Below are 380,710 nucleotides of genomic sequence, written 5' to 3'. Positions count from 1 at the left end.
GACAGAGTCTGGGAGTCGTTTGCGAAATGGGCCGGCATTTTAACAGGCTCAGAGAATTGTGCTGCCCTGTCCGACTTGTGACGCACACAGGATTGTCATTTGCCGCTTCTGTCACTTTCACGCAGGATGTGGGGCCAATTGGGTCGCGCGTAGTATTTCGAACGGAAAAAACCCACCCAAGGCGCGTGTTTGAGAACCATTGGCATTGGTCATTGCCCATCGGCAGGTCATAATGCCTGGCGCCTACCACCTTGCAGAGTCTAGGGAGTCAGCTTGTCAACGCCTGTCGAACCCTTGCGTTTGCTGTTATTGGCCCAAGAGCCAGAGTGGTCAGCAAGATTGCGCGAGTGCCTGGTGCCCTTGGGGCCCTCGGTTGTGTTGATCAGCGCCCCGACCTGGGAGTCAGTCAGCAGCCTGTTCGAAGATAATCGCAACGCGGTGTTGCTGACCGTGGCGGCGTTGCAGCCGGCGCCGGGTCGTTGCAGCCTGCCGACCATCCTGTTGCTCGAGCACGAGCCAGCGGCTGCCCCCGACGGCGTCAGTGACTGGCTGGTGTTCGAGGTGCTCGACAGCGCGACCCTGCGGCGTTGCCTGCGCCACGTGCGTGAGCGCGGCGTGCTGGAAACCACTTTGCAGCGCCTCGCCGAACAGGACCCATTGACAGGCATCGCCAATCGCCAGGGGTTCCAGACCTTGCTGGCGGCGCGCCTGGCGGAAAACGACGGCCGTGGCCTGGCGCTCGGTCACCTGGACCTGGACAACTTTCGCCACGCCAACGACGCCCTTGGTCACCAGGCCGGTGATCGCTTGATCCTGCAAGTGGTGTCGCGGCTCAAGGGTTCGCTCGAGGCCGGCGATCAATTGGCGCGGCTGGGCAGTGATGAGTTCGCCTTGCTGATCGACACCCGCCGCGCACCGCAGCGGGCCGAGTGGATGGCCGAGCGTATTACCGAAGCCTTGGCCGAGCCCTATTGGGTGGACGGTGAAAGCCTGTTGATCGGTTGCAGCCTGGGTGTTGCCCATGCTCGCGCCCAGGCCGGCGCCGATCCGCTGATGTGGCACGCCCACATCGCCATGCAGCAGGCCAAGAGCACACAGGGCTGCACCTTTCATATCTTCAACGAGCGCATCAATCGCAATGCCCGCAGCCTCGCCGACCTGGAAAGCGAACTGCGCCGGGCACTGCGCCGCGACGAATTGGAACTGCATTACCAGCCACGGCTGAACCTCGATGGCGGCCACATCGTCGGTCTCGAGGCCTTGGTGCGCTGGCGTCACGGCGAACGCGGCTTGCTGCCACCGAGCGAGTTCGTGCCGCTGGCCGAACAGAGCGGCTTGATCGTGCCACTGGGCTACTGGGTGATTTCCCGGGCGCTGCGGGACATGCAGGCCCTGCGCGAGCGGGGGCTGGCGCCGTTGCACATGGCGGTCAACCTGTCGTTCCGGCAGTTCCAGGACAGCCAGTTGCTGCCGACATTGAGTCGGCTGATTGCCGAACGGGGTGTGGAGGCGCAATGGCTGGAGTTCGAACTCACCGAAACCGCCGTCATGCGCCGCAGCGAACTGGTCAAGCAGACCATGGACGCCCTGGGCCGTCTGGGGGTGCGCTTCTCCCTGGACGACTTCGGCACCGGATTCTCCTCGTTCGTGCACCTCAACAGCCTGCCGATCGCCTTGCTCAAGATCGACAAGAGCTTCGTCGGTGGGATGGAGCAGCGCGAAGAAAACCGCAAACTGGTACACGCCATGATCAACCTGGCCCACAACCTCAACCTGGAGGTGGTGGCCGAAGGTGTGGAAACCCAGGAGCAACTGGACCTGCTACGCGCGTTCGGTTGCGACCAGGTGCAGGGCTTCTTGATCAGCAAGCCGTTGCCGTTGCCGGAGTTGGTTGAGTACTTGACGTTCGAGGGTGATCAGAAGTCCGCACACGACGTCGTGCTCTGACACGAACCCTTGTGGGAGCGAGCTTGCTCGCGATAGCGGTGTATCAGTCAAAATCGATGTGACAGACCTATCGCCATCGCGAGCAAGCTCGCTCCCACAAAGGGATGGATTTCACTTGGCCTGAATGGCTTCGAAACCGGGTTGCCCAGGCTCGCTGCGAATCATCCGCTTCATCTTCCATTCAAACGCCGCTGTCAGGCTCACCGCTGCGCAGGCCAGCCCCAGGGCCAGGCCCCACCAGACACCGGTCGGTCCCCAGTTCAGGTGGAATGCCATCCACCATGCCGCCGGCGCGCCGATCAGCCAATAGCAGCCCAGCCCCACCAGAAAGGTGGTCTTGGCGTCCTTGAGCCCACGGATGCAGCCCATGGCGATGGTTTGCGTGCCGTCGAACAACTCGAACCACGCTGCCACCGCCAGCAGGCTCACCGCCAGCTTGATCACCTCGCCAAAGGCCGGGTCGTCGTGGTCCAGGAACAAGCCGATCAACTGATTCGGCAGCAACCAGAACACCATGGCGAACGCCAGCATCGCCGCCGCGCCGAAGCCTATCCCGACCCGACCGGCCAGGCGCGCCATCAGCAATTGCCCGGCGCCGTAATGCTGGCCGATGCGCATGGTGATGGCGTAGGACATCCCGGCCGGCACCATGAACGCCACCGAGACGATTTGCAGGGCGATCTGGTGGGCCGCCAACGGCGTGCTGCCCATGGTGCCCATGCACAGGGCGGCGAATGCGAACAACCCGACCTCCACCGCGTACGTGCCGCCAATGGGCAGGCCCAGGCGCCACAGTTCCTTGAGGTACTGGCGATTGGGCCGCGACAGGCCTTCGAGCAATGGATAGGCGCGGTAGGCCGGGTGCCGATGGATGTGCCAGGCCAGCGCCAGGGCCATGCAGTTGGCGACAATCGCCGTGACCAGGCCGATGCCCATCAAGCCGAGTTTCGGCAGGCCGAACATACCGGTGATGAGCGCGTAGTTGAGCAGGAAGTTGGCCACGGTGCCGCCGAGGCTGATCACCATGACCGGTGTGGCTCGGCCGATGGCGCTGGTGAAACCGCGCAGGGCCATGAAACTCAAGTAACCGGGCAGGGCGAACGGCAGCGCCAGCAGGAACTGTCCGGCGGACAGCACGTTGGTTTCGGTCTGGCCGAACATCAACAGCACGGGCTTGAGGTTCCACAGCAGCAACCCGGCCATCAGCGCCATCAACCAGGCCAGCCAAAGCCCGGCCTGGGTCAGTCGGGTGGCGCCTTCGACATCGCCTGCGCCCTGGCGGATCGCGACCAGGGTGCCCACCGCGGCGATCACGCCGATGCAGAAGATCGACACGAACGAATAGGTGGCCGCCCCCAGCCCACCGCCGGCCAGGGCTTCGGGGCTCAGGCGCGCCATCATCACGGTGTCGGTGAGCACCATCAGCATGTGCGCCAACTGCGAGGCAATCAACGGCCCCGCCAGCCGCAGGATGGCCCAGAGTTCGATACGCACCGGATGCCGCATGATCATCACGCTCCATGTTCAAACAAGGCAGTAAAGCAACGATTCTCGGCGCTCTCGGCGGATTGCACAAAGGGATAAAAAAGATCGCTGGCATGATTAAAACTCATGCTGAACGGGTTTCTGGTAGGGTTTGCAAACCACGTCATGGAGCTTTTGCGATGTCTCGTCGTCTTCCTCCTCTTTATGCGCTGCGGGCATTCGAAGCGGCGGCACGCTACAGCTCGTTCACCCGCGCCGCTGAAGAACTGTCGATCACCCAGAGCGCTGTCAGCCGGCACATTCGCACGCTGGAAGATCACTTTGCTTGTCGGCTGTTCCTGCGCAGCGGCCGTCACCTGCAATTGACCGAGGCGGCGCGGTTGCTGTTGCCGGGCGTGCGTGAAGGGTTCATGGCGCTGGAGCGGGCTTGCCATACCTTGCATGGCGAGGATGGCATCCTGCGCATGAAGGCGCCTTCCACGCTGACCATGCGCTGGTTGTTGGCGCGCTTGAGTCGCTTCCGGCATTTGCAGCCCGGCAACGAGGTGCAACTGACCAGTGCCTGGATGGACATCGACTCGGTGGACTTCAACGTCGAGCCCTTCGATTGCGCCGTATTGCTGGGCAACGGGCATTTTCCCGCCGACTGGGAGGCCAGCCTGTTGTTTCCCGAGGAATTGATCCCGGTGGGCGCGCCGAACCTGTTGAACGACCAGCCCTGGGATGTGGCGCGGCTGGCCAGTGCTGAGCTGCTGCATCCGACGCCGGACCGCCGGGACTGGCGCAACTGGCTGCAACGCATGGGGCTGTCCGACAAGGTCTCGCTCAAGGGGGGACAGGTGTTCGATACCCTGGAGCTGGGCATGATTGCGGCGGCGCGTGGCTATGGGGTTTCCATGGGCGACCTGCTGATGGTGGCCGAGGACGTTGCCCAAGGGCGCCTGAGCCTGCCATGGCCGACGGCTGTCGCCAGCGGTGAGCATTATTACCTGGTCTGGCCGAAAACCCGGCCGGGAGGTGAACGTTTGCGCCGCCTCAGCGACTTCCTCCAAGGCGAGGTCAAGGCCATGCAACTGCCCGATGTAGAGCGTCTGGGCTGAAACGATGCAGTTGGCGTGCTAGCCACTTGGGATTAATCCGTCCAAACCGCTCAAGTATTTGGCTTTGCCGCCGAATCCGTGAAGATGGAACCCTCGTTCAGAAAGGGCTTAATTACACCTAACCCGAATAAAATGCCGAGCGTGCAACGTGATCAGGATGATCCGGTCTCTCGGTCAGGAGCCGTCATGTCTCAACCCCGCGCCCGGATCGCCTCACAGCTAGGCCTTGCCCTCGCCGTGATACTGGCGGTCGTGATCTCCGGCAGTACCGTCTTCGCCTTGCGCTCGCTGGACACTGCCAACCTTGCCACCCGTGAAGAGCACTTGGCCAGCGAAGCGCGCCTCATGGCCGATCAGCTCAATACCTTCCACAGCACCCTGCGCGAGAGCACTCAGCGCTTGGCCGGTCTGTTCGAAAAGCGCTTTAGCGCGGGCCTGAACGTGCATCCCGACCAGCCGGTGACGGTGGCGGGCGTACAGACCCCGGGCTTGAGTCTGGGCAGCGAAGTGTTGAACAACAACTTCAAGGAAGTGGACGACTTCAAAGCGATGACCGCCGGGGTTGCCACGGTATTCGTGCGCAGCGGCGACGATTTCATCCGCGTCAGTACCTCGGTCAGTAAACAGGACGGTACGCGGGCCATCGGCACCGTGCTCGACCGCGCCGGGCCCGCCTACGGTCCGGTGATCAGCGGGCAGAGCTACATCGGTCGGGCCCTGCTTTTCGGGCGCTTCTACATGTCGCAATACACGCCGGTACGCGACAGCAGCGGCAAGATCATTGCTGTGTTGTACGTAGGCTTCGACTACACCGATGCGCAGAACGCGCAGTTCGAAAACCTCAAGCGCTTCCGCATCGGCCAGACCGGTTCCCTGGCGCTGCTGGATGAACAAAACAAATGGCTGGTGCCGCCAGCCGGTGTGCAGGCGCTGGACAACGCTACCGCAGCCATCACGGCTCTGATCAAAAAGCCGGGCAAGGGCGCGTTCTGGACCGATACCGCCGAAGATTTCTACAGCGTTGCCGTGCCGTTCGAGGACGGGCCGTGGGCAGTGGTGGCGAGCATGCCGAAAGCCGAGATCCGCGCCGTGACCTGGAGCGTCGGTACGCAACTGGCCATTGGCAGCCTGCTGGCGATGTTGTTGGCGGTCGGCTCGGCGATGTGGTTGCTGCGCAGCAAACTGGCGCCGCTTGGGGACCTGGTGCGCCAGGCCGAAGCGTTGGGTGCTGGCGACCTGAGCGTGCGCCTGAACGTGTCGAGCCATGATGAAATCGGTCAGCTGGCTCGTGCTTTCAACCAGATGAGCCAGGCCCTGTCGACCATGGTCGAGCACATCCGCAAGGCCTCCCAGGAGGTCAACAGCCGCGCCCAGGCCCTGTCCGGTTTGTCCAGCGGGGCGTACGAAGGCATGGAGCAGCAGTCCGGCGAAATCACCAGCATGGCCGGCGCGGTGGAAGAGTTCAGTGCGACCTCATTGAACATTGCCGACAACATGGGGAACACCGAGCGCCTGGCCCAGGAAAACGCCCAGCAAACCCGCATTGGCCGGACCTCGATGGATGAAGCGTCTTCGTCCCTGGAGCAAATTGCTGGCGCCCTGAACAGCACGGCTTCGGTCATCAATACCTTGGGCCAGCGTTCCCAGGAGATTGGCGGCATTGTGGGGGTCATCACCTCGATTGCCGAGCAGACCAACCTGCTGGCCTTGAACGCTGCCATCGAAGCCGCCCGCGCCGGCGAGCAGGGCCGTGGTTTCGCCGTGGTGGCCGATGAAGTCCGCAGCCTGGCGTCCCGCACCCGCCAGGCCACGGATGAAATCTCCAGCATGATCAACAGCATCCAGCAGGAAACCGGCAATGCCATCAGTACGATGGAGCAGGGTAACCTGCTGATGCAGGAAGGCCTGTCGCGCAACGCCAACGTGGCCTCGGCCCTGGCGCGCATCGACGAGCAGAGCCGCTCGGCTGGCCAGCAATTCGCGGCGATCACCACCGCCACCCAGGAACAAAGCAGTACCGCGACCCTGCTCAGCAGCAACCTGCAGAGCATCGCCATGGCCAACAGCGAACAGCGCCAGGTGGTCTCGAACCTGGCCCTCACCGCCAAGGAACTGGAAAAGCTGGCCCAGGACCTGCGCCAAGAGGTTGATCGGTTCCGCTGAAACGTACCGTCATGAGCAAGCTCACCCATACCCCTGTGGGAGCGAGCTTGCTCGCGATGACGGCCGCCCGGCCAACATCATCTCAATCTGACCCACAGCTATCGCGAGCAAGGGAATTGTAGTGAGCGCACTTCTGACGCTCGCCGGGAATTAGGGTGGGAGCGAGCTTGCTCGCGATAACGGCTGCCCGGCCAACGTCATCTCAATCTGACTCACCGCTATCGTGAGCAAGCTCGCTCCCACAAAAGCTACCACCCTGGTGTCGCTCCTTTTTTAGGACAATTGCTGTTTTTAAGCTTGCTGAAACGTTTCTTCAAGTCTATAAAAACCGCACAACTCCAAGAAAAGGCCATGACCATGACCCCGTTCAAATTCCTCGTGACCCTCGGCGCCCTGGGCGCTGCCTCCCATGCGATGGCCTGGGATTACGTCCTGCTCGACACAGACAAAGCCGCTCAACCCTGGCAAGTAACCAGCCAGCAGCTGGGCGTGAAAACCGACAAGCCGTTTTCCGTGACGATGCGCACCCTGCACGGCGGCCGGCAGGAAGGCGTCAGCATCGTCGACATCGACAACGGCACCCTCAAGCTTTCCGTGGTCCCGACCCGCGGCATGAACGTGCTGCAGGCTTCGGTCGGGAATGTGCGCATGGGGTGGGATTCGCCCGTCAAGGAAGTGGTCAATCCGGCGTTCATCGAACTCAACGGCCGAGGCGGGCTGGGCTGGCTCGAAGGTTTCAACGAGCTGGTCACCCGTTGCGGCTACGAGTGGGTCGGCCATCCCGGCATGGACAACGGTGAGCTGCTGACCCTGCATGGTCGCGCCGCTAATATTCCTGCCAACAAAGTCACGTTGCATATCGATGAAAAACCTCCCTACGCCATCACCCTGCGGGGTGAGTTGAAGGAGCAGGCGTTCAAGAAGGTCGACTTCTCGGTGCAGACCGAACTGGTCACCGAGCCCGGCAGCGTAACGTTCGCGCTCAGCGACACGCTGACCAACAACGGCGATTATCCGAAGGAATACCAAGCGCTCTACCACAGCAACTTCAGCACGCCGTTCCTGGAACAGGGCGCCCGTTTCGCGGCACCGGTCAAGCAGGTCTCGCCGTTCAACGACAAGGCCAAGGGCGATTTGGCCGATTGGCAAACCTACCGGGGCCCGACCAAGGATTACGACGAAACCGTCTATAACGTCGTGCCCTACGCCGACGCCAAGGGCGACACCCTCACCGTGCTGCACAACAAGGCTGGCAGCCTCGGGGTATCGGTAGGCTTCAACACCCGCACGCTGCCCGTGTTTTCCCTTTGGAAAAACACCGATACCCAGGGCCAGGGCTACGTGACCGGCCTGGAGCCGGGCACCAGTTTTTCCTATAACCGCCGGTATCAGCGTCCCCTGGGCCTGGTTCCCACGATCGGGCCGAAGGAGCACAAGCAATTCCAGATTCACTACAGCCTGTTGGCGGACAAGGGCGCTGTGGATAAGGCGCTCAAGCGCATCGATGCGATCCAGAACGGTCAAAAGACCGAGGTTCGGCAAACACCGTTGGTAGACCTGAGCAAACCATGAAGTGGTTCAAGCCGTAGCCGGCCGGTACTGCAACGCTTCGGCCAGGTGCTCGCGGCGAATGCACCCTGCTTGCTCCAGGTCCGCCAGCGTCCGGGCGACCTTGAGCAAGCGGTGGGCAGCGCGCAACGACAAGGTCAGCCGTTCGCAGGCGGTCTCCAGCCAGGTTTCGTCGGTTGTGGATAACTTGCAATGCTGGCGCAACCCCGGCAGGTCGAGGAAGGCGTTGGCGCAGCCTTGGCGGCCGTGCTGGCGTTCCCGGGCTTCGGCTACGCGTTCGGCAACCGTGGCCGTATCGTCCCCGGATTCGCGCTTGGGGTTCAACGCTGTGGCCTCCCGGGCGACGGTCAGGTGCAGGTCGATGCGGTCCAGCAGCGGGCCGGAGAGTTTGTTGCGATAGCGCTGTACCATGTCCGGGGTACAGGCGCAGCGGCCACTGGGTTCGCCAAGATATCCACAGGGGCAGGGATTCATCGCCGCCACCAACTGGAAACGCGCAGGAAAGCGCACTCGGTCCCGGGCGCGAGATACCACGATGTGCCCGGACTCCAGCGGTTCTCTCAAGACCTCCAGCACCTTGCGGTCGAATTCCGGTAGCTCATCCAGGAACAGCACGCCATGGTGGGCGAGGGTGATCTCCCCTGGCTGCGGTTTTGACCCGCCCCCTACCAGCGCCGGGCCGGAAGCCGAGTGGTGTGGCTGGCGAAACGGACGCTGCGGCCAATGGCTCAACGGCACGCAACTGGCCACCGACTGGATGGCCGCGACCTCCAGGGCTTCGCTTTCGGCCAGCGGCGGCAACAGCCCGGGCAAGCGGCTCGCCAGCAGGGTCTTGCCGGTGCCCGGTGGCCCGCTGAACAACAGGTTGTGAGCGCCCGCGGCAGCAATCAGCAAGGCCCGCTTGGCCCCGGCCTGGCCCTGTACCTCATTCAGGTCGGGGTAGGGCTTGCTGGCCGAGAGCAGGCCATTGGAAACGAACGGCTCGACCGGTGTGTGACCATTGAAGTGCGCCACCGCTTCGAGCAGATGATCCACGGCAATCACCTTCAGCCCCGAGGCCAGGCAGGCTTCCTCGGCATTGGCCCTTGGTACCACCAGCATGCGCCCGGCCTTGCGCGCCGCCAGCGCTGCGGGCAATACCCCACGTACTGGACGCACCGCGCCGGACAATGCCAGTTCACCGAGGCATTCCACGTCGTCCAGCGTCAGGGTCGGCACCTGCACGCTGGCCGACAGGATCCCCAGGGCGATGGCCAGGTCGAAGCGCCCGCCGTCCTTCGGCAGATCCGCCGGGGCCAGGTTCAGGGTGATGCGCCGCGCCGGGAAATTCAGCCCCGAGTTGATGATCGCGCTGCGCACCCGATCCTTGCTTTCCTTCACCGCCGCCTCCGGCAGGCCAACCATCGTCAGCGACGGCAAGCCATTGGCGAGGTGGACTTCAACGGTAACGGCAGGAGCCTCGACCCCCACTTGGGCGCGGCTGTGGACAATGGCGAGCGACATGAATCGTTCCTTGAGTGAATGGGGGTCGCGTCCTGCGACTTTTGAAGGGTAGTCGTGGGGATGAACTTGGGCGCAGCAATAGAGGGGAGAAAATTTGGCAGGATGTTTCGACAGCCAGTGACGGCCGAGGGGCGGCAAGGGCGATACGGTTCAGCGGCTGCCATCCTTCACCCGTCCAAGCGAAATGCCTGGGACCGGCCTAGACTTCGATTTGCCCAGTCGGCACTTGGCGGTATCAACGGCACAGGGAGGAAGTGGCCATGAACGATCTGCTGGCTCTGTTAACCGACAAGCGCTTCATGCCCCATGGGCACTGCTACATGTGGCGGCCAGATTTGCTGTGGACCAATGTCATCGCCGATGGTTTGATCACCCTGTCCTACGTCACCATTCCCTTCACGCTCCTGTACTTTATCCACAAACGCAAGGACGTGCCGTTCGACTGGATGCTGGCGGCCTTTGGCGTATTTATCCTGGCCTGCGGGACCAGCCACGTGATGGAAATCCTGACCATTTGGCAGCCTTATTACTGGTTGTCGGCGCTGGTCAAGGTGATCACCGCGATAGCTTCGGTGATTACCGCCATCCTGCTGGTCCGGCTGGTGCCGGCGGCTCTGAAGATCCCCAGCCCGCAACAATTGGCCAAGGTCAACGAAGAGTTGCGCGAGGCGCAGGCCGAACTGGTGACCACTGCGCGCCGGGCCGGCATGGCGGAGATCGCCACCAATGTGCTGCATAACGTGGGCAATGTGCTCAATAGCGTCAATGTCTCAGCCCAGGTTCTGTACGAGAAGGTGCACACCTCCAAGGGGCCCGGGGTGGCCAAGGTCGTCCAGTTGATGAAGGAGCATCCTGACGACCTCGGCGACTTCATCAGCAGCGATCCGAAAGGGCGCGCCCTACCGGACTATCTCGACAAGCTGGCCGACGCGCTGGCCGCCGAGCAGCAGGGCATGATCGCCGAGTTGGCGCAGTTGACCCGCCGAATCGACCACATCAAGGAAATCGTCGCCACCCAGCAATCCTATGCCGGCAATGCCAGCGTCCTGGAGCCGGGCTCGTTGCGGGAGTTGGTCGAGGATGTCGTGCGCATTTGCGATGTGTCCCTGGCCCGCCACCACATCACGCTGGTCAAGGAGTTCAGCGATATCCCGCAAATGCCACTGGACAAGCACCGCGTGCTGCAGATCCTGGTTAATCTGATCAACAACGCCAAGCAGGCGCTGGACGCGGGTGTGAACCGGCCGCCGCAGATCATCCTGCGTCTGGAGGTCGTTGACGAGGGGCGCGTGCGGGTCGAGGTCGAGGACAATGGCGAGGGGATAGCACAGGACAATCTTGCGCGGGTGTTCGAGCACGGCTTCACTACGCGTGTCGACGGTCACGGCTTTGGTCTGCACAGCGGCATTCTGGCGGCGCACGAAATGGGCGGCGAGCTGACGGCGCAGAGCGCGGGGCCGGGCAAGGGCGCGCTCTTTATCCTGGAGCTGCCGCTCGCGCTTGCTCAAGATGCATCGCAGTGGGCCGCGAGTGGTTAAGTCACCCGGTGGGTGGCTTATTCCTGTGCTGGAGCCAGTCGCGCTTCCAGCTCAGCGACCTTGGCCTCCAGGCTTTCCAGCCGCGCCCGGGTCCGGGCCAGCACAACCATCTGGCTGTCGAATTCTTCCCGGCTGACCAGGTCCAGTTTGCTGAAGCCGCTTTGCAGCAAGGCCTTGAACTGGCTTTCGATTTCACTCTTGGGCAGTGGCGTGTCACCACTCAAGAGGCGGGAGGCGTGGCCGCTCAGGGCGTCGAGGAGATCTTTGGGCGCAAGCATGGCAGGTGTCCTGAAAACAATGGCGGGCAGTGTATCACGCAGTGTCTATAGTCAATTCGCGAGCCAGGGATGCACGCTTTTCGCGCATTGGGTCGGGCGTTACTGCACTGTTGTTGTGCGTATCGTTGCGGTTGGTGTTGCGGTGCAGGTCGAGCAAGTGGCTAAAGGGTTGAAATCAGGGGGTTTGGGTGCAGATGGCAAGGTTTCTGCTTAGAGGCTGATGACCCATGCACTGATGCAGTCGCTGTGACGAATGCAGTGCAGCAGGCGGAACGGGGAGTTCCGCCAGGATCGGTTAACTGGCACTTGTCGGGCAACTTGGGCCGACGACGCGTTACAAAGCCAGGCACTGCGCTTAGACTTGAGTCGGGTTTGTTTTCCTGGGGCAAGTCCACCAATTCGGGAGAAAGTTTCATGAAGCTAGTCACTGCCATCATCAAGCCGTTCAAGTTGGACGACGTGCGCGAGTCGTTGTCCGAGATCGGCGTGCAGGGCATTACCGTCACTGAGGTCAAAGGCTTCGGTCGGCAGAAGGGTCACACCGAGCTGTATCGCGGCGCGGAATACGTGGTCGATTTCCTGCCCAAGGTGAAGATCGATGTCGCCATTGACGACAAGGATCTGGACCGGGTGATCGAGGCAATCACCAAGGCCGCCAACACCGGCAAGATCGGTGACGGGAAGATCTTTGTGGTCAATCTGGAACAGGCAATCCGCATCCGTACCGGCGAAACCGATACCGACGCTATCTAAGCCGCCCAACCCAACGCCCCAGGAGAAAACAATATGACTCTGCGTAAATTCGCAGGGCTAGGAGCCCTGTTGTCCTTCGCAATGCCTGGCCTGGCCATGGCAGAAGAAGCGGCAGCCCCCGTCCTGAACTCCGGCGACACCGCCTGGATGCTCACCGCCACGATTCTTGTACTGTTCATGACCATTCCCGGCCTGGCACTGTTCTACGGTGGTATGGTCCGGTCGAAAAACTTGCTTTCCGTGATGATGCAGTGCTTTGCCATTACCGGTCTGATCAGCGTGTTGTGGGTCATCTATGGCTACAGCATTGCGTTCGACACCACTGGCATGGAGCAAGGCGTCGTCAACTTCAACTCCTTCGTCGGTGGCCTGGGCAAGGCGTTCCTTGCGGGCGTCACGCCAGCCAGCCTGACCGGCCCGACGGCGCTGTTCCCTGAAGCGGTGTTCATCACCTTCCAGATGACGTTCGCCATCATTACCCCGGCCCTGATCGTCGGCGCATTTGCCGAGCGGATGAAGTTCTCGGCCATGCTGATCTTCATGGGCGTGTGGTTCACCCTGGTGTATGCACCGATTGCACACATGGTCTGGTCCGGCAACGGCGGCCTGATGTGGGACTGGGGCGTGCTGGACTTCGCTGGCGGCACCGTGGTGCACATCAACGCGGGTATCGCCGGCCTGGTGGCATGCCTGGTATTGGGCAAGCGCAAAGGCTTCCCGACCACGCCAATGGCGCCGCATAACCTGGGTTACACCCTGATGGGCGCGGCCATGCTGTGGGTCGGCTGGTTCGGCTTCAACGCCGGTTCCGCTGTCGCTGCCAACGGCACTGCCGGCATGGCGATGTTGGTGACCCAGATCGCGACCGCTGCGGCCGCGCTGGGCTGGATGTTTGCCGAGTGGATCACCCACGGCAAGCCAAGCGCGCTGGGCATTGCCTCGGGCGTGGTGGCCGGCCTGGTTGCAATCACCCCGGCTGCCGGCACCGTGGGCCCGATGGGCGCCCTGGTCATCGGCCTCGCGGCGGGCGTGGTGTGCTTCTTCTGCGCTACCAGCCTCAAGCGCAAGCTCGGTTATGACGATTCCCTGGACGCCTTCGGCGTGCACGGTATTGGCGGTATCCTCGGCGCGATCCTGACCGGTGTGTTCGCCGCACCGGCACTGGGTGGCTTCGGCACCGTGACCGACATCGGCGCGCAAGTGTGGATTCAATTCAAGGGCGTGGGTTTCACGGTGGTCTACACCGCGATCGTCACCTTCATCATCCTCAAGGTCCTGGACGCCGTCATGGGCCTGCGTGTTACCGAGGAAGAAGAAGCCGTGGGCCTGGACCTGGCCCAGCACAACGAACGTGGCTACAACCTGTAAGCACGCACGAAAAAAAATGCCCGGTTCGCCGGGCATTTTTTTGTCTGGAATTTGTCATTGCTCACAAGGTGCAGCGGTTTTTCCGACGCCATTTGTTGTGGATGCGACATGGGTTTTTATACCGCCAAAGGCTTACATCGAAGCAAGAATATTAGGGCCTTTGTTTTTTCCCAGAGCGCGCTAGAATGCGCGCCGAACGTGCGGAGATCTGTATGTGGCAACAGACGCTGATAACCCTGCGGGCAAGGCCCCGGGGCTTTCATCTGGTGACCGACGAGTTGCTTGCCGGCCTGCCTGAACTCAAGGCGTGTCGGGTCGGCCTGTTGCATCTGTGGCTGCAGCATACCTCGGCCTCGTTGACCATCAACGAGAACGCCGATCCGGCGGTACGTCGAGACTTCGAACGATTTTTCAATCGGCTGATCCCACAAGGAACCGCCGACTATGAGCACAACGACGAAGGCCTGGACGACCTCCCGGCGCACTTCAAGGCCAGTGTGCTCGGTTGCCAGCTCAGCCTGCCGGTGACGGCAGGACGGCTGGCATTGGGAACCTGGCAAGGTGTTTATCTGGGCGAGCACCGCGATCACGGCGGTGCTCGTAAAGTCCTCGCCACCTTGTACGGTGAAGGGGCATAACCGCTGGTTGCCGGCGGATGTTGAATTTTTTCTGGCAGCCTTCGAACAGATGGCGAAGCTGGGCTATAACTAATCTGCTTTTCGCAAGTCATGAGGTAGAACATGAGCGACGATGATCTGGAAAACGACGACCTCGAAGTAGGCGACGAAGACGAGGCCGAAGAAGGCCTTGAGGTGGCGGCTGAAGACGTTGCCGAAGACGATGGCGCCGATGTTCCGGCACCCACCGCCAAGGGCAAGGCCAAGGCTGCGGTATCGGTCGACGAGTTGCCGAGCGTAGAGGCCAAGAACAAGGAGCGTGATGCGCTCGCCAAGGCCATGGAGGAATTCCTGGCCAGGGGCGGCAAGGTGCAGGAAGTGGAGGCCAACGTGGTCGCGGATCCGCCCAAGAAGCCTGACAACAAGTACGGCAGCCGTCCTATCTGAGTACTTGCTTCTTGCTTGCTGAAAAAAGCCCGCCGTCGCTGCGGGCTTTTTCATGGGTGCGATTCCATCTCCAGGCCAGGCGCAGTCCCTGTGGGAGCGGGCTTGCTCGCGAAAGTGGTTTATCTGTCACATCAATGCTGGATGTGCCGCCGTCTTCGCGAACAAGCCCGCTCCCACAGGGTTTTGTGCCTGGCGCAGAGCCTCAGGGCACAGCAGAACCAGGGTGGGAGCGGCGGATGGCTCAGTGTTGGCTATGCCACGCCGCCAATAGTCCCGGCAGTTCGGTCAGGCTGCGAATCTCCGCATCTGGCGCATGCTCGGCATCCCAAGCCTTGCCGGCCGGGTTGAACCATACCGCGCGCAGGCCGGCCTGTTGGGCGCCGGCGATGTCGTCGCCGGGGTGGTCTCCGATGTGCACGGCGGTTTGTGCCGTGGCGCCGCCGCGTTGCAGGGCTTCGTGGAACAGCCGGGCATCAGGCTTGGCGATGCCGATGTCCTCGGCGCACAAGGCGAACTTGAAGTAGTCCGCCAGCCCCAGGCGTCGCACGTCGGCGTTGCCATTGGTGACCACACCGAGGGCGAAATGATTGGCCAGGATTTCCAGGGTGGGCTGCACCTCGGGGAAAATCTCCAACTGATGACGGGCGTGCAAGAACGTCTCGAAAGCCTGGTCTGCCAGCTCAGAGGCTTGCCACTGGTCGTAGCCGGCTTCCTGCAGGGCGCGAAACAGCACCCGTCGGCGCAGGGCACTGATGCGGTGCTTCAGCCCAGGCTCCTCGCGCAGCACTTGTTCGCGAATCGCAAAAAGATGCTCCACCGGCACGCCGCCCAGGTTCGACGCGTTGTCGGTCAGCCATTGGCGGAGTGTGGCTTCGGCGCTGGCGATAACCGGGGCGGTGTCCCACAGGGTGTCGTCCAGGTCGAAAGTGATGAGCTCGATGGTCATGATTCGTCGCCTTTGATGCGTTTGGCCCTGGGATGGGCACTGTCATAGACCGTCGCCAGGTGCTGGAAATCCAGGTGGGTGTAGATCTGGGTGGTCTTGATGTCCGAGTGTCCCAGCAGCTCTTGAACGGCGCGCAGGTCCTGGGAGGACTCCAGCAGGTGGCTGGCGAAGGAGTGCCTGAGCATGTGCGGGTGCAGGTTCTGCCCCAGCTCGCGTTCGCCGGCGGCCTTGACCCGCAACTGAATCGCTCGCGGGCCGAGGCGCCGCCCGCGTTGGCTGACGAACACCGCGTCGTCGGCGGGGTTGGCCAATGCACGCAGGGGCAGCCACAGTTCCAGGGCTTCCCGGGCCTTGCGGCCGATGGGCAACAAGCGGGTCTTGCTGCCCTTGCCGAGCACTTGGACCATGCCGTCGGCCAGGTCCAGTTGATCCAGGTTGAGCCCCGTCAGCTCTGAAAGCCGCAGGCCGGAAGAATAGAACAACTCGAGAATCGCCTGGTCGCGCCGGGCCAGGAAGTCATCCTCGACGGCACCTTCGAGCAATTGCAGGGCGCGGTCGGTGTCGAGGGTCTTTGGCAGCCGGCGTTCGCCCTTGGGCGGAGCCAGGCCGGTGGCCGGGTCGTGATCGCACAGGCCTTCGCGATTGAGGTAGTGATACAGGCCACGTACTGCCGACAACAGCCGAGCCAGGCTGCGGGAGGATTGCCCCTGTTGATGCAGGCGGGCGATCAGGCTGCGCAAGCGCTGGATATCCAGGGCCGACCAGCTGCCGATGCCCTGCTTCTGGCACCAACCCAGCACTTTATCAAGGTCGCGGCGATAGGCCGACAACGTGTGGGGCGACACCTGGCGCTCACTGCGCAGGTGTTCGCAGTAGGCGTCCAGTTGCCGTTCCATGATCAGCGTACCGAGCGCAGCGAACCGGCGACCCGTGGCAGTACCCGGGCGGTGACTTCGGCGATGTAGCTCAAAAACAGCGTACCCACCGAGCTCTTGTAGTGCTGCGGATCGCGACTGGCGATGGCCAGCACGCCGTGCACGCCCTGATGGGCAATGGCGACAACGGCGGTGGAGCCGATCTGCTTGCGTTGTTCTTCGCCGAACAGGAAGTCCAGCTCATGCTCGCGCAGGCTGCCGCTGACGCTTTTGTTTTCCGTGAGCAGGCCGCCGATGGCCGTTTGCGCTTCGGCGTGGGTCACCCAGCGACCCACCGGCATGGCGTTGTCGCCGAACAGGATCAGGCTGACGAAAGGCACCTGGAAATCCTGGCGCAGGCTGTCTTCGACGCTCATGACCAGGTCTTCGAGGGTGCTGGCGTCCATCAGGGCCAGGATCAGCCGGCGGGTCTTGTCGAAGAGCCGGTCGTTGTCCCGGGCCACGTCCATCAGGTGCGAAAGCCGATGGCGCATCTCGATGTTGCGCTCGCGCAGGATTTTCATCTGGTGCTCCACCAGCGACACGGTGTCGCCGCGCCGGTGGGGAATGCGCATCGTCGCAAGCAATTCTTCATGCTCGACGAAGAAGTCCGGATGAGCTTCCAGGTAGGCGGCCACGGCCGCGACTTCTGGAAGGCTGGGGGATTCGTCGGGCTGTGGGGCTGGAACCTGTGGCTGATCGGTCATGGGTTTGGCTCACTCAAAGACGAACTTGTCCTTCGTATACGCGCACTGCCGGACCGGTCATCATCACCGGTTGGCCAGGGCCCGCCCATTCGATGGACAGGCGCCCGCCGGGCAGGTCGATCAACAATGGCGAATCCATCCACCCCTGGCTGATCGCAGCGACGGCAGCGGCACAGGCGCCGGTACCGCAGGCCTGGGTTTCCCCGGCGCCGCGTTCCCAGACGCGCAATTGTGCGCGGTGGCGGTCGATGACTTGCAGGAAACCGACATTCACCCGCGCCGGAAAGCGTGGATGGTGTTCGATTTTCGGCCCCAGTTCATGCACCGGGGCACTGTTGATATCGGCCACTCGCAGCACGGCATGGGGATTGCCCATGGACACCGCCGCCAGTTCCACCGAGGCGCCGTCGACGTCCACCTGATAGCTCAGGGCCTGGCTCGGTGCCTGGAAGGGAATGTCGGCCGGTACCAGGCGCGGAGCGCCCATGTTGACGCCGATCTGGCCGTCGCTGCGCACATCCAGTTCGATGATGCCGCTCTTGGTCTCGACGCGGATCTGCCGTTTGGCCGTCAGGCGCTTGTCCAGCACGAAACGGGCGAAGCAGCGCGCACCGTTGCCGCATTGCTCCACTTCCGAGCCGTCGGCGTTGAAGATCCGATAGCGGAAATCCACGTCCGGGTTGTTGGGTGCCTCGACGATCAGCAACTGGTCGAAACCGATACCGGTGTGTCGGTCCCCCCATTGCTTGGCGTGTTTGGGCAGGATGTGCGCGTGCTGGCTGACCAGGTCGAGGACCATGAAGTCATTGCCCAGGCCGTGCATCTTGGTAAAACGCAGCAGCATGGTTTTACTCCGGCAGCAGGCTTTCGCCGGCAAACAACTCGGCTACCGTCTCGCGGCGACGCACTTCGAATGCCTGATCACCGTCCACCAGCACCTCGGCGCAGCGGCCGCGGGTGTTGTAGTTGGAACTCATGACAAACCCGTAGGCGCCAGCCGAATGCACGGCCAGCAGATCGCTTTCTTCCAGCGCCAGCTCCCGACCCTTGGCCAGGAAGTCGCCGGTTTCGCAGATCGGCCCGACGATGTCGTAGCTGCGGGCCGCGGTGTCGCGAGGGCGCACGGCGGTGACGTCCATCCAGGCCTGGTACAGCGCCGGGCGGATCAGGTCGTTCATCGCCGCGTCGACGATGGCGAAATCCTTGTGCTCGGTGTGCTTGAGGTACTCGACCTGGGTCAGCAGCACGCCGGCGTTGGCGACGATGTAGCGGCCCGGTTCGAACATCAGCGCCAGGTCACGCCCGTCGAGGCGCTCACGCACGGCCTTGATGTAGTCGGCCACCAGCGGCGGCTCTTCATCGCGATAGCGCACGCCGACACCGCCACCCAGGTCGATGTGGCGCAGGTAGATGCCGCAGTCGCCGAGGCGGTCGACCAGCGCCAGCAGGCGGTCGAGGGCATCGATGAACGGTTCGAGGGTGGTCAGTTGCGAGCCGATGTGGCAATCGACGCCCAGCACTTCCAGGTTCGGCAGTTGGGCAGCGCGCACGTACACGTCTTCGGCGTCGGCAATGGCGATGCCGAACTTGTTTTCCTTCAGACCGGTGGAAATGTACGGGTGGGTGCCGGCGTCGACGTCCGGGTTCACGCGCAGGGAAACCGGCGCGCGGACGCCCAGCTCGGCGGCGACGATTTGCAGGCGCTCCAGCTCGTCGGTGGACTCGATGTTGAAGCAGTGCACGCCAACTTCCAGGGCGCGGCGCATGTCTTCACGGGTCTTGCCGACGCCGGAGAACACGATCTTGTCGGCGCTGCCGCCAGCGGCCAGCACACGCTCGAGCTCGCCACCGGAGACGATGTCGAAACCGGCGCCCAGGCGCGCCAGGACATTGAGCACGCCCAGGTTGGAGTTGGCTTTTACAGCGAAACACACCAGGTGCGGCATGCCGTCGAGGGCATCGGCGAACGTCCGGTACTGGGCTTCGATGTGGGCACGGGAATAGACGTAGGTCGGCGTGCCGAAACGTTCGGCGATCGCGGACAGGGCAACCCCTTCCGCGAACAGCTCCCCGCCACGGTAGTTAAAAGCGTCCATGGCGTTCCCTTAGTAAGTGGTGTGGGTGTCGTGCGCGTGTGACTTGGATTGCGACGACTTGGCCTGTTCTTCAGGGGACTTGCTGTCATCAGGCAGGTACAGCGGACCTTTTTGACCACAGGCTGTCACGAGGCAGGCAACCGCGACGAGCGCAGCAAGGGAAGAGATCAGGCGCTTCATGGCGAAATCCTTGAAAATGCGTTAATTGCGCCGGAGTATACCGGCCACCCGTCAGCTTGCCTATGCAACGGGCCGCCCGTCCGGCGGCACTGTTGTCGTTGATCGGTATATCCTTTGCAATCGCCGGGCGGCGTCCGTATCTTGCGGCGCTTGAGCATGAGCAGACATTTTCGAGGTTGCCGCAATGAGTTTGACTGAAGCCCGTTTCCACGATCTGGTCGATGCGACCCAGCAAACGCTGGAGGATGTGTTCGATGACAGTGGCCTGGACATTGATCTGGAAATCTCCGCGGGTGTACTCACCGCCAAGTTCGAAAACGGCAGCCAATTGATCTTCAGTCGCCAGGAGCCGTTGCGGCAGTTGTGGCTGGCGGCGGTCTCCGGTGGCTTTCATTTCGACTACGACGAGGAAAGCGAGCGCTGGATGTGCGACAAGAGCGAAGAGCAACTGGGCGAGATGCTCGAGCGCATCGTGAAGCAGCAGGCGGGCGTGGAGCTCGATTTCGAAGGCCTGTGACGGCGTGAGCCAGACCGCACCGCCACGGCCCCCCAAGCCGCTCTACAGCAACGTCAGCCCCGCCGTGCCGTCGCCGTGCACCCGCGTGTGCAAGCTGGATGAGCAGAAGGTCTGCCTCGGCTGTTTCCGTCACGTGGAAGACATCCGTGAATGGCGCTCGGCTGATGACGAGCGTCGGCGGGTCATCTGTGGCGAGGCGGCTAAGCGCAAATCTCTGAGGTAATTTGTGGTGAGGGGATAAATCCTCTCGCCACAGTCATTCTGCCTCCCATGACGATGAGTAGACCCCGCCCGTCTTGTTTATTTATTGAGCTGTGGTAGTGTCCGGCTACGCCTCAATTCGCCGAGGCCCGTGAAAACCCCGCCTTTTTGTGGCGGGGTTTTGCTTTTTTTGTGCAGAAGAAAGGAGTCTGCCTGGATCATGACCGCACCTTCCATCACCCTTACCCGCCTGGACGTACAGCGTCTGGAACGCCTGATCGACAGTCTTGATGAAACGCTGCCAGGCGTGATTGCGTTGCAAACCGAACTGGATCGCGCCGAGAACGTGGTAGGCCACGAAGAAGTGCCTGCCGATGTCGTGACCATGAACTCGCGTGTGCACTGCCGCGAAGAAAGCAGCGGCAAGGACTATCACCTGACGTTGGTTTATCCACAGGACGCCAATGCCGACGAAGGCCGGATCTCGATCCTGGCACCGGTGGGCAGTGCCTTGCTGGGCCTGAAGGTCGGCCAGCACATCGACTGGCCGGCCCCGGGCGGCAAGACGTTGAAGCTGACCTTGCTGGACGTCGAATACCAGCCTGAAGCAGGCGGCGATTTCCACCTCTGAGTGCCTGGCCGCGTCAGACCAGGGCCAGTGCCTCGTTCAGGGCGCGTTCCAGGTCGGCCTTGTAGCGCAGGTACAAATTGCTTGAGCAGGCCCCGTCGCCCACCAGCCCCGAGAGGTCCAGGTCGGTGATGTAGCAGCGATAGCGCTGGGCTTCGCGGCGCTGTTCGACAATCTCCCTGGCGACCACGCGGAACAATTGGTCGCCATGTTCCAGTTCGGAAAACTCCTGCTGATCGCAGTACAGGGTGACGTGCACCTGCCCGTGCGCAGCTTTGCCGATGATCGCCTGCACGTCATAGAACGGCTTGTTGACCGGCGTCTGAGGGGCTTGTCGCGCTTCGATCCGCCGTGCCCGGCCACCTGAAGGCAACAACTGGTAGTACAGCGTTTCCAGGGTCAATGGCTGGGCGGCGTCCAGGGGTAGCAGGGCGTCGCGACGGTACAGCACCGATTGCAGGAAACGCTGCAGCGGCACCAGCAGGCTTTGTTCGTCGTGATACGGCAGGTGTTGTTGCCACAGCGCATTGAATTCATCGAGCACGTACAGATCGGCTTCGTCCTCGTTGGTGCGGTAGAACACCTGGATGCATTCGGGCTGGCCCATGGGCAGGATCAGCGCCAGGTCATGGTCTTCCAGAGCCATCGGGTCCAAGTGCAAGGGGCTGTAGGCCGTCAGTTCTTCGCCCAGGTAATCCATCAGCGCCGACAAGCTGCCCAGGGCCACGTGATTGACCTGGCCGGGCACCAGTTCCAGCACGTGATAATGCTGCTGGACCTGAAGCAGGTAGCGGTGGTTGAGCCTGCTCAACAGCAGGGTCTGCGCCGTTTCGATGACGTCTTCGACACGTCGGGCAATGAATTGGGCGCGGTTGTGGCAGAAGCAGCGTACCTGCAAGCGCGGTTGGCGCTGGGTGACGGGCAGGTCGTTGAGGTAGTCGCGCAGGCAATCGAGCAGGGCGTGTTCGCCGTCGAAACGGTTGACCAGTACCTCATTCCAACTGTTGAGCGTGACCTGGTCGAGGGTCAGCACCAGGTTCTCCCTGACCCCGGCATAGCTCAGGGAGTCGGTACGCTCGGTGGTCATCAGGATGTTCAAGTCGCGGTGGTGCTTGAGCGGGTCGACGCCGACGTTCACCAGGATCAGCACTTCGCTGGGCACGCTGGCACGCAGCAACTGCGATTCATCCACCGTGACCAGGGGCAGGGCGATGGACTGTTGCAGGCTGCCCAGCAGGTTGAAAAGTTCAAACTCGCTCAGGTCGCTGGTACCCGGGTGCAGCGCCAGGCGCGTGCTGCTGTCGATCACGCCGTTGCGGTGGCACCAGGTCAACAACTCCAGCAACTCGCGGCAGCGCTTGATCGGCGCGAAGTTCTCCCACTCCAGGGCGTTGAGGCTGCCGTTGTACAGGCCCCACTGGTTCTGCCCAGGTTCCCTCTTGTTGGGCGATTGGACCAAGGTCAGGGTGTCTTCGGCCAGGTCCGGGGCAATGCCGGGGTTGATGAATTCGACCTTGTCGGCCTTGCGTTCGAAAGCGGCGTACAACCGCCGGCCAAGCACGTTGAGATCGCGCTTGTTGATCAGGCTGACGGTTTTTTCGGTACGGGCGAACTGGGTCAGGAAGCGGTAGCTGTGGGTCAGTTCGTTGACCAGCGCGCGCCGCTCGTGGCTGACCTGACGGACTTTCCACTGGCTGCGGCTGTCCAGCAACGCCAGTTGACGCTGGTCCCAGCCCCATTCCCGGGACAGTCGTTCAAGCAGTACCCGTTGCCAGCCACTGCTGCGCGCCTGGCCGGTAAGTTTGCGATTGACCTTCAGGTACAGCGCGCGGCGGATCAACTCCAGGCGTTCGGGTTCGCCACGGGCATTGAGGTATTCCTCGATGCGACGGTAAACCAGCATGTACGGGTCCAGCTCTTCCAGGTCCAGGCGATTGGCGAACACGGCCTGTTTGAAGCGCAGGCTCAGGCAGCGCACGTTCGGGTGTTCGCTGGCATAGACCTCGGTCAGCAGCAGCTTGAGCACGGATTTGTAGGGGGATTCGATGCCCTTGAACAGTTGCCAGAGCCCGGCACCGACGAATTCGCCCGGCGGAATGTAGGCCAGGTGCCCCAAGTCCAGGGTTTCATCCGCGCGAATGAAACGCTTGGACATCAGCGTATGGGTGTACTGCTCGTAGTTCTCTTCTTCATAGACCGGCACCAGCCACCAGATCGGTGTGCGCCCGGCCAGCCAGATCGCGGTGCGGTAGAACTCATCCAGCAGCAGGTAATGCTGGGTGGTGCCGCAATCGTCGGAACTGAGCTGGTTGTCTCGTTCGCCCCGCACGAAACGCGCCGGGTCGATCAGGAAGAAGTGGGCTTCGGCGCCCTGGGTCGCGGCCCAGGTTTCCAGCAATTGGCATTTCTTGCGCAGCTCGGCCAGTTCGTCGTCGCTCAGGTCCGGCCCGTGGCACACCCACACGTCCATGTCGCTCTGGTCGGCCTGGGCCAGAGTGCCGAGACTGCCCATCAGGAACAGGCCTAGGATCGGTCGCGGCGGGTTGCTGCCGTGCCGGGGCTTGTAGGAAAACGAACGGGTCAGGCGCTGGGCTTCGACAAGGACATTGGCGTCAGGCTCGTAGTTCGACAGCCCGGCAGGGGTACTGCCGGAAACGTAGCCGGGCAGCAGCGGATGGTTGACGTGGAAGAACAGCGGCAGCAGCGTCAGCACGCCTTGCTGGCGGGGCGACAGGCCTTCCAGGGCGCGTTCCATCCGGACGTTGTTGAGCTTGAGAAAACGCGCGCGCAACTGGCTCAGGACCTTGCGGTCGATTCCCTCGTCCAGATCAGGGCGTATTTCATGGTTGCGGGTCATGTCGGCTCAAACCGGCTCGCGGCGTCGAACGTGGGAAATCAGGGGTGATGGCAGTTTAGCGTCCGGGCTCGGGAATTCTTAAGCCGAAAGTCGATTTGGATGTCAGATTTTTCACGCAAGGCGCCCGCGCCTGTGGAAATCCGGCAAAGCAGATTTCCGTGGGCGACAGGGGAGAATCAGGCGGCTTCTTGAACGCTGAGGATCGTCAGGACGGTTTGGACATTCTGCGCAGCGTCCCGACCCAGGCTGGTCAGGTAGCCACCGTCGGGTTGGGTGATCAGCTCTTTTTCATACAGGCGTTGGGCGGCGGCAATTGCCTTGGGGGCAGCGGTCTGATGAATTTTCAGGCCTTCCTGGGAACTGTCCAGGTTGAAGAGTGCAAGGATTTCCAGTTCGGCAACCAACTCAGGGGTAAGCGACATAAGGACTCCAGACTTTCTAGGAATTGGGTCGACAGCGTCACTAAGGTGAGCGCACTCGGTCGAGCTGTCCAGTGTCAGAGTAGTGGTTTTTTCGTTTTAGGGGACGGAGCACCGCTGTACTACCGGGCGGAGCCCCCTGTGGCGAGGGGATTTATCCCCGCTGGGTCGCGAAGCGGCCCCAAAAAACATGAGCGCGCCCGATTTCTAGGGTCTGCTTCGCAGCCCAGCGGGGATAAATCCCCTCGCCACAGGAGCAACTTTGCCTCACGGTTTATTTCTTTTCCGGCGGTAGCTCGGGAAGGGCCCGCAGCGCCGCTTCGTACCATTGGGTGTCGAACGGGCGATCCTCATCGAGCATGGCGTCGATCTCATAGGCCAGCACATGAGCCATGAGGTTGAGAATGTCTTCGCGCTCGTAGCCCACCAGGGTCAGCTTGTTGAGCGTGGCCTTGGCCGCTGGCGGATTTTCGCTTTCGATCTGGTTTTCAATGGCTTCGATCAGCGTCGATTCAACGAATTCTTCTTCGTCGTTGTCGATGTCGGTTGGCTCGCTCATGGCCGGCTCCTGTAAGAAAGGTCGCCAGTTTACCTGCATTCGGCGGCGTGATGGGCCTGGCGGGAAACGCCCCTGCGGTCTATAACCCAAGGCTGCCAACCCCACACGGCCTGGAGGCCTTGTAATGCTCAAGCTTTATGGTTTCTCTGTCAGCAATTATTACAACATGGTCAAGCTGGCACTGTTGGAGAAGGGCCTGCCCTTTGAAGAGGTCCGGTTCTTCGGCGCACAGACCCCGGAAGCTCTGGCCATCAGCCCTCGCGGCAAGGTGCCGGTGCTGAAGATCGAGCAGGGTTTTATCAACGAGACCAGTGTCATTCTCGAATACATCGAGCAAACCCAGCCGGGTAAGGCTCTGCTGCCGGCCGATCCGTTCGAGCGCGCCCAGGTGCTGGCCTTGTGCCGGGAAATCGAGCTGTACATCGAGCTGCCGGGACGGGCCTGCTACAGCGAGGCGTTTTTCGGTATGTCGGTGGCCGAGGCCATCAAGGAAAAGTCCAAGGCCGAATTGTTGTTGGGGGTCGCCTCGCTCGGCCGGCACGGCAAGTTCTCGCCCTACGTGGCGGGCGACAGCCTGAGCCTTGCCGACCTGTATTTCTACTACAGCCTTTCGCTGGCCTTGCAGGTGGGCAAGAAGGTCTTCGATATCGATTTGCTGGCGGAGCTGCCGGCGGCCAGGGCGCTGATGGAACGCTTGGAGCAGAACCCGAACGTGCGGCGGATCGCTGCGGACAAGGAGGCAGAGATGCCAGCGTTTTTGGCGATGATTGCTGCCAAGAAGTGAGTTTTTTGCTGTCCTGAGGATTGCTTTCGCGAGCAGGCTCGCTCCCACATTGGATCTCTATAGGTTCACAAGATTGTGTCCACTGAAGATCTATTGTGGGGGCGGGCTTGTTCGCGAAGCTTTTAGCGGCTGGCGAGCAACGCCTGGCCACGCACAACCGCCGCCTTGACCTGCGCCGGCGCGGTGCCGCCGATGTGGTTACGGGCATTGACCGAGCCTTCGAGGGTCAGCACGGCAAACACGTCCTGCTCGATCTGGTCGCTGAACTGGCGCAGTTCGTCCAGGCTCATTTCCGCCAGGTCCTTGCCGGTGTCCACGCCGTATTTCACGGCATGGCCGACAATCTCATGGCAATCGCGGAACGGCAGGCCACGGCGCACCAGGTAATCGGCCAGGTCGGTGGCGGTGGAGAAGCCGCGCAGGGCCGCTTCGCGCATCACCGCGTGCTTGGGCTTGATGGCCGGAATCATGTCGGCGAAGGCCCGCAGCGAGTCGCGCAAGGTATCGGCGGCGTCGAACAGCGGTTCCTTGTCTTCCTGGTTGTCCTTGTTGTAGGCCAGCGGCTGGCCTTTCATCAGGGTCAGCAGGCCCATCAGTGCACCGAACACCCGGCCACTCTTGCCGCGCACCAGTTCCGGCACGTCGGGGTTTTTCTTTTGCGGCATGATCGAGCTGCCGGTGCAGAAGCGGTCGGGCAAGTCGATGAATTGGAATTGCGCGCTGGTCCACAGCACCAACTCTTCGGAGAAGCGCGACAGGTGCATCATCGCGATGCTCGCGGCGGCGCAGAATTCGATGGCGAAATCGCGGTCCGAAACGTTATCCAGCGAATTGCCGCCCACGGCGTCGAAGCCCAGCAACTGCGCGGTGTATTCACGGTCGATCGGGTACGTGGTGCCGGCCAGCGCGGCGCTGCCCAGGGGCATGCGGTTGGTGCGCTTGCGGCAGTCCACCAGGCGCTCGTAGTCGCGGCTGAGCATTTCGAACCAGGCCAGCATGTGATGCCCAAACGTTACAGGTTGGGCGGTCTGCAGGTGCGTGAAGCCCGGCATGATGCTCTCGGCCTCGCGTTCGGCTTGTTCCAGCAGGCCTTTTTGCAGGCGAGTGATTTCGGCCAGGATCAGGTCGATTTCATCGCGCAGCCAGAGGCGGATGTCGGTGGCGACCTGGTCGTTGCGACTGCGGCCGGTGTGCAGCTTCTTGCCGGTCACGCCGATGCGGTCGGTCAGGCGTGCTTCGATGTTCATGTGCACGTCTTCGAGGTCGACGCGCCAGTCGAACTGGCCAGCCTCGATTTCAGTCTCGATGGTCTTCAGGCCGTCAATGATGCTGTCGCGCTCGGCATCGGTCAGCACGCCGACCTTGGCCAGCATGGTGGCGTGGGCGATCGAACCCATGATGTCGTGGCGATACAGGCGCTGGTCAAAATTGACGGAGGCGGTGAAGCGGGCGACGAAGGCGTCGACGGGTTCACTGAAGCGGCCGCCCCAGGACTGATTGGTCTTGTCAGTGCTCATGAATTCGCTCGTGATCGGCTGTGGAGAAAGTAGCGGTTAAAGGCTGCGGCGGATGATAGCAGGGTTGCCGGGACTGGCGCTGGCACTGGTCGGCAGGTTTTTTCAATCGAACCTGGGATCCAAGAGGGTTTTCGCACAACGATATTTTTCGATTGAGCAATATCGTCGTGGCAACCGTCTACAGTGGACGGTAGGACTTTTGCTTTTTCCATCCATGGCGCACCGGAAAAATAGAAGGGGGAGCTCATATTGGTCAGATCGACAGTTAACAATCCCTACGGCGACGCCGTGCGACAACGGGCCTCGGGCATCGATCGGCAAGCGCTGGTAAAGATAGGCAACCGCCTCGCGGCACTTTTTGGCCCTCGAACGAGTCTTAGCGTGGATCGCTGTGACGGATGTCACTTCCCCTGTCTACGCTATCCTTGTGCGAGACTCACGCAGGAATCCAGCGCAATATGAATGTCCTGATCGTTGATGACGAACCACTGGCCCGCGAGCGCCTGAGCCGAATGGTTGGCGAGCTCGAGGGTTACAGTGTCCTGGAGCCGAGCGCCACCAATGGCGACGAGGCATTGGCCCTTATCGACAGCCACAAGCCGGATATCGTGCTGCTCGACATTCGCATGCCGGGCCTGGACGGCCTGCAGGTGGCGGCGAAGTTGTGCGAACGAGAGTCGCCGCCCGCCGTGGTGTTCTGCACCACGCGCGACGACTTCCCACCCGAGGTGTTGCAGGCCGGTGCCGTGGGTTACCTGGTCAAGCCCGTGGCGTCCGAGGCGCTGCTCGAAGCCTTGCGCAAGGCCGAGCGGCCGAACCGCGTGCAACTGGCGGCGCTGACCCGTCCGGCCGCCGAAAGCGGCAGCGGCCCGCGCAGCCACATCAGTGCGCGCACCCGCAAAGGCATCGAGCTGATCCCCTTGAACCAGGTGGTCTACTTTATTGCCGACCATAAGTACGTGACCTTGCGTCACGAGAGTGGCGAGGTGTTGCTGGACGAACCCCTCAAGGCCCTCGAAGACGAGTTCGGCGAACGCTTCGTACGCATCCACCGCAACGCCCTCGTGGCCCGCGAGCGCATCGAGCGTTTGCAGCGCACCCCCCTTGGGCATTTCCAGCTGTTCCTCAAAGGTCTCAATGGCGACGCGCTGATCGTCAGCCGACGGCATGTGGCCGGCGTGCGCAAGATGATGCAGCAGCTTTAAGCCAGGCGTTCCACGCGTTCCACGCGTTTCAATTCCAGGATCTGGCGGCCAGGGAGGCCTTGGGGTCGTGATTCAAATCAAAGCGGTTTTGACTGAGCTGTTATTATCTGCCGTATCTTTTAAGTACGGATTGATCCATGTCCCCTCGCGAGATCCGCATCGCCACCCGTAAAAGTGCCTTGGCCCTCTGGCAGGCCGAATACGTCAAAGCCCGCCTGGAAGCGGCCCATCCCGGCCTGGCCGTGACCCTGGTGCCCATGGTCAGTCGCGGTGACAAGCTGCTGGACTCGCCGCTGTCGAAAATCGGCGGCAAGGGCCTGTTCGTAAAGGAGCTGGAAACCGCGCTGCTGGACAACGAAGCCGACATCGCCGTGCATTCGATGAAAGACGTGCCCATGGACTTCCCCGAAGGCCTGGGCCTGTTTTGTATCTGCGAACGGGAGGACCCGCGCGACGCGTTCGTCTCCAACACGTTTTCCAGTCTTGAGGCGTTGCCTGCCGGGAGTGTGGTCGGCACGTCCAGCCTGCGTCGCCAGGCGCAATTGCTGACGCGGCGTCCGGACCTGCAAATCCGTTTCCTGCGCGGCAATGTCAACACGCGCCTGGCCAAGCTCGATGCCGGTGAGTACGACGCCATCATCCTCGCCGCCGCCGGGTTGATCCGCCTGGGCTTCGAAGACCGCATCACCTCGGCCATCAGCGTCGACGACAGCCTGCCGGCCGGTGGGCAAGGGGCGGTGGGCATCGAGTGCCGCAGCGCCGACAGCGACATCCACGCCCTGCTGGCGCCGCTGCACCATGCCGACACCGCCACGCGGGTATTCGCCGAACGCGCGCTGAACAAACATCTCAATGGCGGTTGCCAGGTGCCGATCGCCTGTTACGCCGTGCTGGAAGGTGAACAGGTCTGGTTGCGCGGCCTGGTAGGGGATCCCAACGGTGGTCGGCTGCTCAGCGCCGAGGCCCGGGCTCCGCGCCACGATGCCGAAGCGCTGGGGGTGCGGGTGGCGGAAGACCTGTTGAGCCAGGGCGCCGCCGACATCCTCAAGGCGGTCTACGGCGAGGCCGGCCACGCGTGACGGGTTGGCGGCTGTTGCTCACCCGGCCTGCGGACGAGTCGTCGGCCCTGGCGGCTGTCCTGGCCGAAGCGGGGGTCCACAGCAGCAGCTTGCCGTTGCTGGAGATCGAACCGATCCCGCTGTCGGACTCCGGGCGGGCGACCTTCCAGGCGCTGGATCAATACAGTGCCGTGATCGTGGTCAGCAAACCTGCCGCACGCCTGTGCGTCGAGTTGCTGCGCCAACACTGGCCCCAGCCTCCAGACCAGCCCTGGTTCAGCGTGGGTGCGGCCACCGGACAGATCCTCGTCGATGCCGGCCTCACGGTGTTTTATCCCGATAACGGCGATGACAGCGAAGCCTTGCTGGAGCACCTGGTCTTGCGCCAGGCTATCTCGCGGCCCGACCCCAAGGTCTTGATCGTGCGGGGCGAAGGCGGACGTGGCTTGCTGGCGGAGCGTTTGCGCGAGCAAGGTGCTAGTGTCGACTACCTGGAGTTGTACCGACGCCACCTGCCCAGTTATGGCGAAGGGGCGTTGCCGGCGAAAGTCGAAGCGGAACGCTTGAACGCACTGGTGGTCAGCAGTGGGCAGGGCTTCGAGCATCTGCAGCGGCTGGCCGGCGATGCGTGGCCGGTCCTGGCGCGGTTACCGTTGTTTGTGCCAAGCCCAAGGGTTGCCGAAATGGCGCGTGCCGCCGGGGCCCGAACAGTTGTGGATTGCCGTGGCGCCAGCGCCGCGGCTTTGCTGGCGGCGTTACGGGAACACTCCGTGCCGTTTTCTAATGCAAAGGATGGATACGTGAGCGAAACAGCCTTGCCAAAAGAAGATCTAGACCAGCCAGCGATCGATGCGCCGGTTGAAACCCCGCCCCCGATGGCCCCGCGTCGCGGCAACGGGCTGGCCATTGTGGCCTTGCTGCTCGGTGCCGCCGGTGTGGCCGTGGGCGGTTGGAGCGTGTGGCAGGTGCGCCACCTGCAGACCAATAACCAGCAGCAATCCGTCCAGGTCCAGGCGCTGAACGACCAGGCCCAGACCCTCAAGCTCAACGAGCAACGCCTGAGTGAGCGCCTCGCGCAATTGCCCCCGGCCGAAGAGCTGGAGGAGCGGCGGCGCCTGGTGGCCCAGTTGCAAGGTGACCAGCAGCACCTGAACCAGCGCCTGGAGACCGTGCTCGGTGCCAGCCGCAAGGACTGGCGCCTGGCGGAGGCCGAGCACCTGTTGCGCCTGGCCAGCCTGCGTCTTTCCGCCCTGCAAGACATCAACAGTGCCCAGGCACTGGTCCAGGGCGCTGACGAGATCCTGCGCGAGCAGAACGACCCCGGTTCGTTCGCCGCTCGCGAGCAACTGGCCAAGACCCTTGCGGCGCTGCGCAGCACCGAACAACCGGATCGCACCGGGCTGTTCCTGCAACTGGGCGCCTTGCGTGACCAGGTGCTGCAACTGACCGAACTGGCACCTGAGTACAAGGACCGCGGAGAGTCGCTGCTGGGCCTGACCGCCGATGGCGATGGTGCCAGCCGGTGGGCACAGTGGTGGGACCAGATCTCGCGCTATATCCGCATCGACTTCAACGCAGACGAGAACGTCCGTCCGCTGCTGGCCGGGCAAAGTCTCGTGCAAGTGCGCCTGGCCTTGAGCCTGGCGCTGGAGCAGGCGCAATGGGCCGCCCTCAACGGTCAGGGGCCGGTATACACCCAGGCGCTGACCGAGTCGCGGGACGTGTTGAAGAACAACTTCAACCAGGACAATCCGCAAAGCCAAATCATGCTCGAGCGCGTGGGTGAGTTGTCCAAGCAACCGGTGACGGTGGTCACCCCGGACCTGACGGGCACACTGAGCAGCGTCCAGGCCTACCTTGAGCGCCGCAACCTCAACGCCCAGGAATCGGTCAAGCCGCTGCCCGCGCCAGGCGCGCAGGAGGCCACGCCATGAAGCGTCTCTACGTGATTCTGTTCGTGGTCATCGCCGCCGCCGGTTTGCTGGGCGTGGCGATTGCCGAGCATTCGGGTTACGTGCTGGTGGCGTACAAGAACTTCCGTTATGAAGCCGGCCTGTGGGTCACCCTGGCCTTGGTGGCGGTGCTCTGGCTGGTGTGGCGAGGCCTGCGGGCCCTGATCGGGTTGGTTACCACGTCCGGTGGCGTGGTCAACCCATGGTCGCGGCGCAACCGCAGTCGTCGGGTGCAAGTGGCGATTGAACACGGCCAGTTGGACCTGGCCGAAGGTCGCTGGGCCAGTGCCCAGCGACACCTGCACCGTGCCGCCGAAGCCGAGCGCCAGCCGTTGTTGTATTACCTGGGCGCCGCCCGTGCGGCCAACGAGCAGGGTCTTTACGATCAGAGCGACAGTTTGCTCGAGCGCGCCCTGGAGCGTCAGCCCCAGGCGGAACTGGCCATTGCCCTGGCGCACGCGCAATTGCAGACGGATCGAGGTGACACGGACGGCGCATTGAACACGTTGCAGGCCATGCATGAGCGTCATCCCCATAACGTCCAGGTCCTGCGCCAATTGCAACGACTGCATCAGCAGCGCGGCGACTGGTCGGCGGTGATCCGGCTGTTGCCGGAGTTGCGCAAGGATAAAGTCCTGCCGACGGCCGAGTTGGCTGAACTGGAGCGGCGTGCCTGGGGCGAGAACCTGTCCCTGGCGGCCCACCGTGAGGAGGACGGCAGCGTCGGTCTGCAGTCGCTCAACCGCGCCTGGCAACAGCTGACCTCCGCACAGCGCCAGGAGCCCGCGCTGGTGCTGGCCTATGCCGAGCAACTGCGTCAATTGGGCGCTCAGGTCGAGGCCGAAGAGGTGCTGCGCGGCGCGCTCAAGCGTCACTATGACAGCCATCTGGCGCGCCTGTACGGGTTGGTTCGCGGCCATGATCCGATCCGCCAGTTGCAAGCGGCCGAAGGCTGGCTCAAGGACCACCCGGCCGATCCGAGCCTGCTGCTGACCCTGGGGCGCCTATGCCTGCAGAACAGCTTGTGGGGCAAGGCGCGGGATTATCTGGAAAGCAGTTTGCGGGTCCAGCGCAACCCCGAAGCCTGCGCCGAACTGGCGCGCCTGCTGGCGCAACTGGGGGATGCCGAGCGCAGCAACCAGTTGTTCCAAGAGGGCTTGGGGTTGCTGGACGAGCGTCTGCTGGCCGCGCCGTTGCCGGCTCCGGCTCAGGTGTTGTCCACTTGAAATGAGTCCTTGTGGCGCTCCTGCATGGGTGGGAGCAAAGCTTGCTCGCGAAACAGGCGCCTCGGTTTCTGAAGGACCGCGTTGTCTTCATCGCGGGCAAGCCTTGCTCCCACTGGAGATACCTGTTTTTTTGGGGGCTTTGATCGTGCCATCAGTAAAGTCCTACAGCCCATCGCGCTGAATCCTCTTTGGCCTGTCGGGAATTCCCTACACCCCTGGTGAAGTGTCTGCGCGGGGCTGCCTTGAAAGGCCCGAGGGCTTTCCTCTACCGTAACTGCTTGTCTCTTCTGTTACGGAATCGCCATGTCTTTGGCCAGCTCACGCTTCTTGTTTTTCATGGCTTTCATCGCCGCCGCCCTGGCTCTGGGCATCAGCACCTATCTGGAGTATTCCGCTGGCCTGACGCCTTGCAGCCTGTGTGTCTTGCAGCGGTTATGCCTGATGTTGTTCCTGGCGAACAGCCTCGTGGCGTGCGTGCATGGTCCAGGCCAGAGAGGCAGCCTCTTCTATGGTGCGGCAGGGTTGGTTTGTGCAACGGTGGGGATGGTCCTGGCCTGGCGCCAGGTCTTGATGCAAAGCCATTCGTTCGAGCCGTTTCCTGATTGTATTGCCCAGCCAGAATTGATGGATTCGTGGTGGTGTGCGTTGCATCGCGTCCTTGATGGCGCCGTCGATTGCGCGAATATCACCTGGACGTTGTTCGACCTGAGTATCCCTGAGTGGAGCCTGTTGTTTTTTCTTGCGGTGTGCAGCGCCATGACCTATCTGCTGCTGCGCCTTGCCTGGACTGCTCTGGTGCAACCGCTCAGCGGCGAGACGTCGCAGTTGGTCCGGGCGCTGGATTAAACACTTGTATGAACTTTATCTCCTGCGTACCTTGAAGCCATTGTCGTGCGGGCATAATCTGGCCCGCACGTGTTATTGGAATTGTGCCGCTCGATCATGTTGTGTCTGGCTTGTCCCTGGTCAATCAGGCGTGCACAGGCTACGAGGGGCATGACTCACAAGGGAAGAAATCACCATGCTCGAAAGTTGTCAGAATGCTCAGGAACGCTGGGGTGGGGTGCATCTGCTGATCGATCGCTGGCTGCAGGAGCGTCACGAACTGGTTCGAGCCTACGACGCGCTCGGCGCCAAGCCTGAAGCGCTGAGCGAAAGCCGCAAACCCTTGCAGGAGTTCTGCGGTGTGCTGGTCGACTATGTGTCTGCCGGTCATTTCGAGATCTATGAACAACTGACGGGCGAGGCCAAGGCCTTCAACGACAAGCGTGGCCTTGAACTGGCCGAGACGATCTACCCGCGCATCGATGTCATCACCGAGAAGCTGCTGGCGTTCAACGACCTGTGCGATGAAGGCAAGTGCGTGGCGGAAAAATTCAAGGAGCTGGGTGGCTTGCTGCACGAGCGTTTCGAATTGGAGGACTGCCTGATCGAAGTGCTGCACAACGCTCACAAGGAAGAAGATATCGTCCAGGCGTGAGAATTCGCGGTCATGAAAAAACGGTGCGCATTGCGCACCGTTTTTTATTGGGCCAACGTCAGGTCGTCGCGCCCAGCAACTCGATCTCAAACACCAATGGCGTATACGGCGGGATCACATCCCCGGCCCCCTCCGCGCCATAGGCCAGGGACGAGGGAATCACCAATCGCCACTTCGCGCCGACCGGCATTTGCGGCAACGCACTGCGCCAACCGTCAATCACACTGTCGAGATTGAACCATTGCGCCTGGCGGTTTGAATCGAACACGGTGCCGTCCGGCAATCGACCGATGTACAGCACCTGGACCTTGCCGTGAGGGCCAGCCTTCGCACCGTGGCCTGGCTTGATTTCGGTCAGCAGGACGCCATCTGCGAGTTGCTGGACCCCAGGCCGGCTCTTTTCTTCGGTGAGAAATGCCTGCTCGTTTTTCAACGCAGCGTCGATCTGCGGCGTTGTCGATGGCGCGTTCAGTTGCGCCTGGTGCTCGGCCAGGATCTGTTCGATGCGTCCATCCTCGAGGGCCAGCGGCTTGCCCAGGTAAGCCTGTTGCAAACCTTCGACCAAGGCTTTGATCTGCAAGTCCGGTACGTCCTGGCGCAGGCGTTCGCCGAGGCTGGCGCCCAGGCTGTAAGCCAGATCGTGGGCATCGTTTGCGCTGTTTTTTTCAACGGCCTGGACCGTTGAGCAAACCATGCACAGGAATAAAAACAGGTGACGCGACATGTGTGCTCTCCGGCCTCGAATCGAGGAATTATGCCAGTGTCGATATCTGTAGAGGTGGATTGCCAAGGCACTGGCGCAGAAGATTTTTCGTCCCTTGCAACGCAACGTCTTGTGTACTGTCAACATGCCCTAGCGGCGGTTGAAGCAGAGGTCTAGTATGAGCCGCACTCACGTCAGTCAGGAGGTAAACCATGTCGGCCACCAAGAAGCCTGTAAACACTCCGTTGCACTTGCTCCAACAACTCTCGGGCAGCCTGCTCGAACATCTGGAAAATGCCTGCTCCCAAGCCCTGGCTGATGCTGAAAAACTGCTCGCCAAACTGGAAAAGCAACGCGGCAAAGCGCAGGAAAAACTGCACAAGTCGCGCACCAAATTGCAAGACGCAGCCACCGCTGGCAAGGCCAAGGCACAAGCCAAGGCTAAAGATGTCGTGAAAGAACTCGAAGACCTGCTCGATGCCTTGAAGGCTCGTCAGTCCGAAACCCGCACCTACATTCTGCAACTCAAGCGTGATGCCCAGGAAAGCCTGAAATTGGCCCAGGGTGTTGGCCGCGTGCAAGAAGCCGCAGGCAAGGCACTGACGCTTCGCGCTGCCAAGCCTGCCGTTGTATCGGCCAAGAAGCCGGCGGCTAAACCCGCCGCGACAAAAGCACCGGCCAAAGTTGCCGCCAAGCCTGCCGCGAAAGCACCGGCAAAAGCGGCCAGCAAACCGGCTGCCAAACCTGTTGCTGCCAGCGCTGCAAAACCTGCGGCAAAAAAACCGGTCGTCAAGGCCGCTGCCAAACCCGCCGCAAAAACGGCGGCCGCTAAACCTGTAGCTGCCAAGCCCGCTGTAAAAGCTGCTGCAAAACCAGCCGCCAAACCGGCCGCTAAAACTGCTGCCGCCAAACCAGCCGCGACGAAAACCGCTGCCGCCAAACCTGCTGCCAAGGCGGCGGTAAAAACCCCTGCCAAACCTGCTGCCGCCAAGCCAGCAGCGAAGCCTGCGGTAACCAAGACGGCTGCCGCCAAACCCGCTGCGAAAACGGCTGCCAAGCCAGTCGCTGCCAAGGCGCCCGCCAAAGTGGCGGCTAAACCTGCTGCCAAACCAGCCGTGGCGAAGCCTGCAGCCAAACCCGCTGCCGCGAAACCAACTGCTGCCAAGCCAGCCGCCAAGCCCGCAGCGAAACCGGCTGTGAAAAAGCCCGCCGCTGCAAAACCTGCGACTGCGCCAGCCGCCAAGCCAGCGACACCAGCTCCGACCACTGCACCGGCTCCAACCGCCAGCACTCCGGCCACGGCGACCAGCCCATCCGCCGCCGTTGCGCCGAGCACCAGCAGCACCCCAACCAGCGCTTCCTAAGTGCCGGACACCGCGACGCGCAGCTGATGCAGCGCGTCGCGGCTCGCTGGCCCGGCATTCGCCGCCAGCCCTTGCAGCCATTGCGCTGAATCGTTCTGTTGTGTCCCAGGCCAATCCTTGGCCAACGCTTGCAATCGCTCCAGCAATCGCCGTTCGGCCGCCAACTCCAGTTGCTTGACCTGCTCGCGCAGGCCATTGAGTGCCGTGTCCTGGAGGGCACTGGTTTTCCATTGGCTGCGAAGCGTGCGCAGTGGCCGCACCACCTCGGCATCCCACGGCTCGGCCAATAGTCGAAGCTGCCGCAGCCTGTGCTCATTGCAGGCCACGCCACGCTGCGCCAGCCACAGGCCACACAGCAACAGGCAGACGTTGGCGCCGGCGTCTTGCGACGCCAGGCAGGCAGGCTCTACGCCAGGCTTGGCATAGAGGTCGAGGGAAAAACTCCACAGGTCAGGGGACATCGTGCTACTCGCGCCAGTTGTGAGCGAAGCTGGTAGACTCCGCCGCCATTATGATCCGACTTCAGAACCTGACTTTACAGCGTGGCCCGCAACGTCTGCTAGAAGACGCCGAGCTGACCCTGCACGCCGGCCACAAAGCTGGCCTCATCGGTGCCAACGGCGCCGGCAAATCGAGCCTGTTCGCCTTGCTGCGGGGTGAGCTGCACCCGGACTCGGGCGATTGCCTGCTGCCGGCCGACTGGCGTATCGCCCACATGCGCCAGGAGGTCGACACCCTCGAGCGCCTGGCGGTGGACTACGTGCTCGATGGCGACCTGCGCCTGCGCCAGGTGCAACACGACCTGGCGGCGGCCGAAGCGGCCCACGACGGTGCCGCTCAGGCCCGCCTGCACGCGGAACTCGACAGTGCCGACGGCTACACCGCCGATGCCCGCGCGCGCAAATTGCTCGCCGGCCTGGGCTTTACCAATGAACAGATGGACCGCCAGGTCGGGGACTTCTCCGGCGGCTGGCGGATGCGCCTGAACCTGGCGCAGGCCCTGATGTGCCCGTCGGATCTGCTGTTGCTCGATGAACCGACCAACCACTTGGACCTCGACGCCATCATCTGGCTCGAAGACTGGCTCAAGAGTTACCCGGGCACGTTGCTGCTGATTTCCCACGACCGCGATTTCCTCGACGCGGTGGTGGATCACGTCGCCCATGTCGACCAGCGCAAGCTCACCTTGTACCGCGGTGGCTACAGCGCTTTCGAGCGCGCCCGTGCCGAACGCCTGGCCCAGCAACAGCAGGCCTACGAGAAACAACAGGCGCAGCGCGCGCACATGGAAAGCTACATTGCCCGCTTCAAGGCCCAGGCCACCAAGGCCCGCCAGGCCCAGAGCCGGATCAAGGCGCTGGAGCGGATGGAAGAGCTGTCGGCGGCCCATGTCGATTCGCCGTTCGACTTTGTCTTCCGCGAGTCGACCAAGATTTCCAGCCCGCTGATCGACCTGTCCGACGCGCGTCTGGGTTATGGCGACAAGACCGTGCTGGAGAAGGTCAAGCTGCAACTGACGCCGGGTGCGCGGATCGGTCTGCTGGGCCCCAACGGTGCCGGCAAGTCGACCCTGATCAAGAACCTTTCCGGCGAACTCGAGCCTCTGGCCGGGCGCCTGACCCGGGGCGAGAACACGGTGGTCGGTTACTTCGCCCAGCATCAGCTCGATTCCCTGGACTCCAAGGCCAGCCCGCTGTTGCACCTGCAACGCCTGGCACCGACCGAGCGCGAGCAGACCCTGCGCGATTTCCTCGGCGGTTTCGATTTCCGCGGGGCGCGCATCGACGAGCCGGTGTTGAATTTCTCCGGCGGCGAAAAGGCGCGCCTGGCGCTGGCGTTGATCGCCTGGGGCCGGCCGAACCTGTTGCTGCTCGACGAACCCACCAACCACCTGGACCTGGAGATGCGCCTGGCCCTGACCATGGCCTTGCAGGAATTCAGTGGTGCGGTGTTGGTGGTGTCCCACGATCGGCATCTGCTCAAGAGCACCACGGATAATTTCTTCCTGGTTGCCGACGGCAAGGTCGAGGAGTTCGACGGCGACCTGGAAGACTACGCCCGTTGGCTGGTGGAATACCGTCAGCGCAACGCGCCGGTCAGCAACACGCCGGTCAACCCGGACAAGACCGACAAGAAGGCCCAGCGCCAGGCCGCCGCCGCATTGCGCCAGCAACTGGCGCCCCACAAGCGTGAGGCCGACAAGCTCGAAGCCGAGCTGGGCAAGCTGCATGAAACGTTGCAGAAAATCGAAACCAGCCTGGGCGACAGTGGTCTTTACGAGGCGGCGCGCAAGGATGAGTTGCGTGACCTGCTGGCCGAACAGGCCAGGCTGAAGGTTCGGGAAGCGGAGCTCGAGGAGGCGTGGATGCAAGCGCTGGAGTTGCTGGAAAACCTGCAAGCGGAGCTGGAGGCTCTATCCTGATGGAAGCGTTGACATTGCCTGTCCCTGTCATGTGGATCGAGCCGATCTGGCTCGGTGTGCAAATCTTGCTCATCCTGGTGGCCGGTTATGTCTCGCAGCGTTTCGTCGCACGGGCGCTGACGGGCCTGGGCGAACGTTACCCGCTCCCATCCCAACTGGTGATTATCCTGCGGGGCGTGCTGCGCTGGCTGATCATGGGCACTGCGGTGCTGGTGGTGCTCGAACGCCTGGGCGTCTCGGCCACGGTGCTGTGGACTGCACTGTCGGGCTTCGTCGCGGTGGCAGCGGTGGCGTTCTTTGCCATCTGGAGCGTGCTGTCCAACCTGTTCTGTGCCGTTTTGATCTACACCGTCGGACCGTTTCGCCTGGGAGATGTGGTCGAACTCGTGGACACCACCGACAAGCCCGGCATCAAGGGGCGCGTGGTGGCGATCAATCTGCTGTACACCACGCTGATCGAACCCGAGGAGCTCGGCACCGGCAGTGCGATGGTGCAAGTGCCCAACAGCCTGTTCTTCCAGCGATCGGTGCGGCGCTGGCGTGGCAGCGAGGCATTTCCAGTGGGTGGTTTCGTCGAATAAGGGGCTGCTGCCCAGCCCCGTGGGAGCAAGCGCCCTCGCGACGGTATTCATACCGGCTTGAATCCTTGTGCAAAAAAACGTTGGTCAATGGGCTGGAGGCGCATTAGCTTAGTCGTTTTCGACGAATCCGAGCCGAGGTGTGCAATGGTGCTGGAAACATGGCTGGCGTTTTTAGCCGCCTGTTGGGTGATCAGTCTTTCCCCGGGTGCCGGTGCCATCGCATCGATGTCCAGTGGCTTGCGCTACGGCTTTTGGCGCGGTTACTGGAATGCCCTGGGCCTGCAACTGGGCCTGGCGTTGCAAATCGTGATTGTCGCCGCCGGTGTTGGCGCGATCCTCACCGCATCCGCCACCGCGTTCTACGCGATCAAATGGTTCGGCGTGGCCTATCTGGTTTATCTGGGTATCAAGCAGTGGCGGGCCATCCCTGGCGATATCAGTGATGAGACCGTCGTGCGGCCGATCGGCAACCCTTTGGCACTGGTGTTTCGCGGTTTTCTGGTCAACGTCAGCAACCCCAAGGCGCTGGTGTTCATGCTGGCGGTGCTGCCACAGTTCATCGATCCCCATGCACCGTTGCTCAAGCAGTACCTGATCCTGGGCGTGACCATGATCTGCGTCGACCTCATCGTCATGGCCGGGTACACCGGGCTGGCGTCCAAAGTCCTGCGCCTGTTGCGCACGCCAAAACAGCAACGGCGGATGAACCGCACGTTTGCTGGCCTGTTCATCGGGGCGGCGGGCTTGCTGGCGACGATTCGCAGAGCGGCGGTGTAGACAGGGTGTGTCAGGCAAATGCCAAACCTGTGGCGAGGGAATTTATCCCCGTTCGAGTGCGCAGCACTCGCAAAAATCTTGGGGCGGCTTTGCCGCCCAGCGGGGATAAATCCCCTCGCCACAGAAGTATCTAAGCATTTACCGAGCAGTGTGGCTCAGCGCAGGATCACCGGGGCGGTGTCCCGGGGCAGGTTGTTGCGCGGCACCGGTTCGCCAGGTTGCTGATAGCTCGGGCCGCCGAGTTGTTCGCTCAGTTGCCGCGCCACATCTTCACCCAGGGCCTTGGACACTTCACGCACCACCCGTGGACGGTTGAGGCTGATGCGTGCGTCCCGGTGGTTCAGCAACTTGGTGTCCTGGCCTTCGCCCATGGCCGTAAAGGCCGAGGTGATTTCGTAGGTCTTGGTGTTGATCAGGCTGAAGTCCGCCACCAGGGTCAATGCCAGCACGGCCGAGTAGCTGTCGGTATTGGCCAGTTCGTTGATATCGCGGGTGAAGTCGATGTCCGACACCGTGCCAAACAGCACATAGTCGGCGCCCTTGAAGTTCCCGGCCTTGATGCGCTTGATCACGTCATAGACGTCGCCGTTGGACGCCGCCGTGTGGGGCGTGCCCTGGGTCAGCTGGAACATCCCGCTGCGCAGGATCTCGCCCTTGATGTCGCCGGTGAACTTACGCAGTTCACCCTGCTCGATGTAGCTGCTGGTAGCTTCCATCTCGTCGTAGCTCGAGGAAGCGCTGGCGCTGTAAGGGTTCGCCTGGAAGTTGCTCTGTGCTGAAACGGTGTGGATGTATTCCTCCACCCGCTCCTGGTACGCAAGGTCTGTCACCGCGACTTTGGGGGCCGCCTGCGCGCTGAATGCGCAGGCCAGGGCCATGATGCCTATCCATGTGCGCATGGCTTAGCGCTCCGTGGTCTTGCGGATTTCTTTTTCGTCCATCCATTCGGCCAGACCGCTCTCGACGTCGATCAATTGCAGGCTGAACTTGTAGAAGACGTCCTTGTAGTCGCTGCTGCGCTTGACGATCGAGCTGATGGAGCCCTCGAGACGGTACTTGGCAGCGATCATGTTGCCGGTCTTGGCCACGGTGCTTTTCTTGTAAAGCCCACTTTGGTTCTGCAGTTTGAGCTGGTCGACCTGGCTGTCCATGGCGGTGTTGTCGCTGGCGAAACGGGCAGCCCCGGTCTTCATCAGCTGGGTCTTGATGCTGGTGGTGATTTCGCGGGTGTCGATGTATTCGCTGGTCTTGTTCTTCACGTCATAGACCTGGACCACCGGGCGACCCTGGAGGATGCCGGACTGGGCCAGGGAGCGGGTCATGGACTCGGCGATCATTTGCAGGTCGGTGGAGCCGAACTCGTTGGTCACGGTTTCCACGGCCTTGGTATCGCCGTAGCTGATGTTCTTGTTGCCCAGTACCGGCGAGTTGTTGGCACAGCCGCTGACCAGCAGGGCGGCGAGGGCGAGGGAGGAGATGCGTACGAACATGTGGGTGCTCTCAAATAACTGCATAAAGGTTTCTGTGGCGAGGGGATAAATCCCCTCGCCACAGATTCAGCATTGACTGGCTGATCGGTATCCACCTCAAGGGGTATTGATTTCCAAACGGAAATCCACCGCCTTGGGTGTCGGTGCGATGGCCGGCAGGAAGCTGGTCTGTTCGCCGTACAGCGTCAGGCTTTTCCAGGTTTCTTCCTCGGCGATCGGAAAGCCTTCCGGCCCCAGCCAGGCAAAGCGGTAATACATCGTCTTGTTGTTGTAGCTGGTGTTGCTCAACTGGACGTTGACGGTCATGTAGCCGTTTTCCCGGGCCACACGCATGGCGCCAACCACGATGTTCTTGGTCTTGCCCATCGCCACGACCTTGCTGGCGGCGGTGCCCGGCTCCGGTGGCGGCGGGGTGGCGCAACCGGCCAGCAAGGCCAGGGCGCCGACGGCGATCAGTTTTAAACGCATGTGAACAAGACTCCGTTCTTAAGGTTGCTTGAGGGCAATGGCGGTCGGGTTGGCGCTTGGCATCACCTGGGCCGCGAGGCCACCGGCGAACACTTGGTTACCCACCGCCCGCAGGCTGATGACCTGGTAGCGCTGGTCGACGGTGACCTTGACCACCGAGCCGCCCACCGCGCTTGGCAGGGTGACGTGGTGCTCGCCTTTCTTCAGGCGCAGGCGCACCACCTGGGTGTAGTCGGGCAGGGTGCGCCAGGTGCGGGTGTCGGCCCCTTCGAGTACCGCCGAGGTCAGGCCGACGGCCAGGCCGGCCAGGGGATTGGTTTCGTTGATCTGCTTTTGCGCCACGCCACGGGTGATGGCGCGCACGGTGGTGCGCAGGATAATGCCCGGCATGTCGTCGCGCAGGGCCCGGCGAGACATGGCGGTGGTGCTGTTGAGCTGCGTCAGGTCCAACTGACGACCGTCGACACCGATCTGGCCGAAGGTGGCCGTGGAGGTGTCGGGCTTGATCAGCGGGAACGACAACGGTGTGATGACCAGGTTGCCGCTGATCGGCAAGGGCAGGGGAATGCGGATCGAGTCCCGGGACGGTGCCAGGCCGCTCTGCACCACGATCAGGATGTCGCTGTCATCGCTCTTGGCGGCGGGCTTGTCGAGGTCTCGCAGGGCCTGTTCCAGCAACGGTGTGTTGGGGCGCAGTTCGGCGGCCTTGCGATAACCCGGTGCGGCCAAGTCCTTTTCGCCCAGGGCTTCATAGACGAAACCAGCCAGGTAATGGCTGAACGCGCTCTGGTAGCTGTTCTTGAGATTGACCACGTCCGGGGCGTCGAGGCTGGCCACCGGATAACCCTGGAGGTCCTTGTATTCGGTCTTGACCCCTTGTTTCTCGGCTTCTTCCTCGCGCTTGAGGTATTCCTTGTCCCGCAGGTCGGCAATCACCGCTTCGCGTTCGTGGGTCTTCTTGATCTGGGTCCGGGCGCCGTCGAAGTCATTTACCGCCAGCAGATTCAGGGCCATCTGCGTGGTCAGCATGACCTTTTCGTAATCGTAGCCTTCGTAGCGGCGCACTTTATCGTTGACCAGGAAGCTGCCGAACTGCGCCAGGTACTTGGCCGAGTCGAGTTTGACCGCATCTTCCCACTGGCCCACCTGCTGGTCGGCACTGTTCCAGGCTGTCTGGCTGCCGGACAAGTCGCCCTTGGCACGCAGCAGCTCACCTTTCTCGAAGTAGTACAGCAGGTCTTTTTCCTGGCTGGAGTTGTTCTTTTCCAGCAGGGTCAGCGCGCCGTCGACGTTGCCGGATGCCAGTTGCTGGTTGGTCTGGGCCAATTCGCTGTCGTAGTTGCGAAAGGCCGAGCAGCCGGACAACAAGGTGATCGCGCCGAGGGCGACCGAAAGAACGGCACGGGATGCCATGAACATTTTCTTCCCTGATAGCAGCCGGAGGTGTGCGGGTCGGGCTGGAGCGATCCCACGGACAGGCGCCTGGGCGCTGTCGGTTCCTCATAAAAAGAGGAGCTTTTATGCCGTTCAATAATAAGAAGGCGGCGGGATTATAAACATGGCGCTTGGCTATGTAATGGCTTTTCAATTCCGAAATGCTGTTTTTGTGACATCACCTCCAAAGCATGAAAATCCGATGAAAATCGGCTTCTTAAACACATCCGCCCTTGAGCCAAAGCCATTGGAAGTGAACAATGTGTTACTTCTTATTACCAACCGAGAGTCATTCATGACTGCGCCGTTCCGTTTCCTGGCCTGGCTTGTACTGCCATTGCTTGCGCTGTGCAGCACTTCGCTGCTGGCCGATACCCTCGAGAGTGCTCCCCAGGCGCTGCATTTGTTGGATTACATCGGGGCGGATTACCCGGCCACGGTCGAGGCGGGCAAGGTCATCGACGAGGCGGAATACCGCGAGCAGCTGGAATTCACCCAGGCACTGGAGGGGCTGATCGCCGGGTTGCCGGACAAGCCGGAAAAGACTGAACTGGTCCAAGGCATCGGCGCCTTGCGCGCGGCAATCACCCAGCGTCAGGACGGTGGCGATGTCGCCCGCCTGGCGCGGCAACTGGGGGCCAGGCTGGCGGTGGCCTATGAAGTCAGCCAGGCGCCGGTCATCACGCCCGACCCCGTCCGTGGCGCGCCGCTGTATGCGCAGAATTGCTCGGTGTGCCACGGTGCCAACGGTGCCGGCGATGGTCCTGCCGGTGTCGGCCTGGAGCCGCCGCCCGCCAACTTGCGTGACGCCCAGCGCCTGGATCGCCTGAGTCTCTATGCGATCTACAACACCCTCGGCATGGGCATCGAAGGCACCGACATGCCGGCCTTTGCCGATCAGCTCGACGACCGCCAACGCTGGGACCTGGCGACCTACATCGCCAGTTTCAGCGCCGACCCGGCCGCCGCCAACAGTGAACAGGTCTTCAACCTCGCAGACCTGGCGCGCCAGACCCCCGCCGAAGTTCTCGCTGCGCAAGGCCCCGCGGCGGCGGCGACTTTCCGTGCCCAGCGCGCGCAGCCGCCGCAGGTCCAACGTGGCCCGGCGCAGTTACTCGACTACACGGCCGCGACCCTGGATAAAAGCATCGCGGCGTATCGCGCCGGTGACCATGACCAGGCCTACGACCTGTCGGTAGCGGCTTACCTGGAAGGGTTCGAACTGGTGGAGAGCTCGCTGGACAACGTCGATGCCAACGTGCGCAAGGACACCGAAAAGGCCCTGATGGCCTACCGTCAGTCGTTGCAGGATGGGTTGCCGGTGGAGCAGGCCGAGCAGCGCCTGGACGCGGCCAAGGCCAAGTTGAAGGCATCTGCCGAGCTGCTGGGTAGCGATGGCTTGAGCTGGTCGCTGAGCTACATCTCCGGGTTGCTGATTCTGCTGCGTGAAGGGTTGGAAGCGATCCTGGTGCTGGCGGCGATCCTGGCGTTCCTGCGCAACACCGGCCAGCAGTCGGCGGTGCGCAGTGTCAACGTCGGTTGGGGCCTGGCATTGCTGGCCGGCCTGGCGACCTGGGGCCTGGCGGCGTATGTGATCGACGTCAGCGGTTCCCAGCGTGAACTGCTCGAAGGCGCGACAGCGCTGTTCGCCAGTGTGATGGTGCTGTGGCTGGGCGTCTGGATGCACGATCGGCGCCACGCGGCGGCCTGGCAGGATTACATCAAGAGCAGCCTGGTGGGCGGCGGTGGTCGTTTTGGTTTTGCGATCCTGGCGTTCTTCTCGGTCTATCGCGAACTGTTCGAAGTGATCCTGTTCTACGAAACCCTGTGGCTCCAGGCGGGCCCCGCCGGGCACAACGCGGTATTGGCTGGCGGCGCGACGGCGCTGGTATTGCTGGTGGGGCTGGCCTGGGTGATCCTGCGCGGCTCGGCGAAACTGCCGCTGGCGCTGTTCTTCAGCATCAACGCTGCGTTGCTGTGTGCACTGTCAGTGGTATTCGCCGGCCACGGCGTGAAGGCGTTGCAGGAAGCCGGGATCTTCGGCACCCGTCCGGTGGCGTTCTTCGACTTCGACTGGCTGGGCATTCATGCCGATGCCTATTCGCTGGCCGCTCAAGTGGTGGCGATCCTGGCGATCGTGGTGCTGTATGGGCGCAGTTGGGTGGCGGACAAGCGTCGGGTCCAGGTTTCCTGAAAAGCATTCGCTGCGCTCAAAGTCGCGGGCAAGCCTTGCTCCCACAGGTGATTGCTGGCTGTGGGGCAAGACTTGCCCGCGATGCTCTTGATTTGGAGGAAACAACACAATGCGCGTATGGATCGACGCCGATGCCTGTCCCAGGGCGGCGAAGGAATTGGTGGTCAAGTTCGCCCTGAAGCGTCGGTTCGAGGTGATACTGGTGGCCGGCCAGCCGCAGATCAAGCCGGCCCTGGCTTGTGTGAAGCTGATCGTGGTACCCAGTGGCCCTGATGCGGCGGACGATTACCTGGTGGAGCACGCCGAGCCGGGTGAACTGGTGATCTGCAGCGACGTGCCCCTGGCGGACCGGTTGGTGAAGAAGGGCGTCGCGGCCCTGGATCCACGAGGCAAGGCATTCGATGCACAGAACATGGGGGAGCGGCTGGCGGTGCGTAACCTGTTCACTGATTTGCGTGAACAGGGCCACGTGGGCGGCGGTCCGGCGGCGTACAGCGAGCGGGACAAGCAGGAGTTTGCCAATGCCCTGGATCGGATCCTGACGCGTCTGACCCGAGTTTCCTGAGCCTTGCCTCAGTCCCCTTGTGGGAGCGGGCTTGCTCGCGAAGGCGTCGGTTCAGTTGGCCCATCGAGTGGCTGACACACCGCTTTCGCGAGCAAGCCCGCTCCCACAGGAAGGAAGTCGGCGGGGTCAGGCGTCGTTCTCGTGCGTCAGCTCCAACACCCGGTCCACCAGCTTGTTGATGCCTGAAGCCGCTTCGCTGATGTTCTGCGCCAGCATGTAGGCCGGGGTGCTGACCAGTTTGCGCGCGCGGTCTTCGACGATGTCGGTGACCGCGCAGTCTTCATGAGTGCCGCCCATCTTGCTTACGGCCGCCGCCGTGTCCGGATCGTTGCCGATGGTGCACGTGACCCCCGGGCCATAGATTTTTGCCGCCAGGGCCGGGGAAATACAGATCAGCCCCACCGGTTTGCCCGCCTCGGCAAAGGCCTCGGTCAATGCCAGGACCTCCGGCTGAACGGTGCAACCGGCGCCTTCGACGGCAAAGTTGGAGAGGTTTTTCGCCGAGCCAAAACCACCGGGTACGATCAGGGCATCGAAATCCTCGACCCTGGCCTCACGCAAATCCTTCACGTTGCCCCGGGCGATCCGTGCCGACTCCACCAACACGTTGCGGCTCTCGGGCATTTCCTCGCCGGTCAGGTGATTGATCACATGCAACTGGGCAATGTCGGGGGCGAAGCACTGGACCTGCGCCCCGCGCTGATCGAGGCGCAGCAAGGTGATCACGCTTTCGTGGATCTCGGCGCCGTCATACACGCCACAGCCGGAAAGGATCACTGCAATTTTTTTGCTCATGGGCTTTTCTCCAGATTCATGGCGTTAAATGTCTACTAATTTGTCACTCGTTGCCATAGGGGGATCGGGCAGCTACACCTAATCTGCCGACTATCTCCTGCCTTGCATGCCCGGGTTGTGTCATGAACTTCATCCTGTATGCCGTGCCGTTCTTCTTCGTGCTGATCGCCGTCGAGTTGCTGGCCGATCGCTGGCGGGGCGTGAGCCACTATCGGGTGGCGGACGCGATCAACAGCTTGAGCACCGGTGTGCTGTCCACCACCACGGGCCTGTTGACCAAAGGCGTGGGGCTGGTGACCTACGCCTTTGCGCTCGAACACCTGGCTGTCATCGAACTGCCTGCCGACCGAGCCTGGACCTGGGTGTTTGCCTTCGTGCTCTACGACTTCTGTTACTACTGGCTGCACCGCATGGGCCATGAGCGCAACATTCTCTGGGCCGCCCATTCGGTGCACCACCAGAGCGAGGAGTACAACCTTTCCACCGCGTTGCGCCAGACCAGCACCGGGTTCCTGTTGAGCTGGGTCTTCTACATCCCGCTTGCCGTACTGGGCGTGCCACTGGTGGTCTTCGTCAGCGTCGCGGCGTTGAATCTGCTGTACCAGTTCTGGGTCCACACCCAGCACATTCCCAAGCTCGGCTGGCTGGAGTGGTGCTTCGTGACGCCGTCCAATCATCGTGCCCACCATGCACAGAACCCTCTCTACATGGATCGCAACTACGGCGGGGTGTTCATTATTTGGGACCGTCTGTTTGGCACCTTCCAAGAAGAAGACGATAACGAGCCGGTGATTTTTGGCGTGACCTCGCCGCTGGCGAGTTGGAATCCGTTGTGGGCCAACCTGCAGTTCTATGCACAGCTGTGGGCCGATGCGCGGCGGACCGAGCGCGGGTGGGACAAGTTGCGAATCTGGTTCATGCCCACCGGTTGGCGTCCGGCGGACGTCGCGGACCAATACCCGCTGAACAAGCCGGACCTGAGCCAGTTCCGCAAATTCGCCGTGCCGCTGGATCCGCGCCAGCAGTGGTACGTGGGGCTGCAGTTCTGTGTCTACATTGCCCTGGGCAGTTATCTGATGAACCTTGAAGGCAGCCTGCCGGTCACCGCCCTGGTGCTGGGTTGGGGCGCGGTGGCGTTCGGCCTGTTCGTGTTGGGCGTAGCCTTGGAGAATCGCCCATGGGCGCTGAAACTGGAGCTGTTGCGGCTGGCTTCGAATCTGCCGCTGGTGTGGATGGCGCCCTTGGCCGGGTTGTGGCCGGCCAGCTCCGTGGCCTGGGTCGGGTTGCTCAGCTACAGCTTGCTCAGTGGCATCGGACTGTATTGCTGCCGGACCCGGTTTACTCGGTTGGCGTCGTAGGTTCGCCTGGCCTGGCTTGCGCCAGGCGCTCGGCTTCGAGGACTTTCCTGGCCAGCCGCGCATTCTTGATGCGTCGGCGCAGCCACAGCACCAGGCCCAGCACCAGCAGCGCGCCGAGCACCCACAATTCGTATTTCTTGATGCTGCCCAGCATGCCTTCGAGCACCGCGCCGAAATGGTACGCGGCAGCGGCCAGGGCCGTAGCCCACACCGCCGCACCGATGCCGTTGAGCAACAGGTAGCGGCCTGGCGGGTAGCCTGACAGGCCGATTGCCACCGGCATCACCGTGCGCAGGCCGTAGACGAAGCGGAAGCTCAGGACCCAGATGTCCGGATGCCGGCGGATGTGTTCCAGCGCGCGGTCGCCCATCAACTGCCAGCGCGGTTTGCGCGCCAAGAGCTTGCGCCCGTGCTTGCGCCCCAGGAAATACCACAACTGGTCGCCCGCGTAGCTGCCGCAGAACGCCACGACCACCACCAGGTTGATGTCCATGTAACCACGGAACGCCAGGAAGCCTGCGAGCACGAGGATGGTTTCGCCTTCGAAGAACGTGCCGATAAACAGGGCCAAATAGCCGAAGTCGTGCAGAAATTGTTGGAGCATTGTCTGGGTGCTGGCGAAATGAACGCGCAGCCTAACCCTTCAGGCACATTCAGGAAAGTATCGAAATGTGTCTCGACGTGAACAATTCCTACAGAAGACAATGACTGCGACTACCGGTCGCGCCTTAGCACAAGTGTCACACGTTCGTCATAATGGCCGCTTATAACTGTCACGCTCGCCCGTCTGCGGGCTCAGGAGTCTGCCGTGAGCTTTACCCCTGCCAATCGTCTGTTCCCTGCTACCCGTCTGCGTCGCAACCGCCGTGATGAGTTCTCTCGTCGGCTGGTGCGTGAAAACGTGCTGACCACCGATGACCTGATCCTGCCGGTATTCGTGCTGGACGGTGAGAACCGTCGCGAAGCGGTGGCGTCGATGCCCGGGGTGGAGCGCCTGACCATCGACCTGCTGCTCGAAGAGGCCGCCCACTGGGTCGAGCTGGGCATCCCGGCGCTGGCGCTGTTCCCGGTCACGCCGCCGACACTCAAGTCCCTGGACGCCGCCGAAGCCTGGAACCCGCAGGGCATTGCCCAACGTGCGACTCGTGCCTTGCGTGCACGCTTCCCGGAGCTGGGGGTGATCACCGACGTGGCGCTGGACCCGTTCACCACCCACGGGCAGGACGGTATCCTCGATGAAGAAGGCTACGTGCAGAACGACATTACCGTCGATGCCCTGGTCAGGCAGGCCCTGTCCCACGCCGAGGCCGGTGCCCAGGTAGTGGCGCCGTCGGACATGATGGACGGGCGCATCCAGGCGATCCGCGAAGCCCTCGAGGTGGCCGGTCACGTCAACGTGCGGATCATGGCCTATTCGGCCAAGTACGCCAGCGCCTATTACGGCCCGTTCCGCGACGCGGTCGGCTCGGCCCTGAACCTGGGCAAGGCCAACAAGGCCTCCTATCAGATGGACCCGGCCAACAGTCAGGAAGCCTTGCACGAAGTGGCGGCGGACTTGTCAGAAGGGGCAGACATGGTCATGGTCAAGCCTGGCATGCCTTACCTCGACATTCTTTGCCGGGTCAAAGACGAATTCAAAGTGCCGACCTTTGTGTATCAGGTCAGCGGCGAGTACGCCATGCACATGGCCGCGATCCAGAACGGGTGGTTGGGTGAAGGGGTGATCCTGGAGTCCTTGACCGCTTTCAAACGCGCAGGCGCTGATGGCATCCTGACTTACTTTGCCGTACGCGCCGCCCAATTGTTACGAGAGCAGAAATAGCCTCCCAGGAACTTGCGATGAATACCGAAGGACTCTCCGAAATTGCCGTAAAAGACGCTCAACCCGTGGTCGAGCAAGTCGCCGAGACACCGCCGGAGCTGGAGCCCGCTCCCCCGGCTGTCGTCGAACCTGCCCCGGCACCGGCGATTGTCATTCCGAGCCTGGATGACAGCAGCCTCTACATCCATCGCGAGCTGTCGCAACTGCAGTTCAACATCCGCGTGCTGGAGCAGGCGCTGGACGAGTCCTATCCGCTGCTGGAACGGCTCAAGTTCCTGTTGATCTTTTCCAGCAACCTGGATGAGTTTTTCGAAATCCGCGTCGCGGGCCTGAAGAAGCAGATTACCTTCGCCCGTGAGCAGGCCGGCGCCGACGGCCTGCAACCGCACCAGGCCCTGGCCCGCATCAGCGAGCTGGTCCACGGCCATGTTGACCGCCAGTACGCGATCCTCAACGACATCCTGTTGCCGGAGCTGGAAAAGCACCATGTGCGCTTCATCCGTCGACGTAACTGGAACACCAAGATCAAGACGTGGGTGCGCCGCTATTTCCGCGACGAGATCGCGCCGATCATCACCCCGATCGGCCTCGATCCGACGCACCCGTTCCCGCTGCTGGTCAACAAGAGCCTGAACTTCATCGTGGAACTGGAGGGCATCGACGCCTTCGGTCGCGATTCCGGCCTGGCGATCATCCCGGCACCGCGCCTGTTGCCGCGCATCATCCGCGTGCCGGAAGACGTTGGTGGCCCTGGCGACAATTATGTGTTCCTGTCGTCGATGATCCACGCCCATGCCGACGACCTGTTCCAGGGCATGAAGGTCAAGGGTTGCTACCAGTTCCGCCTGACCCGTAACGCCGACCTCTCGGTGGACACCGAGGACGTCGAAGACCTGGCCCGCGCCTTGCGCGGGGAGTTGTTCTCCCGGCGCTATGGCGATGCGGTGCGCCTGGAGGTGGCCGACACCTGCCCGAAACACCTGTCCGATTACTTGCTAAAGCAGTTCAACCTGCACGAGACCGAGCTGTATCAGGTCAACGGCCCGGTCAACCTGACCCGGCTGTTCAGCATCACCGGCCTGGACAGCCACCCGGAACTGCAATACCTGCCGTTCACGCCGCAGATCCCGAAACTGCTGCAAAACAGCGAGAACATTTTCAGCGTGATCAGCAAGCAGGACATCCTGCTGTTGCACCCGTTCGAGTCGTTCACGCCGGTGGTCGACCTGCTGCGCCAGGCCGCCAAGGATCCCCACGTCCTGGCGGTGCGCCAGACCCTGTATCGCAGCGGCGCCAACTCGGAAATCGTCGACGCCCTGGTGGACGCGGCGCGAAACGGCAAGGAAGTCACTGCTGTGATCGAATTGCGCGCGCGCTTCGACGAAGAGTCCAACCTGCAACTGGCCAGCCGCCTGCAAGCGGCCGGTGCGGTGGTGATCTATGGCGTGGTCGGCTTCAAGACCCACGCCAAGATGATGCTCATCCTGCGCCGCGAGGCCGGTGAGATCGTGCGTTACGCCCACTTGGGCACCGGCAACTATCACGCTGCCAACGCCCGCCTGTACACCGACTACAGCCTGCTGACCTCCGACGATGCCTTGTGCGAAGACGTCGGCAAGCTGTTCAGCCAGTTGATCGGCATGGGCAAGACCCTGCGCATGAAGAAACTGCTGCACGCGCCGTTCACCCTGAAAAAGGGCATGCTCGACATGATCGCCCGGGAGACGCAGTTCGCCCTGGACGGCAAGCCGGCCCACATCATTGCCAAGTTCAACTCGCTGACCGATCCGAAGATCATCCGTGCGCTGTACAAGGCCAGCCAGTCGGGCGTGCGTATCGACCTGGTGGTGCGTGGCATGTGCTGCCTGCGGCCGGGCATCCCGGGGGTGTCCCATAACATCCATGTCCGCTCGATCATCGGGCGTTTCCTGGAGCATACGCGGGTGTTCTACTTCCTCAACGGCGGTGAGGAACAGATGTTCCTGTCCAGCGCCGACTGGATGGAGCGCAACCTCGACAAGCGGGTCGAGACCTGCTTCCCGGTGGAAGGCAAGAAGCTGATCCTGCGGGTCAAGAAGGAGTTGGAAAGCTACCTCACCGACAACACCCACAGCTGGAGCCTGCAGTCGGATGGTCGCTACATCCGCAACACGCCGACCGGCAACCAGAACCCGCGCAGCGCCCAGGCGACGTTGCTCGAGCGCTTGAGCAGCCCGGTGTTGACGGTTAGCTAGGGACGGTGGAAGGGGCGAGCTCAGCTTTCCGTGGCGAGGGCGCTTGTTTGTGGCGAGGGGATTTATCTGTGGCGACGGGGTTTATCTGTGGGGAGGGGATTTATCCCCGTTGGGCTGCGCAGCAGCCCTCAAGCCTGAGCCTGTGGTACGTCAGATCCACTGAGTTATTCGCACAGGGGGCTGCTGCGCAGCCCATCGGGGATAAATCCCCTCGCCACATTGAACCTTGGTGCTCAGTGGATGTTCAGCACGATCCCCACCCGAGTCAGCCACTCGGCTTCCTGGGCGAAGTCGGCTTGGGTCAGCTGGTTCTCTTCCAGCCATCCGTCGGGGAACATCACGTCCAGTTGATCGCCGTCGGCATGCAGGGCGACCTGGGGCATTTCCTGGGTGCCTCGGATGTGGTGGAACAGGATCGCAAAACGCAGCAGCACGCACAGGCGAATCAGCTTGGTGCCGTCATTGCCGAACTCGGCGAATTTATCCTTGGGAATATTGCGGCGGTGGCCGCGGACCAATAGCGCGAGCATCTGCTGGTCTTCCCGGGAGAAACCGGCCAGGTCCGAGTGCTCGATCAGGTAGGCACCGTGCTTGTGGTAGTGATAGTGGGCGATGTCCAGGCCCACTTCGTGGACCTTGGCGGCCCAACCCAGCAACTCGCGCCAGACCCCGTCGTTCAGGTCCCAGTCATCGGCGACCTGGTCGAAGGCGTGCAAGGCCTTGCGTTCGACCCGTACGGCCTGCTCCTGATCGACGTGATAGCGCTCCATGAGCGAGCCCAGGGTGCGCTCGCGCACGTCTTCGTGATGATGACGCCCCAGTAGGTCATACAGCACGCCTTCGCGCAGGGCGCCTTCACAGTGGTCCATGCGTTGCAGTTCGAGGGCGTCGAAAATCGCCTCGAGGATCGCCAGGCCTGCGGGGAAAATCGCCCGGCGATCGGGCTTGATGCCTTCGAAATCGATCTTGTCCGCTTCACCGAGCTTGAACACCCGGCGCTTGAGCCAGGCCAGGCCCTCGGCGTTGACTTCGCCAGTGCCGTGGCCGCCAGCCTTGAGCGCCAGGCCGATGGCGCGAATGGTCCCCGAGGAGCCGATGGCTTCGTCCCAGGTCAGGCGATGCAGGGCGTGTTCGATGCTCATGATTTCCAGACGCGCTGCCGTGTAGGCCTGGGCGTAGCGGGCCGGGGTGATCTTGCCGTCGCGGAAATAACGCTGGGTGTAGCTGACGCAGCCCATCTGCAGGCTTTCGCGCAGCAGCGGTTCGAAGCGCTGGCCGATGATGAATTCGGTACTGCCCCCGCCGATGTCCGCCACCAGGCGCTTGCCCGGGGTGTCGGCCAGGGTGTGGGAGACGCCAAGGTAGATCAGGCGGGCTTCTTCACGGCCGGAGATGACTTCCACCGGATGGCCGAGGATCTCTTCGGCGCGACGGATGAACTCGCCACGGTTGCGCGCTTCGCGCAGGGCGTTGGTGCCGACGATCCGTACCGCACCCAGGGGCATGCCGTTGATCAGTTGGGCAAACCGCTTGAGGCAATCGAGCCCGCGCTGGATGGATTCTTCGCTCAGCTTGCGCTCTTCGTCGATGCCGGCGGCCAGCTGGACCTTTTCGCCGAGCCGCTCAAGAATGCGGATTTCCCCGTTCTGGGCTTTGGCGACAACCATGTGGAAGCTGTTGGAGCCCAGGTCTATGGCAGCGATCAGGGACAGATTCTTGGCTTGGGATGGCGGCATGGTCAAAAAGTCTCGGTCGATAACCTTGCCATCCTGCCACGATCGACCGCTTACGCCAACGCGCCTGAACCAAACCCTTGAGCCAGAGCAGCTTGCAGGGTGTCCTTGTGGCGAGGGGATTTATCCCCGCTGGGCTGCGCAGCAGCCCTAAAGCTGTGAGCTCAATCATCCTGGCACGCCGAGTTGCCTGGTTTGGGGGCCGCTTCGCAGCCCAGCGGGGATAAATCCCCTCGCCACAGAGTGTTCCTTGGCTGAGAAAATCAGGCAGGCTCGACCATTCCGATGAAGTTCGCCAGCTCGGCCGTCTGCGGAGCGGCGAACAACACCTTGGGATCGCCCACCTCATGCACCTTGCCCTGGTGCATGAACACCAGTTTGTCGCCCACTTCCCGGGCGAAGCGCATTTCATGGGTGACCATGATCAGGGTCATGCCTTCCTGGGCCAGTTGCCGCACCACGCTGAGTACCTCGTTGACCAGTTCCGGGTCCAGGGCTGAGGTGATTTCGTCGCACAGCAGCACTTTCGGCGACATTGCCAGCGCGCGGGCAATCGCGACCCGTTGCTGCTGGCCGCCGGACAAGCGGTCGGGGAAGGCATCGAATTTCTCGCCGAGCCCGACCCGCTCCAGCATCTGTCGCGCCAGCTCGGTCGCCTTGGCCTTGGGCACCTTCTGGACAACTTGCGGCGCGAGCATGACGTTCTCGCCGACCGTCAGGTGCGGGAACAGGTTGAACTGCTGGAACACCATCCCGACTTTCTGCCGCAGGCTGCGCAGGTCGGCGCGGGCGGCATCGAGGTATTCGCCGTCGACTTCGATCACGCCGTCGTTGATCGATTCCAGGCCATTGAGGGTGCGCAGCAAGGTGGACTTGCCCGAGCCGCTGCGGCCGATGATCGCCACCACCTGGCCTTCCTCGACACTCAGGTCGATGCCTTTGAGCACGTGATGATCGCCGTAGTACTTATGCAGGGCGGTAATTCTAAGCAGAGGCATGCAGTCTCCTTTCCAGGTAGCGCGCACTGAGGGACAAGGGGTAGCAGAGCAGGAAGTAACCGAGGGCCACCAGGCCGTAGACCATGAACGGCTCGAACGTGGCGTTGGCGAGCATGCCGCCGGTCTTGGTCAGTTCGGTGAAGCCGATGATCGACGTCACGGCCGTGCCTTTGACCACCTGCACGGAAAAGCCCACGGTCGGCGCCACGGCGATGCGCAGCGCCTGGGGCAGGATCACATAGCGCAACTGCTCCAGCGGATTGAGGGCCAGGCTCGCCGAGGCTTCCCATTGGCCGTGGGAAATCGAGTCGACACAACCGCGCCAGATCTCCGCCAGGTAGGCGCTGGTAAACAGCGTCAAGGCGATCGCCGCCGCCATCCACGGTGAAATCTCCACCCCGGCCAGGGCCACGCCGAAGAACACCAGGAACAGCTGCATCAACAGCGGTGTGCCTTGGAACAGTTCGATGTAGGTGCGAGCGAGGTTGCGGGGCAGGGCGCTCTTGGAGATGCGCAGCACCATCACCAGCAAGCCGATCACACCGCCGCCGATAAACGCCACCAGCGACAGCGCCAGGGTCCATTGCAGGCCGGTGAGCAGGTTGCGCACCACGTCCCAGAAAGTGAAATCGCTCATTGGCCGCTCCCGGTGCTGCTCCTGTACAGGCAGCGGCGGCCCACCCAGTTGAGGAACTGGCGGATCAACAGTGCCATGCACAAGTAGATGAGCGTGGTCAGCGCGTAGGTTTCGAACGCGCGGAAGTTGCGGGACTGGATGAAGTTGGCGGCAAAGCTCAACTCTTCGGTGGCGATCTGCGAACAGACCGCCGAGCCGAGCATCACAATGATGATCTGGCTGCTCAACGCCGGCCAGACTTTGCCCAGTGCTGGTAGCAGCACCACATGGCGGAAGGCCTCGAAGCGGCTCATCGCCAGGGCCGCGGCGGCTTCCAGTTGCCCCCGCGGGATCGCCTGGATGCCGGCGCGGATGATCTCGGTGGAATAGGCGCCGAGGTTGATCACCATCGCCAGCACCGCGGCCTGCCATTCGGAAATCTGCAGGCCCAGGGACGGCAAGCCGAAGAAGATGAAGAACAACTGCACCAGGAACGGTGTGTTGCGGATCAGCTCCACGTATACGCCGAAGATCGCCGCGAACGGGCGGATGTTCCACGCCCGCACCACGGCCCCGACGATGCCCAGGCTGACCCCGAGCAACGTGCCGATGGCTGTCAGTTCCAGGGTGAACAGCGCACCGCGCAACAGCAGCTCGGTGTTTTGTAGCACCGGCAGAAAATCGAACTGATAAGCCATGCTCAGCCTCTCAAGCGACGGTCAGAGATCGGCCGGCAGCGGCTGCTTGAGCCAGGTCTGGGAGTTTTTCTCCAGGCTGCCATCGGTCTTGGCGGTGGCCAGGATCTGGTTGACCTTGTCCAGCAGCGCCGGCTCGTTCTTGTTCACGCCCACGTACACCGGCGAATCCTTGAGTTTGACTTTCAACGCCGGGACGCGCTTGGGATTGCGTTCGCTGATGGCGACCATCACCACGTTGCCGCTGGCGATCAGGTCCACCTGGCCGGCCAGGTAGGCGGCGATGGTCGAGTTGTTGTCTTCGAAGCGCTTGATGGTGGCGCCTTCGGGGGCGACCTTGGTCAGCTCGATGTCTTCGATGGCGCCACGGGTGACGCTGATGGTCTTGCCCTTGAGGTCGTCCAGGGTGTTGATGGCGGCATCAGGCGGGCCGAACACCGCCAGGTAGAACGGCGCATAGGCGCTGGAGAAGTCGATGACTTTTTCCCGCTCAGGGTTCTTGCCCAGGCTGGAAATCACCAGGTCGACCTTGCCGGTGGTCAGGAAGGGGATGCGGTTGGTGCTGTTGACCGGCGTCAGTTCAAGCTTGACCTTGAGCTGGTCGGCCAGCAGTTTCGCGGTGTCGATGTCCAGGCCGCGGGGTTTCATGTCCGGGCCCACCGAACCGAATGGCGGGAAGTCCTGGGGCACGGCAACCTTGAGGGTGCCTCGCTTGACCACGTCTTCCAGGCCATCGGCGTGGGCGGGTAGCTGACAGAGCATCAGGCTGGCAAACAGAGCTGTGAGCAGGGCGCTGCAACGCTGAATCATGGCGAATCTCCGCAATCGGTGATGTGATTTCTGCGTTTGGACAGAGCACAGGCCATGCCAAGGCGACTTTTCCGCAGCCCAAGCCGCGGTTTTGCTGGTGGAGAGCGGTCTTACTGGTCTGAACAGTCGTGGCATTTTTCGCACCGTTATCGGGCGTCGGTATTTGTCGCCGAACCCTGCTGGGGCACGACTTGCCGGGCGCGGCGAATAGCTTTACAACTAGCCGCTCACTGGCCCGGTTCGTCTTAAAAATCATGAATTCCATCGCTCGCGCCGTTCCTGAAGTGGCCCTGCAAGCCATCCGCAAACTGATCGTCGATGAAGGCTTCGGCCCGGGCGATGCGCTGCCGTCGCAACGGGACCTGGCGCTGCAATTGGGGGTGAGCCGGGCGTCGCTGCGCGAAGCGCTGTCATCCCTCAGTGCCCTGGGCATGATCAGCGTGCAGCCGGGCAAAGGGGTCTTCGTGCAGGCACCGGTAGAGGCTCCACGCAGCGAATCGGCGCCGGGCTGGCCGTTCGCGGCCCAGGCCTCGCCAGTGGATATCTTCCAGTTGCGCTACGCCCTGGAGGGTTTTGCGGCGGGGTTGGCGGCGGTGACGCTCAGCGCCGATGAGCTGGACATGCTGCAAGACAATGTCGAAGCCATGCGACGGGAATTGAAGATCGGGGATTTCGACGCCGCCGCGCGGCTGGACTTCGAATTCCATCGGCGAATCCTGTTGGCCAGCGGCAACCAGGCGATGCTGAGCATCCTTACCGCCAGTGCCGACATCTTCCTGGAAAGCCAGAAGCTACCGTTCATCCGGGCGGAGCGGGCGATGGAAACCTGGCAAGAGCATCGCAAGATCCTTCGCGCCCTGGCCCGTCGGGCTTCAGGCGCTGCGCAAAAAGCCATGCAGGAACATGTACGTAACGCTGCACTGCGTACCGGCATTTCCTTCGTCGCCCCCGCGGCTTCATGACGTCGGCCATACCCAAAGCCATCGACCGCCATAGCGAGACTCAATCAACTGCGGCTTCCTGAACCCGGGAAGGGCCGTTATGATGGGCCACGTTTTTTTGCTGACAACCCCGGAGATTTCCATGAGCAGCGATCTGATCAAACACGTTAGCGACGCTAGCTTCGAGGCTGACGTACTCAAGGCCGAAGGCGCGGTACTGGTCGACTATTGGGCTGAGTGGTGCGGTCCCTGCAAAATGATTGCCCCGGTCCTGGACGAGATTGCCGAGACCTACAAAGGCAAGCTGACCGTTGCCAAGCTGAACATCGACGAAAACCAGGAGACTCCGGCCAAGCACGGCGTGCGTGGTATCCCGACCCTGATGCTGTTCAAGAACGGCAACGTCGAAGCCACCAAAGTGGGTGCGCTGTCGAAGTCGCAACTGGCTGCTTTCCTCGACGCCAACATCTAAGCGCCGAATGCCACTGAAAAAGCCCCGCAAATCGCGGGGCTTTTTTCGTTGTTCGGGGCTAGACGCTTGCAAACCCAGGTGGTACATTCGGCCCCGCACTGGTTTCTCCAGTGCCCCCTGCAAGCCGTCGCCGACGCTCTCCTTTCGAATAAGTACGCGATCCTGTCGCCTTCTCTGCGGCGCGGCCTCATTAAGCCAAAAGCTTAATTTCCCCCCTCCATAAATGATTACGTCATTCCTATATGAATCTGACTGAACTCAAGCAAAAGCCGATTACCGAACTGCTCGAATTGGCCGAACAGATGGGCATAGAAAATATGGCCCGTTCGCGCAAGCAGGACGTGATTTTCTCCCTGCTCAAGAAGCACGCGAAAAGCGGCGAGGAAATCTCCGGTGATGGCGTGCTGGAGATTCTCCAGGACGGCTTCGGCTTCCTTCGCTCCGCAGACGCTTCCTATCTCGCCGGCCCAGACGATATCTACGTCTCGCCGAGCCAGATCCGTCGCTTCAACTTGCGCACCGGTGACACCATCGTTGGCAAGATCCGTCCTCCGAAGGAAGGCGAGCGTTATTTCGCCCTGCTCAAGGTCGACACGATCAACTTCGATCGCCCGGAAAACGCGAAAAACAAGATTCTCTTCGAGAACCTGACGCCGCTGTTCCCGACCGTGCGCATGAAGATGGAAGCCGGCAACGGTTCCACCGAAGACCTCACCGGTCGCGTCATCGACCTGTGCGCACCCATCGGCAAAGGCCAGCGCGGCCTGATCGTGGCGCCGCCGAAAGCGGGCAAGACGATCATGCTGCAGAACATCGCGGCCAATATCGCCCGTAACAACCCTGAAGTTCACCTGATCGTGCTGCTGATCGATGAGCGTCCGGAAGAAGTGACCGAGATGCAGCGCACCGTGCGCGGCGAAGTGGTCGCCTCGACGTTCGACGAGCCGCCAACCCGCCACGTGCAGGTTGCCGAAATGGTGATCGAGAAGGCCAAGCGCCTGGTCGAGCACAAGAAGGACGTGGTGATCCTGCTGGATTCCATCACCCGTCTGGCCCGTGCCTACAACACCGTGATCCCGAGCTCCGGCAAGGTACTGACCGGTGGTGTCGATGCCCACGCCCTGGAAAAACCGAAGCGTTTCTTCGGCGCAGCACGGAACATCGAGGAAGGCGGTTCGCTGACCATCATCGCCACCGCACTGGTTGAAACCGGTTCGAAGATGGACGAAGTGATCTACGAGGAATTCAAGGGCACCGGCAACATGGAGCTGCCTCTGGATCGCCGTATCGCCGAGAAGCGTGTGTTCCCGGCCATCAACATCAACCGCTCCGGCACGCGCCGCGAAGAGTTGCTGACCGCCGACGACGAATTGCAGCGCATGTGGATCCTGCGCAAGCTGCTGCATCCGATGGATGAAGTCGCCGCCATCGAGTTCCTGGTCGACAAGTTGAAAACGACCAAGACCAACGATGAGTTCTTCCTGTCGATGAAACGCAAGTAACACGAAGCAACGCTTCAAAAAAGAGCGCCCCTGACCGGGCGCTCTTTTTTTTGGCTGGATTTGTATCAAAGCAGACAACTTTCGAAGTCCAGCAGTGTCCTTGCTGTTGGCATTTGTATTTTTAAACGACAAGGAACGTTATGCACACATTTGGCAATCGCCGTGACATCGACGGGTTGAGGGCCCTGGCCGTTATTCCGGTGGTGCTGTTTCACTTCGGTTTCAGCACGTTCAGCGGTGGTTTTGTCGGAGTCGACGTCTTCTTTGTCATTTCCGGGTTCCTGATCACCAGCATCCTGTTCCGTGAGATGGGTGCGCAACGCTTCAGTTTCATCGATTTCTGGGCCCGACGTGCGCGACGCATCCTCCCGGCCTTGAGCCTGGTGCTGTTGGCCACGCTGGTCATGGGGTGGTGGCTGCTGACGGCCAAGGATTTTTCCGAGCTTGGCCGGACGGTTCGTTACCAATCGCTGTTCATTTCAAACATCTTGTTCATGCGTGAAGACGGCTACTTCGAGCCGGCGTCGGACCTGAAGCCGTTGCTTCATACCTGGTCGCTGGCGGTTGAGGAGCAGTACTACATTTTCTTTCCGTTGTTGATGGTGTTGTTGATGCGCCATGTTCGTCATTGGCGCTGGATGTTGTTTGCCATATTGCTGATTTCTTTCGGGCTGAACATCGCTTACATCGACCGCAAGCCTGACGTCGCTTTTTTCTCGCTGCCGACACGTGCCTGGGAGCTCTTGTGCGGCGCGATGCTCGCGGTATTGCCCGCGTCAAGACACGTCGTGAGGCCGTGGCTCTATCAACTGGCGGGCTTGGCCGGGTTGGCGGCGGTCCTCGTGGCGGTGTTCACCTTTGACAGGACCACGACGTTCCCGGGGTGGGCCGCTCTACTGCCTGTTCTCGGTGCCACCGCGTTGATCTGGTCCGGGGCACAGGGTTCGACCTGGGTGGCCCAACTGCTCGGTGCCAAGGTGCTCGTCTGGATTGGCTTGATTTCCTATTCCCTTTATCTGTGGCACTGGCCGATCTACGTCTATGCCAATGCTGTTTCCATCGACGGTATCGAGCATTTGGAGGCCGTGGGTTGGATATTGCTGGCGTTGAGTCTTGCCTGGCTGAGTTGGCGCTTCGTTGAGCTTCCGTTTCGTGAAAAGCGCTTGCTGCCCGGACGCAAACCGGTGCTGGTGGGAGGCTTGCTGGCCATGGTCGCCCTGGCGGTGACAGGTTCGGTGGTGCGTTCGGCGGATGGCTTTCCCCAGCGTCTCACTGGCAAGGCGTTGGAGTATGCGCAGGCGCGGGATTGGAAGGCCGGGCAGATGAAGTGCTTTCTGGTGAAGTCGGACAAGAATCTGGACAAGGCGTGCCTGGTTGGCGAGCACAAAGAGGTCCCGGCGACTCAACTGTTCTGGGGCGACAGCCATGCCGCGGCGTTGTTGCCGGCGATCCAAAGCAATGCCACGCGCGCTAGGCGCCCGGTATGGCTTTACAGCATGAGCGCTTGTCCGCCGCTCCTGAGCGACGACCTGCGCCAACGTTGCAAGGACTTCAATGAAAGAACCATGGAGCAGGTTCGCCGCCTGCAGATCAAGGATGTGGTGTTGGCCTCCAACTGGAGTCTTTACGTCTATGGTCGTGAGGACGGCGATAACAATTTACTGCTCGACCCCCGTGACAATACGGCCGAGGCCGAGTCGCGCATGGCTGCGGCGCTCAAGGCTCGGGTGGCGCTGTTGAGGGCGGCGGGTGTGCAAGTGTGGCTGTTCAAGGAGGTGCCGCTGCAGCGCAAGAACGCGATCGATCGATTGACGAGCCTGGCCCGGGTCGGACGTTCGACCGAAGGCCTGGGGCGTCCGCTGCAGGAACACTTGTCCCGCCAGCATTTTTTCAGCGCCTTGTTCGACTCGATGAGCGCCGCCGATCCAGGCGTACATGTCATCGATCCGACCCCGCTGATGTGTGCGGGCCAGATTTGCAGCATCGAAGTCAATGGTCACTCACAGTACAAGGACGAGGATCATCTCTCTGATCTCGGCAGTACCCGACTAAGTCCGCTGTTTGCCCCCGTACTCTTGGGTACAACCGACAATTGATCGTCGCCGCGCACGCACGGGCTGCTGTTTGGGCGCTGGAGCAGGTAGGATATACGCCTATTTTCGGGGTGGCATCTCAATGCAATTCAAGGATCTTCGGGATTTCGTGCAGCAACTTGAGCAGCGCGGTGAGTTGAAACGCATCCAGGTTCCTGTCTCTCCCGTGTTGGAGATGACGGAAGTCTGTGACCGCACGCTTCGCGCGAAAGGCCCGGCGCTGTTGTTCGAGAACCCGACGGGCTACGACATCCCGGTGCTGGGCAACCTGTTTGGCACGCCGGAGCGCGTGGCGTTGGGCATGGGCGCCGAAGCCGTCAGCGAACTGCGCGAGATCGGCAAGCTGCTGGCGTTCCTCAAGGAGCCCGAGCCGCCGAAAGGCCTGAAGGACGCTTGGTCCAAGCTGCCGATTTTCCGCAAGATCATTTCCATGGCGCCGAAAGTCGTCAAGGATGCGATCTGCCAGGAAGTGGTGATCGAGGGCGACGACGTCGACCTGGGCATGCTCCCGGTGCAGACCTGCTGGCCGGGCGACGTGGCGCCGCTGATCACCTGGGGCCTGACCGTCACCAAAGGTCCGAACAAGGACCGTCAGAACCTCGGCATCTACCGTCAGCAGGTGATTGGCCGCAACAAGGTCATCATGCGTTGGTTGAGCCACCGCGGTGGCGCGCTGGACTACCGTGAGTGGTGTGAAAAACACCCTGGCCAGCCATTCCCGGTGTCGGTGGCCCTGGGGGCGGACCCGGCCACCATCCTCGGCGCCGTCACGCCCGTGCCCGACAGCCTCTCCGAATACGCGTTCGCCGGCCTGTTGCGCGGCAACCGTACCGAACTGGTGAAATGCCGTGGTAACGACCTGCAAGTACCGGCCACCGCCGAAATCATCCTTGAAGGGGTGATCCATCCTGGTGAAATGGCCGATGAGGGGCCCTACGGCGACCACACCGGGTATTACAACGAAGTCGACAGCTTCCCAGTGTTCACCGTCGAGCGCATCACCCATCGGACCAAGCCGATTTACCACAGCACCTACACCGGCCGTCCGCCTGATGAGCCGGCCATTCTCGGCGTGGCGCTGAACGAAGTGTTCGTGCCGATCCTGCAGAAGCAGTTTCCGGAAATCACCGATTTCTATCTGCCGCCGGAAGGCTGTTCGTATCGGATGGCCGTGGTGACCATGAAGAAGTCGTATCCGGGACACGCCAAGCGGGTGATGCTCGGGGTCTGGTCGTTTTTGCGACAGTTCATGTACACCAAGTTCGTTATCGTCACCGACGACGATATCAACGCACGGGACTGGAACGACGTGATCTGGGCCATCACCACGCGCATGGACCCCAAGCGTGACACGGTGATGATCGAGAATACGCCGATCGACTACCTCGACTTTGCCTCGCCGGTGTCCGGCCTGGGGTCGAAGATGGGGCTCGATGCCACGCATAAATGGCCCGGTGAAACCACCCGTGAGTGGGGCCGGGTTATCGTCAAGGATGAAGCCGTTACCCAACGGATCGATGCCATCTGGAATCAGTTAGGAATAGATTGATGCGTGTAACCTTGCAGCCTTCCGGGGCGGTGCTGGAGATACGGCCCGCCGAGCGGATTCTCGATGGCGCGCGGCGCCTGGGCTATGAATGCCCGCAAAGCTGCCGCAACGGCAACTGCCACGTCTGTGGTGCGTTGTTGGTGGAAGGCCGCGTGCAACAGGCGGGCGAGGTGCGCGATCACGGTGAGATCTTCACGTGCATCGCCGAACCGCTGGAGGACTGCGTGGTGTTGTGGGATGGCGTGCTGTCGCCGGGTGAGCTACCGGTACGCAACCTGGCGTGCCAGGTGATCGAGTGCGCCGACGTGGGTGGCGATGTCTGGCGAGTGCGTCTGCGGGCCCCAGCGGGCAAGCCCCCGCGCTATCACGCCGGGCAGTACCTGATGATCCAGCGGGAAAATGGCGAGAAGTCGGCGTTCTCCCTGGCCTCGGCGCCGCATTGCGGGCGCGAGTTGCAGCTGCATGTGCTGGTGCGCGAAAGCAGTGCGCAGACGCTGCTGGAACAACTGCGACGCAACCCCAGCGTGCGCGTCGAAATGCCTTTTGGCGACACGCATCTGTCCGAGTTGCCGGACGGGCCGTTGGTGCTGATCGCCGCCGGGACCGGCATGGCGCAGATGCACAGCTTGATCGAGCATTGCCGTGCAGCGGGTTTCAAGCACCCGGTGCACCTGTATTGGGGCGTGCGGCGGCCAGAAGATTTCTATGAAATCGAGCATTGGGACGAATGGAAAAAACTGCCGAACCTGTACCTGCACAAAGTCGTCAGCGACTTGTGCGGTTGGGAAGGACGTTGCGGAATGCTCCATGAAGCCGTATGCGAGGACATCAGCGATCTTTCCGGCGTGCACGTCTACGCCAGCGGCTCGCCCGCAATGATCTATGCCACGCTCGATGCGTTGGTGGAAGCCGGGATGGACGCCCATCAAATGCGCGCCGATGTGTTTGCCTATGCGCCTCGGGCTTGAGTAGAGCTCATTTAGCCCAGGCTAAGGGGCTTTTGTGGCGAGGGGATTTATCCCGGTTGGGCTGCGAAGCGGCCCTCGAAATCAGAAATCAATTGATCTGACACACCGAGCGCTCGGATTCTTGGGCCGCTTCGCGCCCCAGCGGGGATAAATCCCCTCGCCACAAATGTATAGATCTGCACATATGCCTATTCGATATTTAGCTCATGAGCCAGATGCCGTTAAGGTATATGCCAGCGCCCCCAGCATTCATGGCATCCAATTTGCCTTGGTTCTGCCAAGCGTCAGTGTCATGACGGCGCACCATCCAGCTTCATGAATTGCGAGGAGCCCACCGCTACCGGCCATGACCGCTATCGAATCCGCCCTTACCTGTGCCTTGTACCCACCACGACTCGAGCTGGGCCCGCAGCTGACCCGTGAGCAATTGCTCGCCTCGATGCAATTGACCATGAGCCTCCACCAGGGTGGTCCGGTCTGGTTGTTCGCGTACGGTTCACTGATCTGGCGGCCAGAATGCACGGCGGTGGAGCGGGTGCGCGGCCGGGTCCATGGTTACCATCGCGGGTTGTACCTGTGGTCCCACGAACACCGCGGCACCCCGGAATTGCCAGGGCTGGTGTTCGGATTGGATCGCGGCGGTTCGTGCAGCGGCTTCGCCTACCGGTTGCCGGAGGAGCATCTCGAGGACTCGCTGTTTGCCCTGTGGCAGCGCGAGATGCCGGTCCCGTCCTACCGCCCGCACTGGCTCAGTTGCCGTCTCGAGGATGGCAGCCGGGTGCAAGCCTTGGGGTTTGTGCTGGAGCGCCACCTGCCCAGCTATGCCGGCAACTTGCCGGACCATGTGCTGAGCCAGGTGTTTGAGAGCGCCTGTGGGCGTTACGGCACCACCCGCGATTACGTCGAGCAGACCGTCCACGCCCTGCGCAGCCACGCCATGCCAGACCGGAATCTGGAGGCGCGGCTCAAGCGCTGCAGATCAGCGCTGGATCAGGCGACGGCTTCGCGGCTCTGACTGGCGATCTGCTTGTGCCACAGGGTGGGCGCGAGGAATGCCATCGCCAGCAGGCACGCACCAATCAACAGCACAAACCCACCATCCCAGCCAAAATGGTCCACGGTGTAGCCCATGGCGGCACTGGCCGCGACCGAGCCGCCCAGGTAACCAAACAGGCCGGTGAAGCCCGCGGCGGTACCGGCGGCTTTCTTCGGCGCCAGCTCCAGTGCCTGCAAACCGATCAGCATCACCGGGCCGTAGATCAGGAAGCCGATGGAAACCAGGGCGATCATGTCGACGGTCGGGTTGCCGGCCGGATTCAACCAGTACACCAGCGTTGCCACGGTCACCAGGGCCATGAACACCATGCCGGTCAGGCCACGGTTGCCGCGGAAGATCTTGTCCGACATCCAGCCGCACAGCAGCGTGCCGGGAATGCCCGCCCACTCGTAGAAGAAATAGGCCCAGGAACTCTTGTCCACCGTGAAGCCCTTGGCTTCCTTGAGGTAGGTCGGCGCCCAGTCCAGCACGCCGTAGCGCAACAGGTAGACGAAGACGTTGGCCATGGCGATGTACCAGAGCATTTTGTTGCGCAGCACGTACTTGACGAAGATTTCCTTGGCGCTGAATTCGTTCTCGTGGCTGGCGTCGTAGCCTTCCGGGTAGTCGTTCTTGTATTTCTCGATCGGCGGCAAGCCCACCGACTGCGGGGTGTCGCGCATGGTCGCGAAGGCAAACACCGCAACGACGAGCGCTACCGTAGCGGGCACATAGAATGCCGCGTGCCAATCATTGAACCAGGCCATCCCCAGCAGGAACAGCGGACCGATCAGGCCCCCGCCGACGTTGTGCGCCACGTTCCACACCGACACCACGCCGCCACGCTCCTTCTGTGACCACCAGTGCACCATGGTCCGTCCGCTTGGCGGCCAGCCCATGCCCTGGGCCCAGCCGTTAATGAACAGCAGGATGAACATGATGGTGACGCTGGACGTTGCCCAGGGCGCGAAACCGAACACGAACATCACCCCCGCCGAGACCAGCAAGCCGAAAGGCAGGAAGTAACGTGGGTTGGAGCGGTCGGACACCAGGCCCATCAGGAACTTCGACAGCCCATAGGCGATGGCGATGGCCGACATGGCCAGGCCCAGCTGACCACGGGTGTAACCCTCGTCGATCAGGTACGGCATGGCCAGGGAGAAGTTCTTGCGCAACAGGTAATAGCCGGCGTAGCCAATGAAGATCCCGGCGAAGATCTGCCAGCGCAGGCGTCGGTAGGTGCTGTCTATTTTTTCTTCAGGCAGGGACGCCTGATGGGCGGCAGGACGAAAGAAAGCAAACATTCAAGGGCTCCAGGTTCTTGTTATGACTGCGGATGCGAATGTTACAGTTTCGTTACCGAAAATAGCATTGGTTCTTATCGTTTAAACAGCGAAATTTTTCTGATCGAATGTTCTTAAACGAACATGTCGCTCAGATATTGGCGAAAGCTGTCGTAGGAAATGTCGTCAAAGGCTTTTTCATGCGGTGCATCGGTGGCTAAGGGGCAGGATAGTGGGAAAGGTCTTTCACCCAAATGGGAAGTCTCGCTATTCAGCCCCAGGGCCGCGGTCTCTACCCTCTATGTCTTTGCCAAGTCTGGCATTCAGGTGAGGGGTGAGGGCATGAGGTGGTGTGTCGTGATGCTGTTGTTGTGCTTGTCCGGTACGAGCGGGGCGACGGGTGTGTTGTTGGTGCCCGAGCACAATCCCAAGCCGGACTACCCGACGGCCCTGCACCGGAAGGGAGTCGTGGGTATGGTCCGGGTCGGCTTCACGGTGCATGCCGATGGTCGTGTCGATGAAGTCGCGATCCTGCACAGTGATCATCCGGATTTCGCCGAGGCCGCGCGGGAGGCCGTGAGGCAATGGCGCTTCAGGCCGTGGACGATGGACCACGAGCATCCGGCGCAGACGCACGTCGTAGCGCCCTTCGAGTTCCGCCTGGATGGCTTGCCGCTGGATGCCAATAAGCGGATCAAGACCTGGAAATGCTCGGTCATCAATTCGCATGCCAGGGGACAGCTGTGGGTAGAGGATTTGCTCCCGTTCCGTTACACCCGCAGTTACTTGTCCAATGAGTTTCTTGTGAAGCAGATGCCGGATGTGGAGCGTTTGGCCTTGATCGCCCGGTTCAACAGGCTCCTGCCTACGATCGTGCAGCGTTGCGGGAGCTTTCCTGCGGCACGGTATGTGCGGATGCTGCCGCAGGAGATTCGCGAGTTGCTTTAGCCGCCCAAGGGTGCGCCATCGCCGGTGGCGATGGCGCCTATTTGTTTATTCTGGCTTGAAGCCGGGTTTTCCGTTTTCTGCTCGCCAGATTTTAATTTCATTCAGAATTCCCTCCGGACTGTCTTCTCGGCCTTGTTTAGGGTAGAAAATAAGTGCGGATTTCTCTGGGTGCTCAGTAATCTTCTCAAAATGTTTTGCAAGTTTACTGGTGTATTCACCGAGCTCATCTCCAGTAAGCTCGTTATTTTCTTCGAAAAATTCCTTAAGGAAGGATAGAAACTCTGCTTCGGTATAGTCCTCGATTTTTCCTTTGAAGATCATGGCTTTGTTCCTTTTTTGTGAAGCTCAATGTGTTCTTTAGGTGTCATGATGCTTAGGTTGTCCAAGTCGTAAACTGCACCGCCCTTGGAAATCCATTGTATATGATGAATTTCAAACTTGTTCCTTTCACCTACGTGGTCGTCTGGAATTGTGAACGGGGCAGCGCCGTTACGCATCAGTTTCAGATTGGATCTACTGAACTGTGCTGATAATTTTTCATCATTGGCTACCCTCTTCCAAAATTTTTCTCGAAAGGCATCAAAGTCTCTGAAGTCCTGGCCCCGAAGTAGGTTTGCTATCTCGCGAGGAACGGGGGCTCCAACGCCGTGCTCGGTACTTCCTAGCCAGTTTTCCCCAACCTCCTGACCTGCTCCAGTCACCGTCCCCGGCTCATATCGCGGCCCGGTACGACTCGCCATAACATAGACTGGCTGGATTCCCGATTCCATTGGAAATACCAGCACATAATCGTCAATGTCTGCCTCGTCGCAAGCTGGATGCTCGTCTATTCTCCCCTCTATCTGGGTAATCCTAGCCCCTGGAAGGATCCTGATTTTCGGCTGCGTCACAGGTAACTCGGTCGATCCAAGAAGGATATCCCCTGGCGGGCTATTCGGTGTCCAAGTCAGCGTTCTTGGAAGAATTCCTTCGGTCGTGAAAGTATATAAGTTGGTGTCGGGATCGAGTGTTACGTATCTGATCCGGACCTCGTTGGGTAAATTTCCACCGGTCGGTGAAAGATAAAACTGGGTATGCTCCCCGCGAACCGAAGATACGACGCGAAACGGTAAATAATTAGTTTCATTATTTGGAGTTAATTTGAAGTCCTCGTCCAATTGGTACAGCGGAATGCTAATCACCACTGGATGACGCTGAAGTTCGCTATTGCCGACTGTCGGAGAATAAGACACCGCCAAGCCAAATACCGCCAATGGACCACCCGCCATGGTGCTACTCGCTTTCTTCAGTAGATCGATGGCGCCTTGCAACGAAACGGGCGAACCCTCATACCCAGCGATCAGGCCGTCGGGAGTCGTCATGAGTGGCCGCACTGAGGCCATCGCGCCGCTGGCAGTGGACAGTTGTATATTTTCGATGTGGTGTTTCAACCGAAAAGTTGCGTCGATATCGGCTTGTGCTTTACGCAGCAAGGCCTCTCGTTGACCACTCTTCGATGAACTGTAAAGGTCTCCCGCTGCATGCTCTGCTTTGGTTGCACCTTGATGCGCGAAAGACAGTTTCCGGTGTTTGTGCTGCATCCACGGCAATTTACGGTCGATGTCTTCGGGCTGGGTGTGGTTGAACTGATGGAGCAGTTCGTTAAATTGGTCTGCCAATGCCACCGCGGTGTTTTGTTTTCGTTCTTGTTCAGCTCGCGCTTCAGCTCTCTGTTGAGCTTGTACTTTTTGTTCTGCTCCAACACGTAGCTGTTCTTGTAAGCGTTCGGCTGCCAGAGCTCGGTCGATGAGTCCGGTAAAGGCATTGGCTGTTTTTGTTAAGTGTCGAATGGATTCTGAATGAAGAAGCGATACATGGTAGTCCTGCCATCGTTTTCCTAGGTTTGTTTTTGCCTGTAGCGCCACAAGATTGTTGAGGGCATCGAGTTCGGGTTTGCTCAATGGTGATTTGATGTTCGGATTGGCTTTCGCGTAAGCGGCGATAGCGGACCGTTCAGTCGTGATGATCTTGGTTGCGGTTGCCTTGTAGTTCCTAAGGGATTGAGAAGTGGCTAAACCGGTTGTTACGCCCAGTGCTGAAGATATTTTTTTTAGCAGAAAACTCGGGAGAAGCTGAAGATGGATATTTTTTTCCTGACTGATAACCCTGAATTTCTCATTCACAGCAGACGCTGAATTGTTTTGTCCGGCTTGAGTTTTGCTGGCAGCCTGCTCGACTTTTTTTGATGATTGTTCCAGTTGTCCGGCAAGAATGTCTTTTTGCAGTGATAGCCGTTTCAGCTCTAACGCTGATCGGTACGCATTATCGATCGCTGAGTAAGCGACGGCGATATTGGGTGGGGAGGTCTGAAGACTTTCCATTATTCTTTTGAAAGACAATTCTTTCATTAGGAAAAATGGGTTTTGACCATACAGCGAGTAGGCACTTTTGGTGCGTGCTTGATACTCGGATTCTTTGGATTGAATGACCTTTAGTGTTACTTCCTGCTCTATTTTCGCTTTTTCCAATGGCGAAAGTGGACGGGCGCCTATTGCTGATTTTTTTGTTTGCTCAAGTTCTTTTGTTGTGGTTTCGATGATTTTTATAAAGATGTTGCTGTACTCGGCATCGATGACTTCGCTATTTGCTGTACGCTCTCTCGTCATGTCATCCCATGCATATGGAATAGATGCGTTGTGTCTTTTTAAACTTCTAGTCACCCCTCTAGGAGACTCTTCGTGCAGACCCCTGTCCTTGGTGCCTCGCCACGTAAGTTTGGAAGCCGCTCACCCTTGATCGATAAAGGACCTATTTCGTATGAGCCGGGGCCCAACTGCTTGTGAGGTCCTAAATATGTATTCGCATCGCACATATGACTTATCCATGTCGGCTTATCCGTTACTGAATGGCTCCCCGCTACTGTGGGGGGCGTTGTGTGCGAAGAAGGTTTGCGTATTTTTTCGGCGAGAGTGCGGTATATATCTACCGCCTAATTGGTATTTATTGATGGTTGCTGAGAATTCCAGTGCAGGGTAATGAGAAAGAAAAAGCCAGAACCACCTCATCAGTGGTTCTGGCCTTTTTGTCCGCTTGGTTTCAACGCACCTGCACAACCACCTTCCCTACCGCCTTGCGCTGCCCCAGGTCATTGATCGCCTGCGCCGCATCGCTCAGCGGGTACACCTGCGACACCAGCGGCTTGAGCTTGCCCTCGGCGAACCAGCCGAACAGTTGCTGGAAGTTGGCGGCATTATCCTGGGGCTGGCGTTGGGCGAAGGAGCCCCAGAACACACCCACCACGGCAGCGCCCTTGAGCAGGGCGAGGTTCACCGGCAGTTCGGGGATGCGTCCGCTGGCAAAGCCCACCACCAGCAGCCGGCCGTTCCAGGCGATGGCGCGGATGGCCTGGTCGAACAGGTCGCCGCCCACCGGGTCGTAGATCACATCGGCGCCCTGGCCGTCGGTGAGGCGCTTGATTTCATCCTTGAGGCTGGTATCGCTGTAGTTGATCAGTTCATCGGCGCCGGCCGCCTTGGCCACGGCGAGTTTCTCCGCGCTGCTGGCAGCGGCGATGACCCGGGCACCCATGGCCTTGCCGATTTCCACGGCCGCCAGGCCAACGCCACCGGAGGCGCCGAGCACCAGCAGGGTCTCGCCGGGCTGCAGGTTGGCCCGTTGCTTGAGGGCGTGCATCGAGGTGCCATACGTCATGCTGAAGGCGGCGGCGGTGTCGAAGTCCATGGACGCGGGAATCGGTAACACGTTGTAGCCAGGGACCGCCACCTGTTCGGCAAAGCTGCCCCAGCCGGTCAGCGCCATCACTCGGTCGCCGACCTTCAAGTGGCTGACTTTCTCTCCCACTTCTCTGATGACGCCCGCCGCTTCACCGCCGGGGGAAAATGGGAATGGTGGCTTGAATTGGTATTTGCCCTCGATGATCAGCGTGTCAGGGAAATTCACCCCGGCGGCATGCACGTCCAGCAGCACTTCGTTCTTCTTGGCGACGGGGCTGGCGACGTCTTCCAGCACCAGCGATTCGGCGGGACCGAATTCTTTGCACAGCACGGCTTTCATCAGGGCTATTCCTTTGGGAGTGATGGCCGATAAGTGTAGGTGTGAGAGACAACGGGTCAACGAGCATGCCCCGCCCTGATAGCCGGCCATAAGCTTGTGCTTGAACGGCGGGTCGGTATGCTGGGCCGCAAACCGGATGAGGAATCAATTGTGAAAGCGTGGATCATGTTGATGCTGGCCCTGTCGCTGCCTGTGGCGACGATGGCCGAAGAGGCCAAGGAAGCGAAAGAGGGCGAGGCACCGAAAGTCAGTTACATCACCCTCAGCCCGCCATTCGTGGGCAACTATGGCTTGGACGGTACGGCGAAGCTGAAGGTCTACAAGGCCGATGTGGCCCTGCGCGTGACCGGTGACGCCGCCGCGGCGGCGGTCAAGGCCAACGAGCCGCTGATTCGCAACCAGTTGGTGGCGTTGTTCGCCCAGCAGACCACCGAGGCAATGAACAACCTCGAAGCCAAGGAGAAGCTGCGTCAGGAAGCGTTGAAGCAGACCCAGCAGGTGATGAACGACGAGACCGGCAAGCCGATGGTGGATGATCTGTTGTTCAACAACCTGATCATTCAATAAGTTCGGCGTTGTTGGGCGACCCTATCGCGAGCAAGCTCGCTCCCACAGGGATTTTGTGATCGACGCAAATCCCCTGTGGGAGCGAGCTTGCTCGCGATAGCGGCCTGTCGGACAGCGAATCGCTCAAGGTTTCAGCGCAACCACCGCCGCCCACTGCCCGGCCGTCACCGGCATCACCGAAAGCCGCGAGCCTTTCTGCACCAGCGGCATTTCCGCCAGGGCGGTCTGCTGCTTGAGGTAGTCGAGCTTCAGGACGTGGCGGAACGTTTCGACGTGGGCCACGTCGATCGCGCTCCACGGGTTTTTGTCCGGGCTGGCCTTGGGGTCGAAATAGGGGCTGTCCGGGTCCAGGGCCGTCGGGTCGGGGTAGGCCGCCTGGATGATTTTGCCGATCCCGGCGATGCCGGGCTCGGGGCAACTGGAGTGGTAGAAAAAGAACGTATCGCCCACCGCCATGGCCCGCAGGAAATTGCGCGCCTGGTAGTTGCGAACGCCGTCCCAGCGGGCTTGGCCGAGCTTTTCCAAGCCCTGGATGGACAATTCGTCGGGCTCGGATTTCATCAGCCAATGGGCCATGATTGCTACTCCTTGGCGGTATTGGAAAAATAGTTCAGTGATTTTATGACAAACCGACAGTCGGTTGACGCCAGAGTTTGCGTGTCGGGGCCGGTTGCCGCAAAATGCCGGCCTTCCAAGCTTGACGCTGCTGCACGGCCAATAAGAAAACCGCTGCTGTCATCGTGTGTGATATGCCTTGAGGGGGGCAATCGATGAAACGCAAACCGGATTTGTTGTGGATCTTGGTCATTCTGTTCGGTCTGGGTGTCGTGACCACGGGTTACGCCCAGAGCCTATGGGCCAACAAGACTGAGGCGCCGGTGGATATCACCCAACTCGCGCCATCGCTCAAACGCTGAATCTGTCCAGGCGCCGCTGACTAACGCGGCGCCCACTGCGCGATATACCACTGCCTGTCGCTGACCGTTCCTTGCAGCGGCACGTCCCAGCTTGCCTGCGCCAATCGTTCGACTTTCTGGCATTCGTGAGCCAGCCCCAATAACGTTGGCTTGCGCCACTGCTTGCGTCGCGCCAGGTACGCCAGGCTGCGGTCGTAAAAACCGCCGCCCATGCCCAGCCGACCCCCTGCATCGTCAAACCCCACCAGTGGCAACAACACCAGGTCCAACGTCCAGACCTTGCGTTGCCGGGCGATGTTCTTGCGTGGTTCGGGAATACGAAAGCGATTGGGCTGCATCTTTTCACCGGGGTGGATGCGCTGGAACACCATCTTGGTTTGCGGCCATGGGCTGAGTACCGGCAGGTAAGTGGCCTTGCCCCGGCGCTGGGCCGCGCGCAGCAGCAGGCGCGGGTCGATCTCGCCATCGTTGGGCAGGTACAGGGCGATGTGCTTGGCGCGGCGAAACAGCGGATGCTGGGCCAGTTGCTTGTACAGCCCGCGGGCGGCTTGCCGTTGCTGGGCGGGTGTCAGGGCGCGACGGGCCTGGCGCAGCAGGCGTCGAAGTTGCGGGCGGGGCAGCGGCGCGGGTTCGGTCATATCAGTGCTTCACGCAGTGGCGATGCCACAGCGTAACCGCAAAACAGGACGCTCAGAAATGCCCGCGCCAGAAACGACAATGCCAGTTCGTATGAACTGGCATTGTCTGGAGTCAGGCTCCCCGGATGAACCGCTGTCGGCTTAGCCCTTGAACCCGAAAGTTCAAGGTGGAAGTTGCAGGAGGCGTTAAGGCTTTCCGTCAAGCGGACATGCACACCGGCCCCAACGTGCAACCCCCGTGGTTGTGCGTATCGGCTCAGGGACATCACCAACTGGCAAGCACCCCAGGGAGTGAGGCGAGTATACCCCAGGCAGCCTCGCGAATCAGCCCTTGGCGACATCCGGATCGGTGGCGAGCACCAGATCCACCCGTTCGAGCAGGTCGCGCACCTGTTCACGGGTCGAGCCGCTGACCTGCATGTCCGGCGTATCCTGGCGATGCAACAGGTCGTGGGTGATGTTCAAGGCGGCCATTACGGCGATGCGGTCGGCGCCGATGACTTTGCCGCTGCTGCGGATCTCGCGCATCTTGCCGTCCAGGTAACGGGCGGCGCTCACCAGGTTGCTACGCTCTTCCTGGGGGCAGATGATTGAATATTCTTTGTCGAGGATCTGCACGGTAACGCTATTGCTTGAACTCATGAGTCTTGCTCCAGGGCCTTGAGGCGCGAAATCATCGATTCGACCTTACGCCGGGCGATTTCGTTTTTTTCAATGAGGTGAGCGCGTTCCTCGCGCCAGGTTTTTTCCTGAGCTAATAGGAGTCCGTTTTGGCTCTTAAGTTGCTCGACCCGGTCAATTAGCAGTTCGAGTCTGGCCATCAGCGCTTGCAGGTCGGTGTCTTCCATTGTGTCCACTGAAGAATGTGTCTGATGGAGGGATGTGGGTCGCACAGCCTCTGATAGTCTTGGCGAGTCTGTCGATGTAGGATACAAGGCCTCCATTCTAGACATAGCGCCGTCTGGCGCCTAGCTGCCCATGCCCATTCAGAATTCCCCGTATCAAGCATTCGCCACCCTGCTGAGCACCAGCGGTCATCCTGTCTCGCCTGCCGAATTGCATGGCCTGTTGCTCGGCCGCAGTTGCGCCGGCGCCGGTTTCGATGCCGACGGCTGGTTGGCCGACGCCACCGAGCTGCTGGAAGGCGAGCCGGCGGACAATGTCCGCAACGCGCTGATCGGCCTGCAGGAAATGGTCAAGGGCGAGTTGACCAGCGATGACATGACCGTCGTCCTGTTGCTGCCCACTGACGACGCCCCCTTGGCCGAACGCGCCGCGGCGCTGGGCCAGTGGTGCCAGGGCTTCCTCGCCGGCTTCGGCCTGACCCGCCGCGAATACGCGCTGAGTGAAGAGGCGAAGGAAGTGTTGCAGGACCTGGCCGCGATCTCCCAGGTCCAGGATGCCCTGGAAGAGTCTGAGGACGGCGAAAGCGACTACATGGAAGTGATGGAGTACCTGCGGGTCGCGCCATTGCTGCTGTTCACCGAGACCAAGAAAACCGATGCAGCGGCCCCCAAGCCATCCTTGCATTAATTTTTAGAGGGAACCCCGTCTGCCCATGATTCATATCCCGAAATCGGAATACAGCCGTCGCCGCAAGGCCCTGATGGCGCAGATGGAACCCAACAGCATCGCAATCCTGCCCGCCGCCGCCGTTGCGATCCGCAACCGCGACGTCGAGCATGTCTACCGCCAGGACAGCGACTTCCAGTACCTCAGCGGCTTTCCCGAGCCGCAAGCGGTGCTGGTGCTGATGCCCGGCCGCACCCATGGCGAATACATCCTCTTCTGTCGCGAGCGCAACGCCGAACGCGAGTTGTGGGACGGCCTGCGTGCCGGTCAGGAAGGGGCGATACGTGACTACGGCGCCGATGACGCATTTCCCATCACCGACATCGACGACATCCTGCCGGGCCTGATCGAAGGCCGCGACCGGGTGTATTCGGCCATGGGCAGCAACCCGGAATTCGACCGGCACCTGATGGAGTGGATCAACGTGATTCGCTCCAAGGCCCACCTCGGCGCCCAGCCGCCGAACGAATTCGTTGCCCTGGATCACTTGCTGCATGACATGCGCCTGTATAAATCGGCGGCGGAAGTGAAAGTGATGCGCGAAGCGGCGCGGATTTCCGCCCAGGCGCACATTCGGGCGATGCAGGCGGCGCGTCCGGGGCTGCACGAGTTCAGCCTGGAAGCCGAGCTGGACTATGAGTTCCGCAAGGGCGGGGCGAAGATGCCGGCCTACGGCTCGATCGTCGCGGCGGGGCGCAACAGTTGCATCCTGCACTATCAGCAGAACGACGCGCTGCTCAAGGATGGCGACCTGGTGTTGATCGACGCCGGTTGTGAGATCGACTGCTACGCCAGCGATATCACCCGTACCTGGCCGGTCAGTGGCAAGTTTTCGCCCGAGCAGAAGGCCATCTACGAAGTGGTGCTGGCCGCCCAGGAAGCCGCGTTTGCCCAGATCGCGCCAGAAAAACACTGGAACCAGGCCCACGAAGCGACGGTCCGGGTCATTACCGAAGGGTTGGTGCGCCTGGGGCTGCTGGAAGGTGAGGTAGACGCGTTGATCGCCAGCGAGGCCTACCGGGCGTTCTACATGCACCGCGCCGGCCATTGGCTGGGCATGGACGTGCACGATGTGGGCGAATACCGGGTCGGCGGCGAGTGGCGGGTCCTGGAAATCGGCATGACGCTGACGGTGGAACCGGGCATCTACATCAGCCCGAACAACCGCAGTGTCGCGAAAAAATGGCGCGGCATTGGCGTGCGCATCGAGGATGACGTGGTAGTGACCAAAACCGGTTGTGAAATCCTGAGCCGAGGCGTGCCGAAGACGGTCGCCGACATCGAGGCCCTGATGGCCGCTGCCCGGACGCAAGCGGCATGAGCCGGGTCAACCTGGCAATCGTCGGCGGCGGCTTGGTCGGCGCGAGCCTGGCGCTGGCCCTGCAGGCCGGTGCCAAGGCCCGGGGCTGGAAGATCCTGCTGATCGAGCCCTTCGCCCCCGGCGACGCCTGGCAGCCAAGCTACGATGCCCGGTCCTCGGCCTTGTCCTACGGCGCCCGGCAGATTTATCAACGCTTGGGGGTATGGCAGGAGGTTTCCCGCCGCGCCGAGCCGATCAAGCAGATCCATGTATCCGATCGCGGGCGCTTTTCCACGGCGCGGCTGTCGGCTATGGAAGAGGGCGTGCCAGCGCTGGGCTACGTGGTGGAAAACGCCTGGCTCGGCCAGTGCCTGTGGCAAGGCCTGGACCCGGAGGTGGTCAGTTGGCGCTGCCCGGCGCAGGTGACTCGCATGGAACCGTTGGTCGGCGGTTATCGCCTGACCCTCGACGACGAAACCACCCTGGAGTGCGACCTCGCCGTACTGGCCGATGGTGGCCGCTCCAGCCTGCGCGAGCAGTTGGGCGTCGGCGTGCGCAGCCGTCCCTATGACCAGAGCGCCTTGATCGCCAACATCACCCCCAGCGAAGCCCACAATGGCATGGCCTTCGAACGCTTCACCGATGACGGCCCGATGGCCTTATTGCCGCTGCCGGAGAATCGTTGCGCGTTGGTCTGGACCCGCCAGGGCATGGACGCACAACGGTTGGCGGCCCTTGACGAGCGCAGCTTTCTTGCCGAATTGCAGGGCGTGTTCGGTTATCGCCTGGGAACGCTGAAGCAGGTGGGGGTGCGGCACCTGTACCCGCTGGTATTGGTGGAGGCCGAAGAACAGGTCCGTCCGCACCTGGCGATCCTGGGCAATGCCGCCCATAGCCTGCACCCGATTGCGGGGCAGGGGTTCAACCTGTCCCTGCGCGATGCCCAGGCCTTGGCCAATGCCTTGCTCGAGAGTGACCGCGCACCGGGGGATTTTGCCGTGCTGCAGGCCTATCGCGAAAGCCAGCGCATGGACCAGGCCCTGACCGTGGGCTTCTCCGACCAGGTCACGCGGCTGTTTGGCAGCAGCCTGCCGCTGGTGTCCCTGGGTCGTAACCTCGGCTTGCTGGGTCTCGACCTGCTGCCGCCGGCCAAGCGCTGGTTCGCCCGCCAGGCCATGGGGCTGGGGACGCGTCCCGATGTTTGAGGCTGGCGTGGTCATTTCTTTTCATGGGCGGCTGATGTCGCCCGCAAAACAGGCTTAGAGCATGGAATTGCGTGCGGATCTGCTGATTGTCGGTGCCGGTATGGTCGGCAGCGCCCTGGCGCTGGCGTTGCAGGGCAGTGGTTTGCAAGTGCTGTTGCTCGACGGTAGCCCGATGAGTGTCAAACCCTTCGATCCCCAGGCTGCGTTCGAGCCCCGGGTGAGTGCCTTGTCGACGGCCAGCCAGCGCATCCTCGATCGCCTGGGCGTCTGGGAGGGCATCACTGCCCGGCGGGCCAGCCCCTACACCGACATGCACGTCTGGGACGGCAGCGGCACCGGGCAGATCCACTTTTCGGCCGCCAGCCTGCATGCCGAGACGCTTGGGCACATCGTTGAGAATCGCGTGGTGCAGGACGCCCTGCTGGATCGACTGCATGACTGCGACCTGGGCCTGCTGGCCAATGCCCGGCTGGAACAGATGCGTCGTTCCGGCGACGATTGGCTGCTGACCCTGGCCGATGGCCGCACCTTGCGCGCGCCGCTGGTCATTGCCGCCGACGGCGCGAATTCCGCTGTGCGCCGCCTGACCGGCGTGGCGACGCGTGAATGGGATTACCTGCACCACGCCATCGTCACCAGCGTGCGCAGCGCCCGGCCACATCGAATGACGGCCTGGCAGCGCTTCACCGACAACGGTCCGCTGGCGTTCCTGCCCCTCGAGCGTGACGGCCAGCACGACTGGTGTTCGATCGTCTGGTCCACCACCCCCGAAGAAGCGCAGCGCTTGATGGCGCTCGATGACGCGCAATTCTGCAGCGAACTGGAACGCGCCTTCGAAGGCCAGCTAGGCACGGTGCTGAGCGCCGACCCGCGCCTGTGCGTGCCGCTGCGCCAGCGGCATGCCAAGCGCTACGTGGCCGAAGGACTGGCGCTGATCGGCGATGCCGCCCATACCATTCACCCGTTGGCCGGGCAGGGGGTGAACCTGGGCTTTCTCGACGCCGCCGTGCTGGCCGAAGTGCTGTTGCAAGCGGCCGGACGTGGCGAGCGGTTGGCGGATGTGAAGGTGTTGAGCCGCTACGAGCGTCGACGCATGCCCCACAACCTGGCGCTGATGGCGGCGATGGAAGGGTTCGAGCGGTTGTTCCAGGCCGATCCACTGCCAGTGCGCTGGTTGCGTAATACCGGGCTGAAGCTGGTGGACCGCCTGCCCGAAGCCAAGGCGCTGTTCGTGCGCGAGGCATTGGGGCTCATTGGGGATTTGCCGGATCTGGCCAAGGCCTGAGAGGTGGGGTGGGGCTTATGGCCCTATCGCGAGCAAGCTCGCTCCCACAGGGTTATGTGAAAGCAGGTCAATGTGGGAGCTTGCTCGCGATAGGGCCGGGACAGTCACCTTGAGCACCCATCTGTGCAACATTTGGAAATGTGTCCGCCCATTGTTCGATTGTGATGCCAAATGTGAGTCCTTATCATTTGCGCTTCGTTCATAATCCAGAGACCGCTACCATGTTGGCATCCAAGCGCCTGCTGTCCGCCCTCGCCTTGACCCTGATCGGTACCACTGCCGCCCAGGCCGCCGATGAGGTGGTGGTCTACTCCTCGCGTATCGACGAACTGATCAAGCCGGTCTTCGATGCCTACACCAAGAAAACTGGCGTGTCGGTGAAGTTCATCACCGACAAGGAAGCGCCGCTGATGCAGCGGATCAAGGCCGAAGGCGAGAACGCCACCGCCGACCTGCTGCTCACCGTGGACGCCGGCAACCTCTGGCAAGCCGAGCAGATGGGTATTCTCCAGCCGTTCACCTCCCCCGTGATCGATGCCAACATCCCGTCTCAATACCGTGCTTCTTCCCACGCCTGGACCGGCTTGAGCCTGCGGGCGCGGACCATTGTCTACTCAACCGAACGGGTTAAACCCAGCGAATTGACCACCTATGAAGCGCTGGCTGGCAAAGAGTGGGAAGGTCGCCTGTGCCTGCGCACCTCGAAGAAGGTCTATAACCAGTCCCTGACGGCCACCTTGATCGAAACCCACGGTGCGGAAAAAACCGAGGAGATTCTCAAGGGCTGGGTCCGCAACCTGTCCACCGACGTGTTTTCCGACGACACCGCCTTGCTTGAAGCGATCAATGCTGGCCAGTGCGATGTCGGCATCGTCAACACCTACTACTTTGGCCGCCTGCACCAGCAGAAGCCGGACCTGAAGGTCAAGTTGTTCTGGCCGAACCAAGCCGACCGCGGCGTGCACATCAACCTCTCGGGCATTGGCCTGACCAAGCATGCACCGCACCCGGACGCCGCGAAGAAACTGGTGGAGTGGATGACCACGCCAGAAGCGCAAAATATATTCGCCGACGTGAACCAGGAATTCCCGGCCAACCCGAAGGTCGAGCCATCCAAGGAAGTGGCAGCCTGGGGCAAGTTCAAGGCCGACACCCTGCCGGTGGAAGTCGCGGGTAAACGCCAGGCCGAAGCCATTCGCCTGATGGATCGCGCTGGCTGGAATTAATCCAAGTCAGACTCCCTGTGGCGAGGGGATTTATCCCCGCTGGCTTGCGGAGCAAGCCCAATTACAGACGGTCAATCCGTCTGGCACGACGCGCTCTCTGATTGGAGGGTTGCTTCGCAACCCAGCGGGGATAAATTCCTCGCCACAGGTTTTCATGCGGCGGGTTATAAAATAGGTGCCCGCGCCAATGCGCGGGCATCATCATTCAAACGAGAGCACCCCTTGGCCCACCCCGCCCAACGCCGTTGGTACCCCCTGGTCTTTGCCATTTCCGCGCTGGTCCTGTTGCCCTTGAGCGTCTTGCTGTTGTCCTGGCAGAGCGTTGATCAGCAGATCTGGTCCCACTTGTGGGATACGCAAATGCCACGCTTGTTGGGCAACACCCTCACATTGATCCTTGGCGTGGGTGTCGGTGTGACGATACTGGGTGTCAGCCTCGCCTGGCTTACCAGTCTGTGTGAATTCCCGGGGCGCCGCTGGCTCGACTGGGCGCTGATGTTGCCGTTCGCGATTCCGGCCTATGTGCTGGCCTTTGTCTTCGTTGGCCTGCTGGACTTTGCAGGCCCCGTGCAAACGCTGTTGCGAGAGTGGTTCGGCAGCGGCCTGCGCCTGCCCCGGGTTCGTTCCACCGCTGGGGTGATCCTGGTGTTGGTGCTGGTTTTTTACCCTTACGTCTATCTGCTGGCGCGCAGTGCCTTCCTGGCCCAGGGCAAGGGCTTGATGGAAGCCGCCCGGGTGCTGGGTCAGTCGCCGTGGCAAGCGTTCTGGCGCGTGGCACTGCCGATGGCGCGGCCGGCCATCGGTGCGGGCGTGGCGCTGGCGCTGATGGAAACCCTGGCGGATTTCGGCGCGGTGTCGGTGTTCAACTTCGACACCTTCACCACCGCCATCTACAAGACCTGGTACGGCTTCTTCAGCCTCTCCAGCGCTGCCCAACTGGCCAGCCTGCTGTTGCTGGCGGTGATGCTGGTGCTTTATGGCGAACGCCGAGCCCGCGGTGCCCACCGAGCCGGTAACGAGCGGCCTAGGGTCAAGGCCTTGTACACGCTGCGGGGCTTCAAGGCCGTGGCGGCCAGCAGTTGGTGTTTCCTGGTGTTTGCCTGCGCGTTTGTCATCCCGCTGCTGCAATTGGTGGTGTGGTTCTGGCAACGCGGCCGTTTTGACCTGGATGAGCGTTATGCCGGGCTGATCGTCCACACCCTCTATCTGGGCGGCCTGGCCGCGCTGGTCACCGTTTGCGTGGCCTTGCTGCTGGCGTTCGCCCGGCGACTGGCGCCGACCCGTCCGATTCGTGCCGGCGTCGGCCTGGCTAACCTGGGCTATGCCTTGCCCGGGTCAGTGCTCGCGGTGTCGATCATGCTTGCATTCAGCTACTTGGACCGTGAGCTGGTCATCCCGCTGTCGAGCTGGCTCGGCGGGGCAGGCAAACCGTTGTTGCTGGGTAGCCTGTCGGCGTTGTTGCTGGCGTATCTGGTGCGCTTCCTGGCCGTGGCCTACGGTCCGTTGGAGAGCAGCCTGGCGCGGATTCGTCCGTCCTTGCCCGAAGCGGCACGCAGCCTTGGGGTCAGTGGGCCACGACTGTTTTTCAAAGTGTATCTGCCCTTGCTGTTGCCCGGCACTTTGAGCGCGGCGCTGCTGGTGTTCGTCGACGTGCTCAAGGAAATGCCCGCGACATTGTTGATGCGTCCGTTCGGCTGGGACACGCTGGCGGTGCGGATCTTCGAGATGACCAGTGAAGGGGAGTGGGCCCGGGCCGCGTTGCCGGCGCTGACGTTGGTGCTGGTGGGGTTATTACCGGTCATCGGATTGATACGACGTTCGGCCCATCGAAACAGCTAGGTGCCAGTCCTACTTCATGCGGCTACAATGCGCGGCATTCGGTGCGGTCCGTCTGTCGGACCGGGCAACTGAGAGCGTCAGAAAACTCCTTTTTTCAGGCGTTCGCGCTATGCAGTGTCCGCCCGCACCTTCGCCAAGCCCGGAAGGAGAAACCCATGGGACAGCGTACGCCTCTGTATGACCTTCATCTCGCCCTCGGCGCGAAGATGGTCGATTTTGGCGGTTGGGATATGCCTTTGCACTACGGTTCACAGGTCGAAGAGCACCATCAGGTGCGTCGCGACTGCGGTGTGTTCGATGTATCCCACATGACCGTGATCGATGTCGCCGGCCCCCAGGCCAAGGTCTGGCTGCAGCGCTTGCTGGCCAACGACGTCGACCGCTTGCAAGCCACAGGTAGTGCCTTGTACAGCACGATGCTCAACGAGTGCGGTGGCATCGTCGACGACATGATCATCTACCGTGTCGAGGACGGCTACCGGCTGGTCTTCAACGCCTCGACCCGCGACCAGGACATGGCCTGGATGCAGGCACAGCTCGGTGACTTCGACGTGCAACTGCATGAGCGCCCCGAACTGGCGATGCTGGCGATCCAAGGCCCCCACGCTCGGCAGAAGATTGCCGAGTTGGTGACGCAATCCCGTGGGCAAATCATCCAGCAACTCAAGCCTTTCGAAGGTCGCGCCGACGGTGATTGGTTCATCGCCCGGACCGGCTACACCGGCGAAGATGGCCTGGAAATTGTCCTGCCGGCTCACGAAGCGCCGAGTTTCTTCAATGACCTAGTGGGGGCCGGCATTTCTCCCATCGGCCTTGGTGCCCGCGATACCCTGCGTCTTGAGGCCGGCATGAACCTCTACGGCCAGGACATTCACCAGGACGTTTCACCGCTGGCCTCGAACATGGCCTGGAGTATCGCCTGGGAACCGGCGAGCCGTCAGTTCATCGGGCGCGATGCGCTGGAAGCCGAGCTTGCCAGCGGCGTGCAACACAAACTGGTCGGGTTGGTGCTGGAGGAACGGGGTGTTTTGCGCGCCCATCAGGTGGTTCGCATCGCCAATGTTGGCGAAGGGGAGATCACCAGTGGTAGTTTTTCTCCTACGCTTAGCAAGTCGATCGCCCTGGCACGTGTTCCGATGGCTACAGCTGACCGGGCCGAGGTGGAAATTCGTGGCAAGTGGTACCCGGTACGGGTGGTCAAACCGACCTTCGTCCGCCATGGCAAAACCCTGATCTAACCTTTTGCGGCGGGCCGCTGGCCGCTGACACTTTCTCTTGAGGACACAGAATATGAGTGATATCCCTGCCGAACTGCGTTTTGCCGAAAGCCATGAGTGGGCCCGCCTGGAAGCTGACGGTACCGTCACCGTAGGCATCAGTGACCATGCGCAGGAAGCCTTGGGCGATGTGGTCTTTGTCGAGCTGACTGAAGTCGGCAAGTCGTTTGCCGCAGGTGACCAGGCCGGTGTGGTTGAGTCGGTCAAGGCCGCTTCCGATATCTATGCCCCGATCGCAGGTGAAGTGATTGCAGTCAACGAAGAGTTGGACGGTTCGCCAGAGCTGTTGAATTCCGATCCCTACGGCGCCTGGATCTTCAAGCTCAAGCCAAGCGACAAGTCTGAACTGGACAAGTTGCTGGACGCGGCGGGTTACAAGGCTGCCATCGGCGAATAAGGATGACTGCACCTGTGGGAGCGAGCTTGCTCGCGATAGCGTTAGATCAGCAGCATTGATGTAGGCTGACACTCCGCTATCGCGAGCAAGCTCGCTCCCACAGGGGTGGGAATAGCCTTGGGATTTTCACCGGGCAAAAAAATGCCGCTCGATCGAGCGGCATTTTTTATTGGCCAGGCATCAGTCCTGGGCGACGGCGTTTTTCGCCAGGATCGCGTTGGCCAGTTCCATGTCGGTGGCTTGCAGGCCTGGATTGTCGGCACGGACTTTCTGCATCGCCGCTTCCAGGTAGGGGCCACGGATACCGCCGTCACTGGCGACGAAGCTGCCAGCGTCGTCCTGGGCGGCGACGATCAGCTTGTGATCCTTGAAGGTCAGGTAGGTCGAACCGGTGGTCGCACCGGACGAGATGACGTTACGCCAAAACGTGTCGGCCATTGCCGAGCCAACAGGAAGAGACAGCAAGGCTACGGTAGCGACAGCAAGTTTGAGACGCATGATAGGTGACTCCACTGGGTTAACTATTACGTTGGATTGCCTGCGTCCGGATTCAGTTCCATGACTTGTCAGTCAGCCCGCTCCACCTTCAGCACCGCCCCCTCCTGTGCCACCACCCTGACCCGCGTGCCAACGGACGACTCGGGTCCCTTGGCCAGCCAGACACTGTCGGCCACCTTGATCTTGCCGCGACCATCGACAATCGCTTCATGAACCGCAAAGACCTTGCCGATCAGCTCCTGCCCGCGCAGGTTCAGGTGCGGCTGATCGCTTTGGCGCACGGCACTGCGCTGGCGTCGCCACCAGTACAGGGCCGTGGCGATGGCGAACAGGCCGAACAACAGGAACTGCATCTCCCACGACATCTGCGGCAGGATGAACGTGAGCACACCGACCGCCGCGGCGGCCATGCCGATCCACAGCAAGTAGCCACCGGCGCCGAACACTTCAAGGATCAGCAGGATGACGCCCAGCGCCAGCCAGTCCCAGTACGACATGTGTTGCAGGAACTCCCACATACGCGCCTCAGGCTTTCTTGCTGTCGAAGGTGGCCTTGACGATCTCGCCGATGCCGCCGACCGCACCGATGACCTGGCTGGCCTCCAGCGGCATCAGGATCACCTTGCTGTTGTTGGCCGACGCCAGTTTGCCCAGCGCATCGATGTATTTCTGCGCGACGAAGTAGTTCACGGCCTGGACGTTACCGTCGGCAATGGCCTGGGACACCACCTGGGTGGCCAGCGCTTCGGCCTGCGCCTGGCGCTCGCGGGCCTCGGACTCCAGGAACGCGGCCTGGCGGCTGCCCTCTGCCTCGAGGATCTGCGCCTGTTTCTTGCCTTCGGCGGTGAGAATCGCCGATGCGCGCAGGCCCTCGGCTTCGAGGATCTGGGCTCGCTTGATGCGTTCGGCTTTCATTTGCCCCGACATGGCGGCCATCAGGTCGGCTGGCGGGCTGATGTCCTTGATCTCGATCCGGGTGATCTTGATGCCCCACGGCGCGGTGGCTTCATCGACGGTGCGCAGCAGTTTTTCGTTGATACCGTCGCGTTGGCTCAGCATCGCGTCCAGCTCCATGGAGCCCAGCACGGTGCGGATGTTGGTTTGCAGCAGGTTACGGATGGCGTGCTCGAGGTTGTTGACCTCGTAGGCCGCCTGGGCCGTATTGACCACCTGGAAGAAGCACACGGCGTCGATCTGTACCGTGGCGTTGTCGGCGGTAATGACTTCCTGGGGCGGGATGTCCAGTACGCTTTCCATGACATTGATCTTGCGCCCGATGCGATCCATCACCGGGATGATGATGTTCAGGCCGGGCTTGAGCGTATTGGTATAGCGGCCGAACCGCTCGACGGTCCATTGGTAGCCCTGAGGGACGACCTTGAAGCCCATGAAGAGGACGGCGACCACGAGGCCGATGAAAAGTAAAAGTACGCTACCGATCTGCATGACGGTTCCCTGTGCGAATTGAGATGGATCTGCGAGCCCTGAGTGTAGGGCACGCTGTCATTATCCTCACTCTGTGGGAGCAAAGCTTGCTCGCGATGCAGGCGCCTTGCTCCCACAGCCTCTCGCCACAACTACTTCTGCTCGCTCTGTGGCGTAACCCGCAGCACTTCCTCGACCGTGGTCAATCCCGCCGCCACCTTTTGCGCCCCTGACAGCCGCAGGCTGCGCATGCCTTCCTTGAAGGCCTGGCGGCGTACCGCCAGCAGGTCGGTGTCGGGGTGGATCAAGGCCTTGATGCTGTCGGTCAGTTGCATGATTTCGTAGACACCGGCGCGGCCGCGGTAACCGGTGTCGCGGCATTCCAGGCAACCGACGGCCTGTTGGGCATTGCTCGGCAACGGTGCCTGCCAGGGCCGGGTCAAGGTCTGCCAGTCGTCTTCGTCCAGGGTCAGCGGGGCCTTGCATTGCGGGCACAGGGTGCGCACCAGCCGCTGGGCCATGACGCCGAGCACGGTGGCCTTGATCAGGTAATGGGGCACGCCCAGCTCCAACAGGCGGCTGATGGCACTCGGCGCATCGTTGGTGTGCAGCGTCGACAGGACCAGGTGCCCGGTGAGCGCCGCCTGGATCGCCATTTCGGCGGTTTCCAGGTCACGGATCTCGCCGATCATGATGATGTCCGGGTCTTGCCGCATCAGCGCCCGTACCCCGGCGGCGAAGGTCAGGTCGATGTTGTGCTGGACCTGCATCTGGTTGAAGGACGCCTCGACCATCTCGATCGGGTCCTCGATGGTGCAGAGGTTCACTTCCGGTGTCGCCAGCTTCTTGAGAGTGGTGTAGAGGGTGGTGGTCTTGCCGGAACCGGTGGGCCCGGTCACCAGGATGATGCCGTTGGGCTGGCGGGTCATGTCCTGCCAGCGGCGCAGGTCGTCGGCGGAGAAACCGAGCTGGTCGAAATCCTTGAGCAGCACTTCCGGGTCGAAGATCCGCATGACCATTTTTTCGCCGAACGCCGTGGGCAAGGTCGACAGGCGCAATTCCACTTCGCCGCCGTCCGGGGTCTTGGTCTTGACCCGGCCGTCCTGGGGTTTGCGTTTTTCCGCGACGTTCATCCGCCCCAGGCTCTTGAGCCGGCTGACGATCGCCATCGTGACCTGCGGCGGGAACTGGTAGACGGTGTGCAGCACCCCGTCGATGCGAAACCGCACGGTGCCTTGCTCGCGGCGCGGCTCGATGTGGATATCGCTGGCCCGCTGCTGGAAGGCGTACTGGAACAGCCAGTCGACGATATTGACGATGTGGGCGTCGTTGGCGTCCGGTTCCTGGTCACTGGCCCCCAGGTTGAGCAGCTGTTCGAAATTGCTCAGGTTGCTCGGTTGCTGGTCCACCGTGGTGGCGCCGCTGACCGATTTGGCCAGGCGATAGAACTCCACGCTCAGGCGCTGGATGTCCACCGGGTTGGCGACCACCCGCTTGACCGGCAGCTTGAGCACGTGGGTCAGGTCGGCTTCCCAACTGCTGACGTAGGGTTGGGCGCTGGCAACGGTGACGGCGTCACGATCGACCGCCACGGCGAGGATCTTGTGGCGCTGGGCAAAGGCATAGGACATCAAGGGCGTCACGGCCGCTACGTTGATTTTCAGCGGGTCGATGCGCATGTAGGGTTGGCCGGCCTGCTGGGACAGCCACAGGGTCAGGTTCTCCAGGTCCAGGCGCTTGCCGGGGCGGCTGAGGTCGTCCAGGTGCTGGTTGGCGATGAACTCCAATGGATGCAACTGGCTATTGGCGTTGTGGCGTCGACGGGCGTTCAGCGCGGTTTCGGCCGAGTCCTGGCTGATGAAGCCCTGGGTGACCAATTGGCGCAGCAGATCATTGAGGTCCAGCCAGCGGTCCTGAGTGGCGTGTTTGGTGGACATGCGGGTTCCTATTGGACAATTGCAGCAAAGCCGCGATACAGACGCTTCGGCGTCTTCGCTCGGTCTGCAAAAGAATAGTCCCGAGCCCATGGACCGTTGGGCCACTACCCGACCAATGCGTTACCAATTCTTGCCCGTGGGGGCTCAACCGGCCCCCTGTACCGGCTCAACCCGCGCAATATCAGCGCCTTGCAGGTCCACCGAGCACATGCCGATCAGGTTACGTAGTTTTTCCGCGATGACTTGGGCACGGTGCCAGCTCACCCCGTCCATGACGATGTCCAGCGACAGCAGGTCGTCGAGGCGCTCGACGCGCAGGTGCCGTGGCGTCAGGCCCTGCAAGGCAAACAGGTTCAGCGCCCGGCACAGCAGGTCAGGCTCGGCCTCGGCCTGCATCTGGTAGTGCACCCGGCAATGGGCATTGGTCGCGTGCCAGACGTCGGCGCGTGTCGGGGCGATGGCTACGGCTTCGAGTGGGGGCATGTGCGCTCTCCTTGGGGGCGGAGAAATATTTACATGCGACGCGGGGTATTTCTTATCTAAGATGAGTGCTTTTGGCGATGTTGTGAATCATTTGATTCTTAAAGTCGATAATCTTGGGATTGTTTATGCAAAGCGAGCTGGATAATTACGACCGCCGGATACTGGCGCTCCTGCAAGAGGACGCCTCGCTGTCCAGCGCGCAGGTCGCCGAGCAGGTCGGCTTGTCTCAATCGCCGTGCTGGCGGCGGATCCAGCGGATGAAGGAGGAGGGCATCATCCGCGCCCAGGTGACCCTGCTGGACCGCAAGAAAATCGGCCTCAACACGCAGATCTTCGCCGAAGTGAAGCTCAACGCCCACGGCCGTTCGAACTTCACCGAGTTCACCGAGGCGATCCGCGGTTTTCCCGAAGTGCTGGAGTGCTATGTGCTGATGGGGGCGGTGGATTTTCTGCTGCGCATCGTCACGGCGGACATCGAGGCGTATGAGCGATTCTTTTTCGAAAAGCTGTCGATGGTGCCGGGGATCCAGGAGGTGAACTCGATCGTGGCGCTTTCTGAGATCAAGTCGACGACGAGTTTGCCGGTGGTGCGCTGAGCTCGTTTTTGCGGTGTTTGTGCTGGCCTCATCGCGAGCAAGCTCGCTCCCACAGTTGATCTTCAGTGGTCACAACATGTGTGTACAACACTGATCCAATGTGGGAGCGAGCCTGCTCGCGAAGGCGGTATTACAGACGCAGCAAAGTCTTCCAGGCCCGATTCTGGTACACCGCAATCGCCTGCTGCTTGCGCGCATCCAGGGTTTCGTCGGTAATCGGTTGGTTGGCCAGTTGCGCCAGTTTGTTCAGCTCGCCATAGAGGCGATCCATTTCCGGGATCTCCAGCACATGGCGGGCATGGTGCAGCCAGGCCTGGATGCGTTCGATGCGCGGCAGTTGCTCGGCGAGGTCTTCCGGTTGCTGCTGATAGCGTTGCAATTGCAGGGACGAGGATTCTTCGCCCAGCAGGCGCGGCAGCCAACTGCCCAGTTGCGCCGCACCCTGGCGATTGCCGCGGGTGTTGCGCTCGGCGGCCCATCTGCGGGCCAGCAGCCAGCGTGAAGTGTTGAGGGAAAACAGGCCCCAGCGTGGGTCTTGCAGTTCTTCGAGGAACTGTTCCGGCGCAGCCTTGCGCACGTCTTCGTCGTCCAGGCCGGCCTGGACCAGCGGGCGCCAGTCTTCCAGCAACGCGTCCAGGGCCAGGCGCAAGTCGTGGGTCGACTGGCGCGGCGCGGCCTGGCCAAGGCTGCTGAGCAGGGCGCGCAGTTCGGCGAGGCTTTCCACCCAATCCTGCAACAGGCGCCAGTGGCCGTTGAAGCGGTATTGCTCGGCCAGGCGCTGGCTACTGCCGAGCAAATGCCAGCTCAGCGCGGCAAAGGCGTCGTCCAGCGGTGTTTCGGCGCTCAGTTGCGGAGCCGGCAGGCTCAAGGCGTAGCTGCCGGCGTCATGGAGGCGATAGCCACGTTCGGCCTTGCTGATGTCGCAGGGCATCAAGGGCAGGGTCGCGGCCAGCTCGGCGGCCAGCTCCAGCAGCGCGGCGGGCTCGCCTTCGCGCAGCTCCAGCTCCAGTTCGCAGATTTCTTCCTTCTGTTTGCCCACGACGACGTGGCCCAGGTCCAGGGCAGCCTCGATGACCACCTTGCTTTTGCCACGGCCCCAGGCGATTTCGGCCCGTTCGCGGACGAAATCGGTGGTGAAGATGGCCTTGAGGGTTTTCTTGTCCAGTTCGGCCAAGGCCTCGGGCCAGCATTCGCCGTCGAGCTTCTTCAGGTCGAGCTTGGCCTTGGGCAGGTGCCAATCGTACTCGTTGCGCTCGGACAGACCAGCGACGCTCTGGCCGCGGGCCTTGAGGGTCTGGATCACCTCTTCGCCATCGCGGCGCAGGCGCAGGGCGACCTTGGCCCGGGCCAGATCACGCTCGGGCGTGTCGAAATACTGGTTCATCAATTCGTGGCGTTCCCAGCCACTCTTGTTGCGTTTTTTCAGCAGCGGATGCTCGCGCAAGGCCGCCAGGGTCTCGCGGCTGACGCGGAGTTTGATTTCAGTTTCTTTCTGCATGGCCGGAAAATCCAGGGATCGGGTGCGCAGCCGGGGGAAGGTGTGGCTGCCAAGGCCGTGCAGTGTACAGGACTCGCTCATCCTACGCGCCGCGACGGTTTATTCCTTGCGCCAGATGGTTCTATGATGGACGTCAATCTGCAAGCCCGGAGCCAGCGATGCCTTTGCCGTCCATGAAAGAACAATTCGCTGCCCTGATCGCCACGCCTTCGGTCAGCTGTACCCAGCCAGGGCTCGACCAGTCCAACAGGGCCGTGATCGAGCTGCTGGCAGGCTGGCTCACCGAGCTGGGGTTCTCCTGTGATATCCAGCCGGTCAGCCCTGGCAAATTCAACCTGCTGGCCAGTTTCGGCAGCGGTCCCGGCGGCCTGGTGTTGGCCGGCCACAGCGACACGGTGCCGTTCGACGGCGCGTTGTGGCAGACCGATCCGCTGAAGCTCACCGAGGTCGATGGCCGTTGGGTGGGCCTGGGCAGTTGTGACATGAAGGGTTTTTTCGCCCTGGCCATCGAAGCGGTCAAGCCCCTGCTGGACCAACCGTTCAAGCAACCGCTGCTGATCCTCGCCACCTGCGACGAAGAAAGCTCGATGTCCGGCGCCCGGGCCCTGGCCGATGCCGGCCGACCGCTGGGGCGCGCGGCGGTGATCGGCGAGCCGACCGGCCTGCGGCCGATTCGCCTGCACAAAGGCGTGATGATGGAGCGCATCGACATTCTGGGGCGCAGCGGTCATTCGTCCGATCCGCGCCTGGGCCACAGCGCGCTGGAAGCCATGCACGATGCCATGGGCGAACTGCGCGGGCTGCGCCTGCAATGGCAACGCGAGTTCCGTAACCCGCAATTCAGCGTGCCGCAACCGACCCTGAATTTCGGCTGCATCCACGGTGGCGACAACCCCAACCGCATCTGCGGCCAGTGCTCCATGGAATTCGACCTGCGCCCGTTGCCGGGCATGGACCCGCACATGCTGCGGGCGGCGATCCGGCAGAAGCTCGAGCCCATTGCCGAACGACACCAGGTCAAGATCGACTACGCGCCGCTGTTCCCCGAAGTGCCGCCGTTCGAGCAGGCCGAGGACGCCGAGTTGGTCCGCGTGGCCGAGCGACTGACCGGCCATCGTGCCGAAGCAGTGGCGTTTGGCACCGAAGCGCCTTATCTTCAGCGCCTTGGTTGCGAAACCCTGGTCCTGGGCCCTGGCGATATCGCCTGCGCCCACCAACCGGGCGAGTACCTTGAAATGTCACGTTTGCAACCTACCGTACAGTTGTTGCAACAATTGATCGGTCATTACTGCCTGACACCGGCCACGGCCGGTTAAATTGCGCCCTTGCGGGCCCGTATTCATCACATGAGGAGAGCGCGCGTGTCGCCAAGCCTGTTCCGACGATAACCACCAGCCCGTTGTGCGTTCTGTTTCGTCTTTTTTTGGCTGTTACTTATTACAGGTCCAGGTTCATGCCCGAATACGTCAATTGGCTTCGTCACGCTTCGCCCTACATCAACGCCCACCGCGATTGCACCTTCATCGTCATGCTGCCCGGCGACGGGGTGGAACATCCGAACTTCGGCAACATCGTCCATGACCTGGTGCTGCTGCACAGCCTCGGCGTGCGCCTGGTGCTGGTCCATGGTTCGCGCCCGCAGATCGAGACCCGCCTCGCTGCGCGGGGCCTGACGCCGCACTATCATCACGGCATGCGCATCACCGATGCGGCGACCCTGGAGTGCGTGATCGACGCCGTCGGGCAGTTGCGCATCGCCATCGAGGCGCGCCTGTCCATGGACATGGCCTCTTCGCCCATGCAGGGCTCGCGGTTGCGGGTCGCCAGCGGCAACCTGGTCACCGCTCGCCCGATCGGCGTGCTCGAAGGCGTGGACTATCACCACACCGGTGAAGTGCGCCGGGTCGATCGCAAGGGCATCAATCGCCTGCTGGACGAGCGCTCCATCGTGCTGTTGTCGCCGTTGGGCTATTCGCCCACCGGGGAGATCTTCAACCTGGCCTGTGAGGACGTCGCCACCCGGGCGGCCATCGACCTGGCAGCCGACAAGCTGCTGCTGTTCGGTGCCGAGCAAGGACTGATCGGCGAAGACGGACGACTGGTTCGGGAATTGCGCCCGCAACAGGTTCCGGGCCACATGCAACGCTTGGGCGGCGACTATCAGGCCGAACTGCTGGATGCGGCGGCCCAGGCCTGTCGTGGCGGCGTCGCGCGCAGCCATATCGTCAGCTATGCCGAGGACGGTGCGCTGCTGGCCGAACTGTTCACTCGCGATGGCAGCGGTACGCTGGTGGCCCAGGAGCAATTCGAGGTGGTGCGCGAAGCGGCCATCGAAGATGTCGGCGGCCTGCTGGACCTGATCAGCCCGCTGGAGGAACAGGGGATTCTGGTACGTCGCTCCCGCGAAGTGCTGGAGCGCGAGATCGAACAGTTCAGCGTGGTCGAGCGCGAAGGCATGATCATCGCCTGCGCGGCGCTGTACCAGATCGCCGATTCGGATGCCGGGGAACTGGCCTGCCTGGCGGTGAACCCGGAATATCGCCACGGTGGCCGGGGCGATGAGCTGCTGGAACGCATCGAAGCCCGAGCCCGTGCCCAGGGGCTCAAGACGCTGTTCGTGCTGACGACCCGGACTGCCCACTGGTTCCGCGAACGCGGTTTCGAGCCCAGCAGCGTCGACCGTCTACCGGCCGCGCGGGCGTCGCTCTACAACTATCAGCGTAATTCGAAAATCTTCGAAAAATCCTTGTAAGCGGCCATTGGAAAATTTGCGCTGTCGCGATCGTCTTGATTTCAGACAATGAGCGGCTAGTCTGGAACACGTCAAGATCGCGGCATGCGCGCGCTGTCTTGAACAGGAATCGAAGGCGCAGGAGGCGCGCAAACATATCTCGCCGCCAAAAATTCGCGGGGCTCGTAAATCCCCGACGAATCATCATTCAGTAATTCCCTGCGTCGCCGATAAGTCGAGTCACGGCCTGATGGTGCTGTGATGGCACTCATATGTCGAAACGAGCTGAAAACTGTTGAAACAATTCTTTTTGGAATTATAAAGAATCCATTATCCTGCGGGCCGGTGTAGAGGGGTTAGACCATAGTCGTAGTCATAAATGGTTACGGTTGACTTGTCGGTCACGGTCTGGCGCTAATCGCGCATCCGCGGAATCCGGGCGTTCGATCCGGAACCAAAGACACACAAGAATTAGAAAACGAGAGGAGCTAAGCATGAAGAAGTCCACCTTGGCCATTGCTGTGGCCGTTGGGGTTTTGGCGCAGCAGGCAGGCGCCGCCGGTTTTATCGAGGACAGCAAGGCATCTGTGAGTTCTCGTACGCTGTACTTCAATAACGATAACCGTGAAGGTGGTGCTGACCAGCGTGAAACGGCTACCGGCCTGAAGTTCGACTACAAGTCCGGCTTCACCCAAGGCGTCGTAGGTTTTGGTATCGATGCCCAGGCTCTGGTCGGCATCCATCTCGATGGCGGCAAGGGTCACCACCCGGATAACAACTCCTTTGTTCCAAGCGAGACCGACGGTTCAGCTGTGGACAACTGGAGTCGTCTGTCGGGCAACGTAAAGGCGCTTTTCTCGAAGACCGAGGCTCACGTAGGGGGGGCACTGTCGCCTAACCTGCCAATCCTGATTGCCAGTGATGGTCGCCTGCTGCCGCAAACCTTTGAAGGTGGCACCATCACCTCCAAGGAAATCGACGGCGTGACCTTCAATGCTGGTCAGTTGGAACACGCCGTTGGTCGCGCAGGAACTAACAGCACTGGCTTGTCAGTGAACGGCGCTACCGAGGAAAGCAACCAGTTCCGTTACGGCGGTGCTGATTGGAAAGTCACCAAAGACCTGACCCTGCAGTACTACTACGCCAACCTGCAGGATTTCTACAAACAGCACTTCCTGGGCGCAGTACACGTGTTCCCGATCAGCGAAGGCCAATCGTTCAAGACTGACCTGCGTTACTTCGACAGCAGCTCGGACGGCCGTAACGGCGATGCGGGCTATCGCTTCAACAACAACGGTGGTTATGCCAAGAACCCGGGCGAGGTCGATAACAAGACCTGGAGCGCCATGTTCACCTACACCCTGGGTGGCAGCGCGTTCCTGTTGGGTCACCAGCAAGTCGGTGATGACGGTGGCTTCGTCTACCTGAACCAGGGCAGCCTGCGCAGCGACGCCGGTGGTTTTGAAGGGGCTGGCGGTTCGAGCTTCTACCTGTTCACTGACAGCATGATCCATCAGTTCGTTCGTGCCGGTGAAAACACCACGTTCGGTCAATACTCCTACGACTTCACGGCCCTGGGTGCTCCAGGCCTGAAGGCTTCGATTGCCTACTTGCACGGTGATGACATCAAGTCGGCTACCGGCGGCAGCGACACTTCCGAGTGGGAACGTGACATGCGCCTGGACTACGTCGTCCAGCAAGGCCCTCTGAAAGGCTTCGGCACCACCCTGCGTCACGGTACCTACCGTGGCAGCAGCACCGGTATTGCCGATCAGGATCAAACCCGCCTGATCTTCAACTACACTTACAACTTCATGTAAGACGTAGCGAAGTAAAAAAGCCCCGCCCGGCAACACGCCGGGCGGGGCTTTTGCGTCTTTGGCTCAACGATCCGGATATCGCCTTATCCCTTGGACTCCATCGCGTCCTTACGCAGAATGAATGTGCTGAACGCCAGAAAATCACCCAGATGTCCGGTAATGATCGCGACCATGATCGGCAATTGCAGGGCCTGGTAGTCATGCACAGCGATGTTTCTGAAGCCCACCATGTTCTTCAGGTTTTTAACCAGGCCTTCCTCCACCCAGCCACCTTGAAAAAGCAACTCGAACACATCCCGGGCACTTTGCGGGACGCCCAGTCGCTCACGGCGAATCAATGCTGCCCCATGTCCAGCGCCGCCTCACAGGCGCGCTGAATGTTCAGAATGGCCGAATCCTGACGGGTGAAATCCGTGGCGAAGGTCGCGGGATCTTTCTCGTATTCCTCCCGCACCCTGGCGACGCAACGCTCGATACTCGCTGCCTTGTTGATCAGTACGTCATCGGCCATACACGCTGCCTTCTTCCTGAATATCCTTGAGCAACCCCGCCCGAGCCTCATCGAGAGCGGTTTTTTCGCTGAGAATAAAACATTCGAACAACCCCGCCTGTACGTCTTTGGCCCAGAGCCTCTGACCTCGGGTCACGATCTGGTATTGCATGACGGTTGTCGTCGTACGTAGATCGATCAGGTCCACCGGACTGCCCGCGATATCCGCCAAATCACCTGAAAGCTGCCATAACGACACAGGGTCGACTTCGCAGGCCAAAAGCACAGCCAAATCGACATCACTGTCAGGCCGGCGGTGCCCTGTGCATGGCTACCGAACAGATAAACCGCCAGCAGACCGGGAAGATGGTGTTGCAGATGAGTCAGCAAGGCTTGAGTGTTCATGCTGCCTATCCTAGCCGCTCGTCCTGAAATCGCGTCAATAATTTCCATCGTGTGGATACAAAACAAAAAAAGCCCCGCCCGGCAACACGCTGGGCGGGGCTTTTGCGTTTCGGGTCTGGCCCACCCCTGTAGCCTTCCCCGAACCTTCTCCTCTTTTCAGCAACTCGAGGCCTTCTCGAACCTCGCTGGCGATCTTGTGCCGGTATGCGGAATGACGCCAGTGAACAGTTTTTTATATTCACTAATGATCTAGATAGATGGATATCTATTCTTTTTAAAGTAATCGAAACCGGTGCAAAGTTTGGGCTCACAACAACCTCATGCAGGAGCCGCACCATGAGCCTCAGACTCGGCGACATCGCCCCCGACTTCGAACAGGATTCCAGCGCCGGCAAGATTCGCTTCCACGAATGGCTCGGCGACAGCTGGGGCGTGCTGTTTTCCCACCCGGCGGACTTCACGCCGGTGTGTACCACCGAGTTGGGCCTGACCGCCAAGCTCAAGGACGAATTCGCCCAACGCGGGGTCAAGGCCATTGCCCTCTCGGTCGATCCGGTGGATTCCCATCACAAGTGGATCGAGGACATCAACGAGACCCAGAACGCCGTGGTCAATTTTCCGATCCTGGCCGATGCCGACCGCAAGGTGTCCGACCTGTACGACCTGATCCACCCCAACGCCAGCGACACCTTGACCGTGCGCTCCCTGTTCGTGATCGACCCGAACAAGAAGATTCGCCTGACCATCACCTACCCGGCCAGCACTGGGCGCAATTTCAACGAGATCCTGCGGGTGATCGATTCCCTGCAGTTGACCGACAACTATAAAGTCGCCACCCCGGCCAACTGGCAGGACGGGGATGACGTGGTGATCGTGCCGTCGCTCAAGGATGAAGAGGAACTCAAGCAGCGCTTTCCCAAGGGCTACCGCGCCGTGAAGCCCTACCTGCGCCTCACCCCGCAGCCCAATCGCTGAGGCAAAACCTGAGCTGAACCTGTGGGAGCGAGCTTGCTCGCGATAGCGGTCTATCAGTCGACATCGCCGCTGGCAGATCCGACGCCATCGCGAGCAAGCTCGCTCCCACAGGAAGTTTCTGTGCACCGAGGGTTTTGGCCGTTTCGACGGCTTTTTTTATGTCTTGGATAAGACTATAGATATATCTCTATATGGAATAACTAAATGAATAAATATGATTTAAAGATATATGAGTCCCCTGTTATGGTTTGCCCCATGAAGCGAGATCGCCCGCCGCGAATCGCACGTGACAGTTAAGGAAGGGTAGGCATGTTGGTCGTCTCGCTCGGTGGCAGTCCCAGCCAGCGCTCCCGCTCCGGGGTGCTGCTGGAGCGCTCGCAACGCTGGTTGCAACAGCAGGGTGTGGAAGTGGTGAGCTATCAGGTGCGCGATTTCCCGGCCGAAGATCTGCTCCATGCCCGTTTCCACAGTCCGAAGGTGATCGACCTGCTCCAGCAGATCGAAAACGCTGATGGCTTGTTGATCGCCACGCCGGTGTACAAGGCATCTTTTTCCGGCGCGCTGAAGACCGTGCTGGACCTGCTACCTGAACGGGCCTTGGCCCACAAAGTGGTGTTGCCCATGGCAACCGGCGGCAGCATCGCCCATATGCTGGCGGTGGATTACGCCCTCAAGCCGGTGTTGTCGGCGCTCAAGGCCCAGGAGATGCTTCATGGGATCTTTGCCGAAGACAGCCAGATCGCGTATGGCGAAGGCAGCGCCCAAGCGACATTGGCACCGGCCCTGCAACAGCGCCTGGACGAGGCGCTGGAACAGTTTTTCAGCGCCATGGCTCGTCGGCCCAAGCCGCTGGACCCCCGTGTATTGAACGAACGTTTGCTGAGTGCTCGCTGGAGCATTTGAACCCCGAACAACCCTGATTCAACTCACCTTACTCCGCCGCCAACGGCCCAGCAGGTGCAGCCAAAACCCCACAGCAAAAAGGAGAGGTGCCATGCGCACTGTCATTTTGCGTCGCGGGCTGGTCGCTCTGTTTGCTGCGGCTGTGTCCTTCGGCGTCATCACCCAGGTTCAAGCCGAAACCTTGCGGATCGGTTATCAGAAATACGGCACTCTGGTGCTGCTCAAGGCCAAAGGTTCGTTGGAAAAACGCCTCGCCGCCCAAGGCGTGGACGTGCAATGGACCGAGTTCCCCGGTGGCCCGCAATTGCTTGAAGGCTTGAACGTCGGCTCCATCGACTTTGGCGTGACCGGTGAAACCCCGCCTGTGTTCGCCCAGGCCGCGGGTGCTGACCTGCTCTATGTCGCCTACGAGCCGCCGGCGCCCACCAGCGAAGCGATCCTCGTGCCCAAAGGCTCGTCCGTCCAGTCGGTGCAAGACCTCAAGGGCAAGAAAGTCGCGCTGAACAGAGGCTCCAACGTCCACTACCTGCTGGTGCGGGCGCTGGAAGATGCCGGCCTCAAGTATTCTGATATCCAGACCGTTTTCCTGCCGCCGGCTGACGCCCGCGCCGCGTTCGAGCGGGGCAGCGTGGACGCCTGGGTGATCTGGGACCCGTACCAGGCCGCCGCCGAGCAACAGCTGCAGGCACGCACCCTGCGTGACGGCAAAGGCATCGTTGATAACCACCAGTTCTACCTCGCCACCAAGCCCTATGCGCAAAAGAATCCCCAAGTCATTACCGCCCTGGTGGAAGAGGTTCGGGCAGTGGGGGAGTGGTCCAGGGCCAATCCTGAAGACGTGACCAAGCAGGTCTCGCCGCTGCTCGGCCTGCCGGCGGACATCACCCTGACGTCGGTGAAACGCCAAGGCTACGGGGCGCTGTTCCTCACGCCGCAGGTGGTGGCGGCGCAGCAGAAAATCGCCGACAGCTTCTACCAGCTCAAATTGATTCCCAAGCCCTTGAGCATCAAGGACGTGATCTGGACGCCGCCAGCGGCCGTTGCGAACGCGCAGTAATTCGATCCCTTAGGAGACCACTCCATGAGCCTCAATATTTTCTGGTTCCTGCCTACCCACGGCGACGGTCATTACCTTGGCACTGCCGAAGGCGCCCGCGCCGTCGATCACGGTTACCTGCAGCAGGTTGCCCAGGCGGCGGATCGCCTGGGTTTCGGCGGCGTGCTGATCCCTACCGGGCGTTCCTGCGAGGATTCCTGGCTGGTGGCCGCATCGCTGATTCCCATGACCCAGCGCCTGAAATTCCTCGTGGCCCTGCGCCCCGGGATCATTTCCCCGACGGTGGCTGCGCGCCAGGCCGCCACCCTCGACCGCCTGTCCGGCGGACGGGCGCTGTTCAACCTGGTGACGGGCGGCGACCCGGACGAACTGGCCGGCGATGGGCTGTTCCTCGACCACGAACAACGCTATCAGGCCTCGGTGGAGTTCACCCGCATCTGGCGTCGGGTGCTGGAAGGCGAGACCGTGGATTACGACGGGGAGCACATCAGCGTGAAAGGCGCCAAGCTGCTCTATCCGCCGATCCAGCAACCGCGACCGCCGCTGTATTTCGGCGGCTCGTCGGAAGCTGCCCAGGACCTGGCGGCCGAGCAAGTGGAAATGGTGCTGACCTGGGGTGAGCCGCCCGCAGCCGTTGCGCAAAAGATCGAACAAGTGCGAGCCAAGGCCGCAAAACTCGGCCGTACCGTACGCTTCGGCATCCGCCTGCATGTGATCGTGCGGGAAACCAACGCTGAGGCCTGGCAAGCGGCCGACCGGCTGATTTCGCACCTGGACGACGACACCATCGCCCGCGCCCAGGCTTCCCTGGCGCGCTTCGATTCGGTGGGCCAGCAACGCATGGCCGCCCTGCACGGTGGCCGTCGTGACAAGCTGGAAGTCAGCCCCAACCTCTGGGCCGGTGTCGGCCTGGTACGCGGCGGTGCCGGTACAGCGCTGGTGGGGGATGGCCCGACCGTGGCGGCGCGGGTCAAAGAATACGCTGACCTTGGCATCGACACCTTTATCTTCTCCGGCTATCCACACCTGGAAGAGTCCTATCGGGTGGCGGAACTGTTGTTCCCACACCTGGACGTGGAGCGCCCGGAGCTGCCGAAGAGCCAGGGTTATGTGAGCCCATTCGGTGAAATGGTCGCCAACGACATTTTGCCCAAAGCCGCGTCCCAGAGCTGAGGCGGCCATGAAGAAAATCATCCATAACCTCGCACCCTGGGCGGTGCCGCTGCTGTTGCTGGCGGTCTGGCAACTGTCGGTGTCGGCCGGTTGGTTGTCCACGCGGATCCTGCCGGCACCGGTGGCGGTGATCGAAGCCGGGGTCAGCCTGGTGCGCAGCGGCGAGATCTGGACGCACTTGGCAATCAGCGGTTGGCGGGCAGCGGTCGGTTTCCTGATTGGCGGCGGCATCGGCCTGGCCTTGGGCTTCATCACCGGCCTGTCGAAATGGGGCGAACGCCTGTTGGACAGCTCCGTGCAAATGGTACGGAACGTGCCGCACCTGGCGCTGATTCCTTTGGTGATCCTGTGGTTCGGCATCGACGAGTCGGCGAAGGTTTTCCTGGTGGCCCTGGGCACGCTGTTTCCCATCTACCTCAACACCTACCACGGCATTCGCAACGTCGACCCGGCGCTGGTGGAAATGTCCCGCAGCTACGGCTTGTCCGGTTTCGGCCTGTTTCGCCAGGTGATCCTGCCGGGCGCCCTGCCTTCGATCCTGGTGGGCGTGCGCTTCGCACTGGGTTTCATGTGGTTGACGCTGATCGTGGCGGAGACCATCTCGGCCGGCTCCGGTATCGGTTACCTGGCGATGAATGCCCGGGAATTCCTGCAGACCGATGTGGTGGTGCTGGCGATTCTCCTGTACGCCGTGCTGGGTAAATTGGCCGACCTGGCCGCCCGTGGGCTTGAGCGGATCTGGCTGCGCTGGCACCCGGCGTACCAGGTGAACAAGGGAGGTGCCGCATGACCGCCCAATCACCTCCGCGCCTGTTGCGTGGTATCCCGCTGGCAGTGCGCAAGCTGCAAAAGACCTTCGGCACGCGCCAGGTATTGCGTGATATCGATCTGCACATTCCGGCCGGTCAGTTCGTGGCCGTGGTCGGTCGCAGCGGCTGTGGCAAAAGTACCTTGTTGCGGTTGCTGGCCGGGCTCGATCAACCCACCGACGGCCAGCTGCTGGCGGGCTCGGCAGCGTTGAGTGCAGCGCAACAGGACACGCGGTTGATGTTCCAGGAGGCGCGTTTGCTGCCCTGGAAAAAAATCATCGACAACGTGGGCCTCGGGCTCAAGGGCAACTGGCGGCCGCAGGCGTTGCAAGCGCTGGAAGCCGTAGGGTTGGCCGACCGCGCCCATGAATGGCCAGCGGCATTGTCCGGCGGCCAGAAACAACGGGTGGCCCTGGCTCGCGCGCTGATTCACCAGCCCCGCCTGTTGCTGCTCGATGAACCCTTGGGCGCGCTGGATGCCCTGACCCGTATCGAGATGCAGCAACTGATCGAAAAGCTCTGGCAGCAGCACGGTTTCACCGTGTTGCTGGTGACCCACGACGTCAGCGAGGCGGTGGCGATTGCCGACCGGGTGATCCTGATCGAGGACGGCCAGATCGGCCTCGACCTGCCCATTGACCTGCCACGTCCACGGGCTCGCGGCTCTCATCGCCTGGCGAGCCTGGAAACCGAAGTCCTCAACCGTGTGCTGTCCTTGCCCGGCCAACCGCCGGAGCCCGAACCCGTTTCACCTTTGCCCACGCAATTGCGTTGGGCGCAATAACTTCATCCAGACAGGAATCGACACCATGACTATCAAAGCCATCAACGTGCGCAACCAGTTCAAAGGCACCATCAAGGAAATCGTCGAAGGCGATGTACTGTCGGAAATCGACGTGCAGACGGCCTCCGGCATCGTCACATCGGTCATCACCACCCGCTCGGTCAAGGAGCTGGAACTGGCGATCGGCAGCGAAGTGATCGCCTTCGTCAAATCCACCGAGGTGTCTATCGCCAAGTTGTGAGCGATGTCCAACTCGCAGCCCCGGACGGCTTGAGCCCTTCGGGGCTTTTTGTTTTTGGGTCTGGTTGCACGCACTCGCGGAACGCGGGAACCCTCAATCAGAGCGCTTGGGTAGATACGGCGGCAGATACAACCCCAGGTACGCATCGAACACCCGCATGCCTTCTTCGGCCATGCGCGGGGTGATCTGGCCGTGTTGTTGTACCGAGCGGGCGTAGACGCGGTCACCCAGCTCCATGGCCAGGGCGAACACATCGACGTCATCGGGCAGGGGCGGCAGGGCGAAATGCTGGTCGAAGACCTTACGCATCAAGTCACTCAGCTCCAGGTCATGCTGGCGGTCAGCCTGGGTGACTTCCGTCAGGCCGTGCTGGGCCAGGATCAACTGGCGCGCCGCGGCGTCCTGGCTGTAGATGGCGAGCATGCGCTGTTCCACCAGCCGGGACAGGTCGTGCCAGTGGTTCAGCGCCCCATGATCGATCGGTGCTTGCAGGCCGGCGCGGAAGGCGGCGTGGACGTCGGCGGTCAGGGCTTCGAGCAGGGCCGGGACGCTGGCGAAGAAGTGGTACACGGAGGAGGGCGGGATCCCGGCGCGTTCGGCGACGCTGTAGATCGACAGGCTGGCCACGCCTTCGGCGGCAAGCAGCGTACGGGCGGCATCGAGAATGGTGTCGATCCGGGCCTGGCTGCGTGCGCGGGGTTTGCGGGGTGTGGCGATGCGTGTCATGAAGCTCTCCTGCGGGGCTGCCGGGCATTGTACGCAGAGCGAGCGGATGGTCCATAGCTAGGTCTTGTGGTGAGGATTTCCTGTGGCGAGGGGATTTATCCCCGCTGGGGTGCGTAGCGCCCCTGAAACCAACCACCTCGTTGTGTCAGGCAGGACTCCATTTGGTCGGGTTGAGGCTGCTACGCAGCCCAGCGGGGATAAATCCCCTCGCCACAATGGTCAGTGAGCGCCCATAAAAAACGCCGCAGCCCTTTAGGGCCGCGGCGTTTTTCTTTACCGCAACCGCTTACACGGTATGCAGGTACCAGTTGTACTCAAGGTCGGAGATGGAGTGTTCGAACTCCTCCAACTCGCTCTCCTTGCAGGCCACGAAGATATCGATGTATTTCGGATCGATGTACTTGGCCATGACTTCGCTGTCGTCCAGCTCGCGCAGGGCATCGCGCAAGTTGTTCGGCAGGCTTTGCTCGTTCTGCTCGTAGCTGTTGCCTTCCACCGGCGCACCGGGCTCGATCTTGTTGACCAGGCCATGGTGCACGCCTGCCAGCACGGAAGCCATCAGCAGGTAGGGGTTGGCATCGGCGCCGGCGACGCGGTGTTCCAGGCGCACGGCATCGGCCGAGCCGGTGGGCACGCGCAAGGCCACGGTGCGGTTGTCCAGGCCCCAGGTCGGTGAGTTCGGCACGTAGAACTGTGCGCCGAAGCGACGGTAGGAGTTGACGTTCGGGCAGAGGAAAGCCATCTGCGCGGGCAGGGTCTCGAGCACACCGCCGATCGCGTGACGCAGTGCGGCGTTCTGCTCGGGATCCTCGCTGGCAAAGATATTCTTGCCATCTTTATCAAGAATCGAGATGTGGACGTGCAGACCATTACCCGCCTGGCCCGGATACGGCTTGGCCATGAAGGTGGTGTCCATTTCATGGTCGTAGGCGATGTTCTTGATCAGGCGCTTGAGCAGGACCGCGTAGTCGCAGGCCTTGATCGGATCGGCCACATGGTGCAGGTTCACTTCGAACTGCGCCGGGGCACTTTCCTTGACGATGGCGTCGGCGGGAATGCCTTGCTCCTTGGCCCCTTCCAGAATGTCCTGGAGGCAATCGACGTATTCGTCGAGGTCATCGATCAGGTAGACCTGTGTCGAATGCGGGCGTTTGCCGGAAATCGGCGAGCGCGGCGGTTGTGGGCGTCCATTCACGTTCTCCTGGTCGATCAGGTAGAACTCCAGCTCGAATGCGGCGCAGATGGTCAGGCCCAGTTCATCGAACTTGGTCACGACCTGGCGCAGGACTTCACGCGGGTCGGCGAAGAAAGGCTCGCCTTCGAGTTCGTGCATGGTCATCAACAGTTGCGCGGTAGGGCGCTTCTGCCAAGGCTCGTTGCACAGGGTGTCAGGGATTGGATAACAGATCCGGTCGGCATCACCGATGTCCAGGCCCAGGCCGGTGCTTTCCACCGTAGAGCCATTGATATCCAGAGCAAATAAAGAGGCCGGCAGGTTGATGCCTTTCTCGTAAACCTTGTGGAGGCTGGTGCGTTCTATGCGCTTGCCGCGCACCACACCATTCATATCCGCAATCAGAAGGTCAACGTACAGAACCTCAGGATGTTCCTTAAGGAACGCGTTCGCTTCGTTAAGCTGAACGGCACGCGGGGGTACCGACATGATGCAACACCTTTGTTGTTAAAAATATCAATCATTGATCTCTTCGAAAGCCAGTCAACCCGAACGGCATGCCGAAGTCAAGCAGGGCCTTTTTTGCCCTAAAAAAGCACCTGCAGGGCTTTTTTGAGGCAATTTAGGGCGTTTTATTCCCTTTAAGAGCCTTGGCGCCCGCAGGCTTGAGCGGGCCGTGTTGTATTTTTTACGGGGGTGTTGTGTAAAAAAATGAACAAGGCTAAGCTCGATTCAAACCCATAACAGCAATAATACCGGGGTGCTTCATGTCTCGCCTGCCGTTAATCGGCGTCACCACCTGCTCCAGGCAGATCGGTCTGCATGCTTATCACACCAGTGGCGATAAATATTCCCGGGCTGTCGCGACAGCCGCCAAGGGCTTGCCAGTGCTGCTCCCGTCCCTGGCGGATCTGTTCCAGCCGTCCGATATTCTGGACGCCCTGGACGGCATTCTCTTTACCGGCTCTCCTTCCAATGTAGAACCTTTTCACTACCATGGCCCAGCCAGTGCGCCGGGTACTGCCCATGATCCTGCACGGGACGCCACCACCCTGCCGCTGATCCGCGCCGCTGTCGAGGCGGGCGTCCCGGTGCTGGGCATCTGCCGTGGTTTCCAGGAAATGAACGTCGCCTTTGGCGGCAGCCTGCATCAGAAGGTTCATGAAGTCGGAACGTTCATCGATCATCGTGAAGACGACACTCAAGCGGTGGAGGTCCAGTACGGTCCTGCCCACGCCGTGCATATCCAGCCCGGTGGCGTGCTGGCGAGCCTGGGGTTGCCTCAACTGATACAGGTCAACTCGATCCACAGCCAGGGTATCGAGCGCCTGGCTCCTGGGTTGCGGGCCGAAGCGGTGGCGCCGGATGGCCTGATCGAGGCTATTTGCGTATCAGAAGGCAAGGCTTTTGCTTTAGGTGTGCAATGGCACCCCGAATGGGAGGTAAGCTCTAACCCGCACTACCTTGCGATTTTCCAGGCATTTGGCGATGCCTGCCGAGCAAGGGCAACACAACGCGACGCGGATGCGTCAAACAACGCCTGACGATTAATAGCAGTCAGGAAACTCACGCCTAGAGGCATTTATGAGTAACAACCTCGACCAGCTCACCGATTGGTTGAAAGACCACAAGATCACAGAAGTCGAATGCATGATTGGCGACCTGACCGGTATCACCCGGGGCAAGATCTCGCCGACCAACAAGTTCATCGCCGAGAAAGGCATGCGCCTGCCCGAGAGCGTACTGCTCCAGACCGTTACGGGCGACTATGTCGAAGACGACATCTATTACGAACTGCTCGACCCGGCTGACATCGACATGATCTGCCGCCCGGACGAGAACGCCGTGTTCCTTGTGCCCTGGGCCATCGAGCCCACGGCCCAGGTCATCCACGACGCCTACGACAAGCAGGGCAACCCCATCGAGCTGTCGCCGCGCAACGTGCTCAAGAAAGTGCTCAAGCTCTATGCCGACAAGGGCTGGCAGCCCATCGTCGCGCCGGAAATGGAGTTCTACCTGACCAAGCGCAGCGACGACCCGGACTTTCCGCTGCAACCGCCCGTGGGCCGCTCCGGCCGCCCGGAAACCGGTCGCCAGTCTTTCTCGATCGAAGCGGCCAACGAATTCGACCCGTTGTTCGAGGACGTCTACGACTGGTGCGAACTGCAGGAGTTGGACCTCGATACCCTGATCCACGAGGACGGCACGGCGCAGATGGAAATCAATTTCCGTCACGGCGATGCCCTGTCCCTGGCCGACCAGATCCTGGTGTTCAAGCGCACCATGCGCGAGGCGGCACTCAAGCACGACGTGGCCGCCACGTTCATGGCCAAGCCCATGACTGGCGAACCGGGCAGTGCGATGCACCTGCACCAGAGCATCATCGACAAGGAAACCGGCAAGAACGTCTTCTCCAATGAAGATGGGACCATGAGCGATCTGTTCCTGCACCACATCGGTGGCCTGCAGAAGTTCATCCCCGAGCTGTTGCCGCTGTTCGCTCCCAACGTCAATTCGTTCCGCCGCTTCCTGCCGGACACCTCGGCGCCGGTGAACGTGGAGTGGGGCGAAGAGAACCGCACCGTGGGCCTGCGCGTGCCGGATGCCGGACCGCAGAACCGTCGAGTGGAAAACCGCTTGCCGGGGGCCGACGCCAACCCGTACCTGGCGATTGCCGCCAGCCTGCTGTGCGGCTTCATCGGCATGGTCGAAGGCATCGACCCGAGCGCGCCGGTGGTGGGCCGAGGCTACGAACGCCGCAACCTGCGTTTGCCGCTGACCATCGAAGACGCCCTGGAACGGATGGAAAACAGCACCACCATCGAGAAATACCTGGGCAAGAAATTCATCACTGGCTACGTCGCGGTCAAGCGGGCCGAGCATGAAAACTTCAAGCGCGTCATCAGTTCGTGGGAGCGGGAATTCCTGCTCTTTGCCGTCTGAAGCGCCGGGGCGGGGCTGCTTCAGGCAGCTTCGCCCTCACCGATAACAGGAGAATTCGCATGACCCGCAATAACCCGCAAACCCGTGAATGGCAGGCCCTGAGCAACGATCATCACCTGGCACCGTTCAGCGACTTCAAGCAACTCAAAGAGAAAGGCCCGCGCATCATCACCCACGCCAAGGGCGTCTATCTCTGGGACAGTGAAGGCAACAAGATCCTCGACGGCATGGCCGGCCTCTGGTGCGTGGCCGTCGGTTATGGCCGCGAGGAACTGGCCGACGCCGCCAGCCACCAGATGCGTGAGTTGCCCTACTACAACCTGTTCTTCCAGACGGCCCATCCGCCGGTGCTGGAATTGTCCAAAGCCATCGCCGACATCGCCCCTGAAGGCATGAACCATGTGTTCTTCACCGGCTCCGGCTCCGAGGGCAACGACACCATGTTGCGGATGGTCCGCCACTATTGGGCGATCAAGGGCCAGCCGAACAAGAAAGTCATCATCAGCCGCAAGAATGGCTACCACGGTTCGACCGTCGCCGGCGCGAGCCTGGGCGGCATGACGTATATGCACGAGCAGGGCGACCTGCCGATCCCGGGCATTGTCCACATCGCCCAGCCTTACTGGTTCGGCGAAGGCGGCGACATGAGCCCCGAAGCGTTCGGCGTGTGGGCGGCCGACCAACTGGAAGCCAAGATCCTCGAGATCGGCGTGGACAACGTCGGCGCCTTCATCGCCGAGCCGATCCAGGGCGCGGGCGGCGTGATCGTTCCGCCAGACAGCTACTGGCCGCGGGTGAAGGAAATCCTCGCCAAGTACGACATCCTGTTCGTGGCCGACGAAGTGATCTGCGGTTTCGGTCGCACCGGTGAGTGGTTCGGTACCGACTACTACGGGTTGAAACCGCACATGATGACCATCGCCAAGGGCCTGACCTCCGGCTATATCCCCATGGGTGGGTTGATCGTGCGCGACGACGTGGTCGCGGTGCTCAACGAAGGCGGCGACTTCAACCACGGATTCACCTACTCCGGTCACCCGGTGGCCGCGGCGGTGGCCCTGGAAAACATCCGCATCCTGCGCGACGAGAAGATCATCGAGCGTGTCCACGGCGAAACGGCACCCTATTTGCAGCAACGTCTGCGGGAGCTGAACGATCACCCGCTGGTGGGTGAGGTGCGCGGTGTCGGTTTGCTGGGGGCGATCGAGCTGGTCCAGGACAAGGCCACGCGCAAGCGCTATGAAGGTCGGGGCGTGGGCATGATCTGCCGGCAGTTCTGCTTCGACAACGGGCTGATCATGCGCGCGGTGGGCGACACCATGATCATTGCGCCGCCGCTGGTGATCAGCAAGGCCGAGATCGACGAGTTGGTGACCAAGGCACGGCAGTGCCTGGACCTGACGCTCAATGCGTTGCAAGGCTAAGTGCTAGGCTCTGAGCGAGGTGCCTGCAAGGGCCTCGCCTAGCGAGAATAAAAGGCTGGGCTTGTGTTGAAAGCCTGGCCTGTAACTTGCCAGACTATCCGCGCTGTTCAAGTTGCCCGCGAACTGGTTACTGAACTTTGGCTAAGAAGAATAACTGGAGCATTTTTTCATGAAGGCATTAGGTATGAAGATAGCTGGCAAGACCCTCCTCGCCATGTCCCTGATGGGCGTGATGGCGGGTGCTGTCCAGGCGGACGACAAAGTGCTGCACGTCTATAACTGGTCCGACTATATTGCGCCGGACACCGTCGCCAAGTTCGAGAAGGAGACGGGGATCAAAGTGGTCTACGACGTGTTCGACAGCAACGAAACCCTGGAGGCCAAGTTGCTGGCCGGCAAGTCCGGCTATGACGTCGTGGTGCCGTCGAACAACTTCCTGGCCAAGCAGATCAAGGCCGGCGTCTACCAGGAACTGGACAAGTCCAAGCTGCCGAACTGGAAGAACCTGGACACCGACCTGCTCAAGGCGGTCGGCGATGCCAGCGACCAAGGCAACAAACACGCCTTCCCCTACATGTGGGGCACCATCGGCATCGGTTACAACCCCGAGAAGGTCAAGGCTGCACTGGGCGTCGACAAGATCGATTCCTGGGACACCCTGCTCAAGCCCGAGAACATCGCCAAGCTCAAGAGCTGCGGCGTGAGCTTCCTCGATTCGCCAACCGAAATGATTCCGGTGGCCCTGCATTACCTTGGCTACCCGACCGACAGTCAGGACAAGAAGCAACTGGCCGAGGCCGAAGCACTGTTTCTCAAGTTGCGTCCCTCGATCGGTTACTTCCATTCCTCCAAATACATTTCCGACCTGGCCAACGGCAACATCTGCGTAGCCGTGGGTTATTCGGGTGATATCGAGCAATCCAAGAGCCGGGCTGCCGAGGCGGGCGGCAAAGTGAAAGTGGCCTACACCATTCCCAAGGAAGGCGCCGGTTCGTTCTATGACATGGTCGCCATTCCCAAGGATGCCGAGAATGTCGAAGCTGCCTATAAGTTCATGAATTTCATCATGCAGCCGGAAATCATGGCGGAGATCACCGACAACGTACGTTTCCCTAACGGCAACAAGGCCGCCACCGCGTTGGTGGACAAGGAAATCTCCGGTGACCCGAGCATTTACCCATCGGACGAAGTGAAGGCCAAGCTGTACGCCATCAGCGATCTGCCGCCCGCGACCCAGCGGATCATGACCCGCAGCTGGACCAAGATCAAATCCGGTAAATAAGCCGGCCTGAAGCATCCTCCTGTTGTCGCTGTCATCGCGGTGGCGACAACAGGAGCACTCAATAACTAAAAATTTTGCTGGATCGGTTTATCGAGGGTAAGTTGCGCGCCGGTTTTGTTGCAGGGCACATCGCGGCCAAGTAACGGGGGCAACTTGAGCCCAACTACATAAGAGGACCTCCACGTGCCAGTCTTTTCTTTGTTACGCAACGCCATGCTGGTCGGTGCCGGCCTGACGCTCGCCGTCAGCGTCCAGGCCGCTTCCACCGTGCATATTTATAATTGGTCGGACTACATCGGCGAGACCACCCTGGCGGATTTCGAAAAAGCCACGGGCATCAAGCCGGTGTATGACGTGTTCGATTCCAACGAAACCCTGGAAGGCAAGTTGTTGGCCGGGCGCACCGGCTACGACGTGGTCGTGCCGTCCAACCACTTCCTCGGCAAGCAGATCAAGGCCGGGGCGTTCCAGAAGCTCGACAAGGCGCAGTTGCCCAACTACGCCAACCTTGACCCCGTGCTGCTCAAGCGCCTGGAAAAGAACGACCCGGGCAACCAGTACGCCGTGCCTTACCTGTGGGGCACCAACGGCATTGGCTATAACGTCGAGAAGATCAAGGCCGTCCTGGGTGTCGACAAGATCGATTCGTGGGCCATGTTGTTCGAACCGGAAAACATCAAGAAGCTGTCCAGCTGTGGCGTTTCGTTCCTCGACTCGGGCGATGAAATGATCCCGGCGATGCTCAATTACCTGGGCCTGGACCCCAACAGCGAAAACCCTGAAGACTACAAGAAGGCCGAGGCCCAACTCCTCAAGATCCGGCCTTACGTGACCTACTTCAATTCCTCCAAATACATCTCCGACCTGGCCAATGGCGAGATCTGCGTGGCCGCCGGTTTCTCTGGCGACATCTTCCAGGCCCGCGCCCGTGCCAGCGAGGCCGGAAAGGGCGTCGACATCGCCTACGTGATTCCCAAGGAAGGCGGCAACCTCTGGTTCGACATGCTGGCGATCCCGCGTGATGCCACCAACGTCAAGCAAGCGCACGCCTTCATCAACTATGTGCTCAAGCCTGAGGTCATCGCCCAGGTCAGCGACGTTGTCGGTTATGCCAACCCGAACCCGAAGGCTGGCGAATTGATGGATCAGAAAGTACGCACCGATGAAGCGGTTTATCCACCGCAAGCGGTCGTCGACAAGCTCTACGTCAACTCCGAGTTGCCGCCCAAGATCCAACGACTCATGACCCGCAGCTGGACCAAGGTCAAGTCGGGTAAATAACGTCAACACTCTTGTTCGTCCGCGTGGGGCGAACTGCAAATTCTGTGGGAGTTTCGTAAATGGCAGTTGCCTCCGGCGCCTATAAGAAAGCCCTCGAGGGCGACCAGACACCCAAGCAGGTGCTGGTCAAAATCGACCGGGTCACGAAGAAGTTCGACGAGACGATTGCCGTGGACGATGTGTCCCTGGAAATCAAGAAAGGCGAGATATTCGCCTTGCTCGGCGGTTCGGGATCGGGCAAGTCCACCTTGCTGCGCATGCTGGCCGGTTTCGAACGGCCCACCGAGGGACGGATTTTCCTCGACGGTGTGGACATCACCGACATGCCGCCCTATGAGCGGCCGATCAACATGATGTTCCAGTCCTACGCCCTGTTCCCGCATATGACCGTGGCCCAGAACATCGCCTTCGGCCTGCAACAGGACAAGATCCCGAAGGCGGAGATCGATGCCCGCGTGACGGAGATGCTCAAACTGGTGCAGATGAGCCAATACGCCAAGCGCAAGCCGCACCAGCTCTCCGGCGGCCAGCGCCAACGCGTGGCCCTGGCCCGCTCCCTGGCCAAGCGGCCAAAGCTGTTGCTGCTCGACGAGCCGATGGGTGCCCTGGACAAGAAGCTGCGCTCGCAAATGCAGCTTGAGCTTGTCGAGATCATCGAGCGGGTCGGCGTGACCTGCGTCATGGTGACCCACGACCAGGAAGAGGCCATGACCATGGCCGAGCGCATCGCGATCATGCACCTGGGCTGGATCGCCCAGATCGGCAGCCCGATCGACATCTACGAAACCCCGACCAGCCGGCTGGTCTGCGAGTTCATCGGCAACGTCAATATCTTCGAGACCGAAGTGGTGGACGACGCCGAAGGCCACGCGGTGCTGACCTGCAAGGACCTGGACCGCAACATCTACGTCGGCCACGGCATCAGTACCTCGGTGCAGGACAAGTCCGTGACCTACGCCATTCGCCCGGAAAAACTGTTGGTCACTTCCCAGCAGCCGACCTGCGAGCACAACTGGTCCAGCGGCAAGGTCCATGACATCGCCTACCTGGGCGGCCACTCGGTATTCTACGTCGAGCTGCCGAGCGGCAAGCTGGTGCAGTCCTTCGTCGCCAACGCCGAACGTCGTGGCCAGCGCCCGACCTGGGGCGACCAGGTGTTCGTCTGGTGGGAAGACGACAGCGGCGTGGTGCTTCGCTCATGAACATGCGCAAATTCAAACGCCGACTCGATCGAATAACGCCCGGTGGCCGCCAATTGGTCATCGGGGTGCCCTTCATCTGGCTGTTCCTGTTCTTCATGCTGCCGTTCTTCATTGTCCTGAAGATCAGCTTTGCCGAAGCCGACGTGGCCATTCCGCCGTACACCGAGATCTACAGCTACGTCGACCAGAAGTTGCAGTTGCTGCTCAACCTCGCCAACTACGTGATGCTGAGCGAGGACGACTTATACATCGCCGCTTACCTCGGGTCGCTGAAAATGGCCCTGATCAGCACGGTCTTGTGCTTGCTGATCGGCTACCCGATGGCCTACGGCATCGCCAACGCCCGCAAAGAGATGCAGACGGTGTTGGTGCTGCTGATCATGATGCCGACCTGGACCGCGATTCTGATCCGCGTCTACGCGTGGATGGGCATCCTCAGCAACAACGGCTTGCTCAACGGCTTTCTGATGAGCATGGGTTGGATCAGCGAGCCGCTGCAAATCCTCAACACCAACCTGGCGGTGTATATCGGGGTCGTCTACTCCTATCTGCCGTTCATGATCCTGCCGTTGTACGCCAACCTGGTGAAACATGACCCCAGCCTGTTGGAAGCCGCGTCGGACCTGGGTTCGAGCACCTTCAACAGCTTCTGGAAAATCACCGTGCCGCTGTCCAAGAACGGCATCATCGCCGGCTGCATGCTGGTGTTCATCCCGGTGGTGGGCGAGTTCGTGATCCCGGAACTGCTGGGCGGCCCGGAAACCCTGATGATCGGCAAAGTGCTGTGGCAGGAATTCTTCAATAACCGAGACTGGCCGGTGGCATCCGCCCTGGCAGTGGTGATGCTGGCGATCCTGATCGTCCCCATCATCCTGTTCAACCGCAGTCAGGCCAAAGAAATGGAGGGCAAGGAATGAAGCGCTTCAGTTTTTCAAGCCTGATGCTGGTGCTGGGTCTGCTGTTCATCTACGCACCGATGCTGATCCTGGTGATCTACTCGTTCAACGCCTCGAAACTGGTGACGGTGTGGGGCGGTTGGTCGGTCAAGTGGTACGTCGGCCTGCTGGACAACAGCCAATTGATGGGGTCGGTGCTGCGCTCGCTGGAAATCGCCTGCTACACGGCGATTGCCGCGGTGGCCTTGGGGACGCTGGCGGCCTTCGTGCTGACCCGCATCACCCACTTCAAGGGCCGCACGCTGTTCGGTGGCCTGGTCACCGCGCCGCTGGTGATGCCGGAGGTGATCACCGGCCTGTCGCTGTTGCTGCTGTTCGTGGCCATGGCGCAGATGATCGGCTGGCCCCAGGAGCGTGGCATTGTCACGATCTGGATCGCCCACACCACGTTCTGCGCGGCCTATGTGGCGGTGGTGGTCTCGGCACGCCTGCGTGAGCTGGACCTGTCCATCGAAGAGGCGGCCATGGACCTCGGTGCGCGGCCATGGAAGGTGTTCATCCTGATCACCATCCCGATGATCGCGCCGTCACTGGCGGCGGGGGGCATGATGTCGTTCGCGTTGTCCCTGGATGACCTGGTGCTGGCCAGCTTCGTGTCGGGCCCGGGTTCGACGACCTTGCCGATGGAAGTGTTCTCGGCAGTGCGCCTGGGCGTGAAGCCGGAGATCAACGCCGTGGCGAGCCTGATCCTGCTGGCGGTGTCGTTGGTGACCTTCCTGGTCTGGTACTTCAGCCGCCGCGCCGAAGAAAATCGCAAGCGAGCGATCCAGCAAGCCATCGAAGAAAGCGCTGCCGACTCCTGGAAACAACCGGAAGTGCGCCGGGCCGGGACCGCACCGGTCTAACCCGACGCAGCTCTACCTGTGGGAGCGAGCTTGCTCGCGATAGCGGTGTGACAGTCGACGAAGATGTTGAATGTCAGTCCGCCTTCGCGAGCAAGCTCGCTCCCACAGTTTTTGGGTCGCCTACAACGCTGCAGTCGAACGCAGACCCCATTGTGGGGGCGAGCCTGCTCGCGATAGCGATTCAGTATCGCCGCTCATTTCTTCAGCGCGTCATGAGCCTCCAGTGCCCGCAGGGAGTAGATGTAGGCCGCGCCGGCGTTCAGTGACACGGCAGTTGCCAGAGTGGCGGCGATTTCTTCGCGGGTGGCGCCGGCCTTGATGGCGGCATCGGTGTGGACGCCGATGCAGCCGTCGCAGCGGGTGGTGATTGCCACGGCAATGGAGATCAGCTCGCGGGTCTTGGCATCGAGCACGTTGTTCTCGGCGGCGGCTTCATCCAGGGCCATATAGGCCTTGACCATTTTCGGGTTGCTCTTGCCCAGGGCGCCAAAGGCGCTCTTGATGGTGGGCAGCAGCTCGGACCAGTTATTGAACATTGCGTTGACTCCTGTGGAAGAGACGGGAAATGAGCCCCTGTAGTCTTGACCATCCATGTCGATCAAGCCGGGCTTAGTGATAAAAGGTCTGCACCCGGCTCAGGGCGCCCGGGCCGGCAGCAGCTTCAGGGTCGTGCGGGTATTGGCCACCACTTCTTCCTCGGCCAGGTGCGCCTGGTGATAGACCCCCTCGATGTACGCTTCGGCCTGGTCCTCGTAATGCTTGTCGAACAACACGCCGCTCTGGCCGACAGGGTTGATGGTGACGCTGTGGCTCGGGTCGGCAAAGTCGATGATGCGCCGGGTCGAAGGCCCGTAGGTCACCGGCCAGGGTGCCGGGCCGATCTTGGCGGAGAGGTTGTTGGGCACTTCGTGGGTGCCGGGTGCCGCGAACGGGCCGACGTTGAAGATCCGGTCCAGTGGTTTCTGCATGCCCAGCGGGTGACCGTGGGTCAAGGTGTGGGCCTTGCCCCACTGCCATTGCGTGGCGTCTTCGCCGAGGGTGGCTTTGAGGTGGGCGAGGCTCTTGTTCCAGGCAGTTTTCACGGTGTCGGCCCGGGTCTCGGTGCCGAGGGTCGTGCGGTCATCCCACCACGGTGAATCTCCGGAGGCCGCCAGGCGTGGCAGGGCCGCATCGATCACCCGGGTCGACAGCGCGGTTTCGAAGAACCCGTCGCCCAGTTCATCGTGCAGGGCGGCGTCAGCCAGGTTGAACAGGAACTGGTTGAACAGCGTGGCGCTGATGGAATCCAGCGGGTAATCGCCGGGCCATTGGGCCAGTTGCTCCACCCATTTGCGCTCCTGCGGGTCGCTGGTCACTTCACGCAGCACCGGCAGCAACGGCGCGAGCAGGCGAGGGCCATAGGCGGTGGTGGTGCCCAGTTGCAGTTTCTGGGTGGCTTCGAGGTCCCACTTCGCCTGTTTGTCACTGAGCTGGAGATTGAGCTGCTGGCCACGGTCGGCCAGGTTGTAATAGCCTGGGATCTCGATGCCGCTGGCCGGCACCGGCTGGAAGTTGGCCGAGACGATGTAGCCCCGCGCCGGGTTCTCTTCCTGCGGGTTGCTGCTGAACGGATAGAAACCTTCCTTTTCCGCCTCCGGGCTGCTGCCGTCGAGGATGAAGCCAGGCTTCACGCCGACCGGCCGCTTGGGCAATTGCGCAGCAGCCCACCAACCGATATCGCCCTTGGCGTTGGCCCACACCACGTTCAGCCCTGGAGCATGGATCTCGGCCGAAGCGCCGCGGGCCTTGGCGAGGGTGTCGGCGCGGTTGAGCTGGTAGAAGGCGTCGAGGATCGGGTTGCGACTCTCCAGGAAGCCCCACCACATGGCGACCGGGGTCTTGCCAGCATTGGCGCCGAGGGCATCGTTGACGATCGGCCCATGGGGCGACTGGCGCAACACCAGCGTCACCGGTGCCTGGCCCTTGACCGCGATCTGCTGTTCGCTGCGGGTCATGTCCACCCACTTGTCGCGGTACCAGACCTGCTCGGGATTGTCCGGGTTGACCTTCTCGGCGATCAGGTCCAGGTCGTCGTTCTGGAACATGGTGATGCTCCAGCCGAAGTCCTTGTTCATGCCCAGCGTCGCAAACGGCATCAGCGCCTGGTAGTGCCCGTAGAGTTCGAAGCCGGGTGCCGACAGGTGCGCCTCGTACCACACCGAGGGCGCGGAAAAACGGATGTGCGGGTCGCCCGCCAGCAACGGCTTGCCGCTGCGGGTACGGCTGCCGGATACCGCCCAGGCGTTACTTCCTTCGAACTGCGGCATGCCGTTCTCGGCCAGGGCCTGCTCGCTCAGGCGGGCCAGGGCATTGAGGTCTTTCCAGTCGGCGGCGGCCAGTGGCAGGCCACGTTTGCGATCATCGGCCAGCACCCCCTGGGGCTGCCAGTCGAGGTCAAAGATGTTCAGGTAATCGGCACCCAGTTGATCGCGCACGTAGGTCAGCAGGGGTTCGGTGCGAAAGGCGGCGGCGAAGCTGTAGGCCATGTAGCCGGTGATGCTTACGGTGTCTTCGGCGGTGAAGGGACGCTTGGGGATGCCCAGTACGTCGAATTCCACGGGGCGGGTGTGGCTGTCCTGATAGGCGTTGATCCCGTCCAGGTAGGCCTGCATGGCGACCCAGGCCGGGGAATGCGGGTCCTGCTCGGTCACATAGGTCGCGGCGCGCTCGCGGATGCGCAGGCTGCGCATCAGCTTGTCGGTGTCGAGCAGTTTCGGCCCCAGCACCTCGGCCAGTTCGCCACGGGCCAGGCGGCGCATGATCTCCATCTGGAACAGCCGGTCCTGGGCATGGACGTAACCGAGGGCACGGTACAGGTCGGCTTCGTTTTCGGCGCGGATATGCGGCACACCGCGTTCGTCGTAGCGTACCGTCACCGAGCCCTGCAGCCCTTGCAACTGCAGCGTGCCCTGGCGGGTGGGCTGCTTGCTGTAGAGGTAGCCGCCCGCGACGATGATTGCGGTGACAATCAATGACAGGAAGGCGATGAGGGTGCGTTTCATGGTGAGTCCTTATTCTGGTGACAGCAGTGCCATGGCCTCGCTGTTGGTTCCCTGTTTAACACGCCGCTGCGCGATTTCGCATCGCTCCTCGGGAGGATTTTCCGTCTTATTCCTTGCCTGATATGTCCTGGGTCCACGGACAATAGCAACCCACCGCCATCGTGTGGGTTGCATTGACCGTTCGGCCAGCGTTCAACGCCTCGAGAATCGGCTCGATGAAGCTGTTGCTCGAATTGCAGGTCAGGCCTTCGCTGTAGGGGCCGAAGTACGCCAACTGGCCGCTGCGGTCCCAGATCGCCACGGCGGGGCTGGCGGGGATCTGGTTTGAGCCGGGGAGCGCCGAGAGCGGCGTGAGGTTGTTCAAGGTGACCGGTAATGGGCCCTGGCTGCCGGGCTTTTGTACCGCATAAAACTCAACGCCTTGCGGTACGTATTTATCGACCAGTTCGGCCAGGTGCTGCTGGTTGCCGACGTTGCACGGGCACGCCGGGTCCCAGAAGTGCACCAGCCGGATCGCACCGGGGCCGGCCAGATTGGCAGGCAGGCGCAGAGGGTCGCCGGAAAACACCGCCGTGTGTTGACTGAACGTTCGCAGGAAACGGCCCTGGAACCAGTCGTAGGCCACCCACAACACGACGGCGCATCCGAGGGCAAGCAGGCTGGCAAGCAAGGTCGTGCGGTGGGACGGGCGCATGGAGTCGATCCTCTGAAGCCGCGTAGCTTGCCATGCTTGTCGCGACAGATGAATATCGCAGGCCTGTAAAGTCCGTTTCGCGCGACGCGCCCATGCCTGGAAACCTTGATGCCTGCCACTTTCGATCCCGATCTCCTGCGTGCCAGCCTGCAACCGTTGGCCCAGTGGCAAGCCCTGTCCGAGCAAGCCCAGGCCTACCAGCGGTTCTATGGGCTGGATTTTCCCCAGCGCAGTGTGAGAAAGGGATTGGGCCGTTTCGAGGTGGGCGGGTATGAGCTGGTGAGCCAGGTCTGGTGGCCGGAAAAAGCCGTGGCGACGTTGTTTGTTTTCCACGGTTACTACGATCACATGGGGCTGTACCGGCACTTGATCGAGTGGGCCCTGGAGCAGAAGTTCGCGGTGATCGCCTGCGATCTGCCGGGCCATGGCTTGTCCAGTGGCGAGCGCGCCAGCATCCAGGATTTCGCTGAGTACCAGGCTACCTTGCAGGGCCTGTTGGCCGAGGCCGCGACGCTGGACCTGCCGCACCCCTGGCATTTATGTGGGCAAAGCACGGGCGGGGCCATTGTGGTCGATCACGTGCTCAACCATGGCGCGCAGAGTCCGGCCCAGGGCCAGGTGATCCTGTTGTCTCCCTTGGTGCGGCCACGGGCCTGGGGTTGGTCGCGCTTGAGTTATTACCTGCTCAAGCCCTTCGTGAGCGGCATCGCCCGACGTTTCAGCGAGAACTCCACCGACCCGCAGTTCCTGCCTTTCCTGCAAGCCGACCCGCTGCAACCGCTGCGCCTGCCCACGGCATGGGTCGGCGCATTGGGCCAGTGGATCAAGCGTATCGAAGCCGCCCCGAGCAGCCCGCGCCAGCCGTTGATCGTGCAGGGCCAGGCGGACATGACGGTGGATTGGAAACACAACCTGAACGTGTTGCGCAGCAAGTTCGACCGGCCTCAGGTGTTGATGTTGCCTGAGGGGCGGCATCATCTGGCCAATGAGGCCTTGCCGTTGCGGCAGGAGATGTTCGGGTTTCTGACCAAGCGGATGAGTCGGGTTCGGCGGTGACCGGGCTATCGCTATCGCGAGCAAGCTCGCTCCCACAGGACCTTTGATGCTCGCGAAACCTGAGTTCACTCAAGCCCCTTGTGGGAGCGAGCTCGCTCGCGATAGCGGTGCTGAACTATTGCCCGAGATCCTGCCCCACCGCCAACCCCGCCCGAATCGCCATCAGGGCTGCTTGATAGTAAGCCTGGCCCTCGGTCGATTCGGCGAAGGTGGCGAACTCTTCCAGCTCGGTATCCGTCAGGTCACGGTAGACGTACAGCAGCGTGTTGTTCAGGTCCGCGCCGATCTGTTCCATCAGTCGCTGGCGCTGGCCGTTGAGCATGCCTTGGGCCTGGCCGGCCCCCAGCAGGCCGGGGATCATCGAACTCAGGCTGTCGGCCGCCACGCCGGCGATCGCCAGGCTGACCTCGGCACCAGCTTCGCGAGCGGGCAGGGCCTGGGCCAGGTGGCCGATGATCAACAGGCGGTTGTCGCTGGCCTGCATCTTCGGCAGGCCCTTGGCGTTTTTCGCCAATTGATCGCGGCGGGTCGCCAGCAACTCGGCCGCCACGACTTTGCGGCCCAAAGGCGATTGGAAGAAGTCCAGGGCCGGTTGTGGGTCGCGAAGATGCTTGCGCATGTGCGCCTCGGCCCGTTGGTCCATGGCCTGGGGTGCGAAACGTTGATTGCTGTTGTTGACCAGCGCCTGGAACACCGCCGGCGGCAGGCTGCTCTGATAGCGCTGCTGGGCGGCGCTCAAGGCATCATTGAAATGCGCCCGCTGTTCCGGCCAGCCGGCGACCTTGTACAACTGGTCGTAGCTGTCTGCCCAGGCGGGCAAAACACAGAACATCAACAGTGAGAAAAGCAAACGGCGCATAGGGACTCCTGTCAGCAGCCGACTATTCTCCGTGGGGTGTGGGGTCTTGTCGAGAATTCGTATCAAGTTCGTACGGCGGTGCTATCGGACGTAAAGAACTGACGCAGCGAACCCGCTGCGTGGCGCTGTCGGTTTTGCAGGCACAGGAATACTATGCGCGCCATGCAAATACCTTCTGATCACCCGCTGCTGTTACGTATTGTCGACGACCTGGCCGAGCACGGCTGGTCGCAGCAGAATCTCTTCCTGCCGGACGCGCTGACCCGCGCCCTGGCGGCCGAATGCCGCCAGCGTGCCGCCGAGGGCGAACTGGCCCCGGCAGCGGTTGGGCGCGGGCCGTTTTCGGAGATTCGCGAAGGGATTCGAGGTGATCACATCCAGTGGATCGAGCCTGGCCAGGCGCAAGCCTGCGACCATTACCTGACGCTGATGGACAGCCTGCGCGAAGCGATGAATCGCGGGCTGTTCCTGGGCCTGGAAGACTTCGAAAGTCACTTCGCCCTCTACCCACCCGGCGCGTTCTACCTCAAGCATGTCGACCGCTTTCGCGACGACGACCGGCGCATGGTGTCGGCGGTGCTTTACCTCAATGACGACTGGTTGCCGGAACACGGCGGCCAGTTGCGCATGTACCTGGACGAAAGCCTGGAACAGGACGTGGTGCCCATCGGCGGTTGCCTGGTGGTGTTCCTGTCGGGGGACATCCCCCATGAAGTCCTGCCCGCCACGCGCGATCGCCTGTCCTTGACCGGTTGGTTTCGCCGTCGCGGCAACGAGTTGTTCTGAAGATGGAAAAGATCCTGGTCAGTCGCTGCCTGCTCGGGCATCGCGTGCGCTACGACGGTGGTGCCAGCGGGCCGTTCGATCAACTCCAGCAATGGCTCGACGAAGGCCGGGTCGTGCCGCTGTGCCCGGAAGTCGCCGGCGGCTTGCCCACGCCCCGGGCGGCGGCGGAGATTCCTGGCGGGCAGGGCGGGCAAGTGCTCGACGGCCAGGCACTGGTCATCACCACCGACGGCGAAGATGTGAGTTCGCAGTTTTTATCAGGCGCGTATCAAGCGCTGGAACGGGTACGTGAACACGGCATCCGCATCGCCGTGCTCAAGGCCAACAGCCCGTCGTGCGGCAATGTGCTGACCTATGACGGAACGTTCAGCGGTGTGAAGGTCAGCGGCGAAGGCGTGACGGCGGCGTTGCTCAAGCGTCATGGGGTGCGGGTGTTCAGTGAGTTGGAGTTGGCTGAAGCGGCTTTGGCGCTCAAGGCATTGATCGACGACTGACTAAGGGGCAGCGCTGCTTTTTTGTGGTGAGGGGATTTATCCCCGTTGGGGTGCGAAGCGCCCCCAAAATGGTTGAACGCTATTGACCTGACAAACCGAGGTGTCAGGTTTTGGGGCTGCTGCGCAGCCCAGCGGGGATAAATCCCCTCGCCACAAACTGTGTCCATCTTATCCCCGGTTCAGGCAGGGGATGTCTAGAGCTCCTCGGCCAACTGCTCGATCCGCTCCTGGCGTTCCGCCTGGCTCAACCGCGCATGAGGGTTCAGCGACGACCACTGCGGATGCGCCCGGGCCTTGTCCAGGGCTTCGGGCAGCTTGCCTTCGCGCCAGGTCTTGTCTCCCAGGGGCGTGGTGATGCGGATGCTGTCCAGGGCCGCATGGCCGCGCTGGTTGAGGGCTTGCAGCAGTTGTCGTTGGCGCAGGGCCAGCAGGCGCAGCACATTGTCGTCCACCGTCAGTTCCCGCTGGCCCTTGAGTTTGCCCATGAGCCGATTGCCGTAGCTGCGGGCGGTTTGCAGGGCGCCGCCGGCGATGGCGCCGGCGAGAGCGGCAGCACCGAGGGTCAGGCCACCCACCAGCAAGTCCACGCCGGCACCGGCCGCCGCGCCCGCGGCGATGCCACCGCCAACCCGCACCCCCAGTTGCTTGAGGGTTTCGGGGTTGAACAAATCATCGCCCCAGCGCCCGTCGAGCAAGGGCAGGTCATTGGCGGCGGCGTCCTGGGGGCGGAAGGCATAGAGCTTGAGCAGGGCCTCGACGCAACGTTGTTCGCGCTGGCGCACCGCATGGTGCAATTGTTCGATGGCCTGACGCTCCTGCTCGGTATCGCTGGCGACGCTGCGTCGGCAGGCGGCGCAGTCAATCAACAGTTCGGCGATCAAGCGCGCCGCGCTCCGCTGGCGGGCCAGGCGTTGGGCCTGTTGGTCGGCGATCAGCCGCTCCAGTTGCCCACGGGCGCTTTCCAGCAATAACGCGAGGCTTTCATACAGGCGTCGCTCGCCATCCTCGGGCGGGGCGACGCTGTCAAAGCGCACCAGGGCGTGCAGCCCCAATCGTGCCAGAGCTTCGCGCCAGTCGGGCTCGCGATGGTGGGCGCTGCTGACGAAATTCAACACCGGCAGCAGCGGCTTGCCACAACTGGCGAGGACTGCCAACTCATCGCGGTACTTGGCCAGCACCGGCTCCCGGGCGTCGATCACATACAGCCCTGCGTCGCTGGCCAGCAGTTGCCGCAGCACCTTGGCCTCCTGTTCGAAGCGTTGCCGGGCCTCGCTGCCCTCGAGAAAGCGCGCCAGGCGTGCCGGCCCGTCGAGGCGTTCGCCAGGGCGCTCCAGGCGCTCGAGGTAATCGAGCAGGGCGATGGCGTCTTCCAACCCCGGCGTGTCGTACAGCTCCAGCAATGCTTCGCCGTCCACCGATAGGCGTGCCCCCTCGACATGCCGGGTGGTGCTCGGGCGATGGGACACTTCGCCGAAGCCGACATCGCGGGTCAAGGTACGCAGCAGCGAGGTCTTGCCCACATTGGTATGGCCGACCACGGCCAGCTTCAGCGGCTTCATGGGCTCAGTCATGGCCGGTCTCCAGCCAGTTCAAGGGCATGCAGTCGGCGAAGGGCAACTGCAACTGCTGCAGGGCGGTGTGCCAGTCGCCCAGTCGCTCGGCGTCCAGCGCTTCGCCGGGCGGCGCTTGCAACAGCCAGACGCGGGTGGTGCTGGCGCTGCGGGCGAGCTCGGCGATCAGCGCCAGGCTGCCACGGTCCGGTGAACGGCGCGGGTCACAGGCGATCGCCAGGCGCGCCGGCGCAAAGCGCGACAGTTGTTCAAGGAGTTTGTGACGCGACTCGCGGCTGTCGAGGATGCCGGCGCTTTTCACGGTGTCGGGCAGTTTGGGCGGCCAGGGCCGATCATCCAGTTCGATTGCCACCAGCAGAGCGCCGTCGCTGTCCATCGCACTGACGGCACTGTCGATGGAATGCAATTGCGCGGGAGCTGCGTCGTTGACCCCCAGGCGTTCGCTGCTGGGCATCAGCCGTTCACGCAATTGGGCGTAGCCCGGCAGGTTCAAGTCCAGGCGCAGCGTGGCCTGGCCGCGCCGCCAGCGCCACAGGCACAGCAGCACCAGGCCCAGGCGCGGCAACAGGCCGAAGACCAGCAGCACGCCGACCAGCCAGGCGGCCCAGGCCTGGCGGGCGCTTTCGATGTTCAGCGCTGCGTCGCCACTGGCACGGATCATGTCCACCGTTGGTACGCTGAAGCCCAGCAGCGCAGGGAGCGCGCCGAGGGCCTGGGTCATGGCGACGAAGGTCTCGCTGCCGAGCAGGGTGGTTTCCCAGACAAAGCCATAGCGCCGGGTCGCCATCAGCAGCAGGACGATGACCAGCGCGCTGAGCATCGCCAGCAGCCACAGCCCATTGACCAATGCGCCGAGGGCCCAGCGACTGAGCTTGTGGCGTTGCAACAACAGCAGCAGGGCCGGCGCCAGTTGGACGGCCTTGGCGTCGCGGGCGAGTTTTTCGCTGAGCCACAGCCACAGGCGTCCCAGCGCCGCATCATGCTCACCCGCGAACAGCAGGCCCAGGCCCCAGCCGATGAGCAGTACCAGGTTCAACCCCAACAGACTGCCCAAGGCCCAGAACACATTGACCGGTGCCTGGCCGTCGCCGAGGGCGGCAAACCCCAGGCCGGCGCCGCTGACGAGGGCGAGCAGCGCCAAGACGATCAGTGCCAGGCGCGCCCCTTGCAGCCAATGGCGCAGGGCTTCTGCGAGGCCATCGCGCTCGGCCAGCCAGCGGGCGCGGTGGCGGATGCGGGTGGAGAGGTCGCCGCCTGCCGCACGGGCCAGGCGATTGGCTTCCTGGTCTTCGAGCGGGCCGGCGTATTCTTCTCGCAGGCGTATCGTCTCGGTCAACCAGAGGTTCTGCAGTGCTGTCACGGGGGCTTCCGTTGCTCGAATGAGGGTTGAGCATAACCGCTGTGATGCCTGTCGGGGTACGCCGGGCCTCTGGTATCCTCGCGGCCATGAACAAAACTCTCCCCTTAAGCCTGATCGCAGCCCTCGGTGAAAACCGTGTGATCGGCGTCGACAACCGCATGCCCTGGCACCTGCCGGGGGATTTCAAATACTTCAAGGCCACCACCTTGGGCAAGCCGATCATCATGGGGCGCAAGACCTGGGACTCCCTCGGTCGACCGCTGCCGGGACGCCTGAACATCGTGGTCAGCCGCCAGCCGGGCCTGGTGCTGGAGGGCGCGGAAGTGTTCTCCACCCTGGAGGCTGCGGTGGCGCGGGCCGAGGCGTGGGCACTGGAACAAGGCGTCGACGAGCTGATGTTGATCGGTGGTGCCCAGTTGTACGCCCAGGCCCTGGAGCAGGCGGATCGACTGTACCTGACCCGCGTGGCGCTGAGCCCGGAGGGGGATGCGTGGTTTCCGGAATTTGATTCGAGCCAGTGGGAGTTGGTCTCGAACCAGCCGAATCCGGCTGAAGGGGACAAGCCGGCCTACAGCTTTGAGGTGTGGGAAAAGCGTTAGAGCAAAAGTTTCGCGAGCAGGCTCCGAGGTCACGACTGTGAGCCGGAAAGCCTAACAGCCTGATATCTAATGAATTAATTCTAAAAAGGCATGTTGGTTGTCGTTTCTGGAATAAGGGTTTGGCGTTTACGGGTATGCCGCTGGCGTTATCAGAACGCGAGCGGTCGTGGCTGGGTGAGGACTGTCACAAGCATTTGTTAGCGTCGAGTTCTTTTGAACCCGGGAGAAATGCCGATGAAGCTCGCACCTCGTTTTCTCGCTGTCGCCTTGAGTCTTGGTCTCGCCGGCCAGGCACTCGCCACCGATCTCAAACACTGGCCGGCGGAACAAGCCAAGGCCCTGGAGACGATGATCGCGGCCAACGCCAACAAGGGTAACTACGCGGTGTTCGACATGGACAACACCAGTTACCGCTACGACCTTGAGGAGTCGTTGCTGCCGTTCATGGAGAACAAGGGGCTCATCACCCGGGAAACCCTGGACCCGTCCTTGAAGTTGATGCCATTCAAGGACACAGCCGATCACAAGGAAAGCCTGTTCAGCTATTACTACCGCCTGTGTGAAGTGGACGACATGGTGTGCTACCCCTGGGTGGCCCAAGTGTTCTCGGGCTTCACGCTCAAGGAGCTCAAGGGCTATGTCGATGAGCTGATGGCGTCCGGCAAACCGGTGCCGACCACCTATTACGATGGCGACAAGGTGGTCCAGTACAACGTCAACCCACCGAAAATCTTCACCGGCCAGGCCGAGCTGTACAACAAGTTGATGGAAAACGGCATCGAGGTCTATGTGATGACCGCCGCGTCCGAAGAGCTGGTGCGCATGGTCGCCTCGGACCCGAAATACGGCTACAACCTCAAGCCGCAGAACGTGATCGGCGTGACCACGTTGCTCAAGGACCGCAAGACCGGCGAACTGACCACCGCCCGCAAGCAGATCACGGCGGGCAAATATGATGAGAAGGCCAACCTTGGCCTGGAGTACACGCCTTACCTGTGGACCCCGGCGACCTGGATGGCCGGCAAGCACGCGGCGATCCTGACGTACATCGATGAATGGAAAAAACCGGTGCTGGTGGCCGGCGACACGCCGAGCAGTGACGGCTACATGCTGTTCCACGATGTGGACGTGGCCAAGGGCGGTATCCACCTGTGGGTCAACCGCAAGGACAAATACATGACCCAGATCAACGGCATGATGGCCAAGCACGCTGCGGCCCAGGCCAAGGAAGGGCTGCCGGTGACGGCGGACAAGAACTGGGTGATCGTCAAGCCGGAAGACATCCAGTAACCCCCACCCCCCTGTGGGAGCGAGCTTGCTCGCGATGGCGCCGGATCAGTAGCGCCCTTGCTGACTGACATACCGCCATCGCGAGCAAGCTCGCTCCCACATTCGATTGTCGGTGTTCTCAGGATTTGCGCTCATCGCAAAAAAATGCCCCGCACTTGGCGGGGCATTTTTTATTGCGACTAACGACGCTTACAGCCCGTCCAGCATCGCCTTGTTACGCACCGCGCCCTTGTCGGCGCTGGTGGCGAGCAGGGCGTAGGCCTTGAGGGCCGTGGTGACTTTGCGCGGACGCACTTCCACCGGCTTCCAGCCCTTGTTGTCCTGTTCGATGCGACGCCCGGCCAGTTCTTCGTCGCTGATCAACAGGTTGATCGAGCGGTTCGGAATGTCGATCAGGATCTTGTCGCCGTCCCGCACCAGGCCAATGGCGCCGCCCGCTGCCGCTTCCGGCGAAGCGTGGCCGATGGACAGGCCCGAGGTGCCGCCGGAGAACCGGCCGTCGGTCAGCAAGGCGCAGGCTTTGCCCAGGCCCTTGGACTTCAGGTAGGACGTCGGGTAGAGCATTTCCTGCATGCCCGGGCCGCCTTTCGGGCCTTCGTAGCGAATGATCACGATGTCGCCGGCCTTCACTTCGTCGGCGAGGATGCCGCGCACGGCGCTGTCCTGGCTTTCGAAAATCTTCGCGTTGCCTTCGAACACATGGATCGACTCGTCGACGCCGGCGGTCTTCACCACGCAGCCGTCCAGGGCGATGTTGCCGTACAGCACGGCCAGGCCGCCTTCCTGGGAGTACGCGTGCTCGACGCTGCGGATGCAGCCGTTTTCACGGTCGTCGTCCAGGGTTTCCCAGCGGGTCGACTGGCTGAACGCGGTCTGCGTCGGGATGCCCGCCGGGCCGGCCTTGAAGAAGTGATGCACGGCCTCGTCGGTGGTCTGGGTGATGTCCCACTTGGCGATGGCCTCGGCCATGGTCTTGCTGTGCACGGTCGGCAGGTCGGTGTGCAACAGGCCGCCACGGGCCAGGGAGCCGAGGATGCTGAAGATCCCGCCGGCACGGTGCACGTCTTCCATGTGGTACTTCTGGATGTTCGGCGCGACCTTGCACAGTTGCGGCACGTGACGGGACAGGCGGTCGATGTCGCGCAGGTCGAAATCGATCTCGGCTTCCTGGGCAGCGGCCAGCAAGTGCAGGATGGTGTTGGTGGAACCGCCCATGGCGATGTCCAGGGTCATGGCGTTTTCGAACGCCTTGAAGTTGGCGATGTTGCGCGGCAACACCGACGCGTCGTTTTCACCGTAGTAACGCTTGCACAGCTCGACGATGGTGCGGCCGGCCTGCAGGAACAGCTGCTCGCGATCGCTGTGGGTGGCCAGGGTCGAACCGTTGCCCGGCAGGGCCAGGCCCAGGGCTTCGGTCAGGCAGTTCATCGAGTTGGCGGTGAACATGCCGGAGCACGAACCGCAGGTCGGGCAGGCGCTGCGCTCGTACTCGGCAACCTTCTCGTCGGAGGCGCTGGCGTCGGCGGCGATCACCATGGCGTCGACCAGGTCAAGGCCGTGGCTGGCGAGCTTGGTCTTGCCGGCTTCCATCGGGCCGCCGGAGACGAAGATCACCGGGATGTTCAGGCGCAGGGCGGCCATGAGCATGCCCGGGGTGATCTTGTCGCAGTTGGAAATGCACACGATGGCGTCGGCACAGTGGGCATTGACCATGTATTCGACGGAGTCGGCGATGATCTCGCGGCTCGGCAGCGAATAGAGCATGCCGTCGTGACCCATGGCGATGCCGTCATCCACGGCGATGGTGTTGAATTCCTTGGCAACGCCGCCGACGCGCTCGATTTCCCGGGCAACCAGTTGGCCGAGGTCCTTGAGGTGGACGTGCCCCGGTACGAACTGGGTGAAGGAGTTTGCAATGGCGATGATCGGCTTCTTGAAGTCGTCATCCTTCATCCCCGTGGCGCGCCACAAGGCACGGGCGCCGGCCATGTTGCGGCCATGGGTGGATGTTTTCGAGCGGTAATCGGGCATGGAACACTCCGGGCGGCTAATCAGGTACTAATCAGGTAACAAGGGGAAGTGAGCTTCTGTTGACCTCTGGAGCACTCGGGATGGGCGCAGTGTCTGGAAGTGGCCGATGACTGTGCAGGATCGCTGCGAGCCTGGGCATGAGCTCATAAACCCGCCGGGGATGAATGGCGATGAATGACGCGATTCTACACCGCTGACGCCAGGATGAAATGACGCAAAGTGTTGATCGGGTGTGAATGTCGTGTACGGGATGACGATTGGTAGTATCCACGCCTGCGGGATGGAGGTGGCGCGGGAAAGCCCCGCGCCACGATAGCACTCAACTGTTGGGCAACAACCGGCACGTAATGCTCTTGATGTACCGGGTTTCGGCAATGGCCGGATGTACCGGATGGTCCGGCCCTTGGCCGCCGCGTTCAAGCAGTTGAATGTTGCGGTCCAGATGACGGGCGCTGGTCAGCAGGATGTTTTGCAGGTCGTCTTCGGGCAGGTGCATCGAGCACGACGCGCTGACCAGGATGCCGTCCTTGCTGAGCAGGCGCATGGCTTGCTCGTTGAGGCGGCGATAGGCGCCTTCGCCGTTCTTCAGGTCTTTCTTGCGCTTGATGAAGGCAGGTGGGTCGGCGACGATCACGTCGAAGCGTTCTTCGCTGGCCTTGAGTTCCTTCAGGGCTTCGAACACGTCGCCTTCGATACAGGTCAGCTTCTCGGCGAAGCCGTTCAGCGCGGCGTTGCGCTCGACACCGTCGAGGGCGAAGGCCGAAGCATCGACGCAGAAGACTTCGCTGGCACCGAAGGCGGCGGCTTGCACGCCCCAGCCGCCGATGTAGCTGAACAGGTCCAGGACGCGCTTGCCCTTGGCGTACGGGGCCAGGCGTGCGCGGTTCATGCGGTGGTCGTAGAACCAGCCGGTTTTCTGGCCTTCCATGACCGGCGCTTCGAACTTCACGCCGTTCTCTTCCAGGGCCACCCATTCCGGTACGAGACCGAACACGGTCTCGACGTAGCGGTTCAGGCCTTCGGCGTCACGGGCAGCGGAGTCGTTCTTGAACAGGATGCCGCTGGGCTTGAGCACCTGGGTCAGGGCGGCGATCACGTCGTCCTTGTGGGCTTCCATGGTGGCCGAGGCGATCTGCACCACCAGGATGTCGCCGAAACGGTCGACCACCAGGCCTGGCAACAGGTCGGAATCACCGTAGACCAGGCGATAGAACGGCTTGTCGAACAGCCGCTCGCGCAGGGACAACGCCACGTTGAGGCGATGCACCAGCAGGGATTTGTCCAGCGCCAGCTTCACGTCGCGGGACAGCAGCCGGGCGCAGATCAGGTTGTTGGGGCTCATCGCAACGATGCCCAGCGGTTTGCCGCCGGCGGCTTCGAGGATGGCCTGGTCGCCGGCCTTGAAGCCGTGCAGGGGCGTGGCGGCCACGTCGATTTCGTTGCTGTAGACCCACAGGTGGCCGGCGCGCAGGCGACGGTCGGCGTTGGCTTTGAGGCGCAGGCTAGGCAGGGACATGACGTCGCTCCGGAAAAAAGAGCGGGAGTATAGCGTGTTGAAGCTTTGGCAGGTTCGAAGGGCGATGAAACGAGGAAGACAATCGGGAGGCAAGTCGAGCATGAACCTGTGGCGAGGTCATTTATCCCCGCAGGGCTGCGAAGCAGCCTCAAAGCCAGTCAACATGTAAACGGATCGCTAAAGGAGCGCTTCGCGCTCCAGCGGGGATAAATCCCCTCGCCACAGTTTGCGTCCAGCCTTCCAGGGTTCTCGGCGTTAACAGGCGGACAGGGCGCCGATCAGCTCGCGATTGAACGCCGGGATGTCATCCGGCTGGCGGCTACTGATCAACGTGCCGTCCTTGACCACTTCCTTATCGACCCAGTTCGCGCCGGCGTTGACCAGGTCGTCCTTGAGGGTCTTGTAGCTGGTCATGGTCTTGCCCTTGACCAGCCCGCTCGACGCCAGCAACCAGCCGCCATGGCAAATCACCGCAATGGGCTTGCCCGCTGCCTCGAAACCCTTGACCAGTCTCTGGGCATCGGGGTCGATGCGGATGGTGTCGGAGTTCTGTACACCGCCGGGCAGCACCACGGCATCGTACTGTTCGACATTGGCGGCCTTGAAGGTCAGGTCGATCCGGAAGTCGTCGGCCGGCTGGTCATGGTTCCAGCCTTTGACCTGGCCTTCGCCGGCCGAAACGATGTCCACCTTGACGCCGGCCTGTTCCAACGCCTGTTGGGGGCCGGTCAGTTCGGCCTGTTCAAAACCGTCGGTCACCAGGATGGCGACACGTTTGTTGTTCAGGGAACCGGGCATGAAAAAATCTCCTCAAGCTGAGTGGTCGGGCTGCCGACTCAAGCCTGCATGCAGGCTTGGCTGTCGGCCCTGTAAAGTCCGAAGTCGATGCCTTAAGGAAAGTTCCGCCGATCCTACCCGACGGTGTATCGGATCCATCTTTAAGGGTTAGAATCCTCGCCTGACCCAGAGTGTGCACTCATGTCCAAAGAGCTTTCCGCCGAACAGATCCAACAGTCCTTGCAAGGCATCAGCGTGCCGCCCCAGCCGCAGATCATGGTGGATCTGCAGATGGAGCAGTACATGCCCGACCCGGACCTGGATACCATCGCCAAGTTGATCTCCCAGGACCCGGGGCTCTCGGGAGCCCTGCTCAAGATCGTCAATTCCCCGTATTACGGCCTGCGCAACAAGATCACTTCGATCCAGCGTGCGGTGAACCTGCTGGGCAGTCGTTCGATCATCAACCTGATCAACGCGCAGTCGATCAAGGGCGAGCTGCACGACGACGCCATCGTGACCCTGAACCGCTTCTGGGATACGGCCCAGGACGTGGCGATGACCTGCCTGACCCTGGCCAAGCGCGTCGGGTTGGAGAACGGCGACGAAGCCTACGCCTTGGGGTTGTTCCACGATTGCGGCGTACCGTTGATGCTCAAGCAGTTTCCCAACTACATGAGCGTGCTGGAAGAGGCCTACGCCAGCGCCAGTGCCGAATGCCGGGTGGTGGACACCGAGAACCGCGTGTTCAACACCAACCATGCGGTGGTGGGTTACTACACGTCCAAATCCTGGCGCTTGCCGGATCACGTCAGCCAGGCGATCGCCAACCACCACAACGCCCTGGCGGTCTTCAGCGACGAGTCTTCACGCAACAACAGCCAGCTGAAAAACCTGCTGGCGATCCTGAAAATGTCCGAGAACATCTGTGCGTCCCACCGGGTGCTGGGCAACCAGTCCGAAGACCACGAGTGGGATAGCGTCGGGAGCCTCGTGCTCGACTACATCGGTTTGTCGGAATACGACTTCCAGACCCAGAAACAGGAAATCCGCGACCTCGCCTCTCGTTGAGCGCGAGGCCTCGCCTGACTCGAGAACCCCATGCCAGAACTGCCGGAAGTCGAAACCACCCGTCGCGGCATCGCGCCCCATCTTGAAGGCCAGCGGGTCAGCCGCGTGGTGGTCCGTGACCGCCGCCTGCGCTGGCCGATTCCGGAGGATCTTGACGTACGGCTCTCGGGCCAGCGCATCGTGCAAGTGGAGCGACGGGCCAAGTATCTGTTGATCAATGCCGAGGTCGGCACGTTGATCAGCCACCTGGGCATGTCCGGCAACCTGCGCCTGGTGGAAGTCGGCATGCCCGCCCTCAAGCACGAGCACGTGGACATCGAGCTGGAGTCCGGCCTGGCCTTGCGCTACACCGACCCCCGGCGCTTCGGCGCGATGCTCTGGAGCCTCGACCCGCTCAATCACGAATTGTTGATTCGCCTCGGGCCCGAGCCATTGACCGACCTGTTCGATGGCGAACGGTTGTTCCAGCTGTCGCGGGGGCGCTCCATGGCGGTCAAGCCGTTCATCATGGACAACGCGGTGGTGGTGGGCGTGGGCAATATCTACGCGACCGAGGCCCTGTTCGCCGCCGGGATCGACCCGCGCCGGGCCGCCGGCGGCATTTCCCGGGCGCGTTACCTGAAGCTGGCGATCGAGATCAAGCGCATCCTCGCCCATGCCATCGAGCGCGGAGGCACCACGTTGCGGGATTTCATCGGAGGGGATGGCCAGCCCGGCTATTTCCAGCAAGAGCTGTTCGTCTACGGCCGGGGCGGGGAGCTGTGCAAGGTCTGTGGCACGGGGTTGCGGGAAATCCGCCTGGGCCAGCGCGCCAGCGTCTGGTGTCCACGCTGCCAGAGCTGACCCGAGCTGATCTGTCCTACGGTCTATAGTCAGTTGTCAGACTGCTTAGCCGAAGGACCGTCCCATGAATCTGTTTCGCCCCGTCGTGTTAACGCTGCTATTGAGTGTCACCGTGCCTGCCCTGGCAAACAGCGGCAGCGGCGATCCGCGCTACACCATCCAGAATCCGCCGGCCTTTGCCATGCTCGGCGACCTGTTGATCGCCCGCCCGCTGCTGCTCGCCGCCACCGTGATCGGGACTGGGGCATTCGTGGTGTCGTTGCCCTTCACTGCGCTGGGCGGTGGGGTTGGCGATGCGGGGAAGGCGCTGGTGGTGGACCCGGCGAAGGCCACGTTTGTGCGGTGCCTGGGGTGTATTGGAGAGGGGTTTGAGCGGCAGGAGTGAAGCGTTAAGTGCGACTGATGGCCTCATCGCGAGCAAGCTCGCTCCCACAGGGATCTGCGGTGTCTACGCCATTCGCGGCTTAAGCCAATCCCTTGTGGGAGCGAGCTTGCTCGCGATGGGGTCAGCAGGGCCGCCCAAAGACTCAGGCCTTGCCAGTGATCTTGCGATATTTCGCCATCAACTGTTCTTCAGTCTCCGGATGAGCCTCGTCCAGCGGGATGCAATCCACCGGGCAAACCTGCTGGCACTGGGGTTCGTCGTAATGGCCGACGCACTGGGTGCACAGGTTCGGGTCGATGACGTAGATCTCCTCGCCTTGGGAAATGGCCTCGTTCGGGCATTCGGGTTCGCAGACGTCGCAATTGATGCAGTCGTCGGTGATGATCAGGGACATGCAGGCTCCTGCCGGGGCGTTGGGCCCGGGCATATGAAAAACGTATGGGCGCAATTGTGCCGCATTGGCGAGCGCAGTGCACGCGGGCGCGATGGGCTGCGTGGCGGCTCGCAGCGCCAGCCGCTTACTTTTTGAAGCGCAGGGTCAGCGCATCGGCCACGGCCGGGTGCACAAACTTGGTGATATCACCGCCCAACGCCGCAATCTCCCGCACCAGGGTCGAGGAAATGAAGGAGTAGCGCTCCGACGGCGTCAGGAACAGGCTCTCGACGTCCGGTGCCAATTGGCGGTTCATGTTGGCCAGTTGGAACTCGTACTCGAAGTCCGAGACCGCACGCAGGCCGCGCAGGAACACATTGGCGTTCTTTTCCTTGGCAAAGTGGGCCAAAAGCGTCGAGAAACCGACTACTTCCACGTTGGGCAGGTGCTTGGTGACCTCGCGGGCCAGTTCCACACGTTGCTCCAGCGGGAACAGCGGGTTCTTCTTGGGGCTGGCGGCGACGGCAATGATCACATGGTCGAACAGGCGCGCGGCGCGTTCGACCAGATCGCCATGGCCCTTGGTAATAGGGTCGAAGGTACCTGGGTACAACACTCGGTTCATCGCGTCGTCCTGGCGGGAGTCCGTTGGGGAGTCGGATGGTATCGCAGCCTTCTCGGTCGGCCAAGTCGGCTGTTGGGTAAGAAAGCACTATAGACGCTGCGAATAGTCCGGATATTCATGGGGTTTTCAGGCGCTCGGCCAGGGCCGACGCCAATTGTGCGGTCAATCCGTACACCGATAGTTGCGGGTTGGCGCCGATGCTGGTGGGGAACAGCGAGCCGTCATGGATCGACAGGTTGCCCAGTTGGTGATGGCGGCCCAGGCTGTCGGTGACGGCGGTTTTCGGGTCTTCCCCCATGGCGCAACCGCCCATCACGTGGGCGCTGCCCAGGCGTGTGCGGTACAAGGCCAGGTCGAGTCCGTCGATCAGCGTGCGGGCTTCGGCCAGGGTCTTCACGTAGCGGGCACCGTTGTGCAGGGGCATCACTGCCTTGGCGCCGCCAGCAAACTGTATCTCGGCCATGCTCTGGAAGGCCCGGCGCAGGCCGTCCCAGGTATATGGAGAAACGGGGTAGTCGAGCACGGGCGTGCCGTCGCTGCGTAACTCGACGCTACCGCCGGGGCTGTCCGGGTGAAAACCGTCGCGCAACAGCGCCAGCATGACGTGGGTGTGGGGCAGTCGGGACATGTGCAAGGCATTCTCGGCGCCGGACCCGCCCAACAGCGTGGCGGCGAGGGCCGGGTGCAAGGGCGGGACTTCGAGCTTGTAGGACATCTTGCCGGTGGTCCCGTCCTGCCACTGGAAATGGTCCGAGTAAATCGATTGTGGCGCACCGTAGAACGGATTGATGACCTCGTCGAATTGCCCGGCGGACATGTTCACCAGGTGCAGGAAGGTGCGCTTGCCCAAGCGTTCGTGGGGGTCCGGCGCAGCGGAGCGCAACAGCAGGCCCGGGCTGTTGATGCCGCCGCCCGCCAGCACGTAGTGCCGCGCCTTGACGGTGATGCGCCGCCCGGTCGGTGCCACGCAACGCTCATCCATGGCCTGGCACTCGATGGCGGTGACGGTATCGTTCTTGATGGTCAGGCGCTCGGCCCGCGCCAGGTAAAGCAGCGCGCCACCCTGGTCCAGCGTGGCCGGGATGGTGGTGACGAGCATCGACTGCTTGGCGTTGGTCGGGCAGCCCATGCCGCAATAACCAAGGTTCCAACAGCCGCGGACGTTGCGCGGGATGACGTGCCAGCTGTAGCCCAACTGTTCGCAACCCTTGCGGATCACGTCGTTGTTGGCATTGGGTGGAACCAGCCAGGGGGCCACGCCCAGGCGTTGTTCCATTTTTTCGAACCAGGGCGCCATCTGCGCCGGGCTGTGGCCCTTGACGTCATGTTCGGCGGCCCAATGGTCCAGGGTCTGATCGGGCGTGCGAAAGCTCGAGGTCCAGTTGATCAAGGTCGTACCGCCCACGGCCCGGCCTTGGAGAATGGTGATGGCGCCGTCCTTGCTCATGCGCCCCAGGCCTTCCTGGTACAGACTGGAATAGGCCTGGTCTTCGAGCAGCTTGAAGTCATCGCTGGTCTTGAGCGGCCCTTCCTCGATCAGCAACACGCGGTAGCCGGCTGCACTGAGGATCTCCGCCGTGGTGCCGCCACCGGCACCGCTGCCGACGATGGCCACGTCCGCCTCCAGGGTCAGGTCCTCGGTCAACTGTGCGCCGTTGTAGGTGGTCCAGCCACGGGTCAGGCCTTCGCGAAAGAGATCGGGTACGGGCATGTTCAGGGCTCTCTTATTGTTTTGAGGTTGCGATAGACCTCTTGTGGGAGCGAGCTTGCTCGCGATAGCGGTATGTCAGTCAATCGATAGGTGGCTGATGTGACGCTATCGCGAGCAAGCCCGCTCCCACAGGGGGTGGTTGTGGTTGGTCAAACCGTTGGCGGCCCCGGATACCCGCAATGCGCCCAGGCTTCGGATTGGGTGTACCAGGCCATCATCACCAATTGCAGCAGCGAGCAGTGACCTTGCCGCAGCAGATCCAGCGAACTGTTTTCCCACCGAGCGAGGAACTGGCGGATGTCATCGGCGCTGGCGTTTTCCCACGGGCCCCAGACCCCGGTCAGCGGCCCGCGGGTAATGCCCAGCGTGAGCACGTCGAACAGTTGGTGCGTGAGCTTGAGCATGGCCGGGGACAGGTGGGCCAGGCTTCTGTCCAGGCTTGCCAGGGTTGCGTCAGTGGCGACGCAGATCTGTCCGACGGCCACTGCGCCATCCAGCATTACGGGGATGACGTTGCGTAAAAACGGCAGGTCGCTGTCGCGCAGGGCCGCCAGGCCGGCGGCCGGTTGGCTTGGCGAGCAACCGCTCAGGCTGGCGCCCAGGCCGACGGTGGCCAGGAAGGCGCTGGCGCCGAGGCTGAACTTCAGCAGGCCGCGCCGTGATAGCGCGGGTGTATCGATGAGGCTTGGGTTCATTATTGTTATTACCCGGGAAGAGACGCGTCAGCGGACAAACAGCTTCTGGATCAGTTTCTGCAAAGGCTTGCCGTAGGGCGGATAAATCAGCTTCGCGGCGTTGAATCGCTGTTTGGTCAGCACGCCCTTGGCCTTGCTGAAGGTCAGGAAACCCTCATGCCCGTGGTAATGCCCCATTCCCGAGGGCCCGATGCCGCCGAATGGCATGTCATCCTGGGCGACATGCAGCAGCGTGTCGTTCAGGCAGACGCCGCCGGAATGGGTTTCGTGGAGCACGCGATGTTGTTCGGCCTTGTTGTAGCCGAAGTAGTAGAGCGCCAGCGGGCGGGGTCGCTGATTGATGTAGGCAAACGCCTGGTCCAGGTTGTCATAGGGCACGATGGGCAGCAGCGGGCCGAAGATCTCGTCTTGCATGACGGTCATCTCGTCGCTGACGTTGAGCAGCAGGCTGTGGGCCATGCGCCGGCCCTGGCCTTGTTCGAACAACTCGATCAGCAGCGCCCCCTTGCTGGTGGCGTCGCTGATGTAGCCGTTGAGCCGGGCCAGTTGTCGTTCGTTGATGACCGCGGTGTAGTCCGGGTTGTCCGCCAGGGTCGGATAGAACCTGCGAACCGCCTCGCGATAGACCTCGACGAACTCGCCGACGCGATTCTGCGGTACCAACACGTAGTCCGGGGCGACACAGGTTTGCCCGGCATTCAGGGTTTTGCCGAAGGCAATGCGTTCGGCGGCGTCCTTGAGGGGTACATCGACCGACACGATGGCTGGCGATTTCCCACCCAGTTCAAGGGTGACCGGGGTCAGGTTTTCGGCAGCGGCGCGCATGACATGCTTGCCGATGCTGGTGGCGCCGGTGAACAACAGGTGATCGAAGGGCAGCTTGGAAAACGCCATGCCGACCTCTGCCTCGCCGAGCACCACGCACACCAGGTCCTGGGGGAAGACCCGGGCCAGCAATTGCTTGAGCAGCAAGCCGGTCGCCGGTGTCGATTCGCTGAGCTTGAGCATCACCCGGTTGCCCGCGGCCAATGCCCCTACCAGCGGCCCGATGGCCAGGAACAGTGGGTAGTTCCATGGCACGATGACGCCGACCACGCCCAACGGCTGATAGATCACTTTGGCCGATGCCGGTTGAAAGGCCATGCCCACCTTGCGCCGAGAGGGTTTCATCCAACCCTGGAGGTGGCGGCTGGCGTAATGGATACCGTGCAGGCTCGGCATCAGCTCGGCCAACAGTGTCTCGTCGGCGCTGCGATGGCTGAAATCCTGGCTGATGGCGTCGATCAAGGCCTGCCGCTCGTTGCTCAAGATTTCGCGCAGCGCCTTGAGCCATTGTCGGCGCTGTTCGGCCGGTGGCATTGGATGGGCGGAGTAGGCCTGGCGCTGGGCGTCGAAGAGCGACCGCAGCTCGTCCAGTTGTTGTTGAGACTCGTGCAGGTAGGCAACGTCGGCAGGCATCGTCAGGCACCGGATGTTATTAGAATGGGTGTTTTTTAGAGCTTATACTCTAAAATGTCAACGGCATCCGCAACGGCTTTGGGTTTTTCCTGTGACCGATAGGTCGTAAGATGCCGTTCAATGCCTTCGTCGAATTAAAGCCCAAACCATGGCCCCACGAATGAAAACCAGCGAGCGCATCGTGCAAAACAGCCTCGAGCTGTTCAACCAGCAGGGTGAGCGCAGTGTCAGCACCAATCACATTGCCGCCCACATGGACATGTCGCCGGGCAACCTCTACTACCACTTCCCCAACAAGCAGGCGATCATCGCCGTGCTGTTCAGTGAGTACGAGAACCTGGTGGACAGCTTCCTGCGTCCGCCCCAAGGCCGGGCGGCCACGGTGGATGACAAGCGCTTCTACCTGCAGGAACTGTTGGCGGCCATGTGGCGCTACCGCTTCCTGCACCGGGACCTGGAGCATCTGCTCGACAGCGATCCGGACCTTGCGGCCCGCTATCGTCGGTTTTCCCAGCGCTGCCTGATCCACGGCACCGCGATCTATGAAGGTTTCGTGGCCGCCGGCATCCTGAAGATGGATCGCGTGCAGATCGAATCCCTGACCCTCAATGCCTGGATCATCCTCACGTCCTGGGTGCGGTTCCTGTGCACCACGCGGGAGAATTTCAGCCACCTGAGTGAGCAGGCCATCAAGCGCGGTGTCTATCAGGTACTGGTGCTGGAAGCCGGCTTCGTGACCGATCAGGCCCGTGAGGCGGTGGATGCACTGTTCAACGAATATTACGTTCCCCTGGCCCAGACCCTGGAGGAGGGGCAGTAGGAACCGATCCCCGACTTAGCCACAGGAGCTCACCATGCCCATCGCGCAACTCATCAGCCCCCAAGCCCTCGAAGAGCGGCGATCACAGCCCGGGCTGGTCATCCTCGATTGCCGTTTTGCCCTGGAAGACCCGGATTATGGTCAGCGCAGTTATGCCGAGGGCCACATCGCCGGTGCGTCATTCGCAGACCTTGAACGCGACCTGAGCGGGGCGGTGACCAAAGGCGTGACCGGGCGTCATCCGCTGCCGGAGCCGGGGGCCTTGATCGAGCGCCTCAAGGCCTGGGGAATCGATAACGACAGCGATGTCGTGCTGTACGACGACGGTCCCGGCGCCTATGCCGCGCGGGCCTGGTGGTTGCTGGCCTGGCTGGGCAAGCGCGATGGCGTGTACATCCTCGACGGCGGGCTCAAGGCCTGGCATGCCGCCGGCTTGCCTTTGAGCCTGGATCCGCCGCAGAACAGTCGTGGGGCCTTCAGTGGCGCGGCGGACGCGAGCCTGTTGATCGATGCGCACGCGCTGCAACAACGCCTCGGTGAATCGGCCATGACCTTGCTGGATGCCCGGGCGTTGCCACGCTTCAAGGGGGAAGTCGAGCCCATTGACCCGATAGCCGGGCATATTCCGGGGGCCCAGTGCGCCGCGTTCACCGACAACCTGGGCGTCGATGGGCGCTTCCTGGCGGCCGCCCAGCTCAAGCAACGTTTCGCCGAAAAACTGGGCGAGCGCTCGCCCACCGACCTGGTGGCCTATTGCGGCTCCGGCGTGACGGCGTGTCATAACCTGTTCGCCCTGAGCCTGGCAGGCTACCCGTTGGGGAAGCTGTATGCCGGCTCGTGGAGTGAGTGGATCAATGATCCACAGCGGGGCGTGGCGAAGGGCGAATAACTCCCTCCAGAAAAAACCAATGTGGGAGCGAGCTTGCTCGCGATGACGGTGTGCCAGACAACTTCAATGTCGCTGCCCCACCGCTATCGCGAGCAAGCTCGCTCCCACAAGGGATTGCTGGCGAACGCTGAACCGGTGAACACCTTCCACAGGGATTTGTGTTGTCTGCCAATCGTCAGCCACGCCTCAGGTTGGCCAGCCAATCGGGAATCCGTCGCTCCAGATAATATCCCGGGCGCCGCAGGGTTCCGTCGACAAACCCCACATGCCCGCCCCGGGCGTGCAGTTCAATCCGGGTCGAGGCGGATAATTCGCCCGGTTCTGGCAAGCTGTGAGGGAACACAAAAGGATCGTCGGCCGCCTGGATGACCAGGGTCGGCGTGCTGATACCTGCCATGAAGTAGCGGCTGGAGGCACGGCGGTAGTAATCCGCCGCATCGGAGAACCCGTGCAGTGGCGCCGTCACCCGGCCGTCAAAGTCCCAGAAGGTGCGCATGTTCTCCAGCGGGCCAAGCGCCGCCAGGGTCGCCAGGCTTTCGTGGCGTCCGTCGTGCTGGAACTGGCGTTGCTTGTTGCGTACATAGGCCACCAGTTGACGCATGAAATGAGCCTGGTAGAACTTGGAAAACCCCTGGCCGATGCGATCGGCGCACTGGTCGAGGCGAAACGGTACCGAGACCGCTACCGCCCCTTGCAACCGGCTGTCGCGGCCGGATTCCCCCAAGTGCTTGAGCAACACATTGCCACCCAGTGAATAGCCCACCGCAAACAGTGGCGCCAGGGGCCGCCGGGTGCGCAAGTGGGTGATGGCGGCGGCCAGGTCTTCGCTGACACCCGAGTGATAGCTGCGGGGCAACAGGTTCGGCTCGCCCGAGCAGCCACGCCAGTTCAAGGCTGCACTGGCCCAACCCTGGCGACCGAGTGCCTGCTGCAATCCGGCCACGTAGGGCGAGTTGGAAGAGCCGGTCAGTCCGTGCAGCACCAGCACCAGTGGCGCCTCGGCGCTGTGGGGGCCGTGCCAGTCGAGGTCGAGGAAGTCACCGTCTTCCAGCCACAGGCGCTCGCGGTGGCGCTCGATGTGGGTGGTCTGGCGCCACAATGGGCCCCACAAGGTTTGCAGGTGCGGGTTGCCAAGGCCCGGAGCGGGGACGAAGCGTTCAGATGCGGCGGACATCATTATTGTTCTCGATGCACTGGTCAGCCGTTCAGCCCATGTCCTTTGTCAGACGCTGCCACAACGCGTAGTACACCCGTCCGGATTTCTGCTCGCGGTGCAAGCGCCAGTTGCCCGGCAAGCCCAGGGTGGACGGGGCGGTCTCGCTTTCAGTGTAGACCCAGGCATCCTCGGCCAGCCACTGACGTTCCTCGAGCAAGGCACAGACTGTCGGCAACAGGTTCTGGTTGAAAGGCGGATCCAGGAACACCAGGTCGAAAGGCGTTGCCGGTTGGCTCTCCAGGTAGCGCAGCGCATCGGCCGTTTGCACTTGGCCGACAGTGCAACGCAGGGTGCCCAGGTGTTCTTTCAGGCTGGAGACCGCCAGGTTGCTGGCGTCCAGCGCCTGGCCCATGGCGGCGCCACGGGACAGGGCCTCGAGAAACAGCGCGCCGCTGCCGGCGAACGGGTCGAGCACCCGGGCGCCCGCCACATAAGGCGCGAGCCAGTTGAACAGGGTTTCCCGCACGCGGTCCGGGGTGGGGCGCAGGCCCGGGGCATCGGGGAAGCTCAGGCGCCGGCTGCGCCATTCGCCGCCGATGATGCGCAACTGGTTCACACCGTTGTGCACAGGTTTCTTGCTGGAATTCGATGGGCGGGCCATTAGTGCTCCGGAACCCCGAGCGGCAGCTCGGCAGGTTTGTCAGTGGGGGGCGGCAACGGCTTTTGCGGCACGCTCGGGCCGGCGGTGACGATGACCATTTTGTCGGTGCTCAGGTGCTTGTTCAGCGCGGTCTTGACCTGCTCGACGGTCAGCTCCTGGGACTGGCGCATGAAGTCTTCCAGGTAACTCAGCGGCAAGTCATAGAACCCCATGGCGCCGAGCTGGCCGACGATGTCGGCGTTGCTGGCGGTGGACAGCGGGAAGCTGCCGGCCAACTCACGCTTGGCGTCATCGAGTTCTTTCTGGGTCGGACCGTTCTTGAGGTAGTCGGCGAATACGTCCTGCACCAGTTTCAAGGTGCCCTCGCTCATCTCGGCCCGGGTCTGCAGGTTGATCATGAACGGGCCACGGGCTTGCATCGCCGTGAAGCCGGAGTACACGCCGTAGGCCAGGCCGCGTTTTTCGCGCACTTCAGTCATCAGCCGCGTGCCGAAGCCACCGCCGCCGAGGATCTGGTTGCCCAGGGACACCGCGGCATAGTCCGGATCGTCGCGGTCGATGCCCAGTTGCGCGAGCATCAGGTTGGTCTGCTTGGAGGGGAACTCGATGTGCCCGATGCTCGCCTTCGGCTCCACCGGCGGCGGGGTTTTCGCCAGGGCCGGGCCTTTGGGCAGGGCCGCGGACACCTGGCTGGCAATCGCTTCGGCTTCGGCGCGGGACAAATCTCCCACCAGCGCAATCACTGCGTTGCCGGCGGCATAGGCCTTGGCATGGAACGCCCGGGCCTGGGCCAGGGTGATCGGTGGAATGCTGTCGGCGGTGCCGTCGCTGGAGTGGGCATAAGGATGCTCGCCGTAGAGGCGCTTCATCAGTTCCAGGCCCGCCAGTTTGCCGGGGTTCTGCTTCTGGTACTCGAAACCGGCGAGCATCTGGTTCTTGATGCGGGCGAAGGAGTCGGCAGGGAAGGTCGGTTCGCCGACGACTTCGGCGAACAGCTTCAATGCCGGCTCACGCTTGTCGGCTGCGCTGAGACTGCGCAGGGACGCCACGGCCATGTCTCGGTAGGCGCCGTTGCCGAAGTCTGCACCGAGACTTTCGAAGCCCTGGGCGATGGCGCTGACGTCCTTGCCGGCCACGCCTTCGTTGAGCATGGCGTTGGTCAGCAGCGCGAGGCCGGGGGCGTCACCATCCTGGCTGCTGCCGGCGGCGAAGGTCAGGCGCAGGTCGAACATCGGCAACTCCCGGGCTTCGACGAACAGCACCTTGGCGCCGTCAGCGGTTTTCCAGGTCTGCACATCGAGCTGGCGCCGACTGGGCGCCTTGTCGTCCAGCTCGGCCAGGGATTGCAGCTTGTTGCCGGACTTGGCCTTGTCCAGTGCCTGGCTGGCATTCGTGCTGGTGGAGGGCGACAGGTAGAAGGCCAGGGCGCCGACCAGGGCGATGAACACCAGGCCGAACAGCACCAGGCGCGATGACTTGCGCTCATTCATGAGCTTTCTCCTCGGGCAGGACGTGCGCAACGCTCAGGCGCGAGCGGGTGAAATACAGCTGGGCTGCCTTCTGGATGTCTTGCGGGGTCACGCTTTGCAATTCGGCGAGTTCGGTGTCCATCAGCTTCCAGGACAACCCGACGGTTTCCAGCTGGCCGATGGCGGTGGCCTGGCTGGTGATGGAGTCGCGCTCATACACCAGGCCGGCGATGACCTGGGCGCGGACGCGTTCCAGTTCGTCGGCGGTCGGGGCGGTGGTTTTCAACTGCTCAAGCAAGCGCCACAGACCTGCTTCGGCTTGCTCGAGGGTTTTGTTCTTCTGCGTGTTGGGCGTTGCCGACAAGGTGAACAGCGTGTCGCCGCGGGTGAAGGCGTCGTAGCTCGATGAGCCGCCGGACACCAACTCCTCGCCGCGCTCCAACTGGGTCGGGATCCTGCCGCTGTAGCCGCCGTCCAGCAGGGCCGAGATCAGCCGCAGCGCGTTGACCGAAGCCTTGTCCGTCGCGGTGGCGATGCTCGGCACGTTGAAGGCCAGCATCACACTGGGCAGTTGGGTCTGCACATGCAGGGTGATCTGGCGCTCGCCGGGCTCGGCCAGCTCCAGGGGGATTTTCGCCGCCGGCACCGCGCGCCGTGGGATCGGGCCGAAATAACGCTGGGCCAGGGAATTTACTTCCTCCGGCGTCACGTCGCCGACCACTACCAGGGTCGCGTTGTTCGGGGTGTACCAGGATTGGTACCAGTGACGCAGTTCTTCGACAGTCATCCGGTCCAGGTCGGCCATCCAGCCGATGGTCGGCGTGTGGTAGCCGCTGGCCGGGTAAGCCATGGCCTTGAAGCGCTCATAGGCCTTGGACATGGGCTTGTCGTCGGTGCGCATGCGGCGCTCTTCCTTGATCACCTCGATCTCGCGGCTGAACTCCTCCGGCGGCAGGCGCAGGCTGGCCATGCGGTCGGCTTCCAGTTCGAAGGCCACCCCCAGGCGGTCGCGGGCCAGCACCTGATAGTAGGCGGTGAAGTCATCGCTGGTGAAGGCATTCTCTTCGGCCCCGAGGTCGCGCAGGATCAGCGACGCTTCGCCGGGGCCGACTTTTTCACTGCCCTTGAACATCATGTGCTCGAGGGCGTGGGACAAACCGGTCTGGCCTGGCGTTTCGTAGCTGGAGCCAACCTTGTACCAGACCTGGGACACCACCACCGGCGCACGGTGGTCTTCGCGCACGACGACCTTCAGGCCGTTGTCGAGGGTGAATTCATGGGTGGGTTGTGGGTCGGCAGCCAAGGCTGAAAGAGGCAGACAAACTGTGCTGAGCAGCAGGCCTGCGGCGCGGCGGGCAAGAGCATTCATTCGTGTTTAAACCTGTTGGGTTGCCTGCCAGGTCTTAGCCTCAGCAGGCGAGGAGGTGCTAGGATACTGATCCGTTTTACTGGCGGCCACGCCTATCGGGCCTTTTATCGGTCCGGGGTTGTCTGGGTTCCCCGCAGAAGTGTTGGGTTTTCCCGTTGATCCCGGCGTTTTCGCCGATGATGCCGGACCAGTCCTTCGAAAATATCGACTTTGAGGCGTCCTGGGGACGCTTCGACAAAATGTTGCGCGTGAACAAGCTGGATGAAACGCAGTCTGTTCAGCATTGAATATTTATCACCGAGGCGCCGTCGTGGCGCGTCGCTACCGTGAGATAGCCGTCCTCCATGTTTGGTTCCAACGACGACAAGAAGACCCCAGCTGCGGCTGGCGAGAAAAAAGGCCTGTTCGGATGGCTGCGCAAGAAGCCGCAGGAAACCGTCGTCGAACAGCCACAAGCGCTACCTGAACCCGCCGTCGAGGCAGTGGCCGAAGAGACCGCGCCCATCGTCCTGCCGATCGCCGAGCCGGTGCTGCAACCGGTGGAGCCTGAACCCGAGCGCGCGCCTGAGCCCGTGGCCGAGCAGCCGTTGACCCCGCCCGCCGAGCAAACCCCCTGGTTGACCTTGCCGGTGGCGGAAGAGCCGGTCGCGCTGGTCGAGGAAACAGCGCCCCATATCACCCCGCCGATTCCAGCGCCGACGCAGGTTGTCGAGGCGCCAGTCATCGACGCTGTCATTGAGCCGCCGGTCGCCGTCGCTGCGCCCGTGGTTGCGCAAGCCGCACCCGAGCCGGCGCCTGCGCTGTTGGAAACCATCGCCCCCGTCGAGCCCGTTCGTAGCGCCGAGGAAAACAAGGTCGGCTTCTTCGCTCGCCTCAAGCAGGGCTTGTCCAAGACCAGCGCCAGCATCGGCGAAGGCATGGCCAGCCTGTTCCTGGGCAAGAAAGTCATCGACGACGAATTGCTGGAAGACATAGAGACCCGTCTGCTGACCGCAGATGTCGGTGTCGAGGCCACCTCGGTGATCATCCAGAGCCTGACCCAGAAGGTCGCGCGCAAGCAGTTGACCGACGCCGATGCCCTGTATAAATCCCTGCAGGGCGAGCTGACCAGCCTGCTCAAGCCGGTGGAAAAACCGCTGGTGATTGCCTCGCAGAACAAGCCGTTCGTGATCCTGGTGGTGGGCGTCAATGGCGCCGGCAAGACCACCACCATCGGCAAGCTGGCCAAGAAGCTGCAGCTCGAAGGCAAGAAGGTCATGTTGGCCGCGGGCGATACCTTCCGCGCCGCCGCGGTCGAACAGTTGCAAGTGTGGGGCGAGCGCAACAAGATCCCGGTGATTGCCCAGCACACCGGCGCCGACTCCGCTTCGGTGATCTTTGACGCCGTGCAGGCCGCCAAGGCCCGTGGCATCGATGTGCTGATCGCCGACACGGCCGGTCGCCTGCACACCAAAGACAACCTGATGGAAGAACTGAAGAAGGTGCGCCGGGTGATCGGCAAGCTCGACGCCGACGCACCCCACGAAGTGCTGCTGGTGCTGGACGCTGGGACCGGCCAGAACGCCATCAACCAGGCCAAGCAATTCAACCAGACCGTCGAACTGACCGGACTGGCCCTGACCAAGCTCGACGGCACCGCCAAGGGCGGGGTGATTTTTGCCCTGGCCAAGCAGTTTGGTCTGCCCATCCGCTACATCGGCGTGGGCGAAGGCATCGACGACTTGCGCACCTTTGAAGCCGAGCCCTTTGTCCAGGCACTGTTTGCCGAACGGGAGCATTCATGATTCGTTTCGAACAGGTCGGTAAACGCTATCCGAACGGTCACGTCGGCTTGCATGAGCTGAGCTTTCGGGTCCGTCGGGGCGAGTTTCTGTTTGTCACCGGCCATTCCGGCGCCGGTAAAAGTACCTTGCTGCGCTTGCTGCTGGCGATGGAACGACCCTCCACCGGCAAGCTGCTGCTGGCCGGCCAGGATCTGAGCACCATCAGCAATGCCCAGATCCCCTACCTGCGGCGGCAGATCGGCGTGGTGTTCCAGAATCACCAGTTGCTGTTCGACCGCACGGTGTTCAATAACGTGGCGTTGCCGTTGCAGATCCTGGGCCTGTCCAAGGCCGAGATCGTCAAGCGCGTGGATTCGGCCCTGGAGCGGGTGGCCCTGTCGGACAAGACCGACTTGTACCCGGGCGACCTGTCCACTGGCCAGCAACAGCGCGTCGGCATCGCCCGCGCCATCGTCCATCGCCCGGCCTTGCTGCTGGCGGACGAACCCACCGGTAACCTCGACCCGCGCCTGGCGGCGGAAATCATGGGCGTGTTCGAAGACATCAACCGCCTGGGCACCAGCGTGCTGATCGCCAGTCACGACCTGGCGTTGATCGCGCGCATGCGTCACCGCATGCTCACGTTGCAGCGCGGACGCCTGATTGGTGACGGGGAGGCCGGGGTATGAGTGCTACTCGCAGCCCGAAAGTGGCCGAACGCGTGGCCCCGAAGGCCTCCGATCCGCAGCCGCAGAAGAAAAAGCGCGATGACGACGACGGCCCGGACTTCGCCACGCTGCTACGCGCCTGGATCGAAAGTCATCGTGCCAGCCTGCTGGACAGTCTGCGGCGCCTGGGCAAGCAGCCCATCGGCAGCTTCTTTACCTGCATGGTGATGGCGGTGGCGTTGAGCCTGCCCATGGGCCTGTCATTATTGCTCAGCAATGTGGAGCGCCTGGGCGGTTCCTGGCAGCGCGCGGCGCAGATTTCCCTGTACCTCCAAATGGACGCCAGCCCCGGCGAAGGCCAGGCCTTGCGTGAGCAGATCAAGGCCATGCCGGGCGTGGCCGAAGCCGAGTACATCGGGCGCGAGCAGGCGCTTGAAGAGTTCCAGCAACAGTCCGGCCTGGGCGACGCCCTCAAGGAGCTGCCGGAGAACCCGCTGCCGGGCGTAGTACTGGTGACGCCGAACGAGGTCGACAAGCCGACCCTTGAAGCATTAAGACAAAGACTTTCCGAGTTGCCCAAGGTACAACAGGCGCAACTTGATCTAGTCTGGGTCGAGCGTCTTGCGGCGATCCTCAAGCTCGGCGACCGGTTCGTCTTCGGTCTGACGGTGCTGCTGGTTTCTGCATTACTTTTGGTGATAGGCAATACCATTCGTCTTCATATTGAAAACCGCCGCACCGAGATAGAAGTGATTAAACTCGTTGGCGGTACGGACAGTTATGTACGCAGGCCCTTCCTTTATATGGGGGCGCTGTATGGCTTCGGTGCCGGGATCCTGTCCTGGGGTGTATTGGCGTTCGGCCTGGATTGGCTGAACGATGCGGTGGTGGGGCTGGCCGGTTTGTACGGCAGCGACTTCGCACTGGCCGGCGTGCCCGTCGGCGACGGTCTGTCGCTCTTGCTTGGCGCGGTGCTGTTGGGTTATATCGGTGCATGGATTGCGGTCGCACGCCACTTGCGTGAGCTTGCGCCAAAATAGTGTTTTTTTGCGCGTATTGACCTTTCGGTTTTTGTGGGAACTTGTCTTTAGGTTCCCGGTCAATTTTCGCAGTGCTGAACTGCACGAGTTATGTGAGTCGGAGGTTTTTTCGTATGACCACTTCTTTGCAACCTGCTTATGCTCTGGTCCCGGGTGCGAACCTGGAGGCCTATGTGCACACGGTGAACAGCATTCCCTTGCTGACGCCCGAGCAGGAGCGTGAACTGGCCGAGAGTCTCTATTATGAGCAGGATCTTGAGGCGGCTCGGCAGATGGTGCTCGCCCACCTGCGGTTTGTCGTACATATCGCCCGTAGCTATTCCGGCTATGGGCTGGCCCAGGCCGACCTGATCCAGGAAGGCAACGTCGGCCTGATGAAGGCGGTCAAGCGTTTCAACCCGGAAATGGGCGTACGCCTGGTGTCGTTTGCGGTGCACTGGATCAAGGCGGAAATCCACGAGTTCATCCTGCGCAACTGGCGCATCGTGAAAGTCGCGACCACCAAGGCCCAGCGCAAGCTGTTCTTCAACCTGCGCAGCCAGAAGAAGCGTCTGGCCTGGCTGAATAACGAAGAAGTCCATCGTGTCGCCGAAAGCCTGGGCGTAGAGCCTCGGGAAGTGCGCGAGATGGAAAGTCGCCTGACCGGCCATGACATGGCCTTCGACCCGGCCGCCGAAGCGGACGACGACAGTGCTTTCCAATCGCCGGCCAACTACCTGGAAGACCACCGGTACGACCCGGCGCGTCAACTGGAAGACGCCGACTGGAGTGACAACTCCAACACCAACCTGCACGAAGCACTGGAAGTGCTGGACGAACGTAGCCGCGACATTCTCTACCAGCGCTGGCTGGCCGAGGAAAAAGCCACGCTGCATGACCTGGCGCAGAAGTACAACGTGTCGGCCGAGCGGATTCGCCAGCTTGAGAAGAGCGCGATGAACAAGCTCAAGGTGTCGATTGCGGCTTGATCTGCGATAGCACCAATAAAAAGCGCCCCGATCAGCGATGATCGGGGCGTTTTCATTTGTGCGATGCAATCCCCTGTGGGAGCGGGCTTGCTCGCGATAGCGGTAGATCAGTCAACTTCAATGTGGCTGACCCACCGCTATCGCGAGCAAGCTCGCTCCCACAGGGGGGGCTTCGGTGTTGCTGCTACTGGGCCCAAGGCGCTCGCCGCGAATTATTGAGTCCCAGCAAATAACTGTCGCCCCCCAACTGGCCCATCTGCTGGCGAATCCAGCTGGCTCGCCGCAGCACATAGGGGCTCGGCCGGCTGGCGCTCCATTTCCGCGGGTTGGGCAATACCGCCGCCAGCAAGCTGGCCTGTTGCCGGGACAAGGCGTCAGCGCGGGTGCGAAAGTGATGTCGCGCCGCCGCTTCGGCCCCGAACACACCGTCATCCCACTCGACGCTGTTGAGGTACACCTCGAGGATCCGCTGCTTGGGCCAGAACACTTCGATCAGTACGGTGAACCACGCCTCCAGCCCTTTGCGTAGCCAGCTGCGGCCCGACCACAGGAACAGGTTCTTGGACACCTGCTGGCTGAGGGTGCTGGCGCCGCGGATCGAACCGCCACGGCCGTTGTGGGCGAAGGCGGCCTGGATCGCGCCGATGTCGAAGCCCCAGTGCTCGGGGAATTTCTGGTCTTCGCCAGCGATCACTGCGACTTTGAGGTTGTCGGAGATCCGATCCCAAGGCTGCCAGGTACGTTGCAGGTCAATCGGCTCGCCGCCGAACCAGGATTCAACCTTGCGCTCGATCATCAGCGCCGTGAACGGCGGCGGCACCACGCGAAACAGCAGCACCAGCACAACGCTGCCGACGGCGAACCAGAGCAGGGCTTTAAGGAATCGTCGAAACAATGTACGCAGCATAGAGATGGCTTGGCCGAACCCGTCGAGCGGGCCATTATACAGACCCTGTCCATCGAGTCTGACTGGAGTTCCCATGTTGCGTAGCTTTCTGATGCTGGCGGCTTTTTTCGGTTTCACAGGCGTGGCGCTGGGGGCCTTCGCCGCCCATGGCCTGAAAAACCGCCTGAGCGCCGATTACCTGGCGATTTTCCACACCGGCGTCACCTACCAATTGGTCCACACCCTGGCCTTGCTGGGCGTTGCGCTGCTGGCTACGCACATTCCCGGTCGCGTCGTCACCTGGGCCGGGATTTGCTTCGTCATCGGTATCCTGTTGTTCTCCGGCAGCCTGTACCTGTTGACCCTGACAGGCATCAGCAAGCTGGGCATCATCACGCCGTTTGGCGGCGTGGCTTTCCTGATCGGCTGGTTGTGCCTGGGGCTTGCCGCCTGGCGGCTGGGCTGACCGGCCGGTCCATTTCATGACGAATGGCTTGGGTCGCCCAGACTGATCGGGCTAGAATGCCAGCCCCTAAAAATGATGGCGGCATCCGGCATGCGCATTCAGTTGAACGGCGAACCCCTTGAACTGCCCGACGGCGAAACCGTCGCGGCCCTGCTGACCCGTCTGGAACTCACCGGACGCCGCGTCGCGGTGGAACTCAATCTGGATATCGTCCCGCGCAGCCAGCACGCCGAAACCACGTTGAACGATGGCGACAGCGTCGAAGTGGTCCACGCCATCGGTGGCGGCTAGTCGCCTCGGTTTCGCAGCCTTTCGCAAGAACCTCACCCCAACAGAGGATTTCCCATGAGCATCGTTCGTAGCGACAAGCCCTTCGTCCTGGCCGGTCGTACCTACCAGTCGCGCTTGCTGGTAGGCACCGGCAAATACCGTGACATGGAAGAAACCCGCCTGGCCATCGAAGCCTCGGGCGCCGAGATCGTGACCGTCGCCGTGCGCCGGACCAACATCGGCCAGAACCCGGGCGAACCGAACCTGCTGGATATCCTGCCGCCGGATCGCTACACCATCCTGCCGAACACTGCCGGCTGCTTCGACGCCATCGAGGCCGTGCGCACCTGCCGCCTGGCCCGTGAGCTGCTCGACGGCCACAACCTGGTGAAGCTGGAAGTGCTGGCGGACCAGAAAACCCTGTTCCCCAATGTGATCGAAACCCTCAAGGCCGCTGAAACGCTGGTCAAGGAAGGCTTCGACGTGATGGTCTACACCAGCGATGACCCGATCATCGCCCGTCAATTGGCGGAAATCGGCTGCATCGCGGTCATGCCGCTGGCCGGCCTGATCGGCACAGGCCTGGGAATCTGCAACCCGTACAACCTGCAGATCATCCTGGAAGAAGCCAAGATCCCGGTGCTGGTGGATGCGGGTGTCGGTACCGCTTCCGACGCCACCATCGCCATGGAACTGGGTTGCGAAGCGGTGCTGATGAACTCGGCTATCGCCCACGCCCAACAGCCAATCCTGATGGCCGAAGCCATGAAGCACGCCATCGTCGCCGGTCGCCTGGCGTACCTGGCCGGTCGCATGCCGAAAAAACTATACGCCAGCGCCTCCTCGCCGCTGGATGGTCTGATCAAGTAAGAGCCATTGATGACTGAATCGAACGACACGCCGGTCCTGCCGGAAGAAGGCGAAGAGCGCCAGCACCGCCGCATCAAGAGTTTCGTGATGCGCGCCGGGCGCATGACTGAAGGCCAGCAGCGCGGCCTGGAGCAGGGTGCGCCGCTGTTTGTCCTGCCGCTTGCCGATGCGCCGGTGGATTTTGACCAGGTCTTCGGCCGCTCGGCCCCGCGCTCGCTGGAAATCGGCTTCGGCATGGGCCATTCGTTGCTGGAAATGGCCGCCGCTTCGCCGGAGCAGGATTTCATCGGTGTGGAGGTCCACCGTCCCGGTGTCGGTGCGCTGCTCAACGGCGTGCTGACCCAAGGCCTGACCAACCTGCGGGTCTACGATTGCGACGCCATCGAAGTGCTCAACCGCTGTGTGGCCGACAACAGCCTCGACCGCCTGATGCTGTTCTTCCCGGATCCTTGGCACAAAAGCCGGCACCACAAGCGCCGTATCGTCCAGGCGTCGTTCGCTGAACTGGTGCGCAGCAAGTTGAAGGTCGGCGGTGTGCTGCACATGGCCACCGACTGGGAGCCCTACGCCGAGTACATGCTGGAAGTGATGAACGTCGCGCCGGGCTACCGCAACCTCGCCGAAGACGGCAAGTGCGTGCCACGTCCGGCCGAACGGCCGATCACCAAGTTCGAGCGCCGTGGCGAACGGCTTGGGCATGGGGTTTGGGATCTGAAGTTCGAAAAGGTGGCGTAAGCACCGAAGATCCTGCTGAAATGGGATCCCCTGTGGGAGCGAGCTTGCTCGCGATGAGGGCATGACATCCAACATCAATGTTGACTGTTATACCTTCATCGCGAGCAAGCTCGCTCCCACATCTGTTTTCTGGTGTGCTCTGGATCAGCGCCGATCCGCCACCACGCCTATCAACACCAGCACCACCAACAACACCGGCGCCAGGCTGTAGTTGTTGAATTGGCTCAAGCCCCTGACGATCCACGGCGTGGCATAGATCAGTGCGGCGCCGCTGCCGATCATGCACAGCAGGGCGATCAAGGGGACGCGCAAGGCGCCGGCGATGCTGCCCAGGCGTTGTTCGACCCAGCCCTTGATGTCTGCCCCAAACAGCACCAGCAGGCAGCCTACCAATGCCAGGGAGATTTCCGACAGATTGCTGCGGCTCCAGCGGGACACGGTGGCCAGCAGGTCGAGTACCAGATCCATTCGATTTCCTTGTGTGATCAGCTCAGAAATGTCTGCAGCAAGTCATTGAGAAACAGCTGTCCGCGCTCGGTAGCCGCCAGACGTGTCGGTTCGACCTGCAACAACCCGCTTTGTTCGGCCTCGCGCCGGCCTTCGGCCAGGCTTTGCAGGGGCAGCCCGGTGCGCTCCGGGTACAACGTCGTCTCCACGCCAGCAGTCAGGCGCAGGGCGTTCATCAGGAACTCGAACGGCAGTTCTTCATTGGCCAGGGTTTTCTCGCCGGCCTGGAAGTTCTTGGCCGGATCGAGGTAGTCCTTGGGCAGGCGGGTCTTCCAGGTGCGCACGATGCGCCCGTCCGGATGGCTGAGCTTGCCGTGGGCGCCGGCACCGATGCCGATGAAGTCGCCGAAGCTCCAGTAATTGAGGTTATGCCGCGCCGCCCGACCGGGCTGGGCATAGGCCGAGACTTCGTATTGGGCATAGCCGTGTTCGGCCAGCAAGGCCTGTCCGGCTTCCTGGATGTCCCACAACGTGTCGTCTTCGGGCAAGGTCGGCGGCTGGTTCCAGAACACCGTGTTTGGCTCCAGCGTCAACTGGTACCAGGACACGTGGGTCGGCTTCAAGGCGATGGCCTGGCGCAGGTCGCTCAAGGCGTCCTCGAGGGACTGGTCGGGCAGGCCATGCATCAGGTCCAGGTTGAAATTGTCGAACCCGGCCTGACGGGCCATGCCGGCGGCGCGCACCGCCTCGTCACCGTTATGGATCCGGCCCAGGGCCTCGAGCTTGGCCTGCTGGAAGCTTTGGATGCCGATGGACAGGCGGTTGATGCCCAAGGCCCGGTAAGCGACGAATTTTTCTTGTTCGAACGTGCCGGGGTTGGCTTCCAGGGTGATTTCAATGTCCTGGGCGAACGGTATCCGCGCCTCGACACCCTTGAGCAAGCGCCCCAGGGCCTGGGCACTGAACAGGCTCGGGGTGCCGCCACCAAAAAAGATCGAGCTCAACGGGCGACCATGGACCGCATGCAGGTCCTGGTCGAGGTCGGCCAGCAGGGCGTCGATGTACGCCTCTTCCGGCAACTGCGGGCTGGCGGTGTGGGAGTTGAAGTCGCAATACGGGCATTTGCGCACGCACCACGGGATGTGAACGTACAGCGCTAGCGGCGGCAGCACCGGCAGCGGCGTCCGAGGCGTTTGTACACCGCCATGAATCAGCGGTGCGGGAGCGTCATCGATCATTGCAGGCCCAGACGTTGACGCAGCAGGGCCATGGCGCGGGCGCGGTGGCTCAGTTGGTTCTTTTCCACCGGCCCCAGCTCGGCGCTGGAACATTCGCGCTCTGGCACCCAGAACAACGGGTCATAGCCAAAACCGTGCTCGCCGCTGGCTTCGGTGAGAATGCGCCCGTGCCACAGGCCCTCGCAAAGGATCGGCAGCGGATCGTCGGCGTGGCGCACCAAGGCCAACACACACACAAACTGCGCGCCGCGCTCGGTTTCGGGGACGTCCTTGAGGGCGTCGAGCAGCTTGGCGTTGTTCGCCGCGTCACCTTTGCCGTCTGCGTAACGGGCCGAGTAAATGCCTGGCGCGCCGCCGAGGAAGTCCACGGCCAGCCCCGAATCGTCGGCCAATGCCGGTAGGCCCGAAATGCGTGCGGCATTGCGGGCCTTGAGGATGGCGTTTTCGACGAACGACAGACCGGTCTCCTCCGGTTCCACCTGGCTGAATTCGCCTATCGAGCGCAACTGCACCGACCCGCCGAGCATGGCCTGCAGTTCCTTGAGTTTGCCGGCGTTATGGCTGGCCAGTACGAGTTGGGTAAGGTTGATCATTGGCCCGGGAACAGTTCCTGGTTGAAGTTGAGGGTGTTGATCTTGTCGCCCGTCTGCACCTTGATTTCAAAGGTGCGGGTTTCCTGTTGGTCCACTGGATACTGGGCGATGTAATAGATCGCGCCGGCTTCGGTGATCTGGCGGAAGGTGAGGGGGACTGTCTTGCTGGTCAGGTCCTTCACCGTGCCGCTGACCTGGGCCATCAACGGTTTGCCGTCCTTGATCACCGAAACATTGATCACGCCTTGGTGCTTGCTGCGAATCAGCTCGGCAGCCTTGGCGATGTCGGGCGTGAGGAAAGTGGAATTGAACGTGTTGTAGTGCACGGTGATATCACCGAATTTTTCCATGCGCTCGGCCTTGATGGCATCGGCGGCCATGGCGCCAACGCTCAGGCAGGCGGTGATGAGAAACAACGCTAGACGTTTCATGTCGTGCTCCTGATGCGGTCGGGGCTCACACCGCGACCTGATGATCGGCAAGGCCTGGGCTGCTGACCCGATAGATGCCTATTTCACCTAACAGATTAGGCCATAGCTTGCTGGCCCACCCGTGGCGATGCTGCTGGTCCACGGCCAGGCGATCGATGACCCTGGCTTCACGTTCGCGGCACAGGGCTTCGAAATCCTTGAAGGTGCAGAAGTGGATGTTCGGCGTGTTGTACCAGGTATAGGGCAGGAACTCCGAGACCGGCATGCGGCCCTTGCTCGCCAGGTACCAGCGACAGCGCCAATGGCCGAAGTTAGGGAAGGTGATGATGCACTGGCGCCCGACCCGCAGCATTTCGTCGAGGATCTTGTCCGGGTAGTGCACCGCCTGCAGGGCCTGGGTCATGACCACGATGTCGAAGCTGTTGCTGGCGAAGTTGCCCAGGCCCTTGTCCAGGTCCTGCTCGATGACGTTGATCCCCTTGGCGACGCACTCGGCAATGTTGTCCGGGTCGTTTTCCAGGCCGTAGCCGGTGACTTGCTTGTTGTCCCGCAGCCAGGTCAGCAGCTCGCCGTTGCCGCAACCCAGGTCGAGCACGCGGCTGCCGGCGGGGATCCATTCCTGGATGATGTCCAGATCGGCTCTCATGGCGTCCTCACAGCGTTATACGGTTCATGTAGTTGCCGAACGCCTGCAGGTAGCGCGGGATCGGGATCAGAAAGGCGTCGTGGCCCTGGGGGGCGTCGATTTCCAGGTAGCAGACATCCTTGCGCGCGGCCATCAGCGCGTCCACCAGCTCCCGCGAGCGCGCCGGGGAGAAGCGCCAGTCGGTGGTGAACGACATCACGCAGAACTTGGCGGTGGCATTGGCGAAGGTTTTCGCCAGGTTATCGTCGAAGTTCGCCGCCGGATCGAAGTAGTCCAGCGCCTTGGTCATCAACAGGTAGGTGTTGGCGTCGAAACGCCCGGAGAATTCCTCGCCCTGGTAACGCAGGTAGCTCTCGACCTGGAATTCGACGCTGTGAAAGTCGTAGTTGAGCTTTTCGCTCTTGAGGCCACGACCGAATTTCTCGCCCATGGAGTCGTCGGACAGGTAGGTGATGTGCCCGACCATCCGTGCCAGCATCAGACCGCGCTTGGGGATCACGCCGTGTTCCTGGAATGAGCCGCCGTGGAACTCGGGGTCGGTGAGGATCGCCTGGCGCGCCACTTCGTTGAAGGCGATGTTCTGCGCCGACAGTTTGGGGGCCGAGGCGATTGCCAGGCAGTGGCGCACGCGGTCCGGGTAGGTGATGGTCCATTGCAGGGCCTGCATGCCCCCCAGGCTGCCGCCGATCACGGCTGCCCACTGGCCGATACCGAGGCGGTCGGCCAGGCGTGCCTGGCTGTGGACCCAGTCTTCCACGGTCAGCACCGGGAAATCGGCGCCGAAGGGCTTGCCGGTGTCCGGGTTGAGGCTGCTGGGGCCGGTGGAGCCGTTGCAGCCGCCCAGGTTGTTCAGGCTGACCACGAAGAACTTGCTGGTGTCGATGGGCTTGCCCGGGCCGATGCAGCTGTCCCACCAGCCGGGCTTGCGGTCGTCGATGCTGTGGTAGCCGGCGGCGTGGTGATGCCCCGACAAGGCGTGGCAAATCAGCACGGCATTGCTCGCCGTGGCATTGAGGGTGCCGTAGGTTTCGTAGATCAGGTCATAGGCTGGCAACGAACGGCCGCAGGCCAGGGCCAGGGGCTCGCTGAAATGCGCCATTTGCGGCGTCACCAGACCAACGGAATCGGGGGGAAAGGCAGCTGGCATCGACCCTGCTCGCGTTGAAATGAGGCGTAAGTCTAAAGACCGCTGTGGCGGGCGGCAAGCAAAGGCGCAACCAGGGGATACAACGGTTGCGAGGGGATTTATTTGTGGCGAGGGGATTTATCCCCGCTGGGCTGCGAAGCAGCCCTGAAACCTGAGTATGCGGAGTATTAGACTGACCGAGTTGTCTGCTTTGGGGCCGCTTCGCGGCCCAGCGGGGATAAATCCCCTCGCCACAGACAGTTCTTTTGCCACAGAGAGCAGAGCTGGGGGCGTCAGATCAGCAGACGCAAGATCTCCGGCATCATGGTCATCGCCGCCAGGTTGTTGATCACCAGCATGTCGATCAGCTTGAGCACCATGAATGCCAGGATTGGCGAGATATCCAGGCCACCCAGGTTCGGCACGATGCGGCGGAACGGTGCCAGGGCCGGCTCGCAGATCTGGTTCACCAGTTCGGCACCGGGGTTATGGCTGCCCGGCGCGACCCACGACAGGATCACGCTGATGATCAGGGCGAAGAAGAAAATCTTCAGGAACAGCGCGGTCACGCCAATGATCGACCAGATCAGCAGTTGCAGCGGGTTGCCGGTGGTGCCGTAGGTCAGCAGCAGGGTCAGGGCCATCAGCGCCATTTGCACCAGGATCGCCAGCACCAGCGAGGACATGTCCAGGCCGAACAGGCTTGGGATGATCCGGCGCAGCGGCTTGAGCAGCGGCTGGGTGGCCTTGACGATGAACTGGCACAGCGGGTTGTAGAAGTTGGCGCGCACCAGTTGCAGCACGAAGCGCAGCAGTACGATCAGCAGGTACAGGCTGCCGAGGGTTTGCAGCACATAGACCGCTGCAGTGTTCAATCCAATCATGAATGGCTCCTTATTGGCCCAGTTGTTCGGCCATTTCGGCCGAGCGGTGCGCGGCGGCGCCGAGTGCTTTTTCCACCAGGGCTTCGAAACCCCCGGCCTGGAACGATTTGATGGCCGCTTCGGTGGTGCCGGCCGGGGAGGTCACGCGACGACGCAGCTCGGCCGCGTCGACATCGCTGGCGACGGCCATGTGCGCGGCGCCCAAGGCGGTTTGCAAGGTCAGTTGAGCGGCGGTTTCCCGGGGCAGGCCGAGCTTCTCGCCAGCGGCGGTCATGGCTTCGATCAGCAGGAAGAAGTACGCCGGGCCCGAGCCGGAGACGGCGGTGACGGCATCCAATTGCTGCTCGGTGTCCAGCCACAAGGCCAGGCCGACGGCCGATAGCAGCGTTTGCGCCTGCTGACGTTGCGCGGCGCTCACCTGTTCGGTGGCGAACAGGCCGCTGACGCCCTGGCGCAGCAGCGCCGGGGTGTTGGGCATGCAGCGTACGATCGGCTGCTCGCCGAGCCAGTTGTTCATGCTGGCGCAGGTGATCCCCGCGGCAATCGACACCACCAACTGATGGGGCTTGAGATTCGGGCGCAGGGCCTCGCAGACGGTTTTCATCGCTTGCGGCTTGACCGCCAGCACGATGACGTCCGCGCCGTCGATGGCCTGGGCGTTGTCGGCAAAGGTCTGGATGCCGTGTTCGGCGCTCACCCGGGTGCGGGTCTCTTCACCCGGATCGCTGGCGCGGATCAGCGAAGCGTCCAGGCCCTTGGCCCGCAGGCCACCGATCAGGCTAGCGGCCATGTTGCCGGCGCCAATGAAGGCAATACGCGTGTTGCTCATGACAGGTCCTTATAAAGAGATGAGTGGGCCATGATTCAGGAGTGACCGTAGTCGCGGGCGCCAAACAGGGCAGTGCCGATGCGCACCCAGGTGGCGCCTTGGGCAATCGCTGACTCAAGGTCGTGGCTCATGCCCATGGAAAGGGTGTCCAGCGGCAGCGCCAGGCTGGCTTGCAAGCGTTGGACAGCGGCGAAGGCAGCATCCTGGGCGGCGCGGTCTTCGGTGGGTTCGGGAATCGCCATCAGTCCGCGCAGCTTCAGGCGCGGCAAAGCGCTGATGGCGCTGGCCAGGGCGGGCAGGTCTGCCGGGGTGCAGCCGGACTTGCTGGCTTCACCGCTGACATTGACCTGAATGCAGATGTTCAGCGGCGGCAACTCGGCCGGGCGCTGCTCGGACAGGCGCTGTGCAATTTTCAAGCGATCCACGGAGTGCACCCAGTCGAAGTGTTCGGCGATAGCGCGCGTCTTGTTCGATTGAATGGGGCCGATGAAGTGCCAGATCAAGGGCAGGTCGGTCAATTCGACTTGTTTGCCCAGGGCCTCTTGCAGGTAGTTCTCGCCAAAGTCTCGCAGGCCGGCGGCGTAGGCTTCACGCAGGGCCTGGGCGGGCTTGGTCTTGCTCACGGCCAGCAGTTGAACGCTGTTTCCGGCACGCTGGGCGGCCTGCTCCGCAGCGCGGATGCGCGATCTAACCTGAGCGATGTTGTCTGCTATCGTGGACATAAAGAAGCGCCAGCGGGTCTGAGGTTCGCGGCATTCTACTGGAATTGAGGAGCGCTATGGATATCACTGAACTGCTGGCGTTCAGCGCCAAACAGGGGGCGTCGGACCTGCACCTGTCCGCCGGGCTGCCGCCGATGATCCGCGTGGATGGCGATGTACGGCGGATCAACCTGCCGGCGCTGGACCACAAGCAGGTCCACGAGTTGATCTACGACATCATGAACGATCGGCAACGAGTGGATTACGAAAAGTTTCTGGAGACCGACTTTTCCTTCGACGTGCCGGGCATCGCGCGGTTTCGGGTCAACGCCTTCAACCAGAATCGTGGCGCGGGGGCGGTGTTCCGGACCATTCCGTCGAAAGTCCTGACCATGGAAGACCTGGGAATGGGCGAGGTGTTTCGCAAGGTGACCGAGGCGCCTCGCGGGCTGGTGCTGGTGACCGGGCCGACCGGCTCAGGCAAGTCCACCACTCTGGCGGCCATGATCGACCACCTCAACAGCCACAAGCACCACCATATCCTCACCATCGAAGACCCTATCGAATTCGTTCACGAACCGCGCAAATGCCTGATCAACCAGCGCGAGGTGCACCGCGACACCCAGGGTTTCTCCACAGCCCTGCGCTCGGCCCTGCGGGAGGACCCGGACGTGATCCTGGTGGGTGAGATGCGCGACCTGGAAACCATCCGCCTGGCGCTGACCGCCGCCGAAACCGGGCACCTGGTGTTCGGCACCCTGCACACCACGTCAGCGGCCAAGACCATCGACCGGGTGGTGGACGTGTTCCCCGGTGACGAGAAGTCCATGGTTCGCTCGATGTTGTCGGAATCGTTGCAGGCGGTGATTTCCCAGACGCTGGTCAAGAAAATCGGCGGGGGTCGGATCGCGGCGCATGAAATCATGCTGGGGACCTCGGCCATCCGGAACCTGATCCGTGAAGACAAGGTGGCGCAAATGTACTCGTCCATCCAGACCGGCGGCTCGCTGGGGATGCAGACACTGGACATGTGCCTGAAGGACCTGGTGGGCAAGGGCTTGATCAGCCGTGAACATGCCCGGGAGCGGGCGCGTACGCCGGATAACTTCTGAGGGAGGTGCGCCCTGTGGCGAGGGGATTTATCCCCGCTGGGGCGCGAAGCGCCTCCAACAATGCAGAGGCTTACGCCTTTATCTCTGGCTCGCCATTTGGGGGCTGCTTCGCAGCCCAACGGGGATAAATCCCCTCGCCACAGGGGGGATCAGCGCTGGACGACGCGCATCGTGCCCGGTTCTTTGGGCAGCACTCGCTTGGCGACCACGTAGTGGCTGTTCCAGTACGGCTTGTTCAAGGTGTCGATGGTCACCGACTTGCCACGGCGCGGGGCGTGGATGAAGCGGTCGTTGCCCAGGTAGATGGCCACGTGGTTGACTCGGCGGCTCTTGAGCTTGAAGAAGATCAGGTCGCCGGGCTTGAGGTCCTTGCGCTCGACCTTCTCGCCATGACCGGCGGCCATGGCGTTGGAGGTGCGTGGCAGGTCGAACGTGGCGTCGTTGAAGGCATATTTCACCAGCCCGCTGCAGTCGAAGCCTTTACTTGGGCTGCTGCCGCCCCAACGATAAGGTGTGCCAAGGACATTCACGGCGCGGCTCAGGACATTGCTGGTCGTCTTGGTCGCCATGGGTGGCACCAGACGGCTATGGGCGCTGCTCACGCGCTGGAGGCTTTGCTTGCTCTTGCTCGAAGGAGCAGAAACATGGGATTTCGGGGTATAGCCGTTGATGTTGGGAAGACGTTGCTCACGATTGGTGGCGTGGGCGGCCAGTGGCAATAATAGGCAGATGGTTAGCCATGTCTTGAAAAATGGACGCATTAGGCAGGGCTCTTGAAGGTTAGCGCGCAACTTTATAACAGCTTTTTTTGCCATCCCGAGGCCGTTTGTCGATTCGAAACCCAACGCAAAGCCCGGAAAAATGCACCCAATTGACCAGATTGTCTGACAGAACCCCCGTGCTACGGGGCTTTCGCCGGTTTGTGTCGTCCGAAACCGCTTGTCGGCGAGACACAAAAAAGTCACAAAAAGTCCGAACAAATTTTTCTATCGAGGCAAAAGAGACCATTCATGAACAGCTATCAGCAGGACGCCATTCGCGATACCCACAGCAAAGTCATCGGGTATCTGCTGTGGATTTTCGGTTTTACCGGCGCCCACCGTTTTTATTACGGCAAGCCGGTCACGGGCACGATCTGGTTCTTCACCTTCGGCCTGCTGGGCATCGGTTGGCTGATCGACCTGTTCCTCATCCCGGCCATGGACCGCGAAGCGGACCTGCGTTTCACCCCGGGGCCGATCGAGTACAGCGTGGCGTGGATTCTGCTGACGTTTCTCGGGGTGCTGGGCGTACACCGCATGTACCAGGGCAAATGGCTCAGTGGGATCATTTACCTGCTGACCGGCGGGGTGTTTTTCCTCGGGGTGCTGTATGACTTCTGGACATTGAACGATCAGGTGTCGATTCGTAATGCGCAGAAGCGTGGGGCGTTCCAGTAAGACCGGGTCGCCTGCATCGCGAGCGAGCTCGCTCCCACACTGGATCGAGGTGTTCACAAATCATGTGTTCACCAAAGATCCAACTGTGGGAGCGAGCTTGCTCGCGATAGGCGCGACGCGGTATCAGGCCTGGTGAGTGATCCGCCCATCCATCAGGGTGAAACGCACCACGCCCGGCAGGCTGTGACCGAGGAACGGGCAGTTGTCGCCCTTGGAGCGCCAGGCTTCACCGGCCACGGTGGACGCGGCGGGGTCGAACAGCACCAGGTCCGCCGCGGCGCCCACCGCGAGTTTCCCCGCCGGCAGTTGCAGTGCCTGGGCCGGGCCGGCGCTCAGGCGTGCCAGCAAGGTCGGCAGGTCCAGCAAGCCGTCTTCCACCAGCGTCATCGCCAGCGGTAGCAGCAGTTCGACGCTGCTGATGCCCGGCTCGGTGGCGCCGAACGGTGCCAGCTTGGCATCGCGCTCATGGGGTTGGTGATGGCTGGAGATGGCCGAGATGACCCCGGACTTCACCGCCTCACGCAGGCCATCGCGGTCGGCACGGGTGCGCAGCGGTGGCTGGACATGGTAGACGCTGTTGAAGTCGATCAGCGCGTCGTCGGTCAGGATCAACTGGTACAGCGCCACATCGGCGGTCACCGGCAAGCCGCGGGCCTGGGCCTGGGCGATCAACGCCGCGCCGCGGGCGCTGGTCAGCTGGCTGAAGTGGGCGCGCACGCCGCTTTGTTCCACCAATAGCAGGTCCCGGGCCAGGGCCACGGTCTCGGCGGTTTCCGGGATGCCCGGCAGGCCGAGGAAGCTGGCGGTCGGGCCTTCGTGGGCCAGGCCGCCTTCGGCCAGGTCGTGGTCCTGGGAGTTGAAGATCACCGTCAGGCCGAAGGTCGCTGCGTATTCCAGGGCGCGGCACAAGGTGCGGGTATTGCGGAAACTGTTCAGGCCGTTGCCGAACGCCACGCAACCGGCATCACGCAGCGCAATGAGCTCGGCCAGTTGTTCGCCTTCCAAGCCTTTGCTCAGTGCGCCAATCGGGAAGACCTTGGTATTGCCGGCTTCGCGGGCGCGGTCGAGGATCAGTTCGGCCACGGCCGAGGTGTCCAGCACCGGTTTGGTCTGCGGCGGGCAGCACAGGCTGGTCACGCCACCGGCGGCGGCGGCCCGGGTTTCGCTGACGATGCTGCCTTTGCGGCTGTAGCCTGGTTCGCGCAGGGAGACGTTCAGGTCCACCAGGCCGGGAGCGGCCACCAAGCCTTGGGCATCGAGGATTTCGACCGCGACGAAACCTGTCGGCGCCGCGCCAAGGGCGACGATCTTGCAGGCATCGATATGAATGTCAGTCACTTGATCCAGGCCGCTGGCTGGATCGATCACGCGTGCGCCGAGAATGCTGAGCTTCACTGGGCGTTCTCCTGGTCGAATTGGCGCTGGGCCGTTTGGCCGCTCATGGCCATGGACAGCACGGCCATGCGGATGGCGATGCCGTAGGTCACCTGGTTGAGAATCACCGAGTGCGGCCCGTCGGCCACGGCCGACTCGATCTCTACGCCGCGGTTGATCGGCCCCGGGTGCATGACGATGGCATCCGGCTTGGCCCCGGCCAGGCGCGCCGTGGTCAGGCCGAACAGGCGGTAGAACTCGCCTTCGCTGGGCAGCAGGCCGCCGGTCATGCGCTCGCGTTGCAGGCGCAGCATGATCACCACGTCGACATCCTTGAGGCCTTCGGTCATGTCGGTGTAGACCTTCACGCCGTATTGCTCGACGCCAATGGGCAGCAGGGTTTTCGGCGCGATCACGCGGATGTCCGGGCAACCGAGGGTCTTGAGGGCCAGCATGTTCGAGCGCGCCACCCGCGAGTGCAGGATGTCGCCGACGATGGCCACTGACAGGTTCTCGAAGCTGCCCTTGTGCCGGCGGATGGTCAGCATGTCGAGCATGCCCTGGGTCGGGTGGGCGTGACGGCCGTCGCCGCCGTTGATGATCGCCACTTGCGGGCAGACGTGTTCGGCGATGAAGTGCGCTGCGCCGGAGTCGCCGTGGCGCACGACGAACATGTCGGCGGCCATGGCTTCGAGGTTGCGCAGGGTGTCGAGCAGGGTTTCACCCTTGCTCGCCGAGGACGTGGACACGTTGAGGGTGATCACGTCCGCCGACAGCCGCTGGGCCGCCAGTTCGAAGGTGGTGCGGGTGCGGGTGGAGTTTTCGAAGAACACGTTGCACACGGTCTTGCCGCGCAGCAACGGGACTTTCTTCACCGCCCGGGCACCGACTTCAAGGAATGAGTCGGCAGTGTCGAGGATTTCCGTCAGCAGCTCGCGGCGCAGGCCGTCGAGGGACAGGAAGTGCCGCAGCTGGCCCTGATCGTTGAGCTGCAGCGGGCGCTTGGTTTCGAGAGGCGTCATCGCGATGGACTCTTACAAGGGCAGTTAAAGGGCAAGGTCTTGCAGTTCGAGTTGCAGCGGCGACGGTCCGGAGAGCTTGACCCGCTCGTGGGCGGCCAGCGTCAGCGTCGCACCGACCACGTTGGGCCGGATTGGCAGCTCGGCGGCGTCCAGGTCCAGCAGGCACACCAGCGTCACGCTGGCCGGGCGGCCGTAGTCGAACAATTCGTTCATGGCGGCGCGGATGGTCCGACCGCTCATCAGCACGTCGTCGATCAGCACCAGGTGCTGGCCTTCGATCTCGAACGGCAGCGCCGAGGGGCGCACTTGCGGGTGCAGGCCATTCTGGCTGAAGTCGTCGCGGTAGAAGGACACGTCCAGGGTGCCCAGCGGCGATTGGCTGCCCAGTGCGTCGAGCAAGGCCTGGGCGACCCACACGCCACCGGTGCGAATGCCGATGTAGCGCGGGTCGCTGATGCCGCGGTGTTCCAGGTGTGCCTTGAGACGAATCGCCATCTGGCTGATCAGTTCGGCAGGATTGGGCAGGCTCATGCTGGCTCCTTCAGGTTCCCGGGCCGGTGGTGAGTGGCGCGGTCTATCGCTAAGAGAAAGCGCCTTGGCGGCGCTTTCAAAAAATCAGGTTTCGAACAGGGCGGTGTTGGCGTCGAGCCAGCCTTGCAGCAGCAGGGCGGCGGCGATGGCGTCCACCGGGTTGTCGCGGTAACTGCCTTTTTGCCCGCCGCGCACCAGGCGTTCGCCCTTGGCCTCGAAGGTGGTCAGGCGCTCGTCATGGGTATAGAAGGGCAGGTTGTAGCGGCCATTGAGCCGGCGGGCAAACTTTTCGGCGCGCAGGCACATGTCACTGGGCGTGCCGTCCATGTTCAGGGGCAGGCCGACCACCACGGCATCGGGTTTCCACTCCTTGATCAGCGCTTCGACCTGGTTCCAGTCCGGAACGCCATTCTGCGCCTTCAAGGTGCACAACTCGCGGGCCTGGCCGGTAATGACCTGGCCGACCGCTACGCCGATCTGTTTGGTGCCGTAATCGAAGCCCAGCAGCAAGCGCAGGGCCATCAGGCGTGTCCTGCCTGGCTGGTGAGCAGACTGAGGTTGACCCCCAGCCGGCTGGCGGCCGCTTCCAGGCGCAGTTCGCTGCTGGTGTTGAACAGGATGTCGGCGTCGAACGGGCAGGTCAGCCAGGCGTTGTCGGCCAGTTCGGCTTCCAGTTGCCCGGGTTCCCAACCGGCGTAGCCGAGGGCGATCAGGCTCTTTTCCGGGCCAACGCCGTCGGCGATGGCGAACAGCACGTCCTGGGAGGTGGACAGCGACACGCCGTCCAGGTCCACCGTGGCCTGGTATTTGGGGCCCGATGGATGGAGCACGAAACCGCGATCGGTCTGCACCGGGCCACCGATGAAAATCGGCACGTGCTGGCACAAGAGTGGCGGTTCGACCTCGGGCCGCAGTTGCTCAAGAATGTCCGCCAGGTTCAGCTCTTGCGGGCGATTGATCACCAGCCCCATGGCCCCATTGGCCGTGTGCTCGACGATGTAGGTCAAGGTATGGGCAAAGTTCGGATCGGCCATGTGCGGCATGGCAATCAGGAAGTGATGCTTGAGGTAGGTGGGGCTGACGTTTTTCATAGGCGCTAGTGTGGCGGCGCGGGGGCGAACTGACAAGCCGGGAAATGCCTGAGGCTGTCACCAATCCCCTGTGGGAGCGAGCTTGCTCGCGATAGCAATTGATCATTCAACACAGAGGTCGACTGACCGTCTGCTATCGCGAGCAAGCTCGCTCCCACAAGGGGATTGGGTGGTTATCAGTTACTGGAAAGCCGGTCGCCGCGGGCAAACTTCCAGGTGCGGATGATTTCCAGCCGGTCGATGTCCGACAAGTCCCCGGTAAACGGTGCGAACGGTGCCGCCAGGCGCACAATCCGCTGGGCCGCCTGGTCCAGCAGCGGCTGGCCGGAGGATTCGAGCACCAGCACTTCATACAACGAGCCGTCCCGGTTGATCGAGACCATTAGCCGCAGGTTGCCGTAGATCTGCTTGCGCCGCGCTTCGTCGGGGTAGTTGAGGTTACCGATACGTTCGACCTTCTTGCGCCACTCGTCTTTGTACCAGGCACCCTTGTCGCGCATGGTCGAGGCGGCGCTCAGGCGGTGGATGCGTGGGCGCTTGGCGTAGAGCTGTTGCTCCTGGGCCAGTTCGGCTTCCAGGCTGGCGATGTCGCTGGACAGCTGGGAGCTGTCGAAGGTGGGCACGGGGGCCTTGGGCTTGGGATCAGGCTTGACCTCTTCCTTGACCGGGGCTTTTTTCGGCTTTGGCGCCACGGTGGTCACGGCCGCCTTGGGCGCCGTCTCCTGCACTTCGGGCTTGGCCGCTGGGGGCGGGGTGACTTTTTGTACCGCACTGTCCTGGAACGGTGCGATCTCGGTGGTCTTGGGGGTCGCCTTTTTTTCCAGGGTGCCGCTGCCTTGCTGGTTTTCCTGGGCGAGGAAGTCGGCCTTCTCGGGCTTGGCCTCGCTCTTGAAGGTGGCCAGGGTAATTTCCAGGGTCTGGCTGATCTGCTTGGGCTCGACCGTGGCAAACCCGACGCCCAGCAGCAGGGCCAGGTGGATCAATGCCGCCAGGAACAAGGTAAAACCGAGGCGATCAGCCGGGCGCACGCCACGATGGGCGAGCTCTTGGGGCAGATCGGACGGGAGTGTCATGACAAGGAAACCAACATCGCGTTTTTTTCAGGCCGGGCATGATAACGCAATGTGAGTTTCCTTCAGCAGATCTGGATCAACGAGCCTTGAGCTTCTGATCGATGGCATCCATCAGCAGGCCGCCGATGTCGGTGCCAAAGGCGTTGTCGATCTCGCGAATGCAGGTCGGGCTGGTGACGTTGATTTCCGTCAGGTGCTCGCCGATCACGTCCAGGCCCACGAACAGCAAGCCTTTTTCCCGCAGGGTCGGGCCGACCTGGGCGGCGATCCAGCGATCCTTCTCGGTCAATGGACGCGCCTCGCCACGCCCGCCGGCCGCCAGGTTGCCCCGGGTCTCGCCTGCGGCCGGGATGCGCGCCAGGCAATAATCCACCGGTTCGCCGTCGATCATCAGGATGCGCTTGTCGCCATCGACGATGGCCGGCAGGTAGCCCTGGATCATGATTTGCTGCTGGCCGTGCAGGGTCAGGGTTTCCAGGATTACCGACAGGTTAGGGTGGCCGGCGGTGTGCCGGAAGATCGAGGAACCGCCCATGCCGTCCAGGGGCTTGAGGATCACGTCGCCGTGATGGTCGGCAAATTCGCGCAATACGTCCGGGCGACGGCTGACGATGGTCGGCGGCGTGCATTGCGGGAACAGCGTGGCGAACAGCTTTTCGTTGCAGTCGCGCAGGCTCTGGGGCTTGTTGACTACCAGCACGCCGGCGTTTTCCGCTTGTTCCAGCAGGTAGGTGGAGTACACGAACTCCATGTCGAACGGCGGATCCTTGCGCATCAGGATCACGTCCAGGTCGCTGAGCAGCGCATCGCGTTCATCGCCCAGTTCGAACCATTTTTCGGGGTTGGCGAAGACGTTCAGCGGCTTCATCCGCGCCCGTGCCTGGCCTTCGGCCTGGTAGAGGTCGCGCTGCTCCATGTAGAACAGCTCCCAGCCGCGCTTCTGAGCGGCCAGCAGCATGGCCAGCGAGCTATCCTTTTTATAGGAGATGCTGGCGATAGGGTCCATGACAATGCCGACGCGTACGCTCATGGCTTGGTTCCTCGAAATATGATGGGCACATAATGGCGTGAAAAAGTGGCGTCAGAGTGGCGCCCGGAAGATTGTCGGTCAAGGAAAAACCACCGCGCCGAGCGGCCGATAGATCGGCGATGGAGACTGTGCTAAAAAGGCTGCCATGTGACGTGCGGGCCTTGAACATCAAGGGTTTGCGCTGTCGATCACACTTACGCCTTAAAAATCGGTCCGCAGCGGCAATGGCAGAGCATCTCACGCAGCAGCAACCCAGCGCCTTGAAGGTCATGGTCATCGACGACTCGAAGACCATCCGCCGCACCGCCGAAACCTTGCTGCGCAACGTGGGCTGCGAGGTGATCACGGCCATCGACGGTTTCGATGCCCTGGCCAAGATCGCCGACCATCATCCGGGCATCATTTTCGTCGACATCATGATGCCGCGTCTCGATGGCTACCAGACCTGTGCCCTGATCAAGAACAACAGCGCGTTCAAGGCCACGCCGGTGATCATGCTGTCGTCCCGGGATGGGTTGTTCGACAAGGCCAAGGGGCGCATCGTCGGTTCCGATCAGTTTTTGACCAAGCCGTTCAGCAAGGAAGAACTGCTGGGAGCGATACAGGCCCATGTCCCGGGCTTTGCCGCTGTCCAGCCGCACCAGGCACATCAATGACACTCGGCCAACGGGCCTGGGGTCAACAAGAATATGGGGAACACCATGGCACGAGTTCTGATCGTCGATGATTCGCCGACTGAAATGTACAAACTGACCGGCATGCTGGAAAAGCACGGCCATCAGGTCCTGAAGGCCGAGAATGGCGCCGATGGCGTGGCCCTGGCCCGCCAGGAAAAACCCGATGCGGTGCTGATGGACATCGTCATGCCCGGCCTCAACGGTTTCCAGGCCACGCGCCAGTTGACCAAGGACCCGGACACCGGCCACATCCCGGTGATCATCATCACCACCAAGGATCAGGACACCGACAAGGTCTGGGGCACGCGCCAGGGGGCGAAGGACTACCTGACCAAGCCGGTGGACGAAGAAACCCTGATCGCGACCCTGAACAAAGTGCTGGCGGGCTGACGGCGCGGCCATGAGCCAATCCCTGACGGCCTTCGAACTGCTGCTGCAGATCGACCGGCATTGTCGGCTGCTGGGGGCGGACCTGCCCTCCCAGCCGACCCACCGCGCCGGTTGGAGCGGCATCGGCTTTCGCCTGGGCGAGCACTGGTACGTGGCGCCGATGGGCGAAGTCAGCGAAGTGCTGCACGAGCCACGCCACACGCCTTTGCCCGGGGTCAAGCCGTGGGTGCGGGGTGTGGCTAACCTGCGCGGACGCTTGTTGCCGTTGATGGACTTGTGCGGGTTCTTCGGCCATGAACTGTCGCCCGTGCGCAAGCAACGGCGCGTGCTGGTGGTGGACCACGACGAGGTGTTCGCCGGCTTGTTGGTGGACGAAGTCCTCGGGTTGCAGCACTTTGCCCAGGACAGCCTGGAGCCGACGCTGGTGGACGACCTTGACGGCCCGGAAGCGGCCTTCGTCAAGGGTCGTTTTGGCGGCGAGCGCGAGTGGCAAGTGTTCAGCCCGTTTGCCCTGGCGCGGTCGCCGGGGTTCATGGATGTAGCTGTTTGACGAGATGCAGCGCAGGCCCCTTGTGGGAGCGAGCTTGCTCGCGATTGCGGTGGGTCAGCTAAATCAAGGCTGATTGAGCCAATGCTATCGCGAGCGAGCTCGCTCCCACGTTGGTTCGGCGGTGACTGGGTTGGATTGGGCAGTACAGGCGAGAACCGATGATCAAAGCAAAAACAGGCAAGCCACTGGAAGCGTCGCGCAGTCGTTCGCAGATCATCGTGCTGTTCGTCGCGCTGATCGTCTTCATCATGCTGCTGTTCGCCAACTTCGCTTACCTCAACACCCAATCCACCTACGACAAACAGTACATCGGCCACGCCGGTGAGTTGCGGGTGCTGTCCCAGCGTATCGCCAAGAACGCCACCGAGGCCGCCGCCGGCAAGCCCGCGGCGTTCAAGCTGCTGAGCGATGCGCGCAATGACTTCGCCCAGCGCTGGGGCTCCCTGAAACAGGGCGATCCGGTCACCGGCCTGCCGCCTGCGCCCGCCACCTTGCGCCCGCAGATGCGCGCCGTGCAGTTGGATTGGGAGCGCCTGCTCAAGAACACCGATGCCATTCTCTCCAGCGAACAGACCGTGCTGTCGCTGCATCAGGTGGCGGCCACCCTGGCCGAAACCGTGCCGCAGTTGCAGGTCGAGTACGAAAAAGTCGTCGAAATCCTGCTGCAGCGCGGCGCGCCGGCCACCCAAGTGGCCATGGCCCAGCGCCAGTCGCTGCTGGCCGAGCGGATTCTCGGCGCGGTGAACACCGTGCTGGCGGGGGACGAAAACGCCAGCCAGGCCGCCGACACCTTCGGCCGCGACGCCGCGCGTTTTGGCCAGGTGCTCAATGGCATGTTGCAAGGTGACCCGGCCCTGAAGATCTCCCAGGTCCAGGACCGCGATGCCCGGGCGCGCCTGAGCGAAATCAGCGAGCTGTTCGAGTTTGTCTCGGGCTCGGTGGATGAAATCCTCGAGACTTCCCCGGAGCTGTTCAAGGTCCGCGAATCGGCCGGCAACATATTCAACCTGTCGCAGACCCTGCTCGACGAGGCGTCGCACCTGGCCACGGCCTTCGAAAACCTGGCCGGTGGGCGTTCGGTCAATACCATCGGCGGCTATGTGCTGGGCCTGATGGCGCTGATGTCGATCATCCTGATCGGCCTGGTGATGGTCCGCGAGACCAACCGCCAACTGCGGGAAACCGCGGAAAAGAACGAGCGCAACCAGAACGCGATCATGCGCCTGCTGGACGAGATCGAAGACCTGGCCGACGGCGACCTGACCGTCACGGCCTCGGTCACCGAGGACTTCACCGGCACCATCGCCGATTCCATCAACTATTCGGTGGATCAACTGCGTGACTTGGTGGCGACCATCAACCTCACCGCCGGCCAGGTCGCCGCCGCCGTGCAGGAAACCCAGGCCACGGCGATGCACCTGGCCCAGGCGTCCGAGCACCAGGCCCAGCAGATTTCCGAAGCTTCGACTTCAATTAATGAAATGGCCCAGTCCATCGACCAGGTGTCGGCCAATGCCGCCGAGTCGTCGGCGGTGGCCGAGCGTTCGGTGGAAATCGCCAACAAGGGCAACGAGGTGGTGCACAACACCATTCACGGCATGGACAACATTCGCGAGCAGATCCAGGACACCGCCAAGCGCATCAAGCGTCTGGGTGAGTCATCCCAGGAAATTGGCGACATTGTCAGCCTGATCGACGATATTGCCGACCAGACCAACATCCTGGCCCTCAACGCCGCCATCCAGGCGTCCATGGCCGGCGATGCCGGGCGCGGGTTCGCGGTGGTGGCCGATGAAGTGCAGCGCCTGGCCGAGCGTTCTTCGGCGGCGACCCGGCAGATCGAGACCCTGGTGCGGGCGATCCAGGCCGACACCAACGAAGCGGTAATTTCCATGGAGCAGACCACCACCGAAGTGGTGCGCGGCGCACGACTGGCCCAGGATGCCGGCGTGGCCCTGGAAGAGATCGAAGGCGTGTCCAAGACCCTGGCGGCATTGATCCAGAGTATCTCCAACGCGGCGCAGCAGCAGACCACCTCGGCGGGGCAGATATCCTTGACCATGAACGTGATCCAGCAGATCACCACGCAGACCTCGTCGGGCTCCACCGCCACCGCCGAAAGCATCGGCAACCTGGCGAAAATGGCCAGCCAGCTGCGCCGTTCGGTGTCGGGGTTCACGTTGCCGGCGGCGGATGAGGACAAGGCGTGAAGGATGGGATTTGTCTGGTGATGAGGCGCTTTTGTGGCGAGGGGATTTATCCCCGCTGGGGCGCGAAGCGGCCCCATTCAAACTGTCTGACGACCTGACCTCGCTGTCCGGTTTTTGGGGCTGCTGCGCAGCCCAGCGGGGATAAATCCCCTCGCCACAGGGTTGACTCGTACCCTTTGGCAGGTAACTGTTGATTTGGAGTGGTTATGGGTGATCGGCACGACTACGTGGCCCTGGAATGGGTCAAGGGCGAGATTGCCGAAACGCTGAAGCAGGCTCATCTGGCCCTCAACCGACTGGTGGACGATCCTCAGGCGTCGGATGCCCTCGGGCACTGCCTGGCCTGCATTCACCAAGTCCACGGCGGCCTGCAGATGATCGAGTTCTACGGTGCGGCGTTGCTGGCCGAAGAGATGGAGCAGCTGTGCGCCGCCCTGCAGGACAACCGCGTGACCCATCGCGACGAAGCCATCAGCCTGTTGAGCCAGGCCCTGGGGCAGTTGCCGATCTACCTGGACCGCGTACAGGGTGCCCGTCGCGACCTGCCGCTGGTGGTGCTGCCCTTGATCAATGACCTGCGCAGTGCCCGGGGCGAGAGCCTGTTGTCGGAAACCAGCCTGTTCAGTCCCGAGTTGCCCGATATCGCGCCGCTCAGCGACGAGGTTTTGCAGCGCCTCGAACCCGCGGACCTGCCAAACACCTTGCGTAAACTGCGCCAGACCCTGCAAATGGCCCTGGTGGGCCTGTTGCGCGAACAGGATGACGCGACCCACCTGGGTTACCTGGCCAAGGTCTTCCAGCGCCTGGAAACCTTGTGTGCCGGGGCGCCGCTCAATGCGTTGTGGCAGGTGGCCTCGGCGCTGATCGAAGGCATGCGTGACGGGCGTATCGCCAACAGCCCGGCGCTGCGCAGCCTGTTCAAGGAAGCCGACAAGGAACTCAAGCGCCTGCTGGACCAAGGCATGCCTGGCATCAATCAGCCGGCACCGCCCCACCTGCTCAAGAGTTTGTTGTTCTATATTGCCAAGGCCGAACATCCCAGCGGGCAGATGCAGATCATGAAAGAACGCTACTCACTGGACGACGCGCTGCCCGACAGCGCCATGGTCGACGAAGAACGCGCGCGCCTGGCCGGGCCCGACCGCGATGCCATGCGCTCGGTGCTTGCCGCGCTGTGCGAGGAACTGGTACGGGTAAAGGAGCGCCTGGACCTGTTCGTGCGCAGCGATCGCCAGCACGCCTCGGAACTGGACAGCCTGCTGGCGCCGCTGCGGCAGATCGCCGACACCCTGGCGGTGCTGGGTTTCGGCCAGCCGCGCAAGGTCATCATCGATCAACTGGCGGTGGTCCTGAGCCTTGCCCAGGGCCAGCGCGAGCCGGACGACGCCACCCTCATGGACGTCGCCGGGGCCTTGCTCTACGTCGAGGCGACCCTGGCCGGCATGGTCGGCACCGTCGAGCCCGAGAGCCGCGAAGACACGCACCTGCCCACCACCGATCTGACCCAGATCCACCAGATCGTCATCAAGGAAGCCCACACCTGCCTGCAACAAGCCAAGGACATGATCGTCGACTATATCGACGCGGACTGGAACAGCGAGCAACTGCAACCCTTGCCGGCGCTGTTGACCCAGGTACGCGGCGCGCTGGCGATGATTCCCCTGAGCCGTGCCGCCAGCCTGGTGCAGGCGTGCAATGCGTTCATCCGCGACCACCTGCTCCTGGAGCAGGCCCAGCCGGGCTGGGAAGAGCTCGACCACCTGGCCGACGTGATCACTGGCCTTGAATACTACCTGGAGCGCTTGAGCGAAGACCCCGAAACCCCCGGCGAGCCGTTGCTCGATGGGGTCGAGCGGAGCCTGGCCGTGCTCGGTTACTACCCTGACGAAGCACGGGTGCCGGTGCTCGATGATGTGTTGAGCCCCAACGAAGCCCAGGTCATGCAGGACTTGCAGGAACTGGATGACCCGCAGACGGTGCAGTCCTTGGCCCAGGTGCTGGCCAGCCCGGTCTCGGCGGTCAACCCGCCGGCCAGGAGCACCCCGGGCAGTCTGTTGCCGCCACCGTTGGATGAAAGTCCGGTGGACGACGAGTTGCGCGAGGTCTTCCTCGAGGAAACCGCCGAGGTCCTCGACGTCCTGCGTGAGTACCTGCCGCGCTGGAGTGCGCATCCCGACGACGCTGTTGCCCTGGGCGAGCTGCGCCGGGCCTTCCATACCTTGAAAGGCAGCGGCCGGATGGTCCGGGCGCTGGTGCTGGGCGAGTTGGCCTGGGCTGTGGAAAACCTGCTCAATCGGGTTCTGGAGCACAGCGTCGAGCCTGGCGCGTCGGTTCGCCAGTTGGTCGAAGACACGGTGCAATTGTTGCCGGCCCTGGTGGCCGAATTTGCCGCCAATCACCAGCGCCAACGCGACGATGTCGACCGCTTGGCTGCTCGCGCCCATGTCCTGGCCAAGGGCGGCGACGAAGACGATGAGAACGACGAGCAGGACGTGGTCGCCCTCGATCCGCTGCTGTTGAAGATCTTCGACAACGAAGCCCAGGGCCACCTCGCCAGCCTCGACCGCTTTCTCGACCAGGCGGCCGACCATCTGCCGTTGCAGGCCAGCGATGAATTGCAGCGAGCCTTGCACACCCTCAAGGGCAGCGCGTCCATGGCCGGCGTGCTGCCCATCGCCGAGCTGGCGGGTGCGATGGATGAACTGGCCCGCGAATACCGGGCGCACCTGATTGCCCTCGACCTGGATGAGGTGGAGTTGCTGCTGGAAGCCGAAGGGCTGCTGCGTCGCGGCCTGCGCCAGCTGCACAGCGAGCCGCTGGCGCCGATTCCTGGCGCCGAGAATCTGATCCCCCGCGCCCAGGCCCTGCTGGCCGAGCGTCTGCACGCCGCCAACAGTGCGCCGGACAAAGCACGACGGACCAAGCGCGATCCGCAACTGATCAACAACTTCCTCGCCCAGGGCATGGACATCCTGCTGGACGCCGAAAGCCTCTTGCAGCGCTGGCAACAGCACCCTGGCGAAGGCCAGGAACTGAGTGCGCTGCTGGATGAATTGACCACCCTGGGCGAAGGCGCACACCTGGCCGACCTGCACCCGGTGGATGAACTTTGCGAAGCCTTGCTGGACCTTTATGGCGCGGTGGAAGAAAGCAGCCTGGCGGTCAGCGACGAATTTTTCCAGCAAGCGCAGCGCGCCCATGAAGCGCTGATCGACATGCTCGACGAGCTGGCGGCCGGTCAGCACGTGCGTCCGCAGCCCGAACGGGTACACGCCCTGCGCCGCCTGCTCCAGGAGAGTCTCGACCCATCGGCCACCGGCCTGATCCGCAGCGACGGCAGCCGCACCTTGAGTATCCGCGAACTGGGCCACGCGACCGCGGAAATGCAGCGTGACGCGCCCGCCGAGACCTCGGTGGAAGATGACCTCGCGTCGATTTTCCTCGAAGAGGCCCAGGACATCCTCGAAAGCGCCGCGCAGGCCTTGCAGCGCTGGTTGGCCGACCCGGACAACGGTGCGCCGCTGTCCTCGCTGCAACGTGACTTGCATACCCTCAAGGGCGGCGCGCGGATGGCCGACATCCGTCCGGTGAGCGACCTGGCCCAGGAGCTGGAAAACCTTTACGAAGGGCTGGTAGACAGGCGCTACAGCTACAGCGAGGAACTGGCGCAGTTGCTCGGCAGCAGCCACGAACGCCTCGACTTGTTGCTTGGGCAGTTGCAACAGGACCAGCCGTTGGGCGATCCCGTGGCGCTGATCGACGCCATTCGAAGGTTCCGCCAGGACAAGCCGAACGCCATCGAGATGAGCACAGCGGCCCAGGCCGACGGTGCCGGCCATGATCCCGAGTTGCTGGAAATCTTCCTTGAAGAAGGCTTCGACATTCTCGACAGCTCAGGCGCGGCGCTGCTGCGGTGGCAGGAAGAGCCGTCGAATCGCCAAGCCGTGGAAACCCTGCTGCGGGATTTGCACACCCTCAAGGGCGGTGCGCGGATGGTGGAAATCGTCCCCATCGGCGATCTGGCCCACGAGTTGGAAAATCTCTACGAAGGCCTGTCGGCGGGCCTGCTCCAGCCGACCCCGGCGCTGTTCGCCTTGCTGCAAAGCAGCCATGACCGACTGGCGCAGATGCTCGACGCGGTGCGCGCCGGCCACCCGTGCCCGCTGGCCGACCGGCTGATCGCGCAGATCCAGTCGGTGAATCATCCCCAGGAAAGTGCTGCGCCACAGGCTGTCCCGACACCGGAACCGGCCCCCGCCGCCAGTCCACCCGCGCCGCAGGCAAGACCGGAGCCTGGCGCCACGGGCGACAGTGCCGACATGGTCAAGGTTTCCGCCGAACTGCTCGACGACCTGGTGAACCTGGCGGGCGAAACGTCGATCTTCCGTGGGCGCATCGAACAGCAGGTCAACGACGCGCGCGTGGCCCTGAGCGAAATGGAAACCACCATCGAGCGCATGCGCGACCAGTTGCGGCGCCTGGACACCGAGACCCAGGGGCGGATTCTCAGTCGTCAGCAGGTGGACGCCGAGCGCCTGGGCTACGAAGAGTTCGACCCGCTGGAGATGGATCGGCATTCCCAATTGCAGCAGCTGTCCCGGGCGCTGTTCGAGTCCGCCTCGGACTTGCTCGAACTCAAGGAAACCCTGGATCGCAGTAATCACGATGCCGAGCTGCTGTTGCAACAGCAGGGGCGGATCAACACCGAACTCCAGGAAGGCCTGATGCGCACGCGCATGGTGCCGTTCGAGCGCATGCTGCCGCGGCTCAAGCGCATCGTCCGGCAATTGGCGCAGGAACTGGGCAAGGACGTGGAATTCGTGGTGGGCAATGCCGACGGCGAGATGGACCGTAACGTGCTGGAGCGCATGGCGGCGCCGCTGGAACACATGCTGCGCAACGCCGTCGACCACGGCCTGGAGCCGGCCGATGTGCGCATCGCCGCTGGCAAGCCGGCACGCGGGCGCATCAGCCTCGACCTGTCCCGGGAAGGCGGCGACATCATTTTCGACATTCGCGACGACGGTGCCGGCGTGCCGCTGGAAGCGGTGCGCAACAAGGCGATCAAGCGTGGCCTGCTGACGCCGGACAGCGACATCAGCGACCGCGATGTGCTGCAGTTCATCCTGCAACCGGGGTTTTCCACCGCGGAAAAAATCACCCAGATCTCCGGGCGTGGCGTCGGCATGGACGTGGTCCACGAAGAGGTGCGGCAACTGGGTGGCAGCATGATCATCGATTCCACGCCGGGGCAGGGCGTGCATTTCCGCATTCGCCTGCCATTTACCGTGGCGGTGAACCGGGCGCTGATGGTGCATTGTCACGAAGACCAGTACGCGATCCCGCTGAACGCCATCGAAAGCATTGTCCGGGTATTGCCCGCCGAACTGGACGGCTATTACCAACTCGATCCGCCGATCTACACCTATGCCGGGCAGCGTTACGAGTTGTGCTACCTCGGCGAATTGCTGAAAACCGGCGCCCGGCCCAAGTTGTTGGGCCAGAGCCAGCCGTTGCCGGTACTGCTGGTGCAGTGCAACGAGCGGCACGTCGCCGTGCAGGTGGATGCGATCGCCGGGACCCGGGAGATCGTGGTCAAGAGCCTGGGGCCGCAATTCTCGGCGGTGCAGGGGCTGTCCGGGGCGACGATCCTGGGGGATGGCCGAGTGGTGTTGATTCTCGACCTGCTGGCGCCGATCCGCGCCTTGCCCCATCAGGTCCCGCGCCGCCAGGTGCCGGCGGAAGGCGAGGGCGAGCCGCAACGGCCACTGCTGGTACTGGTGGTGGATGACTCGGTGACGGTACGCAAGGTCACCAGCCGCCTGCTGGAGCGCCATGGCATGCACGTCCTGACCGCCAAGGACGGTGTGGATGCCATGGCACTGCTGGCCGAACATGCGCCTGACTTGATGCTGCTGGACATCGAGATGCCGCGCATGGACGGCTTCGAAGTGGCCACGCAAGTGCGCAACGACCCGCGCCTGGCGCACCTGCCGATCATCATGATCACCTCCCGCACCGGCCAGAAACACCGCGACCGCGCCATGGCCATCGGCGTCAACGACTACCTGGGCAAGCCGTACCAGGAATCGGTGCTGCTCGACAGCATCGCCTACTGGAGCAAAACCCATGCATGACCATCGCGCCAGCCACCTCACCGGGTTATTGCTGCCCCTGGCCGACCGCCACCTGATCCTGCCCAACGTGGCGGTGGCCGAACTGATCGATTACCAGAGCAGTGCCTTCGATCTGGACACCCCGCCGTGGTTCCTGGGCTGGGTGAGTTGGCGCGAACGACAGATCCCGCTGCTGAGCTTCGAATCGGCCTGCGGCCAGAAAACCGTGATGGGCGAGCGAGCGCGCATCGTCGTGCTCAACGCCCTGGGCGGCCGGCCGGAGTTGCGCTTCATCGCGCTGCTGGTGCAAGGCATCCCGCGCTCCTGCAAGCTCGACAGCCAGTTGAGCTACGTCGACGTGCCGCTGTGCGGGTTGGAACAGGCGGCGGTGCAGGTCGGGGAACACGTGGCGAAAGTGCCGGACCTGTTGGCGTTGGAGGAGTTGGTGATGGCGACCGGGCTGGTGAACATCTGAGACGGGCACGATACCTGTGGGAGCGAGCTTGCTCGCGATAGCGGCCTGTCAGCCAGCTCAACGTTGACTGATCCACCGCTATGGCGAGCAGGCTCGCTCTTACAAGGTAATCATTGCAAGCTGCTATCGGCTCGCCGGATGTAGACTGGCAATGGTGTGAGTAGCCAAGATCCTCAGATCTTTGGTCCGAAATAGATATTGTCGAATTCGATGGCAAACGGCGATAAGTTTCGAGATCCGGTGAACCCGACCCAGACTTCCTTTTTAGGTGGTAAGTAGACGATGCGCTCCTGTACCTAAAGCCATGATGTTTTCCTTTGTCGAGTGACGGCGTTTCCACTTTTTTCCTTTCAGCCTGATACGTAGCGAGGGAGCTTGCTCCCGCTGGGCCGCGAAGCAGCCCCAAAAAAGCGTCACGCTCTTTCGGTTACCCGGATGTTGTCAAATTCGATCGCCCACTGCGGCGGGTTGATCGTGCCCCCTCCGCGCCACAAGCCGATCCATATTTCCTTCGCCCCGCTGAAAAGCGGCGCGCCCCCTACTGTTGAATCCAGCCAGCGGTTTATCGGGGTATCGTTATCTACAGATGTGCTGAACCGGGACGCTGGAAAACTGGGTGAGGTGACCCCAATCAAGAAGTGTTGGCCTGGTTCTGGTGCTTTTTTGATCCGGTACTGAAACCGTACCTGAATAATCTTTTGGCTAGGTACGACCATGTAGGCTTTTCTGAGCGCGGGTTCGAATTGTTCGACGGATCCCATGTCCACCAGGCCAGCCCAATAGATATTTGAGTCCTTGTCCCTTACCAGTCTTCCATGCCCGGGCGTTGCGCCGGATCCGGTTTGCCATCCATTCCAGTTTTCGTCATCAAACGACGTGTAATCTTCAAAAGCCATATTGTTCTCCCCGATGAGGCGTATCAGATCGAGCCAGTGAAACTCATTGGGCGCTAAGGGAGGCGGGATGGCTACTGTCAGGATTGACAGGTTGTAGTGTTCATCCGATAGACGGCTGCCTATGAGTCTGCTTGTTTGAGGCGCGATACGCGTGCGCCGGATCTGGCGACCATTACTCCAACCGTAACGATCCGCCGTCGAGCTTGATTGATGCCCGCGCCATGACCCTCCTAAGGTAACCCCCACGACAGCGAACCCGTGGAGTGGTCATGACAACAACAATATCCCCCGACTCGCGCTGGACGCGGCGGCGCAGCGAAAAGCAGCGGCGCCTCGGGCTGGTGAAGGGGCTTGCCGACGGTGTGGTGCTGCCCACCGACAAGATCGTCGCGGCGCTGGAGGCGTTGATCCTGCCGGGCGACCGTGTGGTGCTGGAAGGTAACAACCAGAAGCAGGCGGACTTCCTTTCCCGCTCCCTGGCGAAAGTCGACCCTTCGAAGTTGCACGATTTGCACATGATCATGCCCAGCGTCGGCCGGTCCGAGCACCTGGACCTGTTCGAACGCGGCATCGCCCGCAAGCTCGACTTCTCCTTCGCCGGCACCCAGAGCCTGCGCATCAGCCAGTTGCTCGAAGACGGCCTGCTGGAAATCGGCGCGATCCACACCTACATCGAACTCTATGCCCGCCTGGTGGTGGACCTGATCCCCAATGTGGTGCTCTCGGCCGGTTTCATGGCCGACCGTGCCGGCAATATCTACACCGGCCCCAGCACCGAAGACTCCCCGGCGTTGATCGAGCCGGCGGCCTTCAGCGATGGGATCGTCATTGTCCAGGTCAACCAGTTGGTGGATGACGTCAGCGACCTGCCGCGAGTCGACATTCCGGCGTCCTGGGTCGATTTCGTGGTGGTGGCCGACAAGCCTTTCTACATCGAACCGCTGTTCACCCGCGACCCGCGCCACATCAAGCCCGTGCATGTGCTGATGGCGATGATGGCGATCCGCGGGATCTACGAAAAACACAACGTCCAGTCCCTCAATCACGGCATCGGTTTCAACACCGCCGCCATCGAATTGATCCTGCCGACCTACGGCGAGTCCCTTGGCCTGAAGGGCAAGATCTGCCGCAACTGGACCCTCAATCCGCATCCGACCCTGATCCCGGCCATCGAAAGCGGCTGGGTCGAAAGCGTGCATTGCTTTGGCACCGAGCTGGGCATGGAAAACTACATCGCCGCCCGACCGGACGTGTTCTTCACTGGCCACGACGGCTCGCTGCGCTCCAACCGCATGGTCTGCCAACTGGCCGGGCAGTACGCGGTGGACCTGTTCATCGGTGCCACCCTGCAAGTGGATGGCGACGGCCATTCCTCTACCGTGACCCGGGGCCGTTTGGCAGGCTTCGGTGGGGCACCGAACATGGGCCACGACCCGCGCGGTCGCCGCCACGGCACGCCAGCCTGGCTCGACATGCGCCACGGCGACGGCGAGGCGCCGTTGCTCGAACGCGGCAAGAAGCTGGTGGTGCAGATGGTCGAGACGTTCCAGGAGGGCGGCAAACCGACCTTCGTCGAGACCCTTGACGCGGTGGACGTGGCGAAGAAAGCCGGCATGCCCCTGGCGCCGATCATGATCTACGGCGACGACGTCACCCACCTGCTGACCGAAGAAGGCATTGCCTATCTGTACAAGGCCCGCTCCCTGGAAGAACGCCAGGCGATGATCGCGGCGGTGGCCGGCGTCACCGCTATCGGCCTGCGCCATGACCCGAAAGACACCGCGCGCATGCGTCGCGAAGGGCTGATCGCCTTGCCCGAGGACCTCGGCATCCGTCGCGCCGATGCCACCCGCGAGTTGCTCGCGGCCAAGAGCGTGGCCGATCTGGTGGAATGGTCCGGTGGCCTCTACAACCCGCCCGCCAAGTTCAGGAGCTGGTAAATGCATGCCTTTAACCTGCAACCGAAAAAACTGTCCTTGGCCGAGCGCCTGGCGGATATGGCGGTGGACGCGCTGATCGACGAAGCCGACCTCTCGCCTAAACCGGCCTTGGTGGATCGTCGTGGCAATGGCGCCCACACCGACCTGCACCTGGGCCTGATGCATGCTTCGGCGCTGTCGCTGTGGCCGGCATTCAAGGAAATGGCCGAAGTCGCCCTCGACTGTGGCGAGATCGGCTTGCCGCTACGCGAAGCCCTCGGGCGCATCGGCCGTGAGGGGGAAGCCTCGATGCTCGCCACCACCGGCGGGGTGAATACCCATCGCGGGGCGATCTGGGCCTTGGGCCTGTTGGTCGCTGCAACGGCGCTGGAACCTGAATCCAGCGTCGCTGGTGCCGTGACTTTACGTGCTGCCCGCCTGGCCTTGCTCAACGACCGTCATGCGCCCCAACCCTTGAGCCACGGCGCCCAGGTCGCCCAGCGCTACGGCGTACGCGGTGCCCGGGAGGAAGCGCAACTGGCGTTCCCGGCAGTCACCGGCCTGGGGCTGCCGCAACTCAAGCGCAGCCGCGCGGCGGGGGCGGGCGAACAGAACGCCCGGCTCGACGCCTTGCTGGCGATCATGACCACCCTGGCCGACACCTGTGTGCTCTACCGCGCTGGCGAAGCGGGTTTGCAGGCCATGCAACAGGGCGCCAAGGCAGTGCTCGATGCCGGTGGCAGTGCGAGCCTGGGCGGTCGTCGCCAATTGCACGCACTGGACCAACAACTGATTGCCCTGAACGCCTCGCCCGGCGGCGCTGCCGACCTGCTCGCCGCCTGCCTGTTCCTCGATCGTATCGAACGCGGCGATGGCCTCTTCCCTGGAGTGTGCTGATGGAAACCTTATCCTTTGAATTCCCCGCCGGGCAGCCGCCACGGGGCCGGGCGCTGGTGGGCTGCGTCGGCTCGGGCGACCTGGAAGTGCTGATCGAACCCGGCCTGGCGGGCAAGTTGACCATCCAGGTGCAGACCTCGGTCAATGGCAGCGCGCAACGCTGGCAGCATTTGTTTGCCCGCCTGTTCGACGGCCAGACGCCACCGGCCCTTTCCATCGACATCCACGATTTCGGCGCCACCCCCGGCGTGGTGCGTTTGCGCCTGGAGCAAGGCTTCGAGGAGATCGGCCATGACTGACAGTGCAGCGTTGCTCAACAAGCACAGCTTCGTCGAGCTCGGCGCCCGGCAGCGGGCCAAGGCCTTGCTCGATGACGGCACTTTCCGCGAACTGCTCGACCCGTTCCAGCGGGTCATGTCGCCGTGGCTGTTGCGCCAGGGCGTGGTGCCGCAAAGCGATGACGGCGTGGTGATCGCCAAGGGTACGCTCGATGGCCTGCCCGTGGTGATCGCCGCCATCGAAGGCGCTTTCCAGGGCGGCAGCCTCGGCGAAGTCGGCGGGGCGAAGATTGCCGGTGCGTTGGAACTGGCGGCCGAAGACAACCGCAAGGGCATTGCCACCCGCGCCGTGCTGCTGCTGGAAACCGGCGGCGTGCGGTTGCAGGAGGCCAACCTGGGCCTGGCGGCGATTGCCGAGATCCATTCGGCGATTGTCGATTTGCGTCAGTACCAGCCGGTGGTTGGCGTGGTGGCCGGCAGCGTCGGTTGCTTTGGCGGCATGTCCATTGCCGCCGGCCTGTGCAGTTATCTGCTGGTGACCCGGGAGGCGCGGCTGGGCCTGAACGGTCCACAAGTGATCGAACAGGAAGCGGGCCTTGACGAATACGACTCCCGCGACCGTCCATTCATCTGGAGCCTGACGGGTGGCGAGCAGCGTTTCGCCACGGGATTGGTGGACCGTTATACGGCCGACGACGTGACGCAGATCCGTCAGCAGGTCAGCCAGTTGCTGCACCTGGGCGTGCCCGCGCAGCACCGCAGCGGCCAGGCCGAGCTGTTCCTGCAACGCCTGACCCGTTTGGACACTGAAGTGCAAATCGAGCCGGCCACGGTTCGTCAGCTGTATCAGGGAGAACGTCCATGAGTTCGTATTCATTGAGGGGCTTGCGCTGGTTCGAGGCCTTGAGTGGCGGTGCCAGCCCGGTGCAAGGTTTGCCTGCTTCGTTGAAAGTCGCCGACGCCAGGCTGGGCGAGCAAGCGGTGCGCTTGCTGGCGGTGGTGGCCGATCCCGACAACCATTTTCCTCGGGCGCGCAACGGCGAAGTCGGCTTGCTGGAAGGCTGGGGCCTGGCCAAGGCGGTGGACGACGCCATCGACGCCGACCGCGATGCCAGCGACAAGCGTGCGCTGATCGCCATTGTCGATGTACCGAGCCAGGCCTATGGCCGACGCGAAGAAGCCCTGGGCATCCATCAGGCCCTGGCCGGTGCGGCGGACAGCTATGCCCGTGCGCGGCTGGCCGGGCATCCGGTGATTGGCTTGCTGGTGGGCAAAGCGATGTCGGGGGCGTTCCTGGCCCATGGCTACCAGGCCAATCGCCTGATTGCCCTGCGCGACCCGGGTGTGATGGTCCACGCCATGGGCAAGGCTTCGGCGGCGCGGGTGACCCTGCGCAGTGTCGAAGAGCTTGAGGCATTGGCCGCCAGCGTGCCGCCGATGGCCTACGACATCGACAGCTTTGCCAGCCTGGGCCTGCTCTGGGAAACCTTGTCGGTGGAGCAGATCGAGCAACCGACGGCGGCTGATCTTGCCCGGGTGACGGATTGCGTGCAGCAGGCGATCAACGATGTGGCCGCTGCGCCTCACGACTTGAGCAGTCGCCTCGGTGCGACCCATCGCGCGGCTTCCAGCACCGTGCGCCAACTGCTGAGAGCGCAGTGGTGAATACGTATCTGGCCCATGACCTGCTCTGGGGGATGACCCCGGAGCAGGTGCCTGCGGGTGCGCCGACATGGGTGGTCGAATCGATTGCCGCCGGTCAACCGGTGGTGGTTCGGCGCTCGCTGACAGCGCCGGGTCAAATCGCGGTCGGCGTGCGCGGGCGCTTGCGCGAGCAGCGTTATGCAACGTCGATGGCGGTCGCGGCGATTGCCCGTCGTGTAAGGCCGGAAGACCTTGGTCACGTCCCCTCGACTCGCGACTTGCCAGCCCTGCAAGCGCTGTCCCGCCTGCGTCCGTTGCTCGATGCCAGTGGCTGGACCTGGGGCGTCAGCGGCAGCGCCGGGTTCGAGCTCGCCACGGGTATCGAGGCGCTGCATGAGCGCAGCGACCTGGATTTGATTCTGCGGGTACCGCACTTTCTCGATCGTCTCCAGGCCAGGGAATTGCTGGCGCAACTGGATGCCTCGGTTTGCGCCGTGGATATGCAATTGCAAACACCCTGCGGTGCTGTCGCCTTGCGCGAGTGGGCGGGTTCGTCGCGGCGGGTCTTGCTCAAGGATGACGTGCAGGCACGTCTGGTGAGCGATCCTTGGCAGTCTTCATTGGAGCGGGTCGCGTGAGCAGCCTCTTCGTCTTTCCCGGCCAGGGTGCGCAGCGCGTGGGCATGCTCCATGGCCTGGCGCCGCAAGTCCTCGACGAGGCGGGTGATGTGCTCGGTGAGGACGTGTTGCAACTGGACAGCGCCGGGGCCTTGCAATCGACCCGTGCCGTGCAACTGTGCCTGCTAATCGCCGGCGTAGCGGCGGCCCGTCGATTGCTGGAGCAGGCCCCCGCGCCGGATTATGTGGCGGGGCTGTCCATCGGCGCCTACCCGGCGGCGGTCGTTGCCGGGGCGCTGGGGTTCGAGGATGCGCTGCGGTTGGTCAGCCTGCGCGGCGAATTGATGCAACAGGCGTATCCGCAAGGCTACGGCATGACGGCGATCATCGGGTTGGACCTCGCGACAGTGGAGGCCTTGCTGGCCCAGGTTCACGGTGAGGCGACGCCGGTCTACCTGGCCAACATCAATGCCGATAACCAAGTGGTCATTGCCGGCAGCGATGAAGCCCTGCACCGGGTCGCCGAAAAGGCTCGGCGCCAAGGCGCTGGCAAGGCCTGCCGGCTGGCGGTGAGCGTGCCGTCCCATTGCCCGTTGCTGGAGGCTCCGGCGCGGACCTTGGCCCAGGCGTTTGCCGAGGTGCCGTTGAAAGCACCGACACTGGGCTATCTCAGTGGTAGCCGCGCGCGGCCGGTGATCAAGACCGAGGCCCTGCGCGACGACCTGGCCTTCAACATGTGCCGCGTCGTCGATTGGCGTGGCACGGTGCAAAGCGCCTACGAGCGAGGCGTGCGGTTGCAGGTCGAGCTGCCGCCCGGCGCGGTACTCACCGGGCTGGCGCGCCGGGTATTCGAGCAGGGTACCGTCATGGCTTTCGACGGCGCCCGGCTCGATACCTTGCAGGCGCTATTGCGTGAGGAGGGAAGCCGCCAACCCTAGACACCGACTCAAGCTGACGAAGCACAAAAACAACAACTTCGACGATGCATTTTGAGGACTACAACAATGATTATTTACGGTGTGGCGTTTCTGGCCTTTTGTACCCTGGCGGGTATTTTCATCGGTGAGCTGCTGGGCAAATTGATCGGCGTGCCGGCCAATGTCGGCGGCGTCGGCATTGCGATGCTGCTGTTGATCGGCCTGGGCAGTTACCTGAGCAAGCGTGGCCTGTTCAAGGGCAAATCCGAGGCTGGCGTGGAGTTCTGGAGCGCCATCTACATCCCCATCGTGGTGGCGATGGCGGCGCAGCAGAACGTCTACGGCGCGCTCAAGGGCGGGCCGATGGCGATCCTGGCCGGAACCCTGGCGGTGGTGATTGCCTTTGCGTTGGTGCCGGTGCTGGTGCGCATTGGCAACAAAGGTCCCCAGGCCGATGTTTCCGTCAAGACGGTCGGGTGATTGCCATGTACGAATCCATGATGAAAGTCATCACCGGCTACGGCCTGATCAGCGGTTTCGCCATTGTCGGCATCACCATGTGGGTCTCCTACTGGATCAGCGATACGTTCACCAAAGGTCGCCTGCACGGTTCGGCCATCGCCATTCTGCTGGGGCTGGTGCTCTCGTACATCGGCGGGGCAATGACGGGTGGACAGAAGGGCGTGGTGGACCTCCCGCTGCTGTCCGGGATAGGCCTGTTGGGCGGTGCCATGCTGCGGGACTTCGCCATCGTCGCCACCGCGTTCGGCGTCAGTGTCGAGGAGCTCAAGCGTGCCGGTTTCGTGGGGGTGCTGGCCTTGTTCGTCGGCGTCGGCACGTCATTCATCGCGGGCGTTGGCGTGGCCATGGCCTTCGGTTACACCGATGCGGTGAGCCTGACCACCATTGGCGCCGGGGCAGTGACCTACATCGTCGGGCCGGTGACCGGGGCGGCGATTGGTGCCAGTTCCGAGGTGATGGCGCTGTCCATTGCCGCCGGGTTGATCAAGGCGATCCTGGTGATGGTGGCGACGCCGTTCGTGGCACCGCTGATTGGCCTGAATAATCCGCGCAGCGCGGTGATCTTCGGTGGTTTGATGGGCACCTCCAGCGGCGTGGCCGGAGGCCTGGCGGCGACGGATCCGAAGCTGGTGCCGTATGGTTGCCTGACGGCGGCGTTCTATACGGCGCTTGGGTGCCTGCTGGGGCCTTCGCTGTTGTTTCTGATCATGCGGGGGTTGATGGGGTAGGGCTTAGTCTCTTTGTTGACAGGACTGTCCCCATCGCGAGCAAGCTCGCTCCCACAGTTGACCGCGTGTCCCTGTGGGAGCGAGCTTGCTCGCGATGAAGGCAACACGGTCTCACGCCTGCCGATTGGCATACATCCGGCATTCGGCCAACAACGCCAGCAGATTCGGATCACGCTCCTTGGCCTTCAGGAACACCACGCCAATGCGCTGTTGTAGCCGATACCTTTCCTGCAACGGGATCAATTTCACCCGGTTTTCATACACTGCCGCAATTCGTCCCGGCAGCAAGGCATAGCCCACCCCGGAGCTGACCATGCTCAGCAGGGTGAAGATGTCGTTGACCTGCATCGCCACCTTCGGCTCGAACCCCGCCTGCTTGAACACCCGGACGCCGTCCTGATGCGTGGCGAAACCCTGGGTCAGGGTGATGAACGTTTCGTCGCGGACTTCGGCCAGGTCGACTTCGCTGCGCTGGGCAAAGGGCGAGTCGGCTGGCGTGGCGAGGAAGATGTCATCGGAAAACAACTCGATATGCTCACAGTCCGGGTCGTTCACGCTGTCGTCCAGAGAGATCAGGATCGCGTCCACTTCCATGTTCTTGAGCTTGTACAGCAGGTCGATGTTCGAGCCCAGGATCAGGTCGATATTGAGCTCGCTGCGACGGATCTTCAGGCCCATGATCAGTTGCGGCACGGTCTTGACCGTCAGCGAATACAGCGAGCCGAGCTTGAAGCGCTCGGCGGAGAAGCCGGCGGCTTCGCGGGTCAGGCGCACACTGTCGACCACGTCCTGGATCAGCTTCTGTGCCCGTTCCTCCAACACATAGGCGCTTTCCAGCGGTGTGAGGTTGCGGCCTTCGTGCTTGAACAGCGGGCAGCGCAGGGCGCTTTCCAGCGAGTGAATGGCCCGGTGCACACTGACGTTGCTGGTCTGCAACTCGGCCGCCGCCCGCGCCAGGTTGCCGGTGCGCATGAAGGCCAGGAACACCTCCAGTTTCTTCAGGGTCAATTCTTCGTCGATCAGCATGGGGCAGACTCTTATTCGTATCGCTCGATTGTGCCCCAATCGACTCCTTTTTAGAGGGTTATCTGTGTCCCCGGCCCAAACAGTGTGGGCTCAGAGGGGTAGCAGCAAACCATTGCACTTTGCAGCGCCAAGCCTGAGCCTTGGCGTCTGTCTTGGAATGTGAGGGGGATTGGATGTATCACGGGGAACGACTCAACGCCTGGACGCACCTGGTGGGGGCGGTGGCGGCGTTTATCGGCGCAGTGTGGTTGCTGGTGATCGCCGGGATGGCGGGCGATCCATGGAAGATCGTCAGCGTGGCGATCTACGGCTTTACCTTGCTGGTGCTGTACAGCGCTTCGACGGTCTATCACAGCGTGCGAGGGCGCAAAAAAGAAATCATGCAGAAGGTCGATCACTTTTCGATCTACCTGTTGATCGCCGGCAGCTATACCCCGTTCTGCCTGGTGACCCTGCGCGGACCTTGGGGCTGGACGTTGTTCGGGATCGTCTGGGGGCTGGCCGTGATTGGTATCTTGCAGGAAATCAAGCCGCGTTCCGAAGCACGGATCCTGTCGATCGTGATCTACGCCGTGATGGGCTGGATCGTGCTGGTGGCGGTCAAGCCCCTGTTGGCGGCCCTGGGCAACACCGGGTTCGCCTGGTTGGCCTCGGGCGGCGTGTTGTACACCGTCGGCATCATCTTTTTCGCCCTCGACCATCGGTTGCGTCACGCCCACGGCATCTGGCACCTGTTCGTGATCGCCGGCAGCCTGCTGCATTTCGTGGCGATTTTGTTTTATGTGCTCTAACTCATAAACAACGTGGATTCAATGTGGGAGCGAGCTTGCTCGCGATAGCGTCGGATCAGTCGCATCAATGTTGACTGGCCCACCGCCATCGCGAGCAAGCTCGCTCCCACAGGGGGTATCTGACTTCAGAAATCCCCCCACAACTGCTGCGCCACCGCCAGCGCCACCACTGGCGCGGTTTCGGTGCGCAGCACGCGAGGGCCGAGGCGGGCGGCGTGGTAGCCGGCGGCGGTGGCCTGCTCGACCTCGGCATCCGACAAGCCACCTTCGGGGCCGATCAGGAAGGCCAATGTCGACGGTTTGTCATGGCTGACCAGCGGCTCGGCCACCGGATGCAGGACCAGTTTCAGTTCGGCTTCGGCCTGCTTCAGCCAGTCGGCCAGCAGCAGCGGCGGGTGGATGACCGGCACGGTCGAGCGCCCGCACTGCTCGCAAGCGCTGATCGCCACCTGGCGCCAGTGCAGCAGGCGTTTGTCGGCGCGCTCGTCCTTGAGGCGCACTTCGCAGCGTTCGCTGAAGATCGGCGTGATCTCGCTGACGCCCAGCTCCGTGGCTTTCTGGATCGCCCAATCCATGCGCTCGCCCCGGGACAGGCCCTGGCCGAGGTGGATGCGCAGCGGCGATTCAGGTTGTCCGGTGAACTGCTCGTCCAGCTGCACCCGCACGCGCTTTTTGCCGACCTCTGCCAACGTGCCGCGAAACTCCTGGCCGGAGCCGTCGAATACCTGCACCGCATCGCCCTCGGCCATGCGCAGCACCCGACCGATGTAATGGGCCTGGGCTTCGGGCAACTCGTGGTCGCCGAGGCTCAGGGGGGCGTCGATGAAGAAGCGGGACAGTCTCATGTCGAATCTCTGAAAAAGTTAACGGTGCATGGGTTCTCCCGGCACCTGTGGCGAGGGGATTTATCCCCGCTGGGCTGCGAAGCAGCCCTAAAACCGGACACCCGGGTGCTTCAGGTAAATCGCGTTGGATGTATTGGGGGCTGCTGCGCAGCCCAGCGGGGATAAATCCCCTCGCCACAATAGTGTTCCAGCAAGAGGACCGAGGTTCAGCCCGGATCACGGAACCCAGGGTGGAAATCCTTCGGCACCGCCACGCTGACCTTGTCCCGGGTGGCAATGTCGATGCCTTCACTGGCCACTTCGGCGAGGAAGTCGATTTGCTCCGGGGTGATGACATACGGCGGCAGGAAGTACACCACGCTGCCCAGCGGCCGCAACAGCGCACCGCGCTCCAGGGCATGCTGGAACACCGCCAGGCCGCGCCGTTCCTGCCATGGGTAGGCGGTCTTGCTGGCTTTGTCCTGGACCATCTCGATGGCCAGCACCATGCCGGTCTGGCGCACTTCGGCCACGTTCGGGTGATCGGCCAGGTGGGCGGTGGCGCTGGCCATGCGCTGGGCCAGGGCCTGGTTGTTTTCGATGACGTTGTCTTCTTCGAAGATGTCCAGCGTCGCCAGGGCCGCCGCGCAGGCCAGCGGGTTGCCGGTGTAGCTGTGGGAATGCAGGAACGCGCGCAGGGTCGGGTAGTCGTCGTAGAACGCGCTGTAGACCTCGTCGGTGGTCATGCACGCCGCCAGCGGCAGGTAACCGCCGGTCAGGGCCTTGGACAGGCAGAGGAAGTCCGGCGTGATGCCGGCCTGCTCACAGGCGAACATCGTTCCGGTTCGGCCAAAGCCGACGGCGATTTCATCGTGGATCAGGTGCACGCCATAGCGGTCGCAGGCTTCGCGCAGTAACTTCAGGTACACCGGGTGGTACATGCGCATGCCGCCGGCGCCCTGGATCAGCGGCTCGACAATGACCGCTGCCACCGTGTCGTGGTGTTCGGCCAAGGTCTGTTCCATGGCGGCGAACAGGTTGCGCGAATGTTCTTCCCAACCCATGCCTTCTGGACGGTGGTAGCAGTCGGGGCTCGGCACCTTGATCGTGTCCAGCAACAACGCCTTGTAGGTTTCGGTGAACAACGGCACATCGCCCACCGACATCGCCGCGATGGTTTCGCCGTGGTAGCTGTTGCTCAGGGTGACGAAGCGCTTCTTGTCCGGCCGGCCGCGATTGATCCAGTAGTGGAAGCTCATCTTCATCGCCACTTCGATGCAGGACGAGCCGTTATCGGCATAGAAGCACCGGGTCAGGCCCTCGGGCGTCATCTTTACCAGGCGCTCGGACAGTTCGATCACCGGCTGGTGGCTGAAACCGGCGAGGATCACATGCTCCAGCTGATCGACCTGGTCCTTGATGCGCTGGTTGATGCGCGGGTTGGCGTGGCCGAATACGTTGACCCACCAGGAACTGACGGCATCGAGGTAGCGCTTGCCTTCGAAATCTTCCAGCCACACGCCCTCACCGCGCTTGATGGGGATCAGCGGCAGCTGTTCGTGGTCTTTCATCTGGGTGCAGGGATGCCACAGCACCGCGAGGTCGCGTTGCATCCACTGGTTATTCAGGCCCATTTACAGTCTCCTCGAGGCGGCTCGCGGCGGGCGCGGGCAAAACAATCGCGCAAGCCTATGCAATGGCGGCTCCGGGGACAACCCATTGTGTCGTTGGCGCTACTTTGGGCAAGGCGATAGACGTCGCTGGCGGCGCTTTGATGGCTGTCGTATTCTTCGCCGTTCCCTGGGTCGACGGGCTCGAGAAACCGCGCGCCGCCTGGCTCGAAAGCTGAAATTTCCTACGTTTAATCCGGAGTTCGTTGAATGTCTGCTGGTTGGCTGCGCGCCTGTGCGCTGGTGATGATAGGGCTGTTCAGCGTTTCGGCGCTGGCCAAGGACAAGCAACTGACGGCCATTGTTATCGGCGGCGGCCTGGCGGGGCTCACCGCGGCCTATGAGTTGCAGAACAAAGGCTGGGCCGTGACGCTGCTGGAAGCCAAGCCGGACTTGGGCGGTCGCTCGGGCATGGCCACCAGCGAGTGGATCGGCAATGAAAAGACGCAGCCAGTGCTGAACAAGTACGTCTCCACCTTCAAGCTGAGCACCACGCCGGCCCCGGAATTCGTGCGTACCCCCAGCTACCTGATCGATGGCACCTACTTCACCGCCGCCGACCTGGCGACCAAGCAGCCGGCCACCGCCGAAGCCCTCAAGCGCTACGAAACCACGCTCGACGACCTGGCGCGCTCCATCGAAGACCCGCAGAACCCGGCGGCCAACAACACGTTGCACGCGCTGGACCAGATCACGGTGTCCAACTGGCTCGACCGCCTGCAACTGCCGGCCACGGCGCGGCAGCTGGTGAACCAGGAGATTCGCACCCGTTACGACGAGCCTTCGCGCTTGTCGCTGCTGTATTTCGCTCAGCAGAACCGCGTCTATCGCGGCGTGTCCGACCGCGACCTGCGGGCCTCGCGCCTGCTCGGCGGCAGCCCGGTCCTGGCCCAGGCGTTCGTCAAGCAACTGAAAACCATCAAGACCAATTCGCCCGTGTCGGCCATCTCCCAGGACAAGGACGGGGTGACCGTCAAGGTTGGCGCCGTTGGCTATCAGGCTGACTACGTGGTGCTGGCGGTGCCGCTGCGGGCGCTGAACAAGATCCAGTTGACCCCGGCCCTGGACGCCCAGCATCAAGGCGCGATCAAGGGCACCAACTACGGCTGGCGCGACCAGATCATGCTCAAGTTCAAGACCCCGGTCTGGGACAGCAAGGCGCGCATGTCGGGCGAAATCTACAGCAATGCCGGCCTGGGCATGATGTGGATCGAGCCGGCCATGAAGGGCGGTGCCAACGTGGTCATCAACCTGTCCGGCGACAACGCCCGGGTGATGCAGGCCTTCGGCGACAAGCAGATGGTCGATCAGGTACTGATCCGCCTGCACGCGTTTTACCCACAGGCCCGTGGCGCGTTCACCGGTTATGAAATCCGCCGCTACAGCACCGACCCGTCCATGGGCGGCGCGTACCTGGCTTTTGGCCCCGGCCAGATCAGCAAGTACTGGCGCCTGTGGGAAAGGCCATTGCAGCGTGTAGCCTTTGCCGGCGAACACACCGACGCCCTGTATCCGGGGACCCTGGAAGGTGCGTTGCGTAGCGGGCAGCGCGCGGCCAGTCAGGTTCAAGACCTGGCGGCGGGCAAGTCGTTCGAGCCGGCCAAGATCGCGCCAGCTGCAACGGCAGTTGCGGCCGGTGCGGTGGCGGCGAAGAAGGGCAACTTCTTCAGCAACCTGTTCGGTGGCTCGGATGACGACAAGAAGCCTGCGCCGGTCAAGGCACCGGAACCGGTAGCGCCGCCAGCCCCGGCACCTGCTCCCGCGCCTGCCCCGGTGGAACCACCGGCGCCTGTTGCCCCGGCGAAGGTTGAGCCGGCGAAGAAGGCCGTCGCCAAACCGGCCGTTAAGAAGCCAGCGACGAAGACACCGGCGAAAAAAGCACCGGTGAAGAAAACCGCACCGGCGAAAAAACCGGCCGCCAAGCCGGCCGCAACTACCCCGGCAGCGACTGGGACCCAGGCTCAGTAACGGCTGGGTTGAATGAAAAAGCGCGGCGTATCAGCCGCGCTTTTTCTGTCTGGGAATTGCCTTTGCAAGCACCACGGGTTGCGAGTTCCTGTGGGAGCGAGCCTGCTCGCGAATGGGTCTTCTCCGATACCCATATCGGCCAATACCACACTGCGTCTCAGCTTTAATCTTTCCTTAACTCACTCCGCCCAGACTGATCATCGTATTTCTCGATATTTCAAAGCGAAAATTTCCGCTTTAAATCGATAGATAACTCGCTAGTCTTGGTCGCAGTTTTTACAGGATATGAGCAATGCAGCTTCGCAACTCTTCTTCTCGCTATGGCTGGGTCAGTATCGCTCTGCATTGGGGCATTGCGTTGGTGGTGTACGGGTTGTTCGCCCTGGGCCTGTGGATGGTCGGGCTGGATTACTACAGCACCTGGCGCAAAGACGCACCGGACCTGCACAAGAGCATTGGCCTGGTGCTGCTGGCGGTCATGTTGCTGCGGGTGATCTGGCGGTTTGTCAGCCCGCCGCCGCCGACCCTGGCCACCTATGGCCGCGTGACCCGCGTCAGCGCCAAGCTTGGCCATGGCGCACTGTATCTCGGGTTGTTCGCCGTGATGATTGCCGGTTACCTGATTTCCACCGCAGACGGTGTCGGGATTCCGGTGTTTGGCCTGTTTGAAGTCCCCGCGCTGGTGTCCGGACTGCCCGATCAGGCAGACGTCGCTGGCCAGATTCACCTCTACCTGGCATGGGCGCTGGTCATTTTTTCCGGCCTTCATGCGTTGGCAGCATTGAAACACCACTTTATCGACCGTGACGCGACCCTCAAGCGAATGCTGGGGCGCCAAGCCTGATGTTCAACCTCGACTCCAAAGGAATAGAAAGCATGTTGAAAAAGACGCTCGCCGCCCTGGCAATCGGTTCTGCCCTGCTGTCGGCCGGTCAGGCCATGGCTGCCGACTACGTCGTCGACAAGGAAGGCCAGCACGCCTTCGTCGACTTCAAGATCAGCCACCTGGGCTATAGCTACATCACCGGTACCTTCAAGGACATCGACGGCAAGTTCAGCTTCGACGCCGCCAAGCCTGAAGACAGCAAGATCGAGTTCAACGTACGTACCGCCAGCGTGTTCACCAACCACGCCGAGCGCGACAAGCATATCGCCAGCAAGGACTTCCTGGACGTAGGCAAGTTTGCCGACGCCAAGTTCGTGTCCACCAGCGTCAAGTCCACCGGCAAGAACGCTGATGGTAAAGACACTGCAGACGTGACGGGGGACCTGACGCTGCACGGCGTGACCAAGCCAATCGTGGTCAAGGCCACGTTCCTGGGCGAAGGCAAGGATCCATGGGGCGGCTACCGTGCTGGCTTCGAGGGCACCACCAGCATCAAGCGTTCCGACTTCGGCAAGATGATGGACCTGGGCCCACAATCCGACGCCGTTGAGCTGTACATCTCGTTTGAAGGTGTCAAAGCGAAGTAACCTTCGCCCCTGACAAAAAACGCCCCTGGCCTTGCGGTCAGGGGCGTTTTTTATTGGCGGATTCGGGTAACGCAGAGAGCCCTGTGGGAGCTTGCTCGCGATGGCGTCTTACGGGTCGACTTGATGTTGACTGACATACCGCTATCGCGAGCAAGCTCGCTCCCACATTTGGAATTGTGTAGGGGCCAAAAAAATGCCCCTGGTCGCGAGACCTGGGGCATTTTTCAAGGCTTGGAAAAACTCAGCGATTGCGCGTCAGCAAGGCCGGTTTTTCGCCCCGTGGACGGCTTGGCAGTTGATCCAGCTGTTCAGGCGTCGGGAAGCGATCGGCTTTCGATTCCTTGTGCATGATCTTCGGCTGGTTGCTGCGCGGGTTCTGCACGGCGGGTTCCTGACGAGGCTGGTCGTCGCGGGCCGGGCGGCGCGGGCGGGTGTCGTCGCGACGGGCCTGGCCGTCACGTGGGGCACCGTTGCGTGGGCCGTTGCGCTTGGCCGGTGGCGTGCCGGTGGACGAGCCGTTGCTGTTGCGCGGGCCGTTCTGGCGGCCTTGTGGCTGGCCGCTGCGCGGAGCGCCCGTACCTGCGCCCTGTGCCGGGGCACCCGGACGACGACCACGGCCCTGGGCCGGTTTCTGCTGCGGCACGTAGTCGACGCGGTTACCGAAGTTATCGATATCGTCGTCCAGGAACTCGTCCGGGGCGCGATCGGCTGCGGCGCGCGGAGCCGGGCGCTGCTGTTCACGGGCCGGCGTGCCTTCGCGGGGTTTCTGCTCGCGGGCGGGGCGTTCGCCGCGGCCATTGCTGTTGCTGGCCGATTTTTCCTTGCCCTTGTCCTTGCCTTTGTCTTTACGACCGCCGCCGCCACCGCCGCCATTCGGACCGTCGCCGCGTGGGCCTCGGGCATTGCGCGGATTGCGCACGTCCGGACGTTCGCGCACTTCAGGCTTCTCGGCCTCGATGGTGCTGGCATCGAAGCCCATCAGATCGCCGTCGGCAATTTTCTGCTTGGTCATGCGCTCGATGCTTTTGAGCAGCTTTTCTTCGTCCGGCGCGACCAGCGAGATCGCCTCGCCCGAACGACCGGCCCGGCCGGTACGGCCGATACGGTGAACGTAATCTTCATCGACGTTCGGCAGCTCGAAGTTGACCACGTGGGGCAATTGGTCGATGTCCAGGCCACGGGCGGCGATGTCGGTGGCGACCAGGATGCGTACCTCGCCGGCCTTGAAGTCGGCCAGGGCCTTGGTGCGGGCGTTCTGGCTCTTGTTCCCGTGGATCGCCACGGCCGGCAGGCCATGTTTGTCCAGGTACTCGGCCAGGCGGTTGGCGCCATGCTTGGTGCGGGTGAAGACCAGGACCTGTTCCCAGGCGCCGGCGGTAATCAGGTGCGCCAGCAGGGCACGCTTATGGCTGGCGGCCAGGCGGAACACGCGCTGCTCGATACGCTCGACCGTGGTGTTCGGCGGCGTGACTTCGATGCGCTCCGGGTTGTGCAACAGCTTGCCGGCCAGGTCGGTGATGTCCTTGGAGAACGTCGCCGAAAACAGCAGGTTCTGGCGCTTGGCGGGCAGGCGGGCGAGGACCTTCTTCACGTCATGGACAAAACCCATGTCGAGCATGCGGTCGGCTTCGTCCAGTACGAGGATTTCAACGTGGGACAAATCAACGCTGCCCTGGCCGGCCAGGTCCAGCAGGCGACCGGGGCATGCCACCAGTACATCGACGCCACGGGACATGGCCTGGACCTGGGGGTTCATGCCGACGCCGCCAAAAATGCAGGCACTGACGAACTTCAGGTCGCGAGCATAGATCTTGAAGCTCTCGTGTACCTGGGCTGCCAGTTCGCGGGTCGGGGTCAGGACCAGTACGCGCGGTTGGCGCGGGCCGTGACGCTGGGATTTGTCTGGGTGACCGTTGGGAAACAACCGCTCCAGGATCGGAAGGGCGAAACCGCCGGTTTTACCAGTACCTGTCTGCGCCGCGACCATCAGGTCGCGACCTTGCAACACGGCGGGAATGGCCCGCTGTTGCACCGGGGTAGGCTGGGTATAGCCGGCGGCTTCGATGGCGCCGACTAAAGCCTCGGAGAGACCGAGGGAAGCAAAGGACATGAGTAATCCTGTTTTAGTGAGGGCCTGGCCCAATGGGATAGTCTTGCCGGGCGCGAATGACGTTCAACAAAAACACGTCATCCCGTCCGGTCCTGCCGGGCCTCGAAGGCGGGTCCGGACAAGGCTCGCGCGGGCTGTAGGCTGCGCTGTAGCGGTGTCGGGATGCCTTTTGCAAGACCGGGCGTCCGGGCGTGAGCCTGGCGGGAAGGCCGGAGTATAACAGAGCAAACGCCTTGCGCCGCTTTCCTGCTGCTCAACGGTTTATTTCTGCGCGGGCCCGGCTGGGCGAGGCGCCTTGCTCATGGCACCTGCGCCGTAGCGGGCGCTCAGCTCGGCATAGGCCGGTTCGCGCTTGAAACGCTTGAGTTCGGCACTGAAGCGTTGCACCAGCAAATCCATCCCGGCACTGCGCCGCACCGCCAGGTATTGGCTTTGACGGCTTACCACCACCGGGTTTTCGGTGATCTGGTCGCCCAATTGCATTTGATCGAGCACATGCCGGCCGACCCTGCGGTCGGTGATGAGCAGGTCGATCCGACCCAGTTGCAACTTGCCGAAATTGGCTTCGTGGGTGGGCGCCGCTTCACGTTTGAACAGGGTCGACTCACTGAAGGCCTGGCTGTACAGGTAACCGGGCGAGGTGCCGACGGTCAGGCCGTCCAGATCATCGAGCGTGCGAAACGGGTGGGGCCGGGCGTTGGCGTAGAACATCACGAACTCTACGTCCGACAGCGGTTCGCTGGGGTAAAGCAGCATCGCATCGCGCTCATCGCTGTGGAAGATGTCCAGTGCACCGTCCGCCAACCCCTGTTCCAGCATCGCCAGGCAACGCTTCCAGGGCAGGAACTGCCACTCCACGTCGATGCCCAGGCGCTTGAACACAATGGCCGTGGTTTCGTAGTCCAGGCCAAGCATCTTGCCGTTCTCTTCGTAGACATAAGGGGCCCAGGGCTCGGTGACAATGCGCAACTTCTCGGCCTGGGCGGTCAGGCTCAGGCACGAGAGGATAAGGGCGGTCAGCAGCTGGACAATGGCGGGCATGGGCCTGAGGTTACGACGAGAGCTCATCAAATAGCTAGAGCGCTCTGGCCTGCACCTTGACTGCCTTTTGTTTGCCCTTGGTGCGCACGGATGCCTAGCGGCGTTCACCCAATGCGAACGCCCTTACCTTGGGTCCCGGGCAACTGAATGAAAAAAGGCCTTGGTTTTTCGCCAAGGCCTCTTTGTGCCGCATATAAGACAATCAGCGCGGCAGCTTGAGGTTGTTCCATACCGCGAGGCTGGGTTCGGCCTGGTTAAGGGTATAGAAGTGCAGCCCCGGTGCGCCGCCCTGCAACAAGCACTCGCACATTTGCGTGATGACTTCCTCGCCGAAGCTTTGGATGCTCGAGGTGTCGTCGCCATAGGCCTCCAGCTGCTTGCGAATCCAGCGTGGGATTTCTGCACCGCATGCGTCGGAGAAGCGCGCCAGCTTGCTGTAGTTGGTGATCGGCATGATTCCCGGCACGACAGGAATGTCGACGCCCAGCTTTCGGATACGTTCGACGAAGTAGAAATAACTGTCGGCGTTGAAGAAGTACTGGGTAATCGCGCTATTGGCGCCAGCGTTGGCCTTGCGCACGAAGTTGCGCAGATCGTCTTCGAAATTGCGCGCTTGCGGGTGCATTTCCGGATACGCAGCCACTTCTACGTGGAAGTGATCGCCGGTTTCTTCACGAATGAAGCTCACCAGTTCGTTGGCGTGGCGCAGCTCACCGCTGGCCATGCCCATGCCCGACGGCAGGTCGCCACGCAGGGCGACGATGCGCTTGATGCCGGCGGCCTTGTACTGGGTCAACAGGCTGCGCAGGTCGTCCTTGCTGTCACCGACGCAGGACAGGTGGGGGGCGGCGGGGACTTTGACTTCGCTTTCGAGCTGCAACACGGTATTCAGGGTGCGGTCACGGGTCGAACCGCCGGCGCCATAGGTGCAGGAGAAGAAGTCGGGGTTGTAGCTGGCCAACTGGCGGGCAGTGGCGATCAGTTTTTCATGCCCAGCATCGGTCTTCGTCGGGAAGAACTCGAAGCTGTAGCGACGGTCTTGGGACATGGTCATATCCTTGGAAACACGTAGGCCGGTAAGGCTTGCATATCCCTGGTGGGGCGGGCTCATGTGGGAGCGAGCCTGCTCGCGATTGGCATCACCTCGGTCCTACAGTCAGATCGAGGTGTCTGCATCGCGAGCAGGCTCGCTCCCACAAAAAGAGCCCGCTCCCACAGGGGGAGCAGCGCCGATCAGTAGCGGTAAGCGTGCGGCTTGAACGGGCCTTCGACGGTGACGCCGATGTAGTCAGCCTGTTGCTTGGTCAGTTGGGTGACCACGCCGCCGAAACCGCGGACCATTTCCAGGGCCACTTCTTCGTCGAGTTTCTTGGGCAGTACTTCCACGGTCAGGCGCTCGGCTTTCTGGGCCGGCGACAGGTCGGCGTATTTCTGGCCGAACAGGAAAATCTGGGCCAGGACCTGGTTGGCGAACGAGCCGTCCATGATGCGGCTTGGGTGGCCGGTGGCGTTGCCCAGGTTAACCAGGCGGCCTTCGGCCAGCAGGATCAGGTAGTCGTCGTTCTGTGGGTCGAAGCTGCCAGCGCCGGTGCGGTGTACCTTGTGGACTTGCGGCTTCACTTCTTCCCATGCCCAGTGCTTGCGCATGAAGGCGGTGTCGATTTCATTGTCGAAGTGACCGATGTTGCAGACCACGGCGCGCTTTTTCAGGGCCTTGAGCATGTTGGCATCGCAGACGTTGACGTTGCCGGTGGTGGTCACGATCAGGTCGATCTTGCCCAGCAGCGCCTTGTCGATACTGGCTTCGGTGCCGTCGTTGATCCCGTCAATGAACGGCGAAACCAGCTCGAAACCGTCCATGCAGGCTTGCATGGCGCAGATCGGATCGACTTCGGACACCTTGACGATCATGCCTTCCTGACGCAGGGACTGGGCCGAACCCTTGCCCACGTCACCGTAGCCGATCACCAGCGCCTGCTTGCCAGACAACAGGTGGTCGGTGCCGCGCTTGATGGCGTCGTTGAGGCTGTGACGGCAGCCGTACTTGTTGTCGTTCTTGCTCTTGGTCACCGAGTCGTTGACGTTGATGGCCGGGATTTTCAGCTCGCCCTTGGCCAGCATGTCCAGCAGACGGTGCACGCCAGTGGTGGTCTCTTCGGTCACGCCGTGGACGTTTTCCAGCACGGCTGCGTACTTCTTGTGCAGCAGCTCGGTCAGGTCGCCGCCGTCGTCGAGGATCATGTTGGTGTCCCACGGCTGGCCATCCTTGAGGATGGTCTGCTCCAGGCACCACTCGTACTCTTGCTCGGTCTCGCCTTTCCAGGCGAATACCGGGATACCGGCGGCAGCGATGGCGGCAGCGGCCTGGTCCTGGGTCGAGAAGATGTTGCAGGACGACCAGCGCACTTCGGCACCCAGGGCAACCAGGGTTTCGATCAGCACGGCGGTCTGGATGGTCATGTGGATGCAGCCGAGGATTTTTGCGCCCTTCAATGGCTGTTCGCCAGAGTACTTGCGGCGCAGGCCCATCAGGGCTGGCATTTCGGATTCGGCGATGATGATTTCGCGACGGCCCCAGGCGGCGAGGGACATGTCGGCGACTTTGTAGTCGGTAAAATCGGCAGGCGTGATGACAGCGCTCATGAAGAGTCTCCATTCGTAATGTATGCGAATGGGCGCCGTTGTGCGTTTAGTGTCCGTGCGGGCAGGCCCGTACAAACAACGCCCCATCCGAGCCTGACAGGTCGAGCCTGCTGCAGCGCCCCTCGGACAGGTGGCGGGAACGGTCCAAAGGGTGGACCGAGGTAAAGCGGTGGCGATTATAACGGGCTAATGGGATCTTCCAAAAGGGTTTCTGTCGGCAAATCGAAATTGCCGATGACCGTTATAGGGGCCGCGACGTAGAGCCTGACCGTGCGGTCTGCCATGATGCAGCAATCCAACGGCCAGACACTCAGGAGTGATCATGAATTTCCACACCCGCAAATGGGTCAAGCCCGAAGACCTGAACCCCAACGGCACGCTGTTCGGCGGCAGCCTGCTGCGCTGGATCGACGAAGAGGCCGCGATCTACGCCATCGTCCAGCTCGGCAACCAGCGCGTGGTCACCAAGTACATCTCGGAAATCAATTTCGTCAGCGCTTCGCGCCAGGGCGACATCATCGAGCTGGGTATCACCGCCACCGAGTTCGGCCGCACGTCCATCACCCTGACCTGCGAGGTGCGCAACAAGATCACCCGCAAGAGCATCCTGACCGTGGAGAAAATGGTCTTCGTCAATCTGGGCGAGGATGGCCTGCCGGCGCCGCATGGGCGGACCGAGATCAAGTACGTCAAGGATCAGTTCCAGGATGCTGTCGTCGAGTGAGATCGGCGGTGCTGCTATCGCGAGCAAGCTCGCTCCCACAAGGGGGCTGCGGTGAAATCGGGCACCAGACTCCCTGTGGGAGCGAGCTTGCTCGCGATAGCGGTTTCAGGCCCAGGTGACTGAACAGCTCCGAACGCCGCGTGTCGTAGGTACATCACGCCACCGGTTCAGGAGCTGTATGGACACCCACAAAGACGGCAAGACCCCTGACCTTTCGGCTCAGGAGCAGCATGAAGTCGATCGTAACCAGCCACCACGGGCGGCCGTGCTGCATGAAATCATCCGCACCCAGGGCAATCTGGAGTTGGAACGCAGTATCGCCGCGCTCTGGTGGTCGGCCTTGGCGGCGGGGTTGACCATGGGCCTGTCGCTGATGGCGATGGGCTTGCTCAGCTCCCGGCTACCGGATCACGAGGGCTTCAAGGTGATCACCAGTTTCGGTTACTGCGCGGGCTTTCTCGCGGTGATCCTGGCCCGCCAGCAGTTATTCACTGAAAACACCTTGACCGCCGTGCTGCCGATCATGAGCAAACCCACGCCGGGCAACTTCGGCCGGTTGTTGCGGCTATGGAGCGTGGTGCTGGTGGGTAACCTGTGCGGCACCCTGCTGGTGGCCTACGTGATGCTGCATCTGCCGATTTTCGACCCTCACACCGACCAGGCTTTCCTGGAGATCGGTCGCAAAGTCATGGAGAACGACAGCGGCCAGATGTTTGCCAAGGGCATCATTTCCGGCTGGATGATCGCCACCATGGTCTGGATGATCCCGTCCATGGAAAGCGCCAAGGTGTGGATCATCATTCTCATCACTTACCTCATGGCGCTTGGAGATTTCACCCATATCGTCGTCGGCTCGGCCGAGGTGTCCTACCTGGTTTTCGCCGGCGAGCTACCGTGGGAGGACTTCTGGCTGGTCTTCGCCGGGCCGACGCTGGCCGGGAATATTGTAGGGGGCAGCTTCATTTTTGCCCTGTTGAGCCATGCGCAGATCCGAAGCGAAGAGGGGCCTGCGAAAGATAAGAAGTCGCTGTCTGCAAAGCCTGAAGACCCCGAATAGGTGGCTTGATCCGCCAGTTACGCAATTGCTCAACCGTTTTTGAACTCAAGGGTTTCATGCCCGTGTAGCGTGATGTGTAGTTGGCAATGACCCGTTCGAGCGCATTGTTGAAAGCTTCTGGGGTCTGGGCATCCCTCAAGTCGCGGATGGACCCTTCCAGCAGCTTGCGGTTGGAGGTGGTCTGGCCGCCGAGAAAACTGGAAATCTGCAGCACGTCCCGCACGACGTTATCGATACGAGTGGCAAGGTCGCGTCGGTCCATTTCCTCGATGGCTTGACGGGTCACCTCGGAGACGCCAGTCGTCGCACCGCTGTCCCAACGAACGGCCGCTTGCAGCAATTGCATGAAGTCCGGGTCGTTGCGGTGATTGATGCGTTTTGCCAACCACTCCAGTTTCCCTGCCTTGTCCGCCAACTGGTCAAGAGCTCCAATGGCCTCGCGTATCTGTGGGGTGGGTTCAAGCCTGGAGGAGGCCATGTTGGCCTTCTGGATCGCGCGCTTGAGATTCGCCAGCGTCTGTTGGGCCTGCTGCCTGAAGGCAGCCACTTCGTCATAGGCTTCGTTGCCTTTCAATTCTGCGCCCAGTTGCTCGAACGCTTTGTCACCCAGTGCCAACAGGGCTGCCTCGAACGAAGCAAACCAGAAGGTCTGCTGGACGGCATTGCGCGTCTGCAAATGGTGACTGACAGCCTTGCGCAGCTCTTCCTGAAGATGATTCTTGACCTCCGTGGACATGCTGAAGTGAACCGTTCCGTTTAACAAACCACGGTAGTCGCCTTTATCGGTTTTCAGCGGAACGACGATGGTCTGGTCGGCAAAAGGCTTCATCCGTTCGGCATTCAATGCGGAAAGCGCCGTGTGGGGAGCCTTGAGGAATCTGTCGACCAGGGCTGATATTCCCGTGCCTCGCGGTTTTTGCTGGTTCGATTCTTCCGCCTCGAATACCAGGATCAAAGGCTCCCCTTCCGGTATCGGGCTCATTTGGGGCATCGGGTTGTAAAGGGCGGGTATCGGTGTGTTGTTCAGAATGCCGCCATCGGCAAATGCGGTGGTTGCGTCTGCCGGCTGAAAGGGCTGTCCTTGCAAGGTCGGTTTGCTGAACACCACCGGCAGCGCTGCGGAGATATGCGCGGCCACGGCTATATCCATGTCAGGCGTCAGGTCCGCGCTGAAGACCACCAGTTGCGCACCGCCCTCTAACATGGCGGTGCCGGTGATTTCCAAGGATTTGATCTGCGGGATTTCCTGGCTCAAGGTCGCCAGATCGGCAAAGGTGACATATTGATTGCTCCTCACATTGTCGACGGCTTTCTGCGCTTGTTCGGAAAGCGGCCCTCTGGCGCAATGCTGCAAGAGTGACGCATGGCTTTCTTTCCTGATCAGCTCTTCCAGCGGCATCCCCTTGGAACCCAGGCGTGGCAGCAGGTCGCAAAGCAATTGCACCAGGGGGATGGCGTTCATGTTCTTACCCATCCTCGACCATTCGTCCTGTTCGGCGGCAAGGTCAGGCTGGGTGCTGTTGAGTAACGAGACGAGGGAAACGTAGTCCGAGATCCTGTCGAAATCCGCATGACTCATGCCGCTGGCGAGTAAGGCGGCCGATATGGCGCCTGCGGAGGACCCTGAAAACCTTCGGATGAGATCCATGACATTGTTGGCGGTGAGTGTCTCGACCAGGCCGGAATAAGCCACCCCTTTGGCACCTCCACCGCTCATGATTACATCGTCAACGGGAGGCCGATCCATGCTGATTTTGACGCTGCCGTCCTCATAAAGAACGATTGATATCCGACGGTCTGTCACACTGCATACCATCAGGCAACCTCGCCCGGGGTTCGCCGGCTCGTTGATGCACTGGCTGAAACCACTCCAATCCACATTTCTCAGGGCCGTTTGCCGGGATGAGCCGTTGGCAGAGTCCTTTGGATGAGGAGCGGAGAAAAGTTTGAGCTCAGTGATTAATGGCATGCGGGTTCGTTCCTTTGACCTGAAGGGAAAGGGCGGAACTGTAAACAGAATTGGGAGGCCTGCCGCTGGCGTGACTCAACTGGAAAAACATCTGCCGTGCGCGAGGCGCAGCCATCCTCTCACTTCGAAAACGCTCTGGAATGAGGCTCTTGGCCGGTACGTAAAATAGCCTGCACACAGGTTGGCAATGTCTTACAGCGTGCGTTGTCCTTTCATTCACCAGTTGGGCAGGTTTTCCGTCGTCTCAAACAGCGACTGCCGCCAAGCGCCGTTGACGTTGGATAAAGAACAAGGCGGTCAGTACTGTGAGGCCGCCGACCGCGGCCCCGGCCCACGGCAGGTCCGCCAGGTCGACGCCACTGGCCACGACCAACCCGCCCATCCAGGCGCCGGCCGCGTTGCCCAGGTTGAAAGCGCTCTGGTTCAGTGTGGAGCCGAGGTTAGGTGCTTCGTGGGCCTGGTCGATGATCAGCAATTGCAGGATCGGGCACAGGGCGAAAGCGAAGATTCCCCACAGCACGAGGGTGATCGCTGCCGGAATCACTGATCGGCTGGTCTGGCTGAACGCGGCCAGCACCAGCACCACGGCCAGGGCCATGCCCACCAGCGCAGGCAGCAGGCGTCGATCGGCCAGGCGCCCACCGAGGAAACTGCCGGCCGTCAGGCCGACGCCGAACAACAGCAGCATGACGGTGATGCCGTGGGGGCTGACACCGGTGATGTCCTGCAGGATCGGCGCGATGTAGGTGAACACACTGAACAGACTGGTGGAGGCGAGCACGCTCATGCCCAGCGCCAGCAACACGTTGACCTTGCCCAACACCTTGAACTCGCTGGCCAGGTTGGCTTTGTCCATGGGGATCTGCCTGGGCAGCCATACCCATTGGGCGATGGCGGCGACCACGCCAATGACCGCCACCGCCCAGAAGGTCGAGCGCCAGCCAGCGTATTGACCCAGCGCCGTGCCCAGCGGCACGCCCAGCACGTTTGCCAATGTCAGGCCGGTGAACATCATGGCAATCGCCTGGGCCCGTTTGTTCGGCGCCACCAGTCCGGCCGCCACCACCGAGCCAATGCCAAAGAAGGCCCCGTGGCACAACGCAGTAATGACCCGGGCGGCCATCAGCGTGGCGTAGTTCGGCGCCAGGGCACAGAGCACGTTGCCGAGGATGAACATCAGCGTCATGCCCAGCAGCGTCGCCTTGCGTGGCATGTTGGCGGTGCCGATGGCCAGGATCGGCGCGCCGAATACCACGCCCAGGGCGTAGCCGGTGATCAGCAGCCCTGCCTGGGGAATGCTCACCGCCAAGTCACGGGCGACATCGGGCAGCAGGCCCATGATGACGAATTCAGTCGTGCCGATGCCGAAAGCGGCGACGGCCAAAGCAAGCAAGGCGAGTGGCATGCGCAGGGTCTCTGTCTGTAGTCTTGACGCTCTGATCAGGCATACGCATGCCGACGCCCCCATTCGAGTGAGCGGGGCAACAGCGAGATTATTGGAATAGGTCTATGCGCAACTGAGTGCGGCGTGGTCGCTTGCAGTATAAACGGCTGCGAATGGATGGCGAATCAATTCTCTGGACGGAATAAGGAGCGTGCCGTGCTTGCAACGGCCTTGGTGTTGGTCGCGGCGCTGTTGCATGCGGCGTGGAATACGCTGATCAAGTTCAGTGGCGAGCGTTTGCTGGTGGTGGCGTGCATGGACAGCGTCGCCTTGCTGTTCGTCGCGCTGGCACTGAGTTTCGTGGCCTTGCCGCCGTTGGAGATCTGGCCGTGGATCCTGGCGTCGGCGGCGTTCGAGCTGCTCTATCGCTATTTGCTGATCCAGGCTTATCGGGTCGGTGACCTGGGGCTGGTCTATCCGCTGATGCGCGGCCTGTCGCCGTTGGTGGTGCTGGCCCTGACATTTATATTCGCCGGGGAAGCCCTGACGACCCAGCAGGTCATCGGCATTTTGCTGATCCCGTTCGGCATGCTTTGCCTGTTGTGGCAGGGCGGTGGTGGCGAGCGGCTGCCCTGGTCGATGCTGCCGGTGGTGGCGCTGATCGGCCTGTGCATTGGTTGCTACACCTTCATTGACGGCCATGCTTTGCGGCGTTGGTCCCATCCGCTGGATTACCTGGTCTGGGTCACGCTGCTCAGTGCCTGGCCGTTCCCGTTGCTGGCGCTGGTGAGCAAGCGGCCGGCATTCATGCGGTTCTGGCGCGAACAGTGGCGTTTGGGGCTGGCGGTCGGATTCTGCGTATTGTTCAGCTACGCTCTGGTGCTGTGGGCCATGCAACTGGGCTCGATCGCCGAAGCGGCGGCGCTGAGGGAGATCAGTGTGATCCTGGTGGTGCTGTTCGGCATGCGTTACCTGAAAGAACCTTTTGGCCTGCCGCGGCTCTTAGCCTGCGGGCTGGTGTTGGTTGGCATGCTGGTGATGAAGTTCTGACCGGTGTGCCTGGCGCTCGATTTTCTTAAAACTCAAAAAGGAAGTGCGGTATGACGGTTGCCCTGTGGTGTGTGTTGATTGCTTTTCTCCTGCCCTACCTGTGTATCGGGATCGCCAAGGCCGGTGGGAAATACCGGTTGCAGGATAACCACGACCCGCGGGATTTTCTGGATTCGCTCGAAGGCGCTCCCCGCCGTGCCTACGCCGCGCAACTGAACAGCTTTGAAATCAGCCCGTTCTTTGCCGCTGCCGTGATCGTCGCGCACCTGGCCGGCAACGCCGAACTGGTCACCATCAACGTGCTGGCGGTGTTGTTCATCACCAGCCGCCTGCTCTACATCATTTGTTATCTGGCGGACTGGGCAATTCTGCGTTCGCTGGTGTGGTTCGTGGGGGTTGGGCTGGTCTTGAGTTTCTTCTTCGTTTCAATTTGAGCCTGGCGGCTGAATCGTCGGCGTCTGTACTGGCCCTATCGCGAGCAAGCTCGCTCCCACATTGGATCTAGCGGCACACAAGATATGTGTCCACTGGCGATCAACTGTGGGAGCGAGCTTGCTCGCGATGGGGCCAGTACCATCAATCCATCTCTCAAGGGTTGGCGGTCACCGCATTCGCCACCTGCGGCACTTGCGGCAACGCCATGCCCTTGGGCCAGAGCATCCAGATCTGGCCCTGCTGTTTCATGTCCCCGGCCAGTTGGCCCGCCGTTTCACCCGTGCCCCAGAACAGGTCTGCCCGCACTTCACCGGTAATTGCACCGCCAGTGTCCTGGGCGGCGACGGGCCGGTTCAAGGCGCTTCCGTCGGGGCGCGTGGTGGATAGCCACAACAGGCTGCCCAGCGGAATCACCTTGCGGTCCACTGCCACGCTGTAGCCAGCGGTCAGCGGTACATTCAGCGAGCCGCGCGGACCTTCGTTGCTGTCGGGGTTGCGGTTGAAGAACACGTAGCTGGGGTTGCTGCCCAGCAGCTCGGGGATGCGGTTCGGGTTGGCCTTGGCCCAGGCACTGATGGTGCCCATGGTCACGTCTTCTTTCTTGAGTTCGCCTTGTTCGACCAGCCAGCGCCCGATGGGGCGGTAAGGGTGGCCGTTCTGGTCGGCATAACCGATGCGCAGTTGGCGGCCATCGGCGAGTTGGATGCGTCCCGAACCCTGGATTTGCAGGAACTGCAGGTTCATGGGGTCGGTCAGCCAGGCAACGACCGGAGCCTTCACGCCTTGGGTTTCGATGGTGGCCGCGTCGTCGTACGGCTTGAGTACCCGGCCTTCGAGACGGCCGCGCAGGCGTTTGCCCTTGAGCTCAGGGTAGAGGCTGTCCAGTGACACAATGATCATGTCCTCCGGTACACCGTAGACCGGAATATTCGCGGTGGCGGTCTGGGTGAGGCTACCGGGGTAGACCGGCTCGTAATAGCCGGTAATCAGGCCGTTGGGGCTGTTGTCCCCGGAGCGCAGGCCGTAGACGTCCAGGTTCTGTTTGAGGAAACTGCGCACCGCCACGGCCGTCTGCGGCACATTGGCTGCCGCCGAGCAGGTCGCGCCCCATACCGCGTCGGCCTTGAGCCGGGTGCACGCGCTGCGCCAGGACCCGAAACCGGCCAACAGGTCTGCATCGGACACCGTTGGCAGTGCCTCCCAGGGTGCGCTGACATAGGTGGCGAGTGCATGGGTCCGAGGTTCTTCGACCTTTTCGCCGCGATTACAACCGGCCAACAGGGCGATCAGCGGTAGGGTCAATGCCAGGCCTTTGTGCCAGGGCTTGATGCGGCTGTTCATGAAGATTTCCTTTGCAGTCATTGGAGCACTGTCAGGTGCTCGAATAACCCGTATTGTTGATAGGGCCATTGGTCTTTGCCGATGACCCGAGGATACTAACCGCCGTTTCCTGCCCCGAGGCCAAGATGTTTGTAAAACGATTTTCCATGGCCGTGCTGGCCTGCCTGATGTTGTCCGCCTGTGGCGGTGTCGATCCCAATTCTCCCCTGGGCCAGCGCAAGGCGATCTTCAAGCAGATGCTCAAGATCAGCGAAGAGCTGGGCGGCATGTTGCGCGGCCGAGTGCCGTTTGACGGCGCACGTTTCGCCGAGGGCGCGACGCAACTGGACCAACTGTCCCATGAACCGTGGAAGCATTTCCCGCAAGTACGCGAGCAAGACCACACCAGTGCCCGGGATGAAGTCTGGGAAAAACAGGCGCGCTTCCAGGCATTGGCCCGCAGCCTTGAAGCCGCCACCGGTGAATTGGTGATCGTCAGCAAGGTCGAGCCTTACAGGGCCAGTAACCTGGGGCCGGCGGTGCAGAAGGTCGAAGATGCGTGCAGTGCCTGTCATAAAGAGTTTCGGGATTATTGACTTGCAGGAAAGACCCCGGGCTTCGCCAGTGCCTGCAGGGTGGATGCCATCCCTGTAGGCGCCCGGGATCTTTCAACATTCATTTGTCCAACTCATCCACCGCTTCCTGCAGTTCCTTGCGGGAGGCCGCCAGCTTGTCCTTGCGCTTGTTGATCCGCTCGGCATCGCCTTTCTTCATGGCCTTTTCCAGGTCGGCCTGCCGCCGGCTGACCTCGTGCTTGGCATCGAGCACCTTGTTTTCACGCTCCTTGCGCAGGGAGGCATCGGTGCAATGGGTGGTGACTTCGGCCAGGGCGGTTTCCAGGCCGGCCTGCTGATCCTGATTGCCGCGGGACTTGGCCAGTTCGATCTGGTTGATGATGCCCTGGCGCTTGGCTGCGCAGCCGGTGAGCTCCGGGACTTGCTCGTCCGCCATCAAAGGGGCGGCCATGGCGCTGCACAAGAGCAGCAGGGCAGCGGGGGACAGGAAATTCATAGCAACTCCGTAAAAAATCGCGAGCGGTCGATACCGATGCGCTGTTGGAGCGCATGGTCGCCCCTTGGGTTCAACCACCCGGGCGCTGGATTAAAAACCGTCGATCCCGACGGTGCGTAATACGTCACTCAAGGCCAGCACCTGCGGGTCGCGAAAAAAGGCGCTCAATTGCGCGGCGCGTCCCGGGCCGATGCCGGCTTCGGCTTGCCATTGTTCGGTACTGCGCTCGGCCAGCGCCTGCCAGGGCCCCGTCAACCGGGCCTCACCGACGGGCGGCAGGCCCAAGGCCTTGAGCCATTGCCCGAAAGGACGTTGTCGGGCGCTGTCCAGGCTGGCGAGCAGGCGGGCGCTGCTGCGTTCACCGAAGCCGCCAATCTTAGCAAGCTCGGCGGCATCGAGGGTCAACCAATCCAACAAACCGTGGAGCCGGCCGGCCGCCAGGAGTTTTTCCCAGGTGCCGGGGCCGACATGGGGCAGGGCGAGCCCGTGCTTGCCGCTGAGCCAGTTGAGCCGTGCGAGGAACTGGCTTTCACAACCAGGCGTCGCCTGCCAGCAGCTCAAGAAGTGATGATCGCTCGCCGCAGGGGCATCGACATCCTGACGCTCGAGGCTGCGCAGCACAACGGCGTCGAGTCGTGGGATGGTCAGCCCGGCCAGGCTGATGGCGACCCGGTCACCGGGGCGGATGTCCATCTTCTCCCAACGTTTGAGGGAGCTGACGCTTACCCGGCGAATCCTCCGGTCATCGAGCAGGGTGGGTTCGAGCTCCAGCACGGGGGTGATGCGCCCGGTGCGCCCGACCTGGAAGCGTACCTTGCGCACTTCGGCCAGGGCCTGGGCATACGGGTATTTCCAGGCCACGCTCCAGTACGGCGCCCTGGCCTGCCAACGGTCGGCGGGTGGTCGACGGTCCTGGCGCAGGACGATCCCGTCGCTGGCGAAGGGCAGCGGCGCGCGATACCAGTGGTCGCGCCACTGCTCGGCATCCGCCGGTGCCCGGACGGGCCGGTTGTAGTCGAGGGTGTCGGTGAAACCCAGCGCGTTCAGCGCAGCCATCCGCTCGGGCAGGGTGCCGGGGCCTTCAGGCCAGTCCCAGACAAACAGGCCGATGGAGGATGCCTCCTGCGCCGTCAAACTGCCGCGTGCCATCAAGCCTGCCACGGTTGCGCGGGCGTTCAGGCTGCCGCGGCTGGCTTGGACATGGCCGTCCAGGCGCCAGTACAACTCGCCCTGAACGACCAGGTCCACAGGCTGGCGCAGTCGCTGCGCGATGGCAGCGATCTTGTGGGCATTGGAGGTCCAGTCATGGCCTCGGACGCCGTCGCCGCGGCTGATCGCCTGATGCAGGCGACCCTTGCGGTAAACCAGGGAGACCGCCACGCCATCGACTTTCGGTTGCGCCCAGATGGCCTCTCGACCGTGCAGCCAGGCCGCCACGGCGTCGGCGTCCTTCAGTTTTTCCAGGCCGGTATGGACAACGGGGTGAGGCACCTTTCCGCCCGCCGAGCGCAGGGGATTGTCGGAAACCGCGAGGTTGAAGCAACTGCGCCATTGGTTCAGCTGTGTGCGGGATTGATCATAAAGCTGATCGGCCACCAGTGATTGACCGAGGCGGTGGTAACGGTCGTCCCAGGTGTCGATCTGCTGTTGCAACGCAGCGATCTCGGCCTGGGCCCGATCAACGGCCCAGTCGGGACAAGGCGCGGCCAGCGCCGGGATGGTCATGAATGCGAGGCAGGCGAGGGCATGCAGGAACGGTGGCATCGAAGCATCCTTGCTCGGTTGAGTACCTGAAGGCTAGTCAGCGTCCCGGCTGTTGCGAGGGGCGGTGCGTTACCGGATTTTGCGGCGCCTGGTGGCAACGTCGCGGCGGTACAGTCCTGCGCGATTTAGCCACTCAACTGTCCCTTGAACCCTTCGATGGCCGGTGCAGAATAAGCCTTCGATCCACTGCTGCCCGGACGCTCGAATGGACCTGCCGACCCTCGCTGTTTTCATTCCGGCCTGCTTTGCGCTGAACATGGCGCCGGGGCCGAACAACCTGCTCTCCATCAGCAATGCCTCGCGTTATGGCTTCGTCCGGGCATGCAGCGGCGGCATCGGTCGGTTGCTGGCGTTTGCAATCATGATCGCCCTGGCTGCGGTGGGCCTCACCGCCGTGCTGCACACCTCGGAGCTGCTGTTCCTGGGGATCAAGCTCGTCGGTGCCGGTTATCTGTTCTACCTGGCCGTGCAGTTGTGGCGTGCCCAACCCGAGGTCGACAGCGAAACCGGGCGCGTGTCGATGAGTCGAGCCGGCCTGGCGCGCCAGGAGTTCCTGGTGGCAATCGGTAATCCGAAGGCGATCCTGTTGTTTACGGCGTTCCTGCCGCAATTCGTCGACCGTACAGGCACCGTCCTGCAGCAGTTCGCCGTGCTGGGCGGGTTGTTCCTGGTGTTGGAGTGCATCGCTATCGGCTTGTATTGCTACATGGGGATTTACGCGCGGCGGCTGTTCGCCCTGCCCAGTGGCAAGCGTTTGTTCAATCGGCTGTGTGCGGGGCTACTGGCCGGTGCGGCTTCGTTTTTGTTGGTGGCGCGGCGGGCCTAGACTCTCTGAGGTGCCTGTTGGGACCGGAGACATGGTCCCCTGTGGCGAGGGGATTTATCCCCGCCGGGCTGCGAAGCAGCCCCAAAATGGTCAAGCATCGTTAACCTGACACACCGTGACAGCTGATTTGGGGCCGCTGCGCAGCCCAACGGGGATAAATCCCCTCGCCACAGGAGCGGTGCCTGACTTTGATTTTTTTGATAAAAAAAAGCCCCTGGCGACCCAGTCGCCAAGGGCTTTTCTTTACACGTGGGGGTTACAGGCCGGCAGCGGCGCGCAGTGCGTCGGCGCGGTCGGTTTTTTCCCAGGTGAACGTGGTGAAGGTATCGCCCTCGACGGTCTTGGTCTGTGGCGTGCGACCGAAGTGACCATAGGCAGCGGTGTCCTGGTACATCGGGTGCAGCAGGTCGAGCATGGTGGTGATGGCGTATGGACGCAGGTCGAACACTTCACGGACCAGGTTGATGATCTTGTCATCGCCGATCTTGCCGGTGCCGAAGGTGTTCAGCGAGATCGACGTAGGCTGGGCCACGCCAATGGCGTAGGACACCTGGATTTCGCAGCGCTCGGCCAGGCCGGCGGCGACGATGTTCTTGGCGACATAACGGCCGGCATAGGCCGCCGAACGGTCGACCTTCGATGGGTCCTTGCCGGAGAACGCGCCGCCGCCGTGACGGGCCATGCCGCCGTAGCTGTCGACGATGATCTTGCGACCGGTCAGGCCGCAGTCGCCCACCGGGCCACCGATGATGAACTGGCCGGTCGGGTTGATGTGGAACTGGGTGTCCTTGGACAGCAGTTCGGCAGGCAGCACGTGCTTGACGATCAGTTCCATCACGCCTTCGCGCAGGTCTTTGTAGGACACGTCAGGGTTGTGCTGGGTCGACAGGACCACGGCGTCGATACCGACCACCTTGCCGCCTTCGTAACGGCAGGTCACCTGGGACTTGGCGTCCGGGCGCAGCCAAGGCAGCAGGCCGGATTTACGGGCCTCGGCCTGGCGTTGAACCAATTGGTGCGAGAAGGTGATCGGAGCCGGCATCAGCACGTCGGTCTCGTTGCTGGCGTAGCCGAACATCAGGCCCTGGTCGCCGGCGCCCTGGTCTTCAGGCTTGGCCCGATCAACACCCTGGTTGATGTCGGGGGACTGCTTGCCGATGATGTTCATCACGCCGCAGGTCGCGCCGTCGAAACCGACGTCGGAACTGTTGTAGCCAATGCCCAGGATGACGTCGCGAACGATCTGTTCCAGGTCGACCCAGGCCGAAGTGGTGACTTCGCCGGCGATGATCGCCACGCCCGTTTTCACCAGAGTCTCGCACGCCACGCGGGCGAACTTGTCTTCAGCAATGATGGCGTCCAGCACCGCATCAGAAATCTGGTCGGCGATTTTGTCCGGATGCCCTTCAGACACGGACTCGGAGGTGAAAAGGGAGTATTCGCTCATCTCGATGTTTTCCTACAAGTTACCGTTGGTGAGTGTCGCCAGTGGGCCGCTGAAAGTGGCGAACCTGGATCTGGAAACCATTACGTAAGCCCACATAGAGGCTTTCCCCGGGCACGAGGCCCGCTGCGGTGGCCCAGCGGGCCAGGTCATCCTGTTCAAAGCCGAGCCAGAGATCGCCACAGGCTTCCCTGGCCCAGCTCTGGTTGTGGCTGCATAACTCCGTCACCAGCAGGCTGCCGCCCGGTTGCAGCAGGCCGGCCATGTGCTTGAGTGCCTCGGCCGGCGCGGCGAAATGATGCAGCACCATGTTCAATACCACGCAGTCGGCCTGCAGGTTCATGCCATCCAGTACATCGGCCAGTTGCAGGTTGACGTTAGCCAGGGCCTCCCGTTCACACACCTGGCGCGCCAGCTCGAGCATGGCCGGGCTGTTGTCCAGCGCCGTCACCTGGCTGAAGCGCCGCGCCAGTTCCGGCAGGAAGGCGCCGTCGCCGGGGCCGACTTCGATCACCGTGGCCGTGGGTTCGAAGCTCAATTTGTCGAGCAGCGCCACGACGCTTTCGCGGTACTGCGGCAAGCCGGCGATCAGGTCTTGCTGGGCGCGAAATTTCTCGGCAACCCGGGCGAAGAAGTCCTGGCTGGCGGCGGCTCGTTGCCCGTGGACCTGGGCAATGCGAGCCTGCACGTCGGTCGGCAGGTTCAACGCATCCACTTCGTCCAGTAGCGCCGCGTGCAGTTTGCCCCCCAGCAGGTCGGTGTGGGGCAGGGCGCGGCGGTAGAAAATGGCGTTGCCTTCCCGGCGGGTCGCCACCAGGTCGGCCTGGGCCAGGACTTTGAGGTGGTGGCTCATGCCGGACTGACCGATGCCGAAGATCTGCGCCAGTTCCAGCACGCCGAACGAGTCGTTGGCCAGGGCGCGCAATACATTGAGCCGCAACGGATCGCCGCCGGCCTTGCAAAGGGCCGCCAGCTCATCGCAGTTGTCATGGCGAATGGAGGGCGCGGGTAGGTTCATAGTGCGGCAGTCTAGTGAGGGGTTTGGATCGCCGCAAGTTCAATATCAAAAAGTTTTGATATTGCCGGATAAATGGCACTTCCCGGGCTGTGCTTGACTCTACAAGCCATCAGCGGAAAGGTTTCACCTGGCGAATGCGACTTTATCCACCGGAAAAACGCTCAAGGATGACTATCTGTCATTGCCCCGAGGCGGGTGGGTGAGGGAAAATGCTCGCCTTTTTCAGTTCCGTTTTATTCATTCTCGATTCAATACCCGCAGGAGAACAGCGATGCCCAGCCGTCGTGAGCGTGCCAATGCCATTCGTGCCCTCAGCATGGATGCCGTGCAGAAAGCCAACAGCGGCCATCCCGGTGCCCCCATGGGTATGGCGGATATCGCCGAGGTGCTTTGGCGCGACTACCTCAAGCACAGCCCGAGCAATCCATCGTTCGCCGACCGTGACCGCTTCGTGCTGTCCAACGGCCACGGCTCGATGTTGATCTACTCGCTGTTGCACCTGACCGGCTATGACCTGTCGATCGATGACCTGAAGAACTTCCGCCAGTTGCACAGCCGCACCCCGGGCCACCCTGAATACGGCTATACCCCCGGCGTGGAAACCACCACCGGCCCACTGGGCCAAGGCCTGGCCAACGCCGTGGGTTTTGCCCTGGCGGAAAAAGTCCTGGCGGCGCAATTCAACCGCCCCGGTCATAACGTCGTCGATCACCACACCTACGTATTCCTGGGTGATGGCTGCATGATGGAAGGTATTTCCCATGAAGTCGCCTCCCTGGCCGGCACCCTGGGCCTGGACAAGCTGATCGCCTTCTATGACGACAACGGCATCTCCATCGATGGCGAAGTCGAAGGCTGGTTCACCGACGACACCCCCAAGCGCTTCGAAGCCTACAACTGGCTGGTGATCCGCAACGTCGACGGCCACGATCCGGAAGAGATCAAGACCGCCATCGAGACCGCCCGCAAAAGCGCCCAGCCGACCCTGATCTGCTGCAAGACCACCATCGGCTTCGGCTCGCCGAACAAGCAAGGCAAGGAAGACTGCCACGGCGCGCCATTGGGCGCCGAGGAAATCGCCCTGACCCGTGCGGCGTTGAAGTGGAACCATGGCCCGTTCGAAATCCCGGCCGACATTTATGCCGAATGGGATGCCAAGGAAAAAGGTCGCGCGGTCGAAGCCGAATGGGATCAGCGTTTCGCCGCCTATTGCGCCGAATTCCCTGAACTGGCCAATGAACTGGTGCGTCGCCTCAGCGGCGAGCTGCCGGCCGATTTCGCCGAAAAAGCCTCGGCGTACATCGCTGAAGTCGCCGCCAAGGGCGAAACCATCGCCAGCCGCAAGGCCAGCCAGAACACCCTGAACGCCTTTGGCCCATTGCTGCCGGAACTGCTGGGCGGTTCGGCCGACCTGGCCGGTTCCAACCTGACCCTGTGGAAAGGCTGCAAAGGTGTCAGCGCCGAAGACGCCAGCGGCAACTACATGTACTACGGCGTTCGCGAGTTCGGCATGAGCGCGATCATGAACGGCGTCGCGCTGCACGGCGGCCTGGTGCCTTACGGCGCCACCTTCCTGATGTTCATGGAATATGCCCGCAACGCCGTACGCATGTCGGCGCTGATGAAAAAACGCATCCTGTATGTGTTCACCCACGACTCCATCGGTCTGGGCGAAGACGGCCCGACGCACCAGCCGATCGAGCAACTGGCGAGCCTGCGTTGCACGCCGAACCTGGACACCTGGCGCCCCTGCGATGCGGTGGAGTCGGCGGTGGCCTGGAAATACGCCATCGAGCGTAACGACGGCCCATCGGCGCTGATCTTCTCCCGCCAGAACCTGCAGCACCAGAACCGCGATGCCGACCAGATCGGCGATATCGCTCGCGGCGGCTACGTGCTCAAGGACTGCATCGGCGAGCCGGAACTGATCCTGATCGCCACCGGTTCCGAAGTCGGCCTGGCCGTCCAGGCCTACGACAAGCTGACCGAGCAGGGCCGCAACGTACGCGTCGTGTCCATGCCGTGCACCAGCGTGTTCGACGCCCAGGACGCCGGCTACAAGCAAGCGGTGTTGCCGCTGCAAGTCAGTGCCCGGATCGCCATCGAGGCTGCCCATGCCGATTACTGGTACAAGTACGTGGGCCTGGAAGGCCGCGTGATCGGCATGACCACCTACGGCGAGTCGGCGCCTGCGCCGGCGTTGTTCGAGGAGTTCGGCTTCACCCTGGACAACATCCTGGGTCAGGCTGAAGAGTTGCTGGAAGACTGATCCGCAAACAGGTTGTCTGTTCTGACGCCATCGCGAGCAAGCTCGCTCCCACAAGGGTTTCACCGACCCTGTGGGAGCGAGCTTGCTCGCGATAGCGGTGGCTCAGACGACACTGCCTTAATGGATTCAACCAGGTCAGAGAACCCCATGCCCCAACCGCGTCCCTACAAAGTTGCACTCAACGGCTACGGCCGGATTGGTCGTTGCGTCTTGCGTGCGTTGTTCGAGCGAGGGGCGAAGGCCGGGTTCGAGATTGTCGCGATCAACGATCTGGCCGACATGGCCAGCATCGAATACCTGACACGCTTTGACTCCACCCACGGCCGGTTTCCCGGCGAAGTGCGGGTCGAAGGCGATTGTCTGCATATTAATGGCGACTGCGTGAAGGTCTTGCGCAGTGCAACCCCTGAAGGCATTGATTGGGCGTCCCTGGATGTCGATCTGGTGCTCGAGTGCTCTGGCGCCTACCACACCCGCGAAGACGGCCAGCGTTTTCTCGCGGCCGGCGCGCCACGGGTGCTGTTCTCCCAGCCGATGGCCAGCGAAGCGGATGTCGACGCCACCATCGTCTACGGCGTGAACCAGGATTGCCTGACCGGCGAAGAGCTGCTGGTGTCCAACGCCTCCTGCACCACCAATTGCGGCGTGCCGCTGTTGCGCCTGCTGGACCAGGCCATTGGCCTGGAATACGTGTCGATCACGACGATCCACTCGGCGATGAACGACCAGCCGGTGATCGACGCTTACCACCATGAGGACTTGCGCCGCACCCGTTCGGCGTTCCAATCGGTGATTCCGGTGTCCACTGGTCTGGCGCGTGGCATCGAACGGCTGCTGCCGGAACTTGCCGGGCGAATTCAGGCCAAAGCCGTGCGGGTGCCGACGGTCAACGTGTCCTGCCTCGACATTACGATGCAGACCGTGAGCGATACCGACGCCACTGAGGTCAACCGGATCTTGCGTGAAGCCGCCACCAGCGGTCCGCTCAAAGGCCTCCTGGCCTACACCGAGTTGCCTCATGCCAGTTGTGATTTTAACCATGACCCACATTCGGCCATCGTCGATGCCAGCCAGACCCGTGTTTCCGGGCCTCGGCTTGTGAACATCCTGGCCTGGTTCGACAACGAATGGGGGTTTGCCAACCGAATGCTGGACGTTGCCGAGCATTACCTGCAAACCGCTTCTAAAAAACCTGCTCTCTAAACAGTTACCCAGGAATTGCGACCCATGACCGTGTTGAAGATGTCCGACCTCGATCTGCAAGGTAAGCGCGTACTGATCCGCGAAGACCTCAACGTCCCCGTCAAGGACGGTGCTGTCACCAGCGACGCGCGTATCCTGGCTTCGCTGCCGACCATCAAGCTGGCCCTGGAAAAAGGCGCGGCCGTGATGGTCTGCTCCCACCTGGGCCGTCCGACCGAAGGCGAGTTCTCGGCCGAGAACAGCCTCAAGCCCGTCGCTGATTATCTGAGCAAGGCCTTGGGCCGTGACGTGCCACTGGTTGCAGACTACCTGGGCGGCGTGGACGTGAAGGCCGGCGATGTCGTGCTGTTCGAAAACGTGCGCTTCAACAAGGGCGAGAAAAAGAACGCCGACGAACTGGCCCAGCAATACGCCGCCCTGTGCGACGTGTTCGTGATGGACGCTTTCGGCACCGCCCACCGCGCCGAGGGTTCGACCCATGGCGTGGCGAAGTTCGCCAAAGTCGCCGCCGCCGGCCCGTTGTTGGCCGCTGAACTGGACGCACTGGGCAAGGCTCTGGGTTCCCCGGCCCAGCCGATGGCCGCCATCGTTGCCGGCTCCAAGGTCTCAACCAAGCTGGACGTGCTCAACAGCCTGAGCCAGGTGTGCAACCAGTTGATCGTCGGTGGCGGCATCGCCAACACCTTCCTCGCCGCTGCGGGTCACCCGGTTGGCAAATCCCTGTACGAACCGGACCTGCTGGACACCGCTCGGGAAATCGCCGCCAAGGTCAGCGTACCGTTGCCAGTGGACGTGGTCGTGGCCAAGGAATTCGCAGAAAGCGCCACCGCCACCGTCAAGCTGATCGATGACGTGGCCGAGGACGACATGATCCTCGACATCGGCCCGCAAACCGCAGCCAACTTCGCCGAACTGCTGAAATCTTCCAAAACCATCCTGTGGAACGGCCCGGTCGGCGTGTTCGAGTTCGACCAGTTCGGCAACGGCACCAAGGTGCTGGCCCAGGCCATCGCCGACAGCGCTGCATTTTCGATTGCGGGTGGCGGCGACACCCTGGCGGCCATCGACAAATATGGCGTGGCCGCGCAGATCTCCTACATTTCCACGGGCGGCGGCGCATTCCTCGAGTTCGTCGAAGGCAAGGTGCTGCCGGCTGTGGAAGTCCTGGAAAGCCGGGCCAAGGCCTGAGGCCAGGTTGACCAGGCAAAGGAGTGTTCTGATGGTCAAGACGTTCACGTTGCTGCTGGCGTCGACGATACTGGTGGCTTGCTCGAGCAGCCCGCAGGCTCCGGCCCCGCAGACCGGCACGGCGATGCCCGAAGAAGGCTGTTACCAGGCCGACTGGCAGGCCGAGACCAACCCGGTGCTGAACAAGCGTTCCGGACCGGACGGCCTGGACAAATACGAAACGCAAACCCCGGCCAAGGAACATGGTTGTCCTTGACGGGTCTGACTCTTAACTCAGGGTGGGCGGCATGTGCCGTCCGTCGAGGAACACGGATGAAAGGCTTGATCGCCGTCGTGGCGTTGGCATTGCTGGCCGGTTGTTCGCAACTGGTTTTTTTGTCGTCGCCCGAGCCCGTTGCAGAGGGCTGGACGAGCTGGACCTGTGACAGCGAGGCCAACGTGTTCTGGCGCTACACCGATGCTGCCCGCCAGGCAGTCGAGGTACGCCTGGGCGGCGCCGATAAGGTTTATCGCCTCACGCTTGAACCGGGTGCCGAAGGCTCGCTGTACAGCGACGACATGCTGGCGTTTCACGTCAAGGGTGAGGAAGGCCTGGTGTATTGGGTCGCCACCAATGACTTGATTGGGCGCGGCTGTAAGGCCGAGTGACAAGATTGATCCACACGGATCCAGAGGCTGGAACAGAACCAATGTGGGAGCGAGCTTGCTCGCGATAGCGGCGTATCAGGTGACAGTGATGTTGCATGTGCCGCCCTCATCGCGAGCAAGCTCGCTCCCACAGGGATTGCGTCAGTATTTGGGTTAGCGATACCGAACACGCAGCTCGGGACCAACCCCCGATCTGCAATGACTTGAATAGCCGCCGCCGCTCCGGCAGGCTGGCACGATTAACGACCCTCGACCGGGAGAGAGACACAATGGCACTTATCAGCATGCGTCAGATGCTGGACCACGCAGCCGAGTTCGGCTACGGCGTTCCAGCCTTTAACGTCAACAACCTTGAGCAGATGCGCGCCATCATGGAAGCCGCTGACAAGACTGACTCTCCGGTGATCGTCCAGGCTTCGGCCGGTGCCCGCAAATACGCCGGTGCGCCGTTCCTGCGCCACCTGATCCTGGCGGCGATCGAAGAATTCCCGCACATCCCGGTGTGCATGCACCAGGACCACGGTACCAGCCCTGACGTCTGCCAGCGCTCCATCCAGCTGGGTTTCAGCTCGGTCATGATGGACGGCTCCCTCGGCGAAGACGGCAAGACCCCGACCGACTACGAGTACAACGTACGCGTCACCCAGCAGACCGTCGCCATGGCCCACGCCTGCGGCGTATCGGTGGAAGGCGAACTGGGTTGCCTGGGCTCGCTGGAAACCGGCATGGCCGGTGAAGAAGACGGCATCGGTGCCGAAGGTGTGCTGGACCACAGCCAGATGCTGACCGATCCGGAAGAAGCCGCCGACTTCGTCAAGAAAACCCAGGTCGACGCCCTGGCCATCGCCATCGGCACCAGCCACGGCGCCTACAAGTTCACCAAGCCGCCTACCGGCGACGTGCTGGCCATCGACCGTATCAAGGAAATCCACAAGCGCATTCCCAACACTCACTTGGTGATGCACGGTTCTTCTTCGGTGCCGCAAGAATGGCTGGCGATCATCAACCAGTACGGTGGCGACATCAAGGAAACCTACGGCGTGCCGGTTGAAGAAATCGTCGAAGGTATCAAGTACGGCGTGCGCAAGGTCAACATCGACACTGACCTGCGCCTGGCCTCTACGGGTGCCATGCGTCGTTTGATGGCGACCAATCCGAGCGAGTTTGATCCGCGTAAGTTCTTCGGTGCTACTGTGACTGCCATGCGTGATGTGTGCATTGCGCGTTATGAGGCGTTTGGGACTGCTGGTAATGCTTCGAAGATCAAGCCGATTTCGCTGGAAGCGATGTATCAGCGGTATTTGAAAGGTGAGTTGAACGCTAAGGTCAACTAAGGCTTCAGTGGTGTGAAAAAACCCGCAGTCATGCGGGTTTTTTTATGGGTGGGATTTGTTTAAAGATAGGGACATAACGGACTTGAAATGTCCGTTAAAGCGGACATAATTAGGTATATCTTTATTGAAAGTCCGCTATAGGTGACATTTTGTTGATTCTCAATCCCTCTTCTCTTGGCGAGCGAGTACGTGCGCTACGCCGTGCGAAAGGCTATAGCCAACAGCAGCTTGCCGACAACGCCAACTGCAATCGTAAAACGATCATTGATCTTGAGGCCGGTGAAAACGTGGCGGTGTACACCCTGTTTCGGGTGGTATTAGCGCTAGGGATGGCGCTGGAAATCGTCGATAGACGGATTGATCTCAAATCCCTCGCGGATCTGGTGGAGCATGATGAGTAGGGTCAAGCTGCTTAACGTCATGACACCGCAAGGCTATAGCGGCGACTTGTCCAAAGGTTCGCAATTCTCGTTTGCCTATGCGAGCGCCGAGTCGCCACGGGAGGTTTCGCTGGTCATGCCTTATGACCCCACGCCCTCAGTCAGCAATGTCCTTCATCCGATATTTGATATGAACGTGCCGGAGGGGTTTCTTGCCGATCAGATCAAACGCCGCATGGCCAGGCACATGCAGGTCGATGATATGCGCTTGTTATCGGTAATTGGCGGCAACCAGATCGGACGACTCAGCTACATCAACCCTGCCGAGGCCTCGACGCCTGTTCGGGCTCAGGTCGGTCTGAAAGACATCCTGTCGGCAGATGTCTCACAACGTGTTTTTGATTTCCTGGTCGACACGTATTTCGAGTCTGGCATTTCGGGCGTACAGCCCAAGGTACTGGTGCCTGACTTGGATAAGCTCAACGGTGACCGAAAGACCATGCTCAGCTCCGATCTGATCGTCAAATCCGGTGCCGATGAGTATGCCCATCTGGCGCAAAATGAATTTCTTTGCCTGGAAGCGGCTCGTTTGGCTGGGTTGGAAACCCCGCCATTCTGGCTTTCGGAAAACGGTGAGCTATTTGTAATGGAGCGGTTCGACCTGACCCCTTCCGGGCGGCTGGGGTTTGAAGACATGGCAGTGCTTCTTGGTCTGCACAAAGACCCCCATGATAACTACAAGTACTCCCAGAGTTACGAGATCCTTGCAGCGGTGGTGGGCCAGGTATGCCGACATGCTGATCCGGTTCGCGAGTTGGAACGTTTTTTTTCTTCGGTGTGCCTCTCAGTCATGGTGCGTAATGGTGACGCTCATCTGAAAAACTTCGGTGTTATCTATACGCATCCAGAGGCGCTGGAAACCGTGCGTCTGGCCCCGGTTTTCGATGTCACTACCACCACGGTTTATGAACACTACAACCCCAAGTCTGGCCGCTCGCTGGTGGATCGAACGCTTGCGATCAAGATGAACAAGGTGAAAACGTATCCTGATCGAAAACAACTGATCGAGTTCGGTCGCAAGCATTGCGCGGTGGACAACCCCGCCTTGATTATTGAGCGAATCGCCGATGCCATGAGCCAAGCGCTGGCGCTCAATGGGTACCGTGTCGATGAAGAGTTGTTTAAGGGCATGCAGGTGGAGTGGGATGCTGGACGCAATAGTGTGTTCTTTGATTCGGTTGCGGCGCGGTTCAAGCGCAAACCATTGGTATAAATATGCGTTTGGCGCTGACCCCGGACGGCCATCTCCTGGTGTTTGGAACCACTCGTTTATACCCAGCAGTGCCGTTCGAGCGCCAGTACATCTCTAAATATTGGCTCCAGGAAACAGCCGCGACTATGTAACGATGCCTCCAGATAATTGCTCAATGACTTCCGTACCGCTTGCTCAAACGCCCCATACTTTTGATCGTGCCCGCATCCATGGTGGGCCTGCTCGCGAAGGCAATGCCATAGTCGATGAAGATATCGAATGTGCTGCCGTCATCGCGAGCAGGTTCGCTCCCACTGGGGGATCGTTATCGGTCTTCGAGCCCGCGCTGTTCAATCACTCCAAAAACATCCGCCACATCCTGGACCATGATTCGGGCGATGTTGGTGATGGTGTTGATGTCGGCCTCGGCTGAATCGCGCAGCGTGGTGCATGCCATCAGCGTCAGGTAGTCGAGGGTGGCGTGCAGGCGTTCGCTGGCGCAGGCGTGAAGCTCTGTTAGCGGGGCGGTTTTGTCAATGAACAGCACAGGTTGTGTGGTGGTGATCGGGGTTAAGGGCGTGAAGCGGTTAATCGATTGATGTGGTCATAGATGAAATTCCCTATAGAAAAAGAATTGCCATCTTTTTTGCTGCGAAACAAAGTGGGTGGCAGCTACGCGCGGGTTCGCAGACCGAGAATGACCAAACCCGGCAGACCCAAAGGCCTCCCACGCGCAACCGCCATAAAATGAACGTCGGCAATTTTGCCTGAGTTTTCATTTTGCGGTGCAAAGTCATTGTTCTCTGTCGGGCTGCGAAACCCTTGCCCACTGACCAAAGCCAGCAGACAAGCCGAACCATAGAGGAGATTTTCGAAGCCAAAATCGACCTGTAGGACGCACCGCCCTCCTGGGGCGAGGGAGCTTGCTCCCGTTCGGGGGCGCAGTCGCTGTAAAGTCGGCACATGCGGTGGTGCTGACGGAAAGAGGGGGCTGCTTCGCAGCCCAACGGGGATAAATCCCCTCGCCACAAAGGGGGATTCCTACGAGATTTTCGGAAGCATTAGTTCAGCGTTTTGACCGCCCTCACAGGATGAACGCGTCCACTCCAAGCCTGGCCGGCTATAAGGCCGCCTCGGGCACACCGAGCCTAGGCGAGGTGCCGAGTGGTGGGGCAAAAGCGTTTTGCTTACTTTTGACTGGGCCGGCTTCCGGGCTGTTCAAAAGTGAGCCGCCGTAAGGGCGGAACCCTAAGCAGCCGTTACCGCAGAAACGGATATACACACGGTATCTCTCTATCTCAAGCACACAGTCAGGTGTTGTGATCGATATCCAGCACGCTGAACGTCACTTTCCCGCCTTCACTGGTGTAGCCAGTATTGTCCTGCACGTACACCCCGGCCTTGAAGTACAACGGCTTGACCCGCCAAGTGGAGCTGATGGTGGTGTACCAGCTACGACCCGCCGCAGTAATGCCCAGGTCGCCGGTGCGATCAAGGTGGATCCGGTAACTGAAGGACTGATTGAGTTTCACACCGGTGGCGACGGTGATGACCCGGCCTTCGTCGTCATCAGGGCGCATGCGCACCTTGGCGACGATGTTCCCCGTGCTAGTGGCATCCTTGTATTGGTATTCCAGCTTCACCAAGGGTTTGCTGCTGTCCTTGGCATGAATCTGACCGATCACGATCTTGCCGCTACTGGGCACCTGGCTGACGGCCAGTTTCGCACGCAATTGGTTGTCGGCATCGGGGTACAGCCAGTTGCGCAAGGTGCCGTCCTTGTAGGTTTCGCGCAATTCACTGCGTGGGTAGATCGCGTTTTCAGTCTTGGTACCGGTGACCGGTGACCAGAAATACACCGTGCTGCCTTCGGAATTGAAGTATTTGTCCCGGAACCCATCCACCAACCGAGGGGTTTCGATGGTCTTTGGCGGGCTGCCTTCGGGAATACTCAGGTTCCAGGTTGCAAGATCGACCATGTTCGGATCCTTTCTGAGAAGAAGAAATGATTTACGCCACAGCCGGAGGCTCTAAGACGCGCTTTTGCTGAGGCCAGAGGGGGGCGCGAACGAACGTTTTGGCACGTTCTTCCGGCGGAGGGCTGGCGTCAACAGTCCGTCAGAGTTGCGTTTGCCGCTTTTGTGCCCGAGAGAAATGACCGCTGGTCGGCTATCCCGATTTTTCTCGGAACAATTGAGCAATGGCCATTTGGCTCTTCCGCCGCGCACGAACAAAAAAGGCATCCGGAAACGGATGCCTTTTCAAGGAGGAGGGTCGTCGTTAAAGGGTGGTGTGTTTGATTTCCAGCAGGCTGAACGTCACTTTCCCGCCCTCGGTGGCGTAACCGGTGTTGTCCTGTACATACACACCGGCCTTGAAATAGAGCGGTTTGACTTTCCAGCTTGGATCCACAGTGGTTCGCCAGTTGTAACCGGCGGCTGTAATGCCCAGCGCGCCTTTGGGGCTCAAGTGGATCATGTAGGAGAAACTGCGATTGAGTGTCACGCCCGTGGCGATGGTGATGACCTGGCCCGTCTCGTCGTCAGGACGAATGCGCACCTTGGCGACGATATTCCCGGTGGAGCTATAGGTTTTGTATTGGTATTCCAGTTTCACCATTGGGCTGGTGCTGTCCTTGGTATGGATCTGGCCGATCACGATCTTGCCAGTGCTGGGAACCTGGTTGACGGTCACGCTGGCGCGCAAGGTGTTGTCTGCCGCCGGGTAAAGCCAATTGCGCAAGGTACCGTCGGGATAGGTTTCGCGCAGTTCGCTACGGGGGTAAATCGCATTGGCCGTCTTGGCGCCAGTCACGGGCGCCCAGAAGAAAACGGTGCCGGTTTCGGCGTTGAAATATTGGTCTTTGAACCCTTGTACCAATCGAGGAGTTTCGATGGTTATCGCCGGGCTGCCCTCGGGAATGCTCAAATTCCAGCTTGCGAGATCAATCATGTCCAGGTCCTGCGTGTAGAAATGTAAAGGTGTATGCCGTAGCGGGAGGCTTTAAACCGCCCTTTTGAAGCGTTTCGGAACGCTGGACAGGGGCTTTTTTTGTTGACCGTTCGGCGAATGTTTGACGTCAATTGTTCGTCGAGCAGGTCTTTGCAGTTTCTGTGCCTGAGGAGGGTGACCGTTAGTCGGCTATTTCGGGCTTTGTCTGGATGATGGCGGGTTGACAGCTACTGCTTTTCATAATCCCGGTCTAGAGTGAGGGGACAGTATTTGTCCGCTTTGCTACGTAAAAACGGACGTGGCGCCCGATAAGAGAAGCAGCATGGAATGCGCGCAACCAACGCCCGGCGAAGACAGCTCTGTCCTTTTGATTGTTGATGATTACCCAGAAAACCTGCTCAGCATGCGAGCCTTGTTGCAGCGGCAGGATTGGCGGGTGATGACCGCGTCCTCGGGGGTCGAGGCGCTTAACCTGCTGCTCGAGCACGACATCGATCTGGTTCTGCTGGATGTGCAGATGCCCGAGATGGACGGTTTCGAAGTGGCGCGCCTGATGCGCGGCAGCCAGCGCACGCGGCTCACGCCGATCATTTTCCTGACGGCCAACGAGCAATCCCAGGACGCGGTCATCAAGGGCTACGCCAGCGGCGCCGTGGATTACCTGTTCAAGCCCTTCGATCCGCAAATCCTCAAGCCCAAGGTACAGGCATTGCTCGAACACCAGCGCAATCGCCGGGCCTTGCAGCGCCTGAGCCAGGATCTGGAAGCCGCCCGGGCCTTTAATGCCTCGGTGCTGGACAACGCTGCCGAAGGCATCCTGGTGGTGGATGAAGAGGGAGGTATCCGCTTTGCCAACCCGTCCACCTGCCGCTTGCTCAATGCCACCGCCGAGCAGTTGCAGGGCATGCCATTCCTGGACTTCCTGCAGAAACCGCACATTCCCCAGTGGGCCGATTCCGAGATCCAAAACACTTACCGGCGTGGCGAAACCTGGCGACTGCATGACGCGGTGCTGCGCACGGCACCTGGCCAGCAGGTGTCAGTGGCCTTGTCCTGCGCGCCGCTGCCCTCGGAGCAGAGGGCGATGGTGGTGACACTCCAGGACATGTCCGTGGTTCGCCACCTGCACCAGCAACTCGAATACCAGGCCGTCACGGACCCGCTGACCGGTTTGCTCAACCGCCGGGGGTTCTACCAGACCGCGGAAAACCTGTTGATGCGCAGTGAGCGACTGGAGAGCAACTGGGTGTTGCTGTACCTGGACCTCGATGGTTTCAAGCGGGTCAATGACTCGCTGGGACACGATGCCGGGGACCGGGTATTGCGCTGGGTGTCGGAGCAGTTGAAGGCGTGCCTGCGCCCCTTCGATATCCTGGCGCGGTTGGGCGGAGATGAGTTCACGGCCCTGCTGGACCTGGAGTTTCCCGAGCAGGCGGCGAAGATCGCAGAGAAGCTTATCGAGCGCGTTGCGATCTGCCAGCAAATCGAAGGCATGGACGTGGCGCTCGGGGCCAGTATTGGCATTGCGACGTACCCGGACTGCGGCGCCAATCTCGATGGATTGCTGCGGGCCTCCGACATCGCCATGTACGAAGCCAAGCGTGCCGGTCGCCAGCAATACCGCTTTTACGACCACGAAATGAACGGTCGAGCCCGTTCACGGCTGATGCTGGAAGAGAGTGTGCGCTCGGCCATCGAGAACCGCGATTTCAATATGGTCTACCAGCCGCAGGTGAGCATCATCGACGGGCGGATCCGTGGGTTCGAAGCGCTGTTGCGCTGGCAGCACCCGAGCGTCGGTGACGTGCCGCCAGGCCTGTTCCTGCCGTTGCTGGAAGAGGCGCGATTGATCAGTCGGCTGGGCAGCTGGATTTATCATCGCAGCGCGGCCCAGCGCAAGGTCTGGGAGCGATTGTTCGCTGACGACCTGGTGTTGGGGGTGAGCCTGAGCAGCACCCAGTTCGGCATGCCGAACCTGGTGACCGAGTTGCGTCAGGTCCTGGAGCGCCATGCCTTGAAGCCCCGGCAGTTGGAGGTCGAGGTGACCGAGGACGCGCTGATGCGCAATCCTGATGAAACCCAAAAGCAATTGCGGCTGCTGCGCCAGCTCGGGGTGCGCGTGGCATTGGATGACTTCGGTTCGGGCCCCTGTTCGCTGACGCATCTGCGCGACCTTGAACTTGATACCCTCAAGCTCGATCGGCACTTGATCGCCCGCTTGCCGGAGTCGCCCCGGGATGCCGCGTTGGCCGCCTCGGTGATCGACCTGTGCACGCAGTTGGGCTTGCGGGTAATCGCCGAAGGGGTGGAAACCCGTGAGCAATACCAGTGGCTGCAGACCCATGGCTGTGAGTTCGTGCAGGGGTTCCTCGTGGCACGACCGTTGATGGCCGACGACACCAATGCCTTCGCCACGCCCTTCGACTGGAGCGCGGTGCAGGCCTGAATTCGCTACACTGGCGCCCTCTTGTGACTGTGTTGCCCGCCGATGACCGCGCTCAAATACCTCCAGGCCTACCCCGCCGCCCTGCAAGCCCAAGTGCAGCAACTGATCACCCAGGACCGCCTGGGCGATTACCTGCAACAGCGCTATCCCGGCCGGCATCCGATCCAGAGCGACAAGGCCCTGTATGGTTATGCGCTGGACCTCAAGCAGCAATACCTGCGTAACGCGCCAGCCATCGACAAGGTGTTGTTCGACAGTCGCCTGGACCTGACCCATCGCGCCCTCGGCTTGCACACCGCCGTGTCGCGGGTACAGGGCGGCAAGCTCAAGGCCAAGAAGGAAATCCGCATCGCGGCGCTGTTCAAGGAGGCGGCCCCCGAGTTCTTGAAGATGATCGTGGTGCACGAGTTGGCGCACTTCAAGGAGTCGGACCACAACAAGGCCTTCTACCAACTCTGTGAGCACATGCTGCCGGGCTATCACCAGTTGGAATTCGACCTGCGGGTGTACCTGACCTGGCGAGACCTGCAATCTCACAAGGAATGACCGGATGGACGTGAGCAAGACCAAGACCAGCTTCTACCGCCGCCTGTACGTGGCTTACCTGATCGACAGTGGCCTGGCCAGCAACGTCCCGGCTCTCACCGAAGCCACCGGCATGCCCCGGCGCACGGCCCAGGACACCATCGCCGCGCTGGCTGACCTGGATATCGTGTGTGAGTTCGAGCAAGAGGAAGGCGCGCGAAACCATGCCGGGGGCTATCGGATTCGCGATTGGGGGGCGATCGATCGGCGGTGGATCGAGGAGAATCTGCAGCGGATCAAGGTGGTGCTGGAGTATCCCTGATTTTTCGGTGCCTGGGCTGGCCCCATCGCGAGCAAGCTCGCTCCCACAGTCTTTGGTGAGCGATGATCTATTGTGGGAGCGAGCTTGCTCGCGATGACGTCCTCAGGGCCGATGCATGCCAATGTGTGGAATCCCATCCTCCATATACTCCACACCCACCACTTCAAACCCGTACCGCCCGTAATACCCCTGCAAATGCGCCTGGGCCGACAATGAGATCGACGTACCGGGCCAATATTTCTCGGCCTGCTTGAGCGCCTGTTCCATCAACGTGTGACCCAGCCCTTGGCCGCGCGCTTGCGGCGCAATGACCACGCGCCCGATCACCACGTCACTGTTTTGCGAGTGCGGGTTCAGCAAGCGCAGGTAAGCCACCAGGTGGTTGTCGTGCCAGGCCATCAGATGGCACGTGTCGCCCTCCAGGTCCAGGCCGTCGACGTCCGGGTAGGCGCAGTTCTGCTCGACGACGAACACCTCGGCGCGCAACTTGAGGATGGCATACAGCTGTTCCTTGCTCAGGTCACTGTGATGTTTGCAGACCCACTCGATATCCATTTTTTTGAATTTCCTGAAGAACCTGATGCCGATATTAAGCGTGCCTGGCTTGGAAGTCTCTTGCTCGCGCGACCGGAAAATCTGTGACAAAGACCAAAATGCCATCATTCCTTTGTCGCGGTGCCGTCGTCTTTGTGTAATCTTCGTAACAGCGCTGCACAGCGGATCCAATGAGCTAACGTTAGGACCGGGTGTCTGTGGATGCCTGTTGGTGTCGGCTAAAAACAAACCGGGCTTTGAACCCGTCAAGGACGTTTGGCATGCCGCGATTGCATCGAGCTCTTGCGTTGATCGGGTTGTTGTTGCTGAGCTACGAGGCCTGTGCGCAGAAGCTGCGTCTGGTCGCCGATGCCTGGCCGCCCTTTACCGATTCCACCTTGCTCAATGGTGGCCTGGCGACCGATATCGTCAGCACGGCCCTGGCGCGGGCCGGCTATGCCACGGACTTCGAGCAGGTGCCCTGGGCCCGGGCGATGCTGGGCATCGGCGAGGGTCGTTATGACGTGCTGGTCAACGCCTGGTACAGCGAGGAGCGTACCCATATAGGCCGGTTCTCGGCCGAATACCTGCTCAACCGCGTGCGTTTCCTCAAGCGCAAGGACGAGGCGATCCAGTTCGACAACCTGCAACAGCTGCGTGCCTACCCTATCGCCGTCGTGCGCGGTTATGCCTACGCCAAGGACTTCGATGAAGACCCGCACATGCAGAAAGTCCCGGTGCATAACTTCGCCATGGCAGTGCGCATGCTGGCTGCGGACCGTGTGAAGTTGACCCTGGAAGACGAGTACGTCGCCCGCTATTACCTGGCCCGCGAGTCGCCCAAGGTGCGCAGCGCCGTGGAGTTCCTGCCCAAGCCCTTGAGCGAAAACAGCCTGCACATCCTGGTCAGCCTGAAGAACCCGGAGCACGAACAGATCGTCGCCGGGTTCGACCGGGCGATCGCGGCGATGAAGGCGGATGGGAGTTATGAGCGGTTATTGAAGGCGCACGGGATGTAGCGCCTGAGCGGCCCTATCGCGAGCAGGCTCGCTCCCACGGTGGATCGCTGGTGTGCACAGACTTCTTGTTACAGCAGATTCAATGTGGGAGCGAGCCTGCTCGCGAAGAGGCCGGCCCATTCACCACGGTTCTCAAGCCTCACTGGTGTCCTTGATCAGATGCGCCGCCAAGGTCCGCAATGGCCCCAGCTGTCGACAGATCAACCCCAGTTGCGTCTGCACCAGCCGCTGGCCTTCGTCGATGTCATCAGGCATCTGCTCCAGCTCACTGGCCAGGGCCTCTTCCTCGTCGCTCTGGATCGCAATCGGTTGTTTGCTCGCCAGGCCCTGGGCGATTTCGTCGATGCTCGCCGCCAGTTTGACCCCGGCACCGTCTATCAATTGTTCACGTACTTGCGCCGGCAGTTCGGTACCGCGGTGGGCGCCCAGGCCTGACAGGTAACTGAGCAGGGTGTGGGACAGTACCAGGAAGCGGAAACCCACATCGGCTTCCTTCCGGAAATGCCCCGGCTCCATCAGCATGTTGGCCAGCGTCGTGGACAGCGCGGCATCGGCGTTGTGGGCGTTGCGTCGGGCCAGGCGATAGGCCAGGTCGTCGCTTTTGCCGGCGGCGTACTGCTGCATGATCTGGCGCAGGTAGATGCTGTTGCAGGTCAGTGTGTTGGCCAGCACCTTGTTCAGCCGGCGACCCTGCCAGTCGGGCAGGAACAGGAAGACCGCCAGCCCGGCGATCAGGCTGCCGAGCAAGGTATCGAACAGCCGCGGCAACAGCAGCCCGTAGCCGTCACCCACTTGGTTGAAGCAGAACAGCACCATGATGGTGATCCCCGCTGTCGCCAGGGTGTAGCGGGTGGTGCGGTTGGTAAAGAACACCACCCCGGCGGCAATGGCGAAGCACGATTGCACCAGCGGATTGGGAAACAGATCGAACAGCGCCCAGGCCACCGTCAGGCCGATGGCGGTGCCGATGATCCGCTGGCCGAGCTTGCGTCGGGTGGCGCCATAGTTGGGTTGGCACACGAACAGCGTGGTGAGGATGATCCAATAGCCCTGGGAGGGGTGGATCATGTGCACCACGGCGTAGCCCACGCTCAAGGCCAAGGGCAAGCGCAGGGCATGCCGGAACAACAGCGATGTGGGTGTGAGCTGGGTGCGCAGGCGCAGCCAGACATCCTTGAGGTTTCGCGGCGAGCGGTCCAGCAGGCTGCTGTCGGTGGCGTCGGCCAGGGCGTCGGGGTTGCTCGCGTCGCTGAGCAGGCGGTCCATGGTGCCCAGGTTCACCGACAGGGCCCGCAGCGAACGCAGCAAGCTGCGCCAGGCCGGGTTGCTCTGGATGCGCAGGTGTTCGAGGGAGGCGTGCAGATCGTTGAGGGCCTCGGCGAAGGTGTCGTCGTAGACAAACGGCTGGCGCAGCTGGATTGACTCGGCCAGTGCCTGGCACGCCTTGCCTTGCTGGCGCAGCAGGCGCTGGCAGCGGAACAGCACGTCGCTGTGGAAGAAGGCTTCGGCCAGGGCGTTGTAGGGGTAGTGAGAGGAACTGGCCCGTTCGTGGATGTCCTGGGCCAGGAAGTACAGCTTCAGGTAACGACTGAGTTTCGACCCGGGCCGGCCATTGCCCACGCGGTGCAGGATGATTTCCTTCGCGCTGTTGAGCGCGGCGACCACCCGGCCGTTTTGCTGGGCCAGTTCCAGGCGTCGGGCTTCGACGTCCAGTTGGCGGATCGGCTCCAGGAGCGACGACTTGAGTTTGAGGTAGCGTCCCAGTTCGCGAAACAGCCGCGCCAGGCTTTGTTGCACCGGTTGGTTGGAAAACAACGCCTGCCACAACACCGACAGCAGGCCGTACCACGCGGCACCAGCGACCAGTAGCAGGGGTTCATGCCAGAAATCGTTGACTGCGCCGCCGCGCTGGTCCACGCCGATCATGGTGTAGACCGACAAGATCAGCGTGGCCGAGGCAATCGCGCCATAGCGCTCGCCCAGGGCGCCCAGCATGGTCAGGCCGAATGCCGCCAGGGCCAGGGCGACGATGAACAGGACGGGGTAGGGAAACAGCAATTCCACCGACAGCGCGGCCACGCTGAAACACACCAGGGTCACGGCCAGCGCATTGAGGCGGCCCTGCCAACTGTCGTCGGTCTCGGCCAGGGCGCTGGCGATGATGCCCAGGAACAAGGGAATCAGCAGCGCCATCTCGTCCAGGTACCAGCACAACCCCATGCTGCCGGTCAGGGCGATGAAGACCCGCACGCTATAACTGAACTTATCCAACGCCCAAAGGCGACGCAAAGACTGGCTAAACGAGTTCGCTGACATGAAGTGCACGGGCCTGACGGGCAATGACGCTAAATTGAGGCAGTAATGACGCCGACGCAATGGCGGCGATCACATCCGACAGCAAAAAGTGTTCCGGTGCGTGTGAGTGCGATCCAGAAAACACCACTGGCCCCCTGTGGGAGCGAGCTTGCTCGCGATAGCGGCAGTCCTGTCACATTGATGTTGACTGAACCACCACTATCGCGAGCAAGCTCGCTCCCACAGGGTTACTGCCACATTCAAATCGTGCCGGATCAGACGTACTGCGCGGCGGCATACCCCGACGCCCAGGCCCACTGGAAGTTGAACCCGCCCAGGTGCCCGGAGACATCCAGCACTTCGCCGATGAAATACAGGCCTGGGCTTTTCAACGACTCCATGGTCTTGGACGAAACTTCCCGGGTGTCGACGCCGCCGAGGGTGACTTCGGCGGTGCGGTAGCCCTCGGTGCCGGCGGGAACGACGTTCCAGCTCGCCAGTTTCTCGGCGATGTCCGCCAGCTCTGCGTGGGTGTACTGCTTCATGGGTTTGGACGCGAACCAGGTGTCGGCCAACAGGTTGGCCATCTTCTTGGTGAACAACTCCCCCAGCAACGTCTTGAGTTCGCTGTTGGGTCGTTCGGCCTGTTGCTGTTGCAGCCATTGCGGCACATCGTGGTCGGGCAGCAGGTTGATCTGCACCGTGTCCCCCGGTTCCCAGAACGAGGAAATCTGCAGGATCGCCGGTCCGCTCAGGCCGCGGTGGGTGAACAGGATGTTCTCGCGAAAACTCTGGTCGTTGCAGCTCACCAGGCAATCCACCGATGTGCCCGAGAGCTCGCTGCACAGGGTCTTGAGCTGATCGGTGATGGTGAACGGCACCAGCCCGGCGCGGGTCGGCAGCAGCGCATGGCCAAACTGTTTCGCCACCTGATAACCGAAGCCGGTCGCCCCCAGGGTCGGGATCGACAACCCACCCGTGGCGATCACCAGGGATTGGCAGGCGATGGCGCCGAGGGTGGTTTGCAGCAGGTAGCCGCCGTCGTTTTTTTCGATCTGCGTGATCGAGGTGTCCAGGTGCAGGCCGACGCCGGCCTGGTCGCATTCATCCAAGAGCAGGCCAAGGATGTCGCTGGACTTGTTATCGCAGAACAACTGGCCGAGCTTTTTCTCGTGATAGGGCACGCCGTGCTTGGCCACCAGGGAGATGAAATCCCACTGGGTGTAGCGGGCCAGGGCCGATTTGCAGAAGTGCGGGTTCTGCGACAGGAAATTGCCCGGCTCGGTGTACAGGTTGGTGAAATTGCAACGTCCACCGCCCGACATGAGGATTTTCTTGCCGGCCTTGTTGGCATGGTCCAGCAACATCACCTGCCGCCCGCGCGCGGCCGCGGTCAGCGCGCACATCAACCCTGCGGCGCCAGCGCCAATGATCACGACTTCGGTAGAGCGCAAAACGGTGTCCTCACACAAATTTAATTTCACCGATAAAACCATGTGGGAGCGGGCTTGCTCGCGAAGGCGGTGTATCAGTCAACATTGAATGGACTGACACATCGCCTTCGCGAGCAAGCCCGCTCCCACATAGGGATCTTCATTGGGTTGAAGGTTGTTTACAGGATTCGTACCCGCAACGACCGGCCCTTGATCTTGCCATCGTTCAGGCGTTGCAGGGCCTGTTTGGCGATGCCACGTTCCACGGCCACGTAGGCCTGGAAATCGAAGATCGCAATCTTGCCGACCTGGGCGCCAGGGATGCCGGCTTCGCCGGTCAGGGCGCCGAGGATGTCGCCGGGGCGGACCTTGTCCTTGCGCCCGGCGCCGATGCACAGGGTGCTCATGGCCGGCAGCAGCGGGCCGCCGCCCTGGGACTTGAGGTTATCCAGTTGGTCCCAGCTCAGGGGCGACTTCTGCAGTTGCTCGATGGCCTGGGCGCGGTGGGCTTCGGACGGCGCCACCAGGCTGATGGCGATGCCTTTTTCACCGGCACGACCGGTACGGCCGACGCGGTGGATATGGATCTCCGAGTCCCGGGCCAACTCGACATTGATCACCATGTCCAGGGCGTCGATGTCCAGGCCACGGGCCGCTACGTCAGTGGCCACCAGCACCGAGGTGCTGCGGTTGGCGAACATCGCCAGCACCTGGTCACGGTCGCGCTGCTCCAGATCGCCGTGCAGGCCGACGGCAGAGATGCCCTTGGCCGTCAGGTGGTCGACGGTTTCCTGGACCTGCTGCTTGGTGAAGCAGAACGCTACGCAGGAGGCCGGGCGGAAATGCGCCAGTACCTTGACCACTGCGTCCATGCGTTCCTCGGGGGCGATCTCGTAGAAGCGCTGCTCGATCTGCGCGTCGGAGTGCAGCGCCTCGGCCTTCACTTGCTGCGGGTTGCGCATGAACTTGGACGACAGCTGCTTGATGCCCACCGGGTAGGTGGCCGAGAACAGCAGCGTCTGGCGGCGCTCCGGGGTCTGCTGGATGATGTCTTCGATAGCGTCGTAGAAACCCATGTCGAGCATGCGGTCGGCTTCGTCGAGGATCAGCGTGTTGAGGCCGTCGAGCACCAGCGAACCCTTGCGCAGGTGCTGCTGGATGCGCCCTGGCGTGCCGACGATGATGTGGGCGCCGTGTTCCAGGGAAGCGATCTGCGGGCCGAAGGACACGCCGCCGCACAGGGTCAGGACTTTGATGTTGTCTTCGGCGCGGGCCAGCCGACGGATTTCCTTGGCGACCTGGTCGGCCAGCTCGCGGGTCGGGCACATCACCAAGGCCTGGCAGCCAAAGAAGCGCGGGTTGATCGGGTTCAGCAGGCCGATGCCGAAGGCGGCGGTCTTGCCGCTACCGGTCTTGGCCTGGGCGATCAGGTCCATGCCCTTGAGGATCACCGGCAAGCTTTGCGCCTGGATCGGCGTCATCTGGGCATAACCGAGTGATTCGAGGTTAGCCAGCATGGCGGCGGACAGCGGCAAAGTATTAAAAGCGGTGGCAATGGTGGTCACGGGACTGGCCTGCAAAACAAAATGTCGCGCAGTGTAGCAGCCTCGTGCCACTTTCTTCGAAAGTTCTGGACGAGCTGTGGCGCAGTTCTGAAGTGGGCGAATTCCCTGTGGCGAGGGGATTTATCCCCGCAGGGCTGCGAAGCAGCCCCTAGGATGGTCACCTTGGTGGATCAGGGAGAACGCATTCAGCCTTTTTGGGGCTGCTGCGCAACCCAGCGGGGATAAATCCCCTCGCCACAAAAGCTCACCGAGCCACTCAAGCTCGGTTAGTGCTCGATATGCTCATCGGGACGTTTCTGCCGCCGTCCATCCTGCTTGGACAACTGGGAAAAAATCGTCGCCGCCAGCATCGCCATGATCCCCACCGTCACGAACGTCAACTGGAACGCCCCTAGCACTGTCTCCACCCCATCGTTGCCCACCTGGGCGGTAAAGCCGCCGAGCAGGGCGCCGGCGCAGGCCACGCCGAGGCTCAGGGACAGTTGCGCCACCACCGACAGCAGGCTGTTGCCGCTGCTGGCGCTGGCGTCGTCCAGGTCGATCAGGGTCACGGTGTTCATCGCGGTGAATTGCAGCGAATTGATCGCGCCCAGCACCGCCAGTTGCGCCAGCAGCAGCCAGTACGGTGTCTGTTCGCTGACCAGGCCCATGCTCGCCAGCATCACGCCCAGGGCCACGGTGTTGCCGGTCAGGACGATGCGATAGCCCAGGCGCTCGATCAGCGGCCGGGCCACGGACTTGGCGACCATGGCCGCCGCCGCCAGGGGCAGCATGCTCATGCCGGCCTGGGACGGTGAATAGCCCAGGGCGACTTGCAGCAGCAACGGCACCAGGAACGGCAGGGCGCCGCTGCCCAGGCGCGCGAACAGGTTGCCGAGGATGCCCACGGCGAAGGTCCGGGTCTTGAACAGCGACGGTGGAAACAACGCGTTCTCGACACGCCCGGCCCGCAGCCAATAGGCCGCCAGGCAAGCCATGCCGCCGAACAGCAGCAACATCACGCGCAGGTGCGGCAAGTGCAGTTCACCCAGGCCTTCCATGGCGATGGTGATCAACACCATCGCGGCGCCGAACAGCAGGAACCCCAGTCCATCGAACCGCGTGCGCTCGTTGCCCCGCAGGTCGGGGATGAACTTCCACACGGCATAACAGCCGATCACGCCCACCGGCAGGTTGATGATGAAGATCCAGTGCCAAGTCAGGTACTCCACCATCCAGCCGCCCATGGTCGGCCCGATCAGCGGGCCGAGCAGGCCGGGGATGGTGATGAAGCCCATGATCCGCACCAGTTCCGAGCGCGGATACGCCCGCAGCACCACCAGCCTGCCCACGGGTAACATCAGTGCCCCGCCCAGGCCCTGGATGACCCGGGCGCCGATCAGCATGCTCAACGAACTGGACAAGGCGCACAGCAACGAGCCGAAGCTGAACAGCAGGATCGCCCCGAAGAAAATCTTCTTGGTGCCGAAACGGTCGGCGATCCAGCCCGAGGCCGGGATCAGTAATGCCACGGTGAGCATGTAGGCAATGATCACGCCCTGCATGCGCAGCGGGTTTTCCGCCAGGTCGCTGGCCATGGCGGGCAGGGCGGTGTTGAGGATGGTCCCGTCCAGGGACTGCATGAAGAAGGCGATCGCCACCACCCACGGAAGCCAGCGGGCAGTGACGGCGTCGAGCGGTGCGCGGTTGGGCATGGGACCTCTTGTATGAAGTGTTGATCAGGAACAGGTGCCGTTGTTGTGGCGAGGGGATTCATCCCCGCCGGGCTGCGAAGCAGCCCTAAAACTGCCGCCCAAGTGTGTCAGGCGGATTGTAGTTGGCTGCCTTGGGGGCGCTGCGCGCCCCTGCGGGGATAAATCCCCTCGCCACAAGTAACCCCCTTCACAGGTGTGCGTAGGGTGGGGTTACAGCGTCAAGGTCAACCGCTTGACCAGCGCCCCCGGCAACAACATCGAGGCCGTCGCCCGCTGGCTGTAGGTGCTGGCCGAGAGCAGAAGTTCTCGCTCGCGGGTCAGGCCCTCGAGTTGCGCGCCGAGCAGGCTGTAGACGCTGTCGTCGAAACGCATCGTACTGACCGGCGCCTGGATCTGGCCATTCTCGACCCAGAACGTGGCGAAACGGGTCATGCCGGTCAGGCGGGCGGCCGGCTGGTCCGAGTAGTTCAGGTACCAGAGGTTGCTGATGTACAGCCCGGTGCCGAGTTCTTCGAGGATGTGTTTTTGCTCCAGTTGTCCGCCTTGCATGTCCAGTGCCGTGGGGTATTCGTAACTGCTGGCGCCGTTGGCGGCGAGGCCGTATTCGGCGGCGCTGCGGGAGTTGACCAACTGCGCATTGGCCGTGCCCTTGGCGATCAGCCCCAAGTCATCGCGGGGATAACCTTCGTCGGAAAACGCAGGGCTCAAGGAACCGCTGACTTGCTCCGCCAGCCATACGTTGGGGCTGAAGTGGGCTTCGCCGGCGTAGAGCTTCTGCAGCGGGCTTTGCTTGCTGGCGATTGCACGGGCCGAGAATCCGCCCCAACTGAGCATGCCCATGATTTCTTCCAGCGCGGCCGGCGCCAGGTAAGCGCGGTACTCGCCGGGTGGCAACGTGCGCAGCGGGCGGCCGAGAAACGCCAGTTGTTCGCGGGCCTGTTCGAAGCGCCGGGCAAATCCTTCGCTGCTCCACGCATGCCCGGCATAGCTGGCTTTCACCGCCTGGCCGTTTTCATGGAACAGGCTGAAATCGAAGTTGAAACTGTTGGCCTGATGCCAGCCGAACGCGCCCGAAGAACTGGCGAAACCCCGGCTGATGGGGCCTGCGGCGTAGAAGCCCACCAGGTCCAGGCCTTCAGCGGCTCGGGTGATTTCAGCCACGGCTTGTTCGGTGTCCGGCAGCGGGTGGTCCTGCACGTTGTGGCTCTGCCAGTGGTCGGCGTTGAGCAACAGATACGGATCACGGGGCAGCAGCGGCAAGGTTTCGCGCAGCTGTTGCAGGCCTTCGGACAGGCGTTGCAGATCGGTCTCGGGGTCGCCGGACAAGGTGATCTGCAAGTCGGCGTGACGACCGTCGTCGATCAATTTGAAACTGACACTGGCCTGCTGCACCTGCCCGGCCTGGCGGACCTTGCCGTGGTTGAAACGCACGAAGGCCGAGGACTCGGCGGCGTAGCCAAGGGTGAACTGTTCCGGCTCTTGCAGGGCATCGCGCAGCCAGTCGACCAGCGCCTTGAACGCCCCGGCCTGATCATTGACAGTACTCATCAGGCATCTCCCCCAAACACATCAACGTTGCTGAACACACAGGCGGGCGACGCATGGCCGACGCGGATGACCTGGTTCGGTTCGCCCTTGCCGCAGTTCGGCGTGCCCAGGACCTGGGAGGTGCTGGCATCGCCCACGGCGCGCAGGCTCTTCCAGAATTGTGCGGAAATGCCCCGGTAGTTGGGGTTCTTCACCACGCCCTTGAGTTCGCCGTTCTCGATCAATTGACCCCACTCGCAGCCGAACTGGAATTTGTTGCGGGCGTCGTCGATGGACCAGGAACGGTTGGTGCGCATTAGCACGCCGCGCTCGATGCCCTGGATCAGTTGCGCCAGGGACTGGTCGCCGGGCTCGATGTTCAGGTTCGCCATGCGGTCGATGGGCGGTCGATTCCAGCCGCAGGCACGGCTGTTGGCGACACCGTCCAGGCCTGCACGGAACTGCGACAGCGCCCCGCCCAGTGGACGCAGCAACAGGCCTTCGCGAATCAGAAACTGTTTGCTGGCGGCGCTGCCGTCGTCGTCATGGCTGTAGCTCGCCAGTTCTTCGGGGATGTCTGGGTCGAAGGTCACGTTCAACAGGTGGGAGCCGTATTGCAGGTGCCCGAAATCGCTGGCCTTGACGAAGCTGGTGCCGGCGTAATTGCGCTCGTCCCCGAGGATGCGGTCCAGTTCCAGCGGATGGCCGATGGACTCGTGGATCTGCAGCATCATCTGGTCGGGCATCAGCAGCAGGTCACGGGGACCTTGTGGCGTGTTCGGGGCCATCAGCAATTGCAGGGCCTGGTCAGCGATTTTCGGTCCGGCACCGATCAGGCCGCAGCGGTTGATCACATCGAAACCGCCTTGCTGGCCGAAGTTTTCCCGGCCCAGCGTGCGGGTCTGGCTGTCGCGGCCGTCGAAGGCGGTGACGTCCAGTGCCGGGTAGATGAAGCGTTGAGCCTGGCGCAGTTCAGCGCCGGCACTGTTGAGGTAGATCTGCTCGACCTGGGTCAGGCCGATGCTGGCCTGCCAGTTCACCAGACGCTCGTCCTGGGGCACCGCGGCCGATTCGTCGCCGAGCAATTGGTAACAATCGCTCAGGGAAGGGAAGGCCTGGTCGAAATGCGGTGAGAAATAGTCGGCGCGGTCGCTGGACACCGCTTGCTCGCGCAGGTCGAGCAGGGCATGGGGCTTGAGCTGGCGGGCATGTTGCTCGGCGCGCTCGAGTGCCGCTTGCAGACCGGCCTGGGACAGGTCGTTGGTGGCGGCATACGCCTCGACACCGTTGACCCGCGCGGTGAGCATCGCCCCCTCATCACGGCCCAGGCTGGGCGGTTCGGCGACGTTCTTGCGCACCGACAAATGCTGGCCGGACTCGCGCACGTAACGCAGGGAAAAGAATTCAGCGCCCGTGCGCAAGGCAGCGAAACGCTCCTTGAGCCGGGGGTGGAAGTCGAACATGGAACCTCCTTGTCTGGAGCGAGGGTACGGCGCAGTGCGGTGATTTGACGCGGCGGCTCTAGATTAGGCCTGGGGTGGGGGTGGGATCAAGGCAGATAGGAATTTGGGGGTGTCAGGGGGGACGCAATCGCGAGCAAGCTCGCTCCCACAGTGGATCTTGGGTGGTCACAAAATCTGCGGCCACCACGGGTCCTGTGGGAGCGTGCTCGCGAAAGCGGAGTGACAGTCGATGAAAATGTTGGATGTGCCGGCCCCTTCGCGAGCAAGCCCGCTCCCACAGTGGATCTTTAGTGATCACAAGATTTGTGTCCACCGGGGATCCCCTGTGGGAGATTCTATGGTTGAGGGAAAGCCCTCAAGCCGCGTTAGGTTGGTATTCGCTTTGCCCTTTCAGCAGAGCGAATACGATCCGAGCAAGCTTGCGAGCCAGCATTACCAACGCCTGAGTGGTAGTGAAACCGCGAGCTCTTTGCTTTTCATAGAAGCCTCTCCAGGCGGACGTGCGGCTAGCCGACATGGCGGCATTGTGTAACAGCCGACGGACTTCCGGGTCGCCTCGTTTACTCAAGCTACGGCGCCCATCTTTTTGTCCTGATTTCGACACTCGCAAGTCCATTCCCAAAAAGGCAATGAAGGCGTCTGAGTTTCTGAAATCCCCTCGTTGAAATGCCGTAAGCAAGCGGGCTCCGGTCAGAAATCCAATGCCCTCAACCTTCAAGCAACGGTTCAACTGACCCTGCAAACCGGCATCCCTCAGATGATCCTTGATCGTCTTCTCGATCAATGTCTCAAGCCTCTGCATGGCTGCAATTTGTTCGGCGAAAGCGGTCTTCAGCAGCGGCTCGTTAGCCCAGCTTTGTACCAGGGCCACTCGAGCCTGAACCAGGGCTGCGCGACGGCGGAAAAGGCTCAGGAGCTGGCGATACAGCGGAGATGGCGGGGTCCAGGGGTTAAGCTCATGCCCTTCGTTTTTCAGGTAACGGGCCAGCAGCTTGGCATCCAGCGCGTCAGTTTTGGCGCGGATTTTTACGCCTTCGCGGTAGTGATGCAGTTCATAACCGCCCACCATGTAGATCTCGCAGCCGGCCTCATAGGCCAGATCAGCGAATTCCAGGTGATAGATATTGGTCGACTCAATGGCTACAGCGACGGGGCCCGGCAATGCTTTCAACCACTTTTTGATGGCCGCTTTGTTGTTGGGAGTCGCCTCCAGTACGTCAAGTTCGGCGTGATAGATCACCAGTTCGTTCTTGGCGACATCCACGCCCACAATCGGCTTTGTGACAGAAACCGGCATTGCCATTGAAAATTCTCCGGGCTAAGGTTTGAACACTTGAAGGGTTCACCCAGAGGCGCAGGCTTGTTCCTATCGTCGGTTTAGGCCAGATGCATTCTTTATCGGCGCTTGGGTGAAAGGAGGAGGGGCGAAATCTCCCACGGTCTGTACTGCGCCAAACAGTCAGAATCGAGCCTTGTCCCTCCTCCTCCCTTCAAGTCCTACCATACAAGCGAGCTTGCTCGCGATTGCGTTGCCACGCCTTACTGGGCGGTAGGCCCCACTTCGCGCATCGGCTTACCGCGCACCGGCGCGTCGCCAGCCACGTAGTACGGAGCAGTCGAGCGAGGCAATGGCTTGCGCCCGCGGATCTTGTCGGCGATTTTCTCGGCCATCATGATCGTCGGCGCGTTCAGGTTACCGGTGGTGATGATCGGCATGATCGAGGCATCCACCACGCGCAATCCTTGCATGCCATGCACGCGGCCTTCGCCGTCCACCACCGCCATGTCGTCGGTGCCCATCTTGCACGAGCAGGATGGGTGGAACGCGGTTTCGGCGTGCTCGCGGATGAACTGGTCCAGTTGCGCGTCCGTCTGCACCTCGATGCCCGGACTGATCTCGCGACCCCGGAACGGATCGAGCGCCGGTTGTTGCATGATCTCGCGGGTCAGTCGGATGCCATCGCGAAATTCCTGCCAGTCCTGCTCGGTCGCCATGTAGTTGAACAGGATGCTCGGGTGTTGGCGCGGGTCCTTGGACTTGGCCTGGATCCGGCCACGGCTTGGCGAGCGCATGGAGCCCATGTGCGCCTGGAAACCGTGTTCCTTCACCCCGTTGCTGCCGTTGTAGTTAATCGCCACCGGCAGGAAGTGATACTGGATGTTCGGCCAATCGAATTCCGGACGGGTGCGGATGAAGCCGCCAGCCTCGAACTGGTTGCTGGCGCCGATGCCGGTGCCGTTGAACAGCCATTCGGCACCGATGGCCGGTTGGTTGTACCAGAGCAGCGAGGGGTAGAGCGAGACGGGTTGGGTGCAGGCGTATTGCAGGTAGAGCTCCAGGTGATCCTGGAGATTTTCGCCGACGCCCGGCAGGTCGTGGACCACGGGGATGTCGAGGCTTTCCAGCAGCTTGGCCGGACCTACGCCGGAGCGTTGCAGGATCTGCGGCGAGGCGATGGCGCCGGAGCACAGCAGCACTTCCTTGCGCGCCCGGGCTTCGACGCGTTCTTCAGCGGCGCCCACCAGGTAACGCACGCCGACCGCGCGTTTGCCTTCGAACAGGATCTTGTCGGTCAGGGCATGGGTAACGATGGTCAGGGTCGAGCGCTTCTTGGCGACGTCCAGGTATCCGCGAGCGGTGCTGGCGCGACGGCCGTTGGGCGTGACGGTGCGGTCCATCGGGCCGAAACCTTCCTGCTGGTAGCCGTTGAGGTCTTCGGTACGCGGGTAGCCGGCCTGCACGCCGGCTTCGACCATGGCGTGGAACAGCGGGTTGTTGCCGGCCTTGGGCGTGGTCACGCTGACCGGACCGTCGCCGCCGTGGTAATCGTTCGGGCCGATGTCCCGGGTTTCAGCTTTTCTGAAATAGGGCAGGCAATCCAGATACGTCCAGTCCTCGAGGCCGGGCAGTTTTGCCCAGTTGTCATAGTCCAGGGCGTTGCCGCGGATGTAGCACATGCCGTTGATCAGCGAAGAACCGCCCAGGCCCTTGCCGCGACCGCATTCCATGCGACGGCCGTTCATGTGCGGCTCCGGGTCTGTTTCGTAGGCCCAGTTGTAGCGTCGGCCTTGCAGGGGGAATGCCAGGGCGGCGGGCATTTGCGTCCGGAAGTCCAGGCGATAATCCGGGCCGCCGGCTTCGAGCAGCAGGACGGTGACGCCTTCGTCTTCGGTGAGGCGGGTGGCCAGGGTGTTACCGGCCGAGCCGGCACCGATGATGATGTAATCGAATTCTTGGGACATGAAATGCACCCTCTTTTGAAATTGGGTTCAGGTCGCGCTTGCCGGGTGCCACGCAACCCGTGGCGAGGGGATTTATCCCCGTTCGGCTGCGCAGCAGTCGTAAAACCGGCGACTGGACTTGTCTGGAGAGTGGGGGGCCTTGGGGAGGGGCTGCTACGCAGCCCACGGGGATAAATCCCCTCGCCACAACGGCGTTCACTCAAGGTCTCGTCTCAGATCAGAACACCGACGTGTAATCGCCCAACTCGACCTGTACCGACTTGATGCGGGTGAAGTTGTTCAGCGAGCTGATGCCGTTCTCCCGGCCCACGCCCGATTGCTTGTAGCCACCGACCGGCATCTCAGCCGCCGATTCGCCCCAGGCGTTGATCCAGCAGATGCCGGCTTCGAGCTGGTGGATCACGCGGTGGGCACGGTTCAGGTCGCGGGTCACGACGCCAGCGGCCAGGCCGAAGTCGGTGTCGTTGGCGCGGCGAATCACTTCTTCTTCGGTGTCATAGGTGAGGATGCTCATCACCGGGCCGAAGATTTCTTCACGCACGATGGTCATCTCGTCGGTGCAATCGCTGAACACAGTCGGGGCGACGAATGCACCCTTGGCGAATTCGCCTTCAGTCAGGCGGCCGCCGCCGCACAGCAGGCGCGCACCTTCGGCTTTGCCTTTCTCGATGTAGCCCAGCACGCTTTCCATGTGGGCGAAGCTCACCAGGGGACCGAAATTGGTGTTTTCGTCCTCAGGGTTGCCGACGCGGATGCGCGCCACGCGCTCGGCGATCTTGGCTTCGAAGGCGGCCTTGAGGTGGCTCGGCACGAACACGCGGGTGCCGTTGGTGCAGACCTGGCCGGAGCTGTAGAAGTTGGCCATCATCGCGGTGTCGGCGGCGCGATCCAGGTCGGCGTCGTCGAAGATGATCAGCGGCGACTTGCCACCCAGTTCCATGGTCACGTCCTTGAGCGAAGAGCTCGAAGCGCTGGCCATGACTTTCTTGCCGGTGTCGGTGCCGCCGGTGAAGGAGATCTTCTCGATGCGCGGGTGCTCGGTCAGCCAGGTGCCGACTTCACGGCCGCTGCCGGTCAGTACGTTGAACACACCCGCTGGAACGCCGGCTTCGCTGTAGATCTCGGCCAGCTTCAGGGTGGTCAGCGAGGTGACTTCGCTCGGCTTGAAGATCATCGCGTTACCGGCCGCCAGGGCCGGTGCGGATTTCCACAGGGCGATCTGGATCGGATAGTTCCACGCGCCGATACCGGCCACCACGCCCAGGGGTTCGCGACGGGTGTAGACGAATGAAGTGGTGCGCAGCGGAACCTGCTCGCCTTCGATGGCAGGTACCAGGCCGGCGTAGTATTCCAGTACGTCGGCGCCGGTGACGATGTCGACGTAGCGGGTCTCGGAGTAGGCCTTGCCGGTGTCGAGGGTTTCCAGGGCGGCCAGCTCATCGTTGCGCTCGCGCAGGATCTCCACGGCGCGGCGCAGGATCCGCGAACGCTGCATGGCGGTCATGGCGGCCCAGACTTTCTGGCCCTTTTCGGCGCTGACCACGGCGCGCTCGACGTCCTCGAACGTCGCACGCTGCACTTGGGCAAGGACCTCACCGTTGGCAGGGTTGATGGCTTCGAAAGTGGCGTCGCCGCTGGCATCGCTGTACGCGCCATCGATGTAGAGTTTTTGCAGTTCGAAACGGGCCATAAAGTCCTCGCAAGTGCATGAGTGGTTGGCTGTCCACCGGGCGTGTCGTCTATAGCTGACTACGCGCTTGGGCGACGGTTCAGGGGTCGAGCGGTTCTGTGTGCTCTGGTGCCCCTGCCTTGGCCAGTTGGAAATCCATGTATTCGTAAGCGATCTGATGCGCCTGGGCGGTATCGAACGCGTCTCCCGACAGCGCGCCGCGCAGCCACAAACCGTCAATCAGCGCGGCCAGGCCCCGTGCCGCGCTGCGTGCCTGATCCACGGGCAACACACGGCGGAACTGGCAACACAGGTTGGAATACAGACGGTGATCGTTGATCCGCTGCAACCTGTGCAAAGACGGGTGGTGCATGCTGGAGGCCCAGAAGGCCAGCCAGGTTTTCATTGCCGGGCCGTTGACCTGGCTGGCGTCGAAGTTGCCTTCGATGATCACCTTGAGGTGAGCCCGGGGGCTTGTGTCCTCCAGCGCCTGGCGGCGCGCGGTGACGTTCTCGCTCAGGACCGTCATCAGGTACTGGGCCGTAGCCGCGATCAGGCCATTCTTGTCCTGAAAGTAGTGACTGATGATGCCGTTCGAGACACCGGCCAAACGGGCGATCAACGCAATGCTGGCGTCCCCCATGCCGACTTGATCGACCGCTTGCAACGTGGCTTCGATCAGTTGTTGGCGGCGGATGGGTTGCATACCGACCTTGGGCATCTAGCACATCTCCTTAGGCCATCCGACGGGCGAAGCTCGCCTGTCGGGACGAAGGCCAGTCTATTTTGTTTTGATTGAACGTTCAATCAACAAAAAACAGGTTCTATGACAAGTCGTCGCTGCTTGTCGGGATTTCCACGTGTGAAAACCCGCAGTACGGCGGACGAGACTTTTGGGATGTCTTTATAACACTCGTCGGTTGGTGTGAAGGCCAGGCGCCGCTTGATAGCTGGAATACTGTTGTGGCGAGGGGATTTATCCCCGCTGGGCTGCGAAGCAGCCCCATGGCAGGTGTCTCGGTGTGTCAGACAGAATGACTTCGCAGCTTTGGGGCTGCTGCGCAGCCCAGCGGGGATAAATCCCCTCGCCACAGTTGCTTGCATTCCAGGTCAAGCTTGTCAGCAATCAGCAATCAGCAATCAGCAATCAGCAATCAGCAATGTACAAACAAAAACGCCGCGATCATCTCGCGGCGTTTTCGTGTGCAGGCTTAGCCCAGGTTCTTGCCCAGCAGTGCGTGGTACAGCTCGCTGTCGCCCAGAATCCCGACGACTTGCTGGTTATCGTGGAGCACCAGTTTGTTGCCGGTCTGGTAGCGGATCTGCAACGCGTCGCGCATGCCGATGTTGGAGTCCACCAGGGTCGGACGGCGGCCCAGTTCTTCGACAGATTGGCCCGGTACCCAGTTTTGCAGGTCCAGGGCCGCGCCGTTCTGCCGGGCGCCCTTGATGGTGTTGCCTTCGGCCAGGTCGAGCCAGGAGTCGCCGCCCGGGTCCAGGCACACCGAACCGTTGATACGCTTGCAGTTGTCCAGGGTGCGCATCAGGCTGCGACCGCACAGGACGTTGAGCGGGTTGGTGTGGGCCACGAAGGTGCGCACATAGTCGTCCGCCGGGTTCAGCACGATTTCTTCCGGCTTGCTGTACTGGATGATCTTGCCGTCCTTCATGATCGCGATCCGGCTGCCCAGTTTCAGGGCTTCGTCCAGGTCATGACTGACGAACACGATGGTCTTTTGCAGTTTGCGTTGCAGTTCCAGCAGTTCGTCCTGCAAACCCTGGCGGATCAGTGGGTCGAGGGCCGAGAACGGTTCGTCCATCAGCAGGATGTCGGCGTCCATCGCCAGGGCGCGGGCCAGGCCGACCCGTTGCTGCATGCCGCCGGACAATTCGTCGGGCTTCTTGTTGCGCCACTGGGTCAGGCCCACCAGCTCCAGCTTCTCATCCACCAGCTTGCGCCGTTCCTTCTCGGGGCGGCCCTGCATTTCCAGGCCGAAGCTGATGTTCTCGCGCACCGTCAGCCAGGGCATCAGGGCGAACTTCTGGAACACCATGGCGATGCGCTTGGTGCGCATCATCTTCAGTTCGGCAGGGGAGCAGGAGGCGATGTCGATCTGCCGCCCTTCGTGCTCGACGAACAACTTGCCGCGACTGACGGTGTTCAAGCCGTTGATGCAGCGCAGCAGGCTGGATTTGCCTGAGCCGGAGAGGCCCATCAGGACACAGATTTCGCCCTTCTCGATGGACAGGCTGGCTTTTTCCACACCGACGATCAGGCCGGTCTGCTGCAGGATCTCGGGGCGCGAAAAGCCCTTGTCCAAGAGCTCCAGCGCGGCCTTGGGACGGCTGGAGAAAATGACATCGACGTCTTCGAAACGAATGATGCTCATGCGTCACCCCCTACTTTGGCGTCGGGTTGTTTGCAGATTCGGTCGAGCATGATCGCCAGCAATACGATCGCCAGGCCGGCTTCGAAGCCCAGGGCGATATCAGCGGTGTTCAGTGCGTTGACCACGGGTTTGCCCAGGCCATCGGCACCCACCAGCGCGGCGATCACCACCATCGACAGCGACAGCATGATGCACTGGGTGATACCGGCCGCGATGCTTGGCATCGCATGGGGCAGTTCAATGCGCGACAGAAGCTGGCGACGGGAGCAGCCGAAGGCCTTGCCGGCGTCCATCAGTTCGTCCGGTACGTCGCGGATGCCCAGGTAGGTCAAGCGGATGGGCGCGGCGATCGCGAACACCACTGTGGAGATCAGTCCCGGGACTACACCCAGACCGAAAAGGGTCAGGGTAGGAATGAGGTAGACGAAGGTCGGTACGGTCTGCATCAGATCGAGTACCGGACGCATCAGGGTGTAGAACATCGGCTTGTGCGCGGCAACGATGCCCAGCGGCACACCGATCAGAACGCAAACCAGGGTCGCGAACAGCACCTGGGCGAGGGTTTCCATGGTCTCTTGCCAGTAACCCAGGTTGAGAATCAGCAGGAAGGACGCGATGACGAATACGGTCAGGCCCCATTTGCGCTGGATGAAGTGCGCCAACAGCGCAATGAGGCCGATCAAGGCCAGGGGATTGAACCAGGTCAGCGCAAACGTCACGCCGTGAATCATCGTTTCCAGGAACAGCGCGATTGCGTCGAACGTGTTGGCGCCGTGTTGCGTCAACCATTCGACAAAGCCCGCGATGTACTGGCCCAAGGGTATTTTCTGATCAATAAGCATGGTAGTGAACGTCCGCATGCAAGGGAATAAACAGCCCGGGCGAGCGAACCCGCCCGGCATAACATAAGCAGTTATTGCGCGAGCTTGGCTTTCACGGCGTCCAGGCCAGGTTTACCGTCAATGGTGGTCACGCCAGCGAGCCAGGTATCGAGTACCTGTGGGTTTTTCTTCAGCCAAGCCTTGGCGGCGGCCTCAGGTTTCATCTTGTCGTCGAGCACGTTGCCCATCAGCGTGCTTTCCATGTCGACGGTGAACTCCAGGTTTTTCAACAGTTGCCCAACGTTGCTGCATTCCTGGCTGTAGCCCTTGCGGGTGTTGGTCGCCACGGTCGCGGCACCGAAGTCGGGGCCGAAGAAGTCGTCGCCGCCGGTCAGGTACTGGATCTTGAAGCGGGTGTTCATCGGGTGTGGTGCCCAGCCGAGGAACACCACGTCGGTGCCACGCTTGGCGGCGCGGTCGACCTGCGAGAGCATGCCGGCTTCACTGGACTCGACGACTTTGAAGCCGGCGTCCTTCAGGCCGAAGGCGTTCTTTTCGATCATGCTCTGGATCAGGCGGTTGCCGTCGTTGCCCGGTTCGATGCCGTAGATCTTGCCGTCCAGCTCTTTCTTGAATTTGGGGATGTCGGCGAAGTCGTGCAGGCCTTTGTCATACAGGGCCTGGGGCACGGCGAGGGTGTATTTGGCGCCCACGAGGTTGGTGCGCACGGTTTCCACGGTGCCGGCTTCGCGGTAGGCCTTGATGTCGTTTTCCATGGTCGGCATCCAATTGCCGAGGAACACATCCATGTTCTTGCCATCGGCCAGGGACTTGTAGGTCACCGGCACCGAAATCATGGTGGTCTTGGTCTTGTAGCCCAGTGCGTCAAGCACCACGCTGGTGGTCGCCGTGGTCACGGTAATGTCGGTCCAACCGACATCGGAGAAGTTGACGGTGCTGCACTTTTCGGGTTCTGCAGCGTTGGCCAGCATCGGAAGACTCAGCATGGCGGCCAACAACAACGGCTTGGAACCTTTCATGGGTGGACTCCTGGTGTTTTATCGGCGGTGCCCCGTCAGGACAGTCGCGCTTATTGGATGTTGCGGTTGGTGGCGCGTGGGCACTCTCTGACACGCGGCCTTGCAAACGAGCCGTAACTGATCATGTACCAGTGCAAATCTGACGCCTACAGGGTGGGTCGTATCCAGTACAGGGAGGGTCGCATCCAGTGTCGGTGACGTCGTTTTCAGGTTTTTTCCACCCCTGAAGGGCCTCTGACACGCAGAAAAACGCCGCAAATCCGGGGTCTGGAGCCCGCGGCGCGGGTGGGCATGATTGCGTCGGTGTCAGACGTCGGACGCTAAGGCAAAAACCGGATGATGCGGCCATCCCGGCGTTGAGCGTAGCAGCTCCGTCACCGGACGCTCTCGCGCCCGGATGTGCCTGTTCTGGAGGTTATCGGCAATGGCAATCAGCGTTTTCGACTTGTTCAAAATCGGTATCGGCCCGTCCAGTTCCCATACTGTGGGGCCCATGCGTGCTGCGGCGCTGTTCATTGAAGCGCTGAAGGCCAGGGGCCTGCTCAACGAGGTACGCCGGGTCGAGGTGCAGTTGTTCGGTTCGTTGTCGGCCACCGGCATCGGTCATGGCAGCGACAACGCCGTGATCATGGGCTTGATGGGGGAGTGGCCGGACGCAATCGACCCGTCGCAGATCGGCCCGCGCATTGAGCGGCTGCGTGAAACCCAGACCCTGCTGCTCGACGGTCGCCTGGCGGTGCCGTTCGTATGGTCCCGGGACATGCGCCTGATCGACGAGAACCTGCCGTTCCACCCCAATGCGATGACGCTGGTGGCCGAGGGCGCCGACGGCGAACTGCACCGTGACACTTATTATTCGGTCGGCGGTGGGTTTGTCGTCGATCAGGCCCAGGCTTCCAGCGGCGTGGTGGACCTGGATCGCACCGAGCTGCCTTACGATTTTTCCAGCGCCGAAGAGTTGCTCCAGCTGTGTCGCACCCATGATCTACGGGTGGCCGAGTTGATGATGGCGAACGAAAGGGTCTGGCGTTCCGAGGAAGAGATTCGCAGCGGTCTGATGACGCTATGGCGGGCCATGCAGGATTGCGTCGAGCAGGGCCTCAAGCACGAAGGCATCCTGCCGGGCGGTTTGAATGTGCGTCGGCGGGCGGCCAAGTTGCATCGCAGCCTGCAAGAGCTGAACAAGCCCAACGTCATCGGCTCGACACTCAGCGCTATGGAGTGGGTCAACCTGTTCGCCCTGGCGGTCAATGAGGAGAACGCCGCCGGTGGGCGCATGGTCACGGCACCGACCAATGGTGCGGCGGGCATCATTCCGGCGGTGCTGCACTACTTCATGAAGTTCAGCGAGGCGGTCACCGACGCCAACGTCGTGGATTACTTCCTCGGTGCGGCGGCCGTCGGGATCCTGTGCAAAAAGAACGCATCGATCTCCGGCGCTGAAGTCGGTTGCCAGGGCGAGGTGGGATCGGCCTGTGCCATGGCGGCGGCGGGCCTGGCGGAAATCCTCGGGGCCACGCCGGAGCAACTGTGCAACGCGGCGGAAATCGGCCTGGAACACAACCTCGGCCTGACCTGCGACCCGGTGGGCGGCCTGGTGCAGGTGCCGTGCATCGAGCGCAACGCGATCGCCGCGGTCAAGGCCATCAACGCCGCACAAATGGCCCTGCGCGGGGATGGCCAGCATTTCATCTCCCTGGACCGGGTGATCCGCACCATGCGTGATACCGGTGCCGACATGCATGACAAATACAAAGAGACCTCACGCGGTGGCCTGGCGGTCAGTGCGGTGGAGTGCTGATCCAACGTTCCACACTCCTGTGGCGAGGGGATTTATCCCCGCGGGGTCGCGGAGCGGCCCCCTACGGTTTTTCTGATACACCAAGGCGTTTGAGTTTAGGGCTGCTTCGCAGCCCAGCGGGGATAAATCCCCTCGCCACAAGGTCCTCAAGTTGCTCGTAAAATGAACACCCATTCGCAAAAACGCCACCTTTTAGCGCGTCGCAAACAGACAAGACACCTTTTATCGAACCCGCCGTTGAAACGCGCTCGACCGTCCGTCGTCTGCACCCATGGTGCTACTCCTTGCACAAGCCGCGCAGCCCAGTTCCCACAAGTGCTACCGAACTGCTCACAAGCTTCTGTGACCCATGCCTGCCGCCATTGATGGCGCCTGAAACCTGTGCTCGTTGCGCCCCATATATAGACAGGTCGTGATGTCGTTTTCAGGATTTATTGAACGCACATTCAATTTTAGGCATGGCAATTGCTCTATCCCGATAAAGGCCCGTCTCGACGAGAGAACGATGGCAATAACAAGAGCCTCCGCCTGAGGCCATCACCCGCTTTGTGTGAGGAGATACCGCGATGACGACGTCCAACTCCGGGGCCCAACCCCAGAACCGTGCGCCTCAATCCATCGGCTTTTTGCTGCTGGACAATTTCACGCTGATTTCCCTGGCGTCCGCGGTGGAACCGCTACGCATGGCCAACCAACTCTCCGGTCGCGAGCTGTATCGCTGGACCACCCTTACGGTCGATGGCGGCCAGGTATGGGCCAGCGACGGTTTGCAGATCACCCCCGACGCCTCCATGCACAAAGCGCCGGCCCTGGACACCGTCATCGTCTGTGGTGGTATCGGCATCCAGCGCACCGTGACCCGTGAACACGTGTCGTGGCTGCAGAGCCAGGCCCGCCAATCCCGCCGTCTCGGCGCGGTCTGCACCGGCAGCTGGGCCCTGGCTTGCGCCGGCCTGCTGGACGGTTTCGATTGCAGCGTGCACTGGGAATGCCTGGCGGCGATGCAGGAAGCTTTCCCGCGGGTATCGATGAGCACCCGTCTGTTCACCCTCGACCGCAACCGTTTCACCAGCTCCGGTGGCACTGCGCCGCTGGACATGATGCTGCACCTGATCAGTCGCGATCACGGTCGTGAGCTGTCGGCGGCGATCTCTGAAATGTTTGTCTACGAGCGTATCCGCAACGAGCAGGATCACCAGCGTGTGCCGCTCAAGCACATGCTTGGCACCAACCAGCCGAAGTTGCAGGAAATCGTTGCGCTGATGGAGGCCAACCTCGAAGAGCCGATCGACCTGGACGAACTGGCGGTGTACGTTGCCGTGTCCCGGCGTCAGCTGGAGCGCTTGTTCCAGAAGTACCTGCACTGCTCGCCGTCGCGCTATTACCTCAAGCTGCGGTTGATCCGTGCACGGCAACTGCTCAAGCAGACGCCGATGTCGATCATCGAAGTGGCCTCGGTGTGCGGCTTCGTCTCCACCCCGCACTTCTCCAAGTGCTACCGCGAATACTTCGGCATTCCGCCACGGGATGAGCGCGTCGGTTCCAACACCACGCAACAGGTGGCGATGATGCCGCTGCCGCAGGCGTTGGTGCTGTCGCCATTGTCCGGGCCACTGTCGGCGCTGAGCCAGGCGCGTAATGAGTCGACGTTTGCCAGTGTGAGGCTCTAGGACCGCAGCGCCTTCATCGCGAGCAAGCTCGCTCCCACAGGCATGCAGATGCCCTGTGGGAGCAAAGCTTGCTTGCGATCGCTCCCAGTCAGGCCTGGTTGTTCTGCTGATATTCCGTCAGCGCCGGCAACAGCTGCTTATCGATCGCCTGGCGCACGGCCGGCAGGATGGTGGCGCTGCTGGTGTACATGTCCTTGACCATCCGCCGCAATTCATTGGCGCGAGCCCTGTCCAGCCCCCGCACGGCACACTCGCATGCCTGCTCGGCAGTGGAGCCGCTGGGTATTTGCAGTCCCAGGGCCTTGAGGTGGCCCAGCAGGTCTTCCTGGTCGATCAAATCGGCGTGCATCATGACGCTTTTCCTTGTTCAGGGATTGGGGTCGTGTCTCGATTCTGGTAGCCACCCGAAGCGGCGGCAAGGGCAAATGGTCGCAATGTCATGAATGACTATGGAGGCGTCGTTTTCGGTTAACTTGCCCTGGCCTGGACTGGGCACACTGGCCCCAAGCTGAATCACGATGGTTTGGTCACCCTCGCGCGACAGCTCCTCCAGTAACGCAACCTGCCCCGATCCTGTCACGGCTTGATCGGGGATTTTTTTGCCTGTGAATCAGGGAAAGCTTGGGTGTCTGGTGGATTGTCATCGCGAGCAAGCTCGCTCCCACAGGGGAGCTGTGTCGTTCACAAACACTCATGTGGGAGCGAGCTTGCTCGCGATGAACGATGACGCGGTCTAACGCTGCAGCACCAGGATGCGCGACAACAACTCATCCCGGTCCACATAGCACCCTTGGAAGTGCCGGGCTCCGGAGGCCGGGTCGAAGGCGTTGCGGGCGTGAAGGGTGCGGCGGTTGTCGAAGCACCAGAGCTGGCCGGGCTCCAGGCGCTGCATCAGGCGAAATTGCGGTTCCCGGGTCAGGGCGATGAAGCGGCGGTAGGCGCGGTAAAGCCTGGGCATCTGCTCGACCGACGTGTCGAACGGTCCGCGCAGGAAGTTCGCCATGCGGATTTCCGAGACCTGTCCGAGGCCGTCCAGGGCGATGATGGGCGCCAGGCAGCGATAGTCGCTGTGGCGGTCCTTGTTGCGGAATTCCACCGGGATCCGGCACAGCGCGTCGAAGGCCTCGGGGTCTTCCTGGCGCAGGGTTTCGGCAATGGCAAAGCCGTCGACAAAAATGCTCTCGCCACCGTCGGCGTCATTGACCAGGCAATGCAAGAACTGCAGCCCCGGTTGCAACTCCCGGGTCGGCAGGTCGGTGTGCAACGGCAGGTTGAAAGCGGTGTAGGCGTTGCTATCGGCATCGGCCTTGGACTGCACGTTGAACAGTACGCCGAAATTGCTTTCGCGGATGAAGGAAATGCGTTGGGCGATGTGTTTCAGCGAGCCGGGTTCGGTGGGCACGCCGCGCACCTGGGTCAGGCCGATGTCCCGTACGGCCAGCAGCCATTGCAGCAACGCGTCGGCGTCTTCCATCAATGCCGGGTATTCGAACACCGGCAAGTGCAGATCGTGTTGCCACAGCTGGTGCCGGGGCTTGCTCGCCAGGCGTTCGGCCCTGGACGGCTCATCGTAGGCGTGGGCGCGCAACCAGCCGGGATCGAAACGGCTCTGGTGACCGTCCTGCCAGCCCATGCACAGGCACCCGTCGTCGTCGAGCCAGGTCGTGTCAGGGGCCAGGTCTTCAGGGGCGTCGATAATCTCCAGCACCTGCTCGCGGGTGACGCTGTAGACGCACTGGGGGCACGGGCAATTGTCCCGCAGCCACTGATGATGGAACGGACTGACCCGGCCGTCGGCCCAGGTGACCAATACCTGATCGGCCAAAGGTTTCACGGTGTCCAGCGCGCAGACCCGAGGGTAGTGGCGGAAGTCGGCAAAAGCGGCAGCGGTTTTCATGGCGGCTCCTGTTCGAGGTCTATCGGGCGGGCGGCAGGGCGATGACCCGGCCGATGTAGTCCGGCGGCGGCAGGTCGGATTGTTCATCGAGCAACGCCCGGAGTTTGCCCAGGGTTCGTTCCGGGAAAGGCGCCGAGCGTGGGCCGGCCAGGTCGACATGCATCAGCATCTGCTCGTTGCCCGCCAGCGCCTTTTCACCGCCGGCCAAGTGCAGGCTGTGGTAGACATGCAGGCGCTTGGCGTCATGGCCGATGATTTGCGTACGCACCTCCACATCGGCGTCGACCTTCACTTCGTGCAGGTAGTTGAGGTGCAGTTCGAGGGTAAACAGCGAATGGCCGCTGGCGTCGCGGTTTAGGCTGTCCATGCCGAGCGTGTCCATCAGTGCGTCGGTCGCGTAGCTGAAAATCAGCAGGTAGTAGGCGTCGCGCAGGTGGCCGTTGTAGTCGACCCATTCGGGGCGGATGTGGGTTTGGTAGGTGGTGAGGGTGGGCATGATTCAGGTTCCGACAGGTGGGGTGACGGGGCGGATGTTTTCGCGGGCAGGCTCGCTCCCACTCATCCAGGGTGGCGAGCCTGCTCGTGAAGGGCCAGTCAGGCTGGCTCCAAACCAGGGGTCAGTCAGTAAACGCCATCCCATGCTTCGCTTTGGTGGCCTTCACCGCCTCCAGCACTGCCAGCAGGCAATCATCACGATAGCGCTCCAGGGCCGAAATGCTGTGGCTGCCCAATTGCTCGCTCGTGCCATCCACCACGTCGTCGATCAGCTTGTCGGTCAGCTCCGGCGCTGGCAGGTAGGTCCATGGCAGTTGCAGCGCCGGGCCGAACTGGGTCATGAAGTGCCGCATGCCCGCATCGCCGCCGGCCAGGGTATAGGTCAGGAACGTGCCCATGAATGACCAGCGCAGGCCGGCGCCAAAACGGATGGCATCGTCGATTTCCCCGGTGGTGGCGACACCGTCGTTGACCAGGTGCAGGGCTTCGCGCCAAAGCGCCTCGAGCAGACGGTCGGCGATGAAACCGGGCACTTCCTTGCGTACATGCAGTGGGCGCATGCCGAGGGCTTCATACACCTGCATCGCCGCCTGCACGGCTTCGGGGGCGGTGTTTTTTCCGCCCACCACTTCCACCAGCGGCAACAGGTAGACCGGGTTGAACGGGTGCCCGACCACGCAGCGTTCCGGGTGGGTGGCGCTTTCATAGAACTCGCTCGGCAGCAGCCCCGAGGTGCTCGATCCGATCAGTGCGTCTGGCTTGGCGGCGGCGCTGATCCGCGCGTGCAGTTCGAGCTTGAGCTCCAGCCGTTCGGGGGCGCTTTCCTGGATGAAGTCGGCGTCGCGCACGCATTCTTCGACGGTGGCGACAAAGCGCAGCCGGTCCTGGGAAGCCCCGGGTGCCAGGCCTTGTTTCTCCAGCGCGCCCCAGGCGCTGGCGACGCGTTTGCGTAACGCCGCCTCGGCACCCGGCGCCGGGTCCCAGGCGACGACGTCGAGGCCGTGGGCCAAGGCTCGGCTGACCCAGCCGCTGCCGATCACACCGCTGCCCAGGGCGGCGAAGGTCTTGATGTCAGTGATAAAGCGCATGGTGATTTCCTGAAGTTGTTGAGTGCCACCTGTGGGAGCGAGCTTGCTCGCGATGGCTGAATATCAGTCGGCACATCTATAGCTGGCGCACCGCTATCGCGAGCAAGCTCGCTCCCACAGGGCTGTGCATAAGCTCGGGTCAGCCGCGCTGGGTCAGCCCCATTTTCTTGCGACCTTCAGCCGGGGTGAGCACGCGAGCGCCGAGGCGGCTGAGGATTTCGCCGGCCCGCTCCACCAACTGACCGTTGGTAGCGAGTACGCCTTTGTCCAGCCACAAGTTGTCTTCCAGCCCGACCCGCACGTTGCCCCCCAGCAGCACTGCCTGGGCTGCCATCGGCATCTGCATGCGGCCGATGCCGAAGCCGGCCCACACCGCGTCGGCCGGCAGGTTGTCGACCATGGCTTTCATGGTGGTGGTGTCGGCCGGCGCCCCCCATGGGATGCCCAGGCAGAGCTGGAACAACGGGTTGTCCAGCAGGCCTTCCTTGATCAGTTGCTTGGCGAACCACAGGTGACCGGTGTCGAAGATCTCCAGCTCGGCCTTGACCCCCAGTTCAGTGATGCGCTTGGCGCCGGCCCGCAGTTGCGCCGGAGTGGAGACGTAAATGGTGTCGCCGTCGCCGAAGTTCAGGGTGCCGCAATCCAGCGTGCAGATTTCCGGCAACAGCTCTTCGACATGAGCCAGGCGGGTCAGCGGGCCCACCAGGTCGGTGTTGGGACCGAACTCCATCGGCCGTTCGCCCGCACCGATCTCCAGGTCGCCACCCATGCCGGCGGTGAGGTTGACGATGATGTCCACGTCGGCCTCACGGATACGCTCCATCACTTCGCGGTACAGCGCCACGTCGCGGCTGAATTTGCCGGTCTGCGGGTCGCGGACGTGGCAGTGGACCACGGTGGCACCGGCCTTGGCGGCTTCGACGGCAGCGGCGGCGATCTGTTTCGGGGTGACCGGCACGTGAGGGCTCTTGGCGGTCGTGTCGCCAGCACCGGTGAGTGCGCAGGTGATGATGACGTCGTGGTTCATGGTGCGGATTCCTTCAGGCGTGGTGAGTCACCGCGCAGCTCGTTGGTGCTGCGCAGGTGGAGAGCGTTGGTCAGTTACTGGTGAGTTTCAGGTTGTCGGCGGCCGGCTTGCCATCGAAGGTGGTCACGCCTTCGAGCCAGCGCTGCTTGTCTTGCGGATGATCCTTGAGCCATTGCCGGGCCGATTCCAGCGGATCCTTGTGATCGAGCAGCGGCTGCATCATCCGGCTCTCGTCTTCGGCGGTGAAGGTCAGGTTGCTCAGCAAGCGACTGACGTTCGGGCATTGCTCGGCGTAGTTCGGCGCGGTGACGGTCCAGACGGTGGCCATGCCTTCGTTCGGGCCGAGGGCGTCTTCGCTGCCGGTGAGGTAGGTCATCTGTACGTTGACGTTCATCGGGTGCGGCGCCCAGCCGAAGAACACCACGGCTTCCTTGCGCCGCACGGCGCGGTCCACGGCGGCGAGCATGCCGGCTTCGCTGGACTCCACCAGTTGGAATTTGCCCAGGCCGAACTGGTTCTTGGCGATCATCGCCTTGATCTGGGTATTGGCGCCGGAGCCCGGCTCGATGCCGTAGATCTTGCCGCCCAGCTCTTTTTCGAATTTGGCGATGTCGGCGAAGGTTTTCAGGCCCTTGTCGGCCAGGTAGGTCGGTACGGCCAGGGTGGCGCGGGCGTCCTTGAGGCTGGGCTGCTCCAACACCTTGACCTGCTTGGCTTCGACGAATGGGGTAATGGTCTGGGTCATCAACGGGTTCCAATAGCCCAGGAAAAGGTCCAGGCGCTGGTCGCGGATGCCGGCGAAGATGATTTGCTGGGAGGCGCTGGTCTGCTTGGTGGTGTAGCCGAGGCCGTCGAGCATTGCTTGGGTCAGGGCGCTGGTGGCGATGACGTCGGTCCAGTTGACCACGCCCAGGCGTACGTTCTGGCAGGCGGCGGGTTCGGCGGCCATGGCGGCCGTGCTCAGGAGCTGGGTGGCGCTGAGTGCAAGAACGCAAGAGCTGATCAGTCGTTTCATTGTCAGGTTCCTCGGCAGCTTATTGTTATGGGGCCCGGTGTCTGTGCGCCGGTGATGTCACGTTACGCAGCCCCGCGTCGTGCAAAACGCACTGCGGCGACGTGCTCTTGCACTGCGGCGACCTGGGGTCTTGAACGGCGCTTGCAACTGGCGTATCAAGGTCCGCACGCTGCCCGCCATCCGAGTGCGCTCCATGTCCCAGGATTTCTACTTTTTGTTGATGCCGGGTTTCTCGGCCATCGGTTTCATCTCGGCCATCGAGCCCTTGCGGGTTGCCAATCGCTTTCGTGGCGAGCTGTACCGCTGGCATGTATTGAGCATCGATGGCGGGGCGGTGCTGGCGAGCAATGGCATGTCGGTCAACGCCGATGCCGCGCTGGAGCCCTTGAAGAAAGGCGCGACCCTTTGGGTGGTGGCGGGGTTCGAGCCGCTGAAGTTCGCCACCCCGGTCCTGGAGCGCTGGCTGCACCGGTTGGACAATGAAGGCGTGACCCTGGGCGGCATCGACACCGGCAGCGTGGTCCTCGCCGAGGCGGGGTTGCTGGACGGGCACCGGGTGACCTTGCACTGGGAAGCGATCGAAGCGTTCAAGGAGTCTTATCCACAGCTGGGCGTGACCCAGGAACTGTTCGAAATCGACCGTCGCCGCATTACTTGCGCCGGTGGCACCGCGTCCATCGACCTGATGCTGGACCTGATCGGCCAGGCCCACGGTTCGGAACTGGCGATCCAGGTCAGCGAACAGTTCGTACTCGGCCGCATCCGCCCGCGCAAAGACCATCAGCGCATGGAAATCGCCAACCGCTATGGCATTCGCAACAAGAAGCTGGTGCACGTCATCGGGGAGATGGAAACCCACAGCGAGCCGCCCCTGAGCACCCTGGCGCTGGCGGAGTCGATCAAGGTCACCCGCCGTCAGCTCGAAAGGCTGTTCCGCCTGCACCTGAACGACACCCCGAGCAACTTCTACCTGCGCCTGCGCCTGGAAAAGGCCCGGCAACTGCTGCGCCAGACCGACATGAGCGTGCTGGAAGTGAGCATCGCCTGCGGGTTTGAGTCACCGTCGTACTTCACCCGCAGCTATCGGGCCCGGTTCGAGCGCTGCCCGCGGGAGGATCGGCGGCGGCAGGGGGACGGGCGGGAGCTGGTTTGACAGGCTTTTATACTTAATTATACTCGCGACTATAAATTATACCTGTCGCCATAATTGAGTATAAAACCATGTCCAAGCATCCCGGTTTTGTCTTCCGGCGCCCCGATCTGGCCCGCAATATTGTCGATGGGCTGGCCGGCGCCGGGATCCAGGATTACACCTCAGGCCTGTTCCTGGCCGCGCCAAGGCGTACCGGAAAAAGTACATTCCTGCGCGAAGACTTGATTCCCGAATGCGAGACGCGAGGTTGGCTTGCGGTCTACGTCGATCTTTGGGCCAACAAGGAGAAGGACCCTGCCGACCTGATCGCCTCGGCCATTGCCGGGGCACTGGTGCCTTATGAAAAGGGCATCCGCAAGCTCGCCAAAGCCATGGGCATCGACAAGCTCAGCTTCTTGCGCACGTTGTCCTGGGATTTCAGCCAGCCGCAACTGCCCGAAGGGGCGACGCTGACCCAGGCGCTGGAGCTGTTGCACCGTGCCGCGGATAAAACCGTGGTGCTGGTGATCGACGAAGCCCAGCATGCCTTGACCACCGAGGCCGGGGTCAACGCGATGTTCGGCCTCAAGGCTGCCCGTGACCAGCTCAACCAGGGCCGTGAGGGTGATACCAGCGGCCTGCGGCTGGTGTTCACCGGCTCCAATCGCGACAAGCTCGCCCACTTGGTATTGAGCCGCAATCAACCGTTCTACGGGTCCAGCATCACGCCGTTCCCCTTGTTGGGCAAAGCTTTCACCCAGGCCTACACCGCCCATTTGAACGCACACCTGGCCCAGACCAACCAGTTCAATGCCGATGATCTGGACCAGGCCTTCGAGTTGGTGGGGCGCCGCCCTGAAATGCTGCGCAGCATCATTGGCGAAATTGCCTTGGAGCTGGGCGAGGCGAGCCACTTGGGCGAATTGCTGCGCAACAGCGCGCAAATGCTGCGCGCCGGTGTCTGGACCGAATTCGAGAGCGCCTGGAACGCCTTGACGGTGCCGCAACGCGCGGTGCTGCAGGTCATGGCCGAGCGCTCGCAAAACAACGAACCCTTTGCGCCCTTCACCGATTCAACGCTGGAGGCGGTGGGCAAGGTGCTCAGGAGTATGGGCAGCGAAGTCGTCCCTGGCACCCAGACCATCCAATCCTGCATCGACGCGCTGCGTGACAAGGAACTGGTGTGGAAGTCCAATCGAGGTGGTTACGCCTTGGAAGATAAAGCGTTTGCCGATTGGTTGAAGGGGTATCGCAAGCAGCACTGAACCTGATACTTACCGGCCATACCTGTGGCGAGGGAGCTTGCTCCCGCTGGACTGCGTAGCAGGCCCTAAAAGCAGGGCCGCTTCGCGCCCCAGCGGGAGCAAGCTCCCTCGCCACGGGGGTGTTTCGTCTGAGAGATTGGCTTACTTCTTCACCAACGCCGAACACGCCGCCTTGTACGCCTCATGCTGATATTTGTTCAGCGTCGCGGGCAAGGCGAAGTCATGTTTCTTGCTCTGCGCATTGATGGTCTGCGGCGACAGCAGCGTCACCTCGCAACCGTCCAGCAACTGGAAAACCCCTTCGATCTTGAACGTTGTCGGCCCGCCGGCGAACTCGCCTTTCTTGCTGCGCTTCTTGATGGCAATGCGTTCGATAGCGTTATCCGTCACAAACGCCCGCACCTGGGCAGCAAACGCCTTGACGTTGGCGGCTTCGTCATCGTCGTCCAGGGCGATTTTCTTGGTGTTCAGGGCGATGTGGGTCAACGCTTGTTGGTCCAGCGAGGCAACGGCGATGATCGCTTCGCTGCCTTTGATTTCGATGCCGCACGTTTTCATGTGAATCCCTTTACCGATAATGCAAGCAGCTTACCGCGCTAAACGGCTTCTGAAACATCACTCCTGCCCAATCGACTCCAGAAACTCCGACCGATCATCGCTCACCTGGGCCATGCAGTCGTTTTCGGCGATCTTGTAGGCGTCGCTGCCGGGCTTGGCCGGGAAGGCGGCGATGGCGCAGTCGGCGTCGCGCTGTTTTAGCCACAGTTGTTGGGCGGCCTTGACCTTGGTGGTGATGTCGTTGAGCTGGGCCTTGTCGCTGGCGTAGCGGGTTTGCAGGCGCTCAAAGAGGCTTTGCAGGTTTTCATTGAGCAACTGTTCGGCGGAGGTCTTGCCGTAGGCCGAGCAGGCGAGGGTCTGGACGTCGTTTTCCACTTCGTCGCAGGGGTTCTGTTCGGTGTCTTCGGTTGCGTGTGCGACGGTGCTAATCAGTGCCAAAGCCAGGAAGAGTGATTTCATTGCGTTGCCGCTCGAGTCCAGTGAAAACCAGTGATGCGGCGGATTCTGGCGCAAGCGTCGGCTAAAGAACAGACGGGTAGGGTGGGCTCGTCATAGCCCTTTGTCGTGGATTGACGCTTTCGGCAATTCCCCTGTCGTTTTTGCACCGGGTCGCGACGGCCCTCAGGCATATGCTGGCCCCAAAGCGCCGGCACACGATTCGGCGCATGAATCGCTGACAAAAGGGGACTGCCTGATGAGCCCAGCCGAATTGCACGCCGACAGCATCGTTATCGACGGGCTGATCATTGCCAAGTGGAACCGCGACCTGTTCGAAGACATGCGCAAGGGCGGCCTGACCGCAGCCAACTGCACCGTGTCGGTGTGGGAAGGTTTCCAGGCCACCATCAACAACATCGCGGCCAGCCAGAAGCTGATCCGCGAGAACAGCGACCTGGTGATCCCGGTGAAAACCACCGCCGACATCCGCCTCGCCAAGGAGCAGGGCAAGACCGGCATCATCTTCGGTTTCCAGAACGCCCATGCCTTCGAAGACCAGCTCGGCTACGTCGAGATCTTCAAGCAGCTCGGCGTCGGTGTGGTGCAGATGTGCTACAACACCCAGAATCTGGTCGGCACCGGTTGCTACGAGCGTGACGGCGGCCTGTCGGGCTTCGGTCGCGAAATCGTCGCCGAGATGAACCGGGTCGGCATCATGTGCGACCTGTCCCACGTCGGTTCCAAGACCTCCGAAGAGGTCATCCTCGAATCGAAGAAGCCAGTGTGCTACTCCCACTGCCTGCCGTCCGGCCTGAAGGAACACCCGCGCAACAAGTCCGATGAAGAACTGAAGTTCATTGCCGACCACGGCGGTTTCGTCGGCGTGACCATGTTCGCGCCGTTCCTGGCCAAGGGCATCGATTCGACCATCGACGACTACGCCGAAGCCATCGAATACACCATGAACATCGTCGGTGAAGACGCCATCGGTATCGGCACCGACTTCACCCAGGGCCACGACCAGGCGTTCTTCGAGATGCTGACCCACGACAAGGGCTACGCCCGTCGTCTGACCAGCTTCGGCAAGATCATCAACCCCCTGGGCATCCGCACCGTGGGCGAGTTCCCGAACCTCACCGAGACGCTGCTCAAGCGCGGCCATCCTGAGCGGGTAGTGCGCAAGATCATGGGTGAAAACTGGGTCAACGTCTTGAAAGACGTCTGGGGCGAATAAACGCCGCTGCACCGCCAATCCTCTACCTGCGGCCCTCTGCACCGCAGGCAATACCACGAATTTCCGGAGTCAAGTTTTCATGGCCAAGATCGCCCCGCAACTGCCTATCGAAGTCGACAGCGAAACCGGTGTCTGGACCTCCGACGCCCTGCCGATGCTGTACGTGCCACGGCACTTTTTCGTCAACAACCACATGGGCATCGAAGAAGTGCTGGGCGCCGACGCCTACGCCGAGATTCTCTACAAGGCCGGCTACAAATCCGCCTGGCACTGGTGTGAAAAAGAAGCCGAATGCCACGGCCTGGAAGGCGTCGCGGTGTTCGAGCACTACATGAAGCGCCTGTCCCAGCGTGGCTGGGGCCTGTTCAAGATCCAGGACATTGACCTCGACAAGGGCACCTGCAGCGTCAAGCTCGAGCACTCGGCGTTCGTCTATGTGTACGGCAAGGTCGGGCGCAAGGTCGACTACATGTTCACCGGCTGGTTCGCCGGCGCCATGGACCAGATCCTGGCCGCTCGCGGCAGTTCGATCCGCACCGTGGCCGAGCAGGTCTACGGCGGTTCCGAAGAAGGCCACGACGACGGCCTGTTCATCGTCAAGCCGTTGTAAGTCGAGGATCGCACCATGGCTTTTGAAGCAATGTTCCAGCCGATCCAGATCGGCAAGCTGACCATCCGCAACCGCGTGCTCAGCACCGCCCACGCCGAGGTCTACGCCACCGACGGCGGCATGACCACCGACCGGTACGTGAAGTATTACGAAGAGAAGGCCAAGGGCGGCATCGGCCTGGCGATCTGCGGTGGCTCGTCCGTGGTCGCCATCGACAGCCCGCAGGAATGGTGGAGCTCGGTGAACCTGTCCACCGATCGCATCATCCCGCACTTCCAGAACCTGGCCGACGCCATGCACAAGCATGGCGCCAAGATCATGATCCAGATTACCCACATGGGTCGTCGCTCGCGCTGGGACGGTTTCAACTGGCCGACCCTGATGTCGCCGTCCGGCGTGCGCGAGCCGGTGCACCGTGCCACCTGCAAGACCATCGAGCCGGAAGAAATCTGGCGGGTGATCGGTAACTACGCCCAGGCGGCACGTCGTGCCAAGGCCGGTGGCCTGGACGGCGTCGAGCTGTCCGCCGTGCACCAGCACATGATCGACCAGTTCTGGAGCCCGCGGGTCAACAAGCGTACCGACGAATGGGGCGGCAGCTTCGAAGGCCGCATGAAGTTCGGCCTGGAAGTGTTGAAAGCCGTACGCGCCGAAGTGGGTGACGACTTCTGCGTGGGCATGCGCCTGTGCGGTGACGAGTTCCACCCGGACGGCTTGTCCCACGAGGACATGAAGCAGATCGCCAAGTACTACGACGACACCGGCATGCTGGACTTCATCGGCGTGGTGGGCTCGGGTTGCGACACCCACAACACCCTGGCCAACGTTATTCCGAACATGAGTTATCCACCGGAGCCGTTCCTGCACCTGGCCGCCGGTATCAAGGAAGTGGTCAAGGTCCCGGTGCTGCATGCGCAGAACATCAAGGACCCGAACCAGGCCACGCGGATCCTGGAGGGCGGTTACGTCGACATGGTCGGCATGACCCGCGCCCACATCGCCGACCCGCACCTGATCGCCAAGATCAAGATGGGCCAGATCGACCAGATCAAACAGTGCGTCGGCGCCAACTACTGCATCGACCGCCAGTATCAAGGCCTGGACGTGCTGTGCATCCAGAACGCCGCGACGTCCCGTGAATACATGGGCGTGCCGCACATCATCGAGAAGTCCACCGGGCCGAAACGCAAGGTGGTCGTCGTTGGTGCCGGCCCAGCGGGGATGGAAGCGGCGCGTGTGGCCGCCGAACGTGGGCACGACGTGACCCTGTTCGAGAAGAAGGAGTTCATCGGCGGGCAGATCACCACCGCTTCGAAAGCCCCGCAACGGGACCAGATCGCCGGTATCACTCGCTGGTTCCAATTGGAGCTGGCGCGGCTGAAAGTCGACCTGCGCCTGGGCGTGGCGGCTGACGCGGCGACCATCATGGACCTGCGTCCGGATGTGGTAGTACTCGCCGTCGGCGGGCATCCGTTCCTGGAGCAGAACGAACACTGGGGTGCCGCCGAAGGGCTGGTGGTCAGCAGTTGGGACGTGCTCGACGGCAAGGTCGCGCCGGGCAAGAACGTGCTGGTCTACGACACCATTTGCGAGTTCACCGGCATGTCGGTGGCCGACTTCCTCGCCGACAAGGGCAGCCAGGTCGAGATCGTCACCGACGACATCAAGCCGGGCGTGGCCATTGGCGGGACGTCGTTCCCCACCTACTACCGCAGCATGTACCCCAAGGAAGTGATCATGACCGGGGACATGATGCTGGAGAAGGTCTACCGCGAAGGCGACAAGCTGGTGGCGGTGCTGGAGAACGAATACACCGGTGCCAAGGAAGAGCGCGTGGTGGACCAGGTGGTGGTGGAAAACGGCGTGCGGCCGGACGAAGAAATCTACTACGCGCTCAAGGAAGGTTCGCGCAACAAGGGCCAGATCGACGTTGAAGCCCTGTTCGCGATCAAGCCCCAGCCGTGCCTGGAGCAAAGCGGCGATGGCTACCTGCTGTTCCGCATCGGTGACTGCGTGGCCCAGCGTAATACCCACGCGGCCATCTACGACGCCCTGCGGTTGTGCAAGGATTTCTAACGGCTTGTGAATAACCCTGTGGGAGCGAGCCTGCTCGCGAAAGCGCTCGATCAGTCGACATCGATGTTGAAGTAAGACCGACTTCGCGAGCAGGCTCGCTCCCACAGTTGTTGAGCAAGACATCCAGGTTTCTGTGCCTGCAAGACCCTGAAGTCTTTGGGAGCAACACCTATGTTGAACACCCTTCTTCCCATCCTGCTGTTCGCAGCCCTGGGCCTCGCGGTCCTTGGCGCCTTGCGGCGGGTGAACATGTGGCGCCGGGGACGACCGGCCAAGGTCAACCTGATCGGTGGCCTCTTTGCCATGCCCAAGCGCTACATGGTGGACCTGCACCATGTGGTGGCGCGGGACAAATACATTGCCAACACCCACGTCGCCACGGCGGGTGGTGCGGTGGCGTCGGCGGTGCTGGCGATTCTGGTCCACGGGTTTGGCCTGCATAACCGCTTCCTTGGCTATGCGTTGCTGTTGATGTCGGCCGTGATGTTCGTCGGCGCGATTTTCGTCTACCTGCGTCGGCGCAATCCGCCGGCCCGTTTGTCCAAGGGCCCCTGGATGCGCCTGCCGAAAAGCCTGCTGGCCTTCTCGGCGTCGTTCTTCCTGGTGACCCTGCCGGTGGCGGGCATCCTCCCGGAAAACTTCGGCGGTTGGCTGGTGGCGGCGATCCTGGGTCTCGGCGTGCTGTGGGGTGTGTCGGAATTGTTCTTCGGCATGACCTGGGGCGGGCCGATGAAACACGCCTTCGCCGGTGCCCTGCATCTGGCCTGGCACCGCCGAGCCGAGCGCTTTGGTGGCGGTCGCTCCACCGGTCTCAAACCGCTGGACCTGAACGACCCCGCCGCACCGCTGGGTGTGGAAAAACCCAAGGACTTCACCTGGAACCAACTGCTGGGCTTCGACGCCTGCGTGCAGTGCGGCAAGTGTGAGGCTGCCTGCCCGGCGTTCGCTGCCGGCCAGCCGCTGAACCCGAAGAAGCTCATCCAGGACATGGTCGTCGGCCTGGCCGGCGGCACCGATGCGAAATTCGCCGGCAGCCCCTATCCGGGTAAACCGGTGGGCGAGCACAGCGGCAACCCACATCAGCCGATCGTCAACGGCTTGGTGGACGCCGAGACCCTGTGGTCCTGCACCACGTGCCGGGCGTGCGTCGAGGAATGCCCGATGATGATCGAGCACGTCGATGCCATCGTCGACATGCGCCGCCACCTGACCCTGGAAAAAGGCGCGACGCCGAACAAGGGCGCCGAGGTGTTGGAAAACCTGATCGCCACCGACAACCCTGGCGGCTTCGCCCCGGGCGGGCGGATGAACTGGGCGGCTGACCTGAACCTGAACCTGCTCAGCGAGAAAAAATCCACCGACGTGTTGTTCTGGGTTGGTGACGGTGCTTTCGACATGCGCAACCAGCGCACCCTGCGGGCCTTCGTCAAAGTGCTCAAGGCGGCGAACATCGACTTTGCCGTGCTCGGCCTCGAAGAACGCGACAGCGGCGACGTGGCCCGGCGCCTGGGTGATGAGGCGACGTTCCAGCTGTTGGCCAAACGCAACATCCAGACCCTGGCCAAATACAGCTTCAACCGCATCGTCACCTGTGACCCCCACAGTTTCCACGTACTGAAAAACGAATACGGCGCCTTCGATGGCAACTACCTGGTGCAGCACCACAGCACCTATATGGCGGAAATCATCGACGCCGGGGCGCTGAACCTCGGCCAGCACAAGGGCGACAGCGTGACTTATCACGACCCGTGCTACCTGGGCCGCTACAACGGCGAGTACGAGGCGCCGCGCCAGGTGCTGCGTGCGCTGGGTATCGAGGTCAAGGAGATGCAGCGTTCCGGTTTCCGTTCGCGTTGCTGCGGCGGAGGCGGCGGTGCGCCGATCACCGACATCCCGGGCAAGCAGCGGATCCCTGACATGCGCATGGAAGACATCCGCGAAACCGGCGCCGAGCTGGTGGCCGTGGGTTGTCCACAGTGCACGGCGATGCTGGAAGGCGTGGTCGAGCCGCGGCCGATGATCAAGGATATTGCCGAGCTGGTGGCCGATGCGCTGCTGGAAGACGCGGCCCCGAACAAGTCAGTGGCCACGGCCAAACGTGAACCCGCGGAGGTGCATTAATGAGCGACATCATCCGCCGCGACCCTCGCGCCGAGTGGATCGCCCGTAACCGCCTGCACCCGCTGCACGCGGCCATGCAGCCGGTACAGCACAGCTGGATGGGGCCCAACGGGGTCATCCGCAAGAACGTCCATGGCATCGGTTTCATCGGCCCCAACGGCATCAAGCGGATTGATCGCAGCGGTGCCCAGCAGGGGGGGGCGAGCAAACGTACCGCCGCCGTTGAAGTGCAATTGCCATTGCATCAAGTGCCGCAGCCGGCATTCCACATCTGCGTCGTTCCGGACATGGTCGGCGGCCGTCTCAGCAGCCACGACCGCGATTTACTGGGCCTGGCCCATCAGCTTGCCGGCAGCGAAGGCGCAGTGCTGGCGGTGGTCTTCGGCGAGCATAAGGAAAGTACCTTCGCCACCGCGGGTGTCGATCGCTTGCTGGTGCTCGATGGCGAGGCGTTCAGCGGTTATGCACCGGAGCAACGGGTGCAAGGCCTGCGGGCTGTGGATAACCAGTTCAACCCTCGCCATTGGCTGCTGCCCGACAGCCGCAGCGGCGGTGGTGAACTGGGGCGGCGCTTTGCCGCGGCCCTGGGCGAACGCCCGGCCACGCGGGTCTGGCAGGTCAAGGGCGAGGAGTGCATCGGCCGCGCCGGTGCGGGCCTGCAAGACTTGGCTCGGCCGCTGGCGCGCTTGATTCTGGCTGCCGCCGAATGCGCCGAACCGGTCAGCGAAACCCGCCACGAAGCCTTGCCGGTGGAGTTATCCACAAGCGTGGCCCGCAGCTTGTCGCGTATCGAAGATCTGGGTGCGGTGGCGGTGGATCCGGGGGCGATCCCGATGGCCGAGGCCGAATTCATTTTCTCCGGCGGCAACGGGGTCAAGGATTGGGCGCTGTTCCACCAGACCGCCGCGGCCCTGGGCGCCACCGAAGGCGCTTCGCGGGTGGCAGTGGACGACGGCTTCATGGCCCGCGATCGCCAGGTCGGTGCGTCCGGTACCTGGGTCACGGCGCGGGTCTACGTGGCCGTGGGGATTTCCGGGGCGATCCAGCACCTGCAGGGCATTGGCGCCTGCGACAAGGTGGTGGCGATCAACCTCGATCCGGGCTGCGACATGATCAAGCGTGCAGACCTGTCGGTGATCGGTGACAGCGCGGCGATTCTCCAGGCCTTGATCGCGGCGGTAGAGGCTTACCGCAACGAAGCCAAGCGCGATGCGGCTTAAGAAGGATAAGTTGATGAGTACCCAAGTGATCAGCCTCGTGTCCATCGGCGCCCACCCGACTTCCGGCCGGCCCCGGCGTGCCGAACAGGACGCCCGGGCCGTGGAGCTGGGCCTGCAACTGGCCGGCAACGACCTGCAAGTGCTGCACGCCGGTGATGCGGCCGAACCGGCCCTGCGCGCCTACCTGGGCATGGGCCTGGACGAACTCCACGTCCTGGAAAATCCCGATGGGGCCGACGCCCTGCCAGCCCTGACCGCTTACCTGCGTGATGCTGGTGCCCAAGTGGTGCTCACCGGTAGCCAGGCGGAAACCGGTGAAGGCTCGGGCATGCTGCCCTTTTTGCTGGCGGAGAACCTCGGTTGGCCGCTGGTGGTAGGGCTGGCCCAGGTCGAGTCCATCGACGGTGGCGTGGCCCTGGTGCTGCAAGCCTTGCCCCGCGGGCAACGGCGCCGTCTCAAAGTGCGCCTGCCGTTCCTGGCCACTGTGGATAACGCCGCGCCAAAACCACGGCAAAGCGCCTACGGCCCGGCCCGGCGTGGGGCGTTGCATGCCGAGGAAGTCGAAGTGATCGATGACGCCTTGCTGGCGGTGGCGACCCTGCAACCGGCCAAACCACGGCCCAAGCGCTTGAAAGTGATCAAGGCCAAGAGCGGCGCCGACCGCATGAAAGCGGCTACGGCCAAGGCCAGTGGTGGAGGCGGGCAAGTACTCAAGGGCGTGAGCCCGGAAGCCGGGGCCGAGGCGATTCTCAAGTTGTTGATCGAGGAAGGGGTTGTTCGCTAAACCCAGGAACACCTGAGTCCCTTTGTGGGAGCGAGCTTGCTCGCAATGGCGGCGTGTCAGCGAAGAAGATGTCGCCTGACATACCGCCATTGCGAGCAAGCTCGCTCCCACAGGGGGCATGTGTTGCCCATCATTGCTGTGCGTCTCTGTGGATAACCGCCCGGGCCCGCCGCAAACCAGGCCATCCAGGCCTGAACTCAAAAAAATACCCACCCGACCTGCTGCAACATCCGGCCATGAAACCACGGGGCCTGCCGGTTGCCGCGTCTCAAGCCTGTGGGTAAAAAAGCTCGTTTCATCGCCAATGGAGTCCCCTCAATGGAAGTAGCAATTCGTCCGGCCTTGCCCACGGACACACGCGAGATCGCTCGTTTGTTCCGGATTTCCTCGGAGGGTGCATCGGATTACATCTGGAGCCAGCTGGCGGAGCCAGGCCAGGATCTCCTTGACGTAGGCGCCGCGCGTTATGCCCGGGAAAATGTCGATTTTTCCTACCAGAATTGCCTTGTCGCCCAGGCGGATGGCCGGATCATCGGCATGATGCACAGTTACGTAACGCGCGAGGATCCGCTGGTGGCTCCGGTGACCGATCCGGTCCTGGCGCCCTACGCCGACATGGAAATCCCCGACACTCTCTATATCTCGAGCCTGGCCCTCCATGAAGGTTGGCGCAACAAGGGGTTGGGCGTGCGTTTCCTCGAGCTGGCGCAACAGCGTGCCGATCAACTGGCACTCAAGGGCCTGAGCCTGATCGACTATGCCGCGAACACCGGCGCCCGGCGTTTTTATGAGCGCCATGGCTTTGGCATCGTCAAGACCTGTCAGGTTGTCCCCCATCCGATGATTCGGGTGACGGGGGAGGCGTATTTGATGCATCGGCCTTGATCGACACGGCGGCAACCCTGGCGCGGGGCATAAGTTGGCCCAAATCCCTGTGCGGGCTTGCTCGCGAAGGCGGTATTTCAGGCTACATTTTTGTCGCTGACACACCGTATTCGCGAGCAAGCTCGCTCCCACCGGTAGGTTTAGGGGGTTACCCACAATCCCTGTGCGCGCCTCTGTGGATAACCTGTTCGCCCCTCGCTGCACCCCATGAAAATCAGGCCCTGCCAGCCTGCGATCAAAAAGTAGCCAGTCTAACCCACGGTTTTTATTGGCTTTTGGTTGTGAATAACGATTCCCCCCAACCGAAACTTGCCCCCAATCTCTGTTGGCGCTTCTGTGGATAAGATGTTCGCTCAACGCTGCAAGCCATACAGGGCGGGGCGTTCAGTGGGTTGATCATAAAATGATCTATTGGCGTTTTTTATCAGGAAAACCTCCGGAAAACGGCGATTTACAAGCTGTTCATGGGGTTTTCCACAGAATCGTCAAAATTACCCCCAAACGCTGTTGGCGCTTCTGTGGATAAGGTGTTCGCTCACCGCTGCAGCCCTTGCTTGTCGGGGCTTACAGGGGATTGGTCAAAAAACAACCGACAGGTCAGTAAAACCGTCATTGTTTATAAGTCACGGTTTTTATTCACTTTGCCAGGGATAAAATGCCCGACCTACACACACTTGTCCCCATTTGCTGTGGGTGGCCGTGTGGATAACTTGTTCGCCAAACGCTGTAAGCCACAGCCGGCATAGCACAAATCGCAATAGGTCAAATTTCATACAGTTCTAAGGAACAACCTTGACGCAGCTGTGTCGGCTGTCTTCACTTCCATGGCACAAGGACATCGCGGTTTTATCCACATCAGGTTCAGGGAGAACACATGATGGATAGCAAGGTTCCCCGCTCGCACCCGCTCTCCCCGCTGAATTGCGTCCCGGCACCGCCCACCTCGCTGTACAAACGCATCCGTCGTCGCGCCGCCAATCAGCGTGCGCGTCTATAGCGCCCTGGTTTTTCCCGTAGCACCGCTGACTGCCGCTGGACCCTGCACGGGGACAGTGGCCAGGCGTTCGTGCGCCTATCGATTTGCAGGCAACCGCAGAGTTGCCCCTTCTGCCTGAGAGGACTTGAACATGACACGGATCTCTACCCCCATCAGTGACATCCAGGAACACTACGACGTGATCGTCATCGGTTCCGGCTACGGCGGCGGCATTGCTGCCTCGCGCCTGTCCCGGGCCGGGCGCAAGGTGTGCCTGCTGGAGCGTGGCCGGGAAATCCAGCCTGGCGAATACCCCAACACCCTGCTGTCGGCCACCGAGGAACTGCAAGTTCACGACCCTGACGGCCACATCGGCTCGCGCACCGGCCTGTTCGACCTGCACGTCAACGCCCAGCAGAACGTGGTCGTCGGTTGTGGCCTGGGCGGCACGTCGCTGATCAATGCCAACGTTGCGCTGGAGCCGGAACCGGGTGTGTTCGACGACCCGCGCTGGCCCCTGGCGGTGCGGGAACACCGCGACACGTTGCTCAAGGACGGCTACGCCCGGGCCCGGGAGATGCTCAAGCCTAACCCCTATCCGGCGTCGGAACCGAACCTGCCCAAGCTCGACGCTCACAAGAAGTCAGCCGATTACCTCAAGCAGGGCGCGCATTTCTACAAGCCACCCATCAACGTGACCTTCGACAAACTGCCCAACAACCTCAACCACGTTGGCGTTGAACAGTTGCCCTGCAACGGCTGTGGCGATTGCGTCTCGGGCTGTAACAACAAGGCCAAGAACACCACGTTGATGAACTACCTGCCGGATGCGTGGAACCACGGCGCGGAGATTTTCTGCCAGGCCGAGGTGCGGCACCTTGAGCGCGACGGCGACGGCTGGATTGTTCACTTCCAATACCTGGACAGCGGCCGCGAGCTGTTCTCGGCCCCCACATTGTTCGTACGGGCCGATATCGTCGTGGTGTCCGCCGGCACCCTGGGCTCCACCGAAATCATGTTGCGCTCGCGGGACAAGGGCTTGGCCATGTCCAGCCAACTGGGCGAGCACATGAGCGGCAACGGCGACATCCTCGGCTTTGGCCACAATTGCGATCAGGTCATCAACGGCGTCGGCTTCGGTGCCCATTCGGCCAAGGAACTGGAACCGGTGGGGCCCTGCATCACCTCGATCATCGACATGCGCACCGAGGGCGACTGGCGCAGCCGCATGGTCATCGAGGAAGGTTCGATTCCCGGTGCCCTCGGCCGGGCCATGGTGCCGAGCATGGCGGCGTTCGCCGAAATGATCGGCGTGCCCACCGACACCGGTTTCGGTGCCAGCCTCAAGTACAAGGGGCGGGAGGCCGAGAGCTTCCTGCGCGGGCCGTACCATGGTGCGCTGCATAACATGCAGACCTACTTGATCATGAGCCATGACAACGCCAAGGGCCGCATGCTTCTCGACAACAAGGACCAGTTGCGCATCGACTGGCCTGGCGTCGGCGAACAGGAGAACGTGACCCTCGGCAACGAGCGGCTGCACCAGAGCACCAAGGCCCTGGGCGGGATATGGGTCGAGAACCCGATCTGGACCAAGCTGCTCAAGCACAGCATCGTCTCGGTCCATCCCCTGGGCGGTTGCGTGATGGGTGAAGACGCGACCCAAGGCGTGGTCAATCACAAGGGCCAGGTGTTCAGCGGCAACAGCGGCACCGATGTCTACCCGGGCCTGTACGTGACCGACGGCGCGGTGATTCCCACGTCCCTGGCGGTCAACCCGCTGCTGACGATCTCGGCCGTGAGCGAGCGCAACATGGGGTTGCTGGCAGCCGACCGCGGCTGGACCATCGACTACACGCTGCCCTCGGCCCCGCGCAAGCCGGTGGCAGCGCCGACCCTAGGCGTGCAGTTCACCGAAACCATGAAGGGCTACTTCTCCACCGCCTTCACCCAGCCCCAAGGCACCGATCTGAGCCTGTACGAAGCGGCGGCCAAGCGGGGCAAGGCCGACAACTCACCCATCGAATTCACCCTGACCATCACCGCTGCCGACCTCAACCGCCTGATCAAGGAGCCGGAGCACGCCGCAACCCTGGTGGGCACCCTCGATGCACCGCTGCTCTCACCCCAGCCGCTGGTCGCCAGCAATGGGGTGTTCAACCTGTTCGAGCAGTACCAGGAACAGGTCGGCGTGCGGCACATGAACTACGACATGAAGCTGACCGCCGAAGACGGCAGCGACTATTACTTCAGCGCCTTCAAGACCGTGCCCGAGGACAACGGCGTGCTGAACATCTGGCCCGACACCAGCACCCTGTACGTCACGCTCTACCGCGGGCCGGACAAGACCGGCGCGGTGCTCGGCTGCGGCGTGATGCACATCCTGCCGGCTGACTTCGCCAAGCAGATGACCACCATGAAAGTGCTCAATGCCCGCAACGAGCGTGAGCGCGTGGAGGCGCTGGCGCGGTTCGGCAAGTTCTTTGCCGGGATCCTGTGGGAGAGCTACGGCGGTGTCTTCGCCGGTGATGTCTACTTCAACCCGGACGCGCCGCCCCGGTTGAAACGGCCGCTGGATGCACCGGCGCCCGTCGTGCATTTCTTCCAGACCGAAGACAACGTGGAGCTGCGCCTGACCCGTTACCAGGCCGGCACCAAAGGCCCGGTGATGTTGGTTCATGGCCTGGGCGTGGGCTCGAATATTTTCTCCACTGACACCATTCACACCAACCTGCTGGAATACCTCTGCAAGCACGAATACGACGTCTGGCTGTTGGATTTGCGGGTGAGCATCCTGCTGCCGGCCAGCAAGAACGAATGGAATGGCGACCAGGTGGCCCAGTACGATTTCAAGGCCGCCATCGAGCAGATCCAGCAAGCGACCCTGGCCCGTGACGTGCAGTGTGTGGTGCATTGCTATGGCGCGACGACGTTCTTCATGTCGATGCTGGCGGGCCTGCAGGGCGTGCGTTCGGTGGTCTGCTCGCAGATCGCCGCCGACACGGTGGTCGCGACCGCCACCGGGCTGAAGGCCGGTTTGCATTTGCCGGGGATGCTCGATGCCATCGGCATCAAGTCCCTCACGGCCTACGCTGACACCAAGGAGAGCTGGTTCAACAAACTCTACGACAAGGCCCTCAACGGCTATGCCCGGATCGAGGCCCAGGGCTATTGCACCAACCCGGTCTGCCATCGCATCACGTTCATGTATGCGTCGCTGTACCGCCACGACACCCTCAACGAAACCCTGCACGACAACCTGCATGAGTTGTTCGGCGAGTCGAACATCCAGACCTTCGAGCACCTGGCGCTGATCGTGCGCAAGGGGCACCTGGTGGACTTCAAGGGCAACGACGTCTACATGCCGCATTTCGACCGGCTGAAGTTGCCGATCTGCTTCATCAGTGGCGCCGACAACCAGTGCTACCTGCCGCAAAGCACCCTCAAGACCTACGAGCGACTGTGCGAGATGCACGGCCCGCAGTTGTTCAGCCGCCACGAAGTGCCGGGGTACGGTCACATCGACTGCATGTTCGGCAAGGATGCGGTGGTGGATGTGTATCCGATCATTCTTGAGCACTTGGAAAAGACTGCCCTCGGTTGACGCAAGACCGAGGGGGCTGCATCGCGAGCAAGCTCGCTCCCACAGGGGCCATGTGCCGCTGATTTTGTGCACGCCATACATCCAGTGTGGGAGCGAGCTTGCTCGCGATGGCGATCGTCAGAGCGCCGCAATATCGTGAGCCAAGAATAAGGAAAAGGATGCCATGAACACTTACATCCGCTGGTTCCAACGCATCATCTGGGTCGGGATTGTCATGAACATGTTCTTCGCGATCCCGGCGCTGTTCGCGCCGGCGTTGCTGACGTCCATGATCGGCCTGCCCCCCGTATTGTCCGACCCCTGGCTGGAGAACGCCGGCATGTTGCTGGTGGGGATCAGCCTGTTCTACATGCCTTCGGGGTTCAACGCGCCGCGTTTCGTGGTGCATTCATGGTTGTGCGTGCTGTCGAGGCTGGTGGCGGTGGTGTTCTGGGTCTACCTGATCAACACCAATAACCAGGGTCAATTATTCGTGCCGATGTTGATGGGCGACCTGAGCATGTTCCTGATCCTGGGCGTGCTGTTGTACCTGGGCAGCCCGATGGCCAATCGTCCAATGGCCTTGCTCTGCGCCGGTTGGCGGGAATGGCGTGCCGGCTGGGCGCTGCGCTGGCAGAGCCACGCTTTTAAGGTCGGCACGTTGGTGGTGTTATTGCTGCTGGGTTTCATCGGCTACCAGACCTGGTACCAGATGATCCGGGAAGTGCCGCAACCGGACTTCGCCTCCGACGAAGACCATTACAAATACGCCGCCATCGGCTTGGGCATCGAGGCGCGGATTCCCTACTACCTGTTCGCCGTGCTACCGCAGATGTGTCCGGAAAAGCTGCCCAAGCCGGGCGGCTACGAGGTGTTCGGTTTCCTTTATGAAAATGGCAACGACCTGCCCATCGGCATGGCCAAGCGGCAACTCGGTTACCCCACTGTCGAACCCAACTGCGCCCTGTGCCACACCGGTTCCTACCGGGCCAATGCCTCTGACGTCGCGGTTCCGGTCGCCGCCGCGCCGGCCAATACCCTGCAACTGCAGGCCTTCCAGTGGTTTGCCTACGAATGTGCCAGCGACCCGAAATTCACGCCCGATGCGGTGATGACGGCGATCAATGGCAAGTTCCAGCTGGGTTTTTTCGAAAAGCTGTACAACCGCTACCTGATCATCCCGATGGCCAAGAGTGCGCTGCTCAAGCAGAAGCAGGCCTACGCCTGGCAGAAGCTGCGTCCGGCCCAGGGGCCAGGGCGGACCGATACCTTCAACCCGACCAAAATGGTGGTGTTCGGCTTCCCCGATGACTCCACCATTGGCACCGTGGACTTGCCGCAGGTCTGGAACCAGAAACCCCGCGAGTCCATGTACCTGCATTGGGACGGCAATAACAACCAGATCCATGAGCGCAACTATGCAGCGGCCATGGCCGTGGGCGCCACGCCGGAATCGGTGCTGCCACCGAGTTTCAACCGGGTGACCAATTGGCTGCTGGGCCACAAGGCACCGGCCTGGCCGTTCCCCCTGGACTCGGCGAAAGTCGCCCAGGGCAAACCGATCTGGGAGAAAAACTGCGCCGGCTGCCATGATTTCGGTCGCAGCGACACCGGCCAGGTCACCACCAACATCGACCAGTTGGGCACCGATCCTCATCGGCTGAATTCCTTCACCACCGGGCTGGTGACGGCGTTCCACGGCTTCAAGAAACCGCCGTTCGACTTTGGCGCCTACCGCAAGACCCAGAGCTACAGCAACACGCCCACCGACGGCATCTGGCTGCGGGCGCCTTACCTGCACAACGGTTCGGTGCCGACCCTGTGGGATTTGCTGCAAGCGCCGGAGCAGCGTCCGCAGGTGTTCTACACCGGCTCCGACATCTACGACCAGGAGAAGGTCGGCTTCATGACTGGCGGCGCGCAGATGAAGGCGTCGGCGGATTTCAAATACGACACCCGTCTGGAAGGCAACCACAACGGCGGCCACCTCTATGGCACGCAGCTGTCGGAAGTCGACAAGCGGGCCTTGATCGAATTCATGAAGACCCTGTAGCCCAGGGCATAACGAAGGAGCGTCCACATGTCATTACTGCATCATTGGGAACATGAGTTCGACAAGGTCAAGGTCCGTCTGCATGGGTTGGTCACGCGGCTGGAGATGTCCTGGAAAAAACTCGTCAACGACCTCGAACCCGAGGAGTTCCAGGCCATCGTCAAGCTGCTGCAGAGAGGCCACGACCAGGCCCGGCACGTCATCGAACACGGCGACCTGCCGGACGACGAGCCGGCCGTGCCATGGGAATTGGCCCACGGCCTGTCGATCCTCAAGATCGGCAACGCCACGCCCTTGCCGCAAAGCGAAGACGAACTGCCCACCCGGGTGCTCAAGGACGGCACCCTGTTAGGCTGTCGCAAATGGGAACTGCTGGACCTGCTGTGGAGCGAGGCACTGCTCAAGTGGATCGAAAACCTGCGTCACCACGCGCCGTTCGCCACCCAACCGGCGCTGGTGAAAATGGACAGCGACGTGGTGCTGGCCATCGCTGGCGACTGGGGCACCGGGCCATTCGACAGCCACGCCCCGGCGGTGGCGGTGGCCAACCAGATGCAATTGGCCCAGGCCGATTTCACCATCCATCTGGGTGACGTGTATTACGCCGGCACCCATTCCCAGGAAGACGTCGACATGGTCGGCTGGCCCCAGGGCAAGCATGGCTCGTTCACCCTCAATTCCAACCACGAGATGTACAGCGGTGCCCACGGCTATTTCAAGGAGTTGGCCAAGCGCTTCCCGGTGCAGCAAGGCACCAGCTACTTTGCCTTGTACAACGACGACTGGCTGGTGGTCGGCCTGGACAGCGCCTACGCCTCGGACGCGATGAACCTGTACATGGACGGCACCCTCAACACCCAGCAGATCGAGTGGATGAAGACCCTGCCCAAACGCAAGAAATTGATGGTGCTCAGTCATCACCAGGGTTTCGATATTTCCGGGCACAACAAGACCGCCCTTTACCAGCCGGTGTGTGATGCCTTGGGGCGTGAGCCGGATTATTGGTACTGGGGGCATTTGCACAACGGCATCTGCTACGCCACCCAGGGCGGCTTGCATGCGCGATGCGCCGGGCATGGGGCGATTCCCTATGGCACCACCAGCGAGTTGAACGGGCATGCCCGGGTGCTGTGGTCGGAGACGCAACTGGCGGGAGACGAGGCGTATCCGGAGCGGGTGTTGAACGGGTACGTGAAGGTGCGGTTGGTGGGGGAAAACATCGAAGAGACGTTTTATGGGGAGGATGGGTCGGTGCGGTGGTCTTCGAAGTAATCAGGTGAATGTCAGGCCGCTATCGCGAGCAAGCTCGCTCCCACAGGTTTTGTGAACGACACAGAACCCCCTGTGGGAGCGAGCTTGCTCGCGATGCTTCTGACTTAGCCCTGGACCGGCACGCCCTTGAGGTACGGCGCAGGTTCTGCCCCCAGGTTGTTGAGCATGCGCTCGCTGTACCAATCCACGAAGTTCACCACCCCGAACTCATAGGTCTTGGAGTACGGGCCAGGCTGGTAGGCGGTGGAGTTGATGCCGCGCTGGTTTTCTTCGGCCAGGCGACGGTCCTGGTCGTTGGTGGCGTCCCAGACTTCGCGCATGCGCGCCACGTCATAGTCCACGCCTTCGACTGCGTCCTTGTGCACCAGCCACTTGGTGGTGACCATGGTTTCCTGCGCGCTGATCGGCCACACGGTGAACACGATGATGTGGTCGCCCATGCAGTGGTTCCACGAGTGCGGCAAGTGCAGTATGCGCATCGAGCCCAGGTCCGGGTTCTTGATGCGGCCCATCAGCTTGGCGCAGCCTTGCTTGCCGTCCATGGTCATCGACACAGTGCCCTTGAGCAGCGGCATGCGCACGATACGGTTGCGCAGGCCGAAGCTGGCGTGGGCGTAAGGGATTTTCTCGGCATCCCAGGCGGCGGCGGAAGCGGCCACATGGTCCTTGAACGCCTGGTCGGCCCGCGGGTCGGTGACGTCATCCCATTCCAGCAGGGTCTTGAGCAGTTCCGGGTGCGAACCGCCGCAGTGGTAGCACTCGCGGTTGTTTTCCAGCACCAGTTTCCAGTTGGCCTTTTCCATCAAGGTGGTTTGTACCGCCACCTTGGTGTTCTCCATGTCGTAGGGTTCCATGTAGTGGTTCAGCGTCGACAGGAAGTCGTCGATGGCCGGCGGGTTCTCGGCCAGGCTGATGAAGATGTAGCCGCCAGCGGTCTTCACGTTCACAGGCTTGAGGCCGTACTGCTTCATGTCGAAGTCGGCGCCCATCTCGGTGCCGGCGAACAGCAGGCGACCGTCCAGCTCGTAGGTCCACTGGTGGTAATGGCAGACCAGCTTGGCGACCTTGCCCTTGTCGCTGGTGCACAGCCGCGAACCGCGGTGGCGGCAGACGTTGTGGAACGCGTGCACTACGCCCTCGGCGCCGCGAATCACGATGATCGGGTTCTTGCCGACTTGCAGGGTCAGGTAGTTGCCCTTGGCCGGGATTTCGCAGGTCATGCCGGCGATCAGCCATTCCTTCTGGAAGATTTCCTGCATGTCGATATCGAACAGGCGCTCGTCGCTGTAGAACGGCTGCGGCAGCGAGAAGGTGCGCTCGCGCTCCTGTAGCATCTGTGCGGTGGCCTTGCGTGCGGGTTCCAGCGGATCGCCCAGGCTTAGGGTAGTGGTGTCCATCGTTTTATCCTCGTGGCCCTCTAAGCGGAGCCGGTGAAAATGACTAATCGGTTGTGCTACGCAAGGCAGAAAACTTCGTTTATCTGTTGGGGCGAGTGTGGGGCCGCGCAGGGGGCGAACCTTATCCATGGGCGACATGGCCCAATCTGTTCCCGACGCGCAAGCCCCGGTAGTTGGGGGCTGGTCGCGATAAGTATGTGAATGTCGCAGATAGGTAAATGGTCACCCAGGCGCCTGCGCACAATCGCCCTCATGAAGGCCGACAGTCGGCCGTGGAGATCAGCATGTCCAATAACTTCCTGAACCCGGTCACGACCCAGACCTGGGCCAATGGCCGACATATCGTACGTTGCGTCAAAGTCATCCAGGAAACCTGGGATGTGCGCACCTTTTGCTTCATGGCCGACCAGCCGATCATGTTCTTTTTCAAGCCTGGGCAATTCGTCACCCTGGAGCTGGAAATCGAAGGCCAGCCGATCATGCGCTCCTACACCATCTCCAGTTCGCCGTCGGTGCCCTACAGTTTTTCGGTGACCATCAAGCGCGTGCCGGGGGGCAAGGTGTCCAACTGGTTGCACGACACCCTGCACGAAGGCCAGGAGCTGGCGGTGCACGGGCCGGTAGGGTTGTTCAACGCCATCGATTTCCCGAGCCCGAAAGTCTTGTACCTGAGCGGTGGCGTGGGAATCACGCCGTGCATGTCCATGGCGCGCTGGTTCTACGACACCAACGCCAATGTCGACATGACCTTTATCCACAGCGCCCGCTCGCCCAAGGACATCATCTACCACCGCGAGCTGGAACACATGGCGTCGCGGATCGACAACTTCAGCCTGCACCTGATCTGCGAAAAACATGGCCTGGGCGAGCCCTGGGCGGGCTATCGCGGTTATCTGAACCACAAGATGCTGGAATTGATGGTGCCCGACTTCCTCGATCGCGAGGTGTTCTGCTGCGGCCCGACCCCGTACATGACTGCGGTCAAGCGCCTGCTGGAAGCGGCCGGCTACGACATGAAGCGCTATCACGAGGAATCCTTCGGCGCTACACCACCGGAGGCCCGCGCCGACGCCGTGGAACAGGCCGAACAGGCTGCCGACGCGCCGGAAGTCGATGCGGCGGACCTGCACCTGGTGGAGTTCACTTCCTCGGGCAAGAGCATTCGCGTGGGGCCGGGCGAAACCGTGCACGCCGCCGCCGCCAAGCTCGGCATGATGATCCCCAAGGCCTGCGGCATGGGCATCTGCGGCACCTGCAAGGTGCTGAAGCTGGGCGGGGAAGTGGAGATGGACCATAACGGCGGGATCACCGAGGACGACGAGGCCGAGGGTTATATCCTGTCGTGCTGCAGCGTGCCGAAGGGGGATGTGCGGATCGAGTTCTGATCCGTTCTCTCTGGCGGGTGATGAGCTCTTGTGGCGAGGGGATTTATCCCCGCTGGGCTGCGAAGCAGCCCTAAAGCCCAAAAACGCGTTTGCATCAGGCTGACCGAGTTGGCTGTTTGGGGGCTGCTTCGCAGCCCAGCGGGGATAAATCCCCTCGCCACAGGTTAACCATGTTCCCAGGCCAAACAGTGGTCCGGCCCGGTCTTGGATGAGTCTTTCCTCAGCCGGCCATCACTTCCCGAATATCCGCCGCCAATTCCCGCACCCGCGCCTCTTCGGTGTCCCACGAGCACATGAAGCGGGCGCCGCCCTTGCCGATGAAGGTGTAGAAGCGCCAGCCCTTGGCGGTCAGCGCGGCGATGGCCGGTTCCGAGAGTTGCAGGAACACGCCGTTGGCCTGGACCGGGAACATCAGTTCCACGCCGGGAATGTCGCTGACCAGCTCTGCCAGCAATTGGGCGCAGTGGTTGGCGTGACGGGCGTGCTTGAGCCAGGCGTCGTTCTGCAACAGGCCGACCCAAGGCGCGGAAAGAAAGCGCATTTTCGAAGCCAGTTGCCCGGCCTGTTTGCAGCGATAGTCGAAGTCTTCAGCCAGGTCATGGTTGAAGAACAGGATCGCTTCACCCACCGCCATGCCGTTTTTCGTGCCGCCGAAGCACAACACGTCCACACCCGCCTTCCAGGTCAGGTCCGCCGGTGAGCAGCCGAGGAAGGCGCAGGCGTTGGAAAAGCGCGCGCCGTCCATGTGCAGGTTCAGCCCCAGCTCCTTGCAGGTGATGCTGATGGCGCGGATTTCATCCGGCGTGTAGACACTGCCGACTTCCGTGGCTTGGGTCAGGGTGACGACCCGAGGCTTGGGGTAGTGGATGTCCTGGCGCTTGAGGGCGATCTCGCGGATCGAGTCGGGGGTCAGCTTGCCGTTTTCGGTGCGCGCCACCAGCAACTTGGAGCCGTTGGAGAAGAACTCCGGCGCGCCGCATTCATCGGTTTCGACGTGAGCGGTTTCCGAGCAGATCACGCTGTGATAACTCTGGCACAGCGAGGACAGGGCCAAGGAGTTGGCCGCAGTGCCGTTGAACGCGAAGAACACTTCGCAGTCGGTTTCGAACAAGGCCCGGAAATCGTCCGCCGCGCGGTGGGTCCACTCATCGTCGCCATAGGCGCGTTGGTGACCCTGGTTGGCTTCTTCCATGGCTGCCCAGGCTTCGGGGCAAATGCCGGAATAGTTGTCGCTGGCAAACTGTTGACTCTTGTCGGTCATGGCCTTGCTCCTTGAATAGAGAGTCCTGGGTAAAGAGATCCCTGGCGGAATGCCCGGATGGGGCATTCCATGGTTCGGCGTGTTTGGGTCCACAGCGCCGTGGTCGATACTGGTGCGCACTTTACCCAAGATTAGGGAGGGAACACACCGGATGTTTCTGTCGGAAAGTATCAACGTCATCGCGCGGCTTTATACATGAGCCGGCGTGACGGCGCCCTGGACCTGCTCAAGTGGCTGGCTCTTTTGTCGATGGTCCTCGATCATCTGCGATATGTCGGTTTTTCCGTCGATTGGCTGTATGTGCCAGGACGGTTGGCATTCCCGTGGTTCTGCCTGGCGATGGCGGCGAACCTGGCGCGCGGTGGTACCCACGTCGCTCCATGGCGTTACCTGGGCTGGCTGCTGCTGTTCAGTGCCATCAGCGAAATCCCCTATCGCCTGTTCATTCCCGACCCCACCACCCTGAATGTGATGCCAACCCTGGTGTTGGGGTTGTTGGTGGCGCGTTGCTGGCAGGCGCCCACCCTGGAGGCGCGTTGCCTGGCCGCGATGGCATTGCTACTGGCGGCGCTGTTTTCGTCGCGGCTGATGTTCGGGTTCTTCGGTGTGCTGCTGCCGCTGGCCATGCTGCTGGTATTGCGTCGGCCCTGGTACTTCGCGGTGTTGCCGGGCGTGGTGTGCGTGGCGGCTAATCAATGGCGGGTGCTGTATGGCGCGGCGTGGCTGGGGGATGAGGTGGCGTTGTGGGGGTTGTTGGCTTGTCTGTTTGCGCCAGGGTTGGGGATGTTGCTTTTGCGACAGGCGGGTCGTTTTCGTCCTCCGGCGATGCGGCGTTGGGCGTATGGCCTGTATCCGGCGCATTTTTTGGTGTTGCTCGTGGTTCGCCAGCTGTCGGCCTGAACAGAGTCCTGTGGCGAGGGGATTTATCCCCGCTGGGCTGCGAAGCAGCCCCAAGGCGCCTGACTCAATCAATCTGACGCACCCACATGCCTGGTTTCAGGGCCGCTTCGCGCCCCAGCGGGGATAAATCCCCTCGCCACAAGGACCGGGTCTCTGGTTCAAGCAGAACCATGCCCCCAGTCCAAACAGGGCCGTGTCTGTTCCTATGTCGTAAACGCACCTTTGCGTGGCGTCCATAGGCATTTGACCTGCCTGCGCCAGCCATACCATCGCATCCAAAGGGCACGACCGAAAGGTCCGTGCCTCACCGAGACGAAAGGCGCACCGCCGCCGCTGGGAGAGACGCGATGTTCAGCAAGCAAGACCAAATCCAAGGCTACGATGATGCACTGCTGGCGGCGATGAACGCCGAAGAGCAACGTCAGGAAGATCACATCGAGCTGATCGCGTCGGAGAACTACACCAGCAAGCGCGTGATGGAGGCCCAGGGCAGCGGCCTGACCAACAAGTACGCCGAAGGTTATCCGGGCAAGCGCTACTACGGTGGCTGCGAGCACGTCGACAAAGTCGAAGCCCTGGCCATCGAGCGCGCCAAGCAGTTGTTCGGTGCCGACTACGCCAACGTCCAGCCGCACTCCGGGTCTTCGGCCAACAGCGCCGTGTACCTGGCCCTGCTGCAGGCCGGCGACACTATCCTGGGCATGAGCCTGGCCCACGGCGGTCACCTGACCCACGGTGCCAAGGTGTCGTCCTCGGGCAAGCTCTACAACGCGGTGCAATACGGCATCGACACCACCACCGGCCTGATCGACTACGACGAAGTCGAGCGCCTGGCGGTGGAGCACAAGCCGAAAATGATCGTTGCCGGTTTCTCCGCTTACTCCAAGACCCTGGACTTCCCACGTTTCCGCCAGATCGCCGATAAGGTCGGTGCCCTGTTGTTCGTCGACATGGCCCACGTCGCTGGCCTGGTGGCCGCCGGTCTGTACCCGAACCCGCTGCCGTACGCCGACGTGGTCACCACCACCACCCACAAGACCCTGCGCGGCCCGCGTGGCGGCCTGATCCTGGCCAAGGCCAACGAAGAAATCGAGAAAAAGCTCAACGCCGCGGTCTTCCCTGGCGCCCAGGGCGGCCCGCTGATGCACGTGATCGCCGGCAAGGCGGTGTGCTTCAAGGAAGCGTTGGAACCTGGCTTCAAGGCTTATCAGCAGCAAGTGATCGATAACGCCCAGGCCATGGCTGGCGTGTTCATCAAGCGCGGCTACGATGTAGTGTCCGGTGGTACCGATAACCACCTGTTCCTGGTCAGCCTGATCCGTCAGGGCCTGACCGGCAAGGAGGCTGATGCTGCCCTGGGCCGCGCCCACATCACCGTCAACAAGAACGCCGTGCCGAACGACCCGCAATCGCCGTTCGTGACCTCGGGCCTGCGCATCGGCACCCCGGCGGTGACCACGCGTGGCTTCAAGGTTACCCAGTGCGTCACGCTGGCCGGCTGGATCTGCGACATTCTCGACAACCTCGGCGATGCCGATGTCGAGGCCAATGTCGCGCAGCAAGTGGCGGCCCTGTGCGCGGACTTCCCGGTTTATCGCTGAGTCGGTTTTGGAGTAAATGACTATGCAACGCTATTCGGGCTTCGGCCTCTTCAAGCACTCACTCAGCCATCACGAAAACTGGCAGCGGATGTGGCGTACGCCGACCCCGAAAAAGGTCTATGACGTGGTCATCGTCGGCGGCGGCGGGCATGGCCTGGCGACCGCCTACTACCTGGCCAAGGAACACGGCATCACCAACGTGGCCGTGGTCGAGAAGGGCTGGTTGGGCGGCGGCAACACCGCGCGCAACACCACCATCGTTCGCTCCAACTACCTGTGGGACGAATCGGCCCACTTGTACGAACACGCGATGAAACTCTGGGAAGGCCTGTCCCAGGACCTGAACTACAACGTGATGTTCTCCCAGCGTGGCGTCTACAACCTGTGCCACACCCTGCAGGACATCCGTGATTCCGAGCGTCGCGTCAGCGCCAACCGCCTCAACGGCGTGGACGGCGAGCTGCTCAACGCCAAGCAAGTGGCCGACGAGATCCCGTACCTGGATTGCTCGAAAAACACCCGCTACCCGGTGATGGGCGCTACCGTCCAGCGTCGCGGCGGCGTAGCCCGTCACGACGCCGTGGCCTGGGGCTTTGCCCGGGCGGCGGACGCGCTGGGCGTGGACCTGATCCAGCAGACCGAAGTGATCGGCTTCCGCAAGGAAAACGGCGTGTGCATCGGTGTGGAAACCAACAAGGGCTTCATCGGCGCCAAGCGCGTCGGCGTGGTGACTGCCGGTAACTCCGGGCACATGGCCAAGCTCGCGGGCTTCCGCCTGCCGATCGAGTCCCACCCGCTGCAAGCGTTGGTGTCCGAGCCGATCAAGCCGATCATCGACAGTGTGATCATGTCCAACGCCGTGCACGGCTACATCAGCCAGTCCGACAAGGGCGACCTGGTGATCGGTGCCGGTATCGACGGCTACAACGGCTATGGCCAGCGTGGTTCGTACCCGGTGATCGAACACACGGTCCAGGCCATCGTCGAGATGTTCCCGGTGTTGTCCCGCGTGCGCATGAACCGCCAGTGGGGCGGTATCGTCGACACCACGCCGGACGCCTGCCCGATCATCTCCAAGACCCCGGTGCCGAACATGTTCTTCAACTGCGGTTGGGGCACCGGCGGCTTCAAGGCCACCCCGGGCTCGGGCAACGTCTTCGCGGCAAGCCTGGCCAAGGGTGAAATGCACCCGCTGGCCGCGCCGTTTTCCATCGACCGTTTCCACAACGGCGCACTGATCGACGAACACGGCGCTGCTGCCGTCGCCCACTAACAGGAGAAATCCCTATGTTGCACATCTTCTGTCCTCACTGCGGCGAACTGCGCTCCGAAGAGGAATTCCACGCATCCGGCCAGGCGCATATCCCGCGTCCGCTGGATCCGAACGCCTGCACCGACGAGGAGTGGGGCGACTACATGTTCTTCCGTGACAACCCACGCGGGTTGCACCATGAGCTGTGGGATCACGTCGCCGGTTGCCGTCAGTACTTCAACGTGACCCGTGACACCGTGACCTACGAGATTCTCGAAACCTACAAGATCGGCCAAAAGCCGCAATTCACCGACAAGGCTGACAGTCCGAAAGCGGCCGCACAGGCTCTGGGAGAGAAGGTATGAGCCAGATCAATCGCCTGTCCAACGGCGGACGGATCGACCGCAACAAAGTGCTGAGCTTCACCTTCAACGGCCAGACCTATAAAGGCTTCGAGGGCGATTCCCTGGCCGCCGCGCTGCTGGCCAACGGTGTCGACATCATCGGCCGCAGCTTCAAGTATTCGCGCCCTCGCGGCATCTTCGCCGCCGGTGCCGAGGAGCCGAACGCCGTGCTGCAGCTCGGCGCCACCGAAGCCACGCAGATCCCTAACGTGCGCGCCACGCAACAGGCGCTGTACCAGGGTCTGGTCGCCACCAGCACCAACGGCTGGCCGAACGTGAACAACGACATGATGGGGATTCTCGGCAAGGTCGGCGGCAAGCTGATGCCGCCGGGCTTCTACTACAAGACCTTCATGTACCCGCAATCGTTCTGGATGACCTACGAGAAGTACATCCGCAAGGCCGCAGGGCTAGGTCGCTCGCCGACCGAGAACGATCCGGACACCTACGACTACATGAACCGTCATTGCGACGTGCTGATCGTCGGCGCCGGCCCCGCTGGCCTGGCCGCCGCGTTGGCCGCAGGCCGTAGCGGTGCGCGCGTCATCCTGGCCGATGAGCAGGAAGAGTTCGGCGGCAGCCTGCTCGACTCCCGCGAGAGCCTGGACGGCAAGCCCGCGACCGAATGGGTCGCTGCGGCGGTGGCTGAACTGCGCGCGATGCCCGACGTGGTGTTGCTGCCTCGTGCCACGGTGAACGGTTACCACGACCATAACTTCCTGACCATCCACGAGCGCCTCACCGACCACCTCGGCGACCGCGCACCGATCGGCCAGGTCCGCCAGCGCATCAACCGCGTTCGCGCCAAGCGCGTGGTGCTGGCGACCGGCGCCTGCGAGCGGCCGCTCGTCTATGGCAACAACGATGTGCCGGGCAACATGCTGGCCGGTGCCGTGTCCACCTACGTGCGTCGCTACGGCGTGGCCCCAGGCAAGAAACTGGTGCTGAGCACCAACAACGACCACGCCTATCGCGTGGCCCTGGACTGGTTCGATGCCGGCCTGCAAGTGATGGCCGTCGCCGATGCCCGCAGCAACCCACGGGGTGCGCTGGTGGAAGAAGCCCGCGCCAAGGGCATCCGCATCCTCACCGGCAGTGCCGTGATCGAGGCCCGTGGCAGCAAGCGCGTCACCGGGGCACGTGTTGCCGCGATCGACGTTCGCGCCCACAAAGTCACCAGCCCCGGCGAATGGCTGGACTGCGACCTGGTGGCCAGCTCCGGCGGCTACAGCCCGGTGGTCCACTTGGCTTCGCACTTGGGCGGCAAGCCGATCTGGCGTGAAGACATCCTCGGTTTCGTACCGGGCGAGGCACCGCAAAAGCGGGTGTGCGTCGGCGGTGTGAACGGCGTCTACAGCCTCGGCGATAGCTTGGCCGACGGTTTTGAAGGCGGCGTGCGCGCGGCCAGTGAAGCCGGCTTCCAGGCGGTGGAGGGCGTGTTGCCCAAGGCCCTGAGCCGTCACGAAGAACCGACCCTGGCGCTGTTCCAGGTGCCCCACGAAAAATCCACTGCACGGGCACCGAAGCAATTCGTCGACCTGCAGAACGACGTCACTGCCGCCGCCATCGAACTCGCCACCCGCGAAGGCTTCGAGTCGGTGGAACACGTCAAGCGCTACACCGCACTGGGCTTCGGTACTGACCAGGGCAAACTGGGCAACGTCAACGGCCTGGCCATCGCGGCCCGTTCGCTGAACGTGAGCATCCCGCAAATGGGCACCACCATGTTCCGTCCGAACTACACGCCAGTGACGTTTGGCGCGGTGGCTGGCCGGCACTGCGGGCACATCTTCGAACCGGTGCGCTTCACCGCACTGCATGCCTGGCATGTGAAAAACGGTGCCGAATTCGAAGACGTCGGCCAGTGGAAGCGTCCTTGGTACTTCCCGAAGAACGGTGAAGACATGCATGCCGCGGTCAAGCGCGAATGCAAGGCCGTGCGTGACAGCGTTGGCCTGCTCGACGCCTCGACACTGGGCAAGATCGACATCCAGGGCCCGGATGCCCGCGAGTTCCTCAACCGCGTCTACACCAACGCCTGGACCAAGCTCGACGTGGGCAAGGCTCGCTACGGTCTGATGTGCAAGGAAGATGGCATGGTCTTCGACGACGGCGTAACGGCCTGTCTGGCGGACAACCACTTCCTGATGACCACCACCACGGGTGGCGCGGCGCGCGTGCTGCAATGGCTGGAGATCTATCACCAGACCGAATGGCCGGACCTGAAGGTGTACTTCACCTCGGTCACCGACCACTGGGCGACCATGACCCTGTCGGGCCCCAACAGCCGCAAGCTGCTGAGCCATGTCACCGACATCGACCTGGACAAGGACGCATTCCCGTTCATGACCTGGAAGGAAGGCCTGGTGGGCGGCGTGCCGGCGCGGGTGTTCCGGATCTCGTTCACCGGTGAACTGTCGTACGAAGTCAACGTGCAGGCCGACTACGCCATGGGCGTGCTCGAGCAGATCGTCGAGGCCGGGAAGCAGTACAACCTGACCCCGTATGGCACCGAGACCATGCACGTACTGCGGGCCGAGAAGGGCTTCATCATCGTTGGCCAGGACACTGACAGCTCGATGACGCCGGACGACCTGAACATGGGCTGGTGCGTAGGCCGGACCAAACCGTTCTCGTGGATCGGCTGGCGTGGCATGAATCGCGAAGATTGCGTGCGCGAAGACCGCAAGCAACTGGTGGGCCTCAAGCCGATCGACCCGAATGTCTGGCTGCCGGAAGGCGCGCAACTGGTGTTCAACACCAAGCAGGCGATCCCGATGACCATGGTCGGCCACGTGACCTCCAGCTACGCCCACAACTCCCTGGGTTATTCATTTGCCATGGGCGTGGTCAAGGGCGGCCTCAAGCGGATGGGCGAGCGAGTGTTCGCGCCATTGGCCGACGGCAGCGTGATCGAGGCAGAGATCGTTTCTTCGGTGTTCTTCGATCCGAAGGGGGATCGGCAGAATATCTAGTGGCTTGAGGTCCTGTGGGAGACCGGCGATACCGCGTCGGCATCATCGCGAGCAAGCTCGCTCCCACAGTTGATCGCGTAACCCTTGTGGGAGCGAGCCTGCTCGCGAAGGCGGCAGTACAGCCACCACAAGGGCCGGCATAACAGAATTCATGACAGGTGCTATATGACAGCCGCCAATGTTTACCAACAACGCCCGACCACCGGGGCCAAAGCCGAGTCGTCGCTGCACCATGCCGACCTCGCCAGTCTGGTGGGCAAGGGCCGCAAGAACGCCGGTGTGACCGTGCGCGAGAAAAAACTGCTCGGCCACCTGACGATTCGTGGCGACGGTCACGACGCGGCCTTCGCCGCGGGCGTCCACAAGGCCCTGGGCATCGAGTTGCCGGGGGCGCTGAGCGTCATCGTCAAGGGCGAAACCAGCCTGCAGTGGATGGGCCCGGATGAATGGTTGCTGGTCGTACCGACCGGTGAAGAGTTCGCCGCCGAGCAAAAGCTGCGTGAAGCCCTGGGCGACCTGCACATCCAGATCGTCAACGTCAGCGGCGGCCAGCAGATTCTCGAACTGTCCGGTCCGAACGTGCGCGACGTGCTGATGAAATCCACCAGCTACGACGTCCATCCCGGCAATTTCCCGGTGGGCAAGGCCGTGGGCACGGTGTTCGCCAAGTCGCAACTGGTGATCCGCCACACTGCCGAAGACACCTGGGAACTGCTGATCCGCCGCAGCTTCTCCGATTACTGGTGGCTGTGGTTGCAGGATGCGTCGGCTGAGTATGGGTTGAGCGTTCAGGCCTGACTAAAGTCAGACACTGTCCTTTTGTGGCGAGGGGATTTATCCCCGCTGGGCTGCGCAGCAGCCCCAACACAGCTAAAGACAATCCAGCCTGACCACCGCGCCGGCTGGTTTAGGGCTGCTGCGCAGCCCAGCGGGGATAAATCCCCTCGCCACAGGGATCTGTGTTCTGCGGGGGATTAGCCATAACAAACAGGAGTCACCGCAATGAGCCGCGCCCCAGACACATGGATCTTGACTGCCGACTGCCCCAGCGTGCTCGGCACGGTGGACGCGGTGACCCGCTTTCTGTTCGAGCAGGGCTGCTACGTCACCGAGCACCATTCCTTCGACGACCGGCTCTCGGCGCGCTTCTTCATTCGCGTTGAGTTTCGCCAGCCCGAGGGTTTTGACGAACAGGTTTTCCGTGCCGGCCTGGCCGAACGTGCCGAAGCCTTTGGCATGGTCTTCGAACTGACCCCGCCGAACTACCGACCCAAAGTGGTGATCATGGTCTCCAAGGCCGATCACTGCCTCAACGACTTGCTCTACCGCCAGCGCATCGGCCAGTTGTCCATGGACGTGGTGGCCGTGGTGTCCAACCATCCGGACCTCAAGCCGCTGGCCGACTGGCACCAGATTCCCTACTACCATTTCCCCCTGGACCCGAACGACAAGCCGGCCCAGGAGCGCCAGGTGTGGCAGGTGATCGAAGACACGGGCGCCGAGCTGGTGATCCTTGCCCGCTACATGCAAGTGCTGTCGCCGGAGTTGTGCCGCAAGCTCGACGGCAAGGCGATCAACATCCATCACTCGCTGCTGCCGGGCTTCAAAGGGGCCAAGCCATATCACCAGGCCTATAACAAAGGCGTGAAGCTGGTGGGCGCCACGGCGCACTACATCAACAACGACCTGGACGAAGGCCCGATCATCGCCCAGGGCGTGGAGGTGGTGGACCACAGCCACTATCCCGAGGACCTGATCGCCAAGGGCCGGGATATCGAAGGGCTGACCTTGGCCCGGGCCGTGGGGTATCACATCGAGCGAAGAGTGTTCTTGAACGCCAATCGCACTGTCGTTCTTTAGACCGACATCGCGAGCAAGCTCGCTCCCACAGGATTTTTGCCGGTATACAAATATTAGCTACACCAAAAAAACATGTGGGAGCGAGCTTGCTCGCGATGAGGCCCTTACAGACAACAAAGAAACAAAGAAACAAGCACTAACCCGAGCAATCAACGCGCTGCCTGCCTGGGCAACGCAGTTTCATAAAAACAACAGCGAGGTGAAAGCATGTCCGGTAATCGTGGTGTCGTGTATCTCGGCAACGGCAAGGTCGAAGTACAGAAAATCGACTATCCCAAAATGCAGGACCCGCGCGGCAGGAAGATCGAGCACGGTGTCATCCTGCGCGTAGTCTCCACCAACATCTGCGGCTCCGACCAACACATGGTGCGTGGCCGTACCACTGCCCAGACCGGCCTGGTCCTGGGTCACGAGATCACTGGTGAAGTGATCGAGAAGGGCAGCGACGTCGAGAACCTGAAGATCGGCGACCTGGTGTCGGTACCGTTCAACGTGGCGTGCGGCCGCTGCCGTTCCTGCAAGGAGCAACACACCGGTGTCTGCCTGACCGTCAACCCGGCCCGTGCCGGTGGCGCCTACGGCTACGTCGACATGGGCGACTGGACCGGCGGCCAGGCCGAATACGTGCTGGTGCCGTACGCCGACTTCAACCTGCTGAAGCTGCCGGACCGCGACAAGGCCATGGAGAAAATCCGCGACCTGACCTGCCTGTCCGACATCCTGCCGACCGGCTACCACGGCGCCGTTACCGCCGGTGTGGGTCCTGGCAGCACGGTCTACATCGCCGGTGCCGGCCCGGTTGGCCTGGCGGCCGCCGCTTCCGCGCGCTTGTTGGGTGCTGCCGTGGTGATCATCGGTGACGTCAACTCAGTCCGCCTGGCCCATGCCAAGGCTCAAGGCTTCGAAGTTGTCGACCTGTCCACCGACACCCCGCTGCACGAGCAAATCGCTGCGCTGCTGGGCGAGCCAGAAGTGGATTGCGCCGTTGACTGCGTCGGCTTCGAAGCCCGTGGCCATGGCCACGACGGCGTCAAGCACGAAGCCCCGGCCACCGTGCTCAACTCTTTGATGCAAGTGACCCGCGTCGCCGGCAAGATCGGTATCCCGGGCCTGTACGTGACCGAAGACCCGGGCGCGGTCGATGCCGCTGCCAAGATCGGTGCACTGAGCATCCGTTTCGGCCTGGGCTGGGCCAAATCCCACAGCTTCCACACCGGCCAGACCCCGGTGATGAAGTACAACCGCGCGCTGATGCAAGCGATCATGTGGGACCGTATCAACATTGCCGAAATCGTCGGTGTGCAGGTGATCAGCCTGGATGACGCTCCGAAGGGTTATGGCGAGTTCGATGCGGGCGTGCCGAAGAAGTTTGTGATTGATCCGCATAAGATGTTTAGTGCGGCGTGATAATAGCGTCGTAGTGAAAAGGAAGCTCCTCTGAGCTTCCTTTTCATGCATTTGATGAGAGATATATTCTGGTTGGGTTTGGATATGCCTTGGCCGTCACATTGAGGCATTGTAAGCGGGTGGTGCAATCTCGAAGATCTCGTCGTAGGTAGGTAGACGTGTTGAATTACGAATGAATCTATTGTATTCATCAAGGTCGTGTTGAAATTGGGCTCGGTCCCGTTTTATTTGAAGTGTTAGTTCTTCGTAACGAGCTGTATTGTGTTTGGTTGCTCTTAAATTCTTTATCATTCTTGCAGCATTTTTCTCGCTTTCAATAATTTTAGTGTTGGTTGTTATTAACTGCTTTTCATACTCGATCGCCTTTGGCCTATGTTGCGCCTCAATCAAGGAAGGGTCTAACGTTTTTTTGTATTCCTCGGTAGGGTTTTCGATGAAAGACTTCAGCCTCTTATTAGTTGGAACGCGTAACTCGATTCCATGAACAGTGATGGTTTTTTTAGGTGTTTTAAGCCCCATCATCCTCAATAGCGGCTTGAGGAGACTGATATGGCCAGTAGGGTCTATTCGATTTATAGGGTCACCGTGACAGTATGCATAAGCGTTCAAGCCACCTTTCCCAAACGGGCTCATTGAGTCCGGGCTATTGAAACGCATCAGTACGGTATTGAATGCTCGGTAACCATTGCCCAACAAATAATGCCCCGTCACTGGGTCCGGTCGTTCACCGTTGAAGCCGAGCAGGCCGCCTAGAACGCTTTCTGAAGCGCGGTGGCCGTATGGTGAGTAGGCAAGGGCACGAGGCTGGGGTGTGTCGAGTTCATGCAGTACGGACCGCTGACGATCGGTTGCGATCAGCGTAGTTTTGACAGTATCCCCCTGCTGTTGTCGAGCCAGAAGTTGATCGCCTTGCTGGAAAATCGAGTGCTTTACTGAGCCTTGGATTTCGGTGACCAGGCGGTCCTCCCGATAGAAGCGCAGGAAGCTGACTTGTACGCCTGGCTTGCAGCCGACCAGTCGATCCAAAGGGTCGTAGCTGTATTGGCAGAGCAGGTTTTTGCGCTCAAGCGGCATGATGGTACTCCTCAGGAAGATAATCTATTCCGGCGCCACTCTCGTCGCCTGCTTGCCCTTCACACCCTGCTCGATTTCAAACGAGACGGCTTGTCGCTCTTTCAATGTCTTGTAACCCTCGCCGTCTATCGCTGAGTAATGAACGAACAGTTCTTCACCCCCTTTGCCGCAGGTAATGAAGCCATAGCCTTTTGCATCGTTAAACCATTTGACGGTTCCTTTGATTCGGTCGCTCATTTTTATTGTCCTTGCCCGAATGAATGAAAGCGCGGCGAGCTCAAGGGCTCATTCGCCTCGTTTCCGTTGACAATGGGAGCTTAATTTCGGGCAGAACGAGTGCCTACTGTCAGAGCTGACAGTCGGCCATGCCGAAAGGAAATAACCGTTTGCCGGTGATATTCAGAAGATTGTCACGAAGCGGTCATGCCGTGGAACTGTGCCCGAAATCGGCGCCGCCGTACGCTCTGACCGAGCCCCATCGTGGCGAGGGAGCTTGCTCCTGCTGGGTTGCGAAGCGGCCCTCGCTTTTCAGCAAGTGGTTGCCATGACCGATCAATAAACCAAGTTGAAATAGTCACCGTCCATCAACCTGCACATCCGAGTGTCCGCGCTCTCGCAGCGATTGCTCACCCACTTTGAAAATGCCGGTTCCAGGAGGTGTGGAGAGTCCAACTTCAGGTTGATCGCCCCGTACCGGCATGTGATGGTCGCCCGGGGGGCTGTCTGTTCATTCCCATCGTCCTCACGCAAAACATATTCGGCGCCTTCGAATTGCAACGAGGCCGAATCGACCACGTCTACCAGGCTTTCGCTTTCCCACTCGTGGTCGTCCTGTACATCGACGAAGAAAACATCTTCCACCGATTCGATGTTCCTGTGGATGTCAGTGACGGCAGGGCACTTTATTTCTCCGGCATGGACGTGGCCGATGATCAGCAAAAGCCACACCGCGCCTCCGGCCAGTATTTTTATCATGTGCCAGGCTCCAGGGCTCAGTTTGACGATTCACGGTTTGGTCGAGGCGGGCTACTGTCAATGTTGACAATCGCTTATGTCAATTTAGAAACTGTATAGGCGGTATTGGTAACTTCTGGCTATATAAAAAAGTGCGAACTTCGTTAAATCAGACGCTTCTGATGACCTTGGAAGAATTTTCTGTCATGGCTATCGGCCAGCTGCCTAATACATTTAGGAACAATCTCCCTCCGCACCCGTCCAACGCACGCTTACGCCGCTCTTCATGGGCGGCTTTTTCGTGCTCAAGAGGATTTCCCGGATGAAGGTTTCACGAGGTTTTGCACTGTCTTGGCTGTTGACACTGGCCGCCAGCCCGGCTTTCGCGCAGTTCAGCCTCAGCGACGCGGCCAATGTGGTGGCGGCCATGCAGGACAACCCTGGTCAGGAAGAGGGCGTCGTGGCCGCCGCGCCGAAAGCCGCTGGGCTGCTTAACACCTTGGGATCGGAACTGAACATCACACCGGAACAGGCCATCGGCGGTGCCGGTGCGATGTTGGGGTTGGCGAAGAATCGGCTCAGCGAGCCGCAGTTTTCCGAGTTGAGCAAGAGTGTGCCGGGCCTGGATCAGATCGCTGGAAACAGCGCCATCGGGGGGCTTGACGGCCTGGGCGGTTTGCTCGGTGGAGGGGCGCATAAAAATGCCTTGCTCGATGGCCTGCTGGGTAACGTCAAGGACACTGGCGACCTGAACAACGTCTTCAGCGCGCTGGGCATGGACAGCGGCATGATCGGGCAGTTTGCTCCGGTGATTCTTGAGTATCTTGGGCAGCAGGGGGTGGGGAGTTCGTTGCTGCAGAACCTTGGGGGGATTTGGGGGACGGGTACAGGTGTCTGAGGCACTGGCGTTTGCGTAAGATGAGGTGCACCGACGCCAAGCACCTCTCTAATCGTTGATATTATTTTTTTGTTTGCTGAAGCTTGAGCTAAAAAAACCGTGGCTTGGTGTCCCTTTGCTTCGGCGTAAACGATGCCGTACGAGAATTCTATTTAAAAATGGATTATTGCCGGACCGACATTAGATCAATGCCGATAGACTCTCTAATGTAAACGGCTCGTAATATGGTTGCCCGGTAATAACCGCGGGGATCCCTTGAAAAATTATGCGACTTGCTGCTTACTAGGTTTTTATGGTGCATAATTGTAATATCGAAGTGACCTACGTCTAGCTTGCCCTCATACCACTCCCTGATTTCTGTGTCCGGGAATTTTCCTTTAAATTTATATGTGTTTTTGGCTAAGTTATAAAACTTTTCTGTTGTTGCAAGGTCGTCGTTTGGGACGGCTGAGGTGTATTTTGCTTTTTCTGAGATGGGTAACCTGGCTTCATTTTGTTCAATAAGTTTTGATAGTTCCTTTAGTTCGGCATATCTAACTCGCTCCGTCCAGCTTTTTTTATTTTTTGCTGCAAGTGACTTGTTAACTAAGTTTTTGGGGTCGGTGACGACGGGTTTAGGAAATTTTTCTGATGTTTGGGGGATATTTAAATTTGCCTTCGCCGTCCTGTACTCACTCAATGCCTTAAATAACGGGAAAATGCGGGTATGTCCTGTCGAATCCTTCCAGTTCCGTGGATCTCCCCCACAATACGCATAGGCATTCAACCCACCCTCCCCAAACGGACTCCAACTATCCGGGCTATTAAACCGCATCAAAACCGGATTAAACGCTCGATACCCATTCCCTAGCAGATAATGCCCCGTCACCGGATCCGGCCGTTCGCCATTAAACCCCAGCAAACTGAGCAACCCGCTTTCCGCCGGACGATGGCCGTAGGGTGTGTAGGAGAGGGGGTGTGGTCGAGTTTCATCGAGGGCGGTCAACACTGAGCGCTGTAGATCCGTGGCGAGCAGCGTGGCGTGGGCCTTCAAATTCTCGCGCTGTAACTGCGCCAACAACTGATCGTCGTGCTGGAAGACACTGCGTTGCACCGCGCCCTGTATCTCGGTCGCTAGCCGGCTTTTGCAATAAAAACGCTGGATGCCAGCTTCCGCGGCTGGCGCATAGTCGGTCAGGCGATCCAGCGGATCATAGTGATAGCAGCACAATAGGGTTTTGCGAGGATCGGCAGGCATGCACCGTACTCCATGCAAGGTCCAGAATTCAGAACCTTCAGCATCGGCGGTTTTCCAGCCGCTGCCTACTATCAGAAGTGTTAGTTGCTTTGCCCTTCGTCACGCAAGACAGCAATCCGCCGATCCTTCTCGGTCCATAGCTGATTCACCCAGTCCTGCACCTGCTGGCGAAACACCGGATCGTTCTCGTAGTCGCCCTGCCACAGCGCCGGGTCCAGTTCGCGGGTCTGGATGTCGATGATGACCCGGGGCACCGCGCCGCTGATCAGGTCCCAGAACCCGGGGATCCGGTCCTGGGGGTAGACCACCGTGACGTCCAGGATGGCGTCCAGTTGTTCGCCCATCGCCGCCAGCACGAACGCCACGCCACCGGCCTTGGGCTTGAGCAGGTGGGTGAAAGGCGATTGTTGCTGCTGGCTTTTGGCGGCGGTGAAGCGGGTGCCCTCGAGGTAATTGACCACGGTGACCGGCTGGCGCTTGAACAGTTCGCAGGCGGCCTTGGTGATTTCCAGGTCCTTGCCGGCCAGTTCCGGGTTTTTTGCCAGGAAGGCCTTGGTGTAGCGTTTCATGAACGGGTAGTCCAGCGCCCACCAGGCCAGGCCCAGGAACGGCACCCAGATCAGTTCCTTCTTGAGGAAGAACTTGAAGAATGGCGTGCGGCGGTTGAGGGTCTGGACCAGGGCGGGGATGTCCACCCAGGATTGGTGGTTACTGATCACCAGGTAGGAAGTGTCGCCACGCAGGTCGGCGCCGCCGCGGATATCCCAGCGGGTCGGGATGCACAGGGCGAAGATCAGCTTGTCGATTTCGGCCCAGGTCTCGGCGATCCACATCACCGCCCTGGAGGCATAGTCGCGAAAGCGCCCGGGCAGGACCAGTTTGAGCAGTGCGAAAACCATCAGCGGCCCGAACAGCACCAGGGTGTTGAGCAACAGCAACAGGGTGACGAAACAGCCGGTGAGCAGGCGGCGCATAAATGACTCTTGCAAACGGGTGGGCGGGCCATGATAAGCAGCTTCGGGCGGCAGGCCAAATAGGCGTGGACGAATGTTTCACTTTTTGGCGGGTATGCTGGATTCACTTCTGTGGCGAGGGGATTTATCCCCGTTCGAGTGCGAAGCACTCGCCATGGTGCTGGATCGCTGCACAGAGTTCGGGCCGCTGCGCCGCCCGACGGGGATAAATCCCCTCGCCACAAAGGCAGCGCAGTGGTATCGAGGGCAACCGAACGAATTCATTGGCAACGGTCTAAAATCCCACCCACACAGGAAGCCCTATTGCATGAAATCCCTTCTCGCCCTGCTTACCCTGGCGGCCCTTCCAGTACTGGCCGCCGAGCCGACCCTGTACGGGCGCTACGAATACATCGCGCTGCCGGAAATCGGCGGTAAAGTGCTCAAGGCCAAGATGGACACCGGCGCCCTGACCGCCTCGCTGTCGGCCAAGGACATCGAGACCTTTACCCGTGACGGCGATGATTGGGTGCGGTTCCGCCTGGCGACCAAGGACGCGGACAACAACGTCTACGAGCACAAGATCGCTCGCATCAGCAAGATCAAGACCCGTTCCGAAGAGGATGAGGACGACGATGAAAAGATCGCCCCCACCAAGCGTCCGGTGGTGGATCTGGAGTTGTGCCTGGGTAACGTCAAGCGCACGGTCGAAGTCAACCTGACCGACCGCAGCAGCTTCAACTACCCGCTGTTGATCGGCGCCAAGGCCCTGCGCGAGTTCGACGCGGCGGTGAACCCGGCTCGGCGCTATACGGCTGACAAGCCGGACTGCTGATTTCCCCGATTGACGTGCCCCAAGGGTTGGGGCACCGTTCCGGCAACTTTACTGTCGGGCGCGCAAGACATGCCTCATATTCTGATTGTCGAAGACGAAGCCGCCATCGCCGATACGCTGGTGTTTGCGCTGCAAGGAGAGGGCTTTGACACCACCTGGCTGAGCCTCGGCGCGGCGGCCCTCGAACACCAGAAGCACACGCCGGCGGACCTGATCATTCTGGATGTCGGCCTGCCGGATATCAGCGGATTCGAGACTTGTAAAAATCTCAGACGTTTCAGCGACGTTCCGGTAATTTTTCTGACGGCTCGGGATGGCGAGATCGACCGGATCGTGGGTTTGGAAATCGGTGCCGACGATTACGTGGTCAAGCCCTTCAGCCCCCGCGAGGTGGCCGCCAGGGTTCGGGCGATCCTCAAGCGCGTGGCGCCGCGCCCGGCGGCGGAGTCGGGCACGGCGTTATTCCAGGTCGATGCCGACCGTGTACAGATCAACTATCGTGGCAAACCGCTGAACCTCACCCGCCACGAATTCCGCCTGCTCAATTGTCTGCTGGAGCAACCCGAGCGGGTTTTTAGCCGCGAGCAATTGCTCGATGCCTTGGGCGTTGCCAGCGATGCCGGCTACGAGCGCAGCATCGACAGCCACATCAAGAGCGTGCGCGCCAAGTTGCGCCTGGTCCGGGCCGAGGCCGAGCCGATCCAGACCCATCGGGGCCTGGGCTACAGCTACAGCCCGGGGCACAGCTGATGTCGCTGGGGATCCGGATTTTCCTGGTGTATGTGCTGTTTATCGCCCTGACAGGCTATTTTGTGCTCAACACGGTCATGGAGGAAATCCGCCCCGGCGTGCGTCAGTCCACCGAGGAAACCCTGGTGGACACCGCCAACCTGATGGCCGAGATCCTGCGGGACGATTTCAAGGCCGGTACCCTCAACCAGAATCGCTGGCCGCAGTTGCTCAGGGCCTACGGCGAGCGCCAGCCGGCGGCGACGATCTGGGGCCTGCCGAAGAATCAGGTCAGCCATCGCATCTACGTGACCGATGCCCAGGGCATGGTGGTGCTCGACTCCAGCGGCGTGGCGGTGGGGCAGGATTATTCGCGCTGGAACGACGTCTACCTGACCCTGCGCGGCCACTACGGTGCCCGTTCGAGCCGCAGCGATCCGGATGACCCGGCGTCTTCGGTGATGCACGTCGGTGCACCGATTCGCGACAACGGCCGGATCATCGGGGTCGTCACGGTCGCCAAGCCCAACAGCTCCTTGCAGCCTTATGTCGATCGCACCGAACGGCGCCTGTTGGCCTATGGCGCCGGGTTGGTCGTCCTGGGCTTGTTGCTGGGCGGCGTGTTGTCGTGGTGGCTCAGCGCGGCACTGCGGCGGTTGACGATCTACGCCCAGGCGGTCAGCCAGGGACGGCGGGTGGAAGTGCCACATTATCGTGGCGGCGAGTTCGAGCAACTGGCGGGTGCGGTGGAGCACATGCGCACCCAACTCGAAGGCAAGGCGTATGTCGAGCGTTACGTGCACACGCTCACCCACGAACTCAAGAGCCCGCTGGCGGCGATTCGCGGCGCCGCCGAACTGCTGCAAAGCGACATGCCCGCCGCCCAGCACCAGCGCTTCGTCAGTAACATCGACAACGAAAGCGCGCGCATGCAGCAACTGATCGAACGCTTGCTCAACCTGGCCCAGATCGAGCAGCGCCAAGGGCTGGAGGAGCAGGTTGCGGTGCCGCTGGCCCCGTTGATGGACGCGTTGTTGGAAGCGCGTGGCGGCTGGATAGAAAGTCGCCAGTTGACGGTTGAGCAGCACATCGCTGCTGACCTGACCTTGACGGGAGAGCCGTTCCTGTTGCGCCAGGCCTTGGGCAATTTGCTGGAAAACGCCCTGGACTTCACCCCCATCAACGGCCTGCTACGGGTCAGCGCCGAGCGCCACGGGCACTGTGTCGAGATCCGCCTGTTCAATCAGGCCGCGCCGATTCCCGACTACGCGTTGCCCCGCTTGAGCGAGCGCTTCTACTCCTTGCCGCGCCCGGACAGCGGCCGCAAGAGCACCGGCCTGGGGCTCAACTTCGTCGAGGAGGTGGTGCAGTTGCATGGCGGGCATTTCGGTATCGGCAATGTCGAGGGCGGGGTGGAGGTGGTTTTGCGGTTGCCCTGAAACCGCATCGGCTCTCTGACTGAACACGACCTTTTGCAGGTTCCTGATTCTGCTTCTCCACACAAACTCCACATTCCCCCCATAAACCCCTCACACAGCCCCCCCAGACTCTCCCTCATTCGAACAGGGAGAGCCCCACATGAACCGCAGCCTCGCCATAAAACTGGGCATGATCGCCCTCTTGATTCTCTTGCTGATGATTCCGCTGCTGATGATCAACGGCCTTATTGATGAGCGCCAGGAACTGCGTGACGGTGTGCTGCAGGACATCGCCCGCAGTTCCAGCTATAGCCAGCAACTGATCGGGCCGATGATCGTGGTGCCGTTTCGCAAGAGCGTGAAGGTCTGGAACACCAACGAGAAGACCGGTGTGCGGTTCCTGGAGACCGTCGAGCGAACGGGCGAGTTGTATTTTCTGCCGGAGCAATTCAAGCTTGATGGCCAGGTCCGCACTGAAACCCGTGCCCGGGGCATCTACGAAGCGCGGATGTTCCACGCCGATAACCGCATCGATGGCCGCTTCAAGGTGCCTGAGCACTACGGTGTCGCCGCCAAGGACTTTGCCGATTACCGCTTCGACGAACCGTACCTGAGCGTCGGCATCAGCGATATTCGTGGCATCGAGAATGCGCTGACCCTGACGCTGAACCAGCAGACCGTCGATTTCCTGCCCGGCTCGCGGCTTGGCTGGTTGGGGCAGGGTGTGCATGTGCCGCTGCCGATGATCACTGCCCAGGGTGGCCCCGAGCTGACCTTCGGTTTTGACCTGCGCCTGCAAGGCACTGGCGAGTTTCAGATTCTGCCGGTGGGCAAATCCACCAAGGTGCACCTGTCGGCCGACTGGCCACACCCGAGCTTCATCGGCAACTACCTGCCGGTCAATCGCGAGATCAATGAGCAGGGCTTCAGTGCGGACTGGCAGACGTCTTTTTTCTCCACCAACCTGCTGGAGACGCTGCAAGCCTGCGAGCCAAGCGATGGCTGTGAAGCGTTCCGCAGCCGGGCCTTCGGTGTGAGCTTCATCGATCCGGTGGACCAGTACCTCAAGAGCGACCGGGCGATCAAATATGCGCTGCTGTTCATCGCCCTGACGTTCGCTGGCTTCTTTCTCTTCGAAGTGCTCAAGAGCCTGGCGGTGCACCCGGTCCAGTACGCCCTGGTGGGTGTGGCGCTGGCGTTCTTCTACCTGCTGCTGTTGTCGCTGTCGGAGCACATCGGTTTCACCCTGGCGTACCTGGTATCGGCCAGCGCCTGTGTCGTGCTGATCGGGTTTTATGTCTGCCATGTGCTGCGCAGCGTGAGCCACGGCCTGGGGTTTTCGGCAGGGCTGGCGGGGTTGTACGGTTTGCTCTACGGCCTGTTGAGCGCAGAGGACTACGCGCTGTTGATGGGTTCGCTGTTGCTGTTCGGCCTGCTGGGGGTGTTCATGGTGCTGACCCGCAAGTTGGACTGGTATGGGGTCGGGTCGAAGCCGGCCGCGGCGATGAGCTTCGAGTTGGGAGCGGTGAAATGAGCCGGTCGCTGGGGTTGCGTGAGGATCAGCGGGAGCGCGAGATGTTAGTGGCGCTGATTGCCGGGTTGTTTCCTTTGGATCCGGTGCGCTGCTATCGCGAGCAAGCTCGCTCCCACAAAGAGCGCCACGGTTCCCTGTGGGAGCGAGCTTGCTCGCGATGAGGCCGGCACAGCTAACGCAAAGCTAAACCCTGGGCACCGTCTCGACCATCGAAGGCCGCAAGCTCACCTCTGCAAACCACGCTGCCAATTGCGGGTTGGCCTTGCGCCATTCCAGGTCGGGATGGCGCAGGTCCAGGTAGCCCAAGGCACAGGCCACGCTGATGGAGGCCACGTCGAAATGGCAGGCCAGTTCGGCAATCGCCTCGGCTTCGAGCAGGCCCAGGGCGCGGCGAATCTTGTCCCGTTGTGCATCGAGCCATTGCGCCCAGTGTTTTTCCTCGGGGCGTAGCGCGGTTTCGTAGCGGATCATCACCGCTGCATCCATGATCCCGTCGGCCAGGGAGGCCAAGGTCAGGCGCCGCCAGCGGGCCGCGCCGTCCCGGGGAATCAGTGGGTTGCCGACGTGCTGGTGGTCGAGGTAATCGAGGATGACGCGGCTGTCATGGATGACCGTCCCGTTGGCCAGGCGCAGGGCCGGGATCTTGCTCAACGGGTTGTCGTCGATGAGCGCCGGGTCTGGCTTGACCGGGGTGAGCTGGCTGAGCTGCAACGCCACGCGGTCTTGCTGGCCGGTTTCGTGCAGCAGCACCAGCACTTTGCGCACGAAGGGCGAAGCGGGGTTGTGGAACAGCGTCATGCTGGGAGTGGACATGCAGGTATCCTCGATAAACGGGCAGGGGCTTAGCCTAGACAGTTCCGGGGCGGCTGGCGAGGGGGCGGATAGCCTGACTCGATTCCCATGTGAGAACGGGCTTGCTCGCGAAAGCGGTACACCAGACAAGTCACTGCGATTAACATGCCGTCTTCGCGAGCAAGCCCGCTCCCACAGGTTTCATGCCCGGCCGGGTTATCCGCGCTTGATCAACCCCCATGTTCCCAGCACCGTTGGCAGCCCCAGGCCCACCCAGCTCACGGCGTCCCATGCACCGTCGCCCAGCAACGCCGAAAACAACCCCGCCGCGCTTAGTGCGCCAATCACCACGGGAATACCAAACACTTTCCAGAAACTCGACTGCCGAGGCCTCACGAGGTGAGCTCCGTGCCAACGGTGGCGCGCTTGGCCGCTTTACGTCGCACCAGCCACAGGTAAACGCCGCTGCCGAGGACGATGATGGTCAGTACATCGAGGGTCGCCCAGAAGATCTGCATCGGCCGGCCACCGTAGTCGCCGAAGTGCAGGGGCAGGGACAGGCTCATGACGTCCATGTACCAGGGCCGTTCGGCGACGGCGGTGACGTCCAGGGTGGTGGCATCGATCAGCACGGGCGTGAGCAGGTGCGAGGTCAGGTGGGTGTCACCCTTCATGAAGACGCTGTAGTGGTGCTCGCTGGAGAAGAGCGTGCCGGGGAAGGCAATGAAACTCGGCTCCATGCCCGGTGCGACATCCTTGGCAATGTCCAGCAGCCGGGTCGCGGGCGCCAGTTGGGTCAGCGGCGGGGCGTTGCGGTAGGGTTCGACCATGGCGCTGAGGCTGTCGTTGCGCCACGCGGCGATGATCAGGTCTGCGCAAGCGGCGATCACGCCGGTGACGCCCACGGTCAGCGCCCAGACCAGCGTGACCACGCCGATCAGGTTGTGCAGGTCGAGCCAGCGCAGGCGCGTGGATTTGTCCTGGCGCACCGTGGCGAACTTCAAGCGGCGCATGAACGGCAGGTACAGGACTACCCCGGAGACGATGGCAATCACGAACAGCAGACCCATGAACGCCAGCAGCAACTTGCCCGGCAGCCCGGCGAACAGGTCCACGTGCAGGCGCAGCATGACCATCATGAAACCGCCATTGGCCGAGGGCATTTCCAGGGCCTCGCCGGTACGCCCATCGAGCATGAAGGTGTGGGAGGCATTGGGTTCGGTGCCCTGTGTCGGCGCCATGATGGTGATGACGCCGTTGGGATCGTCATCGTCCCAGCCAAAATACTGGACCACTTCCCCCGGGCGATGGGCCTTGGCTTTTTCCACCAGTTGTTGCAGATCCAACGGCGGCGTGTCGGCCGGCATTTCCCGAAGCTCGGGGGCGTCGCCCAGCAGGTGTTCGATTTCATGATGGAAGATCAACGGCAGCCCGGTGATCGCCAGCATCAGCAGGAACACCGTGCAGATCAGGCTGGTCCAGGTGTGGACGAAGGACCAGCGGCGGATGGTTTTGCTTTTCATGAGCGATCCGGATGCAAGAGGGCCTCGATGCCTGAGCCCGTCAGTCAAGCCGCGAACCTGTGGGAGCGAGCTTGCTCGCGAAATCGGTCTGCCAGACAACATCGATGTTGACTGTTACGCCGTCTTCGCGAGCAAGCTCGCTCCCACAGGGGGTTCATTTGACTGACAGGTCTCAGGTACAGGTGCCCTCAAAAGGTTTTGCAAATGCTAACCGTTTACCATTTGTAATTCACGCTGGCGACGACGTTGCGTTGGTCGCCGTAGTAGCAGTAGAAGCCGTCGCAGGTGGACAGGTAGTCCTTGTTGAAGATGTTCTTCGCGTCCACGGCTACCGTGACGCCCTTGAGGGTCTTGTTCAAACGGCCCAGGTCGTAATGGGCCGAGGCGTCGTACACGGTGTAGGAGCCGACATGACCCCAGTCGGTGTTGGTGGTGTTGCCATAGGTGTCGCCGACGTAACGCACACCGGCACCGACGCCAAAGCCATCGAGCGGGCCGTTGTGCCAGGTGTAGTCCGCCCAGGCAGTGGCCTGGTTGCGCGGGACCTGGGCCATGCGCTTGCCTTTTTCCGCCGCCGTGCCCTTGGTGATTTCGCTGTCGTTGTAGGTGTAGGAACCGATCAGTTTCAGGTTGTCGGTCACCTCGCCCGAGGCTTCCAGCTCCAGGCCGCGCACCTGGACTTCGCCCACCTGGCGGGTGACGTTGTTTTCGGTCACGGAGTTGTTTTTCTGGGTCAGGTCGAACACCGCGGCGGTCAGCAGAGTCTTGGTGCCGGGTGGCTGGTACTTGATACCCGCTTCGTATTGTTCGCCTTCGGTGGGTTTGAACGCTTCGGTGCTGTTGACGGTTGAACCCGCCGCTGCCTGGAATGACTGGGCAAAGGAGATGTAGGGCGTCACACCGTTATCGAAGACATAGCTCAACGCCGCGTTGCCGCTGAATTTCTTGTCGCGCTGGGTGTTGGTGACGTTGTTCTGGTTGTGGAATTCGGTGCCGGTGTGAATCCAGTCTTCACGACCGCCTAGGGTCAGGCGCCAGTCGTCCAGGGCGATCTGGTCCTGGACGTACAGGCCGGTCTGGTTGGTTTTCTGGTTGTAGTCGTACATGGTGAAGTACTGGACGTTGGAGAAATCCTGTCCGTAGATCGGGTTGTGGATGTTGCTGGTCGGCACGCCGGTCGAGCCCCACAACCAACGCGAATTGCTGTTGGAGCGCTGGTGATCCAGGCCCAGCAGCAGGGTGTGGTTGAGGGCGCCGGTCTGGAAGTCGGCCTGGAAGTTGTTGTCCACGGCGAACTGGCTGATGTCTTCGTCAATGACACTGGCACTGCGCTTGACGGTACCGTCGGCGCTCACGGCTTCATCGGGACCCGCCGACCCGAATTGCCCGCCGGCGGAAATGCCCTGGGTCTCCAGGTCGCTCTTGGTGTAGCGCAGGTTCTGGCGGAACTGCCAGGTGTCGTTGAGGCGATGTTCAAACGCATAGCCGAGGGCGTAGTAGGTACGGTCGTAGAATTCCCAATCCGGGTCGCCGAGGTTCTTGTGGTGGGAAATCTTGCCCGCTGGCGAGGAGAGCTTGGTGCCTTGCAGCGGCAAGAACTGCCCGGTAATGCCGGTGTCGTCGCGGGTGTACTGGGACAGGAAGGTCAGGCGCGTGTCGTCGTTGATGTTCCAGGTCAGGCTCGGCGCGAGGTTGTAGCGCTTGTCCGGGATGTGATCGACCTGGGCATTGCTGTCGCGCACGGTGCCGCTGACCCGATAGAGGAACTGGCCTTCGTCATCGACCTTGCCGGTGCTGTCGAAGTTGATCTGCTTGTGTTCGTAGCTGCCGGCCTGTAGCTCGACCTCATTGCTGCTTTCGGCCTGTGGGCGACGGCTGACCATGTCCAGCATGCCGCCAGGGGGCGTCTGGCCGTAGACCGAAGAGGCCGGGCCACGCAGCACGGCGATGCGCTCCAGGTTCCAGGGCTCGATTTTCGGGGTGATGTAGTTGCCCCTGGGCAACGGCAGGCCATCGAGGAACTGGGTCGGTATGAAACCGCGAACCAGCAGCCAGTCGTTGCGCGAATCCGAGCCGTAGCCGCTGCTCTGCACACCGGCGGTGTAGCGCAGGGCGTCATTGAGGTTGAGGACCGTACGGTCCTCCATCTGTTGGCGCGTGACCACCGAGACTGAACGCGGCAGTTCGACGATCGGCGTATCGGTCTTGGTCCCGGCGGCGGTGCGGGTGGCGACGTAGCCCTCGGTCGGGCCCCACGCGGTTTCGCTGAGACCGGCACCGATCACGCTGGTTTCCGGCAAGGCCATGACGCCTTCCGGCACGGCCACTAGGCTGTAGGTGCCGGCGCCGCTTTGTTCCAGTTGCAGGCCGGTGCCGCGCAAGGCCTCGCGCAATGCGCCGGTGGCGTCGAACCGGCCCTGGACCGGGGCCGAGGTCTTGCCCGAGGCCAGGGACGGATTCAAGCTCAGCGCGAGGCCGGCCTGGCTGGCGATCTGGTTCAGGGTGCTGGCCAGTGGCGCGGCAGGCAGGTTGTAGGTGCGCACGCTCGAGGCCTGTTCGGCGGCCAGTAGCGGGGCGCAGGTCAACGGGACGGCGAAGGCCATGGCAGCGGCCAACAGGCGGGGGCGCAACAGGGTGTCTAGTGGGCGGGACATACGGCGGCTCCTGAATGGAAATATTTCTCAATTGCCTGGGTGCCGGATGAAAATTGAAAAGTGATAGGGCTGGATGAAAATAATTTAGATTCAGCTTGCGGATTGGGACTTCCAGTCTGGTTTTTGTACTGAGGCAACAGGCCTCTTCGCGAGCAAGCCCGCTCCCACAGGAGTTCGCATTCCCATGTGGGAGCGGGCTTGCTCGCGAAGGCGGCCTGCCCGACACAAGATCTCTCAGGGGGGCGGCGCGGTACTTGCCCCCACCACCACCCACCACCGCGTGTGATGTTCGATCTGCACCGGCAAGGTCGGCAGCAGGGCGGACAGGGCCAGGTCGGTGTCGTGCAGCGGGAAACTGCCGGTGATGCGCAGGTCGGCCACTTGTGGCGCGACCCCCAAGTAGCCACTCCGGTAACGCCCCAGTTCGTGGACCAGGTCTTCGAGACGGGCGTTGTCCACCACCAGCATGCCGCGGGTCCAGGCATCGGCGCCGGGGTTCAGGGCGATGGTCGGCCCGAGGCCGTCGCGGCGCATCAGCACTTGTTGGCCTTCGCGCAGGATCTGTTCGATGTCCGTGGCCTGGGGATGCGCTGCCACAGCGGATTGCAACACGCTCAGGCGCGTGCCTTCCTCTTCACGCTTGACCAGGAAGCGTGTGCCCAGGGCACGCAGGCTGCCTTCGCGGGTCTCGACGATGAACGGACGCGGGTCGTCATGGCCGGTCTCCACCAGGATCTCGCCTTCCTGCAGGACGATGCGGCGCTGCTTGTCATCGAAACGCACGTCCAATGCACTATGGGTGTTGAGGTTGATCCGCGTGCCATCGGCCAGGCGCAGGGTGCGCTGTTCGCCTGTCGCGGTGCGCTGATCGGCCAGCCAGTAATCCAGCGACAAGTAACGATCCCCGGCAAACAATGCCAGGCCGATGACCGCGACAACACTGGCCAGGCCGCTGCCGATCTTGCGTATCCGGCGGCGAATGCTCACCCGCGATTGCAGCAACGCCACCCGCGCCGGCCCGTTGGCGGCGCTGAAGCGCTGGTCGAGCATGCCCAGCTGCCGCCAGGCCCGGGCGTGTTCTTCATCGGCGGCATGCCAGCGCGCGAACGCTTCACGCTCCTGGGCGCTGCATGCGTCCAGGCACAACTGCCAGGCAATGGCGGCATCCAGCACGCTGGCCGAGACCGGCTTGGCATGGGCCTGGCTCATGTCGGCTCACCATACAGGGCGATGTAGCACTGGCGGATGCCCTGGGCCAGGTACTGCCGTACCCGCGGTACCGAAACCCCCAGGCGCTCGGCGATTTCGGCGTGGCCGAGGCCGTCGAGGCGGTTATAGAGGAAGGCTGCGCGGGCCTTGCTCGACAGTTTGCCGAGCAGGCGATCGATGGCCTTGAGGTCTTCCAGGATGATTTGCCGTTCTTCCAGCGAGGGCTGCTCGGCCTCGGGGATCAGCATCAGTTCGGTGAGGTAAGCCTGCTCCAATGCCGCTCGACGGAAATGATCGAACAGCAGGCCCTTGGCAATGGCCACCAGAAACGCCCGGGGCTCGCGGGGTGCCTTCAGCTCCTCGCGACCCAGCAAGCGCACAAAGGTGTCCTGGCTCAGGTCTTCGGCCCGGTGCGCACACGCCACGTTGCGTCGCAGCCATGCCAATAGCCAAGCGCGATGGTCACGGTACAACGCACCAACCAGATCACTGCGAGACCGGACACTAGGGACTGACGACACGGAGCATCACCGATGTTTTAAGTAACGAGAATTGTTCGCGATTGTGGCAGAGGCGGGGGCGGGAAAGCAATTGGCGCTGGTCGGGCGGTGTAGGTCAGGAAATTGAGGCCGGGTCTGTGTGGGAGCGAGCTTGCTCGCGATAGCGGCAGGTCAGTCAACATCAATGCCGACTGACAGTGCGCCATCGCGAGCAAGCTCGCTCCCACAGGTAGCGTGTTCATCTTTCAAAGCGAAGGCGCTTGCTGTCGCCGCTTCCAATGGCCCAGGCGCTGTTGCAGGTCAAGCGGGCTGTGGATCTTTTGCTGGCGTGCGCGGCTGAACAGAATCAGCGCCAGTTCTGCCGTGGCCAGGGCGTCGGCACTGGCGTTATGGCGGTCGAAGACTTGCAGCTTGAACCAGTCGATCCACTCGTCCAGGCCTGACTTGCGCAGATGGGCTTGTGGACAGAGCATCGGGGCCAGGTCTGCCACGTCGAGGAAAGGATGCTGGAGGCGATAGCCCAGGTAGTCTTTCAGGGCGCGCCCGAGCATGTGGGAATCGAATGGCGCGTGAAAGGCCAACAGCGGACTGTCGCCCAGGAATTCCATGAACGCCAGCAGTGCCTCGGCCGGGTCGCTGCCGGCGGCAATGGCACTGGGCGCCAGGCCATGGATCAGCACACTGGGGCCCAGCTTCTGCTGGTCGCACTGCAAGGTCTGCTCAAATTGCTGGCTGAAGTCGATGGCGCCGTCTTCGATGACCACCGCGCCGATGGACAACACCTGGTCCTTGTTCAGGTTCAACCCGGTGGTCTCCAGGTCCAGCACGACCCAGCGTTGTTCCCGCAGATCGCATTCACCCAAGGCTGAAGCCGTCGGCAGGCGTTCCAGGCGCTTTTGCATTTCTTCAGGCAACATTGGCTGGGCTGGGCGCAACCAGGAAAAAATGCTCACAACTGATACCTCAGCGTCAGGCTGCTTTGCAGGCGTTGGGCCTGGCGCAGGGATTCGCGCAGGATGCGTCGGTCCAGGTGGTTGAGGCTGTCGGGGTCGACGCGGTTGGAGTAGGGCAGGTTCTCGCGGGTTTGCAGTTGGTGTTGCTGCATGCGGGTCTGCTGGATGAAGTGATAGGCCTCTTCATAAGCCGCGCCGTCGAGCGGTTCGATCACCTCCTTGACGACCAGTTGCCGCAAGCGTTCCAGGGTATTGTTGGCTTCGATGCCGTTGGCCAGCGCCAGCAGGCGGGCGCCGTCGACGAAGGGCGTCAGGCCTTGCACTTTCAAGTCCAGGGTCGCCTTTTCGCCATGCTTGCGGCTCAGCACGAAATCCCTGAAACGTCCCACGGGGGGGCGGTGGCGCAGCGCGTTTTCGGCCATCATGCGCTGGAAGAGACGATTGTCGGCGACTTGAGCGAGGATTTGCTGGCGCAATTGCTCGCAACCTTGCTCATCGCCCCAGACCACCCGCAGGTCGAAATAGATGCTCGAGCCCAGCAGGTTTTCCGGCGTCGCTTCACGAATGAATCCCGCGAAGCGCCGGGCCCATTCGGCACGGGACAGGCACAGCTCGGGGTTGCCGGCCATGATGTTGCCCTTGCACAGGGCGAAGCCGCACAGGGCCAGGCTCTGGTTGATCTGTTGGGCGATGGGCAACAGTAGGCCACGGATCTGTGCAGCATGGGCGGCGTCCCGGGCTTCGAACAGAATGCCGTTGTCCTGGTCGGTGTGCAGGGTTTGCTCGCGCCGGCCTTCACTGCCGAAACACAGCCAACTGAACGGCACGCCCGGGTCGCCCTTGTCGGCCAGGGTCAGTTCGATGACGCGGCACACTGTGTGATCGTTGAGCAGGGTGATGATGTGGGTGATCTGGGTCGACGAGGCGCCGTGGGCCAGCATGCGCTCCACTAACTGGCCGATTTCGCCGCGCAGGGCCACGAGGTTCTCTACCCTGGCGGCGCTGCGAATGGTCCGGGCCAGATGCACCAGATCGACGCGCTGCAAGGAAAACAGATCGCGCTCCGACACCACGCCACACAGGCGATGGTCCTTGACCAGGCAGACGTGGGCGATGTGGCGCTCGGTCATGGCGATGGCCGCGTCGAAGGCGCTGTGGTCCGGCGACAGGTAAAAGGGGGCCTGGGTCATGTGCGCCGCGATGGGCTGGGAAAAATCCGCGACGCCGTCGGCCACCACATGCCTGAGGTCGCGTAGCGTGAAAATCCCCAGCGGGGCTTTCTGCTCGCTCACCACCACGATGCTGCCGACCTGTTGCTCGTGCATCAATTTCACAGCTTCGCGCAGTGGCATGTCCGGGCTGCAACTGACCGGGTGGCGCATCGCCAGTTCACCCAGCCGCGTATTGAGGGAATATTGGGTGCCCAGGGTTTGCGCCGACTTCTGCTGGACCTGTTGGTTGACCTGGTCGAGCAGGCTGCTGACCCCGCGCAGGGCGAAATCGCGAAATGGGCCGGACAGGGCGAACAATTTGATGAAGGCCTGTTTATTCAGTTGCAGGCAGAACGTGTCTTCGGCGGCCCGGTGCTCGGTGCGCGTGGCCCGCTCGCCCAGCAAGGCGGCGAGGGGGAAACATTCGCCGGTGGTGATCTCGAAGGTGGTCTCGGTGCCACCTTTGGCTGAATGCGGACGTTCGCCCACCACTCGGCCCTGCTTGACGATGTAGAAGTGTTCCACCGGACCGTCAGCCGGTTTGATGATGGTGTCGCCCGGGGCATAGAAGCGCAGCAGGCATTGTTCCACCAGATAGGCCAGGTGGGCGTTTTCCATCTGGTTGAACGGGGGAAAGCGCTGGAGAAACTGCAGCGTCCCCTGGATGTTTTGCAACACCGCGGTTTTCCCTGCCTGGATGAAGGCGTCCGCTTTTTTCATAACCATTACGCAGTCTTATTCGAATTGTTGTGGTCGGATCTGATCCCATGGTCGGCCCCTCAGCGCGGGGTGCCCATTGGACGTAAGTCTAGGTCCCGACGTAGAGGGCTGGATTACAGAAAAATCATACGCCAGGCGTCAGGAAAATCTTCGTTGAATGTTCTTGGAAAAAAATCCGACGAAGTGCACATTGAAGCGCCGTGCAACGATGTCTGACCACTGTGCCAGGGATCGATTTAAGAACGTAGAGAGCACCATGTCCGACCACGATATTTTGAGTGACGCCGAGCGCGAGGCGCTGAATGCCGTCATGCTGGAACCTGACCTGCCGCCGCAGCGCGTCTTGATCGTTGATGACGACAAGGATGCCCGTGAGCTGTTGTCGGAGATCCTGGCATTGGACGGGATTCACTGCATGACCGCCGCCAGTGGCGAAACGGCACTCAAGTTGCTGGAAACCAAGCCGTCGATCGGCCTGGTGATCACCGACCTGCGCATGGGCAACGTCGATGGCCTGGAACTGGTCCGCCTGGTGCGCGAGTCCGAACGGGCAGCGCTGCCGATCATCATCGTGTCGGGCGACGCCGACGTGAAGGACGCCATCGAAGCCATGCACCTGAGCGTGGTGGACTTTCTGCTCAAGCCGATCGATACCGAAAAGCTGCTGGAGTTGGTCAAGCATGAGTTGGGAGTGGATCTTTAAGATTGTCTGCCGAGGATTGGCACCATACAAATGTGGGAGCGAGCTTGCTCGCGATGGCGGCCTGACATTCAACATCTTCATTGACTGCCATACCGCTATCGCGAGCAAGCTCGCTCCCACAGAGGCATAAAAAAGCCCTGATCGAGAGATCAGGGCTTTTTCGTTGCAGCACTACCGCTCAATCACAACCCATTGGCTGCCTTGAACTCGCGACGGCGACGGTGCAGCACTGGCTCGGTGTAGCCGTTAGGTTGCTTCGTGCCTTCGATCACCAGTTCGACCGCCGCCTGGAAGGCGATGTTGCTGTCGAAGTCGGGTGCCAATGGACGGTACAGCGGGTCGCTGGCGTTCTGGCGGTCCACCACCGGCGCCATGCGCTTGAGGCTTTCCATCACCTGGTCTTGGGTGACGATGCCGTGGCGCAGCCAGTTGGCGATGTGCTGGCTGGAGATACGCAGCGTCGCACGGTCTTCCATCAGGCCGATGTCGTTGATGTCCGGCACCTTCGAGCAGCCGACGCCCTGGTCGATCCAGCGCACCACGTAGCCAAGGATGCCCTGGGCATTGTTGTCCAGTTCGTTCTTGATCTGCTCCGGTGTCCAGTTCGGGTTGACGGCCAGCGGGATGGTCAGGATGTCGTCCACCGAAGCGCGGGCGCGCTTGGCCAGTTCGGCCTGGCGAGCGAACACATCGACCTTGTGGTAATGCAGCGCGTGCAGGGCGGCGGCGGTCGGCGAAGGAACCCAAGCGGTGTTGGCGCCGGCCATCGGGTGGGCGATTTTCTGTTCGAGCATCGCCGCCATCAGGTCCGGCATTGCCCACATGCCCTTGCCGATCTGCGCGCGACCTTGCAGGCCGGTGCTCAGGCCGATGTCGACGTTCCAGTTTTCGTAGGCGCCGATCCACTTCTCGGCTTTCATGTCGGCCTTGCGCACCATCGGGCCGGCTTCCATCGAGGTGTGGATTTCATCGCCGGTACGGTCGAGGAAGCCGGTGTTGATGAACACCACGCGCTCGCTGGCGGCCTTGATGCAGGCCTTGAGGTTGACCGTGGTACGGCGCTCCTCGTCCATGATCCCGACTTTGAGGGTGTTGCGCGGCAGGTTCAGCACATCTTCGACGCGACCGAACAGCTCGTTGGTGAACGCGGCTTCTTCCGGGCCGTGCATCTTTGGCTTGACGATGTACACCGAGCCGGTGCGGCTGTTGCGGCGCGAGGTGTTGCCGTTGAGGCTGTGGATCGCCGCCAGGCTGGTGATCAGGCCGTCGAGGATGCCTTCCGGTACTTCGTTGCCATCCTTGTCCAGGATCGCGTCGATGGTCATCAGATGTCCAACGTTACGCACGAACAGGAGCGAGCGGCCGTGCAGGGTCACGCCCGAGCCGTCGACAGCGGTGTAGACACGGTCAGGGTTCATGGTCCGGGTAAACGTCTGGCCGCCCTTGGCGACTTCTTCCGACAAGTCGCCCTTCATCAAGCCGAGCCAGTTGCGGTAGATCACCACTTTGTCATCGGCATCGACGGCGGCGACCGAGTCTTCGCAGTCCATGATGGTGGTCAGCGCCGCCTCCATCAGGATGTCTTTGACGCCGGCGGCATCGGTCTGGCCGACAGGGGTGCTGGCATCGATCTGGATTTCGAAGTGCAGGCCGTTGTGTTTCAGCAGCACTGCGGTCGGTGCCGAGGCATCGCCCTGGAAGCCGATCAACTGGGCATCGTCACGCAGGCCGCTGTTGCTGCCGCCCTTGAGGGTGACCACCAGTTTGCCGTCGACGATTTTGTAAGCGGTGGAGTCGACATGGGAGCCGGCCGCCAGGGGCGCGGCCTCGTCGAGGAACGCGCGGGCGAAGGCGATGACCTTGTCGCCGCGCACCTTGTTGTAGCCTTTGCCTTTTTCCGCGCCATCGGCTTCGCTGATGGCATCGGTGCCATACAGCGCGTCGTACAACGAACCCCAGCGTGCGTTCGAGGCGTTGAGGGCGAAGCGGGCGTTCATCACCGGCACCACCAGCTGCGGGCCGGCCATGCGGGCGATTTCGTCATCGACGTTTTGGGTCGTGGCCTGGAAATCCGCCGCTTCTGGCAGCAGGTATCCAATGTCTTGCAAGAAGGCTTTGTAAGCCACGGCATCGTGGGCCTGGTCGGCACGGGCCTGGTGCCAGGCATCGATCCGTGCCTGGAAGTCATCGCGTTTGGCGAGTAGGGCTTTGTTCTTCGGCGCCAGGTCGTGGATGACCTTATCGGCACCGGCCCAGAACGCGTCGGCGGTGAGGCCGGTTCCGGGAATGGCTTCGTTATTCACGAAGTCGAACAGGACTTTGGCGACCTGCAGGCCACCGACTTGAACGTGTTCAGTCATTGCTTGCCTCACTCTGCTCAGCTATTTCGCTTTTCAGCTCTTCGATTTTGACAATGAAGCCTCGGGACATTTAAACCACAAACCCCGGAACCAGTACATGCCATCGCTGGCGGCTGGGTATCAAGCCTTGCTGACGGGGCTTTTCAGGGATGCGACTGGCCTTAAGCAGACATCGGTACAACGTTATGTAGTGCTCGCTGCGGCATACTACATGATCAATTGCGGTTGTGAAAATTAGACTAATTGCGTCGTTCCGCGACCGACTAAAGCAGTACAGTCACGACGAGGAGACGGATGTTCTCAAAAAACAGATGGATTGTTCCAGATAAATATTAAAACTTGTACACGATTTTCTCGGTCCCTTTGACGTGAGCGCACGAGTCCTGCCTATACTGTTTCTTCCACAACAAGAGGACTGCGCCATGGACCACCTCGTCATCACTGTTTTCGCCCCGGACAAGCCCGGGCAGGTCGAGCGCATTGCCGATTGCATTGTCGAACATGGCGGTAACTGGCTGGAGAGTCGCATGTCGCACCTGGCCGGGCAGTTTGCCGGGATCCTGCGAATCAGTGCCCCGGCCGAGGCCCATGAGGAACTGATCGCTGCCTTGCAGGGGCTGTCGACCCATGGCATCCGCGTATTGATCGCTGAAAGCGCCCTTGAGACGTCCTGCACCTGGAAACCCATCACCATGGAACTGGTGGGCAACGATCGTCCCGGCATCGTGCGGGACATCACCCGGTTGTTGAGCGAGCAGGGGGTCAATGTCGAGCGCCTGGTGACCCATGTCCGGCCGGCACCGATGAGCAGCGAGCTGCTGTTTCATGCCGAGGCGATCCTGGGCGTGCCTTTGACCCTGTCGCTGGAGACGTTGCAGGAGCGCCTGGAGACCTTGGCCGACGAGTTGATGGTGGAACTCAAGCTCAGCGACGAAGCGTGATGGAGGTTATCCAAGGAAAAACTGCGCCTGCCTGTGGATAACCTGTAGAGACCCGGCCCCAGCCCAGGCTGGCCGTGGCTCAGCGGAAGATGGTCAAAAAATCACCGGTTTTCAAGGGCTTGTGCACAAATGGCGGGGATCACGCTGTGGATAACCTTGGGAAGGATAGGCGCAGGCCACGCTGGACGTGGCCTGTAGGGGGTTGTGCATTTTTTGATCAGCTGCGTCGGCGCATGCTGATCACCGCATCGACGCTGTACACCGCCAGCCCGGCCCAGATGAACAGGAACGCCACCAGTGTGCTGGACGACAGGTGCTCACCGAACAGCATCACGGCGAGCAGCAGCACCAGCGTCGGTGCGATGTACTGTAGAAAACCGATGGTAGTGTAGGGCAAATGCCGTGTTGCGGCGTTGAAGCACACCAACGGCACCAGCGTCACGGGGCCGGCCGCCACCAGCCACCAGGCTTCGGAGGTGGTCCAGAATGCCGCCTGGGCACTGGTGGCCGTGGGATTGAACAGCAACCAGGCGATGGCGATCGGCACCAGCATCCAGGTTTCCACCACCAGCCCCGGCAATGCCTTGACTGGCGCTTGTTTGCGAATCAGCCCATAGAAACCAAAGGTCAGCGCCAGCACCAGCGACACCCACGGCAGGCTGCCCACTTGCCAGACCTGCTGCGCCACGCCGACGGCCGCCAACCCCACCGCCAGCCATTGCATGCGGCGCAGGCGCTCGCCGAGTATCAACATGCCCAGCAAGACGTTCACCAGCGGGTTGATGTAGTAACCCAGACTGGCTTCGAGCATGCGCTCGTTATTCACCGCCCAGACATAGGTCAACCAGTTGGCCGCGATCAGTGTCCCGCTCAGGGCGAGGATCGCCAGGCGCTGTGGGTTGTCCCGCAGTTCACGCCACCAACCGGGGTGTTTCCAGACCAGCAGCAGCGCCGCGCCGAACAGGGCCGACCACAGCACCCGATGGATGATGATTTCCACGGAGGGTACGCTGGCGATGGCCTTGAAGTAGATCGGGAACAGACCCCAGATGATGTAGGCACTCAGGCCCAGGATGTACCCGCGACGCGGGTTGGCGGCTTGCATGCAAAATCCTTGCTTAGGCAGCTAACAAAGAAGTGATTGTAAGGAGATTTGTCTGGTTGTGCTGTGAACCTTTGTGAGCGTTCTGGCCCCGGCACAGATCCCTCTGTGGGAGCGGGCTTGCTCGCGAAAGCGGTGAGTCAGTCGACATGAACATTGAATGTTCCTCCGTCTTCGCGGGCAAGCCCGCTCCCACAAGGGCGCGCGGTGACTGCTGAAGCCCATCAGAACAGCTTCAACGGCTCTTCATTCAGCGCCGCCAACTGCTCGCGCAAGGCCAGTATCTGGTCGCCCCAGTAGCGTTCGCTGCCGAACCACGGGAAGCTGCGGGGGAAAGCCGGGTCGTCCCAGCGCCGTGCCAGCCAGGCGCTGTAGTGCATCAGGCGCAGGGCTCGCAGCGGCTCGATCAACGCGAGTTCACGGGGATTGAAGTCGTGGAATTCGCTGTAGCCGTCCATCAATTCCGACAACTGAGCGAGGCATTCCTGGCGATCGCCAGCGAGCATCATCCACACATCCTGCACCGCTGGGCCCATGCGGCAGTCGTCCAGATCGACGATGTGAAACACCTCGTCGCGGCACATCATGTTGCCGGGGTGGCAATCGCCGTGCATGCGGATGTTCTGGTGAGGCGTGGCGGCATAGACCTCTTCTACGCGCTTGAGCAGGTCCCGGGCGACCGACTCGTAGGCTGGCAGCAGGCTGCGGGGGACGAAGCCGCTTGCCAGCACGGTGGCCAGTGAATCATGACCGAAATTCTTCACGCCCAGGGCTTCGCGATGCTCGAACGGCCGGGTCGCCCCGAGCGCATGCAGGCGTCCCAGCAGTTGTCCCAAGCGATAGAGTTGGTCGAGATTGCCCGGTTCCGGCGCCCGGCCACCGCGACGAGGAAACAGGGTGAAACGAAACCCGGCGTGTTCGTGCAGGCTGGCGCCGTTGTGGATCAGCGGCGCCACCACGGGCACTTCGTAGTCGGCCAGTTCGAAGGTAAAACTGTGCTCTTCCAGGATCGCTTCATCGGTCCAGCGCTGGGGGCGATAGAACTTGGCGATCAGCGGCTCGGAGTCTTCGATGCCCACCTGGTAGACGCGGTTCTCGTAGCTGTTGAGGGCCAGTACGCGGGCGTCGCTGAGAAAGCCGATGCTTTCAACGGCATCGAGTACGAGGTCGGGGGTGAGGGTTTCAAACGGATGGGACATGCTGACTCCTGCGCAGCGGCAGGGCTGCCGCGTCCGGCCCAGCATGGTAGCGCAGACGGAGGTCGATAGGTGGCTGCGCTGAAGCCTTCGCGAGCAGGCTCGCTCCCACATGGGATCTTCAGCGTGTCGCTGATCCTGTGGGAGCAAGCCTGCTCGCGAAGGGGGCTATCAGGCCGCGCCGATCACCCCGCCGTCCTCGCGGGTAATCACCATCACCGAAGACCGCGGCTTGCCATTGGGCAGGTGCTCAGGGAAGGTCGAGCCACCGTTTTCCCCAGGGTGCTGGATCCCGACGAACAAGGCTTTCTGGTCCGGTGCAAAGCTGATCCCGGTCACCTCACAGCCCACCGGCCCGACCATGAAGCGGCGGATTTCGCCACTGTCGGGGTCGGCGCAGAGCATCTGATTGTTGCCCATGCCGGCGAAGTCCCCGGCGTTGCTGGAGTCGCCGTCGGTGAGGATCCACAGCCGGCCGGCCTTGTCGAAGCCCAGGCCATCGGGGCTGTTGAACATGTTTTGCGGGTTGATGTTGGACGATCCGGCTTTCGGCGTGCCGGCGTGTACCCTCGGGTTGCCGGCGACCACGAACAGGTCCCAGTCGAAGGTCTTGGACGCGTGGTCGTCGCGGTCGGTGCGCCAGCGCAGGATCTGCCCGTAGACGTTCTTGGCCCGAGGGTTTGGCCCGTCTACCGGTTGGCCGTCTTCGCCACGCTTGGAGTTGTTGGTCAGGGTGCAATAGACCTGACCGTCTTTCGGGCTGACCACGATCCACTCAGGGCGGTCCATGCGGGTGGCGCCCACGGCACTGGCGGCCAGGCGCGCATGGATCAGCACTTCGGCCTGGTCGGCGAAACCACGGCTGGCGTCGAGGCCGTTCTTGCCATGGGTCAACTCGATCCACTGGCCCTTGCCTTTGGGATGGTCCGGGTTGCCGTCGCCGGCATCGAAGCGCGCCACGTACAACGTGCCGTGGTCCAGCAAGTTGCTGTTGGCCTTGGCATTGCGATGATTGATACGTTCGCGGCTGACGAACTTGTAGATGAACTCACCGCGTTCATCGTCGCCCATGTACACCACGGCGCGACCGTCATTGGTTTGTGCCAGGGCGGCGTTTTCGTGTTTGAAACGGCCCAGGGCGGTGCGTTTTACCGGTGTGGATTGTGGATCGAACGGGTCGATTTCCACCACCCAGCCGTGGCGATTGAGTTCGTTGGGGTTTTTCGCCAGGTCGAAGCGCGGGTCGTACAGGTGCCAGTTGATCTCGCGGCTGGCGACGGTGGCGCCATAGCGTTTTTGCGCTTCATCGAACTGCAAGTCGGACTTGCTGCTGCCGAAGCAGTCGGTGAAGTTTTCTTCGCAGGTCAGGTAAGTGCCCCATGGCGTCATGCCGTTAGCGCAGTTCTGGAAAGTCCCGAGGACTTTCTTGCCGCTCTTGTCGGCACTGGTTTTCAGCAGGTCGTGGCCGGCAGCCGGGCCGCGCAGGCGAATCGGTGTATTGCCGTGGACTCTGCGGTTGTAGCGCGATTCCTGAACGAACTGCCACTGGCCGCGACGACGCTGGACCTCGATCACCGACACCCCTTCGCTGGCCTGGGCCTTGTGCACGTCCTCGGCCGACTGCGGCTGGCCGCCGTGGGGGAAGAGGTAGCGGTAGTTGGTGTATTCGTTGTTGATTGCCATCAGCGCCCGGTTCTTGTCGCCAGGAAATTCGAACAGGCTCATGCCGTCGTTGTTATCGCCAAACTGCACTTCCTGTGCGCGGGCGGTGCCGTTGCCACTGGGGTCGAACGCCGGTGCATTTTTGCGCAGTGGCTGGCCCCAACTGATCAGCACCGAGGCTTTGTAGCCCGGCGGCAAGGTGATGGTGTCTGCCGTGGCGGCGGCGATGCTTTTGAAGCCCAGCAGCCGGCTGTTGCCTTCGCTCACGGCGGCGGCCAGCACGCTGCGGCTCAGCAGGTTGCCGCCCAGGAACATCGCGGCACCGCACAGGGCGCCGGCACTGATGAAACTGCGACGGCTCAGGCCGACGATCTTTTCCAGATCGGTGGATTGGTTTTCTTCTAATAGGCTCATCTCAGGCTCCCTGCTGGTTTTGGCAGTCACCTTAAAGCGGGTCGATGAAACTATTGTTGCAACGCACTACAGCGGTGTGCCGAGCAGCACATTTGTCGCTGAAAATGTCACTTGCACCGATGAGCCGGCTGCCAGGCTCTGTTCTTGCAACTGCTGCGGTTCGGCCAGGGCGCATAGCGTCTGGCCATTGGGCAGGCCGATGCGCACTTCGCTGGGGCCGTCTTCGGCCGCATCGACCTGCTCTATCACGCCACGTAGCGTATTGATCCCCGGTTCTTCCGCGTGTTCGACGGGGTGCAATTGCAGCCAGCCAGCCTTGATCAGCGCCACCACGTCGGTGCCGACACCCAGCTCCAGGCGCAGCGTGCTGTCATGGGTGATCTGCGCTTCGATGACCAGACCCCGGGCCAGCTCCAGGCGCACCCGGTCGTTATGTCCCTGGGCCTCGATGCCCAAGACCTTGCCGTGTAATTGATTGCGGGCGCTGGTGCGCAGCATCAGGCGACTGAGCAGGCCCAGATCACCGACGTCTTCGCTCGCCTCCAGCAGTTGCGCCTGCAGTGCTTGCAGGCGCAGATACAGGCGCAGCACGCGCTGGCCTTCCTCAGACAGCTTGGCGCCACCACCGCCCTTGCCGCCCACGCTGCGTTCCACCAATGGATGGTCCGCCAGGTTGTTCAACTCATCGATGGCATCCCACGCCGCCTTGTAGCTCAGGCCCGCGCTCTTGGCGGCGCGGGTGATCGAGCCCTGTTCGGCGATGTGCTGCAACAGGGCGATGCGTTGGGGGCGTCGAACGATGTGCTGGGTCAGGAGCGTGGACAATGACATGACGAAAACTGCGTGCAAAGGGCGATGACCGGACGTTGGCGCCTTGGGCGCGGCACGTCAAGCCGACTCACCGGGTTTCGGCGTGCGGGCCAGGCAGTACACATCGACCCGCGCAGCGCCGGCATCGCGCAACAGGGCGGCCAGTGCCTGGGCGGTGGCGCCGGTGGTGAGCACGTCGTCGACCAATGCCAGGTGACGGTTGCGCAATGCTGCCTGGGGCGCGAGGGCAAAGGCCTGGCGCAGGTTTCGTCGCCGGGCCCTGGCGTCGAGGGCCTGTTGGGCGGGGGTGTCCTGGGTGCGTCGCAGCAGGTGTTCTTCGCAAGGAATCGCCAGTGGCCCACTGAGCCAGCGGGCCAGCAGCAGCGCCTGGTTGAAGCCGCGCTGGCGCAGACGCCGGGTCGCCAGCGGCACCGGTACCAGTGCGTCGGGCCGTTCCAGCCCTTCGTCGAAATGATGTTGCAGCGACTGCGCCAGCAGTTCGCCCAACAGTCGCCCCAGGGGCCATTTCGCCTGATGCTTGAAGCGGGTGATCAGGCTGTCCACCGGGAAGTCGTAGGCCCAAGGCGCCAGGACTCGCTCGAAGGCCGGCGGCCGCGAGGCACATTGGCCACAACGCAGTCCGGCCATGGGCAGCGGCAGGGCGCAGACGCTGCAGTGATCGCCGAGCCAGGGCAGCTCGCTTTCGCAGGGGGTGCAGATAGGTTGTGGCGTATCGGTGCCGTCGCCGCACAGCAGGCAGGTTTGTTCGTTTTTTAACCAGATGTAAACCGGTCCTTTGTATCGTGGTTGACAGCGCATGACTCTTCCTTAAATATGCCGAACATCCGTGTCGCGCCTGTGGGTATTCCATGTCCCAGGCGCCAGCCAAGCATAATCAAGGAAATGCCCATGAGCGCCAGCACCACTGCCAACCTGCGTCATGACTGGTCTTTGGCCGAAGTCAAAGCACTCTTTGTCCAGCCATTCAATGACCTGTTGTTCCAGGCGCAGACCGTGCACCGCGCGCATTTCGACGCCAACCGGGTCCAGGTGTCCACGTTGCTGTCGATCAAGACCGGCGCTTGCCCGGAAGATTGCAAATATTGTCCGCAGTCCGGTCACTACAACACCGGGCTGGACAAAGAGAAGTTGCTGGAAGTGCAGAAGGTCCTCGAAGAGGCTGCGCGGGCCAAGGCCATCGGTTCGACCCGTTTCTGCATGGGGGCGGCGTGGAAGCACCCATCGGCCAAGGACATGCCGTATGTGCTGGAAATGGTCAAGGGCGTGAAGGCCATGGGCCTGGAAACCTGCATGACCCTGGGCCGCCTCGACCAGGAGCAGACCGAAGCGCTGGCCCAGGCCGGCCTGGACTACTACAACCATAACCTCGATACCTCGCCGGAGTTCTACGGCAGCATCATCACCACCCGCACCTACAGCGAGCGCCTGCAAACCCTGGCCTATGTGCGTGATTCGGGGATGAAGATCTGCTCCGGCGGGATCCTGGGCATGGGCGAGTCTCTGGACGACCGCGCCAACCTGCTGATCCAACTGGCGAACCTGCCGGAGCATCCGGAGTCGGTGCCGATCAACATGCTGGTCAAGGTCGCGGGCACGCCGCTGGAGAATGCCGAAGACATCGATCCGTTCGATTTCATCCGCATGCTCGCCGTGGCGCGGATCATGATGCCCCAGTCCCATGTGCGCCTGTCCGCTGGCCGTGAAGCGATGAACGAGCAGATGCAGGCCCTGGCTTTTTTTGCCGGCGCCAACTCGATTTTCTACGGCGACAAGCTGTTGACCACCGCCAACCCGCAAGCCGACAAGGACATGCAACTGTTCGCACGCCTGGGCATCCAGCCCGAAGCCCGCGAAGAGCATGCCGACGAAGTGCATCAGGCGGCGATTGAACAGGCGCTGGTGGAACAGAAGAGCAGCGAGCAGTTCTATAACGCCGCTGTTTGACCACTCACCGATACCCGGATTGGAGTGCAAGACCCTGTGGGAGCGAGCTTGCTCGCGATGGCGATGGAACATTCACATTTATGTCGACTGACACGCCGCTATCGCGAGCAAGCTCGCTCCCACAAGGGCTTTGGCCAGTCTTTAAACAGTTGAGGCCTGCATGCCCTTCGATCTCGCCGCACGCCTGGCTGCACGTCGTGCCGACAACCTCTATCGCCAGCGCCCACTGCTCGAAAGCCCGCAGGGCCCGGAAGTGGTGGTGGACGGCCAGCCGTTGCTGGCGTTCTGCAACAACGATTACCTGGGCCTGGCCAATCACCCGCAAGTGATCGAAGCCTGGCGCGCCGGGGCGGCCCGTTGGGGGGTGGGGGGAGGCGCCTCTCATTTGGTGATCGGCCACAGCGGTCCGCATCACGCCCTGGAAGAAGCCTTGGCCGACCTGACGGGGCGGCCGCGGGCGTTGCTGTTCACCACTGGCTACATGGCCAACCTCGGCGCCGTCACCGCGCTGGTGGGGCAGGGCGATACGGTGTTGGAAGACCGCCTCAATCATGCTTCGCTGCTCGACGCCGGGCTGTTGTCCGGTGCACGTTTCAACCGATACCTGCACAACGATGCCCGAAGCCTGGCCAGCCGCCTGGAGAAAGCCACCGGCAATACCTTGGTGGTCACCGATGGCGTGTTCAGCATGGACGGCGACCTTGCCGACCTACCGGCCCTGGCCCGTGAAGCCAAGGCCAAGGGCGCCTGGCTGATGGTCGACGATGCCCACGGCTTCGGTCCGCTGGGAGCCCAGGGCGGCGGTATCGTCGAACATTTCGGCTTGAGCCAGGATGACGTGCCGGTGCTGGTCGGTACCCTGGGCAAGGCCTTTGGCACCGCCGGCGCCTTCGTCGCCGGTAGCGAGGAACTGATCGAAAGCCTGATTCAGTTCGCGCGTCCCTACATCTACACCACCAGCCAACCGCCGGCCCTGGCCTGCGCCACGCTCAAGAGCCTTGAACTGCTGCGCGGCGAGCATTGGCGACGCGAACACCTGCAGGTGCTGATCCGCCAGTTCCGCCAGGGCGCCGAGCAGATCGGCCTGCAATTGATGGACAGCTTCACGCCGATCCAACCGATCCTGGTGGGCGATGCGGGGCGTGCCATGCGCGTGTCGCAGATGTTGCGCGAGCGCGGGCTGATGGTCACGGCGATCCGCCCACCCACCGTGCCGGCCGGCAGCGCTCGTTTGCGCGTGACGTTGACCGCTGCCCACAGCGAGGCCCAGGTGCAGCTATTGTTGGATGCACTGGCCGAGTGTTTTGCCCTGTTGGAACCGGAGCCAAGCCATGCGTGATCGACTGATTCTGTTACCCGGTTGGGGCTTGGGCGTTTCACCGCTGGAACCGCTGGCGGCGGCCTTGCAAGGGCTCGACGAACACCTGCGGGTGGACATCGAACCGTTGCCGGCGTTGCTGTCGAGCGATCCCGATGAATGGCTCGAAGAGTTGGATGCCAGCGTGCCCCAGGACGCCTGGCTGGGCGGCTGGTCCCTGGGTGGCATGCTGGCCTCGGCATTGGCGGCGCGTCGAGGGGAGCGTTGCTGCGGCTTGCTGACCCTGGCAAGCAATCCGGTCTTTGTCGCCCATGAACACTGGCCGAGCGCGATGGACGGCCAGACCTTCGATGGCTTTCTCGCCGGCTGTGCGGCCGACCCACGTCAGACCCTCAAGCGTTTCAGCCTGCTGTGCGCCCAGGGCGGCAGCGATCCGCGCGGGTTGTCGCGGTTGCTGTTGGCCGGAGCGCCCAGCACGTCGCCCGAAGCCCTGATGGCCGGGCTCGAACTGCTGGCGCAATTGGACACACGTACCGCGTTGCAGGGGTTTAGGGGGCCGCAACTGCATCTGTTTGCCGGGCTCGACGCCCTGGTACCGGCCGAAGCGGCGGGTGAATTGCTCGCGCTGCTGCCGGATGTCGAAATCGGTCTGATCGAACAGGCCGGCCACGGATTTCTTCTGGAGGACCCGCACGGTGTAGCGGGGGCGATCCAGGCTTTTTTGCATGAGTCCGGTGATGACTGATTTGTCTCTTCCCCCATTGCCCGGTGCCTTGCCCGACAAGCGCCAGGTCGCGGCTTCGTTTTCCCGGGCGGCAACCAGCTATGACAGTGTGGCCGAGCTGCAGCGCGACGTCGGTCAACAATTGCTCGACCGCTTGCCGACCTCGTTCATGTCGCGACGTTGGTTGGACCTGGGTTGCGGTACCGGTTATTTCACGCGGGCCCTGGGCGCGCGTTTCGGCGAGCGCACAGGCTTGGCATTGGATATCGCCGAAGGCATGCTCAACCATGCGCGTCCCCAAGGTGGCGCCGCGTATTTTGTCGCCGGTGATGCTGAGCGTCTGCCTTTGCACGCGGCGAGCTGCGACCTGGTGTTCTCCAGCCTGGCGGTGCAATGGTGTGCGGATTTTGCCGCGGTGCTGAGGGAGGCTCATCGAGTATTGAAGCCGGGCGGGGTGCTGGCCTTTACCAGCCTCTGCGTGGGTACTTTGTACGAGTTGCGCGACAGTTGGCGTCAGGTGGATGGCTGGGTGCACGTCAATCGTTTCCGTGGGTTCGAGACGTATCAGCACCTTTGCGCGGCCAGCGGACTGAAGGTCGTCAGTCTTGAAAACCGTCCTCATGTGTTGCATTACCCTGATGTGCGCAGCCTGACCCATGAATTGAAAGCGTTGGGCGCCCACAATCTGAACCCTGGGCGCCCTGGCGGCTTGACGGGCAGGGCGCGGATTCTTGCGCTGGTTGAAGCCTATGAGCAGTTTCGTCAGGCCCAGGGACTGCCGGCGACTTACCAGGTGGTCTACGCCGTTCTGGAGAAACCGCTATGAGCCAAGCCTATTTCATCACCGGCACCGACACCGATGTAGGCAAGACCACCGTTGCGGCGGGTCTGCTGCATGCTGCGCGACAGGCTGGCATGAGCACGGCTGCCGGGAAACCCGTGGCCTCTGGCTGTGACGTGACGCCCAAGGGCCTGCGCAATGCCGATGCGTTGGCACTGCTGGCCGAATGCTCGTTGCCGTTGACTTATGCACAGGTCAATCCGGTGGCGTTCGAGCCGGCAATAGCGCCGCACTTGGCCGCCCGGGAGGCGGGCGTTGCGTTGACGGTGCAGTCGCTACTGGGGCCCATGCGCGAAGTGCTGGCGCTGGGTGCCGACTTTACCTTGATCGAAGGCGCGGGCGGTTGGCGCGTGCCGCTGGCTGGGCAGGACAATCTCTCCGACCTGGCGATAGCGCTGGGCTTGCCGGTGATCCTGGTGGTGGGCGTGCGCCTGGGCTGCATCAGTCACGCATTGTTGACCGCGGAGGCTATTGCCCGCGATGGCTTGCAGCTTGCCGGTTGGGTCGCGAACATCATCGACCCGGCCACCTCGCGCCTGGAGGAAAACCTGGCAACCCTGGCCGAGCGACTTCCGGCGCCCTGCCTGGGCCGAGTGGCGCGGATCCAGAGCGTGACGGCCCAAGCCGTGGCCGAACACCTGCAGTTGGATCTGCTGGACTGACCTCACGCCAAGGTTTTACCTATGGCAAGGCACTGTGCCATTAGTGTTTTTGTCGGGCCTTTTCACTGGGCTTCTGATTCAATGGCCACTGTCGACCCTTCACGAAGACGAATTCTGCCATGGAAATCTCAGGAAACACCGCGTTCTATGCCGGTCTGAGCACGATTCAGACAGGGCAGAACCGCGTCGATCAGGCTTCCAGCCAGATCGCCAACAACACGATCGAGCGTTCGGTCACCAGCCAGTCGTCCGAAGTCCAAGTGGATCGCCTGCGATCGGTGGACCGTAGCCAGCAGTCGGACCTGGCCAGCAACATGGTCGACATGGCCCAGGGCAAGTTCCAGGTGCAATTGGGCGCCAATGTCGCCAAGGCATCCGACGAAATGCTCGGTACGTTGATCGATACCTTCGCCTGATCCTGTTCTTCAGATTTGCCAGAACGCCGCGATTATTCGCGGCGTTTTTGTCTCTAACGTCTTATTGCTCAACTAATCTTTTCCTACGCGCATTGGGGATACTTCAGTGCGATAGATTTCCCGTGTCCGACATTTTTCTCCGGCTGATGACGAACGGCAAAAGATCGGCGCTTGACAAGATTTGGGCGTAAACGTATGTTTCAAACAACTGTTTGACCGCTACAACAAATCCATGCGGTCGTTCATTCCCGGTTACATCAGCAGAGGTTTATCGCTATGCCTGACTACAAGGCCCCCTTGCGTGATATTCGCTTCGTTCGTGACGAACTGCTTGGCTACGAAGCGCATTATCAGAGCCTTCCGGCTTGCCAGGACGCAACTCCGGACATGGTTGATGCCATTCTCGAAGAAGGCGCCAAGTTTTGTGAGCAGGTACTGGCTCCGCTGAACCGCGTGGGTGACATCGAAGGTTGCACCTGGAGCGAGTCCGGCGTGAAGACCCCGACCGGCTTCAAGGAAGCCTACAAGCAATTCGTCGAAGGCGGCTGGCCGAGCCTGGCCCACGACGTCGAGCATGGCGGCCAAGGCCTGCCGGAATCCCTGGGCCTGGCGGTCAGTGAGATGGTCGGTGAGGCCAACTGGTCGTGGGGCATGTACCCGGGCCTGTCCCATGGCGCCATGAACACGATTTCCGAGCACGGTACGCCCGAACAGCAAGAGGCTTACCTGACCAAGCTGGTTTCCGGCGAATGGACCGGCACCATGTGCCTGACCGAACCGCACTGTGGCACCGACCTGGGCATGCTGCGCACCAAGGCCGAGCCTCAGGCCGACGGTTCCTACAAGGTTTCCGGTACGAAGATCTTCATTTCGGCTGGCGAACACGACATGGCCGACAACATCGTCCACATCGTGCTGGCACGCCTGCCGGACGCACCGGCTGGCACCAAGGGCATTTCGCTGTTTATCGTTCCAAAATTCCTGCCTAACGCCGACGGCTCCATCGGCCAGCGCAACGCGGTGAGCTGCGGTTCCCTGGAACACAAGATGGGCATCCACGGCAACGCCACTTGCGTGATGAACTTCGACGCGGCCACCGGTTACCTGATCGGCCCGGCGAACAAAGGCCTGAACTGCATGTTCACCTTCATGAACACGGCTCGCCTGGGCACTGCGCTGCAAGGCCTGGCCCACGCCGAAATCGGTTTCCAGGGCGGTCTGAAATATGCCCGTGATCGCCTGCAAATGCGTTCCCTGACTGGCCCGAAAGCGCCGGATAAGGCCGCCGACCCGATCATCGTGCACCCGGATGTGCGTCGCATGCTGCTGACCATGAAGGCCTTCGCCGAAGGTAACCGGGCGATGGTGTACTTCACCGCCAAGCAGGTCGACATCGTCAAGTACGGCGTGGACGAAGAAGAGAAGAAAAAGGCCGATGCGTTGCTGGCGTTCATGACGCCTATCGCCAAGGCCTTCATGACCGAAGTCGGTTTCGAATCGGCCAACCATGGCGTGCAGATCTACGGTGGCCACGGCTTCATCGCCGAGTGGGGCATGGAGCAGAACGTTCGCGACAGCCGCATCTCGATGCTGTACGAAGGCACCACTGGCATCCAGGCCCTCGACCTGCTGGGCCGTAAGGTGCTGATGACTCAAGGCGAGGCACTGAAGGGCTTCACCAAGATCGTCCACAAGTTCTGCCAGGGCAACGAAGGCAACGAAGCGGTCAAGGAGTTCGTCGAGCCCCTGGCTGCGCTGAACAAGGAATGGGGCGAGCTGACCATGAAGGTCGGCATGGCGGCCATGAAGGATCGCGAAGAAGTGGGCGCGGCATCGGTGGACTACCTGATGTACTCCGGTTACGCCTGCCTGGCCTATTTCTGGGCTGACATGGCGCGCCTGGCGGCGGAAAAACTCGCAGCCGGCACCACCGAAGAAGCCTTCTACACCGCCAAGCTGCAGACTGCGCGTTTCTACTTCCAGCGCATCCTGCCGCGTACCCGTACCCACGTGGCAACCATGCTGTCGGGCGCCAATAACCTGATGGACATGAAAGAAGAGGACTTCGCGCTGGGTTACTAAGCCTCACGCAGTTCTTTGAAAAAAGCCGCTGCTTCTTCGGGAGCAGCGGTTTTTTTTTGCCGGCGACAAATGCTCGCCTCAAGCGCCAGCAGGCCTCAAATCACCGAATTTCTCCCTGTACACGTCGCGAACCCAATCGATGAACACCCGCATCCTGGGGAAAGCTTGCGATCAAACGGGTAGCGCGAACTGACAGGCCGTCCCGCAGCCGGCGAGTGCGGCGCTGGCGTAGCGCTCTGCGTCACTGACCGAAATCCAGCCTCGTACTTCAAATGCCGTCACCTGTCCCTGCAACGCGTCGAAACGGTCCATAGGGGCCCATTTGTTGTGATTTTTGGAATGGATAAGTCAATTTCATCCCGTTTATTCACAGGCGGTCAATCGACATCATGGCGTTGTGGGCTGACAACCCTCGCGCCCTGTGGGCTCGGCCGGTGCCGGTCCCGTGAAACCAGCTTTATCGCACGTACCGAAGAGGAATTGCCCATGAAAGTGAACACCACTCTTGCGGCCTGGTGCCTGATCGCCGTTGGCGGCCGCTTACTGGGTCATAGCACCCTGTCTAGTCTCTTGAGGTCACGGCGCTTACCTGTGATCCGGGAGGTGAGTCATGGCCAATAACGCATTCCTCACTCATCTGAAGGTGGTGGTGGGTGAGTCGGTCATTGCGTCATCAGCCGCCACCCTGAGCGTGATGGCGCTGGAGGTTCCGGTGTGGGCCATGTTTGTCGGGTGGATTTCATTCTTTACCCGCGGCCTCAACCTCAAGCAGGGGACGATCAACCTGGCCTGCGTGCTGATTGGCGTCATTCTGGGTATCGGTGCGGCCCACGCCATGGCTGCCCTGACGCCCGTTCTGGGCAGCTATGCCATCAGTGCAGTGGTGTTCGCCATTACGGTCATTGCGCTGTCTTTGGCCAAGGCGCCGGTGTTCAACAACCTGCTCGGTTTCTTTCTGGGTCTGGTGGCGTATTTCGCTTCGCACCAACCCCCGTCGCTCACGACCTTCGGGGTGCTGGCCCTGGCCGGGACGCTGGGAGCGACAGCGGCCCTGCTGGCTCATTCTCTGCAAAAGCGGATTCGCCAGAGCGCTGGTCATTGACGCGAAGAAGTGCAGCTCATCGCGCCAGCAAGCGCGGGCCACGCCAGCGGGTGGCCCCGAAAACCTTCTTGCGCCCACGCATCCACAAAAGGACTACAAGATGGAAACCTCACACAGTAAATCCGGAACTACTTCCATGAAAACCACCCGCTCTCAAGAGCGCCTGCTGTTTCCTGCGCTGGACGGGCTTTACACCCGCGCGGAGCCCGTTTTGTATGCAGTGCTGCGGTGTGCGTTCGGCATTGTCATGTTCACCCACGGTCTTCCAAAAGCCTTGGGGATATCCCATGGCTCCATGGCGGACCCCATGGCGGGCTCCATCAATCTGATCCAGAACGTCATGGGCTTGCCGTTCGCCGCGCAATGGGCATTTCTGATCATGCTTCTTGAAACGGTCGGCGCGGTCATGCTGGCTGTCGGTCTGTGGGCGCGCCCGGTCGCGTTCATGATGGCGGTGCAAATGGTAGGTATCAGCTACGCGCTTGGCCCCACTTGGCCCTGGATTGATCGCGGCATCGAGTTTCCCGTGTTGATGGGATTTCTTGCGCTCTATATTGCCGTGCGCGGTAGCGGCCACTTTGCGGTGGATCGCAAGCTCGGGTTTTCCATCTGAAGAGGCGCAGGTGCTTGCGTGAGGATCCTGTAACAACAATTGCTCCGTCGAGCCCTAAGAAAACCTCTGGCCCTGCCGCTACAGGGATGGCAGTGTGACATCTGTCACATCTCGCGTGCCTTACGGTTCCAATCGCAGGCACAATGCCATCTTTCATCAGCCGGGTCGGAGTTTTACCCTTGCCGCGTTCTTCCGCTGTACGTTTAAGCCATTTCCTACCGTCATTGCTGCTGTTGCTGGCGGGGCTTGCGGCTGCCTACGTCAAGGATCTAAACGTTTTCTTCACCTCGCTGTTCAATGTTCTTCCAACGTTGGTGCTGCTGTTGGGCGGGGCGTACTGCGCGGTCTATCGGCGCCAGCGCGAGCTGTTCCTGATGGTCACGGTGTACATCGCCTACTTTCTCCTGGACACCCAGACCGATTTCTATCGCGACAACGGCAAGGTGCGCGAAGACGCTGCGGTGGTGTTTCACCTCGTCTGCCTGTTGCTGCCGCTGCTGTTCGGGTTGTTCGCGGCGTGGCAGGAGCGCACCCACCTGTTCCAGGACATGGTGGCGCGGTTCGCGGTGTTGCTGGTCTTCGGCAGCGTGGCCTTGGCCCTGGAGCAGAGTTTCCCCCAGGCCTTGCTGTTGTGGCTCTCGGAGATCCGTTGGCCCGCCTTGCACGGCGCCTGGATGAGCCTGATCCAATTGTCCTACCCGATGTTCGCCGCCGCGTTCCTGCTGCTGGCCTGGCAATATTGGCGCAACCCCCGACCCCTGCACGCGGCGCAACTGGTGGGTTTGCTCGGGTTGTTCTGGATGCTGCCCAAGACGTTTATCCTGCCGTTCACCCTGAACATCATGTGCAGCCAGGTGATGTTGATGATCGCAGCGGCGGTTGCCCACGAGGCCTATCAAATGGCCTTCCGTGACGAGCTCACCGGCCTGCCGGGCCGTCGTGCACTGAACGAACGCATGCAGCGCCTGGGGCGCAACTATGTGTTGGCGATGAGCGATGTGGACCATTTCAAGAAATTCAACGACACCCACGGCCACGACGTGGGCGATCAGGTGCTGCGCCTGGTCGCCAGCAAACTGTCGAAGATCGGCGGTGGCGGCAGGGCTTATCGCTACGGCGGTGAGGAATTTGCCCTGGTGTTCGCTGGCAAGACCATCGACGAGTGCATGCCCCACCTGGAAGTCATCCGCCAGTCCATCGAGACGTACGCCATCCAACTGCGCAACCCTGACAGCCGTCCCCAGGACGACCAACAAGGCCGCCAGCGTCGCTCCGGCGCCGGTGCGTCCAGCGTCTCGGTGACGGTCAGCATCGGCGTCGCGGAACGCCTCGAGCAACGCACGCCTGAAGAAGTGCTCAAGTCCGCCGACCAGGCGCTGTATAACGCCAAGGGCGCGGGGCGTAACTGTGTGGTTGCCTTCGGCCAGAGCCGCCGTGGCGCGGTGCGCATGGAGGCCGCCGCCGGTTGAGTGATGACGGCGCATTCAGCGTCTGGACTGTGATTGTGGGCCACGGTGGCCGGCAGTAGGTTGAAACGATCTGCTACCGGAGAAAACCACCATGCCCGAGTACAAAGCCCCCCTGCGCGACATGCGCTTTTTGATCGATCACGTTTTCGATTTCCACGGCCGTTATGCCGAACTGGGTGCCGGCGATGCCAGCCCGGACATGGTCGGCGCGATCCTCGAGGAGGGCGCCAGGTTCTGTGAGAACGTGTTGGCGCCGCTCAATCGCTCCGGTGACGAAGAGGGTTGTCATTTCGACAACGGCGTAGTGACCACGCCCGCAGGTTTCAAGCAGGCTTTTGCACAGTACGTGGAGGGCGGCTGGCATGGGCTGGCGGCGGACCCGACGTACGGCGGCCAAGGCTTGCCCAGCTCCCTGGGCCTGGTCATCAGCGAGATGATCGGCTCCAGCAATACCTCCTGGGGCATGTACCCGGGCCTGACTCACGGCGCCATGTCGGCGATTCACGCCCACGGCAGCGCTGAACAGAAACAGACCTACCTGAGCAAACTCACCGCCGGCCAATGGACCGGCACCATGTGCCTGACCGAAGCCCACTGCGGCACCGACCTGGGCATCATCAAGACCCGTGCCGTGCCCCAGGCCGACGGCAGCTACGCGATCTCCGGCAGCAAGATCTTCATTTCCGCCGGCGAACACGACATGAGCGACAACATCATCCACCTGGTATTGGCCAAGCTGCCAGACGCCCCCGCCGGGACCAAGGGCATCTCGCTATTCATCGTGCCCAAGTTTCTGCCCGACGCCACAGGTGAGGCCGGGGAGCGCAACGGCGTTTCCTGTGGTTCGATCGAACACAAGATGGGCATCAAGGCCTCGGCCACTTGCGTGCTGAATTTCGATGGGGCCAGGGGGTTCCTGATCGGTGAGCCGAACAAGGGCCTCAACTGCATGTTCACCATGATGAACCACGCTCGCCTGGGTACCGGTATGCAGGGCCTGTGCCTGGGGGAGGCGAGCTTCCAGGGCGCGATCAAATACGCCAACGACCGTTTGCAGATGCGCGCGCTGACCGGCCCCAAGGCGCCGGAAAAAGTCGCCGACCCGATCATCGTCCATCCCGATGTGCGCAGGATGTTGCTGACCATGAAGGCCTTCAACGAAGGCAACCGGGCGCTGACGTATTTCACCGCCCAACTGCTCGATACCGCGCACCTGAGCCCGGACGAAAGCGCCCGCCAGGAGGCCGAGGACCTGCTGGCGTTCCTCACCCCGATCTGCAAGGCTTTCATGACCGACACCGGGCTGGAGGTGACCAACCAAGGCATGCAAGTGTTCGGCGGCCACGGCTTCATTCGCGAGTGGGGCATGGAGCAGTTGGTGCGCGACTGCCGCATCGCGCCGATCTACGAGGGCACCAATGGCATCCAGGCCTTGGACTTGCTGGGGCGCAAGGTGCTGGGCAGCCAGGGCAAGTTGCTGCGTGGCTTTACCAGGATCGTCCATAAGTTCTGCGCCGCCAACGCTCAACATCCGCAGCTCAAGGAGTACGTCGCGCAACTCGACGGGCTCAACCAGCAGTGGGGTGAACTGACCACCCGAGTCGTCATGGCCGCCATGAAGAACCCGAATGAAGTGGGCGCCGCCTCCGTGGATTATTTGATGTACAGCGGCTACATCATCCTGGCCTACCTGTGGTTGCGCATGGCCTTGGTGGCCCAGGCGCAACTCGACACGGGTACAGGGGATGGCGATTTCTGCCGGGCCAAATTGGCAACGTGCGAGTTTTACTTCAAGCGCCTGCTGCCGCGTACGACCGCCCATCGGGCTGCGGTCGAGGCTGGGAGCGACTGTTTGATGAGCCTGCCGGCAGAGTCGTTTGCCCTCTGACTGAACCCGTGGCGAGGGAGTTTGCTCCCGCTGAGCTGCATAGCAGCCCTCTTTTTATGAGTGCTGCGCACTCAAGCGGGAGCAAGCGCCCTCGCCACGATGAATCTCTACAACCTTGCGCGTGACTAAAAATAACAAAACAGTCACTGGTTGACCCTATGTGTCGCAAAAGTTGTTGAGGTACACTCAGGCCATTGCGAAAACCGTCTTTTACGAACCATTTGTTTAGATCCTGCGAGGTTTGCCATGGCTGACTACAAAGCGCCCCTGCGCGATATGCGCTTCGTCCTCAATGAAGTGTTCGAGGTGGCGAAACTCTGGGCCCAATTGCCGGTGTTGGCCGACACCGTGGACGCTGAAACGGTCGAAGCGATCCTCGAGGAAGCCGGCAAAGTCACCAGCAAAAGTATCGCCCCCCTCAGCCGCGCCGCTGACGAAGAAGGTTGCCGCTGGGCGGACGGTGCCGTCACCACGCCGGCAGGTTTTCCACAGGCCTACAAGACTTACGCTGAAGGCGGTTGGGTCGGTGTCGGTGGTGATCCGGTGTACGGCGGCATGGGCATGCCCAAGGCCGTTTCGGCCCAGGTCGAGGAAATGGTCAACTCCGCCAGCCTGTCCTTCGGCCTGTACCCGATGCTGACCGCTGGTGCTTGCCTGTCGATCAATGCCCATGCCAGCGAAGAACTGAAGGCGGCGTACCTGCCGAACATGTACGCCGGCGTCTGGGCCGGCTCCATGTGCCTGACCGAACCGCATGCCGGCACGGACCTGGGGATCATCCGCACCAAGGCCGAACCTCAGGCCGACGGTTCCTACAAGGTCAGCGGCACGAAGATATTCATCACCGGTGGCGAGCACGATCTCACCGAGAACATCATTCACCTGGTGCTGGCGAAACTGCCAGATGCACCGGCAGGTCCCAAGGGCATCTCGCTGTTCCTGGTGCCCAAGTTCATGGTCAATGCCGACGGCAGCCTGGGCGCGCGCAACGCGGCCAACTGTGGGTCGATCGAACACAAGATGGGGATCCAGGCATCCGCCACTTGCGTGATGAACTTCGACGAAGCCGTGGGTTACCTGGTGGGTGAGCCGAACAAAGGCCTGGCGGCCATGTTCACCATGATGAACTACGAGCGTCTGGGCGTTGGCATCCAAGGCCTGGCTTCCGGCGAGCGTTCCTACCAGAACGCCGTCGAATACGCCCGTGATCGCCTGCAAAGCCGTTCGCCCACCGGTGCGCAGAACAAGGACAAGGTCGCTGACCCGATCATCGTCCACCCCGACGTGCGCCGTATGCTGCTGACCATGAAGGCCTCGAACGAGGGGGGCCGGGCATTTTCCACCTACGTGGCGATGCAACTGGACACTGCCAAGTTCAGCGAAGATCCGGTCACCCGCAAGCGCGCCGAGGACTTGGTGGCGTTGTTGACCCCGGTGGCCAAGGCTTTCCTGACCGACCTGGGCCTGGAAACCACGGTCCATGGCCAACAGGTGTTCGGCGGCCATGGCTACATTCGCGAATGGGGCCAGGAACAACTGGTACGTGACGTGCGCATCACCCAGATCTACGAAGGCACCAACGGCATCCAGGCGCTGGATCTGGTCGGGCGCAAGATCGTCGGCAGCGGCGGGGCGTTCTACCATTTGTTCGCTGATGAAATCCGCCATTTCACCGCCACCGCGAGCAGCGACCTGGAAGAGTTCATCAAGCCGTTGAACAGCGCAGTCGACACGCTGGACGAATTGACTGCCTGGCTGCTGGATCGGGCCAAGAGCAACCCGAACGAAATCGGCGCGGCGTCGGTGGAGTATCTCCAGGCGTTCGGCTACACCGCGTACGCCTACATGTGGGCTCTAATGGCCAGGGCGGCCTTGGGCAAGGAAAACCAGGAAGATTTCTACGCGAGCAAGCTGGGAACGGCGCGGTTCTATTTCGCCCGCCTGCTGCCGCGTATCCATTCCTTGAGCGCTTCGGTCAAGGCGGGCAGCGAGTCGCTGTTCCTGCTGGAGGCCGGTCAGTTCTGAAACCATGATGATGTGTAAGCATTTGCTTACACGTCGTGCCGGTGTTTTCCCTCTATCGGCAAATTGGATCCAGGACTAATCTAGCTTCCATGGACGTAGCGCAGGACGCGCAAAGGCAACAACACGGACACGTAGGATTCTGCCAGGACGGCGGAGTGAAATGGATGTCAGGGAAACAGTCTGCAAAGCCCCGCTTCGGCGGGGTTTTCTTTTGCCTGCGTTTTTTGTCGTTGCGCGGGTTTGGCCATTCGGGCCGCATTTCCTGAGTATTCTCACTGAACCCTGACGAGCGGTCGGGGGTCAATGAGCTGTATGGCAACGTAGCCATCGCCAATCAGGGAGTCATCCATGGATATCATTCGAATCATCATCGCCATCCTGTTGCCGCCATTGGGTGTGTTTTTGCAGGTGGGTTTTGGCGGGGCTTTCTGGCTGAACATTCTGCTGACACTACTGGGTTATATTCCGGGCATCGTGCACGCGGTGTACATCATCGCCAAGCGCTGAAGGTTCTGTTGCCAGGTGTTCGCCACTTCCTATAGGTGCGCATCCATCACCTTGCGATAGAACAACCATTCATGTTCCAGCGCATGCGCCTGGTTCGCAGCCTTGCGAAAGCCATGACGCTCATCCGGATAGTAGTGCGCCTCGACCGCGACGCCGTTGGCCTGTAAGGCCCTGACCATGTCGCGGGTTTGCTGCGGCACCACCACGGCGTCCAGCTCACCCTGGAAAAAGATCACCGGCACGCGAATGCTCCCGGCGTGCAGCAACGGGGTGCGGGCGCGGTAGCGTTCGACGTCCTGTCGCGGGTCGCCGATCAGCCAGTCCAGATAGTCACCTTCGAACTTGTGCGTGGCACGGCTGAGGGCGACAGGGTCGCTGACGCCATAGAGGCTGGCGCCGGCACGGAATACAGCATGGAACGCCAACGCACAGAGGGTCGTGTAGCCACCGGCACTGCCACCTCGAATGAACGCATGACGGCCGTCGACCAGGCCTTGCTCATCCAGGTAGGCGACCACCGCGCAGGCATCCTCGACATCCACCACGCCCCAACTCAAGTGCAACGCCTGCCGATAGGCCCGGCCGTAGCCGCTGCTGCCGCGGTAATTGAGATCGGCAACGGCAAAGCCACGCTGGGTCCAATATTGGATACGCGGATCGAACAGAGGGTAACAGGCCGAGGTGGGGCCGCCGTGAATGAACACCACCAGGGGCGGCTTCGCTTGTTCATTCATGGCCGGGTAAAAGAACCCGTGGGCCTCGCCTGATCCGGATGGATAGCGCAGGGTTCGAGGACGGCTGATCTGTTCGACGGGCAATGGCGCGACGCCGCCGGCCAGCACGGCCACTTCATGACTATGCCGCTCGATGGCAATGACCGCCGATGGGCGGGTCGGCGAGGCGGCAATGGCGTAGATGAACCGCTCATCCAGCGCCAGGCTGCGAAAGCGGGTGTAGGTGCCGGTAAAGTCCTCAAGGGCCCCGTCATCGCGACACAGGCCCAGACGGCCGAAGCCCGCTTCGGTCCAACTCGCCAGGTACGTGTATTCACCCAACGGCAGCCAGGTACAGCCCCCCAACTGCCATGGTGCAGGGGCATGATCGGCTTCGGCGGCAGGCAGCGGTACCAGGCCTTGGGCCGAGGCCCTCCAGGGCTGCCAATAACCACCGCGATCACTCAGGCAATAAAGGCGACCGGACGCGTCGAAGCGCGGTTGCTGGATGGACGCGTCCTCGCCGTCGCCAGCCACACAGCGTGGCTCGCCCCAACCCGAAGCATTGCGTTCGGCCAACATCAACCGCGTTGCTGTCCAGGGTTGATGCGGGCGGCTCCACTCAACCCAGGCGAGCCGCTGGCCGTCCGGGCTCAGGGTCGGCGAGGCATAGAAATCGGCGCCTTCGGCCAGCAGATGTCGTTGATGATCCGCCAACCCGATCGATACCAGGCGATGCTGGTTGGCCTGCTCTTCCACCGCCAGCACCTGGCCGCCGGCGAAGCCAAGATCCCCGTAGCGACACTCCCCGAAAGTCAGCGCCACGGGCCCGCCGCCGCTCAGGGATTGGTGGTACAGCTGCTGGTCGGTCTCATTGACGAACAGCACGCCGTCATGGCTCAAGCAGAACGCCCCGCCGCCGTATTCATAAACCCGGCTGCGCGCGCTGAACCCGTCCGGCGTCAGGCAGTGGGCCTTGTCGTCTTGCCAATGCCAGATCCGGCAGGCGCCGTCCGCGGGGCGGTATTCATTCCAGAACAGGCCCAAAGGCCCAACCTGCAGTTCGGCGAAGTCGGTGCCGGCGGCAACCGCCTGGGCGGCGCTGAAAGGCTCAGCCTTTAGCGATGAGGCGTGAGTTTCGTTCATTGCGAAAAGCCAACTGTTCAATGGTTTGCATGGCGTGCTCGGCGTCTTCGCGAGCCTGCAGGATTATCCCGTGATGTTCGGACTTGCTGCACACCGGGTCGGCATTGCTGGCGTCGCCGGTGAGCATGAACGCCTGGCAGCGGCAGCCGCCGAAGTCCTTTTCCTTTTCATCGCAGGAGCGACACGGTTCGGGCATCCAGTCATAACCGCGAAAGCGGTTGAAGCCGAACGAGTCGTACCAGATGTGCTGCATGCTGTGGTCGCGCACGTTGGGAAATTGCACCGGCAGTTGCCGGGCACCGTGACAGGGCAATGCCGTGCCGTCCGGCGTGACGGTGAGGAAAATGCTGCCCCAGCCGTTCATGCAGCCCTTGGGGCGTTCTTCGTAATAGTCCGGCGTGACGAAGATCAGCTTGCAGGGATTGCCTTGCGCTTCCAGCTTGGCGCGGTATTCGTTGGTGACACGTTCGGCGCGCACCAGTTGCTCCCGGGTTGGCAACAGGCCGACGCGGTTGAGCTGCGCCCAGCCGTAGAACTGGCAGGTGGCGAGTTCGACGAAGTCGGCTTCCAGGGCGATGCACAGCTCGATGATGCGGTCGATCTTGTCGATGTTGTGCCGATGGGTGACGAAGTTCAGCACCATCGGATAGCCGTGGGCCTTCACCGCCCGGGCCATCTCCAGTTTTTGCGCGAAGGCTTTCTTCGAGCCGGCTAGGAGGTTGTTCACCTGCTCGTCGCTGGCCTGGAAACTGATCTGGATATGGTCCAGGCCGGCCTTCTTGAAGTCGCTGATTTTCTGCTCGGTCAAGCCGATGCCGGAGGTGATCAGGTTGGTATAGAACCCCAGCCTGCGCGCCTCGCCGATCAACTCGGCCAGGTCCTGGCGCACCAACGGCTCGCCGCCGGAAAAGCCCAGCTGCGCGGCACCCATCTCCCGGGCTTCGCGAAAGACCTTGAACCATTGCTCGGTGCTCAGCTCCTTGCCTTGTTCGGCGAAGTCCAGCGGGTTGGAGCAGTACGGGCATTGCAGCGGGCAACGATAGGTCAGCTCCGCCAGCAACCATAGCGGCAAACCGATCGCTGGCTGGTCAGGCAAGTTCGATCCAGTGCTGTGCACGGGCGACCTCCATGAATTGCTCGATGTCGTCACCGAGTTCCGGCACGTCGGGGAACTGCTTCGCCAACGCGTCGATGATGGCCGCGACATCCCGTTCACCATCGATCAGGCCACCGATCAGCGCAGCGCTGTCGTTGAGCTTGATCATGCCTTCAGGATAGAGCAGCACGTGGCCTTTCTGGGCCGGTTCGTACTGGAAACGATAGCCGGGGCGCCAGCGCGGGGTTTGGCTGCGATCGAAACTCATAAGGTAATTCCTTTGTGCCAAACCCGTTGGTCGGTCACGGTGTGATACGGCGGGCGGTTTAATTCGTAGGCCATGCTCATGGCGTCGAGCATGCTCCAGAGGATGTCCAGTTTGAACTGGAGAATCTCCAGCATGCGTTCCTGGCCTTCGCGGGTGGTGTAGTGCTGCAAGGTGATCGCCAGGCCATGTTCCACATCACGTCGGGCCTGGCCCAGGCGGGTGCGGAAATACTCGTAGCCGGTCGGATCGATCCACGGGTAGTGCTGGGGCCAACTGTCCAGGCGCGATTGGTGGATCTGCGGGGCGAACAGTTCGGTCAACGAGCTGCTGGCAGCTTCCTGCCAACTGGCCCGGCGGGCGAAGTTGACATAGGCGTCCACCGCGAAGCGCACTCCCGGCAGCACCAATTCCTGGGAGCGCAGTTGATCGGGGTCCAGGCCCACCGCCTGGCCCAGTCGCAACCAGGCCTCGATACCACCGTCTTCACCGGGCGCGCCGTCGTGGTCGAGCAGGCGCTGGATCCACTCGCGGCGGATTTCCCGATCAGGGCAGTTGGCCAGGATCGCGGCGTCCTTGAGCGGAATGTTCACCTGGTAGTAAAAGCGGTTCGCGACCCAACCCTGGATCTGCTCGCGAGTGGCACGGCCTTCATACATCGCCACGTGGTAGGGGTGATGGATGTGGTAATACGCGCCCTTGGCACGCAGGGCCGCTTCGAACTCGGCGGGGGACAGGGGGGTGTCAGTCATTTCGGTTCTCCGGGAAATGCCCGTGGGTTCTGTGGCGTCAGGGCTGGCCCCATCGCGAGCAAGCTCGCTCCCACAGTAGTTCGAGTTGCATTGGATATCTGATTCACAGCAAAACCAGTGTGGGAGCGAGCTTGCTCGCGATGGGGCCGGTCCAGCTGGATCATGCCTGGCCGACACACCACAACTTCGCCCCACAATCGTTCCGACCTTCCTACAACTCAATACTCATTCCGTCGTAAGACACTTCAATCTTTCGGCGTACAAGCTCGGCCCGCTCGGGCGAATCTTCATCCAGGATCGGGTTGGTGTTGTTGATATGGATAAGAACCTTGCGCTGCACGGGCAGTTGCTCCAGCACTTCGAGCATGCCGCCGGGACCGTTCTGGGCCAGGTGGCCCATTTCCCGGCCGGTACGGGTGCCGACGCCACGGCGCTGCATTTCATCGTCGTCCCACATCGTGCCGTCCACCAGCAGGCAATCGCTGCCGGCCATGATCTCCAGCAAAGGCTCGTCGACACTGCCCAAGCCTGGAGCGTAGAACAGCTTGCCACCGGTGCGCAGGTCTTCGACGATCAGCCCGATGTTGTCCCCCGGGTGCGGGTCGAAGCGGTGCGGTGAATAGGGTGGCGCGGCACTGCGCAAGGGCAGTGGGGTGAAGCGCAGGTTCGGGCAGGCCGCAATGGTGAAGCTCTGGTCGAGCTCGATGCGGTTCCAGCTCAGCCCACCGTTCCAATGGGTCAGCATGTTGAACAGCGGAAAACCGGTGCTCAGGTCCTCGTGGACCATGTCGGTGCACCAGACTTGATGCGGGCAGCCTTCGCGCAGGCTGAGCAGGCCGGTGGTGTGGTCGATCTGGCTGTCCATCAGGATGATCGCGCCAATGCCGGTGTCGCGCAGGGCCCGGCCTGGCTGCATCGGGGCAAACCCCTGGAGCTGGGCGCGAATGTCCGGGGAGGCATTGCACAGCACCCAGTTCACCCCATCATCGGAGATTGCGATGGACGACTGGGTACGCGCCTGGGCCCGCAGGCTGCCGTTGCGAAAACCTGCGCAGTTGGCGCAGTTGCAGTTCCACTGGGGGAAACCGCCACCGGCGGCAGAACCTAGAATCTGGACGAACATGGCTGCTCCATCTGCAAACCGAAATAAAAACGCCTCGGCTGGCCGAGGCGTAGTGCTGCGTGCTTAAGCGCCTGCGGCAATCAGCGGCTGGCGAAGTACATGGTGACTTCGAAGCCGATACGCAGGTCGATATATGCGGGTTTGGACCAGGACATGGGAATACTCCTTTGGTTGGGGTGCGACGGTTGAGACCTATACATATAGTCCACCTCCGTTCGGAGATGTTCAGATGCTTAGGCGCCTATGTTACTAAATCTGACAAATTCGTTCGCCGCGATTCTCGAAGAAAGCTCATTGCAGCGGCTGCAATGATCACGGCGCCGCCTGCCAGTGTTCTGGCGGACAGGCGCCGTTGCTCAGGCAACACCATCCTCCCTCGGCATCGATCAAACCCTGGGCGGCGGCTTGTAGTTGTGGGCGATCCAGCTGCAGGACGGCCTCGGGTAGTTGCTCAAGGTAATCCGACGGGCGTCCGGCCAGCTTGGCCTGCCAGAGCAGTTCGGCGGCCTGGGCGCAAGGCAGGGCGCAGCTCTGGAGTTGGGCGGCGAGCGCCCGCTGCTGCTCGGTCAGGAAGGTCGCATCGAGCTGCTGGATCAGCGCCGGTAACCCGGCCAGGAACGCTTCGATGTGGGCGATCAGTTGTGCCGCCGAAAGGCTGGGGGACTGGACGCCGAATAACAACCCGGTTTGCCCATCGATCTGCTTCAAGCCGCTGAACACGGCATAACCCAACTGCAACTCAACGCGCAGGCGCTGGTAGAACGGCGTCTGGCACAGCTGTGCCAGCCAGCGCCAGGCGGCTTCATCGGCCATTGCCAGGGTGGGCGTGGGGCAAAACAGCAACACGGCTGCTTCTTCACCGTGGGTCTGGAGCCTATGCCAGATGCGTTGCCCGCGCGGCATCGTCGTCAGGTTGACGTCTTCGCCGGCAATGCCCGGCACACGGGCCAACACCGGGCCCAGCGCCCCTTGGGTGGCGGCCGACAGACCGATGGACAGCCCGTCCCATCGAGCCGTTGTCCACACGGATTGATCACGTTCGGGCACTGGCAACGCTGACGAGGGCCGGCCATGATTCGGCAGCGCTTTCAACAAATGTCGAATCGGCATCGGCGGAGTGTCGCCGCCGGCCTGGGCCTCTGGCAGCGGTTGAGCAAGCGTCGCCAGAACGTGTTCGAGCACCAGCGGCATCGGTGCCTGCAAGCCGACCAGTTTCAGCAGGCATTGTTGGCCGGACGGTTCGAAACTGACGTCCACGCCGGCCTGCCGAGCCTCTTCGCGGACATCCTCCACGTGTCGATCGAGCCTGGATTGGAAGTCGAGCGGTGCCTGGGTCGTCAGTTGCCAGCGCAGGTACACCGCGCTTTCACGACCGTTGTCTGGCAGCGCCTGGCTGAACTGCATGGGCGAGCGCTCCCGCCTGCCCCGGGAGCGGTCCTGGGCGAAGGTTCGCAAGCCACGGTGGGCGCTGGTCTGGCCGCGTATCAGGCCGGCGCGAGGCGCTTCGCTTGGCGTTTGCAGGAACGGGTTGGGCGTGGGCAGGTGCCATTGCTCCACGACGCTATCGGCGGGGTGCAGTTGCTTGAGGGTTTCCCTGAGCCTCACGAGGTCGTTTGCCAGCAGCGGTGCGTCACGCCCTTCCCCGTCCCAGCGGGCCAGCTGCAAGGCTGATCCTGTCTCCTGCCGACGCTGCAACAGTGCAGTGAACTCCTGGCGCAACGGCACCCAGTCGTCCTGGGCAGCAAAGAAGCCCAGCCAGTCGTGCAGCAACGGCTGGATGTGCGCCGCTGCCTCAGCGTTGCGGTGCTTGAATTCGATGTGCAGCAGCGCCTGTTCGGAAAATTCATACAGCGCGGTGGCCTTGAGGCTGTCAGCCAGGCCGCGTTGACGCAACGTGGCGAGCAAGCCGCCCGGTTTGCTGGAGTTCAGCCACATACACAGAAAATCCAGGGCTTGAGGCGAGGCGCTAGGCAAGTCTTCGAAGGCGAACAGCAGATCAAGGCAACCCTCGCGGACCTGTTGATAACTCGTCGGGGACGATGCCATCAAACTGGGTGGCGCTTGCCTGGCAAGCGCTTCGCCGGCAGGTATGTGGCTGTCGAACTGTTCAGCCAGCGCTTTCAAGGCGTCGATGCTTTGCGGGCCGGCCAGGCTCAGGGTCATCTGGCCGCTCCGGTAAAAGCGGCGATAGAAGTCGTGCAATGCGTTTTGGAATTCGGTTTGCGCCACCGCGAGGCTGTCGCGATTGCCGGCATGAAAACCCCGCAGCGGATGGGTCGCCGACAGGCCGTCATGCAAGGCAAGCTGCCGCTGGGCTGCAGCATCCTGGGACCAGGCGATGAACTCGGCGTGCAGCACTTCCCGTTCGCGCAATTGATCGGCCTCATCCAGGCGTGGGTGAGTGAGCATGTCCCCCAGCCGTTCCAGTCCGTCGGCGAAGGTTGCGGGTGGCAATTCGAAGAAAAAATCCGTGGTGCGTTCGCTGGTGCGTGCATTGACCTGGCCGCCATGGCGCTGCACGTAGGCCATCAGGTTCTCCCCAGCGGGAAAACGCTCGGTGCCGAGGAAGAACAGATGCTCGAGCAAGTGCGCCAATCCCGGCCAGGCCAGGGGCGCGTCATGGCTGCCAGCCGCGACTCGCAGTACTGCAGCGCTGCGCTTGAGGCCTGGGACGTGACGCAATGTCACCCGCAAGCCGTTGGCCAGGGTTTCAGTGTGGGGGCGGAGGGAGTCGGGGGCCGGCATGAGCGCTTCCAGAACAAAGATGCGCTCATGCTAGCGGATTAGGCCGCGTTCTCAATCCTCAATCAGTGTTTGTGCAGGTCGTCGTAAAGCTCAGGGCGGCGATCGTGCAGGTAGTTGTAGGCCGCGCGGGAGTCGTCCATCAGTTGTCGATCCAGTTCTCCGACGATCAAGGCTTCGTCCAGCCCCGCCAGCGCCGGGCGGCTGCCATTCGGTGCGGCGATACTGCTTTGGCCGCAATACTGCAATTCACCTTCGTGGCCGCAGTAGTTGGCGTATGCCACGAAACACTGGTTCTCGATGGCTCGGGCCCGCACGGTGACGTCGGCGATGAACTCGTAGGGTTGCATGTTGGCGGTCGGCACCAGGATCAGCTCGGCGCCGGCCAGGGCCAGGCGTCGGGCATTTTCCGGAAACTCCAGGTCGTAGCAGATCAGCAGGCCAAGCTTCCAGCCATTGAGCTCCACGATGGGCAATGCGGCGTCGCCAGCGCTGAACATGGCGTGATCGAGGTCGCCGAACAGGTGGCTCTTGCGGTAGTTGGCCAGGCGCTCGCCCTGGGCGTCGATCAGTTGCACGGCGTTGTAGATCTGCCCCTCTTCGCTGCGTTCAGGGTAGCCATAGACAATCGCCAGGCCGGCTGCCTTGGCAATGCGGGCGATCTGTTGCGCCCACTCGCCGTTGTAGACCTCGGCCAACACGTTCACCGCATCGACGCCGATGTTGTAGCCGGTCATGAACATCTCCGGCAGCACCAGCACATCGGCGCCCCTGGCTTCCAGCGCCACCTGGTGCAGGCGTTGCAGGTTGCCGGCCGGATCCAGGGGCAGCGGTGGGCATTGATAGAGGGCTACACGCATCGAAAACTCCTTTTATTCAGGCAGGGCGATCGGACCGATCTCATGGAACACATCACCTGGACCCGGGTTCTCGGCGTGAGTTTCACCGCCGAAGTGCTTCATGATTCCCCATACGGCATTGAGTGAGGTCTGTACCGCGCCTTCAACCCAGGCCGGTGTCCATGAGACGTCATCGCCGGCGATAAAGATCCCGCGTTGTTCGGCCGGCATGTCGTCCTGCATGAAATGTGCGTACATGCGCTGGTTGTAGCGATAGTGGCCGGGCAGGGCGCCCTTGAAGGCACCGAGGAAGTGCGGGTCGGCTTCCCAGGACACGGTGATCGGGTCGCCGATGATCCGGGCGGCGATGTCCACCTTGGGGTAGATCTTCTTCAGGGCATCGAGGGCCAGCTTCACGCGTTTTTCCACTGGATGCGGCAGCATTTTCAGGGCGTCGCTCATCCAGGAGTACGACAGGCAAATCACCCCAGGCTTGTCGTCCCCGTTGTCGAACAGATAGGTGCCACGGGTCAGGCGGTCGGTCAGGGTCATGCTCATCAGGTCGCGACCGGTTTGCGGGTCCTTGTCCTTCCAGAACGGCCGGTCGACCATCACGAAGGTCTTCGACGATTGCATGTAGCGGGTGCGGTCCAGGGCCATCCACATTTTTTGCGAGAACAGCGCTTCTTCACATTCGATCTGGGTGGTCAGCAACCAGCTCTGGCAAGTGACCAGCACTGCGGCGTATTCGCGGGTGTTTTCCCATACGTCTGTCACGCTGAACCGGCCATCGGCCGCACGGGCAATGCGCTTCACGCCGCTGCGGGGTGCGCCCAGGTGCAGCGAGTCCAGGCTGGTCCCTTCGGGCCAGTGCACGCAGCGTTCCGGCACGTGCTTCCAGATGCCGTGGGGCACCTGCTCGACGCCACCGACCACCAGGTGCTGGTGGTCGTCGCAGTTGGTCATTACGACGCGGAAGATTTCCAGCATCGAATTGGGGAAATCCGAATCCCAGCCGCCGGTGCCGAAACCGACCTGGCCGAACACTTCGCGGTGTTGGAACGAGAGCTTGGCGAACGCCTTGGAGGTGGCGACGAAGTCATAGAAGGTGCGGTCGTCCCACAGCGGCACCAAGGTGTTCCACAATTCCTTGAGGCGCGGCACGTCGCGGTCGCGAATTGCCTGCTGGATCTCGCCAAAGCGCGCGCCATCCTCCAGTGCATCGGCCCAGGCGTCGGCGACTTCCTGGAACAGTGCGGGAAGGTCCGCCAGTTTCTGCGCGTAATAGGTCTGGCCTTCCAGGTCGATGACTGTGCTGCCGGAAGCCGGGGTCAGCGGGTTGGGGAACGGTTTGGTCTCCAGGCCCAGCTTGTCGACGTAGTGGTAGAACGCGGTGGAGGACACCGGGAAACGCATGCCGCCCAGCTCGGCAATCACCCCTTCGGCGCCGTTGAACGCCTGTGAACGCAGGCGCCCGCCCATCTTCGAGGCCTCGTAGACCACGGGCTTGAGCCCCAGCTTCATCAGCTCGTATGCCGCCACCAGGCCGGCGATCCCGGCACCGACAATCGCCACTTCCGTACCGTGGTTGTGGGCAGGAATACTGCCCAGGCCTGCTGGATGCTCGATCCAGTCGTCAAAGGCGAAAGGAAAGTCGGGCCCGAAAATGGTGATGGGCTTCTTGCCGTCTGCTGGGTGGCGATTGTGCTTGTTCATGGCGGACCTTGATGGGCGTCTCGACGCGACGTTCGCGTCTGAGTATAGGAAAGATGCCAGCCATTCTAGGGAGCGTGGAGCACGTTAATAAGACACAATATGTCGTCGTTTTGAGCGTATGACAGTCATTTTGATCTATTTACAAAACATAATGACGAAACCTGTCCACTGTGGGAGCGAGCTTGCTCGCGATAGCGTCGGTTCAGTCAGCAGTTCATGGACTGACAGACCGCCATCGCGAGCAAGCTCGCTCCCACAGGTTAAGTGACGCAGGGCTTAGACTGGCTGGCCTCGATCGATCTTGCTGCTGAGGATGATCGAGGTGGTGGTCTTTTCCACGCCGTCCACGCTGCCGATCTGGTCCAGCAACTGGTCCAGCTGTTCCGGCGAGTCCGTGCGCAACCAGGCGACATAGTCGAACTCACCGCTGACCGCGCACAGTTGCTGTACCTGGGCCATGGCGCTCAAGCGGCGCAGCACGTCCTTGCCGGAACGCGGCTGGACCTTGATGCCGACGTAAGCCTGCAAGCCGCCGTCAATCACTCGTTGCCCCAGGCGCACGCCATATCCGGTAATCACCTTGGTCTTTTCCAGACGTGCCAGCCGCGAGGTCACGGTGGTGCGGGCGATACCCAGTTGCCGGGCGAGCATGGCGACGCTTTCCCTGGCGTTGATTTGCAGCGCCGCGATCAGCTGCCGGTCGATTTCGTCGAGGACGGGAGGGCGGGTATCAGTCAAAGTGGGCTCCGGCGCAGGCATTCGATAGCGAGCATGTTACAGGCTCTCACGTGCGAAATAGCCGATGGCAGGCAAAGCCAGTGCGCGCCAGGCGCAGGCCAGGTGTACCTGTGAAGTCCTGAACCAGAAACCGTCCTGGCAAACCAGCTGTTCGGTGGGCAACTGCAACAAGAAATCCAGTGAGAACGACTGCACTGAGCCTGGGTCGTCATTGTCTTGCGCTTCCCAATCGCGCTCGAAACACCGTACATGCAGCTGTTCGTCGTCGAAGCTTTCAAACAATGGCCGGTTGCCCAGCCACTGCGGATGCACCCGCAACGTGTGTTCCTCGACATCCAGGAGCAGCAATTGCCAGCCTCGATAACGTCCACACTGTTCTGTCACATCGGTTGCCATGCAGGTCAGGGCCAGGTAACGGCTGTCCGTCGACCAGATCATCGACGGTGCCAGGTCAGCCAGCGCGCAGCCTGAGGCTGTCAGCAAATGGCCTCCGAGCCGTGGCGCCTGTGCACGCACCCAACTGTCGGCATATTCCGTTTCGCTGCCGAACAGCCAGGCGGCATCCTTATGGTCGGGGGCCGGCTGGATGAAGTCACCGTCGGCGTTGGCCACTTGCGGACACTCCACCAGGCGCCAGGGGGCAACGCTGTGCAGTTTTGAGTCTGTTACCTGCAGGTCCACGGTGTTGTAGAACAGCCGGGATTGCTCGCTGGGATGAAAGAACGAAGGGTCGCTGCCGATCAGCGGTGCAGGGATGTTGAAGCGTTGCAGTGCGCTGCTGTCCAGGTCGTGGTCAAGACGACCGGCCACCACTGCCAGACTCAAGTGGTCATCCCGAAAGTCGAGTATCCGTTCCACCCACATGGAGGGGCCTTCCAGCAGGCGTCGATCTTTCACATCTGCAATGACCGCATGGGTGGTCACTGTCGTTAAGTCGGCAAAGGGCAGCAGTGCCAGGTAACGCCCGCAATCAGAGACGCGATGATCCAGCAGCCAACTGCCTGGCAAGTGCCAATCACCGATCTGGCAGCGATAACCGCCAAGCCCCTCGCGATTGTCGCAAAGCCAGATCAACTGAGCGCATGCGCCACCCAGCATCGGCTGCGTCTCGATGTACGAGTCACCGCGCAGGCCTCGGCTGTCCAGCGGCATCACAATGGCCGTGCGGGTCAGTGTGAATTCAGCGACGTTTACCCGCCCCTGGGCGTCATGACCGGCCTGGGTTTCGGTATCGCTGTGGATGCTGTCCAGGCGGTAGCCATATCGGCCGGAACCCGGTCGCGGATAATCGAGGTACGCGCCGATATGCACATGGTGCGCATCGAGGCTCAGCAACTCATGCCAGTAGAAGGACGGTTCAGCGGCACTCTTCACCCACGGCAATGGCAAGGCGCGCCAGCCTTTGTCGAGCTGCCACAACCAATACTGGTCGCCATCTGCTTGAGGATCCCGCGCCTGGGCCAGGCAGACCAGGGCGCGTTGATCGCTGCTCCACACCAACGGCGCATCGGCCGCCATCAGCAGGTCGGACGGTTGCCCGTTGACGCTGACGGTGTAGCGCGGTGAACGCAGCGGTTCCAGTGGCTGGGCCAGATCACGGAACGTCGAAGGCAATGAAATGTTGCCTTGCAGGCATTGCAGGCCATCAGCGGAACGTCGTTCGAATGTGTGTAGGAGATGCTCCGGATGCCAGTCGGGTTCCAGCCAGAGATCGGCGACAGGCACCAGATTGGAAACGCTGGCGGTTTTTAACAGCTCATCGAGCCGGGTTTCGCGAACGCTGTCATCCACCAATGGACTGTGGCGGCCGCGCAATACGTCGAGGTCAAAAGCGTCCAACTCCCACAGTTCGCTGTCGGCGCAGCGGTACAACTGGCGTTGCTGACGGTCGAGCACCACCAATCCCCATGCCTGCCGGGACGGTATCGGTGCCGCGAAATAACGCCCGTCGCTGGAGAACACGGCCGAAGAGCCAAGGCCTTGCAGGAGCACACCGTCGGGGAACAGATAGTCGCAATAAGTCGGGCCGCCCATGGCGATTTCGCCGTGGTTGAACGCCCGGATCGGTTCACCTTCAGGCGTCAGTTGCGGTTCGCTTCCTCCCCAGGCACTGGCTCCTTTGACGCCAACCAACACCAAGCCCAAACGCCGCTCCCATGCGCTGACGCACGCGAGTCCGCCGATGATGCTGACAATTGCCACCAGGATTCCCCACCACTCGGGCAGGGCCCTGCCCAGGCTGAAGCCCAGGCCGAACACGGCGCCGATCATCAGCCGGGCACAGCCTCGACCGATCGATAGCCAGCCCAGACGCGCGGCAAGTCCCATCAGCAGGCCGAAGAACAGCACTACCAATAAAGCCAGCGCAGGTGGCAGCAGCGTGACGAAAAAGGCCGGCACCAGCAGGATGCTGAGTTGCCAGAACAGGTCAAGAAACAGTCGAGAGAGGCTGGGGCTGGCGATGATGGGCGTCTCGGTGAGGAAGCTGCGGGGGCTTAGGCGTGGGGAGGGTGAACTTCACAGAGTATTACTACAGGTGAGTACAGGGGCAAGGACGGGGAGCGGTTGGTTACCAGAGTTGTTATGGCGATCAAAAAATCGTCAGCCTTCAAAGCTGAGTTCGACAAAAAACCAGACCCTGATGGGTCTGGTTTTAGGGGTGGGCGGCATCTAAACAACCCGAGTGCTCAGGTCCGGGCACTGTGCAAGTGGCGATTAAAAATCGAAGAACACCGTTTCTGATTCACCTTGCACATGAATGTCGAACCGATAAACCAACTTGCCGTCCAGCGTGGAGCGCTTGGCAATCAGGGATTCGCGACGTGGCGACTGCTCGATCAGACCCAGGACGGGGTCCACGGCGTTCGCCTCGGATTCGTCGTCGAAATACAGGCGGGTCTGCAAGTGAATGTTGATCCCGCGAGCAAACAGGGAAACGTTGATATGCGGGGCCATGGGAACACCTGCGGCGTTTTTCACGGTGCCGGGTTTTACGGTCTTGATGATCCACGCTCCGTCGTCGGCGGTGGCAGTACGGCCAAAACAGTTGAAGGGCTTTTCCAGATCGTATGCGGTGTCGTAGACGCCTTGCGGATTCGCCTGCCAAAACTCCAGAAATCCATCACGAATCAAATGGCCGTTGCCGTCATACACGTGGCCCATCAGTACGATGTGCTCACCTGGTGCGCCAGGCTTGGCCATTTCATTCCAGATTTCCTGTTCCCGCGGCGGATTACCAGCCGCCTCCAGCGCCAAGCCGATATGCACATAAGGGCCGGCTGTTTGCGAAGGGGTTTCAGGCAGAAGTTGAACGGACATGCGCATGCCTCCTCAGCGGTTTTCGAAGTGGGTCTTGCGCTGTCCGCGCAGAACAATATCAAAGCGATAAGCCAGGCAATCCATAGGATTGGCCATGCTCATATCAAGCTTGGCGATCAAACTCTGCACCGCCTCCTGATTCGCGATCGTCTTGACGATCGGACACATGGGAATGAGCGGATCGCCTTCGAAATACAGTTGAGTTATCAAGCGCGTGGAAATGGACGGACCGCTGATGGAGACATGGATGTGGGCCGGTCGCCAGTCATTGGGACCGTTGCGCCATGGGTAAGGACCCGGTTTGACCGTGCGGAAGCTGTAGTTGCCGTCACGGTCAGTCAGCGCGCGGCCGACCCCGCCGAAATTTGGATCAAGCGGCGCCAGATAGCTGTCTTTCTTATGCCGGTAACGACCCCCCGCATTGGCTTGCCACATTTCCACCAACGTATGGGGAATCGGTTTGCCGAATTGGTCACAGACCCGGCCCGCGACGATGATGCGTTCGCCGATGGGCAAGCCGCCGTGATTGAAATTGAGCAGCAGATCGTTATCGTGCAGGCCCATTTTCAGATGGGAAAAATCCGGCCCGCTGGTTTCCGACAGCGACTGGGGAATACTCACCAGGGCCTGGCGCGGGGAACGCAGGATCGAAGTCTTGTAGTCAGGTGTCAGGGCTTTGGGGTGCCAATTACGGTCACGAATGACGAAGCGGCTGTCATGCGCATCAGACATGTCGATTTTTCCTGTTGTTATGGTTCGGCAGAGGCAAGCGCTGCATGGCAGCAACGGGTAGCCCAGTGTCCTCCGGCGCGGTCCAACCCAACATTGAAAAAACCGACTCGATCCATATCCAAATGGTTATGGGTATTTTCCTTCGAGGTATTCCTGCCCGACTTCGCGAAGTGCTTCCATGCACCACTGCGCCTGGGGTGTCACCGGCAACGCGGGATTGGTGCACAGCCCCACGGAACCGCCTGGTTCCCGTGTCCCTAATTCCAGTTCCACCAAAGCGCCTTGTTTCAAGTCCTGCCGGACCGCGTCGAAAGGCGCAACCCAGATGGCCTGGCTGCATTGTACGTAGCGCCGACTCAACGCGACCGATAGGGTTTCCAGGCGTTGGCGTGATGGGGTAATGCCGTGCTGAACAAACAGGGCGTCGGCGAATTTACGGATGGTCGTCCCCGCCAGTGGAAGCACCCAAGGATAGTCTTCGAGATTCTTATGCCCCTGTGGATTGGCGAGCACAGGATGGTCGTTGCACACCACCAGGGTCATGGACTCGCTGAAGAGGTGTTCGAACGCCAGCCCATGAATCAATGGGCTATCGGTCATTCTGCCAACCACCAGGTCCAATTCACCAACGCGCAGTTGCGATAGCAAATGCGCACTGGGGCCGGTCACCACGCTGATTACGAGGGCCGGATGTCGAGCATGCAATCGACAGACAACCTCAGGAACCAACAGGCTTTCGACCGTGGACAGCACGCCAACGCTAATGGCAATGGGCTCGTGGACACCTGCGCGCAGGCTATTGACCCCTTCTCGCAGCGCTTGCACGCTCGGCCCCGCATATCGCAGGAAAGCTGCGCCAGCTTCCGTCAGCGTCGCCCCCTTCTTGCTTCGTTCGAACAGCACGGCGGCCAGCAACATTTCCAACTCCTTCAACGTCTTGGAAAGCGCCGGTTGGCTGATTGCCAGTTTGTCTGCCGCACGGGCCAGGCTTCCCTGGCGCGCCACTTCGAGAAAACACACCAGATGACGGAATTTGATGCGTGTGTCGATGTTCAATCGGGTCGCTGCCTTCAAAGGACTTTGGGATGCGCAGTGTTTGTGCTGCGGGTTGCAACGCCTGAAGGCGACAGTGGGAGGCTCGCTGGGGGACTACCTGTTGCAGAGCCGTTCATGAACATCTTCGCCTGGTGCGCAAAGTCCACAGTCTCAGAAACGACAAAGCCGCGCAATGCGCGGCTTTGAGTATGGTGGGCCCACACGGACTCGAACCGTGGACCAAAGGATTATGAGTCCTCTGCTCTAACCAACTGAGCTATAGGCCCTCAGTAGGCCGCGGATTATAGCGATGGTTTCTCGGCTGTGCTATCCGAAAAATCCGATACGGCCACACGTAGAAACGTTGCGGCGAACTCGTCGGCGCACAGGGGCAGGCTGACGATGTAGCCCTGGATCTGTTCGCAACCTTCTTGCGCCAGGAATTGCTGCTGGGCCAGGGTTTCGACGCCCTCGGCGATGATGGTGAATTGCATGCTGCGGCCCAGGGCGATGATTGCCCGTACGATGGCCGCGTCGTGGGGGTCGTCGGGCAGGCCGCGAACGAAGGACTGGTCGATCTTGAGAATGTCCAGCGGCAGGCGCTTGAGGTAACTGAGGGAGGAGTAGCCCGTGCCGAAATCGTCGATGGCCAGCTGCACGCCGAGCTTTTTCAGCTGGTACAGCACCGTCAGGGCCTCTTCGGCCTGGCTCATGATGAAATTTTCGGTAATTTCCAGTTGCAATAAGTCAGGCTTGAGCTGGTGTTCGCGCAACAGTTGTTCGATGCGCCCCAGCAAGTTGGGTTGACGCAGTTGGGCGCCGGCCAGGTTGACCGACAGCGGGCCGAGGCTTTCGTAGGTGCTGTTCCATTCGCACAGTTGTCGGCAGGCGTTTTCCAGTACCCAGTCGCCAATCTGCAGGATCATGCCGTTTTCTTCCGCCAACGGGATGAAGTGTTCGGGCGGGACGTCGCCAAACGTCGGGTGGGTCCAGCGAATCAGCGCCTCGGCCCCCACCAGGCGATTGTCGATGAGGCTGATCTTCGGTTGAAAGGACAATGACAGTTCGTTGCGCTCGATCGCTCGCCGCAGCTCGTGTTCCAGGGCCACGCGCTCGCTGGCCTGGGCGGTAAGGTCGCGGGTGTAGCTTTCCACCCTGTTACGCCCCTTGGCCTTGGAGCGGTACATCGCCGCGTCGGCATTCTTGACCAGCGTGGCGACGTCGCAGCCATCCTGCGGGTAGAGGCTGGTGCCGATGCTGGCGCTGATGAAGAACTCGTGTTCGCCGGCCTGGAACGGTGCGGTAAAGCCGTTCAGCAGTTTCTGGGCGATGTGCTCGGCATCGCTGGGTTGCTGCAGGCCCGGCAGCAGGATGATGAACTCGTCGCCGCCCAGGCGTGCCACGGTGTCGATGTCGCGCAACTGCTCGCGCAAACGCACGGCAATGCCCTTGAGCAGCAGGTCGCCGACCGGGTGCCCGAGGCTGTCATTGATGTGCTTGAAGCGGTCCAGATCCAGGAACAGCACGGCACCTTGGCCGCCGTTTTCCTGCTGGCTGTTGAGGGCTGCCAGCAAGCGGCTTTCGAACAGCGTGCGATTGGGCAGGCCAGTCAACGGGTCGTGGTGGGCCTGGTAATCGAGGCGCGCCTGGGCATGCTTGAGGCTGGAGATATCGGCGAAGACCGCGACGAAATGGGTGATCTGCCGGTCCCGATTGCGCACTGCGCTGATGGTCAGCCAACTGGGATACAGCTCGCCGTTCTTGCGCCGGTTGGAGATTTCTCCCTGCCAATGTCCTTCTGCCGTCAGTTGGTGCCACATCGCGGCGTAAAACGCGCTGTCATGCAGGCCGGAAGCCAACAACCGAGGCGTGTGACCCAAGGCTTCGGTTTCGCTGTAGCCGGTGATTTCGGTAAAGGCCCGGTTCACGGCGCTGATGTGCTGTTGAGTATCGGTGATCAGCACGCCTTCGGCGGTGCTTTCGAATACGGTGGCGGCCTGTTGCAGCTTTTCCTGCATCAGATGGCGTTCGGTGATGTCCCGGGCGATGGTCAACATGCAATCTTCGTCGCCGATGGGCAACGGACGGCTGGACACCTCGCAGAGCCGTATCTGCCCGTCGTTACGCCGGATATGGCAGCTGAAGTCCCTGACAAAGCCGTCCCGTTGCAGCAGGTCGAGCATCTGCTTGCGCTCGTTGAGATTGACCCAGATGCCCAGGTCCAGGGTGGAGCGGTCGACCGACAGGGCGCTGTTGAAACCGGTAATGCGGCTGAAGCCTTCGTTGACTTCAATCAGCAGGCCGTCGCTTTGCCGGGACAGTAGCAGGCCATCGGGCGAAGCGTGGAACGCCTTGGCGAACTTCTCTTCGGACGTCTGCAGTTGCTGCTGGGTTTCCTTGAGCTGGCTGATGTCCCGTACCACCACGACCAAGGCTGGCGTCGTGTCGAGGTCGAAAGGCTCGGCGGAAATCAGCCCGGTGAACACCTGGCCATTGCTGCGGCGAAAGGGCATCTCCAGGTTGCGAATGCTACCGGCCTGCAAGCGCTGCAACAGGCTAGGTCCCACGCCTTGGATGCCCCAGATATTCAGTTCGGTTGCGTTGCGTCCCACCACCTGCGCGGCACTCAAGCCAATCTGTTCTTCAAAGGCCTTGTTGACCTCCAACAGGCAACCGTCCAACAACCGTGCAATCACCAGGATGTCCGGGCACTGGCGGAAGACAGAGCCAAATTTCTGCTCCGAAAGACGCAGCGCTTCCTCGGTGCGCTTGGCTTCGCTGATATCGATCATCAGTCCCCGCATCAGCGGTTCGTGCCCGTGTTCGATCAGGCTGACAATGTCGCGTACCCACAGACAGCGGCCATCAGCGGTGATGACCCGGTAATCGATGCAGTGGTCGCGACCCGCCAGCACCTCATGATCGCAGTAGCTCTGGGCACGGATCAGGTCGGCCGGATGAATGATGTTGCGCCAGAAGCCTGGGACCAGCCAATGGGAGAGGGGATAGCCCAGCAGGTCTTCGGCGTGGGGCGACACGTAGCTGTAGGTGAAATCGCTGACCCTTGCCTCCCAGGCAATGGCCGACAGACTCTCCACCAGCCCGCGGTAATGGTATTCACTGCTGCGCAGCTCCTGCTCGAGCTCGACCCGTCGGGCGATTTCCGAGCTGAGGCGGCGATTGATCCGAATCACCGCCGCCAATATGCCAACCAGGAGCAGTAGCGCAGGCAGGCCGTAAAACAGTAAGTCGGACCAGAGCTGGCGATAGTCGTGCACATTGCCGACCCATTTCTGCTGGATCTCGGCGACCTCGGCCGGGCTCATGTCCGCGATGACCTTGTCCAGGATGCCTACCAATATCTTGTTGTCTCGAGGAACGGCCATTGCCAATTGATAGCGATAAGGCGTTTCCCCGCTGACATAAAGGCCTTCGAGCTTGAGTTGGCGCAGGTTCCAGACACTGGACGCCAGATCGCCCACCACCGCATCCACTTCATCGGTTGCCAGCGCTTGCAGGGCTGAGCTGATGTTGGGCAGTGCCACCAGGTTCAGGTCGGGATGATGGCTGCGCAGCAATTCATGGGGGGCATAGTTCTCCACCACGGCGATTTTCAGCCCGTACAGCTCCGTGAGGTTGTGGGGCTGGGCGCCACCGTGATGGGCCAGGATGACAATGGGGAAATCCAGGTAAGGGCGGGTAAAGGCCAGGTAGTTCTGGCGTTCCGGGGTGGACATGATGCCCGGCAAAAGGTCGATCTTGCCCTGTGCGACCTGCTCCAGCACGGCCGTCCAGCTGGCCGGTTCGATGGGCGTGAGCCTGACGGCCAATCGTTCACGGATGATCTCGATGTAGTCGGCGGCCAGGCCTTGATAGCGGCCTTGATCGTCGCGAAACTCAAACGGCGGCCATGAGGCGTCGATGCCCAGGCGCAGGTCGGGGTGGTCCTTGAGCCAGCGGAGCTCGTCGTCGGTGAGCGTCAACGCACCAGCCGTTGCGGTCCAGGTCATCAATGACAGCAAAAGCGCGGCCGTCAGTCTGGGCATCACTGTCTCGTCATGGCTTGGGGAGGATGAGTCGAGTGTAGACGGGCAACAGGGTGCTGAGGAGCGTAACGAAGGGGATTTTATCCGCAGATGACAAAACCCCCGGCAGGGCCGGGGGTTTTGAAGGTCACTCGTCGAGGAAGGAGCGCAGATGCTCGCTTCGCGTCGGGTGGCGCAGTTTGCGCAACGCCTTGGCTTCGATCTGGCGAATCCGCTCACGGGTGACATCGAACTGCTTACCGACTTCCTCGAGGGTGTGGTCGGTATTCATATCGATGCCGAAGCGCATGCGCAGTACCTTGGCTTCACGGGCAGTGAGGCCGGAGAGTACTTCGCGAGTCGCTTCCTTGAGACTCTCGACAGTGGCGACATCGATCGGAGACTGCATGGTGGAGTCTTCGATGAAGTCACCCAAATGGGAGTCTTCGTCATCGCCGATCGGGGTTTCCATGGAGATCGGCTCTTTGGCGATCTTCAATACCTTGCGGATCTTGTCCTCAGGCATTTCCATGCGTTCACCCAGCTCTTCCGGCGTCGGTTCGCGACCCATTTCCTGCAGCATCTGCCGGGAAATACGGTTGAGCTTGTTGATCGTCTCGATCATGTGCACCGGAATACGGATGGTGCGGGCCTGGTCGGCGATCGAGCGAGTGATCGCCTGACGGATCCACCAGGTGGCATAAGTCGAGAACTTGTAGCCGCGACGGTATTCGAACTTGTCCACTGCCTTCATCAGGCCGATGTTGCCTTCCTGGATCAGGTCGAGGAATTGCAGGCCGCGGTTGGTGTACTTCTTGGCGATGGAGATCACCAGGCGCAAGTTCGCTTCGACCATCTCTTTCTTCGCGCGACGGGCCTTGGCCTCGCCGATCGACATGCGACGGTTGATGTCCTTGATCTCGGCGACGCTCAGGCCGGTCTCGGCCTCCAGTGCACTGAGCTTCTGCTGGCAACGAACGATGTCCGGCTGCAGGCGGGCAATGGCTTCGGCGTATTTGCTCTTGCCCTTGGCCAGTGCATCGGTCCAGCTTTCGTCGACTTCATTGCCAGGGAACTGGCGCAGGAAATCGGCACGCGGCATGCGGGCATCACGCACGCAAAGCTGCATGATCGCGCGCTCTTGCTGACGCAGGCGATCCAGGGCACTGCGAACACGCTCGACCAGGCCTTCGAATTGCTTGGGCACCAGTTTGATCGGCATGAACAGCTCGGCCAGTGCCAACAGTTCGGCAATTGCCTGCTTGTTGTTGCGGCCGTGCTTTTTCAGCGCCTTGCGGGTGATTTCCATCTGGTCGGCCACGGCGCCGAAACGCTGTGCGGCGATGACCGGGTCCGGACCGCTTTCGGCTTCTTCCTCGTCGTCGCTCGCTTCGGCGTCGTCGTCATCGGTGTCGTCGTCGGCCTTGGCGGCTTTCGCGTCGATCGGCGGCGGCACTTCGGCGGCAGGCGGTGCAATACCGTCGTCCGGGTCGATATAGCCGCTCAGGACGTCGGACAGGCGGCCACCTTCGGTGGTGACGCGGGTGTACTCGGAGAGAATATGGTCAACCGTGCCAGGGAAGTGCGCGATTGCGCCCATCACTTCACGAATGCCTTCTTCAATACGCTTGGCGATTTCGATTTCGCCTTCACGTGTGAGGAGCTCTACCGTACCCATTTCACGCATGTACATGCGCACGGGGTCCGTGGTGCGACCAATGTCGGTCTCGACCGCTGCCAACGCTGCGGCCGCTTCTTCAGCGGCCGCCTCGTCGGTATCGGCGTCGGCCAGCATAAGGGCATCCTTATCTGGAGCAACCTCGAATACGTTGATCCCCATGTCGTTGATCATGCGGATGATGTCTTCCACCTGTTCCGGATCTGAAATATCCTCCGGCAGGTGGTCGTTGACCTCCGCGTAAGTCAGGTAGCCCTGCTCACGACCCAATAGGATCAACTCTTTGATACGAGACTGCTGTTGCGCTTTTCCGGACATAACACCCTATCCACTGAAGGTCTTGGCGGGCAAAAAACAAGCCGAGGATTATACCTGAGCTGTGACCTCACGCGCCAGTTGAGGTCGGGTTTGATGCGCAAACATTGCGGCTGAGTAGGTCGCGCAATTGGTTTTTCTCTTCGCTGGTCAACTCGCTCTGACGAGCTTTTCGCAGAAGTTGTTCCAGGTTTCGCTCGCGTTGGCGGGCAGACAAGCTAGTAATGGTGTCGAAAAACTGTTGTTCAAGGTTATCTCCCTCAATCAGCCATTCCTTCTCGGCCAGGGCCTTCAACAGGCGCCCCTGCTCGGTACCGTGCCACCGTGCGATCAACTGGAAAGAGTTTAGCTTGGGGTTCTTCTGCACGGCTTCAAGGAGGGCGACCAGCAATTGCGTATTGCTGTGGTCCTCGGCGGCGAAGTGCCCTGCGTCCTCTACTTTTTCCGCCAGTTGCGGGTGATGCAGCAAGGTGCGCAGGGCGGCCAGTGTTGGTGGTTCGACGGCGGCCGGCACGCGCGGGGCACGTGGTTGGTCGCGATCGCCGCGTTTGCTGTTCTTATCCCAGGGTTTCTTGTCCCATTTCTTGCCGCCGCTGCCGGGTTTTTTCGGCGTCCATTCCTGTTGCGGGGCGTAGTCCTGCTGGGGTTGATGATAGTCGGCGAAGTCCGGCATCGCATCGTAATCGATGCCCGGGTCATACGCCGGCGGCGCCTCCTGGGGAGCGTTGTGCACCAACTGGTTGACCGCTTCGCTGTTGAGCCCGGTGATTTCGGTCAGGCGCTGGCGCATGAGGGTGCGCAGGTTGGCGCCAGGCACCTTGTCGATCAGCGGCGCCGCGAGGGTGGCCATGTGGGCCTTGCCTTCGAGGGAGCGTGGATCGGCTTCTTCGGTCAGCTGCTGGAAAAAATAGTCGGCCAACGGTTGCGCGTGCTGGTTGATCCGCGCACGGAACGCGTCGGTGCCTTCGGAGCGCACCAGGGTGTCCGGGTCCTCGCCCTCGGGCAGAAACAGGAAGCGTGCCCGCCGGCCGTCCTGCAGGCACGGCAAGGTGGCTTCCAGGGCGCGCCAGGCAGCGTTGCGACCGGCCTGGTCGCCGTCGAAGCAGAACAGCACGTTGGGCACGACGCGAAACAGGCGCTTCATGTGCTCTTCGCTGGTGGCCGTGCCCAGTGTCGCGACAGCGTTGCGCAGGCCTTGCTGGGCCAGGGCTATCACGTCCATGTAGCCTTCGACGACGATGATTTCGTCGAGGTTGCGGTTGTTCTTGCGCGCCTCGTACAGGCCGTAGAGTTCCTGGCCCTTATGGAACACCGGGGTTTCCGGGGAGTTCAGGTATTTCGGCTTGTCATCGCCCAGCACCCTGCCACCAAAGGCGATGATCCGCCCGCGGGTGTCGCGGATCGGAAACATGACCCTGTCGCGAAAGCGATCGTAGCGCTTGCCGGTTTCGGCGTTTTCAATCAGCAGGCCGGCGTCGATCATGGCGCGCTGTTGCAACGTGTCACTGCTTAGATGCTTGTACAGGTTGTCCCAGCCGGGTGGGGCGAAGCCAAGGCCGAAGTCACGGGCGATTTCGCCCGTCAGGCCGCGGCCCTTGAGATAGTCCACCGCAGCCTTGCGCGCCGGATGGCTTTTGAGGGCCTGGCGATAAAAATCGGCCGCCGCTGTCAGTAGCGGGTAGAGCGGTGAATCGGTCGGTTGGCGCGGCTTGTGCGGTCGACCGCTTTCCTCGCGGGGAATTTCCATCCCGGCGGCTTTGGCCAGTTCTTCGACGGCCTGGGGAAAGTCCAGGTTGTCGTGATCCATGAGAAAGCCGAGGGCGTTGCCGCCCGCACCGCAACCGAAGCAATAGTAGAACTGCTTGTCGGGGCTGACGCTGAAAGAGGGCGTCTTCTCTTTGTGAAACGGGCAGCAGGCCGTGTAGTTCTTGCCTGCTTTCTTCATTTGCAGGCGAGAGCTGACCACGTCGACGATGTCGGTGCGGTTCAGGAGGTCGTCAATAAAGCTCTGGGGAATCAGCCCGGCCATGGCGTTCTCATCATCACTGCGCGAAATAGGGACCCGAAATCGGCAGGCGTAACCGGGTCTGGGTTTGAGGCACGCTAAATCGGTGGCTCGACCGGGTCGTCTGCATCATCGCTGTCGGGAAGTGTATCTGCCGATTATCCACTGACGTTAATCACTATCAGTATTCGACTGTTTGAATGTGTTGCGCTGAGTCCGGTAACGGCCGGTCAGGCCTCGGATAGCTCATGAAGCGGGCACGCAAGCAGGTGCCTTGGGCTGATCGTCGTTAGAGGAATCAGGGTGTGCTCGTCGGTAGCCTTGGAAGGCTCGTCAGGAAGGACGTGCACCGCTGGCAAAAGAGCCAGGTCTGACGCGGTGAAGCAGGTTGTCTTGGTCGCGTCTGCGACTTTGACAGTGAAGCATCAAGCGTTAATCCGCAAATGCCATAAGCCCGGCTTGAAGGCCGGGCTTGGCAGAAGCTTGCTACGAACGTCTGTGTATTAGTACAGACGTACGGCGCGGCGCTGTTCGCGCTGAACTTTCTTGGCGTGACGCTTAACAGCGGCTGCTGCCTTGCGCTTACGCTCAGAAGTCGGCTTCTCGTAGAATTCGCGGCTACGAACTTCAGCCAGAACACCGGCTTTTTCGCAGGAGCGCTTGAAACGACGCAGAGCTACGTCGAAGGGTTCGTTCTCTTTTACTTTGACGGCTGGCATCCAGAGCTACCTTCATTCATTACCGGGGTCAACATCCTCGCGGCAAAAGAGCACTTGAAGACGTCGGTTTTTAAGGGTTGCGGATGTTAACCCCTCAACGCTCGGAATGCAAAGCCTCTGATCGAAAACCGCTGGTCGGGGCACGACGCGACGACTATTATGCGCGCCTTCGAATTCAGCCTCTACAAGGCGCAAACCCATGCTAGTACTGGGATTAGAAACCTCTTGCGACGAAACCGGTGTCGCACTTTACGACAGTGAGCGCGGCCTGCTGGCCGATGCGCTTTTCAGTCAGATCGACCTGCACCGCGCCTACGGCGGGGTAGTGCCCGAGCTTGCCTCTCGCGATCACGTCAAGCGCATGCTGCCCCTGATCCGCCAGGTCCTGGCCGAAGCCGGCTGCGTGCCGACCGAGATCGACGGCATTGCCTACACCGCCGGCCCGGGCCTGGTCGGCGCGTTGCTGGTCGGCGCTTCCTGTGCCCAGGCGCTGGCCTTTGCCTGGGGGATCCCGGCCTTGGGTGTGCACCATATGGAAGGCCACTTGCTGGCACCGATGCTGGAGGCGCAACCGCCGCAGTTTCCGTTCGTCGCTTTGTTGGTATCGGGCGGCCATACGCAGCTCATCCGGGTCGATGGAATCGGCCAATACGAGCTGCTCGGCGAATCCCTCGACGATGCGGCCGGCGAAGCGTTCGACAAAACCGCAAAAATGATGGGCCTCAATTACCCAGGTGGGCCGGAAATTTCCCGGCTTGCGATGCAAGGCGTCGATGGGCGTTTCGTGTTCCCGCGGCCGATGTGTGACCGCCCCGGCCTGGATTTCAGTTTCAGCGGGCTGAAGACCTTCGCCCTGAACACCTGGCAGCAGTGCGTCAGCGCCGGGGACGACAGTGAGCAAGCCCGTTGCGACATCTCGCTGGCGTTCCAGCAGGCCGTGGTGGAGACTTTGACCATCAAGTGCAAGCGTGCCCTGAAGCAGGTCGGGCTCAAGCGCCTGGTGATTGCCGGTGGCGTGAGCGCGAACAAGGCCTTGCGCACATCGCTGGAAAAAATGCTCGGCGACATGAACGGCGACGTTTACTACGCCCGGCCGGAGTTCTGTACAGATAACGGCGCAATGATTGCCTTTGCCGGTTGCCAGCGCTTGCAGGCCGGCCAGCAGGAAAGCCTGGCGATCAGCGTGCAGGCGCGCTGGCCGATGGAGCAGTTGGCGCCCCTGTGAAGCATCATTTAAAAATGCCGTTCGCGCCCGGCGAACAGGTCGCGTAGATTGCCCCGGTGGCGCCAGACGATCAGTGCCACCAGCGCGGTCATGGGCAGCAAGGCCGCCGGTTGCTGCCAGGCCAGCAACGGCAGGGTCAGTGGCGTGGCGATCAGCGCGGCCAGGGAGCTGGTGCGGGTCAGGTAGAACGTCAGCAGCCAGGCACAGACAGCCAGCAGGGCGGCGGGCGGGTACAGGCCCAGCAGCATGCCGGCAGCGGTGGCGACACCCTTGCCGCCGCGAAAGCGAAAGTACAGCGGGAAGAGATGCCCGATGACGGCGCAGACGCCGATCCAGGCCTGTTGCTGCAAGGAGAGCCCTGCAAGGCTGGCGATCAGTACCGGGACAAGGCCTTTGCAGAGGTCGCCCAGCAGGGTCAGGATGGCGAGTTTGCGTCCGGCCAGGCGCAGCATGTTGGTGGCGCCGGCATTGCCCGAGCCACTCATTCGCGGATCCGGGCGACCGGTCAGGCGGCTGAGCAAAATGGCGAAGGACAGCGAGCCGAGCAGGTAGGCGAGAATCGCCAGTAACCAAGACATGCTAACTATTCCGGGCGAGGACGCCCTGATTCTAACGGGGCATTGCGCCCTTGTCGTGCTGCGGAGAAGAGTGCTTGGACAGAGTGTTTATCGAGGGCCTGGAAGTCGACACGGTAATCGGTGCCTACGACTGGGAGCGAGGCATCCGACAGTGCCTGCGGCTTGACCTGAGCTTCGCCTGGGATAACCGCCCGGCCGCCGCGGGTGACGACCTGACCCTGGCGCTCGACTACGCCAGCGTGTCGTCGCGCATCCAGGCGTTTGCCGAGCAGGCGCAGTTCCAGTTGGTCGAGACCTTTGCCGAGCGGCTGGCCCAGGCACTCATGGACGAGTTCAAGATCACCTGGCTGCGTCTGAAAGTGACCAAGCCGGGCGCCGTACCAGCGGCCAGCGGCGTTGGCGTGGAGATCGAGCGCGGATGTCGCTGACTCAGGTTTTTCTCGGGCTCGGCAGCAATATCGAGCGCGAAACCCATTTGTGTGCCGGTCTTGAGGCCCTGGCCGGCTTCCTCGTGGACATGCGCTGTTCGGCCGTGTTCGAGAGCCAGCCAGTGGGGATCAAGAGCGGGCCGTTCTTCAACTTTGTCGTCTCGGCCTTCACGGATCTGCCGCTGATGGAATTGGACCGACGCCTCAAGTTCATCGAGGCTGACAACGGTCGCTATGCGCCGGACCGCAAGGGACTGCCGCTGGATATCGACGTGCTGCTGTATGGCGAGCAGGTCGGCAACTTCGACGGGCTGATCCTGCCGCGCGCGGAAATCCTCAAGAACGCCTTCGTCCTATGGCCTTTGTCATTGATCGCGCCGGATCGGATTCACCCAGGCGTGGGCAAAAGCTTCGCCACTTTGTGGGAAGAATCGCAGATCGACCAGGTGCTGGCGCCAGTGGCTTTCGAATGGCGTGGCCAGCAGCTTACGCCATCGAATCTGCGCTGAAGCGCCTGCCGCTATCGCGAGCAAGCTCGCTCCCACATTAGAGTCTCAGCGGACACATATTTTGTGTTCACCAGATCCACTGTGGGAGCGAGCTTGCTCGCGATGGACGGCCATTCATCTAGCAAAAATGCAAGCTGACGTCAGCTCGCCGCTTCCTTGTAGCTTTTCAACGCCTTGAGCCGCTCGCGCTTGATCGCCTCACCCAGCTCCGGTCCCTTGAAGCCTTTCTCCAGCAAGGGCTGCACCGCCACTGCGCGGGCTGCTGCCGCTGCGCCCCGCAAATAATCAGCCTGTGGATAACTTCTGTCTTCAAGCCCTTTGCGCCCCCGCGCATCCATCTCACAAGCGGCGATGAATTCCTCGAAGCGCTGAGGTCGACGGTAAACATCGAAACTCTGCAGCAGCTCAAGCAAGGTCGACGCCTTGAGCTCAAGCGCGCGATGACCATGGGTGTGGTATTGGCCTACCAGTAACGCCAATTCCTGACAGTCGCGGGGCACCTTGAAGCGCTCGTTGACCGCATTGATCGGCTTCAACCCCGTGTGCTCATGGGCGATGTGTCGCGGCCATTCGTGTTGGGGCGTCAGGCCTTTGCCCAGGTCATGGAGCAGGCAGGCCCAGCGGACTGTCAGCGGTTGTTGGTGCAGGGCGGCTTGTTCCAGCACGCTCAGGGTATGGACGCCAGTGTCGATTTCCGGGTGATGGGTTTCCGGCTGGGGCACGCCGAACAGTGCGTCGACCTCGGGCATCAAGACCTTGAGGGCCGTGCAGTCGCGCAAGACCTGGATGAATACCTGTGGTTGTTTTTCCATGAGGGCGCGGGAAATCTCTTTCCAACTGCGCTCGGCCGTCAGCGCCTCCAGTTCCCCGGACTCGCTGAGCTGGCGCATCAGTTGGAGAGTTTCCTCCGCCACCTTGAAGCCCAATGGTGCATAACGGGCGGCAAAGCGGGCAACCCGCAGGACTCGGAGCGGATCTTCGGCGAAAGCGGGGGAGACGTGACGCAGTACCCGGGCTTCCAGGTCGCGCTGGCCGTGGTACGGATCGGTCAGGTTGCCATGGTCGTCTTCGGCCATGGCATTGATGGTCAAGTCCCGGCGAACCAGGTCCTGCTCCAGGGTCACTTCAGGGCTGGCATGGAATACGAAGCCACCATAGCCGCGGCCGCTCTTGCGCTCAGTGCGGGCGAGGGCGTATTCCTCGCCTGTCTTCGGGTCCAGGAATACCGGAAAATCGGCCCCTACGGGACGAAACCCTTTGGCGAGCATTTCCTCGGCGGTAGCCCCCACCACGACCCGATCGACGTCGGTGACGGGAATGCCCAGCAGGCGATCGCGTACGGCGCCGCCAACTTTATAGATCTGCATAAAAAACCTCCGTTGGTCCGACAGGATAACCTTTGCGTCAGACGTCCGGAGGCGAAAATGGGATCAAAGATGAATGACGGCCAGGTCCAGGCGGCCATAGTCGCCTTCGGTTTGTTCGCTTCTGGGCGGCACATGATGCGTTTTCATCACTTGGTCGCCTTGCAGGGTTTCCAGGTGAATGTCGAAGCCCCAGAGGCGATGCAGGTGCTTGAGCACTTCATCGGTGGAGTCACCCAGTGGTTTGCGGTTGTGCGCCTGGTGCCGCAGGGTTAGGGAGCGGTCTCCGCGGCGATCGATGCTGTAGATCTGCACATTGGGCTCGCGATTGCCCAGGTTGTATTGCGCCGCCAGGGTTTCGCGGATGATGCGGTAGCCGCTCTCATCGTGAATGGCCGGCACCACCAGGTCATCTTTCTGGTCGTCATCCAGGATGCTGAACAGCTTCAGGTCGCGGATCACCTTGGGCGAAAGGTATTGCAGGATGAAGCTTTCGTCCTTGAAGCTGCTCATGGCGAATTTAATCGCGGACAACCAGTCCGAACCGGCGATTTCCGGGAACCAGCGACGATCTTCCTCGGTGGGGTTTTCGCACATGCGCCGGATGTCGCGGTACATGGCGAAACCCAGGGCGTAAGGGTTGATGCCGCTGTAGTACGGGCTGTCGAAGCCAGGCTGAAACACCACGCTGGTGTGGGACGTCAGGAACTCCATCATGAAGCCGTCGGTGACCAGGCCCTCATCGTACAGATCGTTCATCAGCGTGTAGTGCCAGAACGTGGCCCAGCCTTCGTTCATCACCTGGGTTTGGCGCTGTGGATAGAAATACTGGGCGATCTTGCGCACGATGCGCACGATTTCCCGCTGCCAGGGCTCCAGCAGTGGCGCATGTTTTTCGATGAAATAGAGAATGTTTTCCTGGGGTTCGGCCGGGAAACGGGCATTGTCTTTTTCGTTGTACTTGTCCGCACCCTTGGGAATGGTGCGCCACAGATCGTTGATCTGTTTTTGCAGGTGCTCTTCGCGATCTTTCTGGCGCCGACGTTCTTCTTCGGCGGAAATCGGATACGGCCGCTTGTAGCGGTCCACGCCGTAGTTCATCAGGGCATGGCAGGAGTCCAGCAGGTCCTCCACCGCGTCGATACCGTGGCGCTCCTCGCATTGCATGATGTACTGCTTGGCGAACACCAGGTAATCGATGATCGAACTGGCATCGGTCCACGTGCGGAACAGGTAGTTGCCCTTGAAGAAGCTGTTGTGCCCGTAGCAGGCATGTGCCACCACCAAGGCCTGCATGCAGATGGTGTTTTCTTCCATCAGATAGGCGATGCAAGGGTCGGAGTTGATCACGATCTCATAGGCCAGCCCCATCTGGCCGCGACTGTAGGATTTCTCGGTACTGAGGAAGTGCTTGCCGTAGGACCAGTGGTGATAGCCCAGCGGCATGCCGACAGACGCGTAGGCGTCCATCATCTGCTCGGCGGTAATCACCTCGATCTGGTTCGGGTAGGTGTCGAGGGCATAGCGGTCCGCGATACGGCTGATTTCGCGGTCGTAGGCCTTGATCAGCTCGAACGTCCATTCGGAGCCGGTGGAAATGGGTTGGCGTTTCTGCTCTTTTTTGGCGGTCATGTCACTAACCTGCGCTGGAAGAGTTCACGGAAGACCGGGTAGATATCCCCGGCCGAGACCAGTTGCTGCTGGGCAAATGTGTCGGAAAACGCTTCGGCAATCCGTTCGTATTCATACCACAGGGCCTGGTGTTCCCGTGGCGTGATTTCCACATAGGTGTAGTACTGGACGAACGGCATGATCTGGTTGATCAGGATGTCGCGGCAGATCGGCGAATCGTCGTTCCAGTTGTCGCCGTCCGACGCCTGGGCCGCATAGATGTTCCATTCGTTGGCCGGATAGCGTTCGGCCATGATTTCCTGCATCAGCTTCAGGGCACTGGAAACGATGGTGCCGCCGGTTTCCCTGGAGTAGAAGAACTCCTCTTCGTCCACTTCCCGGGCGCTGGTGTGATGGCGGATGAACACCACATCGATCTTGTCGTAGTTCCGCTTCAGGAACAGGTACAACAGGATGAAGAAGCGCTTGGCGATGTCCTTGGTGGCCTGGGTCATGGAGCCCGACACGTCCATGAGGCAGAACATCACCGCCTTGGAGCTGGGATTGGGCTGTTTCACCAGCAGGTTGTACTTGAGGTCGAAGGTATCGAGGAACGGAACACGATGAATACGTGCGCTGAGTTTCTCGATTTCCGCCTCAAGGTCTTGAATGTCGCCGAAATTGTCGGGTTCTTCGCGCTTGAGGCGGGCCAGTTCTTCCTTGGCTTCGCGCAGTTTGGCGCGGCTGCTGCCCGACAGGGCGATGCGCCGGGCATGGGCTGAACGAAGGGTGCGGATGATGTTGATGCGTGATGGGTTGCCTTCGTTGCTGATACCGGCACGCACGGTCTTGAAGGTGTCGGTGCCGGTCAGGTTGCGCTTGACCAGGTTGGGCAGCTCCAGGTCCTCGAACATGAACTCCAGGAATTCCTCCTGGGTGATCTGGAAGACGAACTCATCCATGCCCTCACCGGAATTGCCCGCCTTGCCGGGGCCCTTGCCGCCACCTCCACCCTGAGGTCGGGGGATGTGCTCGCCACTGGTGAATTCCTTGTTGCCAGGATGCACGACGGTCTGTTTGCCGCCGCGACCATGGTGAAGCACCGGCTCGTCGATGTCGCGGCCGGGGATGCTGATCTGCTCGCCGTGTTCCATGTCGGTAATGGAACGCCGACTGACCGCCTCTTCGACGGCCTTCTTGATGTGGTCACGGTAACGCCGCAGAAACCGCTGGCGGTTCACCGTGCTCTTGTTCTTGCCATTAAGGCGTCGGTCGATCACATAGCTCATAGGCCCCTCCGGGGGAGCTTCAAGTCGTAAGCCTCAAGCCGTAAGGGGCGTGGCGTCGAGCCTTGGGCTCGACGCCGTTCCCTTGCAGTTTGCAGCTAGAAGCTTGCCACTGCTTATTGCGATTTCCGGACCCGCAGGTACCACTCGGAAAGCAGTCGTACCTGTTTGTCGGTGTAGCCACGTTCGACCATGCGTGTGACAAAATCGTTGTGTTTTTGCTGGTCCTCCTTGCTGGCCTTGGCGTTGAAGCTGATGACGGGCAGCAGGTCTTCGGTGTTGGAGAACATTTTCTTCTCGATGACCACCCGCAGCTTTTCATAGCTGAGCCAGGTTGGGTTCTTGCCGTTGTTGTTGGCCCGGGCGCGCAGCACGAAGTTGACGATTTCGTTGCGGAAATCCTTCGGATTGCTGATGCCTGCCGGTTTCTCGATTTTTTCCAGTTCCTCGTTGAGGGCTACGCGATTGAGTATCTCGCCGGTTTCCGGGTCGCGGTATTCCTGGTCCTGGATCCAGAAGTCTGCGTACAGCACGTAGCGATCGAAGATGTTCTGGCCATATTCACTGTAGGACTCCAGGTATGCCGTCTGGATTTCCTTGCCAATGAACTCGATGTAGCGAGGCGCCAGGTATTCCTTGAGGAAGCGCAGGTAGCGTTCGCGGGTTTCGGCCTGGAACTGTTCCTGTTCGATCTGCTGTTCCAGCACGTACAGCAGGTGTACCGGGTTGGCCGCGATCTCGTGGGGGTCGAAGTTGAAGACCTTGGACAGGATCTTGAACGCGAAGCGCGTGGACAGCCCGTTCATCCCCTCATCGACCCCGGCGTTGTCACGGTATTCCTGGATCGATTTGGCCTTTGGATCGGTGTCCTTGAGGTTTTCACCGTCGTACACGCGCATCTTCGAATAGATGTTGGAGTTTTCCGGCTCCTTGAGGCGCGACAGCACCGTGAACTGGGCCAGCATCTTCAGGGTGTCGGGGGCACAATGGGCCTTGGACAGCGAACTGTTGAACAGCAGCTTGTCGTAGATCTTCACCTCGTCGGTCACTCGCAGGCAGTACGGCACCTTGACGATATAGATCCTGTCGATGAAGGCTTCGTTGTTCTTGTTGTTGCGGAAGGTATGCCATTCCGACTCGTTGGAGTGAGCCAGCAGGATGCCGGTGAACGGAATGGCCCCCAGGCCCTCGGTGCTGTTGTAGTTGCCTTCCTGGGTGGCGGTCAGCAGCGGGTGCAGCACCTTGATGGGCGCCTTGAACATTTCGACGAATTCCATCAGGCCCTGGTTGGCCCGGCACAGCGCACCCGAATAGCTGTAGGCGTCGGCGTCGTTCTGTGGGAATTCTTCCAGTTTGCGGATATCGACCTTGCCCACCAGGGCCGAAATGTCCTGGTTGTTTTCGTCGCCGGGCTCGGTCTTGGCTACCGCGATCTGGTTGAGGATCGAGGGATAGAGCTTGACCACCCGGAACTGGCTGATATCGCCGCCGAACTCGGCCAGGCGTTTGGTCGCCCATGGCGACATGATGGTATTGAGGTAGCGGCGTGGAATACCGAAGTCTTCCTCGAGGATCGCGCCGTCCTCGGTGGCATTGAACAACCCCAGGGGCGATTCGAACACCGGCGAACCCTTGATGGCATAGAAGGGCACTTTTTCGATCAGTTGCTTGAGTTTTTCGGCCAGGGACGATTTACCGCCACCCACTGGGCCGAGCAGATAAAGGATCTGTTTCTTTTCTTCCAGGCCTTGGGCGGCATGGCGGAAATAGGACACGATCTGTTCGATGCATTCTTCCATCCCGTGGAAGTCCGCAAAGGCCGGATAGCGGCGAATCACCTTGTTGGAGAAGATGCGCGAGAGCCTCGAGTTGGTCGAGGTATCCAGCAGCTCCGGTTCTCCGATGGCCAGCAACAGACGCTCCGCGGCCGAGACATAGGCGCTGCGGTCCTGCTTGCAGAGTTCGAGGTATTCCTGCAGCGAGTATTCCTCTTGCCGCGTGGACTCGAAACGTTGCTGGAAGTGGCTAAAAATGCTCATGACGTCACCTCGCTCGATACGTGGAGCCGGTGTCGGATCAATCAGTCGATGCTGGACAGCCCCTGGGGACCCAGTGGCTGTTTACCCCCCAGAATGCTTTCAAGAATGCAGGCTCCTGAAAGCTGACTCCCGATGACCCGCGCGCCGGAGTACCGGCTCTCCCCTGTTTTGGATGGCCTGAGGCTAAGGATAGTTCGGAATCACGGAGGTAAAGGTGGAATACGTAATTAGTTATGGCAGACCGTTCGTCTGCCATCGCTCAAGCCCACGGATCACGCGGGCTTGGCCGACATAAAAAATTATTCGTCGGTGCCTTGCGCTGTTTGCGCGGGATACGTCGCACGCCATAACTCAAAACCACCGTCCAGGCTGTAGACGTCGCTAAAGCCCTGGCTGACCAGATAAGCGGCGGCGCTCTGGCTGGAATTGCCGTGGTAGCAGACCACGACGAGAGGTGCATCGAGGTCGGCGGCGCGAATGAAATCGGCGATGGAGTGGTTATCCAGATGTCTGGAGCCGCTGATGTGCGAGGCCGCAAAGGTGGCAGGGTCGCGAACGTCGACAACGACCGCGCCTTGCTCGCGCAGGGCCTGGGCCTGTTCCGGGGGAATGCGTTTGAATTCGGTCATCTGAGGGGCTCCTGTGGCTTGAGCGCAACGCCAGTCAAACGGCGGTGCCTGCCGGCGATGGTGCGGTGGTCGGGTGGTGGAGGGTGGCGTGGCCCTGTTCGTCGCAATCGCAACGCAGTCGCTCGCCCGTGTCGACGTTCATCAGCGTCATGGCACTGCCCCACACGCAGCCGGTATCGAGGGCGAAGACGCCGGGTTCGTCGCATTGGCCTTCCAATGCGGCCCAGTGTCCGAAAATGATCTTCAGGTGACGGGTCTTGCGCTCACTGTGCTTGAACCACGGGGCATAGCCGGGTGGTGCGGTCTCGATGCCTTCCTTGCCCTTGAGGTCGAGCTTGCCGTCACGGGTGCAGAAGCGCATGCGCGTAAAATAGTTGGTGATGACGCGAAGACGGGCGCTGCCGGTGAGGTCGTTGTCCCACTTGACCGGGTCGTTGCCGTACATGCCATCCAGGTAGGGGGCGAACAGGTTGTCGTCGCGCAGTGCCTGTTCCACCTCGCTGGCGCACTTGAGCGCCTTGCGCAAGGACCACTGGGGCGGGATGCCGGCATGGACCAGTGCGAGGTTGCGTGACTCGTCGTAATGCATGAGCTTTTGCTGGCGCAGCCACTCCAGCAGTTCAACGCAATCGGGTGCGGCGAGTATTTCGCTCAAGGTATCGGATTTTTTCAGGCGTTCGATGTTCTGCCAGGCGGCCAACAGATGCAGGTCGTGGTTGCCGAGCACGCACACAAGTGACTGACGGATGCCGTAGAGAAAGCGTAGCGTCTCAAGGGACTGCGGGCCACGGTTGACCAGGTCGCCCACCAGCCACAGCGTGTCTTTTTGCGGGTCGAAGGCGACGCGCTCCAACAGGCATTTGAGCGGGTCTAGGCAGCCCTGCAGGTCGCCGACCGCGTACGTGGCCATCAGTGCAAGGCTCCGGGTACGGCCAGGCGAAAGGGCTTGATGACGGCGTCGAAGCGTGTGCCGTCCTCGGCCAGCATCTGATAGGTGCCCTGCATGGTGCCGACCTTGGTGGTCATCACCGTCCCGCTGCTGTAGCTGTGGCTTTTGCCGGCGTCGATCAGTGGCTGCTGGCCGACCACACCTTCACCGCGCACTTCTTCCACATGGCCGTCGCCGTCGGTGATGACCCAGTGCCGCGACAGCAGTCTGGCCGGCATCGAGCCATTGTTGCGCACGATAATGCTGTAGGCGAAGGCGAAGCGGTCATGCTCGGGTTGCGACTGTTCTGCCAGAAAGCGGGTGGTGACGCTGACGTCGACTTGGTAACGAGGATCGGACATGCAAAAAGGCCTTAAAAACGAAGCGGGACGCGGGCGCGACTCAGGAGATCAGTCTAGGCCAAGTATCGGGTAGTAGACCAGACTGGCGTACTGCCCGATAGCGCTCGTCACCCGTTCAGTTGGCGTCGGCTTGCGAGGTGACCTGTTCGCTGAGCTTGTCGGCCAGGCGTACGAAAGCCGCCAGGTCCAACTGCTCGGGGCGCAGGCTGCCATCAACGCCGGCGGCTTCGATTTCGGCGCTGCTGAGCAGCAGTTTCAAGGTGTTGCGCAAGGTCTTGCGGCGTTGGTTGAACGCTTCGCGCACCACCCGCTCCAGCAGGCGGTGATCCTTGGCCGGGTGTGGCAGGACGGCATGGGGCACCAGGCGGACGATGGCTGAATCGACTTTCGGCGGCGGGTTGAATGCACCCGGACCGACGTTGAACAGGTGTTCGACCCGGCAATGGTACTGGACCATGATCGACAGGCGACCCCAGTCGCCGCCGCCAGGCCCGGCGGCGAGGCGCTCGACCACTTCTTTCTGCAACATGAAGTGCATGTCGCGGATGAGGCCGGCGTTGCTCAGCAGGTGGAAAATCAGCGGTGTGGAGATGTTGTACGGCAGGTTGCCCACCACTCGCAGGCTGTTCGGCGCGGCGTTCAGGCAGTTGAAGTCGAACTTCAGCGCATCGCCCTGGTGCAGGTTGAAATTGCTCTTGCCGGCGAACTGCTGGTTGAGGATCGGGACCAGGTCCTTGTCCAGTTCCACCACGTCCAGTTGCGCGCCGCTGTCGAGCAGGCCCTCGGTCAAGGCACCCTGGCCCGGGCCGATTTCCAGCAGGCGGTCGTCAGGCTTGGCCCGGATGGAGCGCAGGATGCGATCGATCACGCCAGCGTCATGCAGGAAGTTCTGGCCGAAGCGCTTGCGCGCGCGGTGTTGGTATTGCTCGGTCATAAATGGGTCTCGGCCATCTGGTAGGCGGTTTCCAGCGCGACTTGCAGGCTGCCGGTATCGATCTTGCCGCTGCCGGCCAGGTCCAGGGCGGTGCCATGGTCCACGGAGGTGCGGATGATCGGCAGGCCCAGCGTCACGTTGACTGCCGCGCCGAAGCCTTTGTACTTCAGCACGGGCAGGCCCTGGTCGTGGTACATCGCCAGCACCGCGTCGCAGTGCTCCAGATATTTGGGGGTAAACAGAGTGTCGGCAGGCAGCGGGCCACGCAGGTCCATGCCCTCGCTGCGCAAGCGCTCCAAGGTGGGTTCGATGATGTCGATTTCTTCACGGCCCAGGTGTCCGCCTTCGCCGGCATGGGGATTGAGCCCACAGACCAGGATGCGCGGCCGGGCAATGCCGAATTTTTCCTGGAGGTCGGCGTGCAGGATGCGCGTGACCCGCTCCAGGCGGTCCGGGGTGATGGCGTCGGCGATGTCCCGCAAGGGCAGGTGAGTGGTCACCAGGGCCACGCGCAGGCCTCGGGTGGCGAGCATCATGACCACTTGCGCGGTGTGGGTCAGGTCCGCCAGGAATTCGGTGTGCCCTGAAAAGGCGATCCCGGATTCGTTGATGACGCCCTTGTGCACCGGTGCAGTGATCATGCCGGCGAACGTTCCGTCCAGGCAGCCTTGGCCTGCGCGGGTCAGGGTTTGCAGGACAAACGCCGCGTTAGCCTTGTCCAGTTGCCCGGTGACCACCGGAGCGCCCAGGGGCGTATCCCAGACATACAGGCTTTTGGCGGGCGCCGGGACGTCCGGCCAGGCCTGCGGTGTCACGGGCAGCAGGTCGACGACCACTCCCAGTTGCGCGGCCCGCTCAAGGAGCAGGTCGCGACTGGTAATGGCAATCAGGGGATGCGGCTGGGGTTGCGAGGCGAGCAGCAGGCACAGGTCGGGACCGATGCCGGCTGGCTCGCCGGGGGTCAGCGCGAAACGCTTGGGTTTCACTGCGCTGCCTGGTCTGCACCAGGAAGTTTGATTTCAACGTAGGCTTCGTCGCGAATCTGACGCAGCCAGGTTTGCAACTCTTCGTCGTATTTGCGGTTGCGCAACACGGTCATCGCCTGCTGTTCGCGTGCCTGGGTGGTGCTGTCGGTGGCGCGGCGGCCCAGGACTTCCAGTACGTGCCAGCCATACGGGCTCTTGAACGGCTTGGACAGCTGGCCTTGCGGCGTTTCGGCCATGACTTGGCGGAACTCGGGCACCAGGGCGTTCGGGTCGACCCAGTTCAGGTCGCCGCCATTGAGGGCCGAACCCGGGTCTTCCGAAAAGCTTTTCGCCAGTTCAGCGAAGTCTTCGCCCGCTTCAATGCGGTCGTAGAGCTTCTCCGCCAGGCGCTTGGTCTCGGCTTCGCTGCGGATCTCGCTTGGCTTGATCAGGATGTGGCGAACATGGACTTCGTCTCGGACCTGGGTGCCGCCACCGCGTTTTTCCAGCACTTTCAGGATGATGAAGCCGCCTGGGGTGCGCGCTGGCTGGGTGATGTCACCGACCGCCATGGCGCTCAGTTCGCGGTCGAACGGAGGCGGCAGTTGAGCGGGCTTGCGCCAGCCCATGTCGCCGCCTTCCAAGGCGTTGTCGCTGCCCGACTTGGCAATGGCCATCTGGCCGAAGTCAGCCCCTTGCTTGAGCTGCTGGTAGACATCCATGGCCTGGCGATAAGCGCTCTGGATCGCTTCGGAGTTGGCGCTTTCGGGGGTAGGAATCAGGATGTTCGCCAGGTGCAGCTCTTCGGAAAGCTGCATCTTGCCCAGGTCGGAAGCGAGGAAGTTCTTCACTTCCTGTTCCGACACCTGGATGCGCTCGGCGACACGGCGCTGGCGCACGCGGCTGATGATCATCTCGCGACGGATCTGGTCACGGGCGTCCTCGTAGGAGAGGCCGTCGCGAGCCAGGGCCGCACGGAACTGGTCGATGCTCATGTTATTGCGCTGGGCAATGGTGCCCACGGCCTGGTTCAGTTCTTCATCGGTGATGCGAATGCCGGAACGTTCGCCGATCTGCAATTGCAGGTTTTCGACGATCAGGCGCTCGAGCACTTGCTGGTCCAGCACGCCCGGAGGCGGCAGGCCACCGCCGCGCTTGGCGATGGTTTGCTGGACTTCGTGGACGCGCTGGTCCAGCTGGCTCTGCATGACCACGTCGTTATCGACGATGGCCACCACTTTATCGATGGACTGTACCGCGGCGTTGGCCGCGGTACCCAGGAACAACGCGCCCAGCATCAGCGGGCGCAGACAATCAGAAAGCTTGATCTTCACGTTCACGATAACCTTGGATGCCTTTGTCGAGGAAGCTCTCTACCTTGGCGCCGGTGAGGCCGCCGAGTCCCTTCAGAACAATTTGGAGGAAGACGCCGTGGTCGCCTTTTTCGTTTTCCGGGGCGGCTTGACTGAACTCTTCGTAGTCGACCCAGTAGCGGTTGATCAGGCGCAGTTTCCAGCAGCAGTTGTCATATTCGAAACCACCGAAGGCTTCCAGGGTGCGGTTGCGGTTGTAGTCATACTGCCAGCGGCTGATTGCATTCCACTGCGGCACGATCGGCCAGATGACCGAGAAGTCGTGCTGCTTGATCTTGTAGTAGTCCTTCACGTAGCCAGGCTGGCCTGGCCGACCATAGTCGCCACCGCCCACTTGCCATGTACCGGTAGTCTCGTCGTAACGAACCTGGTCGTTACGATAGCGGTAGCCTGCGTTGATGACCTTGTTCGGATTGTCTTCCGGCTGGTAATGGAACATTGCACTGCCCGAGCGAGGGCTGTGGGTGTCCGGGTCCCAGTTATAGGTAGCGGTCGTGCGCCAGTCGCGGTTCCAGCGATATTCGTAGTCCAGCGCGTAAGGCGAAACGTCTGATTTGGCATCTTCGCGAGTGGTGAAGTCGATACCAGGCAACTGGACTTTACGATCCTTGAAGTAGAACGCTTGGCCGACGGCAATGCGTTGGCGTTCGAAGCCGTTCTCTTCGATCCAGCGGCTGGTCACGCCCAGGGACAACTTGTTTTCGTCGCCGACACGGTCGGAGCCGGTGAAACGGTTATCCCGGAACAACGAGGAGTAGCTGAAGGTCGACTCGCTGGTATCGAAGACCGGAATGTCGCTCTGGTCCTTCTCCGGTACATAGAGATAGAACAGGCGTGGTTCCAGGGTCTGGCGATAATTGCTGCCGAACCATTGGGTGTCGCGGTCGAAGTACAGCCCGCTGTCGATACTGGCTATTGGGACAGCGCGGTTGGGAGTGCTGTCATATCCTCTGCCGACAGCCGTTTTCCCCTTGCTGTCCAGATCCAAATCGTATTGGGTATATTGATACTTGAGGCTCGGCTTGATGTAGCCATAGCTGGCTTCCATCGGCAGACTCATGACTGGGGCCAGGTTCACGCGGGTGCCGTTGGACCGTGCCAAGCCACTGACGTTCTCGTCCAACCAGTTTGCAGTGGAGTTACCGTCTTCGTCCGTATATTTACCTTTTCGCAAATCCCGATCAAACCGCACCAACTCAGTCTGATACGCGAAGTTCAAGCCATACGGATGATCAGGCAGCGCACCGTTGAAAGTAATCTGCGGCAGGCGGTTATAAGGCGTGATCTTCGAAATCGTCGCCATCTGATAAGCCTGGGCATTCAAGCGGGCAACGTAACTATCACCCCGGTAGCTGACGACCCCTTGCTGGTTTACATAGTCCCTGGATTCAACACCGATCTGATCGGTCTCCAAGTCCTGGAAATAGTAAGGATCGCTGATCTTCGTATAGTCGACTTCCGTCAGCACGCGGGAATCGAGCCCGCCCTTGTGCTGCCAGTTGTACATGTAGCGGGTCTTGCTGTAGTCGGACTGCTTGGCGCGTTCGTCTTCTTCGTCGTTGAGGTACGCGGCACCGAACTGACCTTCGCTGGACTTGGTCAGGTAGCGGAACTCGCCTTCCATCAACAGGCCACGCTTGCTCATGTAGCGCGGGTACAACGTGGCGTCGTAGTTCGGCGCCAGGTTGAAGTAGTACGGGGTGACCAGCAGGAAGCCAGTATCGCTACCGCTGCCGATGGTCGGCGGCAGGAAGCCGGACTGGCGACGGTCGTCGATCGGGAAGTAGATGTACGGCGTGTACAGGACTGGGAAGTCCTTGACCCGCAGCGTCACGTTGGTCGCGGTGCCGAAGCCGGTGGCCGGGTTCAGGGTGATGTTGTTGCCCTTGAGCGTCCAGGCGTTGCTGTTCGGTTCGCACGTGGTGTACGTACCGTCCTTGAGGCGGATGATCGCGTTCTCGGCGCGCTTGGCGTACAGCGCGTTACCGCGGATGCGCGACTTGTGCATCACGTATTCGGCGTTGTCGACCTTGGCTTCGCCGGTGTCCAGCTGTACATCGGCGTGGTCGCCGACGATCAGCGCACCGTTATCGCGAACCCGCACGTTGCCGCTCAGCTCGCCACGGTTCTCGGCCTGGTACAGGCTGGCCTCGTCGGCCTCGACCTGCATGCTGCCCTGGCGCATGACCACGTCGCCGGCCAGGGTCGCCACCTGTTCTTCTTGCTGATAGCGTGAGGCCTTGGCGCCGAGGAACGTGGGCGCATCGCTCTTGGCGGTCTTGTCATTCATGCCAGGACGCGTCGGCTCGATGTAGGCACCGGCGCAGTAAGGACCGGTCTCAGCCAATTGCGCCGGGGTGAGGTTCTCTCGTGGAACCCAATCCAGGTGACTGTAGTCTGCACTGCGCGACTTCAGGCCACGGCCCTTGGCTTCGGTAACGAGCATCGGCTTTTCGCCGGCTTCCTCGCCCGAGCTGCTGTCGGCCGGAGCCGCACCGCTGTCGGAAACCGCACTGCCGTCATGCACGGGACGCGGCGGCAACGCGGCGGCCGGTGTCTTGGGCGCACAGTCCCAGGCACCCGAAGCGGAGACGGAGCAGTCATACTGCTGCGCCGCGACGACGAATGAAGAGGCCAGGGGTTGCAGGGCCAGCAGACTGCCGGTGACCAGCAACGGAAATTTTTTACGAAACGCGGGGGATTTCAATGCCATCTTATTAGTCCGGGCTTCCTGCGTGCCATCTGCCCGCGGTGTGGGCCGCACGCCTCTCGATGGTCTGAAAAAGATGCTGGATAATAAAGCATGACCCGCTTGACGGCTAGCGCCGTCGGAGACCCTTGCAATGCCCGACCAAGATGTACGCTTGCAACACCTGAAAGTTTGGCTCGATGAACAACTGCCGATCCTTTTCACTCAACAGGGCTGGGGTGCCGTACCCCCGGCCACGTTGACCGCCGCCAGCAGTGACGCGAGTTTCCGGCGGTATTTCCGCTGGGAAGGCGAGGGCCGCAGTTTGATCGTCATGGATGCGCCGCCGCCCCAGGAAAACTGCAAACCCTTCGTGGATATTGCTTTTTTGCTGGCGAAATCCGGCATCAACGTGCCGAAAATTTATGCAGAAGACCTCGAACGCGGCTTTCTTTTGCTCAACGACCTGGGCAATCAGACCTACCTGGATGTGATCAACGGCGAAAATGCCGACGATTTATTCGATGATGCCCTGCAAGCGCTGTTGGCTTTCCAGCAACTGCCGATGGTCGCGCCGCTGCCGAGCTACGACGTTGCGTTGTTGCGCCGGGAGTTGGAGTTGTTTCCCGAGTGGTACGTCAAGCGCGAGCTGGGCATCGAATTCGATTCAGCCCAGCAGCAACTCTGGCAACAGGCCTCCGAGCTTCTGATCGACAGCGCCCTGGCCCAGCCCAAAGTGCTGGTGCACCGCGACTACATGCCACGAAACCTGATGCTCAGCGTACCGAACCCCGGCGTGCTGGACTTTCAGGATGCGGTCTATGGGCCGGTGACCTACGACGTGACGTGCCTGTTCAAGGATGCCTTCCTCAGTTGGCCCGAGGCGCGTGTGCGCGGTTGGCTCGAGCGTTACTGGCAGCAAGCCGGCGTCCTCGGCATTCCCGTCCAGCCGGATCTCGAGGATTTCCTGCGGGCCAGCGACCTGATGGGGGTGCAACGGCATCTCAAGGTCATCGGGATTTTCGCGCGCATTTGCCATCGTGACGGTAAACCACGGTACCTCGGCGATGTGCCGCGTTTCTTTGCTTATATAGAAGCGGTCATTGCCCGTCGTCCTGAGCTGGCGCCGCTCGATGAGCTGCTGTGCAGCCTGCGGCAATCGGCCGGAGCAACGACATGAAGGCGATGATCCTGGCCGCGGGCAAGGGCGAGCGCATGCGCCCCTTGACCCTTACCACGCCAAAGCCGTTGATCCGTGTGGGCGGCATTCCCTTGATCGAATACCACTTGCAGGCACTCGCCAAGGCCGGGTTCAGCGAGATCGTGATCAACCACGCCTGGCTCGGCCAGCAGATCGAAGATCATCTGGGGAACGGTTCGGACTTTGGCGTGAGCATTCGGTTTTCACCCGAAGGCGAGCCGCTGGAAACCGGTGGTGGGATTTTCCGGGCCTTGCCGCTGCTGGGCGATGACGCGTTTGTGGTGGTGAACGGCGATATCTGGACCGACTACGATTTCAGCGCCTTGCGCAGGCCGCTAGAAGGGTTGGCGCACCTGGTGCTGGTCGACAATCCGGAGCATCACCCGGACGGCGATTTCATCCTGGCCGACGGAAAGGTTCACGATGGGCAAACACCTGCCGACAACCTGACCTATAGCGGCATCGCCGTCCTGCATCCCCGGTTGTTCGATGGTTGCTCGGACGGTGCCTTCAAGCTTGCACCGCTGTTGCGCACGGCCATGGCCGAGGGGCGCGTCAGTGGCGAGCGCTTGAAAGGGCATTGGGTCGATGTCGGTACCCATGAGCGTTTGGCGCAGGTCGAAACCTTGATAAAAGCGAGCGGTTGATATGTGGTGGCCAGGGACTCTGATTGGAGCCGGGGCGGGCTTTGCCATAGCCAGCATTCCGGGGGCCATGCTTGGCGCGTTGTTGGGACAGGCGCTGGACCGGCGATTGAACCTTCAGGGCTGGGGGCAAATACGTGAACGTCTGGGCGGCCGCCCGGCGTTGCGTAACGATGAGTTATTGTTTGTCTTGCTCGGGCGCCTGGCCAAATGCGATGGGCGCGTGGTCGACGGCCACATCCAGCAGGCTCGCCAGGAGATGCGTGCGCTGGACTTGAGCGAATCGGCGCAACGCCGGGCGATTGCGGCGTTCAACCGAGGCAAGTCCGGAAACGATCGCTTGCGCGGCTACATGCGTCGCCTGGCCGCCCAGCCCCATGCGGCTGAAGGGGTACTGCGCGCCTGTTGGCGGATGGTCTGGGCCGATGGGCGTGCCGGTGTCGGCGAGCGGGAACTGGTGGCCCAATGGGGCCGCTGGTTGGGCTGGACGCCGCAACAGGTCCAGGCGCTGGCGGCTGACTATGAGCCGCAGAAACTGTCGCGGCCCAGCGCCGGTGTGAGCTATCAGGATGCCTTGCGCCTGTTGGGGGTTTCGGCCACCAGCGAACCGTCGCAGATCAAGCGTGCGTACCGGCGGCTGCTCAGCCGTCATCACCCGGACAAAATTGCTGGCAGCGGGGCGACTCCGTTGCAGGTGCGTGAAGCCACCGACAAAACCCGAGAGCTGCATAACGCCTATCGGTTGATTCGCGAGCGGCGGGATTTCCGGTAGAAGGGATACAGTAGGGAGAAGGTATCAACTGTGGCGAGGGGATTTATTGTGGCGAGGGGATTTATCCCCGTTCGAGTGCGCAGCGCTCGCCATCGGATTGTGTTGTTGCCCGGGCCTTGGGGTTGCTGCGCAACCCCGCGGGGATAAATCCCCTCGCCACAAAGTCGCTGTTCGGCTTGCCCAGCAGTAAGCCTTACTCCCCCGCCTTCTGCGGATTCAACCAACCCCGCACCCGACGGAACAACTGCTCCTGCTCCGCCGACGGGTTCGGCAGGGCCTTGAGGGACACCTGG

Annotated in this window: 342 protein-coding genes, 1 tRNA gene, 1 other RNA gene, 3 pseudogenes and 1 riboswitch (1 of these 348 only partly in view); of the genes and pseudogenes, 172 read left to right on the top strand and 175 right to left on the bottom strand. The window is 61.8% G+C overall.

Translation table 11 applies throughout. The features are described 5' to 3' along the window. The first annotated feature begins 273 nt into the window (after positions 1-273). Entirely contained in the window at positions 274-1,947 is a 1,674-nt protein-coding gene (locus tag ACMTA2_RS31535) for a putative bifunctional diguanylate cyclase/phosphodiesterase (RefSeq protein ID WP_413793191.1), read from the top strand. Positions 1,948-2,058: 111 nt separating this feature from the next. On the opposite strand, the gene ACMTA2_RS31530 is transcribed toward ACMTA2_RS31535, so the two are convergent. Further along, positions 2,059-3,453 (bottom strand): NorM family multidrug efflux MATE transporter, encoded by a 1,395-nt coding sequence (locus ACMTA2_RS31530; RefSeq protein ID WP_413795755.1) that lies wholly within the window; start codon positions 3,451-3,453, stop codon positions 2,059-2,061. A 158-nt stretch (positions 3,454-3,611) separates the two neighbouring features. On the opposite strand from ACMTA2_RS31530, the gene ACMTA2_RS31525 reads away from it, so the two are divergent. From ACMTA2_RS31525 to ACMTA2_RS31510, 3 genes are all read left to right on the top strand, one after another. Next, a complete protein-coding gene (locus ACMTA2_RS31525) occupies positions 3,612-4,532 on the top strand; it encodes a LysR substrate-binding domain-containing protein (protein WP_413793190.1) in 921 nt (306 codons plus the stop codon). A gap of 186 nt (positions 4,533-4,718) precedes the next feature. After that, positions 4,719-6,695 carry a methyl-accepting chemotaxis protein gene (locus ACMTA2_RS31585; RefSeq protein WP_438943937.1) on the top strand — a complete coding sequence of 659 codons (1,977 nt, stop codon included), beginning with the start codon at positions 4,719-4,721 and terminating at the stop codon, positions 6,693-6,695. Between the two features lie 357 nt (positions 6,696-7,052). Beyond that, a complete protein-coding gene (locus tag ACMTA2_RS31510; protein ID WP_413793189.1) occupies positions 7,053-8,267 on the top strand; it encodes an aldose 1-epimerase family protein in 1,215 nt (404 codons plus the stop codon). A gap of 6 nt (positions 8,268-8,273) precedes the next feature. Here the strand turns inward: ACMTA2_RS31510 and ACMTA2_RS31505 are convergent, their stop codons facing one another. After that, positions 8,274-9,767, bottom strand: coding sequence for a YifB family Mg chelatase-like AAA ATPase (locus ACMTA2_RS31505; protein ID WP_413793188.1), 1,494 nt, complete (start codon positions 9,765-9,767; stop codon positions 8,274-8,276). 260 nt (positions 9,768-10,027) lie between these two features. On the opposite strand from ACMTA2_RS31505, the gene ACMTA2_RS31500 reads away from it, so the two are divergent. Then, positions 10,028-11,305: a sensor histidine kinase gene (locus tag ACMTA2_RS31500; RefSeq protein WP_413793187.1), complete on the top strand. Its 1,278-nt coding sequence runs from the start codon at positions 10,028-10,030 to the stop codon at positions 11,303-11,305. 17 nt (positions 11,306-11,322) lie between these two features. Here the strand turns inward: ACMTA2_RS31500 and ACMTA2_RS31495 are convergent, their stop codons facing one another. Then, positions 11,323-11,583, bottom strand: a complete 261-nt coding sequence (locus ACMTA2_RS31495) for an accessory factor UbiK family protein (RefSeq protein ID WP_053126510.1) — start codon at positions 11,581-11,583, stop codon at positions 11,323-11,325. 414 nt (positions 11,584-11,997) lie between these two features. Between ACMTA2_RS31495 and glnK the strand changes: the two genes are divergently transcribed. The 4 genes from glnK to sutA all read left to right on the top strand — a co-directional run bounded on the left by glnK (position 11,998) and on the right by sutA (position 14,768). Then, the gene (glnK, locus tag ACMTA2_RS31490; protein ID WP_002555808.1) at positions 11,998-12,336 is read left to right on the top strand and encodes a P-II family nitrogen regulator; all 339 of its coding nucleotides are present in this window, start codon (positions 11,998-12,000) and stop codon (positions 12,334-12,336) included. Between the two features lie 33 nt (positions 12,337-12,369). Continuing rightward, a complete protein-coding gene (locus ACMTA2_RS31485; RefSeq protein WP_413793186.1) occupies positions 12,370-13,704 on the top strand; it encodes an ammonium transporter in 1,335 nt (444 codons plus the stop codon). A 212-nt stretch (positions 13,705-13,916) separates the two neighbouring features. Then, on the top strand, positions 13,917-14,342 hold the full coding sequence (locus ACMTA2_RS31480) for a secondary thiamine-phosphate synthase enzyme YjbQ (RefSeq protein ID WP_245138934.1): 426 nt from the start codon (positions 13,917-13,919) through the stop codon (positions 14,340-14,342). Between the two features lie 102 nt (positions 14,343-14,444). Continuing rightward, the gene (gene sutA, locus ACMTA2_RS31475; protein ID WP_413793185.1) at positions 14,445-14,768 is read left to right on the top strand and encodes a dormancy-specific transcriptional regulator SutA; all 324 of its coding nucleotides are present in this window, start codon (positions 14,445-14,447) and stop codon (positions 14,766-14,768) included. A gap of 241 nt (positions 14,769-15,009) precedes the next feature. Here the strand turns inward: sutA and ACMTA2_RS31470 are convergent, their stop codons facing one another. Genes ACMTA2_RS31470 through lptM form a run of 6 tightly spaced genes read right to left on the bottom strand, consistent with a single transcriptional unit; the run spans position 15,010 to position 19,611 of the window. Next, the gene (locus tag ACMTA2_RS31470; protein WP_413793184.1) at positions 15,010-15,714 is read right to left on the bottom strand and encodes an HAD family hydrolase; all 705 of its coding nucleotides are present in this window, start codon (positions 15,712-15,714) and stop codon (positions 15,010-15,012) included. After that, positions 15,711-16,610, bottom strand: a complete 900-nt coding sequence (xerC, locus tag ACMTA2_RS31465; RefSeq protein WP_413793183.1) for a tyrosine recombinase XerC — start codon at positions 16,608-16,610, stop codon at positions 15,711-15,713. The genes ACMTA2_RS31470 and xerC overlap by 4 nt, the downstream gene beginning before the upstream one ends. A 2-nt stretch (positions 16,611-16,612) precedes the next feature. Further along, the gene (locus ACMTA2_RS31460) at positions 16,613-17,335 is read right to left on the bottom strand and encodes a DUF484 family protein (protein ID WP_413793182.1); all 723 of its coding nucleotides are present in this window, start codon (positions 17,333-17,335) and stop codon (positions 16,613-16,615) included. A 13-nt stretch (positions 17,336-17,348) separates the two neighbouring features. Next, positions 17,349-18,179 (bottom strand): diaminopimelate epimerase, encoded by an 831-nt coding sequence (gene dapF / locus ACMTA2_RS31455; protein ID WP_413793181.1) that lies wholly within the window; start codon positions 18,177-18,179, stop codon positions 17,349-17,351. Between the two features lie 4 nt (positions 18,180-18,183). After that, positions 18,184-19,431, bottom strand: coding sequence for a diaminopimelate decarboxylase (gene lysA / locus ACMTA2_RS31450; protein ID WP_413793180.1), 1,248 nt, complete (start codon positions 19,429-19,431; stop codon positions 18,184-18,186). 9 nt (positions 19,432-19,440) lie between these two features. After that, a complete protein-coding gene (gene lptM, locus ACMTA2_RS31445) occupies positions 19,441-19,611 on the bottom strand; it encodes an LPS translocon maturation chaperone LptM (RefSeq protein ID WP_047226132.1) in 171 nt (56 codons plus the stop codon). A 184-nt stretch (positions 19,612-19,795) separates the two neighbouring features. Between lptM and cyaY the strand changes: the two genes are divergently transcribed. The 3 genes from cyaY (at position 19,796) to rnk (ending at position 20,960) form a co-directional block, all read left to right on the top strand. Continuing rightward, complete coding sequence (gene cyaY, locus ACMTA2_RS31440) at positions 19,796-20,128, top strand: iron donor protein CyaY (RefSeq protein ID WP_413793179.1); 333 nt, start codon at positions 19,796-19,798, stop codon at positions 20,126-20,128. Positions 20,129-20,132: 4 nt separating this feature from the next. After that, the gene (locus tag ACMTA2_RS31435; protein ID WP_413793178.1) at positions 20,133-20,351 is read left to right on the top strand and encodes a DUF1289 domain-containing protein; all 219 of its coding nucleotides are present in this window, start codon (positions 20,133-20,135) and stop codon (positions 20,349-20,351) included. A gap of 198 nt (positions 20,352-20,549) precedes the next feature. Continuing rightward, positions 20,550-20,960: a nucleoside diphosphate kinase regulator gene (gene rnk, locus ACMTA2_RS31430; RefSeq protein ID WP_060740094.1), complete on the top strand. Its 411-nt coding sequence runs from the start codon at positions 20,550-20,552 to the stop codon at positions 20,958-20,960. Between the two features lie 13 nt (positions 20,961-20,973). On the opposite strand, the gene ACMTA2_RS31425 is transcribed toward rnk, so the two are convergent. The 3 genes from ACMTA2_RS31425 to ACMTA2_RS31415 all read right to left on the bottom strand — a co-directional run bounded on the left by ACMTA2_RS31425 (position 20,974) and on the right by ACMTA2_RS31415 (position 24,792). Beyond that, on the bottom strand, positions 20,974-23,814 hold the full coding sequence (locus ACMTA2_RS31425; protein ID WP_413793177.1) for a class I adenylate cyclase: 2,841 nt from the start codon (positions 23,812-23,814) through the stop codon (positions 20,974-20,976). 176 nt (positions 23,815-23,990) lie between these two features. Further along, a complete protein-coding gene (locus ACMTA2_RS31420; protein WP_041022651.1) occupies positions 23,991-24,236 on the bottom strand; it encodes a TIGR02647 family protein in 246 nt (81 codons plus the stop codon). A gap of 271 nt (positions 24,237-24,507) precedes the next feature. Beyond that, positions 24,508-24,792, bottom strand: a complete 285-nt coding sequence (locus ACMTA2_RS31415; protein WP_413793176.1) for a hypothetical protein — start codon at positions 24,790-24,792, stop codon at positions 24,508-24,510. Between the two features lie 124 nt (positions 24,793-24,916). On the opposite strand from ACMTA2_RS31415, the gene ACMTA2_RS31410 reads away from it, so the two are divergent. After that, entirely contained in the window at positions 24,917-25,576 is a 660-nt protein-coding gene (locus ACMTA2_RS31410) for a glutathione S-transferase family protein (protein ID WP_413793175.1), read from the top strand. A gap of 122 nt (positions 25,577-25,698) precedes the next feature. Here ACMTA2_RS31410 and argH read toward each other — a convergent pair whose 3' ends face one another. Continuing rightward, positions 25,699-27,093 carry an argininosuccinate lyase gene (gene argH, locus ACMTA2_RS31405; protein WP_413793174.1) on the bottom strand — a complete coding sequence of 465 codons (1,395 nt, stop codon included), beginning with the start codon at positions 27,091-27,093 and terminating at the stop codon, positions 25,699-25,701. 458 nt (positions 27,094-27,551) lie between these two features. Between argH and ACMTA2_RS31400 the strand changes: the two genes are divergently transcribed. The 7 genes and pseudogenes from ACMTA2_RS31400 to rsd all read left to right on the top strand — a co-directional run bounded on the left by ACMTA2_RS31400 (position 27,552) and on the right by rsd (position 34,014). Further along, positions 27,552-28,298 (top strand): LytR/AlgR family response regulator transcription factor, encoded by a 747-nt coding sequence (locus tag ACMTA2_RS31400; RefSeq protein WP_060740100.1) that lies wholly within the window; start codon positions 27,552-27,554, stop codon positions 28,296-28,298. Between the two features lie 137 nt (positions 28,299-28,435). Next, entirely contained in the window at positions 28,436-29,377 is a 942-nt protein-coding gene (gene hemC / locus ACMTA2_RS31395; protein ID WP_413793173.1) for a hydroxymethylbilane synthase, read from the top strand. Next, positions 29,374-30,120: pseudogene (locus ACMTA2_RS31390) on the top strand (uroporphyrinogen-III synthase); the annotation flags it as partial. The gene hemC and the pseudogene ACMTA2_RS31390, both read left to right, overlap by 4 nt. Positions 30,121-30,156: 36 nt before the next feature. Next, positions 30,157-31,290, top strand: a complete 1,134-nt coding sequence (locus ACMTA2_RS31385; RefSeq protein WP_413795754.1) for a uroporphyrinogen-III C-methyltransferase — start codon at positions 30,157-30,159, stop codon at positions 31,288-31,290. After that, a complete protein-coding gene (locus ACMTA2_RS31380; RefSeq protein ID WP_413793172.1) occupies positions 31,287-32,534 on the top strand; it encodes a heme biosynthesis protein HemY in 1,248 nt (415 codons plus the stop codon). The genes ACMTA2_RS31385 and ACMTA2_RS31380 overlap by 4 nt, the downstream gene beginning before the upstream one ends. 303 nt (positions 32,535-32,837) lie before the next feature. Then, entirely contained in the window at positions 32,838-33,380 is a 543-nt protein-coding gene (locus tag ACMTA2_RS31375) for a disulfide bond formation protein B (RefSeq protein WP_413793171.1), read from the top strand. A gap of 175 nt (positions 33,381-33,555) precedes the next feature. Further along, positions 33,556-34,014, top strand: a complete 459-nt coding sequence (rsd, locus tag ACMTA2_RS31370) for a sigma D regulator (protein WP_413793170.1) — start codon at positions 33,556-33,558, stop codon at positions 34,012-34,014. A gap of 58 nt (positions 34,015-34,072) precedes the next feature. Here rsd and ACMTA2_RS31365 read toward each other — a convergent pair whose 3' ends face one another. Continuing rightward, a complete protein-coding gene (locus ACMTA2_RS31365) occupies positions 34,073-34,738 on the bottom strand; it encodes an FKBP-type peptidyl-prolyl cis-trans isomerase (protein WP_413793169.1) in 666 nt (221 codons plus the stop codon). Positions 34,739-34,929: 191 nt separating this feature from the next. Between ACMTA2_RS31365 and ACMTA2_RS31360 the strand changes: the two genes are divergently transcribed. Continuing rightward, positions 34,930-36,081: an AlgP family protein gene (locus ACMTA2_RS31360; protein ID WP_413793168.1), complete on the top strand. Its 1,152-nt coding sequence runs from the start codon at positions 34,930-34,932 to the stop codon at positions 36,079-36,081. Here ACMTA2_RS31360 and ACMTA2_RS31355 read toward each other — a convergent pair. After that, complete coding sequence (locus tag ACMTA2_RS31355) at positions 36,078-36,542, bottom strand: TIGR02444 family protein (protein ID WP_413793167.1); 465 nt, start codon at positions 36,540-36,542, stop codon at positions 36,078-36,080. The genes ACMTA2_RS31360 and ACMTA2_RS31355 overlap by 4 nt on opposite strands. A 50-nt stretch (positions 36,543-36,592) precedes the next feature. On the opposite strand from ACMTA2_RS31355, the gene abc-f reads away from it, so the two are divergent. The 3 genes from abc-f to rhtB all read left to right on the top strand — a co-directional run bounded on the left by abc-f (position 36,593) and on the right by rhtB (position 39,861). Beyond that, a complete protein-coding gene (gene abc-f / locus ACMTA2_RS31350; RefSeq protein WP_413793166.1) occupies positions 36,593-38,503 on the top strand; it encodes a ribosomal protection-like ABC-F family protein in 1,911 nt (636 codons plus the stop codon). After that, positions 38,503-39,084: a mechanosensitive ion channel domain-containing protein gene (locus tag ACMTA2_RS31345; RefSeq protein WP_413793165.1), complete on the top strand. Its 582-nt coding sequence runs from the start codon at positions 38,503-38,505 to the stop codon at positions 39,082-39,084. The genes abc-f and ACMTA2_RS31345 overlap by 1 nt, the downstream gene beginning before the upstream one ends. Positions 39,085-39,228: 144 nt before the next feature. After that, positions 39,229-39,861: a homoserine/homoserine lactone efflux protein gene (gene rhtB, locus ACMTA2_RS31340; RefSeq protein ID WP_413793164.1), complete on the top strand. Its 633-nt coding sequence runs from the start codon at positions 39,229-39,231 to the stop codon at positions 39,859-39,861. 155 nt (positions 39,862-40,016) lie between these two features. Here the strand turns inward: rhtB and ACMTA2_RS31335 are convergent, their stop codons facing one another. The 4 genes from ACMTA2_RS31335 to ACMTA2_RS31320 all read right to left on the bottom strand — a co-directional run bounded on the left by ACMTA2_RS31335 (position 40,017) and on the right by ACMTA2_RS31320 (position 43,232). Continuing rightward, complete coding sequence (locus tag ACMTA2_RS31335; RefSeq protein WP_413793163.1) at positions 40,017-40,760, bottom strand: penicillin-binding protein activator LpoB; 744 nt, start codon at positions 40,758-40,760, stop codon at positions 40,017-40,019. Between the two features lie 3 nt (positions 40,761-40,763). Beyond that, complete coding sequence (lpoB, locus tag ACMTA2_RS31330; RefSeq protein WP_003177333.1) at positions 40,764-41,351, bottom strand: penicillin-binding protein activator LpoB; 588 nt, start codon at positions 41,349-41,351, stop codon at positions 40,764-40,766. Positions 41,352-41,447: 96 nt separating this feature from the next. Beyond that, positions 41,448-41,819: a DUF1425 domain-containing protein gene (locus ACMTA2_RS31325; RefSeq protein ID WP_413793162.1), complete on the bottom strand. Its 372-nt coding sequence runs from the start codon at positions 41,817-41,819 to the stop codon at positions 41,448-41,450. A gap of 18 nt (positions 41,820-41,837) precedes the next feature. Beyond that, positions 41,838-43,232, bottom strand: a complete 1,395-nt coding sequence (locus ACMTA2_RS31320) for a COG3014 family protein (RefSeq protein ID WP_413793161.1) — start codon at positions 43,230-43,232, stop codon at positions 41,838-41,840. 316 nt (positions 43,233-43,548) lie between these two features. On the opposite strand from ACMTA2_RS31320, the gene ACMTA2_RS31315 reads away from it, so the two are divergent. Together ACMTA2_RS31315 and ACMTA2_RS31310 are read left to right on the top strand one after the other, a co-directional pair. Further along, positions 43,549-45,447 carry an FTR1 family protein gene (locus tag ACMTA2_RS31315; protein WP_413793160.1) on the top strand — a complete coding sequence of 633 codons (1,899 nt, stop codon included), beginning with the start codon at positions 43,549-43,551 and terminating at the stop codon, positions 45,445-45,447. A gap of 109 nt (positions 45,448-45,556) precedes the next feature. Beyond that, a complete protein-coding gene (locus tag ACMTA2_RS31310) occupies positions 45,557-46,012 on the top strand; it encodes a YaiI/YqxD family protein (RefSeq protein ID WP_413793159.1) in 456 nt (151 codons plus the stop codon). Positions 46,013-46,138: 126 nt separating this feature from the next. Here the strand turns inward: ACMTA2_RS31310 and elbB are convergent, their stop codons facing one another. Next, positions 46,139-46,807 carry an isoprenoid biosynthesis glyoxalase ElbB gene (gene elbB, locus ACMTA2_RS31305; protein ID WP_413793158.1) on the bottom strand — a complete coding sequence of 223 codons (669 nt, stop codon included), beginning with the start codon at positions 46,805-46,807 and terminating at the stop codon, positions 46,139-46,141. Positions 46,808-46,929: 122 nt separating this feature from the next. Here elbB and ACMTA2_RS31300 point away from each other — a divergent pair, with 122 nt between their 5' ends. After that, the gene (locus ACMTA2_RS31300; protein WP_413793157.1) at positions 46,930-48,165 is read left to right on the top strand and encodes a sterol desaturase family protein; all 1,236 of its coding nucleotides are present in this window, start codon (positions 46,930-46,932) and stop codon (positions 48,163-48,165) included. Here ACMTA2_RS31300 and ACMTA2_RS31295 read toward each other — a convergent pair. Continuing rightward, positions 48,146-48,769 carry a DedA family protein gene (locus ACMTA2_RS31295; RefSeq protein WP_413793156.1) on the bottom strand — a complete coding sequence of 208 codons (624 nt, stop codon included), beginning with the start codon at positions 48,767-48,769 and terminating at the stop codon, positions 48,146-48,148. The two genes, ACMTA2_RS31300 and ACMTA2_RS31295, sit on opposite strands and share 20 nt — an antisense overlap. Positions 48,770-48,973: 204 nt before the next feature. Between ACMTA2_RS31295 and hemB the strand changes: the two genes are divergently transcribed. Both hemB and ppk1 read left to right on the top strand, forming a co-directional pair. Then, a complete protein-coding gene (gene hemB, locus ACMTA2_RS31290; protein WP_413793155.1) occupies positions 48,974-49,987 on the top strand; it encodes a porphobilinogen synthase in 1,014 nt (337 codons plus the stop codon). A 17-nt stretch (positions 49,988-50,004) separates the two neighbouring features. Further along, positions 50,005-52,221 (top strand): polyphosphate kinase 1, encoded by a 2,217-nt coding sequence (gene ppk1 / locus ACMTA2_RS31285; RefSeq protein WP_413793154.1) that lies wholly within the window; start codon positions 50,005-50,007, stop codon positions 52,219-52,221. 233 nt (positions 52,222-52,454) lie between these two features. Here ppk1 and ppx read toward each other — a convergent pair whose 3' ends face one another. The 5 genes from ppx to ACMTA2_RS31260 form a co-directional block, all read right to left on the bottom strand. After that, positions 52,455-53,957, bottom strand: a complete 1,503-nt coding sequence (gene ppx, locus ACMTA2_RS31280) for an exopolyphosphatase (RefSeq protein WP_413793153.1) — start codon at positions 53,955-53,957, stop codon at positions 52,455-52,457. Positions 53,958-54,217: 260 nt separating this feature from the next. After that, a complete protein-coding gene (locus ACMTA2_RS31275; protein ID WP_413793152.1) occupies positions 54,218-54,952 on the bottom strand; it encodes an amino acid ABC transporter ATP-binding protein in 735 nt (244 codons plus the stop codon). Then, entirely contained in the window at positions 54,939-55,589 is a 651-nt protein-coding gene (locus tag ACMTA2_RS31270; protein ID WP_413793151.1) for an amino acid ABC transporter permease, read from the bottom strand. The genes ACMTA2_RS31275 and ACMTA2_RS31270 overlap by 14 nt, the downstream gene beginning before the upstream one ends. Beyond that, on the bottom strand, positions 55,586-56,266 hold the full coding sequence (locus ACMTA2_RS31265) for an amino acid ABC transporter permease (protein WP_413793150.1): 681 nt from the start codon (positions 56,264-56,266) through the stop codon (positions 55,586-55,588). Before ACMTA2_RS31265 ends, ACMTA2_RS31270 begins: the two co-directional genes overlap by 4 nt. 21 nt (positions 56,267-56,287) lie before the next feature. Then, positions 56,288-57,073, bottom strand: coding sequence for a transporter substrate-binding domain-containing protein (locus tag ACMTA2_RS31260; protein ID WP_413793149.1), 786 nt, complete (start codon positions 57,071-57,073; stop codon positions 56,288-56,290). 254 nt (positions 57,074-57,327) lie between these two features. Here ACMTA2_RS31260 and ACMTA2_RS31255 point away from each other — a divergent pair, with 254 nt between their 5' ends. The 7 genes from ACMTA2_RS31255 to ACMTA2_RS31225 all read left to right on the top strand — a co-directional run bounded on the left by ACMTA2_RS31255 (position 57,328) and on the right by ACMTA2_RS31225 (position 65,613). Further along, on the top strand, positions 57,328-58,035 hold the full coding sequence (locus ACMTA2_RS31255) for a FadR/GntR family transcriptional regulator (protein ID WP_046065741.1): 708 nt from the start codon (positions 57,328-57,330) through the stop codon (positions 58,033-58,035). Between the two features lie 121 nt (positions 58,036-58,156). After that, entirely contained in the window at positions 58,157-58,486 is a 330-nt protein-coding gene (gene trxA, locus ACMTA2_RS31250) for a thioredoxin TrxA (protein WP_003206727.1), read from the top strand. Positions 58,487-58,728: 242 nt separating this feature from the next. Beyond that, complete coding sequence (gene rho, locus ACMTA2_RS31245) at positions 58,729-59,988, top strand: transcription termination factor Rho (protein WP_003206716.1); 1,260 nt, start codon at positions 58,729-58,731, stop codon at positions 59,986-59,988. 140 nt (positions 59,989-60,128) lie between these two features. After that, positions 60,129-62,084 carry an acyltransferase family protein gene (locus ACMTA2_RS31240; protein WP_413793148.1) on the top strand — a complete coding sequence of 652 codons (1,956 nt, stop codon included), beginning with the start codon at positions 60,129-60,131 and terminating at the stop codon, positions 62,082-62,084. 79 nt (positions 62,085-62,163) lie between these two features. Further along, on the top strand, positions 62,164-63,630 hold the full coding sequence (gene ubiD / locus ACMTA2_RS31235; RefSeq protein WP_413793147.1) for a 4-hydroxy-3-polyprenylbenzoate decarboxylase: 1,467 nt from the start codon (positions 62,164-62,166) through the stop codon (positions 63,628-63,630). Beyond that, positions 63,630-64,598: a CDP-6-deoxy-delta-3,4-glucoseen reductase gene (locus tag ACMTA2_RS31230; protein WP_413793146.1), complete on the top strand. Its 969-nt coding sequence runs from the start codon at positions 63,630-63,632 to the stop codon at positions 64,596-64,598. The genes ubiD and ACMTA2_RS31230 overlap by 1 nt, the downstream gene beginning before the upstream one ends. A gap of 346 nt (positions 64,599-64,944) precedes the next feature. Beyond that, entirely contained in the window at positions 64,945-65,613 is a 669-nt protein-coding gene (locus tag ACMTA2_RS31225) for a gamma-glutamylcyclotransferase (RefSeq protein ID WP_413793145.1), read from the top strand. Here ACMTA2_RS31225 and glpT read toward each other — a convergent pair. Further along, complete coding sequence (gene glpT, locus ACMTA2_RS31220; protein WP_413793144.1) at positions 65,589-66,938, bottom strand: glycerol-3-phosphate transporter; 1,350 nt, start codon at positions 66,936-66,938, stop codon at positions 65,589-65,591. The two genes, ACMTA2_RS31225 and glpT, sit on opposite strands and share 25 nt — an antisense overlap. Positions 66,939-67,277: 339 nt before the next feature. Here glpT and ACMTA2_RS31215 point away from each other — a divergent pair, with 339 nt between their 5' ends. Further along, positions 67,278-67,865, top strand: coding sequence for an energy transducer TonB (locus tag ACMTA2_RS31215; protein WP_413795753.1), 588 nt, complete (start codon positions 67,278-67,280; stop codon positions 67,863-67,865). A 45-nt stretch (positions 67,866-67,910) separates the two neighbouring features. Here the strand turns inward: ACMTA2_RS31215 and ACMTA2_RS31210 are convergent, their stop codons facing one another. From ACMTA2_RS31210 to ACMTA2_RS31200, 3 genes are all read right to left on the bottom strand, one after another. Continuing rightward, the gene (locus ACMTA2_RS31210) at positions 67,911-68,186 is read right to left on the bottom strand and encodes a bacteriocin immunity protein (protein WP_413793143.1); all 276 of its coding nucleotides are present in this window, start codon (positions 68,184-68,186) and stop codon (positions 67,911-67,913) included. After that, the gene (locus tag ACMTA2_RS31205) at positions 68,183-70,510 is read right to left on the bottom strand and encodes an S-type pyocin domain-containing protein (protein ID WP_413793142.1); all 2,328 of its coding nucleotides are present in this window, start codon (positions 70,508-70,510) and stop codon (positions 68,183-68,185) included. Before ACMTA2_RS31205 ends, ACMTA2_RS31210 begins: the two co-directional genes overlap by 4 nt. Before the next feature lie 430 nt (positions 70,511-70,940). Beyond that, positions 70,941-71,918 carry an NADPH:quinone oxidoreductase family protein gene (locus tag ACMTA2_RS31200; RefSeq protein WP_413793141.1) on the bottom strand — a complete coding sequence of 326 codons (978 nt, stop codon included), beginning with the start codon at positions 71,916-71,918 and terminating at the stop codon, positions 70,941-70,943. A 150-nt stretch (positions 71,919-72,068) separates the two neighbouring features. On the opposite strand from ACMTA2_RS31200, the gene ACMTA2_RS31195 reads away from it, so the two are divergent. Next, a complete protein-coding gene (locus ACMTA2_RS31195) occupies positions 72,069-72,485 on the top strand; it encodes a flagellar basal body-associated protein FliL (protein ID WP_413793140.1) in 417 nt (138 codons plus the stop codon). 123 nt (positions 72,486-72,608) lie between these two features. Here the strand turns inward: ACMTA2_RS31195 and ACMTA2_RS31190 are convergent, their stop codons facing one another. Beyond that, positions 72,609-73,061: an EVE domain-containing protein gene (locus tag ACMTA2_RS31190; protein ID WP_413793139.1), complete on the bottom strand. Its 453-nt coding sequence runs from the start codon at positions 73,059-73,061 to the stop codon at positions 72,609-72,611. A 194-nt stretch (positions 73,062-73,255) separates the two neighbouring features. On the opposite strand from ACMTA2_RS31190, the gene ACMTA2_RS31185 reads away from it, so the two are divergent. Further along, the gene (locus tag ACMTA2_RS31185) at positions 73,256-73,402 is read left to right on the top strand and encodes a hypothetical protein (RefSeq protein ID WP_413793138.1); all 147 of its coding nucleotides are present in this window, start codon (positions 73,256-73,258) and stop codon (positions 73,400-73,402) included. A 20-nt stretch (positions 73,403-73,422) separates the two neighbouring features. Here ACMTA2_RS31185 and ACMTA2_RS31180 read toward each other — a convergent pair whose 3' ends face one another. From ACMTA2_RS31180 to ACMTA2_RS31165, 4 genes are all read right to left on the bottom strand, one after another. Continuing rightward, positions 73,423-74,040: a 5-formyltetrahydrofolate cyclo-ligase gene (locus ACMTA2_RS31180; protein ID WP_413793137.1), complete on the bottom strand. Its 618-nt coding sequence runs from the start codon at positions 74,038-74,040 to the stop codon at positions 73,423-73,425. 114 nt (positions 74,041-74,154) lie between these two features. Next, positions 74,155-74,334: non-coding RNA, 6S RNA (gene ssrS / locus ACMTA2_RS31175), on the bottom strand. A 30-nt stretch (positions 74,335-74,364) separates the two neighbouring features. Beyond that, positions 74,365-74,682: a cell division protein ZapA gene (locus ACMTA2_RS31170; protein ID WP_413793136.1), complete on the bottom strand. Its 318-nt coding sequence runs from the start codon at positions 74,680-74,682 to the stop codon at positions 74,365-74,367. Then, a complete protein-coding gene (locus ACMTA2_RS31165; RefSeq protein ID WP_003177365.1) occupies positions 74,679-74,888 on the bottom strand; it encodes a TIGR02449 family protein in 210 nt (69 codons plus the stop codon). The genes ACMTA2_RS31170 and ACMTA2_RS31165 overlap by 4 nt, the downstream gene beginning before the upstream one ends. A gap of 130 nt (positions 74,889-75,018) precedes the next feature. On the opposite strand from ACMTA2_RS31165, the gene ACMTA2_RS31160 reads away from it, so the two are divergent. From ACMTA2_RS31160 to gcvH, 8 genes are all read left to right on the top strand, one after another. After that, positions 75,019-75,573: a YecA/YgfB family protein gene (locus tag ACMTA2_RS31160; protein WP_413793135.1), complete on the top strand. Its 555-nt coding sequence runs from the start codon at positions 75,019-75,021 to the stop codon at positions 75,571-75,573. Positions 75,574-75,598: 25 nt separating this feature from the next. Further along, on the top strand, positions 75,599-76,933 hold the full coding sequence (pepP, locus tag ACMTA2_RS31155) for a Xaa-Pro aminopeptidase (RefSeq protein WP_413793134.1): 1,335 nt from the start codon (positions 75,599-75,601) through the stop codon (positions 76,931-76,933). Continuing rightward, on the top strand, positions 76,930-78,117 hold the full coding sequence (ubiH, locus tag ACMTA2_RS31150) for a 2-octaprenyl-6-methoxyphenyl hydroxylase (protein ID WP_413793133.1): 1,188 nt from the start codon (positions 76,930-76,932) through the stop codon (positions 78,115-78,117). Before pepP ends, ubiH begins: the two co-directional genes overlap by 4 nt. Before the next feature lie 67 nt (positions 78,118-78,184). Next, positions 78,185-79,402 (top strand): 2-octaprenyl-3-methyl-6-methoxy-1,4-benzoquinol hydroxylase, encoded by a 1,218-nt coding sequence (locus ACMTA2_RS31145; RefSeq protein WP_413795752.1) that lies wholly within the window; start codon positions 78,185-78,187, stop codon positions 79,400-79,402. Positions 79,403-79,623: 221 nt separating this feature from the next. Beyond that, complete coding sequence (locus ACMTA2_RS31140; protein WP_413793132.1) at positions 79,624-80,628, top strand: extracellular solute-binding protein; 1,005 nt, start codon at positions 79,624-79,626, stop codon at positions 80,626-80,628. Positions 80,629-80,850: 222 nt separating this feature from the next. Continuing rightward, on the top strand, positions 80,851-82,467 hold the full coding sequence (locus ACMTA2_RS31135) for an ABC transporter permease (protein ID WP_413793131.1): 1,617 nt from the start codon (positions 80,851-80,853) through the stop codon (positions 82,465-82,467). Positions 82,468-82,622: 155 nt separating this feature from the next. Next, complete coding sequence (gcvT, locus tag ACMTA2_RS31130; RefSeq protein ID WP_413793130.1) at positions 82,623-83,705, top strand: glycine cleavage system aminomethyltransferase GcvT; 1,083 nt, start codon at positions 82,623-82,625, stop codon at positions 83,703-83,705. A gap of 52 nt (positions 83,706-83,757) precedes the next feature. After that, the gene (gene gcvH, locus ACMTA2_RS31125) at positions 83,758-84,141 is read left to right on the top strand and encodes a glycine cleavage system protein GcvH (protein ID WP_413793129.1); all 384 of its coding nucleotides are present in this window, start codon (positions 83,758-83,760) and stop codon (positions 84,139-84,141) included. Positions 84,142-84,321: 180 nt separating this feature from the next. Here the strand turns inward: gcvH and ACMTA2_RS31120 are convergent, their stop codons facing one another. From ACMTA2_RS31120 to ACMTA2_RS31100, 5 genes are all read right to left on the bottom strand, one after another. After that, the gene (locus ACMTA2_RS31120; RefSeq protein WP_072405965.1) at positions 84,322-84,639 is read right to left on the bottom strand and encodes a DUF2388 domain-containing protein; all 318 of its coding nucleotides are present in this window, start codon (positions 84,637-84,639) and stop codon (positions 84,322-84,324) included. A gap of 68 nt (positions 84,640-84,707) precedes the next feature. Further along, the gene (locus tag ACMTA2_RS31115; protein ID WP_413793128.1) at positions 84,708-85,157 is read right to left on the bottom strand and encodes an NfeD family protein; all 450 of its coding nucleotides are present in this window, start codon (positions 85,155-85,157) and stop codon (positions 84,708-84,710) included. Positions 85,158-85,164: 7 nt separating this feature from the next. Then, complete coding sequence (locus ACMTA2_RS31110) at positions 85,165-86,085, bottom strand: SPFH domain-containing protein (RefSeq protein ID WP_413793127.1); 921 nt, start codon at positions 86,083-86,085, stop codon at positions 85,165-85,167. A gap of 131 nt (positions 86,086-86,216) precedes the next feature. Beyond that, a complete protein-coding gene (gene tfpB, locus ACMTA2_RS31105) occupies positions 86,217-88,001 on the bottom strand; it encodes a type IV pilus assembly ATPase TfpB (RefSeq protein ID WP_413793126.1) in 1,785 nt (594 codons plus the stop codon). 144 nt (positions 88,002-88,145) lie between these two features. Further along, positions 88,146-88,484, bottom strand: a complete 339-nt coding sequence (locus ACMTA2_RS31100; protein WP_413793125.1) for an ACT-like domain-containing protein — start codon at positions 88,482-88,484, stop codon at positions 88,146-88,148. A 125-nt stretch (positions 88,485-88,609) separates the two neighbouring features. Between ACMTA2_RS31100 and ACMTA2_RS31095 the strand changes: the two genes are divergently transcribed. Further along, complete coding sequence (locus tag ACMTA2_RS31095) at positions 88,610-89,080, top strand: Lrp/AsnC family transcriptional regulator (RefSeq protein ID WP_413793124.1); 471 nt, start codon at positions 88,610-88,612, stop codon at positions 89,078-89,080. Between the two features lie 130 nt (positions 89,081-89,210). Here the strand turns inward: ACMTA2_RS31095 and ACMTA2_RS31090 are convergent, their stop codons facing one another. Further along, the gene (locus ACMTA2_RS31090) at positions 89,211-90,578 is read right to left on the bottom strand and encodes a CYTH domain-containing protein (RefSeq protein ID WP_413795751.1); all 1,368 of its coding nucleotides are present in this window, start codon (positions 90,576-90,578) and stop codon (positions 89,211-89,213) included. Positions 90,579-90,736: 158 nt separating this feature from the next. Here ACMTA2_RS31090 and argE point away from each other — a divergent pair, with 158 nt between their 5' ends. The 3 genes from argE (at position 90,737) to ACMTA2_RS31075 (ending at position 95,129) form a co-directional block, all read left to right on the top strand. After that, positions 90,737-91,894, top strand: a complete 1,158-nt coding sequence (argE, locus tag ACMTA2_RS31085; protein ID WP_413793123.1) for an acetylornithine deacetylase — start codon at positions 90,737-90,739, stop codon at positions 91,892-91,894. 137 nt (positions 91,895-92,031) lie between these two features. Continuing rightward, positions 92,032-93,330: an amino-acid N-acetyltransferase gene (gene argA / locus ACMTA2_RS31080; RefSeq protein ID WP_413793122.1), complete on the top strand. Its 1,299-nt coding sequence runs from the start codon at positions 92,032-92,034 to the stop codon at positions 93,328-93,330. 473 nt (positions 93,331-93,803) lie between these two features. Continuing rightward, positions 93,804-95,129 (top strand): OprD family outer membrane porin, encoded by a 1,326-nt coding sequence (locus ACMTA2_RS31075; RefSeq protein ID WP_413793121.1) that lies wholly within the window; start codon positions 93,804-93,806, stop codon positions 95,127-95,129. An 83-nt stretch (positions 95,130-95,212) separates the two neighbouring features. Here ACMTA2_RS31075 and hepT read toward each other — a convergent pair. Beyond that, a pseudogene (gene hepT, locus ACMTA2_RS31070) lies at positions 95,213-95,640 on the bottom strand (type VII toxin-antitoxin system HepT family RNase toxin). Continuing rightward, positions 95,630-96,024: pseudogene (mntA, locus tag ACMTA2_RS31065) on the bottom strand (type VII toxin-antitoxin system MntA family adenylyltransferase antitoxin). Before mntA ends, hepT begins: the two co-directional pseudogenes overlap by 11 nt. Before the next feature lie 336 nt (positions 96,025-96,360). Between mntA and ACMTA2_RS31060 the strand changes: the two are divergent. The 7 genes from ACMTA2_RS31060 (at position 96,361) to ACMTA2_RS31030 (ending at position 101,966) form a co-directional block, all read left to right on the top strand. Beyond that, positions 96,361-96,999 carry a peroxiredoxin gene (locus ACMTA2_RS31060; protein WP_339479485.1) on the top strand — a complete coding sequence of 213 codons (639 nt, stop codon included), beginning with the start codon at positions 96,361-96,363 and terminating at the stop codon, positions 96,997-96,999. Between the two features lie 309 nt (positions 97,000-97,308). Then, the gene (ssuE, locus tag ACMTA2_RS31055) at positions 97,309-97,902 is read left to right on the top strand and encodes an NADPH-dependent FMN reductase (protein ID WP_413793120.1); all 594 of its coding nucleotides are present in this window, start codon (positions 97,309-97,311) and stop codon (positions 97,900-97,902) included. Positions 97,903-97,993: 91 nt separating this feature from the next. Beyond that, a complete protein-coding gene (locus tag ACMTA2_RS31050; RefSeq protein ID WP_413793119.1) occupies positions 97,994-98,959 on the top strand; it encodes a sulfonate ABC transporter substrate-binding protein in 966 nt (321 codons plus the stop codon). A 24-nt stretch (positions 98,960-98,983) separates the two neighbouring features. After that, a complete protein-coding gene (gene ssuD / locus ACMTA2_RS31045; RefSeq protein ID WP_413793118.1) occupies positions 98,984-100,132 on the top strand; it encodes an FMNH2-dependent alkanesulfonate monooxygenase in 1,149 nt (382 codons plus the stop codon). 7 nt (positions 100,133-100,139) lie between these two features. After that, a complete protein-coding gene (ssuC, locus tag ACMTA2_RS31040; RefSeq protein ID WP_413793117.1) occupies positions 100,140-100,922 on the top strand; it encodes an aliphatic sulfonate ABC transporter permease SsuC in 783 nt (260 codons plus the stop codon). Beyond that, a complete protein-coding gene (ssuB, locus tag ACMTA2_RS31035) occupies positions 100,919-101,725 on the top strand; it encodes an aliphatic sulfonates ABC transporter ATP-binding protein (protein ID WP_413793116.1) in 807 nt (268 codons plus the stop codon). Before ssuC ends, ssuB begins: the two co-directional genes overlap by 4 nt. A 25-nt stretch (positions 101,726-101,750) precedes the next feature. Further along, positions 101,751-101,966: a TOBE domain-containing protein gene (locus tag ACMTA2_RS31030; protein ID WP_003177394.1), complete on the top strand. Its 216-nt coding sequence runs from the start codon at positions 101,751-101,753 to the stop codon at positions 101,964-101,966. Positions 101,967-102,059: 93 nt separating this feature from the next. On the opposite strand, the gene ACMTA2_RS31025 is transcribed toward ACMTA2_RS31030, so the two are convergent. Together ACMTA2_RS31025 and ACMTA2_RS31020 are read right to left on the bottom strand one after the other, a co-directional pair. Next, positions 102,060-102,692 carry a TetR/AcrR family transcriptional regulator gene (locus tag ACMTA2_RS31025; protein ID WP_413793115.1) on the bottom strand — a complete coding sequence of 211 codons (633 nt, stop codon included), beginning with the start codon at positions 102,690-102,692 and terminating at the stop codon, positions 102,060-102,062. A gap of 286 nt (positions 102,693-102,978) precedes the next feature. Beyond that, the gene (locus ACMTA2_RS31020) at positions 102,979-104,355 is read right to left on the bottom strand and encodes a glutamine synthetase family protein (protein WP_014340747.1); all 1,377 of its coding nucleotides are present in this window, start codon (positions 104,353-104,355) and stop codon (positions 102,979-102,981) included. Between the two features lie 278 nt (positions 104,356-104,633). Here ACMTA2_RS31020 and ACMTA2_RS31015 point away from each other — a divergent pair, with 278 nt between their 5' ends. The 8 genes from ACMTA2_RS31015 to ACMTA2_RS30980 all read left to right on the top strand — a co-directional run bounded on the left by ACMTA2_RS31015 (position 104,634) and on the right by ACMTA2_RS30980 (position 113,799). Further along, positions 104,634-105,410 carry a gamma-glutamyl-gamma-aminobutyrate hydrolase family protein gene (locus ACMTA2_RS31015; protein ID WP_413793114.1) on the top strand — a complete coding sequence of 259 codons (777 nt, stop codon included), beginning with the start codon at positions 104,634-104,636 and terminating at the stop codon, positions 105,408-105,410. A 40-nt stretch (positions 105,411-105,450) separates the two neighbouring features. After that, positions 105,451-106,809, top strand: coding sequence for a glutamine synthetase family protein (locus tag ACMTA2_RS31010; protein WP_413793113.1), 1,359 nt, complete (start codon positions 105,451-105,453; stop codon positions 106,807-106,809). A gap of 59 nt (positions 106,810-106,868) precedes the next feature. Beyond that, complete coding sequence (locus tag ACMTA2_RS31005; protein WP_413793112.1) at positions 106,869-108,233, top strand: aspartate aminotransferase family protein; 1,365 nt, start codon at positions 106,869-106,871, stop codon at positions 108,231-108,233. Positions 108,234-108,417: 184 nt separating this feature from the next. Continuing rightward, complete coding sequence (locus ACMTA2_RS31000; protein ID WP_413795750.1) at positions 108,418-109,515, top strand: polyamine ABC transporter substrate-binding protein; 1,098 nt, start codon at positions 108,418-108,420, stop codon at positions 109,513-109,515. Positions 109,516-109,698: 183 nt separating this feature from the next. Further along, entirely contained in the window at positions 109,699-110,796 is a 1,098-nt protein-coding gene (locus tag ACMTA2_RS30995; RefSeq protein WP_413793111.1) for a polyamine ABC transporter substrate-binding protein, read from the top strand. Between the two features lie 59 nt (positions 110,797-110,855). Further along, a complete protein-coding gene (locus ACMTA2_RS30990; protein ID WP_413793110.1) occupies positions 110,856-111,998 on the top strand; it encodes an ABC transporter ATP-binding protein in 1,143 nt (380 codons plus the stop codon). Beyond that, positions 111,995-112,915, top strand: a complete 921-nt coding sequence (locus ACMTA2_RS30985; RefSeq protein ID WP_413793109.1) for an ABC transporter permease subunit — start codon at positions 111,995-111,997, stop codon at positions 112,913-112,915. Before ACMTA2_RS30990 ends, ACMTA2_RS30985 begins: the two co-directional genes overlap by 4 nt. Beyond that, positions 112,912-113,799 (top strand): ABC transporter permease subunit, encoded by an 888-nt coding sequence (locus ACMTA2_RS30980; protein ID WP_413793108.1) that lies wholly within the window; start codon positions 112,912-112,914, stop codon positions 113,797-113,799. The genes ACMTA2_RS30985 and ACMTA2_RS30980 overlap by 4 nt, the downstream gene beginning before the upstream one ends. 194 nt (positions 113,800-113,993) lie before the next feature. Here the strand turns inward: ACMTA2_RS30980 and ACMTA2_RS30975 are convergent, their stop codons facing one another. From ACMTA2_RS30975 to ACMTA2_RS30965, 3 genes are all read right to left on the bottom strand, one after another. Then, entirely contained in the window at positions 113,994-114,335 is a 342-nt protein-coding gene (locus ACMTA2_RS30975; RefSeq protein WP_014340738.1) for a carboxymuconolactone decarboxylase family protein, read from the bottom strand. Positions 114,336-114,434: 99 nt separating this feature from the next. Continuing rightward, positions 114,435-116,840, bottom strand: a complete 2,406-nt coding sequence (locus ACMTA2_RS30970; RefSeq protein WP_413793107.1) for a penicillin acylase family protein — start codon at positions 116,838-116,840, stop codon at positions 114,435-114,437. A gap of 106 nt (positions 116,841-116,946) precedes the next feature. After that, a complete protein-coding gene (locus ACMTA2_RS30965; protein WP_413793106.1) occupies positions 116,947-117,534 on the bottom strand; it encodes a DUF6436 domain-containing protein in 588 nt (195 codons plus the stop codon). Positions 117,535-117,642: 108 nt separating this feature from the next. On the opposite strand from ACMTA2_RS30965, the gene bipL reads away from it, so the two are divergent. Next, complete coding sequence (bipL, locus tag ACMTA2_RS30960) at positions 117,643-118,590, top strand: phospholipase BipL (protein ID WP_413793105.1); 948 nt, start codon at positions 117,643-117,645, stop codon at positions 118,588-118,590. A 115-nt stretch (positions 118,591-118,705) separates the two neighbouring features. Here the strand turns inward: bipL and ACMTA2_RS30955 are convergent, their stop codons facing one another. Then, positions 118,706-119,449 (bottom strand): hypothetical protein, encoded by a 744-nt coding sequence (locus tag ACMTA2_RS30955; RefSeq protein ID WP_413793104.1) that lies wholly within the window; start codon positions 119,447-119,449, stop codon positions 118,706-118,708. 153 nt (positions 119,450-119,602) lie between these two features. Between ACMTA2_RS30955 and ACMTA2_RS30950 the strand changes: the two genes are divergently transcribed. Beyond that, the gene (locus ACMTA2_RS30950) at positions 119,603-120,235 is read left to right on the top strand and encodes a 2OG-Fe(II) oxygenase (protein ID WP_413793103.1); all 633 of its coding nucleotides are present in this window, start codon (positions 119,603-119,605) and stop codon (positions 120,233-120,235) included. A 2-nt stretch (positions 120,236-120,237) separates the two neighbouring features. Beyond that, complete coding sequence (locus tag ACMTA2_RS30945) at positions 120,238-120,729, top strand: 2-thiouracil desulfurase family protein (RefSeq protein WP_413793102.1); 492 nt, start codon at positions 120,238-120,240, stop codon at positions 120,727-120,729. Between the two features lie 194 nt (positions 120,730-120,923). Here ACMTA2_RS30945 and ACMTA2_RS30940 read toward each other — a convergent pair whose 3' ends face one another. Both ACMTA2_RS30940 and ACMTA2_RS30935 read right to left on the bottom strand, forming a co-directional pair. Then, positions 120,924-122,300: a GTPase/DUF3482 domain-containing protein gene (locus ACMTA2_RS30940; protein ID WP_413793101.1), complete on the bottom strand. Its 1,377-nt coding sequence runs from the start codon at positions 122,298-122,300 to the stop codon at positions 120,924-120,926. Beyond that, positions 122,293-123,660 carry a DUF2868 domain-containing protein gene (locus ACMTA2_RS30935; RefSeq protein WP_413793100.1) on the bottom strand — a complete coding sequence of 456 codons (1,368 nt, stop codon included), beginning with the start codon at positions 123,658-123,660 and terminating at the stop codon, positions 122,293-122,295. Before ACMTA2_RS30935 ends, ACMTA2_RS30940 begins: the two co-directional genes overlap by 8 nt. Before the next feature lie 86 nt (positions 123,661-123,746). Here ACMTA2_RS30935 and ACMTA2_RS30930 point away from each other — a divergent pair, with 86 nt between their 5' ends. Together ACMTA2_RS30930 and ACMTA2_RS30925 are read left to right on the top strand one after the other, a co-directional pair. After that, the gene (locus tag ACMTA2_RS30930) at positions 123,747-124,259 is read left to right on the top strand and encodes a dihydrofolate reductase (RefSeq protein ID WP_413793099.1); all 513 of its coding nucleotides are present in this window, start codon (positions 123,747-123,749) and stop codon (positions 124,257-124,259) included. 234 nt (positions 124,260-124,493) lie between these two features. Then, complete coding sequence (locus ACMTA2_RS30925) at positions 124,494-125,549, top strand: HAD family hydrolase (RefSeq protein ID WP_413793098.1); 1,056 nt, start codon at positions 124,494-124,496, stop codon at positions 125,547-125,549. A gap of 189 nt (positions 125,550-125,738) precedes the next feature. Here the strand turns inward: ACMTA2_RS30925 and ilvD are convergent, their stop codons facing one another. The 3 genes from ilvD to ACMTA2_RS30910 form a co-directional block, all read right to left on the bottom strand. Continuing rightward, positions 125,739-127,580 (bottom strand): dihydroxy-acid dehydratase, encoded by a 1,842-nt coding sequence (ilvD, locus tag ACMTA2_RS30920; RefSeq protein WP_413793097.1) that lies wholly within the window; start codon positions 127,578-127,580, stop codon positions 125,739-125,741. A gap of 319 nt (positions 127,581-127,899) precedes the next feature. After that, positions 127,900-129,096: a class I SAM-dependent rRNA methyltransferase gene (locus ACMTA2_RS30915; RefSeq protein WP_413793096.1), complete on the bottom strand. Its 1,197-nt coding sequence runs from the start codon at positions 129,094-129,096 to the stop codon at positions 127,900-127,902. 255 nt (positions 129,097-129,351) lie between these two features. Continuing rightward, entirely contained in the window at positions 129,352-129,894 is a 543-nt protein-coding gene (locus ACMTA2_RS30910; RefSeq protein WP_413793095.1) for a type 1 glutamine amidotransferase domain-containing protein, read from the bottom strand. 234 nt (positions 129,895-130,128) lie between these two features. On the opposite strand from ACMTA2_RS30910, the gene ACMTA2_RS30905 reads away from it, so the two are divergent. The 3 genes from ACMTA2_RS30905 (at position 130,129) to ACMTA2_RS30895 (ending at position 132,172) form a co-directional block, all read left to right on the top strand. Continuing rightward, positions 130,129-130,944 (top strand): HDOD domain-containing protein, encoded by an 816-nt coding sequence (locus ACMTA2_RS30905; protein ID WP_413795749.1) that lies wholly within the window; start codon positions 130,129-130,131, stop codon positions 130,942-130,944. Positions 130,945-130,974: 30 nt separating this feature from the next. Then, positions 130,975-131,787, top strand: a complete 813-nt coding sequence (mutM, locus tag ACMTA2_RS30900) for a bifunctional DNA-formamidopyrimidine glycosylase/DNA-(apurinic or apyrimidinic site) lyase (protein ID WP_053188961.1) — start codon at positions 130,975-130,977, stop codon at positions 131,785-131,787. A gap of 64 nt (positions 131,788-131,851) precedes the next feature. Further along, the gene (locus ACMTA2_RS30895) at positions 131,852-132,172 is read left to right on the top strand and encodes a multidrug transporter (protein ID WP_413793094.1); all 321 of its coding nucleotides are present in this window, start codon (positions 131,852-131,854) and stop codon (positions 132,170-132,172) included. Between the two features lie 142 nt (positions 132,173-132,314). On the opposite strand, the gene ACMTA2_RS30890 is transcribed toward ACMTA2_RS30895, so the two are convergent. The 5 genes from ACMTA2_RS30890 to ACMTA2_RS30870 all read right to left on the bottom strand — a co-directional run bounded on the left by ACMTA2_RS30890 (position 132,315) and on the right by ACMTA2_RS30870 (position 137,034). Further along, entirely contained in the window at positions 132,315-132,566 is a 252-nt protein-coding gene (locus tag ACMTA2_RS30890) for a YfhL family 4Fe-4S dicluster ferredoxin (protein WP_003206534.1), read from the bottom strand. Positions 132,567-132,690: 124 nt separating this feature from the next. Next, entirely contained in the window at positions 132,691-133,170 is a 480-nt protein-coding gene (coaD, locus tag ACMTA2_RS30885) for a pantetheine-phosphate adenylyltransferase (RefSeq protein WP_003177462.1), read from the bottom strand. Between the two features lie 115 nt (positions 133,171-133,285). Continuing rightward, positions 133,286-134,881: a GMC family oxidoreductase gene (locus ACMTA2_RS30880; protein WP_413793093.1), complete on the bottom strand. Its 1,596-nt coding sequence runs from the start codon at positions 134,879-134,881 to the stop codon at positions 133,286-133,288. Between the two features lie 149 nt (positions 134,882-135,030). After that, entirely contained in the window at positions 135,031-135,576 is a 546-nt protein-coding gene (locus tag ACMTA2_RS30875; protein ID WP_413793092.1) for a twin-arginine translocation pathway signal protein, read from the bottom strand. 27 nt (positions 135,577-135,603) lie between these two features. After that, a complete protein-coding gene (locus ACMTA2_RS30870; protein ID WP_413793091.1) occupies positions 135,604-137,034 on the bottom strand; it encodes a coniferyl aldehyde dehydrogenase in 1,431 nt (476 codons plus the stop codon). A gap of 148 nt (positions 137,035-137,182) precedes the next feature. Between ACMTA2_RS30870 and ACMTA2_RS30865 the strand changes: the two genes are divergently transcribed. Continuing rightward, positions 137,183-137,854, top strand: coding sequence for a TetR/AcrR family transcriptional regulator (locus ACMTA2_RS30865; protein WP_122567414.1), 672 nt, complete (start codon positions 137,183-137,185; stop codon positions 137,852-137,854). A 34-nt stretch (positions 137,855-137,888) separates the two neighbouring features. Continuing rightward, positions 137,889-138,743 (top strand): sulfurtransferase, encoded by an 855-nt coding sequence (locus tag ACMTA2_RS30860; protein WP_413793090.1) that lies wholly within the window; start codon positions 137,889-137,891, stop codon positions 138,741-138,743. Positions 138,744-138,918: 175 nt separating this feature from the next. Here the strand turns inward: ACMTA2_RS30860 and ACMTA2_RS30855 are convergent, their stop codons facing one another. The 4 genes from ACMTA2_RS30855 to ACMTA2_RS30840 are packed head-to-tail and all read right to left on the bottom strand — an operon-like array spanning position 138,919 to position 143,398. Then, a complete protein-coding gene (locus ACMTA2_RS30855) occupies positions 138,919-139,917 on the bottom strand; it encodes a hydrolase (protein ID WP_413795748.1) in 999 nt (332 codons plus the stop codon). 31 nt (positions 139,918-139,948) lie between these two features. After that, positions 139,949-140,560, bottom strand: a complete 612-nt coding sequence (gene rsmD, locus ACMTA2_RS30850) for a 16S rRNA (guanine(966)-N(2))-methyltransferase RsmD (RefSeq protein ID WP_413793089.1) — start codon at positions 140,558-140,560, stop codon at positions 139,949-139,951. After that, entirely contained in the window at positions 140,560-142,050 is a 1,491-nt protein-coding gene (locus ACMTA2_RS30845; RefSeq protein ID WP_413793088.1) for a M16 family metallopeptidase, read from the bottom strand. Before ACMTA2_RS30845 ends, rsmD begins: the two co-directional genes overlap by 1 nt. After that, entirely contained in the window at positions 142,043-143,398 is a 1,356-nt protein-coding gene (locus tag ACMTA2_RS30840) for a M16 family metallopeptidase (protein ID WP_413793087.1), read from the bottom strand. Before ACMTA2_RS30840 ends, ACMTA2_RS30845 begins: the two co-directional genes overlap by 8 nt. Before the next feature lie 344 nt (positions 143,399-143,742). On the opposite strand from ACMTA2_RS30840, the gene ftsY reads away from it, so the two are divergent. The 4 genes from ftsY (at position 143,743) to rpoH (ending at position 147,837) form a co-directional block, all read left to right on the top strand. Next, entirely contained in the window at positions 143,743-145,182 is a 1,440-nt protein-coding gene (ftsY, locus tag ACMTA2_RS30835) for a signal recognition particle-docking protein FtsY (RefSeq protein WP_413793086.1), read from the top strand. Continuing rightward, complete coding sequence (gene ftsE / locus ACMTA2_RS30830; protein WP_025215982.1) at positions 145,179-145,850, top strand: cell division ATP-binding protein FtsE; 672 nt, start codon at positions 145,179-145,181, stop codon at positions 145,848-145,850. The genes ftsY and ftsE overlap by 4 nt, the downstream gene beginning before the upstream one ends. Beyond that, complete coding sequence (gene ftsX, locus ACMTA2_RS30825) at positions 145,847-146,869, top strand: permease-like cell division protein FtsX (protein WP_413793085.1); 1,023 nt, start codon at positions 145,847-145,849, stop codon at positions 146,867-146,869. Before ftsE ends, ftsX begins: the two co-directional genes overlap by 4 nt. Before the next feature lie 113 nt (positions 146,870-146,982). Further along, positions 146,983-147,837: an RNA polymerase sigma factor RpoH gene (gene rpoH / locus ACMTA2_RS30820; RefSeq protein WP_003177476.1), complete on the top strand. Its 855-nt coding sequence runs from the start codon at positions 146,983-146,985 to the stop codon at positions 147,835-147,837. 184 nt (positions 147,838-148,021) lie between these two features. Here the strand turns inward: rpoH and mtgA are convergent, their stop codons facing one another. After that, on the bottom strand, positions 148,022-148,744 hold the full coding sequence (gene mtgA / locus ACMTA2_RS30815; protein ID WP_413793084.1) for a monofunctional biosynthetic peptidoglycan transglycosylase: 723 nt from the start codon (positions 148,742-148,744) through the stop codon (positions 148,022-148,024). A 73-nt stretch (positions 148,745-148,817) separates the two neighbouring features. On the opposite strand from mtgA, the gene ACMTA2_RS30810 reads away from it, so the two are divergent. The 4 genes from ACMTA2_RS30810 to trmB all read left to right on the top strand — a co-directional run bounded on the left by ACMTA2_RS30810 (position 148,818) and on the right by trmB (position 151,064). Further along, positions 148,818-149,189 (top strand): DUF423 domain-containing protein, encoded by a 372-nt coding sequence (locus ACMTA2_RS30810; protein ID WP_413793083.1) that lies wholly within the window; start codon positions 148,818-148,820, stop codon positions 149,187-149,189. 90 nt (positions 149,190-149,279) lie between these two features. Further along, positions 149,280-149,480 (top strand): sulfur carrier protein ThiS, encoded by a 201-nt coding sequence (thiS, locus tag ACMTA2_RS30805; RefSeq protein WP_163006804.1) that lies wholly within the window; start codon positions 149,280-149,282, stop codon positions 149,478-149,480. Between the two features lie 54 nt (positions 149,481-149,534). Further along, positions 149,535-150,329 carry a thiazole synthase gene (locus ACMTA2_RS30800; RefSeq protein ID WP_003177480.1) on the top strand — a complete coding sequence of 265 codons (795 nt, stop codon included), beginning with the start codon at positions 149,535-149,537 and terminating at the stop codon, positions 150,327-150,329. Positions 150,330-150,338: 9 nt separating this feature from the next. Further along, entirely contained in the window at positions 150,339-151,064 is a 726-nt protein-coding gene (gene trmB, locus ACMTA2_RS30795) for a tRNA (guanosine(46)-N7)-methyltransferase TrmB (protein ID WP_014340682.1), read from the top strand. A gap of 144 nt (positions 151,065-151,208) precedes the next feature. Here the strand turns inward: trmB and ACMTA2_RS30790 are convergent, their stop codons facing one another. The 9 genes from ACMTA2_RS30790 to ACMTA2_RS30750 form a co-directional block, all read right to left on the bottom strand. Continuing rightward, positions 151,209-151,532 (bottom strand): DUF3392 domain-containing protein, encoded by a 324-nt coding sequence (locus tag ACMTA2_RS30790; RefSeq protein ID WP_014340681.1) that lies wholly within the window; start codon positions 151,530-151,532, stop codon positions 151,209-151,211. A gap of 17 nt (positions 151,533-151,549) precedes the next feature. Beyond that, the gene (gene hemW, locus ACMTA2_RS30785; protein WP_413793082.1) at positions 151,550-152,749 is read right to left on the bottom strand and encodes a radical SAM family heme chaperone HemW; all 1,200 of its coding nucleotides are present in this window, start codon (positions 152,747-152,749) and stop codon (positions 151,550-151,552) included. Beyond that, entirely contained in the window at positions 152,746-153,342 is a 597-nt protein-coding gene (gene rdgB, locus ACMTA2_RS30780) for an RdgB/HAM1 family non-canonical purine NTP pyrophosphatase (protein WP_413793081.1), read from the bottom strand. Before rdgB ends, hemW begins: the two co-directional genes overlap by 4 nt. Continuing rightward, positions 153,339-153,773 (bottom strand): DUF4426 domain-containing protein, encoded by a 435-nt coding sequence (locus ACMTA2_RS30775; RefSeq protein WP_413793080.1) that lies wholly within the window; start codon positions 153,771-153,773, stop codon positions 153,339-153,341. The genes rdgB and ACMTA2_RS30775 overlap by 4 nt, the downstream gene beginning before the upstream one ends. A gap of 25 nt (positions 153,774-153,798) precedes the next feature. Further along, positions 153,799-154,419 carry a methionine biosynthesis protein MetW gene (metW, locus tag ACMTA2_RS30770; protein WP_413793079.1) on the bottom strand — a complete coding sequence of 207 codons (621 nt, stop codon included), beginning with the start codon at positions 154,417-154,419 and terminating at the stop codon, positions 153,799-153,801. Between the two features lie 7 nt (positions 154,420-154,426). Further along, on the bottom strand, positions 154,427-155,566 hold the full coding sequence (metX, locus tag ACMTA2_RS30765; RefSeq protein WP_003206490.1) for a homoserine O-succinyltransferase MetX: 1,140 nt from the start codon (positions 155,564-155,566) through the stop codon (positions 154,427-154,429). A 272-nt stretch (positions 155,567-155,838) separates the two neighbouring features. After that, positions 155,839-156,429, bottom strand: a complete 591-nt coding sequence (locus ACMTA2_RS30760; protein ID WP_413793078.1) for a YggT family protein — start codon at positions 156,427-156,429, stop codon at positions 155,839-155,841. Between the two features lie 10 nt (positions 156,430-156,439). Then, complete coding sequence (proC, locus tag ACMTA2_RS30755; protein WP_413793077.1) at positions 156,440-157,258, bottom strand: pyrroline-5-carboxylate reductase; 819 nt, start codon at positions 157,256-157,258, stop codon at positions 156,440-156,442. Positions 157,259-157,293: 35 nt separating this feature from the next. Further along, positions 157,294-157,980 (bottom strand): YggS family pyridoxal phosphate-dependent enzyme, encoded by a 687-nt coding sequence (locus tag ACMTA2_RS30750; protein WP_413793076.1) that lies wholly within the window; start codon positions 157,978-157,980, stop codon positions 157,294-157,296. A gap of 56 nt (positions 157,981-158,036) precedes the next feature. On the opposite strand from ACMTA2_RS30750, the gene ACMTA2_RS30745 reads away from it, so the two are divergent. Continuing rightward, positions 158,037-159,071: a type IV pilus twitching motility protein PilT gene (locus ACMTA2_RS30745; protein WP_413793075.1), complete on the top strand. Its 1,035-nt coding sequence runs from the start codon at positions 158,037-158,039 to the stop codon at positions 159,069-159,071. Between the two features lie 149 nt (positions 159,072-159,220). Here the strand turns inward: ACMTA2_RS30745 and ACMTA2_RS30740 are convergent, their stop codons facing one another. Then, a complete protein-coding gene (locus ACMTA2_RS30740; protein ID WP_413793074.1) occupies positions 159,221-159,832 on the bottom strand; it encodes a C40 family peptidase in 612 nt (203 codons plus the stop codon). Between the two features lie 249 nt (positions 159,833-160,081). Between ACMTA2_RS30740 and ACMTA2_RS30735 the strand changes: the two genes are divergently transcribed. Beyond that, positions 160,082-160,510, top strand: a complete 429-nt coding sequence (locus ACMTA2_RS30735; RefSeq protein WP_053188929.1) for an NINE protein — start codon at positions 160,082-160,084, stop codon at positions 160,508-160,510. A 123-nt stretch (positions 160,511-160,633) separates the two neighbouring features. Here the strand turns inward: ACMTA2_RS30735 and ACMTA2_RS30730 are convergent, their stop codons facing one another. The 7 genes from ACMTA2_RS30730 to gshB all read right to left on the bottom strand — a co-directional run bounded on the left by ACMTA2_RS30730 (position 160,634) and on the right by gshB (position 166,631). Next, positions 160,634-161,905, bottom strand: a complete 1,272-nt coding sequence (locus ACMTA2_RS30730; protein ID WP_413793073.1) for a dihydroorotase — start codon at positions 161,903-161,905, stop codon at positions 160,634-160,636. Beyond that, positions 161,902-162,906 (bottom strand): aspartate carbamoyltransferase catalytic subunit, encoded by a 1,005-nt coding sequence (locus ACMTA2_RS30725; protein ID WP_003177495.1) that lies wholly within the window; start codon positions 162,904-162,906, stop codon positions 161,902-161,904. Before ACMTA2_RS30725 ends, ACMTA2_RS30730 begins: the two co-directional genes overlap by 4 nt. 24 nt (positions 162,907-162,930) lie before the next feature. Continuing rightward, complete coding sequence (gene pyrR / locus ACMTA2_RS30720; RefSeq protein ID WP_413793072.1) at positions 162,931-163,437, bottom strand: bifunctional pyr operon transcriptional regulator/uracil phosphoribosyltransferase PyrR; 507 nt, start codon at positions 163,435-163,437, stop codon at positions 162,931-162,933. A gap of 84 nt (positions 163,438-163,521) precedes the next feature. Then, complete coding sequence (gene ruvX / locus ACMTA2_RS30715; protein ID WP_039590497.1) at positions 163,522-163,959, bottom strand: Holliday junction resolvase RuvX; 438 nt, start codon at positions 163,957-163,959, stop codon at positions 163,522-163,524. After that, positions 163,959-164,528, bottom strand: a complete 570-nt coding sequence (locus ACMTA2_RS30710) for a YqgE/AlgH family protein (RefSeq protein WP_003206472.1) — start codon at positions 164,526-164,528, stop codon at positions 163,959-163,961. Before ACMTA2_RS30710 ends, ruvX begins: the two co-directional genes overlap by 1 nt. Before the next feature lie 176 nt (positions 164,529-164,704). Continuing rightward, a complete protein-coding gene (locus tag ACMTA2_RS30705; protein WP_413793071.1) occupies positions 164,705-165,601 on the bottom strand; it encodes an energy transducer TonB in 897 nt (298 codons plus the stop codon). 76 nt (positions 165,602-165,677) lie between these two features. Next, the gene (gene gshB / locus ACMTA2_RS30700; RefSeq protein ID WP_413793070.1) at positions 165,678-166,631 is read right to left on the bottom strand and encodes a glutathione synthase; all 954 of its coding nucleotides are present in this window, start codon (positions 166,629-166,631) and stop codon (positions 165,678-165,680) included. A 224-nt stretch (positions 166,632-166,855) separates the two neighbouring features. Between gshB and ACMTA2_RS30695 the strand changes: the two genes are divergently transcribed. From ACMTA2_RS30695 to ACMTA2_RS30670, 6 genes are all read left to right on the top strand, one after another. Further along, entirely contained in the window at positions 166,856-167,287 is a 432-nt protein-coding gene (locus ACMTA2_RS30695) for a response regulator (RefSeq protein ID WP_413793069.1), read from the top strand. 45 nt (positions 167,288-167,332) lie between these two features. Beyond that, complete coding sequence (gene pilH, locus ACMTA2_RS30690) at positions 167,333-167,698, top strand: twitching motility response regulator PilH (protein ID WP_003206465.1); 366 nt, start codon at positions 167,333-167,335, stop codon at positions 167,696-167,698. Positions 167,699-167,708: 10 nt separating this feature from the next. After that, the gene (locus tag ACMTA2_RS30685) at positions 167,709-168,248 is read left to right on the top strand and encodes a chemotaxis protein CheW (protein ID WP_413793068.1); all 540 of its coding nucleotides are present in this window, start codon (positions 167,709-167,711) and stop codon (positions 168,246-168,248) included. Positions 168,249-168,406: 158 nt separating this feature from the next. Continuing rightward, positions 168,407-170,458 carry a methyl-accepting chemotaxis protein gene (locus tag ACMTA2_RS30680; RefSeq protein WP_413793067.1) on the top strand — a complete coding sequence of 684 codons (2,052 nt, stop codon included), beginning with the start codon at positions 168,407-168,409 and terminating at the stop codon, positions 170,456-170,458. Positions 170,459-170,664: 206 nt separating this feature from the next. After that, positions 170,665-176,595 (top strand): Hpt domain-containing protein, encoded by a 5,931-nt coding sequence (locus ACMTA2_RS30675; RefSeq protein ID WP_413793066.1) that lies wholly within the window; start codon positions 170,665-170,667, stop codon positions 176,593-176,595. Then, the gene (locus ACMTA2_RS30670) at positions 176,588-177,049 is read left to right on the top strand and encodes a chemotaxis protein CheW (protein ID WP_413793065.1); all 462 of its coding nucleotides are present in this window, start codon (positions 176,588-176,590) and stop codon (positions 177,047-177,049) included. The genes ACMTA2_RS30675 and ACMTA2_RS30670 overlap by 8 nt, the downstream gene beginning before the upstream one ends. A gap of 413 nt (positions 177,050-177,462) precedes the next feature. Here the strand turns inward: ACMTA2_RS30670 and ACMTA2_RS30665 are convergent, their stop codons facing one another. Continuing rightward, positions 177,463-177,945 (bottom strand): hypothetical protein, encoded by a 483-nt coding sequence (locus ACMTA2_RS30665; RefSeq protein ID WP_413793064.1) that lies wholly within the window; start codon positions 177,943-177,945, stop codon positions 177,463-177,465. A 269-nt stretch (positions 177,946-178,214) separates the two neighbouring features. Between ACMTA2_RS30665 and mdcA the strand changes: the two genes are divergently transcribed. From mdcA to madM, 9 genes are all read left to right on the top strand, one after another. Beyond that, positions 178,215-179,885 carry a malonate decarboxylase subunit alpha gene (gene mdcA / locus ACMTA2_RS30660; RefSeq protein WP_413793063.1) on the top strand — a complete coding sequence of 557 codons (1,671 nt, stop codon included), beginning with the start codon at positions 178,215-178,217 and terminating at the stop codon, positions 179,883-179,885. Further along, the gene (locus ACMTA2_RS30655) at positions 179,886-180,761 is read left to right on the top strand and encodes a triphosphoribosyl-dephospho-CoA synthase (protein WP_413793062.1); all 876 of its coding nucleotides are present in this window, start codon (positions 179,886-179,888) and stop codon (positions 180,759-180,761) included. Beyond that, positions 180,761-181,060: a malonate decarboxylase subunit delta gene (locus ACMTA2_RS30650; RefSeq protein ID WP_413793061.1), complete on the top strand. Its 300-nt coding sequence runs from the start codon at positions 180,761-180,763 to the stop codon at positions 181,058-181,060. The genes ACMTA2_RS30655 and ACMTA2_RS30650 overlap by 1 nt, the downstream gene beginning before the upstream one ends. Then, positions 181,053-181,904, top strand: a complete 852-nt coding sequence (locus ACMTA2_RS30645) for a biotin-independent malonate decarboxylase subunit beta (RefSeq protein WP_413793060.1) — start codon at positions 181,053-181,055, stop codon at positions 181,902-181,904. Before ACMTA2_RS30650 ends, ACMTA2_RS30645 begins: the two co-directional genes overlap by 8 nt. After that, positions 181,901-182,704: a biotin-independent malonate decarboxylase subunit gamma gene (gene mdcE / locus ACMTA2_RS30640; RefSeq protein ID WP_413793059.1), complete on the top strand. Its 804-nt coding sequence runs from the start codon at positions 181,901-181,903 to the stop codon at positions 182,702-182,704. Before ACMTA2_RS30645 ends, mdcE begins: the two co-directional genes overlap by 4 nt. Continuing rightward, on the top strand, positions 182,701-183,321 hold the full coding sequence (locus tag ACMTA2_RS30635; protein WP_413793058.1) for a malonate decarboxylase holo-ACP synthase: 621 nt from the start codon (positions 182,701-182,703) through the stop codon (positions 183,319-183,321). The genes mdcE and ACMTA2_RS30635 overlap by 4 nt, the downstream gene beginning before the upstream one ends. After that, positions 183,318-184,238: a malonate decarboxylase subunit epsilon gene (mdcH, locus tag ACMTA2_RS30630; protein ID WP_413793057.1), complete on the top strand. Its 921-nt coding sequence runs from the start codon at positions 183,318-183,320 to the stop codon at positions 184,236-184,238. Before ACMTA2_RS30635 ends, mdcH begins: the two co-directional genes overlap by 4 nt. A gap of 66 nt (positions 184,239-184,304) precedes the next feature. After that, positions 184,305-184,697 (top strand): malonate transporter subunit MadL, encoded by a 393-nt coding sequence (gene madL, locus ACMTA2_RS30625; protein ID WP_230152349.1) that lies wholly within the window; start codon positions 184,305-184,307, stop codon positions 184,695-184,697. Positions 184,698-184,702: 5 nt separating this feature from the next. Next, positions 184,703-185,467: a malonate transporter subunit MadM gene (gene madM / locus ACMTA2_RS30620; RefSeq protein WP_413793056.1), complete on the top strand. Its 765-nt coding sequence runs from the start codon at positions 184,703-184,705 to the stop codon at positions 185,465-185,467. A 111-nt stretch (positions 185,468-185,578) separates the two neighbouring features. Here madM and ACMTA2_RS30615 read toward each other — a convergent pair whose 3' ends face one another. Further along, positions 185,579-186,493, bottom strand: a complete 915-nt coding sequence (locus ACMTA2_RS30615) for a LysR family transcriptional regulator (protein WP_413793055.1) — start codon at positions 186,491-186,493, stop codon at positions 185,579-185,581. A 173-nt stretch (positions 186,494-186,666) separates the two neighbouring features. Between ACMTA2_RS30615 and trhA the strand changes: the two genes are divergently transcribed. Then, positions 186,667-187,284 (top strand): PAQR family membrane homeostasis protein TrhA, encoded by a 618-nt coding sequence (gene trhA, locus ACMTA2_RS30610; protein ID WP_413793054.1) that lies wholly within the window; start codon positions 186,667-186,669, stop codon positions 187,282-187,284. Between the two features lie 125 nt (positions 187,285-187,409). Here the strand turns inward: trhA and ACMTA2_RS30605 are convergent, their stop codons facing one another. Beyond that, positions 187,410-188,129, bottom strand: a complete 720-nt coding sequence (locus ACMTA2_RS30605; RefSeq protein ID WP_413793053.1) for a 16S rRNA (uracil(1498)-N(3))-methyltransferase — start codon at positions 188,127-188,129, stop codon at positions 187,410-187,412. A gap of 206 nt (positions 188,130-188,335) precedes the next feature. Continuing rightward, positions 188,336-189,742, bottom strand: a complete 1,407-nt coding sequence (locus ACMTA2_RS30600; protein WP_413793052.1) for an adenosylmethionine--8-amino-7-oxononanoate transaminase — start codon at positions 189,740-189,742, stop codon at positions 188,336-188,338. Between the two features lie 246 nt (positions 189,743-189,988). On the opposite strand from ACMTA2_RS30600, the gene ACMTA2_RS30595 reads away from it, so the two are divergent. From ACMTA2_RS30595 to ACMTA2_RS30585, 3 genes are all read left to right on the top strand, one after another. Continuing rightward, positions 189,989-191,746, top strand: a complete 1,758-nt coding sequence (locus ACMTA2_RS30595; RefSeq protein ID WP_413793051.1) for a flavin monoamine oxidase family protein — start codon at positions 189,989-189,991, stop codon at positions 191,744-191,746. A 292-nt stretch (positions 191,747-192,038) separates the two neighbouring features. Then, positions 192,039-192,590 carry a cytochrome b gene (locus tag ACMTA2_RS30590; protein ID WP_413793050.1) on the top strand — a complete coding sequence of 184 codons (552 nt, stop codon included), beginning with the start codon at positions 192,039-192,041 and terminating at the stop codon, positions 192,588-192,590. Positions 192,591-192,622: 32 nt separating this feature from the next. Beyond that, positions 192,623-193,219 (top strand): YceI family protein, encoded by a 597-nt coding sequence (locus ACMTA2_RS30585; RefSeq protein ID WP_413793049.1) that lies wholly within the window; start codon positions 192,623-192,625, stop codon positions 193,217-193,219. A gap of 241 nt (positions 193,220-193,460) precedes the next feature. On the opposite strand, the gene rhlE2 is transcribed toward ACMTA2_RS30585, so the two are convergent. From rhlE2 to ahcY, 4 genes are all read right to left on the bottom strand, one after another. Then, the gene (gene rhlE2 / locus ACMTA2_RS30580) at positions 193,461-195,329 is read right to left on the bottom strand and encodes an RNA helicase RhlE2 (RefSeq protein WP_413793048.1); all 1,869 of its coding nucleotides are present in this window, start codon (positions 195,327-195,329) and stop codon (positions 193,461-193,463) included. 261 nt (positions 195,330-195,590) lie between these two features. Next, entirely contained in the window at positions 195,591-196,370 is a 780-nt protein-coding gene (locus ACMTA2_RS30575) for a substrate-binding periplasmic protein (RefSeq protein ID WP_413795747.1), read from the bottom strand. A 202-nt stretch (positions 196,371-196,572) separates the two neighbouring features. Continuing rightward, a complete protein-coding gene (gene metF / locus ACMTA2_RS30570) occupies positions 196,573-197,418 on the bottom strand; it encodes a methylenetetrahydrofolate reductase [NAD(P)H] (RefSeq protein WP_413793047.1) in 846 nt (281 codons plus the stop codon). Between the two features lie 185 nt (positions 197,419-197,603). Continuing rightward, positions 197,604-199,013 (bottom strand): adenosylhomocysteinase, encoded by a 1,410-nt coding sequence (ahcY, locus tag ACMTA2_RS30565; RefSeq protein WP_413793046.1) that lies wholly within the window; start codon positions 199,011-199,013, stop codon positions 197,604-197,606. 23 nt (positions 199,014-199,036) lie between these two features. Continuing rightward, positions 199,037-199,143, bottom strand: a riboswitch (S-adenosyl-L-homocysteine riboswitch). A gap of 192 nt (positions 199,144-199,335) precedes the next feature. Here ahcY and ACMTA2_RS30560 point away from each other — a divergent pair. Together ACMTA2_RS30560 and ACMTA2_RS30555 are read left to right on the top strand one after the other, a co-directional pair. Further along, positions 199,336-199,737 carry an acyl-CoA thioesterase gene (locus ACMTA2_RS30560; protein WP_042729535.1) on the top strand — a complete coding sequence of 134 codons (402 nt, stop codon included), beginning with the start codon at positions 199,336-199,338 and terminating at the stop codon, positions 199,735-199,737. Between the two features lie 178 nt (positions 199,738-199,915). Next, positions 199,916-200,794, top strand: coding sequence for a formate/nitrite transporter family protein (locus ACMTA2_RS30555; protein ID WP_413793045.1), 879 nt, complete (start codon positions 199,916-199,918; stop codon positions 200,792-200,794). Here the strand turns inward: ACMTA2_RS30555 and ACMTA2_RS30550 are convergent. Continuing rightward, positions 200,697-202,763 carry a patatin-like phospholipase family protein gene (locus ACMTA2_RS30550; protein WP_413793044.1) on the bottom strand — a complete coding sequence of 689 codons (2,067 nt, stop codon included), beginning with the start codon at positions 202,761-202,763 and terminating at the stop codon, positions 200,697-200,699. The two genes, ACMTA2_RS30555 and ACMTA2_RS30550, sit on opposite strands and share 98 nt — an antisense overlap. Before the next feature lie 244 nt (positions 202,764-203,007). After that, positions 203,008-204,168: an MFS transporter gene (locus ACMTA2_RS30545; protein ID WP_413793043.1), complete on the bottom strand. Its 1,161-nt coding sequence runs from the start codon at positions 204,166-204,168 to the stop codon at positions 203,008-203,010. Positions 204,169-204,363: 195 nt separating this feature from the next. Between ACMTA2_RS30545 and ACMTA2_RS30540 the strand changes: the two genes are divergently transcribed. Further along, the gene (locus ACMTA2_RS30540; protein WP_413793042.1) at positions 204,364-205,197 is read left to right on the top strand and encodes an EamA family transporter; all 834 of its coding nucleotides are present in this window, start codon (positions 204,364-204,366) and stop codon (positions 205,195-205,197) included. Positions 205,198-205,247: 50 nt separating this feature from the next. Next, positions 205,248-205,631: an MAPEG family protein gene (locus ACMTA2_RS30535; RefSeq protein WP_072405872.1), complete on the top strand. Its 384-nt coding sequence runs from the start codon at positions 205,248-205,250 to the stop codon at positions 205,629-205,631. Positions 205,632-205,785: 154 nt separating this feature from the next. On the opposite strand, the gene mltA is transcribed toward ACMTA2_RS30535, so the two are convergent. Continuing rightward, a complete protein-coding gene (gene mltA / locus ACMTA2_RS30530) occupies positions 205,786-206,973 on the bottom strand; it encodes a murein transglycosylase A (RefSeq protein WP_413793041.1) in 1,188 nt (395 codons plus the stop codon). 125 nt (positions 206,974-207,098) lie between these two features. On the opposite strand from mltA, the gene ACMTA2_RS30525 reads away from it, so the two are divergent. Next, positions 207,099-207,548 (top strand): c-type cytochrome, encoded by a 450-nt coding sequence (locus tag ACMTA2_RS30525; RefSeq protein ID WP_413793040.1) that lies wholly within the window; start codon positions 207,099-207,101, stop codon positions 207,546-207,548. Between the two features lie 79 nt (positions 207,549-207,627). Here the strand turns inward: ACMTA2_RS30525 and ACMTA2_RS30520 are convergent, their stop codons facing one another. Continuing rightward, a complete protein-coding gene (locus ACMTA2_RS30520; protein WP_413793039.1) occupies positions 207,628-208,023 on the bottom strand; it encodes a DUF1090 domain-containing protein in 396 nt (131 codons plus the stop codon). A 90-nt stretch (positions 208,024-208,113) separates the two neighbouring features. After that, positions 208,114-209,787, bottom strand: coding sequence for an NAD-dependent DNA ligase LigB (gene ligB, locus ACMTA2_RS30515; protein ID WP_413793038.1), 1,674 nt, complete (start codon positions 209,785-209,787; stop codon positions 208,114-208,116). A 205-nt stretch (positions 209,788-209,992) separates the two neighbouring features. On the opposite strand from ligB, the gene ACMTA2_RS30510 reads away from it, so the two are divergent. Next, positions 209,993-210,613, top strand: coding sequence for a LysE family translocator (locus ACMTA2_RS30510; RefSeq protein ID WP_413793037.1), 621 nt, complete (start codon positions 209,993-209,995; stop codon positions 210,611-210,613). Positions 210,614-210,869: 256 nt separating this feature from the next. On the opposite strand, the gene metK is transcribed toward ACMTA2_RS30510, so the two are convergent. Then, positions 210,870-212,060, bottom strand: a complete 1,191-nt coding sequence (gene metK, locus ACMTA2_RS30505) for a methionine adenosyltransferase (RefSeq protein WP_413793036.1) — start codon at positions 212,058-212,060, stop codon at positions 210,870-210,872. Positions 212,061-212,079: 19 nt separating this feature from the next. Then, positions 212,080-213,075: an ArsR/SmtB family transcription factor gene (locus ACMTA2_RS30500; protein ID WP_413793035.1), complete on the bottom strand. Its 996-nt coding sequence runs from the start codon at positions 213,073-213,075 to the stop codon at positions 212,080-212,082. Positions 213,076-213,346: 271 nt separating this feature from the next. On the opposite strand from ACMTA2_RS30500, the gene tkt reads away from it, so the two are divergent. The 8 genes from tkt (at position 213,347) to ACMTA2_RS30460 (ending at position 221,370) form a co-directional block, all read left to right on the top strand. Further along, on the top strand, positions 213,347-215,344 hold the full coding sequence (tkt, locus tag ACMTA2_RS30495) for a transketolase (protein ID WP_413793034.1): 1,998 nt from the start codon (positions 213,347-213,349) through the stop codon (positions 215,342-215,344). Between the two features lie 147 nt (positions 215,345-215,491). Further along, positions 215,492-216,547 (top strand): erythrose-4-phosphate dehydrogenase, encoded by a 1,056-nt coding sequence (epd, locus tag ACMTA2_RS30490; protein WP_014340625.1) that lies wholly within the window; start codon positions 215,492-215,494, stop codon positions 216,545-216,547. Between the two features lie 24 nt (positions 216,548-216,571). Further along, positions 216,572-217,735, top strand: coding sequence for a phosphoglycerate kinase (locus ACMTA2_RS30485; protein WP_413793033.1), 1,164 nt, complete (start codon positions 216,572-216,574; stop codon positions 217,733-217,735). Between the two features lie 31 nt (positions 217,736-217,766). Continuing rightward, positions 217,767-217,991, top strand: a complete 225-nt coding sequence (locus tag ACMTA2_RS30480) for a hypothetical protein (protein WP_413793032.1) — start codon at positions 217,767-217,769, stop codon at positions 217,989-217,991. Between the two features lie 56 nt (positions 217,992-218,047). Further along, positions 218,048-218,383 (top strand): MliC family protein, encoded by a 336-nt coding sequence (locus tag ACMTA2_RS30475; protein ID WP_413793031.1) that lies wholly within the window; start codon positions 218,048-218,050, stop codon positions 218,381-218,383. A 269-nt stretch (positions 218,384-218,652) separates the two neighbouring features. Then, entirely contained in the window at positions 218,653-219,717 is a 1,065-nt protein-coding gene (gene fba, locus ACMTA2_RS30470) for a class II fructose-bisphosphate aldolase (protein ID WP_003177554.1), read from the top strand. Positions 219,718-219,866: 149 nt separating this feature from the next. Further along, the gene (locus ACMTA2_RS30465) at positions 219,867-220,118 is read left to right on the top strand and encodes a helix-turn-helix transcriptional regulator (protein ID WP_413793030.1); all 252 of its coding nucleotides are present in this window, start codon (positions 219,867-219,869) and stop codon (positions 220,116-220,118) included. Next, positions 220,111-221,370 carry a type II toxin-antitoxin system HipA family toxin gene (locus ACMTA2_RS30460; protein WP_413793029.1) on the top strand — a complete coding sequence of 420 codons (1,260 nt, stop codon included), beginning with the start codon at positions 220,111-220,113 and terminating at the stop codon, positions 221,368-221,370. Before ACMTA2_RS30465 ends, ACMTA2_RS30460 begins: the two co-directional genes overlap by 8 nt. 304 nt (positions 221,371-221,674) lie before the next feature. On the opposite strand, the gene ACMTA2_RS30455 is transcribed toward ACMTA2_RS30460, so the two are convergent. The 3 genes from ACMTA2_RS30455 to ACMTA2_RS30445 all read right to left on the bottom strand — a co-directional run bounded on the left by ACMTA2_RS30455 (position 221,675) and on the right by ACMTA2_RS30445 (position 224,301). Then, a complete protein-coding gene (locus tag ACMTA2_RS30455) occupies positions 221,675-221,941 on the bottom strand; it encodes a fructose-bisphosphate aldolase (protein ID WP_413795746.1) in 267 nt (88 codons plus the stop codon). Between the two features lie 718 nt (positions 221,942-222,659). Further along, the gene (locus tag ACMTA2_RS30450) at positions 222,660-223,328 is read right to left on the bottom strand and encodes a polysaccharide lyase family 7 protein (protein ID WP_413793028.1); all 669 of its coding nucleotides are present in this window, start codon (positions 223,326-223,328) and stop codon (positions 222,660-222,662) included. A gap of 301 nt (positions 223,329-223,629) precedes the next feature. Then, positions 223,630-224,301 carry a polysaccharide lyase family 7 protein gene (locus ACMTA2_RS30445; RefSeq protein WP_413793027.1) on the bottom strand — a complete coding sequence of 224 codons (672 nt, stop codon included), beginning with the start codon at positions 224,299-224,301 and terminating at the stop codon, positions 223,630-223,632. Between the two features lie 322 nt (positions 224,302-224,623). Between ACMTA2_RS30445 and ACMTA2_RS30440 the strand changes: the two genes are divergently transcribed. Genes ACMTA2_RS30440 through ACMTA2_RS30430 form a run of 3 tightly spaced genes read left to right on the top strand, consistent with a single transcriptional unit; the run spans position 224,624 to position 227,594 of the window. Next, complete coding sequence (locus ACMTA2_RS30440; RefSeq protein ID WP_413793026.1) at positions 224,624-226,747, top strand: putative bifunctional diguanylate cyclase/phosphodiesterase; 2,124 nt, start codon at positions 224,624-224,626, stop codon at positions 226,745-226,747. A gap of 42 nt (positions 226,748-226,789) precedes the next feature. Then, entirely contained in the window at positions 226,790-227,293 is a 504-nt protein-coding gene (locus ACMTA2_RS30435; protein ID WP_413793025.1) for a M48 metallopeptidase family protein, read from the top strand. A 4-nt stretch (positions 227,294-227,297) separates the two neighbouring features. Then, a complete protein-coding gene (locus ACMTA2_RS30430) occupies positions 227,298-227,594 on the top strand; it encodes a winged helix-turn-helix domain-containing protein (RefSeq protein WP_413793024.1) in 297 nt (98 codons plus the stop codon). Between the two features lie 102 nt (positions 227,595-227,696). Here the strand turns inward: ACMTA2_RS30430 and ACMTA2_RS30425 are convergent, their stop codons facing one another. After that, entirely contained in the window at positions 227,697-228,149 is a 453-nt protein-coding gene (locus tag ACMTA2_RS30425; RefSeq protein WP_413793023.1) for a GNAT family N-acetyltransferase, read from the bottom strand. 260 nt (positions 228,150-228,409) lie between these two features. On the opposite strand from ACMTA2_RS30425, the gene ACMTA2_RS30420 reads away from it, so the two are divergent. Next, positions 228,410-229,147 (top strand): substrate-binding periplasmic protein, encoded by a 738-nt coding sequence (locus tag ACMTA2_RS30420; RefSeq protein WP_413793022.1) that lies wholly within the window; start codon positions 228,410-228,412, stop codon positions 229,145-229,147. Positions 229,148-229,279: 132 nt separating this feature from the next. On the opposite strand, the gene yccS is transcribed toward ACMTA2_RS30420, so the two are convergent. The 13 genes from yccS to ACMTA2_RS30355 all read right to left on the bottom strand — a co-directional run bounded on the left by yccS (position 229,280) and on the right by ACMTA2_RS30355 (position 248,287). Next, positions 229,280-231,463, bottom strand: a complete 2,184-nt coding sequence (gene yccS, locus ACMTA2_RS30415) for a YccS family putative transporter (protein WP_413793021.1) — start codon at positions 231,461-231,463, stop codon at positions 229,280-229,282. A gap of 254 nt (positions 231,464-231,717) precedes the next feature. Then, positions 231,718-232,896, bottom strand: a complete 1,179-nt coding sequence (locus ACMTA2_RS30410; RefSeq protein ID WP_413793020.1) for a BaiN/RdsA family NAD(P)/FAD-dependent oxidoreductase — start codon at positions 232,894-232,896, stop codon at positions 231,718-231,720. Between the two features lie 158 nt (positions 232,897-233,054). After that, on the bottom strand, positions 233,055-234,392 hold the full coding sequence (gene dbpA, locus ACMTA2_RS30405) for an ATP-dependent RNA helicase DbpA (protein ID WP_413795745.1): 1,338 nt from the start codon (positions 234,390-234,392) through the stop codon (positions 233,055-233,057). Between the two features lie 314 nt (positions 234,393-234,706). Next, positions 234,707-236,134, bottom strand: coding sequence for a multidrug transporter subunit MdtD (gene mdtD, locus ACMTA2_RS30400; RefSeq protein WP_413793019.1), 1,428 nt, complete (start codon positions 236,132-236,134; stop codon positions 234,707-234,709). 210 nt (positions 236,135-236,344) lie between these two features. Next, the gene (locus ACMTA2_RS30395; RefSeq protein WP_413793018.1) at positions 236,345-237,682 is read right to left on the bottom strand and encodes a TldD/PmbA family protein; all 1,338 of its coding nucleotides are present in this window, start codon (positions 237,680-237,682) and stop codon (positions 236,345-236,347) included. Next, complete coding sequence (locus ACMTA2_RS30390; protein ID WP_413793017.1) at positions 237,682-239,124, bottom strand: TldD/PmbA family protein; 1,443 nt, start codon at positions 239,122-239,124, stop codon at positions 237,682-237,684. The genes ACMTA2_RS30395 and ACMTA2_RS30390 overlap by 1 nt, the downstream gene beginning before the upstream one ends. Before the next feature lie 355 nt (positions 239,125-239,479). Then, positions 239,480-240,427, bottom strand: coding sequence for an IS110 family transposase (locus tag ACMTA2_RS30385; protein WP_413791447.1), 948 nt, complete (start codon positions 240,425-240,427; stop codon positions 239,480-239,482). Between the two features lie 236 nt (positions 240,428-240,663). After that, positions 240,664-242,367: a choline dehydrogenase gene (gene betA / locus ACMTA2_RS30380; RefSeq protein WP_413793016.1), complete on the bottom strand. Its 1,704-nt coding sequence runs from the start codon at positions 242,365-242,367 to the stop codon at positions 240,664-240,666. Positions 242,368-242,584: 217 nt separating this feature from the next. After that, a complete protein-coding gene (betB, locus tag ACMTA2_RS30375; RefSeq protein WP_413793015.1) occupies positions 242,585-244,057 on the bottom strand; it encodes a betaine-aldehyde dehydrogenase in 1,473 nt (490 codons plus the stop codon). Positions 244,058-244,136: 79 nt separating this feature from the next. After that, positions 244,137-244,757 carry a transcriptional regulator BetI gene (gene betI / locus ACMTA2_RS30370; protein ID WP_413793014.1) on the bottom strand — a complete coding sequence of 207 codons (621 nt, stop codon included), beginning with the start codon at positions 244,755-244,757 and terminating at the stop codon, positions 244,137-244,139. A gap of 490 nt (positions 244,758-245,247) precedes the next feature. After that, positions 245,248-246,426 carry a choline ABC transporter ATP-binding protein gene (gene choV, locus ACMTA2_RS30365; protein WP_413793013.1) on the bottom strand — a complete coding sequence of 393 codons (1,179 nt, stop codon included), beginning with the start codon at positions 246,424-246,426 and terminating at the stop codon, positions 245,248-245,250. After that, positions 246,423-247,268, bottom strand: a complete 846-nt coding sequence (gene choW / locus ACMTA2_RS30360; RefSeq protein WP_092333375.1) for a choline ABC transporter permease subunit — start codon at positions 247,266-247,268, stop codon at positions 246,423-246,425. The genes choV and choW overlap by 4 nt, the downstream gene beginning before the upstream one ends. A gap of 71 nt (positions 247,269-247,339) precedes the next feature. Continuing rightward, a complete protein-coding gene (locus tag ACMTA2_RS30355; RefSeq protein ID WP_413793012.1) occupies positions 247,340-248,287 on the bottom strand; it encodes a choline ABC transporter substrate-binding protein in 948 nt (315 codons plus the stop codon). A gap of 424 nt (positions 248,288-248,711) precedes the next feature. Here ACMTA2_RS30355 and ACMTA2_RS30350 point away from each other — a divergent pair, with 424 nt between their 5' ends. Continuing rightward, on the top strand, positions 248,712-250,088 hold the full coding sequence (locus ACMTA2_RS30350; protein ID WP_413793011.1) for an L-serine ammonia-lyase: 1,377 nt from the start codon (positions 248,712-248,714) through the stop codon (positions 250,086-250,088). A gap of 566 nt (positions 250,089-250,654) precedes the next feature. After that, the gene (gbdR, locus tag ACMTA2_RS30345; RefSeq protein ID WP_003177576.1) at positions 250,655-251,758 is read left to right on the top strand and encodes a choline metabolism transcriptional regulator GbdR; all 1,104 of its coding nucleotides are present in this window, start codon (positions 250,655-250,657) and stop codon (positions 251,756-251,758) included. Positions 251,759-251,846: 88 nt separating this feature from the next. Here the strand turns inward: gbdR and ACMTA2_RS30340 are convergent, their stop codons facing one another. The 6 genes from ACMTA2_RS30340 to choX form a co-directional block, all read right to left on the bottom strand. Beyond that, positions 251,847-252,110, bottom strand: coding sequence for a hypothetical protein (locus ACMTA2_RS30340; RefSeq protein WP_413793010.1), 264 nt, complete (start codon positions 252,108-252,110; stop codon positions 251,847-251,849). A gap of 381 nt (positions 252,111-252,491) precedes the next feature. Beyond that, complete coding sequence (locus ACMTA2_RS30335; RefSeq protein WP_413793009.1) at positions 252,492-253,655, bottom strand: gamma-butyrobetaine dioxygenase; 1,164 nt, start codon at positions 253,653-253,655, stop codon at positions 252,492-252,494. A 19-nt stretch (positions 253,656-253,674) separates the two neighbouring features. Next, positions 253,675-254,151 (bottom strand): thioesterase family protein, encoded by a 477-nt coding sequence (locus ACMTA2_RS30330; RefSeq protein ID WP_413793008.1) that lies wholly within the window; start codon positions 254,149-254,151, stop codon positions 253,675-253,677. 121 nt (positions 254,152-254,272) lie between these two features. Then, positions 254,273-255,238, bottom strand: coding sequence for an L-carnitine dehydrogenase (locus ACMTA2_RS30325; protein ID WP_413793007.1), 966 nt, complete (start codon positions 255,236-255,238; stop codon positions 254,273-254,275). 139 nt (positions 255,239-255,377) lie between these two features. Continuing rightward, positions 255,378-256,265: a 3-dehydrocarnitine:acetyl-CoA trimethylamine transferase CdhC gene (gene cdhC, locus ACMTA2_RS30320; protein ID WP_014340599.1), complete on the bottom strand. Its 888-nt coding sequence runs from the start codon at positions 256,263-256,265 to the stop codon at positions 255,378-255,380. A 70-nt stretch (positions 256,266-256,335) separates the two neighbouring features. Beyond that, the gene (gene choX, locus ACMTA2_RS30315) at positions 256,336-257,280 is read right to left on the bottom strand and encodes a choline ABC transporter substrate-binding protein (protein WP_413793006.1); all 945 of its coding nucleotides are present in this window, start codon (positions 257,278-257,280) and stop codon (positions 256,336-256,338) included. A gap of 193 nt (positions 257,281-257,473) precedes the next feature. On the opposite strand from choX, the gene ACMTA2_RS30310 reads away from it, so the two are divergent. Together ACMTA2_RS30310 and ACMTA2_RS30305 are read left to right on the top strand one after the other, a co-directional pair. Further along, positions 257,474-258,433, top strand: a complete 960-nt coding sequence (locus ACMTA2_RS30310) for a GlxA family transcriptional regulator (RefSeq protein WP_413793005.1) — start codon at positions 257,474-257,476, stop codon at positions 258,431-258,433. Between the two features lie 68 nt (positions 258,434-258,501). After that, a complete protein-coding gene (locus ACMTA2_RS30305) occupies positions 258,502-259,677 on the top strand; it encodes an ATP-binding protein (protein ID WP_413793004.1) in 1,176 nt (391 codons plus the stop codon). Positions 259,678-259,818: 141 nt separating this feature from the next. On the opposite strand, the gene ACMTA2_RS30300 is transcribed toward ACMTA2_RS30305, so the two are convergent. Further along, a complete protein-coding gene (locus ACMTA2_RS30300; RefSeq protein WP_413793003.1) occupies positions 259,819-260,235 on the bottom strand; it encodes a DUF3010 family protein in 417 nt (138 codons plus the stop codon). A 57-nt stretch (positions 260,236-260,292) separates the two neighbouring features. After that, a complete protein-coding gene (locus ACMTA2_RS30295; protein ID WP_413793002.1) occupies positions 260,293-260,694 on the bottom strand; it encodes a lysozyme inhibitor LprI family protein in 402 nt (133 codons plus the stop codon). 235 nt (positions 260,695-260,929) lie between these two features. Here ACMTA2_RS30295 and ACMTA2_RS30290 point away from each other — a divergent pair, with 235 nt between their 5' ends. The 10 genes from ACMTA2_RS30290 (at position 260,930) to ACMTA2_RS30245 (ending at position 277,487) form a co-directional block, all read left to right on the top strand. Next, on the top strand, positions 260,930-261,907 hold the full coding sequence (locus tag ACMTA2_RS30290) for a dipeptidase (protein ID WP_413793001.1): 978 nt from the start codon (positions 260,930-260,932) through the stop codon (positions 261,905-261,907). A 79-nt stretch (positions 261,908-261,986) separates the two neighbouring features. Next, positions 261,987-262,517 (top strand): DUF5943 domain-containing protein, encoded by a 531-nt coding sequence (locus ACMTA2_RS30285; protein WP_024776567.1) that lies wholly within the window; start codon positions 261,987-261,989, stop codon positions 262,515-262,517. 15 nt (positions 262,518-262,532) lie between these two features. Then, positions 262,533-264,593 (top strand): dimethylglycine demethylation protein DgcA, encoded by a 2,061-nt coding sequence (gene dgcA, locus ACMTA2_RS30280; protein WP_060740286.1) that lies wholly within the window; start codon positions 262,533-262,535, stop codon positions 264,591-264,593. A 171-nt stretch (positions 264,594-264,764) separates the two neighbouring features. Continuing rightward, positions 264,765-266,714, top strand: a complete 1,950-nt coding sequence (dgcB, locus tag ACMTA2_RS30275) for a dimethylglycine demethylation protein DgcB (RefSeq protein ID WP_413793000.1) — start codon at positions 264,765-264,767, stop codon at positions 266,712-266,714. After that, positions 266,714-267,934 carry an electron transfer flavoprotein subunit alpha gene (etfA, locus tag ACMTA2_RS30270; RefSeq protein WP_413792999.1) on the top strand — a complete coding sequence of 407 codons (1,221 nt, stop codon included), beginning with the start codon at positions 266,714-266,716 and terminating at the stop codon, positions 267,932-267,934. The genes dgcB and etfA overlap by 1 nt, the downstream gene beginning before the upstream one ends. 13 nt (positions 267,935-267,947) lie before the next feature. Beyond that, positions 267,948-268,718 carry an electron transfer flavoprotein subunit beta gene (etfB, locus tag ACMTA2_RS30265; protein ID WP_413792998.1) on the top strand — a complete coding sequence of 257 codons (771 nt, stop codon included), beginning with the start codon at positions 267,948-267,950 and terminating at the stop codon, positions 268,716-268,718. 318 nt (positions 268,719-269,036) lie between these two features. Further along, positions 269,037-269,603, top strand: coding sequence for a GNAT family N-acetyltransferase (locus ACMTA2_RS30260; protein ID WP_413792997.1), 567 nt, complete (start codon positions 269,037-269,039; stop codon positions 269,601-269,603). Between the two features lie 1,127 nt (positions 269,604-270,730). Continuing rightward, positions 270,731-274,183: a GMC oxidoreductase gene (locus ACMTA2_RS30255; protein ID WP_413792996.1), complete on the top strand. Its 3,453-nt coding sequence runs from the start codon at positions 270,731-270,733 to the stop codon at positions 274,181-274,183. A gap of 163 nt (positions 274,184-274,346) precedes the next feature. Then, positions 274,347-276,215, top strand: a complete 1,869-nt coding sequence (locus tag ACMTA2_RS30250; protein ID WP_413792995.1) for a c-type cytochrome — start codon at positions 274,347-274,349, stop codon at positions 276,213-276,215. A gap of 27 nt (positions 276,216-276,242) precedes the next feature. After that, on the top strand, positions 276,243-277,487 hold the full coding sequence (locus ACMTA2_RS30245; RefSeq protein WP_413792994.1) for a metallophosphoesterase: 1,245 nt from the start codon (positions 276,243-276,245) through the stop codon (positions 277,485-277,487). A 104-nt stretch (positions 277,488-277,591) separates the two neighbouring features. Here the strand turns inward: ACMTA2_RS30245 and gbca are convergent, their stop codons facing one another. Then, entirely contained in the window at positions 277,592-278,884 is a 1,293-nt protein-coding gene (gbca, locus tag ACMTA2_RS30240; protein ID WP_413792993.1) for a glycine betaine monooxygenase oxygenase subunit, read from the bottom strand. A 284-nt stretch (positions 278,885-279,168) separates the two neighbouring features. Here gbca and gbcB point away from each other — a divergent pair, with 284 nt between their 5' ends. Then, positions 279,169-280,269 carry a glycine betaine monooxygenase reductase subunit gene (gbcB, locus tag ACMTA2_RS30235; protein WP_014340584.1) on the top strand — a complete coding sequence of 367 codons (1,101 nt, stop codon included), beginning with the start codon at positions 279,169-279,171 and terminating at the stop codon, positions 280,267-280,269. Between the two features lie 220 nt (positions 280,270-280,489). Here the strand turns inward: gbcB and ACMTA2_RS30230 are convergent, their stop codons facing one another. Next, on the bottom strand, positions 280,490-281,530 hold the full coding sequence (locus tag ACMTA2_RS30230; RefSeq protein ID WP_413792992.1) for a threonine aldolase family protein: 1,041 nt from the start codon (positions 281,528-281,530) through the stop codon (positions 280,490-280,492). A 195-nt stretch (positions 281,531-281,725) separates the two neighbouring features. On the opposite strand from ACMTA2_RS30230, the gene ACMTA2_RS30225 reads away from it, so the two are divergent. From ACMTA2_RS30225 to fdhA, 8 genes are all read left to right on the top strand, one after another. Further along, positions 281,726-282,430, top strand: a complete 705-nt coding sequence (locus ACMTA2_RS30225) for a TraX family protein (protein ID WP_413792991.1) — start codon at positions 281,726-281,728, stop codon at positions 282,428-282,430. Positions 282,431-282,777: 347 nt separating this feature from the next. Then, the gene (gene glyA, locus ACMTA2_RS30220) at positions 282,778-284,031 is read left to right on the top strand and encodes a serine hydroxymethyltransferase (protein ID WP_413792990.1); all 1,254 of its coding nucleotides are present in this window, start codon (positions 282,778-282,780) and stop codon (positions 284,029-284,031) included. 22 nt (positions 284,032-284,053) lie between these two features. Continuing rightward, positions 284,054-285,304, top strand: a complete 1,251-nt coding sequence (locus ACMTA2_RS30215; protein WP_003177603.1) for a sarcosine oxidase subunit beta — start codon at positions 284,054-284,056, stop codon at positions 285,302-285,304. A gap of 14 nt (positions 285,305-285,318) precedes the next feature. Beyond that, complete coding sequence (locus ACMTA2_RS30210) at positions 285,319-285,648, top strand: sarcosine oxidase subunit delta (RefSeq protein WP_014340581.1); 330 nt, start codon at positions 285,319-285,321, stop codon at positions 285,646-285,648. Beyond that, positions 285,645-288,662, top strand: a complete 3,018-nt coding sequence (locus ACMTA2_RS30205) for a sarcosine oxidase subunit alpha (RefSeq protein ID WP_413792989.1) — start codon at positions 285,645-285,647, stop codon at positions 288,660-288,662. Before ACMTA2_RS30210 ends, ACMTA2_RS30205 begins: the two co-directional genes overlap by 4 nt. Before the next feature lie 165 nt (positions 288,663-288,827). Next, entirely contained in the window at positions 288,828-289,460 is a 633-nt protein-coding gene (locus ACMTA2_RS30200) for a sarcosine oxidase subunit gamma (RefSeq protein ID WP_413792988.1), read from the top strand. A gap of 204 nt (positions 289,461-289,664) precedes the next feature. Then, entirely contained in the window at positions 289,665-290,522 is an 858-nt protein-coding gene (gene purU / locus ACMTA2_RS30195) for a formyltetrahydrofolate deformylase (RefSeq protein WP_413792987.1), read from the top strand. A 207-nt stretch (positions 290,523-290,729) separates the two neighbouring features. Then, on the top strand, positions 290,730-291,929 hold the full coding sequence (gene fdhA / locus ACMTA2_RS30190) for a formaldehyde dehydrogenase, glutathione-independent (RefSeq protein ID WP_413792986.1): 1,200 nt from the start codon (positions 290,730-290,732) through the stop codon (positions 291,927-291,929). 96 nt (positions 291,930-292,025) lie between these two features. Here the strand turns inward: fdhA and ACMTA2_RS30185 are convergent, their stop codons facing one another. The 3 genes from ACMTA2_RS30185 to ACMTA2_RS30175 form a co-directional block, all read right to left on the bottom strand. Further along, positions 292,026-293,003: an RHS repeat-associated core domain-containing protein gene (locus ACMTA2_RS30185; RefSeq protein WP_413792985.1), complete on the bottom strand. Its 978-nt coding sequence runs from the start codon at positions 293,001-293,003 to the stop codon at positions 292,026-292,028. Positions 293,004-293,027: 24 nt separating this feature from the next. Continuing rightward, positions 293,028-293,240 carry a cold-shock protein gene (locus ACMTA2_RS30180; protein WP_042729602.1) on the bottom strand — a complete coding sequence of 71 codons (213 nt, stop codon included), beginning with the start codon at positions 293,238-293,240 and terminating at the stop codon, positions 293,028-293,030. 315 nt (positions 293,241-293,555) lie between these two features. Continuing rightward, positions 293,556-293,978, bottom strand: coding sequence for a DUF3757 domain-containing protein (locus ACMTA2_RS30175; protein ID WP_413792984.1), 423 nt, complete (start codon positions 293,976-293,978; stop codon positions 293,556-293,558). Between the two features lie 301 nt (positions 293,979-294,279). Here ACMTA2_RS30175 and ACMTA2_RS30170 point away from each other — a divergent pair, with 301 nt between their 5' ends. Continuing rightward, positions 294,280-294,855, top strand: a complete 576-nt coding sequence (locus tag ACMTA2_RS30170; protein ID WP_413792983.1) for a DUF2780 domain-containing protein — start codon at positions 294,280-294,282, stop codon at positions 294,853-294,855. Positions 294,856-295,018: 163 nt separating this feature from the next. On the opposite strand, the gene ACMTA2_RS30165 is transcribed toward ACMTA2_RS30170, so the two are convergent. Both ACMTA2_RS30165 and yihG read right to left on the bottom strand, forming a co-directional pair. Continuing rightward, entirely contained in the window at positions 295,019-296,092 is a 1,074-nt protein-coding gene (locus ACMTA2_RS30165) for an RHS repeat-associated core domain-containing protein (protein ID WP_413792982.1), read from the bottom strand. A gap of 80 nt (positions 296,093-296,172) precedes the next feature. After that, complete coding sequence (gene yihG, locus ACMTA2_RS30160; protein ID WP_413792981.1) at positions 296,173-297,066, bottom strand: 1-acylglycerol-3-phosphate O-acyltransferase, YihG family; 894 nt, start codon at positions 297,064-297,066, stop codon at positions 296,173-296,175. A gap of 307 nt (positions 297,067-297,373) precedes the next feature. Between yihG and rloA2 the strand changes: the two genes are divergently transcribed. The 4 genes from rloA2 to creD all read left to right on the top strand — a co-directional run bounded on the left by rloA2 (position 297,374) and on the right by creD (position 301,561). Beyond that, entirely contained in the window at positions 297,374-297,880 is a 507-nt protein-coding gene (gene rloA2, locus ACMTA2_RS30155; protein ID WP_413792980.1) for a retropepsin-like aspartic peptidase RloA2, read from the top strand. A gap of 69 nt (positions 297,881-297,949) precedes the next feature. Next, positions 297,950-298,630: a two-component system response regulator CreB gene (creB, locus tag ACMTA2_RS30150; protein WP_413792979.1), complete on the top strand. Its 681-nt coding sequence runs from the start codon at positions 297,950-297,952 to the stop codon at positions 298,628-298,630. Next, positions 298,630-300,048, top strand: a complete 1,419-nt coding sequence (creC, locus tag ACMTA2_RS30145; RefSeq protein ID WP_413792978.1) for a two-component system sensor histidine kinase CreC — start codon at positions 298,630-298,632, stop codon at positions 300,046-300,048. Before creB ends, creC begins: the two co-directional genes overlap by 1 nt. A gap of 139 nt (positions 300,049-300,187) precedes the next feature. Further along, positions 300,188-301,561, top strand: a complete 1,374-nt coding sequence (gene creD / locus ACMTA2_RS30140; RefSeq protein ID WP_413792977.1) for a cell envelope integrity protein CreD — start codon at positions 300,188-300,190, stop codon at positions 301,559-301,561. Between the two features lie 183 nt (positions 301,562-301,744). Here the strand turns inward: creD and ACMTA2_RS30135 are convergent, their stop codons facing one another. The 8 genes from ACMTA2_RS30135 to ACMTA2_RS30100 all read right to left on the bottom strand — a co-directional run bounded on the left by ACMTA2_RS30135 (position 301,745) and on the right by ACMTA2_RS30100 (position 311,129). Next, positions 301,745-302,374 (bottom strand): glutathione S-transferase, encoded by a 630-nt coding sequence (locus ACMTA2_RS30135; protein ID WP_413792976.1) that lies wholly within the window; start codon positions 302,372-302,374, stop codon positions 301,745-301,747. A 195-nt stretch (positions 302,375-302,569) separates the two neighbouring features. Continuing rightward, entirely contained in the window at positions 302,570-302,749 is a 180-nt protein-coding gene (locus ACMTA2_RS30130; protein ID WP_413792975.1) for a hypothetical protein, read from the bottom strand. Then, on the bottom strand, positions 302,746-303,876 hold the full coding sequence (locus tag ACMTA2_RS30125; RefSeq protein WP_413792974.1) for a PepSY-associated TM helix domain-containing protein: 1,131 nt from the start codon (positions 303,874-303,876) through the stop codon (positions 302,746-302,748). The genes ACMTA2_RS30130 and ACMTA2_RS30125 overlap by 4 nt, the downstream gene beginning before the upstream one ends. A gap of 215 nt (positions 303,877-304,091) precedes the next feature. Further along, complete coding sequence (locus ACMTA2_RS30120) at positions 304,092-306,530, bottom strand: TonB-dependent siderophore receptor (RefSeq protein WP_413792973.1); 2,439 nt, start codon at positions 306,528-306,530, stop codon at positions 304,092-304,094. Between the two features lie 234 nt (positions 306,531-306,764). Next, entirely contained in the window at positions 306,765-307,739 is a 975-nt protein-coding gene (locus ACMTA2_RS30115) for a FecR family protein (RefSeq protein WP_413792972.1), read from the bottom strand. Next, on the bottom strand, positions 307,736-308,260 hold the full coding sequence (locus tag ACMTA2_RS30110) for an RNA polymerase sigma factor (protein ID WP_413792971.1): 525 nt from the start codon (positions 308,258-308,260) through the stop codon (positions 307,736-307,738). The genes ACMTA2_RS30115 and ACMTA2_RS30110 overlap by 4 nt, the downstream gene beginning before the upstream one ends. A gap of 224 nt (positions 308,261-308,484) precedes the next feature. Then, entirely contained in the window at positions 308,485-309,192 is a 708-nt protein-coding gene (locus ACMTA2_RS30105; RefSeq protein ID WP_413792970.1) for a 3'-5' exonuclease, read from the bottom strand. Next, entirely contained in the window at positions 309,189-311,129 is a 1,941-nt protein-coding gene (locus ACMTA2_RS30100; protein WP_413792969.1) for a putative nucleotidyltransferase substrate binding domain-containing protein, read from the bottom strand. Before ACMTA2_RS30100 ends, ACMTA2_RS30105 begins: the two co-directional genes overlap by 4 nt. 250 nt (positions 311,130-311,379) lie before the next feature. On the opposite strand from ACMTA2_RS30100, the gene ACMTA2_RS30095 reads away from it, so the two are divergent. Further along, entirely contained in the window at positions 311,380-311,826 is a 447-nt protein-coding gene (locus ACMTA2_RS30095) for a response regulator (RefSeq protein ID WP_413792968.1), read from the top strand. A gap of 182 nt (positions 311,827-312,008) precedes the next feature. On the opposite strand, the gene ACMTA2_RS30090 is transcribed toward ACMTA2_RS30095, so the two are convergent. Then, complete coding sequence (locus tag ACMTA2_RS30090; RefSeq protein WP_413792967.1) at positions 312,009-314,186, bottom strand: malate synthase G; 2,178 nt, start codon at positions 314,184-314,186, stop codon at positions 312,009-312,011. Between the two features lie 422 nt (positions 314,187-314,608). Here ACMTA2_RS30090 and ACMTA2_RS30085 point away from each other — a divergent pair, with 422 nt between their 5' ends. Beyond that, positions 314,609-315,127, top strand: a complete 519-nt coding sequence (locus tag ACMTA2_RS30085; protein ID WP_413792966.1) for a glycine cleavage system transcriptional repressor — start codon at positions 314,609-314,611, stop codon at positions 315,125-315,127. A gap of 217 nt (positions 315,128-315,344) precedes the next feature. Here the strand turns inward: ACMTA2_RS30085 and rarD are convergent, their stop codons facing one another. The 5 genes from rarD to ACMTA2_RS30060 all read right to left on the bottom strand — a co-directional run bounded on the left by rarD (position 315,345) and on the right by ACMTA2_RS30060 (position 321,130). Then, complete coding sequence (gene rarD / locus ACMTA2_RS30080) at positions 315,345-316,232, bottom strand: EamA family transporter RarD (RefSeq protein WP_063324072.1); 888 nt, start codon at positions 316,230-316,232, stop codon at positions 315,345-315,347. Between the two features lie 221 nt (positions 316,233-316,453). Next, entirely contained in the window at positions 316,454-317,428 is a 975-nt protein-coding gene (locus ACMTA2_RS30075) for a serine/threonine protein kinase (protein WP_413792965.1), read from the bottom strand. Between the two features lie 168 nt (positions 317,429-317,596). After that, the gene (locus ACMTA2_RS30070; RefSeq protein WP_413792964.1) at positions 317,597-319,501 is read right to left on the bottom strand and encodes a PhoX family protein; all 1,905 of its coding nucleotides are present in this window, start codon (positions 319,499-319,501) and stop codon (positions 317,597-317,599) included. A 66-nt stretch (positions 319,502-319,567) separates the two neighbouring features. Then, a complete protein-coding gene (locus tag ACMTA2_RS30065; protein ID WP_413792963.1) occupies positions 319,568-320,332 on the bottom strand; it encodes a TOBE domain-containing protein in 765 nt (254 codons plus the stop codon). A gap of 57 nt (positions 320,333-320,389) precedes the next feature. Then, positions 320,390-321,130 (bottom strand): double zinc ribbon domain-containing protein, encoded by a 741-nt coding sequence (locus ACMTA2_RS30060; protein WP_413792962.1) that lies wholly within the window; start codon positions 321,128-321,130, stop codon positions 320,390-320,392. Positions 321,131-321,220: 90 nt separating this feature from the next. On the opposite strand from ACMTA2_RS30060, the gene bioB reads away from it, so the two are divergent. The 7 genes from bioB to ACMTA2_RS30025 all read left to right on the top strand — a co-directional run bounded on the left by bioB (position 321,221) and on the right by ACMTA2_RS30025 (position 328,319). Then, a complete protein-coding gene (gene bioB / locus ACMTA2_RS30055) occupies positions 321,221-322,276 on the top strand; it encodes a biotin synthase BioB (protein WP_014340550.1) in 1,056 nt (351 codons plus the stop codon). 160 nt (positions 322,277-322,436) lie between these two features. Then, entirely contained in the window at positions 322,437-323,615 is a 1,179-nt protein-coding gene (gene bioF / locus ACMTA2_RS30050; protein ID WP_413792961.1) for an 8-amino-7-oxononanoate synthase, read from the top strand. Next, positions 323,608-324,339: an alpha/beta fold hydrolase gene (locus ACMTA2_RS30045; protein ID WP_413792960.1), complete on the top strand. Its 732-nt coding sequence runs from the start codon at positions 323,608-323,610 to the stop codon at positions 324,337-324,339. Before bioF ends, ACMTA2_RS30045 begins: the two co-directional genes overlap by 8 nt. Beyond that, positions 324,332-325,144, top strand: a complete 813-nt coding sequence (gene bioC / locus ACMTA2_RS30040) for a malonyl-ACP O-methyltransferase BioC (protein WP_413792959.1) — start codon at positions 324,332-324,334, stop codon at positions 325,142-325,144. The genes ACMTA2_RS30045 and bioC overlap by 8 nt, the downstream gene beginning before the upstream one ends. Next, positions 325,141-325,821, top strand: a complete 681-nt coding sequence (gene bioD / locus ACMTA2_RS30035; RefSeq protein WP_413792958.1) for a dethiobiotin synthase — start codon at positions 325,141-325,143, stop codon at positions 325,819-325,821. The genes bioC and bioD overlap by 4 nt, the downstream gene beginning before the upstream one ends. 119 nt (positions 325,822-325,940) lie before the next feature. Then, a complete protein-coding gene (locus ACMTA2_RS30030; protein WP_413792957.1) occupies positions 325,941-326,237 on the top strand; it encodes a pyrroloquinoline quinone biosynthesis protein PqqE in 297 nt (98 codons plus the stop codon). A gap of 276 nt (positions 326,238-326,513) precedes the next feature. Next, positions 326,514-328,319: a phenylacyl-CoA dehydrogenase gene (locus ACMTA2_RS30025; RefSeq protein WP_003206230.1), complete on the top strand. Its 1,806-nt coding sequence runs from the start codon at positions 326,514-326,516 to the stop codon at positions 328,317-328,319. A 171-nt stretch (positions 328,320-328,490) separates the two neighbouring features. Here ACMTA2_RS30025 and ACMTA2_RS30020 read toward each other — a convergent pair whose 3' ends face one another. Beyond that, positions 328,491-328,631: a hypothetical protein gene (locus ACMTA2_RS30020; RefSeq protein ID WP_413792956.1), complete on the bottom strand. Its 141-nt coding sequence runs from the start codon at positions 328,629-328,631 to the stop codon at positions 328,491-328,493. 298 nt (positions 328,632-328,929) lie between these two features. Between ACMTA2_RS30020 and ACMTA2_RS30015 the strand changes: the two genes are divergently transcribed. From ACMTA2_RS30015 to ACMTA2_RS29990, 6 genes are all read left to right on the top strand, one after another. Continuing rightward, positions 328,930-329,421 carry a DUF1097 domain-containing protein gene (locus ACMTA2_RS30015; RefSeq protein ID WP_413792955.1) on the top strand — a complete coding sequence of 164 codons (492 nt, stop codon included), beginning with the start codon at positions 328,930-328,932 and terminating at the stop codon, positions 329,419-329,421. Positions 329,422-329,557: 136 nt separating this feature from the next. Then, positions 329,558-330,034: a DoxX family protein gene (locus ACMTA2_RS30010; RefSeq protein WP_413792954.1), complete on the top strand. Its 477-nt coding sequence runs from the start codon at positions 329,558-329,560 to the stop codon at positions 330,032-330,034. 179 nt (positions 330,035-330,213) lie between these two features. Continuing rightward, complete coding sequence (locus ACMTA2_RS30005; protein WP_413792953.1) at positions 330,214-331,503, top strand: GGDEF domain-containing protein; 1,290 nt, start codon at positions 330,214-330,216, stop codon at positions 331,501-331,503. A gap of 91 nt (positions 331,504-331,594) precedes the next feature. After that, on the top strand, positions 331,595-333,391 hold the full coding sequence (locus ACMTA2_RS30000; protein WP_413792952.1) for an acyl-CoA dehydrogenase C-terminal domain-containing protein: 1,797 nt from the start codon (positions 331,595-331,597) through the stop codon (positions 333,389-333,391). A gap of 246 nt (positions 333,392-333,637) precedes the next feature. Continuing rightward, positions 333,638-335,416, top strand: coding sequence for an acyl-CoA dehydrogenase C-terminal domain-containing protein (locus ACMTA2_RS29995; protein ID WP_413792951.1), 1,779 nt, complete (start codon positions 333,638-333,640; stop codon positions 335,414-335,416). A gap of 348 nt (positions 335,417-335,764) precedes the next feature. Next, positions 335,765-335,923: a YqaE/Pmp3 family membrane protein gene (locus tag ACMTA2_RS29990; protein ID WP_038436734.1), complete on the top strand. Its 159-nt coding sequence runs from the start codon at positions 335,765-335,767 to the stop codon at positions 335,921-335,923. Between the two features lie 29 nt (positions 335,924-335,952). Here the strand turns inward: ACMTA2_RS29990 and ACMTA2_RS29985 are convergent, their stop codons facing one another. From ACMTA2_RS29985 to rpsU, 19 genes are all read right to left on the bottom strand, one after another. Then, positions 335,953-337,782: a S9 family peptidase gene (locus tag ACMTA2_RS29985; protein ID WP_413792950.1), complete on the bottom strand. Its 1,830-nt coding sequence runs from the start codon at positions 337,780-337,782 to the stop codon at positions 335,953-335,955. Continuing rightward, a complete protein-coding gene (gene pqqE, locus ACMTA2_RS29980; RefSeq protein ID WP_413792949.1) occupies positions 337,748-338,878 on the bottom strand; it encodes a pyrroloquinoline quinone biosynthesis protein PqqE in 1,131 nt (376 codons plus the stop codon). The genes ACMTA2_RS29985 and pqqE overlap by 35 nt, the downstream gene beginning before the upstream one ends. Continuing rightward, a complete protein-coding gene (gene pqqD, locus ACMTA2_RS29975; RefSeq protein ID WP_122566667.1) occupies positions 338,871-339,146 on the bottom strand; it encodes a pyrroloquinoline quinone biosynthesis peptide chaperone PqqD in 276 nt (91 codons plus the stop codon). Before pqqD ends, pqqE begins: the two co-directional genes overlap by 8 nt. After that, a complete protein-coding gene (gene pqqC, locus ACMTA2_RS29970; protein ID WP_413792948.1) occupies positions 339,143-339,895 on the bottom strand; it encodes a pyrroloquinoline-quinone synthase PqqC in 753 nt (250 codons plus the stop codon). Before pqqC ends, pqqD begins: the two co-directional genes overlap by 4 nt. Before the next feature lie 211 nt (positions 339,896-340,106). Next, positions 340,107-341,018, bottom strand: a complete 912-nt coding sequence (pqqB, locus tag ACMTA2_RS29965) for a pyrroloquinoline quinone biosynthesis protein PqqB (protein ID WP_413792947.1) — start codon at positions 341,016-341,018, stop codon at positions 340,107-340,109. 80 nt (positions 341,019-341,098) lie between these two features. Then, complete coding sequence (pqqA, locus tag ACMTA2_RS29960) at positions 341,099-341,173, bottom strand: pyrroloquinoline quinone precursor peptide PqqA (protein WP_003177660.1); 75 nt, start codon at positions 341,171-341,173, stop codon at positions 341,099-341,101. A 157-nt stretch (positions 341,174-341,330) separates the two neighbouring features. Then, positions 341,331-343,763: a pyrroloquinoline quinone biosynthesis protein PqqF gene (pqqF, locus tag ACMTA2_RS29955; RefSeq protein ID WP_413792946.1), complete on the bottom strand. Its 2,433-nt coding sequence runs from the start codon at positions 343,761-343,763 to the stop codon at positions 341,331-341,333. A 62-nt stretch (positions 343,764-343,825) separates the two neighbouring features. Continuing rightward, positions 343,826-344,620: a carbon-nitrogen hydrolase family protein gene (locus ACMTA2_RS29950; protein ID WP_413792945.1), complete on the bottom strand. Its 795-nt coding sequence runs from the start codon at positions 344,618-344,620 to the stop codon at positions 343,826-343,828. Between the two features lie 12 nt (positions 344,621-344,632). Beyond that, positions 344,633-346,315 (bottom strand): flavin monoamine oxidase family protein, encoded by a 1,683-nt coding sequence (locus ACMTA2_RS29945; RefSeq protein ID WP_413792944.1) that lies wholly within the window; start codon positions 346,313-346,315, stop codon positions 344,633-344,635. A gap of 276 nt (positions 346,316-346,591) precedes the next feature. Continuing rightward, a complete protein-coding gene (locus ACMTA2_RS29940; protein WP_018607342.1) occupies positions 346,592-347,053 on the bottom strand; it encodes an Lrp/AsnC family transcriptional regulator in 462 nt (153 codons plus the stop codon). Positions 347,054-347,089: 36 nt separating this feature from the next. Continuing rightward, on the bottom strand, positions 347,090-349,453 hold the full coding sequence (locus ACMTA2_RS29935) for a hypothetical protein (protein WP_413792943.1): 2,364 nt from the start codon (positions 349,451-349,453) through the stop codon (positions 347,090-347,092). Positions 349,454-349,768: 315 nt separating this feature from the next. Next, positions 349,769-350,371 carry a protocatechuate 3,4-dioxygenase subunit alpha gene (pcaG, locus tag ACMTA2_RS29930; protein ID WP_413795744.1) on the bottom strand — a complete coding sequence of 201 codons (603 nt, stop codon included), beginning with the start codon at positions 350,369-350,371 and terminating at the stop codon, positions 349,769-349,771. 12 nt (positions 350,372-350,383) lie between these two features. After that, on the bottom strand, positions 350,384-351,103 hold the full coding sequence (gene pcaH / locus ACMTA2_RS29925) for a protocatechuate 3,4-dioxygenase subunit beta (protein WP_413792942.1): 720 nt from the start codon (positions 351,101-351,103) through the stop codon (positions 350,384-350,386). Positions 351,104-351,229: 126 nt separating this feature from the next. Continuing rightward, complete coding sequence (gene pcaQ / locus ACMTA2_RS29920) at positions 351,230-352,159, bottom strand: pca operon transcription factor PcaQ (RefSeq protein ID WP_413792941.1); 930 nt, start codon at positions 352,157-352,159, stop codon at positions 351,230-351,232. Between the two features lie 189 nt (positions 352,160-352,348). After that, a tRNA-Ile gene (locus ACMTA2_RS29915) sits at positions 352,349-352,425 on the bottom strand. A 15-nt stretch (positions 352,426-352,440) separates the two neighbouring features. Then, positions 352,441-356,184, bottom strand: a complete 3,744-nt coding sequence (locus tag ACMTA2_RS29910) for an EAL domain-containing protein (protein WP_413792940.1) — start codon at positions 356,182-356,184, stop codon at positions 352,441-352,443. Between the two features lie 127 nt (positions 356,185-356,311). Continuing rightward, positions 356,312-358,159 (bottom strand): RNA polymerase sigma factor RpoD, encoded by a 1,848-nt coding sequence (rpoD, locus tag ACMTA2_RS29905; RefSeq protein ID WP_413792939.1) that lies wholly within the window; start codon positions 358,157-358,159, stop codon positions 356,312-356,314. 67 nt (positions 358,160-358,226) lie between these two features. Beyond that, positions 358,227-360,185, bottom strand: a complete 1,959-nt coding sequence (gene dnaG / locus ACMTA2_RS29900; RefSeq protein ID WP_413792938.1) for a DNA primase — start codon at positions 360,183-360,185, stop codon at positions 358,227-358,229. A 479-nt stretch (positions 360,186-360,664) separates the two neighbouring features. Continuing rightward, positions 360,665-360,880 (bottom strand): 30S ribosomal protein S21, encoded by a 216-nt coding sequence (rpsU, locus tag ACMTA2_RS29895; RefSeq protein ID WP_002551877.1) that lies wholly within the window; start codon positions 360,878-360,880, stop codon positions 360,665-360,667. Between the two features lie 199 nt (positions 360,881-361,079). Between rpsU and tsaD the strand changes: the two genes are divergently transcribed. Further along, on the top strand, positions 361,080-362,105 hold the full coding sequence (gene tsaD / locus ACMTA2_RS29890) for a tRNA (adenosine(37)-N6)-threonylcarbamoyltransferase complex transferase subunit TsaD (protein WP_413792937.1): 1,026 nt from the start codon (positions 361,080-361,082) through the stop codon (positions 362,103-362,105). 8 nt (positions 362,106-362,113) lie between these two features. Here the strand turns inward: tsaD and plsY are convergent, their stop codons facing one another. Beyond that, a complete protein-coding gene (gene plsY, locus ACMTA2_RS29885; RefSeq protein ID WP_413792936.1) occupies positions 362,114-362,683 on the bottom strand; it encodes a glycerol-3-phosphate 1-O-acyltransferase PlsY in 570 nt (189 codons plus the stop codon). Between the two features lie 74 nt (positions 362,684-362,757). Between plsY and folB the strand changes: the two genes are divergently transcribed. Beyond that, on the top strand, positions 362,758-363,111 hold the full coding sequence (folB, locus tag ACMTA2_RS29880) for a dihydroneopterin aldolase (RefSeq protein WP_018607238.1): 354 nt from the start codon (positions 362,758-362,760) through the stop codon (positions 363,109-363,111). Next, on the top strand, positions 363,102-363,620 hold the full coding sequence (folK, locus tag ACMTA2_RS29875) for a 2-amino-4-hydroxy-6-hydroxymethyldihydropteridine diphosphokinase (protein WP_092331251.1): 519 nt from the start codon (positions 363,102-363,104) through the stop codon (positions 363,618-363,620). The genes folB and folK overlap by 10 nt, the downstream gene beginning before the upstream one ends. A 140-nt stretch (positions 363,621-363,760) precedes the next feature. Here folK and ACMTA2_RS29870 read toward each other — a convergent pair whose 3' ends face one another. The 11 genes from ACMTA2_RS29870 to ACMTA2_RS29820 all read right to left on the bottom strand — a co-directional run bounded on the left by ACMTA2_RS29870 (position 363,761) and on the right by ACMTA2_RS29820 (position 377,824). Further along, positions 363,761-364,987, bottom strand: coding sequence for a multifunctional CCA addition/repair protein (locus ACMTA2_RS29870; protein WP_413792935.1), 1,227 nt, complete (start codon positions 364,985-364,987; stop codon positions 363,761-363,763). Positions 364,988-365,050: 63 nt separating this feature from the next. Further along, entirely contained in the window at positions 365,051-366,616 is a 1,566-nt protein-coding gene (locus ACMTA2_RS29865) for a SpoVR family protein (RefSeq protein ID WP_413792934.1), read from the bottom strand. Continuing rightward, positions 366,613-367,884 carry a YeaH/YhbH family protein gene (locus ACMTA2_RS29860; RefSeq protein ID WP_003206179.1) on the bottom strand — a complete coding sequence of 424 codons (1,272 nt, stop codon included), beginning with the start codon at positions 367,882-367,884 and terminating at the stop codon, positions 366,613-366,615. Before ACMTA2_RS29860 ends, ACMTA2_RS29865 begins: the two co-directional genes overlap by 4 nt. A gap of 113 nt (positions 367,885-367,997) precedes the next feature. Continuing rightward, the gene (locus ACMTA2_RS29855) at positions 367,998-369,920 is read right to left on the bottom strand and encodes a PrkA family serine protein kinase (protein ID WP_053125937.1); all 1,923 of its coding nucleotides are present in this window, start codon (positions 369,918-369,920) and stop codon (positions 367,998-368,000) included. 299 nt (positions 369,921-370,219) lie between these two features. Continuing rightward, on the bottom strand, positions 370,220-370,549 hold the full coding sequence (gene glpE, locus ACMTA2_RS29850; protein ID WP_413792933.1) for a thiosulfate sulfurtransferase GlpE: 330 nt from the start codon (positions 370,547-370,549) through the stop codon (positions 370,220-370,222). A gap of 34 nt (positions 370,550-370,583) precedes the next feature. Beyond that, positions 370,584-371,459 (bottom strand): symmetrical bis(5'-nucleosyl)-tetraphosphatase, encoded by an 876-nt coding sequence (locus tag ACMTA2_RS29845; protein WP_413792932.1) that lies wholly within the window; start codon positions 371,457-371,459, stop codon positions 370,584-370,586. After that, entirely contained in the window at positions 371,459-371,839 is a 381-nt protein-coding gene (gene apaG, locus ACMTA2_RS29840) for a Co2+/Mg2+ efflux protein ApaG (protein WP_413792931.1), read from the bottom strand. The genes ACMTA2_RS29845 and apaG overlap by 1 nt, the downstream gene beginning before the upstream one ends. 115 nt (positions 371,840-371,954) lie before the next feature. Further along, positions 371,955-372,773, bottom strand: a complete 819-nt coding sequence (rsmA, locus tag ACMTA2_RS29835; protein ID WP_413792930.1) for a 16S rRNA (adenine(1518)-N(6)/adenine(1519)-N(6))-dimethyltransferase RsmA — start codon at positions 372,771-372,773, stop codon at positions 371,955-371,957. Further along, entirely contained in the window at positions 372,770-373,759 is a 990-nt protein-coding gene (pdxA, locus tag ACMTA2_RS29830) for a 4-hydroxythreonine-4-phosphate dehydrogenase PdxA (protein WP_413792929.1), read from the bottom strand. The genes rsmA and pdxA overlap by 4 nt, the downstream gene beginning before the upstream one ends. Next, positions 373,756-375,072, bottom strand: a complete 1,317-nt coding sequence (surA, locus tag ACMTA2_RS29825) for a peptidylprolyl isomerase SurA (RefSeq protein WP_413792928.1) — start codon at positions 375,070-375,072, stop codon at positions 373,756-373,758. Before surA ends, pdxA begins: the two co-directional genes overlap by 4 nt. Next, entirely contained in the window at positions 375,053-377,824 is a 2,772-nt protein-coding gene (locus ACMTA2_RS29820; protein WP_413792927.1) for an LPS-assembly protein LptD, read from the bottom strand. Before ACMTA2_RS29820 ends, surA begins: the two co-directional genes overlap by 20 nt. Before the next feature lie 130 nt (positions 377,825-377,954). On the opposite strand from ACMTA2_RS29820, the gene ACMTA2_RS29815 reads away from it, so the two are divergent. From ACMTA2_RS29815 to ACMTA2_RS29805, 3 genes are read left to right on the top strand one after another with little or no spacing between them, the layout of a single operon-like run. Continuing rightward, on the top strand, positions 377,955-378,980 hold the full coding sequence (locus tag ACMTA2_RS29815; protein WP_413792926.1) for an aminoglycoside phosphotransferase family protein: 1,026 nt from the start codon (positions 377,955-377,957) through the stop codon (positions 378,978-378,980). Beyond that, positions 378,977-379,648: an N-acetylmuramate alpha-1-phosphate uridylyltransferase MurU gene (murU, locus tag ACMTA2_RS29810; RefSeq protein WP_413792925.1), complete on the top strand. Its 672-nt coding sequence runs from the start codon at positions 378,977-378,979 to the stop codon at positions 379,646-379,648. Before ACMTA2_RS29815 ends, murU begins: the two co-directional genes overlap by 4 nt. A 1-nt stretch (position 379,649) precedes the next feature. Further along, positions 379,650-380,417 (top strand): TerB family tellurite resistance protein, encoded by a 768-nt coding sequence (locus ACMTA2_RS29805; protein WP_413792924.1) that lies wholly within the window; start codon positions 379,650-379,652, stop codon positions 380,415-380,417. Between the two features lie 193 nt (positions 380,418-380,610). On the opposite strand, the gene ACMTA2_RS29800 is transcribed toward ACMTA2_RS29805, so the two are convergent. Further along, a protein-coding gene (locus ACMTA2_RS29800; RefSeq protein ID WP_413792923.1) for an alpha/beta hydrolase family protein crosses the window boundary here: on the bottom strand, positions 380,611-380,710 show its 3' end. Its footprint extends 893 nt past the window's final position; the window shows 100 of its 993 coding nt (coding positions 894-993); the start codon falls outside the window, past its right edge; its stop codon occupies positions 380,611-380,613.

It is taken from the genome of Pseudomonas medicaginis (assembly GCF_965119365.1).
Classification (GTDB): Bacteria; Pseudomonadota; Gammaproteobacteria; order Pseudomonadales; family Pseudomonadaceae; genus Aquipseudomonas.
Note: the sequence above shows the minus strand (reverse complement) of the source record. Positions and strands in the feature narration are given on the sequence as shown.

Excerpts from the sequence above, each read along its gene's own strand:
- ACMTA2_RS31530 (WP_413795755.1), bottom strand. The coding sequence starts at position 3,453 with ATGCGGCATCCGGTGCGTATCGAACTCTGGGCCATCCTGCGGCTGGCG.
- ACMTA2_RS31525 (WP_413793190.1), top strand. The coding sequence starts at position 3,612 with ATGTCTCGTCGTCTTCCTCCTCTTTATGCGCTGCGGGCATTCGAAGCG.
- ACMTA2_RS31585 (WP_438943937.1), top strand. The coding sequence starts at position 4,719 with ATGTCTCAACCCCGCGCCCGGATCGCCTCACAGCTAGGCCTTGCCCTC.
- ACMTA2_RS31510 (WP_413793189.1), top strand. The coding sequence starts at position 7,053 with ATGACCCCGTTCAAATTCCTCGTGACCCTCGGCGCCCTGGGCGCTGCC.
- ACMTA2_RS31505 (WP_413793188.1), bottom strand. The coding sequence starts at position 9,767 with ATGTCGCTCGCCATTGTCCACAGCCGCGCCCAAGTGGGGGTCGAGGCT.
- ACMTA2_RS31500 (WP_413793187.1), top strand. The coding sequence starts at position 10,028 with ATGAACGATCTGCTGGCTCTGTTAACCGACAAGCGCTTCATGCCCCAT.
- ACMTA2_RS31495 (WP_053126510.1), bottom strand. The coding sequence starts at position 11,583 with ATGCTTGCGCCCAAAGATCTCCTCGACGCCCTGAGCGGCCACGCCTCC.
- glnK (WP_002555808.1), top strand. The coding sequence starts at position 11,998 with ATGAAGCTAGTCACTGCCATCATCAAGCCGTTCAAGTTGGACGACGTG.
- ACMTA2_RS31485 (WP_413793186.1), top strand. The coding sequence starts at position 12,370 with ATGACTCTGCGTAAATTCGCAGGGCTAGGAGCCCTGTTGTCCTTCGCA.
- ACMTA2_RS31480 (WP_245138934.1), top strand. The coding sequence starts at position 13,917 with ATGTGGCAACAGACGCTGATAACCCTGCGGGCAAGGCCCCGGGGCTTT.
- sutA (WP_413793185.1), top strand. The coding sequence starts at position 14,445 with ATGAGCGACGATGATCTGGAAAACGACGACCTCGAAGTAGGCGACGAA.
- ACMTA2_RS31470 (WP_413793184.1), bottom strand. The coding sequence starts at position 15,714 with ATGACCATCGAGCTCATCACTTTCGACCTGGACGACACCCTGTGGGAC.
- xerC (WP_413793183.1), bottom strand. The coding sequence starts at position 16,610 with ATGGAACGGCAACTGGACGCCTACTGCGAACACCTGCGCAGTGAGCGC.
- ACMTA2_RS31460 (WP_413793182.1), bottom strand. The coding sequence starts at position 17,335 with ATGACCGATCAGCCACAGGTTCCAGCCCCACAGCCCGACGAATCCCCC.
- dapF (WP_413793181.1), bottom strand. The coding sequence starts at position 18,179 with ATGCTGCTGCGTTTTACCAAGATGCACGGCCTGGGCAATGACTTCATG.
- lysA (WP_413793180.1), bottom strand. The coding sequence starts at position 19,431 with ATGGACGCTTTTAACTACCGTGGCGGGGAGCTGTTCGCGGAAGGGGTT.
- lptM (WP_047226132.1), bottom strand. The coding sequence starts at position 19,611 with ATGAAGCGCCTGATCTCTTCCCTTGCTGCGCTCGTCGCGGTTGCCTGC.
- cyaY (WP_413793179.1), top strand. The coding sequence starts at position 19,796 with ATGAGTTTGACTGAAGCCCGTTTCCACGATCTGGTCGATGCGACCCAG.
- rnk (WP_060740094.1), top strand. The coding sequence starts at position 20,550 with ATGACCGCACCTTCCATCACCCTTACCCGCCTGGACGTACAGCGTCTG.
- ACMTA2_RS31425 (WP_413793177.1), bottom strand. The coding sequence starts at position 23,814 with ATGACCCGCAACCATGAAATACGCCCTGATCTGGACGAGGGAATCGAC.
- ACMTA2_RS31420 (WP_041022651.1), bottom strand. The coding sequence starts at position 24,236 with ATGTCGCTTACCCCTGAGTTGGTTGCCGAACTGGAAATCCTTGCACTC.
- ACMTA2_RS31415 (WP_413793176.1), bottom strand. The coding sequence starts at position 24,792 with ATGAGCGAGCCAACCGACATCGACAACGACGAAGAAGAATTCGTTGAA.
- ACMTA2_RS31410 (WP_413793175.1), top strand. The coding sequence starts at position 24,917 with ATGCTCAAGCTTTATGGTTTCTCTGTCAGCAATTATTACAACATGGTC.
- argH (WP_413793174.1), bottom strand. The coding sequence starts at position 27,093 with ATGAGCACTGACAAGACCAATCAGTCCTGGGGCGGCCGCTTCAGTGAA.
- ACMTA2_RS31400 (WP_060740100.1), top strand. The coding sequence starts at position 27,552 with ATGAATGTCCTGATCGTTGATGACGAACCACTGGCCCGCGAGCGCCTG.
- hemC (WP_413793173.1), top strand. The coding sequence starts at position 28,436 with ATGTCCCCTCGCGAGATCCGCATCGCCACCCGTAAAAGTGCCTTGGCC.
- ACMTA2_RS31380 (WP_413793172.1), top strand. The coding sequence starts at position 31,287 with ATGAAGCGTCTCTACGTGATTCTGTTCGTGGTCATCGCCGCCGCCGGT.
- ACMTA2_RS31375 (WP_413793171.1), top strand. The coding sequence starts at position 32,838 with ATGTCTTTGGCCAGCTCACGCTTCTTGTTTTTCATGGCTTTCATCGCC.
- rsd (WP_413793170.1), top strand. The coding sequence starts at position 33,556 with ATGCTCGAAAGTTGTCAGAATGCTCAGGAACGCTGGGGTGGGGTGCAT.
- ACMTA2_RS31365 (WP_413793169.1), bottom strand. The coding sequence starts at position 34,738 with ATGTCGCGTCACCTGTTTTTATTCCTGTGCATGGTTTGCTCAACGGTC.
- ACMTA2_RS31360 (WP_413793168.1), top strand. The coding sequence starts at position 34,930 with ATGTCGGCCACCAAGAAGCCTGTAAACACTCCGTTGCACTTGCTCCAA.
- ACMTA2_RS31355 (WP_413793167.1), bottom strand. The coding sequence starts at position 36,542 with ATGTCCCCTGACCTGTGGAGTTTTTCCCTCGACCTCTATGCCAAGCCT.
- abc-f (WP_413793166.1), top strand. The coding sequence starts at position 36,593 with ATGATCCGACTTCAGAACCTGACTTTACAGCGTGGCCCGCAACGTCTG.
- ACMTA2_RS31345 (WP_413793165.1), top strand. The coding sequence starts at position 38,503 with ATGGAAGCGTTGACATTGCCTGTCCCTGTCATGTGGATCGAGCCGATC.
- rhtB (WP_413793164.1), top strand. The coding sequence starts at position 39,229 with ATGGTGCTGGAAACATGGCTGGCGTTTTTAGCCGCCTGTTGGGTGATC.
- ACMTA2_RS31335 (WP_413793163.1), bottom strand. The coding sequence starts at position 40,760 with ATGCGCACATGGATAGGCATCATGGCCCTGGCCTGCGCATTCAGCGCG.
- lpoB (WP_003177333.1), bottom strand. The coding sequence starts at position 41,351 with ATGTTCGTACGCATCTCCTCCCTCGCCCTCGCCGCCCTGCTGGTCAGC.
- ACMTA2_RS31325 (WP_413793162.1), bottom strand. The coding sequence starts at position 41,819 with ATGCGTTTAAAACTGATCGCCGTCGGCGCCCTGGCCTTGCTGGCCGGT.
- ACMTA2_RS31320 (WP_413793161.1), bottom strand. The coding sequence starts at position 43,232 with ATGGCATCCCGTGCCGTTCTTTCGGTCGCCCTCGGCGCGATCACCTTG.
- ACMTA2_RS31315 (WP_413793160.1), top strand. The coding sequence starts at position 43,549 with ATGACTGCGCCGTTCCGTTTCCTGGCCTGGCTTGTACTGCCATTGCTT.
- ACMTA2_RS31310 (WP_413793159.1), top strand. The coding sequence starts at position 45,557 with ATGCGCGTATGGATCGACGCCGATGCCTGTCCCAGGGCGGCGAAGGAA.
- elbB (WP_413793158.1), bottom strand. The coding sequence starts at position 46,807 with ATGAGCAAAAAAATTGCAGTGATCCTTTCCGGCTGTGGCGTGTATGAC.
- ACMTA2_RS31300 (WP_413793157.1), top strand. The coding sequence starts at position 46,930 with ATGAACTTCATCCTGTATGCCGTGCCGTTCTTCTTCGTGCTGATCGCC.
- ACMTA2_RS31295 (WP_413793156.1), bottom strand. The coding sequence starts at position 48,769 with ATGCTCCAACAATTTCTGCACGACTTCGGCTATTTGGCCCTGTTTATC.
- ppk1 (WP_413793154.1), top strand. The coding sequence starts at position 50,005 with ATGAATACCGAAGGACTCTCCGAAATTGCCGTAAAAGACGCTCAACCC.
- ppx (WP_413793153.1), bottom strand. The coding sequence starts at position 53,957 with ATGCCGCCATCCCAAGCCAAGAATCTGTCCCTGATCGCTGCCATAGAC.
- ACMTA2_RS31275 (WP_413793152.1), bottom strand. The coding sequence starts at position 54,952 with ATGCCTCTGCTTAGAATTACCGCCCTGCATAAGTACTACGGCGATCAT.
- ACMTA2_RS31270 (WP_413793151.1), bottom strand. The coding sequence starts at position 55,589 with ATGAGCGATTTCACTTTCTGGGACGTGGTGCGCAACCTGCTCACCGGC.
- ACMTA2_RS31265 (WP_413793150.1), bottom strand. The coding sequence starts at position 56,266 with ATGGCTTATCAGTTCGATTTTCTGCCGGTGCTACAAAACACCGAGCTG.
- ACMTA2_RS31260 (WP_413793149.1), bottom strand. The coding sequence starts at position 57,073 with ATGATTCAGCGTTGCAGCGCCCTGCTCACAGCTCTGTTTGCCAGCCTG.
- ACMTA2_RS31255 (WP_046065741.1), top strand. The coding sequence starts at position 57,328 with ATGAATTCCATCGCTCGCGCCGTTCCTGAAGTGGCCCTGCAAGCCATC.
- trxA (WP_003206727.1), top strand. The coding sequence starts at position 58,157 with ATGAGCAGCGATCTGATCAAACACGTTAGCGACGCTAGCTTCGAGGCT.
- rho (WP_003206716.1), top strand. The coding sequence starts at position 58,729 with ATGAATCTGACTGAACTCAAGCAAAAGCCGATTACCGAACTGCTCGAA.
- ACMTA2_RS31240 (WP_413793148.1), top strand. The coding sequence starts at position 60,129 with ATGCACACATTTGGCAATCGCCGTGACATCGACGGGTTGAGGGCCCTG.
- ubiD (WP_413793147.1), top strand. The coding sequence starts at position 62,164 with ATGCAATTCAAGGATCTTCGGGATTTCGTGCAGCAACTTGAGCAGCGC.
- ACMTA2_RS31230 (WP_413793146.1), top strand. The coding sequence starts at position 63,630 with ATGCGTGTAACCTTGCAGCCTTCCGGGGCGGTGCTGGAGATACGGCCC.
- ACMTA2_RS31225 (WP_413793145.1), top strand. The coding sequence starts at position 64,945 with ATGACCGCTATCGAATCCGCCCTTACCTGTGCCTTGTACCCACCACGA.
- glpT (WP_413793144.1), bottom strand. The coding sequence starts at position 66,938 with ATGTTTGCTTTCTTTCGTCCTGCCGCCCATCAGGCGTCCCTGCCTGAA.
- ACMTA2_RS31215 (WP_413795753.1), top strand. The coding sequence starts at position 67,278 with ATGCTGTTGTTGTGCTTGTCCGGTACGAGCGGGGCGACGGGTGTGTTG.
- ACMTA2_RS31210 (WP_413793143.1), bottom strand. The coding sequence starts at position 68,186 with ATGATCTTCAAAGGAAAAATCGAGGACTATACCGAAGCAGAGTTTCTA.
- ACMTA2_RS31205 (WP_413793142.1), bottom strand. The coding sequence starts at position 70,510 with ATGACGAGAGAGCGTACAGCAAATAGCGAAGTCATCGATGCCGAGTAC.
- ACMTA2_RS31200 (WP_413793141.1), bottom strand. The coding sequence starts at position 71,918 with ATGAAAGCCGTGCTGTGCAAAGAATTCGGTCCCGCCGAATCGCTGGTG.
- ACMTA2_RS31190 (WP_413793139.1), bottom strand. The coding sequence starts at position 73,061 with ATGGCCCATTGGCTGATGAAATCCGAGCCCGACGAATTGTCCATCCAG.
- ACMTA2_RS31185 (WP_413793138.1), top strand. The coding sequence starts at position 73,256 with ATGAAACGCAAACCGGATTTGTTGTGGATCTTGGTCATTCTGTTCGGT.
- ACMTA2_RS31180 (WP_413793137.1), bottom strand. The coding sequence starts at position 74,040 with ATGACCGAACCCGCGCCGCTGCCCCGCCCGCAACTTCGACGCCTGCTG.
- ACMTA2_RS31170 (WP_413793136.1), bottom strand. The coding sequence starts at position 74,682 with ATGAGTTCAAGCAATAGCGTTACCGTGCAGATCCTCGACAAAGAATAT.
- ACMTA2_RS31165 (WP_003177365.1), bottom strand. The coding sequence starts at position 74,888 with ATGGAAGACACCGACCTGCAAGCGCTGATGGCCAGACTCGAACTGCTA.
- ACMTA2_RS31160 (WP_413793135.1), top strand. The coding sequence starts at position 75,019 with ATGCCCATTCAGAATTCCCCGTATCAAGCATTCGCCACCCTGCTGAGC.
- pepP (WP_413793134.1), top strand. The coding sequence starts at position 75,599 with ATGATTCATATCCCGAAATCGGAATACAGCCGTCGCCGCAAGGCCCTG.
- ubiH (WP_413793133.1), top strand. The coding sequence starts at position 76,930 with ATGAGCCGGGTCAACCTGGCAATCGTCGGCGGCGGCTTGGTCGGCGCG.
- ACMTA2_RS31140 (WP_413793132.1), top strand. The coding sequence starts at position 79,624 with ATGTTGGCATCCAAGCGCCTGCTGTCCGCCCTCGCCTTGACCCTGATC.
- gcvT (WP_413793130.1), top strand. The coding sequence starts at position 82,623 with ATGGGACAGCGTACGCCTCTGTATGACCTTCATCTCGCCCTCGGCGCG.
- gcvH (WP_413793129.1), top strand. The coding sequence starts at position 83,758 with ATGAGTGATATCCCTGCCGAACTGCGTTTTGCCGAAAGCCATGAGTGG.
- ACMTA2_RS31120 (WP_072405965.1), bottom strand. The coding sequence starts at position 84,639 with ATGCGTCTCAAACTTGCTGTCGCTACCGTAGCCTTGCTGTCTCTTCCT.
- ACMTA2_RS31115 (WP_413793128.1), bottom strand. The coding sequence starts at position 85,157 with ATGTGGGAGTTCCTGCAACACATGTCGTACTGGGACTGGCTGGCGCTG.
- ACMTA2_RS31110 (WP_413793127.1), bottom strand. The coding sequence starts at position 86,085 with ATGCAGATCGGTAGCGTACTTTTACTTTTCATCGGCCTCGTGGTCGCC.
- tfpB (WP_413793126.1), bottom strand. The coding sequence starts at position 88,001 with ATGTCCACCAAACACGCCACTCAGGACCGCTGGCTGGACCTCAATGAT.
- ACMTA2_RS31100 (WP_413793125.1), bottom strand. The coding sequence starts at position 88,484 with ATGCCCCCACTCGAAGCCGTAGCCATCGCCCCGACACGCGCCGACGTC.
- ACMTA2_RS31095 (WP_413793124.1), top strand. The coding sequence starts at position 88,610 with ATGCAAAGCGAGCTGGATAATTACGACCGCCGGATACTGGCGCTCCTG.
- ACMTA2_RS31090 (WP_413795751.1), bottom strand. The coding sequence starts at position 90,578 with ATGCAGAAAGAAACTGAAATCAAACTCCGCGTCAGCCGCGAGACCCTG.
- argE (WP_413793123.1), top strand. The coding sequence starts at position 90,737 with ATGCCTTTGCCGTCCATGAAAGAACAATTCGCTGCCCTGATCGCCACG.
- argA (WP_413793122.1), top strand. The coding sequence starts at position 92,032 with ATGCCCGAATACGTCAATTGGCTTCGTCACGCTTCGCCCTACATCAAC.
- ACMTA2_RS31075 (WP_413793121.1), top strand. The coding sequence starts at position 93,804 with ATGAAGAAGTCCACCTTGGCCATTGCTGTGGCCGTTGGGGTTTTGGCG.
- ACMTA2_RS31060 (WP_339479485.1), top strand. The coding sequence starts at position 96,361 with ATGAGCCTCAGACTCGGCGACATCGCCCCCGACTTCGAACAGGATTCC.
- ssuE (WP_413793120.1), top strand. The coding sequence starts at position 97,309 with ATGTTGGTCGTCTCGCTCGGTGGCAGTCCCAGCCAGCGCTCCCGCTCC.
- ACMTA2_RS31050 (WP_413793119.1), top strand. The coding sequence starts at position 97,994 with ATGCGCACTGTCATTTTGCGTCGCGGGCTGGTCGCTCTGTTTGCTGCG.
- ssuD (WP_413793118.1), top strand. The coding sequence starts at position 98,984 with ATGAGCCTCAATATTTTCTGGTTCCTGCCTACCCACGGCGACGGTCAT.
- ssuC (WP_413793117.1), top strand. The coding sequence starts at position 100,140 with ATGAAGAAAATCATCCATAACCTCGCACCCTGGGCGGTGCCGCTGCTG.
- ssuB (WP_413793116.1), top strand. The coding sequence starts at position 100,919 with ATGACCGCCCAATCACCTCCGCGCCTGTTGCGTGGTATCCCGCTGGCA.
- ACMTA2_RS31030 (WP_003177394.1), top strand. The coding sequence starts at position 101,751 with ATGACTATCAAAGCCATCAACGTGCGCAACCAGTTCAAAGGCACCATC.
- ACMTA2_RS31025 (WP_413793115.1), bottom strand. The coding sequence starts at position 102,692 with ATGACACGCATCGCCACACCCCGCAAACCCCGCGCACGCAGCCAGGCC.
- ACMTA2_RS31020 (WP_014340747.1), bottom strand. The coding sequence starts at position 104,355 with ATGTCGGTACCCCCGCGTGCCGTTCAGCTTAACGAAGCGAACGCGTTC.
- ACMTA2_RS31015 (WP_413793114.1), top strand. The coding sequence starts at position 104,634 with ATGTCTCGCCTGCCGTTAATCGGCGTCACCACCTGCTCCAGGCAGATC.
- ACMTA2_RS31010 (WP_413793113.1), top strand. The coding sequence starts at position 105,451 with ATGAGTAACAACCTCGACCAGCTCACCGATTGGTTGAAAGACCACAAG.
- ACMTA2_RS31005 (WP_413793112.1), top strand. The coding sequence starts at position 106,869 with ATGACCCGCAATAACCCGCAAACCCGTGAATGGCAGGCCCTGAGCAAC.
- ACMTA2_RS31000 (WP_413795750.1), top strand. The coding sequence starts at position 108,418 with ATGAAGATAGCTGGCAAGACCCTCCTCGCCATGTCCCTGATGGGCGTG.
- ACMTA2_RS30990 (WP_413793110.1), top strand. The coding sequence starts at position 110,856 with ATGGCAGTTGCCTCCGGCGCCTATAAGAAAGCCCTCGAGGGCGACCAG.
- ACMTA2_RS30985 (WP_413793109.1), top strand. The coding sequence starts at position 111,995 with ATGAACATGCGCAAATTCAAACGCCGACTCGATCGAATAACGCCCGGT.
- ACMTA2_RS30980 (WP_413793108.1), top strand. The coding sequence starts at position 112,912 with ATGAAGCGCTTCAGTTTTTCAAGCCTGATGCTGGTGCTGGGTCTGCTG.
- ACMTA2_RS30975 (WP_014340738.1), bottom strand. The coding sequence starts at position 114,335 with ATGTTCAATAACTGGTCCGAGCTGCTGCCCACCATCAAGAGCGCCTTT.
- ACMTA2_RS30970 (WP_413793107.1), bottom strand. The coding sequence starts at position 116,840 with ATGAAACGCACCCTCATCGCCTTCCTGTCATTGATTGTCACCGCAATC.
- ACMTA2_RS30965 (WP_413793106.1), bottom strand. The coding sequence starts at position 117,534 with ATGCGCCCGTCCCACCGCACGACCTTGCTTGCCAGCCTGCTTGCCCTC.
- bipL (WP_413793105.1), top strand. The coding sequence starts at position 117,643 with ATGCCTGCCACTTTCGATCCCGATCTCCTGCGTGCCAGCCTGCAACCG.
- ACMTA2_RS30955 (WP_413793104.1), bottom strand. The coding sequence starts at position 119,449 with ATGCGCCGTTTGCTTTTCTCACTGTTGATGTTCTGTGTTTTGCCCGCC.
- ACMTA2_RS30950 (WP_413793103.1), top strand. The coding sequence starts at position 119,603 with ATGCGCGCCATGCAAATACCTTCTGATCACCCGCTGCTGTTACGTATT.
- ACMTA2_RS30945 (WP_413793102.1), top strand. The coding sequence starts at position 120,238 with ATGGAAAAGATCCTGGTCAGTCGCTGCCTGCTCGGGCATCGCGTGCGC.
- ACMTA2_RS30940 (WP_413793101.1), bottom strand. The coding sequence starts at position 122,300 with ATGACTGAGCCCATGAAGCCGCTGAAGCTGGCCGTGGTCGGCCATACC.
- ACMTA2_RS30930 (WP_413793099.1), top strand. The coding sequence starts at position 123,747 with ATGAACAAAACTCTCCCCTTAAGCCTGATCGCAGCCCTCGGTGAAAAC.
- ACMTA2_RS30925 (WP_413793098.1), top strand. The coding sequence starts at position 124,494 with ATGAAGCTCGCACCTCGTTTTCTCGCTGTCGCCTTGAGTCTTGGTCTC.
- ilvD (WP_413793097.1), bottom strand. The coding sequence starts at position 127,580 with ATGCCCGATTACCGCTCGAAAACATCCACCCATGGCCGCAACATGGCC.
- ACMTA2_RS30915 (WP_413793096.1), bottom strand. The coding sequence starts at position 129,096 with ATGTCCCTGCCTAGCCTGCGCCTCAAAGCCAACGCCGACCGTCGCCTG.
- ACMTA2_RS30910 (WP_413793095.1), bottom strand. The coding sequence starts at position 129,894 with ATGCCCGGTTCCCTGAACAACAAACGTGTCGCCATCCTGGTGACCGAC.
- mutM (WP_053188961.1), top strand. The coding sequence starts at position 130,975 with ATGCCAGAACTGCCGGAAGTCGAAACCACCCGTCGCGGCATCGCGCCC.
- ACMTA2_RS30895 (WP_413793094.1), top strand. The coding sequence starts at position 131,852 with ATGAATCTGTTTCGCCCCGTCGTGTTAACGCTGCTATTGAGTGTCACC.
- ACMTA2_RS30890 (WP_003206534.1), bottom strand. The coding sequence starts at position 132,566 with ATGTCCCTGATCATCACCGACGACTGCATCAATTGCGACGTCTGCGAA.
- coaD (WP_003177462.1), bottom strand. The coding sequence starts at position 133,170 with ATGAACCGAGTGTTGTACCCAGGTACCTTCGACCCTATTACCAAGGGC.
- ACMTA2_RS30880 (WP_413793093.1), bottom strand. The coding sequence starts at position 134,881 with ATGCCCGTACCCGATCTCTTTCGCGAAGGCCTGACCCGTGGCTGGACC.
- ACMTA2_RS30875 (WP_413793092.1), bottom strand. The coding sequence starts at position 135,576 with ATGAACCCAAGCCTCATCGATACACCCGCGCTATCACGGCGCGGCCTG.
- ACMTA2_RS30870 (WP_413793091.1), bottom strand. The coding sequence starts at position 137,034 with ATGCCTGCCGACGTTGCCTACCTGCACGAGTCTCAACAACAACTGGAC.
- ACMTA2_RS30865 (WP_122567414.1), top strand. The coding sequence starts at position 137,183 with ATGGCCCCACGAATGAAAACCAGCGAGCGCATCGTGCAAAACAGCCTC.
- ACMTA2_RS30860 (WP_413793090.1), top strand. The coding sequence starts at position 137,889 with ATGCCCATCGCGCAACTCATCAGCCCCCAAGCCCTCGAAGAGCGGCGA.
- ACMTA2_RS30855 (WP_413795748.1), bottom strand. The coding sequence starts at position 139,917 with ATGTCCGCCGCATCTGAACGCTTCGTCCCCGCTCCGGGCCTTGGCAAC.
- rsmD (WP_413793089.1), bottom strand. The coding sequence starts at position 140,560 with ATGGCCCGCCCATCGAATTCCAGCAAGAAACCTGTGCACAACGGTGTG.
- ACMTA2_RS30845 (WP_413793088.1), bottom strand. The coding sequence starts at position 142,050 with ATGAATGAGCGCAAGTCATCGCGCCTGGTGCTGTTCGGCCTGGTGTTC.
- ACMTA2_RS30840 (WP_413793087.1), bottom strand. The coding sequence starts at position 143,398 with ATGAATGCTCTTGCCCGCCGCGCCGCAGGCCTGCTGCTCAGCACAGTT.
- ftsY (WP_413793086.1), top strand. The coding sequence starts at position 143,743 with ATGTTTGGTTCCAACGACGACAAGAAGACCCCAGCTGCGGCTGGCGAG.
- ftsE (WP_025215982.1), top strand. The coding sequence starts at position 145,179 with ATGATTCGTTTCGAACAGGTCGGTAAACGCTATCCGAACGGTCACGTC.
- ftsX (WP_413793085.1), top strand. The coding sequence starts at position 145,847 with ATGAGTGCTACTCGCAGCCCGAAAGTGGCCGAACGCGTGGCCCCGAAG.
- rpoH (WP_003177476.1), top strand. The coding sequence starts at position 146,983 with ATGACCACTTCTTTGCAACCTGCTTATGCTCTGGTCCCGGGTGCGAAC.
- mtgA (WP_413793084.1), bottom strand. The coding sequence starts at position 148,744 with ATGCTGCGTACATTGTTTCGACGATTCCTTAAAGCCCTGCTCTGGTTC.
- ACMTA2_RS30810 (WP_413793083.1), top strand. The coding sequence starts at position 148,818 with ATGTTGCGTAGCTTTCTGATGCTGGCGGCTTTTTTCGGTTTCACAGGC.
- thiS (WP_163006804.1), top strand. The coding sequence starts at position 149,280 with ATGCGCATTCAGTTGAACGGCGAACCCCTTGAACTGCCCGACGGCGAA.
- ACMTA2_RS30800 (WP_003177480.1), top strand. The coding sequence starts at position 149,535 with ATGAGCATCGTTCGTAGCGACAAGCCCTTCGTCCTGGCCGGTCGTACC.
- trmB (WP_014340682.1), top strand. The coding sequence starts at position 150,339 with ATGACTGAATCGAACGACACGCCGGTCCTGCCGGAAGAAGGCGAAGAG.
- ACMTA2_RS30790 (WP_014340681.1), bottom strand. The coding sequence starts at position 151,532 with ATGGATCTGGTACTCGACCTGCTGGCCACCGTGTCCCGCTGGAGCCGC.
- hemW (WP_413793082.1), bottom strand. The coding sequence starts at position 152,749 with ATGATCGATGACGCTCCCGCACCGCTGATTCATGGCGGTGTACAAACG.
- rdgB (WP_413793081.1), bottom strand. The coding sequence starts at position 153,342 with ATGATCAACCTTACCCAACTCGTACTGGCCAGCCATAACGCCGGCAAA.
- ACMTA2_RS30775 (WP_413793080.1), bottom strand. The coding sequence starts at position 153,773 with ATGAAACGTCTAGCGTTGTTTCTCATCACCGCCTGCCTGAGCGTTGGC.
- metW (WP_413793079.1), bottom strand. The coding sequence starts at position 154,419 with ATGAGAGCCGATCTGGACATCATCCAGGAATGGATCCCCGCCGGCAGC.
- metX (WP_003206490.1), bottom strand. The coding sequence starts at position 155,566 with ATGCCAGCTGCCTTTCCCCCCGATTCCGTTGGTCTGGTGACGCCGCAA.
- ACMTA2_RS30760 (WP_413793078.1), bottom strand. The coding sequence starts at position 156,429 with ATGATTGGATTGAACACTGCAGCGGTCTATGTGCTGCAAACCCTCGGC.
- proC (WP_413793077.1), bottom strand. The coding sequence starts at position 157,258 with ATGAGCAACACGCGTATTGCCTTCATTGGCGCCGGCAACATGGCCGCT.
- ACMTA2_RS30750 (WP_413793076.1), bottom strand. The coding sequence starts at position 157,980 with ATGTCCACGATAGCAGACAACATCGCTCAGGTTAGATCGCGCATCCGC.
- ACMTA2_RS30745 (WP_413793075.1), top strand. The coding sequence starts at position 158,037 with ATGGATATCACTGAACTGCTGGCGTTCAGCGCCAAACAGGGGGCGTCG.
- ACMTA2_RS30740 (WP_413793074.1), bottom strand. The coding sequence starts at position 159,832 with ATGCGTCCATTTTTCAAGACATGGCTAACCATCTGCCTATTATTGCCA.
- ACMTA2_RS30735 (WP_053188929.1), top strand. The coding sequence starts at position 160,082 with ATGAACAGCTATCAGCAGGACGCCATTCGCGATACCCACAGCAAAGTC.
- ACMTA2_RS30725 (WP_003177495.1), bottom strand. The coding sequence starts at position 162,906 with ATGACGCCTCTCGAAACCAAGCGCCCGCTGCAGCTCAACGATCAGGGC.
- pyrR (WP_413793072.1), bottom strand. The coding sequence starts at position 163,437 with ATGAGCCTGCCCAATCCTGCCGAACTGATCAGCCAGATGGCGATTCGT.
- ruvX (WP_039590497.1), bottom strand. The coding sequence starts at position 163,959 with ATGGCCCTGCGCTTGCTGCTGGGCTTCGATTACGGCACCAAACAGATC.
- ACMTA2_RS30710 (WP_003206472.1), bottom strand. The coding sequence starts at position 164,528 with ATGAAAAACGTCAGCCCCACCTACCTCAAGCATCACTTCCTGATTGCC.
- ACMTA2_RS30705 (WP_413793071.1), bottom strand. The coding sequence starts at position 165,601 with ATGACACTCCCGTCCGATCTGCCCCAAGAGCTCGCCCATCGTGGCGTG.
- gshB (WP_413793070.1), bottom strand. The coding sequence starts at position 166,631 with ATGAGCGTACGCGTCGGCATTGTCATGGACCCTATCGCCAGCATCTCC.
- ACMTA2_RS30695 (WP_413793069.1), top strand. The coding sequence starts at position 166,856 with ATGGCAGAGCATCTCACGCAGCAGCAACCCAGCGCCTTGAAGGTCATG.
- pilH (WP_003206465.1), top strand. The coding sequence starts at position 167,333 with ATGGCACGAGTTCTGATCGTCGATGATTCGCCGACTGAAATGTACAAA.
- ACMTA2_RS30685 (WP_413793068.1), top strand. The coding sequence starts at position 167,709 with ATGAGCCAATCCCTGACGGCCTTCGAACTGCTGCTGCAGATCGACCGG.
- ACMTA2_RS30680 (WP_413793067.1), top strand. The coding sequence starts at position 168,407 with ATGATCAAAGCAAAAACAGGCAAGCCACTGGAAGCGTCGCGCAGTCGT.
- ACMTA2_RS30675 (WP_413793066.1), top strand. The coding sequence starts at position 170,665 with ATGGGTGATCGGCACGACTACGTGGCCCTGGAATGGGTCAAGGGCGAG.
- ACMTA2_RS30670 (WP_413793065.1), top strand. The coding sequence starts at position 176,588 with ATGCATGACCATCGCGCCAGCCACCTCACCGGGTTATTGCTGCCCCTG.
- ACMTA2_RS30665 (WP_413793064.1), bottom strand. The coding sequence starts at position 177,945 with ATGGCTTTTGAAGATTACACGTCGTTTGATGACGAAAACTGGAATGGA.
- mdcA (WP_413793063.1), top strand. The coding sequence starts at position 178,215 with ATGACAACAACAATATCCCCCGACTCGCGCTGGACGCGGCGGCGCAGC.
- ACMTA2_RS30655 (WP_413793062.1), top strand. The coding sequence starts at position 179,886 with ATGCATGCCTTTAACCTGCAACCGAAAAAACTGTCCTTGGCCGAGCGC.
- ACMTA2_RS30650 (WP_413793061.1), top strand. The coding sequence starts at position 180,761 with ATGGAAACCTTATCCTTTGAATTCCCCGCCGGGCAGCCGCCACGGGGC.
- ACMTA2_RS30645 (WP_413793060.1), top strand. The coding sequence starts at position 181,053 with ATGACTGACAGTGCAGCGTTGCTCAACAAGCACAGCTTCGTCGAGCTC.
- mdcE (WP_413793059.1), top strand. The coding sequence starts at position 181,901 with ATGAGTTCGTATTCATTGAGGGGCTTGCGCTGGTTCGAGGCCTTGAGT.
- madL (WP_230152349.1), top strand. The coding sequence starts at position 184,305 with ATGATTATTTACGGTGTGGCGTTTCTGGCCTTTTGTACCCTGGCGGGT.
- madM (WP_413793056.1), top strand. The coding sequence starts at position 184,703 with ATGTACGAATCCATGATGAAAGTCATCACCGGCTACGGCCTGATCAGC.
- ACMTA2_RS30615 (WP_413793055.1), bottom strand. The coding sequence starts at position 186,493 with ATGCTGATCGACGAAGAATTGACCCTGAAGAAACTGGAGGTGTTCCTG.
- trhA (WP_413793054.1), top strand. The coding sequence starts at position 186,667 with ATGTATCACGGGGAACGACTCAACGCCTGGACGCACCTGGTGGGGGCG.
- ACMTA2_RS30605 (WP_413793053.1), bottom strand. The coding sequence starts at position 188,129 with ATGAGACTGTCCCGCTTCTTCATCGACGCCCCCCTGAGCCTCGGCGAC.
- ACMTA2_RS30600 (WP_413793052.1), bottom strand. The coding sequence starts at position 189,742 with ATGGGCCTGAATAACCAGTGGATGCAACGCGACCTCGCGGTGCTGTGG.
- ACMTA2_RS30595 (WP_413793051.1), top strand. The coding sequence starts at position 189,989 with ATGTCTGCTGGTTGGCTGCGCGCCTGTGCGCTGGTGATGATAGGGCTG.
- ACMTA2_RS30590 (WP_413793050.1), top strand. The coding sequence starts at position 192,039 with ATGCAGCTTCGCAACTCTTCTTCTCGCTATGGCTGGGTCAGTATCGCT.
- ACMTA2_RS30585 (WP_413793049.1), top strand. The coding sequence starts at position 192,623 with ATGTTGAAAAAGACGCTCGCCGCCCTGGCAATCGGTTCTGCCCTGCTG.
- rhlE2 (WP_413793048.1), bottom strand. The coding sequence starts at position 195,329 with ATGTCCTTTGCTTCCCTCGGTCTCTCCGAGGCTTTAGTCGGCGCCATC.
- ACMTA2_RS30575 (WP_413795747.1), bottom strand. The coding sequence starts at position 196,370 with ATGCCCGCCATTGTCCAGCTGCTGACCGCCCTTATCCTCTCGTGCCTG.
- metF (WP_413793047.1), bottom strand. The coding sequence starts at position 197,418 with ATGTCCCAAGACCGTCGCTACAGCTTCGAGTTCTTCCCGACGAAGACC.
- ahcY (WP_413793046.1), bottom strand. The coding sequence starts at position 199,013 with ATGAGCGCTGTCATCACGCCTGCCGATTTTACCGACTACAAAGTCGCC.
- ACMTA2_RS30560 (WP_042729535.1), top strand. The coding sequence starts at position 199,336 with ATGAATTTCCACACCCGCAAATGGGTCAAGCCCGAAGACCTGAACCCC.
- ACMTA2_RS30555 (WP_413793045.1), top strand. The coding sequence starts at position 199,916 with ATGGACACCCACAAAGACGGCAAGACCCCTGACCTTTCGGCTCAGGAG.
- ACMTA2_RS30550 (WP_413793044.1), bottom strand. The coding sequence starts at position 202,763 with ATGCCATTAATCACTGAGCTCAAACTTTTCTCCGCTCCTCATCCAAAG.
- ACMTA2_RS30545 (WP_413793043.1), bottom strand. The coding sequence starts at position 204,168 with ATGCCACTCGCCTTGCTTGCTTTGGCCGTCGCCGCTTTCGGCATCGGC.
- ACMTA2_RS30535 (WP_072405872.1), top strand. The coding sequence starts at position 205,248 with ATGACGGTTGCCCTGTGGTGTGTGTTGATTGCTTTTCTCCTGCCCTAC.
- mltA (WP_413793041.1), bottom strand. The coding sequence starts at position 206,973 with ATGAACAGCCGCATCAAGCCCTGGCACAAAGGCCTGGCATTGACCCTA.
- ACMTA2_RS30525 (WP_413793040.1), top strand. The coding sequence starts at position 207,099 with ATGTTTGTAAAACGATTTTCCATGGCCGTGCTGGCCTGCCTGATGTTG.
- ACMTA2_RS30520 (WP_413793039.1), bottom strand. The coding sequence starts at position 208,023 with ATGAATTTCCTGTCCCCCGCTGCCCTGCTGCTCTTGTGCAGCGCCATG.
- ligB (WP_413793038.1), bottom strand. The coding sequence starts at position 209,787 with ATGCCACCGTTCCTGCATGCCCTCGCCTGCCTCGCATTCATGACCATC.
- ACMTA2_RS30510 (WP_413793037.1), top strand. The coding sequence starts at position 209,993 with ATGGACCTGCCGACCCTCGCTGTTTTCATTCCGGCCTGCTTTGCGCTG.
- metK (WP_413793036.1), bottom strand. The coding sequence starts at position 212,060 with ATGAGCGAATACTCCCTTTTCACCTCCGAGTCCGTGTCTGAAGGGCAT.
- ACMTA2_RS30500 (WP_413793035.1), bottom strand. The coding sequence starts at position 213,075 with ATGAACCTACCCGCGCCCTCCATTCGCCATGACAACTGCGATGAGCTG.
- tkt (WP_413793034.1), top strand. The coding sequence starts at position 213,347 with ATGCCCAGCCGTCGTGAGCGTGCCAATGCCATTCGTGCCCTCAGCATG.
- epd (WP_014340625.1), top strand. The coding sequence starts at position 215,492 with ATGCCCCAACCGCGTCCCTACAAAGTTGCACTCAACGGCTACGGCCGG.
- ACMTA2_RS30485 (WP_413793033.1), top strand. The coding sequence starts at position 216,572 with ATGACCGTGTTGAAGATGTCCGACCTCGATCTGCAAGGTAAGCGCGTA.
- ACMTA2_RS30480 (WP_413793032.1), top strand. The coding sequence starts at position 217,767 with ATGGTCAAGACGTTCACGTTGCTGCTGGCGTCGACGATACTGGTGGCT.
- ACMTA2_RS30475 (WP_413793031.1), top strand. The coding sequence starts at position 218,048 with ATGAAAGGCTTGATCGCCGTCGTGGCGTTGGCATTGCTGGCCGGTTGT.
- fba (WP_003177554.1), top strand. The coding sequence starts at position 218,653 with ATGGCACTTATCAGCATGCGTCAGATGCTGGACCACGCAGCCGAGTTC.
- ACMTA2_RS30460 (WP_413793029.1), top strand. The coding sequence starts at position 220,111 with ATGAGTAGGGTCAAGCTGCTTAACGTCATGACACCGCAAGGCTATAGC.
- ACMTA2_RS30450 (WP_413793028.1), bottom strand. The coding sequence starts at position 223,328 with ATGGTCGATCTTGCAACCTGGAACCTGAGTATTCCCGAAGGCAGCCCG.
- ACMTA2_RS30445 (WP_413793027.1), bottom strand. The coding sequence starts at position 224,301 with ATGATTGATCTCGCAAGCTGGAATTTGAGCATTCCCGAGGGCAGCCCG.
- ACMTA2_RS30440 (WP_413793026.1), top strand. The coding sequence starts at position 224,624 with ATGGAATGCGCGCAACCAACGCCCGGCGAAGACAGCTCTGTCCTTTTG.
- ACMTA2_RS30435 (WP_413793025.1), top strand. The coding sequence starts at position 226,790 with ATGACCGCGCTCAAATACCTCCAGGCCTACCCCGCCGCCCTGCAAGCC.
- ACMTA2_RS30430 (WP_413793024.1), top strand. The coding sequence starts at position 227,298 with ATGGACGTGAGCAAGACCAAGACCAGCTTCTACCGCCGCCTGTACGTG.
- ACMTA2_RS30425 (WP_413793023.1), bottom strand. The coding sequence starts at position 228,149 with ATGGATATCGAGTGGGTCTGCAAACATCACAGTGACCTGAGCAAGGAA.
- ACMTA2_RS30420 (WP_413793022.1), top strand. The coding sequence starts at position 228,410 with ATGCCGCGATTGCATCGAGCTCTTGCGTTGATCGGGTTGTTGTTGCTG.
- yccS (WP_413793021.1), bottom strand. The coding sequence starts at position 231,463 with ATGTCAGCGAACTCGTTTAGCCAGTCTTTGCGTCGCCTTTGGGCGTTG.
- dbpA (WP_413795745.1), bottom strand. The coding sequence starts at position 234,392 with ATGCTGGCTAACCTCGAATCACTCGGTTATGCCCAGATGACGCCGATC.
- mdtD (WP_413793019.1), bottom strand. The coding sequence starts at position 236,134 with ATGCCCAACCGCGCACCGCTCGACGCCGTCACTGCCCGCTGGCTTCCG.
- ACMTA2_RS30395 (WP_413793018.1), bottom strand. The coding sequence starts at position 237,682 with ATGAGTACTGTCAATGATCAGGCCGGGGCGTTCAAGGCGCTGGTCGAC.
- ACMTA2_RS30390 (WP_413793017.1), bottom strand. The coding sequence starts at position 239,124 with ATGTTCGACTTCCACCCCCGGCTCAAGGAGCGTTTCGCTGCCTTGCGC.
- ACMTA2_RS30385 (WP_413791447.1), bottom strand. The coding sequence starts at position 240,427 with ATGGCAATGCCGGTTTCTGTCACAAAGCCGATTGTGGGCGTGGATGTC.
- betA (WP_413793016.1), bottom strand. The coding sequence starts at position 242,367 with ATGTCCCAAGAATTCGATTACATCATCATCGGTGCCGGCTCGGCCGGT.
- betB (WP_413793015.1), bottom strand. The coding sequence starts at position 244,057 with ATGGCCCGTTTCGAACTGCAAAAACTCTACATCGATGGCGCGTACAGC.
- betI (WP_413793014.1), bottom strand. The coding sequence starts at position 244,757 with ATGCCCAAGGTCGGTATGCAACCCATCCGCCGCCAACAACTGATCGAA.
- choV (WP_413793013.1), bottom strand. The coding sequence starts at position 246,426 with ATGAGCATCATTCGTTTCGAAGACGTCGATGTCATTTTCTCCAGCCGT.
- choW (WP_092333375.1), bottom strand. The coding sequence starts at position 247,268 with ATGCTTATTGATCAGAAAATACCCTTGGGCCAGTACATCGCGGGCTTT.
- ACMTA2_RS30355 (WP_413793012.1), bottom strand. The coding sequence starts at position 248,287 with ATGAAAGGTTCCAAGCCGTTGTTGTTGGCCGCCATGCTGAGTCTTCCG.
- ACMTA2_RS30350 (WP_413793011.1), top strand. The coding sequence starts at position 248,712 with ATGGCAATCAGCGTTTTCGACTTGTTCAAAATCGGTATCGGCCCGTCC.
- gbdR (WP_003177576.1), top strand. The coding sequence starts at position 250,655 with ATGACGACGTCCAACTCCGGGGCCCAACCCCAGAACCGTGCGCCTCAA.
- ACMTA2_RS30340 (WP_413793010.1), bottom strand. The coding sequence starts at position 252,110 with ATGATGCACGCCGATTTGATCGACCAGGAAGACCTGCTGGGCCACCTC.
- ACMTA2_RS30335 (WP_413793009.1), bottom strand. The coding sequence starts at position 253,655 with ATGAAAACCGCTGCCGCTTTTGCCGACTTCCGCCACTACCCTCGGGTC.
- ACMTA2_RS30330 (WP_413793008.1), bottom strand. The coding sequence starts at position 254,151 with ATGCCCACCCTCACCACCTACCAAACCCACATCCGCCCCGAATGGGTC.
- ACMTA2_RS30325 (WP_413793007.1), bottom strand. The coding sequence starts at position 255,238 with ATGCGCTTTATCACTGACATCAAGACCTTCGCCGCCCTGGGCAGCGGT.
- cdhC (WP_014340599.1), bottom strand. The coding sequence starts at position 256,265 with ATGAACCACGACGTCATCATCACCTGCGCACTCACCGGTGCTGGCGAC.
- choX (WP_413793006.1), bottom strand. The coding sequence starts at position 257,280 with ATGAAACGACTGATCAGCTCTTGCGTTCTTGCACTCAGCGCCACCCAG.
- ACMTA2_RS30310 (WP_413793005.1), top strand. The coding sequence starts at position 257,474 with ATGTCCCAGGATTTCTACTTTTTGTTGATGCCGGGTTTCTCGGCCATC.
- ACMTA2_RS30305 (WP_413793004.1), top strand. The coding sequence starts at position 258,502 with ATGTCCAAGCATCCCGGTTTTGTCTTCCGGCGCCCCGATCTGGCCCGC.
- ACMTA2_RS30300 (WP_413793003.1), bottom strand. The coding sequence starts at position 260,235 with ATGAAAACGTGCGGCATCGAAATCAAAGGCAGCGAAGCGATCATCGCC.
- ACMTA2_RS30295 (WP_413793002.1), bottom strand. The coding sequence starts at position 260,694 with ATGAAATCACTCTTCCTGGCTTTGGCACTGATTAGCACCGTCGCACAC.
- ACMTA2_RS30290 (WP_413793001.1), top strand. The coding sequence starts at position 260,930 with ATGAGCCCAGCCGAATTGCACGCCGACAGCATCGTTATCGACGGGCTG.
- ACMTA2_RS30285 (WP_024776567.1), top strand. The coding sequence starts at position 261,987 with ATGGCCAAGATCGCCCCGCAACTGCCTATCGAAGTCGACAGCGAAACC.
- dgcA (WP_060740286.1), top strand. The coding sequence starts at position 262,533 with ATGGCTTTTGAAGCAATGTTCCAGCCGATCCAGATCGGCAAGCTGACC.
- dgcB (WP_413793000.1), top strand. The coding sequence starts at position 264,765 with ATGTTGAACACCCTTCTTCCCATCCTGCTGTTCGCAGCCCTGGGCCTC.
- etfA (WP_413792999.1), top strand. The coding sequence starts at position 266,714 with ATGAGCGACATCATCCGCCGCGACCCTCGCGCCGAGTGGATCGCCCGT.
- etfB (WP_413792998.1), top strand. The coding sequence starts at position 267,948 with ATGAGTACCCAAGTGATCAGCCTCGTGTCCATCGGCGCCCACCCGACT.
- ACMTA2_RS30260 (WP_413792997.1), top strand. The coding sequence starts at position 269,037 with ATGGAAGTAGCAATTCGTCCGGCCTTGCCCACGGACACACGCGAGATC.
- ACMTA2_RS30255 (WP_413792996.1), top strand. The coding sequence starts at position 270,731 with ATGACACGGATCTCTACCCCCATCAGTGACATCCAGGAACACTACGAC.
- ACMTA2_RS30250 (WP_413792995.1), top strand. The coding sequence starts at position 274,347 with ATGAACACTTACATCCGCTGGTTCCAACGCATCATCTGGGTCGGGATT.
- ACMTA2_RS30245 (WP_413792994.1), top strand. The coding sequence starts at position 276,243 with ATGTCATTACTGCATCATTGGGAACATGAGTTCGACAAGGTCAAGGTC.
- gbca (WP_413792993.1), bottom strand. The coding sequence starts at position 278,884 with ATGGACACCACTACCCTAAGCCTGGGCGATCCGCTGGAACCCGCACGC.
- gbcB (WP_014340584.1), top strand. The coding sequence starts at position 279,169 with ATGTCCAATAACTTCCTGAACCCGGTCACGACCCAGACCTGGGCCAAT.
- ACMTA2_RS30230 (WP_413792992.1), bottom strand. The coding sequence starts at position 281,530 with ATGACCGACAAGAGTCAACAGTTTGCCAGCGACAACTATTCCGGCATT.
- ACMTA2_RS30225 (WP_413792991.1), top strand. The coding sequence starts at position 281,726 with ATGAGCCGGCGTGACGGCGCCCTGGACCTGCTCAAGTGGCTGGCTCTT.
- glyA (WP_413792990.1), top strand. The coding sequence starts at position 282,778 with ATGTTCAGCAAGCAAGACCAAATCCAAGGCTACGATGATGCACTGCTG.
- ACMTA2_RS30215 (WP_003177603.1), top strand. The coding sequence starts at position 284,054 with ATGCAACGCTATTCGGGCTTCGGCCTCTTCAAGCACTCACTCAGCCAT.
- ACMTA2_RS30210 (WP_014340581.1), top strand. The coding sequence starts at position 285,319 with ATGTTGCACATCTTCTGTCCTCACTGCGGCGAACTGCGCTCCGAAGAG.
- ACMTA2_RS30205 (WP_413792989.1), top strand. The coding sequence starts at position 285,645 with ATGAGCCAGATCAATCGCCTGTCCAACGGCGGACGGATCGACCGCAAC.
- ACMTA2_RS30200 (WP_413792988.1), top strand. The coding sequence starts at position 288,828 with ATGACAGCCGCCAATGTTTACCAACAACGCCCGACCACCGGGGCCAAA.
- purU (WP_413792987.1), top strand. The coding sequence starts at position 289,665 with ATGAGCCGCGCCCCAGACACATGGATCTTGACTGCCGACTGCCCCAGC.
- fdhA (WP_413792986.1), top strand. The coding sequence starts at position 290,730 with ATGTCCGGTAATCGTGGTGTCGTGTATCTCGGCAACGGCAAGGTCGAA.
- ACMTA2_RS30185 (WP_413792985.1), bottom strand. The coding sequence starts at position 293,003 with ATGCCGCTTGAGCGCAAAAACCTGCTCTGCCAATACAGCTACGACCCT.
- ACMTA2_RS30180 (WP_042729602.1), bottom strand. The coding sequence starts at position 293,240 with ATGAGCGACCGAATCAAAGGAACCGTCAAATGGTTTAACGATGCAAAA.
- ACMTA2_RS30175 (WP_413792984.1), bottom strand. The coding sequence starts at position 293,978 with ATGATAAAAATACTGGCCGGAGGCGCGGTGTGGCTTTTGCTGATCATC.
- ACMTA2_RS30170 (WP_413792983.1), top strand. The coding sequence starts at position 294,280 with ATGAAGGTTTCACGAGGTTTTGCACTGTCTTGGCTGTTGACACTGGCC.
- ACMTA2_RS30165 (WP_413792982.1), bottom strand. The coding sequence starts at position 296,092 with ATGCCTGCCGATCCTCGCAAAACCCTATTGTGCTGCTATCACTATGAT.
- yihG (WP_413792981.1), bottom strand. The coding sequence starts at position 297,066 with ATGCGCCGCCTGCTCACCGGCTGTTTCGTCACCCTGTTGCTGTTGCTC.
- rloA2 (WP_413792980.1), top strand. The coding sequence starts at position 297,374 with ATGAAATCCCTTCTCGCCCTGCTTACCCTGGCGGCCCTTCCAGTACTG.
- creB (WP_413792979.1), top strand. The coding sequence starts at position 297,950 with ATGCCTCATATTCTGATTGTCGAAGACGAAGCCGCCATCGCCGATACG.
- creC (WP_413792978.1), top strand. The coding sequence starts at position 298,630 with ATGTCGCTGGGGATCCGGATTTTCCTGGTGTATGTGCTGTTTATCGCC.
- creD (WP_413792977.1), top strand. The coding sequence starts at position 300,188 with ATGAACCGCAGCCTCGCCATAAAACTGGGCATGATCGCCCTCTTGATT.
- ACMTA2_RS30135 (WP_413792976.1), bottom strand. The coding sequence starts at position 302,374 with ATGTCCACTCCCAGCATGACGCTGTTCCACAACCCCGCTTCGCCCTTC.
- ACMTA2_RS30125 (WP_413792974.1), bottom strand. The coding sequence starts at position 303,876 with ATGAAAAGCAAAACCATCCGCCGCTGGTCCTTCGTCCACACCTGGACC.
- ACMTA2_RS30120 (WP_413792973.1), bottom strand. The coding sequence starts at position 306,530 with ATGTCCCGCCCACTAGACACCCTGTTGCGCCCCCGCCTGTTGGCCGCT.
- ACMTA2_RS30115 (WP_413792972.1), bottom strand. The coding sequence starts at position 307,739 with ATGAGCCAGGCCCATGCCAAGCCGGTCTCGGCCAGCGTGCTGGATGCC.
- ACMTA2_RS30100 (WP_413792969.1), bottom strand. The coding sequence starts at position 311,129 with ATGGTTATGAAAAAAGCGGACGCCTTCATCCAGGCAGGGAAAACCGCG.
- ACMTA2_RS30095 (WP_413792968.1), top strand. The coding sequence starts at position 311,380 with ATGTCCGACCACGATATTTTGAGTGACGCCGAGCGCGAGGCGCTGAAT.
- ACMTA2_RS30090 (WP_413792967.1), bottom strand. The coding sequence starts at position 314,186 with ATGACTGAACACGTTCAAGTCGGTGGCCTGCAGGTCGCCAAAGTCCTG.
- ACMTA2_RS30085 (WP_413792966.1), top strand. The coding sequence starts at position 314,609 with ATGGACCACCTCGTCATCACTGTTTTCGCCCCGGACAAGCCCGGGCAG.
- rarD (WP_063324072.1), bottom strand. The coding sequence starts at position 316,232 with ATGCAAGCCGCCAACCCGCGTCGCGGGTACATCCTGGGCCTGAGTGCC.
- ACMTA2_RS30075 (WP_413792965.1), bottom strand. The coding sequence starts at position 317,428 with ATGTCCCATCCGTTTGAAACCCTCACCCCCGACCTCGTACTCGATGCC.
- ACMTA2_RS30070 (WP_413792964.1), bottom strand. The coding sequence starts at position 319,501 with ATGAGCCTATTAGAAGAAAACCAATCCACCGATCTGGAAAAGATCGTC.
- ACMTA2_RS30065 (WP_413792963.1), bottom strand. The coding sequence starts at position 320,332 with ATGTCATTGTCCACGCTCCTGACCCAGCACATCGTTCGACGCCCCCAA.
- ACMTA2_RS30060 (WP_413792962.1), bottom strand. The coding sequence starts at position 321,130 with ATGCGCTGTCAACCACGATACAAAGGACCGGTTTACATCTGGTTAAAA.
- bioB (WP_014340550.1), top strand. The coding sequence starts at position 321,221 with ATGAGCGCCAGCACCACTGCCAACCTGCGTCATGACTGGTCTTTGGCC.
- bioF (WP_413792961.1), top strand. The coding sequence starts at position 322,437 with ATGCCCTTCGATCTCGCCGCACGCCTGGCTGCACGTCGTGCCGACAAC.
- ACMTA2_RS30045 (WP_413792960.1), top strand. The coding sequence starts at position 323,608 with ATGCGTGATCGACTGATTCTGTTACCCGGTTGGGGCTTGGGCGTTTCA.
- bioC (WP_413792959.1), top strand. The coding sequence starts at position 324,332 with ATGACTGATTTGTCTCTTCCCCCATTGCCCGGTGCCTTGCCCGACAAG.
- bioD (WP_413792958.1), top strand. The coding sequence starts at position 325,141 with ATGAGCCAAGCCTATTTCATCACCGGCACCGACACCGATGTAGGCAAG.
- ACMTA2_RS30030 (WP_413792957.1), top strand. The coding sequence starts at position 325,941 with ATGGAAATCTCAGGAAACACCGCGTTCTATGCCGGTCTGAGCACGATT.
- ACMTA2_RS30025 (WP_003206230.1), top strand. The coding sequence starts at position 326,514 with ATGCCTGACTACAAGGCCCCCTTGCGTGATATTCGCTTCGTTCGTGAC.
- ACMTA2_RS30020 (WP_413792956.1), bottom strand. The coding sequence starts at position 328,631 with ATGGACCGTTTCGACGCGTTGCAGGGACAGGTGACGGCATTTGAAGTA.
- ACMTA2_RS30015 (WP_413792955.1), top strand. The coding sequence starts at position 328,930 with ATGGCCAATAACGCATTCCTCACTCATCTGAAGGTGGTGGTGGGTGAG.
- ACMTA2_RS30010 (WP_413792954.1), top strand. The coding sequence starts at position 329,558 with ATGAAAACCACCCGCTCTCAAGAGCGCCTGCTGTTTCCTGCGCTGGAC.
- ACMTA2_RS30000 (WP_413792952.1), top strand. The coding sequence starts at position 331,595 with ATGCCCGAGTACAAAGCCCCCCTGCGCGACATGCGCTTTTTGATCGAT.
- ACMTA2_RS29995 (WP_413792951.1), top strand. The coding sequence starts at position 333,638 with ATGGCTGACTACAAAGCGCCCCTGCGCGATATGCGCTTCGTCCTCAAT.
- ACMTA2_RS29990 (WP_038436734.1), top strand. The coding sequence starts at position 335,765 with ATGGATATCATTCGAATCATCATCGCCATCCTGTTGCCGCCATTGGGT.
- ACMTA2_RS29985 (WP_413792950.1), bottom strand. The coding sequence starts at position 337,782 with ATGAACGAAACTCACGCCTCATCGCTAAAGGCTGAGCCTTTCAGCGCC.
- pqqD (WP_122566667.1), bottom strand. The coding sequence starts at position 339,146 with ATGAGTTTCGATCGCAGCCAAACCCCGCGCTGGCGCCCCGGCTATCGT.
- pqqC (WP_413792948.1), bottom strand. The coding sequence starts at position 339,895 with ATGACTGACACCCCCCTGTCCCCCGCCGAGTTCGAAGCGGCCCTGCGT.
- pqqB (WP_413792947.1), bottom strand. The coding sequence starts at position 341,018 with ATGTTCGTCCAGATTCTAGGTTCTGCCGCCGGTGGCGGTTTCCCCCAG.
- pqqF (WP_413792946.1), bottom strand. The coding sequence starts at position 343,763 with ATGCCGGCCCCCGACTCCCTCCGCCCCCACACTGAAACCCTGGCCAAC.
- ACMTA2_RS29950 (WP_413792945.1), bottom strand. The coding sequence starts at position 344,620 with ATGCGTGTAGCCCTCTATCAATGCCCACCGCTGCCCCTGGATCCGGCC.
- ACMTA2_RS29945 (WP_413792944.1), bottom strand. The coding sequence starts at position 346,315 with ATGAACAAGCACAATCGCCACCCAGCAGACGGCAAGAAGCCCATCACC.
- pcaG (WP_413795744.1), bottom strand. The coding sequence starts at position 350,371 with ATGTCCGTTCAACTTCTGCCTGAAACCCCTTCGCAAACAGCCGGCCCT.
- pcaH (WP_413792942.1), bottom strand. The coding sequence starts at position 351,103 with ATGTCTGATGCGCATGACAGCCGCTTCGTCATTCGTGACCGTAATTGG.
- ACMTA2_RS29910 (WP_413792940.1), bottom strand. The coding sequence starts at position 356,184 with ATGCCCAGACTGACGGCCGCGCTTTTGCTGTCATTGATGACCTGGACC.
- rpoD (WP_413792939.1), bottom strand. The coding sequence starts at position 358,159 with ATGTCCGGAAAAGCGCAACAGCAGTCTCGTATCAAAGAGTTGATCCTA.
- dnaG (WP_413792938.1), bottom strand. The coding sequence starts at position 360,185 with ATGGCCGGGCTGATTCCCCAGAGCTTTATTGACGACCTCCTGAACCGC.
- rpsU (WP_002551877.1), bottom strand. The coding sequence starts at position 360,880 with ATGCCAGCCGTCAAAGTAAAAGAGAACGAACCCTTCGACGTAGCTCTG.
- tsaD (WP_413792937.1), top strand. The coding sequence starts at position 361,080 with ATGCTAGTACTGGGATTAGAAACCTCTTGCGACGAAACCGGTGTCGCA.
- plsY (WP_413792936.1), bottom strand. The coding sequence starts at position 362,683 with ATGTCTTGGTTACTGGCGATTCTCGCCTACCTGCTCGGCTCGCTGTCC.
- folK (WP_092331251.1), top strand. The coding sequence starts at position 363,102 with ATGTCGCTGACTCAGGTTTTTCTCGGGCTCGGCAGCAATATCGAGCGC.
- ACMTA2_RS29870 (WP_413792935.1), bottom strand. The coding sequence starts at position 364,987 with ATGCAGATCTATAAAGTTGGCGGCGCCGTACGCGATCGCCTGCTGGGC.
- ACMTA2_RS29865 (WP_413792934.1), bottom strand. The coding sequence starts at position 366,616 with ATGACCGCCAAAAAAGAGCAGAAACGCCAACCCATTTCCACCGGCTCC.
- ACMTA2_RS29860 (WP_003206179.1), bottom strand. The coding sequence starts at position 367,884 with ATGAGCTATGTGATCGACCGACGCCTTAATGGCAAGAACAAGAGCACG.
- ACMTA2_RS29855 (WP_053125937.1), bottom strand. The coding sequence starts at position 369,920 with ATGAGCATTTTTAGCCACTTCCAGCAACGTTTCGAGTCCACGCGGCAA.
- glpE (WP_413792933.1), bottom strand. The coding sequence starts at position 370,549 with ATGACCGAATTCAAACGCATTCCCCCGGAACAGGCCCAGGCCCTGCGC.
- ACMTA2_RS29845 (WP_413792932.1), bottom strand. The coding sequence starts at position 371,459 with ATGGCCACGTACGCGGTCGGCGACCTGCAGGGCTGCCTAGACCCGCTC.
- apaG (WP_413792931.1), bottom strand. The coding sequence starts at position 371,839 with ATGTCCGATCCTCGTTACCAAGTCGACGTCAGCGTCACCACCCGCTTT.
- rsmA (WP_413792930.1), bottom strand. The coding sequence starts at position 372,773 with ATGACCGAGCAATACCAACACCGCGCGCGCAAGCGCTTCGGCCAGAAC.
- ACMTA2_RS29820 (WP_413792927.1), bottom strand. The coding sequence starts at position 377,824 with ATGGCATTGAAATCCCCCGCGTTTCGTAAAAAATTTCCGTTGCTGGTC.
- ACMTA2_RS29815 (WP_413792926.1), top strand. The coding sequence starts at position 377,955 with ATGCCCGACCAAGATGTACGCTTGCAACACCTGAAAGTTTGGCTCGAT.
- murU (WP_413792925.1), top strand. The coding sequence starts at position 378,977 with ATGAAGGCGATGATCCTGGCCGCGGGCAAGGGCGAGCGCATGCGCCCC.
- ACMTA2_RS29805 (WP_413792924.1), top strand. The coding sequence starts at position 379,650 with ATGTGGTGGCCAGGGACTCTGATTGGAGCCGGGGCGGGCTTTGCCATA.